This window comes from Labrys sedimenti (assembly GCF_034424805.1).
Taxonomy (GTDB): Bacteria; Pseudomonadota; Alphaproteobacteria; order Rhizobiales; family Labraceae; genus Labrys; species Labrys sedimenti.
The window spans coordinates 336597-735118 of sequence record NZ_JAXOUF010000003.1; the positions used below are offsets into that span (position 1 = coordinate 336597).

Annotated in this window: 369 protein-coding genes, 2 tRNA genes, 1 pseudogene and 1 riboswitch; of the genes and pseudogenes, 174 read left to right on the forward strand and 198 right to left on the reverse strand. The window is 64.9% G+C overall.

From position 1 onward, the window contains the following. The first annotated feature begins 102 nt into the window (after window positions 1-102). From U1R88_RS13190 to U1R88_RS13200, 3 genes are read left to right on the forward strand one after another with little or no spacing between them, the layout of a single operon-like run. Window positions 103-942, forward strand: coding sequence for an ABC transporter permease (locus U1R88_RS13190; protein ID WP_322431628.1), 840 nt, complete (start codon window positions 103-105; stop codon window positions 940-942). Then, complete coding sequence (locus U1R88_RS13195) at window positions 939-1781, forward strand: ABC transporter permease (protein WP_322431629.1); 843 nt, start codon at window positions 939-941, stop codon at window positions 1779-1781. Before U1R88_RS13190 ends, U1R88_RS13195 begins: the two co-directional genes overlap by 4 nt. A gap of 1 nt (window position 1782) precedes the next feature. After that, window positions 1783-2304, forward strand: a complete 522-nt coding sequence (locus tag U1R88_RS13200; RefSeq protein WP_322431630.1) for a 2'-5' RNA ligase family protein — start codon at window positions 1783-1785, stop codon at window positions 2302-2304. 18 nt (window positions 2305-2322) lie between these two features. On the opposite strand, the gene mutM is transcribed toward U1R88_RS13200, so the two are convergent. Continuing rightward, window positions 2323-3189: a bifunctional DNA-formamidopyrimidine glycosylase/DNA-(apurinic or apyrimidinic site) lyase gene (gene mutM / locus U1R88_RS13205; protein WP_322431631.1), complete on the reverse strand. Its 867-nt coding sequence runs from the start codon at window positions 3187-3189 to the stop codon at window positions 2323-2325. A gap of 121 nt (window positions 3190-3310) precedes the next feature. Here mutM and ubiE point away from each other — a divergent pair, with 121 nt between their 5' ends. Both ubiE and U1R88_RS13215 read left to right on the forward strand, forming a co-directional pair. Next, window positions 3311-4066: a bifunctional demethylmenaquinone methyltransferase/2-methoxy-6-polyprenyl-1,4-benzoquinol methylase UbiE gene (ubiE, locus tag U1R88_RS13210; protein ID WP_322431632.1), complete on the forward strand. Its 756-nt coding sequence runs from the start codon at window positions 3311-3313 to the stop codon at window positions 4064-4066. A gap of 130 nt (window positions 4067-4196) precedes the next feature. Next, window positions 4197-5996: a cation:proton antiporter domain-containing protein gene (locus U1R88_RS13215; RefSeq protein WP_322431633.1), complete on the forward strand. Its 1800-nt coding sequence runs from the start codon at window positions 4197-4199 to the stop codon at window positions 5994-5996. A 162-nt stretch (window positions 5997-6158) separates the two neighbouring features. On the opposite strand, the gene U1R88_RS13220 is transcribed toward U1R88_RS13215, so the two are convergent. Further along, window positions 6159-7013: an SDR family NAD(P)-dependent oxidoreductase gene (locus U1R88_RS13220; protein WP_322431634.1), complete on the reverse strand. Its 855-nt coding sequence runs from the start codon at window positions 7011-7013 to the stop codon at window positions 6159-6161. 191 nt (window positions 7014-7204) lie between these two features. Further along, the gene (locus U1R88_RS13225; protein WP_322431635.1) at window positions 7205-7816 is read right to left on the reverse strand and encodes a TetR/AcrR family transcriptional regulator; all 612 of its coding nucleotides are present in this window, start codon (window positions 7814-7816) and stop codon (window positions 7205-7207) included. 194 nt (window positions 7817-8010) lie between these two features. Between U1R88_RS13225 and U1R88_RS13230 the strand changes: the two genes are divergently transcribed. The 4 genes from U1R88_RS13230 (at window position 8011) to U1R88_RS13245 (ending at window position 13260) form a co-directional block, all read left to right on the forward strand. Beyond that, window positions 8011-8223: a hypothetical protein gene (locus U1R88_RS13230; protein ID WP_322431636.1), complete on the forward strand. Its 213-nt coding sequence runs from the start codon at window positions 8011-8013 to the stop codon at window positions 8221-8223. Between the two features lie 14 nt (window positions 8224-8237). Next, window positions 8238-11423, forward strand: coding sequence for an efflux RND transporter permease subunit (locus U1R88_RS13235; RefSeq protein ID WP_322431637.1), 3186 nt, complete (start codon window positions 8238-8240; stop codon window positions 11421-11423). A 10-nt stretch (window positions 11424-11433) separates the two neighbouring features. Further along, window positions 11434-12606, forward strand: a complete 1173-nt coding sequence (locus tag U1R88_RS13240; protein ID WP_322431638.1) for an efflux RND transporter periplasmic adaptor subunit — start codon at window positions 11434-11436, stop codon at window positions 12604-12606. A gap of 126 nt (window positions 12607-12732) precedes the next feature. Continuing rightward, window positions 12733-13260, forward strand: a complete 528-nt coding sequence (locus U1R88_RS13245; RefSeq protein WP_322431639.1) for a hypothetical protein — start codon at window positions 12733-12735, stop codon at window positions 13258-13260. 72 nt (window positions 13261-13332) lie between these two features. Here the strand turns inward: U1R88_RS13245 and U1R88_RS13250 are convergent, their stop codons facing one another. The 3 genes and pseudogenes from U1R88_RS13250 to U1R88_RS13260 form a co-directional block, all read right to left on the reverse strand. Continuing rightward, on the reverse strand, window positions 13333-13617 hold the full coding sequence (locus tag U1R88_RS13250) for a hypothetical protein (RefSeq protein ID WP_322431640.1): 285 nt from the start codon (window positions 13615-13617) through the stop codon (window positions 13333-13335). Between the two features lie 124 nt (window positions 13618-13741). Continuing rightward, a pseudogene (locus U1R88_RS13255) lies at window positions 13742-14982 on the reverse strand (SulP family inorganic anion transporter); the annotation flags it as partial. 63 nt (window positions 14983-15045) lie between these two features. Further along, window positions 15046-15318, reverse strand: coding sequence for a helix-turn-helix domain-containing protein (locus U1R88_RS13260; protein ID WP_068293010.1), 273 nt, complete (start codon window positions 15316-15318; stop codon window positions 15046-15048). Between the two features lie 459 nt (window positions 15319-15777). On the opposite strand from U1R88_RS13260, the gene U1R88_RS13265 reads away from it, so the two are divergent. From U1R88_RS13265 to U1R88_RS13280, 4 genes are all read left to right on the forward strand, one after another. Further along, window positions 15778-17766 (forward strand): hydantoinase/oxoprolinase family protein, encoded by a 1989-nt coding sequence (locus U1R88_RS13265; protein ID WP_322431641.1) that lies wholly within the window; start codon window positions 15778-15780, stop codon window positions 17764-17766. Between the two features lie 375 nt (window positions 17767-18141). Beyond that, window positions 18142-19116 carry a GAF domain-containing protein gene (locus tag U1R88_RS13270; RefSeq protein WP_322431642.1) on the forward strand — a complete coding sequence of 325 codons (975 nt, stop codon included), beginning with the start codon at window positions 18142-18144 and terminating at the stop codon, window positions 19114-19116. 253 nt (window positions 19117-19369) lie between these two features. Continuing rightward, on the forward strand, window positions 19370-20887 hold the full coding sequence (gene adh / locus U1R88_RS13275) for an aldehyde dehydrogenase (protein ID WP_322431643.1): 1518 nt from the start codon (window positions 19370-19372) through the stop codon (window positions 20885-20887). A 123-nt stretch (window positions 20888-21010) separates the two neighbouring features. Further along, entirely contained in the window at window positions 21011-21394 is a 384-nt protein-coding gene (locus U1R88_RS13280; protein WP_322431644.1) for a DUF779 domain-containing protein, read from the forward strand. Between the two features lie 124 nt (window positions 21395-21518). Here U1R88_RS13280 and U1R88_RS13285 read toward each other — a convergent pair whose 3' ends face one another. Further along, window positions 21519-22274 (reverse strand): SDR family oxidoreductase, encoded by a 756-nt coding sequence (locus tag U1R88_RS13285; protein WP_322431645.1) that lies wholly within the window; start codon window positions 22272-22274, stop codon window positions 21519-21521. A 149-nt stretch (window positions 22275-22423) separates the two neighbouring features. On the opposite strand from U1R88_RS13285, the gene U1R88_RS13290 reads away from it, so the two are divergent. Then, a complete protein-coding gene (locus U1R88_RS13290; RefSeq protein ID WP_322431646.1) occupies window positions 22424-22804 on the forward strand; it encodes a hypothetical protein in 381 nt (126 codons plus the stop codon). 255 nt (window positions 22805-23059) lie between these two features. Here the strand turns inward: U1R88_RS13290 and U1R88_RS13295 are convergent, their stop codons facing one another. From U1R88_RS13295 to U1R88_RS13325, 7 genes are all read right to left on the reverse strand, one after another. Further along, a complete protein-coding gene (locus U1R88_RS13295) occupies window positions 23060-23806 on the reverse strand; it encodes an HAD-IIB family hydrolase (RefSeq protein ID WP_322431647.1) in 747 nt (248 codons plus the stop codon). Window positions 23807-23932: 126 nt separating this feature from the next. Continuing rightward, window positions 23933-24691, reverse strand: a complete 759-nt coding sequence (locus U1R88_RS13300; protein WP_322431648.1) for an ATP-binding cassette domain-containing protein — start codon at window positions 24689-24691, stop codon at window positions 23933-23935. Window positions 24692-24694: 3 nt separating this feature from the next. Continuing rightward, complete coding sequence (locus tag U1R88_RS13305) at window positions 24695-25681, reverse strand: ABC transporter permease (RefSeq protein ID WP_322431649.1); 987 nt, start codon at window positions 25679-25681, stop codon at window positions 24695-24697. A 231-nt stretch (window positions 25682-25912) separates the two neighbouring features. Then, window positions 25913-26818, reverse strand: a complete 906-nt coding sequence (locus U1R88_RS13310) for a substrate-binding domain-containing protein (protein WP_425545432.1) — start codon at window positions 26816-26818, stop codon at window positions 25913-25915. 362 nt (window positions 26819-27180) lie between these two features. After that, complete coding sequence (locus U1R88_RS13315) at window positions 27181-28410, reverse strand: argininosuccinate synthase (protein ID WP_068293043.1); 1230 nt, start codon at window positions 28408-28410, stop codon at window positions 27181-27183. Window positions 28411-28716: 306 nt separating this feature from the next. Further along, entirely contained in the window at window positions 28717-30270 is a 1554-nt protein-coding gene (locus U1R88_RS13320; RefSeq protein WP_082979984.1) for a Ppx/GppA family phosphatase, read from the reverse strand. 131 nt (window positions 30271-30401) lie between these two features. Further along, a complete protein-coding gene (locus U1R88_RS13325) occupies window positions 30402-31295 on the reverse strand; it encodes a LysR family transcriptional regulator (RefSeq protein ID WP_322431651.1) in 894 nt (297 codons plus the stop codon). Between the two features lie 104 nt (window positions 31296-31399). Between U1R88_RS13325 and U1R88_RS13330 the strand changes: the two genes are divergently transcribed. Beyond that, window positions 31400-32707, forward strand: a complete 1308-nt coding sequence (locus tag U1R88_RS13330; protein WP_322431653.1) for an MFS transporter — start codon at window positions 31400-31402, stop codon at window positions 32705-32707. Window positions 32708-32728: 21 nt separating this feature from the next. Here the strand turns inward: U1R88_RS13330 and coaA are convergent, their stop codons facing one another. The 7 genes from coaA to hisB all read right to left on the reverse strand — a co-directional run bounded on the left by coaA (window position 32729) and on the right by hisB (window position 37394). Further along, window positions 32729-33682 (reverse strand): type I pantothenate kinase, encoded by a 954-nt coding sequence (gene coaA, locus U1R88_RS13335; protein WP_082979986.1) that lies wholly within the window; start codon window positions 33680-33682, stop codon window positions 32729-32731. Between the two features lie 29 nt (window positions 33683-33711). Further along, entirely contained in the window at window positions 33712-34029 is a 318-nt protein-coding gene (locus U1R88_RS13340; protein ID WP_068293051.1) for a phosphoribosyl-ATP diphosphatase, read from the reverse strand. Further along, on the reverse strand, window positions 34026-34811 hold the full coding sequence (gene hisF, locus U1R88_RS13345) for an imidazole glycerol phosphate synthase subunit HisF (protein WP_322431654.1): 786 nt from the start codon (window positions 34809-34811) through the stop codon (window positions 34026-34028). The genes U1R88_RS13340 and hisF overlap by 4 nt, the downstream gene beginning before the upstream one ends. Window positions 34812-34890: 79 nt before the next feature. After that, a complete protein-coding gene (hisA, locus tag U1R88_RS13350) occupies window positions 34891-35631 on the reverse strand; it encodes a 1-(5-phosphoribosyl)-5-[(5-phosphoribosylamino)methylideneamino]imidazole-4-carboxamide isomerase (protein ID WP_322431655.1) in 741 nt (246 codons plus the stop codon). Beyond that, the gene (gene hisH / locus U1R88_RS13355) at window positions 35619-36269 is read right to left on the reverse strand and encodes an imidazole glycerol phosphate synthase subunit HisH (RefSeq protein WP_322431656.1); all 651 of its coding nucleotides are present in this window, start codon (window positions 36267-36269) and stop codon (window positions 35619-35621) included. Before hisH ends, hisA begins: the two co-directional genes overlap by 13 nt. Next, window positions 36266-36796 carry a DUF2628 domain-containing protein gene (locus U1R88_RS13360; protein WP_322431657.1) on the reverse strand — a complete coding sequence of 177 codons (531 nt, stop codon included), beginning with the start codon at window positions 36794-36796 and terminating at the stop codon, window positions 36266-36268. Before U1R88_RS13360 ends, hisH begins: the two co-directional genes overlap by 4 nt. Window positions 36797-36800: 4 nt before the next feature. Further along, window positions 36801-37394, reverse strand: a complete 594-nt coding sequence (hisB, locus tag U1R88_RS13365; protein WP_105863543.1) for an imidazoleglycerol-phosphate dehydratase HisB — start codon at window positions 37392-37394, stop codon at window positions 36801-36803. A gap of 340 nt (window positions 37395-37734) precedes the next feature. Here hisB and U1R88_RS13370 point away from each other — a divergent pair, with 340 nt between their 5' ends. The 8 genes from U1R88_RS13370 to U1R88_RS13405 all read left to right on the forward strand — a co-directional run bounded on the left by U1R88_RS13370 (window position 37735) and on the right by U1R88_RS13405 (window position 46628). Further along, window positions 37735-38955: a serpin family protein gene (locus U1R88_RS13370; protein WP_322431658.1), complete on the forward strand. Its 1221-nt coding sequence runs from the start codon at window positions 37735-37737 to the stop codon at window positions 38953-38955. 123 nt (window positions 38956-39078) lie between these two features. Continuing rightward, the gene (gene gshB / locus U1R88_RS13375) at window positions 39079-40020 is read left to right on the forward strand and encodes a glutathione synthase (RefSeq protein ID WP_322431659.1); all 942 of its coding nucleotides are present in this window, start codon (window positions 39079-39081) and stop codon (window positions 40018-40020) included. Between the two features lie 162 nt (window positions 40021-40182). Further along, window positions 40183-40509, forward strand: a complete 327-nt coding sequence (locus tag U1R88_RS13380; RefSeq protein ID WP_162275188.1) for a DUF2853 family protein — start codon at window positions 40183-40185, stop codon at window positions 40507-40509. A gap of 546 nt (window positions 40510-41055) precedes the next feature. After that, window positions 41056-42663 (forward strand): ABC transporter substrate-binding protein, encoded by a 1608-nt coding sequence (locus U1R88_RS13385; protein WP_068293074.1) that lies wholly within the window; start codon window positions 41056-41058, stop codon window positions 42661-42663. Between the two features lie 81 nt (window positions 42664-42744). Further along, a complete protein-coding gene (locus U1R88_RS13390; protein WP_322431660.1) occupies window positions 42745-43761 on the forward strand; it encodes an ABC transporter permease subunit in 1017 nt (338 codons plus the stop codon). Beyond that, window positions 43751-44683, forward strand: coding sequence for an ABC transporter permease (locus U1R88_RS13395; protein ID WP_322431661.1), 933 nt, complete (start codon window positions 43751-43753; stop codon window positions 44681-44683). The genes U1R88_RS13390 and U1R88_RS13395 overlap by 11 nt, the downstream gene beginning before the upstream one ends. 2 nt (window positions 44684-44685) lie before the next feature. Continuing rightward, entirely contained in the window at window positions 44686-45675 is a 990-nt protein-coding gene (locus U1R88_RS13400) for an ABC transporter ATP-binding protein (protein ID WP_322431662.1), read from the forward strand. After that, window positions 45672-46628, forward strand: coding sequence for a dipeptide ABC transporter ATP-binding protein (locus tag U1R88_RS13405; protein ID WP_322431663.1), 957 nt, complete (start codon window positions 45672-45674; stop codon window positions 46626-46628). Before U1R88_RS13400 ends, U1R88_RS13405 begins: the two co-directional genes overlap by 4 nt. Before the next feature lie 230 nt (window positions 46629-46858). Here U1R88_RS13405 and U1R88_RS13410 read toward each other — a convergent pair whose 3' ends face one another. The 23 genes from U1R88_RS13410 to U1R88_RS13520 form a co-directional block, all read right to left on the reverse strand. Further along, window positions 46859-49381, reverse strand: coding sequence for a caspase family protein (locus U1R88_RS13410; RefSeq protein ID WP_322431664.1), 2523 nt, complete (start codon window positions 49379-49381; stop codon window positions 46859-46861). A 153-nt stretch (window positions 49382-49534) separates the two neighbouring features. Continuing rightward, entirely contained in the window at window positions 49535-52198 is a 2664-nt protein-coding gene (locus tag U1R88_RS13415) for a caspase family protein (protein ID WP_322431665.1), read from the reverse strand. A 298-nt stretch (window positions 52199-52496) separates the two neighbouring features. Next, window positions 52497-53873, reverse strand: a complete 1377-nt coding sequence (locus tag U1R88_RS13420) for a hypothetical protein (protein ID WP_322431666.1) — start codon at window positions 53871-53873, stop codon at window positions 52497-52499. Window positions 53874-53942: 69 nt separating this feature from the next. Further along, complete coding sequence (gene recD2 / locus U1R88_RS13425; RefSeq protein ID WP_322431667.1) at window positions 53943-56171, reverse strand: SF1B family DNA helicase RecD2; 2229 nt, start codon at window positions 56169-56171, stop codon at window positions 53943-53945. A gap of 92 nt (window positions 56172-56263) precedes the next feature. Then, window positions 56264-57490, reverse strand: coding sequence for an MFS transporter (locus U1R88_RS13430; protein ID WP_322431668.1), 1227 nt, complete (start codon window positions 57488-57490; stop codon window positions 56264-56266). A 204-nt stretch (window positions 57491-57694) separates the two neighbouring features. Beyond that, window positions 57695-58348: an outer membrane protein gene (locus U1R88_RS13435; RefSeq protein ID WP_322431669.1), complete on the reverse strand. Its 654-nt coding sequence runs from the start codon at window positions 58346-58348 to the stop codon at window positions 57695-57697. Between the two features lie 586 nt (window positions 58349-58934). Beyond that, the gene (locus U1R88_RS13440; RefSeq protein ID WP_322431670.1) at window positions 58935-59588 is read right to left on the reverse strand and encodes an outer membrane protein; all 654 of its coding nucleotides are present in this window, start codon (window positions 59586-59588) and stop codon (window positions 58935-58937) included. Window positions 59589-60092: 504 nt separating this feature from the next. Continuing rightward, window positions 60093-60875, reverse strand: coding sequence for a bifunctional hydroxymethylpyrimidine kinase/phosphomethylpyrimidine kinase (thiD, locus tag U1R88_RS13445; RefSeq protein WP_425545433.1), 783 nt, complete (start codon window positions 60873-60875; stop codon window positions 60093-60095). Continuing rightward, the gene (locus tag U1R88_RS13450; RefSeq protein ID WP_322431672.1) at window positions 60872-61507 is read right to left on the reverse strand and encodes a thiamine phosphate synthase; all 636 of its coding nucleotides are present in this window, start codon (window positions 61505-61507) and stop codon (window positions 60872-60874) included. The genes thiD and U1R88_RS13450 overlap by 4 nt, the downstream gene beginning before the upstream one ends. Then, window positions 61504-62301, reverse strand: a complete 798-nt coding sequence (locus U1R88_RS13455; protein ID WP_322431673.1) for a thiazole synthase — start codon at window positions 62299-62301, stop codon at window positions 61504-61506. Before U1R88_RS13455 ends, U1R88_RS13450 begins: the two co-directional genes overlap by 4 nt. A 91-nt stretch (window positions 62302-62392) precedes the next feature. Further along, window positions 62393-62590 carry a sulfur carrier protein ThiS gene (gene thiS, locus U1R88_RS13460; RefSeq protein WP_068297652.1) on the reverse strand — a complete coding sequence of 66 codons (198 nt, stop codon included), beginning with the start codon at window positions 62588-62590 and terminating at the stop codon, window positions 62393-62395. Next, window positions 62587-63594, reverse strand: coding sequence for a glycine oxidase ThiO (thiO, locus tag U1R88_RS13465; protein WP_322431674.1), 1008 nt, complete (start codon window positions 63592-63594; stop codon window positions 62587-62589). Before thiO ends, thiS begins: the two co-directional genes overlap by 4 nt. Further along, window positions 63578-65419, reverse strand: coding sequence for a phosphomethylpyrimidine synthase ThiC (gene thiC / locus U1R88_RS13470; RefSeq protein ID WP_322431675.1), 1842 nt, complete (start codon window positions 65417-65419; stop codon window positions 63578-63580). The genes thiO and thiC overlap by 17 nt, the downstream gene beginning before the upstream one ends. Window positions 65420-65521: 102 nt before the next feature. Further along, a riboswitch (TPP riboswitch) is annotated at window positions 65522-65629 on the reverse strand. A gap of 84 nt (window positions 65630-65713) precedes the next feature. Further along, on the reverse strand, window positions 65714-66019 hold the full coding sequence (locus U1R88_RS13475) for a hypothetical protein (protein ID WP_322431676.1): 306 nt from the start codon (window positions 66017-66019) through the stop codon (window positions 65714-65716). A 94-nt stretch (window positions 66020-66113) separates the two neighbouring features. Then, window positions 66114-67730, reverse strand: coding sequence for a GMC family oxidoreductase (locus U1R88_RS13480; RefSeq protein WP_322431677.1), 1617 nt, complete (start codon window positions 67728-67730; stop codon window positions 66114-66116). Beyond that, window positions 67727-69223, reverse strand: a complete 1497-nt coding sequence (locus U1R88_RS13485) for an FGGY-family carbohydrate kinase (protein WP_322431678.1) — start codon at window positions 69221-69223, stop codon at window positions 67727-67729. Before U1R88_RS13485 ends, U1R88_RS13480 begins: the two co-directional genes overlap by 4 nt. Next, window positions 69220-70041 (reverse strand): class I fructose-bisphosphate aldolase, encoded by an 822-nt coding sequence (locus U1R88_RS13490; protein ID WP_425545421.1) that lies wholly within the window; start codon window positions 70039-70041, stop codon window positions 69220-69222. Before U1R88_RS13490 ends, U1R88_RS13485 begins: the two co-directional genes overlap by 4 nt. Then, window positions 70007-71782 (reverse strand): glycerol-3-phosphate dehydrogenase/oxidase, encoded by a 1776-nt coding sequence (locus U1R88_RS13495; protein WP_322431680.1) that lies wholly within the window; start codon window positions 71780-71782, stop codon window positions 70007-70009. The genes U1R88_RS13490 and U1R88_RS13495 overlap by 35 nt, the downstream gene beginning before the upstream one ends. A gap of 18 nt (window positions 71783-71800) precedes the next feature. After that, a complete protein-coding gene (locus U1R88_RS13500; protein ID WP_322431681.1) occupies window positions 71801-72796 on the reverse strand; it encodes an aldo/keto reductase in 996 nt (331 codons plus the stop codon). Then, window positions 72793-73764, reverse strand: a complete 972-nt coding sequence (locus tag U1R88_RS13505; protein ID WP_322431682.1) for a sugar-binding transcriptional regulator — start codon at window positions 73762-73764, stop codon at window positions 72793-72795. Before U1R88_RS13505 ends, U1R88_RS13500 begins: the two co-directional genes overlap by 4 nt. Window positions 73765-73774: 10 nt before the next feature. Beyond that, a complete protein-coding gene (locus U1R88_RS13510) occupies window positions 73775-74797 on the reverse strand; it encodes an ABC transporter permease (RefSeq protein WP_322431937.1) in 1023 nt (340 codons plus the stop codon). A gap of 5 nt (window positions 74798-74802) precedes the next feature. Beyond that, window positions 74803-76323, reverse strand: a complete 1521-nt coding sequence (locus U1R88_RS13515; RefSeq protein WP_322431683.1) for a sugar ABC transporter ATP-binding protein — start codon at window positions 76321-76323, stop codon at window positions 74803-74805. Window positions 76324-76451: 128 nt separating this feature from the next. Then, window positions 76452-77363, reverse strand: coding sequence for a substrate-binding domain-containing protein (locus tag U1R88_RS13520; RefSeq protein WP_425545434.1), 912 nt, complete (start codon window positions 77361-77363; stop codon window positions 76452-76454). A gap of 504 nt (window positions 77364-77867) precedes the next feature. Here U1R88_RS13520 and U1R88_RS13525 point away from each other — a divergent pair. Further along, on the forward strand, window positions 77868-79211 hold the full coding sequence (locus tag U1R88_RS13525) for an acetyl-CoA hydrolase/transferase family protein (protein ID WP_322431685.1): 1344 nt from the start codon (window positions 77868-77870) through the stop codon (window positions 79209-79211). A gap of 153 nt (window positions 79212-79364) precedes the next feature. Beyond that, window positions 79365-79829, forward strand: a complete 465-nt coding sequence (locus tag U1R88_RS13530; protein ID WP_322431686.1) for a YbaK/EbsC family protein — start codon at window positions 79365-79367, stop codon at window positions 79827-79829. Between the two features lie 49 nt (window positions 79830-79878). Here U1R88_RS13530 and U1R88_RS13535 read toward each other — a convergent pair whose 3' ends face one another. Next, a complete protein-coding gene (locus U1R88_RS13535) occupies window positions 79879-80286 on the reverse strand; it encodes a DUF2000 family protein (RefSeq protein WP_322431687.1) in 408 nt (135 codons plus the stop codon). A gap of 2 nt (window positions 80287-80288) precedes the next feature. Here U1R88_RS13535 and U1R88_RS13540 point away from each other — a divergent pair, with 2 nt between their 5' ends. Further along, on the forward strand, window positions 80289-81197 hold the full coding sequence (locus U1R88_RS13540; protein ID WP_322431688.1) for a helix-turn-helix domain-containing protein: 909 nt from the start codon (window positions 80289-80291) through the stop codon (window positions 81195-81197). A 27-nt stretch (window positions 81198-81224) separates the two neighbouring features. On the opposite strand, the gene U1R88_RS13545 is transcribed toward U1R88_RS13540, so the two are convergent. The 9 genes from U1R88_RS13545 to U1R88_RS13585 form a co-directional block, all read right to left on the reverse strand. After that, the gene (locus U1R88_RS13545) at window positions 81225-82733 is read right to left on the reverse strand and encodes an amidohydrolase (RefSeq protein WP_322431689.1); all 1509 of its coding nucleotides are present in this window, start codon (window positions 82731-82733) and stop codon (window positions 81225-81227) included. Continuing rightward, a complete protein-coding gene (locus U1R88_RS13550) occupies window positions 82730-83158 on the reverse strand; it encodes a VOC family protein (RefSeq protein WP_322431690.1) in 429 nt (142 codons plus the stop codon). The genes U1R88_RS13545 and U1R88_RS13550 overlap by 4 nt, the downstream gene beginning before the upstream one ends. A gap of 1 nt (window position 83159) precedes the next feature. After that, a complete protein-coding gene (locus tag U1R88_RS13555; RefSeq protein ID WP_322431691.1) occupies window positions 83160-84053 on the reverse strand; it encodes an ABC transporter permease in 894 nt (297 codons plus the stop codon). Beyond that, window positions 84050-85099, reverse strand: coding sequence for an ABC transporter permease (locus tag U1R88_RS13560; RefSeq protein WP_322431692.1), 1050 nt, complete (start codon window positions 85097-85099; stop codon window positions 84050-84052). Before U1R88_RS13560 ends, U1R88_RS13555 begins: the two co-directional genes overlap by 4 nt. After that, a complete protein-coding gene (locus U1R88_RS13565) occupies window positions 85096-86658 on the reverse strand; it encodes an ABC transporter ATP-binding protein (RefSeq protein WP_322431693.1) in 1563 nt (520 codons plus the stop codon). The genes U1R88_RS13560 and U1R88_RS13565 overlap by 4 nt, the downstream gene beginning before the upstream one ends. 235 nt (window positions 86659-86893) lie before the next feature. Beyond that, window positions 86894-87946 (reverse strand): BMP family ABC transporter substrate-binding protein, encoded by a 1053-nt coding sequence (locus U1R88_RS13570; RefSeq protein ID WP_322431694.1) that lies wholly within the window; start codon window positions 87944-87946, stop codon window positions 86894-86896. Window positions 87947-88020: 74 nt separating this feature from the next. Further along, window positions 88021-88350 (reverse strand): NIPSNAP family protein, encoded by a 330-nt coding sequence (locus tag U1R88_RS13575; protein WP_322431695.1) that lies wholly within the window; start codon window positions 88348-88350, stop codon window positions 88021-88023. Window positions 88351-88366: 16 nt separating this feature from the next. Continuing rightward, window positions 88367-89995, reverse strand: a complete 1629-nt coding sequence (locus U1R88_RS13580; RefSeq protein ID WP_322431696.1) for a GMC family oxidoreductase — start codon at window positions 89993-89995, stop codon at window positions 88367-88369. 4 nt (window positions 89996-89999) lie between these two features. Beyond that, window positions 90000-90839 (reverse strand): uracil-DNA glycosylase family protein, encoded by an 840-nt coding sequence (locus U1R88_RS13585; RefSeq protein ID WP_322431697.1) that lies wholly within the window; start codon window positions 90837-90839, stop codon window positions 90000-90002. 160 nt (window positions 90840-90999) lie between these two features. Between U1R88_RS13585 and U1R88_RS13590 the strand changes: the two genes are divergently transcribed. Continuing rightward, window positions 91000-91665, forward strand: coding sequence for a TetR family transcriptional regulator C-terminal domain-containing protein (locus tag U1R88_RS13590; protein ID WP_322431698.1), 666 nt, complete (start codon window positions 91000-91002; stop codon window positions 91663-91665). A gap of 86 nt (window positions 91666-91751) precedes the next feature. Here U1R88_RS13590 and U1R88_RS13595 read toward each other — a convergent pair whose 3' ends face one another. Then, window positions 91752-92033 (reverse strand): HU family DNA-binding protein, encoded by a 282-nt coding sequence (locus U1R88_RS13595; protein WP_068297566.1) that lies wholly within the window; start codon window positions 92031-92033, stop codon window positions 91752-91754. Window positions 92034-92360: 327 nt separating this feature from the next. Here U1R88_RS13595 and U1R88_RS13600 point away from each other — a divergent pair, with 327 nt between their 5' ends. Then, the gene (locus U1R88_RS13600) at window positions 92361-92909 is read left to right on the forward strand and encodes a methylated-DNA--[protein]-cysteine S-methyltransferase (protein ID WP_322431699.1); all 549 of its coding nucleotides are present in this window, start codon (window positions 92361-92363) and stop codon (window positions 92907-92909) included. A gap of 63 nt (window positions 92910-92972) precedes the next feature. Here the strand turns inward: U1R88_RS13600 and U1R88_RS13605 are convergent, their stop codons facing one another. Next, entirely contained in the window at window positions 92973-93524 is a 552-nt protein-coding gene (locus U1R88_RS13605; RefSeq protein WP_322431700.1) for a TetR/AcrR family transcriptional regulator, read from the reverse strand. A gap of 94 nt (window positions 93525-93618) precedes the next feature. Between U1R88_RS13605 and U1R88_RS13610 the strand changes: the two genes are divergently transcribed. Next, window positions 93619-94407, forward strand: a complete 789-nt coding sequence (locus U1R88_RS13610; protein ID WP_322431701.1) for an SDR family NAD(P)-dependent oxidoreductase — start codon at window positions 93619-93621, stop codon at window positions 94405-94407. 109 nt (window positions 94408-94516) lie between these two features. Here the strand turns inward: U1R88_RS13610 and U1R88_RS13615 are convergent, their stop codons facing one another. From U1R88_RS13615 to U1R88_RS13635, 5 genes are all read right to left on the reverse strand, one after another. Continuing rightward, window positions 94517-95737, reverse strand: coding sequence for an enolase C-terminal domain-like protein (locus tag U1R88_RS13615; protein WP_322431702.1), 1221 nt, complete (start codon window positions 95735-95737; stop codon window positions 94517-94519). 158 nt (window positions 95738-95895) lie between these two features. Beyond that, a complete protein-coding gene (locus U1R88_RS13620) occupies window positions 95896-96735 on the reverse strand; it encodes a carbohydrate ABC transporter permease (protein WP_322431703.1) in 840 nt (279 codons plus the stop codon). Next, a complete protein-coding gene (locus tag U1R88_RS13625; protein ID WP_322431704.1) occupies window positions 96732-97610 on the reverse strand; it encodes a carbohydrate ABC transporter permease in 879 nt (292 codons plus the stop codon). The genes U1R88_RS13620 and U1R88_RS13625 overlap by 4 nt, the downstream gene beginning before the upstream one ends. A 263-nt stretch (window positions 97611-97873) precedes the next feature. Next, window positions 97874-99142 carry an ABC transporter substrate-binding protein gene (locus U1R88_RS13630; RefSeq protein ID WP_322431705.1) on the reverse strand — a complete coding sequence of 423 codons (1269 nt, stop codon included), beginning with the start codon at window positions 99140-99142 and terminating at the stop codon, window positions 97874-97876. Between the two features lie 78 nt (window positions 99143-99220). Next, entirely contained in the window at window positions 99221-99895 is a 675-nt protein-coding gene (locus U1R88_RS13635) for a GntR family transcriptional regulator (protein ID WP_322431706.1), read from the reverse strand. Between the two features lie 248 nt (window positions 99896-100143). Between U1R88_RS13635 and U1R88_RS13640 the strand changes: the two genes are divergently transcribed. Then, the gene (locus tag U1R88_RS13640; RefSeq protein WP_322431707.1) at window positions 100144-101244 is read left to right on the forward strand and encodes a hypothetical protein; all 1101 of its coding nucleotides are present in this window, start codon (window positions 100144-100146) and stop codon (window positions 101242-101244) included. Window positions 101245-101321: 77 nt separating this feature from the next. Here the strand turns inward: U1R88_RS13640 and U1R88_RS13645 are convergent, their stop codons facing one another. After that, window positions 101322-101582 carry a GlsB/YeaQ/YmgE family stress response membrane protein gene (locus U1R88_RS13645; protein WP_322431708.1) on the reverse strand — a complete coding sequence of 87 codons (261 nt, stop codon included), beginning with the start codon at window positions 101580-101582 and terminating at the stop codon, window positions 101322-101324. A 227-nt stretch (window positions 101583-101809) separates the two neighbouring features. Here U1R88_RS13645 and U1R88_RS13650 point away from each other — a divergent pair, with 227 nt between their 5' ends. Both U1R88_RS13650 and ahcY read left to right on the forward strand, forming a co-directional pair. Continuing rightward, window positions 101810-102298, forward strand: a complete 489-nt coding sequence (locus tag U1R88_RS13650; RefSeq protein ID WP_068297535.1) for a YidB family protein — start codon at window positions 101810-101812, stop codon at window positions 102296-102298. 191 nt (window positions 102299-102489) lie between these two features. Further along, complete coding sequence (gene ahcY, locus U1R88_RS13655) at window positions 102490-103890, forward strand: adenosylhomocysteinase (protein WP_322431709.1); 1401 nt, start codon at window positions 102490-102492, stop codon at window positions 103888-103890. Window positions 103891-103977: 87 nt separating this feature from the next. On the opposite strand, the gene U1R88_RS13660 is transcribed toward ahcY, so the two are convergent. Continuing rightward, window positions 103978-104718 carry a superoxide dismutase gene (locus U1R88_RS13660; protein ID WP_322431938.1) on the reverse strand — a complete coding sequence of 247 codons (741 nt, stop codon included), beginning with the start codon at window positions 104716-104718 and terminating at the stop codon, window positions 103978-103980. 229 nt (window positions 104719-104947) lie between these two features. Between U1R88_RS13660 and U1R88_RS13665 the strand changes: the two genes are divergently transcribed. Together U1R88_RS13665 and U1R88_RS13670 are read left to right on the forward strand one after the other, a co-directional pair. Continuing rightward, window positions 104948-105358: an OsmC family protein gene (locus U1R88_RS13665; RefSeq protein ID WP_322431710.1), complete on the forward strand. Its 411-nt coding sequence runs from the start codon at window positions 104948-104950 to the stop codon at window positions 105356-105358. A 129-nt stretch (window positions 105359-105487) separates the two neighbouring features. Next, entirely contained in the window at window positions 105488-106618 is a 1131-nt protein-coding gene (locus U1R88_RS13670) for a lysozyme inhibitor LprI family protein (protein WP_322431711.1), read from the forward strand. Between the two features lie 68 nt (window positions 106619-106686). Here the strand turns inward: U1R88_RS13670 and U1R88_RS13675 are convergent, their stop codons facing one another. The 5 genes from U1R88_RS13675 to U1R88_RS13695 all read right to left on the reverse strand — a co-directional run bounded on the left by U1R88_RS13675 (window position 106687) and on the right by U1R88_RS13695 (window position 111832). Then, window positions 106687-107388 carry an ABC transporter ATP-binding protein gene (locus U1R88_RS13675; protein ID WP_322431712.1) on the reverse strand — a complete coding sequence of 234 codons (702 nt, stop codon included), beginning with the start codon at window positions 107386-107388 and terminating at the stop codon, window positions 106687-106689. Next, window positions 107385-108263 carry an ABC transporter ATP-binding protein gene (locus U1R88_RS13680; protein WP_322431713.1) on the reverse strand — a complete coding sequence of 293 codons (879 nt, stop codon included), beginning with the start codon at window positions 108261-108263 and terminating at the stop codon, window positions 107385-107387. The genes U1R88_RS13675 and U1R88_RS13680 overlap by 4 nt, the downstream gene beginning before the upstream one ends. After that, window positions 108256-109092 (reverse strand): ABC transporter permease, encoded by an 837-nt coding sequence (locus U1R88_RS13685; protein ID WP_322431714.1) that lies wholly within the window; start codon window positions 109090-109092, stop codon window positions 108256-108258. Before U1R88_RS13685 ends, U1R88_RS13680 begins: the two co-directional genes overlap by 8 nt. Then, on the reverse strand, window positions 109092-110150 hold the full coding sequence (locus tag U1R88_RS13690; protein ID WP_322431715.1) for an ABC transporter permease: 1059 nt from the start codon (window positions 110148-110150) through the stop codon (window positions 109092-109094). Before U1R88_RS13690 ends, U1R88_RS13685 begins: the two co-directional genes overlap by 1 nt. A gap of 95 nt (window positions 110151-110245) precedes the next feature. Further along, complete coding sequence (locus tag U1R88_RS13695) at window positions 110246-111832, reverse strand: ABC transporter substrate-binding protein (protein WP_425545422.1); 1587 nt, start codon at window positions 111830-111832, stop codon at window positions 110246-110248. Window positions 111833-112195: 363 nt separating this feature from the next. Here U1R88_RS13695 and U1R88_RS13700 point away from each other — a divergent pair, with 363 nt between their 5' ends. The 3 genes from U1R88_RS13700 to olsA all read left to right on the forward strand — a co-directional run bounded on the left by U1R88_RS13700 (window position 112196) and on the right by olsA (window position 117577). After that, the gene (locus U1R88_RS13700) at window positions 112196-113443 is read left to right on the forward strand and encodes an efflux RND transporter periplasmic adaptor subunit (RefSeq protein ID WP_322431716.1); all 1248 of its coding nucleotides are present in this window, start codon (window positions 112196-112198) and stop codon (window positions 113441-113443) included. 17 nt (window positions 113444-113460) lie between these two features. Then, on the forward strand, window positions 113461-116655 hold the full coding sequence (locus U1R88_RS13705; protein ID WP_322431717.1) for an efflux RND transporter permease subunit: 3195 nt from the start codon (window positions 113461-113463) through the stop codon (window positions 116653-116655). Window positions 116656-116809: 154 nt separating this feature from the next. After that, a complete protein-coding gene (gene olsA, locus U1R88_RS13710; protein WP_068296707.1) occupies window positions 116810-117577 on the forward strand; it encodes a lyso-ornithine lipid O-acyltransferase in 768 nt (255 codons plus the stop codon). A gap of 9 nt (window positions 117578-117586) precedes the next feature. Here the strand turns inward: olsA and U1R88_RS13715 are convergent, their stop codons facing one another. Next, window positions 117587-118660 (reverse strand): site-2 protease family protein, encoded by a 1074-nt coding sequence (locus U1R88_RS13715; protein ID WP_322431718.1) that lies wholly within the window; start codon window positions 118658-118660, stop codon window positions 117587-117589. Between the two features lie 152 nt (window positions 118661-118812). Next, the gene (locus U1R88_RS13720; RefSeq protein ID WP_322431719.1) at window positions 118813-119358 is read right to left on the reverse strand and encodes an NADPH-dependent FMN reductase; all 546 of its coding nucleotides are present in this window, start codon (window positions 119356-119358) and stop codon (window positions 118813-118815) included. 227 nt (window positions 119359-119585) lie between these two features. Here U1R88_RS13720 and U1R88_RS13725 point away from each other — a divergent pair, with 227 nt between their 5' ends. Further along, on the forward strand, window positions 119586-120446 hold the full coding sequence (locus U1R88_RS13725) for a DUF2189 domain-containing protein (protein WP_322431720.1): 861 nt from the start codon (window positions 119586-119588) through the stop codon (window positions 120444-120446). A 78-nt stretch (window positions 120447-120524) separates the two neighbouring features. On the opposite strand, the gene U1R88_RS13730 is transcribed toward U1R88_RS13725, so the two are convergent. From U1R88_RS13730 to U1R88_RS13770, 9 genes are all read right to left on the reverse strand, one after another. Beyond that, window positions 120525-121313, reverse strand: a complete 789-nt coding sequence (locus U1R88_RS13730; protein WP_322431721.1) for an anti-sigma factor family protein — start codon at window positions 121311-121313, stop codon at window positions 120525-120527. Then, window positions 121310-121984, reverse strand: a complete 675-nt coding sequence (locus U1R88_RS13735) for a sigma-70 family RNA polymerase sigma factor (protein WP_322431722.1) — start codon at window positions 121982-121984, stop codon at window positions 121310-121312. Before U1R88_RS13735 ends, U1R88_RS13730 begins: the two co-directional genes overlap by 4 nt. 34 nt (window positions 121985-122018) lie before the next feature. After that, a complete protein-coding gene (locus U1R88_RS13740; protein ID WP_322431723.1) occupies window positions 122019-122306 on the reverse strand; it encodes a hypothetical protein in 288 nt (95 codons plus the stop codon). Window positions 122307-122538: 232 nt separating this feature from the next. After that, window positions 122539-122991 carry a type II toxin-antitoxin system VapC family toxin gene (locus tag U1R88_RS13745; RefSeq protein ID WP_322431724.1) on the reverse strand — a complete coding sequence of 151 codons (453 nt, stop codon included), beginning with the start codon at window positions 122989-122991 and terminating at the stop codon, window positions 122539-122541. Further along, window positions 122988-123248, reverse strand: coding sequence for an antitoxin (locus tag U1R88_RS13750; RefSeq protein ID WP_322431940.1), 261 nt, complete (start codon window positions 123246-123248; stop codon window positions 122988-122990). The genes U1R88_RS13745 and U1R88_RS13750 overlap by 4 nt, the downstream gene beginning before the upstream one ends. A gap of 57 nt (window positions 123249-123305) precedes the next feature. Then, the gene (locus U1R88_RS13755; protein WP_322431725.1) at window positions 123306-124010 is read right to left on the reverse strand and encodes an ABC transporter ATP-binding protein; all 705 of its coding nucleotides are present in this window, start codon (window positions 124008-124010) and stop codon (window positions 123306-123308) included. Further along, window positions 124007-124795: an ABC transporter ATP-binding protein gene (locus tag U1R88_RS13760; protein WP_322431726.1), complete on the reverse strand. Its 789-nt coding sequence runs from the start codon at window positions 124793-124795 to the stop codon at window positions 124007-124009. Before U1R88_RS13760 ends, U1R88_RS13755 begins: the two co-directional genes overlap by 4 nt. After that, window positions 124792-126633, reverse strand: a complete 1842-nt coding sequence (locus U1R88_RS13765; RefSeq protein ID WP_322431941.1) for an ABC transporter permease — start codon at window positions 126631-126633, stop codon at window positions 124792-124794. Before U1R88_RS13765 ends, U1R88_RS13760 begins: the two co-directional genes overlap by 4 nt. Before the next feature lie 186 nt (window positions 126634-126819). Further along, entirely contained in the window at window positions 126820-128025 is a 1206-nt protein-coding gene (locus U1R88_RS13770; RefSeq protein ID WP_322431727.1) for an ABC transporter substrate-binding protein, read from the reverse strand. A gap of 253 nt (window positions 128026-128278) precedes the next feature. Here U1R88_RS13770 and U1R88_RS13775 point away from each other — a divergent pair, with 253 nt between their 5' ends. After that, on the forward strand, window positions 128279-129469 hold the full coding sequence (locus U1R88_RS13775) for a hypothetical protein (protein ID WP_322431728.1): 1191 nt from the start codon (window positions 128279-128281) through the stop codon (window positions 129467-129469). Here U1R88_RS13775 and U1R88_RS13780 read toward each other — a convergent pair. Beyond that, on the reverse strand, window positions 129466-130269 hold the full coding sequence (locus U1R88_RS13780) for a helix-turn-helix domain-containing protein (protein ID WP_322431729.1): 804 nt from the start codon (window positions 130267-130269) through the stop codon (window positions 129466-129468). The genes U1R88_RS13775 and U1R88_RS13780 overlap by 4 nt on opposite strands. 716 nt (window positions 130270-130985) lie before the next feature. On the opposite strand from U1R88_RS13780, the gene U1R88_RS13785 reads away from it, so the two are divergent. The 10 genes from U1R88_RS13785 (at window position 130986) to glnT (ending at window position 139006) form a co-directional block, all read left to right on the forward strand. Next, entirely contained in the window at window positions 130986-131279 is a 294-nt protein-coding gene (locus U1R88_RS13785) for a hypothetical protein (RefSeq protein WP_068296585.1), read from the forward strand. Window positions 131280-131288: 9 nt separating this feature from the next. Then, window positions 131289-131687, forward strand: a complete 399-nt coding sequence (locus U1R88_RS13790) for a hypothetical protein (RefSeq protein ID WP_322431730.1) — start codon at window positions 131289-131291, stop codon at window positions 131685-131687. A 10-nt stretch (window positions 131688-131697) separates the two neighbouring features. Continuing rightward, window positions 131698-131880: a hypothetical protein gene (locus tag U1R88_RS13795; protein WP_068296597.1), complete on the forward strand. Its 183-nt coding sequence runs from the start codon at window positions 131698-131700 to the stop codon at window positions 131878-131880. Beyond that, a complete protein-coding gene (locus U1R88_RS13800; protein ID WP_082980123.1) occupies window positions 131877-133298 on the forward strand; it encodes an APC family permease in 1422 nt (473 codons plus the stop codon). Before U1R88_RS13795 ends, U1R88_RS13800 begins: the two co-directional genes overlap by 4 nt. A gap of 21 nt (window positions 133299-133319) precedes the next feature. Further along, a complete protein-coding gene (locus tag U1R88_RS13805; protein WP_322431731.1) occupies window positions 133320-134021 on the forward strand; it encodes a hypothetical protein in 702 nt (233 codons plus the stop codon). A 102-nt stretch (window positions 134022-134123) separates the two neighbouring features. Continuing rightward, window positions 134124-134405, forward strand: a complete 282-nt coding sequence (locus U1R88_RS13810; protein ID WP_156771760.1) for a hypothetical protein — start codon at window positions 134124-134126, stop codon at window positions 134403-134405. 145 nt (window positions 134406-134550) lie between these two features. Then, a complete protein-coding gene (locus tag U1R88_RS13815) occupies window positions 134551-135447 on the forward strand; it encodes a class II glutamine amidotransferase (protein ID WP_068296602.1) in 897 nt (298 codons plus the stop codon). Window positions 135448-135480: 33 nt separating this feature from the next. Beyond that, the gene (locus U1R88_RS13820) at window positions 135481-136179 is read left to right on the forward strand and encodes a GXGXG domain-containing protein (protein WP_322431732.1); all 699 of its coding nucleotides are present in this window, start codon (window positions 135481-135483) and stop codon (window positions 136177-136179) included. A gap of 89 nt (window positions 136180-136268) precedes the next feature. Next, window positions 136269-137594 (forward strand): FMN-binding glutamate synthase family protein, encoded by a 1326-nt coding sequence (locus tag U1R88_RS13825; RefSeq protein WP_068296611.1) that lies wholly within the window; start codon window positions 136269-136271, stop codon window positions 137592-137594. Between the two features lie 104 nt (window positions 137595-137698). Next, complete coding sequence (gene glnT / locus U1R88_RS13830; RefSeq protein WP_068296614.1) at window positions 137699-139006, forward strand: type III glutamate--ammonia ligase; 1308 nt, start codon at window positions 137699-137701, stop codon at window positions 139004-139006. An 88-nt stretch (window positions 139007-139094) separates the two neighbouring features. Here the strand turns inward: glnT and U1R88_RS13835 are convergent, their stop codons facing one another. Beyond that, window positions 139095-141119: an FUSC family protein gene (locus tag U1R88_RS13835; RefSeq protein ID WP_322431733.1), complete on the reverse strand. Its 2025-nt coding sequence runs from the start codon at window positions 141117-141119 to the stop codon at window positions 139095-139097. Between the two features lie 94 nt (window positions 141120-141213). Here U1R88_RS13835 and U1R88_RS13840 point away from each other — a divergent pair, with 94 nt between their 5' ends. Next, the gene (locus tag U1R88_RS13840) at window positions 141214-142131 is read left to right on the forward strand and encodes a LysR family transcriptional regulator (RefSeq protein WP_322431734.1); all 918 of its coding nucleotides are present in this window, start codon (window positions 141214-141216) and stop codon (window positions 142129-142131) included. Between the two features lie 9 nt (window positions 142132-142140). Here the strand turns inward: U1R88_RS13840 and U1R88_RS13845 are convergent, their stop codons facing one another. Together U1R88_RS13845 and U1R88_RS13850 are read right to left on the reverse strand one after the other, a co-directional pair. After that, complete coding sequence (locus tag U1R88_RS13845) at window positions 142141-143091, reverse strand: AEC family transporter (RefSeq protein WP_322431735.1); 951 nt, start codon at window positions 143089-143091, stop codon at window positions 142141-142143. A gap of 203 nt (window positions 143092-143294) precedes the next feature. Next, complete coding sequence (locus U1R88_RS13850; protein ID WP_322431736.1) at window positions 143295-144533, reverse strand: acyl-CoA dehydrogenase family protein; 1239 nt, start codon at window positions 144531-144533, stop codon at window positions 143295-143297. A 229-nt stretch (window positions 144534-144762) separates the two neighbouring features. Between U1R88_RS13850 and U1R88_RS13855 the strand changes: the two genes are divergently transcribed. The 10 genes from U1R88_RS13855 to U1R88_RS13900 all read left to right on the forward strand — a co-directional run bounded on the left by U1R88_RS13855 (window position 144763) and on the right by U1R88_RS13900 (window position 156466). After that, the gene (locus tag U1R88_RS13855) at window positions 144763-146187 is read left to right on the forward strand and encodes an LLM class flavin-dependent oxidoreductase (RefSeq protein ID WP_322431737.1); all 1425 of its coding nucleotides are present in this window, start codon (window positions 144763-144765) and stop codon (window positions 146185-146187) included. A 5-nt stretch (window positions 146188-146192) separates the two neighbouring features. Then, window positions 146193-146963 (forward strand): ABC transporter ATP-binding protein, encoded by a 771-nt coding sequence (locus U1R88_RS13860; protein WP_322431738.1) that lies wholly within the window; start codon window positions 146193-146195, stop codon window positions 146961-146963. Window positions 146964-146972: 9 nt separating this feature from the next. After that, window positions 146973-147854, forward strand: a complete 882-nt coding sequence (locus U1R88_RS13865; protein WP_322431739.1) for a branched-chain amino acid ABC transporter permease — start codon at window positions 146973-146975, stop codon at window positions 147852-147854. A 2-nt stretch (window positions 147855-147856) separates the two neighbouring features. Further along, complete coding sequence (locus U1R88_RS13870; RefSeq protein ID WP_322431740.1) at window positions 147857-148927, forward strand: branched-chain amino acid ABC transporter permease; 1071 nt, start codon at window positions 147857-147859, stop codon at window positions 148925-148927. 102 nt (window positions 148928-149029) lie between these two features. After that, the gene (locus tag U1R88_RS13875; protein ID WP_322431741.1) at window positions 149030-150373 is read left to right on the forward strand and encodes an ABC transporter substrate-binding protein; all 1344 of its coding nucleotides are present in this window, start codon (window positions 149030-149032) and stop codon (window positions 150371-150373) included. A 195-nt stretch (window positions 150374-150568) separates the two neighbouring features. Then, window positions 150569-151336, forward strand: coding sequence for an ABC transporter ATP-binding protein (locus tag U1R88_RS13880; protein ID WP_322431742.1), 768 nt, complete (start codon window positions 150569-150571; stop codon window positions 151334-151336). 233 nt (window positions 151337-151569) lie between these two features. Beyond that, the gene (locus tag U1R88_RS13885) at window positions 151570-152331 is read left to right on the forward strand and encodes a FadR/GntR family transcriptional regulator (RefSeq protein ID WP_322431743.1); all 762 of its coding nucleotides are present in this window, start codon (window positions 151570-151572) and stop codon (window positions 152329-152331) included. A 98-nt stretch (window positions 152332-152429) separates the two neighbouring features. Further along, window positions 152430-153413, forward strand: a complete 984-nt coding sequence (locus U1R88_RS13890) for a substrate-binding domain-containing protein (protein ID WP_322431744.1) — start codon at window positions 152430-152432, stop codon at window positions 153411-153413. Window positions 153414-153549: 136 nt separating this feature from the next. Continuing rightward, window positions 153550-155466, forward strand: a complete 1917-nt coding sequence (locus tag U1R88_RS13895) for a sugar ABC transporter ATP-binding protein (RefSeq protein WP_322431745.1) — start codon at window positions 153550-153552, stop codon at window positions 155464-155466. Between the two features lie 25 nt (window positions 155467-155491). Beyond that, the gene (locus tag U1R88_RS13900) at window positions 155492-156466 is read left to right on the forward strand and encodes an ABC transporter permease (protein WP_322431746.1); all 975 of its coding nucleotides are present in this window, start codon (window positions 155492-155494) and stop codon (window positions 156464-156466) included. A 165-nt stretch (window positions 156467-156631) separates the two neighbouring features. Here the strand turns inward: U1R88_RS13900 and htpG are convergent, their stop codons facing one another. The 6 genes from htpG to U1R88_RS13930 form a co-directional block, all read right to left on the reverse strand. Further along, window positions 156632-158548: a molecular chaperone HtpG gene (gene htpG / locus U1R88_RS13905; RefSeq protein WP_322431747.1), complete on the reverse strand. Its 1917-nt coding sequence runs from the start codon at window positions 158546-158548 to the stop codon at window positions 156632-156634. Between the two features lie 701 nt (window positions 158549-159249). Further along, window positions 159250-159528, reverse strand: a complete 279-nt coding sequence (locus U1R88_RS13910; protein WP_245314997.1) for an HPr family phosphocarrier protein — start codon at window positions 159526-159528, stop codon at window positions 159250-159252. 233 nt (window positions 159529-159761) lie between these two features. Then, window positions 159762-160163, reverse strand: a complete 402-nt coding sequence (locus U1R88_RS13915; protein ID WP_068296680.1) for a PTS sugar transporter subunit IIA — start codon at window positions 160161-160163, stop codon at window positions 159762-159764. A gap of 294 nt (window positions 160164-160457) precedes the next feature. Next, on the reverse strand, window positions 160458-160925 hold the full coding sequence (locus U1R88_RS13920; RefSeq protein WP_322431748.1) for an HPr kinase/phosphorylase: 468 nt from the start codon (window positions 160923-160925) through the stop codon (window positions 160458-160460). Between the two features lie 2 nt (window positions 160926-160927). Next, window positions 160928-162670, reverse strand: a complete 1743-nt coding sequence (locus U1R88_RS13925; RefSeq protein WP_322431749.1) for a sensor histidine kinase — start codon at window positions 162668-162670, stop codon at window positions 160928-160930. A 130-nt stretch (window positions 162671-162800) separates the two neighbouring features. Next, a complete protein-coding gene (locus U1R88_RS13930; protein WP_149253366.1) occupies window positions 162801-163499 on the reverse strand; it encodes a response regulator transcription factor in 699 nt (232 codons plus the stop codon). A gap of 201 nt (window positions 163500-163700) precedes the next feature. Between U1R88_RS13930 and U1R88_RS13935 the strand changes: the two genes are divergently transcribed. Next, window positions 163701-164474, forward strand: a complete 774-nt coding sequence (locus U1R88_RS13935; RefSeq protein ID WP_322431750.1) for a HugZ family pyridoxamine 5'-phosphate oxidase — start codon at window positions 163701-163703, stop codon at window positions 164472-164474. 287 nt (window positions 164475-164761) lie between these two features. Here U1R88_RS13935 and U1R88_RS13940 read toward each other — a convergent pair whose 3' ends face one another. Continuing rightward, on the reverse strand, window positions 164762-165583 hold the full coding sequence (locus U1R88_RS13940) for an alpha/beta fold hydrolase (RefSeq protein WP_322431751.1): 822 nt from the start codon (window positions 165581-165583) through the stop codon (window positions 164762-164764). Between the two features lie 128 nt (window positions 165584-165711). On the opposite strand from U1R88_RS13940, the gene U1R88_RS13945 reads away from it, so the two are divergent. Further along, window positions 165712-166722: a GlxA family transcriptional regulator gene (locus tag U1R88_RS13945; protein ID WP_322431752.1), complete on the forward strand. Its 1011-nt coding sequence runs from the start codon at window positions 165712-165714 to the stop codon at window positions 166720-166722. A gap of 118 nt (window positions 166723-166840) precedes the next feature. On the opposite strand, the gene U1R88_RS13950 is transcribed toward U1R88_RS13945, so the two are convergent. The 4 genes from U1R88_RS13950 to U1R88_RS13965 form a co-directional block, all read right to left on the reverse strand. After that, the gene (locus U1R88_RS13950) at window positions 166841-168082 is read right to left on the reverse strand and encodes an MFS transporter (protein WP_425545423.1); all 1242 of its coding nucleotides are present in this window, start codon (window positions 168080-168082) and stop codon (window positions 166841-166843) included. 339 nt (window positions 168083-168421) lie between these two features. Then, entirely contained in the window at window positions 168422-169780 is a 1359-nt protein-coding gene (locus U1R88_RS13955) for a hypothetical protein (protein WP_322431753.1), read from the reverse strand. 164 nt (window positions 169781-169944) lie between these two features. Next, on the reverse strand, window positions 169945-170346 hold the full coding sequence (locus U1R88_RS13960) for a RidA family protein (protein ID WP_322431754.1): 402 nt from the start codon (window positions 170344-170346) through the stop codon (window positions 169945-169947). Window positions 170347-170406: 60 nt separating this feature from the next. Further along, window positions 170407-171102, reverse strand: a complete 696-nt coding sequence (locus U1R88_RS13965) for an NUDIX hydrolase (RefSeq protein ID WP_322431755.1) — start codon at window positions 171100-171102, stop codon at window positions 170407-170409. A 352-nt stretch (window positions 171103-171454) separates the two neighbouring features. Between U1R88_RS13965 and U1R88_RS13970 the strand changes: the two genes are divergently transcribed. The 9 genes from U1R88_RS13970 to U1R88_RS14010 all read left to right on the forward strand — a co-directional run bounded on the left by U1R88_RS13970 (window position 171455) and on the right by U1R88_RS14010 (window position 182498). Beyond that, the gene (locus U1R88_RS13970) at window positions 171455-171760 is read left to right on the forward strand and encodes a hypothetical protein (RefSeq protein ID WP_322431756.1); all 306 of its coding nucleotides are present in this window, start codon (window positions 171455-171457) and stop codon (window positions 171758-171760) included. Window positions 171761-171934: 174 nt separating this feature from the next. Then, a complete protein-coding gene (locus tag U1R88_RS13975) occupies window positions 171935-172990 on the forward strand; it encodes an SPFH domain-containing protein (protein WP_322431757.1) in 1056 nt (351 codons plus the stop codon). A 185-nt stretch (window positions 172991-173175) separates the two neighbouring features. After that, window positions 173176-174066: an NAD(+)/NADH kinase gene (locus U1R88_RS13980; protein WP_322431758.1), complete on the forward strand. Its 891-nt coding sequence runs from the start codon at window positions 173176-173178 to the stop codon at window positions 174064-174066. Between the two features lie 172 nt (window positions 174067-174238). After that, a complete protein-coding gene (locus tag U1R88_RS13985) occupies window positions 174239-175426 on the forward strand; it encodes a pyridoxal phosphate-dependent aminotransferase (RefSeq protein ID WP_322431759.1) in 1188 nt (395 codons plus the stop codon). A gap of 189 nt (window positions 175427-175615) precedes the next feature. Continuing rightward, on the forward strand, window positions 175616-177208 hold the full coding sequence (locus U1R88_RS13990; protein WP_322431760.1) for a 5-guanidino-2-oxopentanoate decarboxylase: 1593 nt from the start codon (window positions 175616-175618) through the stop codon (window positions 177206-177208). A gap of 84 nt (window positions 177209-177292) precedes the next feature. Continuing rightward, complete coding sequence (locus U1R88_RS13995) at window positions 177293-178471, forward strand: acyl-CoA dehydrogenase family protein (RefSeq protein ID WP_322431761.1); 1179 nt, start codon at window positions 177293-177295, stop codon at window positions 178469-178471. A gap of 95 nt (window positions 178472-178566) precedes the next feature. Then, entirely contained in the window at window positions 178567-179304 is a 738-nt protein-coding gene (locus U1R88_RS14000; RefSeq protein ID WP_068294093.1) for an SIS domain-containing protein, read from the forward strand. A gap of 163 nt (window positions 179305-179467) precedes the next feature. Continuing rightward, window positions 179468-181534, forward strand: a complete 2067-nt coding sequence (locus U1R88_RS14005; RefSeq protein ID WP_322431762.1) for an acetate--CoA ligase family protein — start codon at window positions 179468-179470, stop codon at window positions 181532-181534. 175 nt (window positions 181535-181709) lie between these two features. Further along, window positions 181710-182498, forward strand: a complete 789-nt coding sequence (locus U1R88_RS14010; RefSeq protein ID WP_068294023.1) for an enoyl-CoA hydratase-related protein — start codon at window positions 181710-181712, stop codon at window positions 182496-182498. Window positions 182499-182647: 149 nt separating this feature from the next. On the opposite strand, the gene U1R88_RS14015 is transcribed toward U1R88_RS14010, so the two are convergent. Together U1R88_RS14015 and U1R88_RS14020 are read right to left on the reverse strand one after the other, a co-directional pair. Next, the gene (locus U1R88_RS14015) at window positions 182648-182962 is read right to left on the reverse strand and encodes a type II toxin-antitoxin system RelE/ParE family toxin (RefSeq protein ID WP_322431763.1); all 315 of its coding nucleotides are present in this window, start codon (window positions 182960-182962) and stop codon (window positions 182648-182650) included. Beyond that, window positions 182962-183216, reverse strand: coding sequence for a type II toxin-antitoxin system ParD family antitoxin (locus U1R88_RS14020; RefSeq protein ID WP_068294017.1), 255 nt, complete (start codon window positions 183214-183216; stop codon window positions 182962-182964). The genes U1R88_RS14015 and U1R88_RS14020 overlap by 1 nt, the downstream gene beginning before the upstream one ends. A gap of 269 nt (window positions 183217-183485) precedes the next feature. On the opposite strand from U1R88_RS14020, the gene U1R88_RS14025 reads away from it, so the two are divergent. The 6 genes from U1R88_RS14025 to addA all read left to right on the forward strand — a co-directional run bounded on the left by U1R88_RS14025 (window position 183486) and on the right by addA (window position 192111). Then, window positions 183486-184121, forward strand: coding sequence for a TetR/AcrR family transcriptional regulator (locus U1R88_RS14025; protein ID WP_068294014.1), 636 nt, complete (start codon window positions 183486-183488; stop codon window positions 184119-184121). Further along, window positions 184118-184654, forward strand: a complete 537-nt coding sequence (locus tag U1R88_RS14030; RefSeq protein ID WP_322431764.1) for a GFA family protein — start codon at window positions 184118-184120, stop codon at window positions 184652-184654. Before U1R88_RS14025 ends, U1R88_RS14030 begins: the two co-directional genes overlap by 4 nt. Window positions 184655-184751: 97 nt before the next feature. Beyond that, window positions 184752-185222, forward strand: a complete 471-nt coding sequence (locus tag U1R88_RS14035; RefSeq protein WP_322431765.1) for a hypothetical protein — start codon at window positions 184752-184754, stop codon at window positions 185220-185222. Beyond that, entirely contained in the window at window positions 185219-185512 is a 294-nt protein-coding gene (locus tag U1R88_RS14040) for a type II toxin-antitoxin system RelE/ParE family toxin (RefSeq protein WP_322431766.1), read from the forward strand. The genes U1R88_RS14035 and U1R88_RS14040 overlap by 4 nt, the downstream gene beginning before the upstream one ends. 45 nt (window positions 185513-185557) lie before the next feature. Continuing rightward, a complete protein-coding gene (addB, locus tag U1R88_RS14045) occupies window positions 185558-188671 on the forward strand; it encodes a double-strand break repair protein AddB (protein WP_322431767.1) in 3114 nt (1037 codons plus the stop codon). Continuing rightward, window positions 188668-192111 (forward strand): double-strand break repair helicase AddA, encoded by a 3444-nt coding sequence (gene addA / locus U1R88_RS14050; protein WP_322431768.1) that lies wholly within the window; start codon window positions 188668-188670, stop codon window positions 192109-192111. Before addB ends, addA begins: the two co-directional genes overlap by 4 nt. Before the next feature lie 14 nt (window positions 192112-192125). Here addA and U1R88_RS14055 read toward each other — a convergent pair whose 3' ends face one another. Then, the gene (locus tag U1R88_RS14055) at window positions 192126-192512 is read right to left on the reverse strand and encodes a winged helix-turn-helix transcriptional regulator (RefSeq protein ID WP_322431769.1); all 387 of its coding nucleotides are present in this window, start codon (window positions 192510-192512) and stop codon (window positions 192126-192128) included. Window positions 192513-192609: 97 nt separating this feature from the next. Between U1R88_RS14055 and U1R88_RS14060 the strand changes: the two genes are divergently transcribed. After that, a complete protein-coding gene (locus U1R88_RS14060) occupies window positions 192610-193587 on the forward strand; it encodes a quinone oxidoreductase family protein (RefSeq protein WP_322431770.1) in 978 nt (325 codons plus the stop codon). Window positions 193588-193596: 9 nt separating this feature from the next. On the opposite strand, the gene U1R88_RS14065 is transcribed toward U1R88_RS14060, so the two are convergent. The 12 genes from U1R88_RS14065 to U1R88_RS14120 all read right to left on the reverse strand — a co-directional run bounded on the left by U1R88_RS14065 (window position 193597) and on the right by U1R88_RS14120 (window position 207179). Continuing rightward, a complete protein-coding gene (locus tag U1R88_RS14065) occupies window positions 193597-194391 on the reverse strand; it encodes an ABC transporter ATP-binding protein (protein WP_068293995.1) in 795 nt (264 codons plus the stop codon). 10 nt (window positions 194392-194401) lie between these two features. After that, window positions 194402-195343: an ABC transporter permease gene (locus tag U1R88_RS14070; protein ID WP_068293990.1), complete on the reverse strand. Its 942-nt coding sequence runs from the start codon at window positions 195341-195343 to the stop codon at window positions 194402-194404. Between the two features lie 182 nt (window positions 195344-195525). Then, entirely contained in the window at window positions 195526-196506 is a 981-nt protein-coding gene (locus U1R88_RS14075) for an ABC transporter substrate-binding protein (RefSeq protein WP_322431771.1), read from the reverse strand. A 94-nt stretch (window positions 196507-196600) separates the two neighbouring features. Beyond that, window positions 196601-197566, reverse strand: coding sequence for an ABC transporter substrate-binding protein (locus U1R88_RS14080; RefSeq protein WP_322431772.1), 966 nt, complete (start codon window positions 197564-197566; stop codon window positions 196601-196603). A gap of 443 nt (window positions 197567-198009) precedes the next feature. After that, the gene (gene rpsA, locus U1R88_RS14085) at window positions 198010-199707 is read right to left on the reverse strand and encodes a 30S ribosomal protein S1 (RefSeq protein ID WP_082980020.1); all 1698 of its coding nucleotides are present in this window, start codon (window positions 199705-199707) and stop codon (window positions 198010-198012) included. A gap of 314 nt (window positions 199708-200021) precedes the next feature. Then, window positions 200022-200387 (reverse strand): cupin domain-containing protein, encoded by a 366-nt coding sequence (locus U1R88_RS14090; protein WP_322431773.1) that lies wholly within the window; start codon window positions 200385-200387, stop codon window positions 200022-200024. Between the two features lie 32 nt (window positions 200388-200419). Beyond that, window positions 200420-200674, reverse strand: coding sequence for a formate dehydrogenase subunit delta (locus tag U1R88_RS14095; protein ID WP_068293978.1), 255 nt, complete (start codon window positions 200672-200674; stop codon window positions 200420-200422). Further along, a complete protein-coding gene (gene fdhD, locus U1R88_RS14100) occupies window positions 200664-201494 on the reverse strand; it encodes a formate dehydrogenase accessory sulfurtransferase FdhD (protein WP_322431774.1) in 831 nt (276 codons plus the stop codon). The genes U1R88_RS14095 and fdhD overlap by 11 nt, the downstream gene beginning before the upstream one ends. 161 nt (window positions 201495-201655) lie before the next feature. Continuing rightward, window positions 201656-204487, reverse strand: coding sequence for a formate dehydrogenase subunit alpha (gene fdhF / locus U1R88_RS14105; protein WP_322431775.1), 2832 nt, complete (start codon window positions 204485-204487; stop codon window positions 201656-201658). Between the two features lie 18 nt (window positions 204488-204505). Beyond that, a complete protein-coding gene (locus tag U1R88_RS14110; RefSeq protein WP_322431776.1) occupies window positions 204506-206059 on the reverse strand; it encodes a formate dehydrogenase beta subunit in 1554 nt (517 codons plus the stop codon). Continuing rightward, window positions 206056-206529, reverse strand: a complete 474-nt coding sequence (locus U1R88_RS14115; RefSeq protein ID WP_068293967.1) for a formate dehydrogenase subunit gamma — start codon at window positions 206527-206529, stop codon at window positions 206056-206058. Before U1R88_RS14115 ends, U1R88_RS14110 begins: the two co-directional genes overlap by 4 nt. 182 nt (window positions 206530-206711) lie before the next feature. Then, window positions 206712-207179 carry a hypothetical protein gene (locus U1R88_RS14120; protein ID WP_322431777.1) on the reverse strand — a complete coding sequence of 156 codons (468 nt, stop codon included), beginning with the start codon at window positions 207177-207179 and terminating at the stop codon, window positions 206712-206714. 515 nt (window positions 207180-207694) lie between these two features. Between U1R88_RS14120 and U1R88_RS14125 the strand changes: the two genes are divergently transcribed. Then, a complete protein-coding gene (locus tag U1R88_RS14125) occupies window positions 207695-208735 on the forward strand; it encodes a carbohydrate kinase family protein (RefSeq protein ID WP_322431778.1) in 1041 nt (346 codons plus the stop codon). 3 nt (window positions 208736-208738) lie between these two features. Here the strand turns inward: U1R88_RS14125 and U1R88_RS14130 are convergent, their stop codons facing one another. From U1R88_RS14130 to U1R88_RS14155, 6 genes are all read right to left on the reverse strand, one after another. Further along, entirely contained in the window at window positions 208739-209278 is a 540-nt protein-coding gene (locus U1R88_RS14130; protein ID WP_322431779.1) for a DUF2569 domain-containing protein, read from the reverse strand. Window positions 209279-209449: 171 nt separating this feature from the next. Beyond that, on the reverse strand, window positions 209450-210634 hold the full coding sequence (locus U1R88_RS14135) for an ABC transporter ATP-binding protein (protein ID WP_322431780.1): 1185 nt from the start codon (window positions 210632-210634) through the stop codon (window positions 209450-209452). Continuing rightward, entirely contained in the window at window positions 210634-211680 is a 1047-nt protein-coding gene (locus U1R88_RS14140) for a Gfo/Idh/MocA family protein (RefSeq protein WP_322431781.1), read from the reverse strand. Before U1R88_RS14140 ends, U1R88_RS14135 begins: the two co-directional genes overlap by 1 nt. Before the next feature lie 6 nt (window positions 211681-211686). Continuing rightward, a complete protein-coding gene (locus tag U1R88_RS14145; protein ID WP_322431782.1) occupies window positions 211687-212520 on the reverse strand; it encodes a carbohydrate ABC transporter permease in 834 nt (277 codons plus the stop codon). Between the two features lie 13 nt (window positions 212521-212533). Next, window positions 212534-213451, reverse strand: a complete 918-nt coding sequence (locus tag U1R88_RS14150; RefSeq protein WP_068293941.1) for a carbohydrate ABC transporter permease — start codon at window positions 213449-213451, stop codon at window positions 212534-212536. Between the two features lie 316 nt (window positions 213452-213767). After that, window positions 213768-215204 (reverse strand): extracellular solute-binding protein, encoded by a 1437-nt coding sequence (locus tag U1R88_RS14155; protein ID WP_068293940.1) that lies wholly within the window; start codon window positions 215202-215204, stop codon window positions 213768-213770. Window positions 215205-215553: 349 nt separating this feature from the next. Here U1R88_RS14155 and U1R88_RS14160 point away from each other — a divergent pair, with 349 nt between their 5' ends. Further along, entirely contained in the window at window positions 215554-216822 is a 1269-nt protein-coding gene (locus tag U1R88_RS14160) for an ROK family transcriptional regulator (RefSeq protein ID WP_322431783.1), read from the forward strand. A gap of 7 nt (window positions 216823-216829) precedes the next feature. Here U1R88_RS14160 and U1R88_RS14165 read toward each other — a convergent pair whose 3' ends face one another. Further along, window positions 216830-217603 carry an SDR family NAD(P)-dependent oxidoreductase gene (locus U1R88_RS14165; RefSeq protein WP_322431784.1) on the reverse strand — a complete coding sequence of 258 codons (774 nt, stop codon included), beginning with the start codon at window positions 217601-217603 and terminating at the stop codon, window positions 216830-216832. Window positions 217604-218057: 454 nt separating this feature from the next. On the opposite strand from U1R88_RS14165, the gene U1R88_RS14170 reads away from it, so the two are divergent. The 6 genes from U1R88_RS14170 (at window position 218058) to U1R88_RS14195 (ending at window position 224726) form a co-directional block, all read left to right on the forward strand. Further along, on the forward strand, window positions 218058-218891 hold the full coding sequence (locus tag U1R88_RS14170) for a DeoR/GlpR family DNA-binding transcription regulator (RefSeq protein WP_322431785.1): 834 nt from the start codon (window positions 218058-218060) through the stop codon (window positions 218889-218891). Between the two features lie 20 nt (window positions 218892-218911). After that, window positions 218912-219712 carry a BtpA/SgcQ family protein gene (locus U1R88_RS14175; RefSeq protein WP_068293937.1) on the forward strand — a complete coding sequence of 267 codons (801 nt, stop codon included), beginning with the start codon at window positions 218912-218914 and terminating at the stop codon, window positions 219710-219712. 186 nt (window positions 219713-219898) lie between these two features. Beyond that, a complete protein-coding gene (locus U1R88_RS14180; protein ID WP_322431786.1) occupies window positions 219899-221398 on the forward strand; it encodes an FGGY-family carbohydrate kinase in 1500 nt (499 codons plus the stop codon). Then, window positions 221395-222051 carry an HAD family hydrolase gene (locus tag U1R88_RS14185; protein WP_322431787.1) on the forward strand — a complete coding sequence of 219 codons (657 nt, stop codon included), beginning with the start codon at window positions 221395-221397 and terminating at the stop codon, window positions 222049-222051. Before U1R88_RS14180 ends, U1R88_RS14185 begins: the two co-directional genes overlap by 4 nt. Before the next feature lie 10 nt (window positions 222052-222061). Further along, entirely contained in the window at window positions 222062-222382 is a 321-nt protein-coding gene (locus U1R88_RS14190; protein ID WP_068293929.1) for a N,N-dimethylformamidase alpha subunit family protein, read from the forward strand. 79 nt (window positions 222383-222461) lie between these two features. After that, complete coding sequence (locus tag U1R88_RS14195; protein WP_322431788.1) at window positions 222462-224726, forward strand: N,N-dimethylformamidase beta subunit family domain-containing protein; 2265 nt, start codon at window positions 222462-222464, stop codon at window positions 224724-224726. 29 nt (window positions 224727-224755) lie between these two features. Here the strand turns inward: U1R88_RS14195 and U1R88_RS14200 are convergent, their stop codons facing one another. Both U1R88_RS14200 and U1R88_RS14205 read right to left on the reverse strand, forming a co-directional pair. Further along, window positions 224756-225682: a hypothetical protein gene (locus U1R88_RS14200; protein ID WP_322431789.1), complete on the reverse strand. Its 927-nt coding sequence runs from the start codon at window positions 225680-225682 to the stop codon at window positions 224756-224758. 79 nt (window positions 225683-225761) lie between these two features. Then, window positions 225762-226301 (reverse strand): DUF2569 family protein, encoded by a 540-nt coding sequence (locus U1R88_RS14205; protein ID WP_322431790.1) that lies wholly within the window; start codon window positions 226299-226301, stop codon window positions 225762-225764. A gap of 272 nt (window positions 226302-226573) precedes the next feature. On the opposite strand from U1R88_RS14205, the gene U1R88_RS14210 reads away from it, so the two are divergent. Both U1R88_RS14210 and U1R88_RS14215 read left to right on the forward strand, forming a co-directional pair. Next, a complete protein-coding gene (locus U1R88_RS14210) occupies window positions 226574-227617 on the forward strand; it encodes a LacI family DNA-binding transcriptional regulator (protein WP_322431791.1) in 1044 nt (347 codons plus the stop codon). Between the two features lie 24 nt (window positions 227618-227641). Next, on the forward strand, window positions 227642-228925 hold the full coding sequence (locus U1R88_RS14215; RefSeq protein WP_322431792.1) for an MGH1-like glycoside hydrolase domain-containing protein: 1284 nt from the start codon (window positions 227642-227644) through the stop codon (window positions 228923-228925). A 75-nt stretch (window positions 228926-229000) separates the two neighbouring features. On the opposite strand, the gene U1R88_RS14220 is transcribed toward U1R88_RS14215, so the two are convergent. The 7 genes from U1R88_RS14220 to U1R88_RS14250 form a co-directional block, all read right to left on the reverse strand. Then, complete coding sequence (locus tag U1R88_RS14220) at window positions 229001-230491, reverse strand: HAL/PAL/TAL family ammonia-lyase (RefSeq protein WP_322431793.1); 1491 nt, start codon at window positions 230489-230491, stop codon at window positions 229001-229003. A gap of 222 nt (window positions 230492-230713) precedes the next feature. After that, on the reverse strand, window positions 230714-231493 hold the full coding sequence (locus tag U1R88_RS14225) for an ABC transporter ATP-binding protein (protein ID WP_068293909.1): 780 nt from the start codon (window positions 231491-231493) through the stop codon (window positions 230714-230716). Window positions 231494-231504: 11 nt separating this feature from the next. Then, on the reverse strand, window positions 231505-232227 hold the full coding sequence (locus tag U1R88_RS14230) for an ABC transporter permease (protein WP_068293906.1): 723 nt from the start codon (window positions 232225-232227) through the stop codon (window positions 231505-231507). An 8-nt stretch (window positions 232228-232235) separates the two neighbouring features. Continuing rightward, window positions 232236-232991 carry an ABC transporter permease gene (locus U1R88_RS14235; RefSeq protein ID WP_425545424.1) on the reverse strand — a complete coding sequence of 252 codons (756 nt, stop codon included), beginning with the start codon at window positions 232989-232991 and terminating at the stop codon, window positions 232236-232238. Between the two features lie 146 nt (window positions 232992-233137). Then, window positions 233138-233992 carry a transporter substrate-binding domain-containing protein gene (locus tag U1R88_RS14240; RefSeq protein WP_322431794.1) on the reverse strand — a complete coding sequence of 285 codons (855 nt, stop codon included), beginning with the start codon at window positions 233990-233992 and terminating at the stop codon, window positions 233138-233140. Window positions 233993-234162: 170 nt separating this feature from the next. Then, window positions 234163-235020 (reverse strand): transporter substrate-binding domain-containing protein, encoded by an 858-nt coding sequence (locus tag U1R88_RS14245; RefSeq protein WP_202908520.1) that lies wholly within the window; start codon window positions 235018-235020, stop codon window positions 234163-234165. A gap of 36 nt (window positions 235021-235056) precedes the next feature. Beyond that, window positions 235057-236463, reverse strand: coding sequence for a formimidoylglutamate deiminase (locus U1R88_RS14250; protein WP_322431795.1), 1407 nt, complete (start codon window positions 236461-236463; stop codon window positions 235057-235059). Window positions 236464-236575: 112 nt separating this feature from the next. Here U1R88_RS14250 and hutC point away from each other — a divergent pair, with 112 nt between their 5' ends. From hutC to U1R88_RS14265, 3 genes are all read left to right on the forward strand, one after another. Continuing rightward, the gene (hutC, locus tag U1R88_RS14255) at window positions 236576-237379 is read left to right on the forward strand and encodes a histidine utilization transcriptional repressor HutC (RefSeq protein WP_322431796.1); all 804 of its coding nucleotides are present in this window, start codon (window positions 236576-236578) and stop codon (window positions 237377-237379) included. Window positions 237380-237462: 83 nt separating this feature from the next. Then, on the forward strand, window positions 237463-239136 hold the full coding sequence (hutU, locus tag U1R88_RS14260) for a urocanate hydratase (RefSeq protein WP_322431797.1): 1674 nt from the start codon (window positions 237463-237465) through the stop codon (window positions 239134-239136). 478 nt (window positions 239137-239614) lie between these two features. After that, window positions 239615-240805, forward strand: a complete 1191-nt coding sequence (locus U1R88_RS14265; protein WP_322431798.1) for a porin — start codon at window positions 239615-239617, stop codon at window positions 240803-240805. 99 nt (window positions 240806-240904) lie between these two features. Here the strand turns inward: U1R88_RS14265 and U1R88_RS14270 are convergent, their stop codons facing one another. After that, a complete protein-coding gene (locus U1R88_RS14270) occupies window positions 240905-242437 on the reverse strand; it encodes an MFS transporter (RefSeq protein ID WP_322431799.1) in 1533 nt (510 codons plus the stop codon). 181 nt (window positions 242438-242618) lie between these two features. Between U1R88_RS14270 and U1R88_RS14275 the strand changes: the two genes are divergently transcribed. Both U1R88_RS14275 and U1R88_RS14280 read left to right on the forward strand, forming a co-directional pair. Next, the gene (locus U1R88_RS14275) at window positions 242619-243509 is read left to right on the forward strand and encodes a LysR family transcriptional regulator (RefSeq protein ID WP_322431800.1); all 891 of its coding nucleotides are present in this window, start codon (window positions 242619-242621) and stop codon (window positions 243507-243509) included. A 323-nt stretch (window positions 243510-243832) separates the two neighbouring features. Beyond that, the gene (locus U1R88_RS14280; protein WP_322431801.1) at window positions 243833-244309 is read left to right on the forward strand and encodes a VOC family protein; all 477 of its coding nucleotides are present in this window, start codon (window positions 243833-243835) and stop codon (window positions 244307-244309) included. Between the two features lie 114 nt (window positions 244310-244423). On the opposite strand, the gene U1R88_RS14285 is transcribed toward U1R88_RS14280, so the two are convergent. Beyond that, window positions 244424-244759 carry a hypothetical protein gene (locus U1R88_RS14285; protein WP_322431802.1) on the reverse strand — a complete coding sequence of 112 codons (336 nt, stop codon included), beginning with the start codon at window positions 244757-244759 and terminating at the stop codon, window positions 244424-244426. A gap of 16 nt (window positions 244760-244775) precedes the next feature. Between U1R88_RS14285 and U1R88_RS14290 the strand changes: the two genes are divergently transcribed. After that, window positions 244776-245687, forward strand: coding sequence for a LysR substrate-binding domain-containing protein (locus U1R88_RS14290; protein WP_322431803.1), 912 nt, complete (start codon window positions 244776-244778; stop codon window positions 245685-245687). Here U1R88_RS14290 and U1R88_RS14295 read toward each other — a convergent pair. Continuing rightward, window positions 245666-246094 carry an anthrone oxygenase family protein gene (locus tag U1R88_RS14295; protein ID WP_322431804.1) on the reverse strand — a complete coding sequence of 143 codons (429 nt, stop codon included), beginning with the start codon at window positions 246092-246094 and terminating at the stop codon, window positions 245666-245668. The genes U1R88_RS14290 and U1R88_RS14295 overlap by 22 nt on opposite strands. Before the next feature lie 50 nt (window positions 246095-246144). On the opposite strand from U1R88_RS14295, the gene U1R88_RS14300 reads away from it, so the two are divergent. After that, entirely contained in the window at window positions 246145-246612 is a 468-nt protein-coding gene (locus tag U1R88_RS14300; protein ID WP_322431805.1) for a MarR family winged helix-turn-helix transcriptional regulator, read from the forward strand. 1492 nt (window positions 246613-248104) lie between these two features. Here the strand turns inward: U1R88_RS14300 and U1R88_RS14305 are convergent. Then, window positions 248105-249661, reverse strand: coding sequence for an RNA-binding protein (locus U1R88_RS14305; protein WP_322431806.1), 1557 nt, complete (start codon window positions 249659-249661; stop codon window positions 248105-248107). Between the two features lie 336 nt (window positions 249662-249997). Here U1R88_RS14305 and rtcR point away from each other — a divergent pair, with 336 nt between their 5' ends. Then, on the forward strand, window positions 249998-251593 hold the full coding sequence (rtcR, locus tag U1R88_RS14310; protein ID WP_322431807.1) for an RNA repair transcriptional activator RtcR: 1596 nt from the start codon (window positions 249998-250000) through the stop codon (window positions 251591-251593). A gap of 29 nt (window positions 251594-251622) precedes the next feature. Here rtcR and U1R88_RS14315 read toward each other — a convergent pair whose 3' ends face one another. Continuing rightward, on the reverse strand, window positions 251623-252216 hold the full coding sequence (locus U1R88_RS14315; protein WP_322431944.1) for a TetR/AcrR family transcriptional regulator: 594 nt from the start codon (window positions 252214-252216) through the stop codon (window positions 251623-251625). 106 nt (window positions 252217-252322) lie between these two features. Here U1R88_RS14315 and U1R88_RS14320 point away from each other — a divergent pair, with 106 nt between their 5' ends. Further along, on the forward strand, window positions 252323-253225 hold the full coding sequence (locus U1R88_RS14320; RefSeq protein ID WP_322431808.1) for an alpha/beta hydrolase family protein: 903 nt from the start codon (window positions 252323-252325) through the stop codon (window positions 253223-253225). 42 nt (window positions 253226-253267) lie between these two features. Here U1R88_RS14320 and U1R88_RS14325 read toward each other — a convergent pair whose 3' ends face one another. From U1R88_RS14325 to U1R88_RS14335, 3 genes are all read right to left on the reverse strand, one after another. After that, on the reverse strand, window positions 253268-253789 hold the full coding sequence (locus U1R88_RS14325) for a YegJ family protein (RefSeq protein WP_322431809.1): 522 nt from the start codon (window positions 253787-253789) through the stop codon (window positions 253268-253270). Between the two features lie 453 nt (window positions 253790-254242). Continuing rightward, window positions 254243-254848, reverse strand: coding sequence for a hypothetical protein (locus U1R88_RS14330; RefSeq protein WP_322431810.1), 606 nt, complete (start codon window positions 254846-254848; stop codon window positions 254243-254245). A gap of 10 nt (window positions 254849-254858) precedes the next feature. Next, the gene (locus U1R88_RS14335; protein WP_322431811.1) at window positions 254859-255578 is read right to left on the reverse strand and encodes an SH3 domain-containing protein; all 720 of its coding nucleotides are present in this window, start codon (window positions 255576-255578) and stop codon (window positions 254859-254861) included. A gap of 249 nt (window positions 255579-255827) precedes the next feature. Here U1R88_RS14335 and U1R88_RS14340 point away from each other — a divergent pair, with 249 nt between their 5' ends. The 5 genes from U1R88_RS14340 (at window position 255828) to U1R88_RS14360 (ending at window position 259448) form a co-directional block, all read left to right on the forward strand. Further along, window positions 255828-256832, forward strand: a complete 1005-nt coding sequence (locus tag U1R88_RS14340; RefSeq protein ID WP_322431812.1) for a 2-hydroxyacid dehydrogenase — start codon at window positions 255828-255830, stop codon at window positions 256830-256832. Between the two features lie 148 nt (window positions 256833-256980). Further along, the gene (locus U1R88_RS14345) at window positions 256981-257571 is read left to right on the forward strand and encodes a nucleoside 2-deoxyribosyltransferase (protein ID WP_322431813.1); all 591 of its coding nucleotides are present in this window, start codon (window positions 256981-256983) and stop codon (window positions 257569-257571) included. Between the two features lie 50 nt (window positions 257572-257621). Then, window positions 257622-258392, forward strand: coding sequence for an AraC family transcriptional regulator (locus U1R88_RS14350; protein WP_322431814.1), 771 nt, complete (start codon window positions 257622-257624; stop codon window positions 258390-258392). Window positions 258393-258474: 82 nt separating this feature from the next. Beyond that, entirely contained in the window at window positions 258475-259086 is a 612-nt protein-coding gene (locus U1R88_RS14355; protein WP_322431815.1) for a LysE family translocator, read from the forward strand. Window positions 259087-259151: 65 nt separating this feature from the next. Next, window positions 259152-259448 (forward strand): DUF6958 family protein, encoded by a 297-nt coding sequence (locus U1R88_RS14360; protein WP_322431816.1) that lies wholly within the window; start codon window positions 259152-259154, stop codon window positions 259446-259448. Window positions 259449-259497: 49 nt separating this feature from the next. Here U1R88_RS14360 and U1R88_RS14365 read toward each other — a convergent pair whose 3' ends face one another. Further along, complete coding sequence (locus tag U1R88_RS14365) at window positions 259498-260514, reverse strand: adenosine kinase (RefSeq protein WP_322431817.1); 1017 nt, start codon at window positions 260512-260514, stop codon at window positions 259498-259500. 102 nt (window positions 260515-260616) lie between these two features. On the opposite strand from U1R88_RS14365, the gene murJ reads away from it, so the two are divergent. Beyond that, window positions 260617-262188: a murein biosynthesis integral membrane protein MurJ gene (murJ, locus tag U1R88_RS14370; RefSeq protein ID WP_322431818.1), complete on the forward strand. Its 1572-nt coding sequence runs from the start codon at window positions 260617-260619 to the stop codon at window positions 262186-262188. A 47-nt stretch (window positions 262189-262235) separates the two neighbouring features. Here murJ and U1R88_RS14375 read toward each other — a convergent pair whose 3' ends face one another. The 7 genes from U1R88_RS14375 to nth all read right to left on the reverse strand — a co-directional run bounded on the left by U1R88_RS14375 (window position 262236) and on the right by nth (window position 268083). Further along, window positions 262236-262799 (reverse strand): sugar O-acetyltransferase, encoded by a 564-nt coding sequence (locus tag U1R88_RS14375; RefSeq protein WP_322431945.1) that lies wholly within the window; start codon window positions 262797-262799, stop codon window positions 262236-262238. Window positions 262800-262855: 56 nt separating this feature from the next. Next, the gene (locus U1R88_RS14380) at window positions 262856-263161 is read right to left on the reverse strand and encodes an NIPSNAP family protein (RefSeq protein ID WP_068293821.1); all 306 of its coding nucleotides are present in this window, start codon (window positions 263159-263161) and stop codon (window positions 262856-262858) included. Window positions 263162-263262: 101 nt separating this feature from the next. Next, complete coding sequence (gene truA / locus U1R88_RS14385; RefSeq protein WP_322431819.1) at window positions 263263-264006, reverse strand: tRNA pseudouridine(38-40) synthase TruA; 744 nt, start codon at window positions 264004-264006, stop codon at window positions 263263-263265. 211 nt (window positions 264007-264217) lie between these two features. Further along, window positions 264218-265144 (reverse strand): methionyl-tRNA formyltransferase, encoded by a 927-nt coding sequence (fmt, locus tag U1R88_RS14390; protein ID WP_322431820.1) that lies wholly within the window; start codon window positions 265142-265144, stop codon window positions 264218-264220. Window positions 265145-265148: 4 nt separating this feature from the next. Further along, complete coding sequence (gene def / locus U1R88_RS14395) at window positions 265149-265718, reverse strand: peptide deformylase (protein WP_322431821.1); 570 nt, start codon at window positions 265716-265718, stop codon at window positions 265149-265151. A 142-nt stretch (window positions 265719-265860) separates the two neighbouring features. After that, complete coding sequence (locus U1R88_RS14400; RefSeq protein WP_322431822.1) at window positions 265861-267078, reverse strand: MFS transporter; 1218 nt, start codon at window positions 267076-267078, stop codon at window positions 265861-265863. Between the two features lie 222 nt (window positions 267079-267300). Continuing rightward, the gene (nth, locus tag U1R88_RS14405) at window positions 267301-268083 is read right to left on the reverse strand and encodes an endonuclease III (protein WP_322431823.1); all 783 of its coding nucleotides are present in this window, start codon (window positions 268081-268083) and stop codon (window positions 267301-267303) included. Between the two features lie 67 nt (window positions 268084-268150). Between nth and U1R88_RS14410 the strand changes: the two genes are divergently transcribed. Both U1R88_RS14410 and U1R88_RS14415 read left to right on the forward strand, forming a co-directional pair. Further along, window positions 268151-268624, forward strand: a complete 474-nt coding sequence (locus tag U1R88_RS14410; protein ID WP_322431824.1) for a DUF2244 domain-containing protein — start codon at window positions 268151-268153, stop codon at window positions 268622-268624. An 85-nt stretch (window positions 268625-268709) separates the two neighbouring features. Continuing rightward, window positions 268710-269612, forward strand: a complete 903-nt coding sequence (locus U1R88_RS14415; protein ID WP_322431825.1) for a bifunctional helix-turn-helix domain-containing protein/methylated-DNA--[protein]-cysteine S-methyltransferase — start codon at window positions 268710-268712, stop codon at window positions 269610-269612. Window positions 269613-269697: 85 nt separating this feature from the next. On the opposite strand, the gene lldD is transcribed toward U1R88_RS14415, so the two are convergent. Next, a complete protein-coding gene (gene lldD, locus U1R88_RS14420; RefSeq protein ID WP_322431826.1) occupies window positions 269698-270831 on the reverse strand; it encodes an FMN-dependent L-lactate dehydrogenase LldD in 1134 nt (377 codons plus the stop codon). Window positions 270832-270954: 123 nt separating this feature from the next. Continuing rightward, complete coding sequence (locus U1R88_RS14425) at window positions 270955-271575, reverse strand: 2,3-bisphosphoglycerate-dependent phosphoglycerate mutase (RefSeq protein WP_322431827.1); 621 nt, start codon at window positions 271573-271575, stop codon at window positions 270955-270957. A 171-nt stretch (window positions 271576-271746) separates the two neighbouring features. Between U1R88_RS14425 and U1R88_RS14430 the strand changes: the two genes are divergently transcribed. The 3 genes from U1R88_RS14430 to U1R88_RS35665 all read left to right on the forward strand — a co-directional run bounded on the left by U1R88_RS14430 (window position 271747) and on the right by U1R88_RS35665 (window position 273966). Further along, window positions 271747-272829, forward strand: coding sequence for a cobalt-precorrin-5B (C(1))-methyltransferase (locus U1R88_RS14430; protein ID WP_322431828.1), 1083 nt, complete (start codon window positions 271747-271749; stop codon window positions 272827-272829). Window positions 272830-272937: 108 nt separating this feature from the next. After that, complete coding sequence (locus tag U1R88_RS14435) at window positions 272938-273189, forward strand: hypothetical protein (protein ID WP_209433017.1); 252 nt, start codon at window positions 272938-272940, stop codon at window positions 273187-273189. Between the two features lie 381 nt (window positions 273190-273570). Beyond that, on the forward strand, window positions 273571-273966 hold the full coding sequence (locus U1R88_RS35665) for a DUF4304 domain-containing protein (RefSeq protein WP_209433018.1): 396 nt from the start codon (window positions 273571-273573) through the stop codon (window positions 273964-273966). A 194-nt stretch (window positions 273967-274160) separates the two neighbouring features. Here U1R88_RS35665 and U1R88_RS14445 read toward each other — a convergent pair whose 3' ends face one another. Continuing rightward, entirely contained in the window at window positions 274161-274490 is a 330-nt protein-coding gene (locus tag U1R88_RS14445; protein WP_322431830.1) for a hypothetical protein, read from the reverse strand. 204 nt (window positions 274491-274694) lie between these two features. Between U1R88_RS14445 and U1R88_RS14450 the strand changes: the two genes are divergently transcribed. The 6 genes from U1R88_RS14450 (at window position 274695) to U1R88_RS14475 (ending at window position 283894) form a co-directional block, all read left to right on the forward strand. Then, window positions 274695-278054 carry a transglutaminase family protein gene (locus tag U1R88_RS14450; RefSeq protein ID WP_322431831.1) on the forward strand — a complete coding sequence of 1120 codons (3360 nt, stop codon included), beginning with the start codon at window positions 274695-274697 and terminating at the stop codon, window positions 278052-278054. 268 nt (window positions 278055-278322) lie between these two features. Next, window positions 278323-280854 carry a circularly permuted type 2 ATP-grasp protein gene (locus U1R88_RS14455; protein ID WP_322431832.1) on the forward strand — a complete coding sequence of 844 codons (2532 nt, stop codon included), beginning with the start codon at window positions 278323-278325 and terminating at the stop codon, window positions 280852-280854. Between the two features lie 77 nt (window positions 280855-280931). Beyond that, a complete protein-coding gene (locus tag U1R88_RS14460) occupies window positions 280932-281810 on the forward strand; it encodes a transglutaminase family protein (RefSeq protein ID WP_322431833.1) in 879 nt (292 codons plus the stop codon). A 5-nt stretch (window positions 281811-281815) separates the two neighbouring features. Continuing rightward, the gene (gene mog, locus U1R88_RS14465; RefSeq protein WP_322431834.1) at window positions 281816-282343 is read left to right on the forward strand and encodes a molybdopterin adenylyltransferase; all 528 of its coding nucleotides are present in this window, start codon (window positions 281816-281818) and stop codon (window positions 282341-282343) included. Window positions 282344-282526: 183 nt separating this feature from the next. Next, the gene (locus tag U1R88_RS35670) at window positions 282527-282784 is read left to right on the forward strand and encodes a VOC family protein (RefSeq protein ID WP_425545435.1); all 258 of its coding nucleotides are present in this window, start codon (window positions 282527-282529) and stop codon (window positions 282782-282784) included. 120 nt (window positions 282785-282904) lie between these two features. Next, a complete protein-coding gene (locus U1R88_RS14475) occupies window positions 282905-283894 on the forward strand; it encodes a GlxA family transcriptional regulator (protein WP_311943655.1) in 990 nt (329 codons plus the stop codon). Window positions 283895-283942: 48 nt separating this feature from the next. On the opposite strand, the gene hrcA is transcribed toward U1R88_RS14475, so the two are convergent. After that, window positions 283943-285016 (reverse strand): heat-inducible transcriptional repressor HrcA, encoded by a 1074-nt coding sequence (hrcA, locus tag U1R88_RS14480; protein ID WP_371260387.1) that lies wholly within the window; start codon window positions 285014-285016, stop codon window positions 283943-283945. Between the two features lie 141 nt (window positions 285017-285157). Between hrcA and U1R88_RS14485 the strand changes: the two genes are divergently transcribed. Next, complete coding sequence (locus U1R88_RS14485; protein ID WP_322431835.1) at window positions 285158-285715, forward strand: DUF924 family protein; 558 nt, start codon at window positions 285158-285160, stop codon at window positions 285713-285715. A gap of 10 nt (window positions 285716-285725) precedes the next feature. Here the strand turns inward: U1R88_RS14485 and U1R88_RS14490 are convergent, their stop codons facing one another. Beyond that, window positions 285726-287069, reverse strand: coding sequence for a cobyrinic acid a,c-diamide synthase CobB (locus tag U1R88_RS14490; protein WP_322431836.1), 1344 nt, complete (start codon window positions 287067-287069; stop codon window positions 285726-285728). A gap of 286 nt (window positions 287070-287355) precedes the next feature. Here U1R88_RS14490 and U1R88_RS14495 point away from each other — a divergent pair, with 286 nt between their 5' ends. Together U1R88_RS14495 and U1R88_RS14500 are read left to right on the forward strand one after the other, a co-directional pair. After that, window positions 287356-287784, forward strand: coding sequence for an Hsp20 family protein (locus U1R88_RS14495; protein ID WP_068293755.1), 429 nt, complete (start codon window positions 287356-287358; stop codon window positions 287782-287784). 49 nt (window positions 287785-287833) lie between these two features. Further along, window positions 287834-288091: a BQ00720 family protein gene (locus U1R88_RS14500; RefSeq protein ID WP_068293752.1), complete on the forward strand. Its 258-nt coding sequence runs from the start codon at window positions 287834-287836 to the stop codon at window positions 288089-288091. Between the two features lie 146 nt (window positions 288092-288237). Here the strand turns inward: U1R88_RS14500 and U1R88_RS14505 are convergent, their stop codons facing one another. The 4 genes from U1R88_RS14505 to U1R88_RS14520 all read right to left on the reverse strand — a co-directional run bounded on the left by U1R88_RS14505 (window position 288238) and on the right by U1R88_RS14520 (window position 291859). Further along, window positions 288238-289134 (reverse strand): DUF937 domain-containing protein, encoded by an 897-nt coding sequence (locus U1R88_RS14505; RefSeq protein WP_322431837.1) that lies wholly within the window; start codon window positions 289132-289134, stop codon window positions 288238-288240. Between the two features lie 238 nt (window positions 289135-289372). Next, window positions 289373-290155 (reverse strand): L,D-transpeptidase, encoded by a 783-nt coding sequence (locus tag U1R88_RS14510; RefSeq protein WP_322431838.1) that lies wholly within the window; start codon window positions 290153-290155, stop codon window positions 289373-289375. A 202-nt stretch (window positions 290156-290357) separates the two neighbouring features. Next, window positions 290358-291089, reverse strand: coding sequence for a DUF2459 domain-containing protein (locus U1R88_RS14515; protein WP_322431839.1), 732 nt, complete (start codon window positions 291087-291089; stop codon window positions 290358-290360). 101 nt (window positions 291090-291190) lie between these two features. After that, window positions 291191-291859 carry a TetR/AcrR family transcriptional regulator gene (locus tag U1R88_RS14520; protein WP_322431840.1) on the reverse strand — a complete coding sequence of 223 codons (669 nt, stop codon included), beginning with the start codon at window positions 291857-291859 and terminating at the stop codon, window positions 291191-291193. 81 nt (window positions 291860-291940) lie between these two features. Here U1R88_RS14520 and U1R88_RS14525 point away from each other — a divergent pair, with 81 nt between their 5' ends. Next, window positions 291941-292678 (forward strand): SDR family NAD(P)-dependent oxidoreductase, encoded by a 738-nt coding sequence (locus U1R88_RS14525; RefSeq protein WP_322431841.1) that lies wholly within the window; start codon window positions 291941-291943, stop codon window positions 292676-292678. A gap of 186 nt (window positions 292679-292864) precedes the next feature. On the opposite strand, the gene U1R88_RS14530 is transcribed toward U1R88_RS14525, so the two are convergent. Beyond that, window positions 292865-293053: a hypothetical protein gene (locus U1R88_RS14530; protein ID WP_322431842.1), complete on the reverse strand. Its 189-nt coding sequence runs from the start codon at window positions 293051-293053 to the stop codon at window positions 292865-292867. Between the two features lie 142 nt (window positions 293054-293195). Beyond that, window positions 293196-293441 (reverse strand): hypothetical protein, encoded by a 246-nt coding sequence (locus U1R88_RS14535; RefSeq protein WP_322431843.1) that lies wholly within the window; start codon window positions 293439-293441, stop codon window positions 293196-293198. A gap of 328 nt (window positions 293442-293769) precedes the next feature. Between U1R88_RS14535 and U1R88_RS14540 the strand changes: the two genes are divergently transcribed. Then, window positions 293770-294048: a hypothetical protein gene (locus U1R88_RS14540; RefSeq protein WP_146126940.1), complete on the forward strand. Its 279-nt coding sequence runs from the start codon at window positions 293770-293772 to the stop codon at window positions 294046-294048. A gap of 287 nt (window positions 294049-294335) precedes the next feature. Here U1R88_RS14540 and U1R88_RS14545 read toward each other — a convergent pair. Then, window positions 294336-294411: transfer RNA gene (locus U1R88_RS14545), tRNA-Ser, on the reverse strand. Window positions 294412-294687: 276 nt separating this feature from the next. Between U1R88_RS14545 and U1R88_RS14550 the strand changes: the two genes are divergently transcribed. From U1R88_RS14550 to U1R88_RS14560, 3 genes are all read left to right on the forward strand, one after another. After that, window positions 294688-295254: a hypothetical protein gene (locus U1R88_RS14550; protein WP_322431844.1), complete on the forward strand. Its 567-nt coding sequence runs from the start codon at window positions 294688-294690 to the stop codon at window positions 295252-295254. A gap of 265 nt (window positions 295255-295519) precedes the next feature. Beyond that, the gene (locus U1R88_RS14555) at window positions 295520-295888 is read left to right on the forward strand and encodes a hypothetical protein (RefSeq protein WP_322431845.1); all 369 of its coding nucleotides are present in this window, start codon (window positions 295520-295522) and stop codon (window positions 295886-295888) included. Between the two features lie 1726 nt (window positions 295889-297614). Beyond that, the gene (locus U1R88_RS14560) at window positions 297615-297836 is read left to right on the forward strand and encodes a hypothetical protein (RefSeq protein ID WP_322431846.1); all 222 of its coding nucleotides are present in this window, start codon (window positions 297615-297617) and stop codon (window positions 297834-297836) included. A 108-nt stretch (window positions 297837-297944) separates the two neighbouring features. Here U1R88_RS14560 and U1R88_RS14565 read toward each other — a convergent pair. Further along, window positions 297945-298029 (reverse strand) — tRNA-Leu (locus U1R88_RS14565). 152 nt (window positions 298030-298181) lie between these two features. On the opposite strand from U1R88_RS14565, the gene U1R88_RS14570 reads away from it, so the two are divergent. Next, entirely contained in the window at window positions 298182-298745 is a 564-nt protein-coding gene (locus tag U1R88_RS14570) for an NUDIX domain-containing protein (RefSeq protein ID WP_376717762.1), read from the forward strand. 143 nt (window positions 298746-298888) lie between these two features. On the opposite strand, the gene trpA is transcribed toward U1R88_RS14570, so the two are convergent. The 3 genes from trpA to U1R88_RS14585 form a co-directional block, all read right to left on the reverse strand. Further along, a complete protein-coding gene (trpA, locus tag U1R88_RS14575) occupies window positions 298889-299734 on the reverse strand; it encodes a tryptophan synthase subunit alpha (RefSeq protein WP_322431847.1) in 846 nt (281 codons plus the stop codon). 156 nt (window positions 299735-299890) lie between these two features. After that, window positions 299891-301108: a tryptophan synthase subunit beta gene (gene trpB, locus U1R88_RS14580; protein WP_322431848.1), complete on the reverse strand. Its 1218-nt coding sequence runs from the start codon at window positions 301106-301108 to the stop codon at window positions 299891-299893. Window positions 301109-301123: 15 nt separating this feature from the next. Then, a complete protein-coding gene (locus U1R88_RS14585) occupies window positions 301124-301777 on the reverse strand; it encodes a phosphoribosylanthranilate isomerase (protein WP_322431849.1) in 654 nt (217 codons plus the stop codon). Window positions 301778-301850: 73 nt separating this feature from the next. On the opposite strand from U1R88_RS14585, the gene U1R88_RS14590 reads away from it, so the two are divergent. Next, entirely contained in the window at window positions 301851-302318 is a 468-nt protein-coding gene (locus U1R88_RS14590) for a hypothetical protein (RefSeq protein WP_322431850.1), read from the forward strand. A 23-nt stretch (window positions 302319-302341) separates the two neighbouring features. Next, entirely contained in the window at window positions 302342-303025 is a 684-nt protein-coding gene (locus tag U1R88_RS14595) for a M15 family metallopeptidase (RefSeq protein WP_322431851.1), read from the forward strand. A gap of 158 nt (window positions 303026-303183) precedes the next feature. Here the strand turns inward: U1R88_RS14595 and U1R88_RS14600 are convergent, their stop codons facing one another. The 3 genes from U1R88_RS14600 to U1R88_RS14610 form a co-directional block, all read right to left on the reverse strand. Further along, entirely contained in the window at window positions 303184-304107 is a 924-nt protein-coding gene (locus U1R88_RS14600; RefSeq protein ID WP_322431852.1) for an SMP-30/gluconolactonase/LRE family protein, read from the reverse strand. A gap of 191 nt (window positions 304108-304298) precedes the next feature. Continuing rightward, on the reverse strand, window positions 304299-305393 hold the full coding sequence (locus U1R88_RS14605) for a polyamine ABC transporter substrate-binding protein (RefSeq protein ID WP_425545425.1): 1095 nt from the start codon (window positions 305391-305393) through the stop codon (window positions 304299-304301). A gap of 164 nt (window positions 305394-305557) precedes the next feature. Continuing rightward, window positions 305558-306901: a glutamine synthetase family protein gene (locus U1R88_RS14610; RefSeq protein ID WP_322431853.1), complete on the reverse strand. Its 1344-nt coding sequence runs from the start codon at window positions 306899-306901 to the stop codon at window positions 305558-305560. A gap of 122 nt (window positions 306902-307023) precedes the next feature. Between U1R88_RS14610 and U1R88_RS14615 the strand changes: the two genes are divergently transcribed. Then, complete coding sequence (locus U1R88_RS14615) at window positions 307024-307761, forward strand: GntR family transcriptional regulator (protein WP_322431854.1); 738 nt, start codon at window positions 307024-307026, stop codon at window positions 307759-307761. Between the two features lie 43 nt (window positions 307762-307804). Here U1R88_RS14615 and U1R88_RS14620 read toward each other — a convergent pair whose 3' ends face one another. Continuing rightward, complete coding sequence (locus U1R88_RS14620; RefSeq protein ID WP_322431855.1) at window positions 307805-308836, reverse strand: siderophore-interacting protein; 1032 nt, start codon at window positions 308834-308836, stop codon at window positions 307805-307807. 378 nt (window positions 308837-309214) lie between these two features. Between U1R88_RS14620 and U1R88_RS14625 the strand changes: the two genes are divergently transcribed. From U1R88_RS14625 to U1R88_RS14645, 5 genes are all read left to right on the forward strand, one after another. Then, the gene (locus tag U1R88_RS14625; protein ID WP_322431856.1) at window positions 309215-311545 is read left to right on the forward strand and encodes a TonB-dependent hemoglobin/transferrin/lactoferrin family receptor; all 2331 of its coding nucleotides are present in this window, start codon (window positions 309215-309217) and stop codon (window positions 311543-311545) included. A gap of 9 nt (window positions 311546-311554) precedes the next feature. Then, entirely contained in the window at window positions 311555-312286 is a 732-nt protein-coding gene (locus U1R88_RS14630; protein ID WP_322431857.1) for a hypothetical protein, read from the forward strand. A 14-nt stretch (window positions 312287-312300) separates the two neighbouring features. Then, entirely contained in the window at window positions 312301-313995 is a 1695-nt protein-coding gene (locus U1R88_RS14635; RefSeq protein WP_322431858.1) for an ABC transporter ATP-binding protein/permease, read from the forward strand. Between the two features lie 322 nt (window positions 313996-314317). Further along, window positions 314318-314797: a sterol desaturase family protein gene (locus U1R88_RS14640; protein WP_322431859.1), complete on the forward strand. Its 480-nt coding sequence runs from the start codon at window positions 314318-314320 to the stop codon at window positions 314795-314797. Between the two features lie 77 nt (window positions 314798-314874). Continuing rightward, a complete protein-coding gene (locus tag U1R88_RS14645; RefSeq protein ID WP_322431860.1) occupies window positions 314875-316725 on the forward strand; it encodes a class I SAM-dependent methyltransferase in 1851 nt (616 codons plus the stop codon). Between the two features lie 123 nt (window positions 316726-316848). On the opposite strand, the gene U1R88_RS14650 is transcribed toward U1R88_RS14645, so the two are convergent. From U1R88_RS14650 to U1R88_RS14660, 3 genes are all read right to left on the reverse strand, one after another. After that, a complete protein-coding gene (locus U1R88_RS14650; protein ID WP_322431861.1) occupies window positions 316849-317679 on the reverse strand; it encodes an ABC transporter ATP-binding protein in 831 nt (276 codons plus the stop codon). After that, window positions 317663-318460 carry an ABC transporter permease gene (locus U1R88_RS14655; protein WP_068285969.1) on the reverse strand — a complete coding sequence of 266 codons (798 nt, stop codon included), beginning with the start codon at window positions 318458-318460 and terminating at the stop codon, window positions 317663-317665. Before U1R88_RS14655 ends, U1R88_RS14650 begins: the two co-directional genes overlap by 17 nt. Before the next feature lie 240 nt (window positions 318461-318700). Beyond that, on the reverse strand, window positions 318701-319168 hold the full coding sequence (locus U1R88_RS14660; protein ID WP_322431862.1) for a VapA/VapB family virulence-associated protein: 468 nt from the start codon (window positions 319166-319168) through the stop codon (window positions 318701-318703). Between the two features lie 621 nt (window positions 319169-319789). Between U1R88_RS14660 and U1R88_RS14665 the strand changes: the two genes are divergently transcribed. The 10 genes from U1R88_RS14665 to U1R88_RS14710 all read left to right on the forward strand — a co-directional run bounded on the left by U1R88_RS14665 (window position 319790) and on the right by U1R88_RS14710 (window position 328954). Then, window positions 319790-320824 (forward strand): helix-turn-helix domain-containing protein, encoded by a 1035-nt coding sequence (locus U1R88_RS14665; protein ID WP_322431863.1) that lies wholly within the window; start codon window positions 319790-319792, stop codon window positions 320822-320824. Window positions 320825-320880: 56 nt separating this feature from the next. Then, window positions 320881-322017, forward strand: coding sequence for a hypothetical protein (locus U1R88_RS14670; RefSeq protein ID WP_322431864.1), 1137 nt, complete (start codon window positions 320881-320883; stop codon window positions 322015-322017). A 134-nt stretch (window positions 322018-322151) separates the two neighbouring features. Then, window positions 322152-322436 (forward strand): acyl carrier protein, encoded by a 285-nt coding sequence (locus U1R88_RS14675; protein WP_322431865.1) that lies wholly within the window; start codon window positions 322152-322154, stop codon window positions 322434-322436. Between the two features lies 1 nt (window position 322437). Then, window positions 322438-323646 (forward strand): beta-ketoacyl-[acyl-carrier-protein] synthase family protein, encoded by a 1209-nt coding sequence (locus U1R88_RS14680; RefSeq protein ID WP_322431866.1) that lies wholly within the window; start codon window positions 322438-322440, stop codon window positions 323644-323646. Beyond that, window positions 323643-324062 (forward strand): hotdog family protein, encoded by a 420-nt coding sequence (locus U1R88_RS14685; RefSeq protein ID WP_068285957.1) that lies wholly within the window; start codon window positions 323643-323645, stop codon window positions 324060-324062. Before U1R88_RS14680 ends, U1R88_RS14685 begins: the two co-directional genes overlap by 4 nt. Continuing rightward, a complete protein-coding gene (locus tag U1R88_RS14690; protein WP_322431867.1) occupies window positions 324059-324457 on the forward strand; it encodes a MaoC family dehydratase in 399 nt (132 codons plus the stop codon). Before U1R88_RS14685 ends, U1R88_RS14690 begins: the two co-directional genes overlap by 4 nt. Further along, a complete protein-coding gene (locus U1R88_RS14695; protein ID WP_322431868.1) occupies window positions 324454-325251 on the forward strand; it encodes an SDR family NAD(P)-dependent oxidoreductase in 798 nt (265 codons plus the stop codon). The genes U1R88_RS14690 and U1R88_RS14695 overlap by 4 nt, the downstream gene beginning before the upstream one ends. Beyond that, window positions 325248-326354 carry a glycosyltransferase gene (locus U1R88_RS14700; RefSeq protein ID WP_322431869.1) on the forward strand — a complete coding sequence of 369 codons (1107 nt, stop codon included), beginning with the start codon at window positions 325248-325250 and terminating at the stop codon, window positions 326352-326354. Before U1R88_RS14695 ends, U1R88_RS14700 begins: the two co-directional genes overlap by 4 nt. Beyond that, a complete protein-coding gene (locus U1R88_RS14705) occupies window positions 326354-327586 on the forward strand; it encodes a glycosyltransferase family 2 protein (protein ID WP_322431870.1) in 1233 nt (410 codons plus the stop codon). The genes U1R88_RS14700 and U1R88_RS14705 overlap by 1 nt, the downstream gene beginning before the upstream one ends. Window positions 327587-327622: 36 nt before the next feature. After that, the gene (locus tag U1R88_RS14710; protein WP_322431871.1) at window positions 327623-328954 is read left to right on the forward strand and encodes a glycosyltransferase family 2 protein; all 1332 of its coding nucleotides are present in this window, start codon (window positions 327623-327625) and stop codon (window positions 328952-328954) included. Window positions 328955-328969: 15 nt separating this feature from the next. On the opposite strand, the gene U1R88_RS14715 is transcribed toward U1R88_RS14710, so the two are convergent. Further along, window positions 328970-330184 (reverse strand): aminotransferase class I/II-fold pyridoxal phosphate-dependent enzyme, encoded by a 1215-nt coding sequence (locus U1R88_RS14715; RefSeq protein WP_322431872.1) that lies wholly within the window; start codon window positions 330182-330184, stop codon window positions 328970-328972. A gap of 194 nt (window positions 330185-330378) precedes the next feature. Between U1R88_RS14715 and U1R88_RS14720 the strand changes: the two genes are divergently transcribed. The 6 genes from U1R88_RS14720 (at window position 330379) to U1R88_RS14745 (ending at window position 335600) form a co-directional block, all read left to right on the forward strand. Next, window positions 330379-331272, forward strand: coding sequence for a transglutaminase family protein (locus U1R88_RS14720; protein WP_322431873.1), 894 nt, complete (start codon window positions 330379-330381; stop codon window positions 331270-331272). Between the two features lie 74 nt (window positions 331273-331346). Continuing rightward, complete coding sequence (locus U1R88_RS14725) at window positions 331347-332258, forward strand: LysR family transcriptional regulator (RefSeq protein WP_322431874.1); 912 nt, start codon at window positions 331347-331349, stop codon at window positions 332256-332258. A gap of 251 nt (window positions 332259-332509) precedes the next feature. Beyond that, window positions 332510-332926 carry a DoxX family protein gene (locus U1R88_RS14730; RefSeq protein ID WP_322431875.1) on the forward strand — a complete coding sequence of 139 codons (417 nt, stop codon included), beginning with the start codon at window positions 332510-332512 and terminating at the stop codon, window positions 332924-332926. Window positions 332927-333156: 230 nt separating this feature from the next. Further along, window positions 333157-334008, forward strand: coding sequence for a VOC family protein (locus U1R88_RS14735; protein ID WP_322431876.1), 852 nt, complete (start codon window positions 333157-333159; stop codon window positions 334006-334008). A 3-nt stretch (window positions 334009-334011) separates the two neighbouring features. Then, window positions 334012-334989, forward strand: coding sequence for a glutathione S-transferase family protein (locus tag U1R88_RS14740; RefSeq protein ID WP_322431877.1), 978 nt, complete (start codon window positions 334012-334014; stop codon window positions 334987-334989). After that, a complete protein-coding gene (locus tag U1R88_RS14745) occupies window positions 334986-335600 on the forward strand; it encodes an alpha/beta hydrolase (RefSeq protein WP_322431878.1) in 615 nt (204 codons plus the stop codon). Before U1R88_RS14740 ends, U1R88_RS14745 begins: the two co-directional genes overlap by 4 nt. Window positions 335601-335860: 260 nt before the next feature. Here the strand turns inward: U1R88_RS14745 and U1R88_RS14750 are convergent, their stop codons facing one another. The 6 genes from U1R88_RS14750 to U1R88_RS14775 all read right to left on the reverse strand — a co-directional run bounded on the left by U1R88_RS14750 (window position 335861) and on the right by U1R88_RS14775 (window position 342736). Continuing rightward, entirely contained in the window at window positions 335861-337114 is a 1254-nt protein-coding gene (locus tag U1R88_RS14750) for a sensor histidine kinase (protein ID WP_322431879.1), read from the reverse strand. A gap of 29 nt (window positions 337115-337143) precedes the next feature. After that, window positions 337144-337845, reverse strand: a complete 702-nt coding sequence (locus U1R88_RS14755) for a response regulator (protein WP_256390538.1) — start codon at window positions 337843-337845, stop codon at window positions 337144-337146. Window positions 337846-338114: 269 nt separating this feature from the next. Then, window positions 338115-338699: a Spy/CpxP family protein refolding chaperone gene (locus U1R88_RS14760; protein WP_322431880.1), complete on the reverse strand. Its 585-nt coding sequence runs from the start codon at window positions 338697-338699 to the stop codon at window positions 338115-338117. A gap of 195 nt (window positions 338700-338894) precedes the next feature. After that, the gene (locus tag U1R88_RS14765) at window positions 338895-340007 is read right to left on the reverse strand and encodes an S-(hydroxymethyl)glutathione dehydrogenase/class III alcohol dehydrogenase (RefSeq protein ID WP_322431881.1); all 1113 of its coding nucleotides are present in this window, start codon (window positions 340005-340007) and stop codon (window positions 338895-338897) included. Between the two features lie 223 nt (window positions 340008-340230). Then, complete coding sequence (locus U1R88_RS14770; protein WP_068290777.1) at window positions 340231-340773, reverse strand: ActR/PrrA/RegA family redox response regulator transcription factor; 543 nt, start codon at window positions 340771-340773, stop codon at window positions 340231-340233. Window positions 340774-341437: 664 nt separating this feature from the next. Beyond that, a complete protein-coding gene (locus tag U1R88_RS14775) occupies window positions 341438-342736 on the reverse strand; it encodes an ActS/PrrB/RegB family redox-sensitive histidine kinase (RefSeq protein WP_322431882.1) in 1299 nt (432 codons plus the stop codon). Window positions 342737-342874: 138 nt separating this feature from the next. On the opposite strand from U1R88_RS14775, the gene U1R88_RS14780 reads away from it, so the two are divergent. Both U1R88_RS14780 and U1R88_RS14785 read left to right on the forward strand, forming a co-directional pair. Next, window positions 342875-343504 (forward strand): amino acid transporter, encoded by a 630-nt coding sequence (locus tag U1R88_RS14780; protein WP_322431883.1) that lies wholly within the window; start codon window positions 342875-342877, stop codon window positions 343502-343504. A gap of 188 nt (window positions 343505-343692) precedes the next feature. Further along, the gene (locus tag U1R88_RS14785; RefSeq protein WP_322431884.1) at window positions 343693-344682 is read left to right on the forward strand and encodes a complex I NDUFA9 subunit family protein; all 990 of its coding nucleotides are present in this window, start codon (window positions 343693-343695) and stop codon (window positions 344680-344682) included. 70 nt (window positions 344683-344752) lie between these two features. On the opposite strand, the gene U1R88_RS14790 is transcribed toward U1R88_RS14785, so the two are convergent. After that, window positions 344753-345553, reverse strand: coding sequence for an undecaprenyl-diphosphate phosphatase (locus U1R88_RS14790; RefSeq protein ID WP_068290769.1), 801 nt, complete (start codon window positions 345551-345553; stop codon window positions 344753-344755). 849 nt (window positions 345554-346402) lie between these two features. Between U1R88_RS14790 and U1R88_RS14795 the strand changes: the two genes are divergently transcribed. Beyond that, the gene (locus tag U1R88_RS14795) at window positions 346403-347254 is read left to right on the forward strand and encodes a hypothetical protein (RefSeq protein WP_322431885.1); all 852 of its coding nucleotides are present in this window, start codon (window positions 346403-346405) and stop codon (window positions 347252-347254) included. 148 nt (window positions 347255-347402) lie between these two features. On the opposite strand, the gene pheT is transcribed toward U1R88_RS14795, so the two are convergent. Both pheT and U1R88_RS14805 read right to left on the reverse strand, forming a co-directional pair. After that, on the reverse strand, window positions 347403-349820 hold the full coding sequence (gene pheT, locus U1R88_RS14800) for a phenylalanine--tRNA ligase subunit beta (protein WP_322431886.1): 2418 nt from the start codon (window positions 349818-349820) through the stop codon (window positions 347403-347405). A 165-nt stretch (window positions 349821-349985) separates the two neighbouring features. Next, complete coding sequence (locus U1R88_RS14805; RefSeq protein WP_068290760.1) at window positions 349986-350876, reverse strand: LysR family transcriptional regulator; 891 nt, start codon at window positions 350874-350876, stop codon at window positions 349986-349988. 241 nt (window positions 350877-351117) lie between these two features. Here U1R88_RS14805 and U1R88_RS14810 point away from each other — a divergent pair, with 241 nt between their 5' ends. After that, a complete protein-coding gene (locus U1R88_RS14810; RefSeq protein ID WP_068290808.1) occupies window positions 351118-351414 on the forward strand; it encodes a hypothetical protein in 297 nt (98 codons plus the stop codon). 88 nt (window positions 351415-351502) lie between these two features. Here U1R88_RS14810 and U1R88_RS14815 read toward each other — a convergent pair whose 3' ends face one another. Next, window positions 351503-351907 (reverse strand): hypothetical protein, encoded by a 405-nt coding sequence (locus U1R88_RS14815; protein WP_322431887.1) that lies wholly within the window; start codon window positions 351905-351907, stop codon window positions 351503-351505. Window positions 351908-352195: 288 nt separating this feature from the next. On the opposite strand from U1R88_RS14815, the gene pyc reads away from it, so the two are divergent. The 3 genes from pyc (at window position 352196) to nudC (ending at window position 357160) form a co-directional block, all read left to right on the forward strand. Next, window positions 352196-355657 carry a pyruvate carboxylase gene (pyc, locus tag U1R88_RS14820; protein WP_322431888.1) on the forward strand — a complete coding sequence of 1154 codons (3462 nt, stop codon included), beginning with the start codon at window positions 352196-352198 and terminating at the stop codon, window positions 355655-355657. Between the two features lie 106 nt (window positions 355658-355763). Then, window positions 355764-356180, forward strand: coding sequence for an HIT family protein (locus U1R88_RS14825; protein ID WP_322431889.1), 417 nt, complete (start codon window positions 355764-355766; stop codon window positions 356178-356180). Window positions 356181-356203: 23 nt separating this feature from the next. Then, window positions 356204-357160, forward strand: coding sequence for an NAD(+) diphosphatase (nudC, locus tag U1R88_RS14830; RefSeq protein ID WP_322431890.1), 957 nt, complete (start codon window positions 356204-356206; stop codon window positions 357158-357160). Window positions 357161-357222: 62 nt separating this feature from the next. Here the strand turns inward: nudC and U1R88_RS14835 are convergent, their stop codons facing one another. Beyond that, on the reverse strand, window positions 357223-358086 hold the full coding sequence (locus U1R88_RS14835; RefSeq protein WP_322431891.1) for a prephenate dehydratase: 864 nt from the start codon (window positions 358084-358086) through the stop codon (window positions 357223-357225). Window positions 358087-358089: 3 nt separating this feature from the next. After that, window positions 358090-358824, reverse strand: coding sequence for a 3-deoxy-manno-octulosonate cytidylyltransferase (locus tag U1R88_RS14840; protein ID WP_322431892.1), 735 nt, complete (start codon window positions 358822-358824; stop codon window positions 358090-358092). A 205-nt stretch (window positions 358825-359029) separates the two neighbouring features. On the opposite strand from U1R88_RS14840, the gene U1R88_RS14845 reads away from it, so the two are divergent. Continuing rightward, complete coding sequence (locus U1R88_RS14845) at window positions 359030-359584, forward strand: c-type cytochrome (protein WP_068290745.1); 555 nt, start codon at window positions 359030-359032, stop codon at window positions 359582-359584. A 153-nt stretch (window positions 359585-359737) separates the two neighbouring features. On the opposite strand, the gene U1R88_RS14850 is transcribed toward U1R88_RS14845, so the two are convergent. The 3 genes from U1R88_RS14850 to U1R88_RS14860 form a co-directional block, all read right to left on the reverse strand. Next, the gene (locus U1R88_RS14850) at window positions 359738-360274 is read right to left on the reverse strand and encodes a thioesterase family protein (protein WP_322431893.1); all 537 of its coding nucleotides are present in this window, start codon (window positions 360272-360274) and stop codon (window positions 359738-359740) included. Then, the gene (locus U1R88_RS14855) at window positions 360271-361152 is read right to left on the reverse strand and encodes a beta-keto acid cleavage family enzyme (RefSeq protein ID WP_068290741.1); all 882 of its coding nucleotides are present in this window, start codon (window positions 361150-361152) and stop codon (window positions 360271-360273) included. The genes U1R88_RS14850 and U1R88_RS14855 overlap by 4 nt, the downstream gene beginning before the upstream one ends. A 190-nt stretch (window positions 361153-361342) precedes the next feature. Beyond that, window positions 361343-362242, reverse strand: coding sequence for a sugar phosphate isomerase/epimerase family protein (locus U1R88_RS14860; protein ID WP_322431894.1), 900 nt, complete (start codon window positions 362240-362242; stop codon window positions 361343-361345). Window positions 362243-362419: 177 nt separating this feature from the next. On the opposite strand from U1R88_RS14860, the gene U1R88_RS14865 reads away from it, so the two are divergent. The 3 genes from U1R88_RS14865 to U1R88_RS14875 all read left to right on the forward strand — a co-directional run bounded on the left by U1R88_RS14865 (window position 362420) and on the right by U1R88_RS14875 (window position 367299). Then, on the forward strand, window positions 362420-363784 hold the full coding sequence (locus U1R88_RS14865; protein ID WP_082979864.1) for a polyhydroxyalkanoate depolymerase: 1365 nt from the start codon (window positions 362420-362422) through the stop codon (window positions 363782-363784). Between the two features lie 182 nt (window positions 363785-363966). Further along, complete coding sequence (locus U1R88_RS14870; protein ID WP_322431895.1) at window positions 363967-364335, forward strand: hypothetical protein; 369 nt, start codon at window positions 363967-363969, stop codon at window positions 364333-364335. Window positions 364336-364440: 105 nt separating this feature from the next. Then, the gene (locus tag U1R88_RS14875; RefSeq protein WP_425545426.1) at window positions 364441-367299 is read left to right on the forward strand and encodes a M16 family metallopeptidase; all 2859 of its coding nucleotides are present in this window, start codon (window positions 364441-364443) and stop codon (window positions 367297-367299) included. Window positions 367300-367321: 22 nt separating this feature from the next. Here U1R88_RS14875 and U1R88_RS14880 read toward each other — a convergent pair whose 3' ends face one another. After that, complete coding sequence (locus U1R88_RS14880) at window positions 367322-367681, reverse strand: winged helix-turn-helix domain-containing protein (RefSeq protein WP_068290735.1); 360 nt, start codon at window positions 367679-367681, stop codon at window positions 367322-367324. A gap of 168 nt (window positions 367682-367849) precedes the next feature. On the opposite strand from U1R88_RS14880, the gene modB reads away from it, so the two are divergent. After that, window positions 367850-368548 (forward strand): molybdate ABC transporter permease subunit, encoded by a 699-nt coding sequence (gene modB, locus U1R88_RS14885; protein WP_322431896.1) that lies wholly within the window; start codon window positions 367850-367852, stop codon window positions 368546-368548. A 9-nt stretch (window positions 368549-368557) separates the two neighbouring features. On the opposite strand, the gene U1R88_RS14890 is transcribed toward modB, so the two are convergent. Further along, window positions 368558-368866: a CopG family transcriptional regulator gene (locus tag U1R88_RS14890; protein WP_322431897.1), complete on the reverse strand. Its 309-nt coding sequence runs from the start codon at window positions 368864-368866 to the stop codon at window positions 368558-368560. 513 nt (window positions 368867-369379) lie between these two features. Between U1R88_RS14890 and U1R88_RS14895 the strand changes: the two genes are divergently transcribed. The 3 genes from U1R88_RS14895 to U1R88_RS14905 all read left to right on the forward strand — a co-directional run bounded on the left by U1R88_RS14895 (window position 369380) and on the right by U1R88_RS14905 (window position 373208). After that, a complete protein-coding gene (locus U1R88_RS14895; protein ID WP_322431898.1) occupies window positions 369380-370420 on the forward strand; it encodes a class I SAM-dependent methyltransferase in 1041 nt (346 codons plus the stop codon). Between the two features lie 327 nt (window positions 370421-370747). Then, window positions 370748-371290 carry a GNAT family N-acetyltransferase gene (locus U1R88_RS14900; RefSeq protein WP_322431899.1) on the forward strand — a complete coding sequence of 181 codons (543 nt, stop codon included), beginning with the start codon at window positions 370748-370750 and terminating at the stop codon, window positions 371288-371290. An 82-nt stretch (window positions 371291-371372) separates the two neighbouring features. Further along, entirely contained in the window at window positions 371373-373208 is a 1836-nt protein-coding gene (locus U1R88_RS14905; RefSeq protein ID WP_322431900.1) for an ABC transporter ATP-binding protein, read from the forward strand. 9 nt (window positions 373209-373217) lie between these two features. Here U1R88_RS14905 and U1R88_RS14910 read toward each other — a convergent pair whose 3' ends face one another. The 3 genes from U1R88_RS14910 to U1R88_RS14920 form a co-directional block, all read right to left on the reverse strand. Continuing rightward, the gene (locus tag U1R88_RS14910) at window positions 373218-373655 is read right to left on the reverse strand and encodes an SRPBCC family protein (protein ID WP_322431901.1); all 438 of its coding nucleotides are present in this window, start codon (window positions 373653-373655) and stop codon (window positions 373218-373220) included. 165 nt (window positions 373656-373820) lie between these two features. Continuing rightward, entirely contained in the window at window positions 373821-374657 is an 837-nt protein-coding gene (locus tag U1R88_RS14915; RefSeq protein ID WP_322431902.1) for a phosphoenolpyruvate hydrolase family protein, read from the reverse strand. 1 nt (window position 374658) lies between these two features. Next, window positions 374659-375870, reverse strand: a complete 1212-nt coding sequence (locus U1R88_RS14920; protein ID WP_322431903.1) for a Tm-1-like ATP-binding domain-containing protein — start codon at window positions 375868-375870, stop codon at window positions 374659-374661. A gap of 119 nt (window positions 375871-375989) precedes the next feature. Here U1R88_RS14920 and U1R88_RS14925 point away from each other — a divergent pair, with 119 nt between their 5' ends. After that, on the forward strand, window positions 375990-376343 hold the full coding sequence (locus U1R88_RS14925; protein ID WP_322431904.1) for a VOC family protein: 354 nt from the start codon (window positions 375990-375992) through the stop codon (window positions 376341-376343). Window positions 376344-376363: 20 nt separating this feature from the next. Here U1R88_RS14925 and U1R88_RS14930 read toward each other — a convergent pair whose 3' ends face one another. From U1R88_RS14930 to U1R88_RS14940, 3 genes are all read right to left on the reverse strand, one after another. Further along, window positions 376364-377698 carry a glutamine synthetase family protein gene (locus U1R88_RS14930; protein ID WP_322431905.1) on the reverse strand — a complete coding sequence of 445 codons (1335 nt, stop codon included), beginning with the start codon at window positions 377696-377698 and terminating at the stop codon, window positions 376364-376366. After that, complete coding sequence (locus U1R88_RS14935; RefSeq protein WP_322431906.1) at window positions 377695-378333, reverse strand: cysteine hydrolase family protein; 639 nt, start codon at window positions 378331-378333, stop codon at window positions 377695-377697. The genes U1R88_RS14930 and U1R88_RS14935 overlap by 4 nt, the downstream gene beginning before the upstream one ends. Window positions 378334-378407: 74 nt before the next feature. Continuing rightward, the gene (locus U1R88_RS14940) at window positions 378408-379853 is read right to left on the reverse strand and encodes an APC family permease (RefSeq protein WP_322431907.1); all 1446 of its coding nucleotides are present in this window, start codon (window positions 379851-379853) and stop codon (window positions 378408-378410) included. A 317-nt stretch (window positions 379854-380170) separates the two neighbouring features. Between U1R88_RS14940 and U1R88_RS14945 the strand changes: the two genes are divergently transcribed. Together U1R88_RS14945 and U1R88_RS14950 are read left to right on the forward strand one after the other, a co-directional pair. Further along, window positions 380171-381067 (forward strand): MurR/RpiR family transcriptional regulator, encoded by an 897-nt coding sequence (locus tag U1R88_RS14945; RefSeq protein ID WP_322431908.1) that lies wholly within the window; start codon window positions 380171-380173, stop codon window positions 381065-381067. Then, window positions 381068-381838, forward strand: coding sequence for an N-formylglutamate amidohydrolase (locus U1R88_RS14950; RefSeq protein ID WP_322431909.1), 771 nt, complete (start codon window positions 381068-381070; stop codon window positions 381836-381838). On the opposite strand, the gene tmpB is transcribed toward U1R88_RS14950, so the two are convergent. Next, window positions 381811-382425 (reverse strand): (R)-1-hydroxy-2-trimethylaminoethylphosphonate oxygenase, encoded by a 615-nt coding sequence (gene tmpB / locus U1R88_RS14955; RefSeq protein WP_322431910.1) that lies wholly within the window; start codon window positions 382423-382425, stop codon window positions 381811-381813. The genes U1R88_RS14950 and tmpB overlap by 28 nt on opposite strands. After that, a complete protein-coding gene (tmpA, locus tag U1R88_RS14960) occupies window positions 382422-383579 on the reverse strand; it encodes a 2-trimethylaminoethylphosphonate dioxygenase (protein WP_322431911.1) in 1158 nt (385 codons plus the stop codon). Before tmpA ends, tmpB begins: the two co-directional genes overlap by 4 nt. A 92-nt stretch (window positions 383580-383671) precedes the next feature. Between tmpA and U1R88_RS14965 the strand changes: the two genes are divergently transcribed. Further along, entirely contained in the window at window positions 383672-384559 is an 888-nt protein-coding gene (locus U1R88_RS14965) for a LysR substrate-binding domain-containing protein (protein WP_322431912.1), read from the forward strand. Window positions 384560-384564: 5 nt separating this feature from the next. Here U1R88_RS14965 and U1R88_RS14970 read toward each other — a convergent pair whose 3' ends face one another. Next, on the reverse strand, window positions 384565-384903 hold the full coding sequence (locus tag U1R88_RS14970) for a hypothetical protein (RefSeq protein WP_322431913.1): 339 nt from the start codon (window positions 384901-384903) through the stop codon (window positions 384565-384567). Between the two features lie 535 nt (window positions 384904-385438). Here U1R88_RS14970 and U1R88_RS14975 point away from each other — a divergent pair. Beyond that, window positions 385439-386212 (forward strand): mechanosensitive ion channel family protein, encoded by a 774-nt coding sequence (locus U1R88_RS14975; RefSeq protein WP_068290690.1) that lies wholly within the window; start codon window positions 385439-385441, stop codon window positions 386210-386212. Between the two features lie 15 nt (window positions 386213-386227). Here the strand turns inward: U1R88_RS14975 and U1R88_RS14980 are convergent, their stop codons facing one another. The 3 genes from U1R88_RS14980 to ilvD all read right to left on the reverse strand — a co-directional run bounded on the left by U1R88_RS14980 (window position 386228) and on the right by ilvD (window position 389610). After that, on the reverse strand, window positions 386228-387106 hold the full coding sequence (locus U1R88_RS14980; RefSeq protein WP_322431914.1) for an NAD(P)-dependent oxidoreductase: 879 nt from the start codon (window positions 387104-387106) through the stop codon (window positions 386228-386230). A 50-nt stretch (window positions 387107-387156) separates the two neighbouring features. Beyond that, the gene (locus tag U1R88_RS14985) at window positions 387157-387771 is read right to left on the reverse strand and encodes a TetR/AcrR family transcriptional regulator (RefSeq protein WP_068290686.1); all 615 of its coding nucleotides are present in this window, start codon (window positions 387769-387771) and stop codon (window positions 387157-387159) included. A 165-nt stretch (window positions 387772-387936) separates the two neighbouring features. After that, window positions 387937-389610 (reverse strand): dihydroxy-acid dehydratase, encoded by a 1674-nt coding sequence (ilvD, locus tag U1R88_RS14990; protein WP_322431915.1) that lies wholly within the window; start codon window positions 389608-389610, stop codon window positions 387937-387939. A 144-nt stretch (window positions 389611-389754) separates the two neighbouring features. Here ilvD and U1R88_RS14995 point away from each other — a divergent pair, with 144 nt between their 5' ends. The 7 genes from U1R88_RS14995 to ptsN all read left to right on the forward strand — a co-directional run bounded on the left by U1R88_RS14995 (window position 389755) and on the right by ptsN (window position 395105). Continuing rightward, window positions 389755-390675 carry a LysR family transcriptional regulator gene (locus U1R88_RS14995; protein WP_322431916.1) on the forward strand — a complete coding sequence of 307 codons (921 nt, stop codon included), beginning with the start codon at window positions 389755-389757 and terminating at the stop codon, window positions 390673-390675. Further along, on the forward strand, window positions 390676-391173 hold the full coding sequence (locus U1R88_RS15000) for a GNAT family N-acetyltransferase (protein ID WP_322431917.1): 498 nt from the start codon (window positions 390676-390678) through the stop codon (window positions 391171-391173). 148 nt (window positions 391174-391321) lie between these two features. Then, the gene (locus U1R88_RS15005; protein WP_322431918.1) at window positions 391322-391699 is read left to right on the forward strand and encodes a glyoxalase superfamily protein; all 378 of its coding nucleotides are present in this window, start codon (window positions 391322-391324) and stop codon (window positions 391697-391699) included. Window positions 391700-391774: 75 nt separating this feature from the next. Beyond that, entirely contained in the window at window positions 391775-392398 is a 624-nt protein-coding gene (locus U1R88_RS15010; RefSeq protein ID WP_425545427.1) for a methylated-DNA--[protein]-cysteine S-methyltransferase, read from the forward strand. Window positions 392399-392693: 295 nt separating this feature from the next. Then, on the forward strand, window positions 392694-393635 hold the full coding sequence (locus U1R88_RS15015; protein WP_322431919.1) for a 2-hydroxyacid dehydrogenase: 942 nt from the start codon (window positions 392694-392696) through the stop codon (window positions 393633-393635). Between the two features lie 307 nt (window positions 393636-393942). After that, a complete protein-coding gene (gene hpf, locus U1R88_RS15020) occupies window positions 393943-394524 on the forward strand; it encodes a ribosome hibernation-promoting factor, HPF/YfiA family (protein ID WP_068290666.1) in 582 nt (193 codons plus the stop codon). Window positions 394525-394640: 116 nt separating this feature from the next. Beyond that, entirely contained in the window at window positions 394641-395105 is a 465-nt protein-coding gene (ptsN, locus tag U1R88_RS15025; RefSeq protein ID WP_068290664.1) for a PTS IIA-like nitrogen regulatory protein PtsN, read from the forward strand. Between the two features lie 89 nt (window positions 395106-395194). On the opposite strand, the gene dapB is transcribed toward ptsN, so the two are convergent. The 4 genes from dapB to U1R88_RS15045 form a co-directional block, all read right to left on the reverse strand. Next, complete coding sequence (dapB, locus tag U1R88_RS15030; RefSeq protein ID WP_202908490.1) at window positions 395195-396010, reverse strand: 4-hydroxy-tetrahydrodipicolinate reductase; 816 nt, start codon at window positions 396008-396010, stop codon at window positions 395195-395197. Between the two features lie 59 nt (window positions 396011-396069). Continuing rightward, on the reverse strand, window positions 396070-396549 hold the full coding sequence (gene rimI, locus U1R88_RS15035; protein WP_322431920.1) for a ribosomal protein S18-alanine N-acetyltransferase: 480 nt from the start codon (window positions 396547-396549) through the stop codon (window positions 396070-396072). A 10-nt stretch (window positions 396550-396559) separates the two neighbouring features. Further along, window positions 396560-397237 carry a tRNA (adenosine(37)-N6)-threonylcarbamoyltransferase complex dimerization subunit type 1 TsaB gene (tsaB, locus tag U1R88_RS15040; RefSeq protein WP_068297440.1) on the reverse strand — a complete coding sequence of 226 codons (678 nt, stop codon included), beginning with the start codon at window positions 397235-397237 and terminating at the stop codon, window positions 396560-396562. A gap of 365 nt (window positions 397238-397602) precedes the next feature. Next, window positions 397603-398256: a methyltransferase family protein gene (locus U1R88_RS15045; protein WP_322431921.1), complete on the reverse strand. Its 654-nt coding sequence runs from the start codon at window positions 398254-398256 to the stop codon at window positions 397603-397605. Window positions 398257-398522: the final 266 nt, after the last annotated feature.

Below are 398522 nucleotides of genomic sequence, written 5' to 3' on the forward strand. Positions count from 1 at the left end.
GGGAAAACGCGACAACGGCATGGGTTCGCAGGACCCCTCATCCCCTGCCGGACCTTCTCCCGCAAGGGGAGAAGGTGCTCAAAAATCTCGAGGTTTCACCCCATGGCCCCTTCACGCACCGCTCCCTCCCTCACCGGCCTGATGCTGGTGGCGCCGGCACTCGCGGTGGTGATCCTGCTGTTCGTTGTGCCGCTGGCCGGCTCGGTCACCGGATCCTTCGCCACGCCGGAGGGGCCGGGGCTCGGCAATTTCCGCAAGGCGTTCGAACTCTACTGGACCGACATGGTCTTCTCGATGGTGATCATCCTGATCTCCACGGCACTGATCGTGCTGATCGCCGTCGCCATCGCCGGTTACCTCACGCTCGGCAACAACCCTCTCGCAGTTTCGATCTTGCGCGGGCTCTATCGCTGGCCGCTCTTCGTGCCCTTCATCGTGGTCGGCCAGATCCTGCGCACCTTCCTGGCCAAGAACGGGCTGATGAACTCGCTCCTGATCAATGCCGAGCTGATCACGCCGCTGCAGGCGGTGAGCTTCCTCGACTGGCGGGGCATCGTGATTGCCTTCGTCTGGAAGCAGATGCCCTTCGTCACCCTGCTCACCGCCGGCGCCATGGCTTCGCTCGACCGCTCCACCATCGAGGCCGCCCGCAATCTGGGCGCCTCGCGCCTGCGCATCCTCCTGGAGATCGTGGTGCCGCAGGTCGCCTCCACGCTGCTGGTCGGTGCCGTGCTCAGCCTGGTGACGATGATGTCGGTGCTCTCGGTACCGTTGATGATCAATGCACAGTCGCCCACCATGATCACCGCCGACATGGCCTTCCGCATCAATTCCTACGGCGACTACGGCGTCGCCAATGCGCTCGGCCTGCTCTCGCTCGCCTTCACCGGGGCGGTGGCCTGGATCTATCTCCGGCAGACCATGAAGGAGAATGCGCGATGAGCAATACCGGTCACGCGCTTGCCGCCAGCAACTGGCGGATCGACTGGCTGTGGATCCCGCGTGGCATCGGGCTCGGCCTCCTCGCCTTCGCCATCTTCGGCCCGCTCGCCAATCTCCTGCTGTGGACGGTGGCGGAGCGCTGGTATTTCCCGCACAGCCTGCCGCTGCAATATGGCTTTTCCTTCTGGCCGCGCGTGTTCGCGCCGCGAGGCGATGCCCTGGCCTCGCTCGGCACCAGCGTCTCCATCGCCCTGCTCACAGTGGCCTTGTCCCTCAGCCTTGCGGTTCCGGCCGGCTATGCGCTGGCGCGGCTGAGGCTGCCCTTCCGCGCCGCCATCCTCCTTCTGCTGCTCCTGCCCCAGGCCTTTCCCAACCTGCCCGTCTACGTCAACATCGCACGGCTGTTCTACGAGATCGGCCTGAACGGCACGGTCCTCGGCGTGGTGCTCGTCCACACCACGCATGGCCTGGTCTATGCGGTGTGGATCGCCACCGCATCCTTTTCCGCTGTGCCGGTGGACCTGGAGGAGGCCGCGCGCTCGATCGGGGCCAGTGGCCCCCGCGCCTTCCGGGATGTCGTGCTGCCGCTCGCGGCGCCGGGCCTGATGGCGAGCGCCATCTTCGTCTTCCTGGAATCGCTGGACGAGTTCACCGGCACCTATTTCGTCGGCGCGCCCGACATCAAGACCATGCCGCTGCTGCTCTATACCGCCAGCGCCGGCGGTAATTACCAGATCGCGTCGATCACGGCCCTGGTACTGCTGGTGCCTTCCATCGCCTTCATGTTCGTGGTCGAGCGCTTCCTCAGCGCCGACGTGCTGGCCAAGGTGGGGCGCTGAGATGGCGGAAGGCATGCATTCGGTCTGGCTGATGCCTGTGGCCGAGGACGAGCTTATGCTCGCTACCATCGTCACCGAATTGGCCGAGAGGTTCGGCACGCCGGTCTTCCAGCCGCATCTGACCCTCGTCGAGGACCGGCATTGCGACGAGGAGGAGCTGGCGCGCCAGCTTGAGGCCGTCGCCGCCGGCATCGCGCCCTTCGCCGCCGATATCCAGGCGGTCGGCATCAGCGATCTCTTCTTCCGGGCCTTCTATGCGCGTTTCGAGCGCGTAGGACCCGTACTCGAACTGAAGCGCCGTGCCATCGCTTCGATCGCGGCCTCTCCCATCGAGAACTTCATGCCGCATATCTCGCTGGCCTATGGCGTGGTGGATGATCCAAGCCGGCAGGCGGCGGCGCGGCAAATCGAGGCGCGCCTCAAGGGAAAGGCTATCCGTTTCGACCATATCGCCGTGGTCCGGTCGGCACAGAGCATTCCGATCGAGGACTGGGCAATCAGGGCGACAATTCCACTGAGGTGAGAAGCCTGCTTTTGCCTCTCACTTCTGGCAGTGCCGGCACCAATAGGTGGAGCGCCCCGATTGCACCAGCCGCTCGATGGTGCCGCCGCAGTCCGGTGTCGGGCAGGCTTCGCCCTCGCGGTCATAGACGCGAAAACGATGCTGGAAATAGCCGAGCGAGCCGTCCGTATGCCTGTAGTCCTTGAGGGTCGAGCCGCCGGCCTCGACCGCTTCGGCCAGCACCTCGCGGATCACGCCGGAGAGGCGTTCCGCCTGCCCGTCGGCAAGCGTGCCCGCGGCTCGCTCGGGTGCGAGGCTGGCCCGATGCAGCGCCTCGCAGACATAGATGTTGCCGAGCCCGGCGATCAGGCCCTGGTCGAGCAAAGCGGCCTTGAGCGGGGTCATCTTGCCGGCGAACAGGCGGGCGATGGTCTCGCCGCTCAATTCGTTGCCGAGCGGCTCGATGCCCATGGCCTTGAAATGGCGCGAACTCTCCAGCCCGGCGCGCGGCACCAGATCCATGAAGCCGAAGCGGCGCACATCATTATAGGTAATGGTGAAGCGGTTGGAGAGGCGGAAGACGACATGGTCGTGCTTGGTGTCCTCCTTGACCTCGTTTGCGAATTCACCCGGCTCCTCCACGCCGCCATCCGGGGCTGTGATCAGGAAACGGCCGGTCATGCCCAGATGCATCACCAGCACCTCGCCGGAAGACAGGTCCGCCAGGAGATATTTGGCGCGGCGCCCCATCGAGAGGATGGTCTGGCCGGCGAGGCGGCGGGTGAAATCGGCGGGCAGGGGAAAGCGCAGATCCGGCCGCCTTGCCTCGACCTCGATGAAACGGGCGCCCGTCATGGCCGGCTCCAGGCCGCGGCGAACGGTTTCGACTTCGGGCAGTTCGGGCATGATTCCTCCGGCGCAAGCTGAGGCAGACAGATAGGATGAAGCGCAGCCTTGCGCCAGATGCGGTTCACCTTGGCCTTGCGATGGTCTATAGCACCCGCAGACCTTGTCCGGAGTTCACCCGATGACCGCCAGCACCGACACCCATTTCGGTTTTTCCACCGTGAGGCTGGAAGAAAAGCAGGAGCTGGTGGACGATGTCTTCCACAAGGTGGCCGGGCGCTACGACCTGATGAACGATCTGATGTCGGGCGGGCTGCACCGGCTGTGGAAGGATGATCTGGTCAATATGCTCAACCCGCCGCGCCAGAGGCCCTTCCGCCATCTCGACGTGGCGGGCGGCACGGGCGACGTCGCCTTCCGCATCGTGAAGGCCGGCGGCCCGGATACCCACGTCACCGTGCTCGACATCAACGGCTCGATGCTGGAAGTCGGCCGCCAGCGCGGCGAGGAGCGCGGCCTAGCCGGCCAGCTCGATTTCGTCGAGGCCAATGCCGAGGAACTGCCCTTCGAGACCGGCACTTTCGATGGCTACACCGTCGCCTTCGGCATCCGCAACGTGCCACGCATCGACAAGGCGTTGGCGCAGGCCTATCGCGTGCTCAAGCGGGGCGGGCGCTTCCTGTGCCTGGAATTCTCTACCGTCGACCTGCCCGGCCTCGACAAGATCTATGACCTCTATTCGTTCAAGCTGATCCCGCCGATCGGCCGCATGGTCACAGGCGATGCCGAGCCCTATCGCTACCTGGTCGAATCGATCCGCAACTTCCCCAAGCCCGCCGCCTTCTCGGCCATGATCCGCGAGGCCGGCTTCTCGCAGGTCAGCCACCGTTCGCTCACCGGCAACATCGTCGCCATCCATTCGGGCTGGAAGCTGTAGGCGGAAAGCACCTGCGATCTCGGGGGCACGTCACCTGCCCGAAATTTATGCCTGCCCGCTGCGATTTTCGGTTGGCGAAGCAGGGTCCTTCGTTGTTCGATAGGCATAATCGAACAATGTGGGGGCGGGTTTGGCTGGAGCGGTCGATCTCTCGGCTTTGAAGGATGCTTTGGTGGTGCTCGGCACCGCCGGTGTCGTAGTGCCGCTCGTGCGCCGTCTGCATGTCAGCCCGGTCATCGGTTTCCTGGCCGCCGGAGCCGTGATGGGCCCGACCGGCGTCGGCGCGCTCTCCTCCTATGTGCCCTACATCGACTGGATCGCCATCAGCGAGCGCGAGACCATCGCCCGCATCGCCGAGTTCGGCGTGGTGTTCCTGCTTTTCGTCATCGGGCTCGAGCTTTCGCTCGCCCGCCTGATGACCATGCGCCGCCTGGTCTTCGGCCTAGGCGGCCTGCAGGTCGTGGCTTCCACCGTCATCGTTGCCGTGCTCGCCCGTCTGGTACTGCCGTCCGAAGCCGCCCTGGTGGTCGCCGCGGGCCTGGCCCTGTCGTCCACCGCCATCGTGGTGGAGGTGCTGGCGGGGCAGAAACGCATGGCTTCGGCCACGGGGCGTGTCAATTTCGCCGTGCTGCTCCTGCAAGACCTCGCTGTGGTGCCCGTGCTGTTCCTGGTGGGGACGATGGGTGGGCACGCCGACCGCTCCGTGCTGGTCGGCCTCGGCTATGCCCTCGGCCTGGCAGTGCTCACCATCGCCGCCATCGTCGTCGCCGGGCATTTCCTGCTGCGGCCTTTGTTCCGCCTGGTCGCCAATCCGGAGAATCCGGAACTCTTCATCGCCGCCACTTTGTTCGTGGCGATCGGGGCCGGCGTGGCGGCGGCAAGCGAAGGGTTGTCCATGGCCCTCGGCGCCTTCATCGCCGGGCTGCTGCTGGCCGAGACCGAATATCGCCGCGCCATCGAGGCGACGATCGAGCCTTTCAAGAGCCTGCTGCTCGGCGTGTTCTTCTTCACCGTCGGCATGAGCGTCGATCTCGGCGTGGTGGTCAGCTACCCGCTGCTGATCTTGGGCGCCGTGCTGGCGCTGGTGCTGGTCAAGGGCCTGTTGATCTTCGGCCTCTGCCGGCTCTACCGGCTGCCCAAGGCCGTCTCGATCGAAACCGCCTTCCTGCTGGCCTCGGCCGGTGAGTTCGCCTTCGTGGTGTTCACGCTCGCCACTCAGCTTTCCATCCTCACGGCGGAACAGTCCGCGCTGGTTGTGGCCATCGCGTCGCTTTCGATGGCCTCGATCCCCCTGCTGGGCGTGCTCGGCCGTCGTATCGCCAAGCGCTACGAACTGGCTGTGCCGGTTGAGGCCGCGGCCCTGGAAGGACCGCCGGAGGACAAACAGCGCCGTGCCATCGTGGTGGGGTATGGCCGCGTCGGCCGCCTGGTGGCCGAAATGCTCGCTGAGCACAAGATCGCCTATCTCGCCGTGGATGCGAACGCCAAGGCGGTGGCGCGCTGGCGCGAAGACAAGAAGCCGGTCTTTTGGGGCGATGCCACCAACGCCGCCTTCCTGGAACGCTGCGGCCTCGCCGAAGCCTCGGCCCTGGTCGTCACCATCGACCAACCCCGCCAGATCGAGGCGGTTGTCACTACCGCGCGGGCGCTACGGCCGGATCTCGTCATCGTGGCGCGCTCGCGCGATGCCGATCATGCCAGCAAACTCTATGCGCTGGGCGTCACCGATGCCGTGCCCGAGACCATCGAAGCGAGCCTGCAACTGTCCGAGGCCGCCCTTGCCGGTCTCGGTGTGCCGGCAGGGCCGGTGATCGCCTCCATCCATGAGCGGCGCGATGTCTTCCGCCGCGAACTGCAGACGGCGGCCGGGCGGGAAACCCACGCCGTGAAGCCCAAGCGCACCCGCCGTTCGGCAGTCACTCCGTCCTAGAGCAAAGCGCGTTCAAGCGTGAACGCTTATTTGCCCTAGCTCTTTGATTCGACGCGTCTTTGCGATTCTTGGTGACTCCGTCAAATCGCAAAACGCTATAGAGCCTGGTCGCGCCGGGGATGACAAAGTCGTTCCTTGCAAACGGGTGCTTCGAAACCTTCGTCAGCGCTTCAGGAATTCGGCGAATTTCTCGGCATAGTCGGGGTGCCAGCGCGACAGAGGCGGGCGGTTCTCGATGACGTCGCCGGCGGCCCAGGCGATGCGGCGTTCGTCGAGCGAGCGCGTGACCTCGTTGTCGGGGCACAGAATATAGAAATCGCCGGCTTCCAGGCGTTCCAGCATGAAATCCACGGTCTGCTCCGGCGTCCAGGCTCCGGCCGGCTTGTCGGTGCGGCCCTTGGCGGCGAGCGGCGTGAAGACGAAGCCCGGGATCAGCAGATGGGCTGAGATCCGGCAGCCCTCGGTGTTGCGCAACTCGTGCTGCAGGGCTTCGGTGAAAGCCTTCACCGCCGCCTTCGAAACATTGTAGGCGGGATCGCCGGGCGGCGTGGTGATGCCCTGCTTGGAGCCGGTGTTGATGATGAGGCCGGGGCGTCCCCGCGCGATCATGCCGGGCGCAAAGATCTGGGTGCCCTGGATCACGCCCTTGAGATTGACCGAGAAGATGCGTTCCCAGGTCTGGTCCTCGCGGGCATCGAACAGTTTCGAGCCCGGCTGGATGCCGGCATTGTTCATCAGCACATCCGTGCCACCGAAGTGCTCGTTTACCTGCCGCTGGAGGCCGAGCAGGGCCTCGACGTCGCTGACATCGGTGGCCGCGGCGAGTACGGCCTGCCGTCCCCCTGGTGCGGCTGCCGCGATCTTCTCGGCGGCTGTCGCAAGTTTCTCCTCGCCGAGATCGGCGATGGCGACCTTGAGGCCGAGGGAGGCGAACTTGACGGCCGCGGCGAGACCGATGCCGCTGGCCCCGCCTGTCACGACGGCGACAGAGCCAGGCACGAGTGCTGGATGGGACATGGTGATGCTTCCTTGCAGGAACTAAGACTGTTCAACGCTGCTGAAGGGAGGTCCTGCAGCGCTGACATCACAACGACATGCTTGCATGTCGTGATGCCTGCTCTTGTAAACACCGGGCCGGGGATGAGGAAGCCGTCGCGACATGCACACACGTCGCTGTGATATCAGGGCTCTCGGAATGTCCGTAGGAATCAGGCGCTCTTGCCGAAGGAGGCGATCACCCCCTCGGCCATGCGCACGAAGCGGGCGCTCGGCCCTTCCACGCCAGAGCTCTGGCGGCTGACACGGGCGCCCTCTAGCAAAAGGTGCAGGGTATCCGCGACCAGATCGGGCTGGTCGAGACCCGCATCCCGGCAAAGCGTGGCGATGCGGTCGCGATGCCTCTTCTTGAATTCCTCGACCAGGCGGCGGGCAGGATGCTCCTCGCCCGAGAGCTCCACGGCGGCATTGGCAAACTCGCAGCCCCGGTTGTCGCTCTCGATGTAGTCGGCGCATTTGCCAACCCAGGCCAGCAACTGGGCATGGGCATCACCGGGGTGTTCGGCCTCGAGCTGGGCCCAGCGAGCCTGGTTGTCGATCTCAGCCGCCCGCAGGCATTCGACGATGAGATCGTCCTTCGAGCCGAAATGACGATAGAGCGTCATCTTGTTGGTGCCGGCGACCTTGGCGATGGTATCGACGCCGATGGTGTTGATGCCATGTCGGTGGAAGAGGTCGCGCGCAGTGACGACGATGCGGTCTCGCGGACGCTGTCCGGGGCAGCAGGGTGACTCTTCGCTTTGTTCCAAAATTTTCTGGCTCATGGCTTGACCAAACTGTTACCGACCTGTAACAGTGTCGCTGTTACTGATCGGTAACAGCTTGGTAAGGCGTCGTCAAGGCCGTTTCGTCATCGCACTGCGATCCAGCCTTGTTAGAGAGACAATTCACCAGGAAACGACACATCGTCAAACGGATTCGGCGGAGCATGGACCCATGTTTCCGCGCTGGAGGAGTCATGGCTCAGCAGGGCTGCAATATGACCATCGATCAGCTGCTGAACGACCCGTTGACGCTTGCCCTCATGCGGGCCGACGGGGTCGATCCGGTTTCATTGAGGACGATGCTCGCCGGGCAGGCCCGCCGTCTCGCCGAAGCGCAGGACGTGCCGCCGATCCTCCTGACATTTTCTGACACCGTCATGCCACATGGTGGCATCCAAGGCGGCTGACGCAGAGCTTCACCATGGTCAATTATTTCATTCAACGTCCGATCTTCGCCTCGGCCATCGCCATCATCATGGTGATGGCGGGGGCGATTGCCTATTTCCTGCTGCCGGTCGCCCAGTTTCCCAACATCACGCCGCCCCAGATCCAGGTCAGCGCCTCCTATCCCGGCGCCAGCTCGCAGGTCGTCGCCGATACGGTGACCACGCCACTCGAGCAGCAGATCAACGGCGTGCCCGGCATGATCTACATGTCCTCGGCCAGCTCCAATGACGGCTCGTCCAACATCACCGTCACCTTCGATGTCGGCTATCCCCTGAACATCGCGGCGATGGACGTGCAGAACCGCGTGGCCCAGGCGGCCTCCTCGCTGCCGGCGATCGTCAACCAGTCCGGCGTCTCGGTCACCAAGGCCAATCCCAACTTCGTGCTGATCGTCGACCTGACCTCACCCGACAATTCGGTCGATTCGGTCGCGCTCAGCAATTACGCCTATCTGCAGATCGTCGATCCCCTGAAGCGCCTGCCGGGCGTCGGCGACGTCAGGATCTTCGGCGAGCGGCGCTATTCCATGCGCATCTGGCTCGATCCCGACAAGCTCGCCAATCTCGGCATCACCGCCGTCGACGTGCAGAATGCCGTCGCCGAGCAGAACGTGCAGGTCGCGGCCGGCAAGATCGGGCAGAATCCGGCACCGGCAGGCACCGCCTTCGAAATGCAGGTCAACGCCACCGGCCGCCTCAGCGACCCGGAGGAGTTCGGCAACATCGTCGTCCGCGCCAATCCGGCCGGCGGTTCGGTGGTGCGTCTGCGTGACGTCGCCCGCATCGAACTCGGCTCGCTGCAATATTCGTCCTCGGCCTATCACGGCGAAAAGCCGATGGTGGTGCTCGGCGTCTTCCAGGCGCCCGGCTCCAACTCGCTCAAGCTGAAGGAAGCCGTCGAAGCCAAGATGAAGGAGCTCTCGGCGCGCTTCCCCAAGGGCATCGAATATTCGATGAAATACGACACGACCCGCTTCGTGTCGGCCGCGATGGAGGACGTCGTCAAGACGCTGGTCGAGGCACTCATCCTCGTGGTCCTCGTCGTCTACATCTTCCTGCAGAACTGGCGCACCGTGCTCATTCCGGTCATCGCCATCCCGGTCTCGCTGATCGCGACCATGGTGGTGATGCTGGCCATGGGCTTCTCGCTCAACATGCTCTCGCTGCTCGGCATGGTGCTCGCAATCGGCCTCGTCGTCGACGACGCCATCGTGGTGGTGGAGAATGTCGAAAGACAGCTCGAGGCGGGGCATCCGCCCCTGGAAGCGGCCAAGATCGCCATGAAGGAAGTCACCGGCCCGATCGTCGCCACCACGGCGGTGCTGATGGCGGTGTTCGTTCCCGTCGCCTTCATTCCCGGTGTCGCCGGCCAGCTCTACAACCAGTTCGCCCTGACCGTGGCGATCTCGGTCGGCATTTCCGCCTTCAACTCGCTGACCCTGAGCCCAGCCCTGTCGGCCGCCTTCCTCAGCCACAAGCCGGCCTCTCGCTTCTTCCTGTTCCGCTGGTTCAATGCCGGCTTCGACAGGCTGTCGCACGGCTATGCCGCCTCGGTGCGCGGCTTCATCAAGCTGCGCTGGCTGATGATGGGGGCGTTTGCCATCGTGCTGGCTGCCACCTACTGGATCTCGACGCGGGTGCCTTCCACCTTCCTGCCATCGGAAGACCAGGGCTACTTCTTCGTCGTGTTGCAATTGCCGGATGGCGCCTCGCTCGAACGCACCGATGCCGCCGCCAAGCAGGTGCGCCAGATCCTGATGGCAGAACCCGGGGTCGAGGACATCATGTCGATCTCGGGCCTGAACTTCCTCACCAACGCCCAGCAATCGAGCGCCGCGGTCGAGTTCGCCATCCTCAAGCCCTGGGATGAGCGTGGCTCCGGCCTCAGTGCTACCGATATCGTCAACAAGGTGCGTCCGAAGCTGTTCGGCATTGCCGATGGTTTCGTGCTGGCCTTCGAGCCGCCCTCCATCCAGGGCCTCGGCACCACCGGCGGCTTCGAGTTCCAGATCGAGGATCTGAACGGGCGCGGTCCGTTCGCGGTCAACGAGGCGGCGCAGGCCCTGCTCGCCGAGGCGCGCAAGCAGCCCGAGCTCAATCCGCAGACCCTGTTCACCACCTTCTCGACCTCGACGCCGCAGTTCAACTACGACCTCGACCGCAACAAGGCCAAGCTCCTGGGCTTGAACCTGCCGGATATCTTCAACACCCTGCAGATCTATCTCGGTTCGCTCTATGTGAACGACTTCAACCAGTTCGGGCGTACCTTCCGCGTCACGCTGCAGGCAGACAAGGATTCGCGTGCCGATCCCGGCGACATCAGCCGTCTCTATGTCCGCAACGCCACCGGCAACATGGTGCCCCTATCGACGCTGGGCTCGCTGAAGCCGATCGTCGGGCCGGAGACGGTGACCCACTACAACAATTACGGCGCAGCCCTGATCAACGGTGCCCCCGCACCGGGTTACTCGTCGGGCCAGGCCATCGAGGCGATGCAGAGGGTCGCAGCCGCGACCCTGCCGAACGGCTTCAGCCATGAATGGACCGGCATCACCTTCCAGGAGCTCAAGGCCGGCTCGATCGCGGCGGCGGTGTTCGCCCTTGCCATCGTGTTCGTCTTCCTGATCCTGGCCGCCCAGTATGAGAGCTGGTCCATGCCCTTCATGGTCCTGCTCGCGGTGCCGCTCGGCCTGTTCGGTGCGCTGCTCGCCATCTGGCTGCGCAGCATGCAGCTCGACGTCTATTCGCAGATCGGTTTCGTCATGCTGATCGGCCTGGCGGCCAAGAACGCCATCCTGATCATCGAGTTCGCCAAGCATCTGCGTGAACAGGGCCATGGCATCGTCGAGGCGGCGATGGAAGCCGGCCGACTGCGCCTGCGTCCGATCCTGATGACGGCCTTTGCCTTCATCCTGGGCGTGGTGCCGCTGGTGAAGGCGACTGGTGCCGGCGCGGCCAGCCGCCAGTCGCTCGGCACGGCCGTGTTCGGCGGCATGCTGGTGGCTACCGTGCTGACGCTGGTCTTCGTGCCGGTGTTCTACGCCATCATCGAGCGTTGGCGCGAGCGCCGGCTCTCCGCCAAGAGAGATTCACACCATACCGACAGCACGCCTGACGAGTCCGAGGACGCCTTGCCGCCCCGGATCCAGGCCGCCGAATAAGGGGATACCGATGCGTATCTGGAAAATCGCTACCGCCATCGTCGTGGCCGCCGCCGCCGGCGGGGGCTACTACCTCAAGGACAAGCCGCATCTCATCGCTGCCGGTCAGGAGCTCCTGGCCGGGGTACTGAGCAAGCCGGCCTCTGCCAATCCGGCGCCGGCCATGCAGGCCATGCCGGTGCCGGTGGCCTCCGTGGTCAAGAAGTCCATTCCGCTCTTCCTTTCCTACCCCGCCCGTACGGAATCGATCCGCAGCATCGCCCTGCAGGCCAAGGTCTCGGGCTATATGCTCGACCAGGCCGCGCCTGACGGCACCGATGTGAAGCAGGGCGACGTCCTCTATCGCATCGACGCGCGTGATTATCAGGCCGCGCTGGCGCAGGTGAAGGCCCAGGCTGAGCGCGATACCGCTGCACTCGACTATGCCAAGACCAGCCTCACCCGCGGCAACGACCTCACCAAGACGGGCTTCCTGTCGAAGGACCTGTTCGACCAGCGCACCAGTGCGGTCAAGCAGGGCGAGGCGACCCTTCTTGCCGACAAGGCGGCGATCCAGGCGGCGGAACTCAACCTCGACTATACCGAGATCAAGGCCCCCTTCGACGGACGGATGGGCCGCAACCAGGCCGCGGCCGGCACGCTTGTCAGTCCCGGCGGCACCGTCCTCAACACGCTGGTACAGCTCAGCCCGATCTATGTGACGTTCACGCCGACGGAAGCCGAACTCACCCAGATCCTCAAGGCCAAGGCGGCGGGCAAGGTCCTGGCCGACATCGTCGTGCCCGGCCAGAACGAGGCGAGCCATCAGGGCGAGCTCACCTTCCTGGACAATGTCGTCGACCGCGCCACCGGCACCATCACCGCCCGGGCCACCACGGCCAATGCCGATCGCAGCCTGCTGCCCGGCCAATATGTCAATCTGCGCCTGAGCATCGGCGAGCGGCCCGATACGCTGCTGGTGCCGCAGGCAGCCCTCGGCTCGAGCCAGCTCGGCAAATATGTCTATGTCGTCGGCGAGGGCAACAAGGTCGAGATGCGCCTGGTTGAGCTCGGCCCGGCGCAGGGACCGCTCATTGCGGTGACCAAGGGGGTCAAGGAAACCGACCAGATCATCGTCGGCAATGTCCAGAAGATCTTCCCTGGCGTGCCGGTGCAGCCCCTGCCGCAGAAGGCTGGAGCCTGATTCTTCCAGCGGACGACGAGGCCTCGCCTCGGCCCGTCGCAGCGCAGCCTGGCCGGCCCGGACACAGTTCTCGGCCGGCCTTTTTAACTCCGACCGCAGGGGTGTTTCGAGGCCGGAATATTTTGCGTGGCAATACTATTTCCAGTCGTTGCATTCTTTCTCGCTTCGCTCTTTATTTGCGAAGTCAGTGCAATCGGAGAAAGTATTGCCGTGAAGATCGCTCTTGCTTTTGCCTCTCTTATGGTTGCGTCAATTTCAGCGGGGTGCGTGACAGACAATGCTCCTGTCGGTGCCAATCTGAGGGCTAACTCTGCTTTTACGCATCATGCGGAGTCGGGGAAAGACGTTGAGTTTTATACGGCCTACCAGTTCAAGACGCCCTGTGACACGAATTCGGCTGTACCCTCAGTAAAGATTATTGTTCCACCGCAGCATGGAACGGCCACCGTCATTCGAAAGCTAGGCTATACCAACTATCCGAAATGGAATGATAACTATCGATGCAATAGTGTTAAGGTGCCGATGGCAGCTGTAAATTATCGATCAAACCCGGGCTATGTCGGGGTGGATACGCTTCAATTGCGCACGGACTTTATCAATCCAGCGGATAATCCGCCGGAGAGCATCGCCGTCACGATTGAGGTTGCACGTTAGCGACAACAGGGGCCTGCGGTATCAAGCTCGATGCCGAGATTCCATCCCGTAGGCTCGTTGCGGCTCTGTCGTTCATTCCGGACGCAGGGATTTTGCCGTGCAGCGATGCCATCGATAGGCGGCGGCGTCGGGATCGTCCTTGCGGCCGAAACACCAGCCTGCCTTGGAGAGTTGCCGCGTGAGGGCGTCGCGCCGATCACAGGCCAGCTGCGTGGCGGGATCATCGCCGCTGCCGCCCCGGCATTGGCTGTTCAGCGCTTTCCAGTGGTCTATTGACGTGTTTGGCTGGGCCGCAAATGCCGGTTGTGGCGCAAGGACGAGGCCTGAAAGCAGGAAAGCGAGCGAGGCGAATCTCATCTGGGCGACCTCCGATGCCGTCTGCCATCCAGGTGTAGGCGGGGCTCGAGAATCAAGCTGTTTCACCGGAAACTTCCGCCGGGTTCGCCGCAACGCTCAGCCCGAAGTCGCACTCCTTGGCACTGCGAGCCGCCTGGCGCACCAGGCCGTGAATGGTCGCCGCGGCGGTGGAATCGATGATCGGCACGGCCGAGAAGTCGATGATGGTCGTCCTGGGATGCTCGCCGATGCGATCGAGGGCGGCGGCGACCGTCGCGGCCGCGCCGAAGAAGAAGGCGCCGGAAATCCGGTAGGCGATCACGTCGGGATCGCTGGCCAGGCCGGGATCATAGGGCAGAGGCTCCTCTGCGCTGGGAACATCGGGCTGGTCTTCCTCGACGACCGGTCGCAAGGTCTCGATTTCGACGGACTTCGCCATCCGGTGCAGGAAGAGGAGGGAATCAAGGGCGAAGCCGATAAGGATACCCTCGGTGAGGTCGCGGAAGACGACGACCAGGAAGGTTGCGATCACCACCACGGCGGCGCCACGCGAAGCGCGCACCAGTGTGGCGAACTGGTGGCGCTCGAACATGTTCCAGCACACCACCGCCAGAACCGCCGCGAGGGCCGCCAGCGGGATATAGCTCGCAAGTGGGGCCGCCAGCAGCATGAAGGCCAGCACGAAAAGCGAATGCAATATGCCCGAAACCGGCCCGCGCGCGCCGGCCCGGACATTGGTCGCCGTGCGGGCGATGGTGCCGGTGACGCAGATGCTGCCGAACAGGGCCGATGCCATGTTGGCGATCCCCTGCGCTACCAGCTCGACATTGGAGCGGTGGCGCCGGCCGCTCATGCTGTCGGCCACCACGGCGGAAAGCAGGCTCTCGATACCGCCCAGCAGGGCGAAGGCGATCGACGTCGGCAGGAGCTCGATGATCTTGTCGAGCGACAGGGCCGGCAAATGAGGAGCTGGTAACGAGCGAGGAATGCCACCGAAACGCGTACCGAGCGTTTCAACCGGCATACCAGCCAGACCAGCACGGCTGCCGCGACGGTGGCGAGCAGAAGCCCGTCCACGCCATGCTGCTGCCCAGCCGCGGCGACCAGCACGATGAAGGCACCGGCAGGACCGCCGATCTGGAACCGGCTGCCGCCAAGTGCCGAGACCACGAAGCCGCCGACGATGGAGGTGTAGAGGCCTCGATCCGGCGTCACGCCCGAGGCGATGGCGATCGCCATGGAGAGCGGCAGGGCGACGATGGCGACCGTCAATCCGGCGAGGATGTCGGCCCTCAGCTTGTCCAGCCCGTAGCCTTCCTTGAGGACCGTCACCAGCTTGGGCGTATAGAGCTCACTGAAGCTGGGTTCATGCACCCGGGCCGTCATCGCTTCTCACATTTCCGGAGACAGTACGGGGGAGCCCATAGACTGCCGCCACTCGACCTGACGCTAGGTCGAAGAGCTTTCCGGCGGCTTGAGGAGCTTGAGGCGCACGCCTCGTCCCCCCTCACGGCTGACGGCATTGTCGCCGATCAGCTCGACGCCGGCGCGGTCAAGCGCCTCGATCACCTTCGTCAACGTATCAACCACACCGCGAACATTGCCTTCGCTCGCTTCCATGCGCTGAACCGTCGGCAGGGAGACCCCCGACAGGTCAGCGAGCTGGCGCTGGTCGATGCCGAGCAGGGCTCGGGCAGCGCGCATCTGGGCAGCGGTGATCATAGGTAGCCTCGCAATTATCAAATACTTAATCTTAATATCAATGTCTAAAACATCAATTTGGATGTTTTAGACATTGATGTCGTCGGTGTGCCGGAAGACAGGTCCGTCCGTCCGGCGACACTGCCTCGCCGTATAGACGAAGCGGTTGATGATTTCACTGAATCTCGACGCATCGCCAAGACGCGACCGAACGGGAGTAGTGGGGCCAGCCCCTACCTTCAAGATCGCCCGGCACCACGGTGAGCACTTGCAAACGGAGATCCAGAGCGAGCAAGTGTCGAGCCATGAACGCGCTTTGCCCCTGGGAAGGCCGTTGCCGTTCAAAAAAATGCCGGCACGAGCGAGCGGCGCAGCCTGAATTCGCGTATCAGCATGAGGCAGGGCTTCTCGAAGCCGCCCACGAATGGGCAACTTCGAGAAGCACGGCTTGAGACGATCTGATTGGTAGTGGCTGACATCATGGCTGTTTTGTTGGGTATCGATACGGGCGGCACCTTTACCGATGCCGTCCTCTATGACGAGGAAAAGGGCGTTCTCGCCAAGGCCAAGTCGCTCACCACCCATCATGATCTGGCCATCGGTGTCGGTGGCGCCGTCGGCGCGGTGCTGGCCCAATCCGATGTCGCGCCTGCACGCATTGCCCTGGTCTCGCTTTCCACCACGCTCGCCACCAACGCCATGGTGGAGGGGCAGGGCGGGCGCGTCGGTCTGGTCTATATCGGCTTCGATGCCGACGATGCCGAGCGTCCGGATCTCAAGGCGGCGTTGAACGGGGACCCGGTTCTGTTGATCGCGGGCGGCCATGATGCCATGGGCCAGATGCGCGCGCCGCTCGACGAGGCGGGGCTGATCGAACAGGCCCGCGCTTTGGCGCCGGGGCTGACCGGTTTTGCCGTGACCGGACGCTTCGCCGTGCTCGATCCCAGCCATGAAATCGCGGCACGCGGGATCCTGCGGCGCGAAACCGGCCTGCCGGTTACCTGCGGCCACGAGCTTTCGGCCAAGCTGGACGGGCCGAAGCGCGCCCTCACTTGCGTGCTGAACGCGCGCCTGATCCACCTTCTCGAGGCGCTGATCGCCGCCACCGAGGGGCGGCTCGCCGCGCTCGGCATCGCCGCGCCCTTGATGGTGGTGCGCGGTGACGGCTCGCTGGTGGCGGCCGAGGTCGCCAAGGCCAAGCCGATCGAGACGATCTTCTCGGGCCCGGCCGCCAGCGCGGTAGGGGGCGCGTTCCTTGCCGGCGCTCCCGACGCGCTGATCTCCGATATCGGCGGCACCACCACCGATGTCGTCGTGCTGCGCGGCGCGAGGCCCCGCATCGATCCGGCCGGCGCCCTGATCGGCGGTTTCCGCACCATGGTGGAAGCCATCGCCATCCGCACCTGCGGCCTCGGCGGCGACAGCGAGGTGGCGATCGAGCAGCACGGCCTCGATACCTCGCTCAAGCTCGGCCCGCGGCGCGCCGTGCCGCTCTCCCTGCTCGCCGACAGCCATGCCGACCTCGTGCATTCAACACTCGACCGCCAGCTCAGGGCCGATTTGCCCAACGATCTCTTCGGCCGTTTCGCCTTGCGCCTTCACCCGCCCCTGGCTGAGCTGCCGGCGCTGGAGGCCGAGGTGCTGGCGCGGCTGGAGGCCGGGCCGATGGCCGCCGACAAGCTGATCAACAGCCGGCGCGAACTCAATGCGCTCCAGCGCCTGGTCAACCGGCGCCTTGCCATCATGTCCGCGCTGACTCCTTCCGACGCCGCGCATCAGCTCGGCCTGCATCACGCCTGGGACAAGGTAGCGGCCGAGAAGGGCCTCACTTTGTTCGCCAGGCGGCGCAACGCCATGGGGCTGCCCTATGCGGATGGCGCCGAGGACCTGGCGCGGCGCATCATCGAGACCCTCACCCGCCGCTCGGCCGAATTCCTCTTGGAATGCGCTTTGGCCGAGGACGGCTTCCGCGAGGCCGGCCTGTCACGCCATGCTTTGGCGGTGGCGGCACTCGACGGCCATAGCGGCCTCGTCAAGATCGGCCTGTCGCTGACGGCGCCGGTGGTGGGACTCGGCGCCTCCGCCGCGACCTATTACGGCGATATCGCCGGCCTGGTCGGCGCACCCTCGCTGGTACCCGAACATGCCGAGGTCGCCAATGCCGTCGGCGCCGTGGTCGGCGGCGTGCACGTCTCGGCTGAGGTGAAGGTGCTGCAGCCGGTGGAGGGTATCTTCCGGGTATTCACTCGGTCGGGCACGCGGGACATCCTCGATCTCGGCGAGGCCCTGGTCCATGCGCAGGAAGCGGCACGGATCCAGGCCGAGAGCGACGCACTCACGGCGGGGGCCGCCACGGTCGAGACCTCTGTGAGCGTCGACGAGAAGAAGATCGTGGCCGAGGGCCGGGAGCTCTTTGTCGAGGCCCTGGTGACGGCCCGGGCATCGGGACGGCCGAGGATCAGTGTGTAGGACTACAGTCGTAGTTCTGTTGTTCCACCGTCATTGCGAGCGTAGCGGAGCAATCCAGAAGCCACGGATGCCGTGTTTCTCGGCCCTTGGATTGCTTCGCTACGCTCGCAATGACGATAGAGGCCGCTGGGAACAGGAACTGAAACTGTATCCGTAAGCCGGAAGGAGCGTGAATCTGCCGCCTCTGCGCGATGTTGACGCATCGAATGACAAATTCGTTCTCCAAAACGTTTTGGGCGACAGCGAAAATCGCAGCTGCGATTGACAGGGTAGGAAATTCCAGCGGAAGATGCCGTTAACCGCGTCGATGCCGGGGAGTGGCCTGCCGAGCTCCCCCTGTCGGAATGCATGCGGAGGGCGGAGCGAATGCCAGGAATGGGTAAGTCGGACCGTCTGCATCATGCGGATCTGGTCTATGCCACCTTGAATGACGGCACCTCTGGTGCCCAGTCCGCGGTCGCGGCCTCCTGGTCGCGCTCCCTCAGCCACTATGGCCTCGATCCCGACCACGCACCTCCGCCGCTTCGCCTCGGCGACAGCGAATTCAAGGCGGTCCTGTCGCGCATGGAACTGCTGGTGCGGCTGGCGCAGGGAACGCTCGACCGCCTGTTCCAGGCCGTCGGCGAGGCCGGCTGCTGCGTGCTTCTTACCGATGATGACGGCGTGCCGCTCGACCGGCGGGGCGTGGCGGGAGACGATGCCGATTTCGAAGCCCTCGGCCTGTGGACCGGCATGGTCTGGAGCGAGCAGAGCGAAGGCACCAACGGTGTCGGCACCTGCATCGCCGAAGGGCGCGCACTGACCATCCATCGCGACCAGCATTTCCTCACCCGCAATATCGGGTTGAGCTGCACGGTGGCGCCGATCTGGGACGCGAATGGCCGCCTGATGGGCACGCTCGACGTCTCGACCTGCCGCTCCGATCTGACACCGGCCCTGTTGAAGCTGGTGGCGGCGGCGACACGGGATGCGGCCGTTCGCATCGAGACCCAGCATTTCCGCGAGGCCTTTCGCCATGCGCGCATCCTGGTCGGGCCCGATGCCGGCAACGGTCCGGCCGGCCTGCTCGCCGTCGACCGGGAAGATCTCGTCATCGGGGCCAGCCGCGCGGCCCGCCTTGTCTATGGGCTGACGGACGAGCATCTGCGCAACCCGTTCCCCGCCAGTGATCTCGTCGACGGTGAAACGGCTTTGCCCGGTGAGGGGTTGCTTGCGGGCGAGCGTTCCGCGGTGCGCCAGGCCTTGTCTCGGGCGAAGGGCAATGTCTCGGCCGCTGCCCGCCTGCTCGGCGTCAGCCGTGCCACCATGCACCGTAAGATCGTGCGGCTCGGCTTGGGGCGGGAGAGCTGAATCTTGGAGCGCGGACTTCTCAGCGACATGAAGACATGTCGCGATGTCCGCTCTTTCTCATTCTTGCAAGCTCAGAGTTTCCAAGAGCGGACTGGAAGTCCGCGCTCCAAAGTCCTCACCTGTCTCATCGATGAGACACATCGTCCCCGGCATCGTTCGCCCCCCTCCTGACAAGCCATCCCCCCGTGCTCATCCTCCTAGCCAGACGACGCCAGTCCCAAAACCTCAATTGGCGCGCTGAAGGAGGAAATTGATGAACAAGCCCGAGATCGTTCGCTCGCCCGGAACGCTGTTCAAGCCCCGCTACGGCAATTTCATCGGTGGCCAATGGCAGGAGCCGCGCAGCGGCAAATATTTCGAAAACACCTCGCCCGTGAACGGCCGGGTGCTTTGCGAGATCGCCCGTTCCGATGCCGCCGACGTCGAAGCCGCCCTCGACGCTGCCCATGCCGCCAAGGATGCCTGGGGCCGCACCAGCGCCGCCGAACGCTCCCTCCTCCTGCTGCGCATCGCCCAGGTGATGGAAGACAATCTGGAAACGCTCGCCCTGGCCGAGACCTGGGACAACGGCAAGCCGATCCGCGAGAGCATGGCCGCCGATTTGCCGCTCGGCGTCGACCATTTCCGCTATTTCGCCGGCGTGCTGCGCGCCCAGGAAGGTGGCATCTCCGAGATCGACCACGACACCGTCGCCTATCATTTCCATGAACCGCTCGGCGTCGTCGGCCAGATCATCCCCTGGAACTTCCCGCTCCTGATGGCGGTCTGGAAGCTCGCCCCGGCGCTCGCCGCCGGCAATTGCGTGGTGATTAAGCCGGCCGAGCAGACGCCGGCCTCCATCCTGGTCCTGGCCGAGCTGATCGGCGACATCCTGCCGCCCGGCGTGCTCAACATCGTCAACGGTTTCGGATTGGAAGCCGGCAAACCTTTGGCGTCCTCCAACCGGATCGCCAAGATCGCCTTCACCGGCGAGACCACCACCGGCCGGCTGATCATGCAATATGCCAGCCAGAACCTGATCCCGGTGACGCTGGAGCTCGGCGGCAAGTCGCCCAACATCTTCTTCAAGGATGTCGCCGCCGAGGACGACGATTTCCTCGACAAGGCGATCGAGGGCTTCGTGATGTTCGCCCTCAACCAGGGCGAGGTCTGCACCTGCCCGAGCCGCGCCCTCGTGCATGAAAGCATCTATGACCGCTTCATCGAGAAGGCGCTGAAGCGCGTCGCCGCCATCAAGCAGGGCGATCCGCTCGACCCCACCACCATGATCGGCGCGCAGGCCTCCTCCGAGCAGCTCGAGAAGATCCTGAGCTATTTCGACATCGGCCGCCAGGAAGGTGCCGAGGTGCTGATCGGCGGCGAGCGTGCCGACCTGCCCGGCGAACTCGCCGGCGGCTATTACGTCAAGCCGACGGTGTTCAAGGGCCACAACAAGATGCGGATCTTCCAGGAGGAGATCTTCGGCCCGGTGGTCTCCGTCACCACCTTCAAGGATGACGAGGAAGCGCTTTCCATCGCCAACGACACGCTCTACGGCCTCGGTGCCGGCATCTGGACGCGCGACGGCACCCGCGCCTATCGCTTCGGCCGCGCCATCCAGGCCGGCCGCGTCTGGACCAATTGCTACCACGCCTATCCGGCCCATGCGGCCTTTGGCGGCTACAAGCAGTCCGGCATCGGTCGCGAGAACCACAAGAAAATGCTCGATCACTACCAGCAGACCAAGAACATGCTGGTCAGCTACTCCCCCAAGAAGCTTGGCTTCTTCTGATCCGCGCCAAAGCGTTCAGCGATTTGGCGGTATCGCCAAGAATCGCAAAACGCGTTTTGTCCCAGGGATCGACTTGGTCGCCCGGTCTCGTACCGGGCGACCCTTTTGAGCAGGGAGGTCATCATGCCCGACGCCATTCTCGAACGCGTAACGGCGACGCCGGCCGCCCTCGACCTGATCGCCAGCCTCCAGGCCCGCTATGGCCCCGTGCTGTTCCACCAGTCGGGCGGGTGCTGCGACGGTTCCTCGCCGATGTGCTATCCGCAGGGTGACTTCATCATCGGGGACCAGGACGTGCTGCTAGGCAGCATCGGCGACGCACCCGTCTATATCAGCGCCCCGCAATTCGCCGCCTGGAGCCACACCCAGCTGATCATCGACGTGGTGCCCGGGCGCGGCGGCATGTTCTCACTGGAGAACGGCACCGAAAAGCGCTTCATCACCCGCTCACGCACCTTTTCGGGCGAGGAGATCTGCGTGCTGCCCGCGGCGAGGAGAGGGGCCTGAAGCATTTCCCGGGTGCGCGGGCATCGCAGCGACATGCGTGCATGTCGTGATGCCCTCATCTGGAAACGCCACATGTACAGGACGGGAAGAGCGGGCAAGATGCCCGCGCACCCGGATCCGCCGCTCAGCCGCGGCCGACCAGCGGCATCTTGGTCGCCATCACCGTCATGAATTGCACATTGGCCTCGAGCGGCAGGCCGGCCATGTAGACCACCGCATCGGCGACATGCTTCACGTCGAAGGTCGGCTCGGGCTTGATCGAACCGTCAGCCTGCGGCACGCCGCCCGGCATCTTGGACGCCATCGGCGTCAGCGTGTTGCCGATGTCGATCTGGCCGCAGGCGATGTCATATTTGCGCCCATCGAGCGAGGAGGATTTGGTCAGGCCGGTCACCGCATGCTTGGAGGCGGTGTAGGGCGCCGAATTCGGGCGCGGCGCCGTGGCCGAGATCGAGCCATTATTGATGATGCGCCCGCCCCGCGGCTCCTGCGCCTTCATCACCCGGAAGGCTTCCTTGGTGCACAGAAACACGCCGGTGACGTTGGTGTCGATCACCGCCTTCCACTGCTCGAAGGGCAGGTCCTCGATCGGCACGCCGGGGGCGATGGTGCCGGCATTGTTGAAGACGAGATCGACACGGCCGAGGGCGGCGACAGTGGCGTCGAACAGAGCCGCGACCGAGGCGGGGTCGGTAACGTCGGAGGCGATGGCGCGGCCGGAGGCCGCCTGCGGGCTTTCGGCGATGGCGGTTTCCAGAGCCTCCTTGCGTCGCCCCGTAAAGACGACAGACCAGCCATCCGCCAGCAGCGCGTGCGCGACGGCCTTGCCGATGCCGCTGGCGGCGCCCGTGACGATGGCGATCTTTCCTTGACCCGACATGGGTTCCTCCCGATTCCAATTCGATTTGTGCTGCAACGCGCAGTGCCACCCGGCCAGGCGGGTTAGGCGTGACAGGCAGTTGCTTCCGTTGTCAGACAAATATCTCTAATCGGAATTTTCGGATAGGGCGAGCCTTCAAGAGAACCAACATGTCAGATCTTCACATCCGCAAGCTTTGCAACGCTCTCATTCCCGATGCGACGCCGTCGAAGCTGGCGCCCGGTGTCGCGGTCAATGCGGCCGATCGCATGCGCCGCAAGGCGGGAGGCCTGTGGGTCGGCGGCCGGGTCGAGATCACGCCGGAAGGGGTCTCCTTCGCCGCCAATGGCCTGAACAGGGCCTTTCATACCGGCCTGCAGCCCGTCCACATTCCGATGACCGCCATACGCAAGGCCTCACGTGAATTCGGCTGGGTCACCGGCATCGTGGCCGTCGAGCATGACGAGGGCACGTTCCGCTTTCGCTGCTACGGAGCTGGCAAGGTTGCGGAGGCGCTGGAGAAGCATATTGCAGGGCGGCAGGAGCGGTGATGATCGCTCGGTGAAAGAGAGGCGTTTCAGGATATGGCGCAGAAATCCTTCCCCGGTTTCGGGGAAGGTGGCGCTGCGCAGCAGCGACGGAAGGGGGGAGAGTGGTGCGGAACAAGACAATACTGCCTGACGACCTGCGCCGCTCTCCCCCACCCGGCCCGGCTACGCCGGTCCACCCTCCCCGAAGTCGGGGAGGGATAGGGCGCGCTTTACCGAGTCGCGAGCGCTTGCCGTAATGAAGCGGTCCCGATCTTTTCACCCCAGGCAGGCGATGATGGTCTCGATCACCCTCTTGGTTTCTTCGGGATCCCTGACGCGGATCGAGTCGACACCGGCCTCCTTGGCCGCATAATCGTTGCCGCCCGGGAAGAGTGCGTCGCCGGCGAAGATCATCTCCTCGATGGCGATGCCCAGCCGGTCGCGCAGCTTGGCGATGCCATAGGCCTTGTCGATGCCCTGCCGCGTCACGTCGATGGAGGTGGCACCGCCCATGCGCACCGAGAAATCCGGGATAGACTTGTCGAGATAGGTTTTCAGGATGGTGCGCTTCTTGAAGTCGGGATCCCAGCTGTGCTTGGCCTCTAGCGGTGCTTCCTGGCCGAGCGCGGACATGGTGATCTGGCTGCCGCGATCCTCGATGCGCTCGCCCCAGATCCGTTCAGGCTTGAAGCCGGCCTCAACGAAGGCCGCTTCCAGCGCGGCGACGATGCGCTGCTTGTCTTCGACCGACAGGTCCTCGCGATAGACCGGAACCCAGCTGCCACCGTCGAAATGGAAGAACTTCGTGCCGCAGGTCGGCAGCAGGTGCAGCCGGTCGAAGCGGTCGCCGGCGGGCAGATTGGCGAGAAACTGCTTTTCGAATTGCGGCCAGTCGCCACCGGAGATCACGGCGACCTGGGCAACGGTGAGAAGCTGGCCCAGGAGGGCGGCCATCTCGGCGTCGATGGCCGATTTGCTCTTGGCAAGCGTGCCGTCGAGATCGAAAATGACGAGTTTCTTCATGAAGAGCTTCGATGTCCCTGGGGAAGGAAAGAGTCCGGCCGTTATAAACGAGTTGGCCGGATGCGCCACTCTACGATGGTACAGTCGGGCTCACCCTTTCGGGGCACGCCGCTTTCCCGGGAACTCTCAGTGATCCATGCCGGTGATCACCCGCTCCACCGCCTCCACGCTGGTCTGCTTGGGATCGATGTCGTCGGCGACGACGCGCCCGCGGCGCATGACGACGATGCGGTCGACCACCTGGAAAACGTGGTGGATGTTGTGGGCGATGAAGATGCAGGAATGGCCGGAACTGCGGGCATTGCGCACGAAATTCAGGACGCCCTGCGTCTCCGCCACGCCCAGATTGTTGGTGGGCTCGTCGAGAATGATCAGGTCGCTGTCGAAATGCATGGCGCGTGCGATGGCCACTGCCTGGCGCTCGCCGCCGGAGAGCGAGCCGATCGGGGTGGTCGGCGCGATGTTCTTGGAGATGCCGACTCTTTTCAGGAGCGTGGTCGCCACCTCGTTCATCTTGGCCTGGTCGAGGCGGTTGAGGAAGCGCGGTCCCGTGATCGGCTCGCGCCCCAGGAAGAGGTTGCGGGCGATCGAGAGCTGCGGCACCAGGGCCGAATCCTGGTAGATCGTCTCGATGCCCTGGGCGATCGCATCGGTGGTCGAGCGCATCTCCACCTTCTTGCCGCGCACGAAGATGTCGCCGGAGGTGGCCGCCACCGCCCCGGACAGGATCTTGATCAGGGTCGATTTGCCGGCCCCGTTGTCGCCGAGCAGCCCGACGATCTCGCGCCGGTTCACCGTGAGGGTGACGTCCTCGATGGCGCGGATGCGGCCATAGGACTTGGCGATGTTCTGCATGCGGATGAGTTCTTCTTGGGTCTCAGCCATCGCTCACCTCCCTTCCTGGTGCCGGCGGTCGAGCCATGAATGCAGCGCCATCATCCCCAGGATGATCGCGCCGATGAAGATGTTGTAGGCCAGGCCCGGCACGCCGATCAGCACGATGCCGTTGCGCATCACGCGCAGGATGAAGATGCCGAGCACCGTGCCGATGATGGTGCCCCGGCCGCCGGTGAGCGCGGTGCCGCCGATCACCACCATGGCGATCACCTCCAGTTCATAGCCCGTGCCCGAATTGGGATTAGCCGAGGAGGTGCGGATCGAGGAAATGACGCCGGCGAGCGTCGAGAGCACCGAGCACAGGATGAACAGCCAGACCTTGGTGGCATCGACATTGACGCCGCGCGCCCGCGCCGCATTGGGATTGCCGCCCGCCGCCTGGATCCAGTTGCCGGCCTTGGTCTTGGTCAGCACATAGCCGAGCACGATCGCGGCGATGGCGAACCAGAGCAGGGACATGTAGACGCGGAAGCCGCCGATATAGAAGGTGCCGACCAGGATGTCGGCGAGCGGCTGGTCGCCCGCGTTCCAGGTGCGCTGGGGAAAGCCGTTGGTGACGAAGAGGGCCGTGCCGCGCACCACCAGCAGCATGCCGAGCGTGACCAGGAAGGACGGAATCTTCAGCCTGGTGACGAAGAGGCCGTTCACCCAGCCGATCAGCGCCGCGACGACAAGGGCGATCAGGAAGGCTGCCCAGAGAGGGGTGGCGCCGGAATTGAACAGCGTCCACATCAGCACCGGCGAGAAGCCGAAGAGCGAGCCGACCGAAAGGTCGAACTCGCCCGAGGTCATCAAGAGCGTCATCGCCAGGGCGATCAGGCCGAGCTCGACGGTGAAGGCCAGGATGTTGCTGAGATTGTCCGCGGAGAGGAAATCGGGGTTGATGCCGCCGAAGATGGCGAGTTCGACGACCAGAAGCACGAAGGGGCCGAATTCGGGCCGTGCGATCGCGCGCTGGAGCAGGGAGTGTTGTTCCACGAGAAGTCCTTGGCGGTGGTGGAAACGGGTGCGGAAAGGGCACTTCGACGATTGGCTCGGCTGTGTCATTGCCAGGCTTGACCCGGCAATCCAGTCTTCGCGGCGGATGGCGAGCCGCTCCCTGGATGCCCGGGTCAGGCCCGGGCATGACACAGCTCCGTACCTCCTACGATATCAAAAGAGGCCGCCGCGCTGGACAGACATTTCCGGCCGCCAGCGCCTGTGAGTGCCCTATTTCTTGCCGCTCAGGATATCGTCATACATCTGGGCGTTGTCCTTCTCGTAGAGCGCGCCCGTGATGACGTTGAAGCCGGGGCGGATGCCGCTGGAGGCCATGGCGGCCATCGACAGCGCTATGTAGCTGGTCGCCTGCGGATCCTGCCATTGCCCGGCATTGACATAGCCGTTCAGCACTTCTTGCGTGGTATCGAGCGAATTGCCCCAGCCGATGACCGGGATTTCGCCGGGCTTGACGCCGACCTGGTCGAACACCCGCTTGATCGAGCCGGTGACGAGGTCGCCCAGACCGATGATCGCCTTGATCTTCTTGCGGTTGGTGGTGAGGTAGTCGGTCATGCGCGAGATGACCTCGGCCTGGTCGAGCGTCGCCTCGGTGACTTCCCAGGTGATGCCGAGCGGCTTGAACACGCTGGAAATGCCCTGCTCCTCCTGCACGCCATAGGTGGCGCCGGGAATTTCCACCGGCATCCAGACGAAGTCGCCTGATTTCACCAGCTTCTTGTCGACCAGATATTGGGCCCAGGCCGCACCGAACTTGACGTTGTCACCGCCGACATAGGCACCGAACTTGGCCTGCGGGTCGGGCGTGTTGAAATTGATGATCGGAATCTTCTTGGCGTTGGCTTCATCGACCACCTTGATCAGGCTGCCGGGATCCGGGCTGGTGGTGACGATGCCGGCCGCTCCTGCCGCGATCGCCGCGCGCACGGCCTCCTGGTGCGAAGCCACGTCGCCATTGTGGAAGGAGGTGTTGACCGTATTGCCGGTGTCGCTAGCCCATTGCTTGGCGCCTGCCAGGAAATAGGTCCAGACCGGGTCGGCGGGGCCGCCATGGGATATCCAGTAGAAGGTCTTCGGGGCGGCCTGCGCCATCGGGAGGGAGACTGCCAGCGCCATTATCGCGCCGGCAACAGCCAAGACGAATTTCCTGATCATGGGAGTGCCTTGCTCGTGTTCCGGGTCTCTGGAGGACCTGCGGGCGCGATCATGGCAATTGTAATACGATTAATCAATGCGCTCTTTGATATGAGATCGCGTCATTGCGGAGCATTCGTCGGGGCGATCGAAAGAAACGGCTCTATTTTACTTCAGGGAATTATCTTGCGATGCGGAAATTATTTGCTGCGGCGCATCAAAATTAACATGGTGTGGTCCAGGTAAGCTTGAGTTCTCTCGATCTGAAGCGCTTTGGTCAACAAAAAGCCCTTCCCTGGAGAGGGAAGGGCGGCAATAGACTCTAAATTCGGATGCGAACCGGATCAGACGCCCAGCTTGCGCTTGCGGCTGCCCAGCGTGCGCAGGCGCAGGGCGTTGAGCTTGATGAAGCCGGCGGCGTCGCGGTGGTCATAGGCGACGGCCCCCTCCTCGAAGGTGACGAGGTCCTGGCTGTAGAGCGAGTTGGGGCTCTCGCGGCCGATGACATGCACGCCGCCCTTGTAGAGCTTGAGGCGCACCGAGCCGGTCACCGCTTCCTGGCTCTTGTCGATCAGGGCCTGCAGCATCTCGCGCTCGGGCGAGAACCAGAAGCCGTTATAGATGAGCTCGGCATATTTCGGCATCAGCTCATCCTTGAGATGGGCGGCACCGCGGTCGAGCGTGATGCTCTCGATGGCGCGGTGGGCGGGCAGCAGGATGGTGCCGCCGGGCGTCTCATACATGCCGCGCGACTTCATGCCGACGAAGCGATTCTCGACCAGGTCGAGACGGCCGATGCCGTTGATGCGCCCGAGCTCGTTGAGCTTGGTGAGCAAAGTCGCCGGGCTCATCTTCACGCCGTCGATGGCGACGGCATCGCCCTTCTCGAAGTCGATCGTGATGATAGTCGGGGTATCAGGCGCATCTTCCGGATTGACCGTGCGCGAATAGACATAGTCCGGCACCTCGATCGCCGGATCCTCCAGCACCTTGCCCTCGGAGGAGCAGTGCAACAGGTTGGCGTCGACGGAGAAAGGCGCCTCGCCGCGCTTGTCCTTGGCGATCGGGATCTGATGCTCTTCAGCGAACTTGATCAGGGCCTCGCGCGAGCGCAGGTCCCATTCGCGCCAGGGCGCGATGATGGTGACGTCGGGCTTGAGGGCATAATAGCCGAGCTCGAAGCGGACCTGGTCGTTGCCCTTGCCGGTGGCGCCATGGCAGACGGCGTCGGCGCCGACCTTCTCGGCGATCTCGATCTGCTTCTTGGCGATCAACGGGCGGGCGATCGAAGTACCGAGCAGGTAGACACCCTCATACTGGGCATTGGCGCGGAACATCGGGAAGACGTAGTCGCGCACGAATTCCTCGCGCAGGTCCTCGATGTAGATGTTTTCCGGCTTGATGCCGAGCAGCAGCGCCTTCTGGCGCGCCGGTTCCAATTCCTCGCCCTGGCCGAGATCGGCCGTGAAGGTGACGACCTCGCAATTATAGGTGGTCTGCAGCCATTTCAGGATGATCGAGGTGTCGAGGCCACCGGAATAGGCGAGCACCACCTTCTTGACGGATTTGGACATCAAAGAGCCTTCGGGTTGGGATTGGCACCGGGCGAGGAACCCGGCGACGAAAATCGCGCGCGACTATAGTCAGCCGGTGCGACAAGACAAGCATGGCGAGCGCTTTCTAGGCGGCCTGTCCGGAGCGTGCCAGTCAAGAAAACTGATGGATGACAGCAAGGTCCTTGAAGTGTCCACGCCGAAAGGCGCGGAACAAGGAGGGGCGATCTCCTCAGCTTCATCGAGAAATGGAGCAGGATCGGCCCTCCAACGCCGGCTATCGTGCATGTTGCCGTCGATGGGCCAGTCGCCGGCGCTCTCCGAAAGTCAGGCCTCCTCGGCAAGCTCGGTGATCTCGGAGAACTTGACCCCTGCAGCGGCGGCCAGCAGGGACAGCCGCTCGCTCACCGCTTCGCTGTCCGGCACGCGAGCCGAACGGCTGACCTCCAGGCGCAACCGGTTCGAACCGATCGACAGGCGAGAGTTCGCCAGCACGGCCGGCGTACCGCCGGACAGGCGGTAGGCCACCAGCAAAGCGCGTCCGAGGATTTCGGCACGGCGGCGATCGGCCGGCGATAGCAGCTTCAGCGCTCCCGCCAGGTAGGGTGCATCGAGCCGGCCGGCATGGCGGGCATGAAGCGCAACGGCGAGGAAGGCTCGCTCGCCATGGTCCAGGCCGATGAAGGGAAATTGTAGCACGCGGCGGTGGCTTTCCTCCGCCCGGATGTCGGGGTGGTCGCGCCAGCCCAGATCCGAGAGGGCGCACAAGGTCACGCGCAGGCGCTTTTCGGCCGGACTTTCATCCGCATAGAGGCCGTCGGTCCAGGCGACCAGGGCCGGCGGAAAATCGGGCACGCGCGAGCCGGGCAGGCCGATCAGCTGGGCGCCCTCGACCAGCGGGTCGAGGTAGCGCTCCTCGGCGTCGAGCTGCGAATAGAGCCAGCCCTCCCGCAGGCCGAGGGCGGAGAACACCACCTCGTCCGGCGCCAGATATTTGAGCACGCGGTCCAGCACCAGGGCGGCGGCGGGCATGGTGCGTGCGCGCCGGCGCGATATGCCCGGCAATTCGGCGATCTTGGCGAGGGGCAGGCGCAGCAATGTCTTGGCAAAGGCGCGGGCCTCGCTCGCCGGGATGCGATAGCCATGCACCACGGGAACCGGCGCGGCATGCGTCGCCATATGGGCCTTGGCAAAGGTCCGCCAGCCGCCGCCGACCGCAAAGAAGATCGGCTGCTTCAGGAAGGGGGCGGGCGTCTTGTCCTTCAGCAGCGCATCGATACGCCGTTTCGCATCGTCCGGGCCCTGCATCAGCGCCTCGACCGGCAGGGCTCCCAGGGGAAAACTGACCCAGTCCTCGCCGACCCGGTCATCCAGGGCGGCGGCCAGTTCCAGGCTGCCCCCGCCCATGTCGCCGACGATGCCGGCGGGACGGTGGAAGCCGGAGATGACACCGAGCGCCGCAAATCGGGCCTCTTCGGCGCCGCTGAGGATGCGCACGTCGACCCCCGCCTCCGTCCGGATGGCCTCGACAAGATCCTTGCCGTTCTCGGCCCGGCGCACCGCCTCCGTGGCGGTGGCATCAAGACGGGCAACGCCCATAGCATCGGCAACGGCGCGAAAACGCCGCACGGCCTCGACCGTCCGACGGAACCCCTCGACGGAGATCAGCCCGGTCTGGGCCAGGCCTTCGCCGAGACGGCAGAGCGATTTTTCATTGAAGCGCGGCAGCGGGGCGCGACCGAGCTGGTCATAGACCACGAGGCGGACCGAATTGGAGCCGATGTCGATGATGCCGTAATGCGCCCGATCGAGGCGCCCGGCCCGCTTCGGATCGAGTTCGAGTGGGCGATGAACGGCTGCCGTACCGGTGCTGGTCCCCATGAAGCGCTCCCCAATGCATGCCGGGAATCTGGTGTTGGTCCCAGAATTGCGTATGGGGGATCATGGAGGATGCAGGCCGCTTCGTCCATCCGCGCGGTGGGCGGGACGTGGCCTATCGCGGGACGTCTTTCTCAGATCCGCTCGCCCGTCAGCCGGTGGGCGAGCATCTCGATGAAGAGACGGGTCCGCGCCGGTGTGCCGACATTGCTCGGCCAGACGGCGCTTACCGGGGTCGGCGGAGGCTCGTAGTCCGTCAGAAGCAAGTCCAACTGGCCGTCGTCGATCTCGCGACGCACCTGCCAGAGCGGTGCGATGCCAATGCCGGCACCGAGAAGGACAGCCGCATTGGCCGTCGCGGCATCGTTGCATTTCAAGGGTCCCTTGACCGGGATGCGCACAAGGCGGCTGTCGACCAGGAATGGCCAGGCATCCCCCTCCGGTCCGATGGTACGGATGACGCATAGATGGGTAGAGAGGTCGGCGGGCGTCCGGGGATGGCCGTGCCGCATCAGATAGGCAGGGGCGGCCACGATGACACGGCGAAGCTGCGTAATTCGTCGGGACCGCAGGCTGGAAGCGCCGAGATCGCCGACCCGGATCGCGACGTCCAGGCGCTCCTCGATCAGGTGAGAGAGGGCGTCGTCGAGCACAAACTCGATCTCGACTTCCGGAAAGCGCTGGGCAAACGCCACGGCGGTCGGCACCACGAAGCGAGAGGCAAAATGGATCGAGGCGCTGATGCGGAACAGGCCGCCGATGCGTTGCGCCTCGCGCCGGGCCTCCGAGCGGGCATCGTCGATGTCCTTCAGCGCCGTGCGCAAGCGCTCGCGCAGGACCATTCCGGTCGGCGTCGTCTGCAGGCGACGCGTCGTTCGCCGGATGAGCTCGACGCCCAGTTCCTCTTCGAGCGAGGCGATCGCCCGGCTGACGGCCTGCAGGGACCGGTTCAGATGATGGGCGGCTGCCGTGAGGCTGCCGCGCTCGACCGTTTCGACGAAGGCTTCATATTGCTCGATGCTGGCCATATTCTCACGAGAAATGGAATAATTATTCAATAATAATGGCTATTATCACCCCAGTGGGATGGATGCAAAATCGAAGCCGATCCTCGCATCGGGAAACAGCCCCCATGTCTTCCATCTCGACGTCTTCCATCTCGACGTCTTCCATCTCGACTTCGTCCATTCCGGCAACCAAGGCGGGACCGACGCCTGCCGAACCGGTTTCCGGTCTGCCCGCCGGGCTCACGCTCCTGTTCGCTGTCTCCGTTGCGATCGTCGTGCTTGGCCTCTTTGCCTCACAGCCGCTCATCGGCCTGATCGGCCCTGCCTTCGGTTTCGGTGCGAGCGAGGCGGGATTCGTCACCACGCTTACCTTGCTCGGTTATGCCAGTGGCTTGTTTCTCCTGGTGCCGCTGGCCGACATCGTCGAAAACCGGCGCCTGATCGTTGCAACGCTGGCGGTCGAGGCGATTGCCCTGGCAGCGGTCGCCTGTGCGCCGACACCGGCCTTGTTCCTGGCGGCTTGCTATGTCTGCGGCGTGGCGGCGAGTGCCATCCAGATGCTGGTGCCGGCCGCTGCGCAGTTGAGTTCACCCACCCATCGCGGACGGGTCGTCGGCAATGTGATGAGCGGCCTGATGATCGGTATTCTGGTCTCGCGGCCGGCCGCCAGTCTCGTGGCGGAGGTCGCCGGCTGGCGCTGGTTTTATGGTGGCCTTGCCGTTCTCGTCGCAGGCCTGGCCTCGATGCTGGTTTTCGTCGTTCCACGCCGCCAGCCGGCGGGCGCCGAGAGCTATGTGCGGCTGATCGGATCGCTGTGGACGATCCTGCGCCAGGAGCCCGTGTTGCGGCGACGTGCGGCCTACCAGGCGCTGTGCATGGTGGCCTTCGGCGTGTTCTGGACGTCGGTGGCGCTTCGTCTCGCCCAGGCTCCCTTCGGCCTCAGCCAGACTGGAATCGCCCTGTTCGCCCTGGCCGGCGCCGCCGGCGCCGTGGTGGCGCCACTCGCCGGGCGTGCAGGAGACAGAGGGAGGACACGCGGCGCTACCCTGCTCGCCCATCTCGCCGTGATCGGCGCCATGGTCCTGGCCGAGATCGGCGGCGACATCCTGGCCCGCGGGGCATCGCCGGGGGCTTGCCATGGCGCGCTCGCGACTTTGGCCGCCGCGGCGATTCTGCTCGACCTCGGCGTCGTCGGCGACCAGACCCTGGGGCGGCGTGCCATCAATCTGTTGCGGCCGGAGGCGCGCGGACGCGTCAACGGCCTTTTCACGGGCCTGTTCTTCATCGGCACGTCGATGGGGGCGGGGTTGTCGGGCTTTGCCTGGGTCCATGCGGGCTGGCCCGGCATATGCACGGTGGGCGCGGCCTTCGGCGCCGCCGCCCTCATCACCTTTATCACGGAGCAGGCCGAGGGCGGTGCCTCTCGAGGCTGAATGGCTCTCTTCTGCCGCCCGTCACAGCTTGCGGAGCGAGACCTGCTCGATGTCGTGGCTGTCGCCCTTGCGCAGGATCAGGTCGGCGCGCGGGCGGGTCGGCAGGATGTTCTCGATCAGATTGGGCTGGTTGATGCGGCTCCACAGGCCGAGCGCCGTCTCCAGCGCTTCGGCCTCCGTGAGGTCGGCATATTTGCGGAAGAAGGAGAGCGGATTGCGGAAGGCCGTCTCGCGCAGGGTCATGAAGCGCTCGACATACCAGCGCCTGAGCAGCGCGACTTCGGCGTCGAGATAGATGGCGAAGTCGAAGAAGTCCGAGGTGAAGGGGATCGCCTTGCCGTCGCGGGGCAGGCGGGCCGGCTGCAAGACATTGAGCCCTTCGACGATCAGGATGTCGGGCTGGTCCACCGTGACGATCTCGCCCGGCACCACGTCGTAGACGAGGTGGGAATAGACCGGCGCCGTGACCTTGCCCTGGCCGGCCTTGATATCGGCCAGGAAGCGCAGCAGGCGCTGGGTGTCGTAGCTTTCGGGGAAGCCCTTGCGCTCCATCAGGCCGTGTTCGCGCAGGAAGGCGTTGGGAAACAGGAAGCCGTCCGTGGTGATCAGGTCGACCTTCGGCGTGTTGGGCCAGCGCGTCAGCAATTGGCGCAGCACGCGGGCGGTGGTCGACTTGCCGACCGCGACCGAGCCGGCTACGCCGATCAGATAGGGCACCTTGCCTTGGCTGGTGCCGAGAAAGCGCTGGGTGGCGCGGTGCAGCCCCTGCGTCGCCGCGACATAGAGCGAGAGCAGGCGCGACAGCGGCAGGTAGATTTCTTCCACGTCGGTCAGCGAGACCGGGTCGTTGAGGGCGCGCAGGCGGTCGAGCTCGGCCGCCGTCAAGGTCATCGGCGTATCGGCCCGCAGCTTGGCCCATTCGCTGCGGGTGAACACCGAATAGGGCGACACGGGCGACTTCACGAGCTGGTCCATGGCGTTTGCCTGCCCCTCAACTATCGGCGTCATCTAGGACGGGACGCTTTTTCGGCAAGGCCGGATTGGCCGGTGCGCCGCTCGAGCTCCTGCAGGACCGAAGCGAGCGGGATGTTGCGTGCCTTGAGGCCGACGAGCAAATGATAGAGCACGTCGGCGGCTTCGGCGACGATCGGGCCTTCCTCGCCCTCGGTAAGGGCGATGACGAGTTCCACCGCCTCCTCCCCGAATTTCTTGGCGGCGCGCGGCGGCCCGCCGGCCAGCAGCTTGGCCGTCCAGGACTGCTCCGGCGGCGCCTTGGCCCGCTCGGCCACCCGGGCTTCGAGATCGGTCAAGGAAAAGCTCATGCTGCCAATCCGTCGAGACGCATCGGCAGGCCCGCCTTAGCCATATAGGTCTTGGCCTCGCGGATCGAGAAGGTGCCGAAATGGAAGATCGAGGCGGCGAGAACCGCGCTGGCATGGCCGTCACGCACCCCCTCGACCAGATGTTCGAGCGTGCCCACGCCGCCCGAGGCGATCACCGGCACGCCGACCCTGTCGGCGATGGCGCGGGTGAGATCGAGGTCGAAGCCGATCTTGGTGCCGTCACGGTCCATCGAGGTGAGCAGCAATTCGCCGGCACCGAGCTGCACGACATCCTCGGCGAAGGCGACGGCGTCGATGCCGGTCGGACGGCGCCCGCCATGGGTGAAGATCTCCCAGCGAGGGGTCTCGCCGCCGCTCGAGACCCTCTTGGCGTCGATGGCGACGACGATGCATTGCTGGCCGAACTTCTCGGCCGCACGGGCCACGAACTGCCTGTCGGCCACCGCAGCCGAATTGATCGAGACCTTGTCGGCGCCGGCGAGGAGAAGCTGGCGGATGTCTTCCACCGCGCGCACGCCGCCGCCGACGGTGAGCGGCATGAAGCAGGCCTCGGCGGTGCGGCTGATCACGTCGAGCAGCAGGCCGCGGTTCTCATGGGTGGCGGCGATGTCGAGGAAGCATAATTCGTCGGCGCCGGCCGCGTCATAGGCACGCGCGCTCTCGACTGGATCTCCGGCATCGACGAGATCGACGAAATTCACGCCCTTGACGACACGGCCGTCCTTGACGTCGAGGCAGGGGATCACGCGGGCTTTGAGCATCGACCTTCTTGACCGAGATTGCGGGCCGTTGGTGGCACCATGACAGAATTATAGAGGAAAATCACGCGGTTCGCCCTGTTCAGGCCGCCTTGCCCAACAGAGCGAGAGCCTCCTGCGGGTCGAGGCGGCGATCATAGAGAGCGCGGCCGGCGATGGCACCCTCGAGCAGCGCTGCATCGGGCTGGACCAGGCGTTCGACATCGGCGATCGAGGCAAGCCCCCCCGAGGCGATCACCGGGATCGAGACCGCCCGGGCCAAAGCGAGCGTGCCGTCCCAGTCGATGCCCTTGAGCATGCCGTCCCGAGCGATGTTGGTGTAGATGATGGCTGAGACGCCGGCATCCTCGAAACGCTTGGCGATTTCTTCGGCGGTCACGGTAGAAACCTCGGCCCAGCCCTCGACCGCGACGAGGCCGTCGCGCGCGTCGAGACCGACGGCGATCTGCCCCGGGAAGGCCTTGGCGGCTTCCTTGACGAAGGCGGGATCGCGGACGGCCGCCGTGCCGATGATCACGCGCGCGATGCCCTTGTCCAGCCAGGCCGCCACGGTGCGCATGTCGCGGATGCCGCCGCCCAGTTGCACCTTCATGGTGCAGGCGGCGAGGATGCGCTCCACGGCGGCCGAGTTCATCGGCTTGCCGGCGAAGGCGCCGTCGAGATCGACGACGTGCAGATGAGAAAAGCCCATGTCCTCGAAGGCGATCGCCTGTTCGGCCGGATCGTCGTTGAAGACGGTGGCCTGGGCCATGTCGCCCTGGATGAGGCGCACGCAGCGCCCTTCCTTGAGATCGATTGCAGGAAAGAGGATCACGGGCGCCACCGCAGGAAGTTGGCGATCAAAGCCAGGCCGAGGGCCTGGCTCTTCTCGGGATGAAACTGGGTTCCCACCATGTTGGCACGGCCGACCATGGCCGTGACCGGGCCGCCATAGTCGGCCTGCGCGATCACGTCGGCCGGATCGGCGGCCGCCAGATGATAGGAATGGACGAAATAGGCATGCAGGCCGGAGGGACCGGTCGGAATGCCGGCAAGGAGGGCATGCTCGCGCCTGGCGGACAGTGTGTTCCAGCCCATATGCGGCACCTTGAGAGCCGGATCTGCAGGCTGGATCGCCGTGACGTCGCCGCCGATCCAGCCGAGCCCTTCGGTGGTCTCGAATTCGAGGCCGCGCTCGGCCATCAGCTGCATGCCGACGCAGATGCCGAGGAAGGGCCGTCCCTTGGTGGTGACGGCATGGCCGAGAGCCTCGATCATGCCGGGCACGGCGGTCAAGCCGCGCTTGCAATCGGCATAGGCGCCCACGCCCGGCAGCACGACATGGTCGGCGCCGGCCACCCGCTCGGGATCATCGGTCACTTCGATGGCGACGGACAGACCGGCTTCGGCTGCGGCGCGTTCGAAGGCCTTGCGGGCGGAATGCAGATTGCCCGAGCCGTAATCGATGATGGTTGCGATCAAGGTTTTGTTCCATGCGGTTCGGGGAAGACGCCGAGCACGTTCGGCGAGCCGCCGTTCCGGCCAAGGGCGGAGGACCAGGGGCCGGGGAATTCCTGGCCGAGAGGACGCGAACCTGCCGTCGGCGGGTTCGCGGCAGCCGAAGCGACGAGGGAGCGCCCTTCGAAATGGCGTTGTTCGGCCTCATCGAGGGTGTGGCCGGAGGCGACGCCTGTGAAGCGCCAGCCCTGGCGGCGCATGGTCCAGGCGCGCAGGGCATTTGCCTCCAGGGCAAAGCAGAGGCTGACCAGGAGCGAGACGATTCCGGCGGCGCGCTGGTCTAGGGAGAATGTCGATGTCAGTACGGCAAGCGCCACCTGCAGCCCCAGCCAGGCCAGGAACACCAGCCACATCCTGCGCCATAGCAGCCACACCGGCGTGACCAGAAAGGCGCCGAGGCTGAAGCCATCCTTGACGAAGACGGACTTATCGGCGGCTTCCAGCGTATCGGGAGCGGTCTTGGCGGGCTCGAAAACGAACCAGCTCGGCATCGTCTCAGCCTCCGAGCTTGCCCTTGGTGGTCGGCAATTGGCCTTCCAGGCGCGGGTCGATGGCGATCGCCGACTTCAGGGCCCGGGCGAGCGCCTTGAAGCAGCTTTCGGCAATGTGATGGGCATTCGAGCCATAGAGCGTCTCGACATGCAGCGTGATGCCGGCGTTCATGGCGAAGGCCTGGAACCACTCGCGCACCAGTTCGGTGTCGAAGGTGCCGATCTTCTCGCGCGGGAAATCGACCTTGAACACCAGGAAGGGACGCCCCGAAATGTCGATGGCGGCGCGCGTCAGCGTCTCGTCCATCGGCAGATAGGCGTCGGCATAGCGCGTGACGCCCTTGAGGTCGCCCAGCGCCTTGCGGATGGCCTGCCCCAGGGCGATGCCGGTATCCTCGACCGCATGGTGGTCGTCGATATGCAGGTCGCCCTTGGTGCGCACGGTGATGTCGATCAGCGAATGGCGCGCGAGCTGGTCGAGCATATGGTCGAAGAAGCCGACGCCGGTGGCAATGTCGTGCTTGCCGGTGCCGTCGAGTTCGACGGCCACGGACACCGACGTTTCATTGGTGACGCGCTCGATCGACGCGCTGCGCATGGCGGACCCCGCTGGAACCTGGTGCCGAAAGGCGGTGGCGACTTTCGGCGTGGGCGATGCAACGACGAGAGCAAGGCGCGGTTTCTCGCTTTGCTCTGGGAGACATGGACGGATTCGCTGGCCGAGCCGCGACCATGACCCCCAAGGGGCAGCCTTATAGCGGGGCGGCGGGTGCGGGGAAAGCCCGTATTGTGCGGTGCATTCACGCAGAAAGGTGCTCTGCGATACAGCGCGTTCATGGCATCATGCTTAACTGGGGCAGTGACCGGGCATTGGTGCCCGTTGAGGAGGATGGGGCATGGGCCGCCGCGCAGAGTTTGCAGTATCGAGGAGAGCCTTGATGATCCTTGGCTTGCTCGCCGCCGTGCCATTGCCGGCGGAGGCCGCGCCCAAGCCCAAATCGAGCGACGCCAAATCGACCGATGCCAAACCGGCCGAGAAGGCGAAATCAGCCTCAAACGCCCTGTCACAGGCCTCCGCCCGCTTCGGCTTCGACCTCCTCGTCGCGCTGGGCAAGACGGCGTCAGGCGAACCCAATCTGGCCGTTTCTCCGGCCAGCCTCGCCGCCGCCTTCGCGTTGCTCGATCTCGGCGCCAGCCCGAAACTGCACGCCGCGCTGCTCAAGACGCTGCGCCTCGAGGGCAAGGCCGGCGACTTCGCGAAACTGCGCCAGGCCCTGTCGCCCCTGATCGCGGGCAATAAGGACGAGAGCCCGCTGACCGGCATCGGCGCGGTCTATTTCGACCGGGAAGCCGCTCCCAAGCCGGCCGCCGTGGCGAAGCTGAAGCAGGCCGGCGCGACGGTGGAGATCACCGACATCGCCAGCCCGGCGACGCGCGACGCCATCAATGCCCTGGTCAAGGAGCGCACGCGCGGGCTCATTCCCAGCCTCATCGACAATCCCTTGCATGGGGGCAGCCTCGTCCTGCTCAACGCCCTGCATTTCAAGGACGAGTGGCACATGGCCTTCGATCCCGCCCAGACCGGCGAGGCCGATTTCCACCCTGCCGATGCCGGTGCGGCCAAGGTGGCGATGATGCATTCGGGCTCGGCGTCGCGGCTGGCCCGCCAGGACGGGCGCTTCGTCGGCGTTTCCCTGCCCTACCGTACCAAGGGCTATGCGCTGATCCTGATCACCACCACCGACAAGCCGGCAGGCCTTGCCGATTTTTCGGAAGTCTCCGGCTGGCTGACGGGGGAGGGGTTTGCCGAGATGACCGGCACCGTCGCCCTGCCGCGCCTCGCCATCAAGGCCGGCGGCGACCTCAGGGCCAGCCTGGACGGCCTCGGGCTTGATCCGGCCGCGGGGGCGCCGGACGCGCTGCGCCAGTTCTCGGCCAAGCCGCAGAAGATCGACGAGATCATCCAGAAGGTCGCGATCGCCATCGACGAGAAGGGAACCGAAGCGGCGGCGGCCACGGCCATCACCTCCCGCAGCCTTGCCGACAAGCCCGAGTTCGCCTTCGTCGCCGACAAGCCCTTCCTGTTCGCCTTGCGTGACGAGGCGAGCGGCCAGACCCTGATGGCCGGCTATGTCGGCGATGCATCCAAGGCGCAATAGGGCGCGCGGCGGCGCGCCTCTTTTTTTGTAATGATCCTCCTCGGCGTCTGTTGCGGCGCGGCGTCGACAGCTATCTAACTAGCAGCCCTTTTTCGATAGCCTGGAAATCCGAGGAACTGCCTGATGAAGCTCAACGTTGCCGTGCAGATGGACCCGATCGAGCGCATCAACATCAAGGGGGATTCGACCTTTGCCCTGATGCTGGAGGCGCAGGCGCGCGGCCATTCGCTGGCCGTCTACACGCCCGATACGCTGTCCCAGCGCGACGGCATCGTCTCCGCGCAGGTCAGGCCGGTCACCGTGCAGGATGTCGAGGGAGACCACGTCAAGGCCGGCGCGCAGAACCGTGCCGATCTCTCCGGCTTCGACGTGGTGCTGCTGCGCCAGGATCCGCCCTTCGACATGGCCTATGTCACCACCACCCATATGCTGGAGCGCATCCATCCCAAGACATTGGTGGTGAACGACCCCTTTCATGTGCGCAATGCGCCCGAAAAGATCCTGGTCACCGAATTTCCGGACCTGATGCCGGCGACGCTGATCACCCGCGACCGTGCCGAGATCGAGGCCTTCAGGGCCGAGCATGGCGACGTCGTGATGAAGCCGCTTTACGGCAATGGCGGTGCGGCCGTGTTCAAGGTGAGCAGGCAGGATCCGAATTTCGGTTCGCTCTACGATCTCTTCGCCTCGCTTTCGCGCGAGCCCTGGGTCGTGCAGCATTTCCTGCCCAAGGTCTCGGAGGGCGACAAGCGCATCATCCTGGTCGACGGCGTCGCCGCCGGCGCCGTCAACCGGGTGCCGCAACCGGGCGACATCCGCTCCAACATGGTGCGCGGCGGTGCAGCCAAGCCGACCGACCTTTCGCCGCGCGAACAGGAAATCTGCGAACGAATCGGGCCGACCCTGCGTGACAAGGGCCTGCTGTTCACGGGCATCGACGTGATCGACGGCCATCTGACCGAGATCAACGTGACCTCGCCGACGGGCCTGCGGGCGATCAAGCGGCTCGGTGGTCCGGATCTGGCCGCGCAGATCTGGGACGCGGTCGAGGAAAAACGGCGCTGAGCGCCTTTTGGGTGCATTTCTCTACGGTTTCCGTAGGGAAAGCTGCACTTTGCGGTGGCGCCTGCGGGCAAATCATGCCCTAATATTCCACGCTTGTTTCGACCAGCAAACAACTGTGTCCGATGCATCGTGGTTCAGGAGGAATGCACGCCGATGTCTGATCTGGCTACCTACGTCGCTGATATCAAGAAATACACGTCCAGTGTGAACGAAGCCGCTGTGGCGGGCATCGTGAAGCATCTCGGCATTGCTCTGCGTAATCGTGATTCTTCGCTCGTTGCCGGCAAGGACCCAACCGAACTTGCTCGTGTCCGCGACAGCTTCCTCAAGAAGAAGCTCGCCTTGACGGATGCCGACGACAAGCTTGACGCTGCCGTTGCCGCAGTGATCGAGAAGCTCAAGGCCGACAATTCGAAGTCGCGCGTGACGGTCTATTATCTCCTCGCCGAGCACTTCAAGAAGCTCGACCTCTTTGTGAAATCCGCCTGATTCTTGCCGCGGTGCGTCCGTCGCGCCGCTCGCTTGGGTAACTTTATGTTACAGAAAAGCCCCGTGGAATAGCCGCGGGGTTTTTCGTTGGCGCTTCCTGATACAAAAATTACAAACGCCACGAAAATGTCAGATTCCGATTGCCGAAAACGCATAAAAAGGCTTCCATACGCGCCAATTGGGCAAGGGGCGTAACGTCGGGTATGGTTTGAAGCTAGATGAGGCCAAAATGGCCGGACGAGAGGCGCAGGCACGGCCGGGACATGCATCCCTGCAGACGGAGCGGCGCTGCGGAAGGCCATTCACCGCCTCACCGCCTTCGGTGGCGCTTTGGCTTTGGCCGATGAGCAGATCGTTTCAGCCATGGGTTTGGCCCATGGCGGGCGTAACAAGCCGGAAGGCTTGCGTCCTCGAACCTCTTCTCCTCGGCTCGAAACGCCTTTGTCTGGCCTGAAACGATGACCGGCGGCGCGCCCTCAATGCCCGTTCGGCGTTTGCGTTCGCTTGGAGGCGGACGGAACAATGCACCATGACAGTGGGGAACAAATGTCAAAACTGCTGAAGACAGGCCTTCTGGCGGCCGGCTTTGCCGCGTTGCTGGGAACGACGGCAATGGCCGCGACCAAGACGCTGGTCTATTGCTCGGAGGGAAGCCCCGAGAACTTCACCCCGGCCCTGAACACCACCGGCACCTCGCTCGACGCCGCCCGGCCGGTCTACAACCAGCTCGTGGAATTTACGCCGGGCACCACCGACCTCCGGCCTGGCCTTGCCGAAAAGTGGGACGTTTCCAAGGACGGCACCGAGATCGTCTTCCACCTGCGCAAGGGCGTGAAATTCCACTCCTGGAAGGGCTTCAAGCCAACGCGCGACTTCAACGCCGACGACGTCCTGTTCTCCTTCAATCGCCAGTGGAAGGATGACAATCCTTATCACAAGGTTTCGGGCGGTTCGTACGACTACTTCAACGACATGGACATGCCCAGTCTGTTGAAGTCGATCGAGAAGGTCGACGACTACACCGTCAAGATGACCCTGACCAAGCCGAACGCGCCCTTCATGGCCAATCTCGGCATGGATTTCGCGACCATCCAGTCGGCCGAATATGCCGACTACCTGCTCAAGGCCGGCACGCCCGAGAAGTTCGACCAGGAACCTGTCGGTACCGGCGCCTTCCAGTTCGTCGCCTATCAGAAGGACGCGGTGATCCGCTACAAGGCCTTCCCGCAATATTGGGCCGGCAAGGTCAAGCTCGACCAGCTCGTCTATGCGATCACGCCGGATGCAGCCGCCCGCTACGCCAAGCTGCAGAAGAACGAATGCCAGGTCATGGTCGGCCCCAACCCCGCCGACCTCAAGTCGATGGAGGCCAACAAGGACATCAAGGTCCTGACCAATGAAGGCCTGAACGACATGTACTTCTCCTTCAACACGGAGAAGCCCCCGCTGGACAAGAAGGAAGTGCGCCTCGCCCTGGCGAAGGCGATCAACCTGAAGGCGATCCTCTCGGACGTCTATGAAGGCAGCGGCAAGCCCTCGACCACGCTGATCCCCTCCTTCATGCTGGGCTACAACGACAAGATCCCCGAATATGGCTATGACCCCGAAGCTTCCAAGAAGCTCCTGGCCGATGCCGGGGTGAAGACCCCGATCGATATCGACCTGTGGTACATGCCGGTCTACCGGCCCTACAATCCCAACGGCAAGCGCATGGGCGAGCTGATGCAGGCCGATCTCGCCAAGATCGGCGTCAACGCCAAGCTCGTCACTTATGAATGGGGTGACTACCGCAAGCGCCTGCAGAACGGCGAGGCGACTCTGCCCCAGATGGGCTGGACCGGCGACAATGGCGATCCCGACAACTTCTTCTTCCTGTTCGCCTGCGACATCGAGAAGAAGAAGCCCGTCAGCCAGAACTATCCGCGCTGGTGCAACAAGGACCACCAGGAGCGCCTGGAGAAGGCCCGCGCCAGCTTCGACAAGGCCGAGCGCACCAAGCTCTACCAGGAAATGCTGCAGATCGCCCATGACGAGGTTCCCTATCTGAACATCGCCCACACGGTGGTCTACACGCCCGTGCGCAAGAACGTCGAAGGCTTCAAGCCCTCGCCGCTTGGCCGCTTCGAGTTCTTCGATACCGACTTGAAGAAGTAATCACGCTTTCAGGCTGCCAGGTCTTCATCGGCCTGGCAGCCTTTTTGTATCCTGTTTTCTACTGCTGACCCGCGAGCGCCCATGCTGACCTTCCTGCTCAAGCGTGTCGCCATGACCGTTCCGACCTTCATCGCGCTGGTCGCCTTGGCGTTCTTCGCCATTCGAATGGTTCCCGGCGACCCGGTCGAAGTGCGTGTGGGCGAAAGAGGTATTTCGCCCGAACGCCTGGCCGAATTCCGTCATCAACTCGGTCTCGACCAACCTGTCTACGAGCAGTTCGGCCGCTATCTGTGGCAACTCCTGCATGGTGATTTCGGCACCTCCATCGTCACCCAACGGCCGGTGCTGACCGAATTCTTCACCCTCTTTCCTGCCACGGTGGAACTGGCCTTCGCGGCCATGATCTTCGCCGTCGGCCTCGGCATTCCCTTCGGCATCCTCGCCGCCCTTCAGCGCGGCAAGTTCGCCGACTACATCGCCACCGCTTTCGCGGTGATCGGCAATTCCATGCCGATCTTCTGGTTCGGCATCCTTCTGATCCTGTTGGTTTCCCTCAAGCTCGATCTGACGCCGGTCGGCGGGCGTATCGACACGGCGTTCTATTTCGACGAGGAAACCAGTACCGGCTTCATGATCTGGGACGCCTTCTGGTCCGATCAGGAGGGGGCCGTCTGGTCGGCCTTGCAGCATCTCATCCTGCCCGCCATCGTGCTCGGCACCATCCCCCTGGCGGTGATCATGCGCATCACGCGCTCGGCCATGCTGGAAGTGCTGAACGAGGACTATGTCCGCACGGCCCGGGCCAAGGGACTATCGCCGCTGCGGGTGATCGGCCTGCATGCCCTGCGCAATGCCATGATCCCGATCGTCACCGTGGTCGGCCTGATGATCGGCATGCTGTTCGCTGGTGCTGTGCAGACGGAATCGGTGTTCTCCTGGCCCGGCGTCGGCAAGTGGCTGATCGATTCCTTCTCGCGCCGCGACTATCCCGCGCTCCAGGGCGGCATCCTGATCATCGCCATCCTCGTCACCTTCATCAATCTCTTCGTCGATCTGCTCTACGGCGTCATTAATCCAAGGATTCGTCATGGCCGCTGACACGCAAGCCGCGGCGGCAATCCGCCCGGCCAAGCCGCCTTCCGCCACCGCCGAGATCTGGGACTCGCTCAAGCAGAACAAGGGCGCTGTCGCGGGCCTTGTCGTGCTCGTCCTCGTGGTTCTCGTTGCCGTTTTTGCCGATTTCCTGGCTCCCTACGCACCCTACAATGCGACGGGCTGGCCGGACGCCGGCCATCCCGGCCATGTCGGCCAGCCGCCGGCCTGGGTCGAGGGCGGCAGTTGGGAGTTCATCCTCGGCACCGACAAGAGCGGCGGTCGTGACGTGCTTTCGCGCCTGATCTATGGCGCCCGCTACTCGCTCGGCATCGGCCTGACCGTGATGGCGGTCTCGATGCTGCTCGGCGTCGTGCTGGGGCTCATCGCGGCCTATGTCGGTGGCTGGTTCGACTTCGTCCTGATGCGCCTGATGGACCTGATCATGTCGATCCCGGACCTGGTGCTCTCCATGGTGATCGTCGCCATCCTGCAGCCCGGCCTGGTGCCGACGGTCGCGGCCATCACCATTGTCTTCCTGCCGCGCTATGTGCGTATCGTCAGGGCGGCCGCCCTCGGGGAATTGTCGAAGGACTATGTCACCGCTGCTACTGTCGTGGGGGTCAAACCGCCCCGGCTCCTGTTCCGCACCATCCTGCCCAACTGCATGGCGCCGCTGATCGTGCAGGCGACACTCGGTGTCTCCGATGCTATTCTCCAGGCTGCTGCACTGGGTTTTCTCGGCATGGGCGCACAGCCTCCGATACCCGAATGGGGCGCCATGCTTTCCGACGTGCGTCAGGACATCCAAAGCGCACCCTGGCTCGCTATCGCGCCGGGCGTATGCATTCTGATCACCGTGGTCGCCATCAACCTGTTCGGCGACGGTCTGCGCGATGCGCTCGATCCCAAGCTGAAGCGAGGCTAGACATGGCGCTGCTCGAAATCTCCAATCTCGCGGTTGAATTCCAGGTCAAGCACGGCTTCTTTCGAGCGGTCGACAGCGTCTCGCTCTCGATCGACCCCGGCGAGATCGTTTCCATCGTCGGCGAGTCGGGATCCGGCAAGTCGGTGGCCATGCTGGCGCTGATGGGGCTCCTGCCGAAGACGGCCCGCATCACCGCCGACAGGCTGGCCTTCAATGGCCTGGACCTGCAGAAGATCTCAGCGCGTGAACGGCGCAAGATCATCGGCCGCGACATGGCGATGATCTTCCAGGAGCCGATGACCTCGCTCAATCCGTGCTTCACGGTGGGCTTCCAGCTCGCCGAAGCCATTCGCGCCCATCTGCCGATGTCTCGGAGCGAGGCGCGGGATCGGTCGGTGGAATTGCTGAAGGACGTCGGCATCACCGATCCTGCGCGCCGCTTGTCGGCCTTTCCGCATCAGATGTCGGGGGGCATGAGCCAGCGCGTGATGATCGCTATGGCGATTTCCTGCAATCCCAAGCTCCTGATCGCGGACGAGCCGACCACGGCGCTCGATGTGACCATTCAGGCCCAGATCCTCGACCTCCTGGTCAAGCTGCGCGACGAGCGTGGTATGGCGGTGGTTTTGATCACCCACGATATGGGCGTGGTTGCCGAGACGGCCGAGCGCGTGATCGTGCAATATGCTGGGCAGCAGGTCGAGAGGGCCAAGACGGGCGCCTTGTTCCATACGCCGCGCCATCCTTATACGTCTGCCCTGCTGGCCGCCCTGCCCGAGCGGGCGACGTCGCAGATGCTGCCGTCCATTCCCGGCGTCGTGCCCGGGCAGTATGACCGCCCGCGCGGCTGCCTGTTCTCGCCGCGCTGTTCCTATGTCACCGATGAATGCCGTGCGGCACCGCCGAAGCGAGCCGACATCGAATATAACGAGGCCCTATGCATCCACCCGCTGACTGGTGGCAAGACGGCTCGCATGGAGGCCGTATCGTGACAGTCCTCGTCGACGCGCGCGATCTCGTGCGCTCCTATGAAGTCAAGCGCGGCATGTTCGGCGGCACGGCGACCGTCAAGGCGCTGGCCGGCGTGAGCTTCACGCTCGATGCCGGCAAGACACTGGCGGTGGTGGGCGAATCCGGCTGCGGAAAGTCGACTTTGGCGCGCCTGCTGACCATGATCGAACAGCCCACCGCAGGATCGCTGACCATCGGCGGCATCGATGTGAAGCTGGCGACCGCGGCGCAGCGCAAGACATTGCGTCGCGAAATCCAGATCGTGTTCCAGAACCCCTTCGGTTCCCTCAATCCGCGCCAGACCATCGCGCAGGCGCTGGAGGAGCCCCTGCTCGTCAACACCAAGTTGAGCGCGGGAGAACGGCGCGAGGCCGCCATTGCGATGATGAAGCGTGTGGGCCTTCGTCCCGAGCAGGCGATGCGCTATCCGCACATGTTTTCCGGTGGCCAGCGTCAGCGCATCGCCATCGCCAGGGCCCTGATGCTCAGGCCGAAGATCCTGGTGCTGGACGAACCGGTCTCCGCGCTGGACGTCTCGGTGCGCGCGCAAGTACTCAACCTGCTTGCCGAGCTGCAGCAGGAGTTCAAGCTCGCTTACATCTTCATCAGCCACGATCTGTCGGTGGTGCGCCACATCGCCGACGACGTGATGGTGATGTATCTGGGACGGGCGGTCGAGATGGGCACGCGCGATGCCCTGTTCTCGGCGCCGCAGCATCCCTATACCAGGGCACTGATGTCGGCGACGCCGCAGGCCGATCCCGACCGCAAGCGCGAGCGTATCGTGCTGCAGGGCGAGTTGCCCTCGCCCTTCTCTCCGCCAACGGGATGCGCCTTCAACCCGCGCTGCCCGATCGTCAAGCCGCATTGCCGGGATGAGCGTCCCGGCCTCGAGATGAAGCACGATCGCCTGGTCGCCTGCTTCGAGGTTTGAGGGGAGCGCGGGCACCCCTCATCCGGCTGCCGCCACCTTCTCCCGCAAGGAGAGAAGGGAATTTATCCTGCAGGCATCGAGTGCATTTGACCGTAGCTGGGCCGGACGCCCTTTCCCAAGCAAGCCCCTTCTCCCCCTGCGGGTGTCGCCAACTCTCTTGAGTTGGCTGGAGGTCCCGGCAGGGAGATGAAGGGTGACTCTCTCAACCTCTCAATGCGAAATCCCGCTCCTTACTTCCCCTGATTGAAGAAGAAGTCCTCGCCCGGCAGGGAGCCGTAGGTGAAAGGCTCCTGCTGGCGCTCGGTCGCCTTCATCACGTCGTCGCGCACCAGGCGGAAGAGCTTGCCGATCTCGACATTGGGCTTGCGCAGATTGGTGTCGAGCGCGGTGACGAAGGGCGAGTTGCCGTCCGCGCCGTCCAAGGCGACTTGGCCCGCCTTGGCGGCATAGACCACCAGGGTCGCTCCGTCCGGCTCGACGCGGCTGAGGCCGCGCGTGACGGCGCGGGTCGCGCTCTTCTTGGCCATGGCGCCCTCGAAGGGATTGTTGCGGCAGGCATCGAGGATGACCAGGCGCAGCGACTTGGCGCCTTCGCCCGCTGCCATCACCCGGTCGAGCGGCACGGCTTCGAACAGGATGTCGCGCTCCTTCTCGAGCTTGGCATCGACCGGAATGAGATAGTTGACGTTGTCGACCTCCATGCCATGGCCGGCATAGTAGACCACCGCCCAGTCGGCCTGCGCCGCCTTGTCCGAAAATTCCTGCAGGGCCCGGTTGAAGCCCTGGTTGTCGAGATCTTCCGCCAGGGTCACGTCGGTGAAGCCGATGCTGCGGAGGGTCTCCGCCAGCTTCGCGGCGTCACGCTTGGGATTGGGCAGGGGGCTGGTGCCGGTATAGGCGCCGTTGCCGATGATGAGGGCGATGCGCTTGCCCATCGGCGCAGAAGTCTGCACAGGCTGCTGGGTACCGGACGTGCCTCCGCCCGAGGCAGGCGGCGGGTTGGCCCCGAATTTCTGGACCACTGCCTGCTTGGCTTTTTCGAGGCCTGAGGCGGCCAGCGCATTGGTTGGAAACTGGTGTAGCATCGCCAGATAGTCGGCGGCGGCGAGGTCAGGCTGGCCGGAAGCGAGATAGGCATCGCCGCGCTGGCGCAGGATGAAGCTCTTGCGTCCCAGGCTGGTGGCCTGGGTATAGTCCGCGATGGCCGCGTCGTAGTTTTGCTTCGCCGCATTGGCGAGCCCCCGGGCATGGAAGGCCTCCGGGGATTGCGGCGTGGTCGACAGGAAGCGCGTCGCATCGGTGATGGCGCCGTCCGGGTCATTGCCATAGGCCTTGGCCATGGCGCGATACATCAGGCTATAGGCGTTCTTGACGGGATCGGCGGCGAAATCGTCGCTCGCAAGCTCGATGGCCCGGCTCAGATCCGACGTGGCCTCGTCCTTGCGGCCGAGTTCGAGCAGGGCCACGCCACGATTGAGGTAGTCGGGGGTGACGGCCTTGCCGCCGGCGACCACCGAGGTGATGTTGTCGACGCTTTCCTGCAGGCGGCCGAGCCTGAGGGCGGCGGAGGCGCGGTAGCTCAGCAGTTCCGTCCGAGCGGGTTTCAGGCGCAGGGCCTGGTCGAAATCGGCGATGGCCTGGGCATTGTCGCCCTTGGCGAAGCGGGCATAGCCACGCCCCGAGAAGGGGAGGTCGTCATCCTGGCGCAGGGCGATGGCTTCGTTGTAATCGGCGATGGCCTTGTCGTAGTCGCCCTTGAGGTAGAAGCCCCAGCCCCGGTTCGAATTGGTGACGGCCAGCGTTTGGGGCAGCAGCAGGTCACCCACCACCAGCACGTCGCTGCAGGCCTTGACGATGTCGTCGGCCGCCTTGGCCTGCCCGCAGAGCTGGCGATTGGCCCTGAGATCGGCGACCTCGGAGAGTGGCGCCTCCGCTGCCGAGCCACTATCGTCATCATCCAGTCGCAGAGAGCCGATCATGACCCCAAAGGCGTCATAGGCCTCGAACATCTCCACCATCTGCGTGGTGTCCTTGCCGGTGTCGGCATTCCAGCGGATGATCATGCCCCGCGCCGAACCGTCGGCGCCCTTGATGAAGCGAGCATAGAAGCCCAGGCTGTCCTTGGTGCCGAACAGCACGAAATAAGTCGGGTTACGCTCCGCCCGCGCCTTGAAGAGCTTGGCCTGAACGATCCGGGTCACCTCCGGCGTGGCCTTCATGGCTTCGAAGCGCGCCTCGAACGGCATGTCTCCTGCCGAAAAAGCCTGCAATTCCACACTCATGTCCCAGCGTGGCGCACGCAGGCGCAGGCCCGTCGGCGTTTCTTCGCGGCTCGGCAGCAGCGAGGCGGGGTAGTCGATGGTCATGCCCTGGGCGCTGGCGGTCCTGAAGTCGAGCAAGGCTTTCTGCTTGGCTGCCTTGGTACGGGCGAGCTTGATCAATTCGGGCGAGGGGATGCTGTTTTCCTCGAGCGGTTTGATGTTCAGGCTTCTCAGATTATGCGATTGGAAATTCCGGATCGCGACGAAGGTCGCCTCGTCGAAACTGCCCCAGAGGGGAAAATTGGTCAGGCTGTTGTAGCCGGTGTTCCACGACAGGTCGGATTGCAACTGGCGCAGTTGCGTGCTGCTCAACTGATCGCCGATCCGCTTGGCCTTCTCGAAGCGTGCATAGTCGATGATCTGCGCCGCGGCCGGAGTGGCGATGGCCAGCGTCAGCCCGATCAGGGCGGCAATCGTCTTCAAGCGCAACATTGGGGAACCCCGGATCGATAGGTTTTGCCAAGATTTTGATCGTCAGGCCGAAGGGGCCTGACATTGGGCGCATTCCTGCACCTTGGAGCTTCTCGCCATAACTGCGGGAGGTTGCAGTTCCCTGGAGAACATGGATGGTCCACACCCCAGCCCTCAGCCCGGATTGAAGATGAAGTCTTCGCCGGGCAGGGAGCCATAGGTGAAGGGCTCCTGCTTGCGGTCGGTCGCCTTCATCACGTCGTCGCGCACCAGGCGAAACAGCTTGCCGATTTCGATGCCGGGCTTCTGCAGGTTGGTGGTGAGGGCGGTGACGAAGGGCGAATTGCCGCCGCTGCCGTCGAGGGCGACCTCGCCGGCCTTGGCGGCATAGACGACGAGCGTGCCGCCATCCGGCTCCACTCGGCTGAGGCCGCGCGAGACGGCGCGCGTTGCCGTCTTGCGGGTCATGTTGGCCAGGAAGGGATTGTTGCGGCAGGCATCGAGGATGACCAGGCGCATGCCCTTGGCGCCTTCGCTGGCGGCCATCACCCGGTCGAGCGGCACGGCCTCGAAGGTGACGTCGCGATCGGAGGCGAGCTTGGCATCGACCGGCACCAGATAATTGGTGTTGGCGATCTCGATGCCATGGCCGGCATAATAGATCACTGCCCAGTCGGCCCCGTCGGCCTGGCTGGCGAAGTCCTGCAGGGCACGGTTGAGGCTGCGGAAATCGGTGTCCTCCGCCAGCGTCACCTCGGCAAAACCGATCTTGCGCAGGGTGTCGGCAACCTTGGCCGCATCGTTCTTCGGGTTCGGCAGGGCGGCGACATTGGCATAGTTGGAATTGCCGATCACCAGCGCGACCCGGCGGCCGAGCGCGACCTTGGCCGGAGGTTGCAGGGCGCCCAGCGCGGCCACCTGCGGCGAACCGGCCGTGGCTGGGGCGTTGTTGCCCTGCGGGGTACCGGCCGTCGCCAGCAGCTTGGCAGCCATCGCCTGCCTAGCCTTTTCAAGACCGACCATGGCGAGGGCGTTGCCGGGCGTGAGATTGAGTTGGGCCTGGTAATCGGCGATCGCCAGTTCCGGCTGGCCGGTCGTCAAATAGACATCGCCGCGCTGGCGCTGGATGAACAGCCGCTTGCGTCCCATGCTGATGGCCTGGGAGAAATCGGCGACTGCCTTGGTGAAGTCCTGCCTGGCGACATTGCCGAGCGCCCGTGCATGGAAGGCCTCGCTGGCCCTGGAGTCGATGGACAAATACTTGTCTGCATCGGCAATGGCCCCCTCGGCATTGCCGATGAAGGCGCGGGCGAAGGCGCGATAGACGAAATTGTAACTGTCCGTCTCGATCTTCGCGGTGGCAATGGCCTCGGCCTTGACGAAATCCGGTTTGCCTTCTTCGGCGCGGCCAAGTTCGACCAGCGCTTCGCCGCGATTCTTGTAGTCACCGGCACCGACCTTGTCGCCGCCCCGATCGATGGTGAAGTTCAGATCGGCCATGGCTTCTGCCGGTCGGCTCAGCCTCAGCAGCGCCGACCCCCGAAAAGCATGGGTGTCGACGTCATCCGGATCCAGGCGCAGGGATGCATCGTAATCGGCAATGGCCTTCGGGTAGTCCTCCAAGCCAAAATAGCTGTTGCCGCGATTGGTGTAGTCGCCCGCCGTCGGCGTTTTCTTGGCAAGGGCCTGACTATAGTCCGCTACCGCCGCGTCATATTTCGCCTGGCCGTAGCGGACATGTCCACGTTGCGTGTAATAGCTCGCCTGGTCGGGATCGAGGGCGATGGCCTGGTCGAGATCGGCAAGAGCCAGATCGGCCTTTTTCTGCCTGTTATAGCCGACGGAGCGATTGTAGAGCACGGTCGGCCGGTTGGCCGCCAGCAGCGTGCTGGCCGATAGTACCGTCGTGCAGGCGGTGACGATCTCGGCAGCGTCCTTCGCTTTGGCGCAAATGTCGAGCTGCCGGTTGATTTCGGCCGTCGACATCGCGACGGTGCCTTGCGGGTTCTGTCCCGCCGCTGCGGCGGTATAGGGATTGGCAACGGTTTTCGGTCGGATTGAAAGGCCCATGACGATGGCGCTGTTGCGAAAATCCGGCCGTTTCTTGCGATCCCAGCTGGCGATGAAGCCGACGATCGCATCATCCTTTTGGGCCACACTCGTATAGATGGTGAATTTGGCGTCGCCGCCGACGATGACGAAACGGGTGGGCTGTCCCTCGCCCTGATCATCGAGCATGACCGAATATTTGACCTTGCCCGCCGCCTTCTTCATGTCGGCGAACATCTGGTCGAGCCGTTCGCGCGATCCCTTCATATTGATCAATTGGACCAGGGCGTCGCTCGAGGGCGTCGTGTAGCGCGTCTCTCCCTTGACCGTCTGCTGTTTGGTCAGCACGCCGGCGGGATAGCTGATCTTCAGGACGCCATTTTCCAGGGTTTTGAGGTTGGCCGTCCGCCGGATCGAAGCAACGCGGCCGTCCAGTTCACTGACCAGGGCCGCACTGGGCGCGCCAGTCTCAGGCAAATTGTTGCTGCGTTGATATTGGCGGATGGCCTGGTAGGTGGCGTTGTAGAAAATCCCTGAAACCGGCGGAGAACTTCCTTCCGAAAACATGCCTGCCCAGGCCAGGTCTTCCTGCAGATTGGCGATTTGCTGGGCGCTCAATTGGTTGGCCGCCGCCTGGGCGGAGGTGAAGGTGGCTTCCTGGCTTTGCACAGCATGGGGTGCGGCCACGGCAAGGGCCAGAGCCAGGCAGAATTTTCTGACGAAGCTCCCCGATAAGCCACGCCGGGAAACTTTGCCGAGGGAAGCGGGGATCGCTTTCAGTCGAAACATTTTAGGTTCTACCTCAGCCCGGACAGCGAGCCGGCCGTCTCCCTTGATATCCTCGCCTGCCGAGATCCCTGCTCGCTGGGATCTTCGTCGACAGGTTTGGAGGCGAGGCCGAACTCTGGATCATTTGTTACAATGGATTGGCGTTTGGCAATAATGAAAAGTGCAAGTGATGATGCACCGGGACCTGTCGTAGCGAAGTTCTGCAATCTGCAAAGAAGGGCGGCGGTCTTTTCTTACCATCAAGGCGCGGGAGGCGAGATGGGCAAGTAACGCACTGGCCTGTAGTCGTGCCCTTGCTCTATGGCTTCGGCGTGCAGGTCAGCGTGACGGTGGCTTTGCTCGGGTCGCCGCCGCGCTCGGGAGGCGTGACGCCGCTGGCGCGCAGGAAGGCGGTGACGAACAGACCCTTCAAGGCTGTCGGATCGCCATTGGCGGCGGCAAGGCCTGACAAAGCGCCGTCCTTGTCGATCAAGGCGCCGGGAGCGCCCGCGGCTAGCGATACGCGGCGACTGTCGTCATTGCCGCCGATCAATGCCGTGACGGTGGTGGCGACCGGGGTGGAGCCGGACAGCAGGGCGACAGCATCACCTTGCGCCAGCGCCGGCTGCCGCCAGGCGAGCGGTGCCGGGCCAGGGGGTGGATTGGCTCGGACCAGCGCGACGTCATTGCCGAGATCGCCGGCAATCACCCTGGCCGGGGCGCCGCCCTGCAGGGTCACCGTTTCGCATCCCGCCACCAAGCCGGCATAGGTGAGGATATCACCGTTCGGCGATACCAGGGTGCCCAGGCCGGTCTTGGCCGCTGTCGAGGTGCCTGATGGCAAGGGCACGGGCGGACCGGCCGGCTTCGGCGGTTCGGGAAGGGGCGCTGGCTTGTCGGCGGGTTTGGAGATCGGCGGCGCCACGGCAGCCGGCTTGCCGCCCTCGGCCAATTTCATCGAAGAGGCCATTGCGATGGAAATCCGGTCGAAGCCGGGGGAAAGCGCCGGGTCCCAGCCAAGGGCGAAGCCGCGTGAATCGGTGTCGGTCTTGACGAAGCGCAGATAGAAGCTCTTGCCGTCATTGCTGCCGGCGACCACAAGGAAATCCGGGCGCAGCAGCGAATAGGTCACCTTGCGCCCGGGGCGCTCCGTCTTGAGGCGAGTGAATAGGGCCTCGAAAGTCTCCTTGTCGGCAGGGATGGCGAGGATGTCCAAGGTGACGTCATTTTTGGGCGTGGCGAAATGCGGGCCGTTCTTGCCTTCCGTCCGTACCGTCGTCAGCTTGGCCGGATAGCCCACCGTGATGCCGCGTTCCGTGATGGTTTCGAAGCCATAGCGCGCCGTGAACTTGGCTGCGTGCTGGGCGAGAGTGATGCGCTGAGGCGGCGTGAATATACCGGTTTCCTTGGCCTTGATGCGCTTCTGGAAAGCGCGGATTGCCTCATAGCTGCGCTTGCCCATCTCGCCCGACGGCAGTGAATTGAGATCGCCGGTCCAGATCAGATCCTGCTGAATGGCGGCGAAATCCTCCGCACCCATTGTTGCGGCGGCAGCCTTTGCGGCTTCGAAGGCGGCATCGACGGGAACGGCCGGTGCCGGCGCGGCGGGCGCTGGTTTCGTCTGGGCGGAAGCCGAACCGATGGGAACGGCCGAAGCCGCCAGCACCCAGGCGCCAATCATGGTTCGCCGCAACATTCCCGCCCCCACCTTTGCCGATCTCTGCAAGATGTTTGTATAGCGCCGTACCATGACGGCAAGCGTTCTTCAGGAAACATCCGGCGCGGGCGCAGCCAATTTTTCGCGGAGCCGGGTCCAGCGCCGGCGCCCCATGGCATTTTCCGCCGCCAGCCTCAGGGCGCGCTTTTCGGCGACCACCACTACCAGCCGCTTGCCGCGGGTAATGGCCGTATAGAGCAGGTTGCGGGCCAGCATCGGATAATGGGCGTTGGAGATCACCACCACCACCGCCGGATATTCCGAGCCCTGGGCCTTGTGGATGGTGGTGGCATAGGCCGGCACCAGGCTGTCGAGCTGCGCGGTGGTGTAGTGGACGTCGCGCCCATCGAAGGTGACGGTGAGCTGCCCCGCCTTCGCATCCGTGCGGGTGACGAAGCCGATATCGCCATTGAAGATTTCGCGGTCATAGTCATTGTCGATCTGCATGACCTTGTCATGCGGGGCGAAGGTACCGAATTCGCGCACGATCGCGCCTTCGCGTGCCGGATTGAGGACCTCGCGCAGGGCCTGCGTCAGCGTTTGCGAGCCCAGAGGCCCCTTGTTCATCGGGGTCAGCACGTGGATGTCCCTGACGGGATCGAGACCGAAGCGGCGTGGCAGGCGGTTGGTGACGATGTCGATCACCTTGCTGGCGCCATCTTCTGCCGTCGCCATGTCGACGACGAAGAAGTCGCCATCCTCCGGGCTTTTGGCGCCTTCCGGCACTTCGCCATGATTGACGGCATGGGCCGCGGCAATGATGCGGCTGGTTTCAGCCTGGCGGAACACTTCGGTGAGCCGCACCACGGGAATGACGTCGGAGGCGATGATGTCGGCCAGCACCTGGCCGGGGCCGACTGAGGGCAACTGGTCGGCATCGCCCACCAGGACGAGGGCGGCGCGCGGCGACAGGGCATCGAGCAAGGCGCGCATCAGCTCGATGTCGATCATGCTCGCCTCGTCGGCGATGACGAGGTCGGCGTCGAGGGGATAGGCCCGCTGTCGGCGGAACGTGCCCGAGACCGGATCGATTTCCAGCAGGCGATGGATGGTCTTGGCTTCCTGGCCGGTGCTTTCGGCCATGCGCTTGGCGGCGCGGCCGGTCGGCGCACACAGGGCGATCGTCACATCCTTGCGCTCGAGCGCCTTGAGGATGGTGTCGATGATGGTGGTCTTGCCGACACCGGGGCCGCCGGTGATGACCAGCAGCTTGGAGGCGAGGGCCGTCTCCACCGCGAGGGCCTGGGCAGGAGCGAGCCGCCTGCGGGTGCGAGCTTCGGTATCCAGCACCGCTTGGTGCAGGCCTTCCTGGCGCCAGGGCGGGCTGCCGCCAGCCATCTGCTTCAGCCTGGTAGCAACGGCTTCCTCGGCGTTCCACAGTGCCGGCAGGAAGTAGGACGGGGCCCCCTCGATGGTGTCGCCGATGATCGAGCGGGTCTGCAGCAGGCGGGTGGCGGCATCGTTGAAGAGATAGTCGTCCACCTCCAGCACCCGGCCGGCCCGTTCGAACAGGGCTTCGCGCGGCACGCCGCAATGGCCGTTGGTTGCACCCTCGCCCAGTGCCCAGAGCAGCCCGGCGGTCAGGCGCGAGGGATCCTCGCGCTCATGCCCCAGACTGAGGGCGAACTGGTCGGCGGTGCGGAAGTCGAACCCCTTGACCTCGCGCGAGAGTCGGTAGGGATCGGCCTTGATCAGTTCGACTGCATTGGTGCCGAGCGCCTTCTGCACACTGGCGGCGCGCGTCGCTCCCAGCCCGTGCTCGGTGAGGAAAACCAGGACGTCACGGAACTCCTGTTGGGCGCTCCAGCCCTCGCGGATCAGCCGGATGCGCTGGGGCGACAGGCCTGCCACCTCGCTCAGCCGGTCCGGTTCGCTGTCGAGGATCTTGAGCGTGTCCTTGCCAAAGGCTGCCACCAGCTTCTTGGCGGTCTCCTGGCCGATGCCGCGAACCAGGCCGGAGGCAAGGTAGCGCTCGATGCCGGATGCGGAGCCGGGCGGCGTGGTACGGATAGCATCGGCGCGGAACTGCAGGCCGCGCTCGGGATCGACGCTCCAGCGCCCCTCCGCCTCGAGCTTTTCGCCGGGAGCGATGGCCGCGGTGCGGCCGATCACGGTGGCCAGGTCCTTGCGCCCCTTCACCTTGACGCGGAGCACCGCGAAGCCGTTTTCGGCATTGTGATAGGTGACCCGGTCGATGATGCCGGAAATCGTCAGATCTGCCGGCACTTCACCGGGAGGGGCCGGCTTCGAATCGCGTTTGAAGGAGGACGTGCGCATATCAGCACCATGGGCAGGCCGGTGCGACTTGTCGAGGCATGTCGTGTGAGGCGCGAGCGCCGATCGTGGAGGAAGGGAGGGCCGCTCCCCCTTCAGGCGCTCCTGCTGGGGAAACGGTCGGCATCGCACAGTGGCTTGAACAGGCGCGACCAGGCCAGGGCAACGAGGATCGTACCCAGGCCGCCGAGCACCACGGCCTCTACCGGGCCGAAGAGGGCGGCGGTAAGGCCTGATTCGAATTCTCCCAACTGGTTGGAGGTGCCGACGAACATGGCGTTGACGGCGCTGACCCGCCCGCGCATCGCGTCGGGCGTGCCGAGCTGGACCAGGGTTGAACGCACCACCACGCTGACGACGTCGGCCGCTCCCATGACCACCAGCGCCGGCAGCGAAAGCGCAAACCAGGACGACAGGCCGAAGACGATGGTAGCCAGGCCGAACACCGCGACGGCCGCGAACATCTTCAGGCCGACCCGCCGCTCCAGCGGCCAACGCGCCAAGATCAGAGACATGGACAGGGCGCCGAGGGCCGGGGATGCCCTGAGCACGCCGAGGCCGAAGGCATTGGTGTGGAGAATGTCACGGGCATAGATCGGCAGCAGGGCCGTCGCGCCGCCGAGCAGCACGGCGACCATGTCGAGCGAGATCGCTCCGAGAATGATCGGACGGCTCCTGATGAAGGCGAAGCCCGAGAACACCGATCTGAGGGTGGTCGGCTCGCGCGCGGCGGGTGGTACGAGGATCCGTAGGCGTGAAACCAGGATCGAGGCCAGGCCGTAGAAGCAGGCGACGAAAAGATAGGCCGATCCAGGGCCGACGATGTAGAGCAGCCCTCCCAGAGCAGGGCCGATGATGGTGGCGGTCTGGATGGCGGAGGCGGACAGGGCCAGCGCGCGCGGCAATTGGTGGGGGCTGACGATCATCGGGAGCAGGGCGGCCGTCGTCGGCATTTCGAAAGTACGGCAGGCGCCGATCACGACGGCGGCGGCGAAAATGATCGTCGGGCTGATCATGCCTTGCCAGGAAGCAAAAGCGAGTCCTGCCCCTGTCAGTCCTGCTACCATCTGGCAGCAGCGCACGACGGTACGCCGGTCGAAGCGATCCGCGATGTGGCCGGCCGGAATGATCAGCGCCAGCATCGGCAGGAATTGGCAAAGACCGACGAGGCCGAGATGAAGCGCAGAATGGGTAAGATCATAGATCTGCCAGCCGATCACCACGGAGATGATTTGGAAACAGCCGGTGGAAAATACGCGGGCCGTCCAGAACAGTCCGAAGCCGCTCTGACGAAGAAGGGAAGGCGTGTCCTGCGCGGACATGAGGGGCTTTCAATATGACTTGATGAAATGAAGGAAACGGCAACTGCTGAGGCTTGCGTCGGATCGGAATCGCCACAAGGGATGTCTTCGCCAATATTACCGCCAGCTCTGCCCGAATATGCGGCGATATTCGATTCATGGTCCGGAAAAGAAAAAGCCCGGCTTTCGCCGGGCTTTTCCTGCACATTGATCCAGATACGCGGATCAGAACTTGTAGCTCACGCCGAGGTTCAGATCGACGGCGTCGAACTTCACCTTCGTGCGGTCGCCAGCAATGGTGACGCTCTTGTCGCCGAGGTCGATGTAGCGGGCTTCGCCACGAACGATCCAGTTCGGGTCGATGGCGTACTCGACGCCAGCACCAGCCGTCCAACCAACGCGGGTGTCGGTCTTGGAACCGACGCCGGCAATGCTGGTCTTGACGTTGCCGTAGGCAACACCACCCGTCACGTAGGGCAGGATATTGTCGAAGGCATAGCCGAAGCGAGCGCGGGTCGAGCCCATCCACTCGTTCTTGAGGGTGCCGCGGGCAACGACTTCACCGTCGGTGATCGACTTCGACTTCTTGAAGCTCGAATAATCGATATCGGTCTCAAGGCCGACGACGAAGCCGCCGTCGAACTGGGCATTGTAGCCGGCATGGACGCCGCCGAGGAAGCCGGCGCCGTCGAACTTGGCACGGTCAACCTTGCCCTGGCCGATCAACGCACCAGCATGGACACCAGCGTAGAAGCCGGTCCAGTTGTAGACGGGAGCGACGACCGGAGCGACCGGCTCGACAGCCTGGGGAGCCAGATCGGCAGCGAAAGCCGAGGTCGAGGTGAGGAGGAGAGCCGCGAGGGCCAAACGCATTTTCATTACTAGGACTCCAGGGCCGGAAATTCAGTGTGAGAGCATATAGACAGAAACCGCGGGGAGAGTCTGTAGCATTCCGGCCACACTGGCAGGCAAACTGAAGGCGCCTGATGGGCGGGGCCACGAAAATTGAAGAACGCAGCCCGCTCGTTTGTGGTTAACGAACAATTTATTTTTTGATGTGTTTTGTTAATATTTAAAAAAATATTAAGAGGATTTTTTTGCCTGAAGCCAAGATTCAGGGGCGTGGCAGCTTAGGGCGGCTTAATGACAATCGAGGATAAGTACTTCTGATAGAAATACTGCAGTGGTTTGTTGCGTGCGGTGAGGTGGAGGAGGGCTTGAGGGCACTGCCATTTTTAGTTTGGGTGAGAAGCGGCCAACCTCAGGTGTTCAAGGTTTGGTACAAGATCTTTGTCTGGCGGCGTGAGAAGCGGCACGTTGTGGGCCGGTTACCGATATGACGGAGAGATCCACGAGACGTCTCCATTTGTCGGCAATTCGCCCGGACAACGATTTCGATGGCATGACAAAGAAAAAGCCCGGCTTTTGCCGGGCTCTTCCTTACGCAATGATCCAGATACGCGGATCAGAACTTGTAGCTCACGCCGAGGGTCAGGTCGGTGGAGTTGAACTTCACCTTGTGGCGGGTGCCGCCGAAGGTGCTGCTCTTGTCGCCGAGGTCGACATAACGGGCTTCGCCGCGGACGATCCAGTTCTGGTCGATGGCGTACTCGACGCCAGCACCAGCCGTCCAACCAACGCGGGTGTCGGTCTTGGAACCAACGCCGGCAATGCTGGTCTTCACGTTGCCGTAGGCAACACCACCCGTCACGTAGGGCAGGATGTTGTCGAAGGCATAGCCGAAGCGAGCGCGGGTCGAACCCTGCCACTCGTTCTTGAGGGTGGCGCGAGTGACGATGTCGCCGTCGGTGACAGCCTTGGACTTCTTGACGCTCGAATAGTCGATGTCGGTCTCGAGGCCGACGACCCAGCCGCCGTCGAACTGAGCATTGTAGCCAGCATGAACGCCGCCGAGGAAGCCGGTGCCATTGAGCTTGGCATGGTCAATCTTGCCCTGGCCGATAGCTGCGCCAGCATGGACACCAGCGTAGAAGCCGGTCCAGTTGTAGACGGGAGCGACGACCGGAGCGACCGGCTCGACAGCCTGGGGAGCCAGGTCGGCAGCGAAAGCCGAGGTCGAGGTGAGGAGGAGAGCCGCGAGGGCCAAACGCATTTTCATAGTTCGATACTCCAAAAACCGGAAAATCACAGTGACTAGATATAAGCAGAAAGCGTTGACGGAGTCTGTAGCGTTTTCGCCACACCGGCTTTCGAACTGGTGACAGGCCCGCGCAGATTTCAAGGCAAAAATAAGACGCATGCGATGGCATCTTACAGTTAAAATGCAATTAAATGACTTTCGTATTCGTAAAAATTTTCCCAATAGAATTTAGGTTTCGACGTAATTCATAAAAATTCAAAGATCTATACGTGTTGTTTGAATCGAACGCCGGTGAATTAGTCGTAGGCTATCACCGCTATCGGCGGCAATGAGGGAGGATCTATGCTTGAGAGACGCTTCATGCTGCTCTGCAGCACGTTCCGCACCAAGTCGAGCGGTTTGGCAATTGTGCAAAGAACCTGCCCCATTTACGCCACATTCGGGGGCGGAATGTGGCGTGGGATTGCTTTGCTGCAATGAGGGGGCTGGCCTGCGCCTTTTGCATGGCTCTCCGGTTTTCTCTCAAAAAGGCACGGCAGGACCGCTGCCTTCGCCGATTTGAAGCCCGATTCCTGCCCTGAGGCGATCTGCCAGCCATTGCTTGGCGTACTCGACCGAGGCGGCGAGCGTGCAGCCGCCTGCCAGGTTTGCAGCGATGGCCGAGGAAAGGGCGCAGCCCGTTCCATGCAGGTTTGGGGTTTGGACCCACGCCGTTGCGAAGCGCTGGGTAACGTCACGGGTGGCAAGAATGTCGACCGCTTCGCCGAGATGGCCATGCCCGCCCTTCAGCAGCACGGCCTGCGGGCCGAGGGCGAGGAGGGCCCGGGCTTGTTCGATCATCTGCGCCTCGCTTTCCGCCGGCGTGCCGTTCAGCAAGATCGCCGCTTCCGGCAGATTCGGCGTGAGACAGGTCGCCAGCGGCAGGAGATGGGTTTTGAGGGCGGCGGGCGTACCCGTTTCACCCAAGAGCCGGCCCGTCGTCGCCGACATCACCGGATCGAGCACGATGGGCAAGCCACGGCCCGCGAGGCTCTCGGCGATGATGCGAGCATGGACCCCGCTGGGCACCATGCCGATCTTGACGGCGCCCACCTTGAAATCGTCGAGCACGGCATCGATCTGCGCGGCGAGTACCTCCGGGGGGACCGCATGGATGGCGCTGATGCCGCGGGTGTTCTGCGCCGTGATGGCGGTAATGGCCGTGGTGCCGAACGCGCCGAAGGCGCGAAAGGCGGCAAGGTCTGCCTGGATGCCGGCCCCGCCGCCCGAATCGGAACCGGCAATGCTGAGCGCGATCGCCGTCATGCCCTGACCGTGGCTGGCCGGGTTGCCGCCAGCCACGCCTGGGTCCGTGCATCCGGATCGGGATGCCTGGTGACGTCGCTGACCATGGCGATCACATCCGCGCCTGCAGCCAGGCACCCGGGCGCCCGCTCCAGGGTGATGCCGCCGATGGCGATCAGGGGCGTGTCGCCGATCAGCCTCTTCCACTCGCCGATACGCTCGAGGCCTTGAGGGGCGAACGGCATGACCTTGAGCGTGGTGGGGTAGATGGGCCCCAGTGCCACATAATCCGGCTTGCACGCGAGCGCGCGCGCGAGTTCACTATGATCATGCGTGCTGATGCCGAGCCTCAGGCCGGCAGCACGGATGGCGGGGAGGTCGGCGGTGTCGAGGTCGCCCTGGCCAAGATGGAGGAAATCGGCGCCGGCCGCGATCGCCGCCCGCCAGTAATCGTTGACCACCAGGTCGGCGCCATAGGTACGGCAGGCTGCCAGGGCGGCGCGGATGTCGGGCAGGGCGGTCTCGTCGTCGCGGTCCTTGATGCGCAACTGCACGAGCTTAATGCCCTGCCTCACCAGGCGCTCCACCCAGTCGACGCTATCGACCACGGGGTAGAAGGGATCGAGCCGCCAGGTCGTATCGATGGTGCTCATGCCAGCACCGCCGAATCCAGATTTGCCCGGCCGAAGACCGGCGTCGAAGGGGCCGCCATGTCGCGCGGCATCATGGGATCGGCCAGAAAGGCGAGGCGCCCGGCCTCGATGGCGAGGGCGAAGGCCCGCGCCATGGCGGCAGGATCGCCCGCCTTGGCGACGGCGGTGTTGAGCAGCACCGCGTCATAGCCAAGTTCCATGGCGTGCGCCGCATGCGACGGCGTGCCGATGCCGGCATCGACCACCAGGGGAATGTCGGGGAAATGCGCCCGCATGCTGCGCAGCCCATAGACGTTGTTGAGGCCGCGCCCCGAGCCGATCGGCGCGCCCCAGGGCATCAGCACACGGCAGCCGGCCTCGATGAGGCGTTCGGCAACCACCAGATCCTCGGTGGTGTAGGGGAAGACCTCAAAGCCTTCGGAGGTGAGGATGCGAGCCGCTTCCACCAAGCCGAAGACATCGGGCTGCAGCGTATCGGCCTCGCCGATCACTTCCAGCTTGATCCAGGGCGTGCCGAAGACTTCGCGCGCCATCTGCGCCGTCGTCACCGCCTCCTTCACGCTGTGGCAGCCTGCGGTGTTGGGCAGCACCTTGACGCCGAGTTCGCGGATCAGGTTCCAGAAGCTCTGGCCGCTGCGGTCATTGCCGGATTCCCGCCGCAGCGAGACGGTGACGATGCCTGCAGCGGACGTGCGCACGGCCTCGGCAAGGATGGCCGGCGAGGGATATTGCGCCGTGCCGAGCAGCAGGCGGGAGGTGAAGGGGGTGTCGTAGAAGGTGAGGGTGTCGGTCATGGTGTCATTTCCGGGTGCGCGGACGTCTCGTCCGCTCTTGGAAGCGCCGTATGTGCGGATAGGAAGATGCGAGCGAGACGCCCGCGCTCCGTCATCCCCCCTGCCGGGGGGCGAGAATCTCGACGGCATCGCCGTCCTTGAGAGCCGTCCGGTCGCGATCGACGGCCCGCACGAAACGCCCGTTGATCGCGGTGGCCACCACGCTGTCGCCGAGTTCGAGCGCTTCGAGCAGGTGTGCCAGGGTGGCGGCCTCGGTTTGCTGGCGCTCGCCGTTGATGATGAGGGTCATGCGTAAACTCCTTGCTGGGCTGTCCGCACGGGCAGGATCCGGTCGGCTGCTTCCTGGGCCAGGGCCGGCGAGAGCAGGAAGCCGTGGCGGAACAGGCCGTTGAGCGAGATGACGCGCCCGACCACGGTGAGGCGCGGCAGATTGTCGGGAAAGGCGGGGCGCAGCCCGGCTTCGAGTTCGAGGATCTCGGCCTCCCCGAAGGCCGGATGCAGGCTGAACGCCGCCGCCATCAGCTCCATGGTCGAGCGCAAGGTCGGCGGCCCGTCATGCTCGCTCTCGATCATAGTGGCGCCGATCATGAAGCGATGGTCGGCGCGCGGCACGATATAGAGCGGAAAGCGTGGGTGCAGGAAACGCACGGGCCGGGACAGGGTGATGCTCGGGGCGTGAACCAGGATGGCCTCGCCCCGGACACCGCGCAGATCCGGCAGCTCGCTGCGTGCGGCAAAGCCGCGGCAGTCGATCACGGCGTCCGTATCGACGGCGTGCGGCTCGGCCTCGGTTCCGAAGCGGATTTTCACGCCGAGTTGTGCGAGGCGTCCCGCGAGCACCTGCAGCGCCCGTCTCGGGTCGAGATGGGCCTCGCGCGGGAAGAACAGGCCCTGCGGGAAGCGGCCCGCAAGGTCCGGCTCGAGCGTTGCGATTCCAGGCCCGTCCACCGGGACATGCGCCTGGGTGCGACGGGCGAAACGGGCGATCTCGCTGCCGTCGCGAGCCGGTGCGACCACCAATGTGCCGCGCTGCACGGTTTCCTGCACATGGCGCGGCCACCAGGTGAGCGCGAGTTCGCCGCGCCGCTCGACCTCGATCTCGGCGCTTTCACGCTCGCACCAGGGCGCCAGCATGCCGCCCGCCAGCCAGGAACAGGCCTGGGCACCCAGGACTTCGCTACGCTCCAGGATCTCGACGTCGGCGCCACGGGAAGCGCATTCCATCGCCGTGACGAGGCCGGCGACGCCGGCCCCCACCACGGTGACGCGCTTGACGTCATTCGGCCGGGACATAGAGGGCCCCGCCCTGTTCGAGGAATTCGCGCGATTTCTCCGCCATGCCCTGCCGCGCGGCTTCCTCCATCGCCCGGACCTCGTCACGCAGATCCTGTGTGATCTTCATCGAGCAGAATTTCGGCCCGCACATCGAGCAGAAATGCGCGACCTTGTGCACGTCCTTGGGCAGCGTCTCGTCGTGATAAGCGCGCGCGGTATCCGGATCGAGGGAGAGGTTGAACTGGTCCTCCCAGCGGAAGTCGAAGCGTGCCTGCGACAGGGCGTCGTCACGAATCTTGGCGGCCGGATGGCCCTTGGCGAGATCGGCGGCATGGGCGGCGATGCGATAGGTGATCACGCCGGTCTTGACGTCGTCGCGGTTGGGCAGACCGAGATGCTCCTTCGGCGTGACGTAGCAGAGCATGGCCGTGCCGAACCAGCCGATCATTGCCGCACCGATGCCGGAGGTGATGTGGTCGTAGCCCGGCGCGATGTCGGTCGTCAGCGGCCCGAGCGTGTAGAAGGGTGCTTCGCCGCAGGCGGCGAGCTGCTTGTCCATATTCTGCTTGATCTTGTGCATGGGCACATGACCAGGACCCTCGATCATCACCTGGCAGCCCCGATCCCACGCGATCTTGGTCAGTTCGCCCAGCGTCTCCAGCTCGGCGAACTGCGCGGCGTCGTTGGCATCGGCGATCGAGCCGGGGCGCAGGCCGTCGCCGAGCGAGAAGGAGACGTCATAGCGGCGCATGATGTCGCAGATGTCGCCGAAATGCTCATAGAGGAAGCTCTCGCGATGGCCGGCCAGGCACCAGCGCGCCATGATCGAGCCGCCGCGCGAGACGATGCCGGTGACGCGGCTGGCGGTGAGCGGCACATGGGCGAGGCGAACGCCGGCATGGATGGTGAAATAGTCAACGCCCTGCTCGGCCTGCTCGATCAGCGTGTCCTTGAACACCTCCCAGTCGAGCTTGAGCGGGTCGCCGTCGACCTTCTCCAGCGCCTGGTAGATCGGCACCGTGCCGATCGGCACCGGCGAATTGCGCAGGATCCAGGAGCGGATGTTGTGGATGTTGCGCCCGGTGGAGAGGTCCATCACTGTGTCGGCGCCCCAGCGCGTGGCCCAGACCAGCTTCTCCACCTCCTCGGCCGCACCCGATGTGACGGCGGAATTGCCGATATTGGCGTTGACCTTCACCAGGAAGTTGCGGCCAATCACCATCGGCTCGAGCTCGAGATGGTTGATGTTGGCGGGCAGGATGGCCCGGCCCAGGGCGATCTCGTCGCGCACGAATTCCGGCGTGACGAATTCAGGAATGGCCGCGCCGAAATCCTCACCGTCGGCCCGGCGCTCGGCTGCGCCTTCGAGGGCTTTCTCACGGGCGAGATTCTCGCGGAAGGCGGCGTAGACCATCTCTTCGGTGACGATGCCGGCCCTGGCGAATTCATATTGTGTGACGAGTTGGCCGTCGGCGCCGCGGCGCAGCTTGCGTGTCGCCGGGCACGGCGCCACCAACCTGTCGGCGGAGACATTGCCGTTGTCCTCCGGCTTGACGATCCGGCCTTCGATCGCGCCGAAGCGGCGTGCGGCGATCCAGTCCTCGCGCAGGGTCGGCAGGCCCTGCTTCAGATCGATGCTGGCGCCATCCTCGGTATAGGGGCCGGAGGGATCGTAGACGCGGATAGGGGCGAGCGAGGCGTCGCTCAGCGCGATCTCGCGGAAGGGCACCCGCATCGCAGGGTGCGAAGCGGGAGCCGCATAGACCTTGCGGGAGCCGGCGATCGGACCGGTGGTCACGCTTTGCGGCGCGGCGATTTTGGTCTTTGGGGTTTGGACGTTCATGGATCTCCTCCTCATTGCGAGTCATGGAGATCCGGGGCGACGATTGTCTGGGCCGAACCGGCATCGCAGCCAGCTTCGGGGGCTTCAAGCCAAAGAATACAGCCAAAGCCCTGTTCCCGTCCCTTCGCCGGCATGACCCGGATCAGGTTCGAAGGGTTCGGCTCTAGGCCATCTCAGCCCTGCTTGCGCAGGACACCCCTCGGAACGATTCCAAGGTTAGACCCGGAATCGGCCTGCGTCCAGAGGGAAGGATTGTCGCATTGTCTTGGAAGGAGAGAGGCTGTGGCTTCTGTGCTACGGGCGCTTGCCCTGCTCACGCACGAATTCGATGCAGCGATCGAGGTGGTCGCGAAGTCGAATGGCCGTGTCGAGATCGAAATTCATGTAATTGGTTGGCGACCCTTCGGCGCCAGCATATCCGTCCGGCTTCATGGAGAGGCCAATGACCAGCGACCTGTCATCCAGCGTTTTCTTGACGCGCCATTCCAGGAATGAATGTGCGTAATTGCCATGCTCCTGCGGCGTACTGAAGACTACCGACCCAAGGAGGGTATTTAAACTCTTCGAGCCTGACAGCAGACCTTTGAACATCGCCCACATGGCAGCACCATTGGATATCGGATACCGCAATCAAGACGGTGTGCCCATGCCGCTGTCAAGCTGGTCGGTTCTAGTGGCAGGTCATTGTCGCTTCTCACCCCCGCCAGGCCGCAGCGATCATGTCGGAGGCCTTCTCGGCGATCATCACCACGGGCGCATGGGTGTTGCCGGAGACGATGGTCGGCATGACAGAGGCATCGGCGATGCGCAGGCCTGAAATACCGCGCAGGCGCAGCTGAGGGTCGACCACCGCCGCCGCGTCGGTGCCCATCCGGGCCGTGCCGACAGGGTGGAAGATGGTTGTGGCGATGTCGCCGGCGGCCTTTGCCAGATCATCCGCCGACTGGATCGCTGGCCCTGGCTTCAGTTCTTCCGGCCTGAAGGCCTGCATGCGTTGGGTCGCCATCAGGCGGCGGGCCGCGCGGATCGAATCGGCCGCGACCACACGGTCGCCTTCCGTGGAGAGGTAGTTCGGCGCGATTTCCGGATGGGTCCGGACATCCGGCGAGACGATGCGGACATGGCCGCGCGCTTCCGGCCGGAGATTGCAGACGGAGACGGTGATGGCCGGGAAGGGATGCAGCGGCGAGCCGAAAGCGTCGAGCGACAGGGGCTGGACGTGGAACTCGATATTGGCGTCGGCAAAGCGCGGATCCGATTTCATGAAGATGCCGAGCTGGCTCGGCGCCATCGCCATCGGTCCCGAACGCTTGAGCGCATAGGTGAGGGCGATCTCAGCCTTGCCCAGCAGCGAGGCCTGCCACTCGTTGAGGGTGCGCGCGCCGCTGATCTTGAAGATGGTGCGGATCTGCAGATGGTCCTGCAGGTTCTCGCCGACCCCCGACGCGTCGAGCACGAGCGGGATGCCGTGCCTGGCCAGGAGCGCTGCCGGCCCGATGCCGGACAGCTGCAGGAGCTGAGGCGTGCCGATGGCGCCGGCCGTCAGCACCAGCTCGCGCTTGACCGAGACTCGGGCCGGCTTGCCGTCCAGGCTCAATTCGAGGCCTTCGGTGCGTCCGCCGGCAACGCGGATCCGCTCGGCCATCGCCCCCGTGAGAATGGTGAGGTTCTTGCGCTGCTTGATGGGATTTATGAAGGCCCTGACGGCGTTGAAGCGAAAGCCGGCCTTCTGGTTGACCTCGAAATAGGCCGAACCGGTGTTGTCGCCGGCATTGAAGTCGTCGATCTGGGGCACGCCGAGTTCCTCGGCCGCCTCGCGCACCGAGTCCAGAATGGGCCAGGACAGGCGCTGGCGCTCGACACGCAGTTCGCCATTCGCGCCATGGAGGGGCGTGCTTCCGGCATGGTGGTTTTCCGAGCGCCGGAACAGCGGCAGCACGTCGTCCCAGCCCCAGCCTGTATTGCCGAGCTGCTGCCATTGGTCATAGTCGGCGGCCTGGCCGCGCATATAGATCATGCCGTTGATGGAGGAGCAGCCCCCCATTACCCGGCCGCGCGGATAAGCGAGCGAGCGCCCGTTCAGGCCCGGCTCGGCCACGGTCCGGTAGCCCCAGTCGGTGCGCGGATTGCCCATGCAATAGAGATAGCCGACCGGAATGTGGATCCAGTGATAGCGGTCCGAGCCGCCGGCTTCGAGCAGCAGCACCCTGGCGTTGGGATCGGCGGAGAGCCGGTTGGCCAGTACGCAGCCGCCGGAGCCGGCGCCAACGACGACATAGTCGTAGGCACCGAGATCGATACGTTCGCTCATGCACCCTCGCGGTAGCGTTTCCAGTGATCGGGCATAGCATCCGCGAGGCCGCAATAGAGGCGATAGCGCGCCTCCAGGAGGCCCCTGTCCTGGGTACGGGGCTGGTATTGCGCGGCCTGGCGCACCATGGCGGCGATGCCGTCATCGAGCGTTGCAAAGGAGCCGGCCGCGACGCCCGCCGCGATCGCCGCGCCCAGCGCACCGGTCTCCTGGCACTCGGCCACGGTGACGGGCAGATCGAGGATATCGGCGAACATCTGGCACCAGACCGGGCTGCGCGAGCCGCCGCCGGACAGCGCGGCACGCGTGATCTCGGCGCCGGCGCGGCGCAGGCGCTCGATATGACGGCGATGTTCGAAGACCACGCCCTCATAGAGCGCATGCAGCATCTCCGCCTTGCCGTGCCAGCCGGCGAGGCCGATGAAGGCGCCGCGCGCGTCGGGATGGGTGGAGGCGCCGAACAGGAAGGGCAGGAACAGCGGCAATTCCGGATGGGGCGCGACCGAAGCCACCAGCTCATTGCAGGCCTCGAACGCGGCGGGGCCATGCCCGCCGCCGAATTCGCGCACGAACCATTCGAGATTGACCGCCGAGGTGGCGCTGGATTCGACGGCGACATAGCGATCCCAGCGCCAGGTCGAGGCGTGGAACACGCTCTCATCGGCCAGCGGCGTTTCGCGCACCACCTGGTTGATGCTCCAGGTGCCCGCCACGATGGCCGCCTCGCCGGGCGTGTTGACACCGGAGCCGATCATCGAGGCGATGATGTCGAAGAAGCCGGCGGCGACAGGCGTTCCTTCGGCGAGCCCGGTGGCCGCCGCGGCGCTGGCGGTGACGCCGCCGGCCGAAGCCTCGGACTCGACGAGTTCAGGCAGCAGCCCCATGGCATCCGTAAGCCCATAGGCCGCGAGCAGGGCTTCGTCGTAGCGCCGCTCTGGCAGGCGCAGCAGGCCCGCGCCGCTCATGTCCGAAAAATCGGAGACGCGCCTGCCGGTGAGCAGCAACGTCATCGCGTCCTTGCACAGGAAGGCGGTGCCGGCCCGGGCATAGAGGTCGGGCCGGTTCTGCTTGAGCCAGAGCAGCAGCGTTGCCGTCTGGGCCGGCCAGGGCCGCTGCAGGCAGAGCGGATAGAGGGCGTCGGCGACAGGCGAGGCGCGCAGCCCAGCAGCGAGCTCGGCCGCCCGGTTGTCGATCGACTGGATGCCGATCAGCGGCTGGTCGTGCCGGTCGAGCACATAGAGGCCGTTGCCGTGGCCGGCCGTGCCGATGCCGATGACTTGCCCGCCTTCGACGCCGGCCTCGTCCAGGCAGCGCCGGATCACCGTGGCGGCATTGACCCAGAGTTCGGCGATGTCGCGCTCGACATAGCCGGGCCGGGGCTGGCGGGATTGGCCGTCGAGCGCAGCCCGCACCAGGACCCGTCCGTCGAGATCGAACAGGACGGCCTTGACCACGGTATTGCCGGCGTCGATGCCGAGGAGATAGTGGCTCACGCTGCAGCCTCGTAGATGGCCCAGGCCTCGCCGTCGTCGGCGCCCTGATGGATCATCGCCATCAGCGCCTTGACCACGCGGGCGGGATTGTCGTGCTGGTAGATGTTGCGGCCATAGACCATGCCATGCGCGCCCTGGCGCATCAAAGCGTGGGAATTGGCGAAGACCTGGCGCAGGTCCGCCTTGCCGCCGCCGCGCACCAGCACGGGGCAGCGGGCGGCCTCGACCACGCGATGGAAGTCGGCGGGGTCGCTGGTCGGGTCGGCCTTGACGATATCGGCGCCGAGCTCGCGGGCAAGGCGCACCAGCGTCACGATCTTTTCCGCGTCGCCATCGACGAGATAGCCGCCGCGCTCGCTGGCCGGCTGCATCACTAGCGGCTCGATCATCAGCGGCATGCCGTATTTTTCGCAGTCCTGCGCCACCCGCGAAATGTTTTCGATGCATTGCCGGAACAGGCCCGGCTCGTCCGGCAGCATGAAGAGATTGACCACCACGCAGGCCGCATCCATGCGCAGTGCCGGGGCGATGGGATCCTGCGCGTTCTGCAAGAGGGCCCACATCTCGCGATGGCGCTGGCGGTTGTAGGGATTGCCCATGTCGATGCGCATCACCAGGGCCGGCTTGTGCTTGCCCGGTATCTCTTGCAGCAGGTCGGCCTGGCCGTAATTCATCTGGATGGCATCGGGGCCGGCATCGGCCAGCATGCGCACGACCTTGCCCATGTCCTCCAGACCGTCGAGGAAGGAGGGTTCGTTGCACACGCCATGGTCGATGGCGACGTCAAGACATTTGCCGGCGCCGAACAGGCGGTTCATCCGGACTTTCTTGGTGAGATACATGGGGCTTCCCTGTGGTGTTGCGGGCCGCGAGCGTTGCCGCTGCGAGGCCGTGAAAGTGATCGAGATAAGTGAGCAGCCGGTCGATCTCGTCCTGCGTGCGGGCCTCGCTCCAGCCGAGGGCGGCCGCCGCCAGCGCGGCGAGTTCCTGGATGGCATCGAGCGACAGCCCGCCGCTGAAGGCGATGGTCATGCGCCGGAGCACCAGGTCGGCCAAAGTGGCGACCTGACCGTTCGAGAGGATCCAACGGACTTCGTCGCGGCTGTAATCAGGCAGGCTGGCGAGGCTGATATCATCGGCGCCCGGCGTGAAATCGAGCATCCGCGTGCCGTAGCGTTCGAGCAGGGTGGCGCAGCGCTCTTCCGAAGCCCCGGTCGAGATGGCGGCGCGGCGCAGCCAGTTCCGGCGTTCGGCTTCGCTTCGCGGAAAGTCCTTGCCGCCGCCGATCGCGAGGGCCTCGCTCGAGCGTGTGCGATCGATCCCCAGGCGGGTCAGCACCGTATCGGCGGCCTGGGCACCGAAGGCACGGAAGGTCGTCCACTTGCCGCCGACGAGGTTGAGGACGGGAATTGGTCCCGGAGGCGTCGACCATTCGCAGCTGTGGTCGCGCGAGATCTCGGCATTCACATTCGCATCGGCCCGGGGCAAGGGGCGCACGCCGGCGAAGCGGAACAGTATATCGGCTTCCGACAGGGCGATGCCGGGAAGGACTTCTCGGATCGATTCCAGGATATAGGCGGTTTCGCTGGCCTCGCAGCGCACGCCGTCGGGCGTTTCGACGCGGATGTCGGTCGATCCGGCGAGGATATGGCCGAAATGGGCGAACAGGATGCACACGCGCCCCTCGCGGTTGGCGAAATAGACCATGCGCTCGCCGATGGCCTCGAGGAGGGCGGGGCTGTCGAGGATGAGATGCGACCCCTTGGTTCCGCCGATCAGCGTGGTCTGCTTCCCTGAGATCAGGGCGTTGGTCTGGTCGATCCAGGCCCCGCTGGCATTGACGACGACATCGGCGGCCAAGGGGATGCGCTCTCCGGTCAGGCTGTCGGTGAGCTCGGCGATCGTGCCATCCAGGCTGGTGAGGCCGAGATGGTTGAGCGCGAACGCCCCGGGAGAGGTCGCCTCGGCATCGGCGATCAATTCGAGGCCGAGCTGCTCCGGCCGGCTGATCTTGGCGTCGTGATAGAGGGCGGCATAGTTGATGTCGGCATGGAAGTCGGGCCAGTTCAGGCGGGTGGCACGGCGGCCGAAAAAACGGCTCTGCGGCAATTGGCGCTCGCGGCGGGCGTAGAAATCATAGAGGGCAAGCCCCAGCCGCACGATCAGGGCGCCGCGCGGTCCCGGCTTCGGCCGCCCGCCGAAAAACCGGCGCGCCGCCGACAACATGCCGGAGAAACGATCGCCCAGCGGGATCAGGGTCGGCAGGGCGCTGACATAATGCGGCGCGTTGCGCAGCAGGCGGTTGCGCTCCAACAGGGACTCTTTCACCAGTCCGAATTCGCCATTCTCCAGGTAGCGCAGCCCGCCATGGATCATGCGGGACGGCGCCGCGCTGGCCCCGCTCATGAAATCCCCGCGTTCGACGAGCACGGTGTCGATCCCCTGCAAAGCGAGCTCGCGAAAGGTGCTGATGCCGTTGATGCCGCCGCCGACGACAAGGACTGTCGTGCGGCCCTTTGCGCGCAGCTTGTCGAGCCGTTCCGCCCGGGAGAGCGTCATACCCGCAACTCCACCCTGTCAGGCCGTAACGGCGGCAAGATGGGCCGCGATGGCGCGATCGATGGCGGCGATGTCATCGGCCGACAGAGCGAGGCGCCCGGCGGCGGCATTCTCGCTGGCCTGCTTGTCGTCGCGTGCGCCGCAAAGGGCATAGGTTATGCCGGGCTGCGCGATGGTCCAGGCGATCACGAGCTGGGCGACCGTCGCGCCGTGGGCCGAGGCGATCGGGCTCACCGCCGCGACGAAATCGGCGACGCGGGCGCGATTGTCGCGCGAGAAGCGGGGATTGTCCTTGCGCAGGTCGTCGCCGGCGAAATCGCGCTCCGGCCCGATCTTGCCGGTAAGCAGGCCCAGCGCCAGGGAGGAATAGCTGAGCGTGGAAACGCCGTTGGCCGTGCTGACAGGCAGGAGGCTGGCCTCGATCTCCCGGTCCAGCATGGAGTAGCGTTCCTGGACGGCGTCGACGGGCCCGACGGCGAGATAGGCGTTGAGGTCATCGGCGGTGACGTTGCTGACGCCGATAGCCCGGATCCGCCCGGCTTGCTTGAGCTCCAGCAGCGTCTCCATGGTCTCGGCCACGGGGGTGGTCGGATCCTGCCAATGGGTGATGTAGAGATCGACATAATCGGTCTGCAGGCGTTCGAGGCTCTGCTCGAGCTCGTGCAGGATGCCGTCGCGGCCGAGATAGCGATGTACCTTGTGGTCCATCTCGTCGAAGAAATGGTTGCCCTTGCCGTGATGCCAGTTGAGCCCGCATTTGGTGGCGATCACCACCTCCTGGCGGCGCCCCTTGACGGCTTGCCCCACCAGTGCCTCGGCGCGGCCGAGGCCGTAGGCCGGAGCGGTGTCGATCAGCGTGATACCCTTGTCGAGGGAGGTGCGGATGGCTGATATCGAGGCCTCGTCGTCATGGCCGCCCCACATCCAGCCGCCCATGGCCCAGGTGCCGAGCGCGATAGCGCTGGCCGCGATGTCGGAATGGCCCAGTTTGCGCAGGGGGATCGGAGGGGTCATGTCGGCCTCTTGAGAATGTCGAGAACGTGGGTACCGGTGGCCTCGTCGGTGGCCAGGATGTCGAGATAGCCGCCGCGCAGGATGCCGGCGATCGGCGCGGCCTTGTGGGCGCCGGCGGCGATGCCGATGGTCATCGGGATCGCCCGCAGTTCCTCGGGGCTCAGCGCGACGACGCGTTCGTTGAGTGGGTCGTCGCAGAGATGGCCGTCGGCGTCGATCAGATGGGCGATCAGCTCCCCGGCCGCCCGGCTCTGCCGGAGCCCGTCGAGCCCGCCGGCGCCCGGGGCATGCAGGCTGAAATAGGTCGAGGTTTCCGACAGCACCGAGCCGATGCCGACCAGAGCGATGCGCGCGCCGCGCGCCCGGTCCAGCACCTCGCCGACCGATTGCAGCGACATCAGCACGTCCCGCTCAGTGCGCGAGGCGGCGAAGATCGGCGCATGGATCTGGAAGGCGCGTCCCTGCAGCTTGGAGGCGAGCTGGGCGGCGAGGTGGTTGACGTCGACGAAATGCTTGCCCTGCACGCCGCCGGTCGCCGGCACCACGGTGACATCATAGGCGCGGGTGGGCGCCAGGGCCTCGATGACGGCGCTGACGCCGACCCCGCCGGAGACGCAGATGGTGTCGCCGTCCCGGAGCACGGTGAGGATATGGTCGGCGACCGAACGCCCGGCGGCCTGGAGGTTGACGCTGTCCTGGTCGGAGGCGGTGGGCACCACCATCGCCTCGGCGAGGCCGCTCTCCCTGGCCAGGGCCTGTTCGAGCTCGAACAGGTCCTGGCGCGGCGACTTCACCTCGATCCTGACATAGCCGCGCTCATGCCCTTCCTTGACGAGGCGGTTGACCATCGGATGGGACAGGCCGGTGCGCTTGGCGATCTCCGCCTGCGAAAGGCCCTCGATGTAATGCATGACCAATACCCGATGGATGCGGCGGAGCCGCTGGTCGCCTTCGTTGTCTTTTGCCACGGTGCTTGTCCTATGCCTTACGAGTCAGAGCCTGCTTGCGCTTATGTAGCAGGTGATCGAAGGCGACGGCGGCAAACAGGATCAGGCCGCGGATGGTGTCCTGCCAGTAGGGCGAGACGTCGAGCAGGATCAGCGAGCTCGACACCACGGACAGCAGCGCCATGCCGAGGATGGCGCCGAGGATGGTGCCCGAGCCGCCATTGAGGCTGGCCCCGCCGATCACGGCGGCGGCGATGATATTGAGCTCCATGCCGACGCCGAAGGTCGGCGTCGCCGCGCCGAAGCGGGCCATGTAGATGATGCCGGCGACACCGGCCAGGGTCGAGCAGAGCACGATGCAGAAGAACTTCACCCGTGCCGTGCGGATACCCGAATAGGCGGCGGCCCGTTCGTTGGAGCCGGTATAGAACACGCGGCGGAACAAAGTGGCCTTGCGCAGCAGAAGATCGAAGGTGACGACCACGGCGAGGAAGATGAGGATCACCACGGGCACACCGTAGACCGAGCCCTGGCCGATGAACTTAAAGCTCGGCGGCAGGGAGAACAGCGACAACGGCGTGCCGCCGGTGATCGCCAGGCAAAGGCCCCGCACGATCACCATGAAGGCGAGCGAGACGATGAAGGAATGCAGGCCGATGCGCGTCACCGCCAGCGCCATGGCGGCGCCGATGGCGGAGCAGGCAAGGATGGCCATGGCGCTGGCGAGCCAGGGATCGACGCCCGCCAGGAAGAGCCAGCCACCGATCACCATGGCGAAGCAGACGACGGAGCCGACAGAAAGATCGATGGCGCCCACGATCAGCAGGATGGTCATGCCGACCACCACGATGCCTTCGACGGCAAAGGACATCGTCATGGCGCGCAGATTGGTCCAGGTCAGGAAATAGGGCGAGGCGAAGGACATCACCACGCACAGGGCCAGGATGATCAGTACGAGGCCGAGCTCGCGCATATTGCCGAGGCCGCGCAGCCAGTTCAGACGCGCATGCGACGGCGCTTCGGGATGCTTCTGGTTCACTGATGTCTCACCCATCACGCTCATGCCGCCCTCCCGGCGTCTTTGCTCAATCCGGAGGCGAGGCGGATCAGCCTGTCCTCGGTCATGTCGGTTCCCGTGACCTCGCCGGCGATCCCGCCCTCGTGGATGACGAGGACGCGGTCGGCGAGGCCGATCAGCTCGGGCAGTTCGGACGAGATCACCACTATGCCGGTGCCCTGATCCGCCAGCTCGCGCAGGATGCGGTGGATCTCCGCCTTGGCGCCGACATCGACGCCGCGGGTCGGCTCGTCGAGCAGGATGACCTTCGGCGCCACCGACAGCATCTTGGCGATGGCGACCTTCTGCTGGTTGCCGCCCGACAGCGTGGCGACCGCATCGTTGAGCGAGCCGCGGCGCAGGCGCAGGAGATCGCCGAGGCGCCGAGCCTGCTCCAGTTCGGCAGAGCGGTTGACGAAGCCCAGGCGCGTGGAGACGCGGCCAAGGTCGAGGGCCGAGACATTCGCCGCGATCGGCAGGTCGAGGAAAACGCCCGATCCCTTGCGATCCTCCGAGAGATAGACGATGCCGCTGGCGATGCTGTCGGCATAGGTCGCGGGCGTCACCTCGCGTCCCTCGAGCCGGACCCTGCCGCCGCTGCGGGGCATCAGGCCGCAAATGCCGAGGGCCATTTCCGTGCGCCCGGCGCCGATCAGCCCGGCGACGCCCAGCACCTCGCCACGCCGGAGCTCGAAGGAGATATCCTTGAAGCGCACGCCGTCGCTGAGGCCCTCCACCGCCATCAAGGCGGGCGCTTGGGCGCTTTGTGGGTTCTTCGGCGGATAGAGCGTGCCCAGCGCCCGGCCGACCATCTTGCCGACGACGCTTTCGGGCGTCATGGCGGCGATGTCGTCGGTGGAGACATGCTGGCCGTCGCGCAGCACCGTGATGCGGTCGCAATGGGCGAAGATCTCCGCCATGCGGTGGCTGATATAGATGATGGAGATGCCGCGCGCCTTGAGGCCGGCCATGATGGCGAAGAGCTTGCCGGCTTCGCGCTCCGTCAGCGCGGCGGTCGGCTCGTCGAGGATGAGGATCGAGCAGTCGAGGGTGAGCGCCTTGGCGATCTCGACGATCTGCTGCTCGGAAATGGTGAGGTCGCCGACCAGGCTGTCAGGATCGATGCTGCCGAGTTCGGCCAGGATGGCGCGGGCCTTTTCACGCAGTTCGCCATAATTCATGAAGAAGGCCTGGCGGCGGTTGGTCGCGGCCATGAAGATGTTCTCGGCCACCGAGATGCCGCCGCACAAAGCGATTTCCTGGTGTACGAGGCCGATGCCGAGTTCCTGCGCCCGTGCCGGCGAGCCGATCTCGACCTTTTCGCCGCGGATGCGGATTTCGCCGGCATCGGGCCTGACGATACCGTCGATGATGTTCATCAGGGTGGACTTGCCCGCGCCGTTCTCGCCGGCGAGGGCATGGATCTCGCCCTTGCGGACGCCGAGGCTGACATTGCGCAGGGCCTGGATCGCTCCATAGGCCTTGCTGATGCCTGTCACTTCGAGGGCGAGATCATGGGTCATGGCGGTCTTCGTCTTGGGTGAGGGGTAGGGGGCTGACGTCTGGATAGGGGAACGCAACCCCTCATCCGGAATTCAAACCCGCCTGGGAACACTGCGCTTAAAGGCGGGTCCGAAGACCCGTCCCCCGATTATTCCTCGATGCCCTTGGTGCCGCGACGCTTGAGGTAGGCGTCCCAGTAGAAGTCGTCGGCATTGTCCTTGCTGACCACGGCAAAGCCATTGTCGACGAAGGGGACGCCCATCGGGTTGTAGCCGGCGCGCTTCCAGTCGTTCATCGGGTCGATCAGGTCGGGATGCTGGGCCATGAACAACAGCATGAAGCCCATATAGCCCTGGATGCCTTGGTTGGGATTGACCGAACCGAAGACCTGGCCGGCCTTGATCATGTCGAGGATCTTGGCGTTCACGTCGGCGGTCATCACCTTGATCTTGCCGCCGAGTTCCTGGGAGGCCTGGGCTGCGCCGAGCGCCGAATTGGCCTCGGGCATAAACAAAGCGGCGAGATTGGGATTGGCCTGGGCGAGGGACTGCACCGCCTGATAGGCCTTGGTCGGGTCCTGGTTGGTGGCGGCGCGGCCGACCAGCTTCATGCCGGGATATTTCTCGCCCATGCGGGCGATGAAGGCGGCGACGCGCTTGTCGTGGTTGTCCTGGCCGGGATTTTCCAGGACGGCATAGTCGCCCTTGCCGTCCAGCGCCTTGGCGACCATGTCGGCGGCGGCGCTGCCCTCCCGGTTGTTGTCGGACGTGACATAGGAGGCGCGCTTGGAATTGGGCGAGTCGGCCGCGAAGGTCACCACCGAAACGCCGGAGTCGACGGCGCGATTGATCGGCTCGATGAAGGGATCCGAATTCATCGGGTGGACGAGGATGCCTGCCGGTTTCTTGGCCAGGGCCTGGTCGAAGCTCGCGATCTGCTTGGTGACGTCATATTCCGGCGTGCCGGTATAGGCCGTCTTGCAACCCATCGACTGGGCGGCCTGCTTGAAGGCCTCATAGACGGGGAACCAATATTCCACACCCGAGACCATGACGTTCATCACATAGGTCTCGCCTTCCTTGCAGCGGAACTTGCTGTCTGCCTGCGCGCTCGCGCCGGAGACAAAGGCCGCGCTCGCAGCCAGTCCGATGAGCCATTTCCTGATGGGCATCCTCACCTCCCGATGGTGTTCGCCGGGCTGTTTCCCGGTGTTGTCGCTTAATATTGAAATAAATTTCACTATGTGATATTCATTTCAATTGGGGTATAGATGAGATTCTCAGCGGGCGCAATGGTCATTCGTTGGGGGAGGCTTGGTTAGATGAAGGGGCAAACGAGATGGCGAGCCCGACCGGCATGCGCGACATTTGTGTCCCCTCGCCTCGTTCTTACGGGGAGAGGGGCCCCGCGTTGCGTCCTTCCTCGCAGGTTCAGCTCATAGGGACGGAATGCCCCGGCTTCCGGAAACCCATGTCCGACCATCCCCTTTGGTTGACAGGGCTGTGGTCGTCAGGGAAGCTGACGCAAAGGGCGCGAAGCGCCGTCACGACTGGGAGGAAGCGCCATGACCATTGGGCTTCGGGGCAAACAGGCGACGAAGATCACGGCGGCCGAGGCGGCGGCACGGGTCAAGCCGGGCATGTGGCTCGACTACGGATTCGGGCTGACTCAGCCCGATGCCTTCGAGGTGGCCCTCGCCGCCCGACGCGACGAACTCCATGACGTCAAGATCCGCCACTGCCTGACGATGCGCGCGCGCGCCACCCAGGAATGCGACCCCAACGGCGAGCATTTCGGCTGGTTCAACTGGCATTTCTCCGGCTATGACCGCAAGCAGCACGATGCCGGGCGCTGCAACTACATTCCGTTCAATTTCGGTGAGGCGCCGGACTTCTATCGCCGCTTCATCGATCCCGTGGACATTGTCGTGATCAAGACGGCGCCGATGGATGCGGAGGGCTATTTCAACTTCGGCGGCGGCGCCACCTATGTCGAGGCCATCCTCGAGCGAGCTCGCCTGATCATCGTCGAGGTCAACGAGGACACGCCTTCCGTCTATGGCGAGGGCAATCGCGTTCACGTCAGCGCGGTCGACCATATCATCGAGGGCGACGGCCAGAAGGCGCCGGAGATCGGCAATCCCGAGCCGAGCGAGATCGACCGGGCGGTGGCGGCCCGTATCGTCGAGGAAATCGACGACGGCGCCTGCCTGCAGATCGGCATTGGCGGCATGCCCAATGCGGTCTGCACCATCCTCAAGGACAGCGGCATCCAGGATCTCGGCATCCATACCGAGATGATGACCGACGGCATCGTCTCGCTCTACGATGCCGGCCTGGTCACCGGCGCGCGCAAGACCATCGATCGCGGCTGCGCCGCCTTCACCTTCGCGGCCGGCTCACGCCGCCAATATGAGGCGATCAACCGCAACCCGCATTTCAAGTCCTATCCGGTCGACTACACCAATCTGCCGCACAACATCGCCAAGAACGACAATGTCGTCTCGATCAACAACACCACGCAGATGGACCTGCAGGGCCAGGCGGCCTCCGAGAGCGACGGCCATCGTCATATCAGCGGCACCGGCGGCCAGCTCCAGTTCGTGCGCGGTGCCTATGCCTCCAAGGGCGGCAAGTCGTTCCTGTGCATGTCCTCGACCTTCGACAAGCGGGGCGATCGCCGCAGCCGGATCGTGCTCAATCTGACGCCGGGCAATGTGGTCACCACGCCGCGCACCGACGTGATGTATGTCGTCACCGAATACGGCATGGTCAATCTCAAAGGGCGCTCGGTGGCCGAGCGGGCCAAGGCCCTGATCGGCCTCGCTCATCCCGACTTCCGCGAGGGCCTGGAGCGCGAGGCGCGCGAGAACGGCCTGATCCCGCGCTTCTGCTACGGCATGGTGTGAGGTTTTCTTCCTGGGTGCGCGGGCATCTTGCCCGTCAAATCACTGCGTTTCCAAGAGCGGGCAAGATGCCCGCGCACCCGGGAAACACGCTTTGCCATTGGCACCTTTGCCTGCCTGCCCTAACTTGCCGGGCTTTCGGATGAGGACGATTTCATGACGCAAGCCATTGACCGGGTCCGGCAGGCCCTGCTGCGGGCCGGGCATCCCGATACCATCGCCATGTTCGCCGAGGGCACCCATACCGCCGCCGAGGCCGCTGCTTCGGTGGGGTGCAGTGTGGCGCAGATCGCCAAGTCGATCATCTTCCGCTCCGGCGAGACGCCGATCCTGGTGGTCGCGTCCGGCGTCAACCGCATCGATCGCGCCAAGGTCGGTGCTGCCCTCGGCCGCAAGATCGAGCGGGCCGATCCGGCCTGGGTCGAGGCCACCACCGGTTTTGCGGTGGGCGGCGTCGCGCCGGTCGGGCATCTGGCACCGGCTCTCATCCTGATCGACGAGGATCTGCTGGCCCTCGATCCGGTCTGGGCCGCGGCAGGTTCCCCCACGCACGCCTTCCGCACGACACCGGCCGATCTGGTGCGCGTGACCGGCGGTTCGGTGGCCGATGTGAAGGCCTGAGCGTATCAGGCCTCGATGCCAGCGGCTCCGCGATCTGGCCTTGCAGGTCTCAAGGGTGCATTTTTGCACCCTTGACGATCTTGTCGACGACCTTCCGGTCGGCTCTGAGCGCGATGCCTACCACCTTGGCATCTCCGGCAGCGAAATCGGCGAAGACGGCGCGATTGGCGGCGTCGTGGCCGGTCTGGAACATCTCTTCGATATAGAGTGACGTCCTGACGCTCCGATCGAGCGAGCGGCGATGGATGACGCTCATCGTTTCCGCATCGGCGGCCAGCACGATGGCCGGCTGCACCGACAGGGCATTGTAGAAGCGTCCGGCACGGTCGCGATAGGGCTCGCCGATCATGTCGGGTGCCTGGGCGACGATGCCGCTGGTGAGGAAGGCCGTGACGTTGAGCGCCTGCCAGGAGGCAAGATCGTCTCGCAACACGATGGCAAACTTGGTATCGAACATGAATGACGACTTTCGAGCCGGAGTCTTCGAGCGGAACCGCGCCAGCCTTAGGGCGCCAGGCCTTCCAGGGTCTTGAACGTTCGTGCGGCAATGGCATCCGCACCGCGCCGCCGCTGCCCGGCATCGAGCGCATGGAAGCCTGGTTCCAGGGCAATGCCTTCGAGCTGCATCGTCACGACACCTATGCCGTCGGCGTCACCCTCGACGGCGTCCAGAGCTTCCGTTATCGCGGCGTCTCGCGCGCCAGCCTGCCGGGACAGGTGCTGGTGCTGCATCCCGACGAACTGCATGACGGTGGTGCGGGCACCGAGGAAGGGCTGCATTACCGCATCCTCTATCTGGAGCCCTCACTCTTGATGCGGGGTCTCGGCGACGGCGCGGTGTCGTTGCCTTTCCTGCGCCAGCCCGTGTTCAGCGATCCGGCGCTGCGCCAGGACATTCTCGCTTTGCTCGGCCCGCTCGATCGCGGGCTGGAACAGCTCGCCGCCGACGATCTCATCGCTCGCCTGGCCCAAGGGCTCGCCCGCCATGCCGGCCAGCCGCTCAAGCCCCTCGGCAGCCTGGCCTGGCGGCAGGTCGACCGGGTCCGCGATTATCTCGAGGCTCACGCCCTTGAGGCTGTGCGTTCCGAAGAGCTGGAGGAGATCGCGGGTCTTGATCGCTACGCCCTGTCGCGGCATTTCCGGGCGGCCTTCGCCACCAGCCCGCACCGCTTCCTGCTGATGCGGCGCCTAGGGCAGGCCCGTGCCCTGATCGTGGCGGGCGAGCCACTCGCCGAGGTCGCGGCCGCCACTGGCTTTGCCGACCAGAGCCACCTCACCCGCCATTTCAAGAAGGCCTATGGGCTGACGCCGGGGCGCTGGGCCGGCCTGGTCGAGACGGGGCGGCGGTCAGGTCAGGTTGCCGCCTGAGGGCGAACCCAGGCATGCGCGGCGCACTCACCCGCGTGATGCGATGTATCGGTCCATGCCGATCTCCTCGGCCGTGGCGCGGCGATGGATCTCATTGAAATAGGGATGAAAGATGCTGTTACGGGCCTCGATCTCGGCATGGTCAGCCAGGAGGGCCGGCATGGCTTCGCGAATTTCGGCCAGGACGGCCTCCTCGTCGATGCGGGTCAGGCGGCCCTGTTCCACCACGATCTCGCCCTCGACCATCACGCGTTCGATCGAAGCACCGTTCTCGGCATGGACGAGTTGCCTGACGATGTCGTTGAGCGGCGTGAAGGCCAGGCTGTCGAGCCGGAGCATGATCAGGTCGGCGCGCTTGCCGATTTCGAGCGAGCCGGTGAGTTCGCCCAGGAGAGCCGTGCGCGCGCCGCCCGAGGTGGCGGCCTTGAGGATTTCCGTAGCCGAGACCCAGCGCTCATGATCCGGACCGGTGGCGCTCTGCACCAGCGCGGCCGTGCGCATCACGTCGAAGATGCGGGCGGTGTCGTTGGATGAGACGCCGTCGGTGCCGAGGCCGATACTGACGCCGGCATCGATGAGGCGCCGCAACGGTGCGATGCCGGCGCCGAGCTTCAGGTTGGAGACGGCATTATGGGCGACGGAGCAGCCCGCCGCGCCCATCAGGGCGATATCGTCCTCATCGACCCAGACGGAGTGGGCGATGGTGATGCCTGAGTGCAGCAGGTCGAGATCGTGCAGATAGCGGATCAGGCTCTTGCCGTGAAAGAGCTGGCCGGTCACCGCCTGGGTCTTGGTCTCCAGGATATGGGTATGGAACGGCACATGCCATTGCCGGGCCAGTTCGTCGCAGGCCAGCATCAGCTCGGGCGTGCAGCGCTGGGGCGCGGAAGGCGCGATCATGAAGCGCAGCCGCCCGGCCCTGTCCTGGAAAGCCGCCAGAGCGGAGCGGCAATAGTCGACATAGGCGGACGCGGTAATCGGCGGGCCGAAATCGAGTCTCGCCTGCAGGTCTGCCGGCATGATCTGCCGGCCATAGGCGACGGCATCCAGCGGGTGGATATTCATCACCGCGCTGGAGACATTGGCGCGGATGCCGGCATCCTCATAGGCACGGAACACGGTGCCGAGCCGGTCGAGATCGTGACGGGGCGGGTCGAAGAAATCGTCGCACAGCAGGGTGACGCCGCCCTTCAGCGATTCCATCGCGAGCAGCAGCGTGCGCAGATAGAGCAGGCGCGGCGGCAGCAGCGGGCCCATCAGCAGCGGATAGGCATAGAGCAGCCACAGTTCCAGCGGCAGGCGTTCATAACGCCCCCGAAAGAAGGTTTCGCCGGAATGAGTGTGGGCGTTGACGAGGCCCGGCATCACCAGCCGGCCGCGCGCGTCGATCTCGGTCGCGCCGGGGTGGTCGCCGAGATCAGGGCCGATGGCGGCGATGCAATTGCCCTCGACCAGGATGTCGCCCCCGAAGGGCGTGCTGCCATGCTCGCCGCCCATGGCAAGGATGGTGGCGTTGCGGATCAGGACCCTGCTCATGCCAGTTTCCCCGGTGCGCCGCCGTCGAGCCAGGCATAAAGTTCCCAGACCTCGCCGTCCGGGCCGGAGAAATAGCAGCAGCGCGCGTTCCAGGCATAGTCGGCCGGTGGCCTTTGGAAGCTCACGCCCTTCGCGACGAGTTCGGCATGGCAGGCGTCGAGTTCGGTGGGCGAGGGCATCAGCACGGCGATCAGCACATTGTGATGGCCGGTGCCGCGCTCGGCCGACAGGCCGGCATGCTGGCTGATATGGCCGATCTCCCACAGCGCCAGCGTTAGCCCGGCGCTGTTGAAATCGGCGAAGCCGGGGGCGCGATGCTTCAGGGTGAAGCCGAGCTTGCCGGTATAGAAGGCGATCGAGCGTTCGATGTCCGCGGTGAGGATGCAGACATCGCTGATCGCATGGCGTTGGGCAAAGGCCGTCATGTCAATAATCCCGTAATTCGCCGCCTGTCGCGGCCGCCTTGACGCCGCCGCGCAACTGCCCGCTGACCCACACGCCCAGCACGGTGGCGAGATAAGGCAGCGCGAGCAGGAGATCGCGGGGCACCTTGTCGCCGAAGACGAGCTGGGCCCGGATGCCGAGAGCATCGACGACGGAAAAGAACAGCGCGGCCAGGGCCGAGCCGATGGGATGTCCGCCGCCGAAGATCACCGAGGCAAAGCCCATGAAGCCGCGGCCGGCCGTCATGTTGATGCTGAAGAGCTGGAGCGTGCCGAGCGCCAGTTCGGCACCACCGAGGGCGCAGAGCACGCCACCGCCCATCAGGGCGATCAGGCGCATGCGGGCCGGCGCCACGCCCACGCTGCGGGCGGCGAAGGGATGTTCGCCGCAGGCCGTCAATTGCAGGCCGAAGCGGGTGCGCCGCACGATGACCCAGAGCGCCAGCACCACGAAGGGCATGGCGATCACCAGCACGGAGAGCACCCCGAAGGGGCCGAAGGCCTCGCCGAGCCGGGGCAGTCCCCGGCCGGCCATCACCGAAGCCTGGCTGCCATAGATGGCCTGGACGGCGAGATCCGTGCCGCCGAGCCCGAGGCCGGTGAGGCCGAGGCCGGCGATGATGGGATGGGCGCGCAACTTCTCGACCACGAACCACAGCAGCATCGAGCCGAGCACGCAGACCACGATCGCAAGGCCGAGGCCAAAGGCGACCGAGCCGGATTTGGCGGTGCCGACGGCGGCGGCGCAGGCGCCCGCGATCATCAGTCCTTCCAGGCCGAGATTCCAGATGCCGGCGCGCTGGGCCAGCATGCCGGCCATGGCCACATAGATCAGCGGCGTGCCCGAGCGCAGGATGGCAATGAGGATGTCGCTCATGGCTGGGTCCTCCGCGCCGGCAGGCGCCGCTTGATGAAGCCGGGCAGCAGCCAGGTGCGCGCCGTGATGAACAGGGCGATGGCGGCGTTGATCACGTCGATGGCGGCGGCCGGCAGGCCGGCGATCACCGGCAGATAGAGGCTGGCGGCGGCAAGGCCGCCAAAGAACAGCGAGACGATGGCCGCACCGGCCACGGAGAGCCCCGCGACGAGGGCGATCAGGATCGCGGTGAAGCCATGGCCGGGCAGGAAGCCGCTGACCAAGCGGCCATTGGGACCGAGCAGCTCGATCGAGCCGGCGAGGCCCGCCAGCGCGCCGCTGATCAGGAAGGCCGACAGCCCAAGGCGGGAGAGCCGGGCGCCCTGCCACGCGATCATCACCGCATTGCGGCCAGCAAGGCTCGAGAGCACGCCATAAGCGGTGCGGTTCACCAGGAGCCAGACCAGCACCAGAACCAGCACGGACAGCGCGATCATGGTGGGCGAGACACCGGCCGAGGTGGCGATGCGGTAGGCTGAGGCGACGGGCCGGCTTGCCGTGACCTGTCCGGTGCCGGAGGGATCCTTCAGCGGGCCGGAGGTGACATACACCAGGAGCAGGCCGGCCATGAAATTGCCCATCAGCGTGGTGATCACCTCATCGGTGCCGTAGCGCAGCCTGAGGAAGCCGGGCCAGGCCGCCCACAGGGCGCCCGCCAGCATGCCGGCCAGCATGGCCGATGGCACCACCACCAATGTGGGTGCCCCGTTGAGCAATTCGACGGCGGTCGCAGCTCCGATGGCGCCGAGGTAGAACTGGCCCTGCGCGCCGACGTTGAAATAGCCGCAGCGAAAGCAGACCAGCACGCCGGCGGCGGTGATCGCCAGCGGCAGGGCCCAGCGCAGGCTCTTCATCAGGGCGTTGGGGGAGGTAAAGGCGCCGTCGGCGATGCTGCGGAACATCTCCGGGGCCGAATAGCCGGCAAATTCGAACGCGATGCCGCACAGGCCGAGGGCCAAGGCGACGAAACTGACGGCGCGCAGGATGGCGAGGAGGCGGGAGGTCATGCGGCCTGCTCCAGGCTGACGTCGCCGACCATGGCCTGGCCCACCGCCGCGATCTCGAAGGGGGCGGTGAATTCGGCGACGATGCGGCCGGAAAACATCACCACCACGCGGTCGGCGATATCGAAGAGCTCGTCGAGATCAGAGGAGATCAAGAGGACGCCGCAACCCTGGTCGCGGCTGGCCCTCAGCGCCCGCCAGACGAAGGCGGTGGCGCCGATGTCGAGGCCGCGGGTGGGCTGGGCCGCAATCACAAGCCGCGCGGTCTCGTCGATCTCGCGAGCGAGGATGACCTTCTGGGCATTGCCCCCCGAGAGGGAGCCAGCCGGCTGGGTGGTGGTGGCGAAGCGCACATCCCAGCCCTGCAGGCTGACCTGGCAGGCCTTGCGCAGCCGGGCCGGCGCCACGAAGGAGAGGATGCGCCCGAGCAGCAGGCTGCGGGCGGACCAGTTCTCCCACAGGGAACTGGTCAGGCTCAGGCCCTCGCTGTTGCGGTCGAAGGGAATGATGCGCAGGCCGGCGGCACGACGCTCCAGCAGAGGGCGCCTGGTGACGTCTCGTCCGTCGAGCGCGATCGAGCCACGCTCCAGGCCGACGAGCCCGGCGAGGGCGCGGACCAGCGTCTGCTGGCCATTGCCCTCGACACCGGCGATGCCGACGATCTCGCCGGTGCGGATGGTGAGGCTGGCCTGGTCGAGCGGGCGCCCTTCGCCATCGGGGCGGGTGGTGACGGCCTTCATCTCGAGGATGGGCGCCGTACCGGGCCTCGAGGCGGCATGGGGAGCGGGCGCGGCGGCGTCGCCGACGAGGGCAGCCTTGTCCGCCTTGTCGAGGCCGGCGGCGGTGCCGATGATCGAATTGGCGAGGCGGGCGGCATCGATCTCGCCGACGGGCACGCAGGCCTCGATCAGGCGCCCGCCGCGCAGGACGCTGACGGTCTCGGCGATGCCGAGCACCTCGCGGATCTTGTGCAGGATCAGGATGATGGTGACGCCGCGTTCGCGCAGGCCGCGCAGGCGCTCGAACAAGGTATCGATGCCCGAGGGCGACAGTACGGCGGTGGGTTCGTCCAGGATCAGGATGCGGGCATCGGTCACCAAGGCGCGGGCGATCTCGACGGCCTGGCGGGTTTCCACCGGCAGGTCGCGGATGCGGGCGCGCGGATCGACCTCGACGCCGAGGCCTTCGAGATGGGCGGCCCAGCGCGTCCTCAGCGCCTTGGCGGAGAACAGCGCGCCGCGGCCCTGCGCCCCGAATTCCATGGCTTCGGCCACGGTGAAGGAGGGCGGCAGGGCAAAGCTCTGATGCACGAGCTCGACCCCGGCGGCACGGGCGGCATTGACCTTGCCGAGCGGCACGGGCTGTCCCCCGATCAACAATTGCCCGGAGGAGGGCCTGACGATGCCGGCGCAGACGCGGGCGAAGGTGGTCTTGCCGGCGCCGTTCTGCCCGACCACGGCATGGATGCGGCCCGCCTCGAACCCCAGGTTCACCTGGCTGAGAGCCGCGACCTCGCCGAAGAGGACGCTGACATCGCCGCAGGCGAGGGCGGGCTGGGGCATGGGTGACTTCCCGGATGCAAGGGCCATGGGGCTGCGTCCTGTCGGTTGATGGGCTATCGCTACAGTCGTGATTTGGCGGAGACCGTGGGTTGGCGTCATTGCGAGCGCAGCGAAGCAATCCAGGAGCCACGTGCGACGCGTTTTACCAAGACTGGATTGCTTCGCTGCGCTCGCAATGACGGAGAAAATGTCATCGCAAGTGTAACCACGACTGTAGCCAGGCAGGCTTCGCGCTCTACAGCTTGGTGTCGAGCGGTACCTTCAGCGTCCCGGCGATGATCTCCTTCTTCGCCTTCTCGATGTCGGGCCAGATCTCCTTGGCCTTGGCGACGAGATCGGCCGGGCCTTCCTTGAGGAAGGTGTCCGAAAGCTCGAAGTCGATCACGCCGGTGTCGATGCCGGTGGCGACATGATGCCCCTTCCAGCCCTCGGCCAGGGCCTTGCTGACTTCCTGATAGAGCGACAGGCCGAAATCGAGTTTGACGATGGCGGCGACCGCCTTGGGGCCGAGCTTGTACTGCTCCCGGGAGATGGCGCTGACCAGGCGGCCGGGCGCCTCGGTGGCGGCCTGGATGATGCCGGTGTCGGTGGCGGCCGAGTCTGTCTGGATATAGTCGACGCCGGACTGGAACAGCTGATTGGCGATCTCGTGGCCCTTGGCGGGGTCCTGGAACGAACCGGCGAAAGCGCCGGTGAACTTGATATTGGGGCCGATCACCGCCGCGGCTGCCTTGAGGGCGTTGAGATCGGCGATCTGGCCGGGAATGCTGGCGCCGCCGATATAGCCGATCGCACCCGTCTTGGAGATGCGGCTGCCGAACAGGCCGGAGAGGTAGCAGCCCAGATAATAGTCATAGGCCACCGTCACCACATTGGGGATCGCGGGCTCGAACGGGTCGGCGTAGAGCTGCACGAATTTGGTGTTGGGATATTCGGGCGCCACCGCCTTGAAGGGCTCGGCGACCTCGTTGAAGGTCGAGACCACCACGCTGGCGCCGGCATCGCCGAGGCTGCGGAAGATCGATTCATAGGTCGCCGCGTCCTGCGCATAGATGATGCGGGTGGCAAAGCCCTTTTCGCCGGCCAGCTTCTTGAGCGAGGCGATCATGCCGTCCACCGGGCCGTTGTCGCCGGCAGCCTGGGTATGCACCAGCGCCACCAGGCCTTCGGCGGCCCGGGCCTGGCCCGACAGCAAGCCAAATGCCGCCGCGCCGGCGGTACCGATGAGGAATTGGCGGCGCGATGCCGAATACCGGAACAGGCCGGCACCGGAGGGAGTCTTGGTCATCTGTGAGTTCCCTTTTCTTGATCTGGATGGCTTGGTTCTTGTTGTTTGCCGGAACGCTTGTGCGCCCCGGATGGTCAGGCCGCCGGCAAGGGCGGGCAGATCGCGGTCGGCTTGAGCATCTTGACCTCCTGCGAGATCATGGCGTCGAGGGCCCAGACTTCGTCGATGAACTTGGTCCAGGCCGGGTCGGCCGCCATGGCGGCGCGGCGCGTCTCGCGGTCGCCGAGGCCCTGATAGGCCCACATCATCACGATCTGGTGCAGCGGGCCGATTTCGCTGATCCACAGGCCCATGAAAGTGCCCAGATGCTTCTTCTGGATAGGCAAGCCCTCGGTCTCGTATTTCCTGAGCCAGCGGTCGAGTTGGCCGGGCTTGAAACTGTAGGTGCGCTGTTCGACGATCATGGCGGCTTTTTCCGGCTCAGGATTTGGCGTTGAGGATGAAATCGGCGGCCCGCTCTCCGATCATGATGGTCGGCGCATTGGTGTTGCCGCTGGAGATGATCGGCATGATCGAGGCGTCGGCGACCCGCAGCCCCGCCACGCCGTGGACCTTGAGTTCGGCATCGACCACGGCTTCGGCGTCATTGCCCATCTTGCAGGTGCCGACCGGATGCAGCGTGGTCAGGGCGGAGGCACGCAGCCAGGCCAGCAGCTCGTCGTCGCCGAGCACGCCGGGGCCCGGCGCCAATTCCTTGCCGCGATAGGCATCGAAGGCCGGCTGGGCGATGACCTCGCGCATCATGCGGATGGCCGATATCATGGTCTTGCGGTCGAATTCGGTGGCGAGGTAGTTGGCGCGGATCAAGGGCGCCGCCGCCGGATCGGCGGAGCGCAGCGTGATGGTGCCCCGGCTCTCCGGATTGACCGGGCCGACGCGGATGGTGAAGCCGTGATTGGCCTCCACTGCCTGCTTGCGGAAGGGATTGGGCCAATGGAGATTGGCGGTCTTCTCCAGCGCCGGCATGAAGTGGGCCTGGATGTCGGGCGCCACCAGGTCGGGCCGCGACTTCATGAAGGCGCCGGCCTCATAGGGAAAGGTGGTGGTGATGCCGGTGCCCAGCACCATGCCCTGTGCGACCGAGGCGACCAGCTTGTCGGCGCGCAAATCGCCATAGAGCGTCACCGGCTGCTTGCATTCATAGCTCAGGCAGCAATCGACATGGTCCTGCAAGTTTCGCCCCACGCCCGGCAGATCATTAAGTACGGCGATGCCATGCTTAGCCAGCTCATCAGCCGGGCCGATGCCGGAAAGCATCAGGAGTTGGGGCGAGTTGACGGCGCCGCCGCACAGGATGACCTCACGCCGGACGCGCACGTTGCGTGCATGGCCGGCCTGGGTGAACTGAACGCCAATGGCGCGGCCGTTCTCCACGAGGATACGCTGACTGAGCGCGTTCACCTCCACCGTCAGGTTCGGGCGATCCAGGACGGGACGCAGGAAAGCATGGGATGTCGACCAGCGCTTGCCCTTGCGGATAGTGAAATCATAGCGTCCGAACCCTTCCTGTTCGGCACCGTTGAAATCGTCGTTGCGGGGATAGCCCGCCTGCACGCCCGCCTCGATGAAGACATCGAACAACCCGTTGCGGCCGCGGGCGCGGCAGACGGTGAGGGCGCCATCCGTGCCGTGGAAGGCACCATTGCGTTCGACATGGGCCTCGGAGCGGCGAAAGGCGGGCAGCACCTCGTCATAGGACCAGCCCGGCAGGCCCATCTGCGCCCAGCGATCATAGTCATGGGCGTTGCCGCGCACATAGATCATGCCGTTGATGGTGGAGGTGCCGCCGAGTGCCTTGCCGCGCGGCCAGTAGAGCGTGCGGTCGTTGAGATGGGGCTCCGGTTCGGTGCGGTAGTTCCAGTTGTAGAGGCCGGAATTGAAGAGCTTGCCCATCAGCATGGGCAGGCGGAACAGCGGATTGCGGTCGCGTCCACCCGCTTCGAGCAGCAATACGCGATTGCCGGGATCCGCCGACAGGCGGTTGGCGACGACGCATCCCGCTGAACCGGCGCCGATGATCACATAGTCGTACTCGGCGTCACGAGACATGGCTTCACCAATCGATGGGAGCGGCGCCGAGCGCCTTGAGCCGCTCATTGCCGAGAATGAAGGGATTGGGCAGGCCGAGCACCGCGTCGCCCCGGGCGGGGTGCTCGCGCAGGATGCAATCGGGGCCTTCCGGAATGCCGGCGGCCTGCAGGGTCTGCGCCGCGGCCTCGCCGAAGCCGAGGAAGACCATGGGCCGGCCTGCGCCGGCGAGATGGCGCAGCGCGGCAATCATCAAGGGGCGCCACAGCGGCAGATGACCTCGGCTCTGATGCGGATCGATGCCGACCTGGAAGCGGCTGAGGGTCAGCGAGGCGTTGAGCAGCAGGGCCCCGCTGGCTACCCAGCGATCGGCCACCGCATGGGCCGGCTCGAGCTCGACGGTGCCGGCCTCGATGGCGGCGCGCAGGCGTGGCCAGTCGGCGGTGCTGCTGGTCCAGCCCGCCTCGCCGGTGCGGGCGGCGACGATCATCTGCATCACCGTGCGGATGCTGACCGAGAACATCTTTTCGAGCTCGCGCCATTGCGCGACATTGCCGGCCTCGAAGGCGCGGCCGGTCGAAAAGTCGGGACTGGGATAGGGGTCCTGGCCCAGCACCACGCAGCGCACCTGGGCCGGTTCGAGGCCGTCGAAGGCCCGCAGCATATGCGCGCCCTTGGGTTGGCCCGGAAAGAGGCGCCCCTTGCGTACCGGGAACACCGGTTCCCACGGCTCCAGCGCCAGATTGCCATCCATGTCGGCGAAGCCCAGCTCGACCGGACCGAGGATTTCGCGCCAGGCGGGCGACAGGTCGGCCTGCCAGCCGTCCAGCACTTCCTCCATGACGTGACGCAATGATGCCGGCATGGTCCTGCTTTCCCCTCGTTGCGAGAAGGATAGGCAAAACCTGACCAAAACGTCAAGTTATGAGTTGAAAAAATCTGACGCTTCGGTCAGGTTTTGACATCGGGTCCCGATACCGGCATGTCCGGGGCACGGGACGCATTGCACAGTGCGGGAGGCGAAAGTGGCGACGACCAGCGCAAAGAAGGCGCGTAGGGACGGCTCGGACAGCGAGGAGCGCATCCGGGCGCGCAACGAGGCCGCGATCCTGACTGCCGCGATCGACCTGTTCGCCCGCAAGGGTTTCGATGGCACGCGGATCGCCGAGGTCGCCGAGCACTCGGGGTTGCCCAAGGCGAATGTCTATTATTACTTCCCGGCCAAGGAGGATATCTACCGTGCCTTGATCGACCGGCTGCTTGCCAGCTGGGATACGGCGCTGGAGGAATTGCAGCCCGAGCGCGATCCGGCCGAGGCGATCATGGCCTATATCCGGGCCAAGCTCGACTATTCGCGCCGCTTCGCGGCCCAGTCGAAACTGTTCGCCAACGAGATCCTCAGCGGTGCGAAATTCCTCGACAAGGCCGGCCGCGGCCATGTCAAGCAGGCGACCCGGGCCAAGGCCGCCGTGATCGAAGGCTGGATCGCCGCCGGCAGGATGGCGCCGATCGCCATTCCGCATTTCTTCATCATGCTGTGGAGCACGACGCAGTTCTACGCCGATTTCGAGGTGCTGGCCTGCGATGCCATGGAAGTCAGCCGGCTGACCAAGAAGGATTTCGAGGCCGCAGCGCTCGCCATCGGCGAGATCGTGCTGCACGGCTGCGGCCTTGCAATGCCGCCTAGCTGAGGGGGGAAGCTTACGCGCAAAATAAAACGGGACGGTGTCTCACTGACACCGTCCCGTGTTTGAAACGGGGCTTGCGGCCCGCGAAATCAGCCGTTCACGGCATCCTTGAGCGCCTTGGCGGGCTGGAAGACCACCTTCTTGGAAGCGGCGATCTTGATGGTGGCGCCGGTGGAAGGGTTGCGGCCTTCGCGTGCGGGCTTGGCCTGCACCTTGAACTTACCGAAGCCGTTCAGGGAGACTTCCTCACCCTTGACAGCCGCTTCGGTGATCCCTTTCAGAACGTCCTCTACAGCTGCCTTAGCGGCAGTCTTAGTCAGGCCATGAGCGGCGGCAATACGGTCGGCAAGATCGCTGGTGCTGACAGGCATGATGTTATCCTTTCGATGATTCGTCCGATCGCGTTATCGCATGACCGGTTCGATATCGCCATCGCATGTACACCGGAAACGCACGGAAATCCTGCTTTTTTCACCGATATGAACGGATTTCCTTGCGCTCAACCCTTGTTTGGAACGGTTTGAATTTGCAAACGCCTGCCTGGCCATGCCGTTCGGTAAAGTAAAGGCCTTTTTGGTGGAGTTTTAGATGACGCCACGCGACTGGCGAATAATACTTGCCGACCATAGATATCGGGTGGAAGCGCGGGGCTTTCTGCGGTGATATCGCGGCAAGTTCAACCACAGGGAGACGAAGCGATGACTTCCCCCCATTTTGCCTTGTTCGACACCGAAATCGGCACTTGCGCCCTGGCCTGGGGCGAGAGGGGCCTGGTCAGCGTGCAACTGCCCTCCCATAGCCCGGCGGGCCTGCGGGCGCGCATGCTGCGCTCCCTTCCGGGGGTGACAGAGGTCGAGCCGCCGGCGCCGGTTCGCCAGGCCATCACGGCGATCCGGGCCTTGCTGGCGGGGGAGGCCGCCGATCTCGGCTTCATCGAGCTCGACATGACCACCGTGCCGGAATTCAATCGCCGGGTCTATGCCGTGGCGCGGGCCATCCCCCCGGGCTCGACCATGACCTATGGCGAAATCGCCAAGCAATTGGGCGATCCCCTGCTGGCGCGCGATGTCGGCCAGGCCATGGGGCAGAACCCGTTCACCATCGTGATGCCCTGCCATCGGGTGATGGCGGCCGGCGGCAAGTTCGGCGGTTTTTCGGCCTATGGCGGCGTGGCGACCAAGCGCCGCCTGCTCGAGATCGAAGGCGCCTTGCCAAAGCCGGAACCGACCTTGTTCGGCTGGGCTTGAGCCTGAGCGGCTCGGACCGTATGGATGAGCGCCGGCGGCCCGGCGAGGAAAAGTCGGGCTTCGTCACGAACCGGCCATGTGCCGGAGCGTCGCCGACAGGATCTCGTCGGATAGGGCAGGATCGTCGGCGATGCGGGCCAGGATGACGGCGCCGACCATGGCGGCCCAGCCGGCGATCGCGGCGTTGCGCCGTTCCTGCGGCGTTTCCCCGGGAGCGGTCGCGCTGAAATCCTCGATCTGCTCGCGCAGGGAGCGGGTCAGCACGGCACGGATATCCTGTGACCCGCGCACGGCTTCGGTGCCGAGCGCGGCAAAGGGGCACCCCTCGGCACGTGCGTCACGGTGCCTGCGGCTGAGATAGGCCGTTGCATAGTCGGCCATCGTCCGGCCCGGGGTTTTGGCACCTTCGGACTGGGACAGCACATGGGCGAGCGCCTGGGCGATCAGGTCCTCCTTCGACTTGAAGTGACCGTAGAAGCCGCCATGGGTGAGCCCGGCGGCGGCCATGATCTGCGCGACGCTCACCCCTTCCAGACCCTTTTCCCGATAGAGACGCGCGGCTGCATCCAGGATGCGGTGGCGATGCTCGGCGACCTGCTCGCGGCTGACTTTCATGACGGGCTCTCCTGTCTCGCTTGACTTTATACATGATATCCATCATGAATGCATTATATATGATGACCATCATGAATAAGTTTGGAGAGATGCCATGACCAAATCCCTTCCCGCGGTTCTCATCACCGGTGCCTCGACCGGCATTGGCGCGACCTATGCCGAACGCTTCGCCCGGCGTGGCCATGACCTCGTGCTGGTGGCACGGGACGAGGCGCGCCTGACCGCGCTTGCCGGCCGCCTTCGCCAGGAGAACGGCGTTGCCGTCGATGTCCTGAAGGCGGACCTCACGAGCTCCGAGGATCTCGCGCGGGTCGAGGCTCGCCTGCGCGAGGATGCGAGGATCGGCATCCTGGTCAACAATGCCGGTGCGGCCGCCCATGGCGGCTTTGCCGACCAGGACCCGGAAGCGCTGGACAGGCTCATTCGCCTCAACGTGACGGCGCTGACGCGACTGGCCGGCGCGGTGACGCCTCGCTTCCTCGCCGCGGGCGCCGGTGCCATCGTCAATATCGCCTCGGTGGTGGCGCTGGCGCCGGAATTTTCCCTGGGCGTCTATGCGGCGACCAAGGCCTTCGTGCTGACCCTGTCGCAGGCCTTGCAGGTGGAACTCGGCCCGCGCGGCCTCTATGTCCAGGCCGTGCTGCCGGCGGCGACCCGCACCGAGATCTGGGAACGCTCCGGCCGCGACGTGAACGCGCTGGAAGGTGTGATGGAGGTCGGCGAATTGGTCGACGCCGCGCTGGTCGGCTTCGACAGGCGCGAAGCCGTCACCATTCCCCCCTTGCCGGATGCGGGGCAGTGGGAGGCCTTCGACGCTGCCCGCCGTGCCATGCTGCCGAATTTCCGGCAGGAGCATGCAGCCGAACGCTATCGGGCAGCCTGAACGGGCCTCCGGAGCAAAGTGCGATTTCTCTGAATCGCACTTTCTTTCTAACTCATTGTATGGACGTGTTTTTTAATCGAAAAGCCTATCAACTTTTCTGGAAAACGCTTTATTTCCGGGGATCGGCGAAGCGCTGTTCGGGCAGCATCGCATACCAGCCTGGGCGACCGGGGTCGCGGTCATAGGCATAGCCGCCGACCTCCCGGTAATGCTCGGCATAGCGCGCGAGCTTGTCGCGATCGAGCTCGACGCCGAGGCCCGGCCCTTGCGGCAGGGCGATGGCGCCGCCAACATAGCGCAGCGGGCCGCCGACGATGATGTCGTCGGTGAGATGGTGGTAATGCGCATCGGCGGCGAAGGAGAGGTTTGGCAGCGCGGCGCCCAGATGCAGCATCGAGGCGAGCTGGATGCCGAGTTCGCCTGAGGAGTGCACGGCAGCGCCGTATTGGAAGGTCTCCAGCACGGTGCCGGCCTTGTGGGCCTGGCGCAGGCCACCCCAGAAAGTGGTGTCGAGCAGCACGACGTCCACCGCTTCCAGGCGCAGATTGGCGGCGAGTTGCTCGAAATTCACCACCACCGTGTTGGTCGCGGTGGGAATGCGGACAAGGCTCCGCAAGCGGCGCATGCCTTCGAGGCCCCAGGTCGGGTCCTCGAAATAATCATTGTTGAGATCCTCGATCGCGCGCCCCACCCGGACCGCTTCCTCCACCGACCAGGCGGCATTGGGATCGAGGCGCAGCCGGTCGCCGGGGAAGGCGGCACCGAGAGCCCGGAACGTCTCGATATCGTGGTCCGGCGGGAAGACGCCGCCCTTCAGCTTGTGGCTGGTGAAGCCGTGCCGGGCCTTGAGCACGCGGGCATGGGCGACGATCTCGTCGGGGCTGGTTTCGCCGCCCTGGCCGCTCGCCTCGTGGGGGTAGCGGTAGAACAGATAGCTGGCAAAAGGAATCGTCTCGCGGATGGCCCCGCCGATCAGGTCGCAGGCGCGGATGCCGAGCTTCTTGCCGGCGGCATCCATGCAGGCCATTTCGATGGCGGCATGGAGCTGCATGCGATTGTTGTAGAGCGAAGCTGTAGGATTCATGATCTTCCAGCGCAGCTGTTCGAGCTGCAGGGGATCATGCCCCTGGAGATAGGGCAGCAAGGCGCGCACCGCGGCCTCGGCCGATTCACCGCCTCCGCCCATCTCGCCGAGCCCGATGATCCCCTCGTCGGTAATGACTTCCACGATGGTGCGGATGAAGCGGCCCCAATGCGCGCCGGCGGCATGGCGCAGCGGCGCTTCGAGCGGCACGGCGACGGTGGTGGCCTTGAGGTCGACGATCTTCATCGCACTATCCGATTGCAGGAAGAGAAGAGGGAGAAAGGACGCATCAATTCGCAGTTCCCAGAAGCAAAGCGCGTTTTAGCGAAAACGCACTTTTGCTCTGGCTCTTTGTTCGAACGCGTCTTTGCGATTCTTGGTGATTCGGTCGGCATCGCAAAACGCTATAGAGCGAGGCCGCGGACGAAATGCTTCTGCAGCATGAGGAACAGGATCAGGGTCGGCAGCGAGACGATCAGGGTCGCGGTGATGATGGTCGGCGCGTCGGCCTGGCCATAGAGGCTCTGCATGCCGAGCAAGGCGACCTGGACCGGGCGGGCGTCGGGAGAGCGCACCAGGATCATGCCGAAGAGCAGGTCATTCCACACCCAGGTGAACTGCACCAAAGTGAGCATCAGGAAGGGCGCCTTGGCCAGCGGCATCATGATCTTCCAGAACACTTCCCAGCTCGAGGCGCCATCCATCTCGGCCGCCTCCTGGATGTCCCAGGGCACGGTGAGGAAGAAGCCGCGCATCACGAAAGTGGCGAAGGGGATGCAGATCGCAGTGTAGAAGGCGAACAGGCCGAGCTTGGTGTCGTAGAGTCCAAGGGCGATATAGCTCTTGAACAGCGGGATCAGATACATCTGCAGCGGGAAGATCGTGCCCGAATAGATGAACAGGAACCAGGCGAGCCCCCGCGGCAGCTTCAGCCTGACGATGCCATAGGCGGCGAAGGCGGCGAGCAGCACGGCGGTGAGGGAACTTGCCGCCCCATAGAGCAGCGAGTTGATGAAGCCCCCCTGGATACCCTGCGCCCAGGCATTGGCGATGTTGCCGAGGAGATTGAAGCTGGTCGGCAGCTTGAGCGGGCCGCGGGTATAGTCGGTGGCCGTCTTGAGCGTGTTCATCAGAAGGAAGGCCATCGGCGAAAGCCAGACCAGCGTCACCGCCAGCATGGCGCCCGAAAGCACGGTCTTCCTGAGGTCGCGGGGTTCCGCCGCGGTCGCGCGCTGCCGGCTCATACCTGGCTTTCCCGTGCGAGCATGTTGCGCAGATAGAGATAGGAAAACACCAGCGAGAGCGCCGAGATCACCATGGCCACGGCCGAGGCGTAGCCCATCTTGAAATTGGCAAAACCCTCCTTGTACATGGTCACCGCCAGGGTCTCCGACATGCGGGCCGGCCCGCCGCCGGTCATCACCCAGATGGTGTCGAAGACCTTGAAGGAGTTGATCACCGCCAGCAGCGAGGCGATCACCACATAGGGCATCAGCATGGGGATGATGATCCTGGTGGCGAGCACGAAGCCGGCTGCGCCGTCGAGCGTGGCCGCCTCGACTGGCTCCTTCGGCAGGTTCTGCAGGCCGACCAGGAAGATCATCACATTGATCCCGGTTGCCTGCCAGGTATAGGCGCCGATCATCGCATAGGTGTTGTAGGGCTGGACATAGAGCCAATTCACCTTGAGGGCCCCGAGGCCGATGGTGTCCAGGAGGATGTTGAGGGCCCCCTGGTCGCGCAGCACGAAGCCGAAGACGATGCCGGCAGCGGAGGCCGAGATGGTGGCGGGAATGTAGATGCAGATCTGCATCAGCTTCGCCCCCTTCAGCCCGGAAATGGCATAGGCGAAGAAGAAGCCGAGCCCGACCGGCAGCACCACGCCCAGCACCATCCATTTCAGCGTGTTGACGAAGGGGCGTGTGAAATTGGTATCCGTCACCAGCTTGAAGAAGTTGGCGAGGCCGATGAAGGTCGGCGCGGTCATGCCGTTCCAGTCGGTGAAGGCGAGCAGGGTGGTGTAGAGCATCGGCAGGATCAGGAAGATACCCACCATCAATGCCGCCGGGGCGACATAGAGATAGGCTTCGCGCTGCTTTGGGTCGGACAGGGGAGGCATGATCGCTGCGTCGGGCTCCGGAAGTGCTTCAGAAAGCCTTCTCCACGCAGTGGGGAAGGTGTCATTTCGAAGAAATGACGGATGGGGGGTGGTGGGCAGCTCGAAACCCCGGAAGGCTGGCAGGATGGTTGTGCAATCGGGTTGCGATCGGCGCATTGCCCGCTTCACCCCATCCGACCCGGCTTCGCCGGGCCACCTTCCCCGCTTCGCGGAGAAGGCAAGTTGTGCTTCGTCTTACTGTTGAGCAGATGCTGCGAGCGACCTCACGGCTTGGGATGGGCAGCCCAGTAGTCGTCCGCGATCTTCTGCAGGTTCTGCATCACCTCCGGAGCGGAATTCGGGTCGAGCACGAATTTGGAGATCTCGTCGACGGCCGCCTCGGCGATCGGTGAGGGGGTGGTTTCCCAATAGCGGCCGAGCAGCTTGTAGTGGTCCTTGGCCACCACATCGTTCAGCTTCGCCACCTCCTTGTCATCAGGCAGCTTGGCATCGTTGTTGGCGACGAGGAAGCCGGTGAGGTCGGCCCAGCGCTGCTCGCCTGCCTTGCTCATCCAATAGGTGGCTGATTTCACCGCCGTGTCATGCGTGTCGGAATTCTTCGACACCAGCAGCGGTCCCGCCTCGAAGATCACGCTCGGCGGCAGGCTGGCATTCTTGTTGGGCAGCACGAACAGGCCCCAGTCGCGCCCTTCGATGGTGCCGGCCTTGGTGACTGTGTCGGCGAACCAGGTGCCGACCAGCATGTGAACGACCTTCCCCTGCGCAAAGGAGTTGTTCATGCTGTCGCCGGTGGTGAAACCGAAAGGCGAGGTGCCGTCGTCCATCCAGCCCTTGGCCATCCAGTCCTTCCAGGTGGCGAAGGCCGCCGCGACCTGGGGATCGGTATATTTGGCCTTACCGGCCATCAGCTTGACGTAGAAATCCGGATCGGACCGTACTAGGAATTCCGAGAACCAGATGAAGGCCGGCCAGCGCCCCTCGATGGTCTGGCCGATCGGCACCTTGCCGGCAGCCTTGATCTTGGCGAGGTTGCCTTCCAGCTCGTCCCAGGTCTTGGGAACCTGCAGGCCGAGCTCCTTGTAGACGTTCTTGTTGTAGAACATCGCCCAATAGGCGACGTTGTTGGGAACGGCATAGATCTTGCCGTCGAAGGAGAAGGCATCGGCGACTTCCTGTTTGACCTTGCCCTCGGCCAGCAACGGCTTCCAGATCGCGGTCAAATCTTCCAGAAGGCCTGCCTCCACCAGATCCTTCATGCGGTAGCCGGACCACCAGGTGAACATGCCGGGCGCCGAGGAGGTCGGCAGGGCCGCCCTGACCGCCGCCTGGTAGTTGGTGGTGTCGCCGAAGGGCGTGACCTGCCAGCTCGCGGTGGGGTCATCCTTGCCATAGGCCTCGAAATTGGCCTGCCAGCCGGCCTTGTCGTGCGACACCGTCAGTTGCGGCTTGTCGGCGGCGTGGCTCACCGGGGCCGACAAACCCGCGGCAAGCAGGCCGGCAACGGCCGCTGCACGTAACTTCGTCAAGATCATGGGGTTCCCTCCTGCCTGCGGTCGTTGCCGCAGCCTTGGCTTTGTCGTTGTGACGGCCGCCTTTGCGACGGCTCTGGTTCACGGCGTGCGCGTGACGAAACTGTCGAGCGCCTGCAAAATCGTGCGCAGATGGTTGCGCATGGCGATGGCGGTGGCGTCCTCGTCCCCGGCGGCGAGGCCGGCAAGGATGTCGCGATGTTCGGCGATGATGGCTTCCGAGCGGTTCGGCCAGTTCACGGTGACGAAGCGCAGGCGGTTGAGATGGGCCTTCATGTCCTCCAGCTCGTCCGCGGCGGCAAGGCAGTCGACCGTTGCGAAAATGCGGCGATGGAAGGCTTCGTCCAATTCGTAGAAGCGGCGCACGTCCTTGCGCCCCGCCGCGAATTCCTGTTCGTCGACGATGCCCGCGAGCGCGTCGAGATCGGCCTGGTTCGCCACCTGGCATGCCCTGCGGCTGACTTCCACCTCCACGACCTCCCGGATCAGCTGGGCAGCCTTGACCTTCTCCACCCGGATCGGCGCGACCACGGTGCCGCTCTGCGGAAAGATCTCGACCAGGCCGAGATTGGCGAGGCGCAGCAAGGCCTCGCGCACCGGCGTGCGCGACACGGAGAGGCTGGCGGCGATATCGGCCTCGCGGATCGGCTGCTGTGGTCTGAGCACGCCGAGGACGATGTCGCTGCGCAGCATTTCGTAGACATTGGTCGCCGTGGAGCGCGGCCTCACATTCGCATGTCGCAGCGTGTCCAGCATGATGGGTGGCTCCGATGATTGCTCCCTGCGGCGTCGATTAATATATTAGTGCATTTATATTGTTGCAAGCGCCTTCTTCGCCTTGGTCGAGGGCCCCGGCGAAGAAGACGAGGCAACCGGAGCGGCTGTTTGTGGCATTCGCCGGCCTGTTGCGTCTGTCCGCTTTTGGATCATACTGGAGCCACGGGAAGCCTATCTTATTGTTTTGACACGAATAAAAATCAGACGATTCAGGGGAGATGCAGTCGATGGCCGCCGATGAGGAGTTTGTCACGATCGAGGCGCGCGGCATCCGTGCGACACTGGATCTTGCGGTCGGGCATATCCGGGAACTCGTCGTGGAGCGGGACGGCCGCAAGGTCGCACCGCTGCACCGTGCCCCCTGGCTGGAGGAGGCGCATGCCGCCGACACGCCGGCCCATCTGCAGCGCCTGGCGGGTGATTTCCTCTGCGCTCCTTTTGGCCTGAGCGATGTCGATGGCTCACCGGCCCATGGCTGGCCGGCCAATTCGGCCTGGAAGCACCTGGAGACCCGCGCGGTCGATGGCGGGCGCCAGGCCCGTTTCGAACTGGAAAAGCGGGTGATGGGCGCGCGCGTCGTCAAGGAACTCACCCTGCGCGACGACAATCCCTTCCTCTATCAGCGCCATCTGTTCCAGGGAGGCGAGGGCGCCGTCTCCGTCGGCCTGCACATGATGGTGTCGCTGCCACAGGGCGGCCATCTGAGCTTTTCGCCCAAGCGTTTCATCGAGACATCGGCCGATCCGCTGGAGGCCGATCCGCTCAAGGGGCACTCGGCACTGGCCTATCCCGCGCGCTTCAATGATCTCAAGAAGGCTCCGCTTGCCGATGGCGGTACGGCCAATCTCAGCTGCTACCCGTTCGACCGCAACCACGAGGATTGCGTGATGATGCCCGAGGCGCCCGGCCGGGAGTTCGCTTGGGGCGCCGCGCTACGGCATCGCGAGGCGGATCTGGTGCTCAGCCTGAAGCGGCCGGAAGACTTCCCCTCCACCCTGCTGTGGATGAGCAATGGCGGCCGCTATTACAGCCCCTGGAACAGCCGCCATCGCGGCGTGCTCGGGCTGGAGGAAGTGCGGACCTATCTGTTGGCGGGCCACAAGGCGTCGATCGAGCCGAACGACTATAGCGAGCAGGGCATCCCGACCTCGATCAGCCTGACGCCGTCGGGCGAGATCGACTTGCGGCAGGTCATCGGCATCATGCCGGTACCGGCGGGCTGGGACCGAGTGACGGAGGTGGAGGTCCGCGGAAACCGGCTGGCAGTGCTGTCCGATGTCGGCGAATTCAGCGTGCCCTACGATCCGGACTTCGTGCTGCACCAATGAGAAAGCGGCCGCAACGACGCCGCCGCCTGAATGCGGTTGCTTCCTGGAAAAATTCGTCCGGTGTGACCGGCGGCCTGTCAGCGGCGGCGCATCAGGGCATTGTAGCCCACCAGCACCACGACAGCGCCGGCAAAGGCGACCAGAAGATTTTCGAGGATCCCCGAATTGGGGCCCATGCCGAGCAGCGCGCCGCCGATAAATTTGCCGACGACGGCGCCGACCAGGCCGATGACCAGATCCATGATCAGGCCGGCCCCCGATTTATTCACCACCTTGCTGGCGAGAAAGCCGGCAATGATGCCAACAACAATGGTCCAGATCCAACCTAAGTCGCCCATGAGCGCGTTCCTCCGCCGAATCGATAATCGTTTCCGAATTTGATCGGTGTTCGCATCGTAAGGACCTGCATTCTTTTGGCAAGAGCGAGGGGTGCCGTAACGAAATGGGTGCGCGGAAAAAATTTCACAAATGGGAATATTGTAAAACGCCTGCCATGGATGCCAGAATAGACTTCCTTGAGGTAAGCCGCAGGTGACGCGGCATCTCCCAGAAATAGGAGGCGCTTATGGGTTTTTTTGATAACGCGGTGAACGAAGCAGTTCCGGATAGTGGCAGCGGCTTGGCCAAGCCGCTCATTCTTGCCGCAGGTGCTCTGCTTCTGGCCAAATGGCTCGGTGGCGGCAGCAGCGACGCTCAGGCTGACACTCAGGCCTCCATCCCAGCGCCGGCCCCGGCTCCCGCACCGTCCGCACCGCAGGCGGATGCCTCCAGCGATGGCGGCCTGCTCGGCGGCCTTGGCGGTCTCCTCGAGAAGTTCCAGCAATCGGGCCACGGGGACGTGATCAATTCCTGGATCGGCGGCGGGCAGAACCAGCCGATCCAGCCGGGCCAGCTCGGCCAGGTCCTCGGCCAGGATACGCTGAATAACCTCGCCCAGAAGGCGGGCGTCAATCCCAACGACCTGCTCGGCCAGCTCGCGCAGCATTTGCCCGAGATCATCAACAAGCTGACGCCGAACGGGCGCATCCCCACGCGGGACGAACTCGGCCAGTAAGGCCGCTATTCGCCGGACCATGGCATCGGAAGAAGCAGGAGGGCGGGCGGTTGGGCCCGCCCTTTTTGCGTTGTGCCTGGCTGGGACCGAGGTGCCAGAACCCCCGTCACATAAAGAAATCCTTATATCCTTATTGCCGGGGAAGGCCGACTGTGCTAGACGCCCGCCATGTCAAATGCGGGAAGCATCGAATGAGCACGCAAGATTATATCGTCAAGGATATGGGTCTGGCCGCCTGGGGCCGTAAGGAAATCGAGATCGCCGAGAGCGAAATGCCGGGCCTGATGGCCACGCGCGCCGAATATGGCCCGCGCCAGGTGCTCAAGGGCGCCCGCATCGCCGGTTCGCTGCACATGACCATCCAGACGGCCGTGCTGATCGAGACCTTGCAGGCTCTCGGCGCCGATGTGCGCTGGGCGTCCTGCAACATCTACTCCACCCAGGACCATGCCGCCGCCGCCATCGCTGCCGCCGGCACCCCGGTCTTCGCCATCAAGGGTGAGAGCCTGGAAGACTACTGGGAATACACCCACAAGATCTTCGAATGGGCCGATGGCGGCACGCCGAACCTGATCCTCGACGATGGCGGCGACGCCACCATGCTGATGCATCTGGGCCTGCGCGCCGAGAAGGGCGATACCGCCTTCCTCGACGGCGCCACCAATGAAGAAGAGGAGGTCCTCTTCGCTGCCATCAAGAAGCGCCTTACCACGCATCCGGGCTGGTACACCAAGAATGCGCTCGCCATCGGCGGCGTGACCGAGGAAACCACCACGGGCGTGCATCGCCTCTACGAGATGGCCAAGAAAGGCACGCTGCTCTTCCCCGCCATCAACGTGAACGATTCGGTGACCAAGTCGAAGTTCGACAACCTCTATGGCTGCCGCGAATCGCTGGTGGACGGCATCCGCCGCGGCACCGACGTGATGATGGCCGGCAAGATCGCCATGGTCGCCGGCTTCGGCGACGTCGGCAAGGGCTCGGCGGCCTCGCTGCGCAATGCCGGCTGCCGCGTGCTGGTTTCGGAAGTCGATCCGATCTGCGCCCTGCAGGCCGCGATGGAAGGCTATGAAGTCGTCACCATGGAGCAGGCTGCTCCCCGCGCCGACATCTTCGTGACCGCTACCGGCAATGTCGATGTCATCACGCTCGACCATATGCGCGCCATGAAGGATCGCGCCATCGTCTGCAACATCGGTCACTTCGATTCGGAGATCCAGGTCGCCGGCCTGCGCAACCTGAAGTGGACCAATGTGAAGCCGCAGGTCGACGAGATCCAGTTCGCCGACGGCCATCGCATCATCCTCCTGTCCGAGGGACGCCTGGTCAATCTGGGCAATGCCACCGGCCATCCCTCCTTCGTGATGTCGGCCTCCTTCACCAACCAGACGCTGGCTCAGATCGAGCTGTGGACCAACCCCGGCCAGTACGGCAAGCAGGTCTACACGCTGCCCAAGCATCTGGACGAGAAGGTCGCCTCGCTCCACCTCGCCAAGGTCGGCGCCACCCTGACCAAGCTCACGGACAAGCAGTCGTCCTATATCGGCGTGGACCAGAACGGCCCGTTCAAGCCGGAACTCTATCGCTACTGAGTTCGTTCGAGGCGTTTGCGTTTCAGCCCTTCCCGCAGCTGCGGGAAGGGCTTTTTGTTGCCTGTGCTCTCACATCCGCCGCAAGCGTCAGATCACCAGCTTGCCCTGCTTGGCAAGCGCGTAGCGTTCGCCGATCTTGTGCCAGTCGACCACCTTCCACCAGGCCTTGAGATAATCCGGCCGACGGTTGCGGTAGGTCAGGTAATAGGCGTGCTCCCAGACGTCGTTGCCGAACAGCACGCGCTTGCCGTCCATCAGCGGCGTATCCTGGTTGGGCCTGCTGTCGAGGGCGAGCTTGCCCTCGCTCGTCACAGTGACGAACACCCAGCCCGAACCGAAGACCTTGGCACCGGCGGCACCGAAGGCTTCCTGCAGCTTGGCGACGCCGCCGAAATCACGCTCGATGGCGGCGAGCACTTCGCCTGCGGGCTCGCCGCCCTTGGCGCCCATGATCTGCCAGAACATGGTGTGGTTGACATGGCCGCCGAGATTGTTGCGCACTGCCTGGCGGACGGACTGCGGAACCTTGTCCAGGCCAGCGAGGATATCGGGGTAGCTGAGGTCCGCCAGCGAGGGTTCCTGCTTCAGGGCCGCGTTGAAATTGCTGACATAGGCCTGATGGTGCTTGTCGTGATGCAGCGTCATGGTCTCGGCATCGATGGTCGGTGCCAGTGCCGCGGCTTCATAGGGCAGGGGCGGCAGTTCGGCGGGGCCTTTCGGGCCTGCGGATTCCGAGGCGGCCGCGCGGGCGGGCGCGGCTCCAGCGCTGGCAGCCAGGGCAATGCCTGTCGCGGAGGCGAGGAGGGTGCGACGGTTCAGCATGGTCATGGTCATTGAAAACGTCTCCGGCCTGTTGGATGAAGAAGCATGAGCAATGGGGTGGGTGCCTGTGGCCACGCGCTACGGGCGTCGCCCAGGCTAGAGTGGTAATTTGGTGGCACCGTGACCGAAAGGCGGACACGCGCTGCCGGCGCCGTGGACAGGAAGCGGCCGGAGCGGGCCGGATCTTCCTGCCGAAAGCGGGAATTTACCTGCTTGGGCCATAAGGGAGAACGGCATGTCGGTTGCAAAAGTGAAACCGAGGCAGACGGGAGCAACGGCCGTGCTGTCCCGCCTGGGACACCCTCTGGTGACGTCGGCCACGGGCGGGGAGATCGGCGTGGTCACCCGTCCCTCGGAGGCCGGCTTCAATCCGCTCGACCTGCTCTATGCCTCGCTGTCGGCCTGCCTCGTGCTCAGCGCCCGCATCGCCGCCAGCAATCTCGGCGTGCTCGACAGGCTCGGCGAGGTCCGTGCCGAGGTCAAGGGCGAGAAGGCGGCGGACGAACCCTCGCGCATCGCGCGTTTCCATGTCACGATCGAGGTCACTGGCGATTTCGACGAGGCGACGAAGGCGGCGATCATTGTCGATGCGGAGCGGATCTGCACCGTCAGCAACACGCTCAAGGGCAATCCGAGCCTGGACTGAGCTTCGGCGTGCCATCCGTACATTTCGGCATGGATCTGCCGGTTTGTGCCGAGAACGCCGGTCAAAGGCGATGGCCGGACAGGCCTCGCCCCCTATAGCCTCTCGCCATTCCCTTTGAGAGTGTCGGCGATGCGCTATTTCGGTTTTCTGATCCTTTCGATCCTGCTCGCGGCCGCGCAGCCGGCTTTTGCGCAGGATAGTTCCTGCGCCAGGCCCGGGGAGTCCGGGATAGAGGGCCTCGAAAATCTGCTGCGGGAGCAGAAGAGCTGCAGGGCGGCGACGGCGTTGCTGCGCGAATGCCGCTGGGGCTCCAGTGCGGATACCGGATTCAGCGCCATTGTCGTCTCCATCTGCGAAAAGGAGTTTTACCCGCGGCTCTCCAAGGCGGATCAGATCGATTATGGCGAGCGCATGCAGCTATGCGCCTACCGTTATGCCGGCCAGCAGGGCACGCTCTATATGTCGATGGCGGCGACGTGCCAGAGCGAGGTGGCGGAGCGCTTTGCCGATCCGAACGCCGCGCGCGAGCCGCTTGGCCGGGCGAGTTTCAACTGTAGCGAGGCGGACACGGCGCTGGAGAAGGCGATTTGTTCAGACCGGAAATTGGGACGGGCCGATCTCGTCCTGGCACAGAGCTATCGCGAGGCGGTCGCGAGCCTGGAGGCAGACCGGCAGACCCGCGGTGCCCTCATTGCCGATCAGCGTCGCTGGCTCGACCGTGTCGCCCGGAAATGCGACCTTGCCGATGGCAGCGGACCGTTTTCCGCCAAGAGCCTTGCCTGTGTCCGTGGCGCCTTCGAGCAACGCTTTGCCTTGCTCGACAGCTGCGGTGAGGCAGGCATCACTGTCGATTGCCTGGCCGAGACGGCCGACGGCGCCGCCGATGCGGCGGGCTCGGCACGGCGGGCGAGTTTCGATTGCGACAAACCCTCCACGCCACTGGAAATCGCCATCTGCGCCGACGCGGACCTCGGGCAGGCGGACATCAAGCTCGCTGCCATCTACGAAAAGGTGAGGAAGATTACGGCCGGCGAGCCGGACAGGAAGCTTCTGGTCGAAAGCCAGCGCTCATGGTTCGCCTTCGTACAGGGAACCTGCCCACTCGGTGCGGTCGGCGGCATTCCACCGGTGCTGGGGCGTGCTTGCGTGCGTTCCGCTTTCGAACTGCGCGGGAAACAGCTCACGGCTTGCCTATCGAAGCCGGACATCGAGCGCAAAGCCTGCCTCGATGATTTCAAGATCCTCGAAGACAAGAAGTAGTCTTTGGAGCGTTGTCCAGAAAGGCTGGCGCACGGCCGGGCCTCTATGCGCGACCGCATCGCTTCGCGTCAGCCGCGCGCAAGATCCTGCCGGTCGAGCAGCACCTCGATCCGGCCGTCCGCCATCCGCGCCGCCCTGTCGCACATATGGCCGATCACGTCGGGGTCGTGGCTCACCAGCACCAGTGTCATGCCGTGGCGGCGCTTGAGGTCGTTGAGCAGATTGAGGATGCCGGCCTGCACCGAGATGTCGAGCGCCGAGGTCGGCTCGTCGAGCAGCAGCAGGCGGGGCTCGAGCAGCAGCGCCCGGGCGATCGCCACGCGCTGGCGCTGGCCGCCGGAGAGCTGGTGCGGATAGCGTCCCGCGATCTCGGCGGCGAGGCCGACATCGGCGAGGCTGGCCCTGACACGACCGGCAATATCGGTCTCTCCTCGTATTTCCAGCGGTTCGCCGAGCATGCGCCCGATCGTGTGGCGCGGATGCAGCGAGGCATAGGGATCCTGGAACACCATCTGGATGTCACGCCTCAGGGCGCCCTCGATGACGCGCCCCGGCCGCAGGGAATGCCCGAATACCGCAATAGCGCCCTGCCAGTTCAGGTTCAGTCCGGCAAGGACGCGCAGCACCGTGCTCTTGCCGCAGCCCGACGGTCCGACCAGCCCGAAGGTCTCGCCGGGCTCTACGGCAAAGCTCACACCGCGCACGGCGGCAAAGCTGCGGCCGCGGCGCTGGAAGCTGACCTCCAGATTGTCGATCAACAGCGCCGTCATGGCCGTGCATCCCCCGGGTAAGGCGCTTGCGGGGTGTCGGGAGTGGGCAGGCGGGTGCCGTAGGTCGCTGCCGAGGGGCGGGCTTGCCACAGGCCGCGCGTATAGGGATGGCTTGCCTGGGCGAGCTCATTGGCCGGGAGAGCATCGACGATCGAGCCCTGGCGCATCACCAGGACGCGGTCGGCAAAGCGGGAAACCTGCTGCAAGTCGTGGCTGATCAGGAGCAGGCCCATGCCGCGTTCGCGTGCCAGCCGCTCCAGCAATCCGAGGATCTGATCGCGCACGACATGGTCGAGCGCGGAAGTCGGTTCGTCGGCAATCAGCAGCTCCGGCTCGCCGATCAGCATGGCGGCGATCATCACGCGCTGGCCCATGCCACCGGAAAGTTCGGCCGGCAGGCTGCCATAGACACGCTCGGGATCGTCGAGGCCTACCTGTTCGAGCAGGGCGAGAGCCTTTCGTCGCCGTTCGGCCTTGGGCAGGCGGCCATGCAGCAGCAGGACCTCCTCCACCTGGCGACCGACACGGTGAGCCGGATTGAGCGAGAATTTCGGATCCTGCAGCACCAGGCCGATGCGCCGGCCGCGCAGGCGCTGCCAACCCCGGGCGTCGAGACCGGCGAGGTCGGTCTCGCCCAGCCGCAGGCCGGTTGCCCGCGCCGCGAGGCTGGTGGGCAGCAGGCCCATGATCGCCCGCGCGGTGAGCGACTTGCCTGAGCCGGATTCGCCGACGATCGCCACTTTCTCGCGCCCGACCGTGAAAGAGATGCCGTGCACGAGCTGGCGAGGTACCGCTTCGCGGCCTTCCTTGCCCTCGACTGTCTTGTCCTTGGTCTCGACCACCAGGTCCTCGACCTGCAGCAGCGTATCAGTCATGGCGCGGATCCAGGATGTCGCGCAAGCCGTCCCCCAGCAGGTTCAGGGCCAGGCTGGTGATGAAGATGGCAAGGCCCGGCGCGGCGGCGATCCACCACTGGTCGAAGATCACCTTGGTACCATCAGCCACCATCGAGCCCCATTCGGCCATGGGCGGGCGCACGCCGAGGCCGAGGAAACCCAGGCCGGCGGCGGCCAGGATGATGCCGGCGAGGTCGAGGGCCAGCCGGATGATGGCCGAGGGCAGCACGAGCGGCAGCACATGGCCGAGAAGCAGGCGCGGCCCCCTGATGCCGACCATGGACGCGGCGGCGAGATAGTCGCTGCGGGCCAGGGCAGCGGTTTCAACCCGGGCGAGCCGGGCATAGGCAGGCCAGCTCGTCAGGGCCAAGGCGAGAGCGCCATTGACCAGGCCAGGGCCGAGGATGGCAACGAAGGCGAAGGCCAGTACCAGGCGCGGGAAGGACATCACGATGTCGGTCAGGCGCATCAGCACCCGCTCGGTGAGGCCGCCGAAGAAGCCGGCGACCAGCCCGACGGCTACGCCGAGCGGAGCCATCAGCACGGTGACCAGGACGATCAGCAGCAGGGTCGGCTGCGCGCCGTAGATCAGGCGCGAAAGCAGGTCGCGCCCGAAGCCGTCCGTGCCGAGCCAGTGCTGCCGGGATGGGGCGGCGAGACGGATGGCGCTGTCCTGCAGGTTGGGGTCGTAGGGGGCGATCAGCGGGGCCGCCAGCGCCATGAAGACGAGCAGGACGAGCACGCTCGCCCCGATTAGGGCGGATGGCGAACGGCGCAGGGCCGGCAGGGCGGTGACAAGGAAGGCCATCAGCCGCGCTCCGCCAATGCGGCCGGATCGATGCGGGTGACGATCAGGTCGGTGAGGCTGTTAAGCAGCACGAAGGCCATGCCGATCGCCAGGGTCGAGCCGAGGATGGCGGCGGTGTCGCCGGCGAACATGGCGACGGTGAGATAGCGTCCGATGCCGGGCCAGGCGAATACCGTCTCGGTCAGCACCGCGCCCTCGAGCAGGCTGGCATAGGCGAGGGCGACCACGGTGATCAGAGTGCCCGCCACATTGGGCAGGATATGGACCAGCACCACGCGCAGGGGCCCCGCTCCCTTGGCGCGGGCGGTGAGCACATATTCCCTGGAAAGCTGTTCGAGAATGGCGGCACGCGTCAGCCTCGAAATGCCGGCCATCGCATAGAGGGCCAGCACTGCCGTCGGCAAAACGAGATGGGCGAGGGCACTGCGCAGGGCGCCTGGCGTCCCGGCAAGCCAGGCATCGATCAGCGCGAAGCCGGTGACGGGTTTCATGGTGTATTGGAACACGATGTCGAGGCGCCCCGGTCCCGGCGCCCAATGCAGCCTGGCATAGAACAGCAGTAGGAAGATCAGGCCGAGCCAGAAGATCGGCGTCGAATAGCCGATCAGCGACAACAGGCGGGCAACATTGTCGAGCAGGCCGCGCGGCCGCAGCGCTGCCAGGATGCCGAGCGCCAGGCCGAGTGTGGCGCCGATCAGCGCCGCGGCGGTGGCCAGTTCGAGCGTCGCGGTGAAGGTGCGCAGGATGTCGGAGCGGACGGGCTGGCCCGTCGAGGTGGCCATGCCGAGATCGCCTTGGACGACATGCCCGAGATAGCGCAGGAACTGCATCACCAGCGGCTGGTCGAGCCCGAGTTCGCGGCGTGCGGCCTCGTAGCTCGACTGGCTGGCGTGATCCCCGACCTGCTGCAGGGCAGGATCGATGCTGGAGAGTCTGGTCAGGATGAAGGTGACGACGATCAGGCCGAACAACGTCAGAACGACGGACAGCAGCCAGCGCAGCACCCTGAGCACCGGGCGGAGGAAGGGCCTGGCGCCCGGCGTTTCATCAGCTTGCATCGTCAGTCCTGGAAGTGGCGCGAATGCGAAGCCCCGGCGCCACGAGGGAGAAGGCCGTCTCGTCCCAATCTCGACGATTGGAACGAGACATCAAGTCACTTCTCGACCTGATCGTAATAAACCTGATCGGCGTTGAGGCCCTGGGCATAGCCCTTGACCGCCTTGCTGAGCACAACCTGGTCGCTGCCCTGGAACATCAGCACATAGGGCGAGCTCTTCTGGAGCTTGCGCTGCAGGTCCTCGTAGAGGGCGGCGCGCTTGGCCGGATCCTGTTCCTTCACGGCGGCGGCCGTCTCGTCGCTGAGTTCGGGGATCAACCATCCCGCCTGCTGGGCGACAGTTTTGTGCTTGTTGTCGCGGTTCACCGCGAAGGCACTGGCATTGGAATGCGGGTCGAAATAGTCCGGAATCCAGTAGCGCAGCGTGAATTCATACTGGCCCGAGCGGCCCTTGGCATAGATGTCGCTGGCGACGCCCGGCTGGATATCGAGCGTGAGGCCGGCCTGGCCGAAAGTCTGCTGCAGGGACTGCGCGATCTGCAGATAAGGTTCTTCGTTGAAGACGGGGAAGGCGATCTTGGTCGGGCCGATGCCGGCATCCGCCAGGATCTTCTTGGCCTTCTCGACATCGAGCTTGTAGGGATTGTCGTTGAGCGCGCCCGGGAAGCCGGCGGGGAGGAAGGCCTGGTGCACCTGCGACTGCCCGCGCAGCAGGTTCTTGGCGATACCCTCATAGTCGACGAGGTAGCGCGCGGCTTCCCAGAAGGCGGGATTGCCGAGGGCGGCATTGGCCTTGGTGTTGATCAGGAGATAGTCCGAGCGGGCCGACGGCACGGCGAGCACGTTGAGCTTGCCCTCCTTCTTGAGGGCGTCGATCTGGTCGGCACCCAGGCCGCGGGCGATATCGATGTCGCCCTGCTCGATCAGGAGACGGCGGGCGGCCGGGTCCGGCACATTGCGCAGGATCACGCCCTGCAGCTTGGGGGCGCCGCCCGGCGAGGTCGGGTTGGCATCCAGGACCAGCGCCTCATGCGCGGTATAGGTGTTGATCTTGAAGGCGCCGCTGCCGGCCGAGTGCGACTTCAGCCAGCTATTGCCGAAATCGCCGTTGGCCGCCTGCGGAGAGACAGTGGCTTCGTCAACGACGGAAGCGATCGGCGCAGTCAGGATGGCGAGCACGAAAGCGGGGCCGACATCGGCCTGCCAGCTCAGCTTGACCTTGCCGTCATCGGCCTTGGTCACGGACTTGTCGACATTCTCGGCGCTCCAGCCGAGTTCGTTGAGGATGAAGGCGGGCGACTTGTTAAGCTTCACCGCCCGCGAGAAGGAGAAGATCACGTCCTCAGGACGCACGGGGTTGCCCGAGGCGAATTTGGCATCCTTGGCCAGGGTGAAGACCAGGCTCTTGCCGTCGCTGCCGGCTTCCCAGGACGTGGCGAGCGCCGGCTCGATGCGAGTGCCGTCCTGCCGGTTCGACTGCACCAGGCGCTGGTAAAGGGCGTTGAAGGCCTGTACCGTCGTCAATTCGAAGCCCTCGGCGGGGTCGAAGCTGACGGCATCGTCGATCGACTGGCCGACCACCAGCAGGCCGGGTGGCGTTTCGGCCTGCGCTGCGGCCACCAGCATGGTCGACAGGCCGGCGGCCATCATGGCGATGCCGGCCCTGTTCCAGAACTTACCCATTTCACACCTCTTGACAGCCGAAACCTTTGGGGAATGCCCGGTTCCCGGCCTTTCAGCCGCGACGATTAGGCAAGCCGATTGCCATGGTCAACATCTTTCTATTAATCTTGTAGACTATTGGTTGCGGGCCCGAGCCAGCCTGAACCGTGATCACGAAATTTCGGTTCCTATACACGAAAACGTGTGCGCGCGGAGGCTCGTTGTGCCGGATGAGAAACAATGCGTTCACATACTCGCTGCAATTTGTACGCATTGATACATCGTAACACCCGTTTCCGGATATGGTCGGCAGCGGTGGGTATCGTCGTGAAAAAGGGGGAGGCCTCGCCTGCCCGGACCTAATGAAGATCTGATGGCGGCTCGATGAAGCGTCTTCTCAATTTCGTGCTTGTTCTCGTCCTGGTCGTCGGCCTGGCATGGTGGCAGCGTGCCAGCCTGGTGCCCTGGCTGGTGCAGACGGTGCCTTCCTCCAAGACTTTCATTGCCGCCCTTCCTGGCTTTGCCGATGCGTTGCATGCCCCCGAAGCGCCGCAGGCGGCTGGAACTGGCAAGTCTTCGCAGCGCAACGCCGCGCCCGTGCCGGTGGTGCTCGTCGAGGCGGTCGCCAAGCAGATGCCGATGGTGATCGATGCCGTCGGTACCGCCACGCCCTATGCCTCCATCCAGATCCGCACCCGCATCGACAACACCGCGGTGACGAGTGTTCGTGTCGCCGAAGGCGCCGAAGTCAAGCAGGGGGACATTCTCTTCACCCTGGACGATCGCGCCATCAAGGCGCAGATCGCCCAGATCCAGGCCCAGATCGCGCGCGACCAGGCCCAGATCGCCCAGGCCCAGATCGATCTTTCCCGCGCCAATGACCTGCTCGCCCGCAATGCCGGTGCGGCGACCACGCGCGATACGGCCGCCACCGCCCTCAAGGTCGGGCAGGCGCAGCTCCAGGCCGACCAGGCCTCGTTGGAAGCAGCCGAGGTAACCCTCGACTACACCGTGATCCGCGCACCCGTGCCCGGGCGCATCGGCTCGATCCCGGTCAAGCCCGGCTCGACGGTGCGCACCTCCGACACCGCCCCGCTCGCCACCGTGAACCAGCTCGACCCGGCCGTGGTGGCCTTCTCGATCCCGCAGTCGCGGCTGGCCGAGCTGCGCGAGGCGATGGCGAAGGGCCCGGTGCGCGTCGATGCCCTCACAGGCAACAACACGCTCACCGGCCAGGTGTCCTTCGTCGAGAACGCCATCGATGCCGCCACGGGCACCATCATGGTCAAGGCCGACATCCCCAATCCGCACGAGATCCTGTGGGGCGGCGCCTTCGTCAATGTGCAGGTCGTCCTGCCCAATGCCAGCCCGCAGGTGGTGGTTCCCGATGCCGCCGTCCAGCTCGGCCAAAAGGGAAGCTACGTCTTCGTGGTGAAAGATGGTAAAACAGCTGAGCTTCGGCCCGTGACCGTGGCACGCGTCGCAGGCGCCGATGCCGTGATCACCAAGGGCGTCGAGAGCGGCGAGCAGGTGGTGGTCGACGGGGTTCTGCGCCTGGTCGACGGCGCGCCGGTCGCCATCAATGCGGGGGCCAAGGAGAGCACCGCCGCCAATACCTCTGCCAAGAGCTGAAGCCGGGAGACAAGCCGTTGCTTTCGGAACTGTGCATCCGCCGCCCGGTCATGACCATCCTGTTGATGGTCTCCTTCATTGCGGCCGGCTGGTTCGGCTACCGGCAATTGCCGGTGGCGGCCGTGCCGCGCGTCGACTTCCCGACCATTTCGGTGACCGCCACCCTGCCGGGCGCGAGCCCCGAAACCATGGCTTCCTCGGTGGCCGCCATTCTCGAGAAGCAATTCTCGGCGATCTCCGGCATCTCGACGATGTCGTCGACCTCCTATCTGGGCTCGACGCAGATCGTGCTGCAGTTCGATCTCAACCGCAATGTCGACGGTGCGGCGCTGGACGTGCAGGCGGCAATCGCGACGGCACAGCGCCAACTGCCCAACGAGATGACGACGCCGCCGAGCTTCAGGAAGGTCAACCCGGCCGACCAGCCGGTGATCTTCATGGCGCTGACCTCTGACCAGGCCCGCACATCGGATATCGACCGCTTCGCCCAGTCCAACATCCAGCCGCTGCTGGCAACCCTGCCGGGCGTTGCCCAGGTCAATATCTGGGGTTCGCAGCAATACGCCGTGCGGGTCGAGGCGGACCTCGACCAGCTCACCGCGCGTGGCCTCACCCTCGACGATTTGCAAAAGGCCGTCGCCGCTGCCAATTCCAACACGCCGGTCGGTTCGACCAGCAATAACGGCCGCAACCTCATCCTCGATGCCACCGGCCCGATCCGCTACGCCAAGGGCTATATGCCGATCGTGGTGTCGTCCAGGAATGGCGCCCCTGTGCTGCTGCAGGATGTGGCGCGGGCGGTCGACAGCGTCGAGAACGACAAGACTGCGGCCTGGCGTAACGCGACCCGCGGCATCATCATCGCCATCCAGCGCCAGCCCGACGCCAACACGGTCGCCGTGGTCGACGCGGTCAAGAACACCCTGCCCAAGATCCGCGAGAGCCTGCCTGTGGGCGTCAGCCTCGACATGCTGCTGGACCGCTCCGTGCCGATCCGCGCCGCGGTTGAGGATGTCGAGTTCACGCTGGGCCTGTCGATCCTGCTGGTCATCATGGTGATCTACTTCTTCCTGCGCAGTGCGCGGGCCACCTTGATTCCGGCCATCGCCCTGCCGATCTCGCTGATCGGCACCTTCGCGGGCATGTATGTGCTCGGTTTTTCGATCGACAACATCTCGCTGCTCGCCTTGACGCTGTGCGTCGGCTTCGTGGTCGACGACGCCATCGTCATGCTGGAGAACATCGTCCGCCACGTCGAACTGGGGCAGAAACCCTTTGCCGCGGCCCTGATCGGCTCGCGCGAAGTCGGCTTCACCATCCTGGCCATGACGTTGTCGTTGATCGCCGTGTTCATCCCGGTGATCTTCATGGGCGGCATCGTCGGGCGGATGTTCTCCGAATTCGGCTATGTGATGGCCATCGCCATCCTGATCTCGGGCGTGGTCTCGCTGACGCTGACGCCGATGCTGTGCTCGCGCCTGATCAAGGAGCATGCAGAGGAAAAGCGCCCGGGGCTGCTGCTGCGCCTGTTCGAGGCCGGTTTCAACTGGCTGACCAGGGGCTATGCCCTCACGGTGCGCTGGGCCGTCAATTCGCCCGGCTTCATGCTCACCGTCACGGCGGCGACCTTCGTCGTCACCGCCATCCTCTTCGTCAACATCCCCAAGGGCTTCTTCCCTCAGGAGGACATGGGCTTCGTTTCCGTCTCGACGGTGGGACCCGACGACGTCTCCTTCGAGGCCATGATGGCGCGCCAGCAGGCCGTCGTCACCGAATTGCGCAAGGATCCCGACGTCATCTCCATCCTGTCGAGCATCGGTGGCGGGGCGACCAGCCAGATCAGCTCCGGCTCCATGAACATCCAGCTGCGCGACAAGCCGGCCCGCACGGACCCGATCGACGTGGTGATCAAGCGCCTCTCCCAGGAAGCGGCGAAGGTGCCAGGCATCAACACCTATTTCCAGGCGGTGCAGTCGATCAATATCGGCGCCACCCGCTCGCGCAGCCAGTACCAATACGCGCTGATGTCGCCCGACGTCGACGAGCTCAGGGCCAATGCCCAGAAGCTGCAGGCGCGCATGGCCCAGATTCCGGGCATCACCGGCGTCAATTCCGACCTGCAGATCAAGGCGCGCGATGCCGTCGTCTCGATCGATCGCGACAATGCCGCCAAGCTCGGCGTCACCGTCGACCAGATCCGCTCCGCGCTCTACTCGGCCTATGGCACCAGCCAGGTCTCGACCATCTATGCGCCGGAGAATACCTATGAAGTGATCCTGGAGGCGAGCCAGGCCTATAGCTCGCCGCAGGACCTGATGCGCAAGCTCAATGTGCGCTCGAGCTCGGGGGTGCTGATCCCGCTCGACAGCGTGGCGCGAGTCGAGCAAAAGCCGTCGGCCGTCTCGCTCTCCCATATCGGCCAGCTGCCTTCGGTGACGATTTCCTTCAACCTCCAGCCCGGCGTCGCACTCAGCCAGGCGGTGGACGCCATCCAGCAGGCGACGGCGGAGCTCGACATTCCCAAGACGATCTCCACGCAATTCCAGGGCACGGCGCAGCAGTTCCAGGATTCCCTGGCCAGCATGCCGCTGCTGCTCTTCGCCGCGGTGCTGGTGGTCTATATCCTGCTCGGCATTCTTTATGAGAGCTTCATCCACCCGATCACCATCCTGTCGGGCCTGCCGACGGCCGGCATTGGGGCTCTTTTGACCCTGCAGATGTTCTCGATGGACCTGTCGATCATCGCCATGATCGGCCTGATCATGCTGATCGGCATCGTCAAGAAGAACGCCATCATGATGGTGGACTTCGCCGTGCAGCGCCGCTCGGCGGGCCTTTCCGCCAAGGAGGCCATCGTGGAGGCGGCGGTGTTGCGCTTCCGCCCGATCATGATGACCTCGCTCGCCGCCATCCTCGGCGCGCTGCCGATCGCCCTCGGCCATGGCGCCGGTGCCGAGCTGCGCCGGCCGCTCGGCGTCACCGTGGTCGGTGGCCTGATCGTGTCGCAGATGCTCACCCTCTACATCACGCCGGTGGTCTATCTCGCCCTCGACCGTGTCGCGGGCTGGTTCACCCGCAAGCCGGAAGACCTGCCGGCGCGCACCGACGACGTCCTGCCCGAACCCGAGCAGCACGACGTCAGGCCGTCCGCGCCGGGCGAGCCGGCCATCGCCGCGGAGAAGAAGCCCGGCCTGATGACCGCGGCGGAGTAACCCCTCGGGTGCGCGGACGTCCCGTCCGCTCTTCGGAGCACTGCACCTAAATGTAAGGAAGAGCGGACGGGACGTCCGCGCACCCGGAAGGCCTCATTTGCCCTCCGGCCGCTCTTTCGCTTATGAAGGCTCCGATTTTTCCGGATGCTTCTCCATGCGCCTCAAGGCGATCTGCCGTATTGCCGCCGTCGCCCTGCTGGCCATGCCCCTGATCCCGCTGCAATGGCTGGCGGTGAGGCGGGACTGGGCATTGGCCCGCCGCCTGCCAGTATTCTTCCACCGCAGCGTGCTCGCCATCATCGGCGTCCGGGTTGCCGTCAACGGCACCCAGGCCCGGCAACGGCCTCTGCTCATCGTCGCTAACCATGTTTCCTGGCTCGACATCGTGGTGCTGGGCGCCCTGGCGCCCTTGTCCTTCATCGCCAAGAGCGAGGTGCGCGGCTGGCCGGTGATCGGCCTGTTCGCGAGGCTGCAGCGCTCGGTCTTCATCGAGCGCGAACGCCGCCACAAGACCGGCCATGCCACCGCTGCCATCGGCGCCAGGCTGAAGGCCGGCGATGCCATGGTGCTGTTCGGCGAGGGCACCACCGGGGACGGCGTACATGTCCTGCCCTTCCGTTCCGCCCTGGTGGGAGCCGCGCGCGAGGCGCTCGACGGCGGCGAGGCGGCCGCCTATGTCCAGCCGCTGGCCTTGCGCTATGCCAAGCGCGGAGGGCTGCCGATCGGCCGAGGCGCCATGAAGGAGGTCGCCTGGATCGGCGACATGGATCTGGCGCCGCATCTCGTCGGCATTCTCTCAGGCCCGCCGATCGATGCGGTGGTGAGCTGGGGCGAGGTCCTGGCCTGCGATGCCGCCACCGACCGCAAGACCCTGACCCGCCAGCTCGAAGCCGATGTGCGCAGACTGGTACGGGCGGGCTGAGGTGTTCCTTCACGCCTGCAGGGCAGGGGGAGGCGGATAGCCGAGTTCGGAGGCGATGAACGTCGCCAGTTTGGGGATATGAGGATTGCCTTTGGCCGCCCGGCCATAGAGCTTCAAAGCCTCTTCGTAATTTTGATGGGCCTGCCACGGGTTCCGGCGGGCGTGACGAACACGCGCCAGAAACAGGTTGTTCAGGAAACAGTTGAAAGCGTCGGAGCTATCGGCCTGTTCCAGCAACTCCTCGGCCTCGTCATAGCGTCCGAGCAGACACAGGGCGGCGCCTCGCGTTCCCCTTAACGTCGGGATGTCGGGGCCGAGAGAGGCCGCCAGAGCCGTCCAGCGATCCAGCGGCGCTGCCAGACCAGGGTGCCAATAATAAAGGGCGCGGGTGGCCAGATGATCGAGGATCAGCAACGCCTCGGCTGTCTGGGGGTGCAACTCCAATTCACTCTCGAGCGATGCGATCAGATCCCCCCGCAACATTTCGCCGGTATCAATATCGAGCAAGGCCGCGATTCGACCGGATTGGCGGGTGGGTTCGGGAAGGGCTCCCAGGCCGTTCCAATATAAGCGTAACTTTTGTCGATAGACTTCCCAATATTGCAAATACTCTCGATGATCAGCCTGTAGAACATGGCTCATGTGGTGAATATCGTTCGTCGTATTGGTCCGCGGAGTGAGATTGCCAAGGATCAGGCCTGCCTGAGTGACCATCATGATCACCGCTATCCAGGCGATACTATCGGGCAGGACGTTGCTGGCATAAAGCCAAATGGCGAATGCAAAGAGACTGAGGTCCATCAACGGCCCGGCAGCGGCGAAGAGAAAATTCGCGGCCTTGCTAGGGTGAATTGTGTAATAAGGATAAACTATACCGCAATCGATCGATGCTCCGACCCACAACGTGGTCTTTCCTAGGCGTTTGCGAAACAGTTCCCTGCCTCTGCCAAATCGAATTTCTCTGATTTGTATTCCGAAGATTCGCCCCATGATCGCATGAGCGATTTCATGCAACGCGACACCGATCGCTAATGCAACGGGTACGACCAGAGGAAGCAACACGACGAATAAAACCGGTGACAAGCGCAAACCTCCGGAGGGCCAACACTCGACTATTCAGCGTAGCGGAAGGAGCATCAAGGAATATTTGTTTCTGTTTGTTGATAACACCTGCGCGGTGCGACGCGATCCGCAACGGCGTGGAATTTTGAAGACCACAAAACGCGGCATGTTTTTCACTGTGCGGTAGGTGTTCCAACATGGATGGCGCGAACAAAAGCCGCCAGGGCCGTTCTTATGGCTGCGGCGATCTCGGGATCGCCGGCCATGCCGACGGCATCCAGCCGGGTCGCCAGCAAGGGCAGGGTGATCGAGGCTTCCTCGACGATGCGGGCGGACATCGTGGTCAGCACCAGGCGCAGGGCCGCCTGCGCGTCGCCGGCGCGCGGCGAGGCGTTGAAGAGGGCGACCGGCTTGCCCGGGAATTCGAAGCTGCCGACCAGCCAGTCGAGCGCGTTCTTGAAGGAACCGGGAATGCCGCGGGCATATTCGGGGCAGGATATGAGGAGGCCATCGACGACACCGACCCGGTGTCGCAGGGCCATGACGGTCTCGGGCGGATTGTCGTCATCGAGATCCGGATTGAAATGCGGCAAGGTGCCGATGCCCTGATAGGGTTCGATCTGCATGCCGGCCGGTGCCAGCAATCCCGCGGCTTCAAGCAGCACGGTGTTCGACGAGCCGAGGCGGAGGCTGCCGGAGAGCGCGAGAAGTGTGATCATTGGCGAATCCGCGGCGGTTCCGAATACCTACTCTTACCAATGGCTGGACGGGCGGCAAGCACACGCGCAAGTGACCGGATGTTGACGAGATAGACGGCTGACATCCGCGCGCATGAGGCGTATTGTCGCGGATCTACAGGTCGCGCTCGTCGTGGCTGTTTCGGCGTCGGCACCCCGCCCGGCGTTCCACTTCGGTCGCGGCCTTCATTCCTTTCGGGAGTAGGACCATGACGATCAGAAATCCCGTCGAATGGGGTATCGATGCCGTCCGCGGTGCCGCCAATGGCGTGGGCGCGCTCGGCACCACCCTGCATCGCCCCGCCGCCCAGTTCGAAACCTCGGCTCCCATCGTCCGCCGGATCGGCTTTGCCGATCTGCGCGAGGTCCTGGCCAAGGGTTTCCAGGATTTCGGCGCCTATCGCACCGACGTCATCTTCATCGGCCTGATCTATCCGCTCGCCGGGCTGGTCCTGGCCCAGTTCGCCTTCGGCAACGGCATGCTGCCGATGCTTTTCCCGCTGGTATCGGGCTTTGCGCTGGTTGGCCCGGTTGCCGCGATCGGCCTTTATGAAATGAGCCGCCGCCGCGAGCAGGGCCTCGAGGCCACCTGGGCGCATACGCTCGACGTGGCCCGCTCGCCCAATTTCGGTGCCATCCTCGGGCTCAGCCTGATCCTGGCGGCGATCTTCGCGCTCTGGCTCGGTGTCGCCGCGTTGATCTATCGCTATACGCTCGGCCCGGCCCTGCCGGTCTCGGTCGCCGCCTTCGTCTCGGATGTCTTCACCACGCCGGCCGGCTGGGCGATGATCGTGCTCGGCGTCGGAGCGGGGTTCCTGTTCGCCCTGGCGGTGCTGGCGATCAGCGTGGTGTCGTTCCCCATGCTGCTCGACCGCAAGGTGAGGATCGGCACCGCCGTCGGGACCTCGGTGGATGTGGTGCGCGCCAATCCCGGCCCGATGCTGGCCTGGGGCTTCATCGTCGCCTGCGCTCTGGTGCTCGGCTCGCTGCCCGCGCTGCTCGGCCTGATCGTGGCCATGCCGGTGCTCGGCCATGCGACCTGGCACCTCTACCGCCGCGCGGTGGGTTAGAAGGCGCTCGATCTTGTCCTGCCCGGGCCTGTCCCGGGCAGCCCGTGCCGGCGTTTTCGCGATCCTGAAGGGCAGCCGTCACTTCAATGTCGCTTCGGCGAAATCCTGCTGGAATTGCTTCAGTTCCGGCTCGTTCAGGTCGGAGACCGCCCAGAAGTTCAGCCCTGCCTGGCTCCAGTTCAAGAGGCTATAGCCTTCGCGTTCGCCGGCGGGGGCAGAAGGCCCCGAGGCAGGCCAGATGAAGAGGTTGATGACATGGCCGCTGCGCCGGTAGATCAGCGCGGCGACCACACGTCCCTTGAGATAGTCCACACGCCCGCCGACCAGCGGGAAGCCTCGCGCCTTGAGATCCACCACCGGCGGCGAGAAGTCGATCTTGCCGTTGAACCAGGGCTTGACGGTGTGCTGGTCGGAGGTTGCGACGTCGGTCAGGTGACTGGCGAGCAAAGAGTGGACATGGCTGGAAATCAGTTCGTCCTCCAGCGAGGAACCGGGCTCGGGCCGCGTCGTCACGAACAGTACGCAGGCTGCCAGGACGGCCAGCGATGGCAGCAGGCTCCAGCGCGTGAAACGGTCGGCGAGCAGGCGCCAGTCGAGGCCGGCGAGCGTGGAAGTCCGGGAAGCGCCGGCTTCGCGGCGCAGGGCCGCCGCCACCCGGCCATGCAAGGCCGCGGAGGCCGGCCAGCGCACGCCGTCCTGGCTGATCATCGCCCGGATCGCCTCGATCTCGGCAAGCCGCGTGGTGCAGTCGGGGCAGCCGGCCAGATGCTCCTCCACCCGCAGGGCATTGGCGGCGTCGAGTTCGCCATCGGCATAGAGCTGCAGCAGCCTATCCCAGTCCTGATGGGGTGTCTCGGCCATGCTCATGGCTCTCCTCCCGGCGTTGCCTGCCGGTTCTTCCAGGCCGCGGCGAACAGGGTGCGTGCGCGGGCGAGCCGCGACATCACCGTGCCCATGGGGGCCGCAATCGTTTCGGCGATCTCCCGATAGGAAAGCTCCTCCATTTCCCTGAGGACCAGGACCTCGCGGAAGGCCTCAGGCAGGCGCTCGAGAACCGCGCGGATCTCGCCCGCTTCGGCCTGCTGCAGCAAGGCGGCTTCCGGGCTCGCCTCGTCATGAGGCAGGTCGGTTCTCTCCTCCTCGCCTTCGCCGGCATCGAGCGGCTCTGTGCGGGGGCTGCGCTGGCGTGCCTGCCACCAGGAGCGATGGCAATTGCGCACGATGGTCAGGATCCAGGCGCGCGCGCTGCCGCCGCGATAGTCGCCAAAGCCGCGAAAGGCGCGCAGGAAGGCCTCCTGCACGATGTCCTCTGCCGTGTCGGCGTCGCGGCAGAGATAGCGCGCCAGATTATGCGCCGCGTCGAGATGCGGCAGCATCACGGCCTGGAACCGGGCGAGCGTATCGGCGTTCCCCGCCGTCCGTGCGGAAGGCTGTCCGTCTGCGGCCATGGTCCAGATGCCATGCCACCATGCGGCCAGCCGGCGGATCGACGGCAACAGCCAGGGAATGTCGGGATTCGCGCCGGCATAGGCCGTCATGGCTGCTCGTCCTTCCCGCACAATCTTGGTTCGATCAATGCGCAGCCCACCACATCGCGACCTTGCCGGTCACCGGCATCGGCCGAGAAAAGGAATAGCTGAAATCCCGGGCCTGCGTGAGGGCGAAATTGTCGGCGGCGGCTTGAAGAGGGCATCGTGTCCCGACCAGGGCGGGCAGGGACAACAGGGCCAGTTGCAGGACGAGCCGCGCCAGGGCAGGGCGATAGAGGCGGTTGGCCGGGGGTATCTCGAAAAGGCTCTCACGCCAGCGACGGCCGGCACCGCTCTCGCCCGGTGAAGGAGGTTCGTCGGAATGGATCATTTCGCGCTCCGGATAGGGAAGATGGCTGCCAGCAGCCCATGCCGATCCAGATCGCGGTGATCGCAGTTTTATTCCCGAGCGTTCGATTTTTTCCAGTGCGGCTTGCGATGGGCAGAAGGAGGCGGCGTAGGCGTGGCAAGCCGGTTTCCACCTAAGGGGCCGTCAGCCAAGAAACGCGTTGTCATGCCCTTTTTGCCACCTGCAGTGGCGCTGGCGATGACGAGCGTCCGATTCACTTCTTCGCGGACGGATCCCAAGTGTCGTGAAATCCTGTTGCCGACGGCAGTGTCCAGTCTTCCAGTCTGAGCCGCGGAATTCGACTGAATGCGCCCACACTATTCGACACCAGAGTTAGCGATCGGGCGATGGCTTGCCCGGCGATCAGCAGGTCATAGGGCCCGATCGGCGTTCCAGCCATAGCCAGAGCAGCCCTGATATCGCCGGCTTCGCGGGCATCGCCGTCATCGAGGTCGAGAACCTCGAAATCACGCTTGATCAGACGGATGACCTCGAGATTGCGCTCGAGCTTCTGGCTGCGATAGGCGCCGTAATAGAGTTCATGCAGGACGATGGTGGAGAGGGCAATCTCACCCGGCTTGCACGCCAGTATGCGATCGAGCAGCGGACGTGAACGCTGTTTCTTGAGAGCAATGATCGCGTTTGTGTCGATGAGGTAGCGGATCATTCGAAGAACTCGTCAAGTCCGGGCAGATCCGGTGTCGCCGGCTGCTCGCGGCCTTCGGCCAGAAAATCTCCGCTGAAACCAAGTTCGAGAGCCGCGCGCAGGGAGGCCCAGCTCTGGGCAGGGCCAGCACGGGGGCGAAGTATGAGAGCATCCCCCTCCCGGATGACCTCGACCTCCTCGACCTGGAAGCGGAATTCCTTCGGCAGGCGGACCGCTTGGGAATTCCCGGAACGAAAGACCTTGGCGTAGTGAGGCATCATCGATTCCGTCATGGATGTATATACTCTATTGTATATACATCCATTCGGTCTCGGCTACAACGCCAGGTATTCCGTCTGCACGGCGCTGTCGGCTTCCAAGGCGGCCATGGTGCCGGAATAGCGGATCATGCCGCTCTCGATGACATAGGCGCGATCGGCGATCAGGCGGGCGAAATGCAGGTTCTGCTCGGAGAGCAGGATCGACAGCCCTTCCTGCTTGAGGCGCAGGATGGCGCGTGCCATGTCCTCGACGATCTTGGGCGCGAGGCCCTCTGAAGGCTCGTCCAGCAGCACGATCGCGGGATTGCCCATCAGCGTGCGGGCAATGGTCAGCATCTGCTGTTCGCCGCCACTCATCCGTCCGCCGAGCCGGCCGGGCATGGCGGCGAGATTGGGGAAGAGCTCGTGGAGCCGTTCCGGCGTCCAGGGTTTCAGGTCCTGGCGCGGCGGTCGGCGGCCGACTTCCAGGTTCTCTCTGACCGTCAGGTCGGTGAAGACGCGGCGATCCTCCGGCACATAGCCGATGCCGCGGCGGGCGATCTCGTAGACCGGCAGGCGGATGATGTCGGCGCCGTCGAAGCGGATGGCGCCGCGCCGGTCGGCGACCAGGCCGATGATGGAGCGGAAGGTGGTGGATTTGCCGGCGCCGTTGCGGCCGAGCAGGGCGACGACCTCGCCGGGCCCGATCTCGAGGCAGACCTGGTGCAGGATATGGGCGGGGCCGTAGAAACTGTCGAGGCCGGCGATTTCCAGCTTCATGGGGCGGGCTCCTGCGCATGGATTGCAGCAGGCGCGAAGACCGTGCCGTCGCCGAGATAGACGGCGCGCACCTGCGGGTCGTTGCGGACGGTCTCGGCATCGCCGGCGGCGATCAGGCGGCCGCGGTCGAGCACGAGGAGCCTGTCGGCATGCTCGAACACCACATCCATGTCATGCTCGGTGAACAGGATGCCGATGCCGCGCTGGCGGGCGATGCCGGCCGCCAGGGCCATCATGGCGATGCGTGCACCGGGTGCCATGCCGGCCGTCGGCTCGTCCATCAAGAGGAGGAGCGGCTCATTGGAGAGCGCCACCGCCAGCTCCAGCCGCTTGAGATCGCCATAGGCGAGCTCGCCGCAGGGATGGTCGGCCAGGGCGCCGATGCCGACGAGGTCGAGCAGGGCCTTGGCTTCCGTCCGCTTGTAGCGATCGAGGCGCGCGAAGCGGCGCCAGATCATGCCGTCATGGCTCGCCAGGGCCACCTGCAGGTTCTCGATCACGCGCATCGAGGCAAAGGTGGCAGTGATCTGGAAGGTACGCCCGACGCCCAGGCCGCAGATCGCGGCGGGCCGCATGCCGGCCGTCTCGCGGCCGAACAGGCGGATGGAGCCGCGATCGGGTTTGATCTGCCCGTGGATCATGTTGAAGCAGGTACTCTTGCCAGCGCCATTGGGACCGATCAGCGCCACCATCTCGCCCGCCGCGACCGTGAGCGAAACGTCCTTCACCGCTTCAACGCCACCATAGGTCTTGGCGAGCCCCTGCACCTCCAGCAGCACCGTCATGGCCGGTTCTCCTTTCGGGGCAGGAGATCGCGCAGGCCCGCCAGTCCGCGCGGCAGCGCCACCACGACCGCGACGATGAACAGGCCGATGGCGAGCTTGGAATAGTCGGTCGCGCTCATCAGCCAGATCGACAGCGTCTTGAACACGCCGGCGCCGAGCACGGCGCCGGAAACACTGCCCATGCCGCCGAGCAGCACCATTACCAGCCCATCGACCGAGGTGGTGACGCCGAAGGCATCGGGAAATACGCTGCCCTTCAGGAAGGCAAACAGGGCGCCGGAGACGCCGGCCAGCAGGCCCGCCAATACGAAAGCGGCCCATTGCACCGGCGCCTTCGCGATGCCGACTGCTTCGGCACGCAGGTCGGAATCGCGTACGGCCCGCAGCATGAAGCCGAAGGGCGCGAAGGTGGCGAGCCTGAGCAGGCCGACACCCAGCAGGGCGACGACCAATGTCAGTTCATAGAAGGCCCAGGGCTTGGCAGCCCATTTCGCCGGCCATACGCTCAAGATGCCATTGTCGCCGCCGGTGAAGTCGACCCATTGCGAGGCGATAGACCAGCAGATCTGCGCGAAGGCGAGGCTGAGCATGGCGAGATAGACGCCCGAGAGCCGGACGGCGAAGCCGGCGAAGAGCATGGCTCCCGCCAGCGCCAGAAGGGGCGCGGCCAGCAGCACGGTTTCCATCGGCCAGCCCAGCATCGTTGTCAGCAGGGCAGCGCCATAGCTGCCCAGGCCGAAAAAGGCGGCATGGCCGAAGGAGACGAGGCCGCCGACCGAGACCAGGAACTGCAGGCTGGCGGCAAAGAGCACGAAGATCAGGATCTCGCTGCCCACCGACAGCACATAGGGGCTGGCACCGAGCGGAAGCAGGGCGGCAAGCGCGATGGCTGCGGCTGTGAGCAGGCGTCCGGATATTCGCATGGGCTGCCAGGGCTGCGTCGTCAGGCCCAGGGGCGGGCGCTGCGGGTTCGTCGGCTTGCCGAACAGGCCCCAGGGCCTGACCACCAGCACCACCGCCATCACCAGGAAGATCAATACGATCGAGATCTTGGGGAAGGCGAGGATACCGAAGGCGTTGAGCTCGGAAATCAGGATGGCGGCGACGAGCGCCCCGACGATAGAGCCGAGCCCGCCGGTGACCACGATGATGAAGGCCTCGACGATGATGGCGAGGTCCATCTGGTGGGTGACGGCGTCGCGCGGGATCTGCAGGGCTCCGCCGAGCGCGGCGAGACCGACGCCCAGCATGAACACGCCGGTGAACAGCCATTTCTGGTTGACGCCGAGGGCGGCGACCATGTCGCGGTCCTCAGTGGCGGCGCGCACCAGGATGCCCCAGCGGGTGCGGTTGAGCAGCAGCCAGATCAGGCCGAGGACCAAAGGCGACATGGCGATGAGGAAGAGGTCATAGGCGGGGATCGCCTTGCCCGCGATCTCGACCGCGCCCTTCAAGCCCGGTGCGCGTGGCCCCAGCAGATCATCGGCGCCGAAGACGATCACCACGAGGTCCTGCACCACCAGGGTGACGCCGAAGGTGGCGAGCAGTTGAAACAGCTCCGGCGCCCGGTAGATCCGCCGAAGCAGCGTCATCTCCAGCAGCCCGCCCATCACCGCCACGATCGCCACGGCGGCCGGCAAAGCCAGCCAGAAGCCGAGCGGGCCGGACCAGGCATTGGCGAGCGTACAGGCGACATAGGCGCCGAGCATGTAGAAGGCGCCATGGGCGAAATTGACGATGCGGGTCACGCCGAAAATCAGCGAGAGGCCCGACGCGACCAGGAACAGCGAGGCGGCCCCGGCCAGGCCGCTCAGGAATTGGGCGATGATGGTTCCCACGAAGACCTCGGTGTTGGGGTCATCCCGGACGCATTGCAGCACGCAGTACTGCGATGCAGATCCGGGACCGTGAGCAGACTGAGGCTCAATCTCAACGCGGTCCCGCGTCTGCGGCGCAGCATTACATGCTGCACCGCGCGCAGGATGACTGGGATATGTCGTTCCGGCGTGCTGGGCATGTCCACTCTACTGGGCCGGCCGCATGCCCTTCACCGTGACGTCATCCGGCAGATAGTCCTTGCCGTCGCGATAGACGAAATCGGTCATCACGCCGTTGCCGTCCGCGACCCCCGTCTTGCCGACGAAGGCGCCCATGGTGGATTGATGGTCGATGGCACGGAAGCTGATCGGCCCGAACGGGGTCTCCAGCGGCAGGCCTTCCGCCGCCTTGACCAGGGCGGCGGTGTCCGTCGACCCGGCCTTGGCCAGGATGGCGGCGGCAGCCTTCATAGTGACGTAGCCGACGATCGAGCCGAGGCGCGGATAGTCGTTGTACTTGGCCTGGTAGGCCTTGAGGAAGGCGTCATGAGCCGGTGTCTTCACTGCGTTCCAGGGATAGCCGGTGACGATCCAGCCTGTCGGCGCCTCGTCCTTGAGGGGGGCGAGATATTCGGGCTCGCCGGTGAGGAAGCTCACCACGGCCCGGTCCTTGAACAGGCCCCGGGTCGAGCCCTCGCGCACGAACTTCACGAGATCGCCGCCGAAGGTAACGTTGAGGATGGCATCCGGCTTGGTGGCGAGCAGGGCCTCCACCACCGGACCGGCATCGATCTTGCCCTGGGTCGGCCATTGCTCGCCCACCCATTTCACGTCGGGGCGCTTGGCGCTGAGGATCTGCTTGAACACGGCGACGGCCGACTGGCCATATTCGTAGTTGGGCGCCACCGTGGCCCAGTTCTTGGCCGGCAGCTTGGCGGCTTCCTCCGCCAGCATCGCCGCCTGCATGTAGTTGGAGGGGCGCAGGCGGAAGGTCTGGGCATTGCCTTTCGACCAGGTGATGGCGTCCGTCAGCGGCTCGGCCGCCAGGAACATCACGTCCTTCTGCTTGGCGAAGTCGGAGACGGCGAGGCCGACATTGGAGAAGAAGGTGCCCATCAGCATGACCGCGCCGTCGCTCGAGGTGAGCTCGTTGGCGGCGGTGATGGCGCTGGCGGGCTTGCCGCCATCATCCTTGGAGATCACTTCCAGCGGCTTGCCGCTGACGCCGCCGGCGGCGTTGATCTCCTCCAGCGCGAGCTGCCAGCCCTTGCGGTAGGGTTCGGTGAAGGCGGGCAGGCCGGAATAGGAGTTGATCTCGCCGATCTTGATGCTGTCGGCCGCATACGAAGGAAGGGCCGCGAACAAGGTCACGGCGACGGTGCCCGCGAGGGCCAGTCGAGACAAGATCCGCATTCAGGGTCTCCGCTCTGGATGTTGGAGGCTTTATGATTCTTGGACTGTGTCGGCTCGCGTCCTCCCGGTCCAGCGTCAAGGTCGTTGGGGGAGGGCGCAAACCGCCGCAGGCAGGCTGAAACGGCGGAATATCGTTCGTATACAAATGAGTTTCCGCCGAGGACAGCGGCGCTGTCAAGCGTCCTTCTCATGGGAGTTGAGCTCGACGGGAAAAAGGGCAAGGCTGATCCCAGCTATTACAGGGAGAACCTGAATGGATCGGCGGCGATTGGCACCTGAAATGTCCGGGAGTTCAATAGCGACATTCGCCGTGGTCTTCTTGGTCTACGCTCTGGGAGCCTGGATCCCTTTGCCAGGTCTCGATGCTGAAAAACTGGCCTCCATGACGTCATTTTCACTTGATCCCTCGATGGCCAGATTCTCGATTTTTTCTCTCGGCCTTGTGCCGCTGTTCACGGTTTTGGCTCACGCCGAAATCGCCAAGCTGTTATTTCCACGGCTGGTGCGATGGCAGGAGGCCTCCAGCCGCAATGCAAGTCGATGGAACGACGTCCTGCATATTTCAACGCTCGTTCTGACCGCGGTGCAGGGATATGGCATTATGGTTGGCCTGCGGGCCGTGGGGGTGGTCGACGATACCGACGCAATCGCGGTTCCGGTGAGCCTTGCAACCTTCGTCGGCAGCACGGCCTTGCTGATTTGGTTGGTCGATCGTCTCCGATTGCCGGGGCTGGGCAACGGCTTCTGGTTCCTTTGGCTGGCGCCCCTTGTTGGGGCACTTCCGGCAACGTTTCTTCAGCAGGTCGACCTTATCCGAACCGGAGGAATGGCACCCTCCATGATGCTGTTCGGTCTGGTCTATGCCTTGGTGGCAGCCCTGTTGGCCGTTACAGCAACGTTGATCGTGATCCAAGCGCCCAAGACGAATGAAGCGTCCCAAGCCAGGCAAAAGGATCGAGCGGAAACGCAAAGGATACTGGCAGCGGTGATTTGGCCACCGTTTCTCGCCAGCATAGCTGCCGGATATTTGATCCTCCTCTACCCGCTGGTCTGGCCGGCGGAGGGAGGAGATTTGTCAGGAGCGATCGCCGTCAGTCACATCGTCGCGACGGCTCTGCTCCTTCCTTTGTTCAGCTACCTCTATGGGCGCCAGCGCACGGACATCCATGGTGCTGTCTCCGATGCGCGTGATGATGAAAGCACAAGGCTACTCTTTCACTACGGCCTGGCAGGGCTTCTCCAATCCGCACTTTGCGCCGGCATCGGGCTCCTTGTCTGGATATATCCTGTTTTCGGCTCTTGGAGTGGCGCACAATTGATCGCAGTCGTGGCCGTGACGATGTCGCTTGCGTCCTGTTGGAGATCCGGATCGGGATCGCTGCCACCGGGGGCTGTCGTGCCGGTCGCACTGCGCACCACTGGCTCGGCGCCCAGCGCCGGTTAGACCTCATCCTTTGCGTAGGAGATGATCGACAGGAAGCGGATCGGCAATTGCCGCATCTCGTCGGGGCCGTGCGGGGCATCGGCGTCGAAGAACAGGCTGTCGCCGGGCGTGAGGTGGTAGAGCTTGTCGGCGTGGCGGTAGACCACCTCGCCCTCCAGCATGTAGATGAACTCCAGGCCCGAATGCTGGAACAGCGGGAAGACGTCGGACTCTTCCGTCAGCGTGATGACATAGGGTTCGACCACCACGCGGCCGGTATTGCCGGCATTGTGGCCGAGCAGGCGATATTGATGGCCGGCGCGCGTACCGCGCCGCTCGATCAGGAGACCCTCACCCGCCTTGACGAACACCGCCTCGCGCCGTTCCTCGAAGCGCCGGAAGAAGGCGGTCACGGGAACGCCGAGGGCGCGTGACAGGGTCTGCAGCGTGGTGAGCGAGGGCGAGGTCACGCCATTCTCGATCTTGGAGAGCATGCCGAGCGACAGACCCGTCGCGGCAGCAAGATCGGCGACGGTGATGCCCAGCTTGTTGCGAAAGGAACGAACCTCACGTCCGATCGCCACTTCCAGAATATTGTCACGGGCACCGCCGAGCGCATGCGGGTCCTGGCCGGGGAAGGCAGAGGCAGGCGGCAGTTCGCGGGTGGGGAAAGCATCCGAGAACAGGCCTTCACCGTCGTCGGGATCGATTGGATCGGCATAACGAGGCCCTAATGTCGGGGCAATGACCGTCTGGCCTCCACGCCCGGCGGCGGGCGTCGGCACTGTCCTGACAGCTGGTGTAACCACCCGCTTCGTCATGCTCGTTCCTTTCACGTCCCTGCGGAGAGTCTGGCGCGTCCGGCGCTTTCTCCCCACTCATTCCCGTTTGCCTCGCACCCGGAAGGTCTGAATTCCAAGACCGCGGCCGGCTTTAGAAAAAACACGCTCTCCCGTAACGAGAGGAGAGTCGTTCCCGCTCGTGTGAAGGCAACCCAGTTGCGGTTGCCCAGCTGTGCGACGGCCAACTCCCCGGCTGCATTGGGCTGACGCTTGAAAAATATCGTGCGGCCCACCGAGCGACAAGCTGGATGCCGCCCGTTATCCCGCCAATATGGCGACCACCGGCCGGGATTCCAGACAAGAAGCTGCGATTTTGGATGGGGGAGACGGTCGAATTGCATTTTTCGCCCGGCAGCGCCGCGTGTTTTGCCAGGCGCACGGGATCGTTGGGCGAATCGCCGCCCGCCTTCCGGCATCGTCTGCGCACACGCAAACTGCAGTGGACCCTCATGCCCGCCTCCTGCTCCAGGTGATCTTGCTGCGGGTCTTCCTGAAGTGCAAGAATTTTTCCGAGCATTAAACGTTCAGAAAAATGGCGTGAATCTGCCAAAGAATGTCGCGAATGCGAAGTTTCTTGTCAGACAAGCGCTTGACAGGGGCCGCGCAACGGGCGCAGACTTTCCTGGCATAAAAACAAATTGCCTCTCAGTAACAAAAGCGAACCCGCAAGAGGCTGTATTCGGGAGGAAATATCTATGACACCGGGATCGGAAGATCCGCGGATCGAGGTGATGTATCGCCGCGACCGCGCCTGGGCTTTCGGCGCCATCGGCGCCCTCTGGCTCATCCTGCTTTTCGTCTTCTTCAAGATCGCGCCCGACAGCGGCTCGACGGGCATCACCATTGCCCTGCTCATAGCCGGGGGCCTGGTGCTGCTGTTCAACACGGCCGCGATCATCGCGCTGCTGCGCCACTATCACGAGGACAAGCTGCATCTTTACGGGCTCGACCTCCACTACATCGATGAAATGAAGAAGAGCAAGCGGTGAGGAGCTGACATGGCCAAGACACCTTCAGGCAAGACACCTTACCAGCCGCCCGAACAATCGGCGCTCGGCCAGGTCATCGATTCCATCGTGCTACTCGCCTTAGTGGTCGCCAGCCTGTTCGCGCCCATCGCCCTTGGGCTTGCCGGGGGGGGCAAGGTGGATCTTACCTTTTCGGACAAGAGCTGGGCCGGCATGGGACAATCGTCGTTCGCCCAGTCGCTGTGGGAAAAGCTCGGCTATACCGCCGAAACGGCAGCGCCGATCATCGCCTCGCGCTTCGATTATTCCTTCTCGCTGCTGGCCTTCCTGCTCACCGCGGCGATCATCGTGATCTATTTCGGTTTCCTGATCTACTTCTCGGAAAAGGAATACCGGGATGTGATCGCCGAGCGCTTCGGCGACAAGTGAGGGCGATGCCGTGAATACATTCCATCTTCTCGAATATGCGGCTTGGGCGATCTCGATCCTGATCGGCGCCTGGATGCTCTACGACCTCATCAAGACCAACGCCACCTATTCGGAAGACATGCTGATGTCTTCCCGCGAAGGCGAAATCGAAGATGAACTGATCATCGACCCGACGCATAGAGGTGCAAAATGAGCGAGATCACCTCCAATGCGGGGGCTTCGGCGCATGTCCAAACCACGGTCATCCATGGCGAGAAGATCTCGCTCTTACGCGTGCTCGGTCCCGCCCATGTCTGGGCGCTCGGGGTCGGCATCGTGCTGGTCGGCGAGTTCATGGGCTGGAACTTCGCCGTCGGCAAGGGCGGGGCGCTCGCGGCCCTGATCGCCTGCTGGACGGCGGGCCTGCTCTATACCTGCGTGGCCATGATCGATTCCGAGGTGACCTCGACCGTCGCCGCGGCCGGTGGCCAATATGCCCAGGCCAAGCACATCGTCGGCCCGTTGATGGCCTTCAATGTCGGCCTCTATCTGGTGATGGCCTACACCATGCTCGAAGCGGCCAATGCGATCACCGCCGGCTATCTGATCCAGACGGTGGGCGGCATGGCCGGTTTCGATGCGGTGCATGACAAGCCCTTCATCGTGCTCACCATCATGGGCCTGGCCCTGCTGAACTATCGCGGCGTCTATGCCACGCTCACCTTCAATCTGGTGATCACCGCCATCGCCTTCCTCGCCATCGTCTTCCTGTTCGTCGGTGCCAAGCCCTGGTCGGAGGACCTGCTCAAGCCCGCCGAATTGCTGACGGGCCTGCCCTATGGCTGGCTGGGCGTGGTCGCGTCGCTGCATTTCGGCCTGTGGTTCTATCTCGGCATCGAGGGTACCTGCCAGGCGGCCGAGGAGGTGCGCTCGCCCGCGCGCTCTCTGCCATTCGGCACCATGCTCGGCATGATCACCCTCCTGATCGCGGCCGCCATGACCTGGTATGTCTGCGTCAGCCTGATGCCCTGGGAATATCTCGGCCAAGCCACCACGCCCTTGTTCGACGCGGCACGCATGACCGGTTCGACCGGGCTGATGGTCCTGTTGTTCGTGGGCACCATCTTCGCCACGCTGGCTTCGGCCAATGGCTGCATCAACGACGCCTCGCGCGCCTGGTTCTCGATGGGGCGCGATCGCTACATGCCGGCCTGGTTCGGCGCGGTGCATCCGAAATACCGCACGCCCTTCCGCTCGATCTTCTTCCTGGTGCCGATCGCCCTGATCTTCGCGCTGGGCGCGCCGCTCGACCAGGTGGTGACCTTCTCGATCCTGTCGGGCCTGCTCGGCTACTCCTACATGACCTTCAATGTGATGATGTTCCGCTGGAAATGGCCGGTGGGCAGCATCAAGCGCGGCTATGTGCATCCCTTGCATCCGCTGCCGGCGATCGTGCTGTTCCTGCTGTGCTCGACCGCCTATTTCGCGGTGTTCCTGGGTTATGGCACCCAACTCATCGCCATGATGGTGTTCTACATCGTGGTCTCGATGTGGTTTGCCTTCCACCGCTACAAATATGTGCGGCGGGGCGACCAGTTCACCATGCCCTGGCCTCGGCCCAGGGGATATTGATGCGGTGAGGAGGCGGCCAGCATGACCTTGTTCGCATTTCTTGCCGTCCTCGTGGCGGGCTTCGCCGGCCTGGGCTGGCTTATGAATCGCGAGAGGTCGGCGCTTTGGCGCCGGCGGAGGGCCCTGCTGGCCGATTGCCGCCCGCTTTTCGAGCGGGTGGAACAGGCGGATGGCGTGGGGGGATTCCCCCGGCTGTCCGGGGAGATCGCCGGCCGTCGCGTCGTGGTCGAATTGATGCCCGATACGATGACGCTGCGGCGCTTGCCGCAGCTTTGGCTTTCACTGACGGTAATGATGCCGCTGCCGGGGGGAGCCGCCTTCGGCGTGTTGGCGCGCCCTTCCGGCAGCGAGTTCTACGCCCGCACGCCCGACCTGCCGGTGCGTCTCGAACCACCCGCCGGCTTGCCCGAGGACGTGATGGTAAGAGGCCGGCGGCGTGGTGCAGCCTTCCTGGCCCAGGCGGAGCGGGCGATCGCAGACCTCATGGCCGATCCCAGGGTCAAGGAGGTGCTGGTGATGCCGGCCGGCCTAAGGGTGGTCTTTCAGGCCGCCGAAGGGCAGCGAGGCCAGCATCTGCTGCTGCGCCAATGCGATTTCGGTGACGCAGGTTTCGATCCCGCCCTGTTCATGCGGCTTTATGACGGTCTGGAGGAGATCGCCCGCAGGCTGTCGCCTGCGCCGACGCCCGCGCATCTGCAGGAGACGCGTGGCCAGCGGGCCTAGGGCGCATCATCAGTTAGGAATAGACTTCTGGATTGCTTCGCCGCTCCTGCAATGGCGATTGAATCAGAGTCGCAGTGCTCAAATCACCGTCAGGAGGGCGCCATGGCCGCAGCCATGCTCGCGAAACCCTTTCATCCCTATCTCATCCTCGCCCTCGCCGTTGCGCTTCCCGGGGTCGGCCATGTCGCTCTTGGCCGCCAGATGCGCGGGTTGGGATTTGCGTTCTTCACGCTCCTGTTCGCCTTTCTGAGCTGGCATCTGTCGACGCCGGAGACGTCTCCGATCGGCCGCATGGCGGGAGGCCTGTTCGTCTGGGCGCTTTCGATCCCGGATGCCTACCGGGTGGCGCGCCTGCGCTGGGAACGCTGGCGCCAGCAGGCCTGAGAGCTTCATTTTCTCGCTGTTTCCTGTGAGGAAAATCCGTTTCCAAAAAAATATTCCTCACAGGAAAAAAATGTTCAGGTGGATATTGCTGGCGCCTCAGGAAATTGCTAGCCTCCCTGAAATCAACGCATGAGGGACCCGTGCTATGTGTGGCATTGTCGGCCTGTTTCTGAAGGATAAGAGCCTGGAGCCCCAATTGGGTACGCTCCTGTCGGGTATGCTCGCCACCATGTGCGACCGCGGCCCGGATTCGGCCGGGTTCGCGATCTATGGCGCGCCGCAAGCCGGCAAGGCCAAGATCACCGTCCAGTCGGCCGATCCGGCCAAGGATTTCGAGGGTCTCTCTGCCCTGGTCGAAAAGGCCGTTGGTGCCAAGGTCTCCATCACGCCGAAGGACACCCACGCCGTTCTCGTCCTCGATGCCGACAAGGCCGAAGCGGCCCGCCAGGCCATCAAGGCTGAGCGCCCTTCGATCCGCATCATGGGTGCGGGCGAGGCGATCGAGATCTACAAGGAAGTGGGCTATCCCACCGAGGTCGCCAAGCGCTTCGGCCTGGCCGGGATGACCGGCAGCCATGGCATCGGCCACACCCGCATGGCGACGGAATCGGCGGTGACCACGCTCGGCGCCCATCCCTTCTCGACCGGTGCCGACGAGTGCCTCGTGCACAATGGCTCGCTGTCCAACCACAACAATCTGCGCCGCGAACTCAGGCATGACGGCATGACCTTCGAGACCGAGAACGACTCGGAAGTCGCGGCCGCCTATCTGACCTGGCGCATGAACCAGGGCCTCAATCTCGGCGAGGCCATGGAGAAGGGCCTCGACGACCTCGACGGCTTCTTCACCTTCGTGGTCGGCACCAAGGACGGCTTCGGGGTGGTGCGCGATCCTGTCGCGTGCAAGCCGGCCGTGCTCGCCGAGACCGATCAATATGTCGCCTTCGGGTCCGAATATCGCGCTCTGGTCAACCTGCCTGGCATCGAGGATGCCAAGGTGTGGGAGCCTGAGCCCGCCACCGTCTATTTCTGGGAGCGCTGAGGCATGGATCAACTTGCGAAGAAAGTCGCGAGCGTGAGCACGGACGTTGAAAAGATCGATCTGGCCAAGACGCCGTTGCGCGAGCTCAACCAGGCTCTGCACGCGCTCAAGGCCGGCACCAACGCCACTTCCTGGGAGGTAAGCAATCCCAAGGGCTCGCACGCCCTGGCCGTCGGTATCGACGCGCCCGTGCGCATCGATGTCAAGGGCAGCGTCGGTTATTACTGTGCCGGCATGAACAAGGAAGCCACTGTCGTCGTGCACGGCTCTGCCGGCCCGGGTGTGGCCGAGAACATGATGTCGGGCGAAGTCCGCATCAAGGGCGATGCCAGCCAATATGCCGGCGCCACCGGCAAGGGTGGTCTTCTGGTGATCGAAGGCAACGCATCGTCGCGCTGCGGCATCTCGATGAAGGGTATCGACATCGTGGTGAAGGGCAATATCGGCCACATGTCCGCCTTCATGGCCCAGTCGGGCAATCTGGTGGTCTGTGGCGATGCCGGCGACGCCCTGGGCGACTCGATCTACGAGGCTCGCTTGTTCGTGCGCGGCAAGGTGAAGAGCCTGGGGGCCGACTGCATCGAGAAGGAGATGCGCCCCGAGCATCTGGAAATCCTCGGTGGGCTGCTGGCCAAGGCCGGCTTCACCGACGTCAAGCCCGAGGAGTTCAAGCGCTACGGCTCGGCCCGTACGCTCTACAACTTCAACATCGACAATGCGGATGCCTACTGACCTGGGATCACAGGCTCTCGGCCTGCTCTTCCCGCTGCATCGACTGTTTCCAGAGCAGGCTATAGGCCTGCGATCCCAGGATTGACCTCATGAGCTATCACAATCCGCCGACCGTTCCGCGCAAGTCCGCGACCTTCGACGATTACACCCTGTCCGAGATCCGCCGCGCCGCCACCACCGGCATCTATGACATCCGCGGCGGCGGCGCCAAGCGCAAGGTCCCGCATTTCGACGACCTGCTCTTCCTCGGCGCTTCGATCTCGCGCTATCCGCTCGAAGGCTATCGCGAGCGCTGCGCCACCAATGTCGTGCTCGGCTCGCGCTTCGCCAAGAAGCCGATCGAGCTCAAGATCCCGATCACCGTGGCCGGCATGAGCTTCGGCTCCCTGTCGGGCCGCGCCAAGGAGGCCCTCGGCCGCGGCGCCTCGCTGGCGGGAACTTCCACCACCACCGGCGACGGCGGCATGACGCCGGAAGAGCGCGGCCAGTCCAAGACGCTGGTCTATCAATATCTGCCGTCGCGCTACGGCATGAATCCGGACGACCTGCGCAAGGCTGACGCCATCGAGGTGGTGGTCGGCCAGGGCGCCAAGCCCGGAGGCGGCGGCATGCTGCTCGGCCAGAAGATCTCCGACCGCGTCGCCCAGATGCGCACGCTGCCCAAGGGCATCGACCAGCGCTCCGCCTGCCGCCATCCCGACTGGACCGGGCCGGATGATCTCGAGATCAAGATCCTCGAGCTGCGCGAAATCACCGATTGGGAAAAGCCGATCTATGTGAAGGTCGGTGGCGCCCGTCCCTATTACGACGTGGCCCTGGCGGTGAAGGCCGGCGCCGACGTGGTGGTGCTCGACGGCATGCAAGGCGGCACAGCCGCCACCCAGGAAGTCTTCATCGAGAATGTCGGCCAGCCCACGCTCGCCTGTATCCGTCCTGCCGTGCAGGCGCTGCAGGACCTGAACATGCATCGCAAGGTACAGCTGATCGTCTCCGGCGGCATCCGCAACGGCGCCGACGTCGCCAAGGCCCTGGCGCTCGGCGCGGACGCGGTCTCGGTCGGTTCGGCGGCCCTGATCGCCCTCGGCGACAACGACCCGGCGCTCGAGGACGAATATCGCAAGCTCGGCACCACCGCCGGCGCCTATGACGACTGGCACGAGGGCAAGGATCCGGCCGGCATCACCACGCAGGATCCCGAGCTGATGGAAAGGCTCGATCCGGTCAAGGCCGGCCGTCGCCTCGCCAACTACCTCAAGGTGATGACGCTGGAGGCCCAGACCATCGCCCGTGCCTGCGGCAAGAACCACGTCCACAATCTCGAGCCGGAAGACCTGTGTGCCCTCACCATCGAGGCCGCGGCCATGGCCCGCGTACCGCTGGCAGGCACCAGCTGGATCCCCGGACAGGGTTTCTGAAGATATGCCGGTCTTCGGACCGGCATATTCTTTGTCTAACATGATCAAAAGATGCCGATCTGAAGATCGGCACACCTAACCATCCATTTATCGGGATTCCGCACATGACCCAGGATTTGGCGACGCTCGCCAGGGAAAAAGGCATTCGCTATTTCATGATTTCCTACACGGACCTGTTCGGCGCCCAGCGCGCCAAGCTGGTTCCGGCAGCAGCGATCGCCGACATGCAGAAGGACGGCGCCGGTTTCGCCGGCTTTGCTACCTTCCTGGACCTGACACCGGCCCATCCCGATCTGTTCGGCCTGCCCGATCCCAGCGCGGTGATCCAGCTGCCCTGGAAGAAGGAAGTCGCCTGGGTTCCCGCCGACTGCGTGATGGAAGACAAGCATGTCGGCCAGGCGCCGCGCGTGGTGCTCAAGAACGTCATGGCCAACGCGGCCAAGGAAGGGCTCTATGTGAAGACCGGCGTCGAGGCCGAGTTCTTCCTGATCGATGCCGACGGCACCGCCATCTCCGACGCCATGGATTGCGCCGCCAAGCCCTGCTACGACCAGCAGGCCCTGATGCGCCGCTATGACGTGATCGCCGAGATCTGCGACTACATGCTGGAGCTGGGCTGGGGCCCCTACCAGAACGACCACGAGGACGCCAACGGCCAGTTCGAGATGAACTGGAACTTCGACGACTGCCTCATCACCGCCGACCGGCACTCCTTCTTCAAGTTCATGGTGCGCTCGGTCGCCGAGAAGCACGGCCTGCGCGCCACCTTCATGCCCAAGCCCTTCATGGGACTGACCGGCTCGGGCTGCCATGCTCATATCTCGGTGTGGGACGAGACCGGCAAGGTCAACATGTTCTACGACAACAAGGACGAGATGGGCCTGTCGCGGCAGGGCTATCACTTCCTCGGCGGCATCATGAAGCATGCCGAAAGCCTGTCGGCGATCACCAATCCGACGGTGAATTCCTACAAGCGCATCAATGCTCCCCGCACCATCTCCGGCGCGACCTGGGCCCCGAATTCGGTGACCTGGACCGGCAACAACCGCACCCACATGGTGCGCGTGCCCGGGAAGGGTCGCTTCGAGCTGCGCCTGCCAGACGGCGCCGCCAATCCCTATCTGATGCAGGCCGTGATCGTCGCCGCCGGCCTCGACGGCATCCATTCCAAGGCCGATCCCGGCAAGCGCTACGACATCGACATGTACCAGATGGGCCATACCGTGACGGACGCGCCCAAGCTGCCGCTGAACTTGCTCGATGCCCTGCGCAATTTCGACGCGGACGAGTCGCTGAAAGCCGCGTTGGGCAATGACTTTTCGGCTGCCTACCTCAAGCTCAAGCGTCAGGAATGGAACAGTTACGCCAGCCATCTGACCCAGTGGGAGCGCGACCACACGCTCGACATCTGATCGCGGCGAACAGACCAGAAAGATCAAGGGCGCCGGAGCCATCCGGCGCCCTTCTTTTTGGAAGCTCTCACAGAGCCTCCTCTGCTCTTCACCCCTTCAGAAATGCGGCCTGTTCGATGGCTTCGCGCGCGATTTCCTGCAGCAGCACGCCGCCTCGATGCAGCGCGCGCGAGGCATGGCTGTCCGCATGTCGGGCCTGCCGCACCAGATGCGCCGCCGCCGGCTTGGCGGCCCTGGCGAGGGCCTGCGGATCGGCTGAGGCCAGCCGCCGCAACACGGCGCGAATTGGTCGCGCGGCGGCCTTCTGGGTCTGTGCCAGCCTGTCGAGCTCCATGGCGGCCGCGCCGATGGTCAGGGCCGCCAGCATAGCGGCCATATCCCGATCCATCACGGCGCTGGGCAGGGCCTTTTCGGCGGCAAGCTGCCGGCCGAAACGGTCTGCGGTCCGGCTGAACCATTCCGCCGAGGTCCAGATCCCCGGCGTACTGCCGATCAAGGCGAGATCATGCCGGATGGCCCCGTGCAGGCGGCGGCGCACCGCCTGGACATTGGGTGGGAACAGCAAAGCGAAGGCAAGCGTGCCGCAGGCGATGCCGGCCAGCAGCGTCATGCCACCATTGAAGAAGCCGGCAGCCTCGGTGCGGACGTCATTGCTCGGCCCCACCAGGTCCCAGAAGAAGATGGCAAAGCTCGCTGCGGGAGCAGCCGTACGGGGGTGGCGCATGGCGATCCCGGCGGGAACCATGAACAGGCTGACCACGGCAGCGAGCAGCGGGAAGCCCGAGATCATCGGCATCAGCGCGAAGTTGCAGATGGCGCTGGCCACAAAGGCCCAGCCCGTGCCTTTCAGGAAGCCGAGGCCGGCGGCGACCGGATCGTCCCGTGTGGCGAACAGGGCGCAGACCACGCTGACGATGGTCACGAAACCCGAACCGGTGGGGGCTGCCGTTAGGACCCAGGCGGTCGAGGCGAGCAGCACGGCAGCAACGGCGCGGACGGCATTGTGGAGAGCAGCTATCCGGTCGATGTGAAAGGCAAAATCCAGGTGTGAGGGAGGCGGTTCCAGCCGGGCCAGCAGTGCCTGGCGGACCAGGGCCGTCTGCAGGGAGGAGAGCAGCGCGTCGAGCCTGTCATGCAGGAACAGCGGCCCGTCTCCGTTCTGACCATGATCGCCGGGGCAGGGATAGGCCGCACCGAGGCGCCCGCGCAGGGTGGCAATTCTTGCCTGCTCTACCACGCTGCCCTGGGCAACGGCCCGCAGTACCGCCGCGCTTTCGGTCAGGAACGCATCTTCGCTGCCATCATGCCGGGACAGATAGTCCCGCAGGCTGTGCGCGGCGGCGAGCTGGGCCAGGGTCGCACTGGCGGCGGCGCGGACATGCCCGAGGGCACCGCGTGCGACGGTTGAGGCGGACGCCGCATATTCGGCCGTGGTGTCCAGGGCCAGGGCCTTGGCGAAGAGGCGCTGCAACGCTGCCGTCGCCGCCGCCTCTCCGGTGAGGGCACGGGCGCAGATGCCGGCGGCCTGCCGGATATAGGCGTCGAGGCCGGCGCGGACATCGTCCAGGGGGCGGGAGGGAGCAAGGACGGAGCTCAGCGTGGCCTCCACCCCGATGCCGAGCAGGATATAGAGGAGGCGCGCCTCGGCGACGTCGAAGATCTGCGAGGGGGTGGCAGCCGCATCCAGGGTGATGATCGCCGCGGTATAGCCGGCCAGCACGGCGCCATAGGCCCGGAAATTCCGCAGCGCCGTGGCGACACCGGTGCACAGCCCGACCCAGACGGCGAGAGTGCAGAGAAGCAGTTCCGGCGCCTGGGCGAACAGGGCGGTGAGGGAGACGGCGATGCCCGTTCCCGTGAAGGTGCCGAGGACGCGATAGCGTGCCTTCGACAGCGTCATGCCGCGGCTGCCCTGGGCCACGATCCACACGGTCATGGCCGCCCATTTCGGGCTGTCCAGATTGATCAGGAAGGCGATGTAGAGCGCGATCAGCGAGGCGGCCGTCGTCCGCAAGGCGAAGGCGATGCCGCTCCAGCTGGTGCCGGGCGGCGCCTGCGTCAGCCGAGTCCACAAGGGCATCGGCCCATGCGCGGACGTGGACTGGGCGGTCATGCAGGCGCTTATAGCGCCAGGACAGGAATGGAATAACTATGGCCATTTGGCAAAAACTATTGCTGAATATGGAATAGTTCCTGCGAGGTGCAAATTGCATAATCTCCAGAGCCTCTGGGTCTTCCTGCGCGTGGTCGAGAGGGGTGGTTTCACCGCCGCGGCGAGCCGGCTCGGCCTGCCGCTAAGCACGGTGAGCCGGCGCGTCACGGCGCTCGAGGAGGATCTCGGCGTGCGCCTGCTCAACCGGACGACGAGGCGGGTGTCGCTCACCGAAGCCGGGCGGGATTTCTACGAACGCTGCAGCCTCGCCGAGGAGATTCTGGAGGAAGCCGATCTGTCGGTCCGCGCCCTCAGGACCGAACCGGAGGGCACGCTGCGCCTTCTGGTCCCCTACGCCCTCGGCCTGATTGCGCTGGAGCCGGCCCTGGAGGAATTCCGCCGCCGCTTTCCCAGGATCAGGCTGGCGCTGACCTTCGACAACCATCCGCTCGATCTGGTGGAGCACGGCTTCGACGTGGCGCTGCGGACGGGCGTGCTGCCCGATTCCAGCTATGTTGCCCGGCGCCTGGGACGATCACGGGCTCGCCTACTCGCCAGCCCTTCCTATCTCGAGCGCGCCGGGCACCCCGCCTCGCCGCAGGACCTCTCCGGCCATGCCGTGCTCGCCCATGGGCAAGGCGAACTCCTGACCACCTGGCGGCTGAGAAGCAAGGCTGGAAGCGAAGTCGAGGTGGCGGTCCGCCCGATCCTGATGTCGAACGAATCCGACACCATCATCCGCCAGATGCTCAAGGGGGCCGGCATTGCCCTGGTGTCCACCCGGCTGATGGCCAATCGGGCCGGAGACCAGCCCTTCGAGATCGTCCTGCCGGACTGGCACCGGGCCGAGGATGCCGAAGTCTGGGCGCTCTATTCCAAGCGCGCCACGCGTGACCGCAAGATCCAGGCCTTCGTCGAATTCGCGGCCGAGATATTCGCACCCTGGACCCGGGATCCGGACGAGGAGGTCTGAGGAGATGCCTCAACCCAGCAGCGCGGTGGCGATTTCGAGCCAGACGGCGGTCGTTACGACAGAAAACGCCGTCGCGATGGTGATCTGGTTGGAAGCCAGGGATTGCTCCGTCTTGAGCTGGATCGCGATCAAATAGGAGTTCACGCCCGACGGCAGGCTCGCCGCGGCCACGGCGACCTTGGCGGGGAAGGGCGGCAAGCCGAACAACCAGGCGGCACCGAGGGCGACGGCCGGCATCAGCAGCAGTTTCAGGCCAGACAGGACCAGTGCTGGCCTGAGGTTACCGGACAGGCCAAACTTCTTCAGGCCGAGGCCCATGGCAAACAAAGCGATCGGACCGGCCACGTCGGCGAGGGCGTCAACGAAGCGATTGGCGATGCCGGGCAGGGGAACGCCGCCTGCCCGCCAGGCGAGGCCGGCGAAGATGCCGATGATCAGGGGATTGCTAAGCAGCCTGCGCAGGAAGTCGCGAATGATCGCCAGGGGATGCAGCGGCTCCCGGCGCCGTGGCCCGAACCAGTGGAACAGCAGAATCGAGGCCATCAGCATGGTGGGCAGATGCACCGAGATGATCAGCGACAGGATCTCGAAGCCCTCATTGCCAAAGACGCCGAGCATGAAGGGAATGCCGAGCAACACCAGGTTGGAGAAGGCGGCGGAGACGCCGCCGATCACACCGGCCTGGCCGTCACGCCGGAACAGGCGGGTGATCACCAGATGGCCGGCGATCCAGGCCACGATGACGGCGGTGAAATAGGTGGCCCACAACTGCCAGGGCGCCGAGCCATGGAAGTTCGAGGTGACCATGGTGCGGAACAGCAATAGAGGCAGGGCCACGCGGACGGCGAAATCGGATAGGGCATCGCCAGCCTCGGGCTTGAGATAGAGGCTCGCCCCCGCGCCATAGCCGAGCGCGACCAGGCCGAAGACGAACAACACGGTTTCGACCAGCGGCGACATCGGCTCCTTGGGGCATTTGCGAGGCAGCTCAGTACCGCCTCTTCCTATCCCAAGATCTCGCAATGCCTGGTGATTCCGTCAAATGACGGCCTTAAGATCAAGAGGTACTGATCCTGTCAGCGAAGCCTTTGTTACACGGTGTGCCGATCTCCAGATCGGCGCACCGGTCCGCGTTTATTCCGCAGCGTTGCTCTTTTACACCCTCACACCTGCCCGATTCGCCATTGATAGGGCGGCGGCGTGCCGTTGACGGCAAAGTCCCCGACGATCCGGTCCTTGTAGATGCGCGGATTATGCGAGGAGAGGGTGCGCGCATTGCGCCAATGACGGTCGAGGGCGGCGGAGCGCTGCGTGGCGGAGGCGCCGAGCGCGTCGAACACGATGGTGGAGGCATCGAGGATCAAAGTGGTGACTACGGTCTGGGCCTGCGCCACCTCGAGCTCGGCGACGGCATTGGCTGCTTCCTCCGCCGCGGCGTCGCCAACAAAGCGGGTATCGAAGGCGCGCTGCACGGCCTCGGCGGCCTTGAGCACGATGGCCCCGGTCGAATAGGCTGCGCCGCGGATCCGCCCGACCACCTGCAGCACCTGGGCATCCTCGCTCGGGCGCGGAGAGGGGGCGTTGGAATAGCTGCGGCGCCTGGCTTTCACCGCCGCGGCGACGTCGTCGCTGGCAGCACGGCCGATGCCTGCGAGCGTCGCCAGATGCACGAGCTGGTAGAAGGCGGCCGAATATTTGAAGCGGTCGTCATCGATGACGACATCGGCGGGATCGACGGGGGTATCGGTGAAGGTGGTGGTGCCGCTGGCGGTGAGGATCTGGCCGAAGCCGTCCCAATCGTCGACCACGTCGACACCCGGCGCGTGGCGGGCGACCACGGCCGAAAGCGACTGGCCCTCCTCGCCGCTGGCGCCGATGTCGATCCAGTCGGCGAAGAGGGAACCGGTGGTGTAATATTTGGCGCCCGTGACCGAGGCGGCCTTGCCGTCTCCGAGTTTCACGATGGTGGAGAAGGCGGCCTGCTTGGCTTCGCCGATCTCAGTCCAGGCGCTGCCGGCGATCTCCCCGCGGGAGAGGCGCGGCAGCCAGCGGTCGCGGCGATCCTGCGCGCGGGCGTTGACGATGTCCTCGGCAAAGCCAAAATGGGCGCGCAGGGCCTGCGTGACGTTGGAATCGGCGTGAGACAGCTCGATCAGCAGGGCGAAGAGCTGTGGCAGGTTGGCGCCGAAGCCGCCCTCCTTCTCCGGCACACGCAGGGCGCCGAAGCGGGCATCCTTGAGCCAGCCGATCGGCTCGTGTGGCAAGGTCCGATTGAGTTCCCGTTCGACGGCGCCCTCGCGGATGCGATCGAAAACCGGGCGGAAATTGGCGGCGAGTTCCTCATAGTTGCGACCTGGCCCATTGCCCCAACCCGCCGTCACTGTCGATGCCTTCTGTGTCATCTATCTGATTCTCTTAGCTTTTATCGAACGATCCGATACCGGCGCGGCTGCCTGCCCAGTCTGCCGTAGCATCGATCCGGACTATTTTGTATATATTCTCTATAAAAATACTAGACATTTAGTTTAGAGGGCGTTTTCATACGCCCTGACCGATGCGGTAGCCGGGTGCGGCTCCGCCGCTGTTTCAGAGCCGCGGCGCCGCCGCTGTTTTCAGATGTGGAGATTGGGAATGCCCCGCCAGATACGCTTCAACGCCTTCGACATGAATTGCGTGGGTCACCAATCACCGGGCTTGTGGGCGCATCCGCGCGACAAATCGTGGAAATACAAGGATCTCGACTACTGGCAGGATCTGGCGCGGACGCTGGAGAAGGGTATCTTCGACGGCATCTTCATCGCCGATGTCATCGGCTATTACGACGTCTACAAGGGCTCGAACTACCACGCCCTCCACCAGGCCGCGCAGATCCCGGTCAACGACCCCCTGCAGCTGGCGGCTCCGATCGCGCTGGCCACCGAGCATCTGGGCATCGGCATCACCGCATCGACCTCCTTCGAGCATCCCTATACCTTCGCCCGACGCCTCGCCACGGCGGACCATCACTCCAAGGGGCGCGTCGGCTGGAACATCGTCACCTCCTATCTGGAGAGCGGGGCCAAGAATATCAGCCAGGGCGGCCTGCGCCAGCACAACAACCGCTACGAAGTCGCCAACGAATATGTCGAGGTGCTCTACAAGCTGCTGGAAGGCTCCTGGGAGGAAGGGGCGGTGCGGCGCGACCGTGAAAACCGCATCTTCACCGATCCCGACAAGGTCCATGAGATCGGCCACAAGGGCAAATATTTCGAGGTGCCCGGCTACCAACTTACCGAACCCTCGCCGCAACGCACGCCGGTGCTCTACCAGGCCGGTGCCTCGGGGCCGGGCAAGGCCTTTGCCGCGGGCCACGCCGAATGCGTCTTCGTGGCGGCGCCGACCAAGTCGCTGTTGAAGACCTATGTCGCCGATATCCGCCGCCAGGCCGCGGCTGCCGGCCGAGATCCGCGCAAGATCCTGATCTACAACCTCACCACGGTGATCGTCGACGAGACCGAGGCCAAGGCACAAGCCAAGTTCAAGGACTATGAATCCTATACGTCCTATAATGGCTCGCTGGTCTTCCTCTCCGGCTGGAGCGGTATCGATTTCGGCCAATATGCGCCCAGCGATCCGATCAAGAAGGTCGAGACCAACGCCATCATCTCGGTGGTCGAGCATTTCGCCGGCGAGGACAAGACCTGGACCATGGAGGAACTGGCGCGCTGGGGCGGCATTGGCGGCCTCGGTCCGGTTTTCGTCGGCTCGGCTTCCCACATCGCCGATACGCTGCAGGAATGGGTCGAGGAGACCGATGTCGACGGCTTCAACCTTGCTTATGCGGTGACGCCGGAAAGCTTCGAGGATGCCGTCGGCTATCTCGTTCCGGAACTGCAGAAGCGCGGGGCCTATCCCACCGCCTACAAGCCTGGCACGCTGCGCGAGAAGCTGTTCGGCGAGGGCCCCTATCTGCCGGCAAGCCACCCCGCCCATGCCTATCGCGACATCGAGGCGGTGAAGCGCCGCGAGGCTGATGAACGCGAGGCAGGCGTCTCCCGCCTCGCCGCTGGACGGTGATGCCGATGCCGGCGCCCCTCCTGCAGCTTCATGAGGTCTCCCTGTCCTTCAAGGGCGTCAGCGCCCTGAGCCGGCTGAGCTTTTCGGTCGAGCAGGGGGAGATCTGCGCGCTGATCGGGCCCAACGGCGCCGGCAAGAGTTCCCTCCTCAATGTGATCAACGGTGTCTACCGGGCCGACGAAGGCGATGTCGTTTTCGACGGCGCCAGATTCGAGGCTATTCATCCCTACAAGGCGGCTCATCTCGGCATTGGCCGGACCTTCCAGCACAATGCCTTGTTCGACCGGCTGAGCGTCGTCGAAAACGTCAAGGCGGGGCTGGCGCGCTGGGGCCGCGCGACCTTTGTGGAGAATATCTTCCGGGTAGGGCGGGATGCGGCGGAGCGCTGGCGCTTCGAAGCGCGGACACATGAGATCCTCAGCTTTCTCGGCCTGGAGCGCCATGCCAACACGATCGTATCCACATTGCCCTATGGCCTGCAGAAGCGCGTCGACCTCGCCCGCGCTTTGGCGGCCTGGCCGAAATTGCTGCTCCTGGACGAGCCCATGGCTGGCATGAACCAGGAGGAAAAGCAGGCGATGAGCCGGCTCATCGCCGATGTGAACGGCAAGCTCGGCACCACCGTCGTGCTGATCGAGCACGATATCGGCATTGTCATGGGCCTCGCCCACCACGTCGTCGTGCTCGATTACGGCCGCAAGGTCGGCGATGGCACGCCCGATGCTGTGCGCGAAAATCCCGACGTCATCGCCGCCTATCTCGGCACGGTTCACTGAGGGATCGCCATGACCTTCTTTCTCGAAACCCTGATCGGCGGTCTCCTCGCCGGCGTGATGTATGGCCTGGTCGCGATCGGCTTCGTGCTGATCTACAAGGCTTCCGGCGTCTTCAATTTCGCTCAAGGGTCCATGCTTCTGTTCGCCACGCTCACTTTCGTGACGCTGGTCGAGCGCGAGGTGCCGTTCTGGGGCGCGATCCTGCTGACCGTCGCGGTGATGATCCTCGGTGCGGTGCTGATCGAACGCCTGGTCCTGCGGCCCCTGGTCAATCGCGATGCGCTGACCCTGTTCATGGCGACCCTCGGCCTCACCTTCGTGATCGAGGGGCTGGCGCAATTGCTTATGGGCTCGGACGTGCACATGCTCGATCTCGGCATCGACGACGTGCCGATCTCGGTCGCCGGCCTCTCGATCAGCCAGTTCGATCTCTTCGTCTCCGGTGGAGCCCTCGTCCTGGTCGTGGTGCTGTCCATCCTGTTCGACCGTACCCGCATGGGCATTTCGCTCAGGGCCGTCGCCGACGACACGCTTGCCGCCCAGTCGATCGGTATCCGCCTGCCGGTGATCTGGCGCATCGTCTGGAGCGTGGCCGGCATCGTCGCCCTGGTGGCCGGGCTGGTCTGGGGCGCCCGCCAGGGTGTGCAATATTCGCTGTCGCTGGTGACGCTGAAGGCCCTGCCGGTGCTGATCATCGGCGGCTTCTCCTCCGTGCCGGGCGCCATCGTCGGTGGCCTCCTCGTGGGTGCCGCCGAAGCCCTGGCCGACATCTATCTGGGGCCGCTGCTGCAGGGCAGCGTGTCGACCTGGTTCGCCTATATCCTCGCCGTGGCCTTCCTGCTGGTGCGTCCGGCCGGGCTGTTCGGCGACCGTGCCATCGAAAGGGTTTAGCGATGTCCCTCCTATCGCAATCCGGCGAAGGCCTCGTCCTGGCGCAAGGGCGCAGCCTCAATCCTCGGCTCTTCGCCATCGCGGGCGTGCTGGCGGCCGCCTTCGTGGTCGTGCCCCTCATCGCCAGCGATTACTGGCTGTCCTCCATCATCATCCCCACCATCGTGATGGGGGCGGCGGGCCTCGGCCTCAACCTCCTGATGGGCTATACCGGCCTGGTGTCGCTCGGCTCGGCCGGCTTCATGTCGGTCGGCGCCTTCGCCAGCTACAATCTCCTGTTGCGCGCACCGTTCCTGCCTCTGCCCGTGGTGCTGGTGCTGGCAGGCCTGATCGCGGCGCTGGCCGGCATCGTCTTCGGCCTACCGAGCCTGCGCATCAAGGGCTTCTATCTCGGCGCCTCGACGCTGGGGGCGCAGTTCTTCTTCGAATGGCTGTTCACCAACTACAACTGGTTTTCGAACGGCAGCCAGTCGCTCACCATTTCCGCGCCGCGGCTACAGATCCTCGGCCATGATCTCAGCTCGGCTACCGGGCGCTATCTCCTCGTGGCGGTGACGGCGGCTGCCCTGGTCGCCTTCGCCCACGCGGTGGTGAAGAGCCGCGTCGGGCGCGAGTGGATGGCGATCCGCGACATGGACACGGCCGCCTCGGTGATCGGCATCCACGTCGCCAGCCGCAAGCTCCTGTCCTTCGCCATCAGTTCCTTCGTCTGCGGCATTGCCGGTGCGCTCTGGGCCTTCGGCTATCTCGGCACGGCGGATGCCCACGCCTTCAACCTGGACAAGTCCTTCCAGGTGCTGTTCATCGTGCTGATCGGCGGCACCGCCACCCTGGCCGGCAATTTCCTCGGCGCCGCCTTCATCGTGCTGATGCCGATCCTGCTCGACCGCCTCGCCCCGCTCACCGGCCTGCAGTTCCTGGCCGACCAGGGGGCGCTCGCCAATATCCAGCACATCATCTTCGGCGTGATCATCATCGCGCTACTGATCAAGGAGCCCGATGGTCTCGCTCGCCTGGTGAGGCGGATCCGCTTGCCGCGACGGCGGCCGGCAGCCGTTGTAACCGGGAACTGAACAAGCCTTCCAAACAGAACTGCCTCCCGGAACGGCGGAAGCGTTTTCCGCCGACGGGAGACCCTTGCCCTCGAACATCCCAACCGAATGGAGACGAACCGGATGTCACCCTCCCTCCTCAAGGCCCTCGCGCTGGCGACAGGACTCGGCCTGGCCGCTCTTGCAGTCGCCGGCCCGGCCATGGCCCAGGACCACAAGAACGAGCAGCTCTATCCGCTCTTCACCTATCGCACCGGTCCCTATGCGCCCTCCTTCATTCCCTTCGGCGCCGGCAACCGGGACTACCTGACCTATATCAACGAGGTCGAGGGCGGGGTCGACGGCGTCAAGATCCTGATCCAGGAATGCGAGACCGCCTACACGATCGAACGTGGCATCGAATGCTACGAGCGCTACAAGAACGGCTATGACGGCGCGCCGACGGCGGCGATCTATCCCCATTCGAGCGGCCTGGACGTGGCGCTCACCGACAAGGCGCGCATCGACAAGGTGCCGATCGTCTCGCCCGGCGGCGGCCAGAACATCGCCACCGACGGGCGGGTCTTCCCCTATCAATATCCGCTGATCTTCGACTATTGGAGCGAAGCCCAGATCATCGTCGACTACATCGCCCAGAAGTCAGGCGGCTACGACAAGCTCAAGGGCGTCAAGATCGCCACGCTCTATCACGACTCCGGCTATGGCCGCGACACGATCGAGCCGCTCGGCATCCTCGCCAAGAAATACGGCTTCACTGATATCCAGATCCCGGTGCCTCATCCCGGCGAGCAGCAGCAGGCACAATGGCAGCAGATCCGCAGCGCCGGCGCCGACTGGGTGTTCCTGCGCGGCTGGGGCGTGATGACGCCGGTGGGCATCAAGACGGCCGCGCGCGTGGGGTTCCCTGCGGATCGCATCATCGGCGACATCTGGAGCGGCTCGGAGGACGATGCCCGTCCGGCCGGCAGCGCCGCCAAGGGCTACCTCGCCGTCTCGGTGTTTCCGCCGGGAACCGACTACGGCATCCTCAAGACGCTGAAGGAAAAGATCGTCGACGCCGGCAAGAGCGATCTCAAGGACAAGGCCAAGTTCGGCACGGTCTACTACAATTACGGGGTGATCGAGGCGATCACCTTCGTGGAGGCCCTGCGCGTCGGCCACAAGAAGTTCGGCAACCGCCCCCTCACCGCTGAGGAGGGCCGCTGGGCCCTGGAAAACCTCGACATCGATGACAAGCGCATCGCCGAACTGGGCGCGCAAGGCCTGATCTCGCCGCTGAAGACCTCGCCGGCGAACCACAAGGGCGAGACCGTCGCGGCCAAGATCATCCAGTGGGATGGCAAGTCCTGGACCACGCTGACAGACTGGATCAAGGCCGATGCCTCGCTCTTTGCCGAGACCATCCGCGCCAAGGCCGCTGCCTATGCCCAGGAGAAGGGCATCACGCCGGTTGCCGAGACCAACTGAGCGGGCCGGGCCTGCCCGGACACGAAAAAGCACGAACCTTTGTCATGCCCGGGCTTGATTCGGGCATCCAGAAACCCGGTGCCGAAAGGCTGGCTGCATTGCCGGGGCAAGCCGGGAATGACAAAGGTCGCGCTTGTTCCGGAATGGCCCCGCTCAACACGACGACGGGACGTCGCCCTCGGGGAGATAGATGCGATGAACGAACCATCCGCGGCGCTGCGCGCAAGCGACATTCTCGCCGTCGCAGGCATCGAGGTGCATTACCAGGCAATCCTGGCTGTCAGGGACGTGTCCCTCACCGTCGGTGATGGCGCCGTGGTCGCGCTGCTCGGTGCCAATGGCGCGGGCAAGTCGACCACGCTGAAGGCGATCTCCAATCTGCTCGGGCCGGAACGGGGTACCGTTACGCGCGGCAGCATCAGCTGGCGGGGCGAGCCGGTCAGCCGCCTCACCCCCGCCGTTCTTGTGGCACGCGGCGTGGTGCAGGTGCTGGAGGGACGCCACTGCTTTCCCCAGCTGACGATCGAGGAGAATCTTCTCTCCGGTGCCTTCCTGCGTCGCCCGGGGCGGCGGCAGATCGCGCAGGATCTCGAGCAGATCTATGCCTGGTTCCCCCGCCTGAAGCACAAGCGCCGGACCAAGGCCGGCCTGACCTCCGGCGGCGAACAGCAGATGGCGGCCATCGGGCGGGCCTTGATGACCAAGCCCAGGCTGGTGCTGCTCGACGAGCCGTCGATGGGCCTCGCACCGATCGTGGTGCAGGAGATCTTCGAGATCATCCGCACCCTCAATCGCGAGCAGGGCGTGAGCTTCCTGGTGGCCGAACAGAACGCCGCGCTGGCCCTGCGCCATGCCGATCACGGCTACATTCTCGAAAACGGCCGGGTCGCCGCTTCGGGACCGGCCGCCGAGCTCGCAGCACGCGAGGATGTGAAGGCCTTCTATCTCGGTGGCACCAAATGAAATCCGCGGGTATTTCTGGGACCGCCAGCATCCTGCTGGCTCTTTCTACCTTCAGGCGCGGTGGTTCCAAGGGCCAGCAGGATGCTGGCAGTCCCAGGCTCACCTCGCCGCCGCTCCACTCGTCATACCATTACCCATCTACCGCTTGACAGCCTGCCGAAAACTTGGCCTAACTGGTCTGCTGGCTGGTCCAGTAGATCAGATGTCGAGCATCGTTCCCAAGCGCCTTTCCGATGAACCTGCCCACTGCCCTTTCGGTGTTCGAACGCGTGCCCGAGCTGCGCCACGGCGTGATCCGGCGCAATGTGCGCGAACTCGTCGCCGACAAGATCGCCTCCCTGATTGCGGCGGGCATGCTGCAGGTCGGCGAGACCCTGCCGAGTGAGCGCGATCTCGCCGCGGCCCTGCAGGTCAGCCGCGAGACGGTGCGCGGGGCGCTGCAGACCCTGGCCGCCCGAGACATCATCGCCATCTCGCAAGGGGCCCGCACCCGCGTGCTCAGCGCGGAGGTCGGTTCGCTGGCGATCGGTGTGCGCGAGCCGAAACTGATCAACAGCTATGAGATCGAGGCCATCCATGCCGCCCGCCTGCTGGTGGAGCGCCCGGTGGTCGAGGAGGCGGCGCGACGGATCGATGACGAGACGCTCGCCATGCTCGACGCTTCGCTGGACACACAGCGCGAGGCGCTCGACGATCCCGTTCGCTTCCTGATCTGCGACCGCGAGTTCCATGTCGCGATCTATCGGGCTTGCGGCAACGACCTGCTCGCCGACTTCGTCATCGATCTCTATTTCTATGCCATGGCGCATCGGCGCAAGGCCGTGTCGCGGCCCGGCGCGATCGCCCAGAGCTGCCAGGACCATGCCGCCATCCTGGCGGGGCTGCATGCCCGGGATCCCGAGGCCGTCGTAGAGGCTTTCGGTATTCATCTGGACAGGATCTATGCCAGCACACGCTCCATCCTGGAGGAGGAGGCCGCGTTGCCGCAAGCGTGAAACGGACCCGTGAAAGAAGGTCCGGTTTCCAAGACAAAGAGCCTGTAACGGCCGGAAGAGAACCATTGGAGCCGCCCGAGGGCGGGAGGGAGGAAGACATGAAGAGAAGAACGTTCCTGCAGCTTGCCGCCGGCGCTGCTTTGGCCGGTACCGGCAGCTTCGGCTTCCAGCCGGCACGGGCCGCCGGCAAGGATATCGTCTATCTGACGCCGGGTCTCGACCTGCCGTTCTGGCGCTATCTCGCCAAGGGCGTCGAATCCGCCGCCAAGGCCAAGGGCTATGGTTTCCAGGCGCTCGACTCCCACAACAGCCCGCAGACACAGCTGCAGAACGCCCAGGACTCGATCGCCAAGGGCGTGGCGGGCATCGTGATCTCGCCCACCGATTCCTCCACCGCCCCGAGCGTGCTGGCGCTGGCCGCCAAGGCCGGAATCCCGGTGGTGATCGGCGATATCGGCACCAATAGCGGCGACTACGCCTCCTTCATCATCTCCAACAACTATGACGGCGCCAAGGGTGTCGGCGAGGCGTTGGCTGCCGCGCTCAAGGCCAAGGGTTGGGAAGGCGGCTCCGTCGGCCTCATCACCATCTCTCAGGCCCGCAAGAACGGCCAGGCCCGCACCAAGGGCTTCCGGGACGGCCTTGCGGCCGGCGGCTGGACCGGCAAGGAGGCGGGGCTGCAGCAGATGCAATCCTATACGACCGACGAGACCTTCAAGTTCACCCAGGACATGCTCACCGCCAATCCGGACATGCGCGGCCTGTTCATCCAGACCGACCAGCCGGCCCTGGGGGCGCTGCGCGCCATCAAGGCGGCCCGGCGCGGCTCCGACCTGCTGGTCGCGGCCTTCGACGGCATCCCCGAATTCGTCGATCTCCTCAAGTCCAAGCAGATCGTCGCCTCCGGCATGCAGCAGCCTTATCTGATGGGCCAGAAGTCGGGCGAAGCGCTGCTGGCCAAGCTCGCCGGCGGCAGTGTCGAGAAGGAAGTCTCGGTGCCGATCCTGGTGGTGACCAGCGAGAACATCGACAAGGAGCTTCCGATTGTGAAGGAAACCGTGTTCGCCAACGAGATGAAGTGAGTGTCATCCCGGACGCGTTGCAGCACGCAGTGGTGCAGCGCAGATCCGGGATCGCAAGACGAGAATGCGCTTTATTATTGGACGGTTCCGCATCTGCGGCGCAGCATTTCATGCTGCACCGCGTGCGGAATGACCTATGTCCTCTCGGATCGATCTTATGAACGTGCAGCCTTCTCCCGCGTCGGCGGAGCCCTTGCTGGTCGCCACCGGCATTGCCAAGACCTTCGACCGCACCCGCGCTCTGGCGGGGGCCGGCTTCGAACTGCGCGCGGGCGAAGTCCATGGCCTGCTCGGCGCCAATGGCGCCGGCAAGTCGACCCTGTCCAAGGTGATCTCGGGGCATGTCAGGCCGGACGAGGGGGACCTCCTCTATCGCGGTCAGTCGGTGCGGCTGCGCTCCACCCGCGATGCGCTCGATAACGGTATCGCCATCGTGATGCAGGAGACGAGCCTGGTACCGGACCTCAGCGTCGCCGAGAACATCTTCCTGCCCGAACTCGGCCGGCCGGGTCGCTTGTCCTATGCCTCTCTCCATCGGCGCGGGGCCGAGCTGCTCTCGGTGCTGGGCCAGAGTGACGCCTTGCCTCTCGACGTGGAGGTGCGGCGCCTGTCGGCAGCCCAGCGCCAGCTCGTCGAGATCGCCAAGGCGCTCGGCGTCAATGCCAAGCTGATCATTTTCGACGAGCCCACCTCCTCACTGAGCCCGAGTGAGGTCGAGCGCCTGTTCGACATCATGGCACGGCTCAGGGCGGATGGGCGCGGGCTGGTCTTCGTTTCGCATCGGCTCGAGGAAGTCTTCGCCATCACCGACCGCGTCACCATCATGCGCGAAGGGCGCACGGTCGCGGCCTCGCTGGCGACCGCCAGCCTGAGCCAGGCCGAACTCATCCGCCACATGGTCGGCCAGGATGTCGGCGCCATCTATGCGCGGGATGCGGACGTGACGGCCCGGGACGCGCCGATTGCACTGGAGGTCAAGGGATTGGCGACGACGCCTCTGGTGCGTGACGTTTCCTTCCAGGTCCGCCGCGGAGAGATCCTCGGATTGGGCGGCCTGGTCGGCGCCGGGCGCTCGGAAACCGTGGAGGCGATTTTCGGCCTGAGGCCGCGCAGCGCCGGCACCATCCTCGTCGACGGCAAGCAAATCGATCCGCGCAAGCCGGCGCAGGCGGTGAGGGCCGGCATCGGCTTCGTGGCCGAGGATCGCCGCACGCAGAACATCGTGCCCGATCTTTCGGTGAAGGAGAATTTGCTGCTCGCCCATCTCGGCGCACATCGGGGTTTCGGCGTCGGCTATCGCAGCCGGGAGAAAGCCGTCGATGCACTGCTCAAGAGCCTCGCCTTGCCGCCGGACCGCCTGCTCGACGCCAACATGCTCAACTTTTCCGGCGGCATGCAGCAGAAGATCATCATCGCGCGCTGGCTGCTGCTCGAGCCGCGCGTGCTGATCCTCGACGAACCCACCAAGGGCGTGGATATCGGCACGCGCGCCTCGATCTATGCGATCCTGCGCGACATTGCCGCCAAGGGCGTCGCCGTGGTGGTGGTGTCCTCCGATTTCGAGGAATTGCTGGGACTGTCGCACCGCGTCGTCGTCATCAGTGACGGCTATAGCGTCGCCGACCTGCCCGCCGACCTGCTCGACGAGGAAAAGCTCACGCTGCTGGCGGCGCCGCGCACCTCGATGGCCCGCAACACCGAAGTCCTGCGCGGCCTGACGGGCGAATGCGGCGGCGCCGGCTTCTGGGCCCTGATCGACCAGGATCGCCTGATCTGCCTCAACCTCGTCACCGCCGACAAGGCGGCGGATCCGGGCTTTGCGGCGGGCGAGGTGAAGCCGCTCTCGGCGACCCGCATCGCCGCGGCGCTGGCCGGGCGCGAACCCATCTTCATGCCGGAGCCGGATGGCTCGCGCTCAACTTTGCTCCTGCCGATCGTCAGCCCCCGCGGGCACGATCTCGGCTGGGTCGGCCTGACCCTGCCGCAGGGTGCCGCCCTGCCATCGCCCGACATCGTCCGCAGCCATGTCGACGAACTCGCTGCAACGCTCTGACCTCCCGTTTGCCAAGGACTGCCGCATGTCGACCACCACCTCTCCCGATCCCACGCGACGGCGCCTCGGCTGGCTGACGGGGCGGCTCGAAGTGCGCATGCTCGGCCTCGCCATCGTGCTGGCGATCTGCCTGTCGCTGCTCTCGCCCTATTTCCTGACGCGATCGAACATCTTCAACATTCTCGACCAGTCGGTGGTGATCGGTATCGTCGCCGTCGGCATGACCTTCGTCATCCTCACCGGCGGCATCGATCTCTCGGTCGGATCGGTCGCCGGCTTGACGGGCATCATCCTCGGCCTCGCCGTGCAGCAATATCCGCCGGCCCTGGCCGTGGCGCTCGCCATTCTCAGCGGAGCCGGCATCGGCCTCGTCTCGGGCATCCTGATCGCCTATTTCGGCCTTGCCGCTTTCGTGGTGACCCTGGGCGTGATGGCGATCGGGCGCAGCCTGGCCTACATCCTCTCCGGCCAGACGGCGATCGCCTCGATCCCCGATTCCATGCAGGCGATCGTCTATACCGACTTTTTCGGCGTTCCCGCCAATGTGCTGTTCCTGGCGCTGCTCTACATCCTGGCCTGGGCCTATCTGACCTACACCAAGGGTGGGCGCACCATCTATGCCGTCGGCTCCAACAAGGAGGCGGCGCGGGCGGCGGGCCTGAGCGTGATGTTCTACTCCATCCTGCCGTATGTGATTTCAGGCGCGCTTTCGGCAGTGGCGATCACCTTCTCGATCGGCCAGATCCTCTCGGCCGACCCGCTGATGGGCAATGCCTGGGAGCTCGATGCCATCGCGGCCGTGGTGATCGGCGGCGCCAGCCTGTTCGGCGGGCGCGGCTCGATCATCGGTACGCTGATCGGCGTCCTGATCATGGTGATGATCCGCAACGGCCTCAATCTGATGGGGGTCTCGCCCTTCTGGCAGGGCTCGGCCATCGGCACCATCATCATCGTGGCGCTGCTGTTCGAGCGTCTGATCGGGCAGCGGGCGGGGCGGTGAGAAACGGTGGGTCGCTCTCCAGATCGACCTTCTTGGAAACGCTATGCGTGCGGGCGTGCGAAGAAGGTCGATCCCGCTCCATCTCTCGATGGAGCTGAGGAGATCGACCCACCGGGTTTCGTTCGCCCCGTAGACGAGACGGGTCCGAAGACCTGTCTCCCAAGCTTATCCCAGGCTCTTGGCCAGCACCTGCGACAGGCGCTCGGCAAAGCCGGTCGGATCGGTCGGCACCGTGCCGTCGAGAATGCGGGCCTCATCGAGCAGCAGGCGCGTGGCGCTTTCGATGAAGGCTGCATCGCCGCCGGCCTCGCGTGCCGTGGCGAGACGCGTCACCAGGGCGTGGCGCGGATTGATCTCCAGGATCGGCTTCTGCAGGGCGCCGTCGAGCTTGCCGGCGCTGGCGAGGATCTGCTCCATGCGCTTGTCCATGCCGCTATCGGGTGCCACCAGGCAGACAGCGCTGGAGGTCAGCCGCTCGGAGGCGCGCACGTCGGAGACATCCTCGCCCAGCGTGGTCTTGAGATAGGCGATGTAGGAGGCGATCGCCGCGCTCACTTCCGGCGCCTGCTCCTCCGGCTTTTCAGCCAGCGGGATCAGATCGAGATCGGCGGCGCCCTGCGTCACCGACTTGAAGGGCTTGCCTTCGAAGCCGAGTGCCGACGTCACCCAGAAGCTGTCGACCGGATCGGAGAGCAGCAGCACCTCGATGCCGCGCGCGCGGAAGCCTTCGAGATGGGGCGAGTTTTCCAGGCGCTTCGCGTCGTCGCCGGCGAGATAGTAGATCGACGTCTGGTTGTCCTTGAGGCCGGCGACGTAATCCTTGAGCGAGCGCCATTCGCCACCCGAGGTCGTGGTCTTGAAGCGGGCGAGGGCAAGCAGCGCATCCCGGCGCTCGAAGTCCTCATAGAGGCCTTCCTTTAGGACGGCGCCGAAATTCTCCCAGATCTTGACGTAGGCGGCGGTGTCCGAGGTGGCGAGCTTCTCCAGGTCGGAGAGCACGCGCCCCGTCGCCGCCTTGCGGATCGCGGTGAGCAGGGGGCTTTCCTGGATCATCTCGCGCGAGACGTTGAGCGGCAGGTCGGCCGAATCGATCAAGCCGCGCACGAAGCGCAGATAGCCGGGCACCAGGTCTGCTTCGTCGGAGATCAGCACGCGCCGCACATAGAGCTTCATGCGCCCCTTGCGCTGGGGGTCGAACAGGTCGAACGGGCGCGAGCCGGGCACGAAGGCCAGCATCGTGTATTCCTGCCGGCCCTCGGCGCGGAAATGGATGGTGAGCGCCGGATCGTCGAACTGACCGGCGACACTGCGATAGAAATCGGTGTAGTCGGCTTCGGAAATGTCGGATTTCGGGCGGGTCCAGAGGGCGGCACCATCGGCGATCTGCCGCGCTTCGGCATCCGGCTTGTCGGCAAGCAGGATAGGCACCGGCACATGGCCGGAATGGGTCTTGATCAGGTTTTCGATCGTGTAGGCTTCGGCGTAGGACTTGGCGTCCTCCATCAGATGGAGCACCACCCTGGTGCCGCGGGCAGGGGCCTCCTCGAGGCCAACAGGCGCCACCGAATAGGAGCCCTTGCCGTCCGAGGTCCAGACATTGGCGACGTCGCTGCCGGCGCGGCGGGAGAACACCTCCACCTTGTCGGCCACCATGAAGGTCGAATAGAAGCCGACGCCGAACTGGCCGATCAGCTGGCTGCCTTCGGCCTGCTGGGCGGTTTCCAGCCGCTCGACGAAAGCCTTGGTGCCGGAGCGCGCGATGGTGCCGAGCGCCTCGATCATCTCCTCCGCGGTCATGCCGATGCCGTTGTCGGCGACCGTGATGCGCCTGGCCTCGGCATCGAGGGTGATGCGGATCGTGCCCTTCTGGTCTTCCCCGAGCAAGGCGGGATCGGACAGGGATTCGTAGCGCAGCTTCTCGCAGGCATCGGCCGCGTTGGAGATCAATTCGCGCAGGAAGACATCCTTGTCGGAATAGACCGAGTGCACCATCAGATGCAGCAGCTTGGCGACGTCGGCCTCGAAGGTATGGCTCTGCGGCGCGGCAATGTCCGGGCCGGCGCTTTCGGCTTCAGCGCTCATGAAAACTCACTCTTGCTTGATGATCGTCTTGGGACTGGGTGGCGGGAACGCCGCTGCACAGATGGACAATCTCGGCGAGGGATTCAAGAGCGGGCTTGGAAAAGGGGCGGTGGGCGCCGGACGACAGAGGCATCGCATCCGTGGGAGGGCGGAAGCGGGCGAGACGTCCGCGGTCCCAGCGGCGATGCATCTCGCGTGATTGCTGGAAGGTTCGCACCGGAACCGGCAAGGCTGGGCCCGCGAACGTCCCGTCCGCTTTTGGGCGGCCAGCATGCGCGAGGGATCGTGAGTGCAGGCCCGCCCAAAAGAGCCAAAAAGAAAGGCCGGTTCCAGAGGAGCCGGCCTGCACTTCTTGGGTCATCTAACGCCACCTCGGCGGACCCGATCCGACAAAGTCGGGGGGCTGGGGGGCTGAGGTTTCCGGCTTACGCCGGACCGGGTGCCGAGGTAACGAGGAGAAAAGTCGCGCCGGGCTGGGGCGGCCCCTGGGCTGGATTGCGGCAAAGTCGTGACTTTTGGTGAAGTTATATTTCCGGTGTGCGCTGCAGCAAACTCCCTGCCGGGAGGACTGCAGCCCACGCACGAAAATGCCGCCGCGGCCGAGCCGGCGGGGCCTGACAAGATGGAGATTGGGGGAGTTGGCGGGTGCCGCCTTTATTGCCGCTGCTGCTTCGACGCCAAAAGCTGGGTGTCGTTTGCCTTCAGGCTTCCTCGCCGAACTTGTCGGCCAACAGGGCTTCCAGGGCATCCATGCAAGCCTGGGCATCGCTGCCCGCCGTCTCGACCACGATGCTGGTGCCACGGGCCGCGGCCAGCATCATCAGGCCCATGATCGACTGGCCGCCGACCGTTTCGCCGCACCGCGTCACCTTGACGGTGGCATCGAAACCTTCGGCCGTCTGCACGAATTTCGCCGAGGCGCGGGCGTGCAGGCCCTTGAGATTGATGATGGGGAGGATGCGGACGATACCGCCGTCCATGGTGGGAGCGGGAGCCGCTTCCGGTTCTGCGCAGGCTTGCTCGTCAGTGCTGCCGGTCTGCATCTGCTGCTTGTGCATCGAGGAGGTCTCCGCCTGCATCTGCACCGGGGTGCACCCGCTTGGGGCACTGCTGCCCCAGCATTTGGCCCAAGGATTGCTGAATGCGAGCGGTACCGCAAGAGCCGCCTCGGCAAGTTTCTGGCCGTGACCAGCATAGTTGAATGAACGTCGAATCATTGGCCTGACAACACACGACTGGCAATGTTGATATATTTCCTGCCAGCCTCTTGGGCGCGCGTGACGGCCTCAGCGAGGGGAACCTCGCTGCGCAGCCGCGCCAGTTTGACGAGCATGGGAAGGTTGATGCCGGCCACGACCTCGATGGAGGGGCCGCTCATCACGGAAATCGCCAGATTTGAAGGTGTTCCTCCGAACATATCCGTGAGTACAGCCACCCCGGAGCCGTCTTCGACCCGGCCGATGGCATCGATGATGTCGCGGCGGCGTTGCTCGACATCGTCCTCGGGGCCGATATCGATGGCCTCGACATTACGCTGCGGCCCAACGACGTGCTCGAGGGCCGACAGGAACTCGGTTGCAAGGTGACCATGCGTAACAAGCACCATGCCGATCATAGGATGATCCGCATCGAATCTTTCCGGTCGCCGTCGCTATCGCGACAACAATCCAGGTCCTTTTCGCTTTCGCGCCACCCGGTGTTGGGCAAAATGAGACGACGCCTCCGCAACGCACGGCCAGGATGCCCTTCGGACAACCTGCAACCCGTAGCTCCGAGGCCTGATATTATTCCCGCGCTGCACAAAAACAAGCCTCTCTCCGGCTCACATTGTCGCAGTCTCGTCACATCATGGCCATAGGCATCAACGTTTCGTTAACGCTGACTGGCGCGGATCGGGCCTGGAATCCGGTCAAACCGGTGGCAATTGCGGCAAGATGGCCTCAATCAGGGCGACAGCTGCCTGAAAATCGCGAGGAACCGGCAGATAGGGCAAGTCCACGCCTTCCAGCCTGATGTGCCGAATATTTTTGCTGGGGATGACGATCTCTGCGTCATCGTCGAGAATATCTACAACCAGGCCGACAGGCGCCGAGGGCTGCCAGTCGATCCGTTCGATGCCGGCATCCCGCAGGCCGCTGCTGCGTCGCTCGATCAGGCCGGCTATGGCTGATGGCACGGAGGCGATCAGCCTGCCCTCGACGGGTTCGAGATAGACGCGGTCGTCTCCCACCAGGCGGGCCTGGCGGCCACGAACCGGTGCGGTTTCGATGAAGTGCAGGGCCAACCGGCTCTTGCCGGCGCCGGAGGCGCCGCGCAGCAGTATGCCCTGTCCGTCGATGACGAAGCAGGTTGCATGCACGGTGGGCGAGGCTGGCATATTTAGGCCTGCACAGCCGGCAACCGGGCCACGAAACGGGCGCCGAGCACTTTTTCGCCGTCCTTGCGGTTCTCGACCCAGAGCTTGCCGCCATGGGCCTCGATGATCTGCTTGGAAATGGACAGGCCGAGGCCCGAATTCTGGCCGAAGCCCTGTTCCTCCGGGCGGTCGGTGTAGAAGCGCTCGAAGATCCTCTCGATGGCATGGTCCGGCACGCCCGGCCCGTCATCCTCCACCGCGATCTCGACATCGTTCTTGTTCCGCCGCAGCTCGACACGCACCTCGCCGTTCCGGGGTGAGAAGGAGCGGGCATTGTCGACGAGATTGTTGATGACCTGGCCGAGCCTGGAATCATGGCCATTGATGAAAAGGGCCTGCGGCGGCAGGCCCGTCGGCATGGACAGGCGCACCGTGACACCGTCCTCGCGCTCGACCGAGTTGAACACGCCGGTGAGAGCGGTGAGCAGCCTGCCGAGATCGACGGGCTCGGCGCCGGACCGCAGCAGTTCGGCATCCAGGCGCGAGGCGTCGGAAATGTCCGAGATCAGCCGGTCGAGCCGGCGGACATCGTGCTGGATCACCTCGAGCAGCCGATTGCGCGAGGTGTCGTTGCGGGCGAGCGGCAGGGTCTCGACGGCCGAACGCAGCGAAGTCAGCGGGTTCTTGAGCTCATGGGCGACATCGGCTGCGAAGCTCTCGATCGCCTCGATGCGCTTGAACAGGGCATTGGTCATGTCGCGCAGGGCACCAGAGAGGTGGCCGATCTCGTCGGAGCGTTCGGTGAAATCGGGGATTTCCTGGCGCGATTTCACGCCGTAGCGCACCCGCTCGGCAGCCCGCGCCAGCTGGCGGATCGGGCCGGCGATGGTGCTCGCCAGCAGGATCGACAGGATCACCATCACCACCGCGGCAACGGCGAAGACCCTGAGGATGGCGAGGCGCTCGGCCGTGACGATCTCGTCGATCTCGCCGGGGCGTGTCGAGAGCAGCAGCACGCCCAGCACCGACTTGAAGCGCTGGATCGGCACGGCCACCGAAACGATGGATTCGTTCTGCTCGTTGATGCTCACCTGGGTGGAGGGAGCGCCGCTGAGCGCCGTTATCACTTCCGGATAGCCCTTGCCGTTCTGGTTGCCGAGTTCCTTGTACAGCGGCGCATCGGAACGGAAGAGGTAGCGCTTGACCGTGTTCCAGACCCGCTCCGCCAGGTTTTGTTCCTGCTTGGGCTGCGGCAGGTCGGTGCGGACGATGTCGGAATAGATGAACAGGGCCCTGGAATCGATCACCAGATTGCCGTCGCGGTCATAGACCCGGGCGCGCAATTTCGTCGGTGAGATCAGGCGCCGCATCAGTGGCGCGACCTTCTCCGGATTGATCGGAAAGTCGAGCGAGCTTGCGTCGTCGCTCTCATCTTCGCCCGCCGCCTGCTGTTCCAGGAGTTTTTCCGGATCGATGCGGATCGAGCCGGTCTCGACGGAGGCCGAGGCGGCCACGGCGCTCGCCATGATCTCGCCCTGGGTGAGCAGGGCCTGCACGCGTGCGTCGATCAGGCCTTCGCGGAACTGGTTGAGATAGAAGATGCCGACGACCAGGGCGACCAGGCCGGCCAGGTTCAGCACGACGATGCGTCGTGTCAGGCTCGAGAAGGTCTGCACGGTGATAGCGCGCAAGGCCAGCCGCAGGCGCCGCCGGATGATCGATCGCGATTTTGGGTGTTCGGACGAGGTGGCGCGCTCGGGGCTCATCGGGTCTGGTACGAAATTCTATCGAGAGGAGCGCGAGAGCCTGCTTCAGGGCATGAAGAAGGCATCATTTCAGGGGAGGGCCTTCCCCGCTGCGCGGAGAAGGCCTCCAGGGTGAGCCGGGAGGAAACCCTCACGCTTCCTTGAAGCGATAGCCGACACCGTAGAGCGTCTCGATCATCTCGAAATCGTCATCGGCCTGCTTGAACTTCTTGCGCAGGCGCTTGATGTGGCTGTCGATGGTGCGATCGTCGACATAGACCTGGTCGTCATAGGCCGCATCCATCAGGGCATTGCGGCTCTTGACCACGCCCGGGCGTTGGGCGAGGGCGTGCAGGATCAGGAACTCGGTGACGGTGAGCACCACCGCCTCGCCCTTCCAGGTGCAGGTATGGCGTTCGGGATCCATGCGCAGCAGGCCGCGTTCCAGGATCTTGGCGTCCGAAGCCTTGGCAGCGGCGGCATCCTTGGGCTGGAAACGGCGCAGGACAGCCTTTACGCGCTCCACCAGAAGGCGCTGCGAGAAGGGTTTGCGGATGAAATCGTCGGCGCCCATCTTCAGGCCGAACAATTCGTCGATCTCCTCGTCCTTGGAGGTGAGGAAGATCACCGGCAGCTCGGATTTCTGGCGCAGGCGGCGCAGCAGCTCCATGCCGTCCATGCGGGGCATCTTGATGTCGAAGATGGCGAGATCCGGCGGATTGGCCTTCAGACCGTCCAGGGCCGACATGCCGTCATTGTAGGTCTGGATGCGATAGCCTTCCGCCTCCAGCGCGATGGAAACCGAGGTCAGAATGTTGCGGTCGTCATCGACCAGCGCAATCGTCGGCATTGCAATCCTTTCATGACGCGGTGTAACCGCCAAAGGCTATTATGATGGTTTGCGCGGCAAATCACCATACTTGCCTTCGCATTCTACGCCTAAACCGGCGGAAGTGTGACAATTATCGGTTCAAAACGGTACTTCTTGTTGCCAATTGGCGGCAAAACGGCATTTTCAAACTGTTTCCATCCAAACGAGTCTTCTAAAGCGATGTCTTCAAGCGATACCACGCGTTTGCCTGGCCAGCCCGTTCTGGCGAGCCAGCCTGCCGATTTCGAGCCCGTTGCCGAGGGCAAGGCACTGCTCCGGCGCATCCGGGCCGGCGCGCTGGCGACACTTGATTCGAGCGATGGCTCCCCCTTTGCCAGCCTCGTCAATACAGCCACAGATTTCGATGGGGCTCCGCTGCTGCTGCTCTCCCGGCTGGCTGCCCACCGGACCAATCTCGAGAAGGACGCCCGCATTTCCCTGCTGCTGAGCGAAGGCGGCAAGGGCGATCCGCTCGCCCATGCCCGCCTGACGGTGAAAGGCATCGCCGAGATCGTGGAAGGGGAAGAGGCCAGCGCTTGCAAGGCACGCTTCCTTGCGCGTCATCCAAAATCGGCGCTCTACGCCGATTTTCCCGATTTCAGCTTCTTTCGCGTGACGGTGAGTGGAGGCCACCTCAATGGCGGCTTTGCACGCGCCGCCCTGCTGTCGGCGGAGGAACTCCTTACCGACGTCAAGGACGCGGAAGCCCTGCGCATGGCGGAAGCCGGGGCGATCGAGCATATGAACGCGGACCACGCCGATGCCGTCAGGCTCTATGCCACCAAATTGCTCGGCGGCCGTGACGGGCCGTGGCGCATCAGCGGCATCGATCCCGAGGGCCTGGATCTCACCTTCGCCGACGACACGCTGCGCCTCGTCTTCGACAAGCCGGTCCTCGACGCCACGGCGCTGCGGCTGACGCTGGTGCACCTGGCCGAGAAGGCGCGAGGCTGAAAGGTATTCCGGCCAGGACGGATAAAGCGCGGGAATCCTTCCCCGACTTCGGGGAAGGTGTCGCCGCGCAGCGGTGACGGAAGGGGGAGCGTGACGGCAGCCGGCGAGATGGCGAGATTGCACCACTCACCCCCACCCGACCTCGCTGTGCTCGGCCACCCTCCCCGAAGTCGGGGAGGGATATCTGCGCTTTATTTGGTTAGCGTCGGGATGTGCAAATGCCATTGCCTGCGGCGGGAGAAGGGAAGTATGCGCCCTTCTGATCAAGGTGAGTCCGTCGCCTTATCTCACCCCTTGATGAAGGCGAGCAGGTCGGTGTTGAACTGGTCCTGCTGCGTCAAGGTCAGGCCATGCGAGCCGCCCGGATAGACCTTGAGCGTGGCGTTGGGGATCAGCTTGACCGACTGATGGGCGGAAGCGCCGATCGGCACGATCTGGTCGTCGTCGCCATGGATGATCAGGGTCGGCACGTCGATCTTCTTCAGGTCCTCGGTAAAGTCGGTTTCCGAGAATTGCTTGATGCAGTCGAGCTGGCCCTTGAGGCCGCCCAGCATGCCCTGCAGCCAGAAGGATTCTCGCGCGCCTTCGGAAACCTGGGCGCCCGGACGGTTGTAGCCGTAGAAGGGAAGGGTCAGGTCCTTGTAGAACTGCGAGCGGTTGTCGAAGGTGCCCTTGCGGATGCCGTCGAAGACTTCGAGCGGCAGGCCACCCGGATTGACGTCGGTCTTCAGCATCAAGGGCGGTACGGCGCCGACCAGGACGGCCTTGGCGACGTGCTTGGTGCCGTGGCGGCCGAGATAGCGGGTGACTTCGCCGCCACCCGTGGAGTGGCCGACGAGCACGGCATCCTTCAGGTTCAGTTCCTCGATCAGTTCGGCGAGATCGTCGGCATACTGGTCCATATGGTTGCCGTCCCAGGTCTGGGTGGAGCGGCCATGGCTGCGGCGATCATGGGCGATCACCCGGTAGCCATGCTGCCCGAGGAACACCATCTGGGCATCCCAGGCATCGGCGCTCAGGGGCCAGCCATGCGAGAAGACCACGGGCTGCCCGCTGCCGAAATCGCGATAGAAGATCTGGGTGCCGTCTTCGGTGGTGATTGTGCTCATCGTTGGTCTCCTGCTGGGTTGAAATGCGGGGCGCCTCGAAACGTGGCAGCCTTGTAAAATATTGAATACCGCGCCATGGGCGTGATACGGATTGGCGAAACTGACATTGTTCGGGGCAAAACTGACAAATGGTGATCGGCAGTACCCTACCTGAAATCGGCTTGCTGCTGTATCCCGGCGTGCGCACGGCGGCCGTCTACGGCATGGTCGATCTCTTCGATGCCGCCAACGACATTGCGCGGCGCAGGGCCGACGATGACAGCATCGGCATTCGTATCTCCCAGTGGAAGATCGCCGCGGGCGGCGGCATCGAATGCGTGGCAGACAGCCATGCTCCGGCGCCCCACAAGCCGGTGGCGATCGTCGCCTTGCCGGGGCTTGGCGATCTGCCGTCCCATGCCGTTTCCGCTCCTTTTGCAGCCTGGTTGCGTCAGCGCCATGATGAGGGCGCCATGCTGTGCTCGGTCTGCGCCGGTGCCTTCCTGCTCGCCGAAACCGGCCTGCTGGCCGGACGGCTGGTCACCACGCATTGGAGCTTCGCCCAGGCTCTTTCCCAGCGCTTTCCCGATATCCTGATCGATACCGCCAAGATGATCGTCGACGATGGCGATATCATTACAGCCGGCGGCATCATGGCCTGGACAGACCTTGGCCTGACGCTGGTGGACAGGGTGCTGGGGCAGGAAGTGATGCTGGAGACGGCGCGTTTCCTGCTGGTCGACCCACCGGGGCGGGAGCAGCGCTATTACTCGAATTTCACTCCCAATCTGCGCCATGGCGATGAGGCCGTGCTCAAGGTGCAGCGCTGGCTGCAGGACCAGGAGGAGGCGGCGGAGGATATGCGTCCGGTTTCCCTGGCCGCGATGGCCGACAGGGCCGGCCTGGAGGAACGCACCTTCCTGCGCCGCTTCCACAAGGCGACAGGCCTGAAGCCGACCGAATATTTCCAGCATATCCGCGTCAGCAGGGCCCGTTCCCTGCTGGAAACCACCAACCGCAATGTCGACCAGATCGCCTGGTCGGTCGGCTATGAGGATCCGGCCGCCTTCCGCAAGGTGTTTGCCAAGCTGATGGGGCTGTCGCCGCGCGACTATCGGCGTCGTTTCGGAGCCGGGCAGGCGATCGGGGCAGCAGCCTAAAGCGTTTTGCGATTAGACGGAATCATCTCGAATCGCAAAGACGCGTCGAACCAAAGAGCGAGAGCAAAACAGCGTTTCCGTCTAAACGCGCTTTGCTCTAGGCGGGCTCCTGTCGCTCCTAACCCGCGACGGCGGCGGCTTCGGGCTCGCGCCTGTCGGCCCGCTCCAGGGCCCAGGACACCAGGAAGACCACGAGACCGGCCATAGCCAGGAGGGCACCCACCCAGCCGGTCGAGGCCCAGCCGAAGCCGGCTGCGACGGCGACACCGCCGAGCCAGGCGCCGAGGGCATTGGCGATGTTGAAGGCCGAATGGTTGAGCGCGGCCGCGAGCGTCTGGGCGTCGCCGGCCACGTCCATCAGTCGGGTCTGGATGGCCGGGCAGATGGCGAAGTTGCAGCCGATCAGGAAGACGCAGAGCGAGATCATCCAGGGATTGGATGCGGTGAGGCCGTAGAGCGCCATCACCACGATCACCCAGACCAGCATGCCGCCGATGGTGGCCATCAGCGCGCGATCCGCCAGCCAGGAGCCGGCGATATTGCCGACATTCATGCCGATGCCGAACAGCACCAGCGCCACCGGCACGAAAGCGGGCGAGAAGCCGCTGAGCTGGGTGAGGGTGGAGGCGACATAGGTGTAGACGGCGAACATGCCGCCCAGGCCGATGGCCGGGATCGCCAGGGTCAGCCAGACCTGCTTGCGCTTGAGGGCGCCGAGTTCGCGCAGGGGGCTGGCGCCAGGCTGGACCTTGTCGAGCGGCATGAAGGCCAGGATCAGCACCGCGGTAAGGGCGCCGATGGCGCCGACGGTCGCGAAGGCCAGGCGCCAGCCCAGGACCTGGCCGAGCCAGGTGGCGAGGGGGGAACCGACCAGCGTCGCGAGCGTGATTCCCATCATCACGCGCCCGACGGCCTGGGCCCGTCGATTGGGCTCGGCCATGCCGGCGGCGACCAAAAAGGAGACGCCGAAATAGGCGCCATGCGGCAGGCCTGCGAGGAAGCGGAAGCCGATCAACTGGTAATAGCCGCCCGCCAGGGCACTGGCGGCATTGGCGGCGGCGAACACCACCATCAGCCAGAGCAGCAAAGTGCGGCGCGCCATCCGCGCTGAGAGGACGGCGATCACCGGCGCGCCGACGACCACGCCGAGCGCATAGGCGCTGATCATGTGGCCGGCTTGCGGCTCGGTGACCAAAAGACCGTTGGCGACGTTGGGCAGGATGCCCATCGAGGCGAATTCGCCGGCGCCGACACCGAACGCACCGACGGCAAGGGCGAATTCGATCCAGGCGGCGCGATGGCGATGGGAGGGGCTGTCGGCGTTGAGGTCGGCGAGGGAGGCGGCGGCCGGATGGGTCACGGGCGGGCTTTCGGGCAAGGGACGCGAAACAAACGAAATGAGAAAGCCGGCGGCAGGGAACCGCAGGCAGGCAATGGCTTGAATCAGCGATTTGGGAACGATCTATTGCAGCGCAATATCGCTGGCGGCGGGGAAAATGTAAATCGGTTTACGTCTGCATTTCGGCATGGCTCGGGGCGGAGCTATGCCTGGGAAACGGACGTCTCGTCCGCTCATGGAAATGCGGCGGTTCAGAGTTGTGGCGTCCGGCTGCAGGCGCCTCTGTCCGGAGTTCCCCGCGGGATCGGCCAAGCGCGTCCTTTCCAAGGCCGGGCAAGGCTGCGCGCGACCCTGATGCGGCTAGTAGGGCTTGGCTGCCACATAGCCATAATAGTTCATCAGGAAGTCATCCAGCGTGAGCGCTCCGCTCAGGGGCACCTCGCGATAGCCGTCGCCCCAGGTGTAGATGTGGAACGTGACCTCGCCATTCTCCAACTTCATCTCGGATTGCAGCACGACCCAGTGATCGTCGCGAATGTCGGAGCTCTGGGTCTGATGGCCGTCGACCATGTTGGAGCCGATGAGCAGGACGACATGGTAGCCCGCCGCGAGCAGGCGGTTCGCTTCCTTCATGTTGTCGGTGTCGCGCTGGTGGCGGAAGAAGTTCGCATCTTCCCGCACATCCGTGTAGCCGGCCTGGTCGAACCAGTAGGCCAGCTCCATCGGCGTCGTCACGCCCGAGAACTCGCCACCCGTCGAATCGTAGTGGATGACCCAGTCATTGGAATTACGGATGCTGGCCAGCGCCAGCCAGTCGACCGGCGCAATGTCGGAGGATGAGGGGGCGGCATGGCGCAGATCGGCTTTCGGCTTTATCGGAAGTCTGTAGAGCACGCCCTCGCCCTTGTCGTACATGTCGCAGGCGAAGGCGGCATAGGTTCCTGGGCGGTCGCGCAGGACATTGAAGACCAGCGCGGCCGGCCCGCACAGATTTGTCTGGTTCTGGTCGAGCGTGCCCGGATAGGCGACGCGGATGATGATGCCGATGCCGACTTCGTCCCGGTCGAGGTTGGGCCATTGGCCGCGGCCGAGCTTGCGCATGAAGTCGCAGGCGCGGCCAACGGCATAGCTGCGCTGGACCGAGGAGACGTCGAACGGCCATTTTTCGATCATCTTGCCGGCCTGGCTGACGAAGTTCTCCAGCATCGTCTTCGAGCGCGGCATGATGGTGTTGGACTTCTCGCTGATCATCTTCAGGTCCGCGAGTTCGTTCTGTGTCACGCGGCCATCCTGCATGGTGGCGCGCAGGATTTCGACGACCTCGACATGGTTGAGGTGGCGATCCTCCTGCAGGGCTGCGCGCAGCGCCTTCGGCACCGATTTGCTCTGGAACACGCCCCAAGGTCCGGTGGGAGCGGCAGCTGGTGCCGGTGAGGGGCGCGCCGCGAGTTCCTCCAGCTTGGCGATGGCCACGCCCGTGGGTTCGATAAAGCCCGTCTGGTGCGCGGGAAAATGTTTCTTCTGGAACGTCAGGATGGCGCTGCACAGCGCATCGCTGGCGATGCCGCCGACGACACGGCCTGCAATGCCTGCCTCCGCTCCGCCGTCATTCCTGGGAATGAGGTTGAGGAGGGCGGTGACGATCTGCTGGTCTTCGACCCAGTTCTGGCACTGAGCGCCGGTCGAGGCGTGGCGACCTATGCGCGCACGAAGGGGCATGGCGATCCTCCTCTTCGCGATTGTCAGTGTTTTCTCGCGATCGGTACTGTCTCGGATGGCCTGACCTTAATGATGCCCGGCGTTTTGAGTATCCACCTAATAGGGGAGATGCGTGGTCGGAGGGGGCGGCCACGCGTTCTTCCCGCCGGAGTGCGATGACGCTCTCAGGCCTTTTCCTCCGGCAGCACCGCGATGGCGTCAATCTCGACCAGGACGCCCGGCTGGAATAGGGAGGCGACACCGATCAGGGAACTTGCCGGCTTGTGCTGCTCGCCGATCCAGCGATTGCGCACCTCACGGATGATCGGCAGCTGGCTGGGATCGTAGTCCTGCACATAGATCGTAACCCGGGCCACTGCGCTGAAATCGGTGCCGGCCGCCTTGAGGGTGGCGAGGAGATTGGCGAAGACCCGGTCCAGCTGCGAGGCAAGATCGTCGCCGACCAGCTTGCCCGCCTCGTCATAGGGGACATGGCCCGACAGCAGCAGTAGCCGGCCGCTTTCGACCAGCATGGCCTGCGAAATGCCGGGAATGGTGGCGTTGGGTGGATTGATCGGACGCAGCATGGGTATCTCCTTGGTCTTTCGGCCATTCTTGCAGACCATGATGACAGCATCTCGGTGCCTTCACACCGTCCTGTCGAACTCCGTCAGCACCTGCCTCGCCAGGCGATAGAGCTGCGCCGGGCGCTTGCGTTCGGCGGTGGCCGTGGCCTTGGCGTCGACTTCCTCGAGGATCTGCATTTCCATCAGCTTGCGGCGGAAGGCGCTGTCATTGAGCGGTGTCCCCAGAACCTGCTCATAGACGGCCTTGAGCTCGGGCAGGGTGAACTGCTCGCCGAGCAGGAAAGCGGGCAGAGTGGAATAGCTGGCCTTCGAGCGCAACCGGTCCAGGGCAGCAGCGATCAGCCTGTCATGGTCGAAGGGCAGAGGTGGGCATCGCTCCGGAGCGATGCGCTCGAAAGGGGGGGCGCCGGCCGCCTCGGCGGCGGCCAGCCGCTCCTCCGGCACCAAGGCGAGATAGACGATGGCGATCGACCAGCCACGCGGGTCGCGATCCGGGCCGCCGAAGCTGCGCACCTGTTCGAGATAGAGGCCGTCGAGCCTTGCCTTGGCGGCCAGGATGCGCCGCGCCGAGGCTTCGATGTCCACATCCTCCTCCGGCCTGACATAGCCGCCGATCAAGGCGAGCTCGCCGGAATGGGGATCGTATTCGCGCCGTTGTAGGCAGAGCCGCAGGCCATCCTCGGTCAAGGTGACCAGGACGATGTCGACCGTGGCGATCGGGCGCTGTTCAGGCCCGGCAGGGGGAGCGGAGGGCATTTCGGCATCCATTCGCTAGCGCGTTTTGCGATTTGGCGGAATCGCCAAGAGTCGCAGAGACGTGTCGAACCAAAGAGTTAGAGCAAAATAGCGTTTCCGGCTAAACGGACTTTGCTCTAAGGGGCAACGGTGAAATCTGAAGCCGCTCCTCGCCCGCGCCGCCAATTCCATCAGGTCGCCATAGCACAGCCGGATGTCGAGGCAAGATCAAGGCGCAAAGTGCAATTTGTGATTTTATTGACTGGGGAGCAGGCCTGTTGGCGGTGCGTTCCCGTCACGGCGTGTTCGCGCGGGAACTGACCGGTGCCGCGATCCGTGGTGAAACGGCATCCGACCCGGAGCGGAGGAAGACATGCGTTCGTTTTTGTCGTCTGCCTTGCTGGCCGTCCTCGTCGCTAGCTGCACGGCGCCGCAACCCACGGCCGTCATCAAGCCCTTTACCGGCCATGTGCCGAGAATACCCGGCAATTACGAAGCGGCGGCCCGATTGCCGGAGCCCCCGCGACCGGAGCCGGCGCCACCTTCCTCCTCGAGCAGTTCCTTCGATCAGACAGGGAACTCGGTCGACGAGAATTATTGTGCCGGGGTCGTCACGCCCACGCACAGCTCCTACCGCTGGTGCAACGAGCACGGCTATCTGACCAAGGATAGGCGGTAGAGACGCCTGGCCTCCCTCGTTCCTGGGCGGTGCTGGCGTGCCCCAACCGCGTGCGTGTGCGGTCTGCCACACTTCCGATATTGCGTTCTATAAAAATACAAAATGCAATTTGTAAATTGTATTTTTATAGAGTAGAAGCGAGCCAGTCGATCTCGACCAACCCAGGAGCCAGCCATGGCCACCATTCGCCGCTATCCCTTCCTCAGCCATGCCCGCGTCGAGGCTTCCTCCTTCCTCGGCGTCTACCGGCGGGGCCGCCTCGCCCGGTCGGGCAGGGGCCAGGCCGTGTGGTTCTCGACCCAGGGCAGCACCTCGCTGGTGGAGGTGCCGGCCGACGACCGCAACCACATCGTCGCCGTCACCGGGCGCACTGCCGACTTCCAGGCGGTAAGCGTGCAGGGACTGGCGAGCTGGCGGGCCCAGGAGCCCGCATTGCTGGCCGAGCGCATCGACTTCTCCGTCGACCTGCGCACCGGCTCCTATCGTGCCGATCCCGTAACCCAGGTCGAGAACCTGATCGACGGGCTGGTGAAGACGGCGGTCGAGCGTTTCCTCTCCGCCCGCAGCATCGGCGCCGTCCTGGCCGAAGGCGTCGGCGCCCTGCTGGCGGAGGTAGAGCGGGATCTCGCCGCCACTGGATCGCTGGCGGCGATCGGCATCGCGCTCACCGGCATTCACCTGTCGGACCTGACGCCCTCGCCCGATCTGGTGCGGGCCCTGCGCCAGCCGACGGCGGAGAAGCTGCAGCAGGCCGCCGACGAGGCGACCTTCGCCCGCCGGGCCGCCGCCGTGGAGAAGGAAGCGGCGATCGCCGAGAACGAAACCAAGGCGAAAATCCGTCTGGAAGAGGAGCGGGGCCGGCTGTTCGAGCGTGAACGCGAGAACGAACTCGCCCAGGCGCGCACGGCCGCCGACAAGAACAGGGTGGCGGCCGAGGGTGAGGCGACGGCCCGCGAGCTGACGGCTCGCAGCCAGGCGGTGACGCGCGGCGTCGCCTCGGAGGCGGAAGCGGAGGCGATCCGCCGGCTCGACGAGGCCAGGCTCGCCGGTGAGCGTGTCCGCGCCGAGATCGCCAACACCCTGCCGGTGCTGATCCCGGTGGCGGAGGCGCTGAAGGATGCCTTCGCCAATGCCAGGGTCGGCACGCTCAATCTCGGCCCCGACGTGCTGGCCCAGCTCGGCAGCGTGCTTGGCGCGGCTCTGGCCAAGGGCGAGAAGCAGGCGGGGTGAGCGGCATTTTTTGCCTTCTCCCCTTGTGGGAGAAGGTGCCTCGTAGGGGCGGATGAGGGGTGGAGGCGCCGAGCCGGCAAGGTCACGTTTCTCCCCTCATCCCCCTGCCGGGACCTCTAGTCAACTCAAGAGAGTTGACGACACCCGCAAGGGGAGAAGAAAGCCTCAATCATTCGGAGCCCGCCATGTCCCTTCTCGCTCCCCGCGTCATCCTGGTCCGGCGGGAGACCGATCTCGATCGCATCCGGGCGAGCTACACCAGCGCCGCCGCTGCACGCTTCGTACTGGAGCGCAAGGGCCTGACGCTGGAAGCGGTGGAGGATACACATCGGCGTTTCACCGAGGCGCTGCATCGCATACGGGCCGCCATCCCGGCGGACTGGCGCCAGGCCACCATCCTGAGGGCCGATGTCGAACGCTTCGTCTTCGGCCCGGAAGATGTCGTGCTGGCGGTCGGCCAGGACGGACTGGTCGCCAATGTCGCCAAATATCTCGATGGCCAGGTCGTCATCGGCATCGATCCCTTTCCGGGAACGAATGCCGGTGCCCTCGTGCGGTTCAGGGTCGGTGATGCCGGTGAGGCGCTAAGGGAGGCGGTGAAGGGCAGCATCCGCGTGGAGGAGCGCGTGATGGCGGAAGCGCGCCTCGACCAGGGCGAGCGGCTGCTCGCCCTCAACGAGATCTTCGTGGGTCATGCCAGCCACCAGTCGGCGCGCTACACATTGTCCTGCGGCGGGCAAAGCGAACGCCAGTCCTCCTCCGGCCTGATCGTCGCTACGGGGACCGGTGCGACCGGCTGGGCCGCCTCGATCCTCAAGGCCACCCATGCCAGCCTGAACCTCTCGCCGGTGCAGCCTCGTCTCGGCTTCCTGGTGAGGGAGGCCTGGCCGAGCCCGGCTACCGGCACCGAACTGGTACGGGGGCTGGTGGAGGATGCTCCTGTCGTGGTGACCTCCGAAATGGACGGCGGCACCATCTTCGCCGACGGCATCGAAAGCGACCATCTCGCCTTCGACTGGGGCCGCCGCGTCGAGATCGCGCCATCGGCAAGGCGGCTGAGGCTGGCCGTGCCGTGAGCCTTCGCGGCCGGTCCTTGGGGCAAGACGTCGCGGGGGTTACGCCGGATCGCGCGCCATGGTATCGGCTTGCACATCTCATTCGGTGTTATCAGCCGAGCTTCGGCAGGCCTCGATGCGTCTCCTCCCCGTAACACCGACATCCCGGGAGGCCAGTTCTTAGGAGTGTACCGTGCGCTTTGCTTCCGTGACCGATCGTCTTTCCGATTTGGGGGCGGCGAAATGGGCTGTGCATTTCGAATCTCGCCGCCGTGTCGCGGCCGGCGAGCCGATCATCGAGCTCACCATCGGGGAGCCCGATACGCCGGCGCCGCAGCGCTTGATCGACACAGCCATCGCCAGCCTCCAGGCGCGCCGCATCCGTTATTCGGGCGGGCGTGGCGAGCCCTCCGTGCTGCAGGCGATCGCTGCCAAATATTCCATGCGCACCGGCCGCACCATCACCACCGACAACACCGCCTATATGCCCGGCACCCAGACCGCCCTCTATGCCGCCCTCGCCGCCCTGGCCGAGGCGGGCAACGAAGTGCTGGTCGGCGATCCGCTCTATGCCACCTATGAAGGCGTGATCCGCGCCAGCGGCGCCGACATCGTGCTGGTGCCGCTCGACCCCGCCAATAACTTCCATCTGCGTGCCGAGGACCTGGAAGCCCGCATCACGCCGCGTTCGCGCGTCCTGCTGCTCAATTCCCCGCACAATCCGACCGGTGCCACGCTGTCGCGCGACGAGATCGCCGCTATCGTCGACGTCTGCCGGCGCCATGACCTGTGGATCGTCTCGGACGAGGTCTATGAGATGCTGTCCTATGGCGCGCCCTTCGCCTCGCCCTTCGACTTGGCCGAGGGAGCCGAGCGTACCGTGGTGGTGTCCTCGCTTTCCAAGTCGCACATGCTGCCGGGCATGCGTGCCGGCTGGTGCGTCGGGCCGGTGGAATTCATCGAGCGCCTGCTGCCGCTGTCGGAGATGATGCTGTTCGGTGGCCAGCCCTTCATCCAGGACATGGCCGCCTATGCCCTGAGCGAAACCTTCGCCGAATGCGCCGAGAGCGCCGAGAGCTTCCGCGTGCGGGCCGAGATTCTGCCCGAGATGCTCGCCAATGCGCCGGGCCTGCGTTGCCCGAAGCCCGAAGGCGGCATGTTCGCCATGGTCGACGTCTCCGGCACCGGCATCGACGGCGAGGCCTTCGCCTGGCGCTTGCTCGAAGAGGAAAAGGTGGCCGTCATGCCCGGCGTTTCCTTCGGCCAGCAGGCGGCGGGGCATGTGCGCGTTGCCCTCAGCTCCGATGCTTCGCAGCTGCGCGAGGCCGCCAGCCGCATGGTCAGCCTGGCCATCCGGCTCAGCCAGGGCAAGGCTGCCTGAGGCAAGATTTTCCTTCTCCCCTTGCGGGAGAAGGTGTCCCGAAGGGACGGATGAGGGTCTTGCAACGCCAACCGAACATGGCGTGTCACCCCTCATCCCCCTGCCGGGACCTTCTCCCGCAAGGGGAGGAGGGACTATTTTCGGCAAGACTATGCCAATCCAATAACAAACCACATTCCCGGGGAAACCATGGCCGACCATCCTCATCTCGGTACGCTCATTCCGCAATTGCTGGTCGAACGCGGCATCGACACGGTGTTCGGCATTCCCGGCGTGCATACGGTCGAGCTCTATCGCGGCATTCCGGGTTCGGGGCTCACCCATGTCACGCCGCGCCATGAGCAGGGCGCCGGCTTCATGGCGGACGGCTATGCTCGCGCGACCGGCAAGCCCGCCGCCTGCTTCATCGTCACCGGCCCGGGCCTTCTCAACATCGCCACTGCCATGGGGCAGGCCCTGGCCGACAGCATCCCGATGCTGGTGATCACCACGCTCAACCCCCGCCAGACCCTCGGCCGCGGCGAGGGGCATCTCCACGAATTGCGCGGCCAGTCCGTCGTCGGCCGCGAGGTGTCCGCCCTCGCCTTGACGATCTGGACCGTCGACCAGCTCATTCCCGCCTTCGACGAGGCCTTCGCCTTCCTGGCCTCCTCGCGCCCCGGCCCGGTGCTGATCGAAATCCCGATCGACCTGCTGTCGGAGCCCTTCCCGGGCCCCGTCACCAGCATGCGCAAACCGGCTGGGCCGCCGGTGCCGCGCGCCGATGACGTCGAAGCGGCCGCGGCCTTGATCGCCAAGGCAAGGAAGCCGCTGGTGATCGCCGGCGGCGGTGCGGTTGCCGGTGCCGAGGCGGTTCGCGGGCTGATCGAGAAACTGGGAGCTGCCACGCTGCTCACCGCCAATGCCAAGGGCATCCTGCCGGCCGGGCACAAGCTGCTGGCCGGCGGCTGCATGCTCACCCCCTCGCTGCATCGGGCGATCGGCGAGGCCGATCTCGTGCTGGCGCTCGGCACCGAGCTCGGTGAAACCGAATTCTGGTACGAGCTCGACGGGCTGAAGCTCAATGGCGAGGTGATCCGCGTCGACATCGATCCGCGCCAACTGCATCGCAATGCCCGCCCGTCGCTGCCGGTGGTGGGCGATGCCGGCCGTTTTGCCGCCGCCCTGGCGCCGCTGGTGAAGACGATCGAGGGTGGGGCTGCCTATGCTAGGCAGTTGCAGGCCGCGCGTCTCGAGGGGGCCGATCCGCGCTATGTCCGGCATCGCCCGCTGCTCGACGCGATCTGGCAGGTGCTGCCGGAGGCCGTCGTCGCGGCCGATTCCACCGCAGCCAGCTATGGTGGCAACTTCATGGCCGAGCCGCCCGCGGCCCGGCGCTGGATGAGCGCGGCCACCGGCTTCGGCACGCTCGGCTATGCCTTGCCGGCCGCCATCGGTGCCAAGGTCGGCCGTCCCAAGGTGCCTGTGGTCTGCATCATCGGCGATGGCGGCTTCCAGTTCACCTTGCCCGAGCTTGCCAGCGCGGCCGACGCCGGCGCCCCGGTCATCGTGCTGCTCTGGAACGACCAGCGCTATGGCGAGATCGAGGAATATATGGTCCGCAACCAGATCGCACCGCTCGGCGTGCGACTGCAGGCGACCGATTTCGCCGCCGCCGCCAAGGCCTTCGGCGCCAGGCATGTCGCGGCTCGCTCCCTCGGCGAGGTCAAGGAAGCCCTGCTCGCGGCCGCGAGCGCGCCCGTGACCACGATCATCGAGATGGACGCGTCGCAATACGCCTGATCCATGTCGTGATCGGCATGATTGGCGCTATGAAAAGACTAGAAAGGGCGCCGATCGAATTCCGTTGTACCGAGGGGAAGCGCCATGCAGTTCGCATTGACCGAAGAGCAGGACATGCTGGTCGAAACGGTGCGCCGTTTCGTCGAGGAGGAGCTCTATCCGCATGAGGCGCTGGTCGAGCGCACCGACGAAGTGCCCGACGACCTCGCCGCCGAGATCAAGAAGAAGGCGATGGAGCTCGGGCTCTACGCCGCCAACATGCCGGTGGAGCTCGGCGGCGGCGGCCTCGATGCCGTCGGCATCGCTTTGCTGGAACGCGAACTCGGCCGGGCCAATTACGGCCTGCAGATGGTGGTGGCCCGCCCCTCCAACATCCTCCAGGGCTGTCGGGGCGCCCAGCGCGAGCGTTGGCTGCTGCCGGCGATCCGCGGCGAGCGCGTCGACTGCCTGGCCATGACCGAGCCAGGCGCCGGTTCCGACGTGCGCTCGATGACGACCAAGGCCGTCCGCAGACACGATGCCAAGCTGGGCGACAGCTATGTCATCAACGGCCAGAAGCACTTCATCAGCCATGCCGACAAGGCCGATTTCATCATCCTGTTCGCCGTCACCGGCACGGAAGAAACCAAGCGCGGCCCGCGCAACCAGATCTCCGGCTTCCTGGTCGACAAGGACACGCCCGGCCTGACCATCCGCCCTGGCCCGCACGCCCTGTCGCATCGCGGCTACCACAATTGCGAGCTCTATTTCGACGACTGCGTCATCCCGGCCGACCAGCTGCTTGGCGAGGAAGGCAAGGGCTTCGACCTGATGAGCGAATGGCTCGGTGCCACCCGACTTACCGTCGCCGCCACCTCCGTCGGTCGGGCGCGCCGGGTGATGGACGAGACCTTGGCCTGGGCCGGCCAGCGCAAGCAGTTCGGCCAGTCGATCTCGCAGTTCCAGGGCATCTCCTTCCCACTTGCCGATCTCGCGGTGGAGCTGGAGGCCGCCGACCTCCTGACGCTCCGGGCCGCCTGGCTGCTCGACCAGGGCAAGGCCACCGATGCCGATTTCGCCATGGCCAAGCTGGCGGCCTCCGAGATGCTCGGCAAGCTCACCGACAGGGCCATCCAGACCTTCGGCGGCATGGGCCTGATGGACACCCTGCCGATCGCCGGCTGGTGGAAGGATGCCAGGGTCGAGCGCATTTGGGACGGTACCAGCGAAATCCAGCGCCTGATCATCGCGCGGCAGATGCTGCGCCCGCATGAGGGGCGCTGAGGCGGGCGAAAAAGGCGGCGCTTGGCGGGAGCATCATGATCGTGCAGGAAGGAACGGCTCTCCCGCATGCAGCAGCCAGTTCCCGGAAGATTGCCATGACCGAAATACCGACCGCCGCCGCCTATCTCGCCGATCTCACCCGGCGCATCGGGGCCCTGTTCTGGGCCAATGCCGATGCCATTGCCGCCGCGGCAGCGGCCGTCGAGCGGACGGCTCGGCAGGACGGCTTGGTCTATGTCTTCGGCACCGGCCACAGCCATATGCTGGCCGAGGAGGCGCATTACCGCGCCGGTGGCCTCGCTTTGACCGTGCCGATCCTGTCGGCGGTGACCATGCTGCATGACGGCTCGGTGGCCAGCACGGCCTTCGAGCGCATCCCGGGCATGATCGCCCCCGTGCTGGCGCGCTATCCGATCGGGGCTGGGGACGTGCTGTTCATCGCCTCCAACAGCGGTGTCAATGCCGCCATCATCGAGGCGGCGGAGATCGGCAAGGCCACCGGCGCCACCGTCATTGCCGTCACCTCCGTCGAGTATTCGAGCCAGGCGGCGCAGGGTCGGCCCCGGCTTGCAGACCTGGCCGATGTCGTGCTCGACAATGGCGCTCCGCCCGGCGATGCCGTGATGGCGCTGCCGGACAGCGAATTGCGCACGGGCCCGGTGTCGACCTCGATCGGCGCGGCCCTGCTCAATGCGGTCTTCGCGGAAGCGGCTGCGCGTCTGCAGGCCGAGGGCGGCAATGCCCCGATCTATCGCAGCGCCAACATGCCCGGCGCCAAGGAGATCAATGCCGGGCTGGTTGCGCGGTATCGGCCGCGCAACCCGCATCTTTGAGACCGTCATCCATGAGGGCGGTCCATGACAGAATTTTTACACGAAGCGGCGTCAATCTACATGAGCAGATTGACGCCGGTCCCGTGCTCGTCAACCTTGTAGCAACGCCTCCTCCCTAGGGTGCGAGGTTTCCCGCCTGCTTTGTCTCCATAGGTCCTACCGCATGTCCGTCGTCGATGGCCTCCGCCGCCTGCTCAAACCCCGCCACATTGCCGTCGCGGGGGGGCGATTGGCCTCCGTGATCATCCGTGAATGCGACCGCATCGGCTATGCCGGTCCGATCTGGCCGATCCATCCCGAGAAGACCGAAATCGCCGGACACAAGGCCTACCGGACCGTCGCCGATCTGCCGGAGGCGCCCGATGCGGTTTTCGTGGCGACGCCGCGCGAGCCCACGATCGACATCGTCGCAGCCCTTGCCGAGCGTGGCGCCGGTGCGGCCGTCTGCTACGCCGCCGGTTTCGCCGAGGTCGGCGAAGAGGGAGCCGCCCTGCAGAAGAGGCTTGTCGAGCTCGCCAAGGGCATGCCGATCGTCGGCCCCAATTGCTATGGCGTACTCAATTTGCTCGACGGTTGCGTGCTCTGGCCCGATACCCATGGCGCCGAGCGGGTGGAGAAGGGTGTCGCCATCATCACCCAGTCCGGCAACATCGCCCTCAACATGACGATGCAGCGGCGCGCGCTGCCCATCGCCTATGTCATCGCCGTCGGCAACAAGGCGATCGGCGACCATGGCGACTATATCGAGGCACTGCTGGCGGATGAGCGCGTTACGGCCATCGGCCTGCATGTGGAATCGATCGACGACGTCGCCCTGTTTTCCCAGGCGGCGATCAAGGCGCTGGAAAAGGGCGTGCCCCTGGTCGTGCTGAAGACCGGGCGCTCGGAGATCGGCTCCGAGATCGCCATGAGCCACACCTCCTCGCTTGCCGGCGCCGATGCGCTCTACAATGCCTTGTTCGCCCGCTACGGCGTGGCGCGGGTGGTCGATGTCCCGGCCTTCGTCGAGACGCTGAAGCTCATGCACCTGTTCGGCGGCCTGCCGGGCAAGCGCATCTCCTCGATGAGCTGTTCGGGCGGCGAGGCGGCCCTGATCGCCGACCTTGCGGCCGACCGGGATCTGGAGTTCGCACCGATCCCGCCGGAGAACGCCGCACGCCTGCAGGAATTGCTCACCGACAAGGTGCATGTCTCCAATCCGCTCGATTACCACACCTATATCTGGGGCAATGAGCCGGCCAACGAGGCTGTTTTCACCGAGATGCTGAACTCGGGCTTTGACCTCAACCTCCTGGTGCTGGACCAGCCGCGCACCGATCGCGGCCTGGTACCGGATGGCGGCTTTGCCGCCGCCCGCGCGGCGATCACCCGTGCCGCCGCGGCCTCGGGAGCCCGGGCCGCCGTGGTGTCCTCGCTGCCCGAGAACATGCAGGAGGATGATGCCAAGGCCCTGCTCGCCGATGGCGTACTGCCGATGCAAGGCATGGGCGATGCGCTCACCGCGATCACCCACGGCGTCGAGTTCACTGCGGCACGCGCAGGCTGGGAAAAGCTCGTCCCGCTGCGCAAGGTCGCGCGCATCGATGTCGGCAAGGCACGCCTGCTCAGCGAATATGAATCCAAGCATCTGCTCGGCCGCCACGGCCTGGAACTGCCTCCGAGCCGCATCGCCGGCACGATCGAGGCCGCCTCGACGGCTGCCGCTCTCGGCTTTCCGGTGGCGATCAAGATCCACAGCGACAAGATTGCTCATAAATCGGATGTCGGCGGCGTCAAGCTCGGCCTGCGCTCGCGGGCCGACGTGACCGACGCCGTCGCCTCCATGTCGCATCTGGGTGATCGCTTCCTGGTCGAACGCATGGTGGAGGGGGCCGTCGCCGAACTCATCGTCGGTGTGGTGCGGGATCCCCAGTTTGGCCCGACGCTCACCATCGGGGCCGGCGGTGTGCTGGTTGAGATGCTCAAGGACGCAGCCGTGATGCTGCTGCCCGTCACCGCCGAGGAGATCCGCGAAAAGCTGATGAGCCTGCGTGTGGCCCGCCTGCTGGAAGGCTTCCGCGGCAAGCCGCGTGGCGACATCCGCGGCACCATCAAAGCCATCCTCGCCATTGCCGATTTCGCCGAGCGCCATGCCGACCGGCTGGTCGAACTCGACGTCAATCCGCTTTTCGTCTTGCCCGAGGGGCGCGGGGCCGTCGCCGCCGACGCGCTGGTGCGCATGCTGGATTAATTGTGGTGTCGCCATCGGGATTGACCCGCTGATATTATCGTCATTGCGAGCGGAGCGAAGCAATCCAGGGCTTCCCATCGAGAGATGGATTGCTTCGCTCCGCTCGCAATGACGGCAAGGATTGATTGCTGGGCGAGCACGGGCTTGCCTGTGTGGCCTGTTTCAGGAGATTGCCATGTCCGAATCCGTCAAGCTCGAACGCCGCGGCGCGGTGCTGGAGGTCACGCTGGATCGCCCCAAGGCGAATGCCATCGATCTTGCCACCTCCAAGGCACTGCATGCCGCCTTCCGCACTTTGCAGGACGATCCGGATCTGCGGGTCGCCATCCTCACCGGCGCCGGCGAGCGCATCTTCTCGGCCGGCTGGGACCTGAAGGCGGCCGCCTCCGGTGCCGAAGAGCCGGATACTGATTTCGGACCGGGCGGCTTTGCCGGCCTGACCGCCTTCTGGGAACTGACCAAGCCGGTGATTGCTGCGGTCAACGGCGTCGCCATCGCCGGTGGCTGTGAGTTGGCGCTGGCCGCCGACCTGATGGTGGTGGCCGACCACGCCGAATTCGCCCTCTCGGAAGTGACGGTCGGGCTCGTCGCCGATGCCGGCGGCATCCAGCGCCTGCCGCGCCGCATCCCACTCGCCATCGCCAGCGAGTTGCTGCTCACCGGGCGCCGCTTTACGGCTCGGGAAGCCCATGGTTGGGGCCTTGCCAACCGCGTCGTGCCGATGGCCGATCTGATGGCCACGGCGCGGGAACTGGCCGACACCATCGCGGCCAACGCGCCGCTTTCGATCGCCGCGGTCAAGGCCATCCTCGCCGCCACTGAAGGCATGGGCGTGCGCGAAGCCTATGAGCATGTCTATGCCGGCAAGGTGCCTGAGCACCGGGCCATGCAGCTTTCCGAGGATTCTCGCGAAGGCGCCAGGGCCTTTGTCGAAAAGCGCGCGCCGGTCTGGAAGGGGCGGTGATCGGGAGGCCGGTCTTTCAGACCAGCCTGGAAGCGCTGTATGTGCCAGAATTGGCGGGTGTGAAGACCCGCCCCTATAGCGTTTTGCGATTTAAGATGGCTCCGTCAAATCGCAAAATGTTGCAGGCGTTGGCGCCGATTTGTCATCGGTCAGTCTTCTTGCGACTTGATATCTGACCTGTCTCCGGCCCAGTCTTCGTGTCCATGCCGGATGCGGATAATAAGAATATCGCTGTTATCCTCGACCCTGTAGACAACGAGATGCGCCTTGAAGGGGTGAATGCGCACCGGCGGCGAAATCTCGTGGCGTTCGCGCGCCATGCGAGGATTTGCCGCGATCAGGTCGAAGATCGCGAACAATTCGTCATGATATCGCTTGGCCTGCACGGTTCCGAACAGACGCAGGCCTTCCTCGGCAATGCCGAGGATGTCTTCTTCCGCCGCGAAGGATAGGCGGAAGCCCATTATTTCTTGCCGCGAGAGGCTTCAGTCCGCGCCTTCGCCACTGCGAAAAGCTCATCCTTCGAGCGAGAACCGATATCGCTCTTCAAGCCGTCATCGACAAATTGCTGCATCGCGGCAATTTTGTCGTTACGCTCCTGATCTTTCCTGATCAGGTCGCGAACGTAGTCGCTGGCGTTCGCGTATCGGCCTGTCCTTGTTTGCGCCTCGACCCAATCTTTCATGGGGTCAGGCAGGGATACGTTCATCGTTGCCATATCTGCCTCCATGCCTTCAGCACGGCATAAATTGGCAAACATTGTCAAAAATCGCAACAGAATCTTATAGAGATGTCGAGCGCGGCGAACAGAAAATGCCTCATATGTGAGGGGTTGCACCGCCCTGTCTGGATTTCAGACCTCAATACTTTGAATGGGGTTTCGGGTCTGCATGAAGCCGCCGCATCCGTCGGGAGGCAGGAGCCGACTGGAAACCAGCGGCTATCACGGTCACTTGACACATACCAACCATTTGGTATGTATGTCGCATGTCGAGACCCACCAAGCAATCGCCCGAACGCGGCCATGCTCGCAACCGCCTCCTGGAGGCGGCAAGGGACGTCATCCGCGCCAAGGGCTTCGCCGCCACCTCGGTCGATGACATCTGCCGCGCGGCGGATGTCACCAAGGGCGCCTTCTTTCACCATTTCGGCAGCAAGGAGGCCCTGGGCGTCGCGGCCGCCGAATATTGGGAGGAGACGACCGCCGGCTTCTTCCAGGCGGCGCCTTATCACGCCCCGGCAGATCCTTTGGAGCGGGTTCTCGCTTATGTCGCCTTCCGCAAGGCGATCATCATCGGCGAGCTTCCGGAATTCACCTGCCTGGTCGGCACCATGGCACAGGAAGTCTACGCGACCGCGCCCGATATTCGCGATGCCTGCGGGCACAGCATCCTCGGCCATGCGGCTACGCTGGAGGCCGATATCGAGGCGGCGCGGCGCGAGCGCGGCATCGCTGGCGACTGGACGGCCGAAAGCCTGGCGCGGCACACGCAGGCCGTCATCCAGGGCGGCTTCGTGCTGGCCAAGGCGGGCAACGATCCCGGGCTGGCGCGGGAAAGCCTCGATCACCTCGACCGATATATCCGGCATCTGTTTCATCTCAGCGGGGAGCACACGCAATGAGCGGGACCATGACGATCGGCTGCAACTGTGGACGGGCACGCCTGGAAATCAGGGGGGCGCCGATCCTGGTATCGGAATGCCTGTGCAATTCCTGCCGGGCCGCCGCGGGGCGCCTGGCGAAGCTTCCCGGCGCCAGGTCGATGCTGACCTGCCACGAGGCCACGCCCAGCGCCGAATACCGCAAGGATCGCGTGAAAATCCTGTCCGGCGCCGAGTATCTGAGCGAATTCCGGCTTTCCGACAAGGCCGGCTCACGCCGCGTCGTCGCCACCTGCTGCAACACGCCCGTCTTCCTGGAAATGAAGGGCGCCCATTGGCTCAGCCTTTATTCGCATCTGTGGCCGGAAGAGGCGAGGCCGAAGCCGCAGATGCGCACGATGGTCGGCGACCTCACCGACGCATCCCGCCTGCCTAATGACATTCCCAATCTGAAGACCCACACGATTTCCTTCTACGCCAAGCTGCTTGGCGCCTGGATCGCCATGGGCTTCCGCGTGCCGAAGCTGAACATCGCGACGAAGATCGAGGCCTGACGAGCGGTATCGATAGCGGGACCGTTCCGAGCCGGGATTGCCTGATATCCGGAAGTTTATATAATAAGCTTCCGGATTTATTGGGTATAGATTCGACATGAGCAAACCGGCTAAGGTGCCCGAGATCATCGACAGCAAGGCTGTGAAGTCCCTGGTGGAAGCCAGGGCCTTGCGCGGAGCGACGGTGCTGGGACAGCCGGGTGGCTGGGCGGTATTGGTGCGCTATGGCGATGCCGAGCGGGCCGTGGCGGGGCAGAAATCGCGCCGGATGCGGCTGTGGCGCCATGCGGACAGCGCCATCACCTTCGTGCGCACCGAACTCGGCATGGACCGTTTCGACGTCGATGCGCATCACCATCGCGTCGATGCCAATGAGCGCCGCCGCCCGGATGCCTCGGAGCGCATGCTCCAACAGCAGGAGGCCGTCGCGCATGATCGCTGGTTTCGGGCCGAGGTCCAAGAGGCCCTGGACGGCATGGCCGAGGGGACCAACCCGCGAGTCGCTGCCGATAAAGTGACGAAACGTCTCGGAGCCCTGCGCTACCGCCTCGTTGCCAAGAAGTCTTGAGCGATGAAGATCATTGGCGCGAGAGTGCCCTCGCCGATGTCGAGCGGGCAATCACCCATATAGGGCTCGACAGCCCGAGAAATGCGGTGGAGCAATTGGGCCGTATCGAGCACCGCGTGCAGGATCTGATCGACCACCCGCATATGGGTCGGGTCGGGCGGATTGCGGGAACGCGGGAACTCGTGGTGCCCCGAACACCCTTTGTGATCGTCTATAGCGCGGTTGAGGATGTGGAACTGATCCGCGTCCTGCATGGCGCCCAGCAATGGCCGCCGCCTGTGGAATCCTGATGTTCCCCTTGTCAGGGCGGCGATCGCGCTGTTTATCTCCCCATCATGGCGCACCGCCCGAATCTCCTGACCATCGCCCCCGGCACGCCCTTTCTGGAGACGCTGGTCGACGCCCTGCTGGACGGCCGGCTGCTGCCAGGCTTTGCCCCGCGTGAGGATCCGCTCGCGCTGGCAGGTGCCACGCTCTATCTGCCGACCCGCCGCGCCATCCGCGCCTTGCGCGGCATCTTCCTCGACAGGCTGGGTAGCGATGCCGCGCTGCTGCCGCGCCTGAAGGCGCTCGGCGAGATCGACGATGATGAGGTCGCCTTCGCCGATGACGGCGGCGACGACCTGCCGGAGCCGGTCGCCGGGCTCGACCGCCAGGTCGCCCTGACGCGCCTGATCCTGCAATGGAGCGCGGCCTTGAAACGGGCTCTCCTGCCGATTCCGGGCGAGGAGGGCGCCGAGCCGCTGCTGATTCCCTCCTCGCCGGGTGATGCGGCAGGGCTCGCGGCCGAACTCGGCAATTTCCTCGACGGCCTGCAGATCGACCGGGTGCCGCCGGAGGCGATCCTCAATCTCGGCGAGAGCCATGCCGGGCTCTACGACAAATATTGGGACATCACGCTGCGCTTCCTCGAGATCGCCACCGTGCACTGGCCCGAACATCTCAAGGAGATCGGCCGCGGCGACGCCGTGCTCCTGCGCAACGCCCGCATGGAGCGCGAGGCCGCCAGGCTTGCAGAAAACCCCAGATCAGGCCCGGTGATCGTGGCCGGCTCGACCGGCTCCATTCCCGCCACCCGCGACCTGATCAAGGCGGTAGCCGCCCATCCCCGGGGCGCGGTCGTCCTGCCGGGGCTGGACCTCGAACTCGATGCCATTGGCTGGAATGCCATCGGCAAGGGCGAGGGCGCCCCCGGCCATCCCCAGGCCGGTCTTGCCGCCTTGCTTGCCGACATCGGCGCCGAACGCGCCGGGGTGACCGAACTCGCCTCGCCGCCGCCTACCCTGGCGCTGCGTGCGGCTTTGGTCTCGCAGGCGCTGCGGCCGGCCGAGACCACGGATCTGTGGGCCGGCCGGCGCCATGTCGATCCGGTGGCGGTGGCCGAAGCCTTTGCGGGCGTTGCCCTGGTCGAAGCAGCGCATGAGGGCGAGGAAGCCCTGGCGGCAGCGCTGGTGCTGCGGGAGGCCCTGACCGTGCCCGGCCGCAGGGCGGCCTTGGTGACGCCGAACCGCCAGCTTGCCGAGCGCGTGGTCACCGAACTCGGCCGCTGGGGCATCGAGGCCGACGACAGCGCCGGCCAGCCCTTGACCCAGGCGGCACCGGGCCTGTTCACGCGGCTGGTGCTCGATGCCGCGCTGCATGATTTCGACCCCGTCACCCTGTTGTCCCTGCTCAAGCACCCACTGGCGCGCCTCGGCTTGGCACGTGCGGATCTGGAGCGGGCGGTAACGGCGCTTGAGATCGGCGCCCTGCGCGGTCCCAGGCCGGCCGGCGGTCCTGCCGGCCTCGTGGCGGCCCTGGCGCTCGGCAAGGCCTCGCTCGGCGATCCCCATTGCCCACCGGCCCGGCTGGCCCTCGGCGAAGAGGATTGGGCTGGGGCGGAGGCGGTGATCGAGGCCCTGGCCGTAAGGCTCGAACCCTTCGCGGCGTTGCTGCGCCAGTCCGATCCCATGCCGGCGGCCAGCTTCTTCGCCGCGCATCGCGCCGCCGTCGAGGCGCTGGCTGAAGCGGTACCGGATGACGGCGCCGGGCTCATGGAAGGCGAAGCCGGCGATGCGCTTACAGGCTTCTTCGATGATCTCGGGACCGTCGCGCCCGAGGCGCTCTCCTTGCCGGCGCATGAATATCCCGGCCTGTTCGCGGCCTTGGTCGCCGGACGCACGGTTCGGGGCGGCGATCCCAAGCATCCGCGCATCGCCATTTACGGCCTCCTCGAAGCCCGTCTCCTGCCGGTCGACAGGCTGGTGCTGGCGGGGCTCGACGAGAGCGTCTGGCCGCCCGACGTCAAGACCGATCCCTGGCTGAACCGGCCGATGCGGGCGGCGATCGGCCTGTCGCCGCCGGAAAAGCGTGTCGGCCTTGCCGCCCACGATTTCGAGCAGGCGCTCGGCTATGGCGACGTGGTGATCACGCGGTCGCTGAAGCGCGGCGGCTCGCCCAGCGTGCCGTCGCGCTGGCTGCAGCGGCTCGGCGCCTTCCTGGGGCCCGCCTTCGATGACGTGCGCAGGCGGGGCGAATTCTACTGCACCCTCGCGCGCCAACTCGATGCGGCGGAGGGGCCGCCACCGGTGCTTGGCGCGCCCAAGCCGAAGCCGCCTTTGGTTCTGCGCCCGACCCGTCTCTCGGTCACGCAGATCGAGCACCTTGTGCGCGATCCCTACACCATCTATGCCCGCCACATCCTCAAGCTCGAACCGCTCGACGAGATCGCCATGCCGCCCGGGGCGGCGGAGCGCGGCACGCTGATCCATGGCGCACTCGAGCGGTTCGCGGCCCTCTGCGCCGATGGCGTGCCGCCGGATGCCCTCGCACGCCTGATGGCGATCGGTGAGGAACTCTTCGTACCGCTCGCCGATTTTCCCGAGGTCCTGGCCTTTTGGCGGCCGCGATTTGCCGCCATCGCCGAATTCCTGGTGGAGTGGGAGCGCGAGCGCCGGCCACGCCTTGCCCGCGTGCTGAGCGAGATTCCCGGCAAGCTCACCTGGCCGACCTTGGCCGAAAGGGCCTTCACTTTGTCCGCCCGTGCCGACCGCATCGAGGTCGCCGCCGATGGCCGGGTTGCCATTCTCGACTTCAAGACCGGCCAGGCTCCGACGGCCAAGCAGGTGGAGGCGGGCCTCGCACCGCAATTGGCGCTCGAAATGGCCATGCTGCTCGAAGCTGGGTTCAAGGACGTGCCCAAACCGGAGGCCATGGGCGATCCCGCCATCGTGCATCTGGCCGGTGGTGGCAAGGGGCCGAGCGAGAAGCCGCTGATCTTCAAGGACACCACGCCCGTTGACGTGGCCCTGCAGAGCCTCGAAAGCCTCAAGGCGTTGATCGATCGCTTCGAGAACGAGAAGACGCCCTATGCCTCGCTGCTGCACCCGATGTTCAAGGGGCGGCGCTATGGCGACTACGACCATCTTGCCCGGGTGCGCGAATGGTCCGTGAGCGCGGAGGAAGCATGATCCCGCGCAAGCCCTCTCCCGACACGGTTCTCAATCAGCGCCTGGCCTCCGATCCCTCGCTATCGGCCTGGGTGTCGGCCAATGCCGGCTCGGGAAAGACCACCGTCTTGACGCGGCGCGTCATCCGGCTTCTGCTCGCCGGGGTCGATCCCTCCGCCATCCTCTGCCTCACCTTCACCAAGGCCGCGGCCGCGAACATGCAGAACCGCATCTTCGCCACGCTCGGCCAATGGGCCGTCGAGGAGGAGGGCAAGCTCATCGCGGCGATCGAGGGCATCACCGGCTTCAAGCCCGATGCAGCCGGCCTCAAACGCGCGCGCCAGCTCTTCGCGGCGGCGATCGAGACCCCCGGCGGACTGAAGATCCTCACCATCCACGCCTTTTGCGAGCGTGTGCTGCATCTCTTCCCCTTCGAGGCCAATGTTCCCGCACAATTCGCAGTGCTGGATGACAGGGCGGCGCGCGAACTGCTCGATGCCGCCCGCACCAGCCTGATCCTGGAGGCGAATGAGCAGCCGGAAGACAGGCTGGGGCGGGCCATGGCGCGATTGCTGGAGGATACCGGGGAGGGAGCCTTTGACGGGCTGCTCGCCGAGATCACTTTCGAGCGCGAGGCGCTGCGTCCCTTCCTGAGCGAGAAGGGAGCCGCCGACGCGCTGAGCCAATTACGCGATTTGCTCGAATTGGTGGAAGGCCAAAGCGTCGCCGCCATCGAAGCGGAGATCGACGAAACCTCAATCCCGTTCAGCGAATGGGCGGCGATCGAGGCCGCCATGCGTGAGTATGACAGCAAGCGCATCCTCGATCTCGCCGACAGGTTGGCCGCCGCTAACGCGGCGGCGCCGGCGCGGCGGGCGGAAGCCTGGCGCACCGTCTTTCTCACCGGCACGGGCGAGGCGCGTTCGGCCAATGCCTTCCTGGTCAAGGATTTCGCCAAGGATTACCCTGTTTATGCCGAGCAGCTTCTCGCCGAGCTCGAACGTATCGCCGAGCTCCTGCAGCGACGCAGGGCGGCCTCCGCCTATGAGCGCAGCGAGGCGCTGATGACGGTCGCTGCGGCGCTGATCGGGCGATACAAAGCCGGTAAATCAGCGCGGGCGGCGCTCGATTTCGACGATCTCGTCCAGCGCACGGCAGACCTGCTCAGCCGGGCCGGTGCCGAATGGGTGCTCTACAAGCTCGATCGCGGCATCGACCATATCCTCGTCGACGAAGCCCAGGATACCAGTCCGGCCCAGTGGCATATCATCGAGATGCTGGCGCATGAGTTCACCTCGGGCACCGGTGCGCGCAGCGAGAGGCGCACCATCTTTGCCGTGGGCGACGAGAAGCAGTCGATCTTCTCCTTCCAGGGGGCGGCGCCGGCGGAGTTCGCCCGCATGCGCCGCCATTTCCGCCACAAGGTCGGCGAGGCGGAGGAGCGTTTCGAGGCGATCGAGCTCAAGCAGTCCTTCCGCTCGACGCCCGATATCCTCCTGGCGGTCGACCATGTCTTTGCTGCCGCCGACAACCGCCGCGGCCTGTCCTCGGACGATGTCGCCACCGTGCATGAGACGGTGCGGGCCGGCGATCCCGGCCGCGTCGAGGTCTGGCCGGTGGAAAAGCCGCAGCCGGCCGCCGAGATCACCGCCTGGGATGCGCCTTTCGACGAGACGCCTGTCACCAGCCCGGTAGTGCGGCTTGCCCGCAAGATCGCCGCCGAGGTCGCGCGCCTGACTCGGGAGGGCGATCCCGCCACGGGTGCGCGCTATGATGCCGGCGACGTGATGGTGCTGGTGCGCAGCCGCAACGCCTTGTTCGAGGCGGTGATCCGCGCCCTGAAATTCGCCGGCGTGCCGGTGGCCGGTGCCGACCGCATCGTCCTGACCGACCATATCGCCGTGATGGACCTGATGGCGCTCGCCCGTTTCGCCCTGCTGCCGGCCGACGATTTGACGCTGGCGACGGTGCTCAAGACGCCGCTCATCGGCCTCGATGACGAGGATCTCATTCGTCTGGCTCCAAGCCGCAAGGGTACGCTCTGGGCTGCCTTGGCGGAGGCCGCGCGGCAGGACGAGCGCTATGCTGTCGCCTTTGCGCGCCTCACGACCTGGCGCGCGGAGGCCACTGGCAAGACGCCCTACGCCTTCTTCGCCGATATCCTGGCCCGCGACGGCGGCCGGCGCATCATGCTGGCGCGCTTCGGCGCGGAGGCCGCCGATGCGCTGGACGAATTCCTGCGCGTGGCCGGCGATTACGAGCGGGCCAACACCGCCAGCCTGCAGGGTTTCCTCGCCTGGCTCGCCGAGGCCAAGGCGGAGATCAAGCGCGACATGGACGTGGCGCGCGGCGAAGTGCGCGTGATGACGGTGCATGGCTCCAAGGGGCTGGAGGCGCGGGTCGTCATCCTGGCCGATACCTGCAGCGCGCCGGACGGGCGGCACGATCCCAAGCTGTTCTTCCTGCAGGCACCGGGGCGGCCCGCTGGCAGCGAACTCCCGGTCTGGTCGCCCAACAAGGCGGCAGATCCGGCGCCTGTCGCCGCGGCCCGCGATGCGATCCGGGCCGAGAACGAGGCCGAGCATCGCCGCCTGCTCTATGTCGCCCTGACGCGGGCCGAAGACCGGCTCGTCATTGCCGGCTTCGAGGGCGCCACGGCGCGGCGGCCGGGCAACTGGTACGACATGATCGCGGGCGCCCTGCGCGAGGCGGGCGCCAGGGTGGAGCCGGATGGCGAAGGCGAGAGGCTGGTTTATGAGCCGACGCCGCGGCGCGCCGTCGAAGGTCGGCCGGCAGGGGACAAGGAAGCAACGATACCGGCACCAACTTGGCTGCGCCAGAAAGCGGCGCCCGAGCGGTTTGAGGAGGTTGCTCTCAGCCCGTCCGAGACGGAGCATCCGGAGGAACTGGCCGGGCTGGCGGGAGCCTTGCCGGCCGATCCCCGCACTCTGCGGCGTGGGGCGCTGATCCACGCCTTGCTGCAATATCTGCCCGATGTCGAGGCGCCGGCACGGCGCGACCAGGCGCTCGCCTTCCTCGCCCGGGCGGCAGCGCAATGGCCGGAAGACCACCAGGCCTGGGCCGGGGAAGCCCTGGCGGTGCTGACCCTGCCGGATCTCGAACCGCTCTTCGCACCCGGCAGCCGTGCCGAGGTCGCCCTTGCAGGCCGCATCGCTCGACCGGGACGAGCCGATTATGCCGTGTCCGGGCGCATCGACCGGCTTGCCGTCGGGCCGGATGCGGTCTGGATCGTCGATTTCAAGACCAGTCGCCAGCCGCCCAGCGGGCTCGATGCGGTGCCGCAGGCCTATCTCGGCCAGCTCGGGCTCTACCGCCATCTGCTCAAGCGGCTCTATCCGACAAGGGAGGTGCGGGTCGCCTTGGTCTGGACGGCGACGGCCGCGATCATGGAGCTGCCGGCGGAGCGGCTCGAAGAGGCTGTGCAGGCGGTTGCGGGGTAGGGGAGAGCCACTACCTAAGTCACCTCTATCTGCCGTACCGGCCTGATGATGCAATCCCGCGTCTGGTCGAGCTCGTCCAGCTCGGCGGCATGCCGCTGCCCCCAGTCGCACAGGGCCAGGAGGACCGGCTCGAGGCTCTGGCCGAGCTGCGTCGCCGAATAGTCGACGCGGGGTGGGACCTGCCGGAAGATCTCGCGGTGGACGAGGCCGTGCTCCTCCATTTCGCGCAATTGCTGGATCAACACCTTCTGGCTGATCTCGGGCACCAGCCGCTTCAGTTCGGAAAGGCGCTTGGGGCCGTCGAGCAGGTAATAGAGGATCACGGCCTTCCAGCGGCCCGAGATCACCTTGAGGGCCCGCTCGACGGGCAGCATGGGCAGGCGCTTGGTCAGCTCCGTCATGGTTACCTTCAGGTCTGTATGGCACGAAAGAGTGTGTAGAGACGAAACGGAGAATATCACACAACCGGGTCATTCGAGACCTGCACCCGGTGATCCCATGCACGCCATTCCCCTGAACCGCTTCGGCGCTCCCGATGTCCTCCAGCCCGTCGAGCTGCCCATCCCCGTTCCCGGCGCCGGCGAAGCGCTGATCCGCATGCAGGCGGCGGGCATGAACTATTTCGAGGTGCTGATGCGCCAGGATCGCTATGCCGTGACGCCCGACCTGCCGATGGTGATGGGTGTCGAGGTCACGGGTATCGTCGAGGCCCTCGGCCCGGGTGTCGCGGGGCCGGCACCCGGTACGCGCGTGGCGGCGCCGCTCTTCGCCATGGGCAGGGCAGGCGGCTATGCCGGCTCTGTCATTGCCGAAGCAGCCGCGCTGGTGCCGCTCCCGGACGGGCTGTCCTTCGAGGCGGGGGCTGCCCTGATGGTGCAGGGGCTGACGGCCCTTCATCTCCTTCGCCGCAGCCCGCCGGCGGGAAAATCGATCCTGGTCAACGCCGCTGCAGGCGGGGTGGGATCGCTGCTGGTCCAGCTCGCCCGCAATGCCGGGGTGCGCCAGGTGATCGCCGCTGCCGGTTCGCCGGAGAAGCTTGATCTCGCGCGATCCCTGGGGGTGGACGCGGCTGTCGACTATCGCGGCGCGGGCTGGGTCGACCAGGTGCTGGCCGCGACGGCAGGAAAGGGCGTCGACATCGCCTATGACGTCGTCGGCGGGCCTCAGGCCGCTGCCTGTCTGGGTGCGCTCGCTCCGGCCGGGGAACTCGTCTGCGCGGCCATGGGGCGGTTCGAACTCGGCAAGTCCGAGATCGAAGGCCTGCTGGGGCGCAACCAATCGCTGAAGGGCTTCGCCCTCCTGCCTTTGCTGGCGCCCGACACGCTGCGTGCCGATCTCGGCGATCTCTTCGCCCAGGCCGCGGCGGGTTCGCTCAAGGTCGTGATCGGTGGCCGCTCCCCTCTGGCCCGGGCGGCCGAGGCACATGAGAGCCTGCAATCGCGCCGGAGCATGGGCAAGGTCGTCCTGGTCCCCTGACGGTGAGCCTCAGCCCAGCAGCAGGCTGTCGTCGTCGAGCTGTTCGCCGCGCACCTTGCTGAACAGCTTGAGGAGATCGGGAACATCAAGGCCCTTGCGATGCTCGGCGTCGAGATCGAAGGCGACCTGGCCTTCATGCAGCATCACCGTGCGGGTGCCGTAGTCGAGGGCATGTCGCATCGAATGGGTCACCATCAGCGCGGTAAGCTGCTGCTCCTCGACGATCTTGCGGGTGAGCTCGAGCACGAAGTCGGCAGTGCGCGGATCGAGCGCCGCCGTGTGCTCGTCGAGCAGCAGGATCTTCATGCCGGTCAGCGTCGCCATCAAGAGGCTGACGGCCTGGCGCTGGCCGCCGGAGAGCAGGCCCATGGAATCGCCGAGGCGGTTTTCGAGGCCGAGGCCGAGGATCGACAGCTTGTCGCGGAACAGGGCCCGCCGCGTCCCGTTGAGCGAGGTGCCGAGGCCGCGCGAGCGCCCGCGCGCGAAGGCGAGTGCCATGTTTTCCTCGATCGACAGCCTCTCGCAGGTGCCGGCCATCGGATCCTGGAACACGCGAGCGATCAGCCCGGCGCGGCGGGCCGTGGGCCAGCGCTGCACGTCGACGCCCTCGATGACGATGCGGCCGCGCTCGGCCTGGGCGTCGCCGCTCAACACGTTGAGCAGCGTGGACTTCCCGGCGCCGTTGGAGCCGATCACCGTGACGAACTGGCCGGTCGGGATGGTCAGCGAAAGCCCGCGCAAGGCACGGTTTTCCAGAGGCGTGCCGCGGCCGAAGGTGACGTGGATGTCCTTGATCTCGATCATCGCCGCCTCCTTACTTGGATACTGACTTGGGCGCGGACGCGAAGATCGCGCGCAGGCGGGGGAACTGGCTCGGCAGGATCAGCGCCAGGCCGACCAGAACCGAGGTCACCAGGTTCTGGTCGCTGGAATTGAGCCCGATCGAGCGCGACCATTCGGAATTGAGCGCCAGCGCGATGGCGAGGCGATAGAGGATGGCGCCGACGATGCAGGCGACCAGCAGCCAGGCGATCGAGCGGGTACGGAACAAGGTCTCGCCGAGGATGACCGCTGCGAGGCCGCCGACGATGGTGCCGGTGCCGAGCGTGATGTCGGCAAAGCCGCTGGTCTGGGCGAACAGGGCGCCGGCAAGGGCGACGAGGGCGTTCGAGATCGCCATGCCGACATAATTGTGCAGCTGGGTGGAGACGCCCTGCGCCCGCGCCATGCGCGGATTGGCGCCGGTCGCCCGCATGGCGAGGCCGAATTCGGAATTGAGGAACCAGCTGAGCAGGGCCCAGACGACGAGCACGATGACGCCGAGCATCCAGACCTTCAGCTGATAGGAAGGCGGCGCCCAGCCGAGGATCGCGGTCAGATGGTCGCGCGTCCAGGTCACCAACGTCTCCTGGTTGAGCAGGGGGACGTTGGGCTTGCCCATGATGCGCAGATTGATCGAGTAGAGCGCCGTCATGGTCAGGATGCTGGCCAGCAATTGCAGGATGCGGAAGCGGATATTGAGCCAGGCCGTCATCGCCCCGGCGAGGGCGCCGGCCACGATGGCGAGCGCCGTGGCCGAGAAGGGATCGAGGCCGGCCACGATGGCGGCGGCGGCCGTGGCGGCGCCGAGCGGATAGGAACCGTCAACCGTCAAGTCGGGAAAATCGAGCACCCGGAACGACAAAAACACGCCCAGCGCGATCAGCGCATAGATCAGGCCGATTTCAATCGAACCGATAAAAGCGAAAAGGCTCATGCATCAATCCCAACACAATAGCGGGTCACGGGTGAATTGCGACGGCCCTGGTGCTCGACCGATCGGGCGTCATTGCGAGCGTAGCGAAGCAATCCAGGGCCGGAATGCGTTGTACGCGGATGTGTGGATTGCTTCGCTACGCTCGCAATGACGCATGAGTCAATCACTACCGCCCGCGCATCCTACTTTGCGACGTCCTTGGCACGTGCCAATACGGCTTGCGGCAGGGGCGCTCCCATCTTCTCGGCCGCCTTGGAGTTGACGACCAGGCTGACGCCCTTGGAGTTCTCGACTGGGATGTCGCCCGGCTTCTCGCCTTTGAGGATGCGGGCCGCGACATGGCCGGCCTGACGGCCGATCTCGAACTGGTCGAGGCCGAGAGCGGCGACCGCGCCACGCCCGACGCTGTCGGGATCGCTGGCGAATACCGGCAGGCGGCTGTCGAAGCCGACCTGCAGCACCGATTCCAGGGCCGACACCACCAGATTGTCGTTGGGAATGTAGATCGCATCGGCCTTGCCCACCAGGCTCTGGGCGGCGGCGCCGACATCGGAGGATTTGGTGGCGGGCGAGGGCAGGATCTCGAAGCCGCGTTCGCCTGCCAGCTTGCGCAGCGCCTCGATCACCGACAGGCTGTTGACCTCGCCGGAATTGTAGACGACGCCCACGACCTTGGCCTTGGGCAAGACTTCCTTGATCAGGTCGAGCTGCCCGGCCGCCGGCGGAAAGTCGCTGACGCCGGTGATGTTGCCGCCTGGCTTGTCGAGGGTCTTGATCAATTGCGCGCCGAGCGGATCGGTGACGGCGGCGAAGACGACGGGGATGTCCTTGGTCGCCGCGGCGACGGCCTGGGAAGAGGGCGTGGTGATCGGTACGATCACCGCCGGGGCCTCGCCGACGAATTTCTGGGCGATCTGGGCTGCTGTCGCCGGGTTGCCCTGGGCGGATTCGTAGAGGACGGTGATGGCCTCACCCTCTGCATAGCCCTTGTCCTTGAGGCCGGCCTTCACACCCTCGCGGATGGCGTTGAGCGAGGGATGCTCGACGATGGCGGTGATGGCGACCACGGGCTTGTCCGCGGCAGCAGCCGTCGGAATCAGGCTGCCTTGGGCCAGGCTGGCTAAGAGAACGGCTGCTAGGCCGAAGGAGCGGAGGGGGATCATGGCGCGGCGTGCTCGGAATGGGTTGATCTTATGAGGGCGGCCGCGTTGCGCGGCCGCCTGTCCGGTTATGATGATCCGGATTGCTTGACGACGGTCACTTTACGACGGTCTTGGCCTTGGCGACCAGATCTGCCGGCAATGTCACGCCCATCGGGCCGGCGGTCTTCTGGTTAAGGAAGAGATCGGTGGCCGAGGGGAAGGCGACAGGAATGGCGCTGGGCTTCTCGCCCTTGAGGATACGGACCACCATCTCGCCGGCCAGCACGCCGGACTTGAAATAGTCAACGCCGATGGAAGCCACCGCGCCGCGCTCGACGCCGTTGGTGTCACCGGAGAAGACGGGGATCTTGTTCTCGGTGCCGACCGTGATCACCGCTTCCAGGGCCGAGACCACCAGATTGTCGGTGGGCACGAAGATGGCGTCGGCCTTGCCGATCAGGCTCTGCGCCGCGGCGCCGACATCGGCCGACTTGGTGGCCGGTGCCTCGATCGTCTCGAAGCCGAGGGCGGCGGTTGCCTTCTTCATATTCTCGAGCTGGACCACCGAATTGGCCTCGCCCGGATTGTAGATGAAGCCGATCTTCTTGGCGTTGGGGGCGACTGCCTGAATCAGCTTGAGCTGATCGGGCATCGGGGTCGCGTCGGTCACGCCGGTGACGTTGCCTTCGGGCTTAGCCGGATCCTTGACGAGCTGGGCGGCGACCGGATCGGTCACGGCGGTGAATACGATCGGGATGTCCTTGGTCGCGGCCAAGGCAGCCTGGGCCGACGGGGTGGCGATGCCGACGATCACGTCCGCTTTCTCGCCGACATATTTCTGGGCGATCTGCGCGGCGGTGGCGGGGCTGCCCTGCGCCGTCTCGAACTGGAAGGTGAGGGTGTCGCCGTCCTTGTAGCCGGCATCCTCCAGCGCCTTCTTGACACCGTCGCGGGCAGCATTGAGAGCCGGATGCTCGACGATCGAGGTGACGGCCACGGTCTTCTTGTCGGCAGCAAAGGCGACGCTGCCGAGGAGGGCGAGTGCCACGCCGGCTACGAGTGTCAAACGATTGATATGCATGTGGTTGTTTCCCCCTTGCTCGCGAATTTCCCGCCGGGTGGCGGCCATTCGGGGCTTGTAAGGCACAACCGATCAACCAAACGCTGCGGCAATGCAAGATGCTCATGCGCCGGAAAGGGGAAAAATTCACCAGACGAGCAAGAGCGCCCGTTTAGGCGCCCTTTTTGGAAAGATTATTAAGCTGGAACGGTCCAACGCGAAATCTTGCCTGTGTATCGTCAGCGCCAGCTTTGCAGGCCGAGCAGCTTTTTGCCGAGCGGCGTAAGGTCGATAAAGCAATCTTACTTTGCGGATGGAGCTCCCCATGCCGGTCTTCAGACCGGCATGGGCCCCTGATGTCGCCGAGGGACCTAAAAAGAAAGGGCGCGAAACCCCTTGAGGTCGCGCCCTTTCTGCAATCGTGACGGTTCCGAGAGCTGGCTGAGAAGCCAGCGGTCCCGGACTTACTTCTTCTCGGTGCGGGCGCGCAGGGCGGCGCCGAGAATGTCGCCGAGCGAGGCGCCGGCGTCCGAGGAACCGTAAGCGGCGATCGCTTCCTTTTCCTCGGCCATTTCGAGGGCCTTGATCGAGACCTGGACCTTGCGGGCCTTGCGGTCGAACTGGATGACGCGGGCGTCAACCTTTTCGCCGGCAGCGAAGCGTTCGGGGCGCTGATCGGCGCGATCGCGGGCCAGATCGCCACGGCGGATGAAGGCCGTGAGGTCGGTGCCGGTGATCTTGACGTCGATGCCACCTTCCTTGACGTCGGTGACTTCGCAGGTGACGACCTGGTTCTTCTTCAGTTCGCCGGCATCGACGAAGGGGTCACCCGCGAGCTGCTTGATGCCCAGCGAGATGCGCTCCTTCTCGACGTCCACGTCGAGCACCACGGCCTTGACCATGTCGCCCTTGCGGAAGTCGTCGATGACCTGCTCGCCCGGACGGTTCCAGTCGAGGTCGGAGAGATGGACCATGCCGTCCACATCGCCGTCGAGGCCAATGAACAGGCCGAACTCGGTCTTGTTCTTGACTTCGCCTTCGACCACCGAGCCGTTCGGGTGCTTGTCGGCAAAATCTTCCCAGGGGTTGGAAAGGGTCTGCTTGAGGCCGAGCGAGATGCGGCGCTTGATCGGGTCGACCTCGAGGATCTGCACTTCCACTTCCTGCGAGGTGGAGACGATCTTGCCGGGGTGGACGTTCTTCTTGGTCCACGACATTTCGGAGACGTGGATCAGGCCTTCGATGCCCGGCTCCAGTTCCACGAACGCGCCGTAGTCCGTGATGTTGGTCACGCGGCCGGTGAACTTGGCCTGCAGCGGGTACTTGGCGTCGATGCCCAGCCACGGATCGGCCTGGAGCTGCTTCATGCCCAGCGAGATGCGGTGCGTCTCGTGGTTGATCTTGATGATCTTGACCTTGACCTGCTGGCCGATGGTCAGAAGCTCCGTCGGATGGTTCACGCGGCGCCATGCGATGTCGGTGACATGCAGGAGGCCGTCGATGCCGCCCAGGTCGACGAAGGCACCGTAATCGGTGATGTTCTTGACCACGCCGTCGACCACCTGACCCTCTTCGAGGTTCTGGACGATCTCGTGACGCTGCTCGGCGCGGCTCTCTTCGAGGACCGTGCGGCGGGAGACGACGATGTTGCCGCGGCGGCGATCCATCTTGAGGATCTGGAAGGGCTGCGGAACGTTCATCAGCGGGGTGACGTCGCGGATCGGACGGATGTCGACCTGGCTGCGCGGCAGGAAGGCCACGGCGCCGTCGAGATCGACGGTGAAGCCACCCTTGACCTGGTTGAAGATGACGCCGTCGACCTTTTCATTGGCCTCGAACGACTTCTCCAGCTTGATCCAGCTCTCTTCGCGGCGGGCCTTGTCACGCGAGATGACGGCTTCGCCCAGAGCGTTTTCGATGCGCTCGAGATAGACCTCGACCTCGTCGCCGACCTTGAGCGCGCTGTCGCGGCCCGGGCCGTTGAATTCCTTCAGAGCTACGCGGCCTTCGGTCTTGAGGCCGACATCGATGACCGCAAGGTCCTTCTCGATGGCGACGACAATACCCTTGACGACCGAACCTTCGGCCATGTCGCCGGTGCCGAATGCTTCGTCGAGCATCGCGGCGAAATCTTCACGCAGCACGTTTTCCTGTACGGACATATGTTTTCCTGGCGCCGGCGGTTGGTGTTGATCATCGTTTCCGGACTGCGGCAGGGCTGCTGGAGCAGCCACAGGCGGAGTGCTTTTGAGAAAAAACACAGCCGGCCGGCGCAAGGCCCGCAAGGCGGAAACGTCTTTCTGGTCTATTTTTCGAACGCCCGTCACATCTGCGATGGCGGCTGAGCGTCAGATGGGCGGTTCCATATCAAGATGGAAGGGGCGGAGCAAGGCGAAACGCGATTTTTCGCCGCTTTCCAGCCAGGAATCCTGCAAAAAACGCCGATGGGCGCCACCAGCCCGCCGGCGAGCGCCGATTATTCCGGCATCGCCTGCTGCAGCACGCTGGGCGCGCCGGTGCGATAGTCCTCGCGCAGGGGATGGAAGACGTCCATCGTACGGCAATCCGTCAGGGCCCGGCCGGAATGCGGGGCGTTCGGCGGCACCACCGCGACCATGCCAGGTTTCAGCACCGTGGTCAGGCCGTCCACGGTGACTTCCAGTTCGCCTTCGAACTGATGCACCACTTGTTCATGCGGATGGGAATGCAGCGGCAACGTGGCACCCGCATCGATCTGCCAGAGCACGAAGGTCATCGAGCCCGAATGCATGAAGCGACCGTGGAAGCCCGGAATCACCGTGCGAGGCTCGATCTTGTCCCAGTCGAAGAGGGTGCCGGGCATGGAAATCCCCTGGATGCCTGCGATCCCGGAGTTCACGCCTTTTCGCGCAGGCTTTCCAGGGCCTTCCTGACCAAGGGGTCGATGCCCTCGCCGCCGGCATCCAGATGTTCGAAGATCTGGTTGCGCATGCGCGGTTCCCAGAATTTGCGGATGTGCTCGGCGATGCCGGACACCCGCACCTCCTCGCGCTGGGATGCGAAGAACAAGCCGATCTGGTTGGCCATCCTCACCAGCTTGGCGGACGGGTCATGCGCGTGGCCCTCATGCGCGGATTCATCATGCGACATGGGCGAGTTTCTCCGGAACGATGCGGTGGGGATGGGTGAAGATCTCGAAGCCGTCGGAGCGGGCGATGCCGACCAGCGTGATGCCGGCTTCCTCGGCGGTGCGGATGGCGAGAGCCGTGGGAGCAGAAACCGCCACGACGATGGATGCCCCCATCATCGCCGATTTCTGCACCATTTCCACCGAGATCCGGCTGGTGAGAATGACGATGCCCGGCAGGCCTTGCGGTGCGGGAGCGATGGAACGCCGGGCCAGCGCGCCGGCGAGCTTGTCGAGCGCATTGTGCCGACCGACATCCTCGCGAAGGGCGACGAGGCCGTCAGCCTTGGTCCAGAAAGCCGCGGCGTGCACGGCGCGGGTCTGCCGGTTCAGGATTTGGGCGGGTGTGAGCGAGGCGAGGGCGGTTTCGATATCGGCCGGCGACATTTTGAGATCGCCGCCGACCGTTTGTGGCTTGCGTACCGCCTCGGTCAGGCTGTCGATGCCGCACAGGCCACAGCCCGTGGGGCCGGCCAGCATGCGTCGGCGGGCGGCGAGCGCGGTGCCGCGATCGCCCTTGAGCCACATGCGCAATTCGACGCCTTCCGCGTAATCGACGCGCTCGAACTCGGTGACGTCGCCGAGTGTGGTGATAATGCCCTCGGTGAGGGAAAAGCCGTAGGCGAAATCCTCGAGATCGACGGGGCTGCCCATCATCACAGCATGGGAACCGCCGTCATAGACCAGGGAGATGGCCGTCTCCTCGGGAACGCTGCGCTCGCCCGGCGTGAACAAGCCCTCACGCCAGGCAAGGCGGGAGATGGTGCGGACGGGATCGGTCATGGCGCCGCTCTCCTTCTCCCCTTGCGGGAGAAGGTGGTCAAAGGCCGGATGAGGGGTCGGAACGCCCCATCCGCTTTTTGCGTGCTCACCCAATCCAGATAGGTCACGAGACCCCTCATCCCCTGCCGGGACCTTCTCCCGCAAGGGGAGAAGGATACTGGTTACTCCGCCGCGATGCGACGTGAGTTCTTCGCCATCGTCGCATATTCGTTCTGCCATTCGGTCGGGCCATTGGAAGGCATGACCTGCACCGCCGTCACCTTGTATTCGGGGCAATTGGTCGCCCAGTCCGAATAATCGGTGGTGATGACGTTGGCCTGCGTCGAGGGGTGATGGAAGGTGGTGTAGACCACGCCCGGCGCCACACGGTCGGTAATGGTGGCGCGCAGCGAGGTCGAGCCCGAGCGACTTTCGAGCCGTACCCAGTCGCCCTCCCGCACGCCGCGCTGCTCGGCATCATGGGGATGGATTTCCAGGATATCCTCCTCATGCCACAGCGAATTCTCGGTGCGCCGGGTCTGCGCGCCGACATTGTACTGTGACAGGATGCGGCCGGTGGTGAGCAGCAACGGGAAGCGCGCACCGGTACGTTCGTCGGTCGGGATGTATTCGGTGACCATGAAGCGGCCCTTGCCGCGGACGAAATGGTCGATATGCATGATCGGGGTGCCCTCGGGCGCCTTGTCGTTGCAGGGCCACTGCACCGAGCCGTCGCGCTCCAGCTTCTCGTAGGAGACGCCGGCGAAGGAAGGCGTGAGGCGGGCGATCTCGTCCATGATCTGCGAAGGGTGTTCGTAGGGCATGGGGAAGCCCATGGCTTCGGCGATCAGCAACGTGATTTCCCAGTCGGCATAGCCTGCCTTGGGCGCCATCACCTTGCGCACGCGCTGGATGCGGCGCTCGGCATTGGTGAAGGTGCCGTCCTTCTCCAGGAAGGAGGAGCCGGGAAGGAAGACATGGGCATAGTTGGCGGTCTCGTTCAGGAAGAGATCCTGCACGACGACGCATTCCATCGCGGCCAGGCCTGCCGTGACATGCTTGGTGTCCGGATCGGACTGCACGATGTCCTCACCCTGCACATAGAGGCCGAGGAACGAACCCTCGACGGCGGCGTCGAGCATGTTGGGAATGCGCAGGCCCGGCTCCTTGTCGAGATGGACGCCCCAGAATTCCTCGAACATGTGGCGCACTTCATCGCCGGCGATGTGGCGATAGCCCGGCAGTTCGTGCGGGAACGAGCCCATGTCACAGGAGCCCTGCACGTTGTTCTGGCCGCGCAGCGGGTTCACGCCGACGCCGCGGCGGCCGATATTGCCGGTGGCCATGGCAAGATTGGCGATCGCCATCACCGTGGTCGAGCCCTGGCTGTGCTCGGTGACACCGAGGCCGTAATAGATGGCGCCATTGCCGCCGGTGGCGTAGAGGCGGGCAGCCCCACGCACCAACTCGGCCGGCACGCCGGTATACTGCTCCACCGCTTCCGGCGAGTGCCTGGGATCGGCGACGAAGGCGGCCCAGTTCTGGAACTCGTCCCAGTCGCAACGCTCCCGCACATAATCCTCGGCGACTAGGCCCTCGGTGACGATGACATGGGCCAGGGCCGTCACAATGGCGACATTGGTGCCCGGCAGCAGGGGCAGATGGTAGTCGGCTTCGACATGCGGCGTGCGCACGATGTCGGTCTTGCGCGGATCGATGACGATCAGGCGGGCGCCCTCGCGCAGGCGCTTCTTCATGCGCGAGCCGAAGACGGGATGGCCGTCCGTCGGATTGGCGCCGATGACGACGATGACGTCGCTATCCTCGACCGAGTCGAAGTCCTGTGTGCCGGCGGAGGTGCCGAAGGTCTGGCCGAGGCCATAGCCCGTCGGCGAATGGCAGACGCGGGCGCAGGTGTCGACATTGTTGTTGCCGAAGCCGCCGCGGATCAGTTTCTGGACCAGATAGGTCTCTTCATTGGTGCAGCGCGAAGAGGTGATGCCGCCGATCGAGGCCTTGCCATGCTTGGCCTGGATGCGCTTGAATTCGGAAGCGGTGTAGGCGATCGCCTCTTCCCAGCTCACTTCCTTCCAGGGATCGGTGATCTTCGAGCGGATCATCGGCTTGAGGATGCGCTCCTTGTGGGTGGCATAGCCCCAGGCGAAGCGGCCCTTGACACAGCTATGGCCGCGATTGGCCTTGCCGTCCTTGTAGGGCACCATGCGCACGACTTCCTCGCCGCGCATTTCGGCCTTGAAGGCGCAGCCGACGCCGCAATAGGCGCAGGTCGTCACCACCGAATGCTCGGGCTGGCCGATCTCGATCACCTTGTTCTCGGTGAGCGTGGCCGTCGGGCAGGCCTGCACGCAGGCGCCGCAGGAGACACATTCGGAATCGAAGAAGGCCTCGTCCATGCCCGGCGACACCCGGCTTTCGAAGCCGCGGCCGGAGATCGTCAGCGCGAAGGTGCCCTGGACTTCCTCGCAGGCGCGTACGCAGCGCGAGCAGACGATGCATTTGGAGGTGTCGAAGGTGAAGTAGGGGTTGGAGGTATCCTTGTCGAGGCCGAGATGGTTGTCGCCCTCATAGCCGTAGCGTACTTCGCGCAGGCCCACCGCGCCCGCCATGTCCTGCAATTCGCAATCGCCATTGGCGGCGCAGGTCAGGCAGTCGAGCGGATGGTCGGAGATGTAGAGCTCCATCACGCCCTTGCGGATCTCGGCTAGGCGCGAGGTCTGCGTCTTCACCTTGATGCCCGGCGCCACCGGGGTGGTGCAGGAAGCAGGCGTGCCGTTGCGGCCCTCGATCTCGACCAGACACATGCGGCAGGAGCCCCAGGCGTCCATCATGTCGGTGGCGCAGAGCTTGGGGATCTGCGTCCCCATCTCCATGGCGGCGCGCATGATCGAGGTGCCCTCGGGCACGGTGATTTCCTGGCCGTCGATGGTCAAGGTGACCATCTTCTCCGACTTGGAGAGCGGCGTGCCGTAGTCGATTTCGTGGACGAGGGACATTGACTGTCTCCTTGGCGATTATTCGGCGGCGATGCGCTGGGGCGTGCCGTGGAAATCTTCGGGGAAATGGCGGATGGCCGAGAGGACCGGATAGGGCGTGAAACCGCCGAGGGCGCAGAGCGAGCCGAACTTCATGGTCTGGCAGAGATCCTCGACGACCGCGATGTTGCGGGTCACGTCCTTGCCGGCGATGATCTTCTCGATGGTTTCCTTGCCTCTGATAGCGCCGATGCGGCAGGGCGTGCACTTGCCGCAGCTTTCGATGGCGCAGAACTCCATGGCGAAACGGGCCTGGCGGCGCATGTCCACGGTATCGTCGAACACCACGATGCCGCCATGGCCGATCAGGCCGTCCTTGGCTGCGAAGGCCTCGTAGTCGAAGGGCGTGTCGAAGAGTTCGCGCGGGAAATAGGCGCCCAGGGGGCCGCCGACCTGCACGGCGCGCACCGGCCGTCCGGTGAAGCAACCGCCGCCGATATCGTCGACGAGTTCGCCCAGTGTGATGCCGAAGGCGGTTTCGAACAGGCCGCCATAGTTGAGATTGCCGGCGAGCTGGATCGGCATGGTGCCGCGCGAGCGGCCCATGCCGAAATCGCGGTAATGCTCGGCGCCCTCGGCCAGGATGACCGGCACGGTGGCAAGCGAGAGCACGTTGTTGATCACGGTCGGCTTGCCGAAAAGGCCCTTATGGGCCGGCAGCGGCGGCTTGGCGCGTACGGTGCCGCGCTTGCCTTCCAGGCTTTCGAGCAAGGATGTTTCCTCGCCGCAGACATAGGCGCCGGCGCCGGTGCGGGTTTCCATGTCGAAATCATGGGCCGAGCCGAGAATGCCCTTGCCGAGCATGTTGGCGCGGCGGGCCTTCTCGATGGCGGCGTTCATCGCCGCGATGGCATGGGGATATTCGGAGCGGATATAGACATAGCCCTTGGTCGCACCGGTGGCGACGCCGGCGATGGCCATCCCCTCGATCAGGCAGAAGGGGTCGCCTTCCATCAGCATGCGGTCGGCGAAGGTGCCGCTGTCGCCCTCGTCGGCATTGCAGACGATGTATTTCTGCGCACTCGCGGTATCGGCGACCGTCTTCCACTTGATGCCGGTCGGAAAGCCCGCGCCGCCGCGGCCGCGCAGGCCGGATTTGGTGACCTCGTCCACGATGGCTGATGGCCCGATGGCAATTGCCTTTTCCAGGCCCTTGAGGCCGCCATGGGCCCTGTAGTCGTCGAGATCGCGCGGATCGACGATGCCGACGCGCGCGAAGGTCAGGCGGGTCTGGCGCTTGAGGAATGGCAGCTCCTCGGGTTTGCCGACACGCAATTTATGGGTCCCGTCGCCGGCGAAGGCGGCGATCAGGCTGTCGGCGTCCTCCGGCTCGGCCGGGCCGTAGCCGATGCGGCCTTCGGGGGTGACCAGCTCCACCAGCGGATCGAGCCAGGCCATGCCCCGCGAGCCGTTGCGGATGATCTCGATGTCGAGCTTGCGGGCGATCGCGGCGACCTTGAGGGCCGCGGCGAGTTCGTCGGCGCCACAGGCAACGGCGGCGGCATCGCGTGGAACATAGATGCGCATGGTCATCGCACCACCTCTTCCAGGGCCTTGTCGAGACGCTTGGCATCGAGCCTGGCTACCAGGCGGCCGTCGATCATCGCGGCAGGAGAGATGGAGCACAGGCCCAGGCAATAGACCGGCTCGAGTGTAACGCGTCCATCCGGCGTTGTCTCGCCGAACTCGACACCGAGCTTCTCGACGAGGTGATCCGCCAGGGCCTCGCAGCCGGCGGACTGGCAGGCCTCGGCGCGGCAGAGCTTGATGATATGCTCGCCGGCCGGTTCCCTGCGGAAATCATGGTAGAACGTCACCACGCCGTGCACCTCGGCGCGGGAGAGATTGAGCGCTTCGGCCACCATGGGAACGGCCGGCTCGGGGACATAGCCGAAGGTTTCCACAAAGGAGTGGAGGATCGGCAGCAGCGGGCCTTCCAACGTCTGGCCTGCCGCGATGAGTTCAGCCGCGCGTGCGGTATTCCAATCTTCGTGGGCTGGCATGCCACTCTCTTTCGACTAGTTCCAGAGAGGAACAATGTGCCCTCGTTCCAACGCGATCAAGCATCAATTTTCGTCGGACGATAGAGATCTTCTATTAAGCTCCGCAAGTCACGAGAGACACTGGAAGACGGTTCGATCCGGGATCGTTCCGCAGCGGCGGACGATCCCGGATCTCAAAAATGTCAATATTGGTAGCAGACACGCTGACGACGGATGCGCCAGCCATAATCGGTGTAGACCCGCACCCGCCGCCAACGGCAGGCCGGCGCATAATCGTAATAGCCGTCGTCATAATAGCCGCCGCCATAACCGCCATAGAGGCCCGGCGTCATCAGCAGGGGAGCGAGCGCCAGACCGGCACCCCAGCCCCAGCCATCGTCACGCCAGCGCCGGCCGTAGCCGCCGCCATACCAGCGTCGATGGCCCCAGCCGCCGCCCCAACGACGGCCCCCCCAGCCGCCACCGCCCCAGCGCCGTCCGCCCCAACCGCCGCCGCCCCAGTGGCGGCCCCCGCCGCCCCAATGGCCGCCGCCGCCATGGTAGGGATAGAGATACCCTAGGCTACGCGCTTGCGCCGGAGCGGTCGCCGTCATAGACGCCGCGCTCAGGGTAAAGGCCGCCAACGCGGCCACCAGCAATTTACGAAACATGGAACACTCCTCGGAGAGGGAGTTCCGGCCTTTGTCTTAGCCAGGCCGGCAGGGCCTCTCCACCTGGAAATTACCTTAAGTTAACTATTAAGCCAGAACAGATGAACTCTTGCTATCATCGCCGTTCATGTGGCGTTCATCTTGGCGGATATGCCCGCGTAAGATCTTGAGATCATAGCACAAAACGGCGTGTTTGTCATCGCGGGACAAAGGGCGGCACGCGAAATGATTCCAGGCCCGGCCTCGGGCAACAGCTTCTGCGTGCAGTGGAGAAGGTGACGGTTGCCTGCAGGCCTCCAGTCGCCGTAAGTATTCGCGTTCCGATACGACCCAAGGTAGAGGCATGCCGGCCGCCGCCCGGTTGCTGAGGCGATCAGGCATGGCTCCGGCAGCGGCAATCGCGCCATTGCAAAAGGCGGAAATTGATTGTTTCTTTTCGCTACAAATAAACTCCAGGCCGTCAGTGAGTCGCGAGAGCGTCCTGTCGCCGGCCTGACATTCGACGGGTAGAGGAAATGCAGGGTGAGCGTCCAGCCTCGGCGCGTTCCGGGATCGTCACGGCAGGAACCTGGTGCGTCGACGGCAACAAGCTGGTGGAATATTGGCCGGGCGAGGATGGCCTCGTCGAGATCCTGCACGAGGAATCGCGCGGCGGCGGTTCGGGCTGCAACCTCGCCATCGATATCAAGCGTCTCGATCCAGATATCTGGGTGGAGACGCAAGGACTGATCGGCGAGGACGAGGATGGCCGCCTGCTCCATGCCGAAGCCGACCGCTATGGCATCGACCGCCGCCGTCTGGTGATGACGCCGGAAGCCCGCACCTTGCACACCGATGCCTATACCTCCCAGCGCAGCGGCCGGCGCACCCACATCTTCAATCCGGGCGTAGCTTCGCTGATGACGCCGGAGCATTTCGATTTCGCCGACACGAAAGGACGCATCCTCCACCTCGGCCTGCCCGGCGTGCACAAGAAAATGGATGCGCCCTGGAATGGGGATGCCAATGGCTGGCTGACCGTGCTGCGCATGGCGAGGCAGGCCGGCCTCATCACCAATCTGGAACTGGCCACCGCTTCGCCGGCACGACTGCGCGAACTGGTTCTCCCGTTGCTACCCCATCTCGATCTCCTCGTCGTCAACGATGCCGAGATGGGGGCGATCGGCGAGGAGGAGACGGTGCGGGACGACCGCACGGTGGTCGAAGCCTGCATCAAGGCGGCACGCAAGGTCCTGGCATCAGGCAACTGCCAGGTGGTGGCGGCGCATTTTCCGACCGGGGCCGTCGCCGTGACTCGGGATGGCGACATCGTCACGCAGCCATCCATCCGCGTGCCCAAGTCAGTGATCGCCGGTGCCAACGGGGCGGGCGATGCGTTTGCCGCCGGTTTTCTCTACGGGTTCCACGAGGGCTGGGAACTCCGGCGCTGCCTGGCGCTCGCCCATGCCGCGGCGGCGGCATCGCTGCGCTCGGTGACGACCTGCGATGCCGTGGCTCCCTGGCGCGAATGCCTCGCCCTCGCCGATGAATGGGGCTGGAACGACGGGATCGGCTGAGGGTCAGAAAATCTCGCCGATCCTGCGGTCGACGGCGGCCTCCCGCGTACGGAAGGTGTTGGCGACGCGGCGCGAGCGATGGAAATAGGGGATCCAGATCGCGGCCGCGACGATGACCTTGGTGAGTTCCCCCCAATTCTTCGGATCGGTCGATCCTCCGGTGAGAGCCACGACGCGATAATCGACCAATATCTCCACCACGGTGGCGGTGATGACGAGGATATAGAAAATAGTCATCAGCCATGGCACGCGCGGCGAATGCGTGAAGATAGAAAACAAGCAGGCGAGAGCGACGCCGATTGTGATCAGTGCGAAGCCGGACGATGCCGCTACGGGCAACCGCAGGGCAATGGCCGTGTCATTCGTACCGGCGATAATTGCCTTGATGCCTTCCCATTCCTCGACCACGCCATAGAGGTTGTAGACGGTCAACCCGACCGTCAGGATGAGGCCGATGATCGGCAGGATCATCCAGCCGCCGATGCCGCGCGGCCCATCCTGCACCTGCCTCGTCGCCGTCATGGTCTCGCTTGAATGGGCCATGTTACCCCCCTGCTGCCGCCAGGGATCATAATCGAACGGCCTGCTTCATTTGTGCAACTCCACACGATCCGCGTCCTTGCGATCTTGCACGCCGGCCGGAACGCAGCATTCGGCTTCCTGCGGCTCGTGGCGGCAGCCGAGCTGGCTTTCGAAGACGCCTGAACCGAGCTTCTATCTGAGGGCAAGGCCGGTGTCGGGCGCGAAGAAGCGGGCCTGGCCCATGTCGACGCCGATCTCGATATGGTCGCCGCGTTCGGGCAGGCGGGCCGGCTCAACCCGCGCGGTGATGCGGTTGGCCGCGCCGGCGCCCGCTTCCGATCCGGTCGCGAGCCGCCCGGTCCCGGCCACCGCCGAAGCGGCGGGCAGGTCGAAGAAGACATAGGCGTCGGCACCGGTCATCTCGGTGAGCAGGACCTCGCAGGACAAGCCCCCGCCGGCAGAAACCGGCAGGCGGAAGCTTTCGGGCCGCAGGCCCAGGATGACGTCGCGCCCCTTGAAGGCGGCGAGGCCGGCATTGGCCTGGAGCAATCCGGCCGGCAAGGGCAGGCGCAGCGCGGTGCCGGCAATGGCGGCAAAGGCGGTGCCGGCCTCTTCGCCGAGATGCACGCTCAGGAAATTCATGGCCGGCGAGCCGATGAAGCCGGCAACGAACAGGTTGACGGGGTTCTCATAGAGTTCGCGCGGCGGTGCGCATTGCTGGAGATTGCTCTCGCCTTCCTTCGTCACCGGGCGCAGCACCGCGACGCGGTCGCCCATGGTCATCGCCTCGACCTGGTCATGCGTGACATAGAGCGTGGTGACGCCGAGTTGGGCGTTGAGCAGCTTCAATTCGGCCCGCATCTGCACCCGCAGCTTGGCGTCGAGATTGGAGAGCGGCTCATCCATCAGGAAGCATTGCGGGTCGCGCACGATGGCCCGGCCCATGGCGACGCGCTGGCGCTGGCCGCCGGACAGGGCGCCGGGCTTGCGCTTGAGCAGATGGGTGAGATCGAGGATGCGGGCAGCCTTCTCCACCTTCTCCTTGATCACCGCCGGCGGCACTTTGCGCTGGCCGAGGCCGAAGGCCATGTTCTCGTAGACGTCCATATGCGGGTAGAGCGCATAGTTCTGGAACACCATGGCGACGTCCCGGTCGCCCGGGTCGGCATTGGTGACGTCGCGGCCTCCGATCAGCACCTGGCCTTGCGACAGGTCCTCCAGGCCGGCGGCGCTGCGCAGCAAGGTCGACTTGCCGCATCCCGAGGGACCGACCAGCACCAGGAACTCGCCATCCCTGATGTCGAGATCGACATTGGCGAGCGCCAGCGTGCCGTCCGGGAAGCGTTTGCCGACGGATTTGAAGGACAGTGTCGCCATCAGACCCCTCCCTTTGCCAGCGTCACGGCATTGCCGTTGGCGGCGGCCTGTTCGATCGCCGCAAGCACGCGGGTGACCTTGAGGCCATCGGTGGCATCGGCCAGCACGGGCGCGCCGGTGGTGACGGCGTCGACAAAGCGGGCGATGGCCTCCATCACGAAGCCGCCGATGCGCCCGCCGGCGGCCGGCGTCACGCCGAGCAGGTCGGCGGTCTTGAGCCCGGCACCGGCATATTTGCGGAAGGCGCCGTTCTGGGCGGTGTCGAGCTGCAGCGAGCCCTTCTCGCCGACGATCTCCGCTCTGAAGTCGAAGACCAGAGGCAGGTCACGCGGCAGCACCCAGCTGTTCTCCAGCGTGGCGACGGCGCCATTGTCGAATTCGAGCAGCGAGATGTGGACGTCGGCGGTGTCGACACCCTGGGCGGCGAGATGGCCGCGACGCACCATCGCCTGCACCTTGACGACATCGGCAGCCAGCATGAAGCAGAGCGCATCGACCGCATGGCTGCCGAGGAACCACAAAGCGGAGGAGCGGCTGGCCCAGGACAGGAGCTCGAAGGGTACGAAGACCGTGTTGGAGAGCCGGGCCGAGGCATGCAGCGGCTTGCCGATCTCGCCCTGCGCGATGGTCTCCCTGGCGGTGTGGACGGCCGGGTTGACGCGGTTGTGGAAGTCCACCATCACCTTGACCTCGCTTTTGGCGGCGGCCTCTGCAATCGTCTCGGCTTCGGCGAGCGTGGTCGCCAGCGGCTTTTCGCTCATGACATGCTTGCCGGCCTCGATGGCCGCCAGCACGATTTCGGCATGGGCGAAGTCGGGCGTGGCCACCGTCACCGCCTCGACGTCGGGATCGGCGATGAGGGCGCGGAAATCCTGATAGACCTTCTTCGCCCCGAACTGGCGCTGCATCTCGGCGCCGCGTTCCGGGTTGAGATCGCATACCGCGGCAAGCTCGGCGCCAGGAATGGCGTTCAGCGTCTTGCAGTGGAAGGAACCCCACAAGCCGGCGCCGACGACACCGAAACGGGCGGATTTCTGGGTAGACATCAACAATTATCCTTTGACAGAACCGAAGGTGAGGCCGCGCACGACATAGCGGTCGAGCGCGAGAAAAATGATCATCGGCGGCAGCATGGCGGCGAGGGCGGCGGCGCCGATGAAGCCCCAGGTCACGCCGGCAGTGCCGAAATATTGCAGCGTGCCGACCGGCAGGGTCGCCGTGGCCCGGTTGGCCAGCACGAGGGGGAAGGCGGCGTTGTTCCAGGCGAAGACAAAGGCGAACATCGAGGTGACGATGATGCCGGGCCGCACCAAGGGCAGCACGATCTTGAGCACGATGGCCGGCGTCTTGGCGCCGTCGACGCGCGCGGCCTCCTCGATCTCGACCGGCACCTCGTCGATGAAGCTCTTCATCAGCCAGATCGAGAAGGGGATGGTCAGCGTCTGCATGATCAGGATCATGGAGAAATAGCTGCCCTTCAGGCCGACCGAGCTTGCCAGGATCGAATAGGGGATCAGGAAGGCCACGGGCGGTGCCATTAGCAAGCCGAGATACCAGAGCATGATGTTCTTGCGGCCGCGGATGCGGAAGCGCGACAGCGCATAGGCCGCCGGCAGGGAGAAGGGCAGGTTCAGGAGCACCGCGCCGATGGCGACGATCAGGCTGTTGACGAGCTGGGGCAGGTTGTTGCCGGGATCGCCGAAGGTGTAGTGCAGAGAGGTCCAGTCCGGCTTGAAGGTCAGCACCGGCGGCATGGTGAAGAAGGTGTCGGAGGGGCGGATCGCCAGCAGGGCGAACCACAGGATCGGGCCGATGAAGAAGGCGAGCAGCAGCAGCGTCAGCGCATAGCTTATCGCGGTGCCGGCCAGTTTCTTTCCCTTGCGCATGGTCGGCTCCTCCTCAATCCAGGTCTTTGAAGGCGAAGAAGACGAACAGGCCGATGATGGCGTTGACGATGACGACCATCATCCAGGTCATGGCGCTCGAGAGCCCGATATTGAAATCGACGAGGCCCTGCTGGTAGAGGCTGTAGCCGAGCGTGCGGGTGGAAGATCCCGGCCCGCCCTTGGTGAGCACCAGCACCAGGTCGAAGGTGTTGAACAGCTGCATGAAGCGCAGCATCACCACGATCAGCGCCGTCTTGCGGATCAGCGGCAGCTTGATGCGCACCAGCATCGCCCAGGGCGAGGTCTTGTCGAGGCGGGCGGCCTCGATGATGTCGGGGGGCACCGAAAGCAGGCCGGCATAGAGCACGATGGCGAAGAACGGGGTCCACTGCCAGATGTCGGCGAACAGGATGGCCCAGAGCGCGGTGCTGCCGGAGCCGAGCAGGCCCTGCGGCGGCAGCGGGATGCCGGCCGAGGACAGCATCCAGGGGATCAAGCCGCCATTGGGGTCGTACATGTAGCGGAAGAGGAAGCCGACCACGATCGGGGCGATGGTGGTGGGCATGATCAGCAAGGCGCGGGCGAGATTGAGCCCGGGCAGCTTCTTCACCAGGAGCAGCGCGATGGCCAGGCCCAGGCAGAACTCGATGGCGGTGCCCACCAAAGTGAGCAGCAGCGTGTTCCACAGGGCGCCCAGGAAGAAGGAGTTCGAGAACGCCATCTCGTAATTGCCGCCGCCGATATAACCCATCGGCACCGGGCTCATCTGCAGATTCCAGAAATAGAAGCTGTTCTTGAGCGCAAAGAGCAGCGGGAAGGCGATCAGGGCCAGCAGCAGGACGATCGAGGGGCTGATCAAGAGATAGGGCAGAAAGGCCGGCACCCGGCGCTTCGGCCGCGCTGGGATGGCTGAAATATCGGTCGCAGTCATCGCGTTTCCCTCGATCCGATTGTCTCTAGGAAGACAGACAAGGCGCGACCTGATCCCTCCCCGGTTTCGGGGAGGGTGGACCGGCGAAGCCGGGCCGGGTGGGGGAGGGTGGCGCAACCTGTTTCAAGTAGGATCAGGATATTGAAGTCGCGCCACTCTCCCCCTTCCGTCATTTCTTCGAAATGCCACCTTCCCCGCAGTCGGGGAAGGATCAGGTCGCGATCCATTCGGTCCGCGCGAGCATGGACTGCTCGCTGTCGGACCCACAAAACGGCACGGCCCGCGCGGTGGGAGACCCGGCGGGCCGTGCCCACTCTCACGCGAGCGAGGCGATCAGGGCCTTGGTCGCGTCGAGCGTGTCGTCATAGGTGGGCTGCTTGTAGGGGATGAGGAAATTGCCGGTCAGGATGTTGGAGAAGAAGGATTCGGTGTCCTTCAGCGCGGCATCCGGCGCGGTGTCGCCCGACAGCACCTTGTTGAGGTTGAGGCCGTAAATGCCCTCCAGCGTGGTGTAGACCGGGCAGGGTGGCCGCACGATCTTGCCGTTGCCGCGCTTGAGGTCCGCGATCTGGGCGGGCAGATAGGGGTAGATCTTCAGGAGCTCGGCATCTTCGTAGAGCGAGGGGCGGGCAAAGTCCGAGAACTGGTGGCCATATTTGGTGTAGAGCGCCATGGCCTTCTGCGTCTTGGCCGAGGTCGCCCATTTGATGAACTTCCAGGCCCCGTCCTTGTTGGCGGTGTTGGAGGGGATGCCGAGGCTGTGGCCGCCGATCGAGACCACCTGGTCCTTGCCGGGCGAGCGGGGCAGGCGGGTGATGCCGAGCTTGTCGGCCACCACCGAATCCTTGCCGGACATGTAGCCGTCCTTGCGGCAGAGATAGGAATAAGGCGTCCACCAGTAGAACATGCCGACATCGCCCTTGGCGAAACGCATGCCGGCATCGAACCAGTTGTAGCCGATCGCCTCGGGCGGGGAGTTCTTGTAAAGCTCGAGGAAGAGCTTGAGCGCCTCGACATTCTCCGGCGTGTTGATGGTGGGGGTGAAATCCCACTGGCCGGTGGGGAACTGCTTGAACCAGCGCACGCCGGAACTGGCGGCAAGTTGGGTATACATGTGCACGATGGGGGCCGGCTGCTGGCCGGCGAGCACGGTGCCCGCCATCTTCTTGCCGTCGAATTCCTTGCCGTTGAGCTTCTTGACGATGTCGAGATAGTCGCTCCAGCTCCAGGAGCCGTCCTCGGGGATCTTCACCCCGGCGGCGTCGACGAAGTCCTTGCGATAGAGCACGCACTGGCCATAGGTCGCCACCGGCAGCGTGCCGACCTGCCCGCGCCAGGTGTTCATGGAGTAGAGGACCTCGGGCACGAAATCCTTGATGTCGGTGTCCTTGTCCGCCTTGATGAAGTCGTTGAGCGGCAGGATCCAGCGGCTCTCCAGATACTGGCCGAGCCACATCTGGTCGACGGAGATGACGTCGGCATCCGGCTGGTTGGAGATGAAGGACGAGGTGAGGCGCGCCTGCAGGGCTTCCAGCGAGATGCTCTCGATCTGCAACTCGATGCCGGTCTCCTGCTTGAACTGGTCGGCGAGGCCCTGGATGGCATAATAGAAGGGATCGCCCGCCAGCAGCACCCGCAAGGTCTTGCCCTGCGCGGAGGCACGTCCGGAATTCAGGCCCAGGGCCGCGGCTCCCGCAAAGGCGGCCGTGCTGCGAAGCAAGGCGCGGCGCGAGATCTCGGGTATCGTAACCATGCTCGTTCTCTCCTCTGATGTCGGTCTGGTGGGGCAGTTCTTGTTGTTGCGAGGTCGGATCAGGCCAATGGCCCTGCCGCCTCGGTTGATTGCTTGAACGCTGACCAGTTGAGGGCACCTGGACGAATGCCCCGCATCGTGACCGGTTGTATCCCACCGGTTTCTCTAATATGTTTGATGCTCACACAAACTAACTATATCGTCAAGGCGAAGCCTGACGATTCTGGGCGGGGTGCGCGGGAAAGGATGGGGGACATTCCCACGCGCTGGCACTAAGAGTTGGCGGGCAATTCATTTCCCTGCGACGACCATTGGTCCTCGCAGGCATTTCAGTACGGGACTGGCGGCCATGGCGTCCGATGATAGGTTCTCGTCCGATGGCGAACGCGGCGGCCTTGCCGCGCTGAACGACCTGTTCGACGACGCGCCACGCTCCGAAGCCCGGCGGCAGGGCCTGATTTCCTCGAGTTCCATCGGCCTGGCCAATCGTGGCCGCGTGCTGCAGGTGCTGTTCGATCTCGGCCCGACCAGCCGCGCCGAACTGGCCAGGCATGTCGGGGTCAACCGCGCTACCATTACCGGCATCATCCAGCCCTTGATCGACCAGGGCATCCTGGTGGAAGGTGAGCCGCTGCCCTCGAAGGAAGGGGGCGGCAAGCCGGCGCGGCCGATCTGGTTTGCCGAGGATGCTGCACCAATCTGCGCGGTCCTGCTCATGCATGACGGCGTGCATTGCTGCCTGGTATCGCTGGACGGCACCATCACCGCGGAAGTCCGGGCTCCCTTTCCCGAGGATGCCGAGGCGGTGGATGTCCCGATGGGCATCGTGTTCGATTGCCTCGGGCAGGTTCTCAAGCGCGCCCATCGCCCGCCGCTCGGCATCGGGGTGGCGGCCGGCGGCATGATCGACACCGATACGGGCACGATCGTCGCGGTCAATCTGGCGCCTTTGCTCGACGGCTTCCCGCTCGGGCAGGCCCTGACGCGCCGCTTCGGCCTGCCGGTGCGGGTCGACCACCATCCCCGCGCCTTGCTGGTCGGCGATCGCTGGTTCGGTATCGGACGCGGCAAGCCAAATTTCGCGGTGATCTACACCGGGGACGTGCTCGGCGGTGCCATCTTCCTCGACGGTCACCTCTATCGCGGGCCGGCCGGGGCTGGCGGGGAACTCGGCCACACCTTCGTCCAGGTGGACGGCGCGACCTGCCGTTGCGGGCGCAGGGGGTGCTGGGAGACGATCGCCACCCTGGGGTGGCTGCGCGGTCAGGCAAGCCGAGGCGGTCTGCCCGAGGCCGAGGCCATGGATGCAAGGCGTCTCGCCGGATTGGCGGCTGACAGTCAAGCGGCAGCAGACCTGCTCGACCGCTACGCCCGCAACATCGCCATCGGCATCGCCAATCTGCAGCAGACCATGGCGCCGAATTTCTTCGTGCTGCACGGCGACGTGGTGGGCGGCGGTGCGACTCTGCTGGAGGCGATTGCCGCTCATATGCGCGACCTCGTGCCCCGGCGTCCTGGCAACGATATCCAACTCGTCATGGGGGACCTCGAAGACCGGGCGGCGCTACGCGGAGCCGCCGGCTTGATTCTCTCTGAGTTGCTGCATTTCTCGCTGTGACGAAGGGTCAGCCCATATAGACGCCGCCGGTGACGTTCACGGCCTGGCCGGTCATGAAGGCGGCACCTTCCGAGGCGAGGAAAGCGACGAGGGGGGCGATATCCTCCGGGGTCTCGATGCGCCCGAGCGGGGTCTGTGCGATATAGTCGGCGGCCACGGCTTCCGGCGTGATGCCGCGCAGCTTGGCCTCCCACTCGATCTCGCGCTCCTGCATCGAGGTGCGCACGAAGCCAGGGCAGACGCAGTTGACGCGGATGCCGTGCGGCGCCATTTCGCGGGCGATCGCCTGGGTCCAGCCGACGACGGCGAATTTGCTGGCCGAGTAATGGGCCAGCAGCGGTGCGCCGACCTTGCCGGCCAGCGAGGCCGTGTTCACGATCACGCCCTTGCGGCCCGTTTGAAGGAAATGGCGCACGGCGGCCTGGTTGGTGAGGAAGATGCCGCGAATGTTGACGTCGAAATTGAAGTCCCATTCCTCGTCGGTGAGGTCGACCACCTTGTTCATGGTGGAGACACCGGCATTGCCGATCAGGAGGTCATAGCCGTCCCAATCCTGTGCGATCGCCGCGAAGGCCGCTTCGACTGAATCGCGCTTGCGCACGTCGATGGCGATGCCGCGATGGCCTTGGCCGAGGCTGCTCGCCAGCCCCGAGGCGCGCGTCTCGTCGAGGTCGGCTACCGCGATCCTGACGCCGAGGCCTGCCAGATGGCGGGCGATCGCCGCGCCGATGCCGGAGGCGCCGCCTGTTACGATTGCCCGTTTTCCGGCCAGATCCTGCATCGATATGTTCCCGCTTTCGAATGAATCTCGAACATATTGAAACATAATCGAGCGTTATCGCACAAGCGTAAATGTTGGCCCGATGAGATGGGACTGCCGTGAGAGCAGAAGGAAAGGACAGGCGCGGACTCGTCGCCGGACTTGGGCCGTCATTTCAAGCGATGATCGAGGGCAAATAAAGACCAGACAGCCGAAACCCTCCCTTGTGGACAAGTTTTGGCTGATGGCCTCCATCAGGAGAGGGCTTCGGCGACAATGCGCCCCAAAGCGTGGACCTTGCCGGATCAGCCTGCCTTTATCGACGGAAAATTCCTACTGCTTGTGCAGATGGGGCTTGCTACCTGATCGAAGATGTTACATCTTGTGATCGATTATGTTCGATTTCGTCATGGTGCATGCTGCCTTTGTGGGCGCTACAAGGGCAATCTGAATGCAGCAGAACATGGCGAAGAGAATGCAGATGACGCCCGTGATGACGAATGCTTCCCGGATCCCGGCAACGGCGCGGCGCGACAGGCTGATCCAGATGATCGGCCAGCGCCGCTACATCAACGTATCCGATGCGGCGGTGGAGCTTCAGGTTTCGGAAATGACGATCAGGCGCGACCTCGACCGCCTTGCCGAAAGCGGGCTGATCAGCCGGGATCACGGCGGGGCGACGGCGCGGGCACCCGAGACGGCGTTCGATGCCGAGGAGCCCGCCTTTGAGGTCCGTGGCCGGCGGCAGGCCGAGGCCAAGGAGAAGATCGCGCGGGCAGCGGCCAGGCTGGTGCACCCGGGGCAGACCATCGGCATCGATACCGGCAGCACCACCCATCGTTTTGCCCGCGAATTGCTCGACCGTCCCGGGCTGCGGCTGTTCTGCAGCAACCTGCGCACGGCCGGGCTGTTGGCTGGCGGCAAGAGCCCGGTCTACGCCCTCGGCGGGTTGATCCGACCCCATGAGTTTTCGGTGTGCGGGCCGATGGCGAGCTCGCAGCTTTCGACTCTCTGGCTCGATACCGTCTTCCTGGGGGTCTCGGGCATCACCGCTCAGGGCATTTTCGACTACACGCTCGAAGATGCCGAGATCAAGCGCGCCTTCATGGAGCGTTCGCGCCAGGTGGTGGTGCTGTGCGATTCCTCTAAATTCGACCACCGCTCCCTCGTGCAGGTCGGCCCCTACGGCCAGGTCCACGTCCTCGTCACCGATGCCGCCTTGCCCGAACATCTCGCCGAGCCCCTGCAGGAGGCCGGCGTCCGCGTCATCATCGCCGGGCAGGACGCGCCGGCTTTCTCAGAACCCTAAGGTTTCAACAGGAGTTATCGATGGTTTTCGACTTCCTCGGCCAGCGCCGCAAGGCCGTGATCGCGATGGTGCATATCGGCGCGCTTCCCGGCGCCCCGCTCTTCGACGCGAAGGGCGGCGTGAACAAGCTCATTGACGATGCTGCCAAGGATATCGAGAACCTGCAGGATAATGGCGTGCATGCCGTGATGTTCGGCAATGAGAACGACCGGCCCTATCGCTTCAAGGCTCCGATCGAATCCTTGGCGGCGATGACGGCGATCGTCACTGCGCTCAAGCCGCTGCTCAAGGTGCCCTTCGGCGTGAATTATCTGTGGGATCCAGCCGCCTCGGTGGCGATCGCGGGGGCGACCGGTGCTTCCTTCGCCCGCGAGATCTTCACCGGCCTGTTCGCCTCCGACATGGGGCTGTGGCAGCCCAACGCGGCCGATGCCCACAAGCTGCGGCGCGAGGTCGGCCGCCCTGACCTCAAGTTGCTCTACAACATCAATGCCGAATTCGCGTCCTCGCTGGACAGCCGGCCGATCGAGCTGCGCGCCCGCAGCGCCGTATTCTCGTCCCTGGCCGACGCCATCCTGGTCTCCGGCCCGCTCACCGGCCAGCCGGCGGCCGCGGCGGACCTCAAGAAGGTGGCCGAGACGGTCAAGGACGTGCCCGTTTTCGCCAATACAGGCGTCAACATCGACAATGTCGCCGACGTGCTGTCGGTGGCCTCCGGCGTGATCATCGGCACCCATTTCAAGGTCGACGGCAACACCTGGAATGCCGTCGATCCGGCGCGGGTGAAGCGCTTCATGGACAAGGTCGCGCCGCTGGCATAGGAGCGCGGACTTCACAGCGACATGCTTGCATGTCGCGACATCCGCTCTTCCTCTGCAACTTACACAGAACGAGCAGATGCGGTCGCGAACCGCCGGATCTCCTCGTTCTCGAAGTGAATCGCCTCCAAGAGCGGACACCGCGACATGCAAGCATGTCGCTGAGATGTCCGCGTTCCAAGGTTTTCCATGCCCTGCGTCCTCGGCCTCGATATCGGCACGACCTCCACCATCGGCATCCTGATCCGGTTACCGGGTGAGGTACTCGGCCTTACCTCCCGCCCCGTGACGCTGCGTTCGCCGCATGCGGGGTGGGCCGAGGAGGATCCGAACCAGTGGTGGGAGAATGCCTGCGCCATCACCCGAGAACTGATCGCCACGAGCGGCATCGCGCCTGGTGAGATCGCGGCCGTCGGCGTCACCGGCATGCTCCCGGCCGTGGTGCTGCTGGATGGGGACGGCAATCTGATCCGCCCCAGCATCCAGCAGAGCGACGGACGCTGCGGGGAGGAGGTGGCCGAGCTGGCCGCCGAGATCGCCGAGGACGTCTTCCTGGCCCGGGCCGGCAACGGCATCAACCAGCAATTGGTGACCGCCAAGCTGCGCTGGATCGAAAAGCACGAGCCGGAGGGCTTTGCGCGCATCGCCACCGTGTTCGGCTCCTACGACTACATCAACTGGCGCCTGACCGGCGTGAAGGCCGTCGAGCAGAACTGGGCGCTCGAAGCCGGCTTCACCGATCTTTCCACCCAGGATATCGCCGACGACCTGGTGGCTCTTGCCCATATCCCGCGCAGCGCCGTGCCGCCGCGCAGCCTCTCCCACCAGATTCTCGGCGCGGTGACGGCAGAAGCGGCCGCAGCCACCGGGCTCAACGCCGGGACGCCCGTCGTGGGCGGGGCGGCCGATCATATCGCCTCGGCCCTGTGCGCCGGCGTGGTGGCCCCCGGCGACGTCCTCCTGAAGTTCGGCGGCTCGGCGGATGTGCTGATAGCCTCCGACAAGGTGGCGCCGGATTCGCGCATGTATCTCGACTACCATCTGGTGCCGGGGCTCTATGTGCCCAATGGTTGCATGTCGACCGGAGGCTCGGGGCTCAACTGGTTTGCCGCGACCTTCGCGGGCGGCGAGCGCGAGGCGGCCGCGCGAGACGGACTCAGCCTGCACCAGCATCTCGACCGGCTTGCCGCCGATATCCCGGCCGGGGCCGAGGGCGTGCACATCCTGCCCTATTTCCTCGGCGAGAAGACGCCGATCCACGATCCCGTCATCCGCGGTTCCTTCTCGGGCCTCAGCCTGGCAACCGGCCTTCCCCATCTCTGGCGCGCCTTGCTCGAAGCCTATGCCTACGCTATCCGCCATCATGTCGAGACCCTGAACGACATGGGGCACGCCACCACCAACTACCTAGTTTCGGATGGCGGTTCGAACAGCGCGGTCTGGATGCAGATCGTCGCCGACGTGCTGCAGGTTCCCCTGCAGCGTCTCAACGGCCATCCCGGTTCCTGCCTTGGTGCGGCCTGGACGGCGGCCATCGGGGCGGGGCTTGCCTCGGAATGGCCCGATGTCTCGCGTTTCATCAGCTTGCGCGACCGGATCGAGCCGAATGCGCAGAACAAGGCAGTCTATGAAGCGGGATACCGGGCCTTCCGCGGGCTCTATCGCCGGCTTCGTGAGGAGGATGTATGAGAATCGAGGCCATCGCCTGGGACATCGACGGCACGCTGCTGGACAGCGAGCCGCTGCACCAGGAGGCGCTCAACGCCATCAGCCACGATCTCGGCATCGATATGTCGGACCTGCATGACGACCGCTTCCGCGGCATCCACATGGGCGATGTCTGGCGTCTGCTGGAAAGCCGGATGCCGGCCGGCGTTACGGAGGCAAGCTGGGGCAAGGCGATCGTCGACTACTACATTGCCCGAGCCCACACGCTGGAGCCCCTGCCAGGCGTGCTCGATCTCGTGCGACGTTTCGCGGATGCCGGCATCCGGCAGGCTTGTGTCTCCAACTCCGGCCGTCCTGTGGTCGAAGCCAACCTTGCCGGGCTCGGCATCCTGCCCTTCATCGCCTTCTCGATCAGCCTCGACGATGTCGGCAAGGGCAAGCCCGATCCCGAGCCCTATGCCACGGCCTGCCGCAGGCTTGGTGCTTTGCCGGCTCATGTCCTCGGCATCGAGGACAGCCATACGGGTTTTGCCTCGGCCAAGGCCGCGGGCCTCCTGACCGCCTTCCACACCGTCGGCGGCAATGCCCCTGCAGGGGCCGACCTCGTCTTTTCCGATATGCGCGATCTCGGGGCCTTCGTGCTGGCACCGGCGGCCGTTCCATCAAGTTCGTGAAGGCAGTGCCATGGTCTACAAGATCGATCCCCAGGCGGACCGTCAGTATATCGAGGAATTCCGGCGCTGCCCGATCGGGCGCCACAGCCCCGGCCTGCAGCGCGTGCTGCACATCATGCGCCAGGACCCCAGCGGCAACCAGGTGATCCTGTTCTGCCGCAAGCCCTTCGAGGAATGGGTGCTTGCCACCATGCCGCCCGACCGGCGCGATCCGATCGTCTATGAGGACGAGCCTGTCTTCACCAGCCGCGAGGAGGCGGAATGGGAGATCTTCCGCCGGCGCTGGCGCCTGCTCACCGGCGAGAGCATCAACCTGCCGTTCCGGGACTGAGGGATACTTCCCTTCTCCCGCAAGGGGAGAAGGGAATTGCGCCCCAACACGATAACAATTCCATCCGAGAGCCCACGCCATGCTGAAAATCACCGGCTATCCCGACCGCTATTCGGTCGCTCCCGGCGAGACCATCGCCTTCAAGATCTCGCTCGAGGAAGGGGACGGTTTCGACGCACGGCTGGTGCGCGTGCGGCATGGCGACTGCAATCCCGAGGGCCCGGGCCTGAAATTTCCCCATGTGCCGACCGATATCGACGGGCGGCACGCCGGCCGTCCCCAGCGCATCGATGCGGGCTCCTACATGCAGGCTGATAGCGTGCCCGCGCTTGGCGCCGAGCCCTTCACCCTCTTCGCCATGCTCTGGCCGACCCTGCCCTCGCGCGGGCCGCAGACCATCGCCGCGCAATGGGACCCGGTCAGCGAGCGCGGCTTCCGCATCCGGATGCTGGAAGGGGGGCGCCTGGCCGTCATCGTGGGCGATGGCCCAGGCCGAAAGGCCGAATTCGCCCTGCGCGACGGCATGCTGGTGCGCCAATGGTATGCGATCGCCGTGGCCATCGATCCCGCTAGCGGCCGTGTCATGCTCTCCCAGCGGCCTGTGAAACCCTATGCCCATGTCTTCGATGCGGGCTTCGAGGAAACCAGCCTGGCGGTGTCGCTGCCTTCGGTCGAGACCCCCTTCATGCTGGCGGGCTGCCGCTTGGCCGACGGCACGGTGGCCGAGCATTTCGACGGCAAGATCGACGGGCCCGTTCTTCTGGCCGGTTTCCATGCTCCGGACGTGCATCAGGCGCTGCTGCTGTCGCCCCAGCCGGCGGCCCTGAAAGCCAAGATCATCGCGCAGTGGGATTTTTCGCGGGAGATCGGCTCGACCCAGGCCATCGATATCGGGCCCTCGCATCATCACGGCGAACTCGTCCATCTGCCGACCCGCGGCATGAAGGGCTGGAACTGGACCGGCGAGGAGCACGATTTCAACCGCAAGCCGGAGCATTACGGCGCCATCCACTTCCATCACGACGATCTCTACGATGCGGGCTGGGAGACCTCCGTCAGCCTCGTCATTCCCGACCGCCTGAAGAGCGGGCCCTATGCGCTGCACGTCACCTGCGGCGACAGCGACGAGACGGTGACGCGCGAAAACTACATCGCCTTCTTCGTGCGTCCGCCACGGCGCCGCCCTGTCGGTTCACGCCCAAAACTCGCCATGCTGGCCCCCACGGCCTCCTACATGGCCTATGCCAATCATGGCGAGCACATCACTGCGCGCGGCGCCGAACTCGCCATGAACCGCCTCCTCACCTTCGGCCATTCCGACGTCTATCTCTACGAGCATCCCGAGCTCGGCGGCTCGCTCTATGACTGCCATGCCGATGGCTCGGGCGTGCATTATTCGAGCCGCCTCAGACCCGTGCTCAATTTCTCGCCGCGCTACCACTCCTGGCTCGGCGGGCACGGTTCGGCCCTCTACCAGTACAATGCCGATACCCATCTCTATGACTGGCTCGATTTCCGTGGTGTCGACTACGACGTCATCACCGACGAGGACCTGCACGAGGACGGCTACGAACTGCTGCGGGACTACCAGGTGGTGATCACCGGCACCCACCCCGAATATCATTCCACCAGGATGTGGGATGCGATGAAGGCCTGGATCGATCGCGGCGGCCGGCTGATGTATATGGGCGGTAATGGCTGGTATTGGCGCATCGCCTATCACCAGACCCTGCCGGGCGTGATCGAGCTGCGCCGGGCCGAGGACGGCATCCGCACCTGGATCGCCGAGCCGGGCGAATATTACCAGTCCTTCAACGGCGAATATGGCGGGCTGTGGCGACGCATCGGCCGGGCGCCGAACGTGATCTGCGGCGTCGGCTTCATCGCCCAGGGCTTCGACGTCTCCAGCCCGTATCGCCGCGCCCCCGACGCCGACAATCCCCGTGCTGCCTTCATCTTCGAAGGCGTTCCCGACGAGATCATCGGCGATTTCGGCCTGATCGGCGGCGGTGCGGCCGGCATCGAGCTCGATTGCCTGGCCACGGATCTGGGATCGCCGCCCAACATGCTGCGCCTGGCTTCTTCGGTCGACCATTCGCCGATGATGCTCCTGGTCAACGAGGAGTTCGGCGTGGTGCCGCCCAATATCGGCGGCGACACCAATCCGCGCGTGCATGCCGATCTTGCCTTCGGCGAGACGCCCTCGGGCGGTGCGCTGTTCGCGACCTCCTCGATCGCCTGGTGCGGCTCGCTCAGCCACAACAACTACGACAACAATGTCTCCCGGATCACCTGGAACGTGCTGAAGCGCTTCCTGGAGGACGAATCCTTCCCGGTGGCGTGAGGGCGGCGACCGCCGAGCAGAACCGTTCCCTATTTCCCGTAAGTGAGGTTGATCCATCCGTCGGGGAACAGCTCGCCGGGCGTTGCGCCGCCGATCATGATGCGGAAGACGTCATCGACCCCCACCGGCTGGGGCAGCTTGACCGACAGATAGAAGGGCTTGGTCGCCTTGGGAAAATCCGTCAGCGCGGCGATGGTGTCCTCGACCTGCGCCGGGGGCATGTTGGTGAGGCTCAGGGTGATGCGCAGCCAGGCCGCGGCCTGGTCCTTGATCTGCTTCAGGCGGGCTGCAGGGTCGGCCGAGCCGCGAAGCAAGGTATAGCCGACGGGCAAAAGAAGCAGGCGCTGGATCTCGCCTTCCTCGTCCTGCAGGCTGAATTCGAGGGATTTCAGGGCTGTCCGTGTGACAATCGTCTTCGATTGCCCCTCAGACGCCGTGGGGTCGAAACGGGCGATTTCGGCGGAGGCGCTGAGCGCCCCATGCCGCGTGTTGAAGGTGAACGCGGTGAGCTTCAGCGTCTTGCTCGTCGTGTCCAGCTCATAGTCGATGGAGAAGGCGAGCGGGTCGCTTGAGAGCTGCAGCATGTAGTCCTGGGCGACATCGCCCGAACTGCCGGTGAGACGCATTCCTGCAGCCGTCAGGCGAAGAGACAGCGGCAGCTTGCCGCTGTCTGCAGGATCGGGCTCGATCGTATCGACATCGACCGTATCGATGGTGAACGATGTCGGCTTGGCCTCCGAACGCAGATTGCCGAAGAGGCAGCCCTTCGCTCCCTTGGCTCCGACCTTCTCGGCCGTGAGGCTGAGGGAGTGAGCCTTGGAGAAGGCGGCCAGCAGGTCGCGACAGCCCTGCTCGGTACCCGGCGCGGCAGTCTGGGCCAGGGCTGGCCCCCCCAACAGCAACCATGCAGCCAGCAGGCCTGGCCAGAACGATCTGTGCGTCATGGTCATCGTCATCGTCTCTCCTCGGGCCGGCGGTCCGTGCCGGCAATTGCTCTCGGAGAAAACGCACCCGGCAGGGGCAATCGTTCCCACCTCACGAGAATATCTCGCCGAGCTGCCTGGCGGCCTCCTCCGGCGACCGGAACGTATTCGCCACTCGCCGGGAGCGCCGGAAATAAGCGATCCAGATCAGGCAGATGGCGGCGATGAAGGGCAGGACCCAATAGTCCTGTGGATTTGCCTGCTGCAGCATGTTCTCCACCGCCCGATAGAGAAAGAAATCCAGGAAGCCGAGCACGAGTTCCACCGCATAGTAAATGATCATCCATCTCGGTGTCTGGAGCGAGCGTTTCAGCATCAGATAAAGGCAATAGGCGGCGAGCGCGCCCCTGACGACCGATGTGAGGGCGTAGGCGAGAAGCGGCAGCCGGGCTGCTTCGAGGCGGCCATCCTCCGCGCCGCTGACGAAGGGGCCGAGCAGGTTCCAATCGGTCAGTGTGGAATAGATCTCATAGGCCGAATAGAACGGAATGATGAGGATATCGAGCAGGGGCAGGATGAGCCAGCCTCCAATGCCGACAGGCCCCGCAATATGTGCCCGTGAGGCCGGCCCGTGTTCGTTTGCGATGCTCATGGGATGCCGCCATCGCCTTCTTAAAGTCCTTCATGCATAGCATCGGCTGAGGGCCGGCCCAAGTGACCTGGGTTACCGGAGCGTGACCTGGGTTACCGAAGCGGGCGATCGCCGCCGCCCGTGCCCCCCGACCCCGATGCGAACGCTCGCCGAGGCGGGACGGCGCTGGAGGGAGGCCTGCAGCAGCGGGTCTGATATCTCGGTATGACAGCGCTTGACATTGCCAAAAACGTTTTGGATTTTATTAAAAACGTTTTTGAAGAGAAAAAGCGGTGAGTGAAACGTCACGGGCGATCGGGCTCAAGGAACTCGCCAGGGTGCTCGGCCTGTCGGTGCCGACGGTCTCGCGCGCGCTCGGCGGCTATTCCGATGTTTCCCAGAAGACGCGGGAGCGGGTGGTCCAGGCGGCCCGGGAGCATGGCTATGTCGCCAGCCGCGCCGGACGCATGCTGGTCTCGGGGCGCTCCAATGCCATCGGCATGATGCTGCCGCAGCCGGCTGGACAGATCACCGATACCTTTGTCGGCGAGTTTCTACTCGGCCTTGCCGACAGCCTTGCTGAATTGGGACGCGATCTCTTCCTGGCCTCCAGTTCCCACGGCCGCGACGAGTTGCAAGTCCTGCGCAACATGGTCGACGGCTCGCAGGCCGATGGCATCGTCATCAATCGCCTCACCGTTGACGATGCCCGGGCCCGCGTCCTGATAGCGCGGCGCATTCCCTTCGTTGCCCACGGCCGGCTGATCGATGCTCCCGGCCCCTATTCCTGGCTCGACACCGATGGCGAGAAGGCGCTGGACGGCCTGGCGCGCTTGCTGGCCCGCCTCGGCCACCGGCGCTTCGCCCTGGTCATGCCCGACGTCGCCTATACCTTTGCCCATTTCCGCAGCCGCGGCCTGGAGCTGGCCTTAAAGGAGCTCGGCCTGCCGCTACGGCCGGAGCACGTCGCCAGGGTGGCGCCCAATGACCCGGCCTCCCTCCAGGCTGCTGCTCGCATCCTGCTGTCTTTCGTGCCCCGGCCGACGGCGATCGTGGCATTGACCGATCCACTCGCATTCGCCGTGCTCGAGGCCTGTCGGGGTCTGGGCTTGCGCGTGCCGGCGGATGTTTCCGTCATCGGTTTTGACAATGTACCAATGGCAGCTTTCGCCGATCCGCCATTGACCACCTTCGACCAGCACATCCGGGAGAGCGGGCGTATTGCCGGTGAAATGGTGGTCGAGCGGGTGGAACGGGGCGAGGCCGGCATCCGCTCGTTGCTGCTGGAGCCAAAGCTCGAGCTTCGGGCCAGCCATGGCCCGGCTCCTATCGACTGAACGATCACGCGCAAGGAGCCTTTCATGAGCCGACTTGATCGTGCCGCTGCCTTCGAACGGGCGGCTGCCGTGCTGCGCGAGAATGATCGCGGCGCCTACACTGTCCCTACCAAAGGGCTCTATCCCTTCCAGTGGAACTGGGATTCCTGCCTGACAGCACTGGGGCTGCGCCATCTCGACGAGAACAGGGCCTGGCAGGAGGTCGAGACTCTGCTCGACCATCAATGGCCGGATGGCATGGTGCCGCACATCGTCTTTCACGTCGACGACGACGGCTATTTTCCCGGCCCCGGCGTCTGGCGCACCGGCCGCCCGGTGCCGACCTCCGGCATCACCCAGCCGCCGGTGCTGGCTTATGTGATGAAGCGCCTGCATGACGAGGCCGGAGACCGCGCGCTTGCCCGGCGCAAGGCGCAGGCCCTGCTGGCCAAGGCGGATACCTGGCATCGCTGGTTCTATGCCTGCCGTGACCCCAAGGATACCGGCCTCGTCGCCATCATCCATCCCTGGGAGTCCGGCCGCGACAATTCGATCGACTGGGACGAGGCGATGATGCGCGTGCCGACCGACGGGGTCGAGCCCTATGAACGGCGCGATACCAGGCATGTCGATTCCGCCCAGCGCCCGCACAAGGCCGACTATGACCGCTTCCTCTGGTTGCTGCAGCGTTTCCGCGGCCTCGGTTGGGACAATGCCAGGCTGCACGACGCCTCGCCCTTCAAGGTGGTCGATCCCGGCTTCAACGCCATCCTGATCCGCTCGGACAGCGATCTCGCCGACCTTGCGCAGACGCTGGGTGAGCCCGAGATCGCCGCACGGGCCCGCGGGCGGGTCGCCAAGGCGAGAGCGGCCTTCGAGACGCTCTGGAGCGACGCTTTCGGCCAGTATCTCTGCCTCGACCGCGTCTCCAACCAGTTGATCGACAGCCCCTCGATCGGCGGGCTGCTGCCCGTCTTCGCGGGGCTGGGTGACGGAGCGCGGCAACGGAGCATCGCAGCCCGCATCGAGGCTTGGCGCAAGCGCACCCGTTTCGGCGTCGCCAGCCACGATCCGGCTGACCGGCGCTTCGAATCCAAGCGCTATTGGCGCGGGCCGGCCTGGATTATCGTCAACATGCTGATCGCCGATGGGCTGCGGCGCTGCAATCTCGCCGACGCCGCGGCCAAGGTCGAGGCCGGCAGCCTGGCCCTGATCGAGGAAAGTGGCTTTGCCGAATATTACGACCCGATCTCCGGCGAGGGCCTCGGCGGCGGCCAGTTCACCTGGACGGCCGCCATGGTGGCCGAGCTGGTGAAGCGGGCGGCTTGAGCTTGTGGGAGCCGGCTTGGTGGACGCGGGGTTCCTTTACCCTCCCCATCGAGGGGAGGGTAAGGAAACGCCCCCTCAGGCCGCGGTGGCGTCCGCCCGGCGGATGATCCCGCGCGCGACGGCGATATCGCCCGCCAAGGGGCGGTCGTCGCGATAGGGGGGCAGGGCCGTGCGCACGTCGCGATAGAAGGCATCCGTGCCCGGTGCCTTTGCGAGGTCTTCTGCCTGCAGGTCATAGGCCTGGGCATCGGCCAGGAGTTCGATCGCCAGGATATGCTCGGCATTGTCGAGGATCTGCAGCGCCTTGAGGGCGGCCGGTGTAGCGTGGCTGAGATGATCCTCCTGCAGGCCCGAGGTGATGCCGCCGTCGAGGCTCGCCGGGCTGGCGAGGCGCCGGTTGAGCGCCACCAGCGAGGCCGCTGTATATTGGGCGATCATGAAGCCTGAGGAGACCCCGCTTCCCACGGCGAGGAAGGCCGGCAGGTTGCTGACATGCGGATTGACGAGGCGGTCGATCCGCCGTTCCGCCATCGCTGCCAGTTCGGCCACCGCAATGGCGAGCGTATCCATGGCGAGCGCGATGCCGGGCGCCACGGCATGCGCCTGCGAATAAACCTCGGGCGCTTCGGGCGTACCGAGCACGGCCGGATTGTCGGTGACCGAGGCAAGTTCCCGGTCGACGGTGGCGCCGATCTCGGCAAGCGCATCGCGCACCGCGCCATGCACATGCGGCACGGCCCGCAGGCTGAGCGGGTCCTGGGTCTGCCGCCCGGCCGCTGCGGCGAGGATGGCGCTGCCCTCGAGCAAGGCGCGCAGGTGGCGTCCGGTTGCCTGCATGCCTTCGGAGATGCGCAAGGCGAGCGAGGCCTCGTCGAAGGCCCGAGGCTGGCTGAGCAGGTTCTCGAAGCTCATGGCGGCTGTGACGTCTGCCCAGCCGGCCAGTCTTTCGCTGCGGGCGAGCGCGAGCGCGGCGAGGCCGGTGACGCAGGGCGAACCGTTGACCAGGCTCAGGCCCTCCTTGGCCTCAAGCACCAGTGGCGTGCGCCCGATGCGGGCCAGCGCCTCGCTGCCCGTCAGTCTCTGCCCGTCGAGCACGGCGTGGCCCTCGCCGATCAAGACCAGGGCGATATGGGCCATGTGGCTGAGATAGCCGACCGAGCCGAGCGAGGGCACCTCGGGCAGGCAGTCATGCGCCAGCAGGGCCAGCATCTGCTCGACGACCTCGGGCCTGACGCCGGAACGGCCATGGGCGTAATTGTTGATGGCCGCGGCCATGATCGCCCGCGTCTCGGTCTTGCCGAGAGGGGTGCCGACGCCCACGGCATGGCTCATCACGATGTTGCGCGACAAGTGCTGCTGCTGGGGCCGGTCGACGATGACATTGGCGAGGCCGCCGACGCCAGTGTTCACACCATAGGCGAGAATGCCGCGCTCGACGATGGCATCGACGATGGCCCGGGCATAGGAGAGGCGCTGCCAGGCGACCTCGGAAAGGGCGAGTTCCGCTCCTTCTGCGATGGCGGCGATCTCTTGCCAGGTGAGGGGGCGGTCAAGGGTGATGGGCATGGGGAAACCAGGACGAGTGGGGCACTATCCTTCCCCGTCTTCGGGGAAGGTGTCGATGTACAGCATCGACGGAAGCGGGGAGGGTGGCATTAGAGGGGCAAGAAGTGGCCTGGTTGTGCCACCTACCCCACCCGACCTCGCTACTCTCGGCTGCCCTCCCCGAAGTCGGGGCGGGATTTTCGCGCTTTACCGCTCAAGCCGTCAGATTGGCTCTTCCAGCCCTCAATGATGTTGGCTGGAGATGAACTGCTTGAAGCGTTCGGACTTCGTTTCCTTGAACAGTTCGTCGGGCGAACCGTCAGCCTCCACCTCGCCCTTGTGCAGGAACATCACGCGGTTGGAGACGTTGCGGGCGAACCCCATCTCGTGGGTGACCACCAGCATGGTACGGCCTTCCTCGGCGAGGCCGCGCATCACGCGCAGGACCTCGCCGACCAGTTCCGGGTCGAGTGCCGAAGTCGGCTCGTCGAACAGCATCACCTTCGGCTTCATCGCCAGCGCCCGGGCGATGGCGGCGCGCTGCTGCTGGCCGCCCGACATGTGCGAGGGATAGTAGTTGCGGCGCTCGGCGAGGCCGACCCGCTCCAGCAGGGCCTCTGCCTCGGCGATGCACTCGGCCTTGGGGCGACCCAACACGTGCACCGGCCCTTCGATCAGGTTCTGCAGCACGGTCATGTGCGACCACAGATTGAAACTCTGGAACACCATGCCGAGTTCGGAGCGGATGCGGTCGACCTGTTTACCATTGGTCGGCTCGAGGTGGCCTTTCTTGCCGCGGCGCATCTCGACCTTCTCGCCGGCGACGACGATCTCGCCGTCATCGGGCGTTTCGAGCAGGTTGATGCAGCGCAGGAAGGTGCTCTTGCCCGAGCCCGAGGCGCCGAGGATGGAAATCACATCGCCCTGGTGGGCATCGAGTGAAATGCCCTTGAGCACTTCATGATCGCCGAAGCTCTTGCGGATGTTCTTGACGCTGAGAGCGATTTCGCTGGAAGCGGCCATGGCGTTTCCTTTCAGCCGACGATGGTGCGCGGGGTCTGCGCGCTCGGCGGCATGAAGCGCAGATGGGGGGAGAGGACACGCTCGGCGCGACCGAGCAGGAAGATGATGACATAGCTCAGGGCGATGTAGACAACGCCCGCCAGCGCCAGGACCGGCACGTCGAGCAGGGCCTGGCGGCCGATCTTCTGGGCGATGCCGGTCATCTCAACCACGCCGATCAGTCCGGCCAGCGAGGTCGATTTCAAGGTGAGGATCACCTCGGTCGAATAGGCCGGCAGGGCCTGACGCAAGGCGATCGGCGCGATGATGCGGTAGAGCAGCTTGAAGCCGGACATGCCGATGGCACGCGCCGCCTCGATCTCCTTGGTCGAGACGGCCAGCAGGCCGCCGCGCAGGATTTCCGCCTGGTAGGCGGCGGTGCAGAGCGCCATCACGAACACCGCCGAGGCGATGCGGTTCTTCAGCACCAGCCAGAACCAGGATTCCTTCATGAACTGGAACTGGGCCAGGCCGTAGAAGATCAGGAAGATCTGGATCAGCAGCGGCGTGCCGCGAAAGATGAAGATATAGGCCTTGGCGATACCGGACAGCAGCCCGTTGCTGCTCATGCGCATCCACAGCACGATCAGGGCGAAGACGAGGCCGAGCAGGACGGAGAAGATGAAGAGCATCAACGTCGTCGGCAGGACGGCGAGGATCTTGTTCAGGGCTTCGAGGGCGAAATCGAGACTCATGGCGGCACCTACGATCCCACCGGGCGGCGGAAGCTCTTGGCTACCCGCCGCTCACCGGCACTGAAGATCTGGGTCGAGAAGGTCGTCAGGATGAGATAGAGACAGGCCGCGACGGTAAAGAACAGGAAGGGCTGGCGTGTCGATCCGTTCGCCTTGTTGGCGGCGTTCATGATCTCGACCAGGCCGGTGACCGAAATCAGGGCGGAGTCCTTCACGCTGAGCTGGAAGACGTTGCCGAGGCCGGGGATGGCAAAGCGCATGATCTGCGGCGCGATGATGCGGCGAAAGCGCATGAAGCGCGGCATGCCGATGGCACGGCCCGCCTCGATCTCGCCCTTGGCGATGGCGGTGAAGGCGCCGCGGAAGACCTCGGCTTGGTAGGCGGCGGAAATCAGGCCGACGCCGAGCGCGCCGGCGAGGAAGCTGTTGATCGTGGTGCTGTTGCCGATGCCGAGCGCACCCAGCGAATTGCCGATCATGTCAACCACGCGGCCGAAATAGACCATGTAGATGATCAACAGTTCCGGGGCTCCGCGCAGCACCACGGTGTAGAGATTGCCGACCAGGGTGGCGGGCACGTTGCCGGCAATCTTGGCCCAGGCGACCAGGGCGCCGACGATGGCGCCGATCAGCATCGCCGCGACGGTGACGGCCAGCGTCATTCCCGCGCCGCCGAGGAGATAGAGCCCCCAGCCGGTCTCGCCGAAACCGAGCGTGGCAACCAGATAGGAGATCTTGTCGGATAGGCTGGTGATTACGTCCACAATGCGGCTCTCCTCTCGGGGCAGGCCAGTGAGACATAGGCGATGGCGGCTCGTCGCGGCCGCTGCGGTGGCATCGGCCGGGCGGGCAGTGTCGTCCCTTCAGCCCGCGGCCGGACCTGGCCGGCCTGCGGACTGAAGCCGAAGACTTACGAGCCCTTGACGGGGGTCACGTCCAGCTTGAACCATTTCAGGCTGAGCTTCTTGACGGTGCCGTCGGCGATGGCGCTGCCGATCGCCTTGTCCCACATTTCGCGCAGATCGTTGTCCGACTGGCGGAAGGCCGGGCCGATGCCCTCGCCCCAGATCGGGCCGGCAATCTGAGCGCCGACGAGGGTCATCTGCTCATTGCCCGACTTGGCGAAGGCGGAGGTGAAATAGGTGTCGTCGTCGAAGCCGACATCGATGCGCCCGCCCGTGATGTCGAGGTCGCGCTCGCCCGAGGTCTTGTACTCGGTAATGGTAGCGATGTCCTTGAAGTTCTCTTCGACGAATTTGGTGTAGACGGTGGCGGTCTGGATGCCGATGGTCTTGCCCTTCAGGGCTTCACGCATCTTCTCCACCGTGCTCTTGTCATGGCCGGCCTCGCCCGTCAGCGTCACCGTGGTGCCGGTGCCGTCCATCTTGGCGAGATCGCCGGTCTTCAGGCCGGCGAAGCCCGCGGGGGTCTGGGCATAGGGCTGCGAGAAGGCGACCTGCTTCTTGCGGTCGTCGGTGATCGACATCGCGTCCATGATCATGTCGAACTTGCCGCCGTTCAGGCCGGCAATCATGCCGTCCCAGTCCTGGGCGATGAATTTGCACTCGATCTTCATGCGACCGCACAGATCCTTGGCGAGGTCGATCTCGAAACCGTCCATGCTGCCGTCGGGCTTGGTCAGGTTCCAGGGTTCGTAGGCGCCTTCCAGTGCGATCGTGACCGTCTTCCACTCCTTTGCCACAGCCGGCATGGCCGTCAGGGCGGCCAGCGCCAGCAGCGCCGAGGAGAGCAGGTACTTCTTCATCGTCGGTTCCCCTTTGGGTTCTCGCCGCCCGGTTTTCCGGATCGGCTTCATTCTGGATCGCCCTTGCAGTGCCCCAAACGGTCTTATGCCGCTTGCCCGGGGTGCGATCCGGGCGGGACATAGTCTCCGCCCGGATGCCGGCGTGGTCAGCGCTTTCGAACGTGCCCGCCTCAGGACTTGGTCTGAGGCGACATGTCCGTCTTGAACCACTTCATGCTGAGCTTCTTGATCGTGCCGTCGGCAAGGGCTTCGCCGATCGCCTTGTCGAACATGTCACGCAGCTCCGGATCGGATTTGCGGAAGGCCGGGCCGATGCCTTCGCTCCACACCGCGCCGGTGATTTCAGGGCCGGCCAGCATCATTTCCGAGTGATCGGGGCGCGACAGCACCGAGTAATAGAAGGTGACGTCGCCAACGGTGGCGTCGACACGGCCGGCGGAGAGGTCGAGATCCGCCTCACCCACCGTCTTGTATTCGGTGATGGTGGCCACGTCCTTGAAGTTCTTGGCCAGCCATTCGGCATAGTTGGTGGCAACCTGCACGCCGATGGTCTTGCCCTTCACGGCATCGCGCAGGGTGTCGACCGTCGGCTTGTCGTGTGCGGCATCGCCCGTCAGCGTCACGATGGTGCCGGTGCCGGCGAGCTTGGCGAGGTCGTTGGATTTCAGAGTGGCGAAACCGGCACGTTCGCCGGCATAGGGACGCGAGAAGTCGATCTGCTTCTTGCGCTCCTCGGTGATCGACATGCCGTCCATGATCACGTCGAATTTACCGGCATTGAGGCTCGGGATCATGCCGTCCCAGTCCTGGGCGATGAACTTGCACTCGACCTTGATGCGTCCGCAGATATCCTTGGCGAGGTCGATCTCGAAGCCGTCCATGGTGCCGTCGGGCTTGGTCAGGTTCCAGGGCTCATAGGCGCCCTCCAGGCCGATGGTAACGGTCTTCCACTCCTTGGCCTGGACGGCCGGAACGCTCATCAGCGTCGCCAGCGCCAGGATGGCGGTGGAAATGAGGGTCTTCTTCATCATCAATTCCCCTATGTTAACAGCAACCCGCCCGCCTCAATGACGGGCCAGGTTTCTGATCGCGGTCTTGAAGGCCGCATTGATGATGTCGTCCTGGTCGTGACGCCCGTTGCGGATACGCCACTGCCCCTCAACCATGACGTCACGCACCGTACGGTCGCCAAGCGCGAACAGCCAGCGATCGACAATAGCGTTATCCCTAGCGCTGTCCATGAAAGCGTCGTCACCGTCGAGGACGACCAGGCTGGCGAGCTTGCCCGGGGCGATGGCGCCGATGGGCTGGCCGAGGGCCTGGGCGCCGCCGGCGAGGGCCGCGTCGTATATATCGCGTCCGACCGAACGGTGCGGGCCATTGGCGAGCCGGTTGCGCTTTTCGTCGCGCAGGCGCTGTGAATATTCGAGCGTGCGCAGCTCGTCGACCACGCTGGGGGAGACGTGGCTGTCGGTACCGATGCCGAAACGCCCGTTCTGGGCGCGATAGGCGACTGCATCGAAGATGCCGTCGCCAAGATTGGCTTCCGTCGCCGGGCACAGGCCCGCCACGGCGCCGCTCGCCGCGATGCGCTGAAGCTCGGACGGATCGGCATGGGTGGCGTGGATCAGGCACCAGCGTTCGTCCACCGGCATGTGGTCGAACAGCCACTGCATCGGGCGTTTGCCGCTCCAAGCCAGGCTGTCGTCGACTTCCTTCTGCTGCTCGGCGATGTGGATGTGCAGTGGCCCGGGCTTTGACATCACCTTGGGCAGGCTCGCCATCAGCGTGTTCATTTCGTCGGGCGTCGCCGCCCGCAGCGAGTGGAAGGCATAGCCGAGCGTGGCGCCCTGGCCAGCGCAGGCCGGGACGAGTTCGGCCATCAGGCGCTCGAAGCCATCGACATCGTGGATGAAGCGGCGCTGGCCCTCATGCGGAGCGACACCGCCAAAATTGGCATGGGCGTAGAAGACGGGCAGCAGCGTCATGCCGATGCCGCTGGTCCTGGCCGCGGCCAGGATGCGCTTGGACATCTCGGCGCGATCGGCGAAGAGGGCGCCGCTCTTGTCATGATGCAGATAATGGAATTCGGCGATCGAGCCGAAGCCGGCCTTGAGCAGGTCGACATAGAGCCGGGTGGCGATCGCCTCGGCGTCCTCGGGGGTGATCTGGCCGACGGTGCGATACATTTCCTCGCGCCAGGTCCAGAAGCTGTCGCTGCCCGCGCCGGACACTTCCGCAAGGCCGGACATGGCGCGCTGGAAGGCGTGGGAATGCAGGTTGGGCATGGCGGGCAGCACAGGGCCGGCAGCGATCTCGGCGCCATCAGCGGCGACATCGGGGGTCACGGCGCTGATCAGGCCTGAGCCATCGATCTCGATGCGCACATTCCGGGCCCAGCCATCGGGCAGCAGGGCCTGACTGGCGTAAAGGCTGTGGTGGCTCTGGAGTTGTGGGCGGAAATCGGGCATGTTTGTGTACCGACGAGTTCGCAACTTGTATGTATAAGTTTTATACATAATTTTGCGATCGTGGCAAGTGCCGTATGAAGCGGTGAGTCGATTTTTGAGGAATGACGTCGTCATGAGCATGCCGCCGGACAGGAAGCTGGAGCCCGCCATATCGGCCACGCCGCTCTATGCCGAGGTAAAGCAGCACATCCTCGCGCGGGTGCGCAGCGGCGAGTGGCCGCCGGATCATCGTATCCCTTCCGAAAGCGAATTGGTCGAGCAGCTCGGGGTTAGTCGCATGACGGTGAACCGGGCGTTGCGCGAGCTCAGTCTCGAGGGCGTGCTGGTTCGCATGCAGGGCAGGGGATCCTTCGTGGCGGGCGGCAACAGTCATTCGGATGTGTTCGCCGTCACCAATATCGCCGAGGAAATCCGCGCGCGCGGCCATGACTACAGTGCGCAGGTCCTGCTGCTCGACACGCTGAAGGCGACGCCGGATATCGCCGATTTGCTCGAATTGCCGATCGGAAGCCCGGTTTTTCATTCAATTATCGTGCATTGCGACAATGATGTGCCAATCCAGCTCGAAGATCGCTTCGTCAATCCCGCGGTGGCGCCGGGCTATCTCGATCATGATTTCTCCAAGGTGACGCCCAATGAGGTGCTCAGCGCGGTGGTGCCGTGGAGCGAGGCGGAGCATCGCATCGAGGCGGTGCTGCCGCAGGCCTGGGAGTGCAAGCTGCTGGCGATCTCGCGGGCCGATCCCTGCCTGCTGATCCGGCGCCGCACCTTCGCGACCGGATGGGTGGGGGCGCCGGCTCCGGAGGCCGGTGGCGACGAGGAGGCTGTGCAGCATGTCGTCACCGCGGTGCGCCTGCTGCTGCCGGGCGGGCGCTATCGCATCGAGCACAGGCGACATTCCAACCGCGTGGGTTAAATGTTCCGAAGGGCTCGGCGGTCCTTGACAGCGGAGCCGATTTGCTGCTAACTTGTATATACAAGCAACAAGAGGTCATGTACATGCTCAGCAATGCCCGTTTCCGCGATGTCGAGATCCGCGCCCCGCGTGGCACTCAGCTCAATGCCAAGAGCTGGTTGACCGAAGCGCCGCTGCGCATGCTCATGAACAATCTCGATCCCGACGTCGCCGAGAATCCCAAGGAACTGGTGGTCTATGGCGGCATCGGCCGCGCCGCGCGCGACTGGGAATGCTTCGACACCATCGTGCGCGAGTTGAAGAACCTCAACAATGACGAGACGCTGCTGGTGCAGTCCGGCAAGCCGGTCGGCGTGTTCAAGACCCATGCCGATGCCCCGCGCGTCCTCATCGCCAATTCCAACCTGGTGCCGCATTGGGCGACCTGGGAGAAATTCAACCAGCTCGATGCCGAAGGCCTGATGATGTACGGCCAGATGACGGCCGGCTCCTGGATCTATATCGGTTCGCAGGGCATCGTGCAGGGCACCTACGAGACCTTCGTCGAAGCCGGGCGCCAGCATTATGGCGGCGACCTCGCCGGCCGCTGGGTGCTCACCGCCGGTCTCGGCGGCATGGGCGGCGCGCAGCCGCTGGCCGCGACCCTGGCCGGTGCGGTGTCGCTCAACATCGAGTGCCAGCAGCAGAGCATCGATTTCCGCCTGCGCACCCGTTATGTCGACAAGCAGGCCAAGGATCTGGATGATGCGCTCGCGCTCATCAAACACCATTGCGATCGCAAGGAAGCCGTCTCGATCGCTTTGCTCGGCAATGCCGCCGAGATCCTGCCCGAACTGGTGCGCCGCGGCGTCCGCCCGGACATGGTCACCGACCAGACCTCCGCGCATGACCCGCTGAACGGTTACCTGCCTGTTGGCTGGACCTGGGAAGAGTACAAGGAGCGGGCCCGTACCGAGCCGGCCCATGTCATGGCCGAAGCCAAGAAGTCGATGGCCGTGCATGTGCGCGCCATGCTCGACTTCCAGAAGATGGGTGTGCCCACCTTCGACTACGGCAACAACATCCGCCAGATGGCCAAGGAAGTCGGCGTCGACAACGCCTTCGATTTCCCGGGCTTCGTGCCGGCTTATATCCGTCCGTTGTTCTGCCGCGGCATCGGTCCCTTCCGTTGGGCTGCCCTGTCGGGGGATCCCGCCGACATCGCCAAGACCGACGCCAAGGTCAAGGAACTGATCCCGGACGACAAGCACCTGCACAACTGGCTCGACATGGCCGCCGAGCGCATCGCCTTCCAGGGCCTGCCCGCGCGCATCTGCTGGGTCGGCCTCGGGCAGCGCCACCGCCTCGGCCTTGCCTTCAACGAGATGGTGCGCAACGGCGAGCTCTCCGCGCCGGTCGTCATCGGCCGCGACCATCTCGATAGTGGCTCGGTCGCCTCGCCCAACCGCGAGACGGAATCCATGCGTGACGGCTCGGACGCCGTGTCCGACTGGCCACTGCTCAACGCCCTGCTCAACTGCGCCTCGGGTGCGACCTGGGTGTCGCTGCATCATGGCGGCGGTGTCGGCATGGGCTATTCGCAGCATTCGGGCATGGTCATCGTCTGCGATGGCACCGAGGACGCCGACCGGCGCCTCGCCCGCGTGCTGGTCAACGATCCCGGCACCGGCGTGATGCGCCATGCCGATGCCGGCTACGACATCGCCATCGACTGGGCCAAGCAGCAGGGCATGAACCTGCCGATGCTGAACAAGTAAGGCGGCGTGCCGGCTTTGCCCGGCATCCTCTAAAGTACGATCATGACCAACCCCGCGGGGGTGGTCGACAGGCGGGTCTTCGGGCCCGCCTTTTTTCTTGCCCGGATGGAGCGTTTCCGTCGCCGGGCGTCCCACCAAGCGGTGACCTTGGTTTACCGCCCGGTGCAAGGTGGAGTTGCAGTATGTCATTGTTGCAATGTGACTTTTAAGTAACAAGGAGGCTAAAAAGCGGCCATTCTCAGGCAAGCGGCAAGAATTTGTGTTGTCGTCTTGGTTCGATTGGTTCAGATTTGAGCGGTAAATTTTTTAATGTCGTACTTTTGCTTCTGCTACCGATACGATTTTGATCCGGAGATCTTCTGTTTTTTACTAGGTGTCAGATATTTTCTTGGAGGAAATCATGATAAAAAAATCATTTATTTTGGGAACAGTCGCCGGTCTCACCAGTTTTGCGGCCGCCCATGCGGCGGATCTTCCCATGACCAAGGGCGAGGCCGTTGAATATGTGAAAGTCTGCACGGCCTTTGGACCTGGCTTCTTCTATATTCCGGGCAGCGACACCTGCCTGCGCATCGGCAGCGAGTTCCGCATAGACTATCGCGTCTATGGCGGCGGCAAGTTCAATCGCGACGACAATCGCACTGCCTTCAACGCCCAGGCCCGTGTCTGGTTCGATGCCCGCACCGAGACCGAATGGGGCCTGCTGCGCTCCTATTTCCAGATCAATGCGGACAGCAACACCGCCACGCGGATCAACGGGACGGAGCAGCGCAACCGCTTCACCATCGACAAGGCCTTCATCCAGTTCGGTGGCCTGACGGCCGGTTATGCGCATTCCTTCTTCGGCTTCTACGACAATGACTATGGCAACACCATCTTCGGCCCCTATTACGCCCAGTCGAACACGGTGAACCTCATCGCCTACACGGCACAGTTCGGCGGCGGCTTCTCGGCCACCCTGTCGGTCGAAGATGGCCGTGATCACCGCCAGAACGACGTGTTCGCCTATCAGGGCGGCCAGGAGGTGCCGGATGTCGTCGGCGTCCTCCGGCTCGACCAGGAATGGGGTACGGTGGCGCTCCAGGCGGCAGCCCACCAGTTCCGCAGCGCCTCGCGCTATGACAATGGTACGCCGGACGATCCCGCCGATGACGTCGCCCTGCGGCACCAGAACAAATGGGGCTATGCGATCGGCGGCGACGTGCTGATCAAGATCCCGCAGCTCCAGGACGGGCATCTGGTGATCGAAGGCCAGTATGCCGATGGCGCGCTGGACTATCTCGGCGCCGACAACCTCTATGCCCTCCGCTCGCAGGACTTCTATTACCGCAATGGGTTTTCGCGGCTCGAAGCCGGCAAGGGCTGGTCTGTTACGGCGGAGCTGGGCGGCAATTTCACGCCGCAATGGGGCTTCAACATCGTGCCGAGCTATATCGACACCCGCTATGACGGCGCCGGCAGCAATGGCCAGGACCTGAAGGCCAAGGAATATGCCATCACCGGCAACCTGACCTACATGATCGTCAAAGGCCTCTCCGTGACGGGCGAGGTCTCCTACATCCGCTCGGAGTTCGATCGCGAACTCGGTACCGAGACCTTCTCCGATGCCAAGCCGAAGGAGAAGCTCAATTCGGTGGTCGGCGGCATCCGCATCAAGCGGATGTTCTGAGGGCATTGCCGCAAATCGACGCCGGCTCGGTATATGAGAAAAGGGGGTTCTGCGGCCCCCTTTTCCTTGGTCGTCAGGCTGGTTGCCGGTGTGTGGCGTTCAGCCGTTCGCCGAGGCGCAGACCGCCTCTACCGGGACGTCGTCCCGAGGTATTTCCCGGCGCCCGAGGAAGACGAAGACCACGACGGCGGTGACCACGGTGATGGCGGCAAGCAGCAGGAGCAGCGTGGCGAAAGCCTCGCCATAAGCCTGAATCAGCACTGGGCGGGCCAACTGCGGCAGTGCGCCGGCCGCGCCGGCAATGTCGCCCGTCACCAGCTTCTGAGCCCCTTCCCGGGCGTGTTCGCCGGCAAGGTGGCCCGATGTCAGGCCCGAGAGCACGGCGCTGACGATGGCAAGCGCCACGCCCTCACCGGCTACGCGCACCGTAGAGAAGATGCCGGTCGCCATGCCGGCCCGCTCGCTCGGCACCACGGAGACTGCCAGGCCGTCCATCAGGCCCCAGGGCAGGCTGATGCCGACGCCGATCACGGCCATGGGCAAGAGCATGGCGTTGACGTCGCCGCCGACGGGGATGAAGCTCAGCCAGGCCAGTCCAACTGCTGAGACCAGCAGGCCGAGACCGCAGATCAGGGCCGGTGCGATCCAGCGCGAAAGCCAGCCGGCCAGGAGCGGCAGAACCAGCAGCGGGGCGGACAGGGCCATCATCATCAGGCCGGCGGTCACCCCGCCGACACCCTCGATGCCGACGAGACGGATCGGCAGCAGGATCAGCAGCACCACGAAGGCATAGGCGGGCGCGGCCGCCAGCAATTGCACGCCGACGAAGCGGCCGTAGCGGAACAGGCTGAGGTCGAGCATCGGGCGGGGTGAGTTGAGCTCGATGCGTACGAACAGTGCCATCAGGGCGAGAGCGCCGAGGAGCAGGGCGACGACGAGCGGGTCGTTCCAGCCGCTTTCGGGGGCTTGCAGGACGCCATAGGTGAACAGGGTCAAGGCGAGGGTGAAGCTGGTCGCGCCCGCCCAATCCAGTCCGCGAGCCTGGGGATCGCGGGATTCCCTGAGCGCGATGATGCCGATGACGAAGGAGGCCGATGTCAGCGCGACGACCGCCAGGAAGATGCTGGGCCAGCCGAAGGTCGCGCTCATCAGGCCAGAACTGATCGGGCCGAAGGACAGGCCGGCGCCGAAGCTGGCGCCGACCACGCTGAAGGCCCGCATGCGTGCGCCGCCGGAAAATTCCTGCGCCAGCGCCGCCATGCCGCCGGCGAAGGCCGCGGCAGCGGCAAGCCCCTGCAGAGCGCGCAGCAGGTCGAAGATCAGGATGGAGTGCGCGCCCACCAGGGCGAGCGAGGCCAGGGCGAAACCGGCGACGCCGGTGAGGAAGATCCGCTTGCGGCCGAAGCTGTCCGACAGGGCGCCGGCGGCCATCAGGGCGCTGCCGAAGGTCAGCATGAAGGCGTTGGTCACCCAGTTCAGGGCGACCGGACTGCCGCCCAGTGTCTCGGCGATGGCGGTCAGTGCCACCGCCGGTCCGGTGAAGGTGAGGGGCATGGCGATGGCGGCGAGGCAGACGGAGAGCAGGATGAGCGCCTTGCGGGCCGCGCTCGGAGCCAAGGTTGGGTCTGTCATGAAATCGATGCTCAAAAGACGGTGGCAGGTCGCCGGCCCGATCCAGGGCGCCCCGCGTGGAGGTTTGCCTGGTGAAAATGGCCCGACCCGTTGCGAGCAATCTATTCTTGCCTCATTATTGGAGAAATAGGGGCTATGTTCCGAAGATAACGGAATGAAATTCCGGAATGGCGGAGAGACTATGGACAGGAGCGGCAATCTCACCGCCTTCGTGCGCACGGCTGATCTCGGCAGCTTCGCCGCGGCCGGACGGGTGCTCGGCCTTTCGGCCTCGGCCGTCGGCAAGGCCGTCGCCAAGCTGGAGCAGGATCTCGGCGTCCGCTTGTTCCAGCGCACCACCCGCACCATCCGTCTCACCGAGGAGGGGCGCCTGTTCCACGAGCGCTGCCGCCGCATCCTCGACGATCTCGACGATGCCTGGGCCATCGTGGCGGGTTCGCGCGATGCGCCGCGTGGCAGGCTGCGGGTTTCGACGCCGGTCGTCACCTACCACATCCTCATGCCCCTGATGCCGGAGTTCACCGCGCTCTATCCCGAGATCGAGCTCGATTTCGATTTCAACGACCGGCTGGTCGACCTGGTGGAGGAAGGCGTCGATATTGCCGTCCGCAGCGGCGAGCTCCCGGATTCCCGCCTGATGTCACGCGTGTTCTGTTCCTTCCGGCAGATGCTGTTCGCTTCGCCGGCCTATCTGGAGCGTCACGGCACGCCGCTGAGGCTGCGCGATCTCGATGACCATCTTGCCATCCGCTACCGCTTCCTCAACAGCGGCAGGATGCTGGAATGGCCCTTGATCCTGCGGCCGGACGAGCCGGAGCCGCGCCCGCGCACCATCTTTACCTGCAACAACATGGAAGCCATGCGGGGCGCCACGCTGGGCGGCCTCGGCATCGGCGTCATGCCGGACTTCCTGGTGCACGATGCCGTGGCGGCCGGAACGCTGCGGACCGTGCTGCCCGATCACGTGGGTGGGCCGCGCAATTTCAACATGATATGGCCGTCCAACCGGCATCTTTCGCCGAAAGTCCGTGTCTTCGTGGACTTCATGCAGGCCCGGCTCAGCAGCATGTAAGGGACCGTTCAAGAATAAGCGCACTGTCTTTCCCGGCCGAGCTTCTCGTGAGCGAAGGGAGATAGGGCAAGGTATCCTCACAAGCTTTGCTTGTGAGTGGAATCCAGGGGCTGAGGATAGGATTTACGGCCCCTGGATCCCCTTCCCGCCGCCTGCGGCGGCGCCGGGGATGACAATCGATCAGAGCGCCTATTCTTGAACTGTCCCTAAACATTAAATTCGCAGCCGAGATGCATGGCCAAATTTGACGGTCTTGTCGGATCGGCAGGTCTTCCTTCGTCCTTGGGGCATCAGGCCGCGATGAGGCCTCGGAGGAGAACGTCATGTCCAAGATTTCGCCGTGCCTGTGGTTTGCGGGAGAGGCCGAGGAGGCCGCCAATTTCTATGTGTCGCTGCTGCCGGATTCACGCATCGACCATGTGCAGCGCAACGTTGCCGATGGCCCGGGCGGCAAAGCCGGCAGCGTGCTGATGGTCCGCTTCACCCTCGCCGGCGAGAGCTATCTCGCCCTCAATGGCGGCGAAAAATGCGACTATAACCATGCCGTTTCCTTCCATATCGACTGCGCCGACCAGGCCGAGATCGACCGGTTGTGGGGGGCGCTGGGCGAAAAGGGCGAGTTGATCCATTGCGGCTGGCTCAAGGACCGCTATGGCGTGCACTGGCAGATCGTGCCCTCGATCCTGCCCACGCTGCTCGCCGATCCCGATCAGGCCAGGGCGCAGCGCGTGATGGCCGCCGTGCTCGGGGCGATCAAGTTCGACATCGCGGCGCTGCAGAAGGCGTATGACGGGGTGTAATAGCAGGCCGCCTCCTGGGATCGCCAGCATCCGGCTGGCTCTTGGAGGGCTAGCGGGCGCGAGCGAAGAGAGCCAGCCGGATGCTGGCGATCCCAGGGCTTCCTCGATATCTGGTTAGCGGGCGGCGATCGCCGTTTCCTGTATGGGCCGGCGAGGCGCCGTTCTGTCCGCGGCCGCCCTGCCTGGATTGCAGACGAGCACGCCCGCGTCATGCCCGGCGGCCGGTGGCGGTTCCAGCGGCAGGTCGGCCAGGTCCCGCAGGGACATCGCCTGCAGGCTGGGATGATCGAGCGGTTCCAGGCTGCGGCCCGATACCAGCCGAAGGTTAGTCCAGCGCTCCTTAAGGGTCTTGAGTATCCTGACGGTCAGCATGGCTGAAATATCCCTGAAATCGTGCGGCTGAATCTCCGGCAAACGGGGCAGGAAAGGAATGGAGTTCTGCGCGGGCATGCTATAGAAAAACTATATGGACAGTCTGCTGCGATATCAGCTCGGTGCCCTCAGGGCGGTCGAGGCTGCGGGGCGTCTCGGCTCGATGGCGAAGGCCGCCGAGGAGCTCGGCGTCACCGTGGGCGCCGTCAGCCAGCAGGTGCTCAAGGCCGAGCAGCGCTTGGGACGGCCGATCTTCACGCGCGGGCCGAAGGGGCTGGTGCCGACACCGCTCGGCCAGTCCCTGCTCGCGGGCCTCAGCCGTGGTTTCCGGGAGATCTCCCAAGCTCTGACCGCGGCCGAAGCCCGGTCCGAGCATGTGCTGACGGTAACGGTCGCGCCGGTTCTCGCTGCCAAATGGCTGGTGCCGCGCCTGCATCGCTTCCATGAGGCGAATCCGGGCCTGCAATTGCGCATCGATGCCTCGATCGAGCGTGTGGATTTCGATACCTCGGACGTCGATGTCGGCGTGCGCGTCGGTGCGGGACCCTGGCCGGGCGTAAGGGCGGATTACCTGATGGATCAGAGCCTGTTTCCGCTGTGCTCGCCCGCGCTTGCGGCCGGCATTCGGGAGATCGAGGATCTGGTGCGGCTTCCCGCCATCATCGACTATAACTCCCCGGAAAGCTGGCCGATCTGGCTGGCCGCCTATGGCAAGGCGGACCTGCCGCTCGCGGCTGGCCCCGCCTTTTCGGATGCGGCGCTCTGTCTCGATGCCGCGATCGCCGGCCAGGGCGTGTCGATCGGCTGGCAGACCCTGGCCCAGGACGCGCTGCGCGACGGGCGGCTGGTCTCGCCTTTCCCGCGCCCGATTCAGACCGGCCTAGCCTATTGGCTGGTGAGCTCGGCACGCCGCAAGCCTTCAGCCAAGGTAAAGGCCTTCGACACCTGGTTGCGCGCCGAGTTGGCCGATGTCGGCGCCGGGCCTCACAGCGAGGCGGCAAGATAGGCCAGCGTCGCCGCCGCGCCGAGGGCGGTGCGGACGGCGTGCAGCCCGCCCCAACGCCGGACAAGCAGGCGCGTCCGCGCCCCTGCCTCATGGTTCGGCGTTGCCTCCAGGAGCCGGTTGGTCGGCATGATGCCCAGCAGGGTATAGGGCCAGTTCGCCAGGATCAGCATCGCGCCGACCAGCCAGAGCCAGCCGCCGGCGAGCCAGGCGGCCGCGATGCCGGCAAGGCCGGAGAGGACGGCGAGGCTGGCCTGCATGGCAAAGCCGCGCGCATAGCTGGGCTTCCATTGCGCCAGCAGGGAGGCGTCGTCGAGGCTGAGCCGCGCCGGCTGTTCGGCGACATTGATATAAAGGGCCGCCCCGGTGAAGGCGGCTGCGAGGACGAGCGCGATCTGGCCAATCAGCATGGGGCAACTCCAATTTGACAACATGTTGTCAAATTGGATATATATTGTCAATGAACGAATCGAACCCCGCTTTGGCCGGCGAAGGCGTCACGGCCCTAATCCTCGAGGTGTTCCGCCTGAATGGCCGCCTGCTTGCGGCCGGCGACCGGCTGGTGTCAGGAGTGGGGTTGAGCAGTGCGCGCTGGCAGGTCCTCGGCGCCGTCGCGTTGGCCGGCGCGCCGCGGCCCGTGGCCCATCTTGCCCGTTCCATGGGCCTCAACCGCCAGGGCGTGCAGCGTATCGTCAACGAATTGGCGCAAGAGGGCATTCTCGACTTCCGCGACAACCCCCATCATCGCCGGGCCAGGCTGGTGGCGATGACGGCCAGGGGAAAGGCTGCCTATGAGGCGGCGAACCGGCTGCAGAAGCCCTGGGTGGACGCCCTTGCGCAGGGATTGGCGGCTGAGGATGTGGAGGCCTGCCTGCGCCTGATAAGTACGCTGCGCTGTCGGCTGGAGGCGGAAGCCGATCCGGAGTAGCGGAAGGGGCGGGACGGCGACGAGAAGTGGCAGGCATCCGATGTCCGTTTTCGGACGATCCCCGACTTTTCAGACCGGTGGCTTGCGCCTAATCAAGATGAAAGCCCTGCCGGCATTCGCCGGAATGAAAACCGGAACGCTGCGGCGACGAGGAATGGCGAAACATATGCTCTACCATTGAGCTACGGGCCCATAGGGCGTCTCGTCGGTTATGGTTTTGGGTTTGACGGGAGCGATTTTGGCCGAGGAGAAGGAGGGGGAGGACGCAAGCCTTACGGCTTGCTACGAAACCCGACGTGCTCATCGGCCAAAAGCGTCCCGCCGCAAAGCGGTGAGGTGAAAAATGGCCATCTGCAGTGTCGCTTCGCTTGCCAAGACGAAAGTCTTGGCAGCGCTCGCTCCTCCCATCTCGCCATTTTTGACCTCATCAAACTTCGAACCATAACCGACGAGACGACCTATGGTGGACCCGACGGGACTCGAACCCGCATCACTTGGGGAATAGCCATGTAGTTCCGCCGGCATTCGCCGCAACGTTCCAAATCAGGCCGGGCAGGAGCGGCGACGAAAGGGATGAAACCTCTTCACCCGCGCGGCGCCTGTCGGCCTGGCGCAAGGTTCCGGATTCGAACCAGGAGGACCATGTAGTTCCATCGGCATTCGCCGCTCTGCTCGGTGTCGTCAAAGGGCCACGGCGACGAGGATGATGAGAAATGGGCTCCCGATAACGGTGAGTCGGGTGCAGTTCGCCGCTGCAACGCCCTGTTGCGCTGTATTCCCATCGGCATTCGCCGTGACGTGTCGAAATCCTTTCTGTCGAGTACGGCGACGAGGTTCGAGGGGGACGATTGCTGAGCTACCGCTTGCGCGGGGCGCCATCGAAAACGCCGACCTCCGTTTCGGATGAAAGGGCGCTCTAACCTGTAGTCCCGCCGGCATTCGCCGCTGGTTGCAATAAGCCGGGATCGGCCACGGCGACGAGGAATGGTGAAACATCCCGCTCTATCCACTGAGCTACAGGCCTTGCGGCCTGGCGGGAATTGAACCCGCGACCTGGAGCGTGAATGCTGTAGTTCCACCGGCATTCGCCGTTTCGATAGAAATCTCCTGATGATGACGGCCACGGCAACAAGAATGACGAAACGTTACCGCCTTGCGGCGGTCCGTGCTCTAACCATCTGAGCTATGCAGCTTGCGCCGCAGCGGGATTTGAACCCGCGACCCCGGGATTCGCAGTCTGTAGTTCCGTCGGCATTTGCCGTGGCGTCTGAAAAAAATTCCAATGGTAGGCCGCAGCGACGAGGTTGTGGGAAATGACGGCCGCCTTGCCCGCCGAAGCGGTCGAGACGGCATCGCGCCTGTTCCGGCAGCTTCGTCTTGCGACGGGAGCGTCGGGGGCCAACGATCACCTGAAGCTGTAATTCCCCAGGCATTCACTGCGGCATCGTCTCCGGCCGGCAGCACGAGGCCGCCGACCGAAAATCGTGTCATCTCAGAGCTCGATCTTCTCGATCTCGCCGACCCAGTGCTCGGCGCCCATCTCGCCCTTCGTGAAGGCCGTGATGGTGTCGAACACCGCATCCGAGAAGCCGCCGATGTTGAGCACATCGGCGCGCTCCTGCGCCTGGGTGGTCGTGTAGGGCTGGATGTCCAGGCAGACGAGCTTGGCATCGGGATTGCTGGTCTTCACCCGCTCCCACTGCTTCATCATCTGCGTGGCCTCGCCGCCCCTGCGTGCATCGACCCAGGACTGGTTGTCCGAGACGAAGATCACGAGATCCACCTTGGCCTTCTCGTTCGCCAACTGCTCCAGCGGCGCCGAGCAGTTGGTGCCGCCGCCGCCGATGGAGGCGAGCTTGCGCGCATTGGTCATCACCGTGTCGCGCGGCTCGAGGTCCACGCGGACCACGGTCTGCTCGAACGGGATCACCCGTGCCGACGGATTGGCCCGGAGGACCGAAGCCGCCACCAGGCCGGCCACGTCGATGCAGCGCACCTGCGTGGTCGCGCCCTTGCGATAGCCGGTGACCGGCGAGGACATCGAACCCGAAACGTCCGGGCAGACGACCACGCGGCCCTCCATGGCAGGCACGTTGGCGACCGCAATCTCCATCGCATCATGCAACGCCTCGCGCACCACGGGCGGGGTGTCCTGCCCGGCCTGCGCATAGGCCATCATCAGCTGATACGGGAACACCCGTGCCCGCTTGATGGCCTCGCGATCGGCAAGCCGCTTGGCGAGCTTTTCGGCGAAGCCCTCCACCTCGAATACGCCGTGGCGCGCAAAGGTGGCGAGATTCATCCTGAGCATCTGCCAACCGGCCTTGTCGGCGATGGCGGCCCAGTGCTCCCGCGTGAGCGGCAGCGCCGTCAGCATCTGGAACGGCACCGCCGGTACCGACAGCGACGGATCCTGCTTGAAGGCCTCGAACGACCGGGCGATGTCGGGCAGAGCCGTCACATCGTAGGGACGTCCGATCAGCCAGGCATAGAGTGCCTCGCGCGCCTTGTCGGCGGGCTTGGGGTGGACCATCTTGATCACATCCGCGAGCGAGGGCGCGTTGCCGACGCTGGCGCGCATGATCTCGATGTCCGAGGCGGTCTCGAGCCAGGCCTGGACCAGCTTCTTCGGCCGGGTTCCCAGGGACTTGCGGCCGACGGCGCCCGAACGCATCACCTGCACGAAGTTGCGCAGCATCTTGCCATTGTCGACCACGCGCGGAAACGCCTTGGTGAAATCGCCCGTCTGCAGCATGGAAAGATAGGCGAGCAGCAAGGCCGGCATATCCTTCATATGGCCGCGCTGGCGGGCATAGATGGCCGCCTTGGCGATGAACGCGCTTTCCACCTCGCAGACCGCCTTGAGCGTCTCGTCGAGCTGCGCCGTGGCGCTGGCATAGAAAGTGCGGTTCAGCGTGCCGGTGACGGCAAGCTGGGCCAGCGCGTGGCGCGGGGTGAACTCATAGGCCGGGACGCCGTGCTTGTTGGCAGCATCGGCCTTCGGCAGCATCTTCCCCACAAAGGAGGCAAACAGTGACTTATTTGCCATGGCAATCATCCTCGTTTGTTACGGGGATCTGATTGCAGAGAGCGTGCCAAGTGGAGGAGGTGCCTGGAATTATTTTATAAGTCATTGTTTTTCAATGGTAAAAATTTTTCAATTGAACTTGCGCAAGATTTTGCGGCAAGAGACTTGAAGCGTTAAATTTATATTTTTAGATAATAAAATATCCTGTGATATAGGTTATTGAATGATGAGCCGTTTTCCGGGATCGCAGGCTTCCAGCCTGCTCTTGGAAACGCATTGTTGGCAGGAAAGAGCAGGTATCGCGACATTGAGTCTGCCTCAATGTCGCTGAGAAGCCTGCGATCCCAGGATGTGACCATGAAAAAGCGTGTGGCCATCGGCTTTCTCGGCGTCAGCCTGGACAGCGGCAAGCGCGACAAGCGCTGGGAGCGCTGGCGGCCGACCGTGGCGCTTTGCCAGCAGGGTGACCTGCCCATCGACCGCCTCGAACTGATCCACGACATCCGGGCGACGTCGCTGGCCGAGCGGATCGCGGGCGACATCGCGGTGATCTCGCCGGACACGCAGGTGATCAGGCACATCATGAATCTCGCCGATGCCTGGGATTTCCAGGAGGTCTACGGCGCCCTCTATGATTTCGCCAAAGCCTATCCCTTCGACGCCGAGGAAGAGGAATATCTCGTCAACATCACCACCGGCACGCATGTCGCGCAGATCTGCTGGTTCCTGCTGACCGAGGCCCATTACGTGCCCGGCAAACTGATCCAGCTCTCGCCGCCCAAGCGCCAGGGCGAAGGCGTCGCCGGCTCCTATTCGATCGTGGATCTCGACCTCTCGCGCTACGACGCCATCGCCAGCCGCTTCCGGGCCGAGGCACGCGAGGCGACCTCCTTCCTCAAATCCGGCATCCCGACCCGCAACCCCGCCTTCAACGCCATGATCGACCAGATCGAACGGGTGGCGATGCGCTCGCGCGCGCCGGTGCTGCTGACGGGGCCGACCGGAGCCGGCAAGTCACTGCTGGCCCGCCGCATCTTCGAGCTCAAGCAGGCGCGGCGCCAGCTCACCGGCGATTTCGTCGAGGTGAACTGCGCCACCTTGCGCGGCGACCATACGATGTCGGCCCTGTTCGGCCATATCAGGGGTGCCTTCACCGGCGCCCAGACCGACCGGGCCGGGCTCCTGCGTGCGGCCGATGGCGGCTTGCTGTTCATGGACGAGATCGGCGAGCTCGGCCTCGACGAACAGGCCATGATCCTCAGGGCCATCGAGGAGAAGCGCTTCCTGCCGGTCGGCGCCGACAGGGAGGCGGCCAGTGATTTCCAGCTGATCGCCGGTACCAATCGCGACCTTTCGGTGGATGTGCGTTCGGGCAAGTTCCGTGAGGACCTGCTGGCGCGCCTCAATCTCTGGACCTTCGAATTGCCGGGCCTGGCCGCGCGCCGCGAGGATATCGAGCCCAATCTCGACTTCGAACTCACCCGTTATGCCGAGCGCGAGGGCGAGAACATCGCCTTCAACCGCGAGGCCCGCATCCGCTATCTCAGCTTTGCGACGGCGCCGGAAGCGCGCTGGACCGCCAATTTCCGCGATCTTTCCGCCTCCGTCACCCGCATGGCGACCCTGGCACCGGGCGGGCGCATCACCGAGGAGGGCGTGGCCGAGGAAATCGAGCGCCTCAACCGGCACTGGCGGGCAGGCGACGGCGAGGGCACGGACAGGTTGCTTGCCGACTTTCTCGGGGAAGAGCGTGTCGCCGGCATCGATCGCTTCGACCAGGTGCAACTGGCCGAGGTGATCCGCGTCTGCCGCGCCACCTCCTCCCTCAGCGCAGCCGGGCGCGCGCTGTTCGCGGCATCGCGCCAGGCCAAGGCGAGCTCGAACGATGCCGATCGCCTGCGCAAATATCTGGCGCGCTTCGAGCTGGATTGGGAAGGGGTGAGGCAAGGGTGAGGCCGCGGTGAGGGCTTTTACTATGCCGGCTATCCATTCCTTGCCGGCGCCGCCTTCGCTTGCCGGAAGGCCGCGGTGATCAGCGTGGCCGCCGCCTTGCCGGCAGCCTCCATATAGTCGGGATCGCGATGCAGCAGGACGACCGCAAAGCTGCCATCGAGCAGGAGCACCACCTGCCGGGCCAGCAAGGCAGCGTCGTCGAGCCCCGCGCTTTCCAGCTCCAGCCGCAGCCAATCCTCGAAACGCTTCTTGTGGGCGGCACCGATCTTGATGGCGGGGTGGCCGGGCAGGTCGGCGAGTTCGGCGGCGGTGCGCAGGAAGCCGCATCCTTTCCAGCGCGGATGACGAGCCGCCACGGCGAGATTGCGGAAGATTGCCTCGACCTTGGCAGCGACGTCTCCCTGCGCTTCATCGAACCAGCGCCGGAACAGAGCGAGGTTGGGCTGGTCGCGCGCCGCCAGATAAGCGGCGATCAGATCGTCCTTGCTGGTGAAGTGATAGTAGAGCGTGCGCTTGGTGATGCCGGCCTTGGCGGCGACGGCGTCGACGCCGACATTGCGAATGCCCTTGTCGTAGAACAGGCGCGCCGCCGCCGAAACGATGCGCTCGCGCGTGGTGGTCATGGGCTCGGACATGGCTCGCCCTCATGTATACTGACAAGTGAGTATAACCGCTGTCGCTGGTCATGCTATCCCTTCATGCGAGTGAGGACCGCCGATGGCGATGGACATGACAGCGGCCGTGCCGGTCGAGATCACCTGCGGGGACGGGGTCGTTCTTGGTGGCCATGTCTGGCTGGCAGAAGATGCAGGGGCAGCGGGCACGGTCGTCATCAATGCCGCGACAGGCGTGCTCGCCCGCTATTATCATCGCTATGCTTGCTTCCTCGCCGAGCAGGGCTTCGATGCCATTACCTATGATTATCGCGGCATCGGCATGTCGCGGCCGGCGGATCTGAAGCATTGCGGTTATCGCTGGAGCGAGTGGGGCACGCGTGATTTCGAAGCCGTGCTGGGTTTTGCCCGGCAGCGCCGGCCCGACGGGCCTCTCTTCGTGGTCGGCCACAGCATCGGTGGCTTCCTGCCGGGGTTGGCCGGCAATGCCCGCTGGATCGATCGGATGCTGACTGTCGGCGCCCAATATGCCTACTGGCCCGATTATGCCCGGCGCTGCCGCCTGGGGCTGGTCTGGCGCTGGCATGTGCTGATGCCCCTGCTCACGGCGATATGCGGCTATTTCCCGGGCCGGCGGCTGGGCTGGCTGGAAGACCTGCCGGCGGGCGTGGCCCTGGAATGGAGTTTTCGCGGCAGGCATGCCGAGAACAGCCATCCGCGCCGGGAGCGGGCGGACATCCTCGCCCGTTTTGCCGCGGTCTCCGCGCCGATCCTGGCGGTGACCATGTCCGACGACGAGTTCGGCACCATGCCGGCCATCCGCCGCGCGCTCGCCTATTACCGATCAAGCCCGGCGACCGCGGTGCGCCTGATGCCGGAAGACTACGGCCTGGCCGAGATCGGTCATTTCAGCCTGTTTCATGACCGGCATCGGGCCGGCTTCTGGCAGGATACGTTGGCCTGGCTGCGGGACGGGGTGAATCCCTGGCCTCATCGCCGTTTCGAAACGGCGGGGTGAGGGGCATTCAAACCATATTCGTTGCGAAGCAAGCAGGCCGGTTTATTGCGGCGAGGCGGCGCCTTCGCAGGCCAGGCCGATCTGGTCTTTCAGCTCCTGGGCCTCGCGCGGATCCTCCTTGGCCAGCAGGACGCAGGTGGTGAAATTGCCCTGCAGCTTGCCGTCGCGGTAATAGCCCCAGTCCCGGATCCTGCTCCTCAGAAAGGTGAGCTGCTGGCCGAACGTCACATTGCCGACCAGTTCCGGGCGGTTGTTGATCTTGCCGGTGAAGCGGTCGCCCTTGTGACTGATTTCGTTGAGCCAGAAATATTCGGTCTGGGCGCCCTGGATGATCGGCACCTTCACGGCGAAGCCGCTGGCGCCGGTGACCTTGCCGTCCAGAGCGTCGATGAAATCGGGCAGGCTTTCCTGGGCCTTGGCGAAGGCGGCCTTCATGGCAGGATCGTCGTCCCTGGCCTTGAAGGTGGCGTCCCGGCCGGCTTTCTGGGTTACGGTTTCGGCACTGGCTGCGGGCAGGCTCAGAAAGGCGAGGCCTGTTACGGCGAGGAGGAATGCTCTCGTCATCGGCGGCTCCGATTGCGTGCGTCATCGTAGCGGCAGGACGGGGTGGATCGCAACGGGGGCGACTCGGAGGGAGGCCTTCGATGGCAGGTCGATACTATTCTGTTCATTTGACCTTGCAGCGCTGATTCCTGGGAGTGCGGACGTCCTCGTCCGTGGGCACCAACTTAAGGGTCGGGCGAGATGATCGAGCTGGCGATGAGGCTCCGCGTGTGAGTCCCCTCGCCCCGTTCTTACGGGAAGAGGATAGAGGTGAGGGGCTCTGCAATGCTCGGATTTCAAGGTTCGCGCTGCCCCTCACCCTTACCCTCTCCCCGTAAGAACGGGGCGAGGGAGTGGCTGGCGTCGCGCCTCTCGCCTTAAGCTGGTGCCCATGGACGAGGACGTCCGCACTCCCAGGAACGGCGCTTTGCAACCGCTGTTCATTCACTCTTAGCCCGAATTCTTCGCTCTGGCTCAGATAGCTGCGAGTGCCGCAGCCAAGCGATTCGAAGCCGATGCATCGAAACCGTCTTCGCCGGCGAGCAGCAGATCGACGGCGTGGGGCCGTAGCGCAGCGGCGGCCGGCAGGAGCGCCGGATCGGTCAGTCCGAGAAAGCAGGGCAGGCCCGTGAGCTCGATCAGGCATCGACAGGCGCTCAAATCATCTGCGGTGCCGACGTGAAAATGCAGGGCATCGGCCAAGGAAGCGCAGGCCTCCACCAGGGCACCGGCGTCGTTGCGGGCGGGATCGATGGACTGGATGATCTTGCGGCCGCGGATGATGCGTTTGAGGCCGGGATATTCGCTTGCGGCAATCGGCCGGGCCAGGCGGACGGCGAGCGTCGCCGAGGCGTCGACCTGCTGGGCCACGGTGCCGGCCGTCAGGGCCGGGGTAATCAGGATCGGCGTGACCGCCGGCGGCAAAGCGAGCGCGATCGCCGCCAGTATCGCGCTGCCTTCCGGGCCCGCCTGCGGAAAGGCGGCAGGGTCGAGCCCGATGGCATCGGCGCCCGCCTCGACCGCTGCGCCGGCTTGCTCGCGGGAAGTGATCCCGCTGATCATCAGGCGGAGGCGGGGCACGGGCTCCGTCTCAGTCGATCGCTTCGCCGGGATAGGCTCCCCACAGATTGCTTTCCTGGATCCAGCCGTCGAAGCCTTCGCCCTGGATGCGGCACCAGTTCGAGGCGCAACTCTTGATGGAGGCCTGCACGCCGGGCTGCAACATGGCGACGGCCGTTGCCTTGGCGTCGGCGGTGGCGCGGAGCGGCAGTGTCTGTTGCTTGGACCAGGGTGCGATCAGGGCCGTGCGCTTGCCCGAGAGCAGGTTCTGCAGCACCCAGCCTTCGGAGCCGTCGGCATCACGGATGCGCCGCCAATTCTCGAATTCGGCGATCACTTCCACCGGCAGGTTGGACTTCTGGTAGATGAAGGACACCGTCTGGTCGCGCGAAGGCCCCTGGCGCACATTCACCCTGTCGGGCTTCAGGCTGACGAAGCGCGGCATCGGCAGGCCGGAGACCGGGCCGAGCTGGTCCTTGCCGGCCTTGGGATCGGGCAGCGAGCCGGTGACGTCGTCGGCCGGCTTGTCCGGAATGGCGGCCTTGCCCGCACCGGCGATGAAGGCCGCCACGGTGGGATCTGCGAGCGTGTCGGCGCTGATGCCCTCGGTGGCCGTATCCACGGGCTGCTTCAGCCGCTTGTGATGAAGATAGTAGACCCCGCCAGCGACGATGAGGGCACAGAAGGCGCCAGCAAAACCGATCTTGGCAATGGGACTTAAACGGGGCGCTTCTTCTTCGTAATAGGACATGCCGGACCTCGACGCACACACAGGCAAAGCGCGTTTTAGGTATAACCGCTTCTTTGCATTCACTCTTTGTTTCGACGCGTCTTTGCGATTCCTGGCGACTCCCCAAATCGCAAAACGCTTCCGCCCGCAACCGCCTCTGTTGCTGCGCTTGCCTGTCTGTTAGAGGAAGGACAGCGACGGGCTGCGGGCTTATCGGCGCAGTTTGTCTGAGGGCGGTGAACGCCGTCTTAAAGTTTGCGGGAGGTCGGCATGTCGTTACGAAAAAAACCGCGGGTCGTGGTCACACGCCGCCTGCCGGACAGCGTGGAAACCCGCATGCGCGAATTGTTCGACGCGCAGCTCAACCTGACCGACGAGAAGATGTCGCAGGAGGCCCTGATCGAGGCCGTGAAGACGGCCGACGTGCTGGTGCCCACCATCAACGACCGTATCGACAAGGCGCTGATCGAAGCGGCCGGCAGCAATCTCAAGCTGATCGCCAATTTCGGCAATGGCGTCGACAATATCGACGTCGAGGCGGCGGTCGCCCGCAAGATCACCGTGACCAACACGCCCCGTGTCCTCACCGAGGACACCGCCGACATGACCATGGCGCTGATTCTCGCCGTGGCCCGGCGCGTGACCGAGGGCTCCAGGGTGATTCCCGAGGGCGACAATGCCTGGCCCGGCTGGTCGCCGACCTGGATGCTCGGGCGCCGCATCACCGGCAAGCGCCTCGGCATCATCGGCATGGGCCGCATCGGCCAGGCGCTGGCGCGCCGTGCCAAGGCCTTCGGCCTGCAGGTGCACTACCACAACCGCCACCATGTCGATCACGCCGTCGAGGCGGAACTGGAGGCGACCTATTGGGATTCGCTCGACCAGATGCTGGCCCGCATGGACATCATCTCCGTCAATTGCCCGCACACGCCGGCCACCTATCACCTGCTCTCGGCCCGGCGGCTGAAACTGCTCAAGCGCGAGGCCCTGGTGATCAACACGGCGCGGGGCGAAGTGATCGACGAGACCACGCTCGCCAAGATGCTCGACGCCGGCGAGATCGCCGGCGCCGGCCTCGACGTGTTCGAGCACGAGCCGGCGGTCAATCCCCGCCTGGTCAAGCTCGCCAAGAGCGGGCGCGTGGTGCTGCTGCCGCATATGGGCTCGGCCACCATCGAGGGCCGTACCGACATGGGCGAGAAGGTCATCGTCAACATTCGCGCCTTCATGGATGGACACAGCCCGCCGGACAAGGTGTTGCCGGAGATGCTGTGATCCCCGAGTATACGGGCAAGATGCCCGTGTACTCGGGTGCACGGGCATCTTGCCCGTTCTTCTTTTCCCCACCGCAGTCGTTTCCAAGATGCGGACATCGCGACATGCCTTCATGTCGCTGGAACGTCCGCTCACCCGGAAGAAATCCATGCGCGTTTATCTGGCCGGCCCCGAAGTCTTCCTGTCCAACGCCCGCGAGGTGCTCGACGCCAAGATCGAGCTCACGCGGCGCCACGGTTTCATCCCGGTCTCGCCCGGAGACCTGGAAATTCCGGCGCAGCCGACCAAGCGCGATTTCGGGCTCGCCATCAGCGCGGCCAACGAAAAGCTGATGCTGAGCGCCGATGTGATCATCGCCAATCTCACGCCGTTCCGGGGCATCGCCGCCGATACCGGCACGGTCTACGAGCTTGGCTTCATGTGCGCCCGGGGCTGTCCCGCCTTTGCCTTCTCCAATGTGGCGCTGTCGCATTTCGAGCGACTGCAGGTCTATTATGACGGGCGGATCGCTGAGGATGCGGAGGGCCGGCCGCGTGGCTCGGACGGCCTGGCGGTCGAGGATTTCGACATGGCCGAGAATCTGATGCTCGACGGCGGCATCGAGGCGCGCGGCGGCACCTTTGTCACGCGCTCGGCGGCACCGGGCCAGCTCTTCGAGGATCTTGCCGCCTTCGAGGAATGCCTGAGGATCGCCGCCGGGCGGCTGCTGCAGGGCGGCGGTCCGCCTTCTTCGCTCTGAGGTAGCACACCGTGGCGACGAGAGGGACATTCTCGACGCGGCCGTCCGGCATGCCCGGGATCGATGCGGTGATGGCCGAAAGCAGCCATCATTTTCCGCGGCATATGCATGACCAATACGGCATCGGGCTGATCGATCGCGGCAGCCAGAAGTCGGCCAGCGGGCGCGGTCCGGTCGAGGCTGGCGCAGGGGACGTCATCACCGTCAATCCGGGCGAGGTGCATGATGGCAGCCCCGTCGGTGACCGGGGCCGGGCCTGGCGCATGCTCTATTTCGATCCTTCGCTGATGACGGAGGCGATCGGGGACATCCGCGAAGGCGGGGGCGGTACGTTCGAGATCACCGAGCCGGTGGTGCGGGACAGACGGATCGCCAGCCTGTTTGCCGACCTCTTCCGTTGTCTTGCCGAGGACGCAAGGGATGTCGCCAGCTTGCGCTGCGAGGAAGCCCTGCTGATGCTGCTGGCGCACATTCCCGGGGCGGCCGTAGCGTGCCCCGGCATTCCGCGAGCCATCGGGCTTGCTCGTGATTGCATCGATAGCGATCCAATCGCGCCCGTAACCCTTTCGGACCTCGCCGAGATGACCGGTTTGAGCCGCTTCCAGGTGGTGCGCGGCTTTGCGAGGGCGACCGGCATGACGGCGCATGCCTATCTGATGCAACGCCGCCTCCAGCTGTCGCGACGCCATATCGCGCGTGGCATGGCACTCGCCGAGGCCGCTGCAGCGAGCGGCTTTGCCGACCAGAGCCACATGACGCGACTGTTCGTGCGCAGCTATGGCATCTCGCCCGGTGCCTATGCGGCGGCTCGGGCTCCCTGAACCGGGCTTCCCCGTTGCAATTGCGTTCAAGACACGCCTGCCGTCATCGGGGCATCCCTGTGTTTTCCATGGGAGTTGCCGCATGTCCCTCGACTATCTCGTCACTGCGCTCGTCGTCATCCTTCTGCCCGGCACCGGCGTGCTCTACACGCTGGCCCTCGGCCTGAGCCAGGGTTGGCGCGCCAGTGCCTTGGCCGCCTTCGGCTGCACGCTCGGCATCCTGCCCCATCTTGCCGCGGCGGTCGCCGGCCTGGCGGCGCTGCTGCACGCCAGCGCCGTGGCCTTCCAGGCTTTGACCTATCTTGGTGCCGCTTATCTCCTCTACACGGCCTGGAGTGTCTGGCGCGATGGCGGCACCCTGCAGCTGTCCGGCGAGCACCGGCGCATGCTACCGGGCCACATCATCCTGAAGGGCGTGCTCCTGAACATCCTCAACCCCAAATTGTCGCTGTTCTTCCTGGCTTTCCTGCCGCAATTCGTTCCGCCAGCGACGGGGCGGCCGATAGCCGCCATGACCGAACTCTCCCTCTGGTTCATGGCCCTGACCTTCCTCGTCTTCCTCGTCTATGGGGCCTGCGCCTCGGCGGTCCGCAGCCAGGTGGTGCAACGACCGGCCGTGCTCACCTGGCTGCGGCGCGGCTTTGCCCTGGCTTTCGCAGGGCTGGGGTTGAAGCTGGCTTTTTCGCGGTTGTGATGTCGGGTTGGAGGCGTGACCAGCGTCCTCGTTGCAGGGGACGCAATATGCCGGAGCACCTGCTGATGACCGATACGTCCAGAATCGAACTGCTGAACGTCAACCACCCGGGCAAGGCCTGGCCGGCGGATGCGGCCATGTACAAGGCTATGAAGGCGGCCATTCTGGCTTTGCTGCCGGATGGCAAGCCGGGCCTGACCGTGGCGCAGGTCCAGGCCGAAGTGCCGGCCCTGCTGCCGCAGGACCTCTATCCCGGCGGCGCGAAGGCGGGCTGGTGGGTCAAGGCCGTGCAACTCGACCTCGAAGCGCGAGGGATCATCCGGCGCGAGAAGGTCTCGCCCCTGCGCCTTTACAAGGCCTGACGGCGCTTGAGAAAGGCCGCCCGGCCCTTCTCAAATGCCTCGGCTCTCGTCAGAGCAGCCCGTTTTCCTGGGCCATGACGCGCAGATTGGTCTGCGGGCGGGCGCCGACATGCTGGATCACTTCCGCAGCGGACAGTGCGCCGAGCTTGAGCGAAGCCAGGTGCGGCAGGCCGCGGGCGAGGCCGAACAGGAAGCCGGAGGCGAAGAGATCGCCGGCGCCGGTGGTATCGACCAGCTTGTCGATCGGGAAAGCCGGCACCGAGACGCGCGTGCCGCCCTCGATCGCCAGCGCCCCGTCTTCCGAGCGCGTCACGATGGCGAGGCGGCAGTCCTTCTCGACCTGGGCGAGCGCCGTCTCGAAATCGGAAGTCTCGTAGAGCGACTTGATCTCCTGGGTGTTGGCGAACACGGTGTCGACCACGCCCGAGCGCATGAGGTGGAGGAACTCGCCGCGGAAGCGGTCGACGCAGAAGGAGTCGGACAGGGTGATCGCCACGCGCCGCCCGGCCTTGTGGGCGATATCGGCGGCCTTCAGGAAGGCATCCTTGGCATCCTGCGGATCCCACAGATAGCCCTCCATATAGGTGATGGCCGCCCCCTGCACGACGCTCTCTTCGATATCAGCCGGGCCGAGCAGATGGCAGGCGCCGAGATAGGTGTTCATCGTGCGCTCGCCATCGGGCGTGATGAAGATGAAGCTCTTGGCGGTGGAGGGACCTTCCGCCAGCGGCACCGTCTCGAAATGCGTGCCCTGGGCGCGCAGGTCATGGGTGAAGACCTTGCCGGCCTCGTCCTGCTTCACCTTGCCGAAATAGGCAGTCTTGCCGCCGAGGGAGGCGACACCGACAGCCGTATTGGCGGCCGATCCACCCGAGATCTCGATGCTCTGGCCCATGGCGGCGTAGAGGTGGTCGGCCCGTTCCTCGCCGGTGAGGATCATGGCGCCCTTGGCGAGGCCTTCGCGGACCAGGAAATCGTCTTCGGTCTGGGCAAAGACATCGACAATGGCGTTGCCGATGGTGAGAACGTCGAAACGAGGTTTCGCGCTGGAAGGGGATTTGGGCATGCAGTATCTCTGTTTTGCGCGCGCGGACTATAGCGATGTGCTGCGTTGCGGCAAGAAAGAGTTGCGATGCAACCGCTGCCGCCGCTTCGGCTCGGAGTTTTGATGACCTTCCTGCGTAACGCTGCCTCGGTTGGATTCGCGACCCTTGCTTCCCGCATTCTCGGTTTTGTCCGTGACACCATGGTGGCGGCAGCGCTCGGTGCCGGACCGGTGGCGGATGCCTTCGTGGTCGCCTTCCGCCTGCCCAGCCTGATGCGCCGGCTGTTCGCGGAGGGGGCGGTGAATACGGCTTTCGTGCCGTTGCATGCCGAGGCCGAACGGCGTGGCGAGGGCGAAGCCTTTTCCGACCAGGTCTTCACCCAGGTCGCCCTGGTTTTCTTCCTGGCCTCGGCCCTGGCCCTCGCAGCGATGCCGCTGCTGATCGATTTGATCGCCCCCGGCTTTGGAACCGGAGGGGGGCGTGTAGAGCTTGCCGTCGCCCTGTCGCGCATCACCTTCACCTATTGCCTGGCGACGGCCCTGATGGTGGCGGCTTCGGCTGTGCTCAACGTGCATGGCCGCTTCACGGCGGCCGCCTATGCGCCGGCTCTCGTCAATGTCGTCACCATCGCCGCCCTGCTCGGCGCCCCCTTGCTGGTTCGCTCCGACCAGGAGGCGTTGGCGCGCCTGCTGGCATGGTCGATCTTCGTCGGGGGACTCGCCCAGGGCGGGCTGGTTTTCTGGGCTCTCCATCGGGCTCGCCTGCGGTTGCGGCTGGTCAGGCCGCGCTGGACGCCCGCCGTCCGGCGCTTCTTCCTGCTTGCGCTGCCCGGCGTGCTGACGGCGGGGGCGACGCAGGTCAACGCCTTTATCGGCCTGATCGTGGCTTCCGCCGATCCCGGCGCCGTCACCTGGCTCTATTATGCCGATCGCCTCTACCAGCTGCCGCTGGGCATCGTGGCGGTGGCGCTCGGCAATGCCCTGCTGCCGGAACTCGCCCGGGCCAGCAGCCGGGGCGACCGGCGGGCCGAAAGCGGCATTCTCAGCCGGGCCGTCGAATTCGCGGCCTTTCTCAGCCTGCCGGCAGCCCTGGCGCTGATCGTGCTGGCCGACCCCATCGTCTCCGTCCTGTTCGAGAGGGGGGCCTTCTCGGCGGGTGACAGCACCGCCACGGCCTTGGCCTTGGCGGGGTTTGCCGCCGGCCTGCCGGCCTTTGCCGGGGCCAAGGTGCTACAGCCGCTTTTCTTCGCGCGTGCCCGCATGCGCCTGCCCTTCATGATCGCGCTGATCGGCGCCGTTGCCGATGTGGTCCTGTCGCTTACCCTCTTTCCAGTCTGGCGCCAGGCCGGCATTGCCGTCGCCGCCGCCGCATCGGGCTGGGTCAACCTCGTCCTGCTGGCTCTGATGGCTTGGCGAAGCGGGCTGCTGCAACTCGACATGTCCGCTCGCCGCCGCCTACCCCGGATCGCCGCCGCTGCCGTCCTGATGCTGGTCGCCGTTTATGGAGCGGCGGGGGCGGTGGAGAGCTGGCTGGTCGCGGGGCAGCCTCTGGCGATGCGGGTGGCGACGCTTGCCCTGCTCTGCGGGGGCGGGCTGATTTTCTACCTGGGCGCTTGCCTGCTGCTGGGAGGCATCGACCGCAAGGCCGGATTGCGGGCGCTACTGGCAGGCCGTGCGCCGGAGACCGGCGGGTAACCATGGGACTTCATTGAGGGGGCCGCCGCGGTGACGCTTTTGTCCTGTCAGGGCTTGAAGCCCGTGCGGTCGGCTGCGGTGATGCCCCGGATGACCTGGGCCGGAACGCCAGCGGCAATCACGTTCGACGGGATGTCGCGCGTCACCACGCTGCCGGATCCGACGATGGCATTGTCGCCGATGGTCACGCCCGGATTGATATGGACGCCGGCGCCGACCCAGACCCGGTGGCCGATCCGCACTGGTTTGGCCTGGCAGGCGCCGGCGGCGCGCTCGATCGGGTCGATGGCATGGTTGGCGGTGTAGATGCCGACCCGCGGCCCGAGCAGGACATAATCCCCGATCTCGACGCTGGCGCCATCGAGGATCACGCAGTCGAAATTGGCATAGAAGGAGTGCCCGATGCTGATGTTGAAGCCGAACTCGCAACGAAAGCTCGGCTCGAACAGGGCGCCGGGGCCGACCGATTTCAAAAGGCTTCGCAGAATCGCCTCGCGCGCTTCGGCCGGCTCGCCAAGGCTGCGGTGATAGGCGCTGGTCAGTTCGACCGCCCTCGCGCGAGCGGCGATCAGTTCGGGGGTAAGGTCGTTGTAAACCGCGCCGCTGAGCATCAGGGCGCGCTGGGCCTCCAGATCCACCGGGATCTCCTGTATTCCAGAAATATGACTCAGCCGAACACCGGCCGCATGAAGCTGCGCTCGTAGCTCATGATGCTGCGGACCTGCTTTTCCTCGGCCAGGATGGCCTGGCATTCCGGATCCACCGCCAGGCGCTTGCGGTAGTCTTCATAGGCAGCGAGGCTGGGGAAGCTGAACAGCGCATAGGCGATGTCGCTGGCGCCCTCATGCGGCAGGAAATAGCCGTGATGGTTGCCACCCATGCGGTTGACCACGGGAATCCAGGCCTTGGCATAGGCCTCGAAGGCCTCGAGCTTCCAGGGATCGATGACATATTTCAGATAGCAGGTGATCACGGACGGCCTCGCAGCTTGAATATCGTGCCGGAAAGAGATGCGAGTTTCCTACAGCATCGGATCTGATTCTGAATCAGGTTCGATGCTGCCGAGGAAGGCAGTCAGTAGTCAACACCGGTGAGATAGAGCCCATGCGGTGGTGCCAACGCGGCGCAGCGGGTGCGGTCACGCGCTTCCAGCACACCGACCAGATCCGCCTTGCTCCAGTCGCCGGAGCCGACCCGGCGCAGCGATCCCACCATGGAGCGGACCTGGTTGTGCAGGAAGGAGCGAGCGGTGGCGATGACATGGATCTCGGCGCCTACCCTGGCCACGTCGAGGCGGTCGAGCGTCTTCATCGGGCTCTGGGCCTGGCAGTCGGCCGAGCGGAAGGTGGTGAAGTCGTGATGGCCGATGAGGCCCTGCGCCGCCGCGTGCATGGCCTCCGCGTCCAGGGCCTTGCGGATGTGCCAGGCGCGATGACGCTCCAGCGCCAAGGGTGGGCGGCGGTCGATCAGGCGGTAGAGATAGCGCCGGCCCTTGGCCGAGAAACGGGCGTCGAAACTGTCGGGCATCTTCTCGACGCCGAGGATGGTCACATAGTCGTCCTGCAAGGTGAGATGGGCGTTGAGCGCATCGCGTACCCTGTCGGTCGTCCAATCCTTGGCCAGCATCACCGAGGCGACCTGCCCGGTGGCATGCACCCCGGCATCGGTACGGCCGGCACCCTGGATGCGCAGGGTCTGGCCGGTGAAAGCCAGGATCGCCTCCTCGATCGCCTGCTGCGCTGAGCGACCATTGGCCTGGGCCTGCCAGCCGACATAGGGCGTGCCGTCATATTCGATCAGGAGTTTATAACGCGGCATTCGGAGACTTCGTTGCTGGAGTCAGGCCTCTACGCCAATCGGGCGGCGGAGTCACCTTTTGGAGACCGGTCTTTGGAGCGGCATAGGGGGCGAATCTGTCAGTGCAGGGCGGGGCTAAATCAGAGGTTCCGAATTCGAGTCAATCATTCGTTACGGCGCGCCTGAGGGGCACTTTTTCGGAGTGCGGACAAGATGTCCGCGCTCCGACCGGTCACGCCAGGCGCGACCCCTGCGCCAGCGGCGCGCCCTTGAGGAACTCGGCGGCGCCCATCGGCGTCTTGCCGGCGCGCTGCACCTGGAGAAGACGGATCGCGCCACTGCCGCAGGCGACCGTCAATTCGTCGTCGAGCACCGTGCCCGCGACGCCGTAGCCCTCGGCACGCTGGGCGTGGAGCGCCTTCACCCGCTGTGGGCCCTGGCCCCAATCGGCTTCGAACCAGGCGCCGGGGAAGGGGGAGAGGCCGCAGATCTGGTTGTGGACCTCTTCGGCTGGGCGCGACCAGTCGATGCGGGCTTCGGCCTTGTCGATCTTGCGGGCATAGGTCACGCCCTCCTCGCTCTGGGTCGTGAAGGTGAGCGTGCCGCGCGAGAGGGCGCCGAGCGCCCGGGCCATCAGGTCGGCGCCGAGGAGGGAAAGGCGGTCATGCAGCTCGCCGGCCGTCATGTCCGGTTCGATCTCGACATGGTCGGCGAGCGCGACCGGGCCGGTATCGAGGCCTTCTTCCATGCGCATCACCATCACGCCCGTCATGGCGTCGCCTGCCATGATGGCGCGCTGGATCGGGGCGGCGCCGCGCCAGCGCGGCAGCAGCGAGGCATGCAGATTGAGGCAGCCTTCCACGGGCGCCTCCAGGGCAGCCTTGGGCAGGATCAGGCCATAGGCGACGACCACCGCGACATCGGCGCCGAGGCCGGCGAAGGTGGCGATCACCTCCTCGTCGCGGAAGCTCTTGGGCGTGAACACGGGAATGCCGAAGCCCTCGGCCAGCTTGTGCACGGGCGAGGGCACCAGGGCCATGCCGCGGCCGGCAGGCGCCGGCGGGCGGGTGTAGACGGCGACGACCTCATGGCCCTGGCTGAGGATTTCGGCCAGCACGGGGCGGGCGAACTCCGGCGTACCCATGAAGACGACGCGCATGCCCTCAACCTTCCGCCGGGTGGGGCGCCTCGCGCTCGCGTTTCTCCCGCTTGAACTGCGGCAGTTCGCCGGTCTTGACCGCCTTGGTGAACTTGCGGATCACCATGTCGCGCTTGAGCTTGGAGATGTGATCGATGAACAATTCGCCGTTGAGATGGTCGATCTCGTGCTGCAGGCAGGTCGCCATCAGCCCGTCGGCCTCCATCTCGGCTTGTTTGCCCTCGCGGTCGATATAGGCGACGCGCACCGTGGCCGGGCGCTCGACCTCGGCATAGTAGTCGGGGATGGACAGGCACCCTTCCTCGTAGACGCTGCGCTCCTCCGAGGACCACACGATCTCCGGATTGATGAAGACATGCGGCTCCGGCGGCTCGTCTTCCTTGGCGAGGTCGATGACCACGAGGCGGCGCGGCACGGCGATCTGGATTGCCGCCAGGCCGATGCCGGGTGCGTCATACATGGTTTCCAGCATGTCGTCGGCGAGCTGGAGCAGCTCCGCATCGACGCGCTCGATCGGCGCGGAGACGAGGCGGAGCTTGGAGTCGGGCAGGATGATGATCGGTTTGATGGCCATGTCAGGCAGATAGGATGCCCCGCGCGAGGCGTCAATGCGAAAGCGGCAGCAAGACGCTCCTGGCACCGCGGCCGTCTCGCCTGCTCTTGAACCATGGCGTTTCCAAGAGCAGACGAGACGCCTGCGGTCCCAGGAAACGACGCTATTCCAGCACGGTCATCACCTGCCCACGCCGTTCCGGGCTGAAGCGGATGACGACGATGATGCAGATGGCGACGACACCGGCGAAGAGAGCCAATGCATAGCCATAGCTGCTGCCGGGGGCCTCGGCGATGCCGGCCTGGTAGGGGCCGCCATAGGAGGCAGCGAGATTGCCGGCCTGATAGATGAAACCGGGCAGCGTTGCCCGCACGGAGCCCGGCGAAAGCTCGTTCAGGTGCACCGGAATGACACCCCAGGCGCCCTGGACCGAAATCTGCATCACGAAGGCACCGACCGCCAGCATGGCGGGCGTGGTGCTATAGGCCCACAGCGGCAGGACTGGCAGTGCGATCAGGCAGGCTATGGTGATGGCATTGACGCGCCCGATCCGCTCGGAGAGCGACCCGAAGAGCAGGCCGCCGGCGATCGCGCCGAGATTGGCGACAATGGTGATCCAGCTCACCGTGTGGGCATCGAAGCCGTGCTGTTTCTTCAGGAAGGTCGGATAGAGGTCCTGCGTGCCGTGGCTGAAGAAATTGAAGAACATCATCAGCACAACGGCATAGAGGGCGATGCCCCAATGCCGCTGCAAGGTTTCTCCCAGGCTCGGTTTCACCTGACCTCGCGCTTCGGTGAAAGCCGGCGATTCCGGCACATGTGACCGAATGAAGAGCACGATCAGGGCTGGCAGCACGCTGAGCAGGAACATGGTGCGCCAGCCGACCACATGGCCGCCGATGTTCTGGCCATAGATCAGGCCGTAGACGATCGCCGCCAGCAGGTAGCCGGCCGGGTAGCCCGCCTGGAGCAGGCCCGAGACCAGGCCGCGGGCCGATGGCGGGATCGATTCCATGGCAAGCGAACTGCCGAGGCCCCATTCGCCGCCCATGGCGATGCCGAAGATGGCGCGCAGGATCAGGAACGTTGTGAGATTCGGTGAGAAGGCAGCCAGGGCGCCGATCACGGAATAGCTGACGATGTTCAGCATCAGGATCGGCTTGCGCCCGAATCGGTCGGCAAGCCTGCCGAAGATGAAGGCGCCGATGAACCGGGTTGCCAAAGTGAAGAACAGGGCTTCTGAAACGGCGGGCACGCCGACCTGAAATTCCGCGGCGATGTCCGTGAGCAGGAAGGTCAGGAGGAAGAAATCGAAGGCATCGAGTGTCCAGCCGAGAAAGGAGGCGAGGACGGTCTTTTTCTGTTGTGAACTGAGGGGCAAGCGATTTCTCCCTTATGGCCATCGGCCGGCCGCAGGGAAAGGACAGTCATTGCCATTCCCGCAGCCGCATTTGCCTGGATCGACGCAATGAACGTCGCCAAGGAAGCCCCCTGCCGGCCATAGAAGTCCTGAAATCGCCGAAGCGCCACAAAAATATGCTGATTCAACTTGCGCGTGTATTTGGCGAGGCCCGCCTGACACCAAGGTTGAATCCTTCGACGTTCAAGTCGTCGTCTTGTCCTCGAACAGGCAGATGTCGCGGATCAGGCAGGCGGGGCAGCCGGGCTTGATCGCCTTGCAGACATAGCGCCCGTGCAGGATGAGCCAGTGATGGGCATGGCGGGCATAGGTCGCCGGCACCACCTTCTCCAGTCCCAGTTCCACCGCGAGCGGCGTCTTGCCCGGCGCGAGGCCGGTGCGGTTGGCCACCCGGAAGAGATGGGTGTCGACGGCGATGGTCGGCAGGCCGAAGGCGATGTTGAGCACGACATTGGCGGTCTTGCGGCCGACGCCCGGCAGCGTTTCGAGGATCTCGCGCGAGCGCGGTACCTGGCCGCCATGCTCTTCCACCAGGAGCCGGGAGAGGGCGATGACGTTCTTGGCCTTGGTGCGGAACAGGCCGATGGTCCTGATATGGCCGATCAGGGCTTCCTCGCCGAGATCGATCATCTTCTTCGGCGTATCGGCGATGGCGAACAGCGCCTTGGTTGCCTTGTTGACCCCGACATCGGTCGCCTGGGCCGAAAGCACCACCGCCACCAAGAGCGTATAGGCGTTGACATAGTCGAGCTCACCCTTGGGCTCGGGCAGGGCCTCGGCGAACCGCCGGAAGATCTCGGTGATCTCGGCCTGCGGCAGTGCGGCGCGCTGCGTGCCGGCCGAGGCCGCGGCGGCATTGGCCTTCGCCTTGGTCCGGCCTGCCGATTTTGTCGCAGGGGAGGCGGCGGACAGGGCGAGGATTTGAGTCTGGCGGCGGGGCATGAAAGGCTTATAGTTGGCGACCATGCAAAGCGCCAACCCGAAAACGCCCGAAGAAGCGCGCCGAGAAACGTGCCTCGAGACACCCCTGGCGGTGTCTCTGGAAGAGCCCGTCTTCGATGCGGTCCTCTATCCGCATCGTTCGCTCGGACCGCGGGGCTTTCGCAACCTTCTCGTCGTGGTCGGCTGTGCCTCGACGCTGCTCTCCATCCCCTTCTACATGATGGGGGCGTGGCCGGTGGTCGGCTTCTTCGGGCTCGACGTCGGGCTGCTCTATGTGATGTTCAAGCTCAATTATCGGGGGGCCAGGCTGCGGGAGCATGTGCTGCTGACGCCCGTCCGGCTCCTGTTCTCGCGCATCGATCCCAAGGGGCAGCGCCGGGAATGGGTCTTCAACCCGCGCTGGGTGCGGCTGCAGCGCGACGAGCACGAGGAGTTCGGCGTGATGCGCCTGGCCCTTGTGCAGCGCGGCCGCGAGGTGGAAATAGCCCGTTTCCTCGGCGCTTCCGAGAAGGGCGACTTCGCGGACGCCTTCTCCCGGGCACTGAACAAGGCGCGGCGCGTCTGAACGCGCCAATGCCGCAGGTTTCGGGTGGGAAGCCCGTTGAAGCAGGTCTATCCAGGGTAGAAGTGATCATGCCTGGAGACGTTCCATGTCCATAACCCTGCCTGACTTCGCCGATGTGCCGCTGGCCTCGCCGCTCGCCAATTCGCCCGAGGATTACGACCGTATCCGCAAGGCAGTCGCCTACATCACGCGCAAAGCGCAGCACCAGCCCTCGCTCGAGGATATCGCCGGCCATGTCGGCCTGTCGGTCTCGCATTTCCATCATCTCTTCCGGCGCTGGGCCGGCATCACGCCCAAGGATTTCCTGGCGGCGGTGACGCTGGACCGGGCGCGCGACCTCCTGCGTGATTCCGCCTCGATCCTCGATGCCACCTATGAGCTCGGCCTGTCGGGTCCGGCGCGGCTGCACGATCTGTTCGTGACCCACGAGGCGATGACGCCAGGCTCGTTCAAGACGGGCGGGGCCGGCCTGACCATCTCCTATGGCTTCCATCCCTCGCCCTTCGGTACCGCGCTGGTGATGGTGGCGCCGTTGGGCCTTGCCGGCGTCGCCTTTGCCGATCCGGGTGAGGAGGCCATCGCGCTGGCCGACATGCGCAAGCGCTGGCCCAATGCGGAACTGCGCGAGGATTCGATGGTGACGGCACCCTATGCCGGCCGCATCTTCGATCCGAGCCGATGGCAGGCAGACAGGCCGCTCAACGTGGTGATGATCGGCACCGATTTCGAGGTCCGCGTCTGGCGTACTTTGCTGAAGATTCCGATGGGGCGAGCCACCACCTATGGCAATATCGCCAGCCATATCGGCAATCCCAAGGCCTCGCGCGCCGTGGGGGCCGCGGTGGGCAGGAACCCGTTGTCCTTCGTGGTGCCCTGCCACCGTGTGATCGGCCGTTCCGGCGAATTGACCGGCTATCACTGGGGTCTCACCCGCAAGCAGGCCATGCTGGGCTGGGAAGGCGGGCGGGTGCGCAGCGGCACGGAGTGACCCCTTGGAGCGCGGACATCCTGTCCGCTCTTTCTCTCGATAAGCGTCGCGGTTCCAAGAGCGCACAGGATGTCCGCGCTCCCAGCTATACCGCCAAGCTCTTGCGATCGATCTGGTCGATGCGCTCCACGCCGGTCAGCGTCATCGCCACCCGCATTTCCTTGGCGATGATGTCGAGCAGGTTCTCCACCCCCGCCTGGCCGGCGCTTGCCAGCGCATAAGCGAAGGCGCGGCCGAGCATGACGCCCTTGGCGCCCAGGGCCAGCATGCGCACCACGTCGAGGCCGGAACGGATGCCGGAATCGGCGAGCACGGTGAGATCGCCGCCGACGGCGTCGGCGATCGCCGGCAGGGCCCTCGCGCTGGAGAGCACGCCGTCGAGCTGGCGGCCGCCATGGTTGGAAACCACGATGCCGTCGGCACCGAAGGTGACGGCGTCGCGCGCATCCTCGGGATCGAGAATGCCCTTGATGATCATCGGTCCCTTCCAGAATTCGCGGATCCATTCCAGATCCGACCAGCTGATCGAGGGATCGAAATTCTTGGCGAGCCAGCCGATATAGTCGGCCAGGCCCGTGGGCTTGCCGAGATAGCGCGAGACATTGCCCAGATCGTGCGGCTTGCCCATCAGTCCGACATCGAGCGCCCATTGCGGCTTGAACATCGACTGCAGGATGCGGCGCTGCGGGCCGAAGGGCCCCGACATGCCCGAATGCGGATCGCGATAGCGCGCGCCGGGCGTTGGCATGTCGACGGTGAAGACCAGCGTGGTGATGCCGGCGGCCTGGGCTCGCTCCAGCGCGTTCTTCATGAAGCCGCGGTCGCGCAGCACATAGAGCTGGAACCAGATCGGGGCAGGGCTCGCGGGCACCACCTCCTCGATCGGGCAGATCGAGACGGTCGAGAGCGTCATGGCGATGCCCTTGGCGGCAGCCGCCTTGGCCACCTGAACCTCGCCGCGACGGGCCAGCATGCCGGTGATGCCGACGGGGGCGAGGATCACCGGCATGGCGAATTTGCGCCCGAAGATCTCGGTCTCCAGGCTCAGCTTGTCGACATTCTTGAGGATGCGCTGCCTGAGGCTGATCCCTTCGAGATCGGAGACATTGGCCCGCAGCGTGTGCTCGGCATAGGCGCCACCGTCGACATAGTCGAACATGAAGCGCGGCAGTCTGCGCATGGCGGCGGCACGATAGTCGGAAGGGGAGGCAATGATCATGGGAACGCAGGAAGCCGTAAGGAGATCGTTTCTCTCCGTTTAAGCATTATTGGCGGGGATGGCTATGCCTTCCCCGTTGTTTTGTAAGACAAGTGCGCCAGAGCGCACCTGGCTACGAGAACTTCAGCCCTTGAGTTCCTGCTTGCTGGCGATGGTGGTGTCGGGATTCAGGCGGTAGACGATCGGCACGCCGGTATCGAGCTCGCGCTTGACGATCTCCTCGCCCGTCAGGCCTTCCAGCGCCATGATCAGGGCACGCAGCGAATTGCCGTGGGCACCGACCAGCACGGTCTTGCCGGCCATCACCTGGGGCTGGATGCGGTAGATGTAGTAGGGCAGCACGCGCGCGGCCGTATCCTTCAGGCTCTCGCCGCCGGGCGGTGGCACGTCGTAGGAACGGCGCCAGATATGCACCTGCTCCTCGCCGAACTTCACGCGGGCCTCGTCCTTGTTGAGCCCGGAGAGATCGCCATAGTCGCGCTCGTTGAGGGCCTGGTCGCAAATGGTCTCGAGGTCTTCCTGGCCGAGCTCGCCGAGAATGATCTTGGTGGTGTGCTGAGCGCGCGACAGCACGGAGGTGAAGGCGATGTCGGCCTGCAGCCCGAGAGCCTTGAGGCGACGCCCTGCCTCATGCGCCTCGGCCACGCCCTTCTCCGTCAGGCCGGGATCGCGCCAGCCGGTGAACAGGTTCTTGAGGTTCCAGTCGCTTTGGCCGTGGCGGCAGAGCACGAGAGTGGCAGTCATCAAAGGGATCCCGTTTCAGGTCGCAATAGCGCTGACATAACCGGGATTGCAATTAATTGCACTGGCCGAATGCGCCGGGGACTGGCAAAACAGCCAATGTCGCCGTTGCGGCTTTTCGTCGGAGCGCGTTTCAGGCGGCAGCCCCATTGACGATGTTGTCCGGTTCTTCTCGTGCGTGATCAAACCTCCCCTCTGCGCTATGGATGGACCACCGGCGCCTGCGCGGCGGCTGCCGCCAAGGCCGCCTATGCAGCGCTGCTCGGCGGAGAGTTTCCCGATCCTGTCGTCATCACCCTGCCGCGTGGCGAGCAGCCGGCCTTCGCCCTGGCGTGGCACGAGAGAGGCCAAGGCTATGCCCGCGCCACCATCGTCAAGGATGCGGGCGACGATCCCGACGTGACCCATGGAGCCCTGGTCTCCTCGACGGTGCGCCTTGGCGAGCCAGGCACCGGTGTTACCTTCCGGGCGGGGGAGGGCGTCGGAACCGTCACGCGGCCGGGCTTGCCCCTGCCGGTGGGCGAGCCCGCCATCAATCCGGTACCAAGGGGCATGATCGCCGCGGCCATTGCCGAGATCGCGGCCGCGCATGGCGCCGCCGGGGACGTCGAGGTGACCGTCGCCATCGCCGATGGCGAGGCGATCGCGCGCAAGACCCTGAACGGCCGGCTCGGCATCGTGGGCGGCCTCTCCGTGCTCGGCACGACCGGCATCGTCGTGCCCTTTTCCTGCTCGGCCTGGATCCATTCGATCCATCGCGGCATCGACGTGGCGCGCGGGGCCGGGCTCGACCATGTCGCCGGCGCCACCGGGGCTGCGTCGGAAGAGGCCGTGGCCAGGCTCTACGGCCTTCCGGAGATCGCTCTGATCGACATGGGGGATTTCGTCGGCGGCATGCTGAAATATCTCAGGGTGCATCCGGTGGCGCGCGTCACCGTGGCCGGCGGCTTTGCCAAGATCACCAAGCTCGGCCAGGGCCTCCTGGATCTTCATTCGCGCGCCGGCCCGGTGGATTTGCGCTGGCTGGCCGAACGGGTAGAGGACCTGGGCGGCGACGGCGAGACGGCCTATCGCGTCTCGCAGGCCAACACCGCCATCGAGGCCCTGGAGATCGCCGGCGAGGCCGGTCTCGATCTGCCGCCCCTGGTGGCGCGGCATGCCTTGAAGACGGCAACGGCGGTGCTGCGCGATGCCGAGATCAGCCTCGACATCGCTATTTTCGGCCGTGATGGTGCGCTGTTGGCAAGTGCGGGTTGAGTTGCGGGTAGCGGGTTCGTTTGAATTTAAGGTTTTATCGTAGCCGACACACCGCAAAATGAGGCGCAAAGCTGTCTCATTAATTGGGATTTTTGAGAAAGGTCAGCGATGTTCTATCGGGATGGCAAACAGGCCCGTCTTGGGGATCGAGTAAGGATCCACGAAACACAAGGCGTGGTCGTACTCTCGATCGACACGAACGAATTTACCCCTGAATTCAAGAGAGAGGATTGGTCCGGTTTTTTGGAGCACGGCGTGATGATCCGCTTCGAGAAATGGGGGCTCATCCACTACATTGAGTCTGACGAGGACCTTGAGTTTGTATCCCGAGCGGAGGATCCTCGCTCGCATAATTCCTGACTTTTGACGACGTCGGGCAAATCAGTTGCTAAAGGTCACCGCAAAAGGCGAGAGTTTTAGGAAGGTTGCTGGTGTGGTCGACAAGTATCCGCAATCTCCCACTCTGAGAGCATTTCGCTTCCTTGTTGGCACTCCTCTTGGAGGTTTTGTAGGAGGATACCTTGGAGGTAATGTGGTTTCCGGGAATGGCTTATACGGAGCAATAGGAGGTTGTGTCGGCGGTCTAATAGTCGGTGTCCGAGGTTATCTCCGGGATAAGAAGGCCCGCAAAGCAGAACGCGATAGGCAGGCTTCGCAAATATTCTGACTTCTGCCGCAGAAATCGGGACATTTGCGAATTTAAGGAATTCGAGGCGCGCCATGGGCTACTCAAGGTCCCACATGGATTCAGAGCTCAGGGCCGTAGCAGTCCCATGGTTCAAATCTTGCGGATTTACTGGAACTCTTCCGCATTTTCGGCGAAAGAGTGCAAGCTTCACCGATCTTCTCACATTCCAGTTCGATCGACATGGCGGAGGGTTCGTCATCGAGATTGCTCGATGCCCCTCTGATGGAATCGTAACATCGTGGGGAAAAGCAATACCAGCTTCGAAGGCAACTGCTTGGAATGTCCATCCCTCCTGTCGTCTCAGAATTCAAGCCTGGGATAGCGCTGGTACCGATGGATGGTTTCGCTTTGATCGAGACACACCTGAAGCGATTACGGCGCTCGCAATCAGCAAGCTTAATGAAGGCGGCCTATGGGAGCGTGTTTCCGCCTTATCGCGAAAGTCCTGACTTTTTCGACATGTCGATCATCCGCCGACATCGCAGCGTTTTCATCATCGCAAAAACCGGATGCAAAAGTCCCATCGTGCGAGGGATTTTTGCAACGTTGTCGTGGTCGCGTTCCGACTGTCCGGTAGCCGGAAAATTATCCAACGCGGCTATGCGTAGCGGACATCCGAACTGGCCCGCCGCCAACTTCCAGGTCAGCCGTGCCCGGTATTGGTGATGATGCAGTTGAGGAATTTCACATAGGAGCCCAGGCCGGTGCGCGGAGCAGGCTGGTGGCGGGCAAAACAGCGGTCCTGCACCTCGGCCGCGGGCGGCGCGCGCCAGATCCGGCGCAGCTGGTTGTAGGACATGATTTCCTGCGTCTCGCAGTTCTGGACCATCACGGGATTTCCCTTGCCGAGCTGCTGGCAGAACAGCTTGTACTGGTAGACCGGCAAGGTGGTGGCCTGGGCGGGCAGGGCACCCGCGCAGAAGGCGGACAGGCAGAGCAAGAGAGCGGCGAAACCGGACGCCGGACGCTTCATGATGGTATTCCTCGACCGAAAGGGCGTTGCCAAAAGGGCATCGCTCGGCCTGCTTACCCTGCCCGTGTTAAAAAAACGTCGCCGAGCATCATGCCCGACGAACTCGGATTGGGCAGCACTTGCCTATTTTTGCCTTCTCAATAGGCTTGCCTAGTTCGAGGGCAAGCCGATACGCTGCGGACGTTCCATCTGGGGGGTTCTCTTTTGTCGATCGTTGCCGCCCTCTATCACCGCACGACCTATGATTATGATCGTCCGGTGATGCTGTCTCCCCAGATCGTCCGGCTCCGGCCCGCCCCTCATTCCCGAACGCGCATCGTCAGCTATGCCTTGAAGGTGGAGCCTGCCCAACATTTCATCAACTGGCAGCAGGATCCGCACGGCAATTGGCTCGCCCGCTTCGTGTTTCCGGAACCGACGACCCGATTCCAGATCGAAGTCGACCTCGTTGCCGATTTTTCGGTGATCAATCCCTTCGATTTCTTCGTGGAGGATTATGCGACCCATCTGCCCTTCGCCTATCCGGCCGAACTGGCGCATGAGCTCGCGCCCTATCTCGAGATCGAGCCGGCAGGCGAGGGGCTGGCCGCCTTCATGGCTTCGATCGACATGGGCGGGAAGCAGGTCGTCGATTTCCTGGTCGAGCTCAACCAGCGCCTGCAGCGCGAGGTCGCCTACACGATCCGCATGGAGGCGGGGGTGCAGAGCCCGGAGGAGACGCTGGCCCTGCGCTCGGGTTCCTGCCGCGACAGCGCCTGGCTGCTGGTACAGGTGCTGCGCCGGCTCGGCCTCGCCGCTCGTTTCGTCTCCGGCTATTCGATCCAGCTCACCCATGATCTCAAGGCGCTCGACGGTCCGCGTGGCGTCGATGCCGATTTCGCCGATCTGCATGCCTGGGCCGAAGTCTACCTGCCGGGTGCGGGCTGGATCGGCATGGATGCCACCTCGGGGCTGCTCACCGGCGAAGGCCATATCCCGCTGGCGGCCACGCCCCATTATGCCTCGGCGGCGCCGATCAGTGGCTCGCTCAGCGCAGCCGGGCCTGTGAATACCGAGTTCTCCTTCGAGATGCCGGTGCGGCGCATCGCCGAATCCCCGCGCGTGACCTTCCCCTTCTCCGATGAGAGCTGGCGCGAGCTCGATGCGCTGGGCCAGGAGGTCGAGACCGACCTCGTCGGCCAGGACGTGCGCCTGACGCTGGGCGGCGAGCCCACTTTCGTCTCCATCGACGATTACCAGGGCGAGGAGTGGAATACGGGCGCCGTCGGCCCGACCAAGCGCGGCCTTGCCGACACGCTGATCCGCCGCCTGCGCACGGCCTTCGCGCCCGGCGGCTTCCTGCATTACGGCCAGGGCAAATGGTATCCGGGCGAATCCCTGCCGCGCTGGGCCTTCGCGCTCTACTGGCGCAAGGACGGCCAGCCGATCTGGCGCAATGCCGAGCTGATCGCCCGCGAGCCGAAGCCGGCGGGCGGGCCGAACGGCAAGCATCCGATCCGCAAGGTCTTCGATCCCAAGCCGATGCGCCTCCTGGCCGAGGGCGTGGCGGAGCGGCTGGGCATCGAGCCCGACTTCGCCGTGCCGGCCTATGAGGACGCCGCCCACTGGATCCTGCAGGAGGCCCAGCTTCCCGACAATGTCGATCCGATGGACTCCAAGCTCACTGATCCCGAGGACCGTGCCCGCATCGCCCGTGTCTTCGATCGCGGGCTGGACCAGCCGGCCGCCTATGTCCTGCCCGTGCAGCGCTGGAACGCCGAGCGACGCGATGGCTGGGTCAGCGAACTCTGGCGCATGCGCAGGGGCCGGCTTTTCCTGGTGCCGGGCGATTCGCCTGCCGGCTACCGGCTGCCACTGTCGGGCCTGCCCCATGTCGCGCCCGCGGCCTTTCCGCATGTGCATGCGGCCGATCCGATCGTGCCGCGCGGCCAGCTGCCGGACCGGTCCGAGCTGGCGCGCCAGTTCCGGCGCATCGATGGCAACAATGAGGGCAGCCTCAAGCAGCAGGCGCAGGTCGGCCAGGAGTTCGGCACCGGCGTGGTGCGAACGGCGCTGGCCTTCGAAATCCGCGACGGTGTGCTGTGCGTGTTCATGCCGCCGCTGGCCGGCGTCCAGGATTATCTCGAATTGCTGGCCGCCGTCGAGGAGACGGCCGAGGCCAACGGCCTGACCGTGCATATCGAGGGCTATCCGCCGCCCTATGATCCGCGCATTCAGGTGATCAAGGTCACGCCCGATCCCGGCGTGATCGAGGTCAATATCCAGCCCGGTGCCTCCTGGGCCGAGACCGTGGCAATCACCTCGACCATCTATGAGGAGGCCAGGCTCAGCCGGCTCGGCGCGGACAAGTTCATGATCGATGGCCGCCATGTCGGCACCGGAGGCGGCAACCATGTCGTGCTCGGCGGCGTCACGCCCGCCGACAGCCCCTTCCTCCGGCGGCCGGACCTGCTCAAGAGCATCGTGCTCTACTGGCAGCGCCATCCCAGCCTGTCCTATCTGTTCTCGGGGCTGTTCATCGGGCCGACCAGCCAGGCGCCGCGCATCGACGAGGCCCGGCATGACAGCCTCTATGAACTCGAGATCGCCATGGAACGCGTCAGGGGGCCGCAGATCGGCAGTCCTGCCGACAACCCGCCGCCCTGGCTGGTCGATCGCCTCTTCCGCAACCTCCTGGTCGACGTCTCCGGCAACACCCATCGTGCCGAGATCTGCATAGACAAGCTCTATTCGCCGGATTCGGCCACCGGCCGTCTTGGCCTGATCGAATTCCGGTCCTTCGAGATGCCGCCGGACTATCGCATGTCGCTGGCCCAGCAGCTGCTGCTGCGGGCCCTGATCGCCTGGTTCTGGCGCGAGCCGCAAGAGGGGGGCTTCGTGCGCTGGGGCAGCCAGCTGCATGACCGCTTCATGCTGCCCCATTTCGTCTGGGCCGATTTCCAGGACGTGCTCGCCGACCTCGCCCGCGCCGGCTATGCCTTCGATCCGGTCTGGTACCAGGCTCAGCTCGAATTCCGCTTCCCGTTCTACGGCAAGGTCGATTATGAAGGGGTGAGCCTGGAAGTGCGCCAGGCACTCGAGCCCTGGCACGTGCTGGGCGAGGAGGGCTTCGCCGGGGGGACGGTACGATACGTGGATAGTTCAACCGAGCGGCTGCAGGTCAAGGTCGAGGGCTTCAATCCCGCCCGTCACGTCATCGCCTGCAATGGCAGGCGTCTGCCCATGAACGCCACCGGCCGGGCCGGGGAAGCCGTGGCCGGCGTGCGCTTCAAGGCCTGGCAGCCGGCCTCCGGCCTGCATCCGACCATCCCGGTGCATGCGCCGCTGACCTTCGATGTCATCGACACCTGGTCGAACCGCTCGCTCGGCGGCTGCACCTATCATGTCGCCCATCCGGGCGGGCGCAATTACGAGACCTTCCCGGTCAACGCCTATGAGGCGCAGGCCCGGCGCCTCGCCCGCTTCCAACCCATCGGCCATACGCCGGGCTGGCCGGCGATACCGCCCGAGGAAAGCAATGGGGAGTTTCCCTTCACTCTCGACCTGCGCAGGGCTGCGCGATGAGGGGAGTGTCTTCGCATTTTTGTAGTGGCGAATCGGGTGCGGCGCACCTTCTCCCCTTGTGGGACCGGGCACTTCCTGTAGAAGTGCCTTGGGTGCCCGTAGGGCGGATCAGGGGTCGGGAAGAGCCATCCGTTCCCAGCCGTGAGTTTGCCTTGTCGAGGTCGCAAAACCCCTCATCCCCCTGCCGGGGCCTTCTCCCGCAAGGGGAGAAGGGGGTTCGTTCTGATGCGTTTGCGTTGGGTGGCATCCACACGTCCGGGCCGCCCTGATGCTCGCCAGGTCCCGCAATCCCGGCTTGCGCTCCCTGCTCGCGGACTACCGGCCCTTGCCCGGTGTGGCCGACGAGTTGATGACGGCGGCGGGAGAGGTGCGTCCGCACTGGCTGCCGGTGCTCAACGAGATGGCACGCTACCGGCCCGCCGTCGTCTCGCAGCGCTTTGCGGTTGCCGATCGCCAGATCAAGAATTCCGGCGTCTATTACCGCGTCTACGACACGCCGGACGGGCGTGACCGGCCCTGGCCCCTCGCCCATGTGCCGCTGGTGATCCCCGATGCCGAATGGCGCGGCATCGAGGCGGGCATCGCACAGCGGGCGCAACTGCTCGAAACCGTGCTGTCGGATCTCTACGGGCCGGCAACGCTGGTGCGGGACGGCGCCCTGCCTGCGGCAGTGATTGCGGGCAATCCAGATTTCCAGCGCGCCGTGGCCGGCAGCACGCCGCTCGGCGGCGAGCATCTGGTCATCTACGCCGCCGATCTCGGCCGTGGTCCCGACGGCCGCTGGTGGGTACTCAAGGATCGCGCCCAGGCGCCCTCCGGCATGGGATACGCTCTGGAGAACCGGCTCGCCATCTCGGCCGCTCTGCCCGCCCTCTACCGCGACATGCAGGTGGAACGCCTGGCGGGTTTCTTCCAGGCCATGCGTTCCACCCTGGCCGCCAAGGCCGGGCGGGAGGGATCGCGCATCGGCCTGCTGACGCCGGGGCCGGCCAACGAGACCTATTTCGAACACGCCTATCTCGCCCGCTATCTCGGTCTCCTGCTGGTGGAGGGTGCCGATCTCACCGTGCAGGACGGTATCGTCTATGTCCGCACCATCGAGGGACTGAAGCGCATCGATGCCCTGGTGCGGCGCCTCGATGCCGATTTTGCCGATCCGCTCGAACTCAACGCCGGCTCGCGGCTCGGCGTGCCCGGCCTGGTCCAGGCCGTCCGGCAGGGCTCGGTGGCCCTGGCCAACAGCCTGGGGGCCGGCCTGGTCGAGGCGCCGGCCATGCTGGCTTTCATGCCGGCCCTGGCACGCCGGCTCACCGGCAGCGACCTCATCCTGCCGAATGTCGCCACCTGGTGGTGCGGCGAGGCCGGAGCACGCGAGGAGGTCCTGCGCGATTTCGACCGGCTGGCAGTCCTGCCGGCCTTCACGCGCGAGGTCGCCGGCCTGACGCGCGGCAGCGCCAGCGCCGTGGCCGACCTGGATAAAAAGGGCCAGGCGCGCCTGCGCGAGGTGGTGAAGGCCCATCCCCTCGAGGTGGTGGCGCAGGAAGTCGTCAGGCTCTCGACCATGCCGGTCTGGAACGGCAAGCGCCTGGAACCGCACCCCTTCACGCTGCGGGTCTATGCCGTCGCGACGCCGGAGGGCTGGAAGGTGATGCGCGGCGGCTTCTGCCGTGTCGGCGACAGCAATGATCCGCGGGCCCTGTCGATGCAGTTTGGCGGCCGTTCCGCCGATGCCTGGGTGACGTCGGAACGGCCGGTCGATCATGTCAGCCTGCTGCCGGCGCCCGGCAAGGTCGCGATCAAGCGCAGCCTCGGTCATCTGCCGAGCCGGGCGGCCGATAATCTGTTCTGGCTCGGGCGCTACCTCGAACGTGCCGAAGCGACCCTGCGCGTCGTGCGGGCCGTGGGCGAGATTGCGGCGGAAGCCGACGAGGAGGTCGTTGCCGCCACGCAGCGCCTCACCGATCTGCTGGTCGCCTGGGGAGCCGCCAAGAATTGGGGAGCCGCCAAGAGCGACAAGACGGAGCCTGCAGCCTCACGGCGAATCGCCAAGGCGGCGGTCGAGCCGGTCGCGATCGCCGAAGGCATCCTGCGCGACGTGCTCGACGGCGAGGAATATGGCGGCATGCCCGCTTTGATCGGCGCAGCGGCACGCACCGCCTCCGCCATTCGCGAAAGGCTGTCGCGCGATGCGACCCAGGCCATCGCCGACCTCGACGCCATGGTCGTGGGAGACCGTACGCTGGCCTCGGCCGACAGGGCCGATCGCTATCTGCACACGCTGGCAGCCTTGTCGGGCCTTGCGCATGAGAACATGAACCAGCTCTCCGGCTGGCGTTTCCTGCGCATCGGCCATCATATCGAACGATCCATCCAGACCTGCCGCCTCGTCCGCCGCCTGGCGGATGAGAGCGCCAGTGCCGATATGCTCGACGCCCTGCTGCGCGTGACGGACAGCCGCATCACCTATCGGGCCCGCTATCTGATGGGAACGCTGCGCCTGCCGGTGCTCGATCTCGTCCTGCTCGACGACGGCAATCCCCGTTCGGTTGCCTATCAGATCATTCATGCCGCCGAGCATCTGGCGGCCCTGCCGCGCACGTCCCGGGACGGGGAAGTGGATGCGCTCACCCGCGCCATCCGCCTGATGCGGGCCGAGATCGAGACGACGCAGGCCGTCGATGTCGATGACCGCCTGATCCTCGGCTTCGAAAACCGGCTGCTCGCCTTATCCTCGGAGCTCTCGGCCCGCTATTTCAACCAGGACGAAGCCATGGCCGAGATTGCCGAGGGGCTGGGGTGATGTCGTCCAGACCATCAGGCGCGGGTTGTTTCGCCACGCTAGAATTCCGAAATCTCTAGGCTGAAGCGGAAATACCGGTGCTTTACCTCATCCGCCACACCACCACCTATCTCTACCGCACCGAGGTCGCAGCGGCTCGCTGCACGCTGCATCTCCAGCCTGAAAGCGGTGGCCACCAGCGGGTATTCTCGGCCCAGCTCACCATCACCCCCAGGCCCCTGGAGCAGACCGAGGCTGTCGACTTCTTCGGCAACCGCACCACCCATGTGCGCTTTGCGGGGGCTGTCACCCGGCACCGCTTCGAGTCGCGCGTGCGCATCGAGGTCCAGCCGCGCGAGACGCCCCATGCCCTGCTGACCCCATCCTGGCAGGAGGTCCGCCAGGGGGCGCTGGTCGTGCCCGATCTCGGCGGCTCGGCGCCGGCGCATTTTCTGTTCGCCAGCCGTTTCGTGCCCCTGCTCGCGGAGGCGCGCGACTACGCGCTTGTCTCCTTCGAACCGGGACGCCCGGTACTTGACGGGGCGATCGAGATGATGAAGCGCATTCATCGCGATTTCGTCTATGATCCCAACGCCACCGACATCTCGACTCCGCTCGACGTGGTGGCCCGCACGCGCCACGGTGTCTGCCAGGACTTCGCGCATTGGATGCTGGCGGGATTGCGTGCGATCGGTATTCCCGCCGCCTATGTTTCGGGCTATCTGCGAACCCATCCGCCGCCCGGCCAGGAACGGCTGTTGGGGGCGGATGCCAGCCATGCCTGGGTTTCGGTATGGTGCGGCGCCGGGCTCGGCTGGGTCGATCTCGATCCGACGAACGCGGTGCCCGCCAATGAGGACCATGTGCGCGTCGCGGTCGGGCGCGACTATGCCGATGTCGCGCCGGTGGACGGCGTCGTCGTCGCCTCGGCCGGCCACAGCCTGCGCGTTTCCGTGGATGTCGCGCCGTTAGGATGATCGAAATGACTGACAGGATCGGAATTCTGACCATCTCGGATCGCGCCAGCGCCGGGATCTACGAGGACAAGAGCGGCCCGGCCATCGCCGGCTTCATGCAACGCGTGCTGACTTCGCCCTGGGAGCCGGTGGTGCGGGTCATCGCCGACGAGCAGGATCTGATCGAGCGCACGCTGGTCGAACTCGCCGATGAGGCAGGCTGTTGCCTCATCTGCACCACCGGTGGCACCGGCCCGGCCCGGCGCGACGTCACGCCGGAGGCCACCGAGGCGGTGTGCGCCAAGATGATGCCGGGCTTCGGCGAACTGATGCGCCAGGAAAGCCTGAAATATGTACCGACCGCCATCCTGTCGCGCCAGACGGCGGGCATTCGCGGCCAGAGCCTGATCGTCAATCTGCCGGGCAAGCCGGCCTCCATCGAGCAGTGCCTGATGGCGGTCTTCCCCGCCATCCCCTATTGCATCGACCTGATCGAAGGGCCGCGGCTGGAGACCGATCCGGCTGTCTGCAAGGCGTTCAGGCCGGGCGGCTGATCGGCAACCAGGACTTCGAGCAAGGAACGAGGCCATGTTCAGTCATGTCACGGTCGGCGTCGGCGACCTCGAGCGTGCCGCCCGCTTCTACGACGCCCTGCTGACGCCGCTCGGCTGCGCCAGCGTCCCTTCACGCCGGATGATCGCCCTCCCTGGCGCTGCTGGGGCGATCCTGTCAGGCCGCTGCCGTGTTTCTATGCCTATCGTCCCTTCGACCGGCATCCCGCCACGGCGGGCAATGGCAGCATGGTCGCCTTCCAGGCAGCCTCGCCGGAAGCGGTCGAGGCTGCCTATGCCGCGGGCATGGCGATGGGCGGCGCCGACGAGGGGCGGCCAGGCGAAAGGCCGCATTACGGCAAGGGCTATTATGGTGCCTATCTGCGCGATCCCGATGGCAACAAGATCCATATTGTCTATCGTGGCGACTTGATTGCGCCATAGAGAAAATTGCGATTCGAAGAGATCGAGATTTTCTCTAATCCTTTGTTTTGACGCATTTTCTTAATCGAAAAGTCGATCAACTTTTCTCGAAAATGCTTTGACCGCCCGGAGCCAATAGTCGTGTTCAAGCCGCATGCGGGGCCGGGGCCTATCCGGATCGATTTCCTGCTGGTGCCGCAATTCTCGATGATGGCGTTCTCGGCTGCCGTCGAGCCTTTGCGCGTCGCCAACCGCATGGCCAGGCGGCAGGTCTTCGACTGGCGGGCCTGGTCGATGGATGGCGAGCCGGTCAAGGCTTCCAATGGCTGGCCGATCCCAGTGGGAGGCGCTCTGCCCTCCAGCGGCGACATTCCTACCTTGATCGTCTGCTCCAGCTTCGAGCCGGAGCACTATGCCAGCAAGGCGATGCTGGCTCGCTTGCGCCATCTCGCGCGCCGCGGCACCGAGATCGGCGCACTCGATACCGGGGCTTGGATCCTCGCTGCAGCCGGTCTGCTCAGCGGCGGCAAGGTCACCATGCATTGGGAGGCGGCGCCCGGCTTCGCCGAAGCCTTTCCGGACATCGAGATCAGCGAGGCCCTGTTCGAGGTATCGGCCAAGCATTTCACCTGTGCCGGCGGCACGGCGGCGCTCGACCTGATGCTCGACATGATCGCCCGCCAATATGGGCAGGCCCTGGCGGTGGCCGTATCCGAGCAGTTCATCCACGACCGGCTGCGCCCGCGCCACGACCGCCAGCGCATGAGCCTGCCCAAGCGGCTGGGGGTCGCCAATGGCAAGCTGATCCGCGTAGTGGCGGCGATGGAGGCCAATCTGGAGACGCCGCTCGACGCCAAGGCCCTGGCGGCCCTGTCCGGCGTCTCCGCCCGCCAACTCGAACGCCTGTTCCGGGCCGAGCTCAAGGATTCGCCGGCCAATTACTATCTGCAGCTCAGGCTGCAGCGCGCCCGCCTGCTGCTGCGCCAGACAGACATGAGCGTGATGGAGATCGCCATGGCCTGCGGCTACTCCTCCGCATCATGTCTTTCGCGATCTTATCGCGCGCATTTTGCGATAACACCGCGCGAAGATCGGCGGGAAGGCGAGAATCCCGGCGTTCAAAAGCGCTGATGGGGCAGGGCCGGGCATGTTGCCGGCCGCCCCCCCTGGCCTGCTGAGTCAGGGCTTGAGCAGCTTCCCGATGACCTTGGCGGTATAGTCGACCATCGGCACCACGCGGGCATAGTTCAGCCGAGTCGGCCCGATCACGCCGAGCACGCCAACGATCTTCTGGTTGGCATCCCGGAAGGGCGCGGCGATCATCGAGGAACCCGAGAGCGAGAACAGCTTGTTCTCCGAGCCGATGAAGATACGGACGCCGTCACCGCCCTCGGCGCGGCCCAGCAGGTCGATCAGGTCCTTCTTGGCCTCGATGTCGGCAAAGAGCAGGCGGATACGCTCCAGGTCCTCGCCGGCATGCAGGTCTTCCAGGAGATTGGCCTGGCCGCGCACGATGAGCTGCTGCGGCATGTCGGAAGGGCCGCCGCTCCAGCTTGCCAGGCCGGTATTGATCAGCTTGGTGGTGAGGTCATCGAGTTCGGCGCGCCCGGCGTCGAGGGCGCTGCTCATCTCGCGCCTGAGGTCATCGAGCGTCTTGCCGCGGGCGCGGGCGTTGAGATAGTTGGAGGCCTCCACCAGCGCCGATGTCGGCAGCCCGACCGGCACGGTGATGACACGGTTCTCCACCGCGCCTTCCTCGGAGACCAGGATGACCAGGGCCTGGGTGGGTTCGAGGCGCACGAATTCGATATGCTTCAGCCGCTGGTCACGCTTGCCGGTGACGACGACCCCCGCGCCGCGCGACAGGCCGGACAGGGTGGCCGACGCCTCGATCAGCACGTCCTCGAGGGAGCGCGAAGACGTCCTTGCCCGGATCTGCGCATCGATCTGGGCACGGTCCTGCGCGGCGAGATCGCCGAATTCCAGCATGGCGTCGACGAAGAAGCGCAAGCCGAGTTCGGTCGGCAGACGCCCGGCGCTGGTGTGCGGCGCCTGGATCAGGCCGAGCACTTCCAGGTCCTGCATGACGTTGCGCACCGAGGCGGGGGACAGGGAGGTCGGCAGCAGGCGCGAAATGTTGCGGGAGCCGACAGGTTCGCCCGTCGCAAGGTAGGAATCGACGATCTGACGGAATATCTCGCGCGAGCGTTCGTTCAGCTGGGCAAGTTCACTCGAAGGTATGGTCGGCGTCACAGCGGACAAGGTCTGTCTCCTCGACGCTAATGTGACGAGCATTCAGCGATTGTTCAATGGTGGAATTGCGGTTTCCGCAGCGCTATGCAGATTCCTCGCTCGTTGAAATTTCGCCTGTTGTCTCGTCAGCGCAAGGAGAACATGGTCATGGTCGATTCGGTTCCACCTTCCGCGAGTGCCGTCGTCGATTTCTGGACCGATGCCGGCCCCGAACGCTGGTTCGAGAAGGACGAAGGGTTCGATCGCGATTTTCGCCAGCGTTTCCTCACCCTGCATCAGGCTGCGATGCGCGGCGAACTCGAAGGCTGGGAGGCGACGGCGCCCGGGGCGCTCGCGCTGGTGCTGCTGCTCGACCAGTTTCCGCGCAATGCCTTTCGCGATACGCCGGCCATGTATGCCGGCGATCGCCAGGCACGGCAGGTTGCCGCTGCGGCGCTGGCGGCCGGGCATGACCACAGCATCGACCCGGAGCTGCGCATCTTCTTCTACCTGCCCCTCATGCATTCGGAGGAACTCGCCGACCAGGAGCGTTGCCTCTCTCTGTGCCGGACGCTGGAAGGCGACTATCTGCGCTATGCCCAGGAGCATCGCGATATCATCGCCCGCTTCGGTCGTTTTCCTCATCGCAACGCCATTCTCGGCCGCATTTGCACGCCGGAAGAACAGCGTTTCCTGGACTATGGAGGCTTTGCGGGTTGAGGCGCAGCCCCTAGGCCCTGTCGATCACGTGGAAGAAGGAACCTGTGACCTGGCCGCGGCGCCCGCCGAGGGCGCCCAGGGAGGTGCCGTTGGCATCGCTGACGTCGAAGAGCGGCGCATCGTCGGAACGCAAGGTTGTCGAGTAGTGGAACTCGTGGCCGCGCACCAGGCTGCCACGTTTGCCGAGCGGACAATCCTGTTTTAGTTCGGCCAGACGATAACCCAGGTTCATGCGGCGTTTGGCAAAGCTTGTCTCGAGATCGAGCAGGCCGGTCATGCGGTGGGCTGTACCCTCCGCATCGATCAGGACCTGGCCCAGCACCATGTAGCCTCCGCATTCGCCATGTACCGGGCGCGTCTGCGCGAACTGGCGCAGGATGCGGTGGAAGTGGGTTGCGGTGGAAAGCCGCGCGCCATGCAGTTCGGGATAGCCGCCTGGCAGCCAGGTGACGTCCGCATCTTCCGCCGGCCCCTCGTCGGCCAGCGGCGAAAAGGGGATGATCTCGGCGCCTCGGCGGCGCCAGGCGGCGATGAGATGCGGATAGACGAAGGAGAAGGCGGCGTCGCGGGCCAGCGCGATGCGCTGGCCGGGCGGGCGTAAGCCCGCATCCTCGATACCGGCCGGTGGAAAACCTGTCCCGTCCAGCCCTGTCGGCAGGCTGGTCGGCCCGGCGAGGGCCCGGATGGCCTCGATGCTGCAATGGGCCTCGACGAAATCCGCCAAGGCCTCCAGCCGCTGGTCGAGTTCGGCGGTCTCGTCGGCCTGGACCAGGCCGAGATGGCGCTCGGGCAGCACGAGGTCTGCATTTCGGGGCAGTACGCCGACCACGGGCAGGCCGGCTTCCTCGATGCCCTTGCGCGCCAAAGCCTCGTGCCGCGGGCTGGCGACCTTGTTGAGCACCACGCCGGCGATGCGCACATCGGGGCGGAAACTGGCAAAGCCCTTCGCGACCGCCCCGGCAGACTGGGACTGGCCGGAAATGTCGAGAACCAGCAGCACAGGCCAGCCCTGCCGCGCCGCGAGGCCGGAGGAGGAGCCGTCCCCGCTGGCACCGTCGCTGATAACGCCGTCGAACAGCCCCATCAGTGCCTCGCCGACGAAGAGTTCGGCATCGCTGCCGGCCTGGTGGATCAGGCTGTCGAGAAGGGCCGGGCGCATCGCCCAGCTGTCGAGATTGTAGCTCACCCGCGAGGCGGCCGCGGCATGAAAGCCGGGATCAATGTAGTCGGGGCCACATTTCATCGGCTGCACGGCGATGCCGCTGCGGGCAAGGGCCCGCAGCAGGCCGAGCACCAGGGTGGTCTTGCCGGAGCCGGAGCGGGGCGCGGCAATGAGAAGGCCGGGAGGGATCATATGCCGTTCCTGCCCCGCCCGGGAGCGGCGCGCAAGAGCGTTTTGCGACAGAAGGCGATCCCAGAAGCGACATGTATCGGCCAATCGTTTCGCGGCTTGGTAAAAAAATCGCGTTTTTTTCAAAACTCGTTTGCCCCCGAGGGCTTGGCCCGGAAATCCTCACCGCATTTCCGGGGCCCCCTTGAAACCCCCTTGCGCTTGCCCATATTGAGATTGTTCCGGGGTTGCCGGAACGGGGATGCCGTTAGGGTCCCACTCCAAAGTCGCTTCCTGCGAGGGCTTTGCAATGTCGCGCGTACCAACCTTGAACTCGCCCTTCCTGCTCGGTTTCGATGAGATCGAACGAGCGCTGGACAGGGTCGCCAAAGCCGCCAATGACGGCTATCCGCCTTATAATATCGAGCGGGTCGGTTCCTGTGATCGGCCACCCGAGCGGTTGAGAATCACCCTCGCCGTCGCTGGCTTCAGCCGCGAGGAGCTTGACGTCTCGATCGAGGAAAACCAGCTCGTCATCCGTGGGCGCCAGGTGGACGACAAATCCCGCGTCTTCCTGCATCGCGGCATCGCAGCCCGTCAGTTCCAGCGCACCTTTCTCCTTGCCGACGGCATGGAGGTAATGGGGGCGGATCTGAAGAATGGCCTGCTTTCCGTCGACCTGATCCGTCCGGAGCCCGAGCGCGTCGCCAAGCGCATCGACATCGCGGTGCGGGACTGACGAACCGCTTGCCCCTATTTTCATCATTTTCAACGTTCAGGAGGGTCCCATGATCCGGAACGACAAGACTTCTGTGCCTACTCCCGAGATGCTGGCCGCCCTGGGCGCCGGGCATGTCGCCTATGTCAAGCCGATCATGTCGGAGGATGCCATGCGGCTCTACCCGCAGATCGGCGAAATCCGTCCCGGCTTGAAGCTGTTCACTCTCAACGCCGCCGACGGCACGCCGATCATGATTTCTGATTCGGCCGAGGGTGCGGTGGCCAATGCCTGGGAACAGGAACTGGAGCCGGTTTCCCTGCACTGATCAACTCACGGGAAGTGTATCCGCCAGGAGCGGATCCAGGGCGACGAAGCGCAAGCTTCGTCGCCTTTCTTGTGCCGAGATCAACCGACGAAGCGCAAGCTTCGTCACCTTTTTCATATCGGGATATGCCTCGGCGTCGTCGCGCTTCAGCCGAGCGGGGGTGATGCGGTGGGCATCTCGATCTGCCCGGTTGTGGCCGGTGCGCTTGCCTGGGGGCGCTTGTAGAGGAAGTACCAGGCGAGGCCGCCGACGACCAGGATGGCGATGATGAGATAGAGCCAAGTCATGCTGCCGCTTGATTGCGGTGGTGGCGGCGGGGCGGCCTGGTGCTGGACCTGGGGGCTGGGAGACGGCTTGGTGTCGAGTGTCGAGCGGCCGGCTGGTGCTGCCGTTTCGCCGGATCCGAGGGTCGACGTGCCCGCCTGAGGTCCCGGTGTGGCCGAACCCAGCGTGGATTGGGGCGGCGCGGTCCGGAAGGCGCCGCTTACCGCCGTGTCCAGACCCTGCAGGAAGCCGCTATCGGCAAGCCCTGCCGCGAGGCTGGCCGGTAGTGCCGCCGTGATTGCCTGTTTCTCGCCTGCAAAGAGCGAGGCCACCGCATTGCCGTCCGCCCAGTTCTCCGGCGATTGGTTGCCGAGGGCGCCGACGACGGCCGGGCCCACGAGGCCCAATATGGAAGCGGCAGCCTGCGGCGGGGCGCCAGTGGCCTGTCCGAGGACATTGGCCAGTTGGTTGACGCCTTCGGCGCCCAGCAGGGAGGTCAGCACGTTGCCGCCGCTGGCCAGGGCGTTGGCATCGCCGCTGGTCACGCCGGCGGACAGCGTGTCGAACAGGCCCGGATCCTGGCTGGAAATCAGATCGGAAATGCCCTTGGCGCCATCGGGGGAAGAGGCTTCGCTGGCGAAGGCCCCCAGCACGGAGGGAATGGCGGCGCCGACCAGTTTTCCGGCCAGTGCCGGGTCGATGCCGATGATTGCGGCGGCGCGTTCGATGAGGTCGGGGGTGATCAACTGGGAGACGAGGCTGGGAAGATTGATGGCCATTTCATTCCTCGTGTCAGAAAATTTATGGATACCTTAGTACCCAATCGTCTCCGTTGCAAAATTCAATGACGCGGGGCTGGCTGTTCTTGCTGCCGGGCAAGTGCCCGGCAGGATGAGTTTTTGATAGAATTCAAATTCCTTTACGGAATGGGAAAGATTTGAATTTCGCATGCGGCGCCGGGTGCCCCTTCGTGAGCGGCCGCCTGGCCGATCGAAGGCCATCCAGCTCTCTGATCGGTCAGGCCGAACGGCTGCTGCCCACCGGCAGCACGATCACCTTGGTGCCGATGGGAACGCGCTTGTAGAGATCGATGATGTCCTGGTTGGTCAGCCGGATGCAGCCGGACGACACCTTGGTGCCGATGGCTGATGGATTGGTGGTGCCGTGCAGGCGATACAGCGTGTCGCGGCCTCCGCTATAGAGATAGAGCGCACGGGCGCCCAGCGGATTGCCGGGGCCGCCGGCCATGCCGGCACGATAGCGGCCATATTGCTTGGGATTGCGGGCGATCATGGTGGGCGTCGGGGTCCAACGCGGCCAGGTGGCCTTGCGCGCGATGATCGCCTCGCCCTGGAAATTATAGTCTGCGACCTTGCCGACGCCGACCCCGTAGCGCAGCGCCTTGCCCTTGCCCTGGATCAGATAGAGAAAGCGCTTGTTGGGATCGACGATGATGGTGCCGGTCTTTTCCGACGAGTCGTAGGCAACCTCGCGGCGCCAGAAGCGCGGTGCCACGCTGGCCAGGTTGACGGCCTTGATCGCATAGGCGCCGTCCTTGGAACCGGCATAGAGGGCGGCGTAATGGGGGTCGATCGCCTCGGCCGTTTCCGGTGCAGCGGCGGGGGCGTTCTGGGCCTCCTCGGGCTTGATCGCAGGCAAGGCTGCGAGTTGTGCGGTTGCGCCCGCCTGCGGCGCCACGGCCGGGGTTGCCAGAGAGGTGTCGATCTTCGCGCTTGTCGTGACGCAGCTTGCAAGCATCAGCGGCAAGGCCAGAAGGATAATGCTTCGTGCCAGTATCATTTCTAGTCCGGATATGTGCTGTTCTTATTCGTCGGCGCCTGCCGGGCTCGGGAGCGGCGGCGGCGTCTCGGTGAGGCCGGCGTAGGTAGCCATTGCGGCAGGATTGTGCGCCCGCAGCGAGCTTGTCGGCGGTGGATGCAAAAGCGCCCGAGGGTGTGTTCTTCCGGCAACAAGGACGCTTATGCGCAACGTGCCGCTTGCTCTATCCGGCACGGCCTTTCCCGAGAGGCCAGGTCACGCTGAAGCTGAAGGGGGCGAAGCGGGCATGGGGCAGGCCGGCGGCCGCGAGGGCCTCGGCCGCCCATTGATTGCAGGTGTTGAACGGTCCGTAGCGACCCCTGGCGAGATAGAAGGCTTCGAGCCCCATGCCGCCGGGGCGCTGCTGGGCCCTGCCGGCGCTGTTCGGCTGGAGGCTCGCGCGGATATGGGCGACCAAGGCCTGCCGCCCCTGCCTGTCGACCGCAAGCGTCAGGCAGTCGGGGTTGGCTACCGGCGGATTGACGGCGACCACCCGGAGGGCGGTGTCGTGCCGGCCGGCCAGGGCCGCCAGGGCCGTCGACATCCTGGTGTCGGCCCAGGTCGGCGTTTCCTGGAAAAAGACGAGGTCGCCCCATCCGAAGGCCAGATAGGCCTCGCTGGGCAGATTGGGGGGCATGACGGCCGGAAACAGCCCCGCCCAATCGACCAGCGCGTCCCGGCTTGGCATCACGATGTCGGTATGGGCGAGGGAGGCGCACAAATAGAGCGTCGGCTCTCCACCGGCCTGCTGGGTTCGCCCTGTCGCGGGCAGGAGGGCAAAGCCGATGGCGGCGAGCATGAAGACGATGACGGCTAGGAACGGCAGGGCCGCAAGCGCGAAAAGAAGGCGCAGGCTGTGCGAAAGCCTGGTGCGTGCCACCGTTCCGGCTGCAAATCCGCCGGCGGGATCAAGCATGCTGCGAAGACGCCTGCAAGGCTTCCCCCGTGATGACACAGTGCGCGCGAACCGAACGAGCCGATCGGATCATAAGTCCCGGTTGGGGGAAAGGCGAGGGGTCAACCCGCGCCGTCCTCAGGGCCGGCGGTCCGGGCGTCCCATCCTGCCATGGCGACATCGGCGACCGCCTCCAGCTCGGCCCGGCTTGCCCCGTCGCGGGCAAGGATCGACATGCCGTTCTGGATGGTCTGTACGAAGCGCGCGAGTGCGCAAAGATCGGTCGAGGCTGCGATATCGCCATCCGCCACCGCCTTGTCGAGGCGCGTCAATAGCCGTTCGAGCGTGACGGCTCGCGCGGATCGGACCAACTCGCCCAATTCCGTATGACCTTCGCTGCCGACCGACGAAAGCGTGATCATGCAACCGCGGGGGATATCCGCGACGCAGCCGGTTAGGGCAGCGGCCGAATTCATCAGGAGAGACCGGACGGCATCGCGCGCAGTCGCTGCGGAATGAAACCCTGCCCAGACATATCCCTCGTTGGTCTCGGCATAGTGGCGCAGCGCCTCGGCATAAAGGGCCTCCTTCGATTGGAAGGCGGCATAGAGGCTGGGCGCGCCGATACCCATGGCGTGCGTCAAATCGGCGATGGAAGTCGCCTCGAAACCCTTGGTCCAGAACAGGCGGGTCGCTTGCGCCAGCGCAGCGGCCCGATCGAACGCACGCGGCCGCCCGCGCAGGGGGGGAGGCGCAGGGGCGGCATCGGCCTTCGGGTCAGAATTTTGCATCGATCGCTACATAAATCCATTGACCGTTCGAGGCAATAGCCCTAGCATTTTTGTATCGATCACTAGATAAAGGCTGTGACCATGGAATTGTCTGGAAAGCGTGCGCTCGTGACAGGCGGGTCTCGCGGCATTGGCGCCGCGATAGCGATCGCCCTCGCGGAAAAGGGAGCGGATGTGGCGCTCACCTATGAGAAGTCAGCCGATCGCGCTGCCGCGGTCGTTCGGGCGATCGAGGGCAAGGGCCGCAAGGCTATCGCCATTCAAGCGGACAGCGCCGATCCGGCTGCGATCAAGCGCTCTGTCAACGAAGCGGCCGAGGCGCTGGGCGGTCTCGACATCCTCGTCAACAATGCCGCGATTGCGCTTTATGCATCGACCGCCGAGATCAGCGTAGAGACGATCGATGCGATGCTCGACGTCAATGTACGCGGCCCTGTGCTTGCGGCGCAGGCCGCCATTCCGCATCTTAACGCTGGCGGACGCATCGTCACGATCGGCTCCGCGGGTGCCGAGCGTATCGTCGGACATCCCGGCACATTCTACTATATGACCAAATCTGCCTTGCACTCGTTCACGCGGGGCCTTGCCCAGGAGCTCGGACCGCGCGATGTCACCGTCAACCTGGTCCAGCCGGGGTCGACCGACACCGACATGAACCCCGCCAATGGCGAGTTCTCCGACTTCCAGCGCAGCCTGAGCCCGCTTGGGCGTTATGGCACGCCGGAGGATGTCGCCGCCGCTGTCGCCTTTCTGGCGAGCCCTTCCTCACGGCAGATCACGGGCGCCATTCTGACGGTGGATGGAGGACAGACGACCTGAGGTGGGGGCCTGTCGCACGGGGACCGGCCAATGGCCGGTCTCTTCCGCCCGCGGCTCGGCAAGGACCAATCTGCCAGGATCGTTCGGGGCCGATTCTCCAAGCACGATGGAGGTATCTCGGACAGGTCGGTCGGACAGCGAGCCCAACTGAACGAACCAGCCGCTTTCGCGTATCGAAGCGCGCGCTCAGGCCTTGTCAGTCAGGCTGCGATAGACCTTGGCCGGCCAGGTCAGGGCATCGGGAAGCGCTCGAGCGATGCTGCTGGCAAAATCAGAGGCCGATCCGCTGCTCCATTGCCCCTGGACCACCGGCGCCAGTTCGACGCCCACCCCGATCAGATAGACGATGATCAACAAGGATATAATGGCGCGCATGGTGAGTTCTCCCCAGACGGCCACATCCGGCATGGCCTTGCATTCGGCCGGAGTGTCGCGGAACTTCGTGGCGGCAGCGTGATCGCCGGCTCCATACCATAACGCAGCGGTTCGCGGGCACGGATCTTGTCGAGGCCGTCGTTCAACCGGGCCTGCGCCTATTGCGCTCGGCATCGATTGCCTTCAGGCGATCATGCACGCGCGCCATGGCCTTGCGGACGGCGAGTTTGGCCTTCAGGGCGGCGACGCCGCTCGTCGCGCAATTCGGAGAGGCAAAGTCGAGACAGGGAATGCCACGCTCCAACCGCTCGGCGGAGAGAACGCCGCAATCCTCGAACAACAGGCACGGTTCCTGGCCGCTGCGCGGACCGGTCAGATGTATTGCCATCGTTACTCTCCCCTGGTTCTGTTTGTAGGCTAACAATCCCTCAGGGGCGTGATAGGGGCGTGACCGGGCTTTTGGGACCTTCCGTCGCAGGCTTTGCGCAACGTCGTCTGTCCCGGAGACAATCGCGAGCCTTGTAACGTGGCGGTCACACGCGATAAGCCAGTGATCTCCAGAGCAAAGCGCGTTTAGATGGAAACGCTTGTTTGCTCTCACTCTTTGGTTCGAGGCGTTTTGCGATTCTTGGCGTCGCCGCTAAATCGCAAAACGCTCTGACGCGCGCCTGAACGCAATTTGCCAGGCCTGCAACATCGCGACGGGGCTGCAGTATATGGCATTTCGACCCTTGGACTATGACGAGCACCCGACCGTTCTCGCGGCCGAGTATCAGCGTATCAAGGCGAGCCTGTCCGACAACGAGGCGATGCTGCTCGCCTGCCTCACCAATGTGCTGAACGAATTGCCGGACTGGCTGGACGGAGACTATGCCGCCGGCAGTGCGCTCGACCATGCCAACACGGCGATCGAGGCGATGCTGCGGGGCTCCGGCTTGCTGCCGATCCCCCCTGAAGCCCGCGAACGGGCCGAGAGACTGCGCGACGACAGCTGAAGCCGACGATAGCTGAAGTCCGTGGCGCGGGCTTGGGCGACACTCTGCGAAGCCCTGAAATGCAAAAGGCCCGACGGGCCATTAGCCACGTCGAGCCTTTCGGAAATTGGTGCCCAGAAGAGAATTGCGCCTAAGAAAAGGAAACCTATTGAAACTAAAGGGGAATTTCAAGAGGGGTGGGCGCTTTGTATGCCAGTGGTGTTACACGAGACAGCCGGCCAAATGTTCGGGCATTAGGGGATTCCAATTATTAAAATTGCATGATAACGTTGGTTTTAGCGAAGAGGTGGAGCGCTCGACAGGATTCGAACCTGCGACCGGGACTTTAGCGGAGACCTGCTCTATCCACTGAGCTACGAGCGCTGGCGGCAGACCGCTAACGCGACCTGCCTATGTTGCGCCGATCTTAGGACCGCTTGACCTCTCTCCCGCCAAGGATCAGGTCAGCGGTCCTTTTCGTTCGTGCTCTGATCGCTGACCGGCCGGGCAACCAGAGCTAGGGCTCTTCTCATGCGACTCATCCTTTCTCTGATTCGAACCTATCAGCCCGCATGAGTTGCTGCAAGTTGTTGGTGTGAGTTGTTGCCATTCGCTGTGAATGGCTGTTAATGATTCGTTAACCATTTCTGAATTCGCCCCATGCATGACGAAGTTGGGTGGACTAAAGTCCATGCCGCTCGCAAAGATGGAAGCACCGCATTGTCTGCCGAAGATCTCATTAAATCATATGAGGGTCTCCTTAAATCAAAGAGGGAGATAACAGAGAGCATAAAAAGAATAGAGGAACAAATTACGCGCTATCGTGAGCAATTAGAGGCTCTAAAATCCAGCGAAGATGTGTTAATTCGGGGGCTTTCGAAACTTGAGCCGCTCATGAGACCTCACTATGAGAGGCGCTCTCTAGCTAACGCGCCGAAAATCGGTCCAGATACTCCCGGCCGTGCGCACTTGTCTCCCGATGCAATTCTGGCTGCGTGCCGCGAGGTTCTGGTGGATGCAAGGCGACCTATGACACGAGGCGAACTTGTAAGAGCATTGGAAGCTCGCGGGCATGTCCTAGGCGGAAAGGACAAGGCCAAGAACGTGGGGACAATCCTGTGGCGTCATCGCGATAAGTTCATTCAGATTCCCGAACTGGGTTATTGGCCGGCTGATGTCGAGTTGGAAGGGCTCCATCGCGTTGCCCAGAAGGACCGTGAGTCATAGCTCTGGGTCATGTTCGGGGAGCCTTGGCGACACAGTGGCCCTCCCTTGCGCGCCCCCAAGCCCCGTAAGGACATCTATGGGCGCACCCTGGCATCCCCAGGATCGGCAGCCCCAGCGGGCTTAATGCAGGCATGCAGCTAGTCCGGGAGGACCTTGCCGTGCCCTACAAGACCGGCGCGGCGGCCCATGAGGAGAAGCGGCTGTATTGGTGCGGGCTGGATGCATTGAGGGGGCACTGAGATGGAGCGAACCGGGAGCCCATGGCATGCGTGAAGTTCCCCGCCGTGTGGTCGGCAGCTTGGCTATTGCCCTCTTGGTGTTCGTGATCTTTCTGGCCTACCTCTTCGCTCCCCGCTCGCCTCCTAGATGTGATGGCCAGGATGAGGCGCTAGCAGCTCGAAGTCTGGTCACAAGACAGTCGCCGGACACGGGCGGTAGGTTGAACATGGATGCCATACACATCAGCGGCATTGAGACGCTCGGGACCTCGAAGGAGGGCGTGGTGAGGTGCCGCGCAATGTTCGAGTTTAACGGCGGGCCGCATGGTCACTTCTCGTATTCATTGCGGCCTATACCGAGTGCCGCACGCTTCGACCTCACCTTTGACGAGCCCTGGGAAGTGAGGATGAAGTGACCGCGATGGACAATGAGTGGTCCGAGTGGCGGCCCTTCCCGGACCCCCGGCACCGAGGTGTCCTCGTGGCCCCCTATGGTCCTGGCTGCTATGAGGTTCGCCACACCAGCAATGGACAGAAGGTGCTCTTCGGGATGGGTGGGCACGTAGCGGCCCGGCTGAGTTCCTTACTACCCGAACCTCTCGGCACCGGGAGGAGGAACAACAAGAGCAAGCGCGACCACTGCTTAGAGCACCTAGCGGACCTCGAATATCGGACCCTAGCGTGTCTCACGAGGAAAGACGCGGAGGAGGCCGAGAGGGGACTTAAGGCTGGGGCGGGGGAGTATCTGTACCGGACCTAAAGGGAACTCCCGGGCTATAATTTTGGGGCACTTATGTGAGGCCCCATACGTAGGGGCGGCAGCTGGCTTTCCCCCGTGGCCAGCCCGAGGGTACACTATGCCGATCTTGTCGCCCGCCCAGTGATATCTGCAAAGTCGAGTAGGGCCTTAAGAGTGCGAGGCTGCGAGGGGTGGGAGGATAGATAGCGAGCAAAGTCGGCTGCGGCTATGGGCACATCCCGGTGCTCATCATTTGCAATGTTGTGATCCCCACGCCAACGTTCTGTTATACCCAGCCAATCACGATATGAGGTCGCGCTGATGTCAGATCGAAGGATGTCCTTGATGGCCGGGAAGTCTGCCTCGGATATGACTGGAAGATAGACGATAGACATGCCGCATCCCTTCGATTGAACATGCCGGCTAGGGTTATCACAAATAGACCTCCCAGGCTTACTCCCGGGGGTCACTCATGTAAGACCCCATCACGTCGCAGCGGCGAGGATCTTCCCCCCGTGCGCGAAACCTTTACCGGGACCGCTACGGGCTACGCAGACGGCGGCGGTACACTTTCGATCAAGAGTAACAAGGGTCTGACCTGAACGGGGAATTTCGTTTACGAGACGGGACGTAAAGGTTCCGGGGTATTTAATTGCAGCAATGGTCAGAGCGGCCCCTTTGAGTTTGCTTCGACGGGGACGCGGGGGACCGGCACCGGGACGATAGGCGGGAAGCCGTTCACCTTCACATTTGGCTGAGATGGCCGGAAACCTGCCTCATCTTTGGAAATGAGCCTAGAGAGCCCGCTAAGAGTCACTGGCGGGCTTTCTCTTTGGCCGGGGCTGGGGAGTGCCTCGGGAGGAGAAGGGCGCCTAGTGGCTCTCCCGGGGTTCTCCGCACTCGGCACAGAATGACGCTCTGGGTGTCCGAAGGGGCTTCCCGCAGGCGTGGCACGGCGGGCCGAAAGCGCTTGCCCTGTGGTGCCACAAAGCATTCACGTCTGTTTCCCTGTGGCCGGTTATCCCGAAATAGCGATCAAGTGCTCCCTGGCCGAGGATGTAGTCTTTGGCCCCGGTGGGCGAAGCATCGTGGTGCATGCGGTAGCGCTGAAAGTCCCTGACGCCGTCGCGCAGGCCAGGCAGCACCTGGGACCATTCGCTTTCGTCCAGCATCGGAATGTCGCACTTGCAGCGCCAGCAGTATTGGATCTTGGGCATTTGGGGTACTTCTCAGAGTGAGGCATGGTCGGCGCGACCCCAGACAGGCACTGTGCTCGTATAGCGTCTGCGCCTGGAATGCCCGAGCGGCAATAGTTTGGGAGGATCAAAAAACGTGGCGGCCCTTCACTGGCTTATATTGGCTTTCATCCTTCTGGTTCTGGCGTCCCCCTTCATTCTCGTTGTGTGGTTGGTATTGAGGCGGCCCAAAGCCCGCTCAAAGTAGCGGTTCGCCCTCAATCGGGTCCGCCACATCGGGTTGATTATATCGAGAGCTGGGGACATGCCGCCGGCAGTGCGCTCGACCATGCCAACACGGCGATCGAGGCGATGCTGCGGGGCTCCGGCTTGCTGCCGATCCCTGCCGAAGCCCGCGAACGGGCCGAGAGACTGCGCGACGACAGCTGAAAGCCGAGGATAGCTGAAGTCCGTGGCGCGGGCTTGGGCGACACTCTGCGAGGCCTCGAAATGCAAAAGGCCCGACGGGCCGTTAGCCACGTCGAGCCTTTCGGAAATTGGTGCCCAGAAGAGGACTCGAACCTCCACACCTTGCAGTACACGGACCTGAACCGTGCGCGTCTACCAATTCCGCCATCTGGGCGCGGGGGTCTTCTAGGGGGGCGGAGAGCCGATGTCAACGCCCATTTGCAGTTCTTGCGACAGCTTGATGAAACCGCCGCAAAACCGGCGTTCTGCCTTGCGTTTGACACCTTGCTGGGCTTGTCTGCGCGGAATTCGAATGGAGTGAATGCCTTGGCCGCAGCGATTCTCGACGAGGCCCTGCTTTATGATGGCTGGAACCGCCTGCTGATGGTCAAGGCCCGCACGCCCGGCGGCGCGGTGATTCACCGCAGCGTCGAGGATCACGGTGATGCGGTGACGGTTCTGCCCTTCGACCCCGAGCGCCGACTGGCCCTGTTGGTGCGCCAGTTGCGCGTGGCGATTCTCAAGGGACATGGTGTGGAGGCCTCCCTGGAAGCGCCCGCCGGCATCCTGGACGAGGACGATCCGGCCGATTGCGCCCGGCGCGAGGCGATGGAGGAGGCGGGGCTGGAACTGAAGGCCCTGGTCCCTCTCGGCGCCGCCTTCGTGATGCCGGGCATCTCGACCGAGAAGATGCACATGTTCCTGGCCGAATATTCGGCGGCGAGCCGCGTGGGCGCCGGCGGCGGCCTGGCGGAGGAGAACGAGGAGATCGAAGTGGTCGAGATCGGGCTGAAGGACCTGGCCGCCATGGCCGACCGCGGCGAACTTTCCGATCTCAAGACCTACGCCCTGGTGCAGACGCTCCGGCTGAAGCGGCCGGAGCTGTTCTGAGCTTCCAGTCATCCCGTGTGCACTGCAATGCGAAGCGTTGCGGTGCAGACACGGGACCGCGAGACCAGTCAGGTGCCTTTTCTGCTCGGGGTCCCGGGTCTGCGACGTGTCACTGCGTGCTGCATCGCGCACGGGATGACATCTTACTTCCTGACGCTGCGGGCGCCCTTGGCGATGTCGCTCACCAGCGCCAGCACGGCCGGCACGGTCTTGTCCGTTGCCCGGTTGTCGGCGTCGAGGCTGGTGCGCACCGCTTCCACCAGGGCCGAGCCGACGACCACGCCGTCGGCACCCTCGGCGATGGCCCGGGCATGCTCGGCGGTCTTGACGCCGAAGCCGACGCAGACCGGCAGGTCGGTATGCTGCTTGATGCGGCCGACGGCACCCGCCACCACGCCGAAATCCGGCGTGGCCGAGCCGGTGATGCCGGTGATCGAGACATAATAGACGAAGCCGGAGGTGTTCTGCAGCACCTTGGGCAGGCGCTTGTCGTCGGTGGTCGGCGTCGCCAGGCGGATGAAGGCGATGCCGGCCTTCAGCGCCGGCAGGCAGAGCTCGTCATCCTCCTCCGGCGGCAGGTCGACCACGATCAGGCCGTCGACCCCGGCTGCCTTGGCATCGACCAGGAAGCGCTCGACGCCATAGATGTAGATCGGGTTGAAATAGCCCATCAGGATGATCGGCGTGGCATCGTCGGCCGGGGTCTTGCCATTGCCCTGGCGGAATTCGCGGATGACGCCGAGCGTCTTGGTCAGCGTCATGCCGGCCTTGAGGGCGCGCAGGCCCGCGGCCTGGATGGCCGGGCCGTCGGCCATCGGATCGGTGAAGGGCATGCCGAATTCGATGATGTCGGCGCCCGCCGCCGGCAGGCCGGCGAGGATCTTGGCGGAGGTCTCGATATCGGGGTCGCCGGCGGTGACGAAGGTCACCAGGGCGGCGCGCTTTTCGGCGGCCAAAGCGGCGAAGCGGGCGGTGAGGCGGCTGGTCATGGGGTCACAGGCTCGGAGCAAGGGGCGGCAGGATGGGATGGCGTTTCCGGGTGCGCGGACGTCTCAGCGACATGAAGGCATGTCGCGACGTCCGCTCTTGGAAACACTGCCACTTGTTGAGGAGGAAGAGCGGACGAGACGTCCGCGCACCCGGGCTCACAGCGACGTTCCCAAGATCTCGGCAACCTGCGGTACGTCCTTGTCGCCACGGCCGGAGAGGCTGACCACCATCAGGTGATCCTTGGGCCGCTTCGGCGCCAGTTCGGCCACCCGAGCGAGGGCGTGGGCCGATTCGAGCGCGGGAATGATGCCTTCCAGGCGCGACAGCAGCTGGAAGGCATCCAGCGCCTCCTGGTCCGTCGCGGACAGATAGGTGGCGCGGCCGACCTCGTGCAGCCAGGAATGTTCCGGCCCGATGCCGGGATAGTCGAGGCCCGCCGAGATGGAATGGGCTTCCTCGATCTGGCCGTCGGCATCCATCAGAAGATAGGTGCGATTGCCGTGCAGCACGCCGGGACGGCCGCCGGCGATCGAGGCGGCGTGCAGGCTGGTGAGGCCGTGCCCGGCCGCTTCCACGCCGATGATCTCCACCGAGGGATCGTCGAGGAAGGGATGGAACAGGCCCATGGCGTTGGAGCCGCCGCCGATGCAGGCGATCACGCTGTCAGGCAGGCGCCCCTCGGCCTCCATCATCTGCTCGCGAGTCTCGCGGCCGATGATCGACTGGAAGTCGCGCACCATGCCCGGATAGGGATGGGGGCCGGCCACGGTGCCGATGCAGTAGAAGGTGTCGTGCACATTGGTGACCCAATCGCGCAGCGCCTCGTTCATGGCATCCTTGAGCGTCTTGGAGCCGGACTGTACGGGAATGACCTCGGCGCCGAGCATCTTCATGCGGAAGACGTTGGGCGCCTGGCGGGCAACGTCGACGGCGCCCATGTAAACGACGCATTTCAGGCCGAAGCGGGCGCAGAGCGTGGCGGTGGCGACGCCGTGCTGGCCGGCGCCGGTCTCGGCGATGATGCGCGGCTTGCCCATGCGACGCGCCAGCATGATCTGGCCGAGCACGTTGTTGACCTTGTGCGAGCCGGTATGGTTCAGCTCCTCGCGCTTCAGATAGATCTTGGCGCCGCCGAAATGCTCGGTCAGCCTTTCGGCGAAATAGAGCGGCGAAGGACGGCCGACATAGGTGGCGAGGTGCCCCGCCATCTCCTTGTGGAAGGCCGGGTCTGCCTTGGCTTGCTTGTAGGCCTCCTCCAGCGACAGGATCAGCGGCATCAGCGTCTCGGCGACGAAGCGTCCGCCGAACTGCCCGAAATGACCGCGCTCATCGGGTCCGTTGCGGAAGGAATTGAGCTTGGGAGTGTCGGTCATCGTTGCGGCCTGTTGTCAGCGGGATGACGTGAGAGCGGCGCGTGCTGTCTCCACGAAAGCCCTGATCTTGTCGGGGTTCTTCACGCCGGGCCGGTCTTCGACGCCCGACGAGACGTCGACCCCGTCGGGGGTGCTGATGCGGATGGCTTCGGCAACATTGGCGGGATCGAGCCCGCCCGATAGCATGAAGGGCAGGGTGCGGTCGAGATGCTTGAGCAGCGTCCAGTCGAATGTCACGCCGTTGCCGCCGGGATGGGCGGCATCCTTCGGGGGCTTGGCGTCGAGCAACAGCCAGTCGGCCACGCCGCGATAGGCAGCTGCTCCTTCGAGATCAGCGGCGGAGGAGACGCCGATCGCCTTCAGGACCGGCAGGCCGTAGCGGGCCTTGACGGCGGCGACCCGCTCGGGGCTTTCCTTGCCGTGCAGTTGCAGGCCGTCGGGCGCGAGGGCGGCGACGATGGCATCGAGCCTGGCGTCGTCGGCATCGACGGAAAGCGCGGTCTTGCGGGCGCGGCCCGCTACCTGCGCGCCCAGCTTCGCCGCCAGATCATAGCCGATATGGCGGGGCGATTTCTCGAAGAACACGAAGCCGACCATGTCGGCGCCGGCGGCCAGAGCTGCTTCCAGCGTATCGGGAGTGGAGAGACCGCAGATCTTGATCAATGCCATAATGGCGTCGAGATAGTTGCATCCGGCGCACAATGCCAGTGAAATCAGGACGGGGCAGGGGGAGAGAGTGCGAATGTTGCCGAAGGGGCGGTTCGTCGGCGTGTTTGCCGTGATGGCCGGGCTGGTGGCGATGGCGGGGCCGGCCGAGGCGTCGCTGTGCTATGCCCGCGATTACGACACCGCCCATCTCGTCAAGCATGTCGACCAGCGCGTGACCCGCATCACGGTGCGGCTCCTGGCCGACAATGGCACGGGCATCGGTATCGGCCTGTGGTTCCGGGGCGACAAGCGGCAATGGTGGGCGGGCGGCGGCTGCCGCCAGCAGGGAGCCGTCTTCACCTGCACCCTGGACGGTGACGGCGGCAAGCTCACCGCGACGCAGAATGCCAAGGGCATCCGCCTCGACGTTCCCGGCGCAGGCATCCAGGTGGAGCATCCCGATGCGCAGGGCAATGCCAGTTTCCAGGCGGTGGACGGGCCGGAACACCGGGTCTTCCTGCTCTGGCCGGCGCCGGAGGCGACATGCGAGCCGCAGAATTGAGGCGGAGGGATGCAACGTGTCGCTTGATTCTCGTCGGCGTATTCTTCATCGCAAGCCTCCCGGCCTCTTCCGCCCTCTCCGCCGACTTGCCGCCCGGCTTCGTGCGCCTGGCCGACATCGCGCCCGGCATCCGGCAGGACATGCGCTATGCCGGTTCGCATAATTTCGTCGGCCGGCCTGTCGCCGGCTATGAAAGTCCGGCCTGCTGGCTCAAGCGAGAGGCGGCGCAGGCGCTGGCCGCGACGGCCCGCGACCTCGAGAAGCGCCAGTGGCGGCTCGTCGTCTATGATTGCTACCGGCCCAAGCGCGCCGTTGCCGATTTCCTGGCCTGGGCAGGGGATGCCACGGACCAGCGGACCAAGGCTGAATTCTATCCCCGCACGCCCAAGTCGAGACTGTTCGCGCTCGGCTATGTCGCCCGCACGTCAAGTCACTCGAAAGGGATCGCAATCGATGTCGGAGCCGAATCGTTGGATGGTGCAGGGGAGCCGAAGCCCCTCGATTTCGGCGGTGGCTTCGATCTGTTCGACGAGATGTCGTGGACCGGGAGCAAGACGGTCCCGGCCGAGGCCGCCGCCAATCGCCGAATCCTGGTTGCTGCCTTCGCCGCCCATGGCCTCGTCAATTATGCGCGGGAATGGTGGCATTTCAGCCTGGCCGGCGCCCTGGGGGCGCCGGCCTATGACGTGGTGATCAGGGAGCCCTGAGGACAATGCGGCTCACGTAAACCGGCGCTTGCATTGTCTTGGCCGGGCTTGACCCGGCAATCCAGCTTCGAGCCGGATTGCGCACGGTTTATCGTTAGCCGGGTCAAGCTCGGCTACGACAAAGCGGAGAGGAACTCTCCTCAACGGGCCCGAACGCGCTATTTCTTCGGCCGCTTGGCGCCCTGGGTGTTCAGATACACCGCATAGAGCGAGGTGGTGCCGCAGATATAGAGGCGGTTGCGCTTGGGGCCGCCGAATTCGACATTGGCGACGACTTCGGGGATGAGCACCTTGCCGAGCAGCGTGCCGTCGGGGGCGTAGCAGATCACGCCTTCGCCGGACGAGGTCCAGACATTGCCGTGAATGTCGACGCGCAGGCCGTCGAACAGGCCGGCCGGCGAGGTGGCGAAGACCTTGCCGCCCGAAAGCGTGATGCCGTCCTCGCCCACGTCGAAGACGCGGATGTGGCGCGGGCCGTCTTCGACATGGGTGGCGCCGGTGTCGACGATGTAGAGCCTGGATTCGTCGGGCGAGAAGGCAAGGCCATTGGGCTTGACGAAATCGGTGGCCACCGCCGTGAGCTTTCCGCCGCGCGCGGGGATGCGATAGACATAGGAAGCGCCGATTTCGGAGGGGGCCGCATCGCCCTCATATTCGGAATCGATGCCATAGGTCGGGTCGGTGAACCAGATCGAGCCGTCCGACTTCACCACCGCATCATTGGGCGAGTTCAGGCGCTTGCCCTCATATTTGTCGGCCAGGATGGTGCGGCTGCCGTCATGCTCGATGCGGCTGACGCAGCGCCCGCGATGCTCGCAGGCGATCAGGCGTCCCTCGCGGTCGACGGTGTGGCCGTTCTGGTTGCGGCTGTCATGGTCATAGACCGAGACCGAGCCGTCGGTCTCGTCGTAGCGCATCAGCCGGTTGTTGGGGATATCCGACCAGATCAGATATTTGCCGGCCGGAAAATAGGCCGGCCCTTCCGCCCAGCGCGTGCCGGTATGGAGCTTGTCGAGCTGCGAATTGCCGAAAATGAGCGCTTTGAAGCGCGGATCGGCGACCACGAATTCCTTGGGGAGCATGTCGGTTCCTCATTGGTTCTATACCAAGCCTCGAGAATGCCTAGGCATTCTCGAGGCTTGGTATGGGTTGGCCGCATGGAACGACAATTGCCCGGCAAAATCAATTCATCGGACAAAAGAAAACGGCGCGGAAACCGCGCCGTTCGAGATCCCTCCGGCGTGCCGGAATTCCGGCACGCATCGGTATCGGCTCACTGGCCTGTCTTGACCCGGGTCCAGGTGCGGGTGACCAGCGTCTGTACCTTGGCCGCATAGGGCTGCACGGTATAGGTCTTGGCCAGCATGTCGTCGTTGAGATAGATCTGCGGATTGTCCGTGATCGCCTTGTCGACCAGGGGCTTGGCCGCCAGCACGCCCGAGGCGAACTTGGTGGCATCGGCGTTCTTGGCAGCCACGTCAGGACGGATCATGTAGTTGATGAAGGCGTGGGCCGCATCGACATGCTTGGCGTCCTTGGGAATGGCCATGGTGTCCATCGACATCAGCGTGCCTTCCTGGGGCACGACATAATCGACCTTCACGCCGTTCTTGGCTTCCTCGGCACGCGCCTTGGCCTGATAGGTGTCACCGGCCCAGCCGATGGCGAGGCAGATGTCGCCATTGGCGAGCGCGTTGATATATTCGGACGAGTGGAACTTCTTCACATAGGGACGGACGCCTTCGAGCAGCTTGCCGGCGGCCTCGATGTCCTTCTTGTCGGTCGAGCCCGGCTCCTTGCCGAGATATTTCAGGGCTGCCGTCAGGACGTCCTCGGGGCTGTCGAGGAAATAGACGCCGCAATCCTTGAACTTGGCGAGGTTCTCGGGCTTGAACACCACGTCCCAGCTGTTCAGCGGCTTGTCGCCATAGACGGCCTTGGCCTTGTCGACATTATAGGCGATGCCGGTGGTGAACCAGGTGTAGTCGACGAGATACTCATTGCCGGGGTCGTAAACCGCAAGATTCTCCATGATCTTGGGCCATAATTCCTTGTAGTTGGACAGTTTGGATTTGTCTATTTTCTGGAATACGCCTGCCTTGATTTGGCGCGATGCGAAGGTCGCAGAGGGGAAGACGACATCATAGCCGGAATTGCCGGCGAACAACTTGGTTTCCAGCACCTCGTTGGAATCCATGGTGTCGTAGACGACCTTGATTCCGGTTTCCTTGGTGAAATCTTCGAGCACGGTCGGGCCAATGTAATCCGACCAGTTATAGACGTTGACGACCTTGTCCTCGGCCATGGCCTGGCCCGCGAGCAACGCCACGGCCGTGGCCGCGAGAGCCAGTTTCTTGAAGGCTGACATCGGGAACACCTCCTCTGGGTGAGCGCCGCGCATTCCCGGACGCAGCGCTGTCGTACGAAAGCTAGAACTCCTGCTGAATCTGCTCAAGCCTGCCGAAAGGTTTTTCGTGATGTTTATTGAGGCAGGTCCGTTGCGGGCAGGAGAAGGGGGATGCAGTAAGGTTCCTACAGGTAGGTTTCATACTCCAGGCTTGAGATGCGGCGCTCGAACTCGGCGCATTCGAGTTCCTTCATCACCGCATAGATTTCGGCGAAGTGCTCGCCGAAATGCCGACGGGCGAAGTCCGAGGCCCGGAACAGGGCGACGGCCTCCTGCATCGAGCCCGACAGCCTGGGAGCGCCGAGATCGTAGGCATTGCCGATGATCGGCTCGGGGGCCGGCATCTTCTTCTCCATGCCCTCATGCATGGCGGCCAGGATGGCGGCGAGGACGAGATAGGGATTGGCGTCGGCACCGGCGATGCGGTGCTCGATGCGGGTGGCGGCCGGGCTGCCATTGGGGATGCGCACGGCCACCGAGCGGTTGTCATAGCCCCAGGTCAGCGAAACCGGCGCATAGGAGCCCGGCATCAGGCGGCGGAAGCCATTGTAGCTCGACACGAACAGCAGCGCCGTCTCGGGCATATGGGTCAGCATGCCGCCCACGGCATGGCGCAGCGTTTCGTCGCCCGTCTCCGGCTTGGCGAAGACATTGGCCCCTTCTGCATCGAGGAGGCTGGCATGGATGTGCATGCCGGAGCCGGCGGTGTCGAGATAGGGCTTGGGCATGAAGCTGGCGACGAGGCCGTGCTTGCGCGCCACGCCCTGGATCATGCGGCGCAGCAGCACGGCGTCGTCGGCGGCCGCCATGGCGTCGTCGCGATGATAGAGATTGATCTCGAACTGGCCGGGGGCGGCCTCCGAAATCACCGAATCCGCCGGCAGGCCCTGGATCTTGGCGGCCTCGCGCATCTCCTGGATCACCGGCGCGAAGGTGTCGAGATCGGAGATCGAATACATGTTCTGGCGGGCGGGGCCGGTGTCGCGGTGGAACACGGTCTTGGGTGTCTCGCCCGGCTTGCCGCCGCCCTGCAGCAAATAGAATTCAAGCTCGAAGGCCACCACCGGCTTGAGACCGCGGGCGGTGAGCTTGTCGAGCTGGGCCTTGAGGATATGTCGCGGATCGAGCATCCATGGCCGGCCATCCGGCAGGTACATCGAGATCAGTGCCTGCATGGCAGGCTGGGAGGACCAGGGCACCGGCTTGAGCGTGCCGGGAACCAGGCGACACAGGCCATCCTTGTCGCCGGTCTCGATGTGGATGCCGGTTTCCTCGACCTCGCGCCCCCAGACGTCCAGGCCGAACATGGATTGCGGCATCGCCACCCCGTCCTTGAGGACCTTGTCGATCGCCGAGCCGGGCAGCCATTTGCCGCGGAGAATGCCGTTGGTGTCGGGAAGCAGCACTTCGATGACGTCGACTTGCGGGGCCGAAGACAAGCCTGCCGCGTCGCCGGCGAGTTTGTTCACGCCGTGCGTTTGGAATCCCATGGTACACCGGGGTTATGAATGCGTCGTGTCTTGACGCATCCTTCATCTGCACTAATTGTGATCACAAATTTGTGCGGTGTCAAATGGAGTCCGTTTTGCCCATGCCGAGTTCGCCCAAGCCCGGTTCGCCCAAGCCCGGTTCGCCCAAGCCCGGTTCGCCCAAGTCGAGTTCGCCCAAGTCGAGCAGCAGCGAGCCCGCCAGCAAACTGGCGCCCGTGCATGACAAGGTCTATGCGGCGATCCGCAGTGGCCTGGTCGGCGGGCAGTTCGTCCCGGGCCGGGCCGTGACCCTGCGGGGGCTGGCCGAGATGCTCGGCGTCAGTCCGATGCCTGTCCGGGCGGCAGTGACGCGTTTGGTCGCGGAGGGGGCCCTGACCTTGACCGCGACGCGCCGGGTCAGCGTTCCCGTGATGACGCCGGCCCGCTTCGAGGAACTGGTGCGCGTGCGCATGCTGCTGGAGGGAGAGGCGGCCGAAAGAGCGCTGCCCGCCATCGACGCCGAGCGCCTCGCCGCCATCCGGATGCATGACGACGAGGTCGAGCGCTGCCTCGCCGAGGACGATGCCGAAGGCTATATGCGGGCCAACCACGCCTTCCATTTCGCCATCTACACGGCGGTGTCCTCCTCGGTGCTGCTGCCCCTGATCGAGACGCTCTGGCTGCAATTCGGCCCGTTCATGCGTCTCGTCTATGAGGACCTCGACATGAGTGGCCTCGTCGACCAGCATCATCGCGCCATCACCGCCATCGATCGGGGCGACGCCAGGGGGCTGCGCGATGCCATTGAGGCCGACATCGGCGACGGCATGCGTATCATCGGCAAGATGGCGCTGGGTTGAGGCTTTTCGATCCGAGTTTTCATCGAAATCGGCGCCACCGCAATCAGTGACCAGGGGTGCCGCGGTGCCAATAGGCAACGGCGCTGACGACGTCCTTGGGAAGCCGCAGGACCTCGCGCCAGTGGTGGCGCAGCCGCTGCGCCGTTTGCGCCTCCGCGCCGAGCCAGCACTGGATACGGCCCTGCGTGGGCGGGGTGATCGCCATGGCGGCTTCGGCCAGCAGGTCGCTCTCGGCGGTGGCGCGCCCCTGGCGCATCAACCATTTCAGATCGATGCCCGCAGGCGGGGCGAGGGGCTGGATTTCGTCGGCGTTCTCCACTTCGATGAGGATGGTGCCGCGTGCCGTTGGCACCATCGTTTCGATGAGGCGGGCAATGGCCGGGATCGCCGTCTCGTCGCCGGCGACCAGATACCAGTCGGCTTCTTCCATCTCTCCACCGCCAGGGCCGAGCATGCCGATGATGTCGCCAATGCTTGCCCGTGCAGCCCAGCCCGAGGCTATACCCTCTTCGGCATGCAGGACGAAATCGACGTCGATTTCGCCCGCTGCCGCGTCGATGCGGCGGATGGTGTAGAGGCGCTGTGTCGGGCGGCGTTCCTCCGGCGGCCAGATACGGCGCCCGTTCCTGGCTGGGCGGGGCCATTCCGGCTTGTCGAGACCGGCGGGCGGGATGAGCAGGCGGATATGGATGCCGTCCCGCGTGAAGCGTTCGAGATCATGGCCTGCGAGGGTGATGCGGCGGATCAGCGGCGTGACCTGGATGATGCGTTTCACCCGCATCTCGCGAAGGCCGGGGAGGGCGGTAAGATCGCACCCATGTCCGGTCCAGGCCAGATCCGGCTTTTCCGCCTCGGCTGCTTTTTCCAGGCGCAGGCTGAGCATGAACTTCAGCGCCGATAGGCCTTGTTCCGTCCTCGCCTCGGCGCGGATCACCAACTCATGGGCATCGGCGTCGATATGGGCCGTCCCCAATCCTCGGGGCAGATCGACCCGGGCCCCGGCCGGGGTGAAGGCCGTCGTGAATTCGTCCCGTGCAAGGTCATCGCAAAGTAATTTAATGTATTCTGGCCCCATCTTTGTTCTGAAGTGAACTTCGGCTGTCAGGTTGCTCATGGTGGCGAAAACTCACGGATGGATATCGGAAAAATGCGAATTCCACCTAGCGCTTCCAATTAAATGATTCAATATCAATGATTTATAGGAATTCAAAGCGGGGCGGGCATTTGACGCCAGGTGCTGGCCGGTCAGGACGAGAGCTCTCGATAGCCCGTCTCAGGCAATTCTGGCCTCGCGCAGTTTCAACGTATTCTTATTTGAAGTTGCGTCAATGAGAATAATAAAAATTGGCGTAAATTGAAGATTTAAAAATAATATGACAATTCAATATTTGTTCTTGATTTAAATTATTTGCATCGTGTTTATGCGCCCGGGGATTTACTTCGGGGGTTTGGAATGGAGACGAGGATCGTTCTGGCTGTGGGCCTCATTCTTGGGGGCTGCACGTCGGCGGCGCGCGCCGAGGAGCGCAAGCCGCCACAGGGACAGCCGGTCGCGCAGAGCGGCGCGGCTGAGGAGCCGGTGATGCTGGACCCGGTTACCGTCGTGGCAGAGCGGGCCAAACGCCAGCTCTTGGACGTGCCGGCCTCGGTGACGGTGATTTCGGACAAGGAGTTGAAGTCGCACATGGTGCGCGACATCGACGACCTCACCCGTTACGAACCGGGCATTACCGTCGGCCGAAACAGCTCCAGCACCGATCCTTTCGGCGGCAATGGCGGTTTCACCATTCGAGGCGTGGGGGGCAACCGCATCCAGATGCGCGTCGACGGCTCGCGCATCCTCGACGGCAACACCGACGGCACGCGCGACTTCGTCGACCTCCCCTTCATCAAATCGGTCGAGATCATTCGAGGGCCGGCCTCGGCGCTCTATGGCACGGATGCTGTCGGCGGCCTGGTCGCCTTTACCACCAAGGATCCGGCCGACGTCATCAAGGAAGGGCGCAATTGGGGGCTGGAGGCGAGTACCAATTTCGACAGCTACAACAAGGCGCTGGTGAACACCGCCCTCGGTGCCTGGCGGGTCTCTCCCGATCTCGAGATCCTGCTGGGTTATTCGATCAAGAAGGCGAACGAGGCCAAGCTCTCGCGCGCCCGGGCCGATGGCGGCCGCTATGGCTGTCCGCGCTGGGTCGAATATGGTGCCATCGATTGCGGTAGCTTCAACCCGCTGGACGAATTGGGGCAGAACTTCCTTGCCAAGATCGTCTGGCGGCCCACCGAATCGCTGGAACTCAAGCTCACCGGCGAGATCTTCGACCGCAACAGGGATGTCGACTCCCTCTACAATCGCGGCCCGACCACGGTGCGCACGCCCACCAATCCCAATCCGCCGTTGCTGCCTTTCATCCATTCCTGGACAGGAAGCCAGGAATTGACGCGCTACCGCATCGCGCTCGACGGCCTGTGGAAGTCAGAATACGCCTTCGCCGACCAGATACGCTGGAACATCACCTGGTCGCCGCAGCGCCGCGAGGTCACCAGCCGCGAACATCGCACCCTCGCCAATGGCAACCAGCAATATCAGGACAACGTCACCGAGTTCGGGCAGCGCTTCCTGCAGGCCGGCCTGCAGATCGATTCATCCTTCAAGCTCGGGCGCAGCGACCACAAGGTGGTCTGGGGCTTCGACGGTGAATATGGCTACACCGACTATGTCCGCAATCGCACCACCCGCGTGTTCACCCCGGGCGGCGTGCCGGTCTCCAACTCCACCGTCGTGCCCTACACCTGGAACTTCGCCGATTCCAACACCAAGAGGCTCGACGCCTTCGTGCAGGACGAAATCAGCCTGCTGGACGGCAAGCTGCTGATCACGCCGGCGCTGCGCTATTCCTGGAACCAGATCACGCCCAAGCCCAAGTCCGACTATCGGCCGGTGCCCGGCTATGTGCTCAGGCAGCGCGAGGAATCGGCGCTGACCAAGAAGCTCGGCATCATCTACAAGCTCAACGAAACCTATTCGGTGTACGGCCTCTATGCCGAAGGCTTCCGCATGCCCAATGCCGAGCAGCTCTATACTGGCTCCTCCTCGGGCCAGCCGGATGGCAATCTCGTGCCGGCGCCGGAGCTGAAGCCGGAGCGGGTCCGCTCCTTCGAGGCGGGGCTTCGCGGGCGCTATGGCTGGGGCTATTTCTCCCTGTCGGCCTTCCATGCCGACTATACCAACTTCATCCAGAATTTCGTGGAGATCCCGGCCAGTTCGGGTTCGGGGGTCGACTATACCTGGGCCAATCGCGCCAAGGTTCGGTTGACCGGCATCGAAGGCTCCGCCGAAGTGCAATGGGCCGAAAACTGGGGTTCGAGCTTCAGCCTTACCTATCAGCACGGCAACCAGAAGACGACGCGCGACGCGCCGTGGACCCCGTTCAATGGCGCCAGCCCCCTCACGGCCGTCGCCAGCCTGCGCTGGACCAAGCCGGAGCACGGGCTGGAAGTCGAGATGATCGGCACCTTTGCCTCCAAGGTCAGCCGCACCAGCGCTCCCAACCTCTTCAAGCCCGGCGGCTATGCCGTGTTCGATATCCTTGGAAGCTGGAAACCGAGCGAGAACATCACGCTGCGGGCCGGCATCCTCAACATCGCCGATACGCGCTATTTCCGCTGGCCGATGCCCACGACCTACAGCCAGACGGCAAGCTCGAGCGTCGCCTTCTCCAATCCGCTCGAATTGCAGACCGCCGCCGGCCGCACTTTCAAGCTCGGTGCCAACATCGCCTTCTGAGGACCTCCCATGAACCAGCAACGACATCAGCGCGAACGCTTGTTGCATCATGCTGCCGACGTCCTGGAAACGGCAGGGCGCCTGGGGCGGGTGATGCTCACTACCAGTCATGACGGCGCCACCCATGAACGCATCGGTGCCGTCGATCGGGTCGAACGCTCCGGCCTCAAGGTGCGGTTGGCGGGCCTGGCCCATGATGCTGACATCGATACGACGACACTCGGCGCCGTCATCCTCGACCGCACCGGCCGCATGAAGGACAAGGCACTGCCGCGCCTCGACTTCCATGGCAGGGACGGGGCGGTGCTGTTCAGCCTGGTCGGCCTCGACGGGCTCGACCCCTTCGAGGACGGTCTCGCCGAACTACGCGGCATGGCGGCCGAGGCGGCCGACCCTGTCATACCGGTGACGCGGACGGACGTGCCGGAAGACGATCCGGGTTCGATTCCCTTCGAGGTGGCCCGCTGCGCAGCTGTGCCTGTTGCCATCGAATTGCGCCGCGACGGACTCAGGCAGGCCTGGTCCGGCAACATCGAGACGATCAAGCCGGCCATGGGCTTCATCAATGTCATGCAGCCCGATTTTCACCTGCATTTGCGTGCCGGCGCGGTTGGGCGTTGGCGAATGCGGGTCGACAGGGCCGGGTCGGATGGGGTCGAGCTGCTGGCCGAGAATGTGCGGGGCGAGTTGATCGGGCTGGCGGTGCGCGGTCCGGCTGCCGTCCTTGCGCGCCGCGATTGAGCGAAAGGCTGGTCATGCCACGGATTTTCAGCCAGGCGTGGCGATTGTTGCGCCTGTGCGTCGCCGGCCCGGGGGGCCGCACGGGCCTTGCCTTGCTTGCCGTGGTTCTCGGCCTCAATCTGGGCAGCGTCTATATCAGCCTGCGGCTGATCGACTGGAATGCCCAGTTCTACGGTGCCCTCGAAAAACGGGACGCTGCCGCGGCCGTCAACCAGATCGGCGTGTTCGGCCTGCTGATCGCCATCAATGCGGCGGTCTATCTGTCGGCGGTCTATCTGCGCAAGAGCGTGCAGATCCGCTGGCGCCATGCGCTGACCTCGGCTGCGCTCGACCGTTGGCTCGACGGCGGGACGCATGTGCGGCTTCGCCAGACCAATGCCGCACCCGACAATCCCGACCAGCGTATCGCCGAGGACTGCCGCCTCTTCGTCGACAAGTTCACCGAGGAGGGGCTGGAGGTCGTCACCAGCATCGTGGGACTGGTGTCCTATGTCGCCCTGCTGTGGTCGCTGTCCTCCTTTCCGCTCGCCTTCACCCTGTTCGGCATGGCGGTGGAGATCCCGCGCTATATGGTGTGGGCCGCCCCGGTCTATGTGCTGATCTCCAGCGGGCTCACCCATTGGCTCGGCGGTCCTCTGCTGGCGCTCAATGCGCAGCAGCAAAGCCGGGAGGCCGATTTCCGCTACGCGCTCGCACGCCTGCGCGAATCCTCCGACGCTGTGGCGCTGATGGCGGGCGAGTCTGCCGAAAGGCGCATGCTGGACGCCCGCTTCGGCGCCATCATGCGCAATTGGCGGGCGTTGATGAATCGCGATCTCATTTTGGGATGTTTCACCAGGCCCTATCACAGCACGGTGCTGCGCATCCCGATGTTTCTCGCCTTGCCCGCCTATCTTGCCGGGCATGTGGCGCTGGGCGGGCTGATGAAGCTGGCTTCGGCCTTCCAGAACGTGGTCACCACCCTGTCCTGGTTCATCTTCTCCTATCGCAGCCTTGCCGAACTCGCCGCAGCCATACGCCGTCTCGACGGCTTCCTCGTTGCCTTGGCGCGGGCCCCGGAGAGCGAAGGCGTCCAGGCCGGCCGGAGCGGGCTCGATCACCTCTCAGTCCAGGGCCTCGCCCTGGCCACGCCCGATGGGCGCGCCCTCAACATCCTGGCGGATATGAGATTGGAGCGGGGCGAGAATGCCTGGCTGACTGGTGCGTCGGGCATCGGCAAGAGCACGCTGATCAAGGCGATGGCCGGCCTCTGGCCGCATGGCGAGGGCAGGGTGGCCCTGCCGGCCGGCAAGCGGATCGCCTTCCTGCCGCAAGCGGTCTATCTGCCGCTGGCGGATCTGCGGACCGTCCTGGCCTATCCGCAGGATCCGGCGGCGCTGTCCCGGCAAGCCTATGTCGAGGCCCTCAGGCTGGTCGGCCTCGAACACCGGCTGCAGGAACTCGACGAGGAGGCGCCGCCGCTCGGCCTCTCCGGCGGCGAGCAGCAGCGCCTGGCGCTTGCCCGGCTGGTGCTGGCGCAGCCGGACTGGGCCGTGCTGGACGAACCGACAAGTGCCCTCGACGGCGGTGCCGAGGTTCAATTGTTCTCGGCGCTGCGGGCGGCCCTGCCGCATACGAGCTTCATCGTGGTGGCGCATCGCGAACCAGCCGGCCTGGGGCCGATGCGGCGGATCGAACTCGAGCCCTGCAGGCTGGAGGCCGCGTCATAGACGGCATGATTTTTGCCTTGGAGTTCTGCTGGAGTGTCCTTGCGATTCGCCCGTATCGGCAAGAATCGCAAGGACGCATCGAAATTGAGAGTTGGAGCAAAGGGCGTTCAACCCTGAACGCTTTTTGCTCTCGGCGATCGACGGTGTGAAGGGCGAAGCGCGCTGCTAGGACGCAGCATTCTGTCCTCAAACTGTCGCAATCGCGGAGAAATATGCTCCAGCTTCCAAAGTGCATCGAACGGTGAAGCGCATGCGTTTGAACAAAATTCTCTATTTTGGCGATTTTGTACTCTGCCCTGCTGCAGCCTTAGGCCTGCTTCTCTTGACTCTTCTGCAGCATGACGCTACCGCCGTCGGCATCTGGGCGATGGCCTTCGTGCTGGGCTGCATCGGCTGGACTTTCGTTGAATATGCCGTGCATCGCTGGGTCTATCATGCCGTGCCCTTCTTCGACCGCATGCACGATGCCCATCATCAGGAGCCCAAGGGCATGATCGGTGCACCGTCCTTCCTGAGTGTCGGCGTGATCTTCCTGGTGTTCTACGTGCCGCTCTATTTCGCCAACCATGCCTTTGCGGGCGGCTTCACCAGCGGCATCCTGCTCGGCTATGTCGCCTATATGCTGGTGCATCACGCCTCGCATCACTGGCCGTCGAGGCCGGGCAGCCTGCTCTATCGCCTGCGCATGGCCCACATGGTGCATCATTATCGCGGCGAGGAGGGCAATTACGGCGTGGTCACCTCGTTCTGGGACCACATCTTCTCCACCTATGTCGAGCCCCAGCGGCGGCGGGCATCCTGATCGAGCAGACGATTGGTTCGATGCCCCTCATTCGGGCATTGATCGTGCGTGCGCCCGTCGCGTAGGGTCAAGGCATCATGCCCGATCTCGTCCACGATATTGTCCGCTATCAGAACAAGCGCGGTGGCGCCCACCGAGCCGGTACCCTCACGACCGGGCCGCTCGAGCGCATGGAATATTATCTGAAGGACCATTTCAAAGGGCAGCCGCTCCGTTCGGTCGAGACCGGATGCGGCGCCTCCACGATCCTGTTCTCGCATTACGCGCAAGAGCACACCGCCTATTGTTACGACGACAAGGCCGAGGAGAATTCGAGCGTCAACTTCGCCCTTGGGTTCCCGGGGCTGAAGGACAATGTGAATTGGATCTTCGGGCCGACGCAGCGCACGATTTTTGCGAACCCGCTCAAGCATGACGTCGACATCGTCCTGATCGACGGTCCCCATGGTTATCCGTTTCCGGAGCTGGAGTATTTCGCCTTTTACGAACGCCTCAAGGCGGGCGGCATCCTGATCCTCGACGACATCCACATACCGACGATCAACAATCTCTATCGCTTCCTGATGCAGGACGATGGCTTCCACCCGCACGGTATCACGGGCGCGACGGCCTATTTCCAACGCAGCGATCGCCCCGCCTTCAACATGGAAGGCGATGACTGGTGGCTGCAGCGCTACAACGTGCAAAAATTCCCCGCGCGTCGATTCGATCGCATCGAGGAAAATTTCAAGCTTCCTGTTGGAATCGACTTCCAGGGCAAGCTCAATGAACCCCCGCCTCTATTGGCACGCGGCTTTTCTCTTCAGAACGGGCGGCCCGTGACGGAAGGCTACACGTCGCTGGTCCAGTTGAAGCTCGGACTGAAGGCGCCGACGAAACTGACTTTCGATGTCGAGTTGACTCCGGCCGGCGTGGCCGAGCGGCGCAATCGCCTGTCGGACCGCCCCGGCTTCAGCGTGATCGTCGATGGTCAGGAGATCGGCTCCTATGATTTCGAGGGCGCGGGCAGGCGTCGAATACGCTTCGAGGCGCAAACCCGCGGCAGCGAGGTCGTCGATCTCGAATTCCGCCACCGCGGCCTTCTATCGGGCAACGCTCTGCCCGATTGGGAGAAGTCGGAATCCTTCGACAACCGCTATCCCAATTTCTGGCTCGATTCGATCGCTGTCGCTTCAGACGACAGGCCCGATGCCAGGCCCAATCGCATCAGTCGTGTCGACGGCAGCGTGATGTCGTTCGACTACCGGGCCGAGCGCGTGAGCTTCCTCGTCAATGACGAGGCGGATTCGGTGCAGGCCTTCCATGCCAGCGGCCAATTCTACGAAGCCGAAGAGTTGGAACGCATTCGAGCGCACCTTCCTCAGAAAGCCACTATCCTCGATGTCGGCGCGCATCTCGGCAATCACACGGTCTTCCTGGGCAAATTCGCCGATGTCCGCATGATCGTGCCGATCGAGCCGCAACCGGGTGCCGCAGCATGCCTGCGCATCAATTGCGCCTTGAACAGTCTGACCAATGTCGACTTCTCCTTCCTCGGGACCGCCCTGAGCGACCAGGCCGGCGTCGGACAGACCTTCACCTACAGCAAGCACAATACGGGCGGCACGGTGATCCGTCAGGCCGAGGAAGGCGCGGTGCAGATCGCCAAGGGGGACGACCTCTTCGCCGGGCACAGCTTCGATTTCATCAAGATCGATGTCGAAGGCATGGAGCTGAAGGTGCTGGGGGGGCTTGCGGCCACCATAGAACGCTGTCGCCCGCTTCTCTTCGTCGAGGTCACCGAGGCCAACGAGACCCGGTTCCGCCGTCTCGTCCGGGACTGGAACTATGCGATCACCTGGTCTGGCCAGACTTATCCCAAGCTCACCAATTTTCTGCTCGAACCCGGCAAACCGGCGAAGCCAGCCAGGCGGTGGTTCTGGCGGTAAGACCGTGGGATCGCAGGCGTCCTCGCCTGCTCTTGGAAGCACTTCGGCGAGTCGATAAGAAGAGCAGGCGAGGACGCCTGCGATCCCAGGAGGAGTCCATCTTCATGCTCCCTGCTAGTCGCCTCAGGTCATGAAGGCGAAACGGTTGGGGTCGTCGGCTTCCTCCGCCAGGGCCTTGCGATAGTCGGCGATGACGGCAGGCGTCTGGCCGTCGGCCCTGAGGCGGCCGCGATCGATCCAGATCGTGCGCTCGCACAATTCCGCCACCTGGTCGAGGTCGTGCGAGACGAACAGGATGGTGCCGCGCTGGCGGAAGGCGCGGATCAGGGTCCGGCAGCGCTCGCGGAAGGCATCGTCGCCCACGGCGAGGGCTTCGTCGACGATCAGCACGTCGCCGTCGGCATGGGCGCAGATGGCGAAAGCGAGGCGAGCGCCCATGCCGCTGGAATAGAGCTTTACCGGCTGCTCGAAGAAATCGCCAAGGCCGCAGAGTTCCTGGATGGCAGGCAGCCTTGCGGTGACCTGGGCGCGCTTGAGGCCGAGAATGGCACCCGACAGATAGCAGTTCTCGCGCCCGGTGAGCTCGTAGTCGAAGGCCGCGCCCAGCGCCAGCACCGGGGCGATGCGCCCCTTGACGGTGAGCGAGCCGATGGTGGGCGCGGTAATGCCGCACAGGATCTGCAGGAGGGTCGACTTGCCCGAGCCGTTGCGCCCGACGATGCCGACCGCGGCGCCCTTCGGGATGGCGAAACCGATCTCCTTGAGCGCCCAATATTCGTCGTAATAGCGCTTCTTGCCGCCGAACAGCACCTGCTTCACCTGGTCGATCGGGTGCTTGTAGAATTGGTAGGCCTTGCCGAGATCGCGGCATTCGACCGCGAGGTCCTGAGGGACGTCTTGGACGAGACCTTGGACAGGAGTTGGGGCGAGCGTCTGTTCAGATGATGTCGACAAGGATCGTCTTCTTTCGCATGAACAGGGTCTGGCCGGCATAGAATACCGCAAGCGAGGCGGCGAGGCAGGTCAGATAGAGCAGGCCATCCGGCCAGGCGCCGCGCAGGATGGCGGTGCGCATCATCTCGATGATGCCGGTGAGGGGATTGAGATAGGCAAGCCAGCGCCAGCCTTCCGGCACCTGGCTCGCCTCATAGAACACCGGGGTGGCGAACATCGCCACCGGAATGATCGAGATGATCAAATGGTTGAGGTCGCTGGTCAGGGCGCCGATGGTCGAGAGGATCCAGACGATGCCGAGCAGGACGAGGCCTAGCGGCAGCAGGATGAAGGGCAGCGCCAGCCAGGACCAGTGGATCGACTGCTCGATCAGGACCTGCCCGGTAAGCAGCACGCCGAGCGCGATCAGCATGTAGACGCCGCCGCGCGCCACCGCGATCCAGGCCAGGATCTGCGGCGGGAAGATCGAGCGGCGGATGATGTGCTTGTGCTCGGCCAGCAGAAGCGGCGCGCGATAGGCGATCTCGGCGAAGTAATTGAAGACGACCAGGCCTACGAAGATCGAGAAGGCATAGCCGAAGCGCCCGCCGCTGTCCTGGGAGACGCCGACCTTGAGTGCACCGGAAAAGACCAGCGTGTAGATCGACAGCATCACCAGGGGCGCCAGCACGGCCCAGGCCCAGCCGAACACCGAGCCGCGAAAGCGTACCTGCAGTTCGCGGGTCAGGATGGCGCGAAACAGTTCGCGCTGGCGCCAGATATCGGCAAAGGGCTGCAGCAAGACGAAATTCCAGGTAGTCGAGGCTTCTTCAGCCCCTTCCTAGAGCAAAGCGCGTTTAGACGGAAACGCTGTTTTGCCCTAACTCTTTGGTTCGACGCGTCTTTGCGATTCTTGGCGATTCCGCCAAATCGCAAAACGCTATGGAGCAAAGCGTGTTGGAGTGTAAACGCTTCACTGCCTGCGCCCGATGCCCACACAGGGACGGTGGCAGGCCAAAGGGAGCGGCCTGCCACCTTTTCGTCATTTCCAGCGACCGGTACCGCCGCCGGTTCCACCGACCGTGCTGACGCCGCCCGACATGAAGTTGCCCAGCAGGGCGTGGCCCTTGCTGAAGAAGTTCACATTCAGCATCACGGGACTGGCATTGAACTGGAAGCTCACGGTTTCCGCATAGAGGCGGTTGAGGTCCTTGGTGAATACCGTGCCGAACATCACGCCGCCGCCGGGACTGGAAACGCCACCGGCATTGCCGGTGAAGGTCTTGAGGACATGGCCATATCCCCTGTCGGTCGTGACTTCGATCGTGAAGCGCAGATAGAAGATGGCGCTGATGATGGTGCACTTGGCCGGATATTGGTCGGCTGCCGCCGTGCCCATGATGTCGGCCGTGATGGCCTTGATCTGGTCCTGCTCGAGCAGCCCCGCCATCGAGCTTGCAAACTCGCGGGCGGCAAGGTCGGGGTGGTAGTTCAACTTGGCGTCGTCCATGGAGCTCTCCTGATCTTGATCCAAAGTTCAGGCGCGTTGGCGCTCTTTTTCTCGGTTCTCTCGTCAGGGCCTGCGGCCAGTGGCAACAGGCCCTGGAACGGGACGTCAAGTCTTGCCTTGGCGCTTTGATCGGCGGCTTTGCGCGTGAAGCGGCGTCATGGGCGAGGCTCAGGGGGCGATTTCTAGTTGTTAAAATGAACCAAAATACCTCAAATGTGGTAGGATAAGCGTCTCTATATATTTGGATAAACGTCTCTTTCTGGTGGATTTATCTAAAAAATACAGGAAAGCGTAACCTGGGCGTGAAAATATTATTTTGGTATTTGCTTTTCATTTTGCTGAAATTCAAACCCGCGAAAGGTGATGCTTGGTTTTATTGAGATAAATGTCGTAACGGTCTTTCGTAAATGAAACTTTCATCATGGAATTGTAAGCAGATGGCCGTTAAATTGCAGATATCCGAATTTTGAAGAACGTGTCGTTATATTGTAATTGTCGCTCACGCGTTCTTTGCCGAGGCACGCGCGGGCCGCCCTTGCAGCAGCATCGGAAGATGTTATTCGTTGGTAGATGTCAGGCCGGTGCGGCAGGGCGCGAGCCAACCTTGTTCGGGAGACATGCGTGAAGCGATCCACTGCCGACTGGAGCAAGGATGCGTGGAGCTGGCGTCCGGGTGATGGGCGCTGGTCGATGAGGCGCCATGGCTTGCCCAAGACGGCCGTCTATGCGCGTCTCGATACGCGCGACCATCGTCCGCACGAGCGCTATGATTTCTGGCGCGAAGCCGCCCTCTACGAGATCGACGCGGACCAGCGCAGTGACCCTTCGCCGTTTCTGGCGGAGGGGGCGGGCGTGATAGGGCCGGGAGGCTCGATCTTCACCACGCGTTCGCACGCATTGGCGGGCGGGCGCCGGTTCGGGCAGAGCGAGCGGGACGGTGGTGACGATATCGCCATCGGCCTGGTCCTCTCAGGCAAGCGCCGGCACGAGGAAGGGGAGGAACGCAGCCTCGCGACAACAGGGCAATTCTTCGCCTTCGATGCCAGAAGCGAGAGCCGAGTGACCTGGACCGCCTTCGAAGCGGTGCATCTGGCGATGAGGCGCGAGCGTGCGGAAGCGATCCTGGGGCCGCAGCTTCCGTCCTCGGCCGCGCTCGCCCGCTGGCTGGGGGCATCACCCGCCGGCCGTATCCTTGCCGCCCAGATGCGGGCCCTGGCCGGCGAGATCGACAATCTCCATCCCGACGAGCGCGCCAGCCTGCTCCAGATCACGCTCGATCTGGCCGATCTCGCCTTGCGCGATGTCGCGGGGCGGAGCGAGGACGAGGATCTCGAAGTTGCCGGCAGTGTCTTCAGCGCCGCGATGCGGTTGATCGACGTCAATCTCGCCAACCCCGCTTTCGATCCCGATATGCTGGCGGGGCTGCTCGGCTGCTCGCGCGCCACGCTCTATCGCTGCTTTGCCGAGCAGGACATCGCCATTGCCGAGGCCATTCGTGCGAGGCGGCTGGGACGGGCGCGCGACATGCTGGCCCGCGCGCCGCGCAGCGTGCCGATCGCCGATATCGCCGTGCGCTGCGGTTATCTCGATCCGGCCCATTTCAGCCGATTGTTCCGCCAGGAATTCGGCGTCAGCCCGACGGATGCCCGCGGTTGAGCCGCTCTTGCCCGCCACCCGTTGCCTTTCCCGTCCGAACTTGACAGAAGGGCGGCATGCCCGTCACCGTCCGTCCCGTTTCCTCCAAGCGCGAGCTCAAGCAGTTCCTTGCTTTGCCGAGGCTTCTCTATGCCTGTTACAGCGATTATGTCGCGCCGCTCGACCATGATCGGGCGCAACTGATCGATCCGGCCAAGAGCGCCTTCTGGACCCATGGCGAAGCCGCCTATTGGCTCGCCTATGACGGGCAGGGCCGGGCCGTCGGCCGTATTTCCGCGCAGATCGATCATCTCGCCACGGGGGCCCAGCACGAGGGCATCGGCTTCTTCGGCTGCCTCGACGCGGTGGATGACGAAGAGGTGGTGGCCGAGCTGGTGCGGACTGCCGCCGCTTATCTCGCGGGCAAGGGCAGGGCGGTGATGCGCGGCCCCTTCACGCTGTCGATCAACGCCGAATCCGGTCTGCTGATCGATGGTTTCACCGCACCGGCCATGGTGCTGATGCCTTGGCACCCGCCCTATCTGCGCGCCCATCTGGAGGCGGCAGGCCTCGCGCTGGTAAAGACGCTGCATTCCTATGGCTTCGACCGGCGCCGCAGCGATCTTGCCGACAGGCTCGAAAAACTCGGCATGGAGCGCCGCCGCAAGGGGTTCGACATCCGCGCCATGCGCATGGACAGGCTGGCCGAGGATGCCGAACTCGGGCGATGCCTGTTCAACGGTTCCTGGGCCGCCAATTGGGGTTTCGTACCGGTCTCGCAAGCGGAAATGGCGGCAATGATCAAGGCCTTCAGGCCCTTGCTGAAGGCCGATTATGGCGTCTTCGTCGAACGAAACGGGGAATTATTGGGCTTTGCCCTGTTCCTGCCCAATGTTTTCGAGATCACGGGCGATCTCGGCGGCTCGCCATCCCCCATCGGCTGGCTGAAACTGGCGTGGCGCGGCCTGACGCGGCGCTTCACCGGCGGCCGCGCCGTGCTGTTCGGCGTGGCGCCGCGCCTGGTCGGTTCGGTCTCCGGGGCCAGCGTCGCGCTCATCCTGGTGGACGAATTGATGCGCCGGGCTGCCATCACCGGTGTGCAAGATTTGGAATGCGGTTGGATTCTTGACGATAACTATGCCATGACGAGCGTAGTTGAATGGCTCGGGGCCCGGTCGACACGCCGTTTCGGCGTCTTTGAAGCATCGATTTAGTCCCATTGCGCCCATAGCGTTTTGTGATTTGACGGCATTGCCTAGAATCGCAAAACGCGTTGAAACAAAAAAGCTTGAGCAATCGAGCGGTTAGCTACAGCGCGCTTTGCTCAAGCGACGTGTCCAGGAAGAAGATGTCGACCGAAACCAAAGATAACATCCTGTCCGATCCGCAGCGTGTCTATGACGAGGTCGTCAACCTGATCGTATCCGAGGGCATGGTGGATCGCGAGAAGGTAGCGCCTGACGCGACCTTCGAGACACTCGGCCTCAAATCCATCGATATCGTGATGATCCTCACGGCCGTGGAAGAAAAATTCGACGTCTATATTCCGATGGACGGCTCGATCGCCGAAGCCAAGGATCTCAAATCCTTCATCGACGGCGTGCTGGCCCGCATTGCCAGTGAAAAGTCCTGATTTGAAAAGACGCGTCTATATTACCGGCATGGGGGCGGCGACGGCGGCGGGGCTTGGTGTTCCGGCGCTGTGGGAGGCCGCCCGTGAGGGCCGGAGCGCCATCGGCCCGCTCGAAGTGGCGCGGGAACTGCGCCACAATATCCGCATCGCCGGCCAGCTGCGCGGCTTCGACCCGGCCGCCCATATCGAGCCCGATGTGCTGGCCTTCTGCGACCGCTTCACCCAGCTCGCCATCGTGGCCGGCGACGAGGCCCTGGCGCAGGCCGGCTTTGCACGCGGCGCGCGGCAGGACGAACGCACGGCCACCATCGTCGGCACCGGCATCGGCGGCGGTGAAACCATCGAGATCGGCATCCACAACGCCTATGTCACCGGCCAGCGCCTCGATCCCTGGAGCGTGCCGCGCCTGATGCCCAATGGCGCCGCTTCGCAGCTGAGTGCCCGCCACGGCGCACGCGGCCCTTCCTTTGCGGTCGCCAGTGCCTGTGCATCGGGCACCCAGGCCATTGGCCTGGGCGCGCATTTCATCCGGGCCGGCATGGTCGACCGTGCCGTGGTCGGCGGGGCCGAGGCCTGCATCACCGCCTCGGGCATGAAGGGCTGGGAAGCCCTGCGCGTGCTCTCCCCCAATGCCTGCCGTCCCTTCTCCAAGGACCGCAACGGCATGGTGCTGGGAGAAGGCGCCGCCATCTTCATGCTGGAGAGCGAGGAGAGCGTCCGTGCCAGGGGGGCGACCCCGCTGGCCGAGCTCTGCGGTTACGGCACCTCCAGCGATGCCGGCGACATCGTGCGCCCGGATGCCGGCGGAGCGGCCTCCGCCATGCGCCAGGCCCTCGATGATGCCGGGCTGGAGCCGGAGGCGATCGACTATGTCAACGCCCACGGCACCGGCACGCTTGCCAATGATGCCACCGAGGCCGCCGCACTCGCCGCTGTTTTCGGCGAGCGCCTGGCCAGCCTGCCGGTTTCCTCCACCAAGCCGGTGCACGGCCATGCTCTCGGGGCGGCTGGCGCCATCGAGCTGGCAATCACCGTGATGGCCCTGCGCGAGGGCGTGGTGCCGCCCACCCTCAACTGGACAACCCCCGATCCCCGATGCGATCTTGACTGCGTGCCAGGGCAGAAGAGGGGGGTGACGATGCGCCATGCCATGACGAATTCCTTCGCGTTCGGCGGCATCAATGCGGTGCTGATCGTCGGACAGGCATGAGCGCGCCGCCGCCTCTGCGGATCGGCCCCATCGCGGCTCGGGTCGAGGCGGACGCCGTGCGGCGCTATCGCGAGGCGACCGCCTTCGATAGTGCGATGAGCGGGGGGATGGCGGGCGATGGCGACGAGGTTCCCGCGACCTTTCCGGCGATCTGGCTGTGGCATCCGGCTGCCAAGGCCGCCTTCGACGATCTTGCCGGCGAGGAGCATCTCATACCCGTGCTGATCGCCCAGCGCTTCAGCTATCGGCGCGCCTTGCGCATCGGCGAGGAAATCCGCTTCGTGATCACCCGGCGGGCGGATGCATCCATGCCCGACGATGTGCAGATCGAGGCGCATATCGAAGGCCGGGATGGCGAGGTCATCGCCGATTTCGCCGCGACCTACCGGTTGTTCCAGCCGGAGTTGGCGCGATGACGGCGATGATGCCACCTCTCGTCATTGGCCCGATCGGCGCGGCCGAGGTCGAGGCGTTCGCCCGGGCTTCGGGCGATACCAATCCCCTGCATGTCAGCGCGGCCATCGCCCGCACCATCGGCCTGGAGGCTGCGCCCGTGCATGGCATGCTGCTGGTCGCCTATCTCAATGAGGCGGTGCGGCGTTTCCTGCCGCAGGCCGTGATCGCAGGCCTGTCTACTCGCTTCATGGCACCGGTGCCCGTCGGGGCTGAAGTCGAGATATCGGGGCGGACGGTCAAGCGTCACGAAGACGGCGAACCGGCCGTGCTGCGCCTCTTCGTCAAGACGAGCGGCGGCGTCATCGCCTGCATGGCGGAAGCGACTCTATCGCGCGCGATGGAGAGGGGATCATGAGCGGCCGGACCATGCTGATCACCGGGGCCAGCAGCGGTATCGGCAGGGCTCTCGCCCTCGAATATGCCACGTCTGAAACCCATCTTTTCCTTGTTGGCCGGGATTCGGTGCGGCTGGCCGACATCGCCGAGCTCTGCCAGGCGCGCGGCGCCACGGTCGTCACCGGCCGCATCGATGTCCGTGATCGCGAGGCGCTTGCCGACTGGGTCGCGGCGCGGGACAGCGAGGCACCGATCGACCTCGCCATTGCCTGCGCCGGCATCGTCTCGGGCACCAGCGCGCAAAGGCCGCTCGACCCCGGTGAGGCGATGCGGGCGGTGCTCGCCGTCGACCTGATGGGAGCGGTCAACACCATCGAGCCAGCTCTGGAAGCGATGCGTCGCCGAGGCCGCGGTCACGTCGCCTTGGTCGGTTCGCTGGCGGGCCTGCGCGGCTTCCCGTCCTCGCCGGCCTATTCCATGGCCAAGGCCGCCATTCACGCCTATGCCGAAGGCATCAGGCCGGCACTGAAGCGCGAAGGCATTGCCGTCAGCTTGATCGCGCCGGGCTTCGTCACCACGCCGCTCAACGCCGAGCTCGTCGCGCCGCAACCACTCAAGCTCACCGCCGCCAGGGCGGCCCGCATCATCCGTAGCGGCCTCGACCGCCGCAAGCCGGTAATCGCCTTTCCCTTCATCCTCTATGCGGGTCTGCGCCTGCTCACTTTGTTGCCCGCCCGTTTCGGCGACTGGCTGCTCGATCGTCCCGGTGTCGACGTGCCGTTGACGCAGGAGCGGGAGAGAAGCGGACCATGACGCTATTCGCGGCCCTGGCCGGCCTGTGGTGGCTCGCTCTCGTCGCCCTGTTGCTCGGTTCCACGCTGCTCGCCTTGCTCCAGCCGGCGCTAGCTGCGCGCCGGGCCGTTGCCGGCGAACGCGGGCCCGTCTCGGTGCTGGTGCCGCTCCGCCGCGCCGAGGAAGCGCAGAATGAGGCAAACAGGAAGTTGACCGATCTGAACGATCCCGGCCTCGAAGTCCTGTTCTCGGTGCAGTTCGCAGCCTCTTACCCTCCCCTGAAAGGGGAGGGTGTACAAGCTCCCGCCCGCATCCTCTTCACCACGCCCATTCCGGGCGCCAATCCGAAGATCGCCAATCTACTCGAACCTGTCGAGGCTGCGGCCCATGACCTCCTGCTGATCAAGGATGCCGCCACCATTCTGCCGCCCGATGCCCTGACCGCGATGATGGCGAGCCTGGCGCCGGGGGTCGGACAGGTCTCTTCCGTGCCCGTGGCGCGGGCCCCCGGCAATTTTGCGGCCATGCTGGAAGCCAGCCTCGTCAACACCTATGGCGGGCGGTTGCTGCTGGCGCTCTCTGCGCTCGGGGGCGGAGCCGGCATCGGCGCTGCCATGCTGCTGCGGCGGGCTGATCTCGAAGCTGCCGGCAGCCTGCGGGCGATCCTGCGCGCCGTCGCCGACGACCATGCCCTGGCCAAGCTCCTGAAGGCGAGGGGGCTACGATCGGTCTTTGCTGCGGCCACCGTCGATCAGGACCTTGGCGCCCGCCGGCCTGGCGAGATCTGGCGGCGCCATCTGCGCTGGGCGATCTGCCGGCGCCTCGAGGAGCCCCTGGCCTTCGCCGCCGAGCCTTTGACCGGCCTGCCCGCCGCCTGCCTTGCGGCGCTCGCCGGCGCCGCTCTCCTCGGCCTGCCCGCCATACCCCTGCTGGCGCTGACGATCCTCCTCTGGCCCGCCGCCGAATGCGTCCTCGCCTGGCGCAAGGGCTGGCCGCTCTCGCCAGCCATGCCGCTGGCCGTGCTGGCCAGGGAGGCGATCATGCCGGTGCTATGGTTGAACGCCCTCGCGGCGCGCCGCCTTGCCTGGGGCACGGCCACGATAGCGCTGTCGGGGCGGCACTGATGCTGCTGGTGATCGATGTCATCGGCCTTGTTGCCGGCCTTTTCCTCGTCGTCCTGCTTGGCCAGCATCTGCGCCTTGCCTGGCGCGCGCGCCGCTACCGGCCGCCGCCGATGCAGCCGGATGGCGAGCCCACGCATGTCCTCCTGCAGATCCCTGTTTACAACGAGGCCGGTTCCGTCGAGGGAGCCCTGGCCTCGGCCCTGGCGCTGGACTGGCCGGCCGACCGGCTGACCGTCCAGCTTCTCGATGATTCCACCGATGAGACGGCGGCCCTGGCCGCCGCCGCCATCGCCAGCCTGCCGCCGGGAGGCCCGGCGGTGCAGCAGGTCAGGCGAGTGCGCCGGGACGGCTTCAAGGCCGGCGCCCTTGCCGAAGGCATGCAGCGTTGCGATGCCCCGCTGATCGCCATTCTCGACGCCGATTTCAGGGCGCCGCGCCAATGGCTGAGGCAGGCGGCGGCGGTGCTGGCCGCCGATCGGCAGGCGGCCTTCGTGCAATTCCGCTTCGAGTTCGGCAATCGCGACCAGAACTGGATGACTTTGGGCCAGCAATTTTCGGTCGATGCGCATTTCCTTGCCGAGCAGGCGGGAAGGCAGGCCGGCGGTGAGATGTTCCAGTTCAACGGCACCGGCGCGGTCTGGCGCCGCGCCGCCATCGAGGCCGCCGGCGGCTGGTCACCCGATACGCTGGCCGAGGATCTCGACCTGACCTTGCGCAGCTATGCCGCCGGCTGGCATGGCCAGCTCATGCTCGAGCCTCCGCTGACCTGCGAGGCTCCGGCCGATCTCGTCAGCTGGCGCGTGCAGCAGGCGCGCTGGTCGACCGGCTTCATCCAGGTCGCGCGCAAGGGGCTGCCGCTCGCCTGGCGCTCGAACTGGAAACTGGGCGCCAAGCTCGGCACCAGCCTACTGCTCGGCCTGCAACTGGGCCTGCCCTGTTTCGTGCTGGCGGCCGCCGCCTTCGTGCTCGACGGCCTGTTGCGCGGCTTCGGCAGCGGACATGCCGTTCTGGCGACGGCTGCCGCCCTCTATGCCGGGACCGCAGCCGTTTTCATCACCCTGCCGCCATTTCTGCGCTTGCGCCGGGGTGGTATCATCCGCTACGGGGCAACCCTGATCGCAATTCCGGTCCTGCTCGTCTTTCTGGCTTTGGCCAATTCGGCGAGCGTGGTCGCCGCTCCCTTCGCTGGCCGGCACGATTTCGTGCGCACGCCCAAGCGTGGTGACCGGTGAGAGACTATAGGCGAGTATGGGGCTGAGAGACGGAGTTTGACGGGTTTGTGGGAGAGTTTCTGGGCGGTCGCCGGCTGGCTGGCGGTGATCTTGGCCGTGATATCGTTGCTCGGCTGGTCGGTCACCTTCGGCTCGACCCTGGCGACCTTCTATCTTGTCTTCAAGCATTGGCGCCTGCGCAAGGCCGGCGTCGAGGCCGAGCGCCTTTTGCTGGCGCGGGGCCTGCCTGACGGGGCCGACCTTCCGGATGTGGTGGTGCAGATCCCCACCTTCAATGAAGGCGCCATGGTCGCCCGTGCGCTCGACGCCGCCACCGCCCTCGACTGGCCGCGCGAGCGCCTGCATATCCAGATCCTCGACGATTCCACCGACGGCTCCACCGTCTTCGCCAACGAAGAGGTGGCGCGGCGCCGGGCGCTGGGCTTCGACGTGGTGCTGATCCATCGCAAGGACCGCACCGAATACAAGGCCGGCGCGCTCGCCAATGCCATGACGCTGACGCCGCATGGCTTTTTCGCCATTCTCGACGTCGATTACGTGCCTGACCCCGATTTCCTCAAGAAGACCATGACCTGCCTGTTGGCGGATCCCAAACTCGCCTTCATCCAGGCCCGCTTCGACTATCTGAACCGGGATGCCAACCCGCTGACGCGCACCCAGGCAGTGCTGCTCGACGCGCATCTCGCCATCGAGCAGGGCACGCGCTGCTGGGCCGGCCATCCCCTGCCGTTCAACGGCACCTGCGGCGTCTGGCGCCGGGAGGCGATCGAGGCGGCCGGCGGCTGGCGCGGGGGCACCTTGGCCGAGGATCTCGATCTGTCCTACCGGGCCTGGCGCATCGGCCGGCGCGGCTCGTTCCTGATGAGCGTGCCTGTGCCCGGCGAACTTCCCGAAACGATGAAGGCGTGGATGACCCAGCAGCAGCGCTGGACCAAGGGCTTCGGCGAGGTGATGCTGCGCCTGCTCTGCCCGATCCTCGGCGATGGTTCGCTCTCGCTCACCGATCGCCTCAAGGCGGCGATGCATCTGGGGGTGTGGTGGTCGGGCCTGGCCTGGGCGGTGGCCCTGCCGGCCGGCATCGGCGCGATCGTGCTGGGAGCACCGCTGCGCTGGGAATTGGCCGGTGTCCTGGTCGGCCAGCTCTTGATCGGCTATGTCGCGCTCTTCGTGTTCCTTAGGGCCGGCAACCTGTCCCTGCGGCCCGGACAGACCAGCCTCTCCGATTTCCTGCGGGAATTCGTGCAGGTCTCCCGCGATCTCTTCCGCATCGGCGCCGTCATCGGCCCGGCCCAGCGCGAGGTGATCTTCCGCAAGCGCAGCGAGTTCGTGCGCACCCCGAAATCCACCGCGGCGCCCAAGGTCGTCTGAGATCGCTCCGTTGTCTCAGGCCGCCGGCCTGAGCACGCCGGTCTGGCGGCCCGCCGTGGCGATGATGTCGAGCGCGGCCTCGATGTCGGAGGCACTGTGGGCTGCGGAAACCGAATAGCGCAGCACCACTTCGCCATTGGGCGTGGCCGGCGGGATCAGCATGTTGACGTAGAGCCCGGCGCGGAGCAGGGCGGTCCAGGTGTCGAGCCCTGCCTTGATGCCCGGCATGCGCACGGCGCCGACCGGGCCGGGCGGAGCGAGCGGCGGCAGGCCGAGGCTGGTCAGGCCGCGATGCAGAACCTCGGCATGGCTGAACACGCCGGCGCGGCGTTCGCTGTCGCCCGCGATGATCGACAGGGCCTGCCGGGCGGCGGCCACCACCGGCGGGGGCAGGGAAGCCGTGTAGAGATAGCTGCGTGCGGCAAAGCGCAGGGCCCGGAAGGCCGGATCGTTGGTGACGCAATAGCCGCCGACCACGCCGACGCTCTTGGAGAAGGTGCCGACGATGACGTCGACCTTGTCTTCCACGCCCTGCGCTTCGGCAACGCCGCGTCCCTTGGCGCCAAAGAGCCCGAGGGAATGGGCCTCGTCGACCAGCAGCACCGTCCCGCTCTGCGCGGTCACGGTGCTGATTGCTTTGAGGTCGGCGATATCGCCGAGCACGCTGTAGAGGCCCTCGACGATGACGAGCAGGCGGCTTGGTGCGATCTCGCTTTGCGCGATGACGCGGGCGAGATCGGAAGCGTCATTGTGCTTGAAGGTGAGGATTTTCGCGCCCGAAAGCCTGCAGGCGTCGAAGATCGAGGCATGGCAATGGGCATCGAGCACCACGGCATCGCCCTCGCGCACCAGCCCGCCGATCGCGCCGAGATTGGCCATGAAGCCGGTGGAGAACACCACCGCATCGCGTCGGCCATAGAGCTCGGCGATGGCCTTTTCGAGCTCGACATGCAGGGCCTGGTTGCCGCTGGCGACGCGCGAGGCGGTCGAGCCGGTGCCGAAGCTCGCCAGCGCCGTGCTGGCCGCCTCGATGCAGGTGGGGTCGAAATTGAGGCCGAGATAGGAATTGGTGCCGAACATCAGGGTCTCACGCCCCTCGATCACGGCACGAACCGGGCTGATCACGCGCTCGATCACCACGTTGAGCGGGGTAAGGGCACCCCCGGTGGAGCGCTCGAAAATATCGGCGAAACCCTGCGATCGTGCTCTGATGCCCGGCGGCCCTGCCATCGTCACTCCTTGTTTCCAAGCCAATGTAACGGATTGGCTTGAGTCTTTTTAATTCCCAGCGATTTCGCCAGATCATGAAACTCGATCGCCCGGCAAGAGTTTCCCCTGACGCCGGCCCATTTCGGTCTTACCCTATTTTTTCGTATCGTCCATCCGGACCGGAACGAATCTGCTGCCTGAGGGGAGTTCGTGCCTTGAAACGCCTGATCGTCAGCCATCGCACGACCTATCGCTATGCCGATTCGGTCAGCTTCGGGCCGCACCGCATGATGCTGCGCCCGCGCGACAGCCACGAGATGCGGCTGATCTCGGCAACCCTCACCACCTCACTGCCGGCCGAATTCGTTTGGACCTATGATGTGTTCGGCAACGAGATCTGTACCGGCCTATTCACCGGGCAGGCCAGTGAATTGTCGATCGAGAGCCGGCTTGAGATAGAACGCTTTGCCTCGGCCACGCCAACGGCCCATCTCACCGGTGGTGAGGCGCCTTTTCCCGTGACCTATTCGGCCGACGAAACCCTCGACCTCGGCGCGACCATGCTCGCGTCGGCCGACGACTATCCCGATGATCTCAGGCTCTGGATCGCCAGCGCCCCGAGACGCCATCCAGGCGGAGCGCGCGATCTTCTTACCGGCCTATGCCAGGAGATTCATGGCGAGTTCACCTATGTCATGCGTTTCGAGCCGTGGACCCAGGATCCGGCCGTCACCTTCGCCAACCGGAGCGGCGCCTGCCGCGACTTTGCGGCCTTGTTCATCGCCGCCGCCCGCCTGCTCGGCTTCGGGGCTCGCTTCGTCTCGGGCTATCTGTTCGACCCGCCGCCGGAGCCCGGGGCGCCGGTGCTGCAAGGTGCCGGTGCGAGCCACGCCTGGGCCGAGGTCTATCTGCCGGATATCGGCTGGATCGAGTTCGACCCGACCAACGGCCTGGTGGCATCCGACCGGCTGATTCGCATTGCGGCTGTGCGAGAACCACATCAGGCCATACCGATATCAGGCTCGTTCATCGGCTCTCCCTCCGCCTTCATCGGGCTTTGGGTTGGCGTGGATGTCGAGGAGGTCGAGGAGACAGGCTTGTTGCCGTAGAGGCGAGGCTTGCTTCCGGAATGGGAGTTTTGGAACTAGAATGGGCTTCATTCTCTCCAAACCGGAAGCAATGTATGGAACGGCTCGAATGCGACCGCATGTTCGTGGCAGTGCTGGAGGCCGGCAGCTTCTCCCACGCGGCGGCTCGGCTCGGCACCAGCTCCGGCCAGGCTTCCAAGCTGGTGTCGCGGCTGGAAGCCGATCTCGGCGTGCAATTGCTCAAGCGCACCACACGGGCCCTGTCGCCGACCGAGATCGGCCGCGCCTATTATGAACGCATCAAGGCCGTCCTGGAGGAATTCGATGCCCTCGATGCCTCCGTCCGCAGCGCCTCGGGCCTGGCGGCGGGGCGCATCAAGCTCTCGGTGCCCCTCAGCTTCGGCACCATGCATCTGGCGCCGGCCTTCGTTGCCTTCGCCAAGCTCTATCCCGACATCCAGCTCGATGTCGGCTTCACCGACCGCGTCGTCAGCCTGGTGGATGAAGGCTTCGACATGGCAATCCGCATCGGCAATCCCAGCGATTCCAGCCTGGTCGCCCGCAAGCTCTGCGAGACCCGAATCGTAACGGCGGCGGCGCCCGCCTATCTGGCCGAGCATGGCGAGCCTCTGCATCCGCGCGAACTGGCGCGGCACGAATGCATCATCGACACCAATTTCAGCGATCCCTTGAGCTGGCGCTTCCAGGCCGATGGCGCGCTGCTGCTGGTGGCGATCCGGGGACGGCTGCACTTCTCCAATGGGGAGGCCAGCTTCAAGGCGGCGGAAGCCGGGCTCGGCATCGCCTGCGGACCGAGCTTCCTGGCCGGTGAGGCGCTGCAGGCCGGCCGCCTCAAGGCATTGCTGCGCCGCTTCGAGGACAGGCCGCTCGGCGCCTACGCCCTCTATCCGCCCGGCCGGCATCTGGCCGCCAAGATCCGCGTTCTCGTCGATTTCCTGGCAGAACGCTATCGCGGCAGGCCTCCCTGGGAGCAGGGATGGTCCTGATATATACCAACCTGCATAAAGTTTGACTCACCATCTCCGTCATTGCGAGCGGAAGCGAAGCAATCCAAGGGCCGTAGACTCTGTGCCTTTAAGCCCTGGATTGCTTCGCTTCCGCTCGCAATGACGGTTCAGCCCTCATCTACTCCAATATAAATTCCAATATGGAAGGAATATTATCTCCGATGTCGGGATAATCTCCGAGATGGAAATGGTGCAATGTCACGGCAGCAATCCTTTTCCCGGAGACGATCATGTTCGACACCCGCACCGCTCCCTATGCCGCCCTGCTGCTGCGCCTGGCACTCGGCGTTCTCTTCCTGGCCCATGCCGGGCTGAAGATCTTCGTATTCACGCCGGCCGGCACCGCCCAGTTCTTCGGCTCGCTCGGCTTGCCGCCTGCGCTCGCCTATGTGACCATTGCCTGGGAGGTCATCGGCGCGCTTGCCCTCATCCTCGGCGTCTGGCCGCGCCTGGCCGCTCTGGCGTTGATCCCTGTCCTGGCGGGCGCCATCGCCACCGTGCACGGCCCGGCCGGCTTCTTCTTCACCAATCCCAATGGTGGCTGGGAATTTCTGGCGCTGTGGATCGCCGGCCTGCTCGCGCTTGCCCTGATCGGCGACGGTGCCCTGGCGCTGCGGCCGACCCCCTTGCGCGGTGCCGCCAATTAGTACCGGGGGTCATAAAGTCTGATCCGTCATCCCCGGCGCCACCGCAGGTGGCGGGAAGGGGGGCCAGGGGGCAAAAGACCCTACCCGCGGCCCCTGGATCCCCTTTCCCGCGCTACCACTCACAAGCAGAGCTTGTGAGGATACGGCCGGGGATGACGAGTCACGCATTTTTTGCACGTTGATATTGCGCAGTGCCTTCCGCCTCAACCCGCCTTCGTCTGGAGGATACCATGTCAGCCAGTGACGCTCCCCTCAGCATCGGCACGGTCAGCCTGACCGTGCATGACCTCGATGTGACCAGCCGCTTCTACGAGCAGGCGATCGGCTTGCAGCCGGTATCGTCGGAGGCGGGCCTACGCCGGCTCGGAAGCGGCGACGCGGTGCTGCTGGAACTGCGGCACGACCCGCAGGCCCGGCGGCGTTCGCCCCGCGAGGCTGGCCTGTTCCACACGGCCTTCCTGCTGCCTGACAGGGCCGATCTCGGCCGCTGGCTCAAGCATGCCGTCGAGGCGCGGCTGCCGCTTCAGGGTGCTTCGGACCATCTGGTCAGCGAGGCGATCTATCTGTCCGATCCCGAGGGCAACGGCATCGAGGTCTATGCCGACCGTCCGCGCAGCGCCTGGACCGTCGAGGGCGGCATGGTGGCGATGTCGACCGAACGCCTCGACGTGCAGGACGTGATCGCCGAAGCCGGCACGACGCGCTGGCAGGGCTATCCGGCCGGCGGCATCGTGGGCCATGTCCATCTCCAGGTCGGGGCCACCGAGCCGGCGGATGCCTTCTTCGGCGGGGCACTGGGTTTCGATCTCACCGCTCGCTATCCGGGCGCCAGCTTCTATGCGACGGGCGGCTACCATCATCATCTCGCCGCCAATATCTGGAACAGCCGTGGGGCGGGCGAGCGTGATTTCCCCTCGACGGGCCTGGCCGAGGTGGAGATGATCGCGGCCGATGAAGAGATCCTTGCCGCCCTGCGGAACCGGGTGCAGGCTGCCGGCGTTGCCACCACTGAGAAGGCGGGCGGTTTCGCCCTGCACGATCCCTGGGGAACTTCGTTCTCCGTCATCACCCGCAAAGGCTGAGTTATGCTGGTCAACGGAAAATGGAGCGCCGACTGGCATCCGGTGCAGGCGAGCGACAAGCAGGGCGGCTTCGTGCGCCAGGTTTCGAAATTCCGCAACTGGGTCACGCCCGACGGCAGCGCCGGACCGACGGGCGAACCCGGCTTCAAGGCCGAGGCGGGGCGCTACCACCTCTATGTCGCCCTGATCTGCCCGTGGGCCTCGCGCACCCTGATCGGCCGCAAGCTCAAGGGCCTCGGGGACGCCATCTCCGTCAGCGTGGTCGAGCCTTCAACCACCGAACAGGGCTGGCGCTTCGGCACCTATCCTGGCGCCACGCCCGACATGGTGAATGGCGCAACCTACATGCATGAGATCTATACCCGTGCCGACCCCGTCTATACCGGGCGGGCCACGGTGCCGGTGCTGTGGGATAAGCAGCGCGGCACCATCGTCAACAACGAGTCCGCCGACATCTTGCGCATGCTCAATGACGGCTTCGGTGCCCTTGCCCATAATGACATCGACCTCTACCCCGCGGATCTGCGCGCCGACATCGACACCCTGAACGAGGCCATCTATCCGAGCCTCAACAACGGCGTCTATCGCGCCGGCTTCGCCACCACGCAGGAAGCCTATGACGCGGCCTTCTGGGGCATCTTCGCCATGCTCGACCGGCTCGAGCAGCGCCTCGCGGCCGGAGGTCCTTTCCTGTTCGGTGCCCGCCTGACCGAGGCCGATATCCGTCTGTTCGTGACGCTGGTGCGCTTCGATGCTGCCTATCACGGCCTGTTCAAATGCAATCTCAGGCGGATTGCCGACTATCCGGCGCTTTCGGCCTATCTCGCCGCGATATTGGCGGTGCCCGGGATCCGCGAGACCGTCAGCATCGATCACATCAAGCGCGGCTATTATTCGATCAAGGCGCTCAATCCCAATGGCATCGTGCCTGTTGGCCCCGATCTGCCGGGCTTGGCCGCCGTCGAGGCCAAGGCAGCATGACGGAGAGCCTGATCATCCTTCTGCACGGCGTCGGCAGCAATGGCGGCGACCTCATGCATCTGGGGGACATCTGGCGCGAGATGCTGCCGGGCGCCGTGCTGGCGGCACCGGACGCACCCTTTGCCTTCGAGGCCGGCGTGGGGCGGCAATGGTTCAGCGTTGCGGGCGTGACCGCACAGAATCGCGGGGCGCGCATTGCCGCCGCCCGGCCTGCCTTCGACGCAACCTTGCGGGACGTGATCGACCGGCACGGCTTTTCGCAAGCACCGGGGCGGGTGGCGCTGGCGGGCTTTTCGCAGGGCGGGATCATGGCGCTCGACGCACTCGCTTCCGGCCGCTGGCCGCTGGCGGTCGTCGCCTTTTCCGCCAGGCTGGCGACGCCGGACCCCCTGGCACCGCCGGCGGGAAGTGCCGCCTTGCTGGTTCATGGCGAGGCCGACAGGATCATCCCGGCACGCGAAAGCGAGGCGGCCGCCGAGCGGCTCAACCGCGCGGGTGTCGAGACCGAGCTTTTCCTCGAACCCGGCCTCGATCATACCATCTCTGCGGAAGGCGCCATGAAGGCCGCCGATTTCCTGGCCCGGCGCCTGGGCACTCAAGTGCAGGCGTGAGGGGCTTGCGCGTACAGGCCGTTTGTCGGATAGCGCGCCTAGCCCCTCACCCTTACCCACTCCCCGTAAGGACGGGGAGTGCGGGCTTCGACCGCCCGTTTTATGCTGAGGGCATATCATCTCGCGCAACGGTCGGGCGAGACATCGGCTTTTGACAATATGCCGCGACGCCCGCGCCTCCCCTCGCCCCGTTTACGGGGAGAGGGTAAGGGTGAGGGGCGGCTTCACGCGGACTGGCTCGCGTCTCGAAGGCCCCGCCTTCACGCCAGCGGCAACTCCACCACGAAGCGGCTGCCGCCGCCTTCGCGGCTTTCGCAGCGTACCGAGCCGCGGTGGCGCCCGGCGATCTGACGCACCAGCGCCAGGCCCAGGCCCCAGCCGCCGGAGGTCTCGCTGCGGCCGACGGGCCGGTAGAACGGCTCGAACAGATGGTCGCGCTCCTTCTCGGCGATGCCGGGGCCGCGATCGCATACCTCGATGCGGGCCCGCCCCTTGTCGCTGGCGATGGTGATTTCCACCGGGGGCCTGCCGTGCTTGCCGGCATTCTCCAGGAGGTTGCGCATCAACCGCCGTAGCAACGTGGCATCGCCGCGGATCTCCACGGGTTCGCCATCGGCGGCGGCGCCGGTGCGGGCAGCCTCCTCGGCTGCCAGGCCCAGCAGGTCGACCGGCGCTCCTTCCAGCGGCGTGGCGGTGGCATAATCGAGCCGGCTGGCGAGCAGGATCTCGTCCACCAGCTGGTCGATCTCCTGCAGGTCGCGGTTGATCTCCTCGCGCACGGCCGCGCTGGGCTTGTCGGCGCCGATTTCCACCGCCATGCGCAGCCTTGCCAGGGGCGAACGTAGTTCATGGCTGGCATTGGCGAGCAGCGCCTTCTGGGAATTGACCAGGGCCTCGATCCGGCTGGCGGCGCCGTTGAAGCTGCGGGCCACCATGGCGACCTCGTCGGTTCCCTGTTCCGCCACGCGCCGGTTCAGGGCGCCGCTGCCCCAGCTTTCGACGCCGGCGCGCAGCGTTTCGAGGCGGCGCGTCAGCCGTGCCGTCGCCGGCCAGGCCGCGATGCCGACGCCGCCCGCGACCAGGAGGGCCAGCAGCAGGACGCGCAGGCCCGGCTTCGGCGGCCGCGGCAATTGCGCAAGCACGGTGCGCCCGCCCGGCAAGTCGACGCGCACGACATGGTCGAGCCAGCGCTGGGGCACGTCGTCGTCACCGGCCGGCAGGGCGATGGGAAAACCGCGCGAGGCGATCAGCACGCGCTGCTTGCTATAGACGGAGATCGAGGCGCCCATTTCCTCGCTGAGCTTGCGGATCTCGGTCGGCAGGTCCTCTGGGGTGCGTTCCTCGAAACGCACCAGTTCGTCGGTCAGCCGGACACGCAGCGCGCCCCAGCGTTCGCCTGCCGTATCGCCCGCCATGCGCCAGAGCGTGCCGACCAGCAGCGCCAGCACGACGAGACAGGCGAGCAAAGTGAGGTAGACCTGCCAGAACAGACGCTTGCGAAAGAATATCAGCATGGGCACTTGCCCTCAGTCTCGATCGGATTCTAGTCCGCATCCTGCCGCTTGGCGAAGACATAGCCGGCGCCGCGCACGGTGAGAATGCGGCGCGGATGCTTGGCATCGTCCTCGATGGCGGCGCGGATGCGGGAGATGTGCACGTCGATCGAACGGTCGAAGACCTCGAGCTCCTCGCCCTTCACCAGATCCATCAGTCTTTCGCGGTTGAGCACCCGGCCGGCATTGTCGGCCAGCGCCAGGAGCAGATCGAACTGATGGCTGGTAAGGGGGCGTTCCTCGCCGTCGATGCGGGCGCTGCGCGAGCCGCGATCGATGGTGAGACGCCCGAAGCGCAGGGTCTGGTTGTCGAGCTCGGCCGGCGCCGTGCGCCGGCGCAGCACGGCGCGCAGGCGGGCGAGCAGCTCGCGCGGATTGAAGGGCTTGGGCAGATAGTCGTCGGCCCCGATCTCAAGCCCGACGATGCGATCGGTATCGTCGCCCCTCGCGGTCAGCATCACCACGGGAATGTTGGAGCGCATGCGCAGGCGACGGCAGACCTCGAAGCCGTCGAAGTCCGGCAGCATGATGTCGAGTACCACAGCATCGTAGCCGTCGCGCTCGATGGCGCCGAGCCCTTCCGTACCCGACGGCCTGTGATCGACGTCGAAACCGGCCGCCGCCAGATAATCGCCGAGCATGGCGGCCAGCCTGGTGTCGTCGTCGATGATCAGGATGCGTTCCACGCCCACTGCCTGCTCCGCACGAATGCATTTTCTGGAAAAGACGGTCGGCTTTTCAATTGAGAAAATGCGTCAAAACAAAGAGTTGAAGAAAATCCATTCGGCCGCTCCCCCCCAGGGGAGCGGCCGTCATTCTGTGCCGATCCTAGAGCGTTTCGCGATTTGATGGAATTGCCATGTATCGCGAAGGCGCCCTCGCCAATCCGTTGGGTCGGCCTGGAAACAACGAGTTGGAGCAAAGCAGCGTTTGTCGCCAAGCAGGCTCTGCTCCAGGGGCCTCAATTGTCGCCGTTGTCGCCGCCCTGGTCGCCATCATCCGGCCGTTCGGGACGGCCCTGTCCGTCATGGTGTCCGCGATGGCCGCCCATCATCGGGCCGTGCGGGCGCCAAAGATCGGCGCGATCGGCGAGCTTGGCGCGTTGCTCGGGCGTCAGCACGTCGGCGGTGGCGAGCACGGCTTCGACGAAGCGCTTCGACTTGGCGTCGGTCCGGGCCACGAAGTCGCTACGCAATTTCTCGACCGCTGTCTTGTCGATAGTGGGCGCGCGCAGGAGATCGATGGCCTGCTTGCGGAAGGCGGCCCGGTCTTCCGGCTTGGGGGCGAGGTCGGTATAGGCGGCGGCGACGATGTCGTGCACCTTGGCCTCCTGCTCGGAGGTGGCTGCGACCGAATCCAGCGACATTCGCACGAAATTCTGGATGCGCTCGAGTCGGGGGCCGTGATGCCAGCCACCGCCGCCCATCACGGCGGCAGCAGCCAATCCGCCGGCGCCGAGGGCGATACCGGCTGCCATGGCGCCGCCGAGCACCAGCACGCGCGGCCAGCGGCGGGCGGGGACGGAAGCGTTCGGGCTTTCACTCATGTCAATCTCCATCAAGGGCAGTGCCGCACGGCAAGGGCCGCGCTGAGCATTGCGGGATGACGAAGCCTAGCCGGGGGAAGTTTCGCGCCGTCCGGGCATTTGTAAAGTTAGATGAAGCACATAAGGAAAAACCGCGTCCCGCCGGAGCGGGAGCGCGGTTGGATGGAAAGGGCGTCGCTCGGATCGAGCCGCTCCTCAGAAGGTGACCACCGAGCGGATCGACTTGCCTTCATGCATGAGGTCGAAGGCGGTGTTGATCTCGTCGAGCGGCATGGTGTGGGTGATCAGGCTGTCGATCTCGATCTTGCCCTCCATGTACCAGTCGACGATCTTCGGTACGTCGGTGCGGCCGCGCGCGCCGCCGAAGGCGGTGCCCTTCCACACGCGCCCGGTGACGAGCTGGAACGGGCGGGTGGAGATTTCCTGGCCCGAGGCCGCCACGCCGATGATGATCGATTCGCCCCAGCCGCGATGGCAGCATTCCAGCGCCTGGCGCATGGTCACCGGCAGGCCGATGCATTCGAAGGAGAAGTCGGCGCCGCCGCCCGTGAGGTCGACGATGGCCTCGACCACCTTGTCATGGCCGACTTCCGCCGGATTGACGAAATGCGTCATGCCGAACTTCTTGGCCATCTCCACCTTGGCCGGATTGAGATCGACGCCGATGATCTTGTCGGCGCCGACCATGCGGGCGCCCTGGATCACGTTGAGGCCGATGCCGCCGAGGCCGAACACCACGACATTGGCGCCAGGCCAGACCTTGCCCGTGTTGATCACCGCGCCGATGCCGGTGGTGACGCCGCAGCCGATATAGCAGATCTTGTCGAAGGGAGCGTCCTCGCGCACCTTGGCCAGGGCGATCTCCGGCAGCACCGTGAAGTTCGAGAAGGTCGAGCAGCCCATATAATGGAAGACCTCGCCGCCGTCGCAGGCGAAGCGGCTGGTGCCGTCGGGCATCACGCCCTTGCCCTGGGTGGCGCGGATGGCGGTGCACAGGTTGGAGCGCTGCGACAGGCAGGTTTTGCACTGGCGGCATTCGGGCGTGTAGAGCGGAATGACGTGGTCGCCCGGCTTCAGGCTGGTCACGCCGGCGCCGACTTCGCGCACAATGCCCGCGCCCTCATGACCCAGAATGGCTGGGAACAGGCCTTCCGGATCGGCGCCGGAAAGCGTGTAGGCATCGGTATGGCACACGCCCGTGGCCATGATCTCGACCAGCACCTCGCCCGGTTTGGGGCCGCCGATCTCGATGGTCTCGACCGTCAGGGGCGCACCCGCCTTCCATGCCACAGCCGCTCTCGTCTTCATGATTCACTCCCTCAAACATTTCGCGATGTGCCGGGATCGGCAAGACCCGCAAAGACGCGCCGAACCTATGAGCCGGAGCAGATGAGCGTTCTTGCTTGAACGCGTCCTGCTCCAGAATTCGCCAAAGGGCTAGCCGGATGCAATGTAATGCGCAAGCATCGCGGGAGCGCGATGTTTCCCTCGGTGCTTAGAAGTGTCTTATGGGAGGTGAAAGTGCGCCAAACTATCGCGGCGCGCGCTTGGCCAGGATGCGCTGCAGGGTGCGCCGGTGCATGGCCAGGCGCCGCGCGGTCTCGGAGACGTTGCGGCCGCAGAGCTCATAGACACGCTGGATGTGCTCCCAGCGCACCCTGTCGGCGGACATCGGGTTCTCGGGCAACTCGGGCTTATGGCTGGGATCGGCCATCAGCGCCGCATGGATGTCGTCGGCATCGGCCGGTTTGGCGATATAGTCGAAGGCACCCAGCTTCACCGCCGTGACGGCGGTGGCGATGTTGCCGTAACCGGTGAGGATGATGCCGCGCGCATCGGGGCGCTTCACCTTCAGGCGCGAAATCACGTCGAGGCCGGAGCCGTCGGTGAGCTTCATGTCGATCACGGCGAAGGCGGGCGGCGAGCCCTCCACCTGCGCCAGTCCCTCGGCGACCGTGTCGGCCGTGGTGACAGTGTAGCCCCTGGCTTCCATGGCTCGACCCAAACGCTGCAGGAACGCCTTGTCGTCATCGACGAGAAGGAGTGAACGATCGGGAAATTCAGGGGCAACCATAATGCGGACTCACCTATCCTTGGTTCGAGCGAAGGGGCTCCGTTTCGCGTGAAGGGAAAGCATCTCGCCAATTCGGCGCGAGACCCCCGCTCCCTTCGGACCGTATCGTCGGCAACGCATGGCAGACCGAGCCGTTGCTGACGATATGGTCAAGTGATCGAAGACCCCGATCGCCTCCTTTGGCGCGACAGTTCGCCACAGTGGGGACTATAGCGGCAAAGTAAAGAAATTTCACTGGCGACAGCCAGCTATCGTTTATTCGGTTATGCGCCGATTGCAATCCCCAGAGATTATTATGGGGCGTGGCCGGGGTAACGATGCATGCGATCAGAACCCGCGGAAAGAATTCGAGCAGCGAAGCCCGCGCGTTGCTGCGGGGCGCGACCTGCATGTCGACCACATCTCCTTGCCGCGACAGGGTGCCGAGAAGACCGGCACAAGTCCTGGGAGTACTCGCTGTTCCCACTTGGTTGATCGCGGCCTCCACCCGTTTTTTCTCACGGCTCGGTGAGCAATTCTTGAAGGCATTGTAGCGCAAATTTTCGTTAAGTCTTTGTTTTGATGCATTTTCTTGAATGAAAAGTCTTACAAATAATCTGGAGAATGCAATCGCATTGGGCGGCGGACGCGATTTGTCCCTGTCCGAATGAAGCCTTGCGAGCCTTCAGCGTTCGAAGACGTCGCGCGGCCATTCCAGCCTGACGACGGCGCCGCTGTCCGGCCAGGAGCGGTTCGCCAGGGCGATCGCGGCACCGGAACGCTCCAGCAGCGTCTTGGCGATGAAGAAGCCGAGGCCGAGGCCGCCGCCCGGCTGGCCCGGCAGGCGCGGGCGACGCTGGGTGACATAGGGATCACCGAGGCGCCCCATGATTTCGGAAGGAAAGCCGGGGCCATCGTCGCCGACGATCAGGGTCACCGTCTTGGCATCCCAGCTGGCGGTGATGCTCACCTTGGATTTGGCGAAATCGACCGCATTCTCGACGATATTGCCGAGACCATAGAGCATGCCGGGATTGCGTGGGGCAGAGGGGGCATCCTCCTCCAGGCCCTGGAATTCGGCGGAGATGGCAATGCCGAAATCGCGATGCGGCGCTGAGACTTCTTCGATCAGCAGTGGCAGGGGCAGGCGGGCGAAGGGCGTGCCGCCATCGTCGCCCAGCGAGGCGAGCTTGCCCAGAATCTCGCGGCAGCGCTCGACCTGGCTGCGCAGCAGGCGGATGTCGTCGACGAAATCGCCTTCCGGCGGGGCGGCAACCTCCAGCTCCTTGGCCACCAGCGCGATGGTGGCGAGCGGCGTACCCAGTTCATGCGCGGCGGCGGCGGCCATGCCGTCGAGCTGGGACAGATGCTGCTCACGCGCCAGCACCAGTTCGGTGGCAGCCAGCGCATTGGAAAGCAGGCGGGCTTCCTCGGCCACCCGCCAAGCATAGACGCCGATGAAGGCCAGGCCCAGCAGCACCGAGAACCACATGCCGATGACATAGAGCATCGGCATGTCGAACTCTTTCCCCTCGAACCAGGGCAGGGGCAGGTGCCAGGCCGTGAGCAGCGAGGCGCAACCGATGGCCAGGAGCCCGAGCGCGAGGGTCATCAGGGGCGGCAGCGAGGTCGCCGAAATCATCACAGGCGCAAGGAACAGGAAGGAGAAGGGATTCTGCAGGCCGCCGGTGAGGAAGAGCAGGGCCGCAAGCTGCACGATATCAAAACCGAGCAAGGCGGCGGCGCGGGCCGGGTCCACGCGCTCGGTCGCCGGATAGCGCAGCCGCAAGGCGACATTGACCAGGATGGAGACGCCGATCAGGGGCAGGCAGGCCTGCAGCGGCACGGGGAAACCGAGACCGTAGCGCACGCCGAGGACCGCGACCAACTGGCCGGCGATCGCCATCCAGCGCAGCCGGATCAGGGTTTCCAGGCGCAGCGTATCGAGGCCGAGGCCATCATGGGGCATCACAGAGGCGGTCATCACTCTCCTGCGTCGCCACATTCGAGATCATAGCGGCGGCGGCAGACCATAGCGCCCAAACCGGAGCAGCCCAAAGCGGATTGTCGTGGCCCGGATTGCATCGCCCCTGGAGGCATAATAGGGCTGGCGCCGGACAGGATGCAGACAGGTGTGGGTGGCTCGATGAATGGGCAGGACAGTGTGGCACTCGAGGCCTGGCGCGCCTGGCATCCGGCGGAACTGGCCCTGCGGATAGGAGGCGTGCCGAAGCCCTGGTGTGTGGTGGGAGGCTGGGCGCTCGACCTCTGGCATGGCCGCCAGACCCGCGATCACGACGATCTCGAATTCACCGTGCTGCGCGGCGATCTCGCCTTGTTTCGGAAGGCGCTGGCGGGCATGCGTTTCTACACGGCAGGGGACGGGATCGTCGAATATCTGCCGGACGGGCAGGAGCCGCCGGACGGCATTTTCCAGATCTGGTGTCGGGACGAAACGGTGCAATGCTGGCGCGCGGACATGATGATCGAGCCGGGAACCCCGCAAATGTGGGTCTATAAGCGAGACCCTCGTATCGGAAGGCCAAGGGCCGAGATGATCGGCATGACGGACGACGGCTTGCCCTATCTGAAGCCGGCGGCAGTCCTTCTGTTCAAGGCCAAGTATCAGCGCGACAAGGATGAGGCCGATTTCCGCAATGCCTTGCCGAAACTGGAGGAGCCGGAACGGCGATGGCTCGCAACCTGCCTCGAGATGGCGCATCCCGGCCATGACTGGCTGGGCGTATTGTGACTTCCGCGGAGGGCTCGTCGCTTCGACGTGCTTTTCGCGATGATTCCCTGCAATTGCGAACGCCTTGGCGATGGTGATCCCAAGCTCGATCCCTTACCCGCTGCTTCGAAAGCGTCGGTGCCTCTATACAGTCCCGGCCTGCCGCGCTAAGGAAAACCCAATCGTCCATTCTCGAAGGTTTCTAGCAAATGGCGCCAGTCAGCGATCGCTTGGTCACGGTTTTCGGTGGATCGGGATTTGTGGGCCGCAATCTCGTGCGTTCGCTCGCCAAGCGCGGCTTCCGCGTACGGGTGGCCGTGCGTCGTCCGGATCTCGCCCAATATCTGATGACTGCGGGCGCCGTCGGCCAGATCCACGGCGTGCAGGCGAATCTGCGTTATCCGGCGTCGGTTGCCGCCGCCGTCGAGGGTGCCGAGGCGGTGGTCAATCTGGTTGGCGTCATGCATGAGCGCGGCGCCAACAGCTTCGACGCGGTGCAGGCTTTCGGCCCCGGCGCGATCGCCCGCGCTGCCAAGGCCGCCGGTGTGCAGCGTTTCGTGCATGTCTCGGCCCTCGGCCTGCATGCGGGCTCTGATTCGCTCTATGCCAAGAGCAAGCTCAAGGGCGAGGAAGCGGCCCGTACCGCTTTCGAGGACACCGTTATCCTCAGGCCCTCGGTGATGTTCGGGCCGGATGACGATTTCTTCAACAAGTTCGCGGGCCTGGCGCGGATGTCGCCGGTGCTGCCCTTGATCGGCGGTGGCGGAACCAAGTTCCAGCCGGTTTTCGTCGGCGACGTCGCCGAAGTGCTGGCCCGCGGTGCCGAGGGCGCCCTGAAGCCGCGCGCGACCTATGAGCTCGGCGGCCAGGAAGTGCTGACCCTGCGCCAGATCTTCGAATATGTGCTCAAGACCACCAATCGCAAACGCCTGCTGGTGCCGATGCCTTTCGGCATCGCGAATGTCCAGGCGACCGTGTTCGAGCTGCTGGGAACCTTGTCGCTCGGCCTGTTCACGCCGCCCCTGACGCGCGATCAGGTCACGCTGCTGTGCCACGACAATGTCGTGACGGAGGACGCCAGCAAGGCCGGCCTGACGCTGGAAGGGTTGGGCATCCAGCCGGCGACGGTGGAAGCGATCGCGCCGAGCTATCTGTGGCGCTTCCGCAAGGCCGGCCAGTTCGAGAACAAAGTGGCCTGACCTCCGAAAACGGCAGTCGGAACGGAAAAGGGCCGGTCCTTGGACCGGCCCTTTTCGTTGGCGCTCGCCTTCAGCCCATCGTGTAGTAGGCTGCGAGGCCGAGGACGCCGACCACGATGCGCCACCAGCCGAATAGCGCGAGACCGCGCTTGGACACGAAATCCAGCAGGGTCTTCACTACGAACCACCCCGAGATGAAGGCCGTGACAAAGCCGATGGCGGTCAGGCCGAGATTATCGGTCGTCATCGTCTTGTAGGATTTGGCGAATTCATAGACGAAGGCGCCGACCATGGTCGGCATCGCCAGGAAGAAGGAGAATTCCGCCGCCGAGCGCTTGTCGAGGCCGAGCAGCATGCCGCCGACGATGGTGGAACCCGAGCGCGAAACGCCGGGGATCATCGACAGGCACTGGAACAGGCCGATCTTCAGATAGACCGGCAGCGGCAGCACATAGCAATTGGAGAAGCGCTTCTCGATCTTGAACTGTTCGATGGCGAGCAGTACCAGGCCGCCGGCGATCAGGGCATAGCAGACCACCGGCACATTGAAGAGATATTGCTTCATCTTGTGTTCGAGCAGCACGCCGAGGATGACGGCCGGCAGGAAGGCAACCAGCACGCCGAGGACGAAATGCTGAGCCTCGCGGTCCTTGGGCAGTGCGGTGGCGATGCGCCATAGCCTCTCGGCATAGACGGCGAGCAAGGCCAGGATGGCGCCGAGCTGGATGAGGATCACGAAGGAATCGTCGCCCTCGAATTTCAGGTAACGCGCCGCGAGCAGAAGATGGCCGGTCGAGGAGACCGGGATGAATTCGGTCAGGCCTTCGACCACGCCTAGGATGATCGCTTCCAGAATATTGGCCAGAGTCATGGGATGCCTTCGCGAGAATCGGGCGCCGATGCGGCCGCAGGTCGCCCGTGCGGGATGATGGGAGCGGCCCGCGCCTCGCTGGTGCGAGGCGGAAGCCGGAATCGCGGTGATTCTAGGCGCGAGTTATAACCAAACAGTAACCATGACGCAGCGGTGCGGGTATCCCCCCACGAGAAGCGGGCGGTTTGCGATGCAGTCGTGGCCTTCGTAGCGTTTAAGTCAGGGGGATGCCGTTATTCTCATGCGTCCCAACCTCGCCAAGGCTATCGCGGCAGGCATTTCGAGAGAATGAGGTCGACATGCCGTTTGGGAATGAATTGGGAAGAGTGAAGGAATGTTGCAAAGTAAAAGATTAGATCGGATATAATCCTATGTTTTGATGTGATTTTATCCAATTAAATTTTATTTAGACATTATTTTGTCTTGGTGGGGGTGGGGTTCTCTGGAAGAAAGGTCTCCCGTTCCAGAGCTCGTTTTCGGCTTATGTCAAATTTAGTACTTAAGTAGTATATTTACCACTTAGTTAGGTGTAGATAGCAATGAAAATTCATTAGGTATTGTAATGGGTATCGCAGGGTAAAATTTTCTTTTAAATTTTCACCGACATGATAGGAACTATGGAGCTGCAATGATGTTGTTGCAGTGGGAGTGAACGCCCGGTCGATCCGGGCCGTCTTCTTACTTGTCCTCAGTTATTACACCACAAGCCCATGCAAAAAGAGGCGGTGATTGACCGAGTTGTCTTGGAGAAGCGCAGGGTCTCTATCGGAGTGCGCCAAGATTCATACGACCAGCCATTTCGGTTTGCAGGACCCACTCGACGTTCCGTTGCCGAATTACCAGTCAGCTGTGATTGCAGAAGCCCAGGCCCTGAGGGCGCATAGTGGCTTCAAAGCTGCGCGGACCCTCTTCGCCCGACGTTATGTTTCCATTCTCAAGACCCATCTGCCGCTGATCCATATGGCGACGGATGAGATACGCCTGATCGTGGGTGCCTATGTGCTGAGCCGCCATTTCGCGGCCTCGCCCGGCGATCCGCCGGCCGGTGTCACGGTGGCGGATGTTCAGACCTTCTGTACCGTCCATGCCCTGGCCGGGCACAACCGCATCGGGGCCATGTTGAACCTGCTGCGCCAGGCCGGCTATCTGCGCCAGATCAAGGATCTGCGCGACAAGCGCATCAAGCGTCTGGAGGCGACGCGTGCCGGCATCACCTTCGCCAAGCAGATCATCACGCCCTATCTGCAGGCGCTGGCGCAGTTGCAGCAGGTCGACTACGCCGTTCGGCGGGTGGAGATCGACGACGCCTTTCTCGGTGCGTTGGCGCGTTACTGCAGCAATTACTTCCTGATGCACGGTACCTTGGTCGACCTGGTGCCTGAGATGCGCCTGTTCATGGTGCGCGACGCTGGCTTCGAGATCCTGCTCAGGCTGATTGCAACGGAAATGCCGGGCGAGATCCTGAAGGATCGCACTGTCCATTTCCACTATGGTGCCGTCGCCGATTGCTTCGGGGTTTCGCGTGTCCATGTCCGCCGTTTGCTCGAGGACGCGGCCGAAGAGGGCTATGTCACCCTGCACGCCCCGGGGGGGCGGGCGGTCGAGATCCACGCGAGCCTGGTCGAACTCGTCGACACCTTCATCGCCCTGCAGATGTCGCTGCTGCTGCAGGCGGTCCTCCATGCCGGCGGCAAGGCCTGAGCGGCGAGGGGGCGGCGGCGCCTGCCTTGATGGCTGAAATGCGCCCTGGTCCGGAGTTCCTTGCCACGCCGTTCGAATAAAAGGTGGGCCGGGCCCACCTCTTTCTTCCCCACGGCACAGGCAGGTGCGCCAGTGGCCGCCGCCCGCCTTACCCGCGCAGCGTCGCCCCGGTCTTCTTGCCGACTTCGGCGACGATCTTGGCGGCGACGGCATCGATTTCGACATCGGTCAGCGTGCGATCCTGCGGCTGCAGCACCACTTCGACGGCGACCGATTTCTGGTCCTCGCCGATGCCCTTGCCTTCATAGATGTCGAAGATCGACACGCCCGAGATCAGTTTCTTGTCGACGCCCTGCGCGGCCTTGAGGATGTCGGCGGCCCTGACCTTGCGCGCGACCAGGAAGGCGAAGTCGCGGGTAACCGGCTGGAAGGGCGAGAGAGCCAGCACGCCGCGCGTCTTGGTCGCCTTGGGCTTGGGCACCGGGATGGCATCGAGGATGATCTCGAAGCCGACCACCGGTCCACCGGCATCCAGCGCCTCCAGGGCCGAGGGATGCAGTTCGCCGAACCAGCCGATGACGTTCTGCGGGCCGAGCTGAATCGTGCCGGAGCGGCCGGGGTGATACCAGGAAGGCGCCCCTGAGACGATCTGGAAGCTGGCGACGGGCGCGCCGAGGGTGGCCAGCAGCGTGAGGGCATCCTCCTTGGCGTCGAACACGCTCACCGCGCTTGCCGGCGCCGACCAATGACGGCCGAAGCCGCCGGGGCGCGCCTGGCCGCGGCGGATGCCGCTGGCGGCGATCTTCTGGTCCTCCGGCCGGTCCCCGCGGAAGATCTGGCCGACCTCGAACAGGGCGACGTCTCCGGTGCCGCGATCGGCGTTGCGCTGGCCGGCCGCGATCAGGCCGGGCAGCAGGCTGGGACGCATGTCTGAAAGATCGGCGGCGATCGGATTGGCGAGCGACAGCGTCGGCGGGCCGCCGCCGAAGCGCTCGGCCTGGGCCTTGGCGATGAAGGACCAGGTCACCGCTTCCATCAGGCCGCGCGCGGCGAGGCTGCGCTTGGCCAGGCGGGTGCGCTTCTGCAGCACGGTGAGCACGGGCTGCGGCACATGGGCCTCGCGCGGCAGCGGCGTCACCGGGATGGCGTCGACGCCGACGATGCGCATCACTTCCTCGACCAGGTCGGCCTTGCCCTCGATATCCGGGCGCCAGCTCGGCGCCGTCACCGCCAGCGCATCGGGCTTGCGGATCACGCCGAAGCCGAGGCGCTCGAGGATGTCGGCGCTTTCGGAAAGGCTGGTCGACAGGCCCGTCAGGCGCGCGACCTCGTGGGCCGGCAGGTCCAGGACCTCGGGCGCGGCGGTAACGCCGCCCACCACGAGGGTCTCGCTCGGCTTGCCGCCGCACAGTTCCGTCACCAGCTGGGTGGCGAGGTCGACGCCCGGCACCATGAAGGCGGGATCGACGCCGCGCTCGAAGCGATAGCGGGCATCGGTATTGATGCCGAGCGCGCGTCCGGTGCGGGCGATGTTCAGCGGCTCCCACAGCGCCGATTCGATCAGCACGTCGGTGGTCTCATCGTCGCAGCCCGAATGCTCGCCGCCCATGATGCCGGCGATCGATTCCAGGCCCTTGCCGTCTGCGATCACGCAGATGCTGTCGTTGAGCGCATAGGATTTGCCGTCGAGCGCGAGGATGCTCTCGCCCTCGCGGGCGCGCCGCACGGTGAGGTTGCCCTCGATCTTGGCGGCGTCGAAGACATGCAGCGGCCGGCCGCGATCGAAGGTGACATAGTTGGTGATGTCGACCAGCGCATTGATCGGGCGCAGCCCGATGGCGTTGAGACGGCGCTGCATCCAGGCGGGCGAGGGACCGTTCTTGACGCCGCGCACCAGGCGAAGCGCGAAGCCGGGGCAGAGCGAGGGGGTGTCGCCGAAATCGAGCGTCACCGTGACCGGGCAGGGGCCATCGCCGGCGATGGAAGGCACGGCTGGTGTCTTCAGCCGGCCGAGGCCGGCGGCGGCGAGATCGCGGGCAATGCCGGCGACGCCGGTGCAGTCGGGCCGGTTCGGCGTGAGGTTCACGTCGATCACGGGGTCGTTGAGGCCGGCATAGTCGGCATAGGGCATGCCGACGGGCGCATCGGCGGGCAGGTCGATGATGCCGTCATGCTCGTTGGAGATTTCGAGCTCGAACTCCGAGCACAGCATGCCGCGGCTCTCGACCCCGCGCACCGGCGCGATGGCGAGCGTGATGTTCTTGGCCGGAATATAGGTGCCGGGCGGCGAGAACACCGATTTCATGCCGGCACGAGCATTGGGCGCGCCGCAGACCACCTGCACGGGCTCGCCCTTGCCGGTATCGACCATGCAGACCCGGAGCTTGTCGGCATTGGGATGCTGCTCGGCCGAGACGACATAGGCGATCGAAAAGCCGGAGAGCTTCTTGGCAGGATCTTCCACCCCCTCGACCTCCAGGCCGATGCGAGTGAGGGTGTCGACGATCTCGTCGAGCGTGGCTGAGGTCTCGAGGTGATCCTTGAGCCAGGAAAGCGTGAATTTCATTGCGGGCAGCCTAGTTCAATCGATTTGGCCATGCGGATAGCGCGTCGGGCGCCAAGATGCAAAGAAATCCCGGTGGAACGGGACGAGACTTGCACCTTGCAGGCCAGCGCGCCGTCCGTCACGAAAGCGAGCAGGGCTGCCGGCGGGACGGCAGGGCGCATCGCCTCACCCCATCTGCATGGCGTAGCGTTTCGCCTCGGCGATCAGGGCGGCGACCAGGGGGGTCTGGGTTTCGCGCTTGGGCGTGATCAGGCCGACCTTGTGATGGGCCTGTGGTTCGACGATGGGGATCGAGCGCACATGGTCGCCCGCGCCCAGCATCTCGATCAGGATCGATGGCATCACGCTCGACCAGCGTCCCGTGCGCACATGCGAGAGCAGCACCTGCATCGAGTTGGAGATCAGGGTCGGCGCCACCGGCGTCTCGGCATTGCGCAGGAGATGGTCGACGATGCGCCGGTTCTGCATGTCGGGCGTGAGCAGGCAGAGCGGCACATGGCCGAGTTCCTCCCAGCTCACCGTGCTGCGGCCGGCGAACTCGCCGTTGACGTCGGTCAAAAGGCAATAGGTCTCGCGATAGAGCTCGACCGTCGACACCTTCCCCAGCGGCTCGTTGTCGAGATAGGTGATGCCGGCGTCGATGGCCAGGTCCTCCAGCTCCTGCAGCACCGTGGTCGAGGGGCGCGAGAGGATGGAGAAGGTCACGTTGGGGTGGCGGGCCCGGAAGGGCGTGGTGATCGAGGCGACCATGGAGAGCGCCGTCGGGATCACCGAGATGGTGAGGTGGCCGTTGAGGCCGCGCTTGAGCGACTCGACCTCCTGGCGCATGGCGCGGCTGTCGCCGACGATGCGCCGGGCCCATTCCAGCACCCGGTCGCCCTCGGGCGTGAAGCCCTGGAAACGCGAGCCGCGTGCCACCAGCAACACGCCGAGTTCGCCTTCGAGCTGCTTGATGCCGGCCGAGAGGGTAGGCTGGGTCACCCCGCAGATCTCGGCGGCGCGGCCGAAATGGCGCTCGCGCGAGAGGGCGATCAGGAATTCGAGCTTGTCGATCATGGCGCGGCCTTCCTATCGGGGATGAAAGATCGCGGCGTCCGTAAGTTCGATTCTCTGCTCATGCGGCTACTATGTCGCCACCGCCGGTGAAGGGCAATCGGCACCCGCCTGATGCCTTGCGCCTGGACACGTCTCGGTTGCATCCCGTGACGAATCGCACGGCGAGCCCGGGGCGGCGGTGGCATTGTCATCCCATCAGATCAAGCGCAGCACCGCGCAAGACAAGAATGGGAACGAGACGATGTTCAAGAAGATCCTGACCGGAGCCCTGGTCGCCGCCACGCTGGCCGGCACCGCGATCGCCACCACCGGCACTGCCGAAGCCCGCTATGGCCGTGGTGGCGCCTTCGCCGCCGGCGCCGGCATCGGCCTCTTGGGTGGCCTCCTCGCCGGCTCCGCCTACAACAACAGCTATTACGGTGGCCGCTATTATTACGACGACTACCGCCCGGTCTATTATCGCCGCTGCCACATCGAGAAGCGTTGGGTCGATGGCTACTACGGTGGTTTCTGGAAGCGCGTGAAGGTTTGCTACTAAGCCCGCCTTCGGGTTATCGGACCCTGCGCCCCGACACCAGCCCGGTAGCCCGTAGGAAGCCCCGCCCCGGCGGGGCTTCCGCTTTTTGTCACGGCTCGTTGGCCGGAGCTCTCTCGCCAAACACCAGTTCGCAGCAATCCGCGTCGAAGGCCAGGACCTGGGCCGGCTGGTACAGCCAGGGCGTATTTTGGCGCCACCATCGCGCGGCATCCGGGGAATGGCTCTCGAGCAGGCGCAAGGCGCCCGCGGCTTGCACCGTGTAGGCCTGCCAGATCGCCGTCGGTCGCTTGAAGCCCAGACGCAGCTTCAGGGCGTCGAGACGGTTGGCCGGATCACGAAATTCGGTTTCGACGATCATCGTCTGCGGCGATGATGGAGCCGTTTCCTGAAGCGGCAGCGTCAGGCCGATCCAGGCCTGCCTGATGGCGATGGGGGCGGCCCCCTGGGGTGTCGAACCGATCCTGATGCCGCGCCATGGGGGCAGTGAGGCCATCGACGTCTGCTCCATCATGCAGGAAGAGCGGGCTCATTCGCCCTCTTGAACAACTAAGCGAACAAAACGTCGAACGTCGACATTTCATCGCTGGCGGAACGCGTAGGATTTACCGACGCGGGAAAGCATTTGCATCGCTCTTCGCATTGCAACATAAATTCCCGACTCCCCTCCAGAGCAAAGCGCTTTTCGAAAAAGTGCTCCTTGCTCTAGCTCCTTGTTTCGACGCGTCTTTGCGATTCTTGGCAATTCCGCCAAATCGCAAAACGCTTTTGACCGCGAGTGCTCATGCGACCTTCCTTCCGCCGCCTGCTCGTCGCCAATCGTTCCGAGATCGCCATCCGTGTGTTCCGGGCCGCCACGGAACTCGGCATCTCCACCATTGCCGTCTATGCGGAGGAGGACAAACTTTCGCTGCACCGCTTCAAGGCGGACGAGGCCTATCAGATCGGCAAAGGAAAGGGGCCGGTGGAGGCCTACCTTTCCATCGACGAGGTGATCCGCGTCGCCAAGGAAGCCAGGGCTGATGCCATCCATCCCGGCTACGGCCTGTTGTCCGAAAGCCCGGAATTCGCCGAGGCCTGCGCCGCCGCCGGCATCGTCTTCATCGGTCCCAGCCCCAAGACCCTGCGCACGCTCGGCAACAAGGTCGATGCCCGCAACCTCGCCATCTCGGTCGGCGTTCCCGTGATGCCGGCGACCGACCCGCTCCCCGACGATCCCGAAGCGATCAAGGCGGCGGCGCAAGCCGTCGGCTATCCCGTGATGCTCAAGGCCTCCTGGGGTGGTGGCGGGCGCGGCATGCGCCCGATCGAGAGCGAGGACAAGCTGCTCGACGCCGTCTTCACCGCCAAGCGCGAGGCCAAGGCCGCCTTCGGCAAGGATGAGGTCTATCTGGAAAAGCTGGTGCGCCGCGCCCGCCATGTCGAGGTGCAGATCCTCGGTGACGGCAACGGCACGCTGGTGCACCTGTTCGAGCGCGACTGCTCGATCCAGCGCCGCAACCAGAAGGTGATCGAGCGCGCCCCGGCCCCCTATCTCGATGAGGAGACGCGCCAGGGCCTGTGCGAATCGGCGCTCAAGATCGGCCGGGGCACCGATTATGCCGGTGCCGGCACCGTCGAGTTCCTGATGGATGCCGATACCGGCAAGTTCTACTTCATCGAGGTCAATCCGCGCGTCCAGGTCGAGCATACCGTCACCGAGGTCGTCACCGATCTCGATATCGTCAAGGCGCAGATCCGCATCGCCGAGGGCGGGCGCATCGGCGTCATCGGCGCCGATGGCGAGCTGGAGACCGGCATCCCGGCGCAGGCCGACATCTTCATGCGCGGCCATGCGCTGCAGTGCCGGCTGACCACCGAGAATCCGGAAAACAACTTCATTCCCGATTACGGCCGCATTACCGCCTATCGCGGCGCCATGGGCTTCGGCATCCGCATCGACGGCGGCACCGCCTATTCCGGCGCCGTGGTGACGCGCTGGTACGATCCGCTCCTGGAAAAGGTCACGGCCTGGGCCTCGACGCCGCAGGAAGCCATCGCCCGCATGACCCGGGCCCTGCGCGAATACCGCATCCGCGGCGTCGCCACCAATCTGCCCTTCCTGGAGGCGGTGCTGGCGCATGAGAAGTTCCGCTCCAACCAATACACCACGCGCTTCATCGACGAGACGCCCGAACTCTTCCAGTTCGCCAAGCGCCGCGACCGCGCCACCAAGCTCCTGACCTATATCGCCGACGTCACCGTCAACGGCCATCCCGAGGCGCGCGGCCGAGCGCGGCCGCCCGCCGAGGCGCGCACGCCGCATGCGCCCGAATTCAAGGTGAGGCCCGCCTCCGGCACCAAGCAACTGCTCGACACGCTGGGCCCGGAGAAGTTCGCGAGCTGGATGAAGGAGGAAAAGCGCGTCCTCGTCACCGACACCACCATGCGCGACGCCCACCAGTCGCTGCTGGCGACGCGCATGCGCACCTATGACATCGCCGGCGTGGCCTCGGCCTATGCCAGCGGCCTGCCGCAGCTGCTCTCGCTGGAATGCTGGGGCGGCGCGACCTTCGACGTCGCCATGCGCTTCCTCACCGAGGACCCCTGGGAACGCCTCGCCTTGATCCGCGAGCGCGCGCCCAACATCCTCACCCAGATGCTGCTGCGCGGCGCCAATGGCGTCGGCTACACCAACTATCCCGACAATGTCGTGCGCCTCTTCGTCAAGCAGGCCGCCGATGCCGGCATGGACCTCTTCCGCATCTTCGACTGCTTGAACTGGGTCGAGAACATGCGGGTGTCGATCGATGCGGTGCTGGAGGCCGGCAAGCTCGCGGAAGGCGCGATCTGCTACACGGCCGATCTCTTCGACGCCTCGCGCTCGAAATACGACCTGGCCTATTACGTCCGCATGGCGCGCGAGCTCGAAAAGGCCGGCTGCCATATATTGGCGATCAAGGACATGGCGGGCCTGCTCAAGCCCGCCCAGGCCCGCAAGCTGGTGAGCGAACTCAAGCAGGAAATCGGCCTGCCCATCCACCTGCACACCCACGACACCTCAGGCATTGCCGGCGCCACCGTGCTGGCGGCGATCGAGGCCGGCGTCGATGCGGTCGATGCCGCCATGGATGCGATGTCGGGCACGACGTCGCAGGCCTGCCTCGGCTCCATCGTCGAGGCGCTCCGCCATTCCGAGCGCGATCCCGGTCTCGATCCGGAGGCGATCCGCCAGATCTCCTTCTATTGGGAGGCGGTGCGTACGCAATACACCGCCTTCGAGAGCGATTTGAAGGCGGGTGCCTCGGAAGTTTATCTGCACGAAATGCCGGGCGGCCAGTTCACCAATCTCAAGGAGCAGGCCCGCTCCCTCGGCCTGGAGACCCGCTGGCACGAGGTGGCCAAGGCCTATCGCGCCGCCAACGATCTGTTCGGCGACATCGTCAAGGTGACGCCGTCCTCCAAGGTGGTCGGCGACATGGCGCTGATGATGGTGGCGCAGGGGCTGACGCCCGAGGATGTCACCGATCCCGCCCGTGAGGTCGCCTTCCCGGGCTCCGTGGTCGAGATGATGCGCGGCGATCTCGGCCAGCCCGAGGGAGGCTGGCCGGCGGCCCTGCAGAAGAAGATCCTCAAGGATACCGCGCCGATCACCGTGCGCCCCGGCTCGCTGCTGCCGCCGGCCGACATTCCGGCCTTGAAGGCGGAAGCGGAGAAGAAGATCGGCCGCGCCGTGGAGGGCAACGAGATCTCCTCCTATCTGATGTACCCCAAGGTCTTCACCGACTATGCCGTCACCGCCCGCAAATACGGGCCGGTCTCGGTGCTGCCGACCGCGACCTACTTCTACGGCATGGCGCCGGGCGACGAACTCACCATCGAAATCGAGCGCGGCAAGGCGCTGGTGATCCGGCTGCAGACCATGGGCGAGACCGACGAGGAGGGGCAGGTCCGCGTCTTCTTCGAGCTCAACGGCCAGCCGCGTATCATCAAGGTGCCCAATCGCCTGGCGGCCGGCAGCGTCAAGGCGCGCCGCAAGGCCGAAGACGGCAACGAGGCCCATATCGCCGCGCCGATGCCGGGCGCCATCTCCACCGTGGCGGTCAAGCCGGGACAGGCGGTGAAAGCGGGCGACGTGCTGCTGACCATCGAGGCGATGAAGATGGAGACGGCGCTCCACGCGCCCCAGGACGGCAAGATCGCCGAGGTGCTGGTCTCGCCCGGCGCCCAGATCGACGCCAAGGACCTGTTGATGGTGATGGGGTAACTTCCGGGTGCGCGGGCTTCTAGCCCGCTCTTTCTACCTTCTCTTGGAACCGGCGCATTTGCGGGGTAGGAAGAGCGGACGAGACGTCCGCGCACCCGGAACACCAATGTCCCTCACTTTCACCCTGCATCCCCAGCTCGCCGGGGATTCCACTGCTATCGGCGACCTCACCCTGTCGCATCTGCGCCTGTCGAATGACGCCGGTTTTCCCTGGCTTCTCCTCATCCCCAAACGGCCTGACATCGGCGAGATCATTGAGCTCGACGAGGCGGACAGGGCGGTGCTCATGCAGGAGATCGCCGCGGTCTCGCAGGCCTTGAAGACCCTCACGGGCTGCGACAAGCTCAATGTCGCGGCTCTCGGCAATATGGTGCCCCAGCTGCACGTCCACATCATCGCGCGCTTCAAGGGCGATCCCGCCTGGCCGAAGCCCGTCTGGGGCCAGGTGCCGGCCCGGCCCTATGCGGAGGCTGTTGCCGCCGATCTGATTAGCCAGCTTTGTAGATTGCTCTCGATTTCATGAAGATCTTGCCGGAAGACATTGCCATGACCTTGCATACGCTGTTCGATCGTTCCGCTGCCATCGCCTATTCCCTCAATCCGCTCGATCGCGCTTCCGGCCAGCGCGAGGACGAGGCCTTCATCGCGGAAAAGCTCGCGCATTCGTCCTGCCGGTTCTTCGCCTTTTCGGGCGACGTGCCGCTCCTGCGCATCCGCGACGGTGTGCATGAGGCTCTGTTCGATCGCGAAGAGATCGAATCCTTCAAGGATAGCCGGCAAAACATATTCCTGGGTCTGCAGCCGGACGGCAGCGCCGTCTTCGCCCGGGCCTTCGACAAGGGGCTGGCCGACGAACTCGCCTGGCGCACGGATGTCGAAGCGATGGACCTGCGCTCCCTCGCCATGCGGGGGCTGGTGGCGCCGGAGATCCTCGGCGAGCTCTCCACGGCCAAGGAAGTGCTGGACTGGCACCAGCGCCATCGCTTCTGCGCCAATTGCGGCCAGGAGACCCGGATCACGTCCAGCGGCTGGCGGCGCGACTGCCCCAATTGCAGCACCCAGCATTTCCCGCGCGTCGATCCGGTGGTGATCATGCTGGCGATCGACGGCGAGCGCTGCCTGATGGGCCGCCAGACCCGGTTTCCCGAGAAGATGTATTCGGCGCTGGCCGGCTTTCTGGAGCCGGGCGAGACCATCGAGGATGCGGTACGCCGGGAGATCCTGGAGGAATCGGGCATCGCCTGCTCGCATGTGCGCTATTTCGCCTCCCAGCCCTGGCCCTTCCCCTCCTCGCTGATGGTGGGCTGCTTCGCCCGGGCCACCGGCCGCGACATCAATGTCGACATCAAGGAACTCGAGGATGCGCGCTGGTTCACGCGCGAGGAGGTCGTGCAGATGCTGCTCGACGAGCATCCGGAAGGCTTCAACGCGCCCAAGCCGATGGCGATCGCCCACCACCTCCTGAAGGAGTTCGCGGAGAAGGGCGGCGCGGTGGTGCCGTGAGGTTGGAGCGCGGACATCTCAGCGACATGCAGGCATGTCGCTGAGATGTCCGCGCTCCAATTCTACTCCGCCGGCGGCGCGTGGTCGTCGCGGGCCGGATCGGCCGGAAACACGCCGAAGATGCGCATCTTGGTCGAGAAGAAGGCGAGTTCCTCCAAGGCGCGCTTGAGATTCTTCTCCTCGGGATGGCCGTCGACCTCGGCATAGAACTGGGTGGCGGAGAAATGGCCGCCCACCATGTAGCTTTCCAGCTTGGTCATGTTGATGCCGTTGGTGGCAAAGCCGCCCATTGCCTTGTAGAGCGCGGCCGGCAGGTTGCGCACCGTGAAGATCAGCGAGGTCACCGTCGGCCCGTGGCCGACCGGCACCCAATCGGGCTCGCGCGACAGCACCACGAAGCGGGTGGTGTTGTAGGGCTCGTCCTCGACGTCGGGCTTGAGTATCTCGAGGCCGTAGATCTCCGCGGCCAAGGTGGAGGCCAGCGCGGCCTTGCTCGGGTCCTGCCAGTCGCGCACCAGGCGGGCGGCACCGGCCGTGTCGCTCTCGGTCACCGGCGTGAGGCCGAGACCGCGCATGGTGATGCGGCACTGGCCGAGCGCCTGGGGATGGCTGTGCACCGTGCGGATGGTCTGGAGGCTCGCCCCCGGCACGGCCATGAGCTGGTGGTGGATCGGCAGGAAATACTCGCCGATGATATGCAGGTCCGAGGTCGGCAGGAGATGGTGGATGTCGGCGACGCGCCCCGCCACCGAGTTCTCGATCGGGATCATGGCGAGGTCCGCCTCGCCGGAGGACACCGCATTGAAGGCGTCCTCGAAGGTCGGGCAGGGCAGGGCCTCCGCGTCGGGATAGACATTGTTGCAGGCGATATGGGAATTGGCCCCGGGCTCGCCCTGGAACGAAACTTTCAGCTTGGACTCAGTCATACGCTAGGTTCTTTCGAGAATTTGGCGGGCGCGATCGAGGTCTTCCTGGGTGTCCACACCTAGCGGCACGGCGGGGACGACCGCAACATCGATGCGCATGCCCGCTTCCAGGGCCCTGAGCTGTTCGAGGCGCTCGCGCTGCTCCAGGGGGGCTGGCGGCAGGGTGACGAAACGCTCCAGCGCAGCCCGGCGATAGGCGTAGAGGCCGATATGATGATAGAGCTCGCCCTCGCCCCAGGGGGCGGTGGCGCGGGTAAAATACAGCGCCCGCAGCACGCCGGGCTCGATCGGCGTGCCCACCACCTTCACCACGCTGGAATTGGTCTTCTCCTCCTCGCGCGTGATCACCGCGGCGAGGGTGGCGATATCCACAGCCTCGTTGGCGAGCGGCCCGAACACGGCTCGGATGGTCTCCGGCTCGATGGTCGGCAGGTCGCCCTGGACATTGATGATGGTGTCGTGCCGGCCCTCGGGGTCGATAGCGCTCAAAGCCTCGTAAATGCGATCGGAGCCGGTGGGATGGTCGGGCCGCGTCATCACCGCTTCGCCACCCGCGGCGCGGATGGCCTCGGCGACCTCGGCCGTATCGGTGGCGACCACTGCCCGGCCCAGGCGCGATTCGCAGGCGCGGCGCCAGACATGCACGATCATCGCTTCGCCTGCGATCGGGGCGAGCGGCTTGCCCGGCAGGCGGGTCGAGGCCATGCGAGCGGGGATCAGGATGAGAGGATTGGACACGGATTACGGCCTCTTCCGGAGCGGGGCGGCGAAAAGTAGCAAGCGCGCGCGATTTATACGAGTTGCAAACTACCGGTCAAACCGGATAGAGGGTCCCATGCGGTTTGCCGCTTGACAGAGCGGCTACCGGAGTTTGTGTTTGAGGCCATGAGGTGCGGGGGCATCTTGTGCCTTTCGTCAGATTGATCTCGAGTCGGAGCCGGGGATGAGTTCGTCGTCATCGTTTGAACTGAACAAGATTGCCGGCGCAGTCCTGGGCACGCTGATGCTGACCCTTGGACTCGGCATCGTCGCCGAGGAGATTTTCAAGCAGGAAAAACCGGAGAAGGCTGGCTACGAACTCGCCGACGCTGCGCCGGCCGCCACGGCCGAGGCGCCTGCCGCCTCCCAGGATCCGCCGCTGGCCGAGCTGGTCGCCAAGGCTTCGGTCGAAAAGGGTGCCGCCATCTTCAAGAAGTGCGCGGCCTGCCACACCGACGACCAGAGCGGCAAGAACGGCGTGGGCCCGAACCTGTTCGGCGTGATCGGCGGCCCGAAGGGCCACAAGTCGGACTTCGCCTATTCCGACGCCATCAAGGCGCTGCATGACAAGGGCGAGACCTGGACGCCCGACGATTTCTACCACTTCATCAAGAGCCCGCAGGCTTTCGCCAAGGGCACCAAGATGTCCTTCGCCGGCCTGCCCAAGCCGCAGGATCGCGCTGACATCCTGGCCTATCTCAATTCCAAGAGCGACAAGCCGATCGATCTGCCGAAGTAAGCAGCGGCGCTCCTGCCAGAAATACCGAAGCCGGGCCCTGCGCCCGGCTTTTTGCTGTGATGTGATCTCGATCTCTCCGAATGAGCCGCGACCCGCCTTCTCCCGCAAGGGGAGAAGGCGGGTCGCGGCTTGCTGGGATGGGCCGTGCAGCCCCTATTTCCGCCGGATGCCCAGCGGTACGCCCACGGTGGCTGGCACCGGCAGGCCGGCATGGGCCTTGCCGATCGCCTCGATCCGTTCGGCGATCTCAGGCGGGAAGGGCGAGGAGCGCCCGGCCTGCATGTCGACATGCACCAGGATCTGCTCGGCGGTGGCGAGCACCTCGCCATCGGCCTCGTTGGTCATGGCGTGGAAGACGTGCAGGCGCTTGGCGTCGTGGTCGATGAGCTGCAGCGTCAGCGCCAGGGGATCGCCGATATGGGCCTCGCGCAGGTTCCGGATGCGCGTTTCCATGGTGTAGATCGAGGAACCGGCCGCGCGATAAGCCTCGTCGACGCCGATCATGCGGAAAAAGGCGTCCGAGGAATCCCCGAACGCCAGCAGGAAGGCGCTCTCCGTCATGTGGTCGTTATAGTCGGTCCAGGCCTCGACCACCGGCGTGCGGTGCAAGGCCAAAGGGGCCGGGATCGGTTTGGCCCGATCCCAGCCCTGGAAGGGCTTGCCTTCGTTGGGGGTGGTGACCCGGCTCATTTCTGCTTCTTGAGGCCGAGCTTGTCGCGCGCCTCGGCCGGGGTCAGCGCCCGCCCGCCCAGGCGCTCGATGACTTCCTTGGCGCGGGTGGTGAGCGACTGGTTGGTCGCATGCACGCCGCGATCGAGCCAGATATTGTCTTCCAGGCCGACGCGGACATTGCCGCCCAGCAGCATGGACTGGGCCACGAAGGGCATCTGCATGCGGCCGATGGCGAAGGCGGCCCAATTGGCGCCCGGCGGCAGATGGTTGCGCATCGCGACCATGGTCTCGGTGGTCGCTTCCGCGCCCCAGGGAATGCCGAGGCAGAGCTGGAACATCGGCGGCGCATCGATCAGGCCACGCTTGATCAGGTCCTTGGCCTGCCAGATATGGCCAAGCTCGAAGCACTCGATCTCGGGCTTCACCCCGACGGCCTGGATGCGCTCGGCCATTTCGCGCAGCGTCTCGCCGGTGGCCATGAACAGGCCGTCGCCGAAATTCACCGAGCCGCAGTCCAGCGTGCAGATCTCGGGCCTCAGTTCCTCGACATGGGCGACGCGTTCGGCCGCATTGGCGATGTCGGTGCCGGCGCCGCCGGTGCGCGGATTGGCTGGATCGAAGAAGAAGTCGCCGCCCATGCCGGCGGTGAGGTTGATCACCACGTCCACGCCCGAATCGCGGATGCGCTCGACGGCTTCGCGGTAATGTTCGAGCTTGCGCCCGGCCTTGCCGGTCTCGACATCGCGGACATGCAGATGGGCGATGGCGGCACCCGCCTTGGCCGCCTCGATGGCGGAATCGGCAATCTGCTTGGGCGTGACCGGAATGGCCGGGTGCTTGCCGACGGTGTCGCCGGCTCCGGTGATCGCGCAGGATATGATGACGTCGGTATTCACGGTGTTTCCTCCCTGTGAAGCCGATGTTAGGCCAGCCCTGTTTACGCACGTGACCTGTCGCGACAAGCACGGTGCAGAATGCGACAGGGTAAAGCCTGGGATCGCAGGCGTCTCGCCTGCTCTTGGAAACACTGCGTCTGCCGTAGAGGAAGAAGCAGGCGAGACGCGTGCGGTCCCAGGAGCGGCTGCCTCACCCCGCCGTGTGGATGCGGCCCAAAAATCCCCGCGCATTGTCGAGCGCCTCCTGCCGGTCGCGCCAGAAGCGCTCGTTGAGCTCGTGAATGGCGATGATGTTGGCCGGGAAGCTGCAGTGCTCGGCGAGGGCGTCCCAGGGCAGGCTGCCCCAGCCGAGCGGCAGGTGCAGGTCGCCGAGGCCGAAGGCATTGGCCTCGGCGCTGTCATAGACCCAAGGCAGGTCAGGCTGGCCGAAGGAATCGTGCAGATGCAGGTGCTTGGCGAAGGGGGCCAGAGCCTTTGCTTCCTCCAGGAAGTCATAGCCATATTGGCTGGCATGGATGAGGCCATGGCTGAAGTCGAACGTGGCCCGGACATGCGGATGGTCGATCAGAGCGAGTTCCTCGGCCAGACGCGCAATACTCGGCGTCGCGGCATAGGGGCCGAAATCGAACAGGTTCTCGACGCAGAGCACGACATCATGCGCGGCCGCGACATCGCCGGCACGGCGGAGATAGTCGCGCTGGCGGGCGGCGGCATTCTCGGCGTCGTGGCGCTCGTCGGCCTGCATCATGCCGGCATGGATGACGAGGTGAGGCGCCCCGATGCGGGCCGCGATTTCGATGAAGGCTTCGGTGGTTTCCAGGAAGCGCGGCAGCAGCGCCGGAGGGGCCATGAAGTTGATCGGCAGCGGACCATGCACGGTGAAGCCAAAGGGACGGTCTCGGCATATGGCCTCGAATTCGGCGACGCGCGCGGCCATCAGGCGCCCGGCGAGCACGAGATCGTAGTGGTAAGCGGGTAGCTCGACAAAAGCGAGGCCGAGATCGGCGACCTCGTCGAGCCGGGCGGCGAGGTCGGACAGATCCGGCTGGCCCTCGCGCGAGGTCAAGCCGAGGGCGGGCTGGGTGGGCATTGCGGACTCCCTTGGTCGTGTCGGAGCAGCATAGGCTTCCTGCCTGCCGCTGGTATCAGATTGTTGACGATATCGCTTCTACAGTCCGGAATATTTGTTGCGTCGCAATAATCCTGCTATGACAAATCCGTGACGAGCATTCAGCGACGGACCTGCAATCTGTAGTTTGGTGGTGCTATGTTTGAAGAACTTAAGGGCATGATGGGGTTGGGGGCGATTTCCGCGCCCGTCTACACCATCTACGAAGCGACTCATGCGGCGCTCGGCCCGACTAGAGCCTTTTCCGATGCGACTCGGGCGTTTTTTGAGAATCCCGGCAATCCTTTTTCCATGACCACCTGGGGCAAGTCGGTTGCGGCGGCCTGCGAGGTCTTCGAGCGCGTGACGCGCCGTTACGGCAAGCCTGAATTCGGCATCAAGGACGTGCTGGTGGGCGGCGAGCGTGTCGGCGTGCACGAGGAAGTCGTCTGGCGCCGGCCCTTCTGCAATCTCCTGCATTTTTCCCGCGCCATCCGCGGCAATCACCGTGCGGACCCGAAGCTCCTGATCGTGGCGCCGATGTCGGGCCATTATGCCACCCTGCTGCGCGGCACGGTCGAGGCCTTCCTGCCCAGTCATGAGGTCTATATCACTGACTGGACCGACGCCCGCCTGGTGCCGGTATCGGAGGGACGCTTCGATCTCGACGACTATATCGACTACATCATCTCGATGCTGCATGTGCTCGGCCCCGATACCCATGTGATCGGCGTCTGCCAGCCTTCGGTGCCGGTGATGGCGGCGGTGTCCCGCATGGAAGCGGAGAAGGACCCCTATGCGCCGCTGACCATGACGCTGATGGGCGGCCCGATCGACACCCGGCTCTCGCCGACCAAGGTCAACGACGTCGCCGTCGAGAAGGGCGTCGACTGGTTCCGCTCGAACGTCATCACCAAGGTGCCGTTCCCCAATCCAGGCTTCATGCGCGACGTCTATCCCGGCTTCCTGCAGTTGACCGGCTTCATGACGATGAACCTCAGCCGCCATTTCGACGCACACAAGACGCTGTATTTCGATCTGGTGCGCGGTGACGGCGACAGTGCCCAGAAGCATCGCGAATTCTATGACGAATATCTCTCGGTGATGGATCTGACGGCAGAATTCTACCTGCAGACGGTCGACACCGTGTTCGTCAAATATGCGCTTGCCAAGGGCGAGATGACCCATCGCGGCAAGCCGGTCGATCCGGGCGCCATCCGCAACACTGCGCTCTTCACCATCGAGGGCGAGAACGACGACATCACCGGCCATGGCCAGACCCATGCGGCCCATGGCTTGTGCGTGAACCTGCCGGCCGACAAGCGGGCCCATTATACCCAGCTGGGTGTCGGGCATTACGGCGTCTTCAACGGCTCGCGCTTCCGCGCCGAGATCGCGCCGCGCATCTCCGACTTCATCCGCTCCAATCTGGCGCCGACCAAGCCGACGAGCCGCGGCACCAACGATCCGATCCCGCTGGATTCAAAGCGCGGCAAGGGCCCGGTGCGGCCGGTTTCGGTCTGATCCACTCTCCGTAAGATCGCCAGGGCGGGCGCATGGGGCACTTTGCCCGCGCCCGTCGGAAAGCGGGTCGGGTGCCATCTTCGCTCTCCTGGCTCCGGATCTGATGCCGGTGTACCGGTCCGTTGACGGCCATCTGCCAAGGCCATAGGGCTGGATGGAGCGAAAAGGAAGGCGGTGGTTCCATGCGCAATATGGCGGGCTTGGTTTTGATGGTCTCGTCTTGCCTTGCCGGCGGCATTTCGGCCGCCGCCGCGCAGGATTTCGGCAGAGACGGGGGAACGGTGACCGTCCGCACCGAAAATTATCCGCGTCCGCCCTATTCCGGGGCAACCTATTATATTTACGAGCAGAACGAGGCCATCATCTGCACCAAGCTCGAGGTTTGCAACAAATTCGGCGATTGCACCACGAGCTATAAGAGCGGCTTCTATAAGGACGATCCGGACATCGAAACGGGGAATGCCTATGGCAGCACCCCGCCAGTCGTCATCACGCCCAGCAAATACGCCAAGCATGTCTGCCTGATGAAATATTCCCGTGGCCGATGGTGAGGCTGGCCACTGTGCCATCGCGCCGGGCCGCCGGGTTGCCGCAACCTTGGGGAATGATGCTATGCTGAGCGGGCAAAATTTGTTCCTCCCCGATAGAGATCCTGCTTGTCCCATTCTGTCTTGCGCCTGCGGCTCGCCCATCGCCTGATCGCGGCGGCCCTGCTTTGCCTGTCCGTCGCTCCCTTTCCCGCCCGAGCCGAGATCACTGCCGGGATCGCAACTTGGCCTCAGGCCGATAGCGACCTGAAGCCGGAAGCCGGCATCCGCTTCGGCGTGCTCGGCAACGGCATGCGCTTTGCGGTGATGCGCAACACCACGCCGGCGGGGCAGGCCGCCATCCGGCTGCGCATCGGATCGGGCTCGCTGCAGGAGGCCGACGACCAGCAGGGCCTTGCCCATATGCTCGAGCACATGGCCTTCAAGGGCTCGACCCGGGTGCCGGAAGGGGAGATGGTGCGCATCCTGCAGCGCAAGGGGCTGGCCTTCGGGGCCGACACCAATGCCCATACCAGCTATGACGAGACGGTCTATGCGCTCGACCTGCCGGAGGTCGATGCCGATACCGTCTCCACCGGCCTGATGCTGATGCGCGAGACGGCGAGCGAACTGACGCTCAGCGCCTCCGCCCTCGATCGCGAGCGCGGCGTCGTCCTCTCGGAGGAGCGCTTGCGCGACACGCCCGGCTATCGCGGCGTCATGGGCCTGTTCAACGTCCTCCTCGCCGGACAGCGCGTGCCGGAACGCGCCCCGATCGGCAAGACCGAGATCATCCGTACCGCGCCGATCGAACGGCTGCGCGCCTATTACCAGGCCAATTACCGCCCGGACCGTGCGACGTTGCTGGTTGTCGGCGACATTGATCCCGCCGCGATGGAGGCGGAGATCCGCCGGCGCTTCGAGGACTGGAAGCCGGCCGGACCTGCCGTGGCCGAGCCGGATCTCGGCCAGCCGCTCAAGCGCGGCGTCGGCGCCGATGTCGTCAAGATTCCCAGCGCCAACACCAAGATCTATCTCAGCTGGATCCGTCCCTTCGACGCCGCGCCTGACAGCTATGCCAAGCGGCGCCGGACCGCGATCGAATATGTCGGCCTGTCCGTGCTCAAGCGTCGCCTCCAGGCCCTGTCACGCAAGGCCAATCCGCCCTTCATCGCCGCCGATGTCGGCTTGCAGGATCTCTACGAATCGGCCCGCGCCAGCCTGCTGTCCGCCGATGTCGAAGCCGGGGCCTGGGACAAGGGCCTGGCTGCGCTCGACCAGGAACAGCGCCGTCTCCTGCGCTTCGGCACGAGCCAGGCCGAGGTCGATCGCGAGGTGGCGGAATATCGTTCTGCTTTGCAGTCCCTGTCCGATGGCGCGGCGACGCGCACCAGCCCCGATCTTGCCGCGATGCTCGCCAACAGCGTCGACGAGGCCAAGGTCTTCACCTCGCCGGCCGACGATCTCGCCTTGTTCGAGCGCATGGTGAAGGGATTGACGGCTGCCGAGGTCGACAAGGCCGTCCAGGCCGTGTTCTCCGGCAGCGGCCCGCGCCTGGTGCTGCAGGGCGCCGAGCCGCCGGAACCGGCCGTGGTCGAGAAGGCCTACGCCCAGTCGCAATCCGTTGCCGTGACCGCGCCGGCCGATGCCGCGGCAGTGGTCTGGCCCTACACGAATTTCGGCAGCCCGGGCACCATCGTCGAGCGCCGCACCGTCGAGGATCTCGGCGCGACCATGGTGCGTTTTGCCAATGGCGTCCGCCTGACCGTCAAGCCCACCAAATTCCGGGCCGACGAGATCCAGGTCCGCCTCGATATCGGCCGGGGCCGGCTCGACCTGCCGCATGACCGGCCGGTTCCGACCTGGACCGCCCAGGCGGTCGAGCTCTCCGGCCTGAAGGCGATCGACTATGACGACATGCAGAAGGTGCTGGCGCCCAAGATTGCCAGTATCGGCTTCTCGCTGGAGGACAATGCCTTCAAGTTCGAAGGCACGACCCGTCCGGCCGATCTCGCCACCCAGCTGCAGATCTTCGCCGCCTATGCCTCCGATCCCGCCTGGCGGCCGGAGGTCTTCGAGCGGATCCGCCAGCTCTATCTCGCCAATCTGCCGCAATATGAGGCGACGGCCGGCGTGGTGGTCAGCCGGGATTTCCAGGGGCTGATCCATTCCGGCGATCCGCGCTGGACCTTCCCTGACCGCCCGCAATTGCTGGCGGCCAAGCCTGACGATTTCCAGGCCCTGTTCTCGCCGGTCTTTGCCAGGGGCGCCCTCGACATCACCATTGTCGGCGATATCGGCGTGGATGATGCCGTCCGCGAAGTCGCGGCAACCTTCGGTGCGCTGCCGCCCCGTCCGGTACTGCCGGCGCCGGTCGCTGATGGCGGCGGGGCCTTTCCCGCCGTCACGGCCGAGCCGGTCGTGCATACCCATTCCGGGCGTCCGGACAATGCCGCTGTGCTGGTGGCGATACCGGTGGGCGACATGCTGTCCGACATTCCGCGCAGCTTTACGGCCGATCTCGCCAGCTCGATCCTGGTCAACCGCCTGATCGACGAGTTCCGCATCGCCGAGGGGGCGACCTACTCTCCCCAGGGATCGGTCGACCTGTCTTCTTCCCTGCCGGGCTTCGGCTATGTCTATGCCATGGTCGAGACCACGCCGGCCAAGGTCGCCTCCTTCTATGCGCTGGTGGACAAGATCGCAGCGGATCTTGCGGACAAGCCCGTCTCCGCCGACGAACTCGCCCGCGCCCGAGCCCCGAAGATCGAGACGATCCGGCGTCGGCGGCAGGAAAACGACTATTGGCTCGGCAAATTGAGCGGCAGCCAGACCGATCCACGGCGCCTGGATCTGATTCGCGCCGGCCAGGACGCTTACGACAAGGTCGGCCCCGAGGACATCCGAGCCTTTGCCAAGACCTATTTCAAGCCCGGCAGCGTCTGGAAGCTGACGGTGCTGCCGGCGGGGGTTGCCGCAGCGCGCTGAGGCTCGCGGCAAGATTCACCGATCAGGCCCGCGCCTGCTCCTTCCTGGCCGGCACCAGGTCGGCAAAGGCTCGTTCGGCCAGCCTGGCGGTCTCGGCCTCCACCGAGCGATAGGCGGTGAGCAGGTTTTCGCCGAAGGCGGTCAGCCGCGCGCCCCCGCCATGGCTGCCGCCGGCCGAGGTCTCGATAGCGGGCTGGCCGAACATGGTGTTGACCGCATCGAGCAGCAGCCAGGCCCGGCGATAGGACATGCCGAGCTCGCGGCCCGCCGCCGAGATCGAACCGGCCCGTTTCACCGCCTCCAGCAGGTCCATCTTGCCCGGGCCGAGCCGGGCGTCCTCGTTGAAGGCGATCTTGAGGCGGATGACGGGCTGGCCGGACATGATCGGTCTCCTGAGGGGCGTCATTGCGATTGCAGGCGAAGCGCCCTATTCAGGAGAATATAGCGTAGTCGGGCGCAGGCCCAATAACCAACATCGGGGCCGGGCATCAAGAGCCTGACCAGCGTGACGTCCGTGGACGTCTCGTGGCAGCGGCCGAAGGAGCGGGGCGTGCTTTCGCCTGAAGAATGGACGGCCTTGTGGCTCAGCCTCGAGATTGCCGGTCTCGCCACCGTGATTTCGCTGCCCTTCGCGGTCGCCGCCGCCTGGGTTCTGGCCCGCCGGCGTTTTCCCGGCAAGGCGCTGTTCGACGCCCTGGTCCACCTGCCGCTGGTCCTGCCGCCGGTGGTCACCGGCTATGTCCTGCTGGTGATGCTGGGACGCAACGGCCTGGTCGGCTCCTTCCTCGCTTCGCATCTCGGCATCGTCTTCGCCTTCCGCTGGACCGGGGCGGCCATCGCTTGCGCCGTGATGGGCTTTCCCTTGATGGTGCGCGCCATCCGCCTCTCCATCGAGGCTGTGGATCCCAGGCTCGAATCGGCGGCCGGGACGCTCGGGGCCAATCCCTTCTTTTCTTTCCTCACCGTGACGCTGCCGCTCGCCATTCCCGGCATCATCGCAGGCATGGTGCTGGCCTTCGCCAAGGCGCTGGGCGAGTTCGGCGCCACCATCACCTTCGTCTCCAACATTCCCGGCGAGACGCAGACCCTGTCGGCGGCGATCTATACGGCGCTGCAGGATCCCTATGGCGAGGGCACCGTGATCCGCCTGACCCTGGTCTCGGTGATCATGGCCTTCGGCGCGCTGATCGTCTCCGAGGCGATGGCCCGGCGCGCGCGTAGCCGCCTCGGGCAGGCGGCACAGAATTGACGATGCGCCCTAATGTTTGCGCGGCGAAGCCGTGCCTGCAGCGGGGGAGACGTCGCCGGCGTCGCCCGGCTGGGCGCTGAGATCGTGCTTATCGACCCATTGCGTCAGGATGTTTCGGATCAGGGTTTCCTTGGCGATCCGCCATTCGGCCGCACACTCTGTCAATGCGAAATCGACATCGGCGTCGAGGGCGATGGTGCTGGCGTTGCGAATGAGAAGAGCTGCGTTGCGCAGCAGGGCGGCCAACGCCTGGTCCGCGTTGCCATCCAGGCGCTCGGCAGCCTGGTCGAGGGCATCGGCAAGCGTGATCCGATCCATGTGATATCAGCCCCTGCGAGTCCCGCTGCCCGGGATGGCGGCAGGATCGATGCCATGCCCGGGATTACACTCCGGCTTCGACGCCCATCCGTCCCGGCAGGCCCATCAAGGCAAATATTGTGCGGGAATGCGAGTTGGCCAAAAGGCTTAGGGGGCAGCAGCGCCGGCGGCAATCGCCCATGCTGCCTTGGGCGGCCAAACGAAGGGCGATCCATGGCACGATCATCCCTCATTCGACCATTTTTGCGAGGGGGAGGTAATCGCATCGGTGATGAATCTCGGCGGCTTACGGTCCCGTGAGCAATTACGAGGTCGGTGGAGCATCAATGGCAACCCGATGGGACGTTCTTTGCGTAACGAGGCTGAGTCGAGAGCGGAAATTTCAAAAGAGAGACATGAATCCGCTGGCGTGAGCATTATTTTTATCATAGCATTATTTAGGTCTTAATAGGTTTTCTAAGTAGAAAACTAAATAAAACTCTAGAAGTTTTTAGATTTACGTGTTGAGGGATTATGACAGAGAGTCGTATTCTTTTCGATAAAGAGAGCCTAATTACACCCGAATTGTTCTCCGAGGCGGTTGCGGTAGAACAGCAAGATTTCAACGCTGCTGAGTATGAAAGCGCAGTCAAAACCGTCACTCAACAATTGAACCGAACAAATTTATTGTTCCAGCAGGGGCATGAGCCTCAGGCACTCATTCACGAAACTGCCCATGATCTGCACATACTTCGACGCAAGCTGAGCCGGGGTAGCTGGCAAGCCCTCATTCCGGTCGTGCAATCCCATCCGGTAGCCGTTTTTTTCCTGCAGGACCCCTTCACGCGCTGGTCCTATACCAAGCCGCGGGGCTATTCCGGCGACGCGGGTCTGCTCGACTTCATTTACGAGCATGCCAGCGTGGCGGACCTTGTCGCAGGCGCGACCCCGATCGGGCGGCAGCTCCACGCCTATACCCGGAACGCCTCCTCATCCGTTGCCGTGCGCGAAAGGCGCGATCTGCTGACGCGGCAGATCGACGATATCACCTTAGCGCGGGGTGGCGGCACCGAGATCCTCGCCATCGCCGCCGGACATCTGCGTGAGGCCGATCGTTCGATCGCCCTGCGGGACGGGGGGATCTCGCGCTGGATGGCCCTCGATCAGGATCCGCTTAGCGTCGCCTCCATCGGCCGGGACTTCGCCGCGACCAGCATCGTGGCGATCGAGGGAACGGTTCGCGGCTTGCTCACTGATGCCACGGGCCTCGGCAGCTTCGATTTCATCTATGCCGCGGGCCTCTACGACTACCTCAACCATCGGGTGGCGGTGAAGCTCACCCGGCGGTGTCTCAGCCTGCTCAAGCCGAATGGCATTTTTCTCTTTGCCAATTTCGCACGCGAGATCGGCGTCGACGGCTATATGGAAACCTTCATGAATTGGCCGCTGCTGCTGCGGACTGAAGGCGAGATGCGCAGTATCGTCGACGCCAGCATCCAGGGCAGCGACATGCATGCGACCGTTCATTTCGGGGAGAACAGGAATATCGTCTACGCCCTGATCCATCGAGCGTGACGGGAGCAAGGGAGAGCCGGTGCGGCGGGACCCACGACAAGCTCAGATGCACCGCGTACCGTCGGCAGGAGCAATTGCTCCTTCAGGCCTTTGATCAGAGCGTTTTACGATTTGACGGCGTCACCTTGAATCGCAAAGACGCGTCGAACCAAAGAGTTAGAGCGAACAAGCGTTCGTCGCTGAACGCGCTTTGCTTTAGTTCAAGATCATGTTGCAGTGCCGACTCTCCATCATCCGAGGTAATTTCCTGGATCGATCATGAGGCTGCAATCCATGAGATATTCGCGCGGATAGCGGCATGGTTGAAGGGCGAATGGGAAGCATCTCATGATAACGCTTCGCAGGGCCAATCCGCAGGATGCCGCCAGGCTCGGCGCCTTGCATGTCGCTTCCTGGCGGGAGACCTATGCCGGCCTGATGCCCGATGCCATGCTTGCAAAATTGTCCGTGGAGGCCCGCGCGGCGATGTGGACCAGGATCCTCGCTGATCCGCCCGCCGCCGGCAACATCGCCGTCTATGTGGCGGAGGATGGCGGCGATATTGTCGGCCTGGGCTCATGTGGCTGGCAGCGTGACCAGGATCTGGGGGATCGGGGTTTCGATGCGGAAATCGGCGCCCTCTACATCCTGCGGTCGCATCAGCGCGGCGGTATCGGCTGTGCCTTGATGCGTGAAATGGCGCGGATCCTGCATTCCCAGGGCCTTCGGGCGGTCTCGTTGTGGGTTCTGCGCGAGAATGTCACGGCCCGCTCGTTTTATGAGCGCCAAGGGGGCGAATGGATCGCCGAGAAGGAAGACAGGCGGGGGCGCTTCGTTCTGGTCGAGGACGGCTATGGATGGCGTGACCTCGTGCATCTGGCGGACCCTTGATCGGCACTGCCCATGCAGCCGCAGGACGGCGCGGGAATAAAATCCGATTCAATCCGTCCTGATTCTGCGCTAGGCCTTGGCGATGGCTTCCTCGGCACCGCTTCTCCAGGTTCGCGACCTTTCCGTGGCTTTCCGGACGGAGGGACAGCCGGAACTGGCGGTCGACAAGGTCTCCTTCAGCCTCGACAAGGGCGAGACCCTGGCCCTGGTGGGCGAATCGGGCTCGGGCAAATCGGTCACGGCCCTGTCGATCGTGCAACTCCTCAATTATCCCGCCGCCTCCCACCCCTCGGGCGAAATCCTGTTTCGCGGCGAAAACCTGGTCGGCGCGCCGGAGCGGACCCTGCAGCGGGTGCGCGGCGCCGACATCACCATGGTGTTCCAGGAGCCGATGACTTCGCTCAACCCGCTCCACACCATCGAGCGGCAGGTCGGCGAGATCCTCAGCGTGCATCGCGGCCTGTCGAGGAAGGAGGCGCGCGTGCGGTCGCTGGAACTCCTGACCCAGGTCGGCATCCGCGAACCGGAAAAGCGCCTCGACGCCTTTCCTCACCAGCTTTCCGGCGGCCAGCGCCAGCGCGTGATGATCGCCATGGCGCTCGCCAACGATCCCGACCTGTTGATCGCGGACGAGCCCACCACGGCGCTCGACGTCACCGTCCAGGCCCAGATCCTCGCCCTCCTGAAGGAGATGCAGGCCAGGACCGGCATGGCCATGCTGTTCATCACCCATGACCTGTCGATCGTGCGCAAGCTCGCCGACCGGGTCTGCGTGATGCTGAAGGGGCGCATCGTCGATGCCGGCCCGACAAGCGAGGTCTTCGCCAATCCGACCAGCGACTATACCAGGCGGCTGCTGGCGGCCGAGCCCAAGGGCAAGGCGACGCCCTTCGACCCCGAGGCCCGTACCATCGTCTCCGCCGCCGATCTCAAGGTCTGGTTCCCTGTAAGGGCCGGGCTGCTGCGCAGCACGGTCGGCCACGTCAAGGCGGTGGACGGCGTCAGCCTCGCGGTGAAGGAAGGACAGACCCTCGGCGTCGTCGGTGAATCCGGTTCGGGCAAGACCACGCTCGGCCTTGCCCTGCTGCGGCTGATCTCCTCAACCGGGCCGATCGCCTATCTCGGCAAGCCGATAGAGGGGCTCGACCGGCGGGCAATGATCCCGCTGCGCAAGGAAATGCAGATCGTCTTCCAGGACCCCTATGGCTCGCTCTCGCCGCGCCTGTCGGTGGCCGAGATCGTCGAGGAGGGGCTGCTGGTCCTGGGGCGGCGGCTCGAACCGGCCGAGCAGCGCGCCGCCATCGAGCGGCTGCTGGTCAATTTGGGGCTCGATCCCGCCCTGGCGGCGCGGATAGAGGCGATGCTGGCCAAGCTCGGCCGGCGTGCCAGTCTGGACGAGGCGCTGCGCCAGCTCGGCCTGAGCGAGACCGCCATCGAGCTGGTCGAGGAGGGGCTGCGCCGGCTCGGCTGGGGCATGGACCCGGCCAAGCGGCGGGCGGCCGTCGCCCGGGCCCTTGCCGATGTCGGCATCGATCCCAAGGCGATGGACCGCTATCCGCACGAATTCTCCGGCGGGCAGCGCCAGCGCATCGCTATTGCGCGCGCCATGGTGCTGCAGCCGAAATTCCTGGTGCTGGACGAGCCGACCTCGGCGCTGGACATGTCGGTCCAGGCCCAGATCGTCGACCTCCTGCGCGAGCTGCAGCAGCGCCACAGGCTGGCCTATCTCTTCATCAGCCACGATCTGAAGGTGGTGCGGGCCCTCGCCAACGAGGTGATGGTGATGCAGGGCGGCCGCATTATCGAGCACGGTCCCGCCAGCGAGATCTTCGAGCGCCCGCGCGAGGACTACACCAAGGCCCTGTTCGCCGCCGCCTTCGCCATGGCGACCGCGCCCGAGGGCGTGGTGGGGCAGTAAGGGGTGCCCTTACCCCTTCAATTTCTCCCCCAACGCCTTCCAGCCGGCAGCAAACACATGGGTCGAGACGATCTCGACATATTTGCCGGCGTCATCGGGCGCTTCGTCGAAGGTCGCGCTCCATTCGGCGAAGGTGCGGTTGCCGTCGGTGATCGGCAGGAGGCGGATCACCGCCACGTAATTCTCCACCGGGAAGGCCGGCTTGACGAAATTATAGCTGAGCGTGTGCCCGGCATCGTCGAGCGCCAGCAGCTTTTCGCGCACATGGGCGCCGTCGGTGAGATGGAAGGAGCGGATGGCGCCGACGGCATCGGCGCTGCGGCCGTCCTCGATCTCGCTCCTGGCGATCGCCGGATGCCAGTCCGGCAGGGCGTTGAAGTCGCGCACGGTCTTCCACACCGTTTCGATCGGCGCATCGATCACCGCGCTCGCATAGGCCTTGGCCATGGTTTCCCCCTTATGCTGAAGTTGTCGCTTCGCCGACTTTACCGACGTCATTGCGAGCGCAGCGAAGCAATCCAGTTTTGCGGACACGATGCTGGTGGCTCTGGATTGCTTCGCTGCGCTCGCAATGACGGAACTATGGCTTGGCAATAGGTCTTTGATGAAATGCTATTTTCCGATGCTGAGATTCTTGAACGCCTGCGTCTGGGCGACCAGCGCCTTTTCCACCGGCAGGCGCTCCATGCTGGAAGCGCCGTAGAAGCCGTTGCAGCCCGGGCAGTTGGCCAGGATGAAGCGGGCGTCATCCGGTTCGGCGATCGGCCCGCCATGGCAGAGCACGATGATCTCGGGCGAGACCTCGCGCGCGGCGGCGGCGATGGCGTTGATCTCGCCGACGCAACCTTCCAGCGTGAGCGCGGTGTCGGCGCCGATCGAGCCGCCCGTGGTCAGACCCATATGGGCGACGATGATATCGGCCCCGGCCCGCGCCATGGCACGGGCATCGTCCGGGTTGAAGACATAGGGCGTGGTGAGCAGGTCCTTCTCGCGGGCCAGGCGGACGAGCTCGACCTCCAGGCCGTAGCCCATGCCGGTCTCCTCCAGATTGGCCCTGAACTTGCCGTCGATCAGACCCACGGTCGGGAAATTCTGGATGCCGGCGAAGCCCATCGCCTTGAGCCCGTCGAGGAAGGGGCCGAACTGGCAGAAGGGGTCGGTGCCGTTGACGCCGGCGAGCACCGGCGTGTGCTTGACCACCGGCAGCACTTCGCGCGCCATGTCGACCACGATCTCATTGGCATTGCCATAGGCGAGCAGACCGGCGAGCGAGCCGCGGCCGGCCATGCGGTAGCGGCCGGAATTGTAAATCACGATGAGGTCGATGCCGCCCTCTTCCTCGCATTTGGCCGAGAGGCCGGTGCCGGCGCCGCCGCCGATGATCGGTCGTCCGTCGGCGATCATGCCGCGAAACCGGGCTAAAATCCTTTCGCGCTCACTCTGCGCCATATCAATGCTCTCCAACAATGCTTCTGAAATTCGCCAGCAGTGCCTGCACGAACGCGGGCTCGTTCACGCCGGCCGGCACGCGGATGAGCTGGCGCCGCGGCGTCTGCTCGACGGTCGCCTCCAGCGCCGCGAACAGGGCCGCATCGGCCTCCGGATCATGGAAGGGCATGTCAGGCGCATCGAGGAGCGAAACACCGCCCTCGGGGATGAGGAAGCGCACCTCGCCCTCGCACTGGTTGAGCTTGTTGCCGATCCAGCGGCCCATTTCGGCATTCTCCGCCGCCGTGGTGCGCATCAGCGTGACCTGCGGGTTGTGGACATAGAGATTGCGGCCGCGATAGCGCTCCGGCACGCTGTCGAGCGATCCGAAATTGACCATGTCGAGTGCGCCGCAGGAGCCGACATAGGGCACCTTGGTGCGGGCGATGGCGCCGAAGCGGTCCTCGGTCGCCGCCAGCACGCCGCCGAACAGGAGATCGCAGACCTCGGTGGTGGTGACGTCGAGCACGCCTGATATCAGGCCCGAATCGACCAGTTTCTCCATCGACTGGCCGCCGATGCCGGTGGCGTGGAAGACGAGGCAGTCATAATCGGCGGCAAGCTCGGCCACCAGCTGGTTCACGCAGGGCGTCGTCACGCCGAACATGGTGAGGCCGACGGCCGGCTTGTCTTCGACCTCGACCGCTGCCTCGGCCCGTCCCCGCGCCATGCCGGCCATGGCATTGGCGGCATTGGTCATCACCACGCGGGAGATGCGGTTGAGTCCGGCTACATCGGTCACCGAATGCATCATGGTGATGTCGGTCGGGCCGACATAGGCCGCGACATTGCCGGAGGCGACGGTGGAAACCATCAGTTTGGGCGTGCCGACCGGCAATTCGCGCATGGCCGGAGCGACCAATGCGGTGCCGCCCGAGCCGCCGAGGCCGATCAGGCCGGCGACATCGTCCCGCGTCGCAATGAAACGGGCAAAGGCGAGTGCCATGGCGCTGACGGCCGAACCGCGGTCGCCGGTGAACACGGCCTCCGCCCCGCCGGGATGGCTGGCCGCCACGGTTGCGGGCGGGACCTCGACCTCGCCGGCGGTTCCGCCGGTGGAAAGGTCGACCCGGGTGACATCGAGGCCATGGGCACGGATGCGGTCCGCCACGAAATTGAGCTCGGTTCCCTTGGTATCGAAGGTTCCCGCCACATAGACGCTCGACCCGGCCATCCCTGCGCTCCCAATTGTCTTATCATTGTGGCGGGACGCTAGCACAGTCGCGGCGGCTGCGTTAAGACGGGCCTTGCGGCAAGTTGTCTTGGTGAGGTCGCCGCCTAGGGGAGGACGCCATGGCCGTGCTGCGCATCGTCGCCAATTTCGCCGTCGCGGACCCGCAGGCGGCCTGTGCCTTCTACCAGGACCTGCTCGGGCTGGAGGTGGTGATGGACCACGGCTGGATCCTCACTTTTGCCGGTCAGGGCCAGCAGACACCCCAGCTCAGCCTCGCCAGCGAGGGCGGCAACGGCACGCCGGTGCCCGATCTTTCAATCGAGGTCGATGATGTCGACGCGGTCCATGCCCGCGCCCGGGCCGCCGGCCACGCGATCGTCTATGGCCCGGCCGACGAGCTCTGGGGAGTCCGGCGTTTCTTCGTGCGTGACCCGCTCGGGCGCCTCCTCAACATCCTTTCGCATGCGGGATAAGGGCGAGGCGCCACCCGGCCTCAGTAGACCTGGGCGTAGCGGCGGCAGATTTCGGCATCCGACCAGGCCGATGTCATCTCGATCTCGCTGCGCTTCATGGCCAGGAAGCCCTGGATGATCTCGGGGTGAAACCAGTCTTGCACGATTGAATCGTGCATGAAGGCGACAAGCGCGTCGGGCAGGGTCTCGGGAAGGCGGCGCAGGCCGAGGCGTTCGCGCTCGGAGGGCGGCAGCGTGTCGGGATCGTTGGCGATCAGCGGCGGCTGTGCCAGCCCTTCGCGGATGCCCGCCAAACCTGCCCGGATCATCACGCCCAGGGCCCAGTAGGGGCTGGCCGTGTTGTCGGCCGCGCGATATTCGAGATTGAAGGCCTTGGCGACGTTGGCGCCGGGCGTTTCCGCTGTCGGGCAGATGCGCACCGAGGCTTCGCGGTTGAGGGCACCGAAAGCCGTGTAGGCTGCGCTCCAGTGATGGGGACGCAGGCGGAAATAGGACACCACGCTCGGTGCCGTCAGCGCCACCAGGGCGGGCATGTGCCGGACCAGTCCCGCGACGAACTGCCCGGTGGCTTCCGAGACGCGCCCCGGCCGCGCCGGATCGAAACTGGCGGGAGTCCCGTCCGCGCTCCGGAAGGAGAAATGGATGTGGAGGCCGTTGCCGACCCCGTCCGGCGTGGATTTCGGCACGAAGGTCGAGCGCAGGCCGCAGCTCCTGGCGACCTCGCGCGTGACTTCCCGGATCACCACGGCCCGATCGGCGGCGGTGACGGCATCGGCCGGTCCGCAGACGACCTCGAACTGGTCCCGGCCATATTCGGCGAGCACCATTTCGGGCTCCACGCCGGCTTCGCGCAGGGCTGCCATCAGCAGGGGGCCGAACGGATCGGCCCGGCGCATCGAGGCGAGGGAGAAGGAGGGGGCGTGCTCCCAGGCCGCGCCCTCGATCTGGAACTCCATTTCGAAGGCCGCCGTGATCCTGAGGCCGGTTTCCGCCTCGAAATCGGCGAGCGCTGCCTTCAGGAATGAGCGCCCGCAGCCATGCCAAGGCGTGCCGTCGAGTGCGGTGATGTCGCACAGGACGCCGTTGAGAGGTGTCTTGCCGGGCAGGCTCGCGACCCGGAAGCGGCTGGCCTCGTCCGGCATCAGGCGCAGGTCGCCCGCCGACCCCCAGGGATTGTCCGCCGGGATGCTGTCGAACGGTGTCAGGGCCAGGTTCGCCGGCACCCAGCCGCAGCCCTTGCGCAAGGCTGCTTCTCCTGCCGCCGCCGGAATCCAGCGCCCGCGCGTCAGGCCGATCATGTCGGTGGTGAGGAGGGCGACGAGTTCGTCGCCGGGTAGGTTCTGGTCCTGGCTCATGCCGACAATCCGTTCAGGCGCCGGACCACCTCGTCGGTATCGCTGACCCAGCAATAGCCGCCCATGGCCGAGAGGGCGGCCCGATGCCTCTCTTCCGAATAGGTGCTGCAGGCATCCTGCACCAGCGTGACGAGATAGCCCCGGTCGGCGCCGTCGCGCACCGCCATGTCGACGCACTGGTCGGTGAGCTGGCCGGCAATCACCAGATTATGCGTATCGAGGTTCCTCAGCACATAGTCGATATTGGTGGAATTGAAGACGCCCGAGGAGGATTTGGGCAGCACGATCTCGTTGTCGATCGGCCGCAGCTCGTCGATGACGTCGCCATTGGGGTCGTCGACCGCGATGTGGATCGGCGTCAGCTTATGGTCGAGCGAGCGGTCGCGGCCGTCCTTGGTCAGGCTACGGATGATGGTGTGCAGCACATTGGCGCCGCCTGCGCGGGCGGCGGCGAGCAGGCGCTGCTGGTTGGGCACGACGAGCTCGCGGTTGCGCTTGTAGAAATAGCTGTCCGGATCGGCATCGGGATGGGCGGGGTCGCGACCCGGAATGGTCCAGATCTTCTGCACATCGACGAACAGGATCGATGTCCTGCCCGGAAGGAAGGCAGAATCCCGGCTGGCGGACGTCGGCATGGGTGGCTCCTCTCAATCGGCCTGTCTTTGTAACGGGAGCCGGAGCGCGCGGATGCGCCCCGGCTGGATTGGCGTCAGCTCTTGCTGGGCGCGCCGAGTTCGCCGGCGAGGCGGTTGCCGATGCTGCGCACCATGCTCGGCGCGCACAGCGTGACCAGCAATCCGAGGACGCACCAGCCGAGCGCCAGCACCGGTGCCGCGAAGGGATCGAACGGGCCGACGAGGTTGAAATAGAGCGCGGTCACGATCACGGCCATGCCGAGGAGGGGGATGACGAGTTCCCATTTGGGAATGGCGACCTGTCCGCTGAGGATCAGCCTGGAGACACCGACCTCGACCATCAGATAGACCACCATCAGGCAGACCGAGCCGATGATGGCGAAGTGGAAATAGGCGTCGATGGCCAGGTCCCCCGTGCCGATATTCGGGCGGCCGGTGAGATAGGCGAGGAGGTCGACCAGGGCCGTCACCGCCAGCACGACCCACACGGCGTTGCGCGGCTGGCCATGCCGGCTGTCGAGTGCGCCCAGGAGGCGGGGGCCGAAGCCGTCCCGGGAGAGGGCGAACAGCAGCCGGCTGGCGGTGGCGACGGAGGAAAGATGCGAGCCGAAGGCGGCGAGGACGGCCGAGAAGATCAGGATCAGCGCCACCGGGCGGCCGAGATAGGTCTCGGCCAGGGCGCCTAGCGTGTTGCCGGCACCCTTGAAGGCCGCCAGGCCCGCCGCATCCGTGCCGAAGCCGATGGTCTGGGCGAACATCACGATGACGAACAAGGCACCCGTCAGCACGACCGAGCCGAGCAGGGCCAGGGGGATGTTGCGCTTGGGATCGGCGGTTTCCTCGCCCAGCGTCGCGCAGCCCTCGAAGCCGGCCCAGGACAGGAAGGCGGCCACCACCGCGGCAGCGACGGCCTGGAAGCCGACGCCATCAAGGCTGAAGCTGGAGAAATCGACATGGGTCGTCGGCGCGCCGCCCTTCGCGAAGATCGTCGCGGTGAGGATGATCATGAAGACGATGCCGATGCCTTCGACCAGCAGCAGGACCTTGGAGATGGTCCGGGTGTCGCGCGTGCTGAAATAGACGGAAAGCAAAGCCCCGGCGAGGGCCGGCATGATCCAGGGCAGCTGATAGGGCTTGTCCGCGCCATGCTGCAGGGCAGCCAGGAGGGCGTTCACGAAGGCGCCCAGCGCCGCCAGCGTGCAGATCGAGAAGAAGACATAGGTGCCGAGCAGGGCGAAACCGGAAAAGAAGCCGGCGCGCGGCCCCACTGTCGCGCCGACCAGGGCATAGGCGCTGCCGGCATGGTTGTAGTAGCGGGTCAGCCGGATGAAGCCATAGGCGATCAGCGCCACGCCGACCAGGCCGAAGACGAAGACGAGAGGGATTGCCTTGCCGACGGAGTCGATCAGCCCCTGGCCGTTGCCGCCCATCGCCAGGGTCGGTCCCATCAATCCCAGGGAGAGCGCGAGGGCCTCCCACAGTTTCAGCTTGCGTGATGTCTTCCCGTCATTCCCGCTCATGCTACCCCACAGTTTCAGGACACGCGGCGCGCCGGCATGGCGTGCGACGAGGCCATGATGTTTTCGGATGGACGACAGCCGTCATTGTTTGCGCGCGGCATGACTGCCGAGGCCGCGCGCCTTGTGCGGACAGAATTCGTGGAGCGTGGAAACGGCAGGCCGGGGACCGGGATCCCCCCGTATCGCTTGCTTTTTTCGCACGAGCTGCTTGCTGGCTGCGAACAAAGCATCGTCGACAATATCTGTCAATATTTTTTCATATTTGACGTTTAATTGATATTTATGTCAAAACTCTAACATAACGAGGGCCGCCGATCATGCCTCTGAAAGACCTGCTGACGCAGAGCGGACTCAACCTCACGCCCGCCGAGGGAAAGATCGTGCAGGCCCTGCTGGCCGACTATCCGACCTCAGGCCTGGGAACGGCCTCAAATCTCGCCAAGCGGGCCGGCGTCAGCGACCCGACCGTGGCGCGGCTGTCAGCCAAGCTGGGTTTCGAGAGCTTCGCCGATTTGCAGGCCATGCTGATCACCGAAATCGAGGCGAGGCTGCAGTCTCCCCTGCTGATGTTCGAAACCAAGCGGACGGCCGGCGACGGCCCGGCCACGGTGCAGACCTATCTTCAATCCGTCGCCCATCGCGTTGCCGAGACCGAAACGGCGGTGCCGGCGCAGAACTACGACCAGGCCGTGGATCTCATCATGGCGGCGAAGGGGCGGGTGCTCCTGCTCGGCGGGCGCTTCAGCCGGCATCTGGCCGGCATCCTCGCGGGCTATCTCGGCCAGTTCCGGGGACAGGTGACGGATCTCGCGCGCTTTTCGGCCGAAAGCTTCGACCTCCTGCTCGAACTCGGCAACCGCGACGTGCTGATCGTCTTCGATTATCGCCGCTACCAGACCGACATCGTCCGCTTTGCCACCCTGGCGGCCGAGCGCGGCGTCAAGCTGGTCCTGTTCACCGATCAATGGCTGTCGCCGATCGCGCAGAAGGCCGAGGTGGTCTTCATCGCGCCAAGCGAAGTCAATTCACCCTATGACACGCTGGTGCCGGCCCTCGCCCAGCTCGAAGCCCTGTCCCTGCACGCCGTCATGCGCAGCGGCGATGCCGTCAAGCGGCGCATCCAGGCGCTCGAGGACATTCGCAGTGCCGTCGGCGTCACGGTCAGCGAAAAGGGCGCGCCACAGCCTATCCTCAATGATGTCCAGGACCATTGAATGCCGAATTCCCGGATGCAGCACGAGCCCGCCCTCGACAATGCCGATTGGCCGCCTGCCCTCGAGATCGTCAACCAAGCAGGGCGTTCGCCGATCGTGCTGATCTGCGAGCATGCCTCCAACCACATGCCGGCCGAGTATGGCGGGCTGGGCCTGGGGCCGGCGGATCTGGGCCGGCATATCGCCTGGGATGTCGGCGCGGCAGAGGTCACGCGCCATCTGGCGCGCCTGCTCGACGCGCCCGCTTTCCTGGCCGGCTATTCGCGCCTGCTGATCGATTTGAACCGGCCGCTCGGCGCACCGAGCAGCATCCCGGCTATCTCGGAGGCGACGGAAATCCCCGGCAATCGCGATCTCGATCCTGCCGAGCGGGAACGGCGCGAAGCCGTGATGTTCCACCCTTTCCACCAGGGCGTGGCGCGCTTTCTCGATGCCCGGCAGGCGCGCGGAGAAGGCAGCGTGATCGTGGCGATCCACAGCTACACGCCGGTCTTCCACGGCAAGCCTCGCCCCTGGCATGCCGGTGTGCTGTTCGCACAGGCGGCGCCGATGGGGCGGAAGGTGATCGAGGGGCTGCGAAATGCGGCACCCGGGCTGCTGGTCGAGGCCAATGTGCCCTATGTCATCGACGGCAATGACTACGCCATTCCCGTTCATGGCGACCAGCGCGGCAACCCGGCCATCCTGATCGAGATCCGGAACGACCTGATCGCCACGCCCGATGGTACGGAGAGCTGGGCCGGCTATCTGGCCGGCGCGTTCTCCGCCTGAGCAGTGCTATCCACCAGGAAACGATCGACCACGCGTTGCAGCAGCGGGGCATAGTCTCTGAAAGCGCGGGTCTTCAGGCCGGCGACCTTGCCGGCCTCGTCCCAGAGCCGGACCCGCACGGCCTCCCTGTAGAAGGGGCTGGAGCGGAATTCGGCGATCTCGGCCGCGTTCATCGGGCCGCCCTGCAGCGACAGTGTATGGCGCGAGGCGGGGGAGAGCTTGGCGTCGTAGCTCGGATCGGTGGCGCACAGATAGCGCTTGGCTGCCACATGCAGCCGCACGCATTCGGTGACGACCTCGGGGAAGAAGGGGGCCAGTACCTCGGCACCGGCATCGTCATGATGCTTGTCCTCGGTGTCATCGGGCGAATAGGCGCCGAACTCGCTGGTGAAATGGCCGACATCGTGGAGTAGCGCGGCGGTGACCAGTTCGTCATCGGCACCTTCCTGCTCGGCGAACCAGGCGCCTTGCAGCATGTGCTCGGCCATGGTCACGGGCTCGCCGAGATATTCTTCGGCGCCCCGGCGCTCGAAGATGTCGGCGAGGAAGGCCACGATGGTGGTGGCGTCGAGAGTTGGCGTGGTCATTCGGCGGCCTCCCGGCGGGTTTCGGCCCGTATGGCCGAGAGGGTGGAGAGAAGGCCGTCCTTGTCGGCATAGCAGCCCTGGAGCCAGCGCTTGCCGCTGCCGGAGAAAGCCTTGCGGGCATGCATGACGCGGGTGTTGTCGACGATGAAGAGCTCGCCGGGCCTGAGCTTGAAGCTAACTTCCATGGCGGGATCTTCCAGGATCTCGGCAAAGCGCCGATAGGCGGCATAAAAGGCGGCCATCTCCTCATAGGGCACGTCGGTGAAGGCGGCGGCCGAGCGGTTGTTGAAGCGGATGGCGATCATCTCCCCATCGGGCCCCAGCTCGATGAAGGGGCGCTTGGAACGCAGGCACACGCCCGAGGAGCCGGCATATTCGAAGCGCACGGTGTGGCGGCTCAGCAAGTCGAAAGCCTTGGGATCCTCGACCTGCAGGCGCCTGGCCACGGCGAAGCCGTCGACCACGATGGAATCGCCACCCTCGACCGAGTTTTCGAGGCAGGCCAGCAATTGCAGCGTCGGCACCGGATCGCGATAGGGATTGTCGGTATGGGCCTGCAGGCCGAGATTGGTATAAGCGAGGTTGGTCGGGTTGACCTCGGCGCGCACTTCGAACCAGCGGCCGTAATTGGTCTCGCGTACATAGCCGAACAGGTCGGCGACATCGCACAATCCGCCAGCATGGGTCGGCATATCAGTCACCACGGCAAAGCCGAAACGCTGCACCGCGCCGAGCCAGGCGCCGAGCGCGGCCCGGTCCTGGCGCAGGCGGTCGAAGGAGGCGGTCGGAACCTGACCCTGCAGGCTGGCGTCCCAGGGCTCGATCTCGGGGCCGAGCCAGCCCTTCGCAGCGGGAGCCGGCTTGTCGTAGCCATGGTCACGCAGCCAGGCGGCCGGAAACACGGCCTGATGCTGCTCGGGAGCGAAGGTGATGCCGATGGCGCCCTCGGCAGTGACTTCAGCCGAAGCGATCACCGTATCGGCCGGAATATCGAGCACCGTGATCAGGCGCTGGCCATTGGCGCTGCTGCGGGTGCGCGGATCGAGGGCATTGTCGCGCAGCCAGATCGCGTGGAAGCGATGGCTCCCGCCATCACCCCAATTGATGCGCAGAGCCTGGCCCGCATCCAGGATTTCAACTGTTTCCGCCTTCATCACATGGCCTCCCGTCAGGATCGCGGCCATTGTGCGGAAGCCTCTGCCATCGTACAAACAATGAAAAACGTGCAGACGACATCATTTCAATTATGGCAGAATCATCCCGCCTTCCGCCGCTCGCCTGGCTGCGCACCTTCGAGGCCTGTGCCCGCCATCTCAACTTCACGGCGGCCGGCGAGGAACTCGGCCTGACCCAGGCCGCCGTCAGCCAGCATATCCGCAATCTGGAGGCCGAACTCGGTGCCGCGCTGTTCACGCGCCAGCGGAGGGGCGTGGAACTGACGCCGGAGGCCGGCGCCTATCTGCCCCATATCCAGGGGGTGTTCAGGGCGCTTGCGCGCAGCACCACCGAATTGTTCGGCCGGCGCGCCGGCCAGACGGTCGACCTGCGCTGCCCGATCTCCTTTGCCCTGCTCTGGCTGGCGCCGCGCATCCCGGCCTTTGCCGCCGCCTTTCCGCAGATTCGCCTGGCCCTCTCCACCGTGCATGTCCCGGCCGATTATGCTGGTGATCGCGAAGGCTTCGACATCCGCTTCGGGGTGGGAGCATTCGAGGGGCGCGACAGTCATCGCCTGACCTGGGAACGCCTGGTGCCGGCGGCGGCGCCTGCGCTGCTGGCAGGCCTGCCGGATCCCCGGCACTGGACGCGACTGCCCCTGCTCTCGGTCGCCGGCGGCAGGGAGATGTGGTCGGACTGGTTCGCTCGGGCCGGCATCGGCACGCCGGGGCGGCCAGCCCTGGTTTTCGACAGTTTCGTGGTGGCGCTGGAAGCAGCCAAGGCCGGAGCGGGGGTGGTTCTGGCCTCGCGCCCCCTGGCGGATGCGATCCTGGCGGAAGGCCGGCTCCGGCCGCTGTCGGACATCGAGCTTGCCGGCGAGCGCGGCCATTTCGTCACCTGTCCGGCCGGCAGGGCGCTTGCGCCGCATGAGCAAGCCGTGCTGGACTGGATTCTGGACGAGGCGAGGCCCCGAGCCTGAGCGCGTCAGGAAATGGCAGTCCGCAGGTCCCTGTTGTCCTCGCGGGCTTCCCAGGAAGGGCCGGGCGGCCCGCCGGAGCGAGGCGTGCCACCGGGAGGTTTCGTGTCCAGATTGCCGGGCACTTTCGTGGAGGCGAACGGATCGCCCGACCGGCCATTGCCGACCCAGTCAGTGAATTGCAGGAGTTGGGCGAGGCTGGCGGGGCCTGCGCCTGCGGGCAGCCAGCGGCGCAATTCATAGGGATTGACCGTCATGTAGCGGACGGTGAAGCCTCGCGCCTTGCCCGCCTCGCGCCAATCGGCCACCAGACGCAGCCAATCCGCATAAGGTATATGCAGAGACAATAATTCTTCGAGGAACGGGTAATGTGTTCTCGTAACTCGGGGAAGGAACAGGAAACGCATAGTATTCCCCCGTAGATCTAAGAGACGATCGGAACTTATCTGTCGGGCAGCATACCCCGTAATTTCCTACCTCTGAAAGCTGCCCAGACGGATTAGATAATTAAACCAGCCGCTTAATACTTGTTGGTTATATTGGCGTGGTGCTTCGCATCGCCGGGATATCAACGGTATTAAATTGTGAGGAAATCCGCGACCTGTGGTTGTGTTCAGGCGGTGCGGCAAGGGGGCCTGTCGGCCCGAATCACGCACCCGGTTCCAGAGCACATGGCAGATGGTCGAGACGGCAACGACGATGAAAAGACTGTTGTCGTCTGGTGCGAAATGCTTTCGTTTCCGGCCGCAGATTTGCTCCAATACCTTGTTTCGACATGGTTTTGCGAGGCTTGCCTATCCCGATGAACCGCGGGGGCTTTAGGCGGATGGTGCGGGCGTGCTATCGGGAGGGCCGCCCGCTGCCCACCCCAGGAGGCTTCCCTTGCCGATCGATCTCAATGGACTTGGAAACCTGTTCATCCTCTACGGCATCAACTGCCTAGGTGCCTTGGTGATCATGCTGGTCGGCTGGTGGGCCGCCGGCATGCTGGAGCGCCTCACCGCGAGGACCCTGACGGCAACCTCGCGCATGGATCCGATCGTCACGGCCTTCCTGTCGAGCCTGGTACGCTATGGCGTGCTGGTGCTGGTCTTCATCCTGATCCTGCAGGTGATCGGCATCCAGGCCACCAGCCTCGTCGCCGTGCTGGGTGCTGCTTCGCTGGCCATCGGCCTCGCCCTGCAGGGCACGCTTTCCAACATGGCCGCCGGCGTGATGCTGCTGCTGTTCCGGCCTTTCCAGCTCGGCGACAGCATCGAGGTGGCCGGCAAGGCCGGGACGGTCAAGAACCTCAATCTGTTCATGACCGAGCTCGCCAGTGGCGACAATGTACAGGTTCTGATTCCGAACGGGCAGGTCTGGGGCTCGCCGATCACCAATGTCTCGGCCTATCCCACCCGCAGCGTCAATGTGAAGGTACCCGTGCCCTATGGCGGTAATGCCGAGGCGGTGTCGGGCGCGATCCGCGATTTCCTCAGTCGCGACGGCCGGGTGTTGCCGCTGCCGGCCGCCTCGATCGTGTTGTCCGGCTTCACCGAAAAGGGCGTCGACATCGCCGTCCAGGCCTGGACCAAGGCCGGTGATGCCAATGACCTCAAGGCCGAGATCGTGCAGCGGGCTTCGGCGGCCCTGGACGCCGCCGCATCCGCGTCCTGATCGCTCGCTCCGCGATCACTTCTGCGCGGCGCGCCGCTCGGCGACGCGCGAGAGCGCGGCCCAGTCGAGATGGCCTTCGCCGTGGGCGAGGGCGTCAAGATGGTTGTCGCGCAGCACGCCGGCGAAGGGCAGGGGCACGTTGACGGCATCGGCCGCCTCGAGCGCGAGGCGCACATCCTTGAGGCCGAGCGAGAGCTTGAAGCCGGCAGGTTCGAAGCGCTCCTCCGCGATGGCGGCGCCATAGCCCTTATAGGGCGGTGCGGCGAAGATGGTCGAGGTCAGCATCTCCAGGAAGGCGGCCTTGGCGACGCCATGGCCCGATGCCAGCGTCGATGCCTCGGCCATGGTCTCGATGGCGCTGGCGATCATGAAATTGGCGGCGAGCTTCACCGCGGCCGCCTGTTCGGGCCGGTTGCCGAAACGCCAGGTCTTCTGGCCCAGCACGTCGAGCAAAGGCTGGACCCGGTCGAGCTGGGCAGCATCGCCGGCTGCCAGGATGTTGAGCTGGCCGGCCTCCGCCACATTCACGCGCCCGAGCACCGGGGCGGCGACATAGAAGAGGCCGCGCGCCGCGTGTTCGGCCGCGATGTCGCGGGTGAAGGCGACCGAGACGGTCGCCATGTTCACGACGACGGCGCCTTCGGGGAGGGCGTCCAGCGTACCCTGGGCGAGCAGGACGTCCCGGCTCGCGGCGTCATCGGCCAGCATGGCGATCAGCACTTCGGCGCCATCGGCCGCATCGACCGGGGCGGCGGCCGGCTCGGCCCCCAGCGCCGCGAGGCGGGCAACCGGCTCCTGCGAGCGGTTCCAGGCCCGCACGCGATGGCCTGCCTTGACCAGATTGGCGGCCATGGGAAGGCCCATGGTGCCAAGACCGAGAAAACCCGCTTGCATGATCGAGACTCCTTATTTGGAAATGATCGTTTCCGAATTGGCCGAAAAAATCAGTCGAGCACTTTCAGCGCGAGATCCGTGATATCGGCCATGTCATCGTGCCGGCGGCCGGTCTTGCCGATCACGCGCATGCCGAGCAGGACGCACAGCAAGGTGCGCGCCGCCTGCTGGGCGCCGAGATACGGATTGACCGAGCCGTCCGCCTGCCCCTGCCGGATCAGCTCGATCAGCAACACCTCGTTGCGGCGCAGGGCCTGCGCGACCAACTCGGCGAGATCAGCGTCGAAGGTCACCAGCTCGACGGCGCTGCCGACGACTAGGCAGCCGCGGCGGCCTTCGAGGTCATGGGCGGACTCGACATAGAAGTCGAGCACGGCGCGCAGGCGTTCGCGGCCGGTGGCCAGCCCCGTGAGGCGGGCGCGCAGGCCGGCATTGCGCAGCGATGTGTAGCGCTCGAGCGCCGCCACGAAGATGGCGCGCTTGTCCTTGAAGGCCTTGTAGAGGCTGCCGGCGGTCAGCTCCATGGCCTTGCCGAGATCGGCGATCGAGGCGGCGTGATAGCCGCGCTCGCGAAAGGCGAGGATGGCCTTGTCGAGCGCGGCGTCGAGATCGAATTCTCGGGGGCGGCCGGCCAGGCGCGGGGAATCGGCGAGGGGCATGGACATGCGGCGAGATTAGGAAATGATCGTTTCCTAATCAAGTCGCTTCATGAAAAGGAGCGGACAGGATGTCCGCGGTCCCAGCCGCAGCGGTTCTCGCGCGAGCCTGCCAGCGTCGCGCCGGAAACGATAAGGCTGGGACCGCGGACGTCCCGTCCGCCTCTTCCCGTGTCAGCCCGTCACGGCGCCTTCGCTGGCCGGCCGGGCCAGGGCCGCGAACTTGGCGAGCACGCCGCGGGTATAGCGGGGAGCCGGCTGGCGCCAGGCGGCACGGCGCCGGGCGAGCTCGGCCTCGTCCACCTCCAGTTGCAGGCTCTGGCGGCGGGCGTCGATGGTGATGGTGTCGCCTTCCTGGACCAGGGCGATGGTGCCGCCCTCATAGGCCTCCGGCGTGACGTGGCCGACCACCATGCCCCAGGTGCCGCCCGAAAAGCGTCCGTCGGTGATCAGGCCGACGCTGTCGCCGAGGCCGCGGCCGATGATGGCGGAGGTCGGCGCCAGCATCTCGGGCATGCCCGGCCCGCCCTTGGGGCCGAGGTAGCGCAGCACCAAGACGTCGCCGGGCTTTATCGTGTCCGATAGAATCGCGTCCATGGCCGACTTCTCGTCATCGAAAACGCGGGCCGGGCCGCTGATATAGGGGCTCTTCAGCCCGGTGATCTTGGCGACGGCGCCGCCCTCGGCGAGATTGCCCTTGAGGATGGCCAGGTGCCCTTCGCGGTAGATCGCCTTGTCGATCGGGCGGATGACGTCCTGGTCGGGGCGCGGCTCGTCCGGCACCCCGGCCAGTTCCTCGGCCAAAGTGCGCCCGGTGATGGTCAGGCAGTCGCCATGCAGGAGGCCGGCATTGAGCAGGAGCTTGAGCACCTGCGGCACGCCGCCGGCCTTGTGCAGGTCCACGGCCATGTATTTGCCCGAGGGCTTGAGGTCGCAGAACACCGGAACCTTGCGGCGCATGCGTTCGAAATCGTCCAGCGTCCATTCGACCTCGGCGGCATGGGCGATGGCGAGGTAATGCAGGACCGCATTGGTCGAGCCGCCGGTCGCCATGATCAGCGCCACGGCGTTCTCGATCGCCTTGCGGGTGACGATGTCGCGCGGCTTGATGCCTTTCCTGACCGCTTCCACCAGCACGCGGCCGGCCTCGGCGGCGCTGTCGATGATCTCCCGGTCGGGATTGGCCATGTTGGCCGAGTTGAGCAGGGCCATGCCGAGCGCCTCGAAGGAGGAGCTCATGGTGTTGGCGGTGTACATGCCGCCGCACGAACCGGTGGTGGGGCAGGCATTGCGCTCGATGCCCTCGAAATCCTCCTGGCTCATCGTGCCGGCCATGAAGGAGCCGACCGCCTCGAAGGCGGAGACGATCGAAAGATCCTGGCCCTTCCAGCGCCCCGGCTTGATCGTGCCGCCATAGACGTAGATGGCCGGCGCATTGGCGCGCAGGATGCCGATCATGCCGCCCGGCATGTTCTTGTCGCAGCCGCCGAGCACCAGCACACCGTCCATCCACTGGCCTTGCACCGAGGTCTCGACGCAGTCGGCGATGACCTCGCGCGAGACCAGCGAATATTTCATGCCCTCGGTGCCCATCGACATGCCGTCCGAGATGGTCGGCGTGCCGAAGAGCTGCGGGTTGCCGCCGGCCGCCTTGATGGCGGCCGCGGCGGCCTCGGCCAAGGGTTGCAGGCCGGCATTGCACGGCGTGATGGTGGAATGGCCGTTGGCAATGCCGATCATCGGCTTGTCGAAGTCGGCTTTTTCGTAGCCGAGGGCGTAATACATGGCCCGGTTGGGCGAGCGGGCGACGCCCTCAGTGATGTGCCGGGAGCGCTCGTTGATCGGCATGGGATCCTCCATTGGCGGGCAAGCCGCATTCAAAATCCCGCCCATGCTAGAGGCGTTCCAATCGTTGGTGAAATATATGTTTCTGGCTATATTAGGTCGAAAAATGTATTAATGATCGAACACACCCCGCCTTGGAAGAAAGCCATGGATCTGCGGCAGCTGCGCTATTTCCTCACCGTGGCCGAGGAACTGCATTTCGGCCGTGCCGCCGAGCGGCTGGCGATGACGCAGCCGCCGCTCAGCCAGGCCATCCAGACCCTGGAGGCCGAGCTCGGCGTCAAGCTGTTCGCCCGGACCAAGCGCCATGTCGCGCTCACGCCGGTCGGGCGCGAATGGCAGGCGCATGCAAGGCGGGTGCTGGAGGACGCCAATGCCTTGCCGGAGATTGCCCGCCGTCTGTCGCGCGGGGAGGCGGGCCTGTTGCGGCTCGCCTTCGTCTCGACCGCCGACTACAGCCTGCTGCCTGCCATGGTCAGCGCTTTCCGGGAGCGATATCCGGCCGTGCAACTGGCCCTCATGGAAATGACCAGCGACCTCCAGGTCGAGGCGCTGCTGGAGGGGACGATCGATGTCGGCATGGTGATTGCCTCTTCGCGCACGAGCCTGCCTGCGGCGCTCGACTACCAGCCGCTGTTGCGCGAACCGCTGGTCGCGGCCGTGCCCGAGGCCTGGATCGAGCGGAGGCGTGCCGGTTTCACGGGACAGGCACTGCCGATCGACGCGCTGGTGGCGGCGCCCCTGATCCTGTTTCCGCGGCGCAGCGCTCCGGCTTTCCATGACCTTGTCTCCGGCTATTATGCCGCGCATGGCGTGCTCCTGCCGGTCAGGCAGGAGGCGATCCAGATGCAGACGATCATCAGCCTCGTCTCGGCCGGCATGGGGCTGGCGCTGGTGCCGCAGTCGCTGCAGCGCCTGCAGCGCCAGGGCGTGCGCTATCTGGCCCTGCGCGATGCCGCGCCCGTGATCGAGACGGGGCTGGCCTGGCGTCACGGCGATCGCTCGCCGGCCCTGCGGCGGTTCCTGGATGTCGCGGAAAAGGAAGCCATCGGAAAGGAAGCTGTCTGAATGTCTGCCATTATCCGACGCCTCGGCCCTGCCGATTGCAGCGACTATCGGGCGATACGGCTCGATGCACTGGCTACCGCGCCGGAGGCTTTCGGCAGCACCCACGCAGCCGAGAGCGCCAGGCCGCTGGCCGCCTTCGCGGAGCGGCTGTCCCAGGCCGCGGTGTTCGGCGCCTATGTCGGCGATCAGATCGTCGGCATGGCGGGCTACCGGCGACAGGACGGCCTCAAGGACAGGCATAAGGGGCAGGTCTGGGGCGTCTATGTCGAACCGGGGTGGCGCGGGCAGGGCATCGCCGGAGCGTTGATGCAGGCGGTGATCGAAGCCGCCCGCGGCGAGGTGGAACAACTTCTCTTGGCCGTCGTCCAAGGCAATGATGGCGCCCTGGCGCTCTATCGCCGGCTCGGCTTCGAGGTCTATGGCGTCGAGCCACGGGCGCTCAAGGCGGGAAACACCTATCTCGACGAGGCGCTGATGGTGCTTTTTCTCGAGCGCTGAGGGCTGCGCGGGATGCCCTATCCGGCCGGGAGTTTCCTGGTTATAACCGGGGCGTGGGCACCGCCTCACCGATTTCAACACGGAAGCGTGGAACCGTTCCGGCACCGCCCGCGAAGGGGCTGCACGCTCCAAAGATCGAGGTTGAGCGATGAACGACATCGCCCCACGCGGCATCCGCTTCGGGCGGATCGCCGCCATGCTGCCTGTCAAGGACATCCGGCGCGCCCATGATTTTTACGTCGGCGTCCTCGGTTTCGCCAAGACCTTCGAAAATGGCAGTCCCGTCGGCTTCATGATCCTCAAGCGCGACGATGCGGAGCTGCATCTGACGCTGCAGCCGGGCCACAAGGCGCCGCCCTTCAACGTGGCGCATCTGATGGTCGACGATGCCGATGCCCTCCATGCCCTGTGCGAGGCGGACGGGCGGCGGATCGTCAAGCGGCTGCAGGACAAGGATTACGGCCTGCGAGCCTTCGTCTTCGAGGATCCGGACGGCAATCGCATCGACGTCGGGCAGCGCCTGTAGCAGGTAGCAGGAAACGGGTTGCCGGCCCGCGGCCGGCAACGCACTCTCGCGCCTTTCGAGGCAGGACGAGCTGGCATGCATGCGTGGAGTGAGGACGAGGATTGGGCCGAGGCGGGCTCGAGGCGCGAACAGGAGGTGCGCGAGGCGCTGATGCGCGCGGTGGAGGAAACCCCGCCCCAACTCAGGGGGCGCGACCTGCTCAAGGCTGATTGGATCGACACGCCTATCGGCGCCATGCTGGCGGTTGGTGATCGCCACGCTTTGCATCTCGTCGAGTTCTTCGATCGCAAGGCCCTGCCGGGCGAACTGGCGCGCCTGCGCAAGGCGGCACGCTCGGCCATCACCTTCGGACGATCGGCGGCGATCGACGGCATCGAGGCCGAGCTGGCCGCCTATTTTGCCGGCCGCTCGCCAGTCTTCACCACGCCGCTCGCCATGCATGGCTCGGAGTTCACCAGGCAGGTCTGGCAGGGATTGAGGCGGATTCCAGCCGGCATCTGCCTGTCCTATGCCACCTTGGCCGGAAGGCTCGAGCGCCCGTCCGCCTTCCGCGCTGTGGCCCGGGCCAATGGCGCCAATCCGTTCGCCATCGTCGTGCCCTGCCACCGTCTGGTCGGCTCCGACGGAGCGCTCACCGGCTATGGCGGCGGCATCTGGCGCAAACGCTGGCTGATCGAGCACGAAAAGCGCTGGGCGTGATTGCGAAAGGATGCGACGCCGGGCGCTGGCTTCATGACCATAAAGGAGCAGCCTTTGTCATGCCCGGCCTGACCCGGGCATCCGGCTCTTCGCCACACCCTATTGAAAGGGAAAGCTGGATTGCCGGGTCAAGCCCGGCAATGACAAAGGTCGCGCCACTCCCGATCTGCATTGCGCCTTTGGCTTTGCAGGGCCTCGCTTGCTCTGTAAGAGGGGCGAGCCCTTTCCTCCAGAGCGTGATTTGGCGGAAAGGGCAGGAATCGCAAAGACGCGCTTTGCTCCAGGAGACTTCCCCATGGCCCTACTTCTGTGCATCACCCAGTGGGAGGTCGCCCCCTGGCTCGAGCGGCTGCGCCGCCTGGCGCCGGATCGCGACATCAGGGCCTGGCCCGATGTCGGCAATCCCGCCGACATCACCTATGCGGCGGTATGGAAGCAGCCGCCGGGCCTGCTGGCTGGCCTGCCCAATCTGAAGGGCATCATCTCGCTCGGCGCCGGCGTCGACCATGTCCTGTCCGATCCGACCTTGCCCAACGTGCCGCTCGGCCGCGTGGTGGACGACAATCTCACCACCCGCATGAGCGAATGGGTGGTGATGCATGCCCTCATCCATCTGCGCAACCAGACCGACTACTATCTGCTGCAACGCCAGAAGCTCTGGCGCGAGGTGATGCCCTCGCCGGCGGCCCATGAATTGCGGGTGGGGGTGATGGGGCTGGGTGTGCTTGGCGTCGATGCCATCGGCAAACTCAAGACCATGGGTTTCGATGTCGCCGGCTGGAGCCGGACGCCCAAGCAGATCGAGGGCGTGAAGACCTATGCCGGCGACGAGCTCGACGCCTTCCTTGGTCGCACGGATCTCCTGGTCAGCCTGCTGCCGCTGACGCCGGAGACCAGGGGTATTCTCAACCGGGCCCTGTTCGAGAAGCTTGCCCATGACGGCGTGCTCGGCGCCCCCATCCTGATGAATGCCGGCCGCGGCGGCCTGCAGGTGGAGGCCGACATCATCTCCGCGCTCGACGAAGGCGTGCTGCGGGCTGCGACGCTGGATGTGTTCGAAGCGGAGCCGCTTCCGGTGGATAACCCGCTCTGGGAGCACCCGCGCGTGACCATCTCCCCTCACAATGCCGCGATCTCGGACGAAGACGCGGTGGGGCGTTTCGTGCTGCGCCAGGTCGAACGCCACGAGCGGGGCCTGCCCTTCGAGGCGCCTGTGGATGCCGCCCGGCACTATTGATGCGAAAATGACCCGTCATTTCCCGTAATATTTTGATTTTGTTCGGGAAATTGAAGCCTGAGGATGTTTCGCGCGGATCGCTCCTTCGGCCTTCGGATGGCGGCGTGAAAATAATGTAACGTTGACGCCGCCGCCATACGGTCTTACCTAATGAGGGGGTGATCGCAGGGTGTGTCGTCAGTCATGGCTTGTGTTTGGCGGAGGCGATTTGGCCTCGTCGACGCAAGCCATGACTGGCGACACACGCTAAGGGTCACCACCCGGATGCAGGCCCCCTGGCCTGCCGTCTCAAGAAGCGGAGCGAAGCATGACGCTGCGTGTCTCAGGACAAAATCTCGACATTGGCGAAGCCTTGCGGACCCACGTTCAAGCGCGGGTTGCCGATAGCCTGTCGAAATATTTTGACCAATCCTACACCGGCCAGGTCACAGTAAAGAAGGAGGGCACAGGTTTTCGGACTGATTGCCGCATTCACCTTCCCACCGGGCTCACCCTTCAGACCGAATCGATCGCGCATGATCCCCATGCCAGCGTCGATCTGGCGACGGAACGCCTGACCAAGCGGCTCAAACGCTACAAGCACCGCATCAAGGATTATCATGCCGGCCCGGACAACGCGACCGCGGCCGAGTCCACCGACTACGTCATTACGGCACCGAGCGATGAGGAAAGCGCCGCCGAGGAGTTCACGCCGGTGATCGTGGCGGAGAACACCACCAAGATGAAGCGCCTGTCGGTGAGCGAGGCCGTCGTCGACCTCGATTTGACCGGCGCGGCGGCCCTCGTCTTCCGTCACGCTGGACATGGCCGCGTGAACGTGGTTTACCGCCGCCCCGACGGCCATATTGGCTGGATCGACCTGCCGCAGACAACGGCAGAGTCGACCTGACAGGCCCACCCGATCAAGCGCCCGCCTCCGAAGAATAGTTCTGAAGGGGCGGGCGCCAAGCTATTGAGCCGGCCCTTTCGCATGGGCTCCCGGCTCGAACCCCCACGAGGAATGCGATGCCTTTGAGTGATCTGCTGCCGCAGGATGCTGTGCTTCCGGCGCTGAGAGTAAACTCGAAAAAGCAGGCTCTGCAGGAAATCGCCGAACGTGCCGCTGCATTGACCGGCCTGGGCGAGCGAGAAATCTTCGATACGCTGCTTCAGAGGGAGCGCCTGGGATCGACCGGCGTCGGCAGCGGCATTGCCATCCCGCATGGCAAGCTGGCCAAGTTCAACCGGATCTTCGGCCTGTTCGCCCGCCTGGAGCGCCCGATCGACTTCGAGGCCCTGGACGGCCAGCCCGTCGACGTCATCTTCCTGCTGCTGGCGCCCGAAAGCGCCGGTGCCGATCACCTGCGAGCCTTGTCGCGCATTGCCCGCATGCTGCGCGACCCCGCCATCGTGCAGAAGCTGCGGGCCACCAGCGACGCGGCCGGCCTCTATTCGATCCTGTGCGAGGAGCCGGCATCGCACGCGGCGTGATGGATCGGAGAGCGGGCTTCCAGCCCGCTCTTTGAATGCAGATGCATGCAGGGGAGCAAGAGCGGGCAGGATGCCCGCGCTCCGCCCGTTCAGAAATCCCCGAGCCCCAAGACATCGGCCATGGAATAATAGCCGGGCTTGCGGCCGAAGCCCCAGAGTACGGCCTTGAGGGCGCCCCTGGCGAACATGGTGCGGCTTTCGGCCTTGTGCGAGAATTCGAGGCGCTCGTTCTCGCCGGCGAAGATCACGCTGTGCTCGCCCACCACGGTGCCGCCCCGCAGCGTCGCAAAGCCGATATGGCCCTTTTCGCGGGCGCCGGGATGGCCGTCGCGCACCCGGTCGGCATTGGCGTCGAGATCGATGCCGCGGCCGTCGGCGGCGGCTTGGCCCAGCATCAGGGCGGTGCCGGAGGGGGCATCGACCTTGCGGTTGTGATGCATTTCCAGGACTTCGATGTCGAAATCGGCATCCAGGCTCTTGGCGACGCGCTTGACCACGGCTGCGAGCAGGTTGACGCCCAGGCTCATATTGCCGGACTGCACGATCACGGCATGGCGGGCGGCGGCCCTGAGGCGGGCGAAGTCTTCCTTGGACAGGCCTGTGGTTCCGATCACATGGACGATACGCATCTGCGCCGCGAGGGCGGCCAGTTCGACAGTGGCGGCCGGGGCCGTGAAGTCGATGATGCCCTCGGCCGAGGTCAGCAGGCTGAGCGGATCATCGGTTACGATGACGCCGTTGGCGTCGAGCCCGGCAAGCCGGCCCGCATCCTGACCGATGGCGGGCGATCCCGTTCGCTCGATGGCGCCGGCGAGCACGACGCCAGGCGTCTCCGCGATCATGCGGATCAGGGTCTGCCCCATGCGCCCGGAGGCGCCTGCTACGACGAGCCGCATATCGGCCATGGTGAACTCCCAGAAAGTGTGATGAATCGTGAATTGCGGGCCGAAGATAGGGCCCTGGATTATCTCAACGCCCGCTCCATTATGATCGCCGTCGCCGGCGGTCCCTTGGCTCGGGCATAATAGGCCTGCCGCCTGGCGATTTCGTTGAAGCCGTGGCGCTGGTAGAGGCGAAGAGCCGCGACATTGTCTTCGGCGACCTCGAGGAAGACCTTGTGTGCGCCTGCCGCCGCGAGGCGGCCGAGATGGTGCTGCAGCAACAGGGTCGCCAGTCCCGCGCGGCGCGAGGACGGCGCGACGGCGACGGTAAGGATCTCGGCCTCATCAACCACCAGGCGCGACAGGGCAAAGCCGGTCGGGGCGCCCTTGCCGCCCGGGCGGGCGAGATGGGCAATCGTCAGGCGATCGGCCAGCATGCGCTCGAACTCATGCGCATCCCAGCCGCGCTCGAAACCCGAGGCATGGATGGCGGCAAGGCCCGCTGCATCGCCGGCCCTGGCATCGGTGACGACGGGAGGCTGTTTGCGGCCGAACCAGCTCATCGCCGTCTCCTCACTGCCGCGCGATCTGGCCGTTCTGCTGCGGCGTCGCGTCGGCTGGCTTGAGGTAGGTCGGCCTGGGCGGCGAGTCGGCGGGGTCGGCGAGCAGGCCGAGCCTGGCCACCCAGTCGATATCCGGCGCCGGGCTGGCATCGACGATCTGGCCGGCCGTACCGGCGGCCTTGGCTTCCTCGAACAGCAGCGGGGCGGCCGGCCCGGCCATCTTCACCGTCGCCGGGCCGAGCACGCGCGCGGCCTCGCGCAAGGGGATGCAGCCGGCCTCGACGATGCTGCGGCCGCGATTGGAGAAGAGTTCGAAATAGACATGGCCATGGCGCGCATCGATGGCGACGGCGACATGCTGGCCGTCATTCTCGTCGATATGGGGCGCGGCGATTGCCGCCAGCGTGGAGATGCCGACGCAGGGCACGCGCAGCGACAAGGCGAAGGCCCGCGCGGCCGAGATGGCGACGCGCAGCCCGGTGAAGGAGCCCGGCCCGACCGTGGTAGCGACCCGGTCGATCAGGGAAAACCCGCCCGACCGCTCGACGACATCGCGCACCAGCGGGATCAGCGCCTCGGCCTGGCCGCGCGCCATCGGCAATGTCTGCGAGACGATGGCGCCGTCGTCGGAATCGAACACGCTGGCCGAGCAGGCTTCGAGGGCTGTGTCGATGGCCAGGATACGCATGGAGAACACCTATGGCGCTTTACGATTTGGTGGATACCGGCAATCGCAATGACGCGTTCGAACGAGGAGCGAGAGCAAAAGAGCGCTTCCGTTTAAACGCGCTTTGCTCCAGGGGAGGGCCGGACCGTCCGGCAGTCGCCAAATTCCAGCGATATCGCAGGAGTTGGTGCCTGTGCAACGCTTTCCTGGGAATGCAGGCATCACAGGGGGCTCTCTCCCGGCAGCCCCTCTCCTAGGCATTTCATTCTCCAAATGCGACGCGCCCTAGAGCGTTTTGCGATTTGATCGAATCTCTTGGGATTGCAAAGACGCGTCGGAACAAAGAGTTAGAGAAAATAAGCGTTCACACTTAAACGCGTTTGGCTCTAGGGCACCAGCAGGTAGATCGGCAGATAGCCCTGGTTCTGCAGCAGTTCGACCAGTTCGGCCACCGGAAAGGCGGCCAGGAACAGGCAGGCATCCAGGAAGGTGCGCGTCACCAGCGAGGTCTGGATTTCCAGTGTCGGCACCGAGCGCCAGAGCGTGAAATTCGGCACGAAGCGCGGAACGCGGGCGCAATAGGCGTCATAGACCGCGCCGAACTTGTCGTGGAGGAACTGCTCCTCCTTGTGCGTCACGATGGTGAAGATCACCACCGTGATGGTGAAGACCAATGCCGCGGTGGTGACCGTGCCGAACTGGGCCCCGGCGCCGGCGGCACCGATGAAGGAGAAGACGTAGAGAGGATTGCGGCAGATCGAATAGGGGCCGTCCTCGACGATCAGCTGCTTCTTGCGTCCGCCGATATAGAGGGAGCACCAGGTGCGTCCGACAATAGCCACCACGATCAGCACCAGCCCGACGCTTTCGATGGTCTCGTGGAAACCGTGGCCGGCCTCATCCTGCCATAGGGAGTCGGTGAACAGCAGCACCACGAAGCCGAGTACGCCCAGGAGGCCGAGGACGATCCGGCGTATGGTCTGCACGGCATTGATGTCGACGGGAGTGCCGACATTGCCGCTGTCCTTGATATTGTTCATGAAACTACTCGATTGGGGTTCCGGTCGCGCGCGGCCAGCTCCCCGGCGTCACGCCAATGCCATCGTCCCGACACGGGACCGTCACGACTCTAGAGCAAAGCGCGTCTGGACGAAACGCCGTTTTGCTCCAACTCTTTGGTTCGGCGCGTCTTTGCGATTCCTGGCGATTCCGCCAAATCGCACTTTGCTCTAGATCACATACCCATAAATGGGATTCCCAAGGAAGCCGCGTTCTGATTCATTGATCTCGACTTTGGAGGTCGAGA

Bases quoted from the DNA above. Each gene is read 5' to 3' on its own strand.
- U1R88_RS13190 (WP_322431628.1), top strand. From the start codon at position 103: ATGGCCCCTTCACGCACCGCTCCCTCCCTCACCGGCCTGATGCTGGTG.
- U1R88_RS13195 (WP_322431629.1), top strand. From the start codon at position 939: ATGAGCAATACCGGTCACGCGCTTGCCGCCAGCAACTGGCGGATCGAC.
- U1R88_RS13200 (WP_322431630.1), top strand. From the start codon at position 1,783: ATGGCGGAAGGCATGCATTCGGTCTGGCTGATGCCTGTGGCCGAGGAC.
- mutM (WP_322431631.1), bottom strand. From the start codon at position 3,189: ATGCCCGAACTGCCCGAAGTCGAAACCGTTCGCCGCGGCCTGGAGCCG.
- ubiE (WP_322431632.1), top strand. From the start codon at position 3,311: ATGACCGCCAGCACCGACACCCATTTCGGTTTTTCCACCGTGAGGCTG.
- U1R88_RS13220 (WP_322431634.1), bottom strand. From the start codon at position 7,013: ATGTCCCATCCAGCACTCGTGCCTGGCTCTGTCGCCGTCGTGACAGGC.
- U1R88_RS13225 (WP_322431635.1), bottom strand. From the start codon at position 7,816: ATGAGCCAGAAAATTTTGGAACAAAGCGAAGAGTCACCCTGCTGCCCC.
- U1R88_RS13230 (WP_322431636.1), top strand. From the start codon at position 8,011: ATGGCTCAGCAGGGCTGCAATATGACCATCGATCAGCTGCTGAACGAC.
- U1R88_RS13235 (WP_322431637.1), top strand. From the start codon at position 8,238: ATGGTCAATTATTTCATTCAACGTCCGATCTTCGCCTCGGCCATCGCC.
- U1R88_RS13240 (WP_322431638.1), top strand. From the start codon at position 11,434: ATGCGTATCTGGAAAATCGCTACCGCCATCGTCGTGGCCGCCGCCGCC.
- U1R88_RS13250 (WP_322431640.1), bottom strand. From the start codon at position 13,617: ATGAGATTCGCCTCGCTCGCTTTCCTGCTTTCAGGCCTCGTCCTTGCG.
- U1R88_RS13260 (WP_068293010.1), bottom strand. From the start codon at position 15,318: ATGATCACCGCTGCCCAGATGCGCGCTGCCCGAGCCCTGCTCGGCATC.
- U1R88_RS13265 (WP_322431641.1), top strand. From the start codon at position 15,778: ATGGCTGTTTTGTTGGGTATCGATACGGGCGGCACCTTTACCGATGCC.
- U1R88_RS13270 (WP_322431642.1), top strand. From the start codon at position 18,142: ATGGGTAAGTCGGACCGTCTGCATCATGCGGATCTGGTCTATGCCACC.
- adh (WP_322431643.1), top strand. From the start codon at position 19,370: ATGAACAAGCCCGAGATCGTTCGCTCGCCCGGAACGCTGTTCAAGCCC.
- U1R88_RS13280 (WP_322431644.1), top strand. From the start codon at position 21,011: ATGCCCGACGCCATTCTCGAACGCGTAACGGCGACGCCGGCCGCCCTC.
- U1R88_RS13285 (WP_322431645.1), bottom strand. From the start codon at position 22,274: ATGTCGGGTCAAGGAAAGATCGCCATCGTCACGGGCGCCGCCAGCGGC.
- U1R88_RS13290 (WP_322431646.1), top strand. From the start codon at position 22,424: ATGTCAGATCTTCACATCCGCAAGCTTTGCAACGCTCTCATTCCCGAT.
- U1R88_RS13295 (WP_322431647.1), bottom strand. From the start codon at position 23,806: ATGAAGAAACTCGTCATTTTCGATCTCGACGGCACGCTTGCCAAGAGC.
- U1R88_RS13300 (WP_322431648.1), bottom strand. From the start codon at position 24,691: ATGGCTGAGACCCAAGAAGAACTCATCCGCATGCAGAACATCGCCAAG.
- U1R88_RS13310 (WP_425545432.1), bottom strand. From the start codon at position 26,818: ATGGCGCTGGCAGTCTCCCTCCCGATGGCGCAGGCCGCCCCGAAGACC.
- U1R88_RS13315 (WP_068293043.1), bottom strand. From the start codon at position 28,410: ATGTCCAAATCCGTCAAGAAGGTGGTGCTCGCCTATTCCGGTGGCCTC.
- U1R88_RS13320 (WP_082979984.1), bottom strand. From the start codon at position 30,270: ATGGGGACCAGCACCGGTACGGCAGCCGTTCATCGCCCACTCGAACTC.
- U1R88_RS13325 (WP_322431651.1), bottom strand. From the start codon at position 31,295: ATGGCCAGCATCGAGCAATATGAAGCCTTCGTCGAAACGGTCGAGCGC.
- U1R88_RS13330 (WP_322431653.1), top strand. From the start codon at position 31,400: ATGTCTTCCATCTCGACGTCTTCCATCTCGACGTCTTCCATCTCGACT.
- coaA (WP_082979986.1), bottom strand. From the start codon at position 33,682: ATGGACCAGCTCGTGAAGTCGCCCGTGTCGCCCTATTCGGTGTTCACC.
- U1R88_RS13340 (WP_068293051.1), bottom strand. From the start codon at position 34,029: ATGAGCTTTTCCTTGACCGATCTCGAAGCCCGGGTGGCCGAGCGGGCC.
- hisF (WP_322431654.1), bottom strand. From the start codon at position 34,811: ATGCTCAAAGCCCGCGTGATCCCCTGCCTCGACGTCAAGGACGGCCGT.
- U1R88_RS13360 (WP_322431657.1), bottom strand. From the start codon at position 36,796: ATGCCGAGCTGGTTCGTTTTCGAGCCCGCCAAGACCGCTCCCGATACG.
- hisB (WP_105863543.1), bottom strand. From the start codon at position 37,394: ATGCGCAGCGCGTCGATCGAGCGCGTCACCAATGAAACGTCGGTGTCC.
- U1R88_RS13370 (WP_322431658.1), top strand. From the start codon at position 37,735: ATGATCCTTGGCTTGCTCGCCGCCGTGCCATTGCCGGCGGAGGCCGCG.
- gshB (WP_322431659.1), top strand. From the start codon at position 39,079: ATGAAGCTCAACGTTGCCGTGCAGATGGACCCGATCGAGCGCATCAAC.
- U1R88_RS13385 (WP_068293074.1), top strand. From the start codon at position 41,056: ATGTCAAAACTGCTGAAGACAGGCCTTCTGGCGGCCGGCTTTGCCGCG.
- U1R88_RS13390 (WP_322431660.1), top strand. From the start codon at position 42,745: ATGCTGACCTTCCTGCTCAAGCGTGTCGCCATGACCGTTCCGACCTTC.
- U1R88_RS13395 (WP_322431661.1), top strand. From the start codon at position 43,751: ATGGCCGCTGACACGCAAGCCGCGGCGGCAATCCGCCCGGCCAAGCCG.
- U1R88_RS13400 (WP_322431662.1), top strand. From the start codon at position 44,686: ATGGCGCTGCTCGAAATCTCCAATCTCGCGGTTGAATTCCAGGTCAAG.
- U1R88_RS13410 (WP_322431664.1), bottom strand. From the start codon at position 49,381: ATGTTGCGCTTGAAGACGATTGCCGCCCTGATCGGGCTGACGCTGGCC.
- U1R88_RS13415 (WP_322431665.1), bottom strand. From the start codon at position 52,198: ATGTTTCGACTGAAAGCGATCCCCGCTTCCCTCGGCAAAGTTTCCCGG.
- U1R88_RS13420 (WP_322431666.1), bottom strand. From the start codon at position 53,873: ATGTTGCGGCGAACCATGATTGGCGCCTGGGTGCTGGCGGCTTCGGCC.
- recD2 (WP_322431667.1), bottom strand. From the start codon at position 56,171: ATGCGCACGTCCTCCTTCAAACGCGATTCGAAGCCGGCCCCTCCCGGT.
- U1R88_RS13430 (WP_322431668.1), bottom strand. From the start codon at position 57,490: ATGTCCGCGCAGGACACGCCTTCCCTTCTTCGTCAGAGCGGCTTCGGA.
- U1R88_RS13435 (WP_322431669.1), bottom strand. From the start codon at position 58,348: ATGAAAATGCGTTTGGCCCTCGCGGCTCTCCTCCTCACCTCGACCTCG.
- U1R88_RS13440 (WP_322431670.1), bottom strand. From the start codon at position 59,588: ATGAAAATGCGTTTGGCCCTCGCGGCTCTCCTCCTCACCTCGACCTCG.
- thiD (WP_425545433.1), bottom strand. From the start codon at position 60,875: ATGACGGCGATCGCGCTCAGCATTGCCGGTTCCGATTCGGGCGGCGGG.
- U1R88_RS13450 (WP_322431672.1), bottom strand. From the start codon at position 61,507: ATGAGCACCATCGATACGACCTGGCGGCTCGATCCCTTCTACCCCGTG.
- U1R88_RS13455 (WP_322431673.1), bottom strand. From the start codon at position 62,301: ATGACCGACACCCTCACCTTCTACGACACCCCCTTCACCTCCCGCCTG.
- thiS (WP_068297652.1), bottom strand. From the start codon at position 62,590: ATGACCCTCATCATCAACGGCGAGCGCCAGCAAACCGAGGCCGCCACC.
- thiO (WP_322431674.1), bottom strand. From the start codon at position 63,594: ATGTCCCGGCCGAATGACGTCAAGCGCGTCACCGTGGTGGGGGCCGGC.
- thiC (WP_322431675.1), bottom strand. From the start codon at position 65,419: ATGAACGTCCAAACCCCAAAGACCAAAATCGCCGCGCCGCAAAGCGTG.
- U1R88_RS13475 (WP_322431676.1), bottom strand. From the start codon at position 66,019: ATGTGGGCGATGTTCAAAGGTCTGCTGTCAGGCTCGAAGAGTTTAAAT.
- U1R88_RS13480 (WP_322431677.1), bottom strand. From the start codon at position 67,730: ATGAGCGAACGTATCGATCTCGGTGCCTACGACTATGTCGTCGTTGGC.
- U1R88_RS13490 (WP_425545421.1), bottom strand. From the start codon at position 70,041: ATGAACCGCCTGTTCGGCGCCGGCAAATGTCTTGACGTCGCCATCGAC.
- U1R88_RS13495 (WP_322431680.1), bottom strand. From the start codon at position 71,782: ATGACGCTCTCCCGGGCGGAACGGCTCGACAAGCTGCGCGCAAAGGGC.
- U1R88_RS13500 (WP_322431681.1), bottom strand. From the start codon at position 72,796: ATGACCCCTCCGATCCCCCTGCGCAAACTGGGCCATTCCGACATCGCG.
- U1R88_RS13510 (WP_322431937.1), bottom strand. From the start codon at position 74,797: ATGGGTGAGACATCAGTGAACCAGAAGCATCCCGAAGCGCCGTCGCAT.
- U1R88_RS13515 (WP_322431683.1), bottom strand. From the start codon at position 76,323: ATGACCCATGATCTCGCCCTCGAAGTGACAGGCATCAGCAAGGCCTAT.
- U1R88_RS13520 (WP_425545434.1), bottom strand. From the start codon at position 77,363: ATGAACGTCATGGTCTCGGGTGTGGAATATTGGTTCCCCGTCTATGAG.
- U1R88_RS13525 (WP_322431685.1), top strand. From the start codon at position 77,868: ATGACCATTGGGCTTCGGGGCAAACAGGCGACGAAGATCACGGCGGCC.
- U1R88_RS13530 (WP_322431686.1), top strand. From the start codon at position 79,365: ATGACGCAAGCCATTGACCGGGTCCGGCAGGCCCTGCTGCGGGCCGGG.
- U1R88_RS13535 (WP_322431687.1), bottom strand. From the start codon at position 80,286: ATGTTCGATACCAAGTTTGCCATCGTGTTGCGAGACGATCTTGCCTCC.
- U1R88_RS13540 (WP_322431688.1), top strand. From the start codon at position 80,289: ATGACGACTTTCGAGCCGGAGTCTTCGAGCGGAACCGCGCCAGCCTTA.
- U1R88_RS13545 (WP_322431689.1), bottom strand. From the start codon at position 82,733: ATGAGCAGGGTCCTGATCCGCAACGCCACCATCCTTGCCATGGGCGGC.
- U1R88_RS13550 (WP_322431690.1), bottom strand. From the start codon at position 83,158: ATGACGGCCTTTGCCCAACGCCATGCGATCAGCGATGTCTGCATCCTC.
- U1R88_RS13555 (WP_322431691.1), bottom strand. From the start codon at position 84,053: ATGAGCGACATCCTCATTGCCATCCTGCGCTCGGGCACGCCGCTGATC.
- U1R88_RS13560 (WP_322431692.1), bottom strand. From the start codon at position 85,099: ATGACCTCCCGCCTCCTCGCCATCCTGCGCGCCGTCAGTTTCGTCGCC.
- U1R88_RS13565 (WP_322431693.1), bottom strand. From the start codon at position 86,658: ATGCCCCAGCCCGCCCTCGCCTGCGGCGATGTCAGCGTCCTCTTCGGC.
- U1R88_RS13570 (WP_322431694.1), bottom strand. From the start codon at position 87,946: ATGACCAAGACTCCCTCCGGTGCCGGCCTGTTCCGGTATTCGGCATCG.
- U1R88_RS13575 (WP_322431695.1), bottom strand. From the start codon at position 88,350: ATGATCGTCGAACAGCGCACCTACAGTTTCAAGCCCGGCCAACTCGAC.
- U1R88_RS13580 (WP_322431696.1), bottom strand. From the start codon at position 89,995: ATGTCTCGTGACGCCGAGTACGACTATGTGATCATCGGCGCCGGTTCA.
- U1R88_RS13585 (WP_322431697.1), bottom strand. From the start codon at position 90,839: ATGCCGGCATCATTGCGTCACGTCATGGAGGAAGTGCTGGACGGCTGG.
- U1R88_RS13595 (WP_068297566.1), bottom strand. From the start codon at position 92,033: ATGCCTGTCAGCACCAGCGATCTTGCCGACCGTATTGCCGCCGCTCAT.
- U1R88_RS13600 (WP_322431699.1), top strand. From the start codon at position 92,361: ATGACTTCCCCCCATTTTGCCTTGTTCGACACCGAAATCGGCACTTGC.
- U1R88_RS13605 (WP_322431700.1), bottom strand. From the start codon at position 93,524: ATGAAAGTCAGCCGCGAGCAGGTCGCCGAGCATCGCCACCGCATCCTG.
- U1R88_RS13610 (WP_322431701.1), top strand. From the start codon at position 93,619: ATGACCAAATCCCTTCCCGCGGTTCTCATCACCGGTGCCTCGACCGGC.
- U1R88_RS13615 (WP_322431702.1), bottom strand. From the start codon at position 95,737: ATGAAGATCGTCGACCTCAAGGCCACCACCGTCGCCGTGCCGCTCGAA.
- U1R88_RS13620 (WP_322431703.1), bottom strand. From the start codon at position 96,735: ATGAGCCGGCAGCGCGCGACCGCGGCGGAACCCCGCGACCTCAGGAAG.
- U1R88_RS13625 (WP_322431704.1), bottom strand. From the start codon at position 97,610: ATGCCTCCCCTGTCCGACCCAAAGCAGCGCGAAGCCTATCTCTATGTC.
- U1R88_RS13630 (WP_322431705.1), bottom strand. From the start codon at position 99,142: ATGATCTTGACGAAGTTACGTGCAGCGGCCGTTGCCGGCCTGCTTGCC.
- U1R88_RS13635 (WP_322431706.1), bottom strand. From the start codon at position 99,895: ATGCTGGACACGCTGCGACATGCGAATGTGAGGCCGCGCTCCACGGCG.
- U1R88_RS13640 (WP_322431707.1), top strand. From the start codon at position 100,144: ATGGCCGCCGATGAGGAGTTTGTCACGATCGAGGCGCGCGGCATCCGT.
- U1R88_RS13645 (WP_322431708.1), bottom strand. From the start codon at position 101,582: ATGGGCGACTTAGGTTGGATCTGGACCATTGTTGTTGGCATCATTGCC.
- U1R88_RS13650 (WP_068297535.1), top strand. From the start codon at position 101,810: ATGGGTTTTTTTGATAACGCGGTGAACGAAGCAGTTCCGGATAGTGGC.
- ahcY (WP_322431709.1), top strand. From the start codon at position 102,490: ATGAGCACGCAAGATTATATCGTCAAGGATATGGGTCTGGCCGCCTGG.
- U1R88_RS13660 (WP_322431938.1), bottom strand. From the start codon at position 104,718: ATGACCATGCTGAACCGTCGCACCCTCCTCGCCTCCGCGACAGGCATT.
- U1R88_RS13665 (WP_322431710.1), top strand. From the start codon at position 104,948: ATGTCGGTTGCAAAAGTGAAACCGAGGCAGACGGGAGCAACGGCCGTG.
- U1R88_RS13670 (WP_322431711.1), top strand. From the start codon at position 105,488: ATGCGCTATTTCGGTTTTCTGATCCTTTCGATCCTGCTCGCGGCCGCG.
- U1R88_RS13675 (WP_322431712.1), bottom strand. From the start codon at position 107,388: ATGACGGCGCTGTTGATCGACAATCTGGAGGTCAGCTTCCAGCGCCGC.
- U1R88_RS13680 (WP_322431713.1), bottom strand. From the start codon at position 108,263: ATGACTGATACGCTGCTGCAGGTCGAGGACCTGGTGGTCGAGACCAAG.
- U1R88_RS13685 (WP_322431714.1), bottom strand. From the start codon at position 109,092: ATGGCCTTCCTTGTCACCGCCCTGCCGGCCCTGCGCCGTTCGCCATCC.
- U1R88_RS13690 (WP_322431715.1), bottom strand. From the start codon at position 110,150: ATGCAAGCTGATGAAACGCCGGGCGCCAGGCCCTTCCTCCGCCCGGTG.
- U1R88_RS13695 (WP_425545422.1), bottom strand. From the start codon at position 111,832: ATGGGTAAGTTCTGGAACAGGGCCGGCATCGCCATGATGGCCGCCGGC.
- U1R88_RS13700 (WP_322431716.1), top strand. From the start codon at position 112,196: ATGAAGCGTCTTCTCAATTTCGTGCTTGTTCTCGTCCTGGTCGTCGGC.
- olsA (WP_068296707.1), top strand. From the start codon at position 116,810: ATGCGCCTCAAGGCGATCTGCCGTATTGCCGCCGTCGCCCTGCTGGCC.
- U1R88_RS13720 (WP_322431719.1), bottom strand. From the start codon at position 119,358: ATGATCACACTTCTCGCGCTCTCCGGCAGCCTCCGCCTCGGCTCGTCG.
- U1R88_RS13725 (WP_322431720.1), top strand. From the start codon at position 119,586: ATGACGATCAGAAATCCCGTCGAATGGGGTATCGATGCCGTCCGCGGT.
- U1R88_RS13730 (WP_322431721.1), bottom strand. From the start codon at position 121,313: ATGAGCATGGCCGAGACACCCCATCAGGACTGGGATAGGCTGCTGCAG.
- U1R88_RS13735 (WP_322431722.1), bottom strand. From the start codon at position 121,984: ATGACGGCCTATGCCGGCGCGAATCCCGACATTCCCTGGCTGTTGCCG.
- U1R88_RS13740 (WP_322431723.1), bottom strand. From the start codon at position 122,306: ATGATCCATTCCGACGAACCTCCTTCACCGGGCGAGAGCGGTGCCGGC.
- U1R88_RS13745 (WP_322431724.1), bottom strand. From the start codon at position 122,991: ATGATCCGCTACCTCATCGACACAAACGCGATCATTGCTCTCAAGAAA.
- U1R88_RS13750 (WP_322431940.1), bottom strand. From the start codon at position 123,248: ATGCCTCACTACGCCAAGGTCTTTCGTTCCGGGAATTCCCAAGCGGTC.
- U1R88_RS13755 (WP_322431725.1), bottom strand. From the start codon at position 124,010: ATGAAGCTGGAAATCGCCGGCCTCGACAGTTTCTACGGCCCCGCCCAT.
- U1R88_RS13760 (WP_322431726.1), bottom strand. From the start codon at position 124,795: ATGACGGTGCTGCTGGAGGTGCAGGGGCTCGCCAAGACCTATGGTGGC.
- U1R88_RS13770 (WP_322431727.1), bottom strand. From the start codon at position 128,025: ATGCGGATCTTGTCTCGACTGGCCCTCGCGGGCACCGTCGCCGTGACC.
- U1R88_RS13775 (WP_322431728.1), top strand. From the start codon at position 128,279: ATGGATCGGCGGCGATTGGCACCTGAAATGTCCGGGAGTTCAATAGCG.
- U1R88_RS13780 (WP_322431729.1), bottom strand. From the start codon at position 130,269: ATGACGAAGCGGGTGGTTACACCAGCTGTCAGGACAGTGCCGACGCCC.
- U1R88_RS13785 (WP_068296585.1), top strand. From the start codon at position 130,986: ATGACACCGGGATCGGAAGATCCGCGGATCGAGGTGATGTATCGCCGC.
- U1R88_RS13790 (WP_322431730.1), top strand. From the start codon at position 131,289: ATGGCCAAGACACCTTCAGGCAAGACACCTTACCAGCCGCCCGAACAA.
- U1R88_RS13800 (WP_082980123.1), top strand. From the start codon at position 131,877: ATGAGCGAGATCACCTCCAATGCGGGGGCTTCGGCGCATGTCCAAACC.
- U1R88_RS13805 (WP_322431731.1), top strand. From the start codon at position 133,320: ATGACCTTGTTCGCATTTCTTGCCGTCCTCGTGGCGGGCTTCGCCGGC.
- U1R88_RS13810 (WP_156771760.1), top strand. From the start codon at position 134,124: ATGGCCGCAGCCATGCTCGCGAAACCCTTTCATCCCTATCTCATCCTC.
- U1R88_RS13815 (WP_068296602.1), top strand. From the start codon at position 134,551: ATGTGTGGCATTGTCGGCCTGTTTCTGAAGGATAAGAGCCTGGAGCCC.
- U1R88_RS13825 (WP_068296611.1), top strand. From the start codon at position 136,269: ATGAGCTATCACAATCCGCCGACCGTTCCGCGCAAGTCCGCGACCTTC.
- glnT (WP_068296614.1), top strand. From the start codon at position 137,699: ATGACCCAGGATTTGGCGACGCTCGCCAGGGAAAAAGGCATTCGCTAT.
- U1R88_RS13835 (WP_322431733.1), bottom strand. From the start codon at position 141,119: ATGACCGCCCAGTCCACGTCCGCGCATGGGCCGATGCCCTTGTGGACT.
- U1R88_RS13845 (WP_322431735.1), bottom strand. From the start codon at position 143,091: ATGTCGCCGCTGGTCGAAACCGTGTTGTTCGTCTTCGGCCTGGTCGCG.
- U1R88_RS13850 (WP_322431736.1), bottom strand. From the start codon at position 144,533: ATGACACAGAAGGCATCGACAGTGACGGCGGGTTGGGGCAATGGGCCA.
- U1R88_RS13855 (WP_322431737.1), top strand. From the start codon at position 144,763: ATGCCCCGCCAGATACGCTTCAACGCCTTCGACATGAATTGCGTGGGT.
- U1R88_RS13860 (WP_322431738.1), top strand. From the start codon at position 146,193: ATGCCGGCGCCCCTCCTGCAGCTTCATGAGGTCTCCCTGTCCTTCAAG.
- U1R88_RS13865 (WP_322431739.1), top strand. From the start codon at position 146,973: ATGACCTTCTTTCTCGAAACCCTGATCGGCGGTCTCCTCGCCGGCGTG.
- U1R88_RS13870 (WP_322431740.1), top strand. From the start codon at position 147,857: ATGTCCCTCCTATCGCAATCCGGCGAAGGCCTCGTCCTGGCGCAAGGG.
- U1R88_RS13875 (WP_322431741.1), top strand. From the start codon at position 149,030: ATGTCACCCTCCCTCCTCAAGGCCCTCGCGCTGGCGACAGGACTCGGC.
- U1R88_RS13880 (WP_322431742.1), top strand. From the start codon at position 150,569: ATGAACGAACCATCCGCGGCGCTGCGCGCAAGCGACATTCTCGCCGTC.
- U1R88_RS13885 (WP_322431743.1), top strand. From the start codon at position 151,570: ATGAACCTGCCCACTGCCCTTTCGGTGTTCGAACGCGTGCCCGAGCTG.
- U1R88_RS13890 (WP_322431744.1), top strand. From the start codon at position 152,430: ATGAAGAGAAGAACGTTCCTGCAGCTTGCCGCCGGCGCTGCTTTGGCC.
- U1R88_RS13895 (WP_322431745.1), top strand. From the start codon at position 153,550: ATGTCCTCTCGGATCGATCTTATGAACGTGCAGCCTTCTCCCGCGTCG.
- U1R88_RS13900 (WP_322431746.1), top strand. From the start codon at position 155,492: ATGTCGACCACCACCTCTCCCGATCCCACGCGACGGCGCCTCGGCTGG.
- htpG (WP_322431747.1), bottom strand. From the start codon at position 158,548: ATGAGCGCTGAAGCCGAAAGCGCCGGCCCGGACATTGCCGCGCCGCAG.
- U1R88_RS13910 (WP_245314997.1), bottom strand. From the start codon at position 159,528: ATGGACGGCGGTATCGTCCGCATCCTCCCCATCATCAATCTCAAGGGC.
- U1R88_RS13915 (WP_068296680.1), bottom strand. From the start codon at position 160,163: ATGATCGGCATGGTGCTTGTTACGCATGGTCACCTTGCAACCGAGTTC.
- U1R88_RS13920 (WP_322431748.1), bottom strand. From the start codon at position 160,925: ATGCCAGCCTCGCCCACCGTGCATGCAACCTGCTTCGTCATCGACGGA.
- U1R88_RS13925 (WP_322431749.1), bottom strand. From the start codon at position 162,670: ATGAGCCCCGAGCGCGCCACCTCGTCCGAACACCCAAAATCGCGATCG.
- U1R88_RS13930 (WP_149253366.1), bottom strand. From the start codon at position 163,499: ATGCCGACGATTGCGCTGGTCGATGACGACCGCAACATTCTGACCTCG.
- U1R88_RS13935 (WP_322431750.1), top strand. From the start codon at position 163,701: ATGTCTTCAAGCGATACCACGCGTTTGCCTGGCCAGCCCGTTCTGGCG.
- U1R88_RS13940 (WP_322431751.1), bottom strand. From the start codon at position 165,583: ATGAGCACAATCACCACCGAAGACGGCACCCAGATCTTCTATCGCGAT.
- U1R88_RS13945 (WP_322431752.1), top strand. From the start codon at position 165,712: ATGGTGATCGGCAGTACCCTACCTGAAATCGGCTTGCTGCTGTATCCC.
- U1R88_RS13955 (WP_322431753.1), bottom strand. From the start codon at position 169,780: ATGCCCCTTCGTGCGCGCATAGGTCGCCACGCCTCGACCGGCGCTCAG.
- U1R88_RS13960 (WP_322431754.1), bottom strand. From the start codon at position 170,346: ATGCTGCGTCCGATCAATCCACCCAACGCCACCATTCCCGGCATTTCG.
- U1R88_RS13965 (WP_322431755.1), bottom strand. From the start codon at position 171,102: ATGCCCTCCGCTCCCCCTGCCGGGCCTGAACAGCGCCCGATCGCCACG.
- U1R88_RS13970 (WP_322431756.1), top strand. From the start codon at position 171,455: ATGCGTTCGTTTTTGTCGTCTGCCTTGCTGGCCGTCCTCGTCGCTAGC.
- U1R88_RS13975 (WP_322431757.1), top strand. From the start codon at position 171,935: ATGGCCACCATTCGCCGCTATCCCTTCCTCAGCCATGCCCGCGTCGAG.
- U1R88_RS13980 (WP_322431758.1), top strand. From the start codon at position 173,176: ATGTCCCTTCTCGCTCCCCGCGTCATCCTGGTCCGGCGGGAGACCGAT.
- U1R88_RS13990 (WP_322431760.1), top strand. From the start codon at position 175,616: ATGGCCGACCATCCTCATCTCGGTACGCTCATTCCGCAATTGCTGGTC.
- U1R88_RS13995 (WP_322431761.1), top strand. From the start codon at position 177,293: ATGCAGTTCGCATTGACCGAAGAGCAGGACATGCTGGTCGAAACGGTG.
- U1R88_RS14000 (WP_068294093.1), top strand. From the start codon at position 178,567: ATGACCGAAATACCGACCGCCGCCGCCTATCTCGCCGATCTCACCCGG.
- U1R88_RS14005 (WP_322431762.1), top strand. From the start codon at position 179,468: ATGTCCGTCGTCGATGGCCTCCGCCGCCTGCTCAAACCCCGCCACATT.
- U1R88_RS14010 (WP_068294023.1), top strand. From the start codon at position 181,710: ATGTCCGAATCCGTCAAGCTCGAACGCCGCGGCGCGGTGCTGGAGGTC.
- U1R88_RS14015 (WP_322431763.1), bottom strand. From the start codon at position 182,962: ATGGGCTTCCGCCTATCCTTCGCGGCGGAAGAAGACATCCTCGGCATT.
- U1R88_RS14020 (WP_068294017.1), bottom strand. From the start codon at position 183,216: ATGGCAACGATGAACGTATCCCTGCCTGACCCCATGAAAGATTGGGTC.
- U1R88_RS14025 (WP_068294014.1), top strand. From the start codon at position 183,486: ATGTCGAGACCCACCAAGCAATCGCCCGAACGCGGCCATGCTCGCAAC.
- U1R88_RS14030 (WP_322431764.1), top strand. From the start codon at position 184,118: ATGAGCGGGACCATGACGATCGGCTGCAACTGTGGACGGGCACGCCTG.
- U1R88_RS14035 (WP_322431765.1), top strand. From the start codon at position 184,752: ATGAGCAAACCGGCTAAGGTGCCCGAGATCATCGACAGCAAGGCTGTG.
- addB (WP_322431767.1), top strand. From the start codon at position 185,558: ATGGCGCACCGCCCGAATCTCCTGACCATCGCCCCCGGCACGCCCTTT.
- addA (WP_322431768.1), top strand. From the start codon at position 188,668: ATGATCCCGCGCAAGCCCTCTCCCGACACGGTTCTCAATCAGCGCCTG.
- U1R88_RS14055 (WP_322431769.1), bottom strand. From the start codon at position 192,512: ATGACGGAGCTGACCAAGCGCCTGCCCATGCTGCCCGTCGAGCGGGCC.
- U1R88_RS14060 (WP_322431770.1), top strand. From the start codon at position 192,610: ATGCACGCCATTCCCCTGAACCGCTTCGGCGCTCCCGATGTCCTCCAG.
- U1R88_RS14065 (WP_068293995.1), bottom strand. From the start codon at position 194,391: ATGATCGAGATCAAGGACATCCACGTCACCTTCGGCCGCGGCACGCCT.
- U1R88_RS14070 (WP_068293990.1), bottom strand. From the start codon at position 195,343: ATGAGCCTTTTCGCTTTTATCGGTTCGATTGAAATCGGCCTGATCTAT.
- U1R88_RS14075 (WP_322431771.1), bottom strand. From the start codon at position 196,506: ATGATCCCCCTCCGCTCCTTCGGCCTAGCAGCCGTTCTCTTAGCCAGC.
- U1R88_RS14080 (WP_322431772.1), bottom strand. From the start codon at position 197,566: ATGCATATCAATCGTTTGACACTCGTAGCCGGCGTGGCACTCGCCCTC.
- rpsA (WP_082980020.1), bottom strand. From the start codon at position 199,707: ATGTCCGTACAGGAAAACGTGCTGCGTGAAGATTTCGCCGCGATGCTC.
- U1R88_RS14090 (WP_322431773.1), bottom strand. From the start codon at position 200,387: ATGCCCGGCACCCTCTTCGACTGGGACAAGATCGAGCCTCGCACGGTG.
- U1R88_RS14095 (WP_068293978.1), bottom strand. From the start codon at position 200,674: ATGTCGCATGATGAATCCGCGCATGAGGGCCACGCGCATGACCCGTCC.
- fdhD (WP_322431774.1), bottom strand. From the start codon at position 201,494: ATGACCGATCCCGTCCGCACCATCTCCCGCCTTGCCTGGCGTGAGGGC.
- fdhF (WP_322431775.1), bottom strand. From the start codon at position 204,487: ATGTCCCTCGTCCACGAAATCGACTACGGCACGCCGCTCTCCAAGTCG.
- U1R88_RS14110 (WP_322431776.1), bottom strand. From the start codon at position 206,059: ATGACCATGCGCATCTATGTTCCACGCGATGCCGCCGCCGTTGCCTGT.
- U1R88_RS14115 (WP_068293967.1), bottom strand. From the start codon at position 206,529: ATGCCAGCCCACGAAGATTGGAATACCGCACGCGCGGCTGAACTCATC.
- U1R88_RS14120 (WP_322431777.1), bottom strand. From the start codon at position 207,179: ATGTTTCGTAAATTGCTGGTGGCCGCGTTGGCGGCCTTTACCCTGAGC.
- U1R88_RS14125 (WP_322431778.1), top strand. From the start codon at position 207,695: ATGCAGGGTGAGCGTCCAGCCTCGGCGCGTTCCGGGATCGTCACGGCA.
- U1R88_RS14130 (WP_322431779.1), bottom strand. From the start codon at position 209,278: ATGGCCCATTCAAGCGAGACCATGACGGCGACGAGGCAGGTGCAGGAT.
- U1R88_RS14135 (WP_322431780.1), bottom strand. From the start codon at position 210,634: ATGGCGACACTGTCCTTCAAATCCGTCGGCAAACGCTTCCCGGACGGC.
- U1R88_RS14140 (WP_322431781.1), bottom strand. From the start codon at position 211,680: ATGTCTACCCAGAAATCCGCCCGTTTCGGTGTCGTCGGCGCCGGCTTG.
- U1R88_RS14145 (WP_322431782.1), bottom strand. From the start codon at position 212,520: ATGCGCAAGGGAAAGAAACTGGCCGGCACCGCGATAAGCTATGCGCTG.
- U1R88_RS14150 (WP_068293941.1), bottom strand. From the start codon at position 213,451: ATGACTGCGACCGATATTTCAGCCATCCCAGCGCGGCCGAAGCGCCGG.
- U1R88_RS14155 (WP_068293940.1), bottom strand. From the start codon at position 215,204: ATGGTTACGATACCCGAGATCTCGCGCCGCGCCTTGCTTCGCAGCACG.
- U1R88_RS14160 (WP_322431783.1), top strand. From the start codon at position 215,554: ATGGCGTCCGATGATAGGTTCTCGTCCGATGGCGAACGCGGCGGCCTT.
- U1R88_RS14165 (WP_322431784.1), bottom strand. From the start codon at position 217,603: ATGCAGGATCTGGCCGGAAAACGGGCAATCGTAACAGGCGGCGCCTCC.
- U1R88_RS14170 (WP_322431785.1), top strand. From the start codon at position 218,058: ATGCAGATGACGCCCGTGATGACGAATGCTTCCCGGATCCCGGCAACG.
- U1R88_RS14175 (WP_068293937.1), top strand. From the start codon at position 218,912: ATGGTTTTCGACTTCCTCGGCCAGCGCCGCAAGGCCGTGATCGCGATG.
- U1R88_RS14180 (WP_322431786.1), top strand. From the start codon at position 219,899: ATGCCCTGCGTCCTCGGCCTCGATATCGGCACGACCTCCACCATCGGC.
- U1R88_RS14185 (WP_322431787.1), top strand. From the start codon at position 221,395: ATGAGAATCGAGGCCATCGCCTGGGACATCGACGGCACGCTGCTGGAC.
- U1R88_RS14190 (WP_068293929.1), top strand. From the start codon at position 222,062: ATGGTCTACAAGATCGATCCCCAGGCGGACCGTCAGTATATCGAGGAA.
- U1R88_RS14195 (WP_322431788.1), top strand. From the start codon at position 222,462: ATGCTGAAAATCACCGGCTATCCCGACCGCTATTCGGTCGCTCCCGGC.
- U1R88_RS14200 (WP_322431789.1), bottom strand. From the start codon at position 225,682: ATGACGATGACCATGACGCACAGATCGTTCTGGCCAGGCCTGCTGGCT.
- U1R88_RS14205 (WP_322431790.1), bottom strand. From the start codon at position 226,301: ATGAGCATCGCAAACGAACACGGGCCGGCCTCACGGGCACATATTGCG.
- U1R88_RS14215 (WP_322431792.1), top strand. From the start codon at position 227,642: ATGAGCCGACTTGATCGTGCCGCTGCCTTCGAACGGGCGGCTGCCGTG.
- U1R88_RS14220 (WP_322431793.1), bottom strand. From the start codon at position 230,491: ATGCCCATCACCCTTGACCGCCCCCTCACCTGGCAAGAGATCGCCGCC.
- U1R88_RS14225 (WP_068293909.1), bottom strand. From the start codon at position 231,493: ATGGCCGCTTCCAGCGAAATCGCTCTCAGCGTCAAGAACATCCGCAAG.
- U1R88_RS14230 (WP_068293906.1), bottom strand. From the start codon at position 232,227: ATGAGTCTCGATTTCGCCCTCGAAGCCCTGAACAAGATCCTCGCCGTC.
- U1R88_RS14240 (WP_322431794.1), bottom strand. From the start codon at position 233,992: ATGAAGAAGTACCTGCTCTCCTCGGCGCTGCTGGCGCTGGCCGCCCTG.
- U1R88_RS14245 (WP_202908520.1), bottom strand. From the start codon at position 235,020: ATGAAGAAGACCCTCATTTCCACCGCCATCCTGGCGCTGGCGACGCTG.
- U1R88_RS14250 (WP_322431795.1), bottom strand. From the start codon at position 236,463: ATGCCCGATTTCCGCCCACAACTCCAGAGCCACCACAGCCTTTACGCC.
- hutC (WP_322431796.1), top strand. From the start codon at position 236,576: ATGAGCATGCCGCCGGACAGGAAGCTGGAGCCCGCCATATCGGCCACG.
- hutU (WP_322431797.1), top strand. From the start codon at position 237,463: ATGCTCAGCAATGCCCGTTTCCGCGATGTCGAGATCCGCGCCCCGCGT.
- U1R88_RS14265 (WP_322431798.1), top strand. From the start codon at position 239,615: ATGACCAAGGGCGAGGCCGTTGAATATGTGAAAGTCTGCACGGCCTTT.
- U1R88_RS14270 (WP_322431799.1), bottom strand. From the start codon at position 242,437: ATGACAGACCCAACCTTGGCTCCGAGCGCGGCCCGCAAGGCGCTCATC.
- U1R88_RS14275 (WP_322431800.1), top strand. From the start codon at position 242,619: ATGGACAGGAGCGGCAATCTCACCGCCTTCGTGCGCACGGCTGATCTC.
- U1R88_RS14280 (WP_322431801.1), top strand. From the start codon at position 243,833: ATGTCCAAGATTTCGCCGTGCCTGTGGTTTGCGGGAGAGGCCGAGGAG.
- U1R88_RS14285 (WP_322431802.1), bottom strand. From the start codon at position 244,759: ATGCCCGCGCAGAACTCCATTCCTTTCCTGCCCCGTTTGCCGGAGATT.
- U1R88_RS14290 (WP_322431803.1), top strand. From the start codon at position 244,776: ATGGACAGTCTGCTGCGATATCAGCTCGGTGCCCTCAGGGCGGTCGAG.
- U1R88_RS14295 (WP_322431804.1), bottom strand. From the start codon at position 246,094: ATGCTGATTGGCCAGATCGCGCTCGTCCTCGCAGCCGCCTTCACCGGG.
- U1R88_RS14300 (WP_322431805.1), top strand. From the start codon at position 246,145: ATGAACGAATCGAACCCCGCTTTGGCCGGCGAAGGCGTCACGGCCCTA.
- U1R88_RS14305 (WP_322431806.1), bottom strand. From the start codon at position 249,661: ATGGCAAATAAGTCACTGTTTGCCTCCTTTGTGGGGAAGATGCTGCCG.
- rtcR (WP_322431807.1), top strand. From the start codon at position 249,998: ATGAAAAAGCGTGTGGCCATCGGCTTTCTCGGCGTCAGCCTGGACAGC.
- U1R88_RS14315 (WP_322431944.1), bottom strand. From the start codon at position 252,216: ATGACCACCACGCGCGAGCGCATCGTTTCGGCGGCGGCGCGCCTGTTC.
- U1R88_RS14320 (WP_322431808.1), top strand. From the start codon at position 252,323: ATGACAGCGGCCGTGCCGGTCGAGATCACCTGCGGGGACGGGGTCGTT.
- U1R88_RS14325 (WP_322431809.1), bottom strand. From the start codon at position 253,789: ATGACGAGAGCATTCCTCCTCGCCGTAACAGGCCTCGCCTTTCTGAGC.
- U1R88_RS14335 (WP_322431811.1), bottom strand. From the start codon at position 255,578: ATGTCCTATTACGAAGAAGAAGCGCCCCGTTTAAGTCCCATTGCCAAG.
- U1R88_RS14340 (WP_322431812.1), top strand. From the start codon at position 255,828: ATGTCGTTACGAAAAAAACCGCGGGTCGTGGTCACACGCCGCCTGCCG.
- U1R88_RS14345 (WP_322431813.1), top strand. From the start codon at position 256,981: ATGCGCGTTTATCTGGCCGGCCCCGAAGTCTTCCTGTCCAACGCCCGC.
- U1R88_RS14350 (WP_322431814.1), top strand. From the start codon at position 257,622: ATGCCCGGGATCGATGCGGTGATGGCCGAAAGCAGCCATCATTTTCCG.
- U1R88_RS14355 (WP_322431815.1), top strand. From the start codon at position 258,475: ATGTCCCTCGACTATCTCGTCACTGCGCTCGTCGTCATCCTTCTGCCC.
- U1R88_RS14360 (WP_322431816.1), top strand. From the start codon at position 259,152: ATGACCGATACGTCCAGAATCGAACTGCTGAACGTCAACCACCCGGGC.
- U1R88_RS14365 (WP_322431817.1), bottom strand. From the start codon at position 260,514: ATGCCCAAATCCCCTTCCAGCGCGAAACCTCGTTTCGACGTTCTCACC.
- murJ (WP_322431818.1), top strand. From the start codon at position 260,617: ATGACCTTCCTGCGTAACGCTGCCTCGGTTGGATTCGCGACCCTTGCT.
- U1R88_RS14375 (WP_322431945.1), bottom strand. From the start codon at position 262,799: ATGCTCAGCGGCGCGGTTTACAACGACCTTACCCCCGAACTGATCGCC.
- truA (WP_322431819.1), bottom strand. From the start codon at position 264,006: ATGCCGCGTTATAAACTCCTGATCGAATATGACGGCACGCCCTATGTC.
- fmt (WP_322431820.1), bottom strand. From the start codon at position 265,144: ATGCGCGTCGTCTTCATGGGTACGCCGGAGTTCGCCCGCCCCGTGCTG.
- def (WP_322431821.1), bottom strand. From the start codon at position 265,718: ATGGCCATCAAACCGATCATCATCCTGCCCGACTCCAAGCTCCGCCTC.
- nth (WP_322431823.1), bottom strand. From the start codon at position 268,083: ATGGTCGCCAACTATAAGCCTTTCATGCCCCGCCGCCAGACTCAAATC.
- U1R88_RS14415 (WP_322431825.1), top strand. From the start codon at position 268,710: ATGTCCATAACCCTGCCTGACTTCGCCGATGTGCCGCTGGCCTCGCCG.
- lldD (WP_322431826.1), bottom strand. From the start codon at position 270,831: ATGATCATTGCCTCCCCTTCCGACTATCGTGCCGCCGCCATGCGCAGA.
- U1R88_RS14425 (WP_322431827.1), bottom strand. From the start codon at position 271,575: ATGACTGCCACTCTCGTGCTCTGCCGCCACGGCCAAAGCGACTGGAAC.
- U1R88_RS14435 (WP_209433017.1), top strand. From the start codon at position 272,938: ATGTTCTATCGGGATGGCAAACAGGCCCGTCTTGGGGATCGAGTAAGG.
- U1R88_RS35665 (WP_209433018.1), top strand. From the start codon at position 273,571: ATGGATTCAGAGCTCAGGGCCGTAGCAGTCCCATGGTTCAAATCTTGC.
- U1R88_RS14445 (WP_322431830.1), bottom strand. From the start codon at position 274,490: ATGAAGCGTCCGGCGTCCGGTTTCGCCGCTCTCTTGCTCTGCCTGTCC.
- U1R88_RS14455 (WP_322431832.1), top strand. From the start codon at position 278,323: ATGCTCGCCAGGTCCCGCAATCCCGGCTTGCGCTCCCTGCTCGCGGAC.
- mog (WP_322431834.1), top strand. From the start codon at position 281,816: ATGACTGACAGGATCGGAATTCTGACCATCTCGGATCGCGCCAGCGCC.
- U1R88_RS14485 (WP_322431835.1), top strand. From the start codon at position 285,158: ATGGTCATGGTCGATTCGGTTCCACCTTCCGCGAGTGCCGTCGTCGAT.
- U1R88_RS14490 (WP_322431836.1), bottom strand. From the start codon at position 287,069: ATGATCCCTCCCGGCCTTCTCATTGCCGCGCCCCGCTCCGGCTCCGGC.
- U1R88_RS14495 (WP_068293755.1), top strand. From the start codon at position 287,356: ATGTCGCGCGTACCAACCTTGAACTCGCCCTTCCTGCTCGGTTTCGAT.
- U1R88_RS14500 (WP_068293752.1), top strand. From the start codon at position 287,834: ATGATCCGGAACGACAAGACTTCTGTGCCTACTCCCGAGATGCTGGCC.
- U1R88_RS14505 (WP_322431837.1), bottom strand. From the start codon at position 289,134: ATGGCCATCAATCTTCCCAGCCTCGTCTCCCAGTTGATCACCCCCGAC.
- U1R88_RS14510 (WP_322431838.1), bottom strand. From the start codon at position 290,155: ATGATACTGGCACGAAGCATTATCCTTCTGGCCTTGCCGCTGATGCTT.
- U1R88_RS14515 (WP_322431839.1), bottom strand. From the start codon at position 291,089: ATGCTTGATCCCGCCGGCGGATTTGCAGCCGGAACGGTGGCACGCACC.
- U1R88_RS14520 (WP_322431840.1), bottom strand. From the start codon at position 291,859: ATGCAAAATTCTGACCCGAAGGCCGATGCCGCCCCTGCGCCTCCCCCC.
- U1R88_RS14525 (WP_322431841.1), top strand. From the start codon at position 291,941: ATGGAATTGTCTGGAAAGCGTGCGCTCGTGACAGGCGGGTCTCGCGGC.
- U1R88_RS14530 (WP_322431842.1), bottom strand. From the start codon at position 293,053: ATGCGCGCCATTATATCCTTGTTGATCATCGTCTATCTGATCGGGGTG.
- U1R88_RS14535 (WP_322431843.1), bottom strand. From the start codon at position 293,441: ATGGCAATACATCTGACCGGTCCGCGCAGCGGCCAGGAACCGTGCCTG.
- U1R88_RS14540 (WP_146126940.1), top strand. From the start codon at position 293,770: ATGGCATTTCGACCCTTGGACTATGACGAGCACCCGACCGTTCTCGCG.
- U1R88_RS14550 (WP_322431844.1), top strand. From the start codon at position 294,688: ATGCATGACGAAGTTGGGTGGACTAAAGTCCATGCCGCTCGCAAAGAT.
- U1R88_RS14555 (WP_322431845.1), top strand. From the start codon at position 295,520: ATGCGTGAAGTTCCCCGCCGTGTGGTCGGCAGCTTGGCTATTGCCCTC.
- trpA (WP_322431847.1), bottom strand. From the start codon at position 299,734: ATGACCAGCCGCCTCACCGCCCGCTTCGCCGCTTTGGCCGCCGAAAAG.
- trpB (WP_322431848.1), bottom strand. From the start codon at position 301,108: ATGACCGACACTCCCAAGCTCAATTCCTTCCGCAACGGACCCGATGAG.
- U1R88_RS14585 (WP_322431849.1), bottom strand. From the start codon at position 301,777: ATGGCATTGATCAAGATCTGCGGTCTCTCCACTCCCGATACGCTGGAA.
- U1R88_RS14590 (WP_322431850.1), top strand. From the start codon at position 301,851: ATGTTGCCGAAGGGGCGGTTCGTCGGCGTGTTTGCCGTGATGGCCGGG.
- U1R88_RS14600 (WP_322431852.1), bottom strand. From the start codon at position 304,107: ATGCTCCCCAAGGAATTCGTGGTCGCCGATCCGCGCTTCAAAGCGCTC.
- U1R88_RS14605 (WP_425545425.1), bottom strand. From the start codon at position 305,393: ATGTCAGCCTTCAAGAAACTGGCTCTCGCGGCCACGGCCGTGGCGTTG.
- U1R88_RS14615 (WP_322431854.1), top strand. From the start codon at position 307,024: ATGCCGAGTTCGCCCAAGCCCGGTTCGCCCAAGCCCGGTTCGCCCAAG.
- U1R88_RS14620 (WP_322431855.1), bottom strand. From the start codon at position 308,836: ATGGGGCCAGAATACATTAAATTACTTTGCGATGACCTTGCACGGGAC.
- U1R88_RS14625 (WP_322431856.1), top strand. From the start codon at position 309,215: ATGGAGACGAGGATCGTTCTGGCTGTGGGCCTCATTCTTGGGGGCTGC.
- U1R88_RS14630 (WP_322431857.1), top strand. From the start codon at position 311,555: ATGAACCAGCAACGACATCAGCGCGAACGCTTGTTGCATCATGCTGCC.
- U1R88_RS14635 (WP_322431858.1), top strand. From the start codon at position 312,301: ATGCCACGGATTTTCAGCCAGGCGTGGCGATTGTTGCGCCTGTGCGTC.
- U1R88_RS14645 (WP_322431860.1), top strand. From the start codon at position 314,875: ATGCCCGATCTCGTCCACGATATTGTCCGCTATCAGAACAAGCGCGGT.
- U1R88_RS14660 (WP_322431862.1), bottom strand. From the start codon at position 319,168: ATGGACGACGCCAAGTTGAACTACCACCCCGACCTTGCCGCCCGCGAG.
- U1R88_RS14670 (WP_322431864.1), top strand. From the start codon at position 320,881: ATGCCCGTCACCGTCCGTCCCGTTTCCTCCAAGCGCGAGCTCAAGCAG.
- U1R88_RS14675 (WP_322431865.1), top strand. From the start codon at position 322,152: ATGTCGACCGAAACCAAAGATAACATCCTGTCCGATCCGCAGCGTGTC.
- U1R88_RS14685 (WP_068285957.1), top strand. From the start codon at position 323,643: ATGAGCGCGCCGCCGCCTCTGCGGATCGGCCCCATCGCGGCTCGGGTC.
- U1R88_RS14690 (WP_322431867.1), top strand. From the start codon at position 324,059: ATGACGGCGATGATGCCACCTCTCGTCATTGGCCCGATCGGCGCGGCC.
- U1R88_RS14695 (WP_322431868.1), top strand. From the start codon at position 324,454: ATGAGCGGCCGGACCATGCTGATCACCGGGGCCAGCAGCGGTATCGGC.
- U1R88_RS14700 (WP_322431869.1), top strand. From the start codon at position 325,248: ATGACGCTATTCGCGGCCCTGGCCGGCCTGTGGTGGCTCGCTCTCGTC.
- U1R88_RS14705 (WP_322431870.1), top strand. From the start codon at position 326,354: ATGCTGCTGGTGATCGATGTCATCGGCCTTGTTGCCGGCCTTTTCCTC.
- U1R88_RS14715 (WP_322431872.1), bottom strand. From the start codon at position 330,184: ATGGCAGGGCCGCCGGGCATCAGAGCACGATCGCAGGGTTTCGCCGAT.
- U1R88_RS14725 (WP_322431874.1), top strand. From the start codon at position 331,347: ATGGAACGGCTCGAATGCGACCGCATGTTCGTGGCAGTGCTGGAGGCC.
- U1R88_RS14730 (WP_322431875.1), top strand. From the start codon at position 332,510: ATGTTCGACACCCGCACCGCTCCCTATGCCGCCCTGCTGCTGCGCCTG.
- U1R88_RS14735 (WP_322431876.1), top strand. From the start codon at position 333,157: ATGTCAGCCAGTGACGCTCCCCTCAGCATCGGCACGGTCAGCCTGACC.
- U1R88_RS14740 (WP_322431877.1), top strand. From the start codon at position 334,012: ATGCTGGTCAACGGAAAATGGAGCGCCGACTGGCATCCGGTGCAGGCG.
- U1R88_RS14745 (WP_322431878.1), top strand. From the start codon at position 334,986: ATGACGGAGAGCCTGATCATCCTTCTGCACGGCGTCGGCAGCAATGGC.
- U1R88_RS14750 (WP_322431879.1), bottom strand. From the start codon at position 337,114: ATGCTGATATTCTTTCGCAAGCGTCTGTTCTGGCAGGTCTACCTCACT.
- U1R88_RS14760 (WP_322431880.1), bottom strand. From the start codon at position 338,699: ATGAGTGAAAGCCCGAACGCTTCCGTCCCCGCCCGCCGCTGGCCGCGC.
- U1R88_RS14765 (WP_322431881.1), bottom strand. From the start codon at position 340,007: ATGAAGACGAGAGCGGCTGTGGCATGGAAGGCGGGTGCGCCCCTGACG.
- U1R88_RS14770 (WP_068290777.1), bottom strand. From the start codon at position 340,773: ATGGTTGCCCCTGAATTTCCCGATCGTTCACTCCTTCTCGTCGATGAC.
- U1R88_RS14775 (WP_322431882.1), bottom strand. From the start codon at position 342,736: ATGACCGCCTCTGTGATGCCCCATGATGGCCTCGGCCTCGATACGCTG.
- U1R88_RS14780 (WP_322431883.1), top strand. From the start codon at position 342,875: ATGCAGACAGGTGTGGGTGGCTCGATGAATGGGCAGGACAGTGTGGCA.
- U1R88_RS14785 (WP_322431884.1), top strand. From the start codon at position 343,693: ATGGCGCCAGTCAGCGATCGCTTGGTCACGGTTTTCGGTGGATCGGGA.
- U1R88_RS14790 (WP_068290769.1), bottom strand. From the start codon at position 345,553: ATGACTCTGGCCAATATTCTGGAAGCGATCATCCTAGGCGTGGTCGAA.
- pheT (WP_322431886.1), bottom strand. From the start codon at position 349,820: ATGAAATTCACGCTTTCCTGGCTCAAGGATCACCTCGAGACCTCAGCC.
- U1R88_RS14805 (WP_068290760.1), bottom strand. From the start codon at position 350,876: ATGATCGACAAGCTCGAATTCCTGATCGCCCTCTCGCGCGAGCGCCAT.
- U1R88_RS14810 (WP_068290808.1), top strand. From the start codon at position 351,118: ATGTTCAAGAAGATCCTGACCGGAGCCCTGGTCGCCGCCACGCTGGCC.
- U1R88_RS14815 (WP_322431887.1), bottom strand. From the start codon at position 351,907: ATGGCCTCACTGCCCCCATGGCGCGGCATCAGGATCGGTTCGACACCC.
- pyc (WP_322431888.1), top strand. From the start codon at position 352,196: ATGCGACCTTCCTTCCGCCGCCTGCTCGTCGCCAATCGTTCCGAGATC.
- U1R88_RS14825 (WP_322431889.1), top strand. From the start codon at position 355,764: ATGTCCCTCACTTTCACCCTGCATCCCCAGCTCGCCGGGGATTCCACT.
- nudC (WP_322431890.1), top strand. From the start codon at position 356,204: ATGACCTTGCATACGCTGTTCGATCGTTCCGCTGCCATCGCCTATTCC.
- U1R88_RS14835 (WP_322431891.1), bottom strand. From the start codon at position 358,086: ATGACTGAGTCCAAGCTGAAAGTTTCGTTCCAGGGCGAGCCCGGGGCC.
- U1R88_RS14845 (WP_068290745.1), top strand. From the start codon at position 359,030: ATGAGTTCGTCGTCATCGTTTGAACTGAACAAGATTGCCGGCGCAGTC.
- U1R88_RS14850 (WP_322431893.1), bottom strand. From the start codon at position 360,274: ATGAGCCGGGTCACCACCCCCAACGAAGGCAAGCCCTTCCAGGGCTGG.
- U1R88_RS14860 (WP_322431894.1), bottom strand. From the start codon at position 362,242: ATGCCCACCCAGCCCGCCCTCGGCTTGACCTCGCGCGAGGGCCAGCCG.
- U1R88_RS14865 (WP_082979864.1), top strand. From the start codon at position 362,420: ATGTTTGAAGAACTTAAGGGCATGATGGGGTTGGGGGCGATTTCCGCG.
- U1R88_RS14870 (WP_322431895.1), top strand. From the start codon at position 363,967: ATGCGCAATATGGCGGGCTTGGTTTTGATGGTCTCGTCTTGCCTTGCC.
- U1R88_RS14880 (WP_068290735.1), bottom strand. From the start codon at position 367,681: ATGTCCGGCCAGCCCGTCATCCGCCTCAAGATCGCCTTCAACGAGGAC.
- U1R88_RS14890 (WP_322431897.1), bottom strand. From the start codon at position 368,866: ATGGATCGGATCACGCTTGCCGATGCCCTCGACCAGGCTGCCGAGCGC.
- U1R88_RS14895 (WP_322431898.1), top strand. From the start codon at position 369,380: ATGACAGAGAGTCGTATTCTTTTCGATAAAGAGAGCCTAATTACACCC.
- U1R88_RS14900 (WP_322431899.1), top strand. From the start codon at position 370,748: ATGATAACGCTTCGCAGGGCCAATCCGCAGGATGCCGCCAGGCTCGGC.
- U1R88_RS14905 (WP_322431900.1), top strand. From the start codon at position 371,373: ATGGCTTCCTCGGCACCGCTTCTCCAGGTTCGCGACCTTTCCGTGGCT.
- U1R88_RS14910 (WP_322431901.1), bottom strand. From the start codon at position 373,655: ATGGCCAAGGCCTATGCGAGCGCGGTGATCGATGCGCCGATCGAAACG.
- U1R88_RS14915 (WP_322431902.1), bottom strand. From the start codon at position 374,657: ATGGCGCAGAGTGAGCGCGAAAGGATTTTAGCCCGGTTTCGCGGCATG.
- U1R88_RS14920 (WP_322431903.1), bottom strand. From the start codon at position 375,870: ATGGCCGGGTCGAGCGTCTATGTGGCGGGAACCTTCGATACCAAGGGA.
- U1R88_RS14925 (WP_322431904.1), top strand. From the start codon at position 375,990: ATGGCCGTGCTGCGCATCGTCGCCAATTTCGCCGTCGCGGACCCGCAG.
- U1R88_RS14930 (WP_322431905.1), bottom strand. From the start codon at position 377,698: ATGAGCCAGGACCAGAACCTACCCGGCGACGAACTCGTCGCCCTCCTC.
- U1R88_RS14935 (WP_322431906.1), bottom strand. From the start codon at position 378,333: ATGCCGACGTCCGCCAGCCGGGATTCTGCCTTCCTTCCGGGCAGGACA.
- U1R88_RS14940 (WP_322431907.1), bottom strand. From the start codon at position 379,853: ATGAGCGGGAATGACGGGAAGACATCACGCAAGCTGAAACTGTGGGAG.
- U1R88_RS14945 (WP_322431908.1), top strand. From the start codon at position 380,171: ATGCCTCTGAAAGACCTGCTGACGCAGAGCGGACTCAACCTCACGCCC.
- U1R88_RS14950 (WP_322431909.1), top strand. From the start codon at position 381,068: ATGCCGAATTCCCGGATGCAGCACGAGCCCGCCCTCGACAATGCCGAT.
- tmpB (WP_322431910.1), bottom strand. From the start codon at position 382,425: ATGACCACGCCAACTCTCGACGCCACCACCATCGTGGCCTTCCTCGCC.
- tmpA (WP_322431911.1), bottom strand. From the start codon at position 383,579: ATGAAGGCGGAAACAGTTGAAATCCTGGATGCGGGCCAGGCTCTGCGC.
- U1R88_RS14965 (WP_322431912.1), top strand. From the start codon at position 383,672: ATGGCAGAATCATCCCGCCTTCCGCCGCTCGCCTGGCTGCGCACCTTC.
- U1R88_RS14980 (WP_322431914.1), bottom strand. From the start codon at position 387,106: ATGCAAGCGGGTTTTCTCGGTCTTGGCACCATGGGCCTTCCCATGGCC.
- U1R88_RS14985 (WP_068290686.1), bottom strand. From the start codon at position 387,771: ATGTCCATGCCCCTCGCCGATTCCCCGCGCCTGGCCGGCCGCCCCCGA.
- ilvD (WP_322431915.1), bottom strand. From the start codon at position 389,610: ATGCCGATCAACGAGCGCTCCCGGCACATCACTGAGGGCGTCGCCCGC.
- U1R88_RS14995 (WP_322431916.1), top strand. From the start codon at position 389,755: ATGGATCTGCGGCAGCTGCGCTATTTCCTCACCGTGGCCGAGGAACTG.
- U1R88_RS15000 (WP_322431917.1), top strand. From the start codon at position 390,676: ATGTCTGCCATTATCCGACGCCTCGGCCCTGCCGATTGCAGCGACTAT.
- U1R88_RS15005 (WP_322431918.1), top strand. From the start codon at position 391,322: ATGAACGACATCGCCCCACGCGGCATCCGCTTCGGGCGGATCGCCGCC.
- U1R88_RS15010 (WP_425545427.1), top strand. From the start codon at position 391,775: ATGCATGCGTGGAGTGAGGACGAGGATTGGGCCGAGGCGGGCTCGAGG.
- U1R88_RS15015 (WP_322431919.1), top strand. From the start codon at position 392,694: ATGGCCCTACTTCTGTGCATCACCCAGTGGGAGGTCGCCCCCTGGCTC.
- hpf (WP_068290666.1), top strand. From the start codon at position 393,943: ATGACGCTGCGTGTCTCAGGACAAAATCTCGACATTGGCGAAGCCTTG.
- ptsN (WP_068290664.1), top strand. From the start codon at position 394,641: ATGCCTTTGAGTGATCTGCTGCCGCAGGATGCTGTGCTTCCGGCGCTG.
- dapB (WP_202908490.1), bottom strand. From the start codon at position 396,010: ATGGCCGATATGCGGCTCGTCGTAGCAGGCGCCTCCGGGCGCATGGGG.
- rimI (WP_322431920.1), bottom strand. From the start codon at position 396,549: ATGAGCTGGTTCGGCCGCAAACAGCCTCCCGTCGTCACCGATGCCAGG.
- tsaB (WP_068297440.1), bottom strand. From the start codon at position 397,237: ATGCGTATCCTGGCCATCGACACAGCCCTCGAAGCCTGCTCGGCCAGC.
- U1R88_RS15045 (WP_322431921.1), bottom strand. From the start codon at position 398,256: ATGAACAATATCAAGGACAGCGGCAATGTCGGCACTCCCGTCGACATC.